The organism is Phytohabitans kaempferiae (genome assembly GCF_042433955.1).
GTDB classification, from domain to species: domain Bacteria; phylum Actinomycetota; class Actinomycetes; order Mycobacteriales; family Micromonosporaceae; genus Phytohabitans; species Phytohabitans kaempferiae.
Window position 1 is genome coordinate 1 of the sequence record NZ_JBHLUH010000039.1, and the last position, 429026, is coordinate 429026.

Consider the following 429026-nt stretch of genomic DNA (forward strand, 5'->3'; position numbering starts at 1 on the left):
CTCGTCGGTGACCTCACCGGAGACGGCCAAGCCGACATCGCCGGCCAGTTCGCCGATGGTGAGCTGCGGGCCTGGCGTTCCACCGGCACCCTCGCCGAAGACCAGCTCTTGGCCCCCGGCAACGGCGTGCGCATCGGCACCGGTTGGACCACCAGCAACGTCCAGCGCATCCTCTGACCCGGGAGTATCCACATGAGAATCGAACCGCTGCGCGGCCTGGTCGCCGTGGCGCTGGCGGCGGCCGCCAGCCTCGCTGTGGCCGCACCGGCACGCGCCGCCAAACCGATCGATCCGGCCGACGCGCTCACCGGTCCTCCCGTGCCCGCCGAGATGGCCGCGGCCATCGCCTACGCGCGATGCGTGTCGGGCGGGCCGACCAGTGCCGACGACGCCATAGCGGACGAGGTCCGGCCGCACATGAACGGTAACCGGCTCGGCCGCGCTGTCGACGCGTACAACATCTCGTGCGCCCGCGTCATCACCGCGACCGTGCGCGACCGAGGGCTGGCCAAGCGAGCCGCGGTGATCGCCGTGACCACGGCCATCACCGAAAGCACACTGCACAACTACACCGAAGCCGTCGACCACGACAGCCTCGGCCTGTTTCAGCAGCGGCCGTCCCAAGGCTGGGGATCACCCGACGAACTCACCGACCCCGTCTACGCGACCAACGCGTTTCTGAACGCGATGCTGCGCAAGTTTCCCGACGACCGGTGGATGAGCGGCGACATCGGCAGGATCTGCCAGACCGTGCAGGTCTCGGCCGTACCGGACGCGTACGGCCACGAGGTGCACGACGCCGGCCTCATCGTCGACGCCCTGTGGGAGCCGGCACGGCCGGAGGACCCGCAGGCGTCGGTGGTCCGCTTGGGCGACCTCACCGGTGACGCGCGCAGCGATGTCGTGGCTCAGTACGGCAGTGGTGAGCTGCGGGCGTGGCGGTCGACGGGGGATCTGACCCAGGACCAGTTGCTGGCGCCCGGAAGCGGGGTCCGTATCGGCACGGGCTGGAGTGCCGGCAATGTGCAGCGGGTCCTGGTCGGTGACTTCACTGGTGACGGTCGGGCCGATGTCGTCGGCCAGTTCGCCAGTGGTGAGCTGCGGGCGTGGCGTTCGACGGGCACGCTGGCCGAGGATCAGCTTCTGGCGCCGGGCAGTGGGGTGCGGATCGGTACTGGTTGGACGGTCGGCAATGTGCGGCGGATCCTGGTCGGTGACTTCACCGGTGACGGCAAGGATGACATCGTCGGTCAGTTCACCAATGGTGAGTTGCGGGCGTGGCGTTCGACCGGCACCTTGGCCGAGGATCAGCTTCTCGCGCCGGGCAACGGCGTGCGGATCGGCACGGGGTGGACCACCAGCAACGCGCAGCGCATCGTGGTTGGTGACTTCAATGGGGACGGTCGGGATGACATCGCCGGCCAGTTCGCCAGTGGTGAGCTGCGGGCGTGGCGGTCCACGGGCACTCTGAGCGAAGACCAGCTCCTGGCCCCGGGCAGTGGGGTGCGGATCGGTACTGGTTGGACGGTCGGCAACGTGCAGCGGATCCTGGTCGGCGACTTCACCGGTGACGGCAAGGACGACATCGCCGGCCAGTTCGCCAGTGGTGAGCTGCGGGCGTGGCGGTCCACGGGCACTCTGAGCGAAGACCAGCTCCTGGCCCCGGGCAGTGGGGTGCGGATCGGTACTGGTTGGACGGTCGGCAACGTGCGGCGCATCCTGGTCGGCGACCTCACCGGCGACGGCCGGGCCGACATCGCCGGCCAGTTCGCCGATGGTGAGCTGCGGGCGTGGCGGTCCACGGGCACCCTGACCCAGGATCAGCTTCTCGCGCCCGGCAACGGTGTACGCATCGGTACGGGATGGACCACCGGCAACGTCCAACGCATCCTCTGATGCTCTGACAGCTGCGGTCTGGGCCGCGCCGGCAAGGCGGTGCCGGGTTGGCCGGCGCGGGCCGGCGGCGCGGCCTCGGGTCAGCTGGCGCGCTGGCCGTGGGCGTCGAGGTGGTCGAGTACCTCCGCGATGCCCACGGCCACCGTGGCGAGAAACGGCCGTCGCGGCGGCTCCGAACCGATCAGGGCACCTCGATCTGCCCAACTGGCCGTCGATCCGTCAACGCGTGGCGCGCGGTCCGCGCCGTGAGGATCGGCGCTGCCACCAGACCGCGGCGGCCGCGGCGGCCCAGCCGGCCGACACGAGTACGGCCGATGTCGCCAGCGGATACCCCTTCGAGGAGGTCTCGGTCGGCAACATGCCCGGCACGGGCGGGTCAGTCGCGCGCGGCCGCTCGTCGGCCTCTACCGGTGTGGCGGCTCGCGGTTGATCGGCTGCCTGGCCGGAGTCGGCATCCGGCGGCGAGTGGGAAGCCGATGCCGGATCGGCGGTGGGAATCAGGGCCCACGCGACCAATGCCAGGCCCATGCACATCGCCTCGAGGCTGAGCAGGAAGGCGGGATATTCAAGCCACGCCGGTAACCCGCCGGCTGGCCGGTAGGAGGCTACGGGCTCCTCCACACTGCCGCCTGGAGTGAGCACGGTCAGCACCAGGATCTCCGTGACGCACAGCAGGACGATGATGACCAGGGCCGTGGATCGGCCTGCCGGATGATGCCGGTAGCGCTGGAACTGCCGCGCCTCGAAGCCGATCGCGATCAGCAGTAGCGGGATGACAGCGCTCATCTGGGCGAAGTACTCGTCGTTGATCACGCGGGCGCCCGTGGTCGGTTCCGCGCCGAGGCTGTACCAGTACAGCGCCTCGCCGAGATAGGCGAAGAGTGTCCCGGCGACAAGGGGGAGTATGTACCGGAAGGCGCCGGAGTCCTTGACCCTGGGCAGGCGCGGCGGGAGCCAGTGTGCGCCGACCATCGCGGCTCCGATCACCGCCAGCGTCGCGGCGTACGGGACGGCCAGCGCGAACGCGGCACCTACCGAAGGCGGCACAGCCGCGTTGACCACGTCGACCCCGAGGTGGGCGAGCGCCCCGGCGGCGAACCAGATCGGCCGGAACCGCCCACCCCTGCCGTGCCCGAACCAGGCCAGCACGAACGCGGCCAGGAGCAACCCGGCGTCAACCGGAAGCAGTACGGACGCGGGCACCAGCCACTCGTGCCGGGCGAGATAGAAGAACGGCTCCATCAGCTCCTCGCTGAACGCGAGCGGCACGAAGACCAAGGCGATGGAGGCGGTTAGCGGGAGGCTTCTCATCGACTGCGGACGCTACCGCCCGGGCACCGGCACGGTAAGACAGGCGGTCTGCCACTGTCCCGTGCGCCATGCTGAACGGCTGGCTTGACCTTCCCGGCACGAGTGCGATGCTTCGCCCGTGCATCCGCTGAAGCTGGTAGAGACGGCGCCGGGCAAGTACTCGCTGCTGCTCAACGCGGGATCGACTGAAGCCGACGAGGTCATCGAGGAACTCGGTCACGAGCCCAACGGGTACTTCTGGGAGGGGATCGCCCGGCTGGTCGTCCAGGACGAGGCTCCCGCCCTGGCCGGCCGGTTCGGGTACGACCCTGAGGGCGGCATGTTCTGCGCCTACGGCACCGACCGGGCCGCGCTGGAGGAGCTTGGCGCCAGGATGGGCGCGCTGGCCTCCGACCCGGAGCGCACACGCGAGCTGGTCACCGCGGCGGAGGAAGCCGGCTTCGAGTTCGACGACTGAGGCTGGACCGCCGTCGGCACGTCACTCACCGTCGACTATGGATACTGTCACGCCCCGGGCGGTCCGGTAGGCGGCCGGCCCCGACCGGGCTCCTGCCAATCCAGCCGGCGGTCGCCAAGGCGGGGCGGCCGGCCGGTCTCGCGCCGTCGCGGCGGGCCTGGTGCGTCCGGCCGGTTGGCTCTGGCGCCACCGGGTAGGCGGGCGGCAGGACGCGACGGTTTGTCGGATCCGGAGAGCGAAGCGGACGGCAACGCGGCGGAGGGCGTCGGCCGGGGACCGGTTGGCCGGAGACGTCGCGGCTTTGGTCCGGGAGGAGGCCGGCGCCCTGCGCGTCAACCTCCTCGATGTGGCGCGCCTGCCGACGGTCGGACTGCTCCTGCTCGGCGAGGCGAGCGGTCTGGCAGTGGCGAGCGGTCTGGCAGTGGCGAGCGGTCTGGCAGTGGCGAGCGGTCTGGCAGTGGCGAGCGGTCTGGCAGTGGCGGGCGGTCTGGCGGTGGTAGGCGTGGGAGCGGCGCCCGAAGCGGTGCCGCGTGTGGCGGTCGACGCTGCGGGGCTTCGGCGATCGCGGGCCGCGACCGGAGAGCCGCAGCGCCTGGTCGACCGCGTCGGTGGAACCCGGCCGGACACGGTGGCCGGTGCCGGCCGCGCCGCGGACTCCGCGGCCGGCGGCGTCGGGCCATGACCGCCTGCCGTTCGGCCCTCGACCGGAGCGGTGCGGGAAGCCGGAGCGGCGCTGGAGGCCGGAGCGGCGCTGGAGGCCGGAGCGGCGCTGGAGGCCGGAGCGGTGCGGGGAGCCGGAGCGGTGCGGGAAGCCGAAGCGCAAGCGGTGCGGGACGCGGTCGCCGGCGGGGCCGCTTGCGGGCGTGACGGCGTCGGCGACGCCACGTCGGTCATGCCGCCCGCCGCCGGGCCGCCGTCACCGACCGGCGTGGTGGAGGCGGCGCACGGTGCGGCCACCGCCGAGCCCAGCCTGGTCACGGCGGCCCCTTGGCGGATGAGCAGTTCCGTGACGCCGAGGCGGGTCAGCACCTGGTACGCGCTGTCCGGCAGGTTGACGATGGCGAGGCGGGCACGCACGTGTCCGCACGCCCGCAATCCGTCCAGGAGGGCCCGGGCCAGTGCTGGGTCGGGGTCCTCGGCCTGCCGGAGATTGACAACGATCATTCGAGGGTGGCGGTGTACCGCGGTATCGACGAGGTGGTCGCGCAGGGCATCGGCATTGGCGCCGTGGAGCGTGCCTCCGACGGTGATCACGGTCGTGTCGCCCCGGACGTCGCTGGTGACCATCCGAATCCCCGGGTCGGGTCGCCCTCGCTCAGGCATCTGGTCGGGAGGTCCAACCATGATCGACCGGAGTGTGTTGAGCGCCTGTGCGAGCAGCCGGGAGACCTGCATCTGGGAAACGCCGAGCTGCTCGGCGATCACCGCCTGGCGCTGGTTGCCGTAGAAGTACCGGGTGACGATCTCCCGGTCCCGCTGGCACAGCTGTCTGAGCGCGTCCGCGAGTGCGAGGCGGTCGCACACCGCCTCGATTTCCGGGTCGTTGTGGCCGACCAGGTCCTGGCGCTCGCGGTCCTTGTCCGTGGTGAGCGGCCGGTTGAGGGAGTCGACGCTGTAGCCCTGGGAGGCGGCCATGATGCTGCCCACCTCGGCCTCGTCCAGGTGCAGGTGGCGAGCTACCTCCGCGGTGGTCGGAGACCGTCCGACCTGTTGCGCCAGCTCCGTTTGGGCCTTCCTGAACGCGAGGTGACCCTCCTGGAGGCGGCGGGATACGCGGATGTCCCAGCCATGGTCCCGGAAATGGCGTTTGAGCTCCCCGAGGATGGTCGGGCTGGCGTAGCCGGCGAACGGGACCGCCCTGACCGGGTCGAAGCCGTCGATCGCCTTGATGAGGCCGTAGCAGGCGACCTGTACGAGGTCGTCCAGCGGCTCGCCCCGTCCGACGAAGCGGCGGGCCAGCGCGATGGCCAACCAGTGGTGCGTCCGTACGAGCCGTTCCCGTGCCTCCCGCCGCTGGGCCGCCGGGCGCGTGGCGTCCCGAAGCGTGGTGAACATCCACGCGATCTCGGCGTCGGATGGCGCGTCCTGAACAGGTGCCGCGTGGGGTGTCCGGTCAGACGCCACTTGTCGCACGGTCATGGAGATCCCCCGTCTGGTCAAGCGCGGCGTGACGGGCGCCCGTCGCCAGGACGAGCGCCCACCGGTGTCGTGTCGAGCAACGGTTATGACGGCTCGGAGAGGCGAGCTTCCCGGGATCTGCGTTGACTAAACCGATCCGACCTGATTTGGACTGTATTGCGGCTACCGACTAGAAGGCCCCAGTTTCGTTTGTCGGGAGGCCCACGGGGTAGTCCGCGCCGAACGACAGCCAGGCGTCGTCGGCCAGGAAGGCGGATGCGATGAAGAAGAGGCCGCCGGGCACTGCCCGGCAGCGGGAAGGCGCGGACGCGACGCCCCTGCTGGAAGGCATCTCCCAGCCCGGCGATCTGCTCCGACTCTCCCGGGACGACCTTCGGCGCTTGGCCGCCGAGATTCGCGGCTTCCTGGTGCGGGCGGTCTGCCGAGGAGGCGGCCACCTCGGTCCCAACCTCGGCGTGGTCGAGCTGACCATGGCAGTGCATCGCGTCTTCCGCTCGCCACACGACCGCATCATCTTCGACACCGGTCATCAGTCGTACGTCCACAAGATCCTCACCGGCCGCCGCGACTGGTTCGGGTCCCTGCGTCAGTACGGCGGAATGTCCGGGTATCCGAGCCGGGCCGAGTCCGACCACGATCTGGTGGAGAACTCGCACGCCTCCAGTGCGCTGGCCTGGTCCGAGGGCCTCGCACGCGGGTTCGCGCTCGACGGCGACGACCGCGCGGTGGTCGCCGTCGTCGGGGACGGTGCGCTGACCGGCGGCATGGCCTGGGAGGCACTCAACAACCTGGCCAGATCCCCCGCGGACCTGGTCGTGGTGCTCAACGACAACGGCCGGTCCTACGCCCCGACGGTCGGTGGCCTCGCCGCGCACCTGGCGGCGCTGCGCACGACCGACGGCGGTCGCCCCAATGTCTTCACCAACCTGGGCCTGGCGTATCTCGGGCCGGTGGACGGTCACGACCTGGAGGCGGTCGAGCGGGCACTGCACCACGCCCGTGCCCTGCGCCGGACCGTCGTCGTGCACTGCGTGACCGGCAAAGGCCAGGGGTTCGGACCGGCCGAGACCGACGAGGCAGACCACCTCCACACCGTCGGCGTGGTCGACCCGGAGACCGGGCGACCCGCACAGCCACCGGATCCCACATGGACCGACGTCTTCGCCGACGAGATGCTGGCCGCCGGCGAGCTGGACCCCGACCTCGTCGCGGTGTCCGCGGCGATGGTCGGACCCACTGGACTCGGCGCGTTCGCCCGCCGCTTCCCGCACCGGGTGGTCGACGTCGGTATCGCCGAGCAACAGGCGACGACCTCGGCCGCCGGCTTGGCGGCCGCCGGGAAGCATCCGGTGGTGGCGATCTACGCGACGTTCCTCAACCGCGCCTTCGACCAGGTGCTGATGGACGTCGCACTGCACGAATCGCCGGTCACCTTCGTCCTGGACCGGGCCGGCATCACCGGTCCGGACGGGCCGAGTCACCACGGCGTGTGGGATCTGGCCGTCCTGGGCACCGTGCCGGGGCTGCGCATCGCCGCGCCACGGGATCAGGCGACCCTTCGCGAGGAACTGCGGGACGCGATCGCGGATCGGCGGGGTCCGAACGCGTTGCGATTTCCGAAGGCCCGGGTCGGATCCCCGGTGCCCGCCCTGCACCGCCTCTCCGGCGTGGACATCCTGCGGGCACCAGCGGGCGCCAAGGTCCTCATCGTGTCCGTCGGAGTGCTCGCGACGGCCGCACTCGAAGCCGCCACTCTGCTGTCGGCGGCGGGGATCGAATGCACCGTCCTGGACCCCCGGTGGGTACGGCCGGTGAACCCCGTGCTCGGGCAACTCGCGGCCGGGCACTCACTCGTGGTCACTATCGAGGACGGCGTCCGGGATGGCGGCGTGGGCAGCGCCGTCGCCCGGCTGCTGACGGACCTGGCCGTGCCGACGCCGGTACGGGTGCTGGGCCTGCCGACCGCGTTCCTGCCGCACGGGGGTCGGCAGGAACTGCTCGCCGAGTACGGCCTGGACGCCGCGGGCGTCGCCGAGGCGGTGCAGGCGGCCCTGGCCGGCGCGAGGCAGAGCCGGCGACTGAGCCACCTGCCCCACACGCCCCAGGTGCCCCAGGCGGTGAACCATGCCTGACACGTCCCCACCGGCTTTCGCGGCCGCCCGGCCGGTGCTGCCGTGGCGGGACCCCGAGGAGGTCCGGGAGCGGGAGAACTTCCCGGTCGCGCTGCGGCTGCTTCCCGGCTCGGTCCGGCGCCATCTGCTCGCGCTGTACGCGTACGCGCGATACGTCGACGACCTCGGCGACGAGCCGGTCGCCGCTGCCGGGCCCACCGCAGTACGGCAGCGGCTGGCCGCCCTCGACGAGGTCGAGGCGGCCCTGGTCGAGCTGTACGCCGGACGGCCGGTACACCATCCCGTCGTCCGTGCCCTCGCTCCCACCGTCACCGCCTGTGGGCTGCCACAGGACGCGCTGCGGCGGCTGATCGAGGCGAACCGGATCGACCAGACGACCACTCACTACGCGACCTACGACGACCTCACGCGGTACTGCGTCATGTCCGCCAACCCGGTGGGCGAGTTGGTCCTGAACGTGTTCGGCCTGGCGACCCCGGAGCGGGTGGCCCTGTCGGACCGGATCTGCACCGCGTTGCAGGTGATCGAGCACCTGCAGGACGTGGTGGAGGACCACCGGCGCGGCCGCGTCTACCTCTCCCGGGAGGACATGGCACGCTTCGCTGTCACGGCCGAGGATCTGGGCCGGCCGGCCGCCACTCCCGCCGTCCGCGCTCTGGTCCGTTTCACCGCCGGCCGGGCGCGCGACGAGTTGGAGGCCGGGGCACCGCTGGTGTCCACGCTGTCCGGTTGGGCCCGCCTCGCCGTCGGTGGTTACCTCGCCGGTGGCCGAGCCGCCCTGGTCGCTTTCGCCCGGGCCGGCTACGACCCGCTGACCGGACCGGTCAAGGCCGGCCGGTGGCTGGTCGCGACGAGGTGGCCGGCGGCGCTCGCGGGGCGGCGCCGATGAGCACGGCGGAAGCGCTGGACGCCGCCTACCGGGCATGCGAGGAGATCACCCGTCGCGAGGCCCGCAACTTCTCGTACGGGATCCGCCTGCTGCCACCGGAGAAGCGGCGTGCGCTCGCCGCGGTGTACGCGATGGCCCGCCGCATCGACGACGTGGGCGACGGCTCCCTGCCGACCGAGCGGCGGCAGGCCGAGCTGGAGCACATCCGCACCGCCCTGCACCGGTTGCCCGCCGACGACGGCGGTGACCCGGTCCTGGCCGCGCTCGGTGACGCGGCCACCAGGTTGCCGATCCCGATGGCCGCCTTCGACGAGCTGATCGACGGCTGCCTGGCCGATGTGGCTGGCCTGCGGTACCGCTCGCCCGAAGCGTTGGTCTGGTACTGCCGTTGCGTAGCCGGGTCGATCGGCCGGCTCTCGCTGGGCGTGTTCGGCGTCAGCGACCCGGGGGCCAGCGGCCTGGCCGACGCGCTCGGCGTCGGCCTACAGCTCACCAACATCCTGCGGGACCTCGTGGAGGACCGGGTCACGGGCCGTGTCTACCTCCCGGCGGAGGACCTCGAACGGTTCGGCTGCGGTTTTCACCTGGCCGGTCACCGCCTCACCGACCCGCCCGAGCGGCTGGCCGCGCTGGTCCGGTTCGAAGCGGCCTGGGCCGAACGCTGGTACGCCGAGGGCCTGCGCCTGCTGCCCCTGCTCGACCGGCGCAGCGCCGCCTGCACGGCCGCCATGGCCGGCATCTATCACCGGCTCCTGGCCCGCATCGCGGCTGACCCCCTGGCGGTCACGCGCGGCCGGATGTCGCTTCCCGCGCCGCAGAAGGCATGGGTGGCGGTCCGGGCCCTGTCCGGGTGGGACCGCGCCGGCGAGGGAACGGCCCGGCGCGACGAGCGGGGAGAAGCCCTTCGAAAGCCCGTGGCGAAACGAGGAATGCCGTGAGCGACCCACGGGTCTGCGTGGTGGGCGGCGGCCTCGCTGGGATATCCGCCGCTCTGTCGCTGGCCGACCTACGCATACCCGTGACCCTGCTGGAGGCGCGACCGGAGCTGGGCGGAGCCACCTACTCCTTCCGGCGGCGGGGGCGGTGGGTCGATACCGGCCAGCACGTGTTTCTGCGGTGCTACCACGAGTACCGCAGATTGCTGGATCGGTTGGGCACCACGGGCGGCACGGTGCTCCAGGAGAGGTTCAGCGTGCCGGTGCTGTCGGCTGGCCGGGCACCGCACCTGCTCACTCGCGGCCGGCTGCCGGCGCCGGCGCACCTGCTGACCACGCTGGCCCGCTACCGGCTGATGTCCCGGGGGCAGCGACTGGCCGCCATCCGGGCCGCGGCGGACCTCCTGCGGGTCGACCCGGACGATCCGGCGAGCGACGGCAGCAGCTTCGGCGACTGGCTCACTCTGCACGGTCAGCGTGAGCGGGCCGTTCGCCGGCTGTGGGATCTGTTCACGGTCGCCGCGTTGAACACCCCGGCGGAGCGCGCCTCGCTCGCACTGGCCGCCCGCGTCTTCCGGACCGGGCTGCTGGAGCAGGCCGACGCGGGTGACATCGGCCGGCCGGTCGTGCCGCTCACCGAGTTGCACGCCGTGCCGGCTCGGCGCGTGCTGGCCCGTTGCGGCGTCAGGGTTCAGTGCCGTTCCCGCGTTTCGTCGGTCCGGAGGGACGGGGTCGGGTTCCGGCTGAGGGTCGACGGCGACGAGCTGGCGGCCGACGCGGTGATCCTCGCTGTCCCGCACCGGGCGGCGGCCGGGCTGGTGCCGCCGGCGGCCGCGCCAGCCGCGTCCCGATGGCGCCAGCTGGGCAGCGCACCGATCGTCAATGTGCATCTGCGGTACGCCGCCGCGGTGACCGGGCTGCCGTTCGCCGCGGCCGTCGAGTCGCCCGCGCAGTGGATCTTCGACCGTTCGGTGCCGGGTGACGACGGGCAGTACCTTGTCGTCTCGCTGTCGGCGGCCGAGGACATCCTGCGCCGGCCGGCCGCCGACCTGATCGCCGCGCAGCGGGCCGCGCTGGCCGACCTGTTCGCGGCGGCTCGGCACACCCCGGTGCGAGACGCCTTCGTGACCCGTGAGCCGCATGCGACGTTCCGGCAAGGACCCGGCAGCCGCGCGTACCGGCCACCGGCGGCCACCAACCTGCCCGGCCTCGCACTGGCTGGCGCATGGACCGACACCGGCTGGCCGGACACGATGGAAGGCGCGGTGCGCAGTGGCCGGGAGGCCGCCGGAGTCATCGCCCGCCAGCTCGTGTTCCGGCCCAGACACGAGGAGGCGGCACAGCGATGACCCTCGCACCCACCGAACGCACCGACTCGGTCCGATACCTTGTGGAACCGGCCATACGCCGGGCGCTGGACCGGCTCCATCCGAACAGCCGGCTCGTAGCCGGATACCAGTTGGGCCTGTGGGACACCGACGGGTCCCCGGCCGACGCCTGCGGCAAGTGGTTGCGGCCGGCGTTGGCCCTTCTCTCGGCGCGCGCCGCTGGCGGCGACCCCGAACGCGGGGTGCCGGCCGCCGCGGCGGTCGAGCTGGCGCATACTTTCTCCCTCCTTCACGACGACGTCATGGACGGCGACACCGAACGCCGGCATCGGCCCACGGCTTGGACGGCGTTCGGGGTGGGCCCCGCGATACTGGCCGGGGACGCGCTGCTCGGCCTGGCTGTGGAGCTTCTTGCCGAGGCCCCCGCCGACGGTGCGGCGGCCGCGCACCGACTCAGCGTCGACGTCGGCCGGCTGGTCGCGGGCCAGGCGGCCGACCTGGAGTTCGAACGGCGCGACGACGTCACCCTGGACGAGTGCCTGGCGATGGCCTCGGACAAGACCGGCGCGCTGTTCGCCTGCGCGGCGACACTCGGCGCCATGCTCTGCGACGGCCCGCCGGCTCTGCTCGCCGCCCTCTCCCGCTTCGGCGGCCAGCTCGGGCTCGCCTTCCAACTGGTCGACGACCTGCTCGGCATCTGGGGCGACTCCCGGCGTACCGGCAAGGCGACCGGCGCCGACCTGCGAATACGCAAGCGCAGCACGCCTGTGGTCTGGGCCATCACGGCCGGCGGGCCGGCCGGCCGCGCGCTCGCCGACCTGTACCGCCTCCCGCGCACGCTGAACGAGGAGGAGGTCGACCGGGCCGCCCAGCTGGTCGAGGCGGCGGGGGCCCGGGAGTGGGCCGTCCAACGCGCGGAGCAGGAGATCGACCAGGCGCTCGCCCAGCTCGAAGAGGTGCCGATGCCCGCCGACGCGCGGCAGGAACTGAGCGACCTGGCCGTGTTCGCGGTACGGCGGGACCGCTGATGACCGGGATGCTGTCCCAGCCGCCGAAGAGCGCGCCCCACGCGGAGGAGACCAGCGTGCGGGCGACCAGGACGACGCTGGGGGCGGCGGCGGACGCGGCCCGCGTGGCGCTGCGCCGCGGGCGCGAGCACCTTCTCTCGCTTCAGCACGCCGACGGCTGGTGGAAGGGGGAACTGGCAACCAACGTCACGATGGACGCCGAGGACGTCATGCTGCGCCACTTCCTCGGCATCCGTACCCGGGAACAGACCGAGGAGACGGCTCGATGGATCCGCTCGCAGCAGCGCGACGACGGCGCCTGGCCGACCTTTCACGGCGGAGCCGGGGACGTCTCGACCACCATCGAGGCGTACGTGGCGCTGCGGCTGGCCGGGGACGAGCCGGCCGCGCCGCACATGCGGGCCGCCGCCCGCTTCGTCACCGCGGCCGGGGGAGTGGAGGCCAGCCGGGTCTTCACCCGCATCTGGCTCGCGCTGTTCGGGCAATGGCCGTGGGAACGGCTGCCCGCGATCCCACCGGAACTGGTGCTTCTGCCCCCCTGGATGCCGTTCAACGTGTACGACTTCGCCTGCTGGGCCCGGCAGACGATCGTGCCACTGTCGGTGGTGTACGCCCTGCGGCCGGTGCGTGACCTCGGTTTCACGATCGACGAGCTGCGCACCGGGACGCCCCCGCCCGCGCGGCCCCGCCTGGCCAGCCGCGCCGGGCTCCTGCACCGCCTGGACCGGCTGGCCGCCGGCTACGAACGGGTTCGGCTCAGGTCGGTGCGAAGCCACGCGCTGCGCCGGGCGGCTGAGTGGATCATCGCGCGGCAGGAGGCCGACGGCTCCTGGGGCGGCATCCAGCCACCATGGGTGTACTCGCTGATGGCGTTGCATCTGCTCGGATACCCCCTGGACCATCCGGTGCTGCGCGCCGGTCTGGGAGGACTGGACCGGTTCACGGTCCGGGAGAGCACGCCCAGCGGGCCGGTACGCCGGATCGAGGCATGTCAGTCCCCGGTCTGGGACACGGCGCTCGCGGTCACGGCGCTGGCCGACGCGGGGCTGCCCGCCGACCATCCGGCACTGGTGCGGGCCGGCGGCTGGCTGTTGGGGCAGGAGATCCGGGTCTGCGGCGACTGGGCGGTGCGACGCCGTGACGCGCCGGCCGGCGGGTGGGCGTTCGAGTTCGACAACGACCAGTACCCGGACACCGACGACACCGCGGAGGTGATGCTCGCCCTGCGCCGCGCGGCGGTGCCGGCCGGCCCCGCGACGCGCCGGGCGGTCGACTGGCTGTCGGCGATGCAGAGCCGGGATGGCGGCTGGGCCGCCTTCGACATCGACAACACCCGGGCGGTCGTCGCCGATCTGCCGTTCTGCGACTTCGGTGAGGTCACCGACCCGCCGAGCGCCGACGTCACGGCCCACGTCGTCGAGGCCCTGTGCGCGGAAGGGCTGGCCGGCTCGCGGGCCGTCCAGCGCGGCGTGGCCTGGCTCCTGCGTGCCCAGGAACCGGACGGGTCATGGTTCGGCAGGTGGGGGACCAACCACGTGTACGGCACCGCCGCGGTGCTGCCGGCTCTGGTCGCGGCCGGCATGGATCCCCAGCATCCGGCCCTGGTACGCGGGGTTCACTGGTTGCTGGCGCACCAGAACGCCGACGGCGGCTGGGGCGAGGACCCGCGCTCGTACCGGGATCCGGCCTGGATCGGTCGCGGCGCCTCCACCGCCTCCCAAACCGCGTGGGCGCTGCTGGCCCTGCACGCCTGCGGGCGCCATCAAGGGCCGGCGGCGCTCCGGGCGGCGAGATGGCTGGCGGATACCCAGCTCCCGGACGGCGGCTGGGACGAGCCGCAGCACACCGGCACTGGGTTTCCCGGCGACTTCTCCATCAACTACGGCCTGTACCGGCTGGTGTTTCCGGTCAGCGCGCTCGGCCGGATCCTGGCCGGCGACGCCGGCGAACCTGGCGGGGGGACATCATGAACTCAGCCGACACGGACCGGGCGGTCAGCCTGCTGGACGCGGCGCCGTGGACGGTGTGCGCCCCGATGCGGATGGAGGCGGCCGCCCTCGCCCGCGGCCTGCCCCGTCCGCTCACGGCCGGCACGGTCCACCGCACCGGCGTGGGGCCGGAGCGGGCACGCCGGGCCGCCCGCGACGGCGCGCTCGCCCCTGACCGGCCGCTGGCCGTCGCCGGCGTGGCCGGTGGTCTCGCCGCCCATCTGCGCCCCGGTGACGTGGTGGTCGCCGACCGGGTCATGACCGATCCGCGGATCGGGGGTGCCGGCCCACCGGTACGGCACCTGCCGGCCGCACCGTTGATCGCCAACGCCCTGCGGCGGCAGGGCCTGACCGTCCACGTCGGCCCGGTTGTCAGCACCAACCGGCTCGCCGACGGGCTCGGGCGCCACCGCCTGGCCGCCGCCGGTGCCCTGGCGGTGGACCTCGAGTCCGCCTGGCTGCTGGCCGGTGCGGCCGAAGCTCCCCGGGCCTGCGTCCGCGTGATCGCCGATCCCGCCGACGGCAGGCTGCTGCGGCCGAGAACCGTCACACAGCTACGGTCCGCGCTGCGCGTCCTGGCAGCGGTCGGCGCCGGACTGGCCGAATGGGCCGCCGCGACCACCGTACGGCAGGTGACGCTGGCCGCGCCCCGCTCCTTCTGCGCCGGCGTGGAACGGGCCATCGCCACGGTGGAGCGGGCGCTGGACCGGCATGGGCCGCCGGTGTACGTACGCAAGCAGATCGTGCACAACGCGCACGTCGTAGCGGACCTGCGTGAGCGGGGCGCGGTCTTCGTCGACCAGATCGAGGAGGTACCCACCGGCGCCGTCACGGTGTTCTCGGCACACGGTGTCGCCCCCGCGATCCGGGACCAGGCCGCCGGCAGAGGGCTGCGGGTCGTCGACGCCACCTGCCCGTTGGTGACGAAGGTGCACGCCGAGGCCAGGCGGTTCGTCGCCCGCGGTGACACCGTCCTGCTCATCGGGCACCACGGGCACGAGGAGACCGAGGGGACGCTGGGGGAGGCGCCGGAGCGCATGGTGCTGGTGCCCGATCGGGCGGCCGCGGAGACGGTGCCGGTGACCGACCCGGCCCGCGTGTCGTACCTGGTGCAGACCACTCTGGCCGCCGACGAGGTGGCCGGTGTCGTGGAGGTGTTGCGCCGGCGGTTCCCCGCCCTGGCCGGACCCGCGTCGGACGACATCTGCTACGCCACCACCAACCGCCAGCAGGCGGTCGCCGCCGTCGCCGTCGCGGTACCGGTGGTCCTGGTGCTCGGCTCCGCCAACTCGTCGAACTCGCACCGGCTGGTGGAGGTGGCCCGGGCGGCCGGCGCGCGAGCCTACCTCGTCGACGACGTCTCCAGCGTCGACCCGGCCTGGTTGGCCGGCGCGGAGGCCGTCGGCGTCACCGCTGGCGCGTCGGCGCCCCCGCGGTTGGTCGACGAGGTGGTGGCCGCGCTGCGGGCCCTCGGCGCCCGAGAGGTGGTCGAGCACCGCACCACCGTGGAAGACGTCCACTTCACGCTCCCCAAGGAGGCGCGGTCGTCATGAGTATGCCGGTCCGGCAGAGCCTGCGCATCGGCCGCTATCTGCTCAGCCAGAAGCTGCGCCGCCGGCGCAAGTACCCGCTGTTGCTCGAACTCGAGCCGCTGTTCGCCTGCAACCTCAAATGCGCGGGCTGCGGGAAGATCCAGCAGCCGGCGGAGCTGCTCAAGCAGCGGATGCCCGTCGAGCAGGCACTGGCCGCGGTCGAGGAGTGCGGCACGCCGATGGTGTCGATCGCCGGTGGCGAGCCACTCATGCACCCGGAGATCGACAAGCTGGTCGCGGAACTCGTCCGGCGTCGGATATACGTCTTCCTGTGCACCAACGCGGTGTTGCTGCCGCGGAAGATCGACAGGTTCCGGCCATCGCCGTACCTCGCCTTCACCGTCCACATCGATGGGTTGCGGGAACGGCACGACGCCTCGGTCTGCAAGGACGGAGTGTTCGAGCAGGCGGTCGCGGCGGTGCGGGACGCGCAGCGGCGGGGCTTCCGGGTCACCACGAACACCACGTTCTTCAACACGGACACCCCGAAAACCGTCATCGAGGTACTCGACTACCTCAACGACGACCTTCGCGTCGACGAGATGATGATCTCTCCGGCGTACGCCTACGGGAAGGCGCCGGACCAGGAGCACTTTCTCGGTGTCGGCCAGACCCGGGACCTGTTCCGTACCGCGTTCTCCGACGGTCGGCGAGGCCGGTGGCGGCTCAACCACTCGCCGCTGTTCCTGGACTTCCTGGAGGGCAGGGTGGACTTTCCGTGTACCGCCTGGGCCATCCCGTCCTACTCCCTGCTCGGCTGGCAGCGGCCGTGCTACCTCATGGGCGACGGCTATGCCAGCAGCTACCGGGAGCTGGTGGAGGAGACCGACTGGGAGCGGTACGGCCGCGGCCGCGACCCGCGGTGCGAGAACTGCATGGCGCACTGCGGATACGAGCCAACCGCCGTGCTGGCCACGATGTCCTCGCTGCGCCAGTCGCTGCGCGCACTGCGCGCCAGCTGAACGGGTTGTACTACGGTCCGCCGAACCGGCCGGCGAGCCGGCGGTACAGGGCCGGCACCAGAGCGCGCACCGCGACGGGCAGGCGCAGCCACCCCGGCACGTAGACCTCCGGGCGTTCACCCGCCAGTGCCGAGGTCAGCGCCCGGGCGACACGGTCGGCCGGCACGGGCCGCGGACGCCGCCGCTGGTAAGGCCGGCCGCGCCGGGCGAAGAACGGGGTGTCGACCACACCGGGCACCACCACGCTGACCCTGACCCCGGCGCCCGTCAACTCCAGTCGCAGGCTTTCGGCGAAGGTGTCGAGGCCCGCCTTCGTGGCCGCGTACACCGCCTCCTCGGCCACGCCGAGCCGGCCGGCGATCGAGGTGACGTACACCAGGTGCCCGCCGTGCGCGAGCATGCCGGGCAGCAGCACGCGGGTCGCCTCGATCGGCGCCCGCAGGTTCACCTGGACCAGTGCGTCGACGCGCGCGTCGGGCATGGCGGAGAACTCGCCCGCCCAGCCCACGCCGGCGGCGCAGACCAGCGCGTCCACGCGCCCCCACCGGTCGAGGACGCGCTCGGCCAGTTGCCGGCCGGCGCCCGGCGCGGCGAGGTCGGCGGCGAACACACCGGCGCAGGTATCGGCCAGTTCCGCCAACCGGTCGGTGTCGCGGCCGGAAGCCACGACGCGAGCATCGGCCGCGACCAGCCGGGGCACCAACGCGCGCCCGATGCCCGAGGTGGCACCGGTGACCAGCACGACCGCGCCGGCGAGCCGAGTGCCCTCGGTCGGCCCGGTCACGGCGGCTTCCTGCGGTCGCGTCTGCGGTACCAGCGCCGCCCGTAGCCGCCCGGCTCCCGCCCCACCGCGGGACCCTCCCGCGACGGGGTCTCGGGCTCCTGGTCCGGCCACCGGCCGCCGTCGGCGACGTCCACGCCGAAGCGGTATCCGAGAGTCGCGTGGTAGGCCACCGCGCAGACCGGTACGGCCAGCAGCGCCCCGGCGATCCCGCCGATGAGGGTGCCGGCGCCGACGGCGACCAGTGTCACCACGGGGTGCAGCCGGACCGCGTGGCGCATGACGATCGGTTGCAGCAGGTGCGCTTCGGCCTGCTGTACGGCGATCACGGCGGCCAGCACCAGCAGCGCGTCGCGCGGACCGTTGGTGACAAGGGTGACGACGGTGGCTACGACGCCGGCGACGGTCGCCCCGACGATCGGGACGAAGGCGGCCACGAAGGTCAACAGTGCCAGGGACAGGGCCAGTGGGACCCGCAACGCGAACAGCGCCGTACCGATGCCGATCGCGTCCACCGCGGCGACCGCCGCGACGCCGTGTGTGTAGGCGGAGAGGCTGTGCCAGCCGGCCCGGCCCGCGCGGTCGACCCGGCTCGTCCACGACGGTGGTAGGCGGCGCACGAGCCACCGCCACAGATCCGGTCCGTCCCGGAGGAAGAAGAACAGCAGGATGACGGAGAGCAGGGTGGCGCCGAACACCTCCGCCACCGTTGCCGCGCCCCTGATCGGGGTCGGCACGGCGGAGCGCAGCGACCGCAAGGCTTCGCTGCCGAGCCGGTCGAGCTGCTGTTCGTTCAGGCCCGGCAGATGGGCCAGCAACTGGCGGAGCCGGCTCGTCCCCTGGACCACCTCCGCCCGTAGGTCGCCGAGCTGGGCGAACGCCCGCCACCCGATGAGGTAGAGCGCCCCGCCGAGGAGGGCGAGAAGCCCGAGCACCCCGGCCAGCGCGGCCAGGGCCTTGGGCACGCCAAACCGCTTGAGGCGTTCGGTCACCGGGCTGATCAGCGCCGTGAGGAGCAGGGCGACCAGCACCGCCAGCGTGACCGGGGCGACCAGCGCCAGCAGGCGCACGAGGAGGTATCCACCGGCCGCGAGCACCAGCAGGCAGGCCGTCGTCGCCGCGGCCCGCACCAGGCCCGGCCCCAGACCAAAGAGCCTGCCCGGTGTGAGATCCATCGCGACCGCTCGTACCCACCGGCGCCTGGTTCATGCGTGCTCGCCCCGAGCGCGGCCGCCGGCGATGGACAGGCGGGGCCGGCCATCACGGGTGAGGCCAGGCATCGCGCACCGAGACCGGGGAATCGCTCGCTGGTGCTCATCGCCATCGTCGCCGCCATGGCCGCTGGCGCCTGCTTCGCCGTCGGCGGAGTACTCCAGCAACGCGCGGCCAGCGTGCGACCGGAACGCGAGTCGCTCACGCCGCGCCTGCTGCGGGATCTGATGGCGGACCGCGTCTGGAGGTGGGGCATCAGCTTGGCGGTGGCCGCGTACGGCTTCCAGTCGCTGGCGTTGTCGTTCGGACCGCTCGCTGTCGTCCAGCCGCTGATCGTCACCGAGCTTTTGTTCGCGATCCCGCTGTCCGCCCGGCTGTACCGCCTTCGTCTCGGCGTGCGGGAGTGGTGCGGCGCCGTCGCCGTCGCCGCCGGCCTGGCGACCGCTCTGGCCGCCACGAACCCGCACGGCGGAAACCGCGTCGCCCCCCACGAGCGCTGGCTGGCGGCGATCACGGTGGTCGGGGCCGCGACCGGCGTGGCCCTGCTGGTCGGCCGGCGGCTTGGTGAGATCCCGCGGACCTCGCTGATCGCACTGGCGGCGGGGCTGGTCATGGGAACGCAGTCGGCCCTGCTCGCCACGACCGTGACCCACCTGCGGGCCGGCTTCCTCCCGCTGGTCACCGCCTGGCAGACGTATCTGCTCGTGGTGGCCAGCATCGGCGGGCTCCTGCTGATCCAGAGCGCTTTCCAGGCTGGCCCGCTGGCCGCCAGCCTCCCCGTGATCGATGCTGTGGAGCCGGCCGTCGCGGTAACGATCGGCATCATGGTGTTTCACGAGCAGGTGCGGTTCGGTTGGCTGTCCGGCGCGACGGCCGTGCTCGGGATGATCACGCTCGCCACCGGGATCGTCCTGTTGGACACCTCCAAGCTGTTGCAGGCGTTGCACCGCCGGCAGCGGAAACGGCGCGCGGAGGAGCAGGACCAGCCGCCGTGAGAAGCCGGGCCCTCAGCCGCCAGTCCGGGCACCCGCGGGGAGCCAGAACGGCAGTAGGTCTTCAGTGAGTACCTGGTCCCAGGTGCGGTGGCGGTAACGCGCCGAGGCGTAGGCGCCGCGCCCGAGCGATGCCCGCCATTCCGGATGATCCGCCAGCACCCCGAGCTGTTCCGCCCAACCAGCGGGGTCGTCGCGCTCCACCACCAGGCCGTCCACCCCGGGCCTCGACAGCCAGGCGGTCGTCCGGGCGCCGGCTGGCAGCACGACGGGCAGTCCGCAGGCCATCGCCTCGGCCACCACGTTTCCGATCGTCTCGCTCCGCGACGGAAACGCCAGCACGTCACAGGCCGGATAGACCCGGGCGAGCTCGGGTTGCGGCAGCCGCCCGAGCATGGTGACGCCGTTGCCGAGCAGCGCCGGCACCCGCCCGCAGTCCGCGCCCGTCCCGGCGACCACCAGCCGTGCCGGGCGCCCGGACTCGCGCAGCCGAAGTACCGCCTCGGCCACGACCATCACCCGCTTCGACGCGTCCACGCGTCCGGCGAACAGCACCAGCATCTCGCCGGGCGGCAGCCCGTGCCGGGCGACCAGGTCGGCGCGTGCCGCCGGATCCGGCCGGAACCGGACGCGATCAATCCCTCGACCCAGCAGCGAAACCCGTCCGGCCCCGACAATCCGCTCCACGGCCGCGAGCTCGGTCGGGGTGGCGACCATGATCCGGTCGCAGGCGCGCAGTACCCGGTCCCGTCGCCGGCGGGCCGCGTCGACCGCCATCGGCGGTCCATTAGGGTGCCGCCTCGCCAACCACCGCAGCGCGGGCGTCCGCTCGACCACCTGGCGGACGTAGGCGGCGGTCAGCGTCGGTACGTCCGTGTGCAGCGAACACATCAGCGCGGTGCCCGCTGGGCGGGGCAGGCGCGTCGCGGTACCGCCGAACGCGAACGCGTGCGTCACGTGCCACACGTCGTGATGGGGCAGCCGCCGAGCCAGAGCCGGATGGTAGGGCGCGAGGTCGGTCGGATCCACACCACCGATCCAGCGGGTGAGCAGCGCCGAGCTGATCACGGGGCGCATCGTGACGTACCGCACCGCCCTCGACAACGCCTCGACCCCGGACCGGCGGCCGAGGAAGTAGACGGTCAGGTCGAAGCCGAGATCGGTGGGGTCGCGGGCGGCCGCCGCCTCGGCAAGACGTTCCCAACACTTGACGTGGCCGCCGGCTTCCGCGCCGCGGGCCAGTTCCACGAGGACCCCGACGGATGGTACGCCGCCGTGCGCGTGCTGCCGGTGATCGACCATTCCGGACGAGTACCCGGCCCGGCGGCTTGGGAACGGTGCGAGCCCGACCATCGGCCAGCCGGTCACTCCGACGCCCGGCGCAGGGCTTGGGAGGTCGAGGATCGGGCGGACGAGACAGCGAGCGTCCACACGCCCACCGTCATGACCGCCACGCCGGCGAAGCCGGCGGCGAGCACCGGAGGCGTCCCTTGGACGCTGTCCCCGAGCAGGCCGATACCGATCGCGATACCGGCCAGTGGCTCGATCGCGGCCAGCGGAGGATAGGACGACTCCAGTGGCGCCAGCCGGAACGCACTTTGGGTGAGCAGGGTGCCGGTGAGCGCGACCGCCGCGACCGTGTAGGGCGACCAGTGCAGGAGCATCCCGAGAAGGCCGAGGTCGAACAGGCGCCGTACCGCCACCCGGGTGAGTGCCGACTGGAGGCCGAACAGGATCCCGGCCGCGCCGCCCAACATCGGCGCCTCCCACTGCGGCAGCAGCCTTCGCGCCAGCGCCACGAGTGTGGCGGTAAGGATCCCGATGCCGCCGAGGACGGCCAGCCACAACCAGATCGATTGATCAATTTTCGTGCTCGGGCTGGGACGGGCCGCGGCCAGGAAAGAGGCCAGACCGAGCACGACCGCCGCCGCGCCGAGCCACTCCCGCCGGTCGAGGCGGCGCCGCTCCCACCACGCCGCGAACGGCAGGGCGAACATCAACCGGGTCACCAGCAACGGCTGCACCAAGGCCACGCCGCCCGACGCCAGCGCTATGCCAGCGAAGACGTTACCCACCAGCGCCGTGCCGACACCGATCAGCCACAGCGGCTGGCGGACCAGGTACCACAGCAGTCGCCAGTGCAGGACGAGCCGGACCGGCGCTTTGGACGCGGCCCGCTGTTGTACGGCCGAGCCGATGCCGAACAGCGCGCCGGCTGCCAGGGCGAGCAGGTACACCACCCGCGACCCGCTACCCACGTCAGGGCCGGGCACGCGTTTTGCTCCCGGCCAGTCGCCGGAGCGGCGGCCGGAATGGGGTGCGGTCCGGACGTTTGCCGTCAGCCACCTCGGGCACCGACGCCGGCGGTGCAACCACTCGGGGCCGCACCACCAACCGGGAAAGGGAGGTCCTCATGGGCAAGCAACCCCGTGTCGCCCTGCTGCTGCTCGCTTCGGCGAGCCTGCTGGCGATCATGGTCGACTACGTGGTCGGGGAACTGCACGATCGCCCGGGCATGTAGCGGATGGAACCCGCGTCGACGCCCGTGGCCGGCCCTTCCGTTCGCGGTCACGCACGTGCCATGGGCGTCGCCGTCCGGCGGGTGCTGGCGGTCTCACCGCGCTACGCCCGCTCGTTCGGCACATTCGACCACGCCTTCCCTCTGGTCGGGGCGGCCGCGTTCATGCCGCCCCAGGGTCTGCTGACCATCGCCGGATACCTGCCGGTCGATTGGCAGGTACGGTTCGTCGACGAGAACGTCCGCCTGGTCACCGACGCCGACCTGGAGTGGGCGGAGATCGTGATGCTCAGCGGGATGCACGTGCAGCGGGATCGGATCCGGCACCTGGCCGACCGGGCCGCCCGCCTGGGACGGGTGACGGTGCTGGGCGGCCCTTCCGTCTCGGCCAGCCCCGAGTTGTATCCGGACGTCGACCTGCTGCACGTCGGTGAGCTGGGGGACGCGACGGACCGGCTGATCGCCCGGCTGGATGCCGACCCGCGCCGCCCGGAGCGCCAGGAGGTGTACGCCACCGTCGTCCGGCACTCGCTCGACCAGTTTCCCGTGCCCCGCTACGACCTCGTCGAGCTACCCAGGTATCTCGTCGGGAGCGTCCAGTTCTCCAGCGGGTGCCCGTTTCGTTGTGAGTTCTGTGACATCCCCGCGCTGTACGGGCAGAAGCCACGGCGCAAGTCGGTCGCGGCGCTCCTGGCCGAACTCGACGCGATGCTCGACCGTGGTGGCCCCGGCACCATCTACTTCGTCGACGACAACTTCATCGCCGATCCCCGAGCCGCGGTCGAACTGCTCACCGGCCTGGTCGAGTGGCAGCGGTCCCGTGGCTACCCCGTGTCGTTCGCGTGTGAGGCCACCGCGAACCTCGCCAAGCGGACCGACCTTCTGGCCCTGATGCGCCAGGCATCCTTCACGACCGTCTTCGTGGGCGTGGAGTCGCCGGATCTGGATGCGTTGCGACGGATGCGCAAGACCCAGAACCTGGCCACCCCGCTGCTGGAGGGCGTGCGCCGGTTCAACGCGCACGGGCTGGAGGTCGTGGCCGGCATCATCATGGGTCTGGACACCGACGACGAGCGCACCGGAGAGCGGGTGCTGGAGTTCATCGAGGCGTCGCAGATACCGATGCTGACCATAAACCTCCTGCACGCACTGCCTCGTACGCCGTTGTGGGACCGCCTCGCCCGCGAGCAGCGGATACTGGACGATCCGGGAGATCGGGAGTCCAACGTGCGGTTCCTGCTTCCCTACGACGTCGTCGTCGACAACTGGCGGTCCACGCTGGCCGCCGCGTTCCGGCCGGAGGCCGTCTACCGCAGGTTCGAGTACCAGATGCGTCACACCTACCCCAACCGGCTCTCGCCGCGGCGCCAGCCGCCCGGAACGGCGGAGCTGGCCCGGGGGCTGTCGGCGATCGCGCGCACCATGTGGCGTGTCGGCGTGCGAGCCCGCTACCGCCGGGTCTTCTGGCGCACCGCGCTGCCCCTGCTGCGGACCGGTCGCGTCGAGCAGTTGATGCACATCAGCACGGTCACCCACCACCTGGTCACTTTCGCCGACGAAGCCGTGGTCGGGCGCGCCGAGAAGTGTTTCTACAACCCGGCGCCGGCGAAGCGGTCAGGGTGAGCCACCGTTGCGCCGAAGCTGTCAGGACAGGACTCGGCGGCGGAAGCTGTGCAGGCCGAGGGCGCCGAACAGGGCGGCGAAGCCCAGCAGGACCGGGACGATCACGTACAGGTGCATGTGCGGTGCGTTGGTGAACGCCGCACGCATGCCCTCGTTGACATAGATGAGGGGGTTGGCGAGCACGATGGTCTGCAGCCAGTGCCAGCCGCCGATCGTGACGGGGGCGAGGCGGGTCCATTCGTAGTAGGTGCCACCGAGGAACGTGATGGGCAGGACGATGAATCCGAACATCAGCCCGATGTTGCGTGGCTCGAAGGTGGTGCCCAGAAGCAGGCCGAGGCTGGCCATCGCGATGGAGGAAAGGGGTACCAGGGTCAGGATCAGCGGCCAGCGCGGCGACAGGTGGGCCTGTACCCCGGACGCGTGCACGACCGCGGCGATCGGCAGCACGATCGCGGCCGATACCAGGCCCTGCGCGGCGCCCGAGAGCACCTTGGCGACGGCGACCAGCCAGATGGGGCAGGGCGCCTGCACCCGGTCCTCGATCTCCCTGGTGTAGCCGAACTCCTGCGACATCGTCAGTGCCACCGCCTGCACGCCCTGAAACATGATCGAGAGTCCGACGACGCCGGGTACGAGCACCGTGGCGAAGGCGGATTCCGCCCGACTGCCGCCTCCCACACCTTGCCCGATCTTGGGAAAGACGTAGAGGAACACGAAGCAGAGCAGGAACGGCTGGATCACCGTACGGAGGGCGAACTCGCCGAGGTGCTTTCGCAGCACGATCACGTCGCGTAACAGCAGCGCTCGCAACGCCCGCAGGCTCGACGTCGTGACCGTCATTCGCGGCACCGCGCTGATCGGTTCCTCGAGGGCTGGCGTGTGGCCCGCGGTCACTTCTCCCGCAGTTCCTTTCCCGTCAGCTCGATGAACACCGTCTCCAGGGTGGGCTCGGACACGGACAGGTCGGCGAGGGCCATCCCCGCCTCCTCCACGACACGCACCACGCGTGCGGCCACGCGAGGAGCGGCGGAGAGGTGAACCTCGGCTCCGCGGTCGGTGGGGCGGGCCCGTTTCACCCCGTCCAACCGCTGCCGCAGCAGCTCGGTCAGCTTCGCGGGATCGCCATCCACGCGCACGGTCACGACCGCGTCCGCGCCGACGCTCCGCTTCAGCTCCGCGGGGGTACCGAGGGCAACGGTACGACCGTTGTCGATGATCGCGATGCGATGGCAGAGCCGGTCGGCCTCGTCCATGTTGTGCGTGGTCAAGACGATCGTCTGGCCGTCACGGTTGAGCTCGCCGAGCAGGTCCCACAGCGCGAGCCGGCTCTGCGGGTCCAGGCCGGCGGTGGGCTCGTCGAGGAACAGCACGGCCGGCCGGTGGAGGAGGGCGCGGGCCACCATCAGCCGCTGGGCCATCCCGCCGGAGAGGGCGTAGACGGACGCCCGGGCGTAGTGGGTCAGCTGGAACCTGTCCAGCAAGGTGTCGGCCAGCTCGCGGGAGGCCGCCCGTCCGATGCCGAACAGCCGCCCGTGCAGGTAGAGGTTCTCCCATACGGTCAGTTGCCGGTCCAAGGTGTTCTGCTGAGACACGATGCCGGTCAGCTGCTTGGCCAACGCGGGGTGGGCGACGACGTCGACGTCGGCGACGTACGCGGACCCGGAGGTGGGCACGACGCGGGTGGTGAGCATCCCGGCGGTCGTCGTCTTGCCGGCACCGTTCGGCCCGAGCAATCCAAAGATCTCGCCACCGCTGATGTCGAGGTTGAGCCGGTCGACCGCGGCCACCGCGGTCCCCTTGTAGACCTTCGTGAGGTCTACGGTACGGATCATGGGCGTACCCGCTCTCGTCCGGTCGCCGCCCCACACGTTGTCGGCATCACGATATGAGCCAGCACGCCGGCCATACGGCAGGTCCGGCATTTCCACGCACTGTTCGGGTGAGGCGCACGGCACGGCGATGTCGCGCTCGACGGATCCAGCCAGCCCTGTCATGCGGTGGAGGGTCCGGCCGACATCTGGCGTCGCCGAGCGGCCAGGAAGATCGGTAGGGAGGCCAGTTGTGCGCCCGCCGCGAACGCCACGAGCGCGCCCCGGGACTGTTCGTAGAGAAGACCCGCCGCCACCGCGCCGACCAGCCAGCCCACGCCGTACCCGGCGTAGTAGAGGCCGAACGCCAGATCGCGCCGCCCTCGCGGCAGGACGCCGGCGACGAGGGCGGTGAGCAGGCTGTCCTGGGTCGCCTGCCCGACGCCCCAGAGCGCCATCCCGACGAGCGCGAGGTGAACCGGGAGAAGGAACACGAACGGCGAGAACGTGGCGGTGGCGACCACGGCGGCGAGGACCACGGGTAGACCGACGCGGTCATAGACCTTGCCCAGGCCAAGACTGGCCAGCGCCCCGACGCCGGCGGCCAGCGCGAGAAAGAGCGGCACGCGGTCGGATGCCGCGCCGTTTCTCGACAGATGAAACGAGATCAGCTCGAAGTTCATCAGGCCCGCCGCGAAGCAAGCGCCTGCCACCAGGTACATCCAGTACGACCGGCTGAATCGCTCCGCGTCCGCCGGCTGGCGCCGCTGCCCCGGGTCGGCGAGGGCGGTTTCCCGCTGTGCGAACGAGGCGGGCTCGGGAAACCGCATCCGCGCGAGCGTCAATGTCATCAACGCCAGCACGACCGAGATGCCCAGGAGCGCGTACGCCGTCTTGAACACTCCCGTGAGGAGGAGCACTCCGGTGACGACCAGTGGGCCGAGCGCGCGTCCGGTGTGGTCCAGCGCCGTGTTCACCCCATAGACCCGCCCCTTGCCGTATCGGCTGGTGGTGTAGGACAGCATGGCCTGGACGAGCGGCTTTCGGACGCCGCGCCCGATGCCCTGCACGAGGATCAGGCCGGCGGCGACCTGCCAGTGACCGGCGAGTGCCAGCGCGGGCACCGCCAGCAGGTTCAGGCCATAGCCTACGAAGACCAGTGGCCAACGCCTGCCCGTCCGGTCCGCGAAATAGCCGGACAGCCCGCGGGTGACGTAGTTGAGGAACTCGCTGAGCCCACCGACGATGCTGACAACGGCGGCGCCGGCACCGATCGACGCGAGGAACAATCCGTTCATGCTCGCGCCGCCGGAGTAGGCGGTGTCACCGAAGAGGTCGACGACTCCCATGAGGAGCACGAACCGGAACGCCACCGACCGCGGCGAGCTGCCAGGGGTGTCCCGCACCGCCGCCTCTCAATCTACGGCAGGTGGGTCCCAACCCCGCCCGGCCGTGGTGGACGTTCGAAGGGGCGGCAAAACATGGCCAGCGGGCAGAGCGGACCGTCCCGCCGGGATCCGCACCAGCTTTCGCGTCAGCGCGAGGGACGAGATCCGCCGCGACCGAAACGCGGCAACCAGTCGGAGTGTAAGCGGACACCGGATCAGCACCGGAGAAACCGGGAAAAGTGGCCAGGAATCGCGTTCGGCACGGCTCGGGTGGCCCCCGCGCCGGACATCGACTATCCAGTGTGGACGGAGCTGGCGCGCGTGACGCGACTCTGACGTAAGGGTGCGGTCAGCTGGTGGCGGCTGCCCGGGGACGCGTCGGCTCGGTCAACACATCGATGTGGCCGGCCAGGGTGGTGTCGAACTCCTCCGCCACCGCCAGTTGCGCGCGCAGGGCCTGCTGCCGGACCCGTACCGCCTCCCGGTAGCCCTCCAACACCTCCAGCAGGCGGCGGCGTTCCACCTTCGGGATCCGGCCCTTCGCGCCGAGCCGGCCCCACCCGATTGGGTTGAACCCGGTCGGCGCTGTTCCCGGTGTTCGGCCCGTGGCGCCGGCCGCTGGCCTAGCGTGGTGCCGAGCTAGGGACGCCATGGTGGGGAAGGACGGCATGGATGACCATGTACGGCCGGTCGTCGTCGGTGTAGACGGCTCTGCCGCCAGCGGTGCCGCCGCTGACTACGCGGCCGGGGTGGCGCACGGGCGGTCGTTGCCGCTGCACCTGGTCTACGGCTACCTGCGGAAGCTGACGTACGGCGCACCGATCGACCCGCTGGAGATGGCGGAGCCGGTCGCGGATCGCACCGCCGCGCGCCAACTGGAGGAGATCAGCTCCCGCCTGTCAGCCAAATGGCCGGATCTGCAGGTACAGATCCAAGAGATACTCGGTGAGGCGGCGCCGGAACTGATCGAGAAGTCCCGACAGGCCGAACTCGTCGTGATCGGTAGCCGCGGCCGCGGAGGGTTCACGGGGCTGCTGCTGGGCTCGGTGAGCGCCAAGGTCGCGGCGCACGCCTACTGCCCGGTCGTGGTCGTCCGACCGCCGAACTGGTCGCTGGACGCCTCCTCGACGGAACAGGTGGTGGTCGGCGTGGACGGCTCCTCGGAGTCGATGCTGGCGCTCGATCTGGGATCCGACGAGGCAGCTCGGCTCGGCCAGTCACTGGCTGTCATACATACGCACTCCGAGATCCCCGCCGCCCCGCAAGACCACGAGCCGACGACAACGGCCCAGGAGAACGCGAAGGCACTGCTCGCCGACGCCGTCAACCGGGCCCGAGGCCGGCATCCCGATCTGACGGTCCGCGACGAAATGGTCTACGGCGCCGGGCCCAAGCTGACGTTGATCGAGGCCAGCAGGTCGGCAACCCTCGTCGCGCTCGGATCACGCGGCCGTGGCGGCTTCGCCGGGATGATGCTGGGTTCGGTCAGCCAAGCGCTGGTCCACCACAGCGAGTGCCCGGTGCTCATCGCGCACCACTACCTCGACTCAGACCCGGAGACACACGGCGCACCTCGCCCCTGACCAGGCGATCCTTCTCGCTGTCAACGTCGTCCTGGCACCGCGGCCCGCATCCGGGCGGCCTTGCGGACCAGGTGGTCGCGCTCGGCGACGTTCGTGGCTCGGCGGGCGGCGTCCGCGTACGCAGAGGCGGCGGCCGGGAGGTCGCCGCCGAGCTCGTGCAGGTGGCCACGGACGGCGTGCCACCGGTGCCGCTCGCCGAGCACCTCGCGCAGCCGGTCGGTCTCGCGCAGCCCGGCGGCGGGGCCGAGGGCGTGGCCGACCGCGACCGCGCGTCCGAGTACCGCGGTGGGGTCCTGCCGCACCGGGTCGGCGGTGAGGGCGACGAGGTCGTCGTACCAGGCGAGGATCTGCGGCCAGTCGGTCTCCTCGGCGCTCGCCGCGTCGTCGTGCAGGGCGGCGATGGCGGCCTCGATCTGGTAGCGGCCACGGCGCTGCACGGACAGCGCCGACTGGAGGACGCGCACGCCCTCGGCGATCTCGCGGGTGTCCCACAGGCCGCGGTCCTGCCGGTCGAGCGTGACGATGCGACCCTCCGCGTCGAGTCGCGCCGGGCGGCGGGCGTGGTTGAGCAGCATCAGCGCGAGCAGCCCGCGCGCCTCCGGCTCCTCGGTGGCGAGGGTGAGTTGGCGGGCCAGCCGGATCGCCTCCCGGGCCAGGTCGACCCGGCCCCCATGGCCGGCCGTGTAGACGAGGTAGAGCACGCGCAGCACGACGGCGAGGTCGCCGGGCTGGTCCAGGCGGCGCCCCCGCAGGGCGCGCTTGGCCCGGCTGATCCGCTGCGCCATCGTCGCCTCGGGCACGTAGAAGGCGTCGGCGATCTCCCGGGTGGTGAGGCCGCCGACGGCGCGCAGGGTCAGCGCCACCTGGGAGGCGGGCGCGAGGTCGGGGTGGCAGCAGCAGAAGAGCAGGAAGAGGGTGTCGTCGCCTTCCTCGGTGGCGACCGGCCGCGGCTCGGCGTACGTCGCCTCCTCGCGGCGGTGGCGGGCGGCCTCGCTGCGGCGGACGTCGACAAGCCGCCGGGTCGCGACCGTCGCCAGCCACGCGTGCGGGTCGCGCGGCGGATGCTCGGGCCACACCCGCAGCGCCTCCAGCAGCGCCTCCTGAAGGGCGTCCTCGGCGGCGTCGAAGTCTTCGCCCCGCCGGACCATGCCTGCCAGCACCCGAGGGACGAGGGCGCGCAGCGCGCCCTCGTCCAGCCGTCGCGTCGGCTCGTCGATCACTCGGGTCAGTCGTCCGCGGGCGCCCCGGACATGACCTCTCGGACGTCGATCCACTCGTACAGCGGCTCCCCGCCCGGGCCGGGCTCAGAGGAGACGTAGGCCGCGATCTCGACCGCTCGCTCGTACGACTCGACGTCGATCATGTACCAGCCGGCAACGAGATCGCTGGTCTCGGGCAGCGGGCCGTCGGTGGTGACCGGCGCGGCGTCCGGGCCGCCGTAGCGCACCCAGGTGCGCGCGGGCATGAGCGCCTGCGCGTCGACGTACTCGCCGTTCTTCTCAAGCAGCTCGCCGACGTGCTTGAGGAAGGCCATGTGCGCCTCCACGTCCTCGGGAGCCCACTGGTCCATCGGCGGCACGGAGCGGTGCGGCTCCGGGCCACCGCGGTAGTGCTTGAGGAGCAGGTACTTCGGCATGCTGGTCTCCTGGCGTCGTGGGCCGCGCCTGTCGTGGCCCCGTCACCTGTCGAGCGGAGCCGGTCACGGCTTCTCGACATGAAATCACTTGTCCAGCTCGAAGATCTTAGAGTATGGGAACCTCTTGCGGATGCGGCGCCTGGTCACCGGGCCTCGTAACCCGGTGGTGTGGGGTCCTCGCCAAGATCGACTTTGCGCGCCCGCGATCGCGCCTGGCCGACGAACCGATCGACGAGGGCGGCCGGCCCTCCGAGGCATCGCCAGTCGTCGTCCCAGAGCCACGACAGCAGCCACGAGCGATCGGCCGGGAAGATCAGGTCTGGCCCGGGAGCCCGCCACGACCGCGGGTCGTGGCGCCACCGTGCCGCCTGCGCCGGGCCCGCTTGAACGAGCACGTACTGCCAGCCCGCGTACAGGGTCACGCGTGGCGCGTCCGGGAAGACCAGGTCGTCGGCCCCGGTGTCCAGGTAGCCCAGCCACCACGCCTGGTCGCGGGACTGCTCGGTGAGCAACCGCAGCACGAGAGCGAGCTGCTCTGACCTGCCCTCGTCCGTGTCCGGGACCACCATGGTCGCGTACGCCGCGAAGACCGGCGGGATCGCCGACGTGATGGTCAAGCCTGGCTCGGTCGCCCCCTTGATCCACGCGATGTCCGCGTCGGTGCCGATGCGCCACTGCTCGCCGTCCTTCCAGTAGCTGGCTGGACGGGCGCCACCGCCGGGGATCATTTGGACAGTGTAGGAGCCCGTCCGGCGGCGGCTGCCGATCTCGTCCGCCTGCCGGGCGGTCCGCACCACCGTGTTGGCGTCCGTGTCGGTGACCCGGGCCCGGAGGCTGAGGGCCCGCCCTTCGTCCGCCGCCGACGATGCGAACGTCCGGTGTGCTGACACGTGCGTCCACAACGGCCACACGTGGCTTCGCGGTTGGTCTCGGCGACGAGACCGCTCGGCTCAGTCGTACGCGGACGGCTCGGAGGTCAGGTACAGCAGCACCGCCGCGGTCAGGGCCAACAGGACGAGCGCCAGCGCGAGGAGCAGCACATCGGCACCACCGGGCGCCATCGAGCCCGGGGAGCGCACCGTGGGCCATGCGCGCTGGCGTCATGGCGCCCGGCGGCACGGTCACGTGCAAGCCCTGATCCAGGGGGTCATCGTGCGGCCTGTCCCGGCGCGCAGCAGCCGTCGGCGCATCCGCTGGCGCCTGGGTCGGCCGGGCCGGTGCTGGTGGGGGAGCAGCAGGTGTCACCGCGCCAGGCGTCCCGGCCTTCCTTGACGGCGACGGCGGCGATGACGAGTGCGGCGGCGGGGTCGGCCCACCACCAGCCGAAAAGGGAGTTGACCGCGAGGCCGACGAGTAGGACCGCGGACAGGTAGGTGCACAGCAGCGTCTGCTTGGAGTCGGCGACGGCGGAGGCGGAGCCGAGCTCCCGGCCGGCACGCCGTTGCGCGGTGGAGAGCAGCGGCATGATCGCCAGCGACACCGCGGCCAGGACGAGCCCGACCGTGGAGTGCTCCGGGCGGTCGCCGGCGGCGAGCGCGCGTACCGATTCGACGCTGACGTAGGCGGACAGGGCGAAGAACGACACGGCGATGACCCGGAGTGCGGTGCGCTCGCGGCGCTCGTGGTCGGGGCCGGTGAACTGCCAGGCGACGGCGGCGGCGGAGGAGACCTCGACGACCGAGTCGAGGCCGAAGCCGATCAATGCCGTGGAGGAGGCGATGGTGCCGGCGGTGATGGCGACGATCGCCTCGATGACGTTGTAGGTGATGGTGGCGGCGACGAACCAGCGGATCCGGCGGGTCAGCACCGCCCGTCGCGCGGTGGACGGGCCGGCCGGGACGCTCGGGGCGAGCGGCAGTGGGGCGGCCATCAGCAGCAGTCGTCGGTAGCGGCGGCCGGGCAGGCGGCGGGGTCGACGGCCAGGACGAGCCCGAGCAGGTCGCCCAGCGCGTGCGCGAGGCGGGGGTCGGCCAGCTCGTAGCGGGAGCGGCGGCCCTCCGGGGCGGCGACGACCAGGCCGCAGCCGCGCAGGCAGGCGAGGTGGTTGGAGAGGTTTTGCCGGCTGGTGCCGAGCAGGTCGGCCAGCTCGGCCGGGTAACCAGGGCCCTCGCAAAGGGCGAGCAACAGGCGGGCCCGGACCGGGTCGGACAGGGCATGTCCGAAGCGGGCCAGGACATCTCCGTACGTCAGCGCTTCCACGTCCATACGGTACATCCGTCGCTGAATAAACGAAATGCTGAACTATTGGCGGTGTCGTGGGTTGGTCCCCGAGCGGCGCCATCGCCGGCAGGGCTGCCATCCGGCAGGTACCCTCGGCCGGTGTTCTCGGCTCAAGGCCCGTCTCTGCGTGAGCTGTGCGTCCAGGCGCTTTCCTCGGTCCAGCGCGGCTACGACCTCCTGGCCCCGAAGTTCGACCACACGCCCTTTCGCACCCCGCAGAGCATCCTCGACGCGACCGCCCAGGCGCTGTCCGAGTTCGGACCGGTCAGCCAGGGACTGGACGTGTGCTGCGGCACCGGCGCGGGCATGCAGGTGCTCAGGCCCCTGTGCCAGGGACGGATCACGGGAGTCGACTTCAGCGCCGGCATGCTCGCCCAGGCGCGTAACGCGCACCCGGACGCCACCTGGGTGCGGGCGGACGCCCGAGCCCTTCCGTTCGCTGACGGCTTCGACCTCGCGGTCACCTTCGGAGCGCTCGGACACTTCCTGCCCGCCGAACGGCCCGCGGTCTTCGAGGGGGTGTACCGCGCGCTGCGCCCCGGCGGCCTCTTCGCCTTCCCGATCGGCGCGCCGCCGCCTCCCACCTCGGTCGCGCTCTGGGTCACGCTCGGATTCGACCTGGCGATGCGGGTCCGCAATGCCCTGTGGCGTCCGCCGTTCGTCATGTACTACCGCACCAGCCCGCTGCCCGCGGTGCTCGACGACCTGACGGCGGCCGGCTTCACCGCGACGACCGTCGACCTGACCGCTCTGGGCCGGCGCCGGGACGGCAGCCCGCGGTGCCGGCTGATCCTCGCGCGCAAGCCGGCGGACCCTCACTGAGGCCGCCGCCCGCCTCGCCCGAGCGGCGTGTGCGACACGTGCCGCCGACGCCGGAGGAGCGCCGGCTGTGGGCGCAGTTCGGTGACCGATCGTGACGGGGCGAGGAGTACCGGCTGTCCATGATGGACGCGGAAGTGGCGTTCGTCGGTCGCCTGCTCGACCGACCCTCGTGAGACATGCCTAAGCGGCGACGGACCTCGCGATCTCCACGGGCGTCGCATCGGCGAGCAGGCGCAGGACCGCGTCGGTGACCGGCAGGCGTTCCTCTCCCGGGCAGTCGCCGACGGTGATGGCGCCCTGAATCATGAACAGGCTTGAGTAGAGGGCGCCCTCACAGGTGTATCGGCGTCCTCTGCGATCGAGGACCTCCTGCCGAAACTCCGGGCTGCCCACGAGGCGATGCAGCTCGTCGTTCTGCGCGGGGGACAACCTGCCCTGGCTGTTCTTCTGGTCGCCGGCGCAGTTGTCGCACGACCATCCGCCGTCGGGCTCGACTGTGAGGCGGCGAAGCTCCCGCGTGTTGTCCCCGATGTGCTGCATGAGGCTGATGCGGGCGGGCGGCTGTGTCGCGGTGACGTCGATCGACGGGGCAGCGTCATCCGTCCGCGCTGCCGTATGCACGGCGTCGGTGCCGGCGCACGCGGACAGCGAGGCCGCCAGGGCGGCGGCCACGGCGAGGATCTGGAGTCGGGGTCGTGGGCGCCGGATCACCCGAGGAAAATACCCGTCTGCGCCAGCGGTGGCGCGACGGGCCTCGCCGACCCGGTCACCCGGTGAGTAGCACACCGCGGGTGGTGGGTCTGCCACCTTCATCCGTTCCGGGCACGCGCCGGATGCTCGCCACCTACCGTCGTCGGCATGAGCATCGCGCTGGGCGCCGGGTGCGGCGAGGCCGGGTCATGAAGGCGGTCGTCTACCACGGGCCGCACAACGTCAGCGTCGACACCGTCGAGGATCCCCGCATCGAGGACCCGACCGACGTGGTCGTGAAGATCACCTCCACCGCCATCTGCGGTTCGGACCTGCACATGTACGAGGGGCGTACCAAGGCGGAGCCCGGGCTGGTCTTCGGCCACGAGAACATGGGCACGGTCGTGGAGGTCGGGTCCGGCGTCGCGTCGGTGAAGAAGGGCGACCGCGTGTCGATGCCCTTCAACGTCGCCTGCGGGTTCTGCAAGAACTGCCTCGCCGGCCACACGGGCTTCTGCCTCACGGTCAATCCCGGCTACGGCGGCGGGGCGTACGGCTACGTCTCGATGGGGCCGTACCGCGGCGGGCAGGCCGAGTACCTGCGCGTGCCGTTCGCCGACTTCAACTGCCTCCAGCTCCCGAAGGACGGTGAGCACGAGGACGACTTCGCGATGCTCGCCGACATCTTCCCGACCGGCTACCACGGCGTGGCGATGACGAACCTGCGTCCCGGCGAGACGATCGCGGTCATGGGCGCCGGACCCGTGGGGCTGATGGCCGCGTACTCCGCGACGATCATGGGAGCGGCCAAGGTGTTCGTGGTCGACCGGGTGCCGTCGCGTCTCAAGTTGGCCGAGTCGATCGGCGCGATCCCGATCGACTACTCCAAGGCCGACCCGATCGAGCAGATCCGCGACCAGACCGGCGGCGACGGCACCGACAAGGGTGTCGACGCGGTCGGCTACCAGGCCAGCGCGCCGAGCGGCGAGGAGCAGCCGGCGCGCGTGCTCAACAGTCTGATCGAGATCGTTCGGGCCACCGGCGTGATCGGCGTGATCGGGCTGTACGTCTCGCAGGACCCGGGCGCGCCCGACCCGCACTCGGCCAGCGGTGAACTGCTGTTTCGGGTGGGCAAGCTCTTCGAGAAGGGCCAGCGGATCGGGACCGGGCAGGCCAACGTCAAGGCCTACAACCGGTACCTGCGTGACCTGATCATCGCCGGCCACGCGCGGCCCAGCTTCGTGGTCAGCAAGCAGATCCCTCTCGACGACGCGCCCGACGCGTACGAGCGGTTCGACCGGCGCGAGGAGGGCTACTCGAAGGTCGTCCTCAAGCCCGCCGCGTGAGCCGGCAAGCCACACACACTCACCGCAAGGAGTACGCATGGCGACCGTCAACCTCGCCGACGCCCGCCGGATCATCGAGGCCGCCGAGGCGCGGGCCGCCGAGATCGGTCAGCCGATGAACATCGCCGTGGTCGACGCGGGCGGCAACCTCGTCGCCCACGTACGCATGGACGGTGCGTGGACGGGCAGCGTCGACATCAGCGTCAACAAGGCGTGGACATCGCGGGCGTTCGACATCCCGACCAAGGACCTTGGCGCGAACTCCCAGCCGGGACAGCAGTTCTACGGTATCCACGCCAGCAACCACGGCCGCGTGATGATCTTCGCGGGAGGCATCCCGCTGCGTCGGGGCGACGAGGTGGTCGGTGCGGTCGGCGTCAGCGGCGGTACGGGCGAGCAGGACCAGACCGTCGCCGAGGCGGGCGCGGGCGCCCTCTGAGGCCCCGCAGGCGTAGCCCTGCTTGGTATCGTCTTGCGCCGATCAGGCGACCGGACCAACCGCCACTGGGCCGCTGGCGCGACACATCATCGCTTGACGGGAGTTCGGGGGACGACGGTAGCCGAGGTGCTGGCCGAGCTGGCCGCACTAGATGACCCGAAGGCACGCGAGGTCAACGAGAAACACGGCGACGATCACGGGTGTCAACCTCGGCAAACTGCGCGCGGTCGCGAAGCGGCTGAAGACGCAGCAGGATCTCGCGCGCCAGCTCTGGAAGACGGATGACACCGCGGCGAGGCTGCTGGCGATCCTGATCAGCCGCCCGAAGGCGTTCGAGCGTGACGAGTTGGACGCCATGCTGCGCGAGGCGCGTACCCCCAAGGTGCACGACTGGCTGGTGAACTACGTGGTGAAGAAGAACCCGCACTCCGAGGAGCTGCGCCTGGCCTGGTCCGCCGATCCGGATCCGGTGGTCGCGAGTGCCGGCTGGGCGCTGACCACCGAACGCGTGGCCAAGAAGCCCGACGGCCTTGACCTCGCCGGCCTGCTCGACGCCATCGAGGCGGAGATGAGAGACGCCCCGGATCGCCTGCAGTGGGCGATGAACCACTGCCTGGCCCAGATCGGGATCGACCACGCCGAGCACCGCGCCCGTGCGATCGGCATCGGCGAGCGCCTGGAGGTGCTCAAGGACTACCCGACCCCGCCAAACTGCACGTCTCCCTTCGCGCCCATCTGGATCAGCGAGATGGTGCGCCGACGGCACGACAAGTAGGAGCTTCCTCGTCCACGGTCATCGCTGGTCGCTGTTGTCGGTGCGGAGAAAGACGATGTCGGCGTCGCGGAGCTGGTCGGGTTCGGTGTCGATGGTGATGCTGGTGATTCTCTCGTCGCTGATGGTGAATCTGAAGACGGCTTTCGGAACGCCTCGGTGCGTCCAGACCGCCGCTGGGATGCCGTCGACGAGAGCGAGCCGGGCGGCCTGAGCCCGTCCGGTGAAGAGTCCCGCCACCGCGTGGGCGCCTCGGGCATCGCCGGTCACGGCGTCCGGGTCGAGCAGCGTGAGCAGGGCGTCGAAGTCACCGTTCCGCGATGCGGCGAGGAAGGCGGTGATGATTTCCCGCTTGCCGGACTGTGCGGCGTCGGATGTTGCGTCCGCTCCCCGTACTCGGCGCCGGGCCCGGCTCGCCATCTGCCGGGCCGCCGCGGGGGAGCGGTCGATGATGGTGCCGATCTCGGCGAACGGTACGTCGAAGATGTCGTGCAGGACGAACGCGAGCCGTTCGGCGGGAGTCAGCGTGTCCAGCACCACCATCAGTGCGACACCGACCGAGTCGGCCAGCAGCGCTTCGTCCTCGGGGTCGACCTGGCCGGTCGGGCGGGCACTCGCGGGTGGCGTGGCTGGCTCGGGCGGCGTCGCCCCGGCCGGCTCCTCACGGCGGGCCCGGCGCGACTCAAGCATGTTCAGGCAGACCCGACTCACGATCGTGACCAGCCAGCCGGCCGCATTCTCCACCTGGCCGGTGTCGGCGCGGCTGACCCGCAGCCATGCCTCCTGCACCGCGTCCTCGGCGTCGCTGGATGAGCCGAGCATCCGGTAGGCCACCGCGTGCAAGCGGTGCTGGTGCTCGGCGAACCGTTCGCTCAGCCAGTCCTGTTCGACCATCTGTCACGTTCCTCCGTCCCGGCCTGTCATAACAGTTGACCGGTGGAGGCGAGCCGATGTGACATCGCGGGGGGCTCACGCGTGTCCCAGGGCTCGCACGCGAGACAGATTTCGAAAGGACGGATGCATGACCGCCCGAGTGTGGCCAAGGCGCTTGACGACCGGCCTGTACTGGCTTCTGGCGTTCGAATTCGCGGTCGGAGCCATTACCAAGTTTGCGCCGGGTGAGACGTTCTTCGGCCCGCCGTACTCGGTGAAGTTTGTGGATTGGGGTTACCCGTCCTGGATGCGCTTCGTGGTCGGCGCGCTGGAGGGCCTCAGCGCCATCCTGTTGGTGATACCCAGCAGGCGGACCCGTTTCCTGGCCGCGACCACGCTGGTGTTCGTACTCACCGGCGCGGTCACCACACACATCGTCAACCACGATGGGCTCTCCGATAGCCTTGCCGCGCCGGTCCACCTCGTCGTCATGGGCATCCTCGCGCTCGCCAACTGGCCGGCCGACTGGCGGAACCTCCTGCGGGCTCCTACCTCGGCCCGAGCACCGCAACCGACCCCGAGCAACTGATCGACGGGTCTATAGAGCTTTCGGGATCGACGTGGTTTCGCGCCACGCTGACCGCCGCTGATCTTCGACCGCCCCTTTCTCGTAATCGACGGTCCGAGGTCAACTCAAGGCGCAGATCGTGGTAGGTAGCTGCCCCCACACAGAGGCAGCTGCATACCACGATCTGCTCGGAGCCAGCCGATGTCGACGCCGATCAAGGGCCGGGTCGAGATCTTGGGGGCGCGGAGGGCGAGGCTGCGGGAGCAGCGGCCAGGAGCGCGACGGGCATCGCGGCAGCTCTCCTGTGTCACGTCAGAATCGAACCGCGAACCTCGACCGGAAAGATCTCTAGCCGCCGCCCGGCAGCCAGTCGCACGATCGCTCGCCCCTACTCCTGGGCCTCGGCAACCTGCTGGGATGTCACCTTCCGCAGCGTCGCGCCCGCGAGCACGGCCGCGGCTGCCAGCACGAGGGCGCCGACGATCGCGGAGACGGTGAAGCCGTCTGTGAACGCGTCGAAGGCGTGCTGGAGCAGTGGCCTGGCGAGTTCGTCCGGCAGTTCCTGGGCGGCGGCGACCGCGCCCCCGACAGTGTCGGCTGCGGCCTCGCCCACGAAGTCCGTACCGGGGACGGGGTTCTCGCGCATGGTGTCGCGGTAGACCGTCCCGGCGAGGGTGCCCAGGACGGCGATGCCGAGGGCGCCGCCGAACTCGGCGCTGGTCTCGGCGAGCGCGGATGCGGCGCCTGCCTTCTCCGGCGGGGCTGTGGTCAGTACCAGCGAGGTCACCATGGTGGCGGTCATGCCGACGCCGACCGTCAGCGCGCTGTAGGCGGCGATCAGCATGCCCACGTGCGAGTCCGGGGTCACCAGGCTGATCGCGGCGAACCCGCCGGCGGCGATCAGGAGGCCGATGGTGACGAGCACCGCGGGGCGGACCGTTCGCGCGAGGATCGAGGCGATCGCGACACCGATGAAGCTGCCGGCGACGGTGGGCAGCATCCACAGCGCTGCCGTGAACGGCGCGTGCCCGAGGACGGTCTGCATGAAGGTGACCGCGAGCAGGCCCATCCCGGCGGTGGCGAAGGTGACGATCGAGTTCGACAGGATCGAGCCGCTGAACGCGGGACGGGCGAACAGGTGCACGTCGATCATGGGGCTGGCGGCCCGCAGTTGGCGTACGACGAAGAGTCCGGCGAAGACGACGCCGACCGCGATCGAGGTGACGGAGGTCCAGCCCGCGCCGTCCTCGGCGATCTTCTTGATGCCGTAGACGACCGGCAGGATCGCCGCCAGCGACAGCACCGCGCCCGGCAGGTCGAAGCGGCCCGGGTTCGGGTCGCGGGACTCCCGGATGATCAGCGGGGCGACGATCAGCAGCAGCACCATGACGGGCACGTTGATGAGGAACACCGAGCCCCACCAGAAATGCTCGAGCAGAAGTCCGCCGATGATCGGGCCGATGGCGATACCTCCGGTGAACGCGCCGGTCCAGATGCCGACCGCGGTGCGGCGCTGGTTCTCGTCGAGGAACATGCCGCGGATGAGCGACAGCGTGGACGGTGCGAGCGTCGCGCCGCCGAGGCCGAGGAGGGCGCGGGCGGCGATGAGCATCTCCGCGCTCTGGGCGAAGGCCGCCAGCAGCGAGGCGACGCCGAAGGCCACCGCGCCGATCAGCAGCAGCCTTCGCCGTCCGATCCGGTCGCCGACGCTGCCCATGGTGATGAGCAGCCCGGCCATCATGAAGCCGTAGATATCCATGATCCACAGGTGCTGGCTCGCGCTGGGGGCGAGGTCGGCGCTGATCCACGGCGAGGCCATGAACAGCACGGACAGATCCATCGAGGCCAGCAGTGCGGGAAGCACCAGCACCGCCATGCCGAGCCAGTCGCGTGCGGTCGCGCGAGGGGAAGCAGGTGTCGTCTTCATGATCCGATCATACGAGCGTCTAATACGAGCGTACAAGACGGGTGTATGAGATCGAGGTAGGATGACGTGCATGGGCCAGCGTCAGGATCTCCTCGCCGGAGCGAAGAAGTGTGTCGCCGAGAAGGGCTACTCGCGCACGACCGCCCGTGACATCGTCGCGGTCTCCGGGGCAAACCTCGCCGCCATCGGCTATCACTTCGGCTCCAAGGAAGCTCTCCTGAACGCGGCGATCCTCGATTCGTTCGGCGAATGGGGAGACGCCATCGAGCGGGCCATGGCCGAACCCCACGCCGGAGAGCCGGTCGACCGCCTGGAGCGGTTCCTCGCCGGCTTCCTCGCGGGCTCCGTCGAGCGACGGGCCACGCTCGTGGCGAGCGTTCAGGCGTTCGCCGAGGCAGAGTTTGTCCCTGAGGTGCGGCAGCAGCTCGCCGAGAGCTACGAGCAGGGACGACGCGACTTCGCGGCGATGCTCCTCGGCGTCGAGCCGGACGAAGTCGACGACGCCGGACGCAAACTCGGTTCTCTCGTCCTCGCGATCATCAACGGCATGGTGCTCCAGTGGCTCCTCGCGCCGGAGGCGACGCCGACCGCCGCGGAGTTCGCCGCCGCCATCAGGTCTCTCGCCTCGTCCGCCGCACGAAGCCCGGCGACTATGTGATCGTTGCTCCGAGACCCACCGGAGGCTACCGCCGGCGCGGTGGTCGCCTACGATTGGTTGGACTTGGGGAGGTTTGATGCGCCTGTTGCTGGCCTGCCTCGTCGCCATCGTTTCTGTCGGCCTCGTCGCGTTCGGTGGCGTGAGCGCACTCGTTGGTTTGCTGGACCAGCGCGCGGCGGACCGCGTGTACGTGGTCCAGTTCAAACGCCCCGGCGACGACTGCGGCGGCGCGCGGCAGATGCACCTCGACGTCACCACCGGAAAGCCGCTGAGCTGCCGACCAGGGTATGCGGGAGCCATCGGGGGATACGCCAGAAACGACCTGCCCGGCTTCGCCGACGCGGACAACGAGGACGTGCTGGCCCTGGCTGAAACGCTCGGCGCCGACGGGCTGTCGACCGCCGAGCAACGCGAGATCCAGGACCGCGTCGACCAGATCGTGACCACCGTGCCGGACGCCGAGCGGCCGGACCGCGAGCCGGGCTTGTGGGGCGCGCGCCAGGCCTGGCTAGGGGGCGGGCTGGTTGCGGCCGGCGTCGTCGGGTTGGTTGCTCTTCTGCTACTCGCCATCCGCACCGTCAAACGGGAATCCTGAGGTGGCGCCCTGACGGCTGCCGTCGACACGCGCCGCATCCTAATCCGGAGATGTCCACGTCCCGAATCCGGTGATCGCCCCCTCGGCGACCGCCCGGGCACTGCGCTTCGCGTATTTCCTGGTCACGGGTGCGGTGACGGCATTGAGGACGTAGCCGGATGGGCCGGGGTAGGCATTCCGCGCGACCGGCCCTACCCTCGATGCAGTCGGATCGATCGAGTTGGGAAGCGGATGCCAGAGCTGAGCGTGGTTGAGGTACGGGCGGGATCCTGGCGCGAGCCGGCGAAGGTGCTGTTGAAGGATCCGGTGGGTGACCGCTATCTGACGCTCACCGCCGCCGCGTCCGCGACGGGGCACCAGGCGGGCGCCGGGATCAGCGGCGGCCTGGTGCGCGACCTCCTGGACGCGGTGGGCGCGCCGGCCCGTCACGTCGAGATCGGCGAGGCTTCGGCCGGCTCCGACCGGGTCGTGCTGGTCGTGGGCGAAGGTGTGCGAGTGCCCGCGGCTTTGCTGGACGCCGTGTCTTTCGCCCGTGAGGCCGGGCTGCCGATCCGCTGCGCCGAGGGTGTGCTCGCCGCGGAAGGAGCGGCGACGAGCCCTGGCAGCCGGTGGAGTCTGGCTGACCCGGCGCCGACCTCCGCGTACCGGATGATCGACCTGGACGAGACGACGCAGATGGAGGTGATCCAGCCGGCGAGTGTGACGGGCGGCTCCGAAGCGCCCGTCATGGATGCGCCGGTCGGTGCGGCCGTCCTGCAGATCCGTCAGGGTCCCGGGGCTGGCGCGGCGTTCGTGCTCGATGGCGACGTGGTCAGCTGCGGGCGCGACGGTGGCAGCGACGTCGTTCTCGACGGTGCCACGGTGTCTCGCAAGCACGCCGAGTTCCACCGCCAGGGGGTCGGATACACCGTCTCCGACCTGGACAGTCTCAACGGGACATACGTCAACGGGGAGCGGGTCAAGACCGCCGCGTTGGTGCCGGGCGACGAGATCCGCATCGGGCGATACCGGCTGACGTTCGTGGCCGGGTGACCACCGGCGTCCGCGCCCACTGGTAGGCAACACCAGCCCTCGACAGACAACAAGCCGCGTCGACGAAACCTAACCCTGCGAACGGCGATGGCCGGCCGGCGGAAACGCCGGCCGGCCACTGTGGTCGACCAGGTCTAACCCTGACCGCCCAGGTAAATCGCGTTGAACAGGAAGCGGTACGTGCCGTGCGACTGGGCCCGGTGCTGCGGCTTGAAGCCGATCAGCACCTCGGGCACCAGGTTGGGCAGGTCGGACCGGATCAGCTCGGCGATGGCCTGCCCGTACGCGTAGTACACCGCGCCTGGGCTGCCGGTCGCGATGCGCAGCTGCCGCGTCGCCGGACTCCCGTCTCCGCAGCCCGCCACGACCAGGCTCGCCAGTAGCAGCCCGCCGGCCTCGCGCCGGGAGAACCTCACCGTGCCGCCCATGCAGCACTCCCTCTGACCAGCTCAGGCTACGCGTCGGTCCGCGTGGACCGGGCAGGTCGTCCAGACGTGACTTGAGCAAGATTTGAGGTAGCGGGTTTCTCGCGTCAGCCGTGACGACCGGGGCCGGCCCGCGGACGCAGCGCGTCCACAGTGGACGCATCGGCGAGCACTTGACGCGGCCCGGCACGAGACGGAAAACCGCCGCCCGCGTCAAGGGCGCGTCAAGAAAGCACGTCGCGCCGTATGCATCCCGTCAAGAGCCCTTACGACGCGTCCGACCAGGCGCTTGTATTGCCCAGCACGGTCGATCGCCGGCCGCTTCGAGGCTTTCTGAAGGAGGCATCCCAGTGGCTGACGTAGCCCTGGTGCTGTTGACGGTGGGGCTGTTCGCACTCCTCGCCCTGGTGGTGCGGGCGGTGGAGCGGCTGTGAGCGCCGTCAACCTCATCGGTCTGGTCATTTCCGCCGGCCTGGCGATCTTCCTGGTCGCGGCCCTGCTCTTCCCGGAACGGTTCTGATGGGCCTCGTCTTCGTCCTCTCCCTGATCGCCGCCCTCGCGGTGGCATACCGCTTCCTGGGCGACTACATGCACCGGGTCGTCGCCGGTACGAAGCACTCGGCCGTCGAGCGGGTCGTCTACCGTGTGGTCGGGGTCAACCCGCACGGCGAGCAGACCTGGGGCGTGTACGCCCGTAGCGTGCTGGCGTTCTCCGCGGTCTCGCTCCTGTTCCTGTACGCGTTCCTGCGCTCGCAGAGTCACCTGCCGCTGTCGCTGGGCTTCGACGGCGTGATGACCCACGGCGCGTGGAACACCGCGGTGTCGTTCGTGACCAACACCAACTGGCAGTGGTACTCCGGTGAGTCCACGATGGGCCACCTGGTGCAGATGGCCGGCCTGGCCGTGCAGAACTTCGTCTCCGCCTCGGTCGGCATCGCGGTCGCGGTCGTCCTGGTGCGCGGGCTCGCCCGGAAGCGGACCGACCGGTTGGGCAACTTCTGGGTGGACCTGACCCGGATCACGATCCGCATCCTGCTGCCGATCAGCGTGCTCGCCACGATCGCGCTGATCATCGGCGGGGCGGTGCAGAACCTCTCCGGCGGCACCGATGTGACCACGCTCGGCGGGGCGACGCAGCACATCACCGGTGGCCCGGTCGCCTCCCAGGAGGCGATCAAGGAGCTGGGCACGAACGGTGGCGGCTTCTACAACACCAACTCCGCGCACCCCTTCGAGAACCCGACCGCCTGGACCAACTGGATCCAGATCTTCCTGATCTTCGTGATCCCGTTCAGCATGCCCCGGGTCTTCGGCCGGATGGTCGGGCAGAACCGGCAGGGCTACGCGATCGTCGCGGTCATGGCGGGCCTGGCGCTGACCAGCGTCGTGCTGACCAACGCGTTCGAGCTGACCGGCGACGGCACCGTGCCGCAGGCGGTCTCCGCCGCGATGGAGGGCAAGGACGTGCGGTTCGGCGTCTCCAACTCCGCGACCTTCGCCGCGGCGACCACGCTCACCTCGACCGGGGCGGTCAACTCGTTCCACGACTCGTACACCGCGCTGGGCGGCATGATGCCGATGGTCAACATGATGCTCGGCGAGGTCGCGCCCGGCGGTGTGGGCGCCGGCCTGTACGGCATCCTCATCCTGGCGGTGATCACCGTGTTCGTGGCCGGGCTGATGGTCGGCCGCACGCCCGAGTACCTGGGCAAGAAGATCGGCGCCCGGGAGATCAAGTTCGCCTCGCTCTACTTCCTCGTCACCCCGGCGCTCATCCTGATCGGGACGGCGGCGGCGATGGCGACCAGCAACCATGGGACGGCGCTCAACGTGGGCCCGCACGGGTTCTCCGAGGTGCTCTACGCGTTCACCTCGGCGTCCAACAACAACGGCTCGGCGTTCGCCGGTATCACCGTCAACACCGCCTGGTGGAACACCGCACTCGGCCTGGCGATGCTGCTGGGCCGGTTCCTCCCGATCGTGCTCGTGCTCGGCCTGGCCGGCTCGCTGGCCGGCCAGCAACCGGTACCGGAGTCGACCGGGACGCTGCCGACCCACCGGCCGCTGTTCGTCGGCATGGTGGCCGGGGTGACGGTCGTCCTCGTCGCGCTCACGTTCCTGCCCGCCCTCGCCCTCGGCCCGCTGGCCGAGGGCCTGTAGCCGCCAGCGAAGGAAAAAAGATGACTGTCACGTCAGTGACGACCGAGACGCGGGCACCGGCGCCGGCCCCGCGGGCCAAGCCGGTCGGTGGTGGCCTGCTCGACCCCGGACAACTGTGGCGCTCCACCCCCGACGCGCTGCGCAAGCTCGACCCGCGCACGCTGTGGCGCAACCCGGTCATGCTCATCGTCGAGGTCGGCGCGGTGTTCACCACCGTGCTGGCGATCGCCGACCCGTCGGTGTTCGGCTGGCTGATCACGGTGTGGCTGTGGCTGACCGTGGTCTTCGCCAACCTGGCCGAGGCGGTCGCCGAAGGGCGGGGCAAAGCCCAGGCGGCCAGCCTGCGCCGGGCCAAGCAGGACGCCACGGCCCGCCGGCTGGTCGGCTGGAGCGAGGGCGCCGGCCCGGACGGCTACCGGGAGGAGCGGGTCACCGCCCCCCAGCTCCGGCAGGGCGATGTCGTCGTGGTGGAAGCCGGGCAGATCATCCCGGGCGACGGCGACGTGGTCGAGGGGATCGCGTCGGTGGACGAGTCGGCGATCACCGGCGAGTCGGCGCCGGTGATCCGCGAGTCCGGGGGCGACCGCAGCGCCGTGACCGGCGGCACCAAGGTGCTTTCGGACCGGATCGTCGTGCGGATCACGCAGAAGCCGGGGGAGAGCTTCCTCGACCGGATGATCGCGTTGGTCGAGGGCGCCAACCGGCAGAAGACGCCGAACGAGATCGCCCTCAACATCCTGCTCGCCGCGTTGACGATCGTCTTCCTGCTCTCCGTGGTGACACTGCAACCGATGGCGATCGTCGCCAAGGGGTTCCAGGCCGCGGCCCCGGACACGCAGGCGATCGACGCCGGCGGTGTCACCGGCATCGTGCTCGCCTCGCTGCTGGTGTGCCTGATCCCGACCACGATCGGGGCGCTGCTGTCGGCGATCGGCATCGCCGGCATGGACCGCCTCGTACAGCGCAACGTGCTCGCGATGTCGGGCCGCGCGGTCGAGGCCGCCGGCGACGTCAACACGCTGCTGCTGGACAAGACCGGCACGATCACGCTGGGCAACCGGCAGGCGGCGGAGTTCCTGCCCGTGGCAGGTGTCACCGCCGAGCGGGTCGCGGACGCGGCGCAGCTGTCCAGCCTGGCCGACGAGACCCCGGAGGGCCGGTCGATCGTGGTGCTGGCCAAGACCGGCTACGGGCTGCGCGCTCGGGACGAAGGGTTCATGCCGGGCGCGCACTTCGTGCCGTTCACCGCGCAGACCCGGATGTCCGGTGTGGACCTGACCGAGGACGGCCGGGTCCGCCGGATCCGCAAGGGCGCCGCGGCGGCGGTGATGAAGTGGGTACGGGACAACGGCGGCCACCCCACCGACGACGTCGGTCCGGCGGTCGACGGGATCGCCGCGACCGGCGGCACGCCGCTGGTGGTGGCCGAGTGCGTCACCGATCCCAGCGGGACGACCGCACGCGCCCTCGGCGTGATCCACCTCAAGGACGTGGTCAAGCTCGGCATGCGTGAGCGGTTCGACGAGATGCGCCGGATGGGCATCCGCACCGTGATGATCACCGGTGACAACCCGATTACCGCCAAGGCGATCGCGGACGAGGCCGGCGTGGACGACTTTCTCGCCGAGGCCAAGCCCGAGGACAAGATGGCTCTGATCAAGCGGGAGCAGGAGGGCGGCCGGCTGGTCGCGATGACCGGTGACGGCACGAACGACGCGCCCGCGCTGGCCCAGGCTGACGTCGGCGTGGCCATGAACACCGGTACGTCGGCCGCCAAGGAGGCCGGCAACATGGTCGACCTCGACTCCGACCCGACCAAGCTGATCGAGATCGTGGAGATCGGCAAGCAGTTGCTGATCACCCGCGGCGCGCTGACGACGTTTTCCATCGCCAACGACATCGCCAAGTACTTCGCCGTCATCCCGGCGATGTTCGCGGCCGTGTACCCCTCGCTCGACGCGCTGAACGTGATGCGGCTGGCGTCGCCGACCTCGGCGATCCTGTCCGCGGTCGTCTTCAACGCCCTCGTGATCATCGCGTTGATCCCGCTCGCCCTGCGCGGCGTGCGGTACCGGCCATCCAGCGCCTCGAAGCTGCTGACCCGCAACCTGTGGATCTACGGCCTCGGCGGCGTGCTCGTGCCGTTCGCCGGCATCAAGCTCATCGACCTTCTCGTCCAGTTCATCCCAGGGATCTCGTGATGCGCCTACCCGCCTGGCTCTCCCAGCACCTGGCCGCGCTGCGCGCGCTGCTGGTCTTCACCGTCCTGCTGGGACTCGCCTATCCGTTCGCCATGGTCGCCGTGGCCCAGGTGCCCGGGCTGCGCGACAACGCCAAGGGCTCGCTGGTCGAAGACGCCGCCGGCCGGACCGTCGGCAGCGAGATCATCGGGCAGGCGTTCACCGACGCCGCCGGCGACCCCATCCCGGCGTACTTCCAGTCCCGTCCCTCGGCTGCCGGCGACGGCTACGACCCCACCTCTACCGCGGCCAGCAATCTCGGCCCGGAGGATGTGGTCGACACGGCCGACCGCACCAGCTTGCTGACCGACGTCTGCGCGCGGAGCCTGGCCGTCGGCGAGCTGGAGGGGGTCGACGGCGGCCGGCCGTACTGCACGCCCGACGGCGTCGGCGCGGTCCTGGCCGTCTTCCACCGCGACGGCCTCACCGGCCCGATCACCCGCGTGGTCAGCGTCAACCAGACCGGCACCCCGTTCGTCGCCTCCTATCAGGGGGTACCGGTGCGAAGCGCCCAGGTCGGCGTGGACTACCGGGCCGAAGGCGGCGTCATCGTGCCGATCCGGGGGGACGCCCCGGAGAAACCCGCCGTGCCGGCCGACGCGGTCACCGCCAGCGGCAGCGGCCTCGACCCGCACATCAGTCCGGAGTACGCCGAGCTCCAGGCACCTCGCGTGGCCCGGGAACGCGGCACCGACATCGGCGCCGTGCGGAAGCTGATCGGCGAGCACACGGCCGGGCGCACACTGGGCTTCATGGGCCAACCCGGCGTCAACGTCCTGGCGCTCAACCTCGCCCTCGACCGTGAGTTTCCCCGGCAGTAGCGGAAGATCGGACCATGGCACGTGGCCAGTTGCGGATCTACCTCGGCGCCGCCCCAGGGGTGGGCAAGACCTTCACGATGCTGGAGGAGGCCCACCGCCGCAGGGAACGCGGCACCGACGTGGTGGTCGGGTTCGTGGAGACCCACGGCCGCAGGCACACCGCGCAGATGATCGGCGACCTCGAGGTGGTGCCGCGCAGGCAGGTCGCCTACCGCGGCGCCACCTTCGAGGAGATGGACGTGGACGCGATCCTGGCCCGCCGTCCCGAGGTGGCGATCGTCGACGAGCTGGCGCACACCAACGTCCCCGGCTCGCGCAACGCCAAGCGGTGGCAGGACATCCAGGAGCTGCTCGACGCGGGCGTCACCGTGCTGTCCACGGTCAACATCCAGCATCTGGAGTCGCTCAACGACGTGGTGCGGCAGATCACCGGCGTGGTGCAGCACGAGACCGTGCCCGACGAGGTCGCCCGCCGCGCCGAACAGGTCGAGCTGGTCGACATGACGCCGGAGGCGCTGCGCCGGCGGATGGCGCACGGCAACATCTACGAGCCCGACAAGGTCGACGCGGCGTTGGGCAACTACTTCCGGGTCGGCAACCTCACCGCGCTGCGCGAGCTGGCCCTGCTGTGGCTGGCCGACAAGGTCGACGAGCAGCTGGACCGGTACCGGGCCGAGCACCGGATCGGTGGCACCTGGGAGACCCGCGAGCGCGTGGTCGTGGCGCTCACCGGCGGCCCCGAGGGGGACACGCTCATCCGCCGTGCCGCCCGGGTCGCCTCCCGCGGCAAGGGTTCCGAGCTGCTCGCGGTACACGTGTCCCGCTCCGACGGGCTGGCCGGCGCCGACCCCGCTCTGCTGGCGCGTCAACGGCTGCTGGTGGAGAGCCTCGGCGGCACCTACCACCAGGTCATCGGCAGTGACGTGCCGAAGGCCCTCCTGGACTTCGCCCGCGGGGTCAACGCGACCCAGCTGGTGCTCGGCGCCAGCCGCCGGGGCCGGCTGGCGCAGATCTTCTCGGCCGGCATCGGCGTGACCACCACCGCCCGGTCCGGCACGATCGACGTGCACCTGGTCACCCACGAAGAGATCGGCCAGGGCCGCCGCCGGCCCCTGCTCACCGGCCAGGCTGTGCTGCCCCGGTCACGCCGGATCGCCGGCTTCGCCCTCGCGGTGATCGGCCTGCCACTGCTCACGGTCGTGCTGGGCACGGTGCGCGGCGACCTCGCCCTGGCCAGCGACATCCTCTTCTACCTCGTCTGGGTCATCCTCGTGGCCCTGGTCGGCGGCCTCTGGCCGGCCGTGCTCACCGCCGTCGCCGGGTCGCTGCTGCTCGACTACTACTTCACGCCACCGACCCAGCGGTTCACCATCGCCGAGGGCGAACACCTGCTCTCCCTGCTCATCTTCCTGATCATCGCCGTGGCGGTCAGCGCGGTGGTGGACGTCGCCGCCCGCCGTACCCGGGAAGCCGCCCAGGCCAGCGCCGACGCCTCCACCCTCGCCACCGTCGCCGGCAGCGTGCTGCGCGGCGACCGGCCCCTGCCCGCCCTCCTCGAACGGCTCCGCGAGACCTTCGGCCTGGAGTCGGTGACCCTGCTCGAACGCCGCCCCGACGCACCGCCCAGCCCCGACCGGCCGCACGACCCGTCCTGGCGCATCGCGGCCACCGTCGGCGGCAGACCCTGCGCCGCGCCCGGTGAGGGGGCCACCGACGTCCCGATCGACGACGAACTGGCCCTCGTGCTGAGGGGGCATCCGCTGCCGGCGGCCGACCGGCGGATCGTCGAGGCGTTCGCCGCCCAGGCCGCCCTCGCCCTGCGGCAGGGACGCCTCGCCCAGGAGGCCGCCGCCGCCCGCCCTCTCGCCGAGGCGGACAGGATGCGCACCGCGCTGCTCGCCGCGGTCAGCCACGACCTGCGTACCCCGCTCGCCTCCGCCAAGGCCGCGGTGACGAGCCTGCGCGGTCACGACGTGGCCTTCTCCGACGACGACCGCGACGAGCTGCTCGCCACCGCCGACGAGTCCCTGGACAAGCTCGCGCGGCTCGTGGCGAACCTGCTCGACATGAGCAGGCTCCAGGCGGGCGTCATCGGCGTGGCCCTGGCCGAGATCGGGCTCGAGGACGCGGTGCCGCGGGCGTTGGACGAGCTCGGCCCGCACGCCCGCGCCGTACGGGTGCACATCCCGCCCGAGCTGCCGGCGGTGCAAGCCGACCCCGCGCTGCTCGAACGCGTGCTGGTCAACCTCATCGGCAACGCCCTGCGCTTCAGCCCGCCCGACCGACCCCCGGAGGTGGCCGCCCGCGAACAGGACGGCGCGGTGCGGCTACGCGTGACGGACCACGGCCCGGGCATCCCCGAAGACGCACGCGAGCACATGTTCCAGCCGTTCCAACGGCTCGGTGACCGGGACAACCACAACGGCGTCGGCCTGGGCCTGGCCCTGTCGCGAGGGCTGGCCGAGGCGATGAGCGGCACGCTGACGCCGGACACCACGCCCGGCGGCGGCCTCACCATGGTCCTCACGCTGCCGTCGGCCGAGGTCCGCGAGGTCACCGCACCCGACGAGACCACCGCGACCGAGGCCGCCGATCGCGCCATCGTGCAGCGGCTGCGCCGGCGTACCACCGAGCGGTAGCGCACGACCGTGCCCGCCGCGCCGGCGTCGATTGTCCATTGTGGTCAGGAGGCGCCGGTCAGCGTCCAGCCGGCGGCCTGCTCGCGCTGTCGCCAGTACGCGGCGAACCCGCCGCCCGCGGCCAGCAGCTCGTCCAGCGTGCCCGCCTCGGTGACCTTCCCGCCGTCGAGGAAGAGGATCTGGTCGGCGCGGGCGATGGTGGAGAGCCGGTGCGCGACGATCAGTGTCGCCCGCTCGTGGCCGCCCGCCTCCAGAGCCCGCACGACGGCACGCTCGTTGGCGTTGTCCAGCGCGGCGGTGGCCTCGTCCAGCAGCAGGATCGGGGCCTGCTTGAGCAGCGCGCGGGCGATGCTGACCCGCTGCCGTTCCCCGCCGGACAGGGTCGCGCCGCGCTCGCCGACCCGGGTGTCCCAGCCGTCGGGCAGCCGGCCGACGACCTCGTCGAGCTGCGCCGCCGCCGCGGCCGCTTCGACCTGCTCGTCTGCGGCGTGCGGGGCACCGAGGCGGACGTTGTCGCGCAGGCTCGCCTCGAAGAGGTACACGTTCTGGAAGACGATGCCCAGCTGCCGCATCAGGTCGGCCGGGTCGTAGTCGCGCACGTCGTGGCCGAGGACCCGGACACTGCCGGAGTCGGTCTCGTGAAAGCGGGCGATGAGCGCCAGCAGCGTGCTCTTGCCCGCCCCGGACGGGCCCACGATCGCCGTGGTGGTGCCGCGGCGCACCGTGAACGACACCCCGTCGACGGTGGTGCGGCCGGACTCGTAGCCGAACCGCACGTCGCGCAGCTCGATGGCGGGCTCGGCGAGGTCCGGGGCGGCGCCGTTGCCGGCGAGCACCGGCGCGGCCAGCAGCTCGCGGACGCGACCGACGGTGCCGCGCAGGTTTTGCAGTGCCGGGGACAGCTCGGCGAGCGTGGTGAACGGCTCGACGAACCGCACCGCCACGACGACCAGCGCCACCGCCTGGGCGCCGGTCACGTCCGCCAGCACCGCGGCCACGGCGAGCGCCAGCAGCGCGACCTGTGCGGTGAGGCCGAACAGGATCTGCCCCGGCACGCCCCAGCCGACCAGGCGCAGCACCGCCGCCCGCTGCCCGGCCAGGGCCCGGCCCACGGCGGTACCGTCGGTGCCGGCCCGCCCGGCCGCGCGCAGCGCCGCCTGTGCCTGGGCCAGCTCGATGACGCGTTCGGCGGCCTCCTGGGACGCCGCGGCATACGAGGCGTCCGAAGCGCGGACGCAGCGCATGCCGGCCCACAGCGTGCCCAGCAGCAGCGGTACCGCGGCGAGTGCGACCAGGCCCAGTCGCGGGGCGATCAGCAGCAGCCCCAGCCCGATCAGTGCCGGCGTGAGCAGCGCGTTGATCGCCGGGGTGACCAGCCACGCGATCGAGGAGCACAGCTCCCGCCCGGCGGAGGTCAGTGCCCGGCGCGCCTCGGCCCGCCGGTCGGTGGTCAGCCAGCCCAGCGGGATCCGCTGCAACCGGTCGAGCAGGCGTCCTTCCAGGACGTTGAGCAGCTCGAAACCGATCGAGAAGCCGGCACCGGCGACCCGGTGGTCGACCAGCCAGCCGACCGCGACGAGCACCGCGAAGACCGCGGTCCAGGTGAGCGTCCCACCATCGCCGAAGATCGCCGACAGCAGCGGAAACAGGCTGAGCAACGCCGCGGCGCGAATCACGGCGCTGGCCGTCAGCAGGCCGAGGTAGCGGGCGAGCGCGCGGCGGTCGATCAAGCTGATCATGCGGTCACCCTCTCGTGGCTGGCGGCCTGCCACAGCTCGCGGTAGAGACCTGGCGTGGCGAGCAGGTCGTGGTGTGTGCCCTGCTGCACGACGCGACCGCCGTCGAGGACGACGATGTTGTCGGCGCCGGTGACGGTGTGCAGGCGGTGGGCGATGACGAGGACGGTGCGGCCGGCGGCCAGGCGGCTGAGCGCCTGCTGCACGTGGTGTTCGGACTCGGGGTCGGCGTAGGCGGTCGCCTCGTCGAGCACGAGGATGCCCGGGTCGGCCAGCAGGGTACGCGCGATGGTCAGCCGCTGGGCCTCGCCCCCGGACAGGCGGGCGCCGTGCGTGTCGTACCCGGACGGCAGCCGCGTGATCCGGTCGTGGATGCCCGCGGCACGGGCGGCCCGCTCGACCTGCTCGCGCGTGGCGTCCGGGCGGGCCAGGGCGATGTTGTCGTGTACGGTGCCGCGCACGAGCATGACGTCCTGGAACACGAACCCGACCCGGCGGTAGAGGTCGGTGGGGGACACGTCGCGCAAATCGACGCCGTCGATCGTGATGCGGCCCCGCGACGGATCGTGAAACCGGGCCAGCAGCGCGGCGAGGGTCGACTTGCCCGCGCCGCTCGGACCGACCAGCGCGGTGACCGTGCCGGGCGCCAGCCGCAGGTCGACGTCCTCCAGGACGCTGTGCCGCCCGTCGTAGCTGAACCCGACGCCGTCGAAGCGGACCACGTGCCGGTCCCCGGCCAGCTCCGCGGGCCGCTCGGGCCGCGACAGTTCCGGTTCGTCGAGCAGCAGGCCGATCCGCTGGGCGGCGGCGCGCGCCTCGCGGACCGAGCCCATCCCGTACGCGGCGGCCAGCAGTTGGCTGCCGAATGTCGCCCCGAGCAGCAGGAACGGCACCAGGTCGACCGGCTCGAGCGCACCAGCGCCGACCAGCAGCCCGCCCGCGGTGAGGATCAGCAGCAGCGACGACAGCGGTCGGGTCATCAGGTCGAGGACGGTCTTGCGGCTGGACAGCGGCCGCTGCCAGGCGTCCAGGAAGCGGGCGCGTTCGGCCAGGTTGGCGCGGAACCCGCCAGCCGGGCCCGCGTCGTAGGCCCGGGCGACGGTGAGCCCGTCCAGGTACGCCACGGCCTCGGCGCCGACCCGGGTCTCCCAGGTCGTGAACCGGGCCAGCTCGGACGCCGACCCCTGCACCATGCGGGCGGTCAGCAGGAGGAACACGATCAGCGGAACGATCAGGATGGCGGTGAGCCAGCCGGAGACCGTGGCCAGGTAGACCAGTACCGCCAGCGGGGCCGCCAGCGCGGCGACCACGTCGAGGACGGCATGGGTGACCAGGTAGTGCAGGTCGGTGGCGTCATCCTGGACGGCCTTCTTGACCCGTCCCGAGCTGTGCTCGCCGAACCAGCCCAGGGGCAGGCGGGACAGCTTGTCGACGACCGCGGTGCGGATCTGGTGTCCGAACCGGGCGTCGACCACGTGCATGGCCACGACCAGCAGCCCGGCCAGCGTCGTGCCGGCGCCCATCAAGACCAGTGCGAGCACGCCCAGCCCGGCCAGGCCGTCGTCGTCGGCCAGCAGCCGGCGGCACAGCTCGACCAGCACCAGGTAGGGAGCCAGCCGCAGCAGTGTCACCACCGCCTGGAACACGCCGGCCAGGATCAGCCGTGACTTCAGCGGGGCGAGCAGTCGCGCTCCGGCACGCGAGCGCCACCGGCCAGCCGTGGCCGGAGGCGAGGTCGCCACCTCAGCCACCTCGGCCGCCTCGGCCGGTGCGGCTGGCCGCTCCCGGTCCTTGCCCATGGCCTTGCCCTTGCTCCAGTACGCCCGGCCGTGCACGTCGGGCTTGGGGAAGCCGAGTTCCCTCAGCCTCGCCCGGACGTGCTTGACGCTCGCGGTCTCGCCGGTGACCCAGGCGAACCAGTTCGACCAGTCCCGCTCGCCGATCGCGCGGGCCAGCGTGGCCGGGTCGCCGCCGGCGGGCTGCCAGATCACGGTGCGACCCGGGTGCGCGGCGAGCGGGATGTCCCGGTCGTCGTCGTGGAACTGCTCCAGCAGTACCTGGACCGGGGTGGTGTCCGGAATGGTGGCGAGGATCGCGTTGATGCCCGGGATGGACGCGGCGTCGCCGACGAGCAGGTAGCCGTCGGGCGCCGGATCAGGGGTGACGAAGTGCGGCGAAGCCCACCAGGACATCGCGATGGTGTCGCCCGGCTCCGCCTCGCGCGCCCAGGCGCTGGCCGGGCCGGCTGGCTCGTGCAGCAGGAACTCCAGCGTGAAACTGCCGGTGTCGGGGTCCGGCTCGACCAGGGTGTAGCCGCGCTGGTGCTCGCGTCCGGATCCGTCGGGGTCGGGCGCCCACAGGCGTACGAAGTTGGCCGGGTCGATGGTCTTGCCGTCGAAGAAGGTCGGTGCGGCGAACGTGATGCGCCGGTAGTGCGGTGTGACGTCGTGGACGGCAGTGACGGTGATGGTGTGCTCCTGGGCGCCGAACACCTTCATCACGGCGCCGCCGTAGCCCCTGGCCATCAGGCGTCCCTGCGGGTAGCGGCCAGCGCCCGGCCGGGCGGAAACTGGGCGACCAGACCGGCGGCGGTCGCGGTGACGATCAGCACGAAGAAGTCCGCCCGATGTGCTTGCCGGTCCGGACCACATCCTCGACGGTGAAGGTGGCCGCCCGGCCGCCCTTGCGCATAGGTTAGCCTTCCCTTAGTTAGGGTGCATAACTTAGCCGTACGCCAGCGCCTCGTGCAAGCCCCCGACAGGGCTTGAGCGGTGCGGCAGGCGGTCCGGGCGGTGCGCTCCGCTATCGGGCGCGGTCGGGTCCGGTGCCGTCCTCGGTGAAGGCGGCGAGGATCCGGTCCGCGGCCACCGCCGGTGTGATGGCACCGTCGAGCACCTCGCGCTCGATCCGGGGCGTCAACGCGATGACGGTGGGGTCGGTGCGCAGGCGGTCGAGGAGGTTTCGGCGTACGGTGGCCCAGATCCAGTCGAGCTGCTGGCGGCGGCGGCGACGGTCCAGATCGCCCGAGGCGGCGAGGGTGTCGTGGTGGCGCACCAGTTGCCGCCACACGTCGTCCAGCCCGGTCCCGTCCAGCGCGCTGCAGGTGACGACCGGTGGCTGCCAGGCGCCATCGGGGCCGCGCAGCAGCCGCAGGGCACCGCTCAGCTCGCGGGCGGCCCGGCGGGCGTCGGTGGCGTGGGGACCGTCGGCCTTGTTCACCGCGATCACGTCGGCGATCTCGAGCACGCCCTTCTTGATGCCCTGCAGTTGGTCGCCGGTGCGGGCCAACGCGAGCAGCAGGAAGGTGTCGACCATGTCCGCGACCGTCGTCTCGGACTGGCCGACGCCGACCGTCTCCACGATCACGGTGTCGTAGCCGGCCGCTTCGACGACCACGACGGCCTCGCGGGTCGCGGCGGCGACGCCACCGAGCGTGCCGGCGGTCGGCGACGGGCGTACGAACGCCCGCGGGTCAGCGGCGAGGCGTGACATCCGGGTCTTGTCGCCCAGGATGCTGCCGCCGGTGCGCGTGGAGGAGGGGTCGACGGCCAGGACCGCGACCCGGTGGCCGGCGGCGGTGAGGCGGCTGCCGAGCGCGTCGATGAAGGTGGACTTGCCCACGCCGGGTACGCCGGTCACCCCGATCCGCCGGGTGCGCGTCGCCGCGGGGCCGAGCCTGACCAGCAGTTGCTGGGCCAGCGCCCGGTGGTCGGGGCGGGTCGACTCCACCAGCGTGATCGCCCGCCCGATCCAGGCGCGCGAACCCGACCGCACCCCGGCGGCGTACTCCTCGATGTCGACGGGGCGACCGCCGCTCATGCCCGTCCTCGCCTCGCCGCCGGCGGGCATGCGGCTCCAAGCGCGCCGCGCCCGCTCATGCGGCCGGGTGACCGAGCCGGGCGGACAGCTGGGCCAGCAGGTCGAGCGCCGCGTCCGCGATCACGGTGCCGGGCGGGAAGATGGCCGCCGCACCGGCGGCGCGGAGGGCGTCGTGGTCCTGCGGCGGGATGACGCCGCCGACAATGATCATGATGTCGTCGCGGCCGAGCGCGGCCAGCTCGTCCCGCAGCGCGGGAACGAGGGTCAGATGCCCGGCGGCGAGGCTGGAGACACCGACGATGTGCACATCCGCCTCGACCGCCTGCTGGGCCACCTCGCCAGGGGTCTGGAAAAGCGGCCCCACGTCGACGTCGAAGCCGAGGTCGGCGAAGGCGGTGGCGATCACCTTCTGGCCGCGGTCGTGGCCGTCCTGCCCCATCTTGGCGACCAGGATGCGTGGCTGGCGCCCTTCGGCGGCGGCGAAAGCGGCGGCCGCCTCGCGCACCTTGTCGATGTTGGTGCCCGGGCCGGCCTCGTCGCGGTACACGCCGGTGATCGTACGGATCCGGGCCGCGTGCCGCCCGTACACCTTCTCCAGCGCGTCGGAGATCTCGCCGACGGTCGCCTTCGCCCGCGCCGCGTCGATCGCCATCGCGAGCAGGTTCTGCTCCAGGCCCGGCCCGCGCGAGCCGTCCAGGGCGGCGCCGGCGGCGCGGGTGAGCGCGTCGAGGGCGGCCGCGCACGCCGGCTCGTCGCGGTCGGCGCGCAGGCGGCGCAGCTTCTCCACCTGCTGCTGCCGGACCGCCTCGTTGTCGACCTTGAGTACGTCGATCGGCTGGTCGGCCTCGGGCCGGTACTTGTTCACGCCGACCACCGGTTGCCGGCCGGAGTCGATCCGCGCCTGCGTACGGGCGGCGGCCTCCTCCACGCGCAGCTTGGGGATGCCCTCGTCGATCGCCCGCGCCATCCCGCCGGCGGCCTCCACCTCGCTGATGTGCTCCCACGCGCGCGCAGCCAGGTCATGGGTGAGCCGCTCGACGTAGGCGCTGCCGCCCCACGGGTCGATCACGCGGGTGGTGCCGGACTCCTGCTGGAGTACGAGCTGCGTGTTGCGGGCGATCCGCGCGGAGAAGTCGGTGGGCAGCGCGAGCGCCTCGTCCAGCGCGTTGGTGTGCAGCGACTGCGTGTGGCCCTGAGTCGCGGCCATCGCCTCGACGCAGGTGCGTACCACGTTGTTGAACACGTCCTGCGCGGTCAGGGACCAGCCGGAGGTCTGGCTGTGCGCCCGCAGGCTCAACGACTTCGGGTTCGTCGCCCCGAAGCCGCTGACCAGCCGGGCCCACAGCAGCCGCGCCGCGCGGAGCTTGGCGACCTCCATGAAGAAGTTCATCCCGATGGCCCAGAAGAACGACAGCCGCGGCGCGAAGGAGTCGATGTCGAGCCCGGCGTCCCGCCCGGCGCGCAGGTACTCCACACCGTCGGCGAGCGTGTAGGCCAGCTCGAGGTCGGCGGTCGCCCCCGCCTCCTGGATGTGGTAGCCGGAGATGGAGATCGAGTTGAAGCGCGGCATCCGCTGCGAGGTGAACGCGAAGATGTCGGAGATGATCCGCATCGAGGGCTGCGGCGGGTAGATGTACGTGTTGCGGACCATGAACTCCTTGAGGATGTCGTTCTGGATGGTCCCGGAGAGTTGCTCCGGCGCCACCCCCTGCTCCTCGGCGGCGACGATGTAGAGCGCCAGCACCGGCAGCACCGCACCGTTCATGGTCATCGACACGCTCATCCGGTCCAGCGGGATGCCGTCGAAAAGCTGTCGCATGTCGTAGATGGAGTCGATGGCCACGCCCGCCATGCCCACGTCGCCGGCCACGCGCGGATGGTCCGAGTCGTACCCCCGGTGTGTGGGCAGGTCGAACGCGATCGACAGGCCCTTCTGTCCGGCGGCGAGGTTGCGCCGGTAGAACGCGTTCGACTCCTCGGCGGTGGAAAAGCCGGCGTACTGCCGGATGGTCCACGGCTGGGTCGTGTACATCGTCGGGTAGGGGCCGCGCAGGAACGGCGCGATGCCCGGATAGGTGTCCAGGACGTCGAGCTGGGCCAGGTCGCTCGCGGTGTACAGGGGCGGGACGGCGATCCCCTCCGGCGTCTGCCAGGTGAGCTCCTCGGGGTCCATGCCGGTCTCGGCCCGCACCGCGGCGCGCCAGCCGGCCACGTCGGTGCCGGCGGTCGCCCCGCCGAGCACGGCCGACGAGAAGTCCGGGATCATCACGGCACCTCCAGGTCGCGCAGCGTGGTCTCCAGCACCTCGACGGCGTCGCATCCGCTGTACAGGTAGCTGTCCACCGCCTCGTACCCGCCCGGACGGCCGGCGAGCCAGATCCGGCGGGCACCGGCGGCGGCCAGCGAGGACGCGGCCGCCTCGGCGGCGTCCCCGTACACGCGGTCGGACGAGCAGAGGCAGGCGACCGCCGTACCGCTGGCCCTGAACGCCTCGGCGGTCTGGCCGTCGCCGGTCACGGCGGCGATGCCGCCGGCGGCGAAGAGATTGGCGGCGAAGCTGGCCCGGGCCGTGTGCGCCGAGGGCGGTCCCAGGGTCGCCAGGAACACGGTCGGCCGGGCGCCGGTCGCGGCGGCGTGGGCGTCGCTGCGCTCCCGCAGCCGCTCGAACGCCTCCGCGTAGTGGTGCCGCGGCAGCCCACCTGCCGAAGGGGCCGTGGCCGCCGTGGCGGGCTCCCGAGGGAGGCGCTCGTCCAGCTGGGGGAACTCGCTGACGCCGGTGATCGGATCGCGCCGGTGGGCGATGCCCTCGGCGCGCCGCTGCCAGGTCTCGGCGAGCCGGTCGGCGACCAGGCCGCTGCCGAGCGCCGCGGCCATCCCGCCGGCCCGCTCGATCTCGGTGAACCAGTCCCAGGCCGCCCGGGCGGTGTCCTCGGTCAGCCGCTCCAGGTACCAGGAGCCGCCGGCCGGGTCGACGACCCGGCCCACGTGCGCCTCCTCCAGCAGCAGCGAGTGCGTGTTGCGGGCGATCCGACGGGAGAAGCCGTCCGGCAGCCCCAGCCGCTCGTCGAACGGCCGCACCGTCACCGCGTCGGCGCCACCGACCCCCGCCGCGAAACACGCCAGGGTCGTGCGGAGCATGTTGACCCACGGGTCCCGGATGGTCATCATCGCCGCCGAGGTGACCGCGTGCTGCCGCTGCGCGCCCGCCTCGGGCACACCGCAGAGCTGCGCGACCCGGGACCAGATCCGGCGGGCCGCGCGCAGCTTCGCGATCGTGGCGAACTGGTCGGCCGTCGCCGCGTACCGGAACTCCAGCTGCCCGAAGGCGGTCGCGACGTCCAGCCCGGCGTCCGTCAGCGCCCGCAGGTAGGCCACGCCGGCGGCCGCCGCGCAGCCCAGCTCCTGAGCGTCGCCGCCGCCCGCGTCGTGGTAGACGGTGGCGTCCACCGTGAGCGCCCGCAAGCGGGGGTATCCCGCCGCGCACCGCTGGGCCAGCGCCGCGACCGCCGGCAGCGGCACCAGCCCTTCCCGGCCGGTCCGGGCGCGCAGGCCCAGGGGGTCCAGGCCCAGGTTGCCGCGGATCTCGGCCCGGTCGGCGCCGCTGGCGTCCGCGACGGCGAACCACGCGTCCGCGGCCTCCAGTGCGCTGCCGCCGGCATCCAGCACCACCCCGGCCAGGTCGAGGTAGACACCGTCGAGAACGTCCGGCAACGCCTCGACGGCGAGCGCGTCCTCGCCGAACGCCAGCCAGACCGACGTGATGCCGTTCTCCAGGTCGGCGTGGATCGCCTCGTTCGTGATCTTCGGGCCGGGATCGGCGTGCCGCTGCCGTACATCCCAGCCGGTGGCCACCGCACCGGCCGCACGCCCACCCCGGGTGAACGGGAACAGGCCAGGCAGGCCCGCCACCGGTTGGCCGTTCCTGCGGGTGTACAGGGGCGCGGACCGGACGCCGTCGTGGCTCGTCGTGGTCAGCAGCTCCTCGACGGCCTCGGCGGTGGCGTCTTCGCCCGCCGCGCCGGTCTTGCGCAGCACACCGAGCGCCAGCCGTCGCCACTGCTCGACCGTGGCGGCCGGGAAGTCGGCGGCGAGCGGAAACTCGCTAGATGGCATGAACGGATATTAAGCACGTAACACTGATGTCTCCCTTAGTTGTGATCATGTCCACGCATGGTTGCCGTCGCCCGAGGGTCGGGCAACCCCGCTCGGGCGTCGCCCGGGGCTGACCGCGACTCGTCGTCACCTGACCGCCCAGGGCGCTCGACGACATACGATCCGGCTCAAGAGACAGACCTGGGCTACCGCGCTGTCCGCCGCGGTTCAGTCCGCTGCTCCCGCGGCCTCACCCGCCGCGGTCCACGACCCTCCGACCTCGCCCGCGGCACCGAGAGTTCGAGCGCTCTATCGCGCTGACCGTGTCCATCGGCGCGGAGGTCGGCGTTACGCGGTCAGTGCGCTTTCGTGCCGGCGAACGACTGGACCGATCGTCAGATCGACCGAGGGATCCGGCGCCTTCTGGCGGCATCATGACCGTGCCCCCTCTCTGGTAGCGGAGCACGGGGAGCGGGAGGGCCGGGCAACGGCACGTGAACGACGGTCCATATATTCCGGATACATCGACATCTACCGTCCATGGACGCTCGTGGCCCGCGTCGATAGTCTCCCTGCCGTGGTCAGACGTGGGATTCCTTTAGCGATTGTCGCAGTCGTCCTGGCAACGGTCGGTGCCGCTGGCGGGCAAGCCAGTGCGGACGACGTGCCTTACCTGAGCCCGGTCTCGGCCGAGGCTTCCAGCGTGCCGGTGGACCCAGCCGCCGCCGACACGACGGTGGTGCGCACACGGGCTGAACTGGTCGCCGCGCTCGCCGCCGCGACCGCGGGCGACACCGTGTTCGTCGACGGTGCGGCGTCCATCAATCTCACCGGTCTCAAGCGGATCCCGATCCCGGCCGGCGTGACACTGGCCAGCAACCGAGGGCAAAGTGGCGCGGCAGGTGGCCTGCTGTACAACACCGAGCTGCAACTCGGCGACGGTGGCGAGACGTGGGCGCAGTTTCTGGTGACCGGCGCCGGCGTGCGCGTCACCGGGTTGCGGCTGCGCGGCCCCGACACCGAGATCCGTGACACCGCCTACCAATACGACAACTCGCGCGGCATCGAGGCTGTGGGCGCGTCGGACCTGCTCGTGGACCGCAACGAGATGTGGGGCTGGTCGCACGCCGCCGTGTACCTGGGCAACACCATCGAAGGCCGGGTCTACAACAACTACATGCACCACAACCGGCGCACCGGCCTCGGTTACGGTGTCGTGCTCTACGCCGACGCGAGCGCGCTCATCGAAAACAACACCTTCACCCAGAACCGGCACGACATCGCGGGCAGTGGCATCCGCACACAGCGGTACGAGGCGCGGTTCAACGTGACGTCGGCATACGCGGGCTCGCACGCCTTCGACATGCACGGCGAAAACGAGACGCAGCACAACGGGCAGCCCTGGGCCGGCGCGGTGATGCACATCAAGCACAACAGCTTCCGCAGCGCCTCCTACGCGGGTGTGGCGGTCCGCGGGCGGCCGTCGATCGGGGCCTGGATCTCGGGCAACTGCTTCGCCCACGGCGGCGCCAGCACGGCCACGCGGCAGGTGCACTTCTCGGGCAACTTCCACGTGGGCGCCAACACCTACGGCACGACAACCGGAAACTGCCATCAGACCGGCCGGCGCGTGGCCTGGCAGCTCTCCTCGGGCGGCACCGGAAGCTGGACAGCGGTCGCGCCGTACACCTATGACGTTTCCGAGCTGGGCTTCGGTGACTTCAACGGCGATGGGCGCACCGACGCCTTCCGAGCCACCGGATATCGGTGGTACTACTCGCCGGGCGCCACCGGCAAGTGGGTCGGTGCCGCCACGTCGAACCAGACGATCAGCGGGCTGCGGTTTGGTGACTTCAACGGTGACGGCAAGACCGACGTGTTCACCTCCGCCGCCGGTCAGTGGCAGTACTCCTCGGGCGCGGTCGGGGGGTGGCAGGACCTGGCGACGTCCAATGTTCCCCTCGCTGACCTGCGGTTTGGTGACTTCGACGGTGACGGCAAGACCGACGTGTTCCGCACCGACGGCCTCCAGTGGTACTACTCCTCGGGAGGCACGTCGAGCTGGCGTGCGCTCGAGCGCGCCGAGATGCCCATCGGGTCGTTGCGGTTCGGAGACTTCAACGGCGACGGCAAGACCGACGTGTTCACCGTCGTCGACGGGCGCTGGCTGATCTCGTGGGGCGGCGCGTCGAAGTGGCAAGAGGTGAACAACTCCAGCACCGGCCTGGTCTCGCTGCGGTTCGGAGACTTCAACGGCGACGGCAGGACGGACGTCTTCCAGAGCAGCGGCGGCCGGTGGTACTACTCGTCGGCGGCGCAGTCGAGCTGGATCGCGATGGCGCAGAGCGGGTGCCCGGTCACCAGCCTGCACGTGTCCGACGACTTCAACGGTGACGGAAAGGCCGACGTCTTCGACGGTCGCTGCGGCGGCTAGCTCGCCGTGCGGGCGTTGTACGGCGCCTGTATGTCCGGCTCCTAGCCTCCATGTCATGTCCGGCAAGACGTTATGGCACTCGCTCGCGAGCGTGTTGCTATTGACCGCGGTGCTCGCGGTGCCAGCCCATGATGCGGTACCCGTCGCGACGGCGACGGGTACCGCGCTGTCACCGGAGCTGGCGGCGCTCACTCTGGCGCGGCAGTCCGGCCGCGCGGTCGAGGTCGCTGAGCTGACAACCGAGCAGCGGCGAGTGGTGGCGCAGCCGGATGGCATGCTGCGCGCGGAGCTGTCGGTCGGCCCGCAGCGCGTGAAACGCGGCGGTGCGTGGCGGCCGGTCGACGCCACACTCGTCCGGCATCTCGACGGCACGGTCGGCCCGGCCGCGGCCGTCGTCGACATGCGCTTCTCTGGTGGCGGGAGCGAGCCGCTGGTGCGCATGACGCACGGAGCCGACTGGTTCGGGCTGCACTGGCCGGGACCGCTGCCGGCTCCCGTGTTGCGTGGCGAGAGCGCCGTCTACGTCGACGTCCTGCCCGGCGTGGACCTGGTGATGCGGGCGGAGGCCGAGGGCTATGGACAGTTCCTGGTCGTACGCACTCGTGCGGCGTCCCGGCATCCCGCGCTCGGCGCGCTGCGGTTCGCGTTGTCGGGGCGAGGGCTGGTGCCCTCGGTGGAGGATGGCGCGCTCGCGGTGCGCGACGGCGCCGGCGAGGTCGCGTTCTCCGGAGCCCGTCCCCTGATGTGGGACTCGACCGGCGCCACGCTGGACGGCAGCCGGACCGAGCAGGCCGCGGTGCTCACCGAGCGGCCCGCGACCGCCCGGTCCGCGGAGGTGTCACTGTCGATGTCGGACGGTGTGTTGACGGTGGCACCGGACCGGGCGATGCTGGACGACCCCGCGACCGTGTATCCGGTCGTCATCGATCCACCGCTGTCGCGAAACCGTGCATATTGGACCATGGTCTGGTCGAACGGGCAGGAGTTCCCCAACCACGCCACCGAGCACGCGCGCGTGGGATACGACGGCTGGAGCGGGCAGGCCAAGGTGTCGCGGGCGTTCTACCGGTTCGACACGAGCCCGTTGGTGGGCAAGGTGATTCGCAGCGCGATCTTCGCGCACAAGCAGATCCACTCGCCCAACCACAACTGCAACGCCACCTCGTACGGGCCGGGAGTCCAGTTGGGACGCACCGGCGCCATCTCGGCGTCGACCGTGTGGCCCGGCCCGAGCTGGCTGTCGACACTGTCCACCAACACGATGGTGCACGGCCACTCCAGCAGCTGCCCCGGATGGGACCGCAACGAGTGGACCGCGACCGCGGCGGTGACCGCGGCGGCCGCCGAGGGCGCGACCACGCTGACGCTCGGGCTGCGCTCGGCCAACGAGAGCGACCGTGACGGATGGCGCCAGTACGACAACGACGCCTCCTATCCGGTGTTGACCGTCGACTACAACACCGTGCCTGCGGTGCCGGCCAACTTGCGCACCACCTCGCCGGCGACGGCGTGCGTACGTGGCTCGGCCCGGCCGTTCATACCCAACGACGCTCCGATCTTCTGGGCTCGCCTGGCCGACGCCGACTCCGCCGTGCAGAACGTGCGGGCGCAGTTCGAGTACGGGCTCGTCGGTGCCGCGACGCCGCTCGGCACCATCACCACCGCCTACGCCGGCGCGGGCGATTTCTCGGCGCAGGCGCCCGCGTTGGCCGAGGGCACCTACACCTGGCGCGCGCGTGCCTCGGACTCGATCAGCTGGAGCGGGTACAGCGCCGCGTGCGAGTTCACCGTGGACGCCACGGCTCCCCGGGCGACGCCGGTCGTATCGTCGGCCCAATTCCCGGAAAACGCCTGGGCGGAGACCGGTGTCGGAGTCGCGGGGACGGTGACGATCGACGCCAATGTGGACACCGACGTCGCCAGCTATGAGTACGCGTTCAACACGACCGTGTTCACGTCCGCCGGTGCCCCGGCGTCGCTGAGCGGCCCGGTGACGCTCACCCTGACGCCCAGGACGTTCGGGCCGCAGGTGTTGCACGCGCGCAGCGTGGACCGGGCGGGCAACCGGGGGCCGGTCCGCTCGTACTTCTTCAAGATCCCGGCGGCGGCGCCGGTCGGCGGGTACCGGATGGACGAGGGAAGCGGGACCACGTCCGCGGACTGGTCGGGCCGGGACCGCTACCTGACGCTGCCCGCTTCCGGTGTCACCTGGACGCAGGGCAAGACGGGCACGGCCGGCGACCACGGACTGCGCTTCGACGGCACCTCGTCGGTGACGGCGACGGTGGGCATGTTCCGCACCGACAGCAGCTACACGGTGATGGGGTGGGTCAAGCTCGACAACGCTTCGGGCAACCGGGCTCTGCTGAGCCAGGATGGCGCGCACAGCGCGGGCTTCACACTCGGCACTCGCAGTGGCCAGTGGGCGGCGACATTCCTCCCCACGGACGCGACCGAGGCGCCGACCCACACGATCGTCGCCGCACCGGGCACCGCCGCCACGGGAGTCTGGACCCACCTGGCACTGGTGCACGACCGCAGCCTCAACCAGATGCGCTTGTACGTCAACGGGGCCGTCGCCGCGACGGCGAGCGTCACCATCGGCTGGCACGCGCCGGGGCAGTTCCGGATCGGACAGATGAAGTATCTGGACACGTTCTACAGCCCGCTGATCGGTCAGGTGGACGAGGTGCGCGCCTACGCGGGCGCGATGGATGACGGACAGATCTACACGGCCTATCTCGAACCGCGGCCCTAGGAGCATTCGATGAAAGCTCGGTCACGCTCGATCGCGATCCCGACCGCGGTCGCGGTCCTGCTGGCCACAGTGGCCGTGGCGCCGGCGTACGCCTCGCCCACCACGGCGCTCGACACGGAGAAGCGGCGCCCGCCGACCCAGGTGACGCAGTCGGTATCCGGCCGCGACGCCACGGCCGACCCGCGATTTCAGCCCGCCGCGGCGCGCCTGTTCGACCCGCCCGAGGTAACCGACTGGCCGGTCCGCGCGGAGGCGACCGTCGATGTCGCTGGTACGGGCATGGCCAAGGCCGCCGCGCTGCCGGTGCGCGTCGGCCGGGTGGCCGGCACCGCCGCCGCCCCCACTCAGCCGGTGAAGGTGCAGTTGCGGGACCGCACCGACGCTCCGGGAGCCCTGCTGTCCGTCAGCGCCCCTGATGGCGGGAAGCTCGATGCCGCGGTGTCACTCGACATCGACTACACCGGGCTCGCCGCCCGGTTCGGCGGCGATTTCGGCTCCCGACTGAGCATCGTCAGCCTGCCGGAGTGTGCCGCCGGCAGCCTCGACCGCCTGGTATCCCCCTGCCAGGCCCGGCCGGTGCGGGCGCGCAACGACGCCCGCGCCGGCCGGTTGACCGTCGACTCGCTGCCGACCAACGAGGCGACGACGTTCGCGCTGGCGGCTGGCGCGGGCGGCCCGGCGGGCGACTACTCGGCCAGTCAACTCTCCGCCAGCGCCGGGTGGAACGTGTCCATCCAGACCGGAGCGTTCACGTGGTCGTATCCGTTCCACACTCCGCCGGTACCCGGTGGCGTGGCGCCCGAACTGGAACTGAGCTACTCGTCGAGCTCGGTCGACGGGCGTACGTCGTCGACGAACAACCAGCCGTCGTGGCTCGGTGAAGGTCACCACCTCGACATGGGCTACATCGAGCGGCGCTACGCGGGGTGCGCCGACGACATGGCCGGCGGCAACAACAGCACCAAGACCGGGGACCTCTGCTGGCAGTCCGACAACGCGACGCTCGTGTTCGACGGCGACGCGACGGAGCTGGTCCGGGACGCGACCACGGGTCAATGGCGGGCCAAGGACGACGAGGGCGTCCGGATCGAACGCCTCACCGGTGCGGCCAACGGCGACAACGACGGTGAGTACTGGCGGCTGACCGAGACGGACGGGACGCAGTACTACTTCGGGCGGGGCAAGCGTTACGCGGCCGACACCGACACCAACCAGTCCGCGTGGCGGGTGCCTGTCTACGGCAACCACGCGGGGGAGCCCTGCAACGCGAGCACCTTCGCGGCGTCCGTGTGCTTCCAGGCGTACCGGTGGAACCTGGACTATGTGGTGGACCCGCATGGCGACTCGATGACGCTCTTCTACGCCGCCGAGGGCAACTACTACGGCCGCAACCTGAACACGGCCGTGTCTCACTACCACCGCGGCGGCTACCTGACCCGCATCGACTACGGCGAGCGCGCCGGCAGCGAACACACGACCACGGCACCGGCGCGCGTGGTGTTCACGACGGCTGAGCGCTGCCTGCCGTCCGGTCAGATCACGTGCGACCCGGCCCAGTTGACGGCGGCGAACGCGGCGCACTGGCCCGACGTGCCGTTCGACCAGATATGCGGGTCGACCACGAGCTGTGCCAACCGGTTCTCGCCGACGTTCTTCAGCCGCAAGCGGCTCACCGGGCTGACCACACAGGTCCTCTCCGGTAGCTCCTATGTGGATGCGACCAGTTGGACGTTCACCCACCAGTTCCCCAATCCGGGCGATGGCACCAGCAAGGCGCTGTGGCTCGCGTCGATCGAACAGGTCGGCAAGGTCGGCGGGACCGCGGCGATGCCGAAGGTGCTTTTCCACGGCGTGCAGCTGCCCAACCGGGTCGACGGCCTCGACATGGCGCCGCCGCTGGTGAAGTGGCGCGTGCGGCAGATCACGACCGAGGCGGGCGGGCGCTACGCGGTCAACTATTCCGCCGCCGACTGCGTACCGGGAAGCTCGATGCCCACGGCGGCGCACACGAACTCCCGTCGCTGCTTCCCCGCGTACTGGACCCCGGACGGTCAGGTCGAGCCGTCATTGCACTACTTCCACACGTACGTCGTGACGTCCGTCGTCGCCGACGACACGACCGGCGAGGGGGTCGACGAGGTCACCACCTACGAGTACGTGGACACGCCCGCGTGGCATTACGACGACAACGAGCTGACACCGGCCAAGTACCGGACCTGGGGCCAGTATCGCGGCTACGGCGTGGTGCGGGTACGCGAAGGGGCGGCCGGGCAACAACAATCCCTGACGGAGCACCGCTTCCTGCGCGGCATGGACGACGACCAGTTGCCGGGCGGCGCGCGTCGGCAGGTGGTCGTCACCGACTCCGAAGGCGGTACGGTCGAGGACCATCCGCGGCTGGCCGGGTTCGAGCTGGAGCAGATCACGTACAACGGTCCGGGAGGTGCCGAGGTCGAGGCGACCGTGTCGCGGCCGTGGATCAGTGCGCCGACCGCCACCAACGGCGGCAAGAACGCGTGGCTCAGCGACGTGGCGACCGAGATCACGCGCAGGCCGCTGGCCTCGGGCGGGGCGCACCGCACGCGCACGGTCACCACGTACGACTCGTACGGCGAGCCGTCCACCGTGGACGACCAGGGCGACGTCTCCACGGCGGCGGATGACCGCTGCACCCGGTTCACCTACGCCCGCAATGTGACCGCGTGGATAGTCGAGACCGAGGCACGCGCCGAGACGGTGTCGGTCGGCTGCGGTGCCACCCCGTCGCGTCCGGCAAACGTCCTGTCCGACGAGCGCACGTACTACGACGGCTCGACAACGCTCGGTGCCGCCCCCACCAAGGGCGACCTGACGCGTGTGGAGGAGCTTGACTCGTGGCCGGCGTCCGGCCCGGTCTACGTGGCGACCGAGCGCGCCACGTACGACGTCCACGGTCGCCAGACCGAGTCGGTCGACGCGCTCGGCCGGCGCGCCACCACCGCGTACACACCGGCATCAGGTGGCCTGACAACCTCGACGGTGGCGACGAACGCGGCCGGGCACGCCACGACGACCACGCTCGTTACCGCCACGGGAGAGGCCGCGTCCGTCGTCGACGCCAACGGCAAGCGTACTGACATCGAGTACGACCCGCTGGGCCGGCCGCTGAAAGTCTGGCTACCAGACCGGTCGAAGGCGAGTGGTGCCACGCCGAGCGAGGAGTACAGCTATCTGCTGCGCCAGGACGGGCCGGTCGCCGTGACCACCAAGACGCTCCTGCCCAGCGGCGCCTACCGCAGCTCGATCCACCTGTACGACAGCTTGATGCGGCCCCGGCAGGTGCAGGAACCCGGTGCGGCCGGCGGCCGCGTGCTCACCGACACGGTGTACGACTCGCAAGGCCGGATCGTGGACCAGAACGGGCCCTACTACAACAGCTCCGCACCGACCACGTCCCTGTACCTCGTGGACGACGCCGCGCTGCCTACCCAGGCGCGCACGCTGTACGACGGCGCCGGCCGCACCGTCGCCGACGTGTTCCGGGTCAACGGCGTGGAGAAGTGGCGCACCACGTACGCCTACGGTGGCGACCGCGTACACGTCGACCCGCCCGCGGGCGCCACGGCGACGACGACGGTGTCCGACGCCCACGGACGGACCATCCAACTGCTGCAACATCACGGCGCCGCACCTACCGGCACCGCCGACACGACCCGCTACACGTACACGCCACGAGGTGACCTGGAAACAGTCACCGACCCGGCCGGCAACACCTGGCGCTACCAGTACGACCTGCGCGGCCGCACGATCCGCGCCGACGACCCCGACCGTGGCGTGAGTACCACCACCTACGACGCGGCGGGGCAGCCGGTCACGGCCACCGACGCACGCGGCACGCTCGTGTCCACATACGACTCGCTGGGCCGGCACACCACCATCCGCGACGGTTCCGCCACCGGACCGCTTCTCGCGCAGTGGGTCTACGACACGCGCGCCAAGGGACAGCTCTCGACCAGCACGAGCTACTCCGCGTCGAGCGCCTACGTCACCGAGGTCACCGGATACGACAACGGCTACCGGCCGACGGGTACGAGGGTGACCGTCCCCGTGTCCGAGGGCGCGCTCGCCGGCACGTACACGACCACCTACACCTACAACCCCGACGGGAGCCTCAAGACCGTCGCGCATCCCGCGGTGGGCGGCCTCCCGGCCGAGACCCTGTCCTACACCTACAACGCCGCGGGGTTGCCACAGCGGTTGGGCGGTGTCGGCGCGTATGTCAGCAACACCGTGTACTCGCCCTTCGGCGAGGTGCTGCAACTGGCGCTGGGCAACACAGTGGGCAAGACCAACTGGCAGACCCTGACGTACGAGGTCGGCACGCGCCGGCTCGCCACCGCCCAGGTGGACCGGGAGACGGTCAACGACGCCGACTCCCGGATCGCGTACGCGTATGACGCGGCGGGCAACCCGACCTCCATCACGGACGCGGCGCCGGGTAAGCCCGTCGACCGGCAATGCTTCCGGTACGACCACGCGCGTCGCCTCGTCGAGGCGTGGACCCCGACCGCGGCCTGCACCGGTGCGCCAACGGTGGCCGGGCTCGGCGGGCCGGCACCGTACTGGCTCGCGTACACGTACGACGCCGCCGGCAACCGCTTGACCCAGACCAGCCACGCCGCGGCCGGGCAGACCCGCCACCAGTACGCGTATCCGGCCACGGGGCAGCCCAGGCCACACGCGGCCACCTCGGTCACGGTGTCCAAACCGGACGGTACGAGCACGACGACAAACTACGGCTACGACGCGGTGGGCAACCTGAGCGGGCGTACCGGCGCGGCGGGGGCGCAGACCCTCACCTGGACCCCGCGCGGCGAGCTGGACTCCGTCACCACCCCGGCCGGGACCAGTAGCCACGTGTACACGGCCGACGGCGACCGGCTCCTGCGCCGCGACCCCACCACCGTCACGCTGTACCTTGGCGACACCGAGCTGGAGTTCACCAGGTCCACCGGCGTGGTAAAGGGCACCCGGCACTACTCCCACGGTGGCGTGGTGATCGCGGTACGCGAGGGTACGTCCGTCGACACCCTCGCCGCCGACCCGCACGGCACCGCGCACATCGCCATCGACAACGCCACGATGGCCGTCCAGCAACGGCGCTCCCTGCCCTTCGGTGAGGACCGCGGTCCCGCCGTGAACTGGCCCTCGGAGCGCGGCTTCGTCGGCGGGGCCGAGGACGCCACCGGGTACACCCATCTGGGTGCGCGCGAGTACGACCCGGTCCACGGGCGGTTCGTCAGTGCCGACCCGGTGGTCGACCACGGCGATCCGCAACAGCTCAACGCGTACGCCTACGCGGCCAACAACCCGATGACCTTCACCGACCCGGATGGGCTGCGGTACAAGATGGACGGCGGCGGCCTCAGCAAGGCCAAGAAGACGGCCAAGAAGCTCGGCAAGAAGCCCGCCAAGAAGCCGGTCGCCAAGAAGCGAGGCTACGTCAAGAAGAAGCGGCACGCCTACAAAGTGCCCAAGAAGGTGAAGAAGACTCCCAGAGCGTTCGTCAAGAAGCGCGCTCGCGCGGGCTACTCGCCACCCCGGCACGCCGAGACGGTCCGCGACGCCTTGCTGATCGTGATACACCGGATCGCCAACAACTCACGCATGTTTGGCGTGTGCCTGGGCACGGTCACCGACTCTGGCACCTGTCGTAGGGCCGAACGCGATCTGAGCGGGCGATGGACACGGGCGACTGTCGATGCCATCTGCAATCGGCAGAACTTCTGTGACGCGCCGGCTCCCGACTACCTGACGCTCGGCTTCAGCTATTCGGCGAATGGGGCCACCGCGGGAACGAAGTTCACGGTGGCCCGCACTGGCTCGGCGTTCGCGGCCACCACCGCCGGGTTGGGCGGCGGCCGAAGTGTGGCGCCTCTCAACGGCGCGGGCGCGAGCGCCGTCGCGGGTTGGGTCTATGAAGGTCCTCCTTGGGACACGAGGCGCGCATCCAGTAGCGCGATAGACGACACCCTCGATGGCCGCGGAGTATCGGTGGGGCTCACCCTCGGTCCATTCACGATCAGGAGGGGCCTGTCGACCTGGGTGGAGGAGGCAGGTGCGAACACGAGCTGGCTGAGTGCCGACGTCACCGCCAGGTACGGCTATCGGATCGGCGATCTGGGAGATCTGTGGTGAGACAACTGGTGAAGGCCGCTTTGGCCGCGAGCCTCGGCGCGACACTCGTGGCGGCCGTTCCCGCACCCGCGCGGGCCACGCCGTACCCGGCGGAGTTCCAAGCCGCGGTCGACGCGTTCCGCCAGGCGTACCCCGGCGTCGGGGCGGCCGAGGCGGCCCGGCGGATCGACGGCCAGGCCGACCGGGTCCGGCTGCTGGAAGGGCTCAGCCGCGACTTCCCCGGCACCTTCGGCGGGTCGTGGTACGACGGCGCCACCGGGATCCAGCACGTGCAAGCCACCACCACCGCCGCGGCGAGCACCTTCACCACCATCGCCACGGCCGCGGGCGTGCCCGTGCGGGCGCACCTGGTGAGCTTCAGCTACCGGCAACTGCGTCAGGAGTTCACGCTCGCCAACGACGGCGCTCACCCTGTGCTCGGCGCCACCGCCGCCGACCACAGCGGCATCGACGTCCAGGCGAATCGGGTGGTGGTGGCGTTGCCGGCTGCCCAGGTCGGCCAGGCACGAGCGGCCCTCGCCTCCCGCGCGGCCGGCGCGGGCGCCATCGAGGTGCTGGAACGCGGTGGGGTCGAGGCGGTCGAAGACGCCTGCCACGACCGTCGCAACTGCGGCCGGCCGATACGCGGCGGCATCATCCTCTGGCGGGGCAGCTATGCCAGCGCGAGCTGCTCGCTGGGGTTCACCGCGAGCGCGGCCGACGGCAGCCACTGGGCGGTGACGGCAGGGCACTGCGGCGCCGTCAATACCCAGTGGGGCCACGGTGAGCGGCCGATCGGCCCGATGCGGCAGGTCCGCGACACCGGCAGCGTGGACGTCGGCCGCATCCGGATCGACAGCAGCTACTGGAAGGGATCGACCTGGGGTTGGCTCTACAACACGCAGGACCGCGAGGCGCCCCTGAGCGTCGACTACGCGCTCTCGTCCGAGGCGACGATCCAGGTGGGGGAGACCGTCTGCCTGTCGGCCTGGCACAGCACGGCGAGCCAGTCCTGCGGGATCATCGCCGAGGTCAACGACGCGAGCGTGCGTGGGATGGTCCGGGTCACCGGCTTCGACGCGTGTCCCGGTGACAGCGGCGGCGGCTGGTTCATGCGCAGCAGCACCGGCCAGCGCTGGGCATACGGCATCCATTCCCGTTCCAACAATGGCTGCCACGTCAGCGGCGGCACCTCCTGGTTCAGCTCACTACCCGACATCAACGCGTACTGGGACAGTGTCAGCTCCGCCAACATCCGCGTCGATACCCGCTGAGGTCTGTAGACATGCGTGCTCACATCGGCCGGCGCCTCGGCACGGCGCTGCTGGCAACAGCCCTGATCGCCGTGACCGCGGCCGTCGGGGGCACCACCCCGGCCGGACCTGCGCGGGCCGCCGGCCCGTACCCGAAGTCGATCGACCTCGGGCGTCCGCCGGTGAAGGGCGTGACCACCGCCGGCGGGGAGACGGCGCGGATGACTGACGGGTCCTACCGGACCTGGGTGGTGGTCAGCGGCACGACGACCGAGAACGACCCCGCCTACCTCGCCGAGGTGGACCCGTTCACCGGGCGCATGCTCAGCTCGTACCGGATGGCCACGGCGGGCGGCGCCTGGGGTGTCGCGGTGAGCCCGGACGGTGCCTACGTCTACGCCATGACCTACGGCCAGGGGCACGCGTACCGGTTGAAGTACACCAGCCCGCGAGCGTTCACCGACCTCGGCGCGCCGCACGCGGACACCAGCTTCCTGTGGGAGGGCGACACCGACGACCAGGGCAACCTCTGGATCGGCACCTCGCAGGGCTTCGCCGCGACCAAGACGCCGGGCCTGCTGGCCAGCTGGCGACCGGGTACCGGCTGGACCAACCACGGCGGATACGGCATGCCGTACGAGTACGTGCGGTCGGTGGAGTACGCGCGCGGCCAGGTCTACGTGGGACTCGGGCCGCGGACCGGGTTCTACCGCCACGATCCGGCGACCGGCGACGACTACCCGATACCGCTTCCGCCGGGCGTGCCGAGCGACATGTACACGTACCAGCTCGACGATGCCGGAGACTACCTCTACGTGTACTTCGCCGGCGGCACGTCCACGGAGAAGGCGTGGCTCTACAACCTCGTGACCCGGCAATGGGTGCGGGAGCTGCCGGGCTACGCCGGTGCCACCGTGTCCCAGGAGGGCCCCGACGGGCTGGTCTACATGGTCATGTCCGGCGAGCTCGTCGGCTACGACCCGGACACCGGGGCGGTGACGCGCACCGGGTTCGACCTCGGCGCCGCCAAGGGCATGCTGCGCGCGGTCGATCCAGCCACCGGGCGCGAGATGGTCGTCACCGGGCAGGCCAACGGCGCGATCGCCCGCTACGACCTGGTGACACGCGTAGGTACCACGGTCACCTGGGACGCGGTCGGTTTCACCCCGACGCTGACCCCGTTGCGGTCTGTCGCGATCGGACCGAACGGCTGGGCATACCTGGGCGGGTACTTCGCGGGCGGGTTCGCCGGCTACGACCCGGACGCCGAGCGCTGGCACGAGTACGCGTTCCCGCATCAGGTCGAGGGCATGGTTACCCACGGCAGGAAGTTGTATCTCGGCGTGTACCCCAACGGCGCGCTGTACGAGTTCGACCCGGCACTGCCGTTCGGGCCGGGCAACCCGCGCAAGCTGTTCGACCTGCGCACGTACGGGCAGGAGCGGCCGTGGACGGTCATCTCCGCGGGCCGGTACGTGGCGATAGGCACCAGCCCGAAGAACTCCAAGACCGACGGTGCCGGCGCGGTCACCCTGTACGACCCGGCAGACGGTTCGCACCGCGTGTTCAACGGCGTGGCGGGTGCGGGGGAGATAGGCGCCCTGGCATACCAAAACGGCATCCTGTACGGCGGCTCGATGAACTGCTGCACCGAAGCGACACCAAGCGACGGCACACTCTTCGCCCTCGACGTGACCACCGGCGCGAAGCTGTGGCAGACCGTCCCGCTCGCCGGTGAGCGGGGCGTGAACGGGCTCGCGTTCGGCACCGACCCGAACGTCATCGTCGGGGTCACCGCCGGCCGGGCGTTCCGTTACAACGTCAGCACGCGGCAACTGCTCAGCAGCACCACCCTGGTGTCGTACAGCTGGTCCGGTGTCCGCAACTTCAATCCGCGCGCGGTCAACCTCGTCTTCGACCCGCTGGACGGCCACTTGTACGGCACCGCCGTGGGCCGGTTCCTCAAGCTGAACCCGAGCACGCTGGCCAACGCCGCTCCGGCTGGCTGGACAGGCGGCTTCTTCGCCGCCGCGAACACCGGCCGCAAGTTCGCCACCCGGACGGTTGACGGTAAGTCGCATCTGATCATGTCGCAGTGGTACGGCCGGCCCACGGGCCCGGCCATGCTCTACGGCGGCGGCGGCAACGCCCGTATGTTCCGCTGGAAGTCGACCGAGGCCGCGTTCCAGCTCGGCACCGGATGGGAGCAGGCCACCGGATACGACCTGTCCAATGTGGGCGACCGGATGGTGTCCGGCGACTTCACCTGCGACGGCGTCGACGACATCGCCGCTGGATACGACACCGGCGGCGCACTGCGCCTCGACGTCTGGGACGGCAAAGCCACACTCTCCGGGCCGCGATCCTGGAGCACGGTGGCGGTGGCGCCGGCAGCGGTCGGTGCCCGGATGGTCGCCGGGGACTTCGACGGCAACGGGTGCACGGACATCGCGTTGTTCGAGGCATTGGGAGGTACGGCCGGGGCGCGCATACATCGCTTCCTCTCGGACGGGCGGGCGTTCACCAAGACCGCCTCCGGTGACTGGAGCACCCCGACCGGCTACAACACCACGCGGGTAGCCGGTCGGGTGGCCGCCGGCGACGTCGACCGGGACGGCCGCGACGACATCATCACCGCCTACGACTACGACGGCTACTTCCGGTACCACGTATGGATGGGCGCGACCGCCTACAGTGGACCGAGCGGCTGGTACCAGTCCGGCACCTTCCACCTGGGCAACGTCGGTGACCGGATGGTCGTCGGCGACTTCGACAGCGACGGCGACGACGAGCCCGCGATGTTCTACCACTACGGCGACAGCCACGCGCGCCTGTTCCGGTGGGCCACCAGCGGCAGCCAGTTCGTGCTCGCCACGCCGGACTGGGAGGTCACCAGCGGCTACAACCTGGCCATGGTCGGCAACCGGATGGCCGTGGGCGACGCCAACGACGACGGCCGCGACGACGTCATCGTCGCGTACGACTACGGGCCGGACTTCCGATACCACGTCTGGCTCAGCGGCTGGTCCTACACCGGCAACGCGGGCTGGTACGACTCAGGCACCTTCGATCTCGACCAGGTCAACGGGCGCCTGGTGATGGGGGTGTGGTGACAGGCACGCGGCGACGGCGGCCGGCATCGCCGCTATGGAGCGGCGACGCGCTCGGCCAGGGCGTCGGCCTCGGCCAGCACGGCGACGGCCCGAGCGTCGCCCGACAGCCACAGCACGACCCCGAGATTGCGCAGCGCGTCCAGGCGCATCTGCTCGCTGCCGTCGAGGCACAGCGCCACGGCGGCCTCCGCGTCGGCGATCGCCTCGCTCGTGCGGCCAAGTGCCCGCAGCGCGAGGCTTCGCCGCTGGAGGGAAACCGAGTGCTGGAAGATGTAGCGGGCTGCCTCGCAGCGCCGCACCGACGCGGTGGCGTAACGCAGCGCGGCCTCCGGACGGTCGAGCCTGAGATACACCATCGCCAGGCTGTCCAGGATGCAGCTCAGGTTCTGCGAATCGCCGCCGTGACGGCGCGACAGGGCGAGGCTGTGGCGCAGGATGGCGAGGGTCTCGGCGTACCGGCCCAGAATCAAGGTGGCCAGGGAGGCATTGCCCAGGCAGATGCTCACCGGCCGGAGCCGGCCCAGACCAAGGTAGAGCAACGTGGCCTCGAAGAACCGGTCCAGGGCGGGCTCGGCCGCACCGACCTGGACGAGTGCGGTGGCCTGTACGCACAGGATGCGCGCGCGCAGTGCGGGATCGTCGATCCGGGGGAGAAGCGCCGCCGCCCGCCGGGACCACTCCACAGCGTCGCTGTCGCGGCGCAGGAAGAGATTGGCACTGGACAGGGTGCACATGGTCGCGGCCAACTGGTGCTCGCCAGGGTCGGCGTGGGCGACGAGCTCCCCGTAAAGCTGCACGCACGCCGCGGGATAGCCCGTGCACAGCCGGCGGTTCAAGGCTCGCAGCAGATCCCAGGCCACGGGAGAGGTCGCGGGACTGGCCACCAGCCGGCGCACCAGCGCACTGATCACCGGCAGGTGCGTGGCCATCCACTCGCACGCCTCGGCCTCGGTGCGCGGGCCCGGCGTCTCGTCGCCGGTCGCCGGCTCGCTCGCGGGGTCGCCATCCATCGGCAGGTGGAGCACGCTGCCCCGGACGACCCGCACGTACCGCTGCGTGACCCGCACGACGGCCGCGTCGAGTTCGGCGGCGGTGTCGCGGGACTGCGCGAGCCGGGCCGCGTAGAGCCGCAGCAGGTCGTGGACGCGAAACCTCGGCCCGACGGGCTCGACCAGGCCATGGTCGGCCAGCAGGTCCAGCGCCCGCTGCGCGGCGAGCTCGTCGACGTCCAGCAGAGCCGCCGCGTCACCGGAGGTGATCTCCGCGAAGTCGAGCCGGCCCAGCCGCCAGAACAGCCGGCGCGCCTGCGTGCCAGCCGCGCCCTTGGGCAGCGCGCCATAGCCGACGTCGAAGGTCGACACGACGCTCAGGTCCTCGAATCCGAACTCGTCCAGACGCGACTGTGCGCGGGCCAGCGCATCCGCCACCTGGCGCAGGCCGGTGGCGGGATGCCGCGCGAGGCGGGTCCCCATGATGCGAACGGCCAGCGGCAGCCGTCCACACAGCCGAGCGATGTCCCGCGCCGCCTCGGGATCGCGGTCCACGCGCGTCCTCGAACTCAGCACGGCCAGCAGATCGACAGCCGCGTCCAGGTCGATCGTGTCGAGGTGCAGGTGTTCGACGCCGTCGAGGGTGTCCAGCCGCTTCCTGCTCGTGATCAGTACGCCGCAGCCCGGCCCGGCCGGCAGCAGCGGCAGCACCTGCGCCGCGGAACGGGCGTCGTCGAGCACGATCAGGATCCGGCGTGCGGCTGTCTGGGACCGGAACGACGCGGCCGCCTCGCCCGCGTCCGGGCTGATCTGCTGCTCGGAGGCCCCCAACGCGCGCATGAAGCGGCCGAGCACCTCGACCGGTTCCAGCGGCGTGGAGCCGACCGACGCGCCCTGCAGGTTGACGTAGAGCTGGCCGTCAGGGAAGTCGCGGGTCAGGGCGTGCGCGGCGGCGATCGCCACGCTTGACTTGCCCACGCCGCCGATGCCGTGCACCACGACGATTCTCGATGCGGAGGAGGGCTTTGTCAGTGTCCGCCGGATCGCCTCCAGCACACCGTTTCGGCCGACGAGAACGGACAGCGGCCGGGGAAGCTGGCGCGGTGGGGTCCGGCGTGGTGTGCCAGTTGGCGAGCCCTTGAGAATCTCGTTGTGCAGGGTCGTCAGCTCCGGGCCCGGGTCCAGGCCAAGCCCTTCCGCCAGGCACTTGCGCGCCTGCTGAAACGCCTCCAGCGCGGCGGCGCGGTCACCGCTTCGGTGCAGCGCGGTGATCAGGCCGTGCCAGGCCGACTCCCGCAGCGGGTAGTCGCCCACCAGCCGGCGCAGCCCGCCAACCGCCCTGCTGAACTCGCCCGCCAACAGCTGCGCGCGCAGAAACTCCTCACGCGTCTTGACGCCGAGTTCGGTCAGCGTCGTGCCGTACGCCGACAGGGCGCGGCCGGTCGCCACGTCCTGGAGCGCGTCGCCGCGCCAGAGGCTGAGCGCGGCCTCGTACCGGTCCACGGCCAGTGACAGCTCACCGGCACGCAGCGCCGAGCGGGCCGCGGCGGTCTGGGACTCGAACAACGCCGTGTCGACCTCGTCGTCGCCCACCGTGAGCCGGTACGAGCCCTGCCGTGTGGTGAGCCGGTCGCGTTCCGTCCCCAGGCAGATGCGAAGGGCCGAGATGTAGGTGCGCGCGTTCTGCACCGCAGACTCCGGCGACTGCTCGGGCCACACCTCGTCGACGATGCGTTCCAGCGGGATCGGTATGTTTCGCCGTGCGATCAGCAACGCCAGCACCGTCCGCTGCTTCGCCGCCGTCACCTCGACCTGCTCACCGACACGCAACAGCAGCGGCCCCAGCAGGCCGAACTTGACCACCATCCGGGGCCTCCCAATCCATCGATCGCCGCTACGGAATCAGCCCGGAACGCAACTGCCACACCGCCACCGCCACCGCGAGGGCCGGGCCGAGAGCGCCGTCAAAGGCTGGCCGGGGCGGCGCCCACCGAGCGTGGCCGCCGCGAGAGACCGCAGGTTGGATCGCTGTTGTCGGGATGCCTGTCTCAAGGCCGGACCTCCGGTGAGCGCGGGGCGAGTGTGCCCGCGCTCACGGTAGGGGCAGTTGAATCCATGCCGTGTCCGGCGAACAACCGATAGTCATACCTCCGGAGTCGGCGACTGGTCGACCTCGACGGGGCCGTCGCGGGCCGGTCTCCTCCAGTGGGGGAGCGCCCGGAGCGTCACACGGCGCGGGCTACGCGGATCCGGGCGTCCAGTCGCGGGCCCGCCTCGTAGAGCATGTACTGCACGCCGCCGTCCGTGCCGAACGCGGGCGAGGCGGTCCGCCCGTTGTCGGAGGCGATCGGGCGGTGGAAGACGCCCAGGTGCACCTCGCGGTCGAAGTTGTTGCCCACCTCGGTCAGGTACATGTTGCCGGTGTTCCCGTGGTACGCGAGGTAGGTCGTCCCGTTCCGCTTGAGCAGGTGGGCGGCGGAGATGTCGGTGCAGCCGTCGGGCGTGGGCGAGACCAGCGGCGTTGGTGAAAACTGCCAGCCGCTCCAGCCGTTCGGAGACCAGCCCCAGAAGATCTTGCGGGTCCCCGGGCCGATCGTGTGTACGGCCATGAAGACCATCACGTAGCGGTTGCCCTTGCCTGCGACCGAGTGCTCGAAGACCCGCGCGTACGAGGTCTCCGTCGTGTTGGGCACCAGGCGGGTGGAGAGGATCGGGGTCTCGTCGGTGAAGCGGATCCCGTCGGTCGACCTGGCCACGCGGGTCGTGAAGTTCTCGCCGTGGAAGTAGAGGTAGAACTGGCGGGTCGGGGCGTCCCACACCACGTGCGGTGAGGCGACGTGGCTGACCGTGGCGCCGGGCAGGTGACGGTCGACGACGGGGTTGTCGGCGTACTCGGTGTACGGCCCCTCCAGCCGGTCGGCGTAGGCGAGGCAGATGCCGCCGGGCGCGTCGTGCGGGCCGTAGTAGAGGTAGTAGCGGCCGAGACGGTTGCTGATCTTGTCGTAGACGCCGCGGACGCAGGGGAAGATGAATTCGCCGGTCGGGTTGTACCGCAGCGGACCGGCGAAGGCGTCGCGCACGTACCGGTAGGTGGGGAAGCCGGCTGGTCCGGCCAGTGCGGGGGAGGCGGTGCTCAGACCGGCGACGGTGCCGCCGGCGACCGCGGCGGCGCCGCGCAACAGAGTGCGGCGGTTGATCTCAGGGGTACGGGCCATGGCGGTCCTCCGGTAACCCTCGGTGATCTGGCGCCCGGACATGGACGCCTCTGGTTGGTCGAGAAGTCAAACCCCGACCGGCACGCCTCGTCAAGACCCTAATGCGAATTAACAGAAGCATCTCGGCAGGATCTTCCTCGGTCGAAGGTCTTGACGAGCGGGCGGTGTCCGTGGCTAAAGTTCACGCCAACGAAAACTGATGCGCATTAGCCGGAAATGGATTGGTACGCAGCGTGACCGGATCGCATAGCGGGCGCGCGACCCAGCAGGACAGCACGCGGATCCTCCTCGACCGCGAGCGGACCGAGGGCACGACGCTGGCGCCACCGCGATGAAGGGAAGAGTCTTGGCAGAGCTGGATTGCGACCTGCTGGTCGTCGGCGGGGGACTCGGTGGCGTCGCCGCCGCGCTGGGCGCACTGCGCGCCGGCCGGCGGGTCGTGCTCACCGAGGAGTACGACTGGCTCGGCGGCCAGCTCACCAGCCAGGCCGTGCCGCCCGACGAGCACAGCTGGGTCGAGCAGTTCGGCGTGACCGCCTCCTACCGGGCGCTGCGCGACGGCATCCGCGAGCACTACCGCCGCTTCTACCCGCTGACCGACCGGGCCCGCGCCGACCGCCACCTCAACCCGGGCGCCGGCCACGTGAGCCGCCTCTGCCACGAGCCACGGGTCGCGGTCGCGGTGATCGAGAGCATGCTCGCGCCGTACCGCGGAAATGGTCGTCTTGTCGTCCTGCAACCGGCCCGCGCGGTGTCGGCCGGCGTCGACGGCGACCGGGTGACCTCGGTGACGGTCGCGTACGAGGGGCGCGAGGTGACCGTCACCGCGCCGTACATCGTGGACGCCACCGAGACCGGCGAGCTGCTCCCGCTGACCGGCACCGAGTACGTGACCGGCTTCGAGTCGCGCGCGGACACCGGCGAGCCGAGCGCCCCCGACGAGGCCCAGCCGGCCAACATGCAGGCGGTCTCGGTCTGCTTCGCGGTCGACCACGTCGACGGCGACCACACGATCGACAAGCCGGCGCGGTACGACTTCTGGCGGGCGTACCAGCCGCCGTTCTGGGGCGACCGGCTGCTGTCGTTCCGCGCTCCGCACCCGCGCACGCTCGAGATCACCGAGCGGTCCTTCACCCCCAACCCCGACGACGACCCGGGCCTCGTCGTGGCTGACCAGCGGCTCAGCCCGGGCGACGGCAACCTGTGGACGTTCCGGCGGATCGCCGCCCGGCGCAACTTCCGGGACGGCTTCTACGACAGCGACATCTGCCTGGTCAACTGGCCGCAGATCGACTACCTCGAGGCGCCGGTCATCGACGTGCCGGACCCCTCGGCCGGCATCGCCGCGGCCCGCGAGCTGTCCCGCTCGATGCTCTACTGGCTACAGACCGAGGCGCCCCGCCCGGACGGCGGCACCGGCTTCCCCGGACTGCGGCTGCGCGGCGACGTCACCGGCAGCTCCGACGGGCTCGCGCAGGCGCCGTACATCCGCGAGTCCCGCCGCATCCGTGCCCAGTACACGGTCGTCGAGCAGGATCTGTCGCTGGCCGTACGCGGAGACAAGGGCGCGGCGTCCTATCCGGACAGTGTGGGTGTCGGCATGTACCGCATCGACCTGCACCCCTCGACCGGCGGCGACAACTACATCGACGTCGCGTCGTGCCCGTTCGAGATCCCGTTGGGCGCCCTGCTCCCACGGCGGGTCACCAACCTGATCGCGGGCGGGAAGAACATCGGCACCACCCACATCACCAACGGTTCCTATCGACTGCACCCCGTCGAGTGGAACGTCGGCGAGGTCGCCGGCGTTCTCGCCGACTTCTGCCTGGCCCGCCGGAGCACTCCGTCCGCCGTGCGCGATACCCCCGGCCTGCTGGCCGACTTCCAGAACCGCCTCACCGCCGAGGGCGTCGAGCTGCGCTGGCCCGACGTCTCGGGCTACTGAGAGGGATCCCAAATGAGAGCACGGATAACGCGAGCGCGGACAACGGTCGCGGTCGCGGTGGCGGCGCTGCTCGGCCTCACCGCCTGCGGCTCCGGCGAGGGCGGCGGGTCCGGCGACGGCCCGATCACGCTGCGGATGACCACCTGGTCGGCGAACGAGGCACACGTCAAGCTCTTCAACGAGATCGCCGACGAGTACAAGAAGGCGCACCCGAACGTCACCGCGATCACCTTCGACGCGATCCCGTTCGAGAGCTACACGACCACGCTCACCACGCAGATCGCCGGCGGCAACCCGCCGGACCTGGCCTGGGTACTGGAGAACGCGGCACCTGACTTCGTCTCCTCGGGCGCGCTGCTGCCGCTCGACGACACGCTCAAGGGCGTCGACGGGTACGACTTCGACGAGCTGGCCCCGGCCGCCACCAAGCTCTGGCAGGCCGACGGCAAGCTGTACGGCTACCCGTTCTCCACCTCGCCCTTCGGCATCTTCGTCAACACCGACCTGGTCAAGGCCGCCGGGCAGAAGACGCCCGCCGAACTCGTCGCGGCAAACCAGTGGACCTGGGAGAACGCGGCGAAGCTGGCCGCCTCGGTCAACGCGAAGACCGGCAAGGCGGGCCTGGTGGTACGCGACTTCGACTACAAGGGCTGGGACAACCTGTCCACGGTCTGGACGGGCTGGGGCGCCGAGGCGTGGAGCGCCGACGGGAGGACCTGCGGCTTCGACAAGCCGGAGATGATCGAGGCCATGACGTTCCTGCACAGGGCGACCTTCACCGACAAGGCGTTTCCCGGCCCGGGTACGACCGCCGACTTCTTCGCCGGCGAGGCGGGTATGACGATCACGCAGATCTCCCGCGCGTCGCTGCTCCAGGACGGCAAGTTCGGCTGGGACCTGGTGACGCTGCCGACCGGCCCCAAGGGCAGCTACGCGGTGATCGGCCAGGGCGGGCTGGGCGTGCTCAAGAAGGGCAAGAACGCCGAGGCGGCCGCCGACTTCCTCGCGTTCTTCACCAACCCCACCAACTCGGCCAAGCTCGCGCAGTTCTTCCCGCCGCCGCGTACGTCGCTGCTCACCACCGACACGCTCGCCAAGACCAACCCGCTGCTCAAGCCGGAGCAGCTGGAGGCGGTCGTGATCGACGGCATCTCCAGCGGGGTCGTGAAGCCCAACCACACCGGGCAGGCGGAGCTGTCGCAGGCGGTCCGCTCGGCGCTCGACCCGCTGTGGAAGCCGGGCGCGGACGTGGCGGCCGTACTCGGCGGCGTGTGCACCGCGATCAACCCGCTGCTGGCCAAGTAGATGGCGCTGCTGACCGACGACCGCCAGGCGGGCCGGACCTCGAGCCGGCCCGCCCCGGGCGGCACGCGTCGCTGGTGGACCACACGCCGGCGCGACAACCTGGCCGGCTACCTGTTCATCGCGCCGCAGCTCGTCGGCAGCGTGCTCTTCGTACTGATCCCACTCGGCCTGGTGATCTGGTACTCGCTGCACGAGTGGAACGTGCTCGCCGACACGTTCGACTTCGTCGGCGCGGACAACTACCGCGCCATGGCCGAGGACCCCAACCTGCCCGGCGTGCTGCGGGCGACCGCGCTCTTCTCGGTCGGGCTGGTCGCGTTCAACCTGAGCCTGGCGCTCTTCCTCGCGGTGCTGCTCAACCAGCGGCTGCGCGGCACCGCGTTCTTCCGGGTCCTGTTCTTCTCGCCGGTCGTCGTCTCGTTGGTCGCCTGGACCATCGTGTGGGGCTTTCTCCTGCAGGACAACGGCGGCATCAACGGCCTGCTGGACACGATCGGCGTCGACGGCCCGAACTGGCTGCGCGGCGACCTCACCGCGATGCTCTCGGTGATCGTCGTGCAGGTCGTCAAGAACGTCGGCCTCAACATGGTGCTCTTCCTGGCCGCGCTCCAGGGCGTGCCGGGCGAGCTCTACGAGGCGGCGCGGGTCGAGGGCGCCAGCCGGTGGACCCAGTTTCGGCGGATCACGGTACCCCTGATCAGCCCGACGATCCTGCTCACCTCGATCATCACGGTGGTCGGCTCGCTCCAGGTCTTCGCCCAGATCGCCGTGCTCACCCAGGGCGGCCCCGGCTCCTCCACCACCGTGCTCGTCTACTACCTCTACCAGCAGGCGTTCCAGTTCCACCACTTCGGGTACGGCGCCACCATCTCCGTACTCCTTTTCCTCATCGTCCTGGTGCTGACCGTCGTGCAGTGGCAGATGCGCAAGAGGTGGGTCTTCCATGAGCAGTAAGCTCTCGCCGCGCGCCAAGGTGCTCCTCTACGGCACACTCTGCGTGCTGGCCATCCCGTTCGTCTTCCCGACCTGGTGGATGGTCACGTCGTCGGTCAAGCCGGTCTCGGACATCTTCGCGTTTCCGCCCAGCCTCGTCCCGGCGTCGGTGAGCTTCGCCGGCTACCGCGACGCCTTCACCACTCAGCCCTTCGCCCAGCAGTACCTCAACTCGGCGTACATCGCGCTCGTCGTCACCGTCGGTACGCTCGCGGTGTCGTCACTGGCCGGCTACGCCTTCGCCCGCATCCGCTTTCGCGGGCAGAACGTCCTCTTCCTCGTCGTGCTGCTCGGCCTGCTGATCCCGAGCGAGGTCACGATCGTCCCGCTCTTCCGCATGTTCAACTCCGCCGGGCTCGTGGACACGCACTGGCCGCTGATCCTGGTGCCGATCCTGGGCGCGCCGAGCGTGCTGGCCACCTTCATCATGCGGCAGTTCTTCCTGGCGCTCCCGGTCGAGCTGGAGGAGGCGGCGCGCCTGGACGGGCTGGGCCGCTTCGCGACCTTCTGGCGGGTCGGGCTGCCGCTGTCTCGGCCCGCGCTGGGCGCGGTCTCCATCTTCACGTTCCTGCACAGCTGGAACCTCTACCTGGAGCCGATCGTCTTCCTCTCCACTCCGGAGAAGTTCACCCTGCCGCAGGCGCTGACCCAGTTTGTCGACGTCTACGGCGGTCCGATGTGGAACGTCCAGCTGTCGGCGGCGTCACTGACCGCCATCCCGGTGCTGATCGTCTTCGTGATCGCCCAGCGCCAGTTCATCGAGGGCCTGGCCCACACGGGCCTGAAGGGCTGACCCGGAGTGGCCCTGTCGCCAACCGCCCGAGCCACCGTGGGCGGCTCGGGCGGTTGACGTGTGACGGAGCCGGACGGCGGGCCTGGCGTGACCTGCTTTGCGGAAGGTGCCAGGAATGTGACCTGTGCCAGACCCGCCGTCCGGTGCGCACCCCGATGTGGGGTCAGAATCCGATGGGCTCGCGGATGAGGATGATCGCGGTGCGGTTGGGGATGGCCTCGCGCTCGAAGATCAGAATCTTGCCGATGAACGAGCCCTGCCCGGCCGCTTCCTGGACGCGCTGGGACTCCAGGGGGAGGCAGTGCTCCCGGACCCGCCGCAGGGCGGCGTCGAGGTCGGGGACGATCTTCTGCGAGCCGACCACGAGGATGGTCCGCATCGCTCCGGCCGCGTACGAGGCGAGCTGGCTGCCGGTGGCCGAGGCGGCGACAAGCTGGCCGTCCTCGGTGACCGCGTGGACGCTGCCGATGGTGACGTCGGGCGCGGCGCCGAGCTTGAGCTGCTTGACGAAGTCGCCCTCGAACTCGGCGGCCTGCTTGCGGACCGACTGGTACTTGTCGCCCTCCTCGATGTCGGCGGCGATGCCGGTCAACCGGAGCGTCTCACTCGATGCGGTGAAGATGCCCTGGTCCGTTGGCAACAGCTCACCGGCGACGGCACGGGCGCCGGCCGGATCGTCGACGACGTGCACCTCATAGCCTCGTTCACGCAACGCCGCGACCGCCCGGTCGAGACGCTCGGTATGTGCCGGCGCACCGAAGTCGATACCAACGGTGGAGGATCCGGTTGTCATTTCACCACCCTTAGAATGATGTTCCACAACGAGCTGGATACATCATGCGTAGAGATGTGTGAGGCTTGCTAGAAGGCACTTTTAACTGCCCCGGTACCTTGGAGGGAACCATGCCGGAAGCGCTGGTCGTCGACCGCCTGCCCGTCGCGCTGGCCGATCCCGCCGCCCACAGTGACGTGACCTGCCGGGCCCGGGACATGCTCGACCGCATCGCCGAGAAGTGGTCGCTGTCGGTGGTTCACGAGCTGGCCTGGGGGCCGCTGCGATTCACCGAGCTGAAGCGGCGCCTCGACGGGGTCAGCCAGCGTATGCTGACCGCGACCCTGCGCGGCCTGGAGCGCGACGGCCTGGTGCGCCGCACGGTCCATCCGGTGATGCCGCCGCGCGTCGACTACCAGCTCACCCCGCTGGGCGTGAGCCTGCTGGACACCGTGTGCCGGTTGATGGCCTGGACCGTCGAGCACATGCCCGACATCGAGCGGGCACGCCACGAGTTCGACAGGGCCGCCGAGTCGGCCGGCTGACCGGTCACCAGGTCACCGGGAGTTCGTGCACGCACGGACCGCTGGACGGTAGCCTCGGCGGACCTCGGTGACGAGCGGGTCACGGACCACGGCTCCGGCGCGGACGAGCCGGTCGACCAGGGCCTCGGCGTCGTCGGGGCCGGGCGTCTCCCAGCGGGCGCCGTCGAGCTGAAACGTCCCGCGCGTGGCGTCGGGAAGCTCGGCGCCCCCGTCGACCAGCGCTGGCGTGGGCACGGCCCGCAGCGACGTGCCCACCGCGAACTCGATGCCGACGAATGCCGCGCCCTCCGGCACCGGCGCGGTGCCGGTCCTGGTCTCGGGGCCGGAAATGCCCGCGTACGCCCTGCCGTCCCGCTCCCAGAACAGGAGCCCCCAGCACACCGCCGCGACGGAGGTCATCTCCGCGACCCGCTCACTGGTGCAGGTCCACACGGTGTCGACCCAGGGGGAGTCGGACGCGCGCGTCTCGAACCGCAGTCCCACGGCTGAAGGATATGCGCCGCACGAGCCCGGTGCTCGTGGCGGATCGCTGGGCTGTCGCACGGCCGGCCGGCGGATCCGCGCCGGTGGTGGATCACGTTCCGGACACGGCCTCTTGCTCGCGCTGTGCCTCCTCCGCTAACTTGCGTTCCATAAGTTCCAGCACCTACGCCAGCAAGGCCAGCAGAGGGCTCTGTTTCGGGTATGTTGCGGGACGTAAGTTGGAGGAGGTGCGGTGACGTTCTCGATCGTGGCCGTCGACCCGGCGACCGGTGAGATCGGCGCGGCCGTGCAGTCGCACTTCTTCGCCGTCGGTCGCCGCTGCCTCACCGTCCTGCCCGGGATCGGCGCGGTCGCGTCGCAGGCGTTCGGGGATGCCGGCCACGGACCGCTCGCCCTCGGCGCGCTCTCGACGTCCGGTGCCGGCCCCGCCCACGTCCTGCGGCGGCTGATGGCCGACGACGAAAACCGCGAACTGCGGCAGGTCATGGTCGTCGACCCGCGCGGCGAGGCGGCCGCGCACACCGGCTCCGGATGCATCCCGCACGCCGGTCACCGGATCGGTGACGGCGTGGCCGCGGCGGGCAACACGCTCTCCGGCCCGCACTGGCAGGACATGGTCGACGCGTACCGGGACACCCCCGGCCCGATCGAACAGCGCCTGCTCGCCGCCCTCTCCGCCGCGCAGACGGCCGGCGGCGACCTGCGCGGCATGATGTCCGCCGCGCTCAAGGTCGTGGGTCCGGAGCCGACCCGCTGGCCCCAGCCGGGCACTCGGCTGGACCTGCGCGTCGACCACCATCCGTCCCCGATCGAGGAGCTGACCCGCCTGGCGGCGCTCTCGGCGGCGCACGCCAGGCTCACCGCCGGTGTCCTCACCGCCGGCCGGATCGTCGGCACCGGGGCGGCTCCGATCGACGGCACCAACGCACCGGGGATCCTCGACGACCTGGCCGAGGCACAGCACGCCTTCGGCGACGACCCCGAACCCACCTTCTGGCGGGGTGTCGTGGCGGCGCGAGTCGGCCGCGACGCGCTCGCGGCCGCCTGTTTCGCGCGGGCCATCGCGCTGCACCCGCCGTACGAACAACTCGCCGGCGCGCTCGAACGCGCCGGCCGGCTCCGGCTTCCCCCGGGCGGACTCCGCGCGCTCCTGGCGGCCCACCCGGACGCCTCACCCTTAACGACCGCCCAGTTTGGTCGGAACGGACAGATGGAGACCCCCAGCACATGAGACGAAAGCACATCGCGCCGCTCGTGGCGGCCGCGCTCACCGGCGTCGTCGCGCTCAGCGGCTGCCAGGGCGGGTCGCAAGGCGACTCCGGTGGCCGGTCGCACAGTTTCATCGTCGGCGCCGGCGAGGTGGACGGGCTCGACCCCGTCCAGACCAAGACGATGACCGCCCAGATGGTCGTGGCGAACCTGTACGCCAACCTGATCGAACAGAAGATGGTCCCGGTGGCGGACGGCTATCTCGACGGCGCGGACGAGTACGTCAACGGCATCGTCGAGAGCTACGAGACCGCCGAGGACGGCAAGGTGCTCACCTTCAAGCTCGCCGGCGGGCTGACCTTCGCCGACGGCTCGCCGCTCACCGCCGACGACGTCGTCTACACGATGAAGCGGACGCTCTCGGATGCCTCCTACGTCAGCGGCTCCAGCACCGTGTTCATGCACATCAGCGACGCCGAGAAGCAGATCGTCGCGGTCGACCCGTCGACCGTGCGGGTCACGCTCGACTCACCGGCGCCGGCCGTCAACGCGTTCCTCGCCCTGAGCACCTTCGGCATCCTGAGCGCGGAGAAGGGCAAGGCGAACGCGGGCGCGAACGGCGCCGCCACCGAGTTCTTCGTCAAGAACGCGACCCCGTCCGGCCCGTTCACGCTGGACTCGTGGACCGCCGGCGAGAGCGTCAAGCTCGTCAAGAACCCCAAGTACGTGCACGCGGGCGACGTCTACCCGGAACAGCTCACCATCCTCAACATGGCCGACGAGGACCAGCGCTACCTCGCGCTGAAGAACGGCGACATCGACGTGGCGCTCGACCTGTCGCCCCGGCTGGTGAAGGAGGCTTCCTCGGAGGCCGCGCTGACCGTGCACAGCATGCCCAGCAGCACGCTCTACTACCTGGGCATGAACCCCAAGGTGGCGCCCTTCGACAACAAGCTGGTCCGCCAGGCGGTGGCCGCCGCCGTGCCGTACGAGCTGCTGATGCAGGAGGTCCTGCTCGGCCAGGCGAACCCGGCGTACGGCGTGGTCCCGCACAACATGACGACCAGCACCGCGCCGTCGGAGAAGGCCACGCAGTACGAGACGAACGCCGAGCGGGCCAAGCAGCTTCTCGCTCAGGCGGGGGTGCGTGACCTGACCGTCGACCTCTCGATCTCCTCCGCCGACCCGATCTCGGTCGACTCGGCCGTGCACATCCAGTCGGCGCTCGCCCAGGCCGGCATCAAGGCCCAGATCAAGCAGCTGGCCGACGCCGACTTCGAGACCCGGAGCAAGGCTCAGGAGCTCGGCTTCTTCGTCGCGAACTGGGCCTCGTGGGTGCAGGATCCGTTCTTCCAGATGCGTGCCCTGCTGCTGACGGACCGGGCGACCAACCGGACCGGCTTCGCCAACGCGGCGTTCGACAAGCTCGTCCTCGACGGCATCGCCGAGGGCGACCGCGCCAAGCGCGACGAGCTGTCGGCCCAGGCGCAGCAGATCGTGATCGACGAGGCGTCGTTCGTCGGCCTGTTCACCAGGAACCTGTCCGTCGTGACACGGTCCGATGTGGACGGCATCACGCTCGCCGACGACCAGTTGCTCCGTCTGAAGTACCTGTCCCGTAAATGATGTCCCGGTTTCGCCGGGCCGGCCGACAGTGGCCGGCCCGGCGACCGGGCCTGCCGTGGAGCGCAACCTCTTGACCAGGTATCTCCTGCGACGCCTGCTGTCGAGCGCGATCACCATCACGCTCATGGCGGTGCTCGTGTTCTTCGCATCCCGGGTGCTGCCCGGCGATCCCGCGGTCATCCGTGCCGGCAACGACGCCACGCCGGAGCTGATCGCGAGGATCCGCGCCGAGCACGGTCTGGACCTTCCGCTGTACGAGCAGTTCCTCAACTACATCGGCGGCCTGCTGCACGGGGATCTGGGCACGTCGGTGCGGACGGGCAACCCCGTCTCCTCGGACCTGCTGACGTTCCTTCCCGCCACGTTGGAGCTGAGCCTGCTGGCGTTCGTCGTCGCCGTGCTGGTCGGCGTCACCGTCGGCACGGTCGCCGCCGCCAAGGCGGGGCGGTGGCCGGACGCGGCGGCGCGCGGCTTCACCGCGGTGGGGGGCTCGATGCCCAGCTTCTGGCTCGCCCTCATGGCCATCTTCGTCCTCGTCTACTCCCTGGGCCTCTTCCCGAGTCCGGTGGGACGGCTGCCGCTCGGCACGAGCGCGCCGCCCCGCCACACCGGCTTCCTGACGATCGACGCGCTCATCGCCGGCGACGGCGCACTGGCCGCGTCGGCGCTGGCCCAGCTCGCGCTGCCGGCCCTCCTGCTGGGGACGCTCAGCTCCATCGCGCTCGCCCGGATCACCCGTACCGCGATGATCGACGCCCTCAGCTCCAGCCACGCTCGGGCCGCGCGCGGCCTGAACCTCAAGCGCCGGCACATCCTGTTTCAGGAGGGCTTCCGCAACGCGCTGCCGACGATCGTCACCTCGATGGGCTTCGTCGCCGGACACCTCATCGCCGGCAACATCATCGTCGAGCAGATCTTCTCGTGGCCCGGGATCGGGCGGTACCTGAGCACCGCGATCTCGCAGAGCGACCTGGACGTCGTGCAGGGCTTCGTGATCGTCGTCGGCGTCAGCTACGTGCTCATCAACCTCGTCGTCGACCTCCTCTACGTCGTCTCGGACCCGCGCATCGACCTCCGGAGGGCAGGATGACGACCGCCACGGTGCCCGTCTCCGCGCGACCGCGCCGCCGGCTGGCCTGGCTGCGCGGCCACGGCGACCTCGGACTGCGGCTCGGGCTGCTCCTGCTGGCCGTACTCGTGCTGATCGGCCTGGTCGGCCCGCTGCTGCTGCCCGACCCGAACGCGACGGCGGCCGGTCAGTCGCTGCTGCCACCGGGTCCGGACCACCTGTTCGGCACCGACCGGTACGGCCGCGACCTGCTCGCCCGTACGGTCGCCGCGATCCGCCTCGACCTCGTGCTCGGCATCGGAGTCGCCGTCGCCGCGATGCTGCTCGGCTCGCTGCTGGGCGCCGTCGCCGGCTACCTCGGCGGCATCGTCGACGAGGTGGTCATGCGCCTCACCGACGCGCTGCTGGCCTTCCCGGGCTTCGTACTCGCTCTCATGGTCGTCGCCTTCACCGGCAACAGCCTGGTGTTCATGGCGATCGGCGTCACGATCGGATCGATGCCCCACTTCGTCCGGCTCGCCCGCGCCCGGGCACTGTCCGAACGGGAACTCGACTACATCCCCGCCAGCAAGTTGGCCGGCAGCGGGAACGGCGGCATCATCTTCGGGCACATCATGCCCAACACGATCGGGGCGCCGCTCATCCAGACCACCGTCACCGCCGGATGGGCGATCCTGGACATCGCGGCCCTGTCGTTCCTCGGCGTCGGTGTCCAGCCGCCCACCGCCGAGTGGGGCACGATGATCTCGGAGGGCTACAGCGAGATCCTCACCGGCAAGTGGTGGCCCGCGTTCTTCCCCGGCCTGTTCATGCTCATCGCCGTGCTGGCCTTCCAGCTGATCGGCGACGGGCTCTCGAAATGGAAGAACTCATGAGCCTTCTCGCGGTCAACGACCTCGACCTCCGCATCGCCCGGACCGGGCAGACGCTGCTGCGCGACGTCACCGTCTCCATCGAGCGCGGTTCCATCGTCGGCCTGGTAGGCGAGTCCGGCTCCGGAAAGTCGATGTTCTCGCTGGCCCTCATGGGACTGCTGCCCAACGGCATCGAGGTCTGCGCCGGGGAGGCGGAGGTGGCCGGCCGGTCGGTCTTCCGCGGCGCGTCACACTCCTACGACGCCGCCGCGCGGGACCGGATCGCGCTCGTGTCACAGAACCCTCGGGCCGCGCTGAACCCGACCATGCGGGTCGGCAAGCAGATGGTACGCGTGCTGCGGGAACGCCGCCGGATGGGAAAGGTCCAGGCGCGGGACGAGTCCCGGGAGCTGTTGCGCAAGGTGGGCATATCCGATCCGCTGCGGGTCGAGCGCGCCTACCCGCACCAGCTCTCCGGAGGGATGTGCCAGCGGGTCGTCATCGCGATGGCGCTCTCCGTGCGGGCACCTGTGCTGATCGCCGACGAACCCACGACCGGCCTCGACGTCACCATCCAGGCGCAGATCCTGTTGCTGCTCAAGGAACTGATGGCCGACGGCGACCGGGCGGTCCTCATGGTGACCCACGACCTCGCCGTCGTGAGCAGCATGTGCGACCAGGTGATCATCCTCTACGGCGGCCAGGTGATGGAGGTGGGGCCGACGCGGGACATCTTCCGCGATCCCGTGCACCCCTACACGCGCTTCCTCCTGGAAAGCCTCGAAGACCACGTCCCGAGCGCCGACGACATCGGCGACCAGGTGACGGAGGCGTCGGTGGACTTCTCGCTCGCCGGCTGCCGCTTCGCGAAGCGGTGCCCGTTCAGCACGGACGTGTGCCACCGCGAGGTCCCGCTCGCACGCCGGAGCGAGACGCGGACCGTCAACTGCCACCACCGAGGTGTCTCGTGAGCCCGTTGCTTCAGGTCGACGACCTCGTCATCACCTACGCGAACGGCCGGCGACGCGTCCCCGCCGTACGCGGCGTCAGCTTCGCCGCCGAGCCGGGGGAGACGATCGCCCTGGTCGGCGAGTCCGGCTGCGGGAAGTCGTCGACCGCCCGAGCCATCGCCGGGCTCGAGGCGTCCACCTCCGGCCGCGTGCGCGTGGCCGGGCATGACGTCGGCGCCATCGCCCGCGACCCGAAGCTGCGCCACCTCGTGCAGATGGTGTTCCAGCACTCCGACCAGTCGCTGGACCAGATGTGGTCGGTCGAGCGCATCGTCGCCGAGCCGCTGGTTCGGATGCACGGCATGCGGCGCGGTGCCGCCCGCGACCGTGTGGTCCCCGCGCTCGCCGAGGTCGGGCTCGGTGAGGAGTACATGAGCCGGCGACCGCGCGACCTCTCCGGTGGGCAGGCGCAACGGGTGGCCATCGCCCGTGCCCTGATCACCCGTCCCCAGCTCGTCGTGCTCGACGAGCCCACCGCGAGCCTGGACCAGTCGGTGCGGTCGCGAGTGCTGTCGCTGCTGCGGCGCCTGCAGGACGAACGGAAGATGACCTACGTCTTCATCTCCCACGACCTGGCCAGCGTGCGCCGGATCGCGCACCGCGTCGCCGTGATGTACCTGGGGCGCATCGTCGAGGTGGGCACCACCGCCGAGATCTTCCGCAACCCGATGCATCCGTACACCGAAGGCCTGCTCGAATCCGAACCGCGCGTGACGCCGAACCAACCGTGGGAGATCACCCCGATGCGGGGCGAGACGCCCAGCCCTTCGGCCATCCCCACGGGATGCGCCTTCCAAGGGCGGTGCCCGCTCGCCGGCCCGGAGTGCGCGGCCGTCGATCCCCGTCTCGTCGAGGTCACCGGTGGTCGGCTGCTGGCCTGTGTGAAGAAGGACTGACACGTGCCCACACTGTCCCGGCCCCGGCCGGCACGTCTTCTGTCGGCCGCGGCGCGCCGCCTGCCGCAGCTACTCGACGACCTGAAGGTGCTGGTCGAGTGCGAGTCCCCGTCGGCGGTCCCGGCCGCGCTCCACGAGTGCGCCGACCACCTGGACGGCCTCGTCCGCACGCGCGTGGGTCGCGAGGCCGAGTGGCGTGGCGAGGCGCTGCCGCACCTGCGGTGGCGGTGGGGTGACTCGGCCAACCGCGTCCTCATGCTGACCCACTTCGACACGGTCTGGCCCGTGGGCACCCTCGTGGACTTCCCCTTCTCCCACGAGGACGGCCTGGTCCGCGGCCCCGGCAGCTTCGACATGAAGGCGGGGATCGTCATCGCGGTGCACGCGCTGGCGGTACTCCGGGAGGTGGCCGGCGAACAGGCACTCGACGGGATCTGCCTGCTCGCCACCGCCGACGAGGAGCTCGGGTCCGGCGGTTCGCGGGCGCTGATCGAGTCGGAGGCGAAAGGCTGCCGGGCCGCCCTCGTCTTCGAGGGCGCCGGAGCGGACGGCGCGCTGAAGACCGCCCGCAAGGGCACCGCGCACTACGTGCTCCGCGTGCACGGCAAGGCATCCCATGCCGGCCTGGAGCCGGAACGAGGCGTGAACTCGGCGCTGGACGCCTCCCGCCTGACCCTCGCCGCGGCTCGGCTGTCCGACCCGGCCCGAGGCACCACCGTGACACCGACCCTCGTGACGGCGGGCACATCCAGGAACACCGTCCCCGACCTCGCCGAGATCTCCCTCGACGTGCGGGCCGCCCACCCCGACGAACAGCGGCGCGTCGACGACGCCCTGCGGCGGCTGGTGGCGGAGCCGTCACCGATCGGATGCGGCCTCGAACTCGTCGGCGGGCCGAACCGCCCTCCGATGACGGAGCAGACGTCCGCGGCACTCTACGAGACCGCGCGGCAGGTGAACCGCACGCTCGACCTGCCCGAGCTCGACCAGGTCTCGGTCGGTGGCGGGTCAGACGGCAACCTCACCGCCGCGCTGGGCATCCCCACGCTGGACGGGCTCGGCGCGGTCGGTGGTGGCGCGCACACCCGCGAGGAGCGGGTCAGCTCCGACCGCCTCGTCGACCGCGTCGCCCTCGTCGCCGGGCTCCTCGCCGAACTGCTCGACAACCCCGCGACAGGAGACGACCGTGGCTGAGCCGCTGGACCCGTTCGCCCCGGCGACCGAGGTCGCCCGCCGCATCCGGGAGCGGGAGGTGACGCCGCTGGAGGTGGCGCGGTTCTACCGCGACCGTGTGGACCGGCTCAACGACCGGCTCAACGCGATCGTCTGGCTGGACGAGGCGTTCCTCGACCGCGCCGAGCGCGCGACCAGGGAGCTGGCGGACCGAAGCGACCTGCCGCCGTTCTTCGGCGTGCCGATCGCGGTCAAGGACGTCCAGAACGTCGCGGGACAGCCGAACACGAAGTCGTCGCTGGCCGTCTCGGACGCGCCGCAGGCGCGCGGCGACATCTTCGTCGAGCGGCTGCTCGCCGCCGGCTTCACGCCGATCGGCCGGTCCGCCTCCTCCGAGCTGGCCGCGACGCCGACGACCGAGAGCATCAAGCACGGCGTCACGCGCAACCCGTGGCATCCGGAGGTGAGCCCGGCCGGGTCGAGCGGCGGGTCGGCGGCGGCGATCGCCGCGGGCATGGTGCCGGCCGCGACCGCCACGGACGGCGCCGGCTCGATCCGCCTCCCCGCGTCCGCGTGCGGCCTGGTCGGCCTCAAACCCAGCCGTGGGCTGCTCCCGCAGCGGATACCAAACTGGGAGGGCTCGTCCGTCGACGGCGTGCTGACCCGGACCGTCGCCGACACCGCCGCGATCCTGGACGTCGTCGCCGCTCCCGACCCGTACGCCTGGACGGTGACCGCGACCCCGCCGCCGGAGTACCTGCGGGCACTCCGCGACGACCCGCCGCCGCTGCGGATCGCCCTGCTCCTGCGGGCGCCCGGCGACATCGAGGTGGACGAGGAGTGCGTGGCGGCGACCCGCGAGGTCGCGGACCGGCTCGCCCGGGACGGGCACGAGATCGTCGAGGTGGCGCCGACGATCGCGCGGAGCCCGGCGATCGACCTCTACCGCCGCTTCGTCGGCCCCGCCGGCAGCCACCTGCTCGACTACGACCTCAGCCAGCCGATGCAGCCGGGCGTACGCGGGCGCCTGCGCCACATCGAGGAGATGTCGGTACGTGAGTACGTGCGCGCCGTGGCCGAGCTGAAGCGGCTGACCCGCGACCTGGTGCGCCCCTGGATCGAGGACTTCGCCGTACTGCTGACGCCGACGAGCGCGGTCCGCACCCCACCACACGGCGTGGTCACCCACGACCACAACAACCCTGACCAGGGGCAACCAACCCTCAAGGCGGTCGGGGCGTTCACCGGATGGGTCAACGTAGCCGGGCTGCCGGCGATCTCGCTGCCGACCCACACCGACTCGCGCGGCGCCCCGCTCGGCGTCCAACTCGTCGGCGGCCCGTTCTCCGAGGCATCGCTCCTGAGGATCGGCCGGCGGCTGGAGCGGCAGTACCACTGGCCCGACCGCCGCCCGGCCGGGATCTGAGGAGAGACAGCAGTGACAGACACAGGAAACGAACCGAAAGGTCAAGGCAACCCCATGGGAATGGACACCACCGAGTACGACAAGCGGCAGGTTCTGGCTCTGCACAAGCAGTGGTGGAAGGCGAACGTCGGGCTCGACATCCCGGCCATGCGCGAGTGCTTCCCCTCGGGCAACGCCTTCTCGATGTTCAACCGCAACAGCTTCACGTACTTCGGCATCGACGAGGTGACCAAGCTCTGGCAGCACTTCATCGACACCGACATCCCGCCCCGCCTGACGCAGACCGTGGCCGTCCTGCGCATCGAGGCGCGTGCCGACACCGCCTGGGTCATCAGCGAGCTGACCTACCGGCGCGTCGCCCCCGTCCAGACCGAACGGCACTGGGAGAATCCCGACGTCGACCAGACGTTCGGCAGCAAGGCGACCGAGATCTACCACCGTGACAACGGCGCGGGCGTGCCGGAGTGGAAGATGTGGCATTTCCAGTCCGGACCGCTCCAGCCCTTCGAGGAGCCGCGCCCGGCCTTCGACGACACGTTGACCGACCGGGGCCTCGGCGGCAACCCGTACGGCGAGCCGATCACGTACACCTTCACCCTCGACCGGCCGGCCTGAGGAGCGCGCGGACGATGACGGAGAAGCGCGCCCCCCGGATGTCGCTGATGCTGAGCAGCGCGGTCCCGCCCGACCAGACCCTCGCGGTCGCCCGGTTCGCCGAAGAGTCCCGCTACTCCAAGCTCTGGATCACCGAGGACTACTTCCGCAAGGGCGCCTTCTCCACCGCCGGAGCCGTGCTCGCGGCGACCGGCGGCATCAAGGTCGGCCTCGGTATCGCGTCACCGTACGTGCGGAGCCCCGCCACCTTCGCCATGGAGGTCGCCACCCTCGAAGCGATGTTCCCGGGCAGGTTCGAGGCCGGCGTCGGGCTGGGCAGCCTGCGGGCCCTCGACGCCCTGGGCCGCCGGCCGGAGAAGGCCATCAGGTCGCTGACCGACCGCCTCCGGCTCCTGCGCTCGCTGCTCTCCGGCGCGGACACGCGCTGGCGGGACGAGCTCGACAACCTCGACGGCGTACGGCTGCACTATCCGGCGGCGGAGCCCTCGCGCATCTGGGTAGCCGCCGAGTCCCCCCAGATGCTGCGGATGGCCGCGCGGGAGTCCGACGGGCTCATCCTCTCGGCGCTCTCCTCGCCCGGGTACGTCTCCTGGGTACGCGAGGAGATCGCGCCCGCGCTCGCCAAGCGCGGCGTCGACCTGCCGATCGCGGCGTTCGTCTACACCAGCCTCCACGACGACGAGGAGGTCGCCTTCGGCAACGCGCGGGAACTCGTCGCCGCCCGGCTCGCGTCCGGCCGGGTGACGCCCACCCTCGCCCGAAGCGGGATCTGGGAGGAGATCGAGCCGCTGATGGGGCGCCCGGTCGACGAGCTGCGGCCTCGGCTGGGGCCGGAGGTGGTCGGGAGCTTCGTCGCCTACGGCACCGTCGCGTCGTGCCGGGAGCGCCTCCTCGCGTACGCGGCCGCCGGCCTGGACGAGATCGCGCTGGCCCCGATCCCGGTCGCGGGGAAACTCAACCTCGCCGAGGTGATGCCGCTCCTGGCACAGTTCGTCCCCGCGACGTAGTCAAGACCCCGCCACGGAGGCGCTGACGCTATCGTCTCCCTGCCGCGGCCGCCATGACCGAAGGATCGACAGTGACCCTCGACGAGACGCAGATCCAGAGCACCGAGTCGGACAACCGCAGCCTGGTCAGCCCAAGAGACCGCTACGCGGCACGGCTGCAGATGAACATGTCCGCCGCGAACCTGCGGGCCCGCGTGCTCGACGCCGAGCTGAGGAACCTCCAGCGGACCTTCGACCACCTGGGCGAGGACGACTCGCTCGTGCGGGCCGCGAGCGGCATCGTCAGCGCCCGGCGCCGCTTCATCGTCGGCGCGGGCAAGAGCCTCGCCCACGCCACGCTGCTCGCCTGGGACCTCTCCGCCGGCCTCGGCCAGGTGCTGCTGGTCGACGAGGTCACCGTCCGCTCCCTCGACGTGCTCCTCGACGTGCGCCCCAGCGACGTGCTCGTCGCCTTCTCCTTCCGCCGGTACCAGCGCCGCACGGTGACCGTCGCGGAGGAGTTCGCGGCACAGGGCGGGGTCGTCATCGGGATCACCGACGCCCCGGACGCGCCGATCGCCCGGATCGCGCACGAGGTCGTCGTCGTACCCACCGTGAGCGCCTCCTACGCCGACTCGCCGACCGCCGTCGCCGCGGTCATCCACCTGCTCACGACGCTTACCACGGCGAGCGCGAAGGGCGCGCGGCGTAGGCTCGCCGAACGGGAGCGCCTGCACCAGGCGCTCGACACGTACCTGGAATGACGCCGGAGGCGCACGGGTGAAGGTCATCGGCATAGATCTCTATCGGGTCAGGCTGCCGCTGAGGTCGACCTTCGAGACGAGCTCCCACCGCAAGGACGCGATCGAGCACATCCTCGTCCGCCTCCACGACGAGTCGGGCCTCGACGGCTGGGGCGAGATCGCGTGCGGCAACGGACCGTGGTTCTCCGCGGAGTACGTCTCGACCGCGTGGGCCGTCGCCACGGAGTTCCTCGTCCCCGCGGTGCTCGGCCAGGAGTGGCGGCATCCCGGCGAGCTGAACGCGCGGTGGTCAGGGATCGCCGGGCACCTGGCGGCGAAGGCGGGGTTCGACTGCGCGGCGTGGGACCTGTCGGCCAGGCGCGACGGCGTACCGCTCACGGTGGCCCTCGGGACGTCGCCGAGGGCGATCCCGGTCGGCGTCTCGGTCGGCATCGAGGAGTCCAACCAGCGGCTGGTCGAGCGCGTGGGCGGCTATCTCGACGAGGGATACCACCGGGTGAAGCTCAAGATCAGGCCCGGTTGGGACGTCGAGCCGGTCCGGGCGGTACGCGGCGCGTACCCCGACCTCCTGCTGCACGTCGACGCGAACGGCGCCTACCGGCCGGGAGCCGAGTCCGACGAGGTGATGCGCCAGCTCGACGACTTGGGGCTGGCCATGGTCGAGCAGCCGTACCCGGGCCGGGACTTCGTGTCCCACGCCCGCCTGGGGCAGCGGATCGGCACACCGCTGTGCCTTGACGAGTCCATAGAGGACATCGCCGACCTGGAGACCATGCTGGCGCTGGACGCGGCACAGGTGGTCAACATCAAGGTCTCCCGCGTCGGTGGCCTGACGCCCGCCCTGGCCCTCGCCCGGCGGTGTGCCGGCAACGACGTCGGCGTCTGGTGCGGCGGCATGCACGAGTTCGGCGTGGGCCGCGCGGCCAACATCGCCTTCGCGTGCGATCCCGCCTTCGACTACCCGCCCGACCTCTCCGGCTCCGACAAGTACTTCGCCCGCGACGTCGTCGATCCGCCGATCGTCGCGCGGGAGGGGTACGTCTCCCCGGCGCCCGGACCTGGCCTCGGCCTGGCGGTCGACCTGGCCCGGATCGAGTCGATCGCCCTCGACGTCGAGCGGCGCCGAGCCCCGGACTGACGCCCCGGCACCATCCCGGCCCAGAAGTCCGCCCCGCGGGCTTGACCCTGACGCTGCGTCAACCCTCCATGCTGGCCGCCATGACCATCCCTCCAACCACCAGTCCGGTCCAGGGGCCGGCGATCCACCTGCGGGGCCTGGAGAAGTCGTACAAGGAGCTGCGTGTGCTGCGCGGCGTGGACTTCGAGGTGGCGCGGGGCAGCATCTTCGCGCTGCTCGGCTCGAACGGCGCGGGCAAGACCACCGTGGTGAAGATCCTCTCCACGCTGCTCAAGGCCGACCGGGGGACTGCCCGGGTCAACGGCTTCGACGTCGCGACGCAGGCCGCCGGCGTACGCGAGTCCATCAGTCTCACCGGGCAGTTCGCGGCGGTGGACGAGATCCTCAGCGGGCGGGAGAACCTCGTCCTGGTCGCCAGGCTGAGGCACCTCAAGGACCCGGGCGCGATCGCGGATGACCTGCTGAGGCGCTTCTCGCTGACCGAGGCGGGCGGCCGGAGGGTGGCGACGTACTCCGGTGGCATGCGCCGCCGTCTGGACATCGCGATGAGCCTCGTCGGGAATCCGGCGGTCATCTTCCTGGACGAGCCGACGGCCGGACTGGACCCGCAGGCGCGCATCGAGGTGTGGCAGGCCGTCAGGCAGCTCGCCGAGGGCGGCACGACCGTGCTGCTCACCACGCAGTACCTGGAGGAGGCCGAACAGCTCGCCGACCGGATCGCGATCCTCCACCAGGGTCGGATCATCGTCGACGGCACTCTGGCCGAGCTCAAGCAGCTGCTGCCGCCCGCCAAGGTGGAATACGTCGAGAAGCAGCCCTCCCTCGAAGACGTCTTCTTCGCGGTCGTCGGCGAGGGCGGCGACACCGACGCGGGCAGCCAAGCCCGCGAGACCACGTCGAACCAACAGTAGGGAACACCGATGGGCACGCATTTCCTGGGCGACACCGCCGTCCTGCTGGGACGTTCCCTGCGGCACGTCACGCGCAGCCTGGACACCATCATCACGACCGCGATCACGCCGATCGCCATGATGCTGCTGTTCGTCTACGTGTTCGGCGGCGCGATCAACGCAGGGCCGCATTCGTATGTGAACTACCTGCTGCCCGGCATCCTGCTCGTCACGATCGCTTCGGGCATCGCCTACACCACACTGCGGCTCTTCCTGGACATGAGGAGCGGCATCTTCGAGCGATTCCAGTCCATGCCGATCGCCCGGTCGTCCGTGCTCTGGGCGCACGTGCTGACCTCGCTGGTCGCCAATCTGATCTCGCTCGTACTCGTCGTGCTCGTCGCCCTGCTCATGGGCTTCCGCTCGGGGGCGGGAGTGCTGTCCTGGCTCGCGGTCGCCGGCATCCTGGTCCTGTTCACCCTCGCGCTGACCTGGATCGCCGTCATCCCCGGCCTTTCCGCGAAGTCCGTGGACGGCGCCACCGGGTACTCCTACCCGCTCATCTTCCTGCCGTTCGTCAGCTCGGCCTTCGTGCCCACGGACACCATGCCCGGCCCGGTGCGGGCCTTCGCCGAGCACCAACCGGTCACCTCGATCGTCAACACGATCCGCGACCTGTTCACGCGTCAGCCGGTCGGCACCGACATCTGGATCGCCCTCGCCTGGTGCGTCGGCATCCTCATCGTCGCCTACCTCTTCGCCAGCATCTCGTACCGTCGCAGGATCTCCTGAGCCGGCGCCGGCCGGTCCGGGGAGTTTCGAGGGCAGGATCAGAGCATGCTGACGATCGGTCAACTGGCGGCGTACGCCGGCGTCACGGTGCGGGCGGTGCGGCACTATCACCAGATCGGACTGCTGCCCGAGGCGGAGCGGGACGCTTCGGGCTACCGGCGGTACGGCGCGGCGGCGGTCGTGTCCCTCATCAGGATTCGTACCCTCGCCAACGCCGGCGTGCCGCTGTCTCAGATCGGTCACATGCTCGAAGCCGACGCGTCGGCCTTCGCCGAAGCGATCGAAAGGATCGACAGCCAACTGCGCGACGAGGTCGAACGGCTGGAGACCAGCCGAAAGCAGATCGCGCGGCTCGTCGCCGGGGACAGCCTGGCGCTCCCGCCGGAGGTGGTCTCCTATCTCGACCGGCTTCGGGAGATCGGGGTATCGAAGCGGATCGTGGAAGGTGAGCGGGACGGCTGGATCCTGTTCGCGGCACGCTGGCCCGATCGCACCCGCGAGGTCATGCCCTGGAAGCTCGCGCAGCTCGGCGACCCGCAGTACGTTCGGCTCTACCGGCTCCTGTCCGAAGTCATCGAAAGCGACGCGGACGACGACCCGCGTCTGGAGGAAATCGCCGACATCATGGCCGCCGGCCTGGCCGAGCAGGCACGCACCTCCGGCGACATCAACTTCGGCGGCGTGGCGCACGACGACCTACCGTTTCACCTCATGGACGCCCTCGCCATCGAGGCCGATCCGCGGGCGCGGCGGCTTCTGGACCTGATGCGCGAGCGCGGCTGGGCGAGTTGGACCCGGATGGAGCGGGTGGCCAGGCCCTGACCTCCGGGCGTCTGGACATCGACCACTCATGCCGGCGGGAGGAGCGACCTCCCACCTTCCAGGACCAGCGGCAGACGCCGCGGCGGACCAGGACAGGTCGGATCACATCGGATGACGCCGGCGTCCGATACTGAACGCATGAGCAGCCCACCGCTGGCCCTCGGCCCCCGCTTGTCGGCGCGAGCGATGGTGGGGCTCCTCGGCGACTGGGAGAACGAGGCACCGACCTACGTGGCATTGGCCGAGCGGATACGCCTCCTGGTCATCGACGGGCGTGTTCCCACGGGGACGCGGCTGCCATCCGAGAGAAATCTCGCCCAGCAGCTCGGCCGGAGCCGGGCCACGATCGTGGCGGCCTACCAGGCGCTGCGGGATTCCGGGCATGTGGAGAGCGTCCGGGGGTCGGGCAGCAGCGCAATCCTTCCGCACCTGTCCGGTCGGGCCGCACTGCCGCGCACGGTCGATTTCGCCCGTGCGGTGCCGCCGCCCATCGACGGGCTCGCCGAGGTGCTCGGTCGGGTGGGAGCGCGGGCGACGTCAGCCCTGGACGGGCCGGGCTTCGACCTGCTGGGCAACGTGGCGTTGCGCGAGGCGATCGCGGATCGGTACCGCGATCGCGGTCTGCCCACGTCTCCGGATCAGATCCTGGTGACGATGGGGGGCCAACACGCCATCGCGTTGACGGCCCGCACCCTGCTCCGGCGTGCCGACCGGGTCCTGATCGAGTCGCCCACCTATCCGCACGCCTACGAGGCCCTGCGCCAGGCCGGAGCGCGACTGAGCGTCACTCCGGTGGACACCGGCGGATGGGACATCGATCATCTGGTCGAGGCCCTGGGCCGCCTCCGTCCCGCGATGGCCTACCTCATCCCGGACTTCCACAACCCGACGGGCGCCTCAATGCGGCCCGCGGACCGAGAGCGGGTCGTCGTCGCCGCTCAGCGGGCGGGGACCGTCCTGATGATCGACGAGACCACCGCTGACCTCGACATCGACCGTCCATGGCACGATGGCCCATTCGCGCGGCACGCTGGGGGTACGACGGGCGGCGTGGTCACCGTCGGTTCGCTCAGCAAGTCGGTGTGGGGCGGGCTGCGCCTCGGCTGGATACGCGCCGATCGCGCGATCGTCGATCGCCTCGCCCAGGCACGCCCGGCCGGCGACCTCGGGACGCCGCAACTCGAGCAGTTGGTCGGCCAGCAGGTCGTGGCGGCCCTTCCGGCACTTCTTCCCCGCCGGACCGCGCAGCTGCGTGAGCACCGTGACGTCCTGCGCAAGCTCCTGCACCATCACCTTCCGGAGTGGGAGGTGCCGTACCCCGATGGTGGGCTGTCGCTGTGGATCGGGCTGGGCCAGCCGGTCAGCTCCGCCTTCGCGCTCGTCTGCCAGTCGCGGGGCATCGCGCTCTCCGCTGGCCCCAGGTTCACGATCGACGGTTCGCACGAGCGTTTCGTCCGCCTCCCTTTCAGCGCGGTTCCCGCCGACCTCGCCGTGGGCGTGACCGCGCTCGCCGAGTGCTGGCGGCTCCTGGGAAACCGAAACCAGCGAGTCTCATAGCCCTCCCGTGACGTCGAGGACGGCGCCGTTGACGTAGGAGGCATCGGGCGAGAGCAGCCACGACACCGCCGATGCGATCTCCGCGGGCTCGCCGGGGCGTCCCATGGGGATCACCGCGGCCACTCGGCGGGCGCGGTCGGGCTCTCCGGCGCGAGCGTGGATGGTGGTGTTGGCGGTGCCGGGGGCGACCGCGTTGACATGCGTGCCCGTCGCGGCCAGCTCCTTGGCGAGCCCCACCGTGAGCGTGTTGAGAGCCGCTTTGGTCGCGGCATAGGCGACGTACTCTCCCGGCGACCCGGTGCGGCCGGCCACCGAGGAGATGTTGACGATGTCGCGACGCCGCGGTTCGGGACCGTCCTGCCAACGCCGCGCCGCCTCGCGGCACAGTCGTGTCGGGGCGATCAGGTTCACCTGTACCACGCGAACCAGGTCCTCGTCGGAGAGCGCCGTGATGGGAGCCAACCGCCCGGTGACGCCCGCGTTGTTGACGAGCGCCACGACGGTGCCCCGGGCTTCGGCGCGGTCGAACAACTCCCGAGGAGCGTGGTCGGCGGTGATGTCGAGGCGGAGTGCGTGGGCCTGCCCACCGGCGGCCCGGCACTCGGCTTCGACCCTCTCCGCCTCCGCAGTGGAATCCGAATGCGTGAAGACCACCGCGTAGCCGTCCCGGGTGAGGCGTTCGACGATGGCGCGCCCGATACCGCGGCTTCCACCGGTCACGATGACGACCGGCAGCTCCGGTCGCGGCGGGTCCTGGCTCATCGACTTCCTTTCGCCGACGCGTGGCGTTGACCGGTCGCGACCGCGGCGCGTGCCCCGAAGGCGTGCACGACCGCGGCCATGTCCAAGGCGCCGTGGCCGAGGGAGAGCGTCTCGCCGTACAGGGCGTGGCAGACGTCCAGAAGCGGCGCAGGGACGCCGCGAGTGTGGGCGGCCTCTGCGATCAGCCGGTTGTTCTCCAGCACGTTCGCGATCGACGCCTGCACGTCGAAGTCCTTCTCGACAAGTTTGCGGGCCTTGGCGCGGGACACGGTCGAGGCCATCGGGCCGGCGTCGAGGATCCGCATGAGCAGCGCGGGGTCGACGCCGTGCTCCTCGGCGAAGTGGAACGACTCCGCCAGGCCGGTGACCATCGTGATGAGGAACAGGTTGACCGCCAGCTTCGTGACCAATGCGGACGGGACCGGTCCGCAATCGAAGGTCGCCGAACAGCAGTGGCGCAGCAACGGTCGCACGCGGTCGAGGCTCGTGGCCGGGCCGGCGAGCATGGCGACCAGCTCACCGGCCTCGGCCGGGCCGCGTGACCCGGAGACCGGAGCCTCCACATAGGAGCCGCCAGCCGCCTGGATCGCGGCTGACAGCGCGAGCGAGTAGTCCGGGGCGACGGTTCCCATCTGCACGACGGTCCGACCGCTGAGCCGTGCCAGGTCGTTCCGGCCCAACACCGCGTCGATCGCCTGCTCGTCGGCGAGCATCGTCAGGATGATCTCGCACCGCTCGAATACCGCGCCGGGATCCGGAGCGATTCGTGCTCCCGCGGCCCGGGCCGGCTCGCACCGCGACGGCGTGCGGTTCCAGGCGACGAGCGGAATCCCGGCTCGTGCGAGGTTGACGGCCATCGGCTGCCCCATCACGCCCAGGCCGAGGAATCCGACCTCACCGAGGCCGGCCGGAGAAGGCGCTGGCCGGCTCATGACGCGCATGGAGCACCGGGGAGCGAGTGGACAGGAGTGGCAAAACAGTACTTATCGGACGTTCTGCGTAAGAGCTGACCCATCGGCGTCCTCCACTGGTGTCTGGCGAGCGCCGCCAACGAGGCGTACGGCGTGTGGCAATCCCATCGCCTGTGCCGGAGCCACACAACAGTCCACTTCACATAAGTGGACAGGTCAGCCGCTGTCGGACCAGCGAATCCAGGTGGTCGCCGGTGCTGCGGTGGTCAGTGCGACAGGTACCCGCCGTCGATCGGCAGGCTCGCGCCGGTCACGAAGGACGAGGCGTCGGAGCACAGCCAGGCGACTCCCTCGGCGATGTCCCGCGGCCGACCGAGCCGGCCGACCAGGCTCATCTCCTCGGTGAAGTCCTCGACTGTGCGACCGCGGGACGCCAGGAACCCGGCGAGCATCGGTGTCTCCACCGCGCCCGGACACACGGCGTTGACCCGTACCCCGGTCCCCGCCGACTCGAGCGCGGCCACCGTCGTCAGCCCGATCACGCCGTGCTTGGTGGCGACGTAGGCCGCGTTGTGCGCGCGCGGCCGGAACGACCGCACGGATCCCACGTTGACGATCGACCCGTGGCCCTGCGCGTACATCTGGCGCAGCTCGTACTTCAGGCAGGTCGCGACGCCACGCAGGTTGACAGCGGAGATCCGCTCGAACTGGTCGAGGTCGAGTTCGGTCAGCGGTCGGTCGTCCGGGGGCATGGCGGCGTTGTTCACCGCGGCGTCCAGCCGGCCGTACGCCTCCACCGCCGTTCGGACCGCGGCGTCGACCGCGGACGCGTCGGTCACGTCCATCGCCACGGTGGTGGCGGTGCCGCCGGCATCGGCGATGGACGCCGTCGTCGTGGAGGCGAGCCGTTCATCGCGGTCGGTCACGACGACCGTGGCGCCCCGCGACGCCAGCAGGCGCGCGGTCTCGGCGCCGATGCCCGATCCCGCCCCCGTCACCAGGACGACCTTGCCCTCGACGCTCATCGGCGCCTCCTCACCTGTCATCGCGCCCGCGTCCTTGTGCTCGCGACATTGCGCACTGTACCGTCCAATTCAACCAAACGATCGTTTGAAGGGGGATGGATGCCAGCGCGCGGAGGACCGGACCTCGCCGGGACGACGGTGATGCTCGTCGGCGTCGGCGCCTCGGGAGACGTCGTGGGCAACGGCCGGGCGACAGCGCACGCCTTCGCCCGGGCCGGTGCGCGTCTCGCGCTGGTCGACATCGACAGCGCCGTACTCGACGAGTGCGCCCGCGAGGTGGCCGGGATCGGGGTCGACCACGTGAAGGTCGCCGCCGACGTGTCGCGGCCGTCTGACGTGGACCATGCGGTCGGCGTCGCGCTCGACGCGTTCGGCCGGATCGACGTGCTTCACAACAACGTCGGTGTTACGCAGTACGGCGGCCTGGCCCGGACGCCGGTCGACGAGTACGACCGCGTGATGAGCGTCAACGCGCGCTCGTGCTACCTGCTGGCCCAGGCCGTCCTGCCGGGCATGCGCGAGCGCGGCGGGGGAGTCGTCACGAACGTGTCGTCGATCTCCAGCCTCCGGCAGCTCGGCATCGCGTCGCCGGTGTACGACATGAGCAAGGCCGCGGTGAACGCCCTGACCCGCCACATCGCCGCCGCGTACGGACGGTTTGGCGTGCGGGCCAACTCTTTGCTCCTCGGCATGATGGACACCCCGCTCGCGCGAGCCGGCATCGCGAAGGGGACGCGGCCGCTCGACGAGGTGTACGCCGAGTACGAGCGGCGCATCCCGGCCGGGCGGCTGGGCACCGGTGACGACTGCGCCTCGGTCGCGGTGTTCCTCGCATCGCCCGGAGGCTCCTACCTGAACGGGCTCGAACTGCTACTCGACGGCGGCCTGGCCGTGACGACGGCTTGAGGTGTTGACATGACCCACAGTGCGATCAGCGACATCGGTACGTTCTCGATGCACCACGATCCGGTCGATCGTGACCTGTACCCGTTTTTCGCCGAGCTGCGGAGCCAGGCCGGCCCGGTGTGGAGCCCTCGGCACAAGTCGTGGCTCGTCGCCCACCATCCGACGGTGCGCGACGCGCTCGGCCACGCCGACCTGTCGGTCGAGAAGATGGATCCGTTCATCGCGACCCTGGCCGGCGACACCCGGGCCAAGCTCGACCGCATCAACGATGTCCTCCAGCACTGGGTCGTCTTCAACGACCCGCCGAACCACACGCGGATCCGCCGGGCGCTCCAGCAGGTGTTCATGCCCAAGCAGCTGCGGCAGTTCGAGAGCGACGTGCGGCGGATCGTCGAGGAGATGTTCGCCGACCTGGACGGGCGGACCGAGTTCGACTTCATCGAGGCGTTCGCCCTCGGCCTGCCGGCACGGCTGGTCTGCCAGCTCTTCGGCGTGCCCATCGAGGACGCGGACGCCATGTCCCGCTGGGGTCACGGGATCTCGCGGTTCGTGATGGGCGGCAGTGACGACCAGCGGTACGACGACACGCTGGCCGACCTCAAGCAGATGCGCTCGTACTTCAGCGACCTCATGGCCGAGTACCGGACGAGCGACGACGACAGCACGCTTCTGCGTCGCCTCGTCGGGGCCGCGGGCACCGAGGACGGGCTCACCTACGACGAGATCATCGCGACGCTCGTCCTCATCCTGTTCGCCGGCCTCGACACGACGGCGAACGCGCTCGGCAACATGGTGCTCACCCTGTCCAGCCGACCCGACGTGGTCGATGCCGTCCGGGCCGACCCGGGCATCGCACCGGCCGTGATCGAGGATGTCCTGCGGTTCGACACTCCGGCGCCCATGGTGACCCGGGTCGCGAAGGCCGACCTGGAGCTGGGCGGGGTCCGGATCGCCGCCGGTGACCGACTGATCCTCCTGCTCGCGTCGGCAAACCGGGACGAGGCGGTGTTCGACTCGGCCGGCGAGGTGCGGGCCGACCGGCCGGCGAGCCCGCACCTGGCGTTCGGCCGCGGGATCCACTTCTGCCTGGGCGCACCGCTGGCCCGGATGGAGCTGCGGGTCGTGCTGCTGGCGCTGGTCGACCGGTTGCCGCGCTGGACGGTCCGGACCGAAGGGCTCGTCTGGCGCGACGAGCTCCTCGTCCGGGGCCTGACCGCGCTGCCCGTCGTCGTCGACGCCACCGAGGGGTCCGCATGAGCGAGCGCGGCGAGCGAATCATCAAACTCAGCGTGTGTGGAGCCTCATGCCCGCCCGCGGCGAAGCGAGGACGGGCATGAGCATCAAGAACCGCACGGCCGTGGTCGGCGTCGGCCACACCAGGATCTACAAGCGCGGGACCTCGGCGCCGCGGACGATGGAGGATCTGCTCGGCGAGGCCATCATCGCGGCGGTCGCCGACGCGGGCCTCGACATCGCCGACGTCAACGGGTTCGCCTACTACGCCGGCGGGTTCGACACACCGATGCTGACCGAGATCCTCGGCATCCCCGAGGTCCGCTTCTCCGCGTCACTGACCGGGTCAGGTGGCGGATCGGCCGGCGCGCTGGGCCTCGCGGCCACGGCGATCGTCGCGGGACAGGCCGACGTCGTGGTGTGCGTCGGCGGGCTCCAGCAGGCGAAGCAGCGCTACGGCACGTACGCGTTGGCCCGCGAGGCGAACCCCGAGACGGCCTTCTACCACTCGGCCGGTCTCGTCGGCCCGGGCCACATGTTCGCGCTCCTGGCCCGCCGGCACATGCACCGTTTCGGGACCACGCGTGAGCATTTCGCCGAGGTCGCGATCTCCCACCGCGCGAACGCGGTCAACCATCCGCTCGCGTCCCAACGCAAGCCGCTGACGACGGAGGACTACTTCGCGGCGCCGATGCTCGCCGACCCGCACTGCCTGTACGACTTCTGCCTGGAGAACGACGGGGCCATCGCCGTCGTGGTCACGTCGGCGGAACGGGCGAGGGACCTGCGCCACGTCCCGGCGCGGATCGTGTCGAGCGTGCACGGCGGGTCCCGCACCTGGGGGCGTTCCCTGTACTGGATGAACATGCCCGACGACGAGTTCGTGTCGTCCGGCAATGTGCCCATCGCGCGCCGGCTGTACGAGGCGGCCGACCTCACGCCCGGTGACATCGACGTCGCGCAGATCTACGACCACTTCACGTCGCAAGTGATCATGCAGCTGGAGGACTTCGGCTTCTGCGAGCGCGGCGAAGGGGGGCCTTTCGTCGAGAGCGGCGCGATCCGGTTCGACGGCGGGAGCATCCCGACCAACACCGACGGCGGCCAACTGTCCGGCGGCTACATCTGGGGGATGACCCACGTGCTGGAGGCGGTCCACCAGGTGCGGGGGACCGCGGTCAACCAGGTGCCCGACGTGCGGAACGTGCTCGTCACCGGTGGACCGTCGTCCCTGCCAAACAGCGCGCTGATCCTCGGAAGGTGACCGGATGAACGACGACATCGCGAAGGCGCCTCCGGCCGACCTGTTCACCCTCGAGACCGACATGTGGACCGAGCCCTTCTGGGCGGCGGCGCGCGACCACCGACTGGTGGTCTGCCGGTGCGCCGCGTGCGGCCAGACGCGGTTTCCGCCCGGGCCGTACTGCCCCGCGTGCCGGTCCCAGCAGGCCGAGTGGCCCGAGCTGCCCGGCACCGGGGAGGTGTTCGCCTACACGGTCGTGTCCCGCTCGATCGTGCCGGAGATGGACGCCAGCATCCCGTACGTCCCAGCCGTCATCGCGCTCGACGGCGCCGACGGTTGCCGCATCATCTCCAACGTCGTCGGCTGCCCGGTGTCGGAGGTGGCGGTCGGCTCGGCGGTGCAGGTCGAGTGGGAGGACCGGGCCGACGGGGCGACGATCCCCCGATTCCGGATGAGGCGAACGTGACTTCTGACCACCTTTTCTCCCTCGAAGGCCGCACCATCCTGGTGAGCGGCGCCTCCTCGGGCATCGGTCTGGGGCTGTGCCGGGCGTTCGCGGAGCGCGCGGCAACCGTCGTCGCGGTGTCGCGGTCCGCGCCGGACTCGGTCGACCTCGCGCGGCTCGCCGACGACCACGGGGGCCGGGTGCACCGGTTCGCGGTCGACGTGTCGTCGGCCGAGTCGGTCGCCGCGGGACTGGAGCGGATCGCCGGCGTGGTGGACCGCGTCGACGTCCTGGTCAACAACGCGGGCGTGAGCAGCGAGTCGCTGATCCTCGCCCGTGACGTCGACGAGTGGCACCGCACGATCGGCGCGAACCTCACCGGCCCCTACCTGCTGACCTCCGGCGTGGCGTCGCGCATGGTGGAGGCCGGGCGCGGTGGGAGCATCGTGAACGTCTCGTCGATCGCGGCGCACCGAGCCGTCAAGGGGCTCGCCGCCTACGCCGCCTCGAAGGCCGGGCTCGAGCAGCTGACGCGCGTCGCGGCCGTCGAGCTCGCTCCGCACGGCATCCGAGTCAACGGCATCGTCCCGGGCTACGTCCGCTCGGGGATGAACGCCGGGTACCTCGACGCCGGAGCGGGGGAGCGTCTCGCGCGCCGGATTCCGCTGGGGCGCGTGGGGCAGCCCGCCGACATCGAGGGCGCCGCGGTGTTCCTGGCGTCGGCCGCTTCGGCCTACGTCACCGGTACGGTCATCGCCGTGGATGGTGGATTCCTGCTATGAGTCGTGACAACGAGGGTCGTACGCCGCCGCGGAAGCGCGACCGCGAGGTGCTTGACGCAGCCGCGAAGGTCTTCTACGCGGAGGGGTTCGCCGGTGCCTCCGTGCAGCAGGTGGCTGACGAGCTGGGCATGCTCAAGGGAAGCCTGTACTACTACATCAAGTCCAAAGACGAGTTGCTCCGCCGGCTGATCGACGAGACGCACGCCGAGCTCGCCGCGATCGTCGACGAGGTCGTGGCGATGGACGCCGACCCCAAGGCGCGCCTGCACCGGTTCGTCGAGCGGTCCGTGCAGTACAACGTCGACAACCTCGCGCGGATCTCGGTCTACTACGACGACCTCGCGCGGGTCGACGAGGAGCGCCGTCGCGAGATCTACGCCGACCAGCGCGCCCAGGAGGACATCGTCGTCGACCTGGTGAAGTCTCTGCGGACCGACGCCGCGGACGCGCGGAAGTACGCCATGTGCGTCTTCTCAACCATCATCTGGACGTACCGCTGGTACCGGCCATCCCGGTTTCCAGAGGGCGACATCGCTCGGGTCTGCGCCGACTTCGCCGTGCGCGGGGTCGTCGAGGGCTGACGCGGATCCAGCGCTCGTGGCGACAGCATCCGAAATCCAACAAGCACTCGGTAGGTGTCATGAGAATTACCGTTGACGAGAATCTGTGCGACTTCCACGGCCAGTGTGAGATCGCGGCCGGCTCGATCTTCCAGCTCGTCGGTCCCGCCGACCTCCGATATCAGCGGGAGGTCTCCGGAGACCTGCGTACGGAGGCGGAGGCGGCTGCCGACCTGTGCCCCGCGCAGGCGATCCAGCTCGACGACTGAGCGGATCCGCACGATCGGGCGGTGACCGTCGGAGACTCCGTTCTCCGCTGTCGAGGCGCGGGGTGCCGCCGCGTGGCGCGGGGGTGGGCGCCGGCTCCACGCCGTGACGGCCGTAGCCGACCTGCCAGGGACCAGGTGACGCGCGAGGCCGGCTGAGACCTGGGCGGGCGGCGCTGCCGTGCGCCGTGGCAACGGCCGGCAGCCGGTGCTCCTGGACGAACCCCACGTTCTCATCCGCCGTATCGGAAGGTCCGGACGAGGCCGAGCGAGGCCGAGCGATGGCGCGCCGTCGGCAGCGGTCCCGCGCGGCCCGACGCCCGTCATGCCGGTGACAGCGCCGGCGCACCGGTCGCCGTCGTCGTCGGTGACCTGCCAGGACGGCGGGTCCGGCGGTCTTCGGGGCGGCGGTTCGGTGGTCCCCGGGGCGGCCCAGAGGACCACATTCCATGAATATGAATATAAAGGTAGACATGGTCGGGGGGTGCGCCCTATGGTTACCCCGAAGCGGGCGTGACGCGAGACACAGTGAAGGAGCGACCACGATGTTTCCGGCCGTGGTGGAGCGACTCGAGCTCAACGCTCGGCTGTTTCCCGAGCGACTTGCCTACGACGACGCGGCGCGGGCCGTCTCGTGGTCGGCGGCCGTCGAGGAGATCGCCGCGATCGACACGGGACTTCGCCGCGCGGGAGTTCGTCCCGGGGCCCGGGTCGGCCTGCTCCTCGACAACTCGGTCGACAGCATCCTCGCCCTGCTCGCGGTCTGGCGCGGCGGCGCCGTCGCGGTCGTCGTCAACCCGCGGATCGACGTCAGCGCCGTCGTCGAGCAACTGGCGACGGCGGAGGCGACCGTCATCGCGGCGCCCCCGTCGCTGCGCGACCTCGCCACCTCCCTCGGCACCGTGACCGGGATCGACGTGGCGCCGGACCTCGCCGCCCTTCGCACGACCCGCCCGTCCGCCGAGCCCGTCGTGGCCGCCCCGGACGACCACGCGCTGATCTCGTTCACCTCCGGGACCACGGGCAAGCCGAAGGGCACGTTGATGTCCTACCGCAACCTCGCGGTCCGAGGCGGCACCTACGCCGTCGCCGGGGCGCTGTGCAGCCGCGACCACGGCCTCATCAGCACGCCGCTGTGCATGGCGGGCTCGCTCAACCTGTCGCTGCTGCCGTACCTCTACGGAGCGGCGGCCTGCTTCATCACGCCGGAGACCGCGGGCCCGGCGCTCGTCGACATCGTCGCGTCGCGCGGCATCACGACGATGTTCATGGTGCCGGTCGTCAGTCGCCGGCTGGCGGAGGCGGCGACCCGCGCGCAGCTCGCGTCCGTCCGCTTCCTCATGAGCTCGGGAGCCGAGCTGCCGGCGGACCTGCTGGACGACCTGACCGACCGGCTCGGCATCGACGTCCACGAGGCGGCCGGCACATCGGAGACCGCCGGCGGGCTGTACATCACGCAGCCCGAACGGGCGATGCACCGGCGCAGCGCCGGGCGTGCGATCGGGTCCTACTGGGTCGAGATCCGCGATCCGGCGACCGGCGAGCCCGTGCCACCGGAGACCCAGGGAGAGATCGTCATCGGCGGCGTGGCCGTCGGCGTCGGCTACCTCGACGGCGGCGACGTCCTGCCGTTCCCGCCGACCGGCAGCGCGACCGGCGACATCGGATACCAGGACCACGACGGCTACGTGTACGTCACGGGCCGCATCAAGGACACGATCGTCACCGGTGGGCAGAACGTCTATCCGATCGATGTCGAGGAGGTCCTGCGCGGGATCCCGCGCGTGCGGGAGGTGGTGGTGCTCGGCTGCCCCGACCCGACGTGGGGCGAGGCGGTCTGTGCCGTCATCGTGCCCGACGGTGCGGCGCCGGAGTTCGCCGACATCGTCACGCGCGCACGCGAGAAGCTCGCCGGATACCAGGTGCCGAAGCGGATCGCGATCGTCGACGAGCTGCCCTACACCACGATGGGAAAGCTTGATCGCAAGGCGCTCAAAGCCAACTGGCAACGCCTCGACTGGCAGTCGGGCAGCGGTCGTTAACCCCCCGACGTCCTCCGCCGCGGCCCCCGCTCCGGAGACGTGTCAAACGAATGAAAGGCACAGATCACTATGGGCACCAATCGTTCCAGCCTGCCTCGCGGAGGTTTGGCGGTCGCGTTCGCGGCCGCCGCGGCGCTGCTCCTGAACGCCTGTGGGTCGGGAAGCACGGAGTCCGGTGACGGCCTGCCCTCGAAGGTCACCATCGGCGCGGGCTACGACGTGACCGGAGCGGCCTCGGCCTACGGCAAGGCGAACGCCGAGGGCGCGCAGATCGCCATCGACCTGGCCGTCGAGGACAAGATGCTCGGCGACAGCACCCCCACGCTGAAGCTCGAGGACACCGGCTCCGAGCCGAACCAGGTGCCCGAGGTGTTCCAGAAGCTGGCGCGGGACAAGGAGGTCGTCGCGTTCGCCGGCGGCACGCAGTCGTCGGGCGTCTCGCTCGCGCTCCCGCTGACGGAGCGGTTCAAGCTGCCGTTCGTCGTGGCCACCGCGGCGACTCCCGGCCTCCTCGCCGACAACGAGTGGGCGTTCCGCACCACCATGAGCAACGCGATCATCTTCGGCCAGAGCCTCGACCTCGCGATCGAGCGCTTCAAGCCGCAGCACGTCGGCGTGGTGTTCGACCAGGCGAACCCGACCCTGGCCGACACCGGCAAGATCGCGCAGAAGGCGTTCAACGAAGCGGGTATCAGCGACGTCCGGCTCGAGGGCTTCGACGGCGCGAGCACCACCGACTTCGCGCCGTTCCTCACCAAGGTCAGCCGCGGCGACGACCTCGACCTGCTCGTGAGCCTGGCCACCGGGCAGGCTCCCGCACAGATCACCTCCCAGGCCCGCAAGCTCGGCATCGACGTGCCGATCCTCGCGCAGCAGACCATCGTCTCCCCGGACTACCTGAAGGGCGCCGGCGCCGCGGCCGCGAACTCCTTCACGGTCGGCACGTACCGCCCCGAGCTGTCGGACACCGAGCTCAGCAAGCGCTTCGTCGCGGCGTACGAGGCGAAGTACGGCAAGCAGCCGGACCAGTTCGCCGGCGACGGCTTCCACGCGACGTGGTTCACGCTGCTCGCGATCAAGGAGGCGGACTCCACCGATCGGGAGGCGGTCCGGGAAGCGATGGCGACGGTCACGACCTGGGACGGACTCCCCGAGACGATCACGATGAAGGACCGGGACGCCGAGTGGACCGGCATCCCGCTGGAGATCACGACCGACGGCCCGAAGCCCTGGCAGTGAGTGCGTCCATGCGCGACCTGAGCGCGGCCGGTGGGGCCGATGACCCCCCACCGGCCGTCTGAGGAGGAGGACCGATGGACTGGAACATCGCAAGCGGACTGATCGCGGCGCAGATGCTGTGGGCCGTCGGTCTGTCCATCTGCCTGCGGGCCGGTGTGTTCGCGCTCGGCAACCTGGCCTTCGGCCTGTTCGGCGCCTACGCGGGTCCGATCCTGATGATCAGGGCCGGGGTGCACTGGTTGCCCGCCACGCTCGCCGCCGCGGCGCTCGGTGCGCTGCTCGCCTTCGTCATGGGCTACGTCCTGCGGCGTCTCAACGAGCACTTCCTCGCCATCGGCACGATCGTGCTGCTGATGGTCCTCGCCAGCCTGGCGACGGGCATGACCGACTTCACCGGGGGAGCCGTCGGCCTGGCCGGCATCCCGGTTGTGGTCGACGCCTGGATCCCCACGACGATGATCGTCGTCATCACCGCCGCCATGGTGCTGGTCGAGCGCCGGCGGTGGGGGCACGTGCTCGACATCGTCGGACGCGAGCCGTTCGCGGCCGAGTCGCTCGGGATCCGGCCGGCGCGGGTCCGGCTTCTCGTGCTGACCATCTCGGGGGCGCTGACGGCCGCGGGAGGGTCGTGGTTCGCCGTCTGGTACGGCTTCATCGACCCGAACGTCATCGGCCTCCACAACCAGTTGGACGTGATCGCGTCCGCCGTGGTCGGCGGATTCGGCAACCCGGTGGGACCGTTGGTCGGCACCGTGGTGATGTACCTGGTCGGGGAGCTGACCCGCGAGGTCGCCGCGTACCGCGACATCGTGGCCGGCCTGATCGTGATCGCGTTCGCCCTCCTCGCACCGCGCGGAATCACCTCGCTCGTCGGCACCGCGTGGCGACGCGTCGCCGGCCCGCGGGTGAAGGTGCCCCCAGTGCCGGAGACCACCGCACCGGCGCCGTCCGCCGTCGACAAACGGAGCGAGCATGTTGCGGATTCATGAGGTGTCCAAGTCCTACGGCGGGGTCCGTGCGCTGTCCGGCGTCTCGCTCGCGGTGGACCCCGGCGAGGTCGTCGGCCTGCTGGGCCCCAACGGGGCCGGGAAGTCGACCCTGATCGACGCGGTCGCCGGCGCGATCGACATCGACCACGGCTCGGTCACGTTCGACGGCGGCGACGTGACCGGGGTACCCGCCTGGGAGCGGGCGCGTCGCGGCGTCGGCCGCACCTTCCAGCGGATCCGGCTGGTGCCGACGCTGTCGGTCTTCGACAACGTCGCGATGCCGCGACCCGGCCGGGCGCGGGACCTCGGCCGGGTACGGGCGGTCCTCGACGAGTACGGGCTGACGCGGTGGGCGCAGGTCATGGCACGCGATCTGCCCGCCGGGGTGCAGCGCCTGGTGGAGGTCGCACGGGTCCTCGTGTCCGACCCGAAGCTGGTCCTGCTCGACGAGCCGCTCGCCGGCCTCGGCGAGCACGAGATCGAGCTGTTCGAAACGGCGCTGCACCGGATGCGCTCGCCGCTGCGCTCGATCGTCCTCGTCGACCACAACGCCCCGTTCGTGCTGTCGGTCGTGACGCGGGCCTGCCTGATGGTCCAGGGCGAGCTGCTGCTGGACGGGACGCGGGACGAGGTACGGAACTCCGAGGTCGCACGCCGGTCCTACCTCGGCAACCCAGCGGAGGAGACGGCCTCATGACGCTCGAACTGCGTGGCCTTTCGGTCAGCTACGGAGGAGGCAGCGACGTCGTGCGCGACGTCGACCTGGTCCTCGAGACGGGCACGTTCATGGCGCTGATCGGCCGGAACGGAAGCGGCCGCACGTCACTGCTGCGCGCCATCGCCGGCTCGATCGGGCACCGCGGGACGATCATGGTGAACGGCCACCGCGTCGGTGGGCGGGACGCGTCCCCGTACCGCGCGAGGAGGCACGGGATCTCGCTGGTCCCGGAGCGCCACGCGTCGATCGCCGAGCTGACGGTCGCCGAGAACGTACGGATGGCGAAGGGATGGGCGCCGCGCAGGTCCGGCGACGAGGCCGACGTCCTGGACATCTTCCCGGAGCTGCGTGGCCGGTGGAACGTCCGCGCCGGGCTGCTGTCCGGCGGCGAGCAGCGCAAGCTCGGCATCGCACTGGCGCTCGTGTCCGACCCGCGCGTGCTGCTGGTGGACGAGCCCTCGCTCGGGCTCGATCCGCTGACCGTCGCGGCGGTCCACGAGGCGCTGGGGCTGCTGGCGGCCGATGACCGTATCGCGCTCATCAGCGACGAGAAGCTCAGCCCGGGACTCGCCCGGCTCTGCACGCGGGTCGCCGGGTTGCGGGACGGACGCATCGTCGGTCCCTGGGCCCCGGACGAGCCGCGGCTGGCCGAGCACCTCCAGGAAGTCGTCTACGCATGAACGCCGTACGGGCTTTCGGCCCCAAGGAGTGATTCGGCATGGTCTTCGTCCAACAGATCGTCAACGCGATGGCTCAGGCGGGCGTCTACACTCTGTTCGGGGTCGGCTTCGCCCTGCTCATGGGTAACCTGCGCGTGCTCAACGTCGCTCACGCGGGCGTGTTCACGATGGCCGCGATCCTCGGGTCGTTCGCCGCCGACGCCACCAACCTCGCGGTCGGCTTCGCCGTGGCGATCAGCACCGGTGTCGTGCTCGCGATGGCCGTGGAGCTGGTGGCGTACGCCCCACTGCGCCGGCGCAGCAGCCACGGCATGGAAGGGCAGTTGGCCGGCGTGCTCAGCGGTCTCGGCGCGCTCTTCGTGCTCGAGGGGATCGCCCGCATCCTGACCGGGGGAGCGAACGTCGCGCCGTCCAGCGACGCGTTGAACGGCGGGCACGCGCTGTTCGGCCTGCGCTTCACGGTCACCGGAGGGCTCATCGCGATCAGCGCGGCCGTCGCCGTGGTGCTGGTCGCCATCTTCCTGAGCCGTACCCGGATGGGCATCTCGATCAGGGCCGTCGGATTCGCCCCACAGGTGACGCGCGACCTCGGCGTGCCGGTCGGGCTCGTCTCACTGAGCGCGTTCGCGCTGGCGGGCGGGCTCGCGGGTCTGGGCGGCATGCTCATCGGCATCCACACCTCGACGGTGACCTTCACGATGGGCCTGCCGTTCCTCCTGATCGGATTCATCGTGTCGATCCTCGGCGGCTACGGCAACGTCGTCGGTACCGCCGTCGCCGCGATCCTCATCTCGATCCTCGAAGTGTTCATCACACAGCTCGGCTTCGGCCCGTTCCGCGGCGCCATCGTCGGCGGGCTCCTGCTGCTGGTGCTGGTCGTCAAGCCGGACGGCCTCATGGGTCGGCGCGAGAGCGTCCGCGCATGACCCGGCTCGAAGGCAAGGTCGCGGTCGTCACCGGGGCCGGGCGCGGACTGGGACGTGCCCACGCGCTCGACCTGGCGGCGCACGGCGCCGACGTCGTCGTCAACGATGTCAACCTCTCGCCGTCCGGCGACCCTGCCGGCGAGACCTCACCGCTCGACGAGGTGGTCCGCGCGGTGCGGGCGCTCGGGCGCCGTGCCGTGGCCAACCGCGACTCGGTGGCGACGCCCGGCGGAGCGGCCGGGATCCTCCGCACGGCACTCGACGCCTTCGGACGGGTCGACATCGTGGTCAACAACGCCGGCTTCCTGCGCGACCGGACGATCGGCAAGATGTCGGACGAGGAGTGGACCACCGTGCTCGACGTCCATCTGGCCGGAGGCTTCTACGTCGCGCGGGCGTTCTGGCGCGAGTTGCGGACAAACGCGGGGGCTCTGGTGTTCACCACGTCGCACGCGGGCCTGCTGGGACAGTTCGGCCAGTCGAACTACGCGGCCGCCAAGGCCGGCATCGTCGGCCTGGCCCGCACTCTGGCGCACGAGGGGCGCCGCGACGGAGTACGGGTGAACGTGATCGCGCCGATCGCGACGACCCGGCTGTCGGCGCTCGCCAACGACCAGCTCCGCGACGCCGTGGCCGACTTCGACCCGGCCTACGTGGCGCGGATGGTGACCTGCCTCGCGGGGGCCGCCGAGACGGGCGCGGTCTTCGGCATCGCCAACGGCGCGTACAGCCGTTTCGTGCTGCATGAGACGGAGCCCGTGCGGTTCGACGGCGTACCCACCGCCGACGACCTCGACGCGGCCCTCCCGACCTTGGCGGGGGAGCGGGCCAGTGCCCCGGCGGTGATGCCGTCATGAGCGCGCCCGCCGGGCGATGGGCGGTCGTCGCCGGCGCCTCCGGTGGCGTCGGGGCGGCCACGAGCCGGCGACTCGCCGCGGCCGGATGGCACGTCGCGGTGCTGTACCGGTCGAACCACGCGAAGGCCGCGGAGGTCGCCGACGCCGTGCGTGCCGCCGGTGTCGAAGCCGAGGTGTTCCAGGTCGACCTCGCGGACGCGGAGCGGGTCGGCGCGGTGGTGGCCGACGTCGCCGGGCGCGGCCTCGCGGGCGTGGTGTACGCCGCCGGCCCGGCCATCCCGATGGAGTACGTCAGCACGATCACCCCGGCGATGGTCGCCGAGCAGATGACCACCGACGCGGTGGCCGGCTTCCACCTGGTCGCGGCGGCTCTCCACCCCCTGCGGGCCGCCGGCGGTGGGCCGATCGTGGTGGTCGGAACGCCCGCGGTCACGCGCGGCACCGTCCGCGACGTGCTGTCGACGATGCCGAAGGCGGCGCTGGAGCAGTTGGTGCGCTCGGTGGCCCTGGAGGAGGGGCGCTACGGAATCCGCTGCAACATGGTCGGCGTCGGGCACCTCAGCGACGGGATGTTCGACTACCTGCGAAGGAGCGGCTACTACACCGACGAGTACCTCGCCCGAGCCCATGAGCGGATCCCCCTCCGGCGGGCGGGCACGAGCGACGAGATCGCGGAGACGATCGAGTTCCTCATGTCGGACCGCGCCGCGTACATCACCGGCCAGACCGTCAACGTCGACGGCGGCTACTCCATCTGACGCCGGCCGGCCCGACCACGGAGTCAGTGGCGCCGCGGGCCGGCCATGCCCTCATGGAGAGACCCCAACCGGAGAGATCCCAACCGGAGAGACCCCAACCGCGAACGTAGGTCGTCGGCGTCCCGGTGGCCGACCTCGTCGAGGATCGCCAGCGCCTGCCGCCAGCTTGTTCGCGTGGCCTCGTCGTCACCGGCGGCCTGGTGCGCCTCGCCGAGGTGGATCAGCTTCAGGGCTTCCATGTGGCGGTTGCCGAACTCGCGGCACCGCTCGACGGCCCGCTGATAGTAGTCGATGGCCTCCCGGTACCGTCCGAGTTTGAGGTGTGCGTGGCCGAGGCTGTCCCACACGTCGGCCATGTTGGACAGTTCGTTGACCTCGGCCAGCTCGACCAGTGCCTGTTCACAGTCGACGATGGCCTGCTCATGGTCGCCCAGCACGGTGTGGTACCAACCGACGGCGGTGCGGGCCACCGCCTGCAGGACCCGGTGGCCGGCCTCGGTGGCCGCTTCGAGCGACAGCTGGGCGATCCGCAGGGCGTCGGCGTAAAGGCCCTCCTGTCCCGCCAGCCAGGCCCGGTAGAGCTGCGCGCGGATGTGGCTGGTGTTCTCACCGGCCTCCCGGTAGAGGCGGAGGGCCTGTTCGAGGTGCGCGTCGGCCTCGTCACGAAGGCCCATCTGAAACGAGGCGTGCGCGAGGTTGCGGTGGATGTCCGCCTGCCCGAGGACATCGCCGCGGCGGCGAGTGGCCTCCAGCGCCGCTCGCTGCACGGTGACCAGGTCCGGCCAGCGCCCGAGCCAGCCCAGGAAGGTGACCAGCAGCCAGCACAACTGCTGGATGTGGTGGTCGAAGTCGCCGTCGCGGTGCTGGTCGACGACCGCCAGCAGCACGGGCAGCTCGGTGGTCAGCCATGCCCGCGCCTCGGTGTTGCCGGCGAAGGTCGCCGTGGCCACACCATCCTGCGCCGGCGGCGGCGTGACCTTGTCCCGGATGTCGGGCAGCCACCGGTCCGCGGCGTGCACGGAGTGCAGGTAGTGGTCGAGCATCCGATGCCGCGCGGCACGCCGCTCGGGCTCGGTGTCGGTGGCGCGCCCCAACTCGGCGGCGTAGGCGCGCAACAGGTCGTGGAAGGCGTACCGGCCGGGCGCGTGCTCGGTGAGCAGGTGCGCCGCGGTGAGCTCGGCCAGCGTACGGCGCACGGCCGGCACCGGCAGGCCGGCGAGGCTGGCGGCGGCGGCCGTGCCGAGGTCGGGGCCGGGGTGCAGGCCGAGCTGCCGGAACAGCCTCGCCGCCGGCGGGGTCAACGCCTCGTACGACCAGGAGAACACCGCCCGTACGTCGGTGGCCACGTCGTGGCTGGCCAACGCGTCCAGCCGGCCCTGCATGTCGGCCAGCTCGCCGGCGAACGCCGCCAACCGGAAGCCGGGATTCGTAGCGGCGCGGGCCGCGACCATCGCCAACGCCAACGGCAGCCCGGCACAAGCCTGGACGATCCGGTCCACGGCCTCCGGTTCGGCCGTCACCCTCTCGGCGCCAAGCCGACCGACCAGCAACTGTCGCGACTCGGCCTCGTCGAGCACGTCCAGCCGCACCGGGCGAGCGCCGTCGGCGGCGACCAGGCCAGCGAGCTGATCGCGGCTGGTCACCACCACCATGCTGCCGGCCGAGCCGGGCAGGAGCGGCCGTACCTGGGCGGCGTCGCGGGCATTGTCGAGGACCACCAGCATCCGCCGGCCGGCCACCCGGTCGCGGTACAGCCCGGCCTGGGCCTGCGTACTGGTCGGGATCCGGTCCGGCGGCACCCGCAACAGCTCCAGCAGCGTCCGCAGCGCCTCCGCCGGGCTCACCACCTGGCCGCCTGGGTCGAAGCCACGCAGGTTCAGATACACCTGTCCGTCGGGAAACCGATCCCTCACCCGGTGCGCCCAATGCACCGCCAGCGCGGTCTTTCCGACCCCGGCGTAGCCGCCGATCGCGGTTATCAGCACCGTGGACGGAGGGTCGTCGGCCGGGCCGAGCAACGCGTCGAGCTGGTGCAACGACGCGGTCCGCCCGGTGAACCCCACGACGTCGGCCGGTAGTTGCGCGGCCGGGTTCGCCGCGGCGCCAGTCCCGGTGCGGTCCGCCGCGGCGGGCGGGTCGCCGTGCTGGTCGGCCCTCACGGCGACCGTCGGGGCGAGTTCGGGATCCTGCCGCAGGATCCGTTGGTGCAGCAGGCGCAGCACGGGCCCCGGATCGCAGCCGACCTCGTCGACCAGGCGATCGTGCAGCGCCCGGTAGTGGGCCAACGCCTCCGCCTGCCGGCCACAGCCGTACATCGCGAGCATCAGTTGCCCGGCGACCCGCTCGTCCAACGGATGCTCCGCGGCGGCGGCCGACAACTCCGGCAGCAGGGGTGCGTACTCGCCGCGGCGCAGCAGCGCGTCGTTGCGGTCCAACACGGTCTCGAACCGCTCCGCCTCCAGCGCCGCCGCCACCTGGCGCAGCCAGTCGCTGTCGAGGTCCGCGAACGGGGTGCCCCGCCACAACGCCAACGCGTCGCGCCACAGGGCGGTCGCGCGGTCATCGTCGCCGAGCGACCTCGCCTCGCCCGCGATCACACGGAACCGGTGCAGGTCGACCGCGGCCGGGTCGGCATCCAACGTGTAGCCGCGAGATCGCCGTACCAGCGCCGGGCCGTCCGCGTCGGCGAGCACACCACGCAGCCGGGACAGGTAGGTGTGCAACGTCAACCGGGCGCGCTGCGGCGGGGCCTCGCCCCACACGCGGTCCACGAGCTCGTCGATCGAGACCCCGACGCCCAGGTCGACCAACAACGCCGCCAGCACCGTCCGTTGCCGAGCGTGACCAAACCTGACCGGCCCTCGCTCGCTGTGCGCCCCCACGGGCCCCAGTACCTGGAACCACATCACTCCTGCCCGGCCCCCACCCCCGCGGTCGGCGATTTATGCGGAGAGTACAGGCACGCCAGGCGTACCGGATGGCAGCACGGCCGCGGCCCGTCCGCGTAGCCGCGTCCGGCGGTGCGGCACCTCGGCGCCGTACCCGGAAATCCGGTCAGGACCTGCGCATTCAATTCGCGTGCAAGGAAGAGCCAAACGGCCTGCCGCAAGGTGAACGGGATCACCGTGCGATTTAGGGAAGTCACATATGCGTTTTGTGGTCAAGCGACGTCACCGTGTGGCGGTGGGCGCCGGTCTGGTGGTGGCCGTACTGCTGGCCGGGACCCCCGCGTACGGCATCGCCAACGGGGAGCCGGTCGCGGCGGGCGCCTACGGTTTCGCCGCTCATCTGCGGATCGGTGACGTTCGAGCGTGCTCGGGCACTCTCGTCGGCACCGCGTCGATGCCGGAGCGGCGATGGGTCCTGACCGCGGCCTCGTGCTTCGCCCAGGACGGCCGGCCGACCCGGTGGGGGCCACCGCCATGGCCGACCACGGTCACCGTCGGCCGTTCCGACCTCCTGGGACAGCAGCCACGCTCCTCGGCCTCGGTCCCGTCCGTCGACGCCGTCCGGGCCACCGACGTCATCTCGCATCCCGATCGCGACGTGGCGCTCGTCCGCCTGGCGAGCCCGGTCACGGCGGTCACCCCGGCTTCGCTCGCGGCCAGCCCGGCGGCGGTGGGGGCGCAGGTCCGGGTCGCCGGGTACGGCCGGACCGCCACCGAGTGGGTCCCGGATCGCCTGCACAGCGGCGCCTTCACCGTCCAGGCCGCCCGCCAGCACAGCTATGACATCGCCGGAAGTGGCTCGCCGTTCGCCAGCCTCTGCGAGGGCGACGCGGGCGCGCCCGTGTTCGGCGGCGGCACTCCCGTCCTCTATGGACTCGTCAGTACCTCGTCGCAGGCTGGATGCCTCACCGAGACCGGGACGGGCAACGGCGCGACCGCGGTGCGGGTCCACGACCTCGGCGCGTGGATAGACGAGAAGGTGGCTGCCCAGCCGACCGGACTGGTGCGGTCGGAGCGGGGTGACCTCACCGGCGACGGGCACACGGATCTGGTCGGCATGGACTCCGAAGGGCGCCTGTGGCTCTATCCGGGGCTCGAGATGCCCGCGTGGTTCGGCCCCCGCGTGCAGATCGGCACCGGCTGGGCCTCCATGGTCCGCATCGCCGTGGGGGAGTTCACCGGCGACAGCCATGACGACGTGGTGGCGGCCGACCGCGATGGCAGGCTGTGGGTCTATCCGGGACAGGGCGCCGCCTGGCTCGGCAGCCGCATCCAGATAGGTTCCAGCGGTTGGGCCACGATGGTCCACCTGGAGATCGGCAACTTCAACGGGGACGCCTACGACGACGTACTGGTGGTCAACGCCGCCGGGGAGCTGTGGGTCTATCCGGGCCGGAGCGACGGGAAGCTCAACCCGGCGTTCCGGATCGGTCGCTCGGGCTGGGCGGCGATGGTGCACCTCGCGGCCGGTGAGTTCGACGAGGACGCTCGGGACGACGTGCTGGCCGTCGACGCCGCGGGCAAGCTGTGGCTGTATCCCGGCCTCGGCACCACCGGGCTCGGCAGCCGCGTCCAGATCGGCAGCAGCGGTTGGGCCACGATGCGGACGTTCACCGTCGGCGAGTTCAACCGCGACGCGTACAACGACGTGCTGGTCTTCGACCAGGCGGGCAAGTTGTGGCTGTACCCCGGCACCGAAACCCCCGGCACCGAAACCCCCGCCCTCGGAGCGCGGGTCACCGTGGGGGAGGGCGGCACCGGCGCCGCGGTCCCCGGTGAACCGCGCGCTCTGGACGGGCTCGGCACATCGGTGGTGGAGGGGTACCGGTACCCGAACGCCGAGCAGATCCTGGCGGAGCAGAACGTCAAGCTGATCTCCGGCGACGGGCACATCCTGCTGGCCGACTGCGCCACGCCGCCGCAGGGAGACATCGGCCTGCTGAAGGTCTACACCACCGAGGAGGAGATCGGGGTCGACGGGATCGGGCGGGTCTGCTTCAAGGTGCGGGCACCGTACGGGTTCCTCGACCTCGAGGTGCCGGGCGTGTTCGAGATCCGTGGTGACGGCCTGCGTACCGGCACCGGGCATGAGGTGACGGCGGACCTGCGGGACGACGACGGCGAGCAGATCACGGTCGACCTGGTCCCCGACGGCAGCACGCAGGTGGGTCTGGGGGGCGACGCGCACGCCTCGCCCACGATGCTGCTGCGCCTGACCGTGACCGGCTGAACCGGCACCGACGTCTCTCTTTCGAACCTCCGCAAGCCTCCGAGGAGGAGTGACCTTCGATGGGCGGATCGCTTCGATTCCGGGCTGGCCGGCGCACCACCGTGGTCGCCGCGCTGACCGTCCTGACGCTGTTGGCCGAGTTTCTGCACGCGGGTGCCGCGAGGGCCGCGGAGGGCGAGCCGACCGCCGCCGACCGGGGGTTGGTGGTCTCCGCCTGGCGGGCGGGTGGCGCGCAGGTGCGGGCCGCGGCGGCGGCGGCGCTGGTCGGCTCCGACGACCAGGTACGCGCCTTCCTGGAAAGTGGTTTGCGGGAGGCCCAGCGGCTGGACGAGCGCGACGTGCTCGTGGGAGTGATCACCGAGGGCGGGCCGGCGGTCCGGGCGGCGGCGAAGCAGGCGCTGGACGCGGCCGAAGCCGGCGACGGTGACGCCATCTCCACCTTCCTCGGCAGCGGATGGCAGGAGGCGTCGGACATCGACGCCCGTGTGTCGGTGAACCAGTTGATGGCGTCCGGCGGCCCGCAGGTGCGGGAGGTGGCACAGCGGGCGCTGGACTCCGAGGACCCGGCCCTGTTGCGGACGTTCCTGGACTCCGGTTGGCAGACGCAGTGGGTGACCGACCAGCGGTTGCGGGTCAACCAGGCGATGGCCACCGGTGGACCGCAGGTGCGGGCCGCGGGGCAGAAGGCGCTGGACGCCGGCACGCCGGAAGCCCTGGAGCAGTTCCTGGAGTACGAGTGGGCGGTCGCCTCGGCGCGGGACGACGAGGTCGCGACCCTGACCGACCTGTTGGCGCAGGCCGAGGCGGCCGGGAAGATCGCGGCCGAGGAGACCCGGCAGGCCAAGGAGGAGGCGGCCCGGGCCAAGGAGGCGGCCGAGGCGGCGCGCCGGGCCGCCGCCGCGGCGGCGGCTGCCACCGAGGCGGCGCGCCAGAACACCGAGCAGGCGGCGGCGCACGCGAAACGGGCCGCGGTCGCCGCCGAGAAGGCGGCGCAGTCGGCCAAGGTGGCGGTGCAGGCGGCGTCCGCGGCCTCGCGGGCGGCCCGGGCAGCCGCGACGGCGGCGGCGCGGGCAGCGGCGGCCGCGTCCCTGGCGGGTCAGGCGGCGGCGAAGGCACGCAAGGCGGCCGCCGCGGCGGCGACAGACCAGGCCAAGGCCGCCGCCGCCCGGGCCGCGGCGGAGGAAGCGAACGCGATCGCGCGCGGGGCGCGAGACTTCGCGTCCAAAGCGGATCAGGCGGGCCAGGCGATCGAGGCGGGTATGGCCGCCGTCGACGCGGCCATGTCGGCGGCGAACAACGCGAACCTCGCGGCGGCGGCCAACGACGAAGCGGTCCGACACGCGAACGCGGCCGGTGCGAACGCCGCGGAGGCGGTGGCGGCCGCACAGCGGGCGCGCGCCAACGCCGAACGGGCGGTGCGGGCGGCACAGGCGGCGCAACGGTACATGCAGGTGGCGCGGAACGCCGCGTTCGCCGCACGGGACGCCGCCGTCCGCGCGGCGGACAACGCCGAGGCCGCGGCGCGGGCGGCGATCGAGGCGGCCGAACACGCGGGGGAGGCGGCCGAGGCCGCCCGCCGGGCCGCCGAGAACGCCGCGGCGGCCACCGTCGCCGCGCAGGCCGCTGTCGACGCGGCGAACCAGGCGATCGGCGTGTTCGAGGCGGCCCGCCAGGCCGACGCCGAGCGACTGGCGGTCGCTCGCGACCAGGGCCTGGAGGCGGCCCAGGACGCGAACACCGCGTACGAGGCGCAGCAACGGGTCGCCGACTGGGATGTCGAGCAGGCCGCCAGGCGGGACGCGGAGACCAACGGGTTGATCGCCGAGGCGCGGAACCCGGCCACGCCCCGTGCGGCGGCGGTGGCGGCCGGACGTCGCGTGGCCCTCGCGCTGGCCGACGCCCACGGCACCTGGACCCGGCAGGCCGCCCTCTCCGCGCTCGGTGGCAGTGACGAGCAGGTGCTGTCGTTCGTACGCACCGGGCTGGACTCGGCCGCGGCCCAGGACGACCGCCACGCGGTGATGAACCTGGCCACCGCCGACAACACCGCGCTGCGGGACGCGGCGCGGGCGGCGCTCGCCGGCGGCGACGCGGACGTGCGGCAGTTCCTGCGCACGCAGAACTACCCCGGCCGGTACACGGCCGACCGCGTGAAGGTGAACCAGATCCAGGCCGCCGCGCGTACGGCCGGCAACATGTATCTGGTCCAGAAGGCGCAGGAGGCGCTGGACGCCGAAAACCTGCGAGCCCTGCGCGACTTCCTCGACACCGGCCAGTACACCGCCGCCGCGGTAGGCCAGCGCTTGCAGGTCAACCAGGTCCTGGCCGACCCGGACAGCGGTCCGGAGGTCGAGGCCGCCGCCCAGGTCGCGCTGGACGGCCCACCGACGGCGCTGCACGAGTTCCTCGAGACCGGCCGGTACGCGGCCGCGGAGCGCGACTACGAGAGCGCCGTTCACCTGGCCGTGGTCGGTGGACTGCTGGAGAAGATCAATCAGGTCGCCGAGACCGCGGTGCAGAACGCGCTGGAGGCGAACGCCGTCGCGGCGCAGGCGCGCGGTGACGCGGAACAGGCCGCGGCGTACGCGAACCAGGCGGCCGCGTCGGCCCAGAAAGCGGCCGGGTACGCGAGCCGGGCGCAGGGGTACGCGAACCAGGCCGCCCAGTCGGCGCAGAAGGCCGCCGCCGCGGTCGACACGGCCAGGAAAGCCGCGACCCGGGCCACCGCCTCCGCCCGTAGCGCCGTCCGTTCGGCGGCCTGGGCCGTCTCGTCGCAGCAGGTCGCCGCCCAGGCCGCCGCCGAAGCCAACGCCGCCGCCCAGCGCGCCTACGACTCGGCGGTCGCCGCCGGCCAGGACGCCGAGGCCGCGGCCGCCGCCGCCGAGCAGGCATACGAGGAGTACGAGTTCGCCCGAAACGCCGAGCTGCTCGCCTGCAACGACATGTACACCTCGAAGCCGGCCACCGACCTGGAGGAGCTGCTGGGCGCCTCCGACGGTGAGTGGTTCGACAACTGCGTCGCGAACGTGATCGCCGACCCCGCCGAGCTGGCGACCCGGGCGTACGTCAACTCCTCCTACTGTGAGGTGTTCCAGGAGGGCAGCCAGGGATACCAGAACTGCCTCCACAGCGTCCTGGACCCGGCGTTCGCCGGGACGCTGAGGATGACCCTCCTGGTCCAGACGCTCAACGCGATGGCCGCCACCTTCGTCCCGCTCGCGGTCGTCGTCGCGGCCGGCTGCGTCGCCACCGTGGTGTGCGCGATGGCGGTCGGCAGTCTGATCACCATCGGCGATGTCGGGCTGAACCTCTACAGGTTCGTCAACGGCGACCAGTCCCTGGCGGAGACGCTGCTCAACCTCGGCCGGGCAGCGCTCGAGTCGCTGCTCCTCGCCGGCCTGGGGAGGGTGCTCTCGGTCGGCTTCCGGAGCCTCCGGGCGCTCTACGTGACCGCCCGGAACGCCAACCGCGCGGAGGGCGTACTCCAGGTGGCCAACTTCGGCCGGATACGCATGCTGGGGCTCACCGCCTGCCTGCGGCACAGCTTCGACCCGGCCACGCCGGTCCTGCTGGCCGACGGCACCTACCGCCCGATCAGCCGCATCGAGGTGGGCGACCGCGTGCTCGCGAACGATCCCCGTACCGGGCGTACCACCGGCGAGTCGGTGACGCGTGTGCTGCGGCACCGGGACGTCGAGCTCACCGACGTGCGGGTCGTACACGGCGACGGCACGACAGGAACGGTGCGCACCACCGACGGCCATCCGTTCTGGTCGGAGACGGGCGGCGCGTGGGTCGACGCGTCCGACCTCGCGCCAGGTACGCGGCTGCGTACGCCGGCGCGTGTACCGGCCACCGTCGGAGCGGTCCGCTCCTTCGCCGGCTCGAAGGTGATGTACGACCTCAGCCTCGCCGACGTCCACACGTTCTACGTGCGGGCCGGTGGCGCGCCGGTCCTGGTACACAACAACTACGAATGCCGGCCGTTCCCGAACCAGTTTCCGGAGCGGCTGGACGCGGAGCTCGACCTCGCCGACAGCCTCGGAGTCCGCCCGGTGAGCCCGGGACAGCCCGGCTTCGACCAGGCGATCAACGAGGGTAGGGTGAAGTGGGCCATCACCATGGACGGGTTGATCGTCGTCATGCCGAAGGTCGTTCAGGCGGAGGAGATCTCGCATCCCGCACTGACGAGGGGTGCCAATGTGCTGGCCGCGGGCGAGGCGGAGATAGCAGGTGGTGGCGGCCTGTACATCGGCGTGGAGATAACCAACCACAGTGGACACTTCATGCCGTCCGACGCCAGCCTCGACTTCGCGGTCCAGGTCTTCCACGACGCCGGAATCGACTTCCCGCCCGGGAGCATCCACTATGCGGAGCGCTGACGCCGAAGGCCTGAGGGGCCTCGGTGAGAAGAGCCAGAGCGAGATCCGGCGATGGTTGCGGGAAAACCAACCGGGCCCGGGAAACGGTCGCGCCTTCTGGTGGGAGGGCCTGGCCACGCGCGCGCTGCACGAGGTGTACCGCGCCGAGGACGACCAGGCCAGACGCGCCTACGCGTCGGTCGTGAAGGCGGTGACGGACGAGGCGGTCGACCTGGCGGTGACGAGCCCGCTCGACGGGGCCATCCGAGTCGCCAACCTCGCGGCCTTCCTGGGCGAACGAGGGCGGGGCCTCTTCGACGCCGACGAGATCGTCAAGGCGTGTCTCGCACACATCGAGCTTCCGTTCGACGTGGCGCTGAAGCAGGCGCATGACTGGAGGACACTGCCCAGGCCCCAGATCCTCGCCCTGCGGCGAGCCAAGAACCTGGTCTCCGCCTGCGCCCCGCTCGGCGACCGGTTGACCGACCCGGTCCTCGCCGCCGAGCTGGCGCGGTGGACCGCCCAACGCGACCGGCTTCCCTGACCACGACCACGCCGCACCGGGGCTGGGTCGCGTTTTCCGCCGAGCACCGGCTGGCGGATCACGCCGGCCCGGCGGAGGCGGTCTCCAGCAGCGCGACCTCGCGCTGGATCGATATCTCGATGATCGACTCGTGTGGTTGCCGAGCCATTTCCAGTGCCCGGTGCAGGAGGTGCCGGGCCTCGTCGTAGCGTCCCTCGCGCTGACGCAGCAGGCCCAGGCCGCGGACCGCCTGCGCCTGGCCGGGGAGGTCGCCGAGTTCGATGGTCATCGCGTACACCTCGGCGAAGGCCGCCTCGGCCTCCTGGTACCGGCGCTGGTCGAGGCGGAGCATTCCCTGCCAGAAGAGCACCTGGGCGATGCTCCTCCTGGCCTCCGGGATCTGACGGCAGTAGGTCAGGGCCCGCTCGAACAGGGCGTCGGCCTCGTCGAGCTCGCCATTTTGCATGGCGATCTGGGCCATGTTTCGCAGCGTGTACGCGGCGCCGCCGAAGTCGCCCCCTTCGACCAGGTCGGGAAGTGCGCTCGCGCACCGCCGGACGGCGTCGCCGAGTCGCCCCAACATCCTGGCGGCGCTCCCGGCCAGCGTCGTCGCGGTGGCACGCCCGTACCGGTCGCCGGCACGTTCGAACAGCGCTGCCGCTCGTAGCAGGTACTTCAGGCTGCGGTCGTACTCGTTCCGGTATCCGTACAGCTCGGCGGTCCGGCACAGGACGGCGGCCTGGCCGCGGATGTCGCCGGCCTGGAGCGTGCGCTCCAGCGCCTTGGCGAGCATGCGTTCCCAGCCATCGGCGTAGTGGCGCATCGGGTAGAGCGGCGACAGCGTACAGGCGAGGTCCCAGCACTCGGCGGAGCCGCCCTCGGTTGCGGCGAGCTGGACCATCTGTTCGAGGTTGATCCGCTCGCGTTCGAACCAGCCCAGGGGATCGCGGCGGACCGCCCGCTCGATCTCGTCGGCGACCGGCCACCGTGCCGCCTTGCTCCGCACTCTCAGCAGGTCGGGGCCGTGAACGGCCCGGAGCGCCATCTCGGCGAGGCGGAGGTACGCTGCCCGGGCCCGCGCTCGGGCCTCCCGCCGCGCGTGCGGGGCTTCGATCGCGTGGCAGTGCTCGCGGGCGACGAGCCGGACCAGGTTGTGCATCGCGAAGCGAGGGCCGGTGATCCCATCGGTGGCGTGGTCGAGGAGCTGGGCGTCGACAAGCTCCTCGAACGCCTCTTCCGCCGTGTCGAGGTCGGTGTCCAGCAGGGCGGCGCCGAGCCAGACCGGGATGTCGGGCACGTCCAGGTCGCCGAAGTGGTTGATCAGGCGTTGTGCGTTACGGCTGAGCCCGCGGTAGCTCAGACCGATGCTCGCGCGGACGTCGAGGTTGCCGTATGCGAAGCGGTCGAGCCGGGTCTGCTCGTCGTCGAGGCGGTCGACGAGCTTGGCGACGGTCCAATGTGGCTTGGCCGCGAGCAGCGCGGCCGCGATCCGGATGGCCAGCGGCAGCCCGCCGCAGCGGCGGACGAGCTCGGCCGCCGAGCCCGCCTCGCCGCTGAGCCTTGCCGCGCCCGCCGTGGCACGCAGCAACTGTGCGGCCTCGGCGGCCTCCATCACGTTGAGGCGGATGATGCCGGCGCCGATGACCGCGCCGATGGGGTGGCGCCCGGTGACGATCACGGCGCAGCCGGGACCGGCGGGTATCAGCGGCATGACCTGCTCGCCGCCGGCCGCGTTGTCGAGCACGATGACCACACGCCGGCGCCAGAGCAGCGACCGGTAGAGGTCGACGCGTTCCTCCAGCGTCGTCGGTACGGCCGAACCGGTGATGCCGAGCAGGCGCAGGAAGCGCCCGAGCACGTCCATCGGCTCCACGGGCTGCTCGGTGTCGAAGCCGTGCAGGTTGACGAAGAGCTGCCCGTCGGGGAACTCGTGGCTGAAGGCGTGCGCCGCGTGGACGGACAGGGCCGTCTTGCCGACGCCGGCGGGGCCGGTGACCACGACGACGGGAGCCGCGTTGCCGCGCCCGCCGAGCAGCCAGTCGGCCAGGGCGGCCATCGCCGTCTCGCGCCCCGTGAAGTCGGCGATGTCCGGTGGAAGGTTCTGCGGGACGTACTGCGGTGCGGGCGCGACCGGAAGCGCGTTGGGCTCGATGGCCGTCAGCGGGCCGGAGACCTCTCGCTCGTCCCGCAGAATCAGCAGGTGAAGCTCGCGCAAGGCAGAGGCCGGCCTGGTGCCGAGGGCGTCGGCGAGGGTACGCCGGCACCGCTCGTACAGCTCCAGCGCGTCGGAGGAGCGCCCGACCGAGCGCAGTGCGGTCATCGCCTGCTCGACCAGGCGCTCCCGGGTGGGATGGCGGGCGGCGAGGTGGAGGACGTCGTCCGCGATCCGTCGGTGCAGCCCGAGCCGGAGCTCGACGTCGAAGAGCGCTTCGTACGCGGCGAGCCGTTCGGCCTCCAGCCGGTGGATGAGCGACAGCGCCGTCGGGGTCTCCAACTCGTTGCCCAGGACCGCGCCGCGCCAGAGGGACAGCGCGCGCCGCAGTGACTGGCGCACGGCCTGGTCGGGCCTACGCGCCCCGTCGGCCACGATCTGCCGGAACAGCTCGGCGTCGACCCGGGCGGCCGGCGCGGTCAGGAGGTAGCCGTCGCCCCGGCCGCGGAGGGCGACCTCGCCCGAGGACTCCTCCCGCGCGCCGAGCTTGCTCCTCAACTCGGAGATCCTGCTCTGCAGCACGGCGCGGGCCCGCTCCGGAGGGCGCGCTCCCCACAGGTGCTCGACGAGCGCCTCGGTGGAGACCACGCGATTGAGCTGCAACGCGAGGATGCCCACGATGAGTCGCTGCTGCTTGCGGGCGAGGGGGACCTGACGGTCGTCCCTCCACACTTCCACCGGCCCGAGCACACGAATCTCCACCATTGTCCCCCCCGTAGGACAGCGGCCGATTCCGCACGGAACTGGCACTGGCAGGCGTCGATAGTATCCAACCGCCGGCGCGACCGCCGCCCCTCGATCAAAAACCGGCGGGCCACCATCGTCACCGAGTGGGTCCGGTTTCGATCAGGCGCCGACCCGGTTCGGCTCCGCCTCCGTTCGCACCTCGGCTGGGGCGTCGCTGCCGCGAAGAGCCAGCCACGCGTACGTCCCGCAGATCGCGATCAGGATGCCGGCGCCGAGGAAGATCGTGTCGTACGTCCCGAAACGCACACCGGCCACGTCGGCGTCGAGGTCGCGCAGCAGCGAGCTGGAGAGCCAGCCGGCGGCTCCGATGGAGACGACCGACATGAGCTGGATAGCCGGCTGCACCAGGCCGAAGACCCGTCCGAGCAGGTCACGCGGCACGGAGCGCATGACGATCGGGGCGACGACGGTGTTCATGGCGGCCAGCGGCAGGGCAAGCAGGAGGAGCAGCAGCAGGCCGGCCGCGAAGGTGGTGCTCCGCGCGTACAGGGCCATGAGCACGCCGGTCGCGATGAGACCGACCCAGTACGTCCGGGCGAGGCCCAGGCGCTGCCCGACCGCCCCGGAGAGCGCCGCGCCGGCGACCGCGCCCACGCCGAAGGCGGTGCCGAGGAAGCCGTACAACTCGGCCGAGGCGCCGAGGTTGTCGGTGACGAAGAAGACGTTGAGCGTGTTCATCAGGTAGGCGCCGAAGTTGGCGACCATGGCGCTGACGAGGAGCGCGACCAGGACGCGGCTGCTGCCGACCACGGCGAGGCCGGCCCGCAGCTCCGACCACACGCCCGGCCGCTGCGGGACCGCCCGGCCAGCTTCGGGCGCGGGGGTCCGCACGCCGTAGAGGAAGAGGAAGGAGACGAAGAAGGACGCCGCGTTGATGACGAGTGCCCAGCCGACCCCCACACCGAAGAGCAGGGGAGCGGCCAGGGGCGGCCCGACGATGCCGGCGATGGCCATCGACGCCTGGCCGATCCCGGACGCCTTCGCCCGATGCTCGGGTTCGACCACGTCGGCCACGACCGCGAAGCGCGCGGGGGTGAAAAAGCGGGAGATGGCGGTGCTGACGAACACGGTGGCGTAGATGACGGCCAGCGTGACCCCGAGCGGCACGGTCCCGTCGGGCAGGAAGGGCAGCAGGGCCAGGGCGCCGACGAGCCCCATCCGCAGCAGGTCGCTGACGAGCATCGTCCGGCGATTGTCCCAGCGGTCCACGTACACGCCCGCGATCGGGCTGATCAGGATGGTCGGGACGACGACGGCCGCCAGGACACCGCTGACGGCCGCCGGGGCCCACGGTTGGTCCGCGGCGAGGACCGTCGAGATCCAGAGGATGACCGTCACGTCGAAGACGTGGTCGCCGACCCAGGAAACGACGCCCGCCGCCCAGAGCTTCGCGTACGAGCGGTTGATCAGAAATCTCGTCAGCATCGTCTTGTCGGCCTCCGGTTGCCACGGCTGGTGTCTTCGCCCGATGGGGCTGGCGTGGTTGCTATGACGGCGCTCGCGCCGGGCGCCGGCACCCCCTCGGGGGGCATGGGGAGGCCGACGCCCGGCAGCTCAACTCGCCCAACCGCACGGCTTGGCGGCGGGTCCGGTCAGCTGCAACAGCCGACGTTGACGTGCACCGCCCGCTCGAGCGGGTCCTCCTCCTCGAACTCGTGGCCCTCGACGTCGCCGTCTTCCGGCACCGCCGAGCTGTAGCCCTTGGGCAGGCGCACCTTCGCCTTGATCTCGACGCTGTCCGAGGTCACGTCGATGTTCGCGTCTTCGGCCATGCTCGCTCGCCCTCCTTCCCTTCTCCGTCGCGGATGCTTTCCACTGCCGGAGCGGTGGTGCCGCCGGCGCGACCAGTAGATCCGGCCGCCAGCCTCGAACCCATCCGTCCGGCGGTGGATCGCCTCTGGTCCACCCTCAGACGGCGGAGGCGGGCACCGATCACCTCGCCAACCATCCGGGTGGTTGGCCACCGCCTTCCCCCGAGTGGTGGACGCCGGGTCCGGGGCCGCGGGCGATAGTCCAAACCGGCGGCGTCGTACGCCGCGGATCGGAGTCGGTGACGGTGACCCTTCGAATCGACGTGAGGCGCGTCGGGGCTGACCACGTCCCGGCCGAGCGACCGCCCGGCCGGCTCAGGGTCCTGCTCGTCTGCATGCCGTGGCTCGGCCTGCACCTGCCGTCGCTGGCGTTGAGCACACTGGCTCCGTTGGTTCGCGGGCTCGATTTCGTCGACGGCCTGGACGTGCGGTACGTCAACATCGAGTGGGCGCAGTACCTGCGCGACCGGACGGGCGGCCGGATCGGCAGCGGTGAGTACTCGGCCATCTCCGAAAACGACTTCTCCGCCATCGGCGAGTGGGTCTTCTCCGGTTCCCTGTACGACCGGCCGGATCCCGCGCAGACCGCCTACCACCGCCAGTTGACCGCGAACGGCCGCGACACGGCTGTGGCGGACGAGATGTATCGACTCGCCGGCCCGTTCGTCGAGGCGGTCGCCGACGACATATGCGCCGGCGGATACGACGTGGTCGGCTTCACCACGACCTTCGTCCAGAACATCCCCTCGTTCGCGATGGCCCGCGCGATCAAGCGGAGGCGGCCGGAGGCGGCCGTCGTCTTCGGCGGCGCCAACTGCGACGACGTACAGGGCGCGGCGATGCATCGCAACTTCACCTTCATCGACTACGTGGTCCGGGGCGAGGCCGAGCGGACCTTCCCGCTGCTGCTTCGCCGCCTCGCCGGCGCCACTGACGTAGCCGACCGCGACATCGCCGGGCTCTGCTGGCGGGACGAGCGCGGCGGGAACGAGGCCCGGGCCAATCCGATGGAGGCCGGTGGGGTGGGCGCCGACGCCATCCCGGAGGCCGTGCACGACGACTACTTCGCCGCCCTGGACCGGAGCCCGGTCGGCGCCGAGGTACGCCCGAAGATCATCCTCGAAGGGGCGCGCGGCTGCTGGTGGGGGCAGAAACACCACTGCACCTTCTGCGGGCTCAACAACACGCTGATGGCGTTTCGCGCGAAGGACGCGACGAGGATCCTGGACGAGCTGAAGCGAGCGGTCCGCAAGCACCGCGTCCTCGACGTGATGTTCGCCGACAACATCCTCGACCAGCGCTACCTGAACGAGCTGGTGCCGTCGTTGACCGCGCTGGAGTGGGACCTCGACATCTTCTTCGAGGTCAAGTCGAATCTCTCGTACCAGCAACTCGCCGCCCTCGCCCGGGCCGGCATCCTGCGCGTCCAACCCGGGATCGAGAGCCTCAGCACACACGTGCTGCAACTGATGCGCAAGGGCGTCCGGGGCTGGCAGAACGTCCGCTTCCTGCGCGACTGCGTGACCGTGGGCATTCATCCACAGTGGAATGTCCTGTACGGTTTCCCGGGCGAGACACCGGACGACTACGCGCCCGTCTTCGACCAGATGCCGCACCTGGTGCACCTGCCGCCGCCGCAGGGCGCCTCGCGCGTGGCGTTGACGAGGTTCAGCCCCTTCTTCAACGATCCGGGGCTCGGCATGGTCAACGAGGGGCCCGCGCCGGCGTACCGACTCGTCTACGATCTGCCGCTCGGGGAGCTGGCCGACCTCGTGTACCTGTTCCAGAGCCGCGACAGCGGGCTGGTCGGCGAGCCGGTGGAGCGGCTGGCGAAGACGGTCGCCGAGTGGTCGGGAGCGTCCGGGCGTGCCCTGGCCGCGTTCGACCTGGCCGGCGACGGCCTGATCCTGGTCGACCAGCGGCGGTCCGGGCACACGGCGGAGCACCTGCTCGACGCGGAGGAGGCGGCCGTGTACCGGCATCTGCTCAAGGGGCACAGCCTCGCCGCCCTGACCAGGATCGCGCGGGAGGCCGGTACCTCCCTGAGCCCCGACCGGTTGGCGGAGTTGGCGGCGCGATGGCGCGAGCAGGGTCTGGTCTTCCAGGACGGCGACGTCCATGTCGCGCTGGCCACGGGATTGGCGTACTGATGAGCGGAATCCTCGGCACGGGCGCCGCGCCGGCCCTGACCAGTCCGATGTGGATCGAATGGCCGTCGCATCTGGGCCGCCGCGTGGCCGACCTCGAAGCCGCCGCCCGGGAGGGAAGGCGTGGCGTGCTCGTCGGCGAGCCGGTGGAGGTGACGCCGGACGGTGACGCGGGCGCGGCGGCATTCGTGGCGTTGCTGCGGGAGTCGGCCCGTCTCGGGCTGGCGATCCGGTGGCGGGGATCGGTCCGTGGCATCCCGCACGAACTGGTCCGCCACCTCAGCGCACCGTACGTCGGCCAGACCGGTCGCTTCACGTGGCGGCGCCCCGGCAGGGTCGGCCTGCGGCTGCGCCGGGGGCCCGGCTTCCTGACGGTCGAGGACCGGCGGTACGGCCCGGTCCGGCGTACCGTCGTCCCGGACTGCGACGAACGGTTCGCCGCGCTGTCCCCGCGCGCCGACGCCGAGCTGCTGCCGGTGCTCGACCCCGCGGTCAGTGCGCGCCTGCGCTCGGACGGGCTGGCGGTGGCCATCGGTGACCGCCTTGTGACGCTGCCGGTGCACCTGCGCTGACCCGGGACAGCCCCCGAGGACATCTGCCGTGCGCGGCTAGGCGAGCGGGACCGGCTGGAGAAACGCGGGTCCGGCGCCGTCGGGCAGCCGCCACCGGAACATCTCGGCGGCCGGCTCGGTGACCGGTCCCAGCTCCAGCGGGTAGAGGTGGGGGGAGCGGGTGACGGCGACGCGCAGCCCGGTGCCCCGCGTCCAGGCCGGGGTCAGGTCGGCCGCGTACACCTTGATTCCCTGATCGAGGAGCCGGGCGGCGACCGACTCGGCCACCTGCCGGCTTCCGCCGTCGAGGCACGGGCCGGCGCCATCGGCCGGTCGGCCCGCCCGCCCATCCGGCGCCAGGCGGTCGACCAGATGACACCGATCCGGGTGCAGGTAGTAGCGGGCGTTGTCGGTGAACTGGGTGAAGGTCATGGCCTCGTCGGGGACATCGTCGTGGCGCAGCCATCCGTGTACGGCCACAGCCTCACCGAGCGCCCGCCGCGCCGCCCGTGCCGGCGTCCGGTCGGTGGCGCAGCCCACCGCGCTGGCCACGCGCCCCTCACCTCGTCCGGTGACCACGCAGACGATGGTCGGCACGCCGTGCAGGTAGCTCAGGTCGGTGTACCGGGCGCGCAGGCCGGCGGCCGGTGCCGGGTCGCCGTACGGCCACTGTGGACGCGGCAGGTCCCAGCGCCAGGCGAGCATGAGAGCGTCCCGTTCGAGCAGCTCGAAGAGCCCGCGCTCGATGGCGGTCCACAGCCCGTCTCCGGCCGCGGCGCCGCTGGAGGAGGGGCGGCGTGGCCCCGTCCCCAGCGCGCATCCGACCGGGTGCAGGTGGAAGCCGCTGGCACGGGCGAGACCGCGCTCGCCGGTGGCCAGGTCGCGTACCTCGACCGCGGCCCCTTCCAGCGGGCAGTCGTGCGTCTCGCCGGCCGGCCTGGTGTCCGTGGTCCACAGCGTCCGGTCGCCGCCGGCGGGAGGTAGCGGCGCGGGCTCGCTCAGGGTCATCCGTTCGACGAACTCGGCCAGGGCGCGGCGCCGGGCCGCATGACGGGTCGGGGCGCGGCCGTCCCCGCCCACCGTGAGCGTCGACCCGTGGGTGGTGTCCATCGTCATGCCCCGGGCCGCGGCCTGCCAGCCGACCTCGTCGGAGCCGGTCTCGGTCAGCTTGACCACCGGACCGGCCAGTGCCGACACGACTGTCCGGCGCAGCCCGCCTGGACGCCGGCCACGGCGTTGCCGGCCGCCGCAAGCCGGGCAGCCGGCGACCGGGAGGTACGGATGGCGGAGCACGCGGTAGCCGTCGCGTGTGGCCGCGATCTCGTGCGCGACGCCGGTCCGGCAACCAGACCGCGCCCAGGTCGCGACCATGGCGACCGCGACCACCGCCACGGCGTGCCGTGCCCATCCGTGGAGTTGCCCCGCCCGCCGCCCGGCGAGCAGAGCGCGGAACGCGTCCGGCCGTCGGGTGAATCCGGCCCGTCGCAGCCACCAGCACTCCAGACAGCCGGTGCGGCCTGGAACGACGAGCGGTCCCACCGTCAGGGGAGTGGCCGCCCGCCCGTCGAGTAGCAGCCAGGGCGTGCCCGCGCGCAGCGCCCGCTGGTTGAAGTCGGCCAGTGTCTGGCCGATCTCCGCCGACCGGGCGTCCACCGGTGCCTGGTCGACGACGAGGACGCTGAGGGCGTCGGCGGAGTCCGGGGCCCGTTCCGTGCGGCGAACCGGCCGAAACCCGGGCGCCGCGGTGCCGTGGAGTTCCTCGCTGAGCAGCCGCGCGGTCAGGTCGGCAAGTGGACCAGCGCCGTGTACGCCGATACCGCGGATCTCGCTGTCGTGGTCACCTGATGGTGGCTCGGCTTCCGGGCGAGCGAGGGCCAGCTCTCGCAGCGACGACGGCGTGCCGGCCGCGCTGGTGAAGATGCCTCGCTCGGCCAGGCGCCGGGCCAGCGGGCTGCCGGCGGCGGCGGGGCTGAGGACGGCCTCCTCACCTTCCGCCGGGCTGGTCAGCAGGTCGTCGCGGAGCATGCCGGCCTCCGGTCCGGTCGCGGTCGCGTACCAGGAGCCCAGCGAAACGACGAGGCCGGACGGGAGCGGCGCCCAACTGGCGAAGGGCGCCAGCCTCAGCTCATCCATCCGCGACCAGGCCACGTGCGATCGCGGCGTTGTCGAGCCGCTCCCGCCAGGTGAACTTGTAGCTGGGGCAGGGCAGCTCCCCCTCTTTCCAGAGCTTCGGGCAGCCGCCACCGCACACCGGCATGAACGGGCAGGTCGCGCAGGGCCACTGGCCTGCCTCGACCTCGTCGTACCAGGAGTCGAACAGGCCCTCCGGACGGTGCTGGTCCGCCGGCAGGACGTCGAGGCTGGAGACCTGGCCGCGGACACTGTCGACCGGGACGAGCGGATGCTCGGTGCAGGTGTAGACGCGCCCGGCGGAGTCGACCACCTCGCTGCTTCGCGAGGTCGCGATGCAGGTGGCCGCGCGGGGCCGCAGCGGCAGGGTCGCCGGGAAGGTCATGCCCAGGCCCTGGGCGAGCGCGGCCCATTCGAGTTCCCGCTTGGCGTACTCCCAGCGTTTGAGCTCGCGGTCAGCGACGTCGTTGCCCCATGAGTGCACCGGCGCCGGCTTCAGGATCACGCGAGGGCTCGCCAGACCGCGCCGGGCCAGCTCGACGATGAGTTCGGCGATGCGGTCCTCGTTCTGGTTGTCCACGTTGGTGCGGATGCCGAAGGTGAGTTCGGGATGGCTGCCGGCGGCGACGACCTCGGCGATCAGGTCGACGATCCGGTCGAAGGTGGCGCTGCCGTTGCGCATCGCCCGGCGCTGGTCGTGCACCTCGCGTGGCCCGTCGATCGTCACCTCGATCCAGCGGATCGCGCACTCGTCGTACAGCTCCCGCAGGACCCGGTGCGTCAGCAGGCTCCCGTTCGTCACCACGTCGGCCGAGTACGGCTTGCCGAGGCGCTGCGCCTCCGGAACGACGACGGCGCTGATCTCGCGCATGACCCGGAGCCCCAGCAGTGGCTCGCCACCGAACCACGCCACGTGCAACGCGGTGGTATCGGGATCCGCCAGGGCCGCCTTCGCCCGGTCGATCTTCTGCTGTACGCGGCGCTGGACGACCGGGGTCTTGGTGTGCTCCTGACCGCAGTACGCGCAGCCCATGTTGCAGTACGAGGTCGGCAGGAAGACGAGGCGGCGGAGCCGGGCGCCGGTGGAGCTTTCCCGGCGGCGCCGGGTCACCTCGCCGAGTTCGTCCTCGCCCGTCGAGACCAGCGCCTCGATCTCGGTGAGTTCGCGGACGAGGTCGGGATGGATCTCGTCGAAACGCCCCGCGGTGAAGCTCTCCGCGTCCACCTCCCGCAGGCGGAACATCTTCGCCGTGCGGCTCGCGAACCCGAAGCGGTACCTGGCGCCGTCCGGTGCGCGGAACGACCGGTCGCTCAGCAGCGCGTACCTGCTGCGCTTGAGAACGTCTGTCATACCGTTCCTCCTCGACCGGCTCCCGCGCGGCTACAGGTGTCCATCAAAGCCCTCGTACACCTCGGGGACATCGCCCACCGGGCGGAGGAGCCCGTCCTGGTCACCCGCGCGGGCGAAGCCGGCGGATGTCCCTTCGGTGGTGGCGGTGCTGAACAACGCCAGCTCCACGCGGCTGCGGAGGCCGAGCTTCTGGTAGATCTCCTTCACGTGCGACTTGACCGTCGAGTTGGCGACCGCCAGCGCGCGGGCGATCTCACTGTTCGAACGCCCCTGGGCCAGCAGCGCGAAGACCTCCCGCTCCCGGGGCGTCAGGGCCGCCACGCGGTGGCCCTCGACGTCGTCCTGCCCGCTGAACCGGGGCAGGCCGGTGGCCAGGCGCCCGGCGTATCGGCGCTCGACGACGACGTACCCGGCCGCCACCAGGCGGATGCACGCGGTCAGTTCGGCCGGCCCGATTCGGCGCGACATCAGGGTGCACGAGCCGATGCTGAGCAGGTCGAAGACGTGCTCGTCGGCGTGTGAGGTGAGGATCAGGAAGGGAGGTACGCCCCCTACGGTGTTCGAGCCGACGGTCTGGACGACCGAGACGGTGTCCGGACCCAGCGACGCGACGTCCATGACGAACAGGCTCGGCCGGAGCCGATCGCGCAGGACCGCCGCCTCGGTCCCGCCCCGCGCCTCGCCGACCACTCGCAGGTCGGCCTGGCGGCCGAGGATGGCGGCGAGGCCGCTGCGGGCCAGGTTGTTGTCGCCTACCAGCACGATCCGGATCTCTGTCACGGTCCGCCTCCTGGCCGATCGCATGTTTCGCTTTCGGGATGTCCGAGCGCGAGGGTGAACGCGTGGCGGAGGCTGGGTGTGCCTCCGGCCGCGCAGGCGGTGACCTCGGCCGAGCTTCCGCCGAAGCCGCAGGCGCCCAGGCCGAGCGCCGTGGCGGAGAGCCACACCGCGTGGCCCAGCGCCGCCGCGTGAAACAGCGCCGCCGCGTGGCCGGGGCGGCGCGAGGCCAGGTCGGCGCAGACGAGCACCAGGGCCGGGGCCTTGGCGTAGGAGGAGCGCAGCCGGCGCAGCCACCGGGGACAGCCCAGGTGCCCGTCGTCGTCGTGGAGCCCGGGCAGCAGGCCGGTGACCTCGTAGGCGGCCACCAGGACCCGGAGCACCGGTCGCTGGGCCGGGGGCCAGTGGTGGCCGTACGCCGCCCGGGCGCCGGAGAGCACCTCGGCCAGCAACTCCCGGCGTACCGGCTGGTCGGTGAAGCGCCGGTGCGCGCGCCGTACCGGTATCGCGCCGTGCAGCTGTGGCGACGAGACCGCGAGCGGCGGCCGGGCCGGGGCGTCGAGCGCCGCGGACGTCCCGCCCGGACGGCTCGCCGCCATGCGCCAGACGTGTCGCGCCGGATCCTCGGCGGGTATCAGGGGCATCAGGCCGCTCCGGTGACGGCGACCACGGCGGCGACGGTCTCGTCCTCGCCCAGGTCGAGCATCGGTCCCAGGCGGGCGCTCCACCGGCCGGCGAACCGGGTCGTGACGCCGTGCGCCTGCCCGACCACAGCCAACTGCATCGCCGCGCAGCCCGCGTCGAGGTGGCACAGCCGGTAGGCGAAGCGCCCGTACTTCTCCACCAGCCGGCCGGCGTCGGCGACCAGGCAGACCACGGCGTCGGCGCGGCAGTCCGCCAGGTCCGTCTCGGCCGTCACCTGCTCCAGGGTCGCCGCTGACGCGGTCGAGAACACACCGCCGCCGGTGTCGTCGAAACGCAGCGGCCGGGCCGGAACGCCGGACCCGGGCCCGGTCACGAACACGGCGGCCGTGGACCCCAGGTTGCCCCCGGTCGGCGCCCAGCGCCGGGCGTCCGGCCGGCGGCCGACGCAGTGGTGCAGCAGGGAGGCGAGGATCGCGGCGCTGAGCGGCGCGGGCTCACCGGACCCGGTCGAGGGGCCGGGCAGCGGCGCCGGGGCGGCCATCGGATGGCGGCGCCCGGACCGGTCCGCGGGACGGGGCGGACGCGTCCGGTCGATCCGCCGCATGGCGGGCACGGTGGCGACGAGCCCGGACGACGGCCGTTCCACCTGCCACTCGTACGTGGCCGCCAGCGGGTCGTCGCCCGCCGGCCAGCGGCACGCCGGGCAGTCCTCGAACGGCGTGACGAGGATGGTGTCGTCGCCCGCCTCCCGGCCGATGCGGCGCATGATCCGGGGCGGCGTCGCGTCCGGTGCGGCGAGCAGGACCCGTACCACCTCGTCGGCGGCGTGGGCGCACCCCATCTGGTGCAGCGTGCCGTCGATCGCCGTGCCGGTGCGGAGCCCGGCCGAGGTGACCGACCGCCGTACGCACGCGACGCACGCGGTGTGTCCACTTCGCAGTTGGGGGCCCACCTGGACGTGGTCCGCCTCCCAGCAGACGCGCAGGACCGGCGCCCGGCTCGCCGTGAGCAGGTCGCCCGGTACGTCGTCGCCCACCGCCACGACGAGGTCGGCGCTGGGCAGCGGGCCGTCCACGCCGGAGACCCGTACCGGCGACGCGCCGCCGACGCCCCGGGCGGCGAGGGCCGCGGCCAGGTCGGTCGCCGCCGGCCAGGTGGTGGCGGTGGCCAGGACCGCTACCCGGGCCAGGGCGAGCGGCCCGGCGTCCAACGTCCGGTCAGGCAAATCGGAGACCTCCCGTCGAACCGCTTGGGGCTGTCGACGGAAGTCTGCATAGATGCGTTTACCGTCAGCTCACCGCCGGCTCACCACCGGCCCGGACAACCGGTATGCCGAGCGCGGCGGCCAGCGGCTCCAGCGCCGCCACGCCGCCGGCCGGGTCGCCGATCAGGGCGAGGTTCAGCCGCCGCGGTGCCAGCGCGTGCGCCGCCTCGCGGACGGCGGCCGGCGGGAGGCCGGCCATCACCGGCGCCCGCTCGGCGATCTCGTCCAGCGCGAAGCCGCGGCGCAGTCCAATCGCGGTCTGCTCCACCACCTCCCGCACGCTCTGGGCGAGCATCGGCACGAGGGCGGCGAGGTTGGCGATGCAGGCGCGGGATTCCTCGACCGCCGGACCTCGCTCGGCCAGGTCCGTGCATTCGGCGAGGAGTCGGGCGGTGGCCGCCGGCAGCCGGTCGGTGTCCACGGCGCCGTACACGCGGAACTCGGCCAGGTAGCCGGAGGCGGTCCGGCGCGCCACGAACTCGCTGTGGAAACCGTACGAGCAGGCCATCTCCTCGCGCAGCGCGGTATTCAGGCGGGACGGGGACCAGCCGGCCAGGGCGTGCACGGCGGCCTCCAGGCCAGCCAGCCGCCAGAGGTCGGGGCAGTGTACGGCGGCGCCGAGCACGAGCACCGCCTGCCGCGCGCCTTCGGCGGCGTGGACCTCCCACTTGGGCTGGGACGCGGGCGTGGCCGGTGGCGGCGCGGCCGGCGGCACCGGACGGTCCCAGGCGCCGAACGTGTCGACGACGCGGTCGGCGACCCTCCAGCGGTCCAGGTCTCCGGCGATGATCACCGAGGTGGTCGCCGGCCCGTACCACCGTCCGTGCAGGTCGCGCAGCAGCTCATGGTCCACATCGGACAGGGACGCCGCGTCACCCCGGGCGGTCCGCGCGTAGGGGGAGCCGGCCGCGTAGCTGAGCCGGCGGATCGTGTCAGCCGGCCGGTGCACGGGGTGCAACGACTCGGTCCGGCTCGCGGCGGCCCGCCGCGCGACCGCCGACCGGATCCACCGCTCGTCCAGCGCGGGCCTGGCCAGTGCCGGCGCGAGCAGGTCGAGGAGCGCCGGCAGGCGATGGCCGGGGACGACCGCGGTCAGGTAGGACCCGTCGTGGTCGGCGCCGCCGGTCAGCGTGGCCCCATGCCGCTCCAGCTCGTCGACGAACGTGGCCTCCAGCCGCCTGGCCGGCCCCATCGCGCAGCCCGCCGCCAGCAGGGCGGCGATCCCGTCCCGGTCGGCTGGCTCGCACGCGCCACCGGGCGCGACGGCGATGTGCACGGTGGCGAGTTCGCGGCCGGGCATTGGGATCTGGTAGACCGGGATCCCGTTTCTCGCCGTGCGGACCCGCACCGGTGGCGGCTGCCAGGCCTCGGCGGACACCAGGGCCGGGCGCTGTTCGGTCGTCGTCATGGTGCCTCGCTTCACGTCGAGTGGTAGGTCAGCGTGACCCGGCGCCGATGCAGCAGCGCCGCGGCGCAGGCACGTACGTCGGCGGCGGTCACGGCGAGGACACGCCGTACGCCCTCGCCGGGCGGACGCGGCTCGCCCCAGGCCATCCAGTCCCGGGTCAGTTCCTCGGCGAGCGCGCGTGGGCGCTCCACGGCGGCGAGCCAGCCGGCGAGGCACTGCGCCTGGGCGCGTCGCAACTCCTCGTCGGTCGGTCCGTCCGCGGCGAGCACCGCGAGCTGATCGAGGTACGCGGCCTCCAGGTGGGCGGTGTCGATGCCGGCCACCGGGCGGAGCCGGACGATCGCCATCGAGTCGCCGGCGATCATCGGCATTACCTTGATCTGGATGTTCGCCGCCAGCGCGGTATCCCGGCGGAGGCGGCGTTGCAGCCGGCTGGCCTGCCCGGTCGCCAGTACGGCCACCGTCAGCTCGGCGGCGGCGAAGGCGACGCGGCCCACCGGGGGGAGTCGGTGGGCGACGACGAGGTTCGGCGGTGCCGCCGAACGCCGCTCCACGCGGACCAGCTCGTCGGGGACGGCCACGCAGTCCGCCGGGGGCCTCGCCACGGCGGTCCGGCCGACTCGCAGCGCGCCGAAGCCCCGCTCGACCTCGTCCTCGACCAGGGCGCGGTCGAACCGCCCCACCACGGCGACCACGAGGCGGCCCGGGACGTAGTGGTCGGCGAAGAAGTCGAGCGCGTCGTCCACCGTGGCCCCGTCGAGGTCACCGATCTCGCCGGTCGGCGTCTGGTTGAACGGGTGCGGCGCGGGGTACATCGCGGCCGTCACGGCGTTGCGCGCGTCGCCGTACGGCGTGCTCAGCACCGCGTCGCGCCACTCGTTGCGCACCACCTCGCGCTGCTGGTCGAGGATCTGGGCGTCGACACCGTCCGGGAGCCGCGCGAACCGTCCCGCCTCCAGCCAGACCGCCATGGGCGCGGCCGGGCTGGGAATGGTCTGGAAATAGCTGGTCGACTCGACCAGGGTCTGCGCGTTCGCGAAGCCACCGGCCGTCTCGATCGCGCGGATGTGGTCGCCGCCCGCCAGGCGTGTCGTCGCGGCGAACATGAGGTGCTCGAAGAGGTGCGCGAAGCCCGAACGGCCCGCTCGCTCGTCGCGTGAGCCGACCTCCGCGCGCACGTGCACGGCGGCGACCGGCGCCACCGGGTCGCTCGCGTAGACGACGCGTACGCCGTTGCCCAGGGTCACCGCAGTGCGGTCGAGGCCCGTCATACGGCCACGGTCTGGCACCCCCGCCCGGTGGGGGCACCGTCATCGGGGCGGCCCGTGCGGTGCGTCCCCCGCCCAGGGGACGCGCGCCCCGCGAGATGGATCCAGCCCCGTGCTCCCCCCACGGGAGGGTTACCGCCGCAGTACCGCTCCGGCAGCCTGAGCGGACCGCAGGCCGAAAGCGAGGTTCGCGCGTGTCGCACACGACGCCATGCCGTCACGGTTCGTCATGACGAGCCCTCTGGCAATCACCCGGACCGCCGACCGGATGTTCGACGGTCCGGTACACCGTCCGGGCGACGACGGCTACGACACCGCCCGGCGTTCCTGGCGCCCGGTCGAGAGCCGACCCGCGCTGATCGTGGACGTGACGGGACCGGCCGATGTCGTCGCGGCGTTCGCGCTCGCCGGCGACCACGACCTGCCGGTGGCCGTCCAGGCGACCGGGCACGGCGCGACCGCCACCACCGACGGTGCGATCCTGCTGCGTACGGTCCGGCTCGCCGGAGCCCGTGTCGATCCCGCTCGACGGCGCGTGTCGGTGGGCGGCGGTGGGCTTCTTCGTGACGCGATGGCAGCCGCCGAACCGCACGGCTTGATGCCGCTGCTCGGCTCCACACCGTGGCTGGGCGCGGCCGGGTTCACCCTGGGCGGCGGCGTCGGTTGGCTGACCCGCGCGTTCGGCTACGCCGCCGACAGCCTGCTGGGCGCCGAGGTCGTCATGCCCGGCGGTGAGGTGGTGACGGTCGACGACGACCAGGGGCCGGAGCTCATGTGGGGGCTGCGCGGTGCCGGCGGCAGCCTGGCGGTCGCCACCTCGATCGAGCTCGCTCTCCATCCGGTCCCCGCGCTATACGGCGGTGCCGTCGCGTTCGCCGTGACCGATCCGCTGGACCTGCTGCTCGCGTACCGGGACTGGACGGCGGGCCTGCCGGATCGAATGAGCACCGCGCTGGTGCTGCGGCGGTACGGCGACCCGGCGCAGACCCCGCCCGGCGTGCCGGGGTCACTCCTCGTCGCGTTGCGCGTCCTCCACGCCGGCCCGGTGCACGACGCCCAGCCGCTGCTCGCGTCCTTCTTCGCGCGGGCCGGCCGCCACCACTGGAGCACACTGCGCCCGATGTCCCCGCGCTCGTACCTGAACGTCGCCCCACCGCGACCGCCGGAATTGCACACCGGCATCGTGGAATGCTTCCGGGAACTGCCCGACGCCGTGCTGACCGGGATCGCGTCCTTCGTGACGGCCGCCGACGCACCGCCCTCGCTGTTCGAGGTGCGCCACTGGGACGGCGCGATCACGCGGCCGGAGCGACCGAGCCCCGCAGGTCCCCGAGACGTGCGCTACGGGATCGTCGCCGAGTTCGCCGGTGCCCCGACGGAAGCGGGGATCGATGTCGTGGCGGACCCGTTCCTCACCCTCCTGCGCCGGCACAGCTCCGGCTCGGCGATGCGCAACCTGCTCCCCGACGCCGAGGCGACGCACCAGGCGTACGGCGTGGCGGACCGTGCGCGCCTGGTCACGCTCAAACGCGCCTGGGACCCCCAGGACCTCCTACGGACCGGCCACCGCATTCCCGTCGGTGGCTGGCCGGCGCAGGCCGAGCGAGGCGCTCGGTGAACGTACCCGCCCGCCAGGTGATCAAGTTCGCGCACGTGTCGAGCGGCGCCTCCTTCAACGCCGCGCGTATCGCCGCCCCGCGGCTTCCGTCGCGCGAGTGGGCCTGGGGCGGCTCGGCCGGCGCGGGCGTGCGGGTCTGCGTCATCGACAGCGGCGTGGACCCGACTCACCCGATGGTCGGCGGCGAGGTCGGACTCTGGGCTGTCGAAGCGAGTGAAGGGAACGCCCGGTACCAGGTCGAGCCGGACGACGCCGGCGACCTGGCGGGGCACGGCACGGCCTGCGCCGGCATCATCCGCACCCTGGCCCCCGCGTGCGAGCTGACCAGCGTCCGCGTGCTCGGCCGATCGCTGCGGGGCAACGGCGAGGCACTGCTGGTCGCCCTGGAGTGGGCGATAGACCAGGGTTTCGACCTGGTGAACCTCAGCCTGTCGACGCGCCAGGCGGCGTACAAGGAGTGGCTTCACGACCTGGCCGACGCCGCGTACCACCGCGGGGTGACCCTCGTCTCGTCGGCGCACAACAGCCCGGTCACGAGCTACCCCTGGCGATTCCCGTCAGTGATCTCGGTCGGCTCGCACAGCACGGCGGATCCCTGGTTCCTGGAGGCGAACCCGACGCCGCCGGTCGACTTCTTCGCGTACGGCGTGGGAGTCCGGGTCGCCTGGTCCGGCGGCGGTACCCGGATGGTTTCCGGCAACAGCTTCGCGACCCCGCACGTCACCGGATTGTGCGCGCTGGTCCGCCAACGGCATCCGCACGTGCGTACCGGCGAGCTGCGTCACCTGCTGCGTTCCATCGCCGACAACCTCGTCGAGGAGAAGACGTGAACGAAAGCACGAGCACGCACGACACCATCCTGCGCTCGACCGTCCGCCTGGCGAGGCTGAGCTTCCGGGCGGCCGCCGCCTCGGTCTTCCTGCTCAACCGCGAACGCGACGAGCTGGTCTTCGAGGCGGCGTCCGGTGCCGGCGAGGATCGGCTGGTCGGTGTCTCCATCCCGCCGGGCAAGGGGATCGCCGGTTGGGTCGCGAGCACCGGCGAGACGATCATCGTCCGGGAGGCGGACACGGACAGCCGGTTCGACCGGCACTTCGCCGAACAGACCGGCTACGTGCCGACCACGATCCTGGCGGCGCCGCTGGAGGAGCGTGGCGTCGTCATCGGCGTCCTCGAAGTGCTCGATCCGCTCCTGGACGAGTTCGGCGACATCGCGGCGATGGACCTGCTCTCCGAGCTGTCGATCCAGTCGTGCGCGGCGCTTTCGCTGCTGCTCGACGACCGGGGGCGGCAGCGTCCGGCCCGCGCCACCGAGGCCGATCTGGACGACCTCGCCGTGCTGCTGCGCCGGATGGACGACCAGCGGGCGGCCGCGGCCGGCGACGTCGTGGCGGGAGTTCTGCGGCTGCTGGCGCCGCGCCGCTGAACGGAACGGGCCGGGCGGTCAGGCGCCCAGGATCGCCAGCAGCGAGGGGCCGGCGGCGCGGAGCGGCCCGAGCGACCGGTGATGGAGACCGGCGACCATGCGGGCCGCGGCGGCGGTCACCGCGTCGTCGCCGGCCAGCCGCTCGTACCACCGCCAGTCGCCGTCCGCGTTGGCCTCCAGGAAGACCGGCTCGTCGCCGACCATGAGCAGGTCGAACGCGGCATAGGACAGCCCCATCCGCCGGGCGAGGAGGGCCACCGTCCGGCCGACCCGAGGGGGCACCGGGCAGGCCGTCACCTGGACGCGGCATCGGTCGAGCCACGGGCTCGCCGGCGCGTCCTTCACGACCCGGTACGCGGTCTGCGCGCCCTTCGTGTAGTAGACGCGCAGTTCGGCGTCGGAGGCGACGTACTCCTGGAGGATCAGGGGCACCGGCACCGAGTCCGCCCAGTGCAGGGCCGCGTCCCTCGGGACGACCTGCGCGAAGATCCCGCTGAGCCGGCCCGGCGCGGACTCCACGAAGTGGCGGTCCACCGCTTTGACCACCAGCGAATCGCCGGGCAACGCGTGCAGGTCCGCCGCGGGCCGGGAGGTCACGACGGTCCGTGGCACGCGTACGTTCGCCCGCCGGGCGGCGTCGAGCTGCTGGATCAGCCCCGGTCCGGCGCCGATCACCGGGGCGTCGGTGAGCCGGTCCAGCCCGGCCAGAAGCGCACGCCACGAGTCGTCGCTGAACCGATCGAGGGCGATGCTCGGATGCCGGCGGGCCCGCGCCGAGTAGTGCCGGACCCAGACCACCGTGGGCCGCACCGCGCTCGACCCGGCGTGGAAGCGCAGCCCTTTCGCCGTCGCCGACAAGCCGGGCCGGGCGGATTCGGGGGAGACCCGCACCGTCGGCACGGCGTACCCGCGCAGCGCTCGCCGGACCGCGTTGACCTCGACGTCGTCCGCCCGCGCCAGGAAGACCACACCGGTGACCGTGCCGGTCGGGCCGCCGGCGGCCGAGGCCGGAGGCGGAGCGTGAGCCGTCGCGTGCGGCTCGCCCGCCCCGAGCCGGAACGTCCGCCGTTCGTCGTCGAGCTGCCACAACAGCGGTACATCCGGCTCGTGGCCCCCCGCGTCGCGGCTCAAGCGCCGGTCCCGAAGGCGGCGAGCCACCGGGTGACCGTGGCCACGCCCTGCTGGACCCCGCGTGCCAGGTAGTGCTCCCGCGCCCGCTCGGCCAGCTCGGCGGCCTGTGCCGCGTGGCCGCACTGCCCGGCCGCCACGGCGAGGTCGAAGAGCACCTCCGCGTGGAGGACCGGGTCGTCGATGCGCGCGAGCCGCTCGACCGCGGTGACCCGGAGGCGTTCGACCGTGTCCGCGTCGCCGGCGTGCCCGGCCGCCCTGGCCCGCACCGCCAAGGTGATCACCTCGGCCCGCGGTTCGAGCGCGGCGGTGCCGTCGGGGAGCACGTCGTCCAGGTGTGTCGCCGGGGCACCGGCCCGGATCCGTTCGCGAGCGGCGCTGACCAGCAGCGTCTGCGTGGCCATGGCATGGCCGGCGGCGGTCAGCACGCGGGCCGCGCGTTCGAAGCATCGCGCCGCCTCGACGTGGTCGCCGGCCAGCGACTCCACGGCACCGCGGGCCTGGGCGACGCTGGCCTGGGCGAGCGTCAGGCGCAGTTCCTCGGCGTCGGCGGTGGCGGCGGCGAGCAGCCGGCGAGCCTCGGCGATGTCGCCGCGCAGGGCGGTGAGGCGGGCCCGCGTGATCAGAACCGGCACGAGGAACGCCCGGTCACCTTCGTAGCGATGCGTGACCTGGGCGCAGAGTTCGATCCCGACGTCCACATGCTCCGGTGACCACTGCGTCAGCTCGCAGTGTGCGATCAGCAGGCGCTTCTCCTCGTGCTCGTCGCCCATCGCCCGGGCCCGCGCGGTCGCCAGGCGCAGCTCCGACTCGGCCTGGCCGATCCGGCCGGACGACAGTGCGGACATGGCCTGGATCTGGTGGAGACGGGACCATCCGAAGTGGTCCTCCGGGTCGTTCAGGAGCGCGCTCGCGATCTGGGCGCACCTGGTCGCGACGGCCTCGGACGGTTCGACGCCGAAGCGCAGCCCCAGCAGCAGCCGGCTGAGGTCGAGGATCCGGCGGGCACGGCCCTCGCCGACGAGTGATCCCTCGGCGTCGGCGAGCACGGCGAAGGCCCGGTCCCGGTCGCCGAGCGACAGCCACGCGTCGCTCAGCCGGACCGACAGGGCGGTGTACGGCCCGTCCGCGGCGGACAGGACGGCGCGGGCGCGTTCGAGCAGCGTGATCCCGGCGGGCAGGTCCTTGCGCCCCACCGCCTGCATGCCGGCGCCTTCGAGCGCCTGGGCGGCGCGCAGGGCCATCCGGTCGTGCTCCGGGGCGCCCGGGTTCACCGCACGGCCGAGGACGCAGGCCGCCTCGAGGTGGTACGCGATCTCGGTCCGGTCGGCGTGCCCGGTCGATCGCGCGGGCCGGTCGGCTCGCGCGGAGAGGACGTCGGCGACGCGCGTGTGCCAGGCCAGCCGGAGCGTCTTCGGCGTCATGGCGTAGGTCACGTCGCGGGCGAGTGCCTGCGCGAACCGATACGTGTTGCCGTCGTCGGTCTCCACCAGGCGGCGGCGCAGCAGCGACGACAGGGCCGCCCGCTCGACCTCGTCCGGGTCGTCCGGTTCGGAGAGGATGGCCAGCAGATCCCGGGAGAACTCCGGCCCGATGGTGGCGGCTCGGGCCAGGACCGTGCGCTCGCCGCCGGGCAGCCGGTCGATCCGCGCGCTGAGCAGCGCGTTGACCGTGGGCGGAATCGTCGCCGGCGCACCGTCCCGGACCATGTCGAGCATGTGCGCCGCGTACAGGGGGTTGCCTCCGCTGGCCTCGACGACCCAGTCCAGTTGGTCCGAAGCGAGGTGCGCCTCGACCTCGTCCGGCGTCGAGAGTTCCAGGAGGAACGCCTCCATGTCGTGCGCGGCGAGGCCGTCCACCTCGATCGTCGTGGCGTGCACGCCGCCGAAGCCGGGGGAGGCCTCCACCAGGTCGGGACGGGCGACGCACACCAGCAGCACGGGAACCGACCGCAGCTCCTCCGCGGCGGCTTCGACCAGGCCCAGGAGCGTCGGCTCGGCCCAGTGCAGGTCGTCGAAGACCACCACCAGGGCCGGCGCCGTCTCGGCGAGGCCGGTGAACCAGTGCCGAACGGCCCAGGCGATCTCGTCGACGCCGACCATCGCCCGCCCGGTGGCCGCTTCGAGCCCGCGCAACGCCGCGTCACGCACCCTTGGCACGCCGTCCACGCCGCCCGCCACCGCATCCCATCCACCAGGGAACCCGTCGATCATCTCCGCGATCGGGCGGTAGGTGACCGCCTTGCCGTAGGAGTGGCAGCGCCCGGCCAGGACCCTCGCGCCGGCCTTCTCGCAGTGCGCGAGGAACTCGCGGACGAGCCGTGTCTTGCCGATCCCCGGGCTGCCCAGGACGCGTACGACCCGGGAGCACCGCCGCTCCCGGGCGTGCCGGAACGCGTCACCGAGCTGCCGCAGCTCGTCGGCCCGGCCGATCAGGCCGGTCGGATGGTGGTCGTCGCGTTCCGGGCGCGGCTCGCCGACGATCCAGGCCCGGACCGGTTCCGCCTTCCCCTTCAGGACCAGGGGCTCGATCTCCGCCATCTCGTAGTGGGCACGAACCGAGAAGGCGACCTCCTTGCCGACCAGGACCTGGCCGGCCCGGGCCGCGGACTGCAGGCGCGCCGCGGTGTTCACGGCGTCGCCGACCACGCGCAGGTCGCCGCCGACGGACGTGGCCACCACCTCGCCCGAGAACACGCCACAGTGGACGTCGAGCTCGGCGCCCTGGCCCAGGCTGAGCACGGAGGACAGCGCCCGCACCGCGCGCACCGTCTCCACCGCCGACCGGACCGCGCGCAGCCCGTCGTCCTCGTGCGCCAGTGGAAACCCGAACACCGCCATCACGGCGTCACCGATGAACTTCTCGACGACACCGCCGTGCCCGCCGATGATCCCGGTACACGCCCGGTAGTAGCGTTCCATCACATCGCGCAAGGGCTCGGGGTCCAGCCGCTCGGCGATGCTCGTCGAGCCGATGAGGTCGATGAAGAGCACGACGACGTGCTTGCGACTTCCCCAGGACGACGGGCCCGCCGTCAGCGGCGTACCGCACTGGCGGCAGAACCGGTCGTCGGGGTACGCCGAGGCGTCGCAGGCCTGGCAGGACAACGGATGGTCGGGCACCGAGCCTCCTCTCCGCCGCGAGAGCGCCTAGAAGACCTTCACCTCGTGTCCCTCGACGTCCTCGTCGCTGACCGCGTCGAGGCGTCGCTTGAGGGAGTTGAGGACGGCCACCTCGTGCTCGGACAGGGAGGCGAAGACGGCGCGCTGGCGGTCGGTCAGGAAGTCGATCGGATGACCCGTGTCACGGAGGGCCGAGAGGGCGTCGAAGGACATGTGAACCTCCTTGGCAGGCGTGGCATCCTCATGCTCCGCGCCAAGCCGTCATCGGGGTTCCCCCTACGGCGGGGCCTCGCCGAAGAACCGCCCGCCGGGCCGAGTGGCAGGGCTGCCGCCGGCAGGTGGCAGCGCGCACAGGGCGGAGAGGTCGTCGAGGTCGGCCAGTGCGTTGACGCGCGCTCTCGTGTCGGCCCGACCGGCCGCGTCGAGGACGAGTGACGCGGCGTCCTCGTACTTGCGGACCCAGACGTCCGGCTGCGCGCGCCGCCGCGGGGAACCGGTGGGGTGCGTCACGCGCAGCGACCATGGCTCCCTCGTCGCGTCGGCAATCACCAGTTCCGCTCCGTACGAGCGGGCGAGTTCGGGGTCGTCGTCCAGCTCGTAGCTGATCCGGGTCATGAGCGCGCGGATGTCCGGGCGGGCGAGCGCCGCCTCGGAGAAGTGGCCCAGGCCGAGCGGTCCGTCGAGCAGCGCGGCGGCGACGCAGTACGGCGCGCTGAACTTCGCCGCGTACGGCGTGCGCGGTTGGAGCTTGTCGGCCCACGGTTCGCAGACCACGTGCCGGGCCGGCGTGGGGAGCCGGAGGACGATCCGGTCCGGCGACGCGCCGGGGCGTTCCCGGCGGTAGGCGCAGGCCGCGTCGATCAGCGCGTGCACGAACTGGCAACACGGGTACGGCTTGAGGATGACGTTGGCGGTTTCCCACTCGCGTCCGAGCCCGCGCGTCAGCCGGTGCCGGCTCCAGCCCTCGCCGATCAGCGCCGCGAAGAGGCCGTGCGTGCCGTCGAGCGCCCGGGTCGGCCCCGCGACGCCCTGCTCGGCGAGGCGGGCGGCCCAGATCCCGGCGTGTGCCGCCCAGCCGAGGTGCAGCGACTTGAGGTCGCCGCCCTCTACGACGGTCTGGATCACGCCACTGGACTGGCTGCAGGCGATCCCGATCGCGTCGGCGACGCGCGGGGCGGGCAGGTCCGCGACGACGGCCGCCGCGACGGCCGCGCCGACGGTGCCGCAGCACGAGCTGGCGTGCAGGCCGTGCTCGGTGAAGCGGTGCGAGGCGGCGGCGCCCAGCCGGGTCGTCACCTCGACGCCGGCCACGACCGCGGCGAGGAACCGCGCGCCCCCGACCCGCCGCTGCTGCGCGGCCGCCAGCGCGGCGGGGACGACCACGGCGCCGACGTGCACACCGCCTTCGGCGTGCGTGTCGTCGTAGTCGTTGACGTGCGCGGCCGTCGCGTTGACCAGCGCCGCGTCCGGGGCGTCGGCGACATCCGGCGTCCCCCAGACCACCGCACCGTCGGCCGCCGGCCGGGCGAGCACGGTGCGCCGGACCGCGGCCACCAGCGGATGCCCGGTGCCGGCCAGGCCCACGCCGAGGGTGGTGAGCACGAGGTCGCGGGCGTGCCCGAGGACCGGTGCCGGGATGTCCGCCGTACGCAGGCCGGCGGCGAACTCGGCGAGGCGCCGCGCGGCGGGTTCGTCAGTGGTCACCGGCGCCGCCCCTGATCTGTCCCTTGTGGAGCATGGCGCGGCGTACCCGTTCCCGGGCCATGCCGAGCGCCGCGGTGTGCGGCGTGACCCCGTCGCGGGTCGCGGTGGACAGGGTCAGGTCGGTGTTCGACCGGATCTTGCGGGCCACCGCGGCGAACGCGACCGCCGGATCCGGCGGGAACGCGGATGTCCGCGCGTCCATGGCGTAGCCGGCGGCGATCGCGCCGCCGGCGTTGGCGATGGTGTCGGGGACGACGGTGACGCCGCGCCCGGCGAGGGCGGCCTGGGCGGCCGCGGTGGTGGGGAGGTTCGCCCCCTCCACGACGAGGCGGGCCAGCACGCGGTCGGCGTCGGCGGCGTCGAGCACGTCCTGCACGGCGGCGGGGACCAGCACGTCCGCGTCGACGAAGAGCACCTCGCGGGCGGTGACGGGGCTGGCGCCGAAGGCCGAGGGGTCGTCGACGCAGTGGTCGCCGAGGGATTCGGCGGCCGAGGTGAGCGTCGCGACGTCGAGCCCGCCGGCCCGGTGCAGTCCACCTCGGACGGTCGAGATCGCGACGACGGTGCCGCCAAGTTCGCTGACCCGGCGGGCGGCGGCCCGGCCGACCGCGCCGAAACCCTGGATGGCGACGCGCGACCCGGCCAGTGGCCGGCCGAGCCAGGCGGCCGCGGAGTCGGCGGCTTCGGCGACGCCGTAGCCGGTGATGCCGAGCTGGTCGTAGGGGAGACCGCCGAGGTCGGCGGGGGTCCCGACCGCGGTGCCCGGTCCCAGCTCGTCCGCGATGATCGCGGCGTCGCGCTCGGTCAGGCCCATGTCGAGACCGAAGACGTACTCGCGGGGGACCTCGTTGCTCAGCCGCCGGGCGAACGAGCGCAGGATCTCCTCCTTGGCCGGCGAGGCGGGGTCGGCGCGGATGCCCGCCTTCGCCCCGCCGAAGAGCAGGTCGGCCGCGGCCCACTTCCACGTCATCGCCCGGGCCAGGCGGGCCACCTCGGCGACGGTGAGGGTCGGGCTCATCCGCGTGCCGCCCTTGCCCATGCCCCGCGCGGTGTTGTCGACGACCAGCACACCGCGCATGCCGAGGCGCCGGTCGTGCACACAGACGACCTTCTCCGGACCCCACTCGTCCATCGCGGCCAGGATGTCGCCGCTCCGCTCGCCGTCCGCCGGCATCGCCCACCTCCGTCGTACCGCTGACATGATCACGCTGTCAGGCCGGTGTGCTGTGGAGGAACCCGCGATGGACGCGATCCTGACCCGGTGAGCATAAGATGTGCTAATGCTCAACGTGCACCACCTGCGGACGCTCGCCGAGGTGGTCTCGTCGGGCTCGTTCGCGGCCGCGGCGGCCTCGCTGGGCTACACGGCCTCGGCGGTCTCGCAGCAGATGACCGCGCTCGAGCGCGCCACCGGCCTGGTCCTGTTCGAGCGCGGGGCGCGCAGTGCCCGCCCGACGACCGCCGCACGCCACCTGGCCAGCCGCAGCCTCGGCCTGATCGACCAGCTCACGGCGGTCGAGCGGGACGCGCGGTCGCTGGCGGCCGGGGCCCGTGGCGTGGTCCGGGTCGGCAGCTTCCCGACCGCGAGCGCGGCCCTCGTCCCCGGCGCCATCGCGCGGCTGCTGCGGCGGGCGCCGGACGTGGCGGTGCTGCTCGACGAGGGGGAGCCGGACGATCTGGTGGCGGCGCTGGAGAGCGGGGCGGTCGACGTGGCCGTGGTCTACCGCTACCCGTTGAGCCCGCGCCGGTGGCCGCCGGACGTGGTCGCCACGCCGCTGCTGGACGACCCGCTACGGCTGACGGTGGGCGCGGACCACCGCATCGTGACGCGGCCGTCGTGGGGGCTGGCGGACCTCGCCGGCGACACCTGGATCGCCAGCCGCGAGACCAGCGCCGGCGCGCAGAACCTCGCCCGGCTCTGCGCCGACGCCGGGTTCACGCCGCGGGTCGCGTTCCGCAGCGACGACTACACCGTCGTGCGTGAGCTGGTGCGGGCCGGCCTCGGCGTCGCGCTCGTGCCGGCGCTGGCGGACGCCCTCGGCGCCGGTGGCGGCGTGCACCAGCGCGCGGTGAGCGACGCGCGCGGCGCGGCGGTCCGGCGGGAGGTCTTCGTGCTGCACCGCCCGGACAACTCGGCGCCGCTGGTGCCGGTCACGGTCGAGGCCCTGCGGCGGGCGGCCGGGGGCCTCGACCGCCGGATCAGCCGTCAGCGGCCGACCTGCGCTCCCGAAACGGCATCATGAACTCGGGGATCTCGCGGACCTGGGCCCGGCTGGTCTCCTCGGCCCAGAGCTGCTCCAGATAAGACAGATGCTCGTCCATCTCCTGCTCGATGAGGCGCGGGTCGCGCCGCATGATGGCCCGCAGGAGCCGATTGAGCGAGTCCAGCGCCCACTGCGAGTCGGAGATGCCGTCCCGCAGGGCGTAGTCCTTCGCGCTGCGCAGCTGGTAGAGCAGGTTGCGCATCTGGTCCAGCAGCACGCGGTTGTGCGCCGCGCGGGCGATGGCGAGTTGGAAGCGCTCGTCGAGCTGGAGGAAGCGGCTGCGCTCCTTGATGCTGCGCGCCAGCAGGTCGAGGGTCGTCGACATCGTCTCGAAGTCGTTTTCGGTGCCGCGCAGCCCGGCGAGCTGCGCGACCCGCGGCTGGATGAGCCGGCGGGCCTCGAGCAGGTCGGTCACCTCGCCGATGCGGACCTGCCAGTCTTCGGCGTTGACCTCGCGCGGGATCACGTCGGAGCGCACGAAGATGCCTCCGGCCGGCCCCGGCTTGACGTCGAGCACGCCGGCGTTGACCAGCACCTTGACCGCCTCCCGCAGGGTGGGGCGGCTGATGTCGAGCTGGCTGGCGAGGGTCCGCTCCGGCGGGAGCCGGTCGCCGAGGCCCAGGTCGCCGGCGCGGATGGCGTCGGCGATCTGGGCAACGGCTTCCTCGAACGGGCGTCGAGTGCGTACCGGGCGAAACACGGTGTGCAGCATAACGTCGAAGACCGATCCTTACCTTTCCCGAAACCTTTCCCGAACGTCCCGTGTCAGCGCAGGCGCAGCACCTGACCGGGGCGGTTGGCGGTCACCTCGCCGCCGTCGACCACGAGCTGACCGTTGACGGCCACGTGGGTCACGCCCTCGGAGTACTCGTGGTAGTCCTTCGGCCGGGCCGTCAGGTGCTGGTGGCCGCGTACCCGCGCGGCGTCCATCACGACGATGTCAGCCTTGTAGCCCGGGCGCAGCTCGCCCCGGTCGCGCAGACCGAGGAACTGGGCGGGGATCGAGGTCGACTTCATGACGGCGTCCTCGAAGCGCACCGCGTCCAGCTCCCGCACGTAGTGCCCGAAGAGCATCGGGTAGGAGGCGTAGAGGCGGGGGTTCGGCGGGCGCGGGCTGCGGATCGGCAGGACCGGGCTGCCGTCGGTGCCGACCATGCTCATCGGATGCTGGAGCACGTCGACGATGTCGCCCTCGTCCGAACGCTCCAGGATGGTGTCCGCGTCGCCGTCGTTGATCCGCAGCAGGTGGCACATGGCCTCGTACGAGTCGCAGCCGAGCAGGCGGCCCACGTCGTACAGCATCAGCCCCTCGAACTCGGGCTGCCGAGGGCTGCGGATCACGCGCAGCATCTCGTCCCAGAGCGGCCAGTACGAGGACGGGTTGAAGCGCGCCTTGTACCAGCGGTTGGCACCGCCCTTGCGGATCGCCTCGGCGGTCTCGGCGACGTGCCGGCTGTCGGCGAAGTAGCCGGCCCAGTCGTCGCCGGCGGCCGCGACGGCGGCGTCGGGCATCATCGTCAGCAGCCCGCCGGACATGTAGTTGCGCGCCTGGAGCGTGAGCATGACGTCGGTCCAGATCGGCACGCCCTCGGCCCGCGCCTTGGCGATCTTGTCCAGCGCGTAGGAGAGCTTGCCCCAGTACTCCTTCCCGTCGGCCATCAGGTGCGAGACGGTGGTCCGCACGCCGACGGTGTCCGCCAGCTCGATCGCCTCGCGCACGCTGCTGAGCAGCAGGTCGGTGTACGAGCGCAGGTGGAAGGCGAACACCCCGTCGTACTCGGCGACGACCCGGCCGAGTTCGCGGAACTCCTCCTCCGGCACGTCCAGCTCCGGGTCGGTGTGGTGGAACGCGCAGGAGACGCCGCGGGCGCCCTGCTCCATCGCCTGGCGCACGAGGTCCTTCATCTTGCCGATCTCGTCCCGGGTCGCCGGGCGGGCGGGCTGCGTGCCCGGCTCGCCGTACGCGGTGGAGCGCAGCACGTAGTGCCCGACCAGGCCGGCGTAGTTGGGCCCGAGCCCGGCGCCGTCGAGCCGGTCGAAGAAGCCGCCGAGGTCCTGCCAGTCCAGCTCCAGCCCGTGCTCGCGCAGGATGTCGCGCCCCTCGGAGATCGGCACGGAGTGGAAGTTGCGGGGGTTGTCGACCCACCAGTCGACGTACCAGACATCGGAGAACGGGCCCGGCGACAGGCCGCAGTTGCCGCCGACGTCGGTGGTGATCCCCTGGGTGATCTTGGAGTCGCAGGAGGGGTCCATGAGCAGCAGGTAGTCGGAGTGCCCGTGGATGTCGACGAAGCCGGGGCAGACCACCTTGCCGGTCGCGTCGACGGTACGCGCGGCGGGCACGTCACCGGCCCGACCCACCAGGGCGATCTCGTCGCCGATGACGCCCACGTCGGCCCGGTACCCCGGTCGTCCGGTGCCGTCGAACACGAGCCCGTTGGTGATCAGCAGGTCTAACTGCCTGGACATGGTCTTTCCTCCTGGTTGGACGGACGGGTCCTGCTTGGACGGTCGAAGGTCAGTCGCCGATGAGGCGCACCGCGGCGGCGGGCCACGACGCGGTCACCGGTGCGCCTGGCGCGAGGTGCGGGTCGGCCGGGCCGGAGCGCAGGTCCGCCAGCAGCGTGCCGCCGCCGGGTTCGCTGATGACCGCCAGGCGCGACGACCCGTGGTACTCCACACTGGACAGCACGCCGCCGAGCTGGTTGGGCGCCGGGGAGTCGGGCGCGCCGGGGCGCACCGCGACGTACTCGGGGCGCAGCAGCACGCAGGCGTCGGTGCCAGCCACGGCGAGGTCGTCCTCGGTGCGCAGCGTGTGGCCGTGCCAGCGCAGCAGCGCCCCGCCGTCCGCGTCGGTCGACCTCTGGCAGTCCAGGAGGTTGGCCCGGCCCAGCAACTCGGCGATGGCGCGCTCGGCCGGGCGCTCGTAGACGTCCGTGGGGGCGCCCATCTGCACCAGCCGGCCGCCACGCATCACGGCGACCCGGTCGGCGAGCGCCATCGCCTCGCGCTGGTCGTGGGTCACGAACATCGCCGTGAACCGCAGGCGCTTCTGCAGGTCGCGAAGCTCGCGCCGCAGGCCTTCCCGGAGCATCGCGTCGAGGTTGCTGAACGGCTCGTCGAACAGGACGATCCGCGGTCGCAGCACCAGTGCGCGGGCCACCGCGACCCGTTGCTGCTGGCCGCCGGAGAGCTGGCCGGGCTTGCGGTCCGCGTACGGGGTGAGCATCACGCGTTCCAGCTCCCGGTCGACCCGCTCGCGTATCTCCTGCCGGGGCAGCCGCCGGACCCGCAGCCCGTATCCGACGTTCTGCCGTACCGTCAGGTGCGGGAAGAGGGCGTAGTTCTGGAAGACGATGCCGATGCCGCGCTGGTTGATCGGCGCGTTCAGCACGCTGCGGCCGTGCACGAGGATGTCGCCGCCGGACGGCGTGACGAAGCCGGCGATGCTGCGCAGCATCGTGGTCTTGCCCGAGCCGCTCTGGCCGAGCACCGTGACCAGTTCGCCCTCCTCGACCGAGAGCGACACGTCGTCGAGGACGAGGTCGCGCCCGTAGCGCTTGGAGAGGCCCACCAGTTCAAGCTCCGCCATTGGGCGCACCGTCCTTTCGGGTCGCGGGCTTGCGCAGGTTGTCGCGGGCGGAGAGGACCGCGACCAGCGCGCTGACGAGCACGAGTAGCGAGGAGACCGCGGCCACCGAAGGGTCGACGTTGTAGGCGACCGAGCTGTAGATGCGGACGGGGAGGGTGGGCACGTCGGGTCCGGCCAGGAACAGCGGCACGACCAGCTCGTCGAAGGCGAGGATGAACGCGAGTGAGATGCCCGAGAAGAAGGACTTCGCGACGTTGGGCAGCAGGATCTCGACCCAGATCCGCAGGCGGCTCGCGCCCAGGCTCAGCGCGGCCTCCTCCAGGGCCGGGTCGAGCTGCTCCAGCGCGGCCATCAGCGTGCGTACCAGGTACGGCGTGATCAGCACGGCGAGCGCGAGCACGATGCCCCAGGTGGGCACGCTGATGTTCAGCTCGTTGTAGCCGAGCATGAGGCCGAGGACGTACATGATCGACGGCACCATGATCGGGATCATGATCAGGAGGGTGAGCGACGACGCGAACCGGACCCCGCGGCGGGCCAGGATGATCGCCGCGGGCGCGCCCACGACCGCCGCGACCCCGACGCTCATCGCGGCGATGATGAGGCTGTTCCACCCCGCGGCCCGCCAGCTCGGGTCGGTCAGCACGCCTTCGAACCACCTGAACGTGAGCCCGTCCGGCGGGAAGGTCAGATAGGGCGTCGTGGTGAAGGCGGTCGCGACGAGGACGACCAGCGGCGCGGCCAGGAACACCACGAGCACCGTCACCACGACGGGCAGGACGGCCGACTCCGCCCAGGAGAGCAGGCGGCGGCTCATCCGATGACCCCGGTCGCGCCGGACCCGCCCGTGTCCCGGGACAGTCGCGTGTAGACGGCCATGGTGATCAGCGCGATCGTGACCAGCAGCACCGCCATGGCGCTGGCCAGTGGCCAGTTCAGCAGGTTGATCGACTGCTCGTATATCTCGGTCGCGGCGACCCGGTAGCGGGTCCCGCCGATCAGCTGCGGGGTCACGAAGGCGCTCGTCGCCGTCGCGAAGACCAGCAACATGCCGGCGACCACGCCGTTCATCGAGAGCGGCAGCGTGATCCGGAAGAACGTCCCGGTCCGCGAGGCGCCGAGGTTCATCGACGCGTGTGCGAGCGTCGGGTTGAGCCGGTCGAGCACGCCGTAGAGCGTCAGGACCATGAACGGCAGCAGCACGTGGGCGGTCGCGATGAGTACGCCGGTGCTGGTGTACATCAGGCCGGCCGGACCATCGCCGAGCGGGCCGGCGAGGGTGGAGAAGATCCCGTCGCGGGCGAACAGGACCATCCAGCCGAACGACCGGACGACCGAGCTGGTCATGAGCGGCACCAGGACGACCACGAGCAGCACCACCTTGAGCCAGCGCGGCCCGCGGGCGAGCGCGTAGGCGATGGGGTAGCCCAGGATCGCGGTGAGCACGGCCGTCTCGCCGGCCAGGAGCATCGAGCGGCCGAGCATCCCGAGGTAGTACGGATCCTGGAGGATCTTGGCGAAGTTGTCGGTGGTGAAGCCGCCCATCTCGCCGGCGCCCTGGTGCCGCCGGAAGCTGGTGATCGCGACCAGCGCCATCGGCACCACGAACTGGATCGTGTAGAGCGTCAGGACAGGTGCCAGGGGGAGCCAGGCGGCCCGCCTGGCTCCACCCCGGGGCCGGCTGGTGGTCACGCCGGCACGGTCACTTGGCGACAATCTTGTTCCACTCTTCGGTCCAGGCGGCCCGGTTGGCGCTGACCGCGGCGCCGTCGGCGACCCAGAGCCGCTCGATCTCGGCGCGCACCGGGAGCGTCTCGGCCAGGTCGTCCGGGAGCGTCGCGCCGGTGTTGGTCGGTACGTAGCCGGCCGCCTTGGCGAACGCGATCTGGATGTCCGGTTCGAGCGCGAGGTCGATCAGCTTCTGCGCGAGGTCGGCGTTCTTGCTGCCGGCCACGACGTTCATCGTCAGGCCGTAGACGAGCGAGCCGTCCTTGGGCAGGACGAAGGCGACCTTCTGCCCCTGCTGGCGCAGCAGGTACGCGTACCCGCTGTCGAAGACGGCCATGTCGATGGTGCCGTCGCCGAGCAGCTGGGTCATCGTGGCGCCGTCGCGGTAGACCGAGTGGAGGTTGGGCATCAGCCGGCGCACGGCGTCGTAGCCGGGCCGCATGTTGGTGGCGGAGCCGCCGTTGACCTGGTTGAGGATGTACAGCGTGTTCAGGCCGCTGGTGTTGGAGATGTCCGGCAGCCCGACCCGGCCCTTGTACTTGGCGTCGTAGAGGTCGTTCCACGAGGTCGGAGCGGGCGTGACCTTCTCGGTGTTGTAGATGATGCCGGTCGAGTTGAGCGCGAACGCCGGCGCGAACTCGCCCCGCTTGGCCTGCTCGACCACGGTGGCGGAGTTCGGGACGGTGGTGGCGTCGACCGGGGCGATGAGCTTGAGCGTGCCGGCCTCGACCTCCTGGCCGCCGGAAAACTGGACCACGTCGAATCCGCTGTTCGCGCCCTGGGCCTTGAGCTTGGCCAGTGCCGGCGCGGACAGCAGCGTCGTGAGCTCGACCTTCGCGTTGTAGCGCCGCTCGAACTCGGGGATCAGGACCTCCTTCTGCGCGGTCTCGAACGAGCCGCCGAACGAGGTGACGATCAGCGTGCGGGTACCTTCGCCCCCGCCGCTGGCCGTCCCGCTGCTCGTGCAGCCGGTTGCGGCCAGCCCGACGGCGAGTAGCGCGGCGAGGCCGATGACGGCCCGGCGCCGCCGATGTGCCACCTGCCCGGCGCCGGAGGGCGGTACCGCCGTTCCGGATGTCAACGCCATGACGGTCTCCTGTCCAAACCACTGCGGCGCGTATCCCCGCGCCGTGGAAATCGGGGTCACCTTCTGCGCGGCCACCCCGCGCGGGGCGGGCCGGCCAAGCCGCGAACGTCGCGACGATGTCGATGGGTACGGCGGCCGTGAACGGTCACCGCGATGGGCGGCGCATCGAAGCGTTCTTCCTGGTCAGGCCGCGTGGACGGAGGCGCAGCCCTCGTATGAGCGGCCATTCAACCAGCGGCACCAAGCCTTGGTCAATACCCGTTACCGAGATTGGTCCACCAGTCGCATGACCCGAGCGCGAAGATCGCTCGATCGGGCTGTGTATCGCCATCAAAACCGACCAAAGTGGACACCGAGCTTCGCGATATGGCAATGAAACGGGCACGAAACATGGGGATCGCTACGGACAAGAGCCTTGACCAAGCCGGCTGGCGATCGGTATAGATGCAGGAACACTGACGAGGGGGGAACGGGTGGAGTCCGAACTGCGCGGCGCCGACGCCGTGGTCATCGGCGGCGGTGTGATCGGGGTGAGCACGCTCTATCACCTGGCCGCCGCGGGCGTCACCGACGCCGTCCTGCTGGAACGGGAGACGCTCGGGGCCGGGTCGACCTCCGCCGCGGCCGGCGGGATCCGCGTGCAGTACTCCGACGCGCTCAACGTCCAGATCTCCCTGCTGGCGATCGAGCGCTTCGCCCGCTTCCGCGACGACTTCGACTTCGACATCGGCTTCCGGCAGAACGGATACCTGTTCCTGCTGGAGGAGCGGATGATGCCGGCGTTCGAGGCGGCGGTGGCCCTGCAACGTTCGCTCGGCGCGCCGACCCGCATGATCGGTCTCTCCGAGGCCGCCGAACGGGTACCCGGCCTCTGCCTCGACGGCCTCGCGGGCGCGTCGTTCTGCCCCATCGACGGGGTCGCCACGCCCGAGGCGGTCGTGCAGGGCTACGCCGCCGCGGCCCGCCGCCTCGGCGCCCGCACACTGGTCGGCCGCACCGTCCGGGCGGTGCGCACCGAAGACGGCCGGGTCACCGGCGTGGAGACCGACCAGGGCTTCCTGCCCACGCCACGGGTCATCTGCGCGGCCGGCGTCGACTCGCCCGCGATCGCCGCCACCGCCGGCGTCGACCTGCCCGTGCGCGCCGAACGCCGCTACATCTACTTCGTCGACCAGCGCGGCGCGCTGCCCGCGTCGCTGCCGCTGACCGTCGACTTCGCCACCGGGCTCTACGTACACCCCGAGGGGCCGGGCCTCATCGTCGGCGGCCCGTGGCCGACCGCGGCCGACCTGGCGCCGTACGCGGTCGCCCGCCTGCCCGCCCTCGGCGACCTGCCGATCCGAAGTGGATGGTCGGGCAACTACGAGATGAGCCCCGACCACAACGCGATGGTCGGCGCGGCGACCGACCTGGCCGGCTTCTACTACGCCACCGGCTTCTCCGGGCACGGGTTCCAGCAGGCCCCGGTCGTGGGCGAGTACCTGGCCGACCTCGTCGCCGGGCGTACTCCCGCGCTCGACCTCGGCGTGCTGTCGGCGGACCGCTTCGCCGACGCGCGGACCCGGCCCGAGACCAACGTCATCTGAGTGGGACACATGAGGAGCGACATGACGCCAGCGGCGGGACCGGCACGCTACGACGACGAGGCGGTGCGGCGCCTGCTCGACCTGGACACCGCCTTCGCCTCGCAGCGGGAGGCGTTCCGGTGCCTCGGCGAAGGGCTGGCCGACCTCGGCCCCCGGGTCGTCCTGGCCGGGGGCGGCGGCGACGCGGTCACCTTCAGCTACACCGCGCGGCTGCGCCCCGGCACCGGTACCGTCTGCAAGCTCGGCGGGGTCAACGAGGAGAACGTGGCCCGGGGACTGGCGACGGTGCAGGCGACGGTCGTGGTGCTCGACGCCCACACCGGTGCCGTGGCGGCGACCCTGGACGGCAACGCCATCACCGAGCTGCGCACCGCGGCGGCCACCGCCGTCGCCGTACGGCACCTCGCGCCGGCCGCCGAGCCGCTCCAGGTGGCCATCGTCGGTTGCGGCCTCCAGGGCGCCGCGCACCTGCGCGCGCTGACCCACCAGGGCGGCGTCGCCTCGGTCGCGCTCTGGGACCGCGACCCGGCACGGGCCGAGGAGCTGGCCGCCGGCGCGCGGGTCGGCGTGCCGGTGGCCCCGGTCGCCGACGTCACGGCCGGTGTACGCGAAGCCGACGTCGTGGTCTGCTGCACCACGAGCACGACCCCGCTGCTGGAGATCGACTCGATCAAGCCGGGCGCCACCGTGGTGAGCATCGGCTCGTTCGCCCCCGACCGGCTGGAGGTGAGTGGGGAGTTCGCCGCCCGTGCCGGACGCGTGGTGGTCGACCACCTCCCGACCGCCTTGGAGCAGGCGGGTCCGGTCATGGCCGCGGTGACAGACCACGGGCTCGACCCATCGGCGATCCTTGAACTCGGAGCCGTCGTGGCGCATGGCGCCGAGGTCCGGACGACCAGCGGCGACATCGTCTTCTACAACAGCGTCGGGATCGGCGTGCAGGACGCCGCCGCCGCGCTGGCCATCCTGGACCGGGCCGCCACGGCGGCGCCGGCCGACTGATCCGGCCACCACAGCGAACGGAGCAGCATGACCGCCCTCGTGACATCCCAGATCGACGGTGCCCCGGCGGGCACCGGCAACGGTCCCCGGCTCAGCTCGGTCAACCCGGCCCGTACCAGTGAGGTGGTCGCGGAGGTCGCCCTCGGCGACGCCGGCCTCTTCTTCGCGGCCTGCGCCGCGGGTCGGCGCGCCCAGCCGGGCTGGGCCGACGTGCCGGCGCCGGTGCGCGGCCGGGCCATCGGCCACATTGGACGGTTGGTCGAGGCCAACGCCGACGCGCTGGCCCGGATCATGACCCGGGAGATCGGCAAGCCCTACCGCGAGGCGCTCGGCGAGGTCCGCGAGATCGTCGACACCTGCGACTTCTTCCTTGGCGAGGGGCGCCGCCTCTACGGTCAGACCGTTCCCTCTGAGATGCCGGACAAGCAACTGTTCACCTTCCGCAACCCGGTCGGCGTGGTCGCGGTCGTCACCGCCGGCAACTTCCCGGCCGCCGTGCCGTCGTGGTACCTCGTACCGGCGCTCCTTTCCGGCAACGCGGTCGTCTGGAAGCCCGCCGAGTACTCCGCCGCCACCGCGTCCGCCCTCTACGCCCTCTTCCAGAAAAGCGGACTCCCCGACGGCGTGCTCAACCTCGTCCTCGCCGACGGCGACGCGACCTACCGAGGGCTCGCCGACGCCCTCGCCGAGGGACTCGTCGACAAGGTCGGCTTCACCGGCTCCAGCGCGGTCGGCGCGCGGATCGGGGAGCTGTGCGGCCGCCACCTCCAGTCGCCCTGCCTCGAACTCGGCGGCAAGAACCCGATGGTGGTCACGCCCAGCGCCGACCTCGCGCTGGCCGTCGAGGGCGCGCTCTTCTCCGGCTTCGGCACGGCCGGGCAGCGCTGCACCTCGCTCGGGACCGTACTCGTGCACGAGTCCCGCCACGACGAGTTCCTGGACCGCCTGGCCAGCGCCGTGTCGTCCGCCCCGATCGGCGACCCGTTCCAGGGCGTGCTGTACGGCCCGATGCTCGACCAGCGGTTCGCCGACCGGTTCGAGGAGTACCTCGACTGGATCCAGCCGCACCACACGGTCGCCGGCTCACCCCATCGCGGGCGCATCGACGCGACCCGGCCGCGCCCCGGATTCGTCGGCGACCCCGCCGAAGGGCTCTACTACCACCCCACGATCGTGGCGGGGCTCCGCGACGACGACGCCATCTTCCAGAACGAGACGTTCGGCCCCATCGTCGGGGTACGGGCCTACCGCGACCTCGACGAGGCGATCCGGCTCGCCAACGCGCCGGGCTACGGGCTCTCGTCCGCCATCTACACCACCGACCCGCACGAGGCGTTCACGTTCCGGCGCGGGATCGGCGCGGGCATGGTCAGCGTCAACAACTCGACCTCGGGCGCCGAGGCGCACCTGCCCTTCGGCGGCAACGGGAAGTCCGGCAACGGCAGCCGCCAGTCCGGCACCTGGGTCCTCGACCAGTTCACGCGGTGGCAGTCGATGAACTGGGACTACTCCGGGCGCCTGCAGAAGGCTCAGATGGACGTCGCCGACCTCACGGCCGACCCCAACTTCCGGCTCACCGAACCGGGCGCTTGATGATCGAGTCGATCGACGACCACTTCCTGCGGCAGGTCGGCTCCTGGACCGACGCGCTCGCGGGGGAGGCCGCGCCGGGCGGCGTCGACGCCGAGCTGCTGGAGGCGTACTTCGCCGCCCAGGTCCAGAGCCGCCACCTCGACTTCGCGGCCCGGTGGCTACAGGGCAAAGGGGAGGGCTTCTACACCATCGGCTCCGCGGGCCACGAGAGCAACGCCGCCGTCGCGCTCGCCCTCCGCCCGACCGACCCGGCCCTGCTGCACTACCGTTCCGGCGGGTTCTTCGCGGCGCGCGCCGGCCAGGTGCCCGGCGCGACACCAGTCGCCGACGTGCTGCGCGGCATGATGGCCGCCACGGACGACCCGATCTCCGGCGGCCGGCACAAGGTGTACGGGCATCCCGCCTACCACGTCGTCCCGCAGACCTCGACGATCGCGTCGCACCTGCCTCGCGCGGTCGGGCTCGCCTTCGCGCTGCACCGCGCGCCCGCCGCCGGAGTGGCTTCGCGGTGGCCGGCCGACTCGGTGGTGGTCACCAGCCTCGGGGACGCGTCGGTCAACCACTCGACCGCCACCGGCGCGCTCAACGCGGCCGCGTGGTGCGCCCACCAGGGGGTACCGCTGCCGTTGCTGGTCGTCTGCGAGGACAACGGCATCGGCATCAGCACGCGGTCACCGGCCGGATGGATCCGGCTCGCGCTCTCCCGGTTTCCCGCGATCGAGTACGCCGAGGCCGACGGCGCCGACCCCGAGGGCGCCCTCGCCACGGCCCGTGCCGCCGCCGCGGCCGTACGCGCCGACCGCCGGCCGGTGATCCTGCACCTGCGCACGGTCCGGTTCATGGGGCACGCCGGTTCCGACGCCGAACTCGCCTACCGTTCGCGGGCCGAGATCGTCGCGGACTACCCGCGCGACCCGCTCCTCGCCACGGCCCGCCGGATGGTCGCGCGCGGCCTGGCGTCCCCGGCCGAGATCCTGCACCGCTACGAGGCGGCGCGCGAGGAGGTGATGTCGTGCGCCCGCACGCTCCTCGGCACCGCGCGGCTGGAGTCCGCGGCGGACGTGCGGCGGCCGATCGCCTACCCGCCCGTCGGCGCCGCCGCCACGCCCGCCGCCGCCGACGCGGCCGATCCGCGGGCCGCCGGGCGCACGCTCGCCCAGGCCCTCAACGACGCGCTCGCCGGCGTGCTCGCCGAGCACCGCGAGGCTGTCCTCTTCGGCGAGGACGTGGCGGCCAAGGGCGGCGTCTACGGCGTCACCCGGGGCCTGCGCAAGCGCTTCGGCGCCGCCCGCGTCTTCGACACGCTCCTGGACGAGCAGACCATCCTCGGCACCGCGCTCGGCGCCGCGCTCGCCGGACTGCTGCCGATCCCGGAGATCCAGTACCTGGCGTACCTGCACAACGCCGAGGACCAACTGCGCGGCGAGGCCGCCTCGCTCGCGTTCTTCTCCAACGGCCAGTACCGCAACGGGATGGTCGTTCGGATCGCCGGGCTCGCCTACCAGCGCGGCTTCGGCGGTCACTTCCACAACGACAACTCCCTTGCCGTGCTCCGCGACATCCCGGGGCTGGTGCTCTGCCTGCCCAGCCATCCTTCGGACGCCGCCGCGCTGCTCGGCTCCTGCCTCCGGCTGGCCCGTGAGCACGGCCGGGTCTGCGTGGTGGTGGAGCCGATCGCGCTCTACCACACGCGGGACCTGTACGAGCCCGGCGACAACCGCTGGACCGGCGGGCAGGCCGCGCCTGTCGTACCCGCCGCGGATCACTTCGGCCGGGCCAGACTCCACCGCGACGGCACCGACCTGCTGATCGTCACCTTCGGCAACGGCCTCCCGATGTCACTGCGTGCCGCGCGCCGTCTGGCCGGGGAGGGGATCGACTGTGCCGTGCTCGACCTGCGCTGGCTGGCTCCGCTCCCGGAAGCCGACCTACTGCGGCACGCGGCGGCGTTCGAACAGGTCCTGGTCGTCGACGAGACCCGTCGCAGCGGCGGGGTCTCCGAGGCCGTGGTCACGCTCCTGATCGACCACGGCTACCGCGACCGCGTCGCCCGCGTCACCAGCGAAGACTCCTACGTACCGCTCGGCCCGGCCGCGAACGCCGTGCTCATGGCGGAGGACCAGATCGTCGAACGGGTCCGCGCGATGAACGCGCGGTGAGCCCGCCCCTTCATCGGAGGACGTCCATGATGCCGCAACCGCCGCTCGCGCTCTTTGACATCGACTCGTTGCTGAGCGAGGAGGAGAGCGCCATCGCGGCCGTGGTCCGCAAATTCGTCGCCGACCGCGTACGCCCGAACATCGCCGGCTGGTACGAGCACGGCACCGTACCCACACGCGAGCTGGCGCGGGAGCTGGGCAGCCTGGGACTGCTCGGTATGCACCTGCACGGATACGGCTGTGCCGGCACCAGCGCGACGGCGTACGGCCTGGCCTGCCTCGAGCTGGAAGCCGGCGACTCCGGCCTGCGCTCACTCGTCTCGGTGCAGGGCTCGCTGGCCATGTTCGCCATCCATCAGCACGGCTCCGACGAGCAGAAGCGGCAGTGGCTGCCGCGGATGGCCGCGGGCGAGGCGATCGGCTGCTTCGGCCTCACCGAGCCGGACTACGGTTCCAACCCGGCCGGCATGCGCACCTACGCGCGGCGGGACGGATCCGACTGGATCCTCTCGGGCACGAAGATGTGGATCACCAACGGATCCGTCGCCGACGTGGCGGTCGTCTGGGCGCGGACCGACGACGCGATACGCGGGTTCGTGGTGCCCGCGGGAACGCCCGGCTTCTCCGCGCCGGAGATCACCCGAAAGATGTCGCTGCGCGCGTCCATCACCAGTGAGCTGGTCCTCGACGAGGTCCGGCTGCCCGCCGACGCCCTGCTGCCGGGCGCCCGCGGTCTGGCCGGGCCGCTGTCATGCCTCAACGAGGCGCGCTTCGGCATCGCCTTCGGCGCCCTCGGCGCGGCCCGGGACTGCCTGGAGACCACCCTCGCCTACGCCGGCCAGCGCGAGGTCTTCGGTCGCCCGCTGGCCGGGTTTCAGACCACTCAGCTCAAACTCGCCGACATGACCCTCGAACTGGGCAAGGGCATGCTGCTCGCGCTCCACCTCGGACGCCTCAAGGACAGCGGGCGACTTCGGCCGGAGCAGGTCAGCCTCGGCAAGCTCAACGCGGTACGGGAAGCGATCGGGATCGCCCGCGAGTGCCGTACGATCCTCGGCGCCGCCGGGATCACCCTGGAATACCCGATCATGCGCCATGCCGCCAACCTGGAGTCCGTGCTCACCTACGAAGGCACCTCGGAGATCCACCAACTCACGATCGGGCACGCCCTCACCGGCGCCAAGGCCTTCCGCTAGCGGCGCCACCGCCGCCCCGGCGCTGATCGCCGAACTCCGCGGTGCCGGACAGGCCCTGGGTGCACCTCCGGTGGGCTGAGGCCGCGAGCCGGTCCCCCCGCGGCGGGATCCGCTGCCATCGATCAAATGGCTACGGTCTGTCGCACTGGCTCGTCGTAGCCGTTACGAGAAAGAGGTGGCCATGTCTCCCGTCTCCGTCGCGTCACCCAGCATCCTCAGTGTCCTTCCGAGTGAGCCGTCCGAAGCGCAACAGCGCGTGATCGACGAACTGACGCCACTGGAGCGGGGCGTTCTCGCGTCGGTGCAGGCGCGCCTGGACGCCGCGCACGGTGACGGCGCCGCGTCGGGCTACGAGTTCGACGAGGAAGGGCTCGACTGGGGCGACGATCCGCACTACATCCACGTCATGATCGCCTGCTGCGCCTGAGGGGCGGACGTGACCACGTACACCAAGAGCCGGTACATCGTCCTGAGCGACCACGAGTATGTCGGCGCCGACGGTGGGCTGAGGCGCCTCGCCTACTCGACCCGCACCGGGAAGGTCTTTCCGGTCGGCCGGTCGGTGGTCACGTCGCTGGAGAACGGGACCATCGACGACATCCCGGCGAACGTGGTGGAGGCGCTGGTCCGCACGAGCCTGCTGGTGCGGGCCGGCGCCGACGAGCCGGCCGACATCCTGGCCGAGAACATCGTCGCCGCACAGGACCGGTCGCGGCTCTACATATCCCTGCTGCCGACCGCCTACTGCAACATGAGCTGCGCGTACTGCGGTCAGGAGCATCGGCGCGGTCAGCTCGGCCGCGAGCACCGTGACCTGGTGCGGGAGCGGGTGGTCCGCCGGCTGCGGCAACCGGAGACCAAGCGGGCCAAGATCTGCTGGTTCGGCGCGGAACCGATGATGGGATACTCCGCCATCCGCGACCTGGCCAAGGACTTCATCGCGACCGCGGACGAGTGTGGTGTGCCGTACGAGTCTCTGATCGTCACCAACGGCACGCTCCTGACCGCGGACAACATCGGCGTCCTGGCGCGCGAGTGCCGGATCGGGCACTTCGAGATCACGCTGGACGGGCCGCCCGAGGTCCACGACCGGCACCGCCCCCTCAAGAGCGGGGGCAAATCGTTCTGGCGGATCATCGACACGGTCCGGCCGGCGGTCGAGCGGCACCCCGACGTCAACTGGCAGTTCCGCACGAACGTGGACAAGAACAACGAGGAGAGCGTCGGCGCCTACCTGGAGCTGATGGCGAAGCTGGGTTTCGGCCTGCCGAACGTCTCGTTCTCGATCGCCCGGGTGCATCCCTGGGGCAACGACGTGTCCGCCTTCGAGTCGTCCCTCGGCGGCTTCGCCGCGCGCGAGGCCGGTTGGCTGGAACAGGCCATGGCACTCGGGCTGCGGACACCGCTGTTGCCCGGCGGTCGCCGCACGTCCGTGTGCAGTGTGGTGACCCGCGCCGAGGAGCACATCAGCGCGACCGGAGCGGTCTTCTCGTGCAACGAGGAGGCGCTGGTGCCACGCCACGAGCAGGAGCTGGCCCTGGGCAACGTACGGCAGCGAAACCTCCCGCTGCTGCGCCCGGTCGGCCCGTACGACGACTGGAACGAGAGCGTCGCCAACGGCGAAGCCTGGTGCCGGGACTGCGTCTTCCTGCCCATCTGCGGGGGCGCGTGCCCGAAGTCGTGGCGCGAGGGACGGCCGCCGTGCCCGAGCTACAAGCTCAACATCCAGCAGCGGATCGACATGGTGGCGCGGCAGTCCGGATACCGGAGGGTGGACGGCTGACGCGGGCGCCGAGGTGGGCGTGGTCGGGGCGCGTCAGGGGGTTGCGGATTCCATCACATTGATAGATGGTAGTCGATACATCGGGAACCGGGTCGAGGTCCCTGGGCAGCCTCCCCGGAAGGCGTCCCGCCCGTCCGTCCCTTGGAGGACCTGCCCATGCGTTCTCATCGATATCGGTCAAAGGTGGTGACGGCCTTGGCCGCCACCACCGTGGCTGCCGGGGCCGGGATCGTCGCCGCGATCACGGCGCAGCCGGCGGCGGCCGCCGCCGGCTGCGGAGTCACCTACACCGTCGCGTCGCAGTGGAACAACGGCTTCACCGCGAACGTGAGCGTGCGAAACCTCGGTGATCCACTCACTTCCTGGACGCTGACCTGGGCCTACGCCAACGGGCAGCAGGTTACCCAGGCCTGGAACGCCACGGTGTCGCAGAGCGGTGGCCAGGTCACCGCCCGAAGCGTCAGCTACAACGGGTCCCTCGGGACCGGCGCGACGACGTCGTTCGGGTTCAACGGGTCGTGGAGCGGCACGAACTCGTCGCCGACCAGCTTCTCGCTCAACGGCACCACCTGCACGGGCGCGCCGGTGACCGGCAACCCCACGAGCTCGCCCACCACCCCGAACACGTCACCGTCCGTGCCGCCGTCGTCGCCACCGCCCACGGGCAGCCCCGCCTGGGGCCGCGGTCTGCCGCCCGCCGGCGCGGCGCACAGCATGGCATACCACATCGTCGCCGCGTCCGACGGCACCGGCTACACGCCGCGGGCGAACGAGTGCTCGCGCGAGATCCACGCGCGGTACTGGACGTACGGGCCGGACGGCAAGGTCTACCCGACCTGGCATCCGCCGCGTGACCCGAGCGGCTGCTCCTTCGGGCACGAGCACGGCGACGACCCGCGTACCTCGGACCTGTACAGCACCGCCAGCTGGCCACCCTTCGGCTACACCAGCGAGGTGATGCTGGACAGCATGCCGCAGTCCAGCCACCGGCACGAGGACCACGTCGGGCACAAGGTGCTCGCCGTGAACAACTCCAACGTGATCCAGGGGGACAACGGCACCAGCTTCTTCCCGCCGCAGGGCACCGTCATCGCCACCTGCGACATCCTGCTCAAGTTCCACCAGGGCACGCACTCGCCGGACGCGTTCAGCAACAACGTCCACGAGCTGCTGCTCAACCAGCGCTGCACCGCGAGCAACGGCGGGCAGGTCACCGAGGCGCGGTACAACGCGATGATCCCGCTCGGGCGGGCCGGGGGATTCAGCCCCAGCGAATGCCCGGGATTCGGCGGCCAGTTCATCAACGTCCAGAGCGCGGTGCCGGCGGATTCGCCGTCGGATACCCGGTCGCTGGGCCGGCTGATCACCGAGCCCGGCTGTGTGCAGGCGATCCGGGAAGGCCGTACGCACAACGACCCGCTCTACCCCAACCCGGTGCCGTTCACCGTCTCCGACATGGACGACTTCTGGTTCTCCGACGTCTCGGTGACGGGTTCCGGGCTGAACTTCCGTATCGCACCGCTGTTCTACGTGGTCAATCCGTCGCGCTACTACGACCCGAGCAAGCCCAACCGGCTGGGCCGGATCGTGGACCTGTGCTACACGGATCTCGCCGGTGGGGACTACTGCAACCAGGTCCGCCAGATCACCCAGCAGACCGGGCAGCAGATCGCGTGGGACGACCCGCGCTCGCCGTTCAAGGGCACCTTGCGGGAGTTCCGGCCGGGCAGCTTCTCGGTGCAGAACAGTGGCCCGACCACCGTCTACACCGACGTGTACGGCCGCAACGCCTCCAGCACGCCGTTCACCGGCTCCATCCGGCAGTACTTCTCCGGTAACGGCGGCACCACGATGTACGTCCGCGGCTCGACCAAGGACTACGGCTCGAACTCGGCGGACGGGATCCGCGCGCCCAACTGACCGGCCGAATGTCACGGGGCCCGTGGCGGGTGATCCGCCGCGGGCCCCGCTCCGTGAACCGGCTGGTCAGCCCGACGTCAGTACGACCTTGCCGCGCAGGCCACCGGCCAGCACGCGCCGGTGCGCGTCGGCCGCCTCGGTCAACGGCATGGTGGTGGCCACGCGCGTGCGCAGCCTGCCCGCCGCCACCAGCCCCACCAGCTCGGCCAGCAGCTTCCGGTCGAGCCGGATGAGCTGCAGATCCTGACGCACACCGCGGGCCGGATCGATGGCCGGCGTGGGCCGCGTGGCGACCACGACGCCCCTGTTCTTGACGGCGGCGGCCGCCGCCTCGCCGAGCGGGACCGCGTCGAACACCGCGGCCACCGGCCCCACCTTGCCCAGGTCGGCGGAGCGAGTGATCACCTCCTGGACGCCGAGACCGCGCACCCACTCCTCGTCGCCGGCGCTGGCCTGTGCCAGGACACGGTAGCCGGCCTGGACGGCGAGCTGCGTGGCGAAGCCGCCGACACCACCGCTGGCGCCGGTGACCAGAACGCTGCTTCCGTCGGGCAGCACGCCCGACGACAGCAGCTCCAGCCCCTGATGTGCGGTCTGGGCGTTGAGCGGCACCGTGGCGGCGGTCGCGAAGTCGACCTCGTCCGGCAACGGCACCAGCCAGCCCGCGTCGGCGGCCACGAACTCGGCGTAGCCACCTGGTGTACCCCGCGTCAGGTACCACGGGATCATCCCGACGACACGGTCGCCCACGCGGAGGTCGGCGGTGTCGGGCCCGACCGAGGTCACCTCGCCGGCGATGTCCCACCCCGGCAGGAACGGGGGCGGCACCGGTCCGCGGGGGATCTGTCCGGTGGTGGCGGCGACGTCGGCCGGATGCACGCAAACCGCCCGGATCCGGACGACCGCCTGCCCGGGCCGCGCCTCAGGATCAGGCAGTTCAGTCACTTGCAGTACCTCCGGCCCGCCGAGCGCAGCCGCGATGACCCCGAGCATCCGTCCACTATAGACCGGGCTGGATAGGGCGCTGATCCGCCCTGGTCGCCAGGTCGACGAGACGCTGTGCATCGGCTCCGGCAACTGCGAGTTCGTCGCGCCGCGCACGTTCCGCATCGAGGACGACGGCATCTCGCGCGTCGTGTCGGACGGAAAGGCCGACGGCGACGACACGGTCACCCGGGCGATCGACGAGTGCCCGGCGATGGCGATCCGGCGGGCCGAGCCGTGAGGCGCCGCCTCGACTGCCCGTGCGGCGAGCACATCGTCGGGGATAACGAGGAAGACCTGGTCGAGCGGGCCTTCGCACACCTGCGGGACAGCCATCCAAACCTCGCCGACGCCTACACGCGCGAGCACATCCTCGTACTGGCCTACTGAGATCGGCCCCCCTCGGCGGTTTCAGGGGAGATCCGCGGGGAAGCCCTTCCTCGCTGTGTGGTCGCCTCTCCCCGGGAGCCGGCGGCCGAAGGCCGGGCCATGGACGAACGCCGCGGTCTCCGACGCCGCCGCGCCCCTGACCCCGCGTACCGTGAGGGAGCCCAATGGAACTGAAACCGGTCAGCCCGACCGTCAAACCGCCGCCGACGAACTTCGCCGGTGACGTCTACCTGACCCCTGTCCACAGCGCGGCGGAACCGTCGCGGATGAACGTCGTACTCGTCCACTTCACCCCGGGAGCACACACCCACTGGCATACCCACGCGGTCGGCCAGACCCTGCACATCACGGAGGGGGTGGGACTGGTCGGCATCCGTGACGGGTCGGTGCTGCGCGTACGCGCCGGCGACACCGTCATCTGCCCACCGGGTGAGGAACACTGGCACGGGGCCGCCACCGACACCTTCATGAGCCACATGGCCATATTCGAGGCTCCACCGGATGGCAGCGACCCCACCACCTGGTTCGAACCGGTGCCCGACGAGGAGTACCAGACGGCGAACCAGCGCTGATCCACGGAGCCTTCCGCCGCGGCCGGTCGCGGCATCCTGATCGGGCCGGCCGCGTGGCGGAGGGCTCAGGAGGGGACGCGCATCGTGCGCAGGAACGCCGGGAGCAGCCAGGGGCGCCGGCCACCGACCGCGAGCTTGCCGGTGACCACGGCCTTCGCCTTGCCGACCCGCCCGAACATCATGAGGTTGAAGGTCGCCGGGTCGTAGGAGAGCCGCACGTCGGGGCGAGGGTCGGGCGGCTCGAGGGTGACCCGGCCGTCGGTCAGGGCCAGCGTCACCGGCGCGCCCTCGCGGGGCGCGAACGTGACCGCGATGCGCCCGGGACGGACGCGGCCCTCCCGGTCCAGCAGCCGGCCGTAGCCGCAGCGGGCGACCCCGGTCAGGAACACCTCCACGAACTGCGTGGCGTCGCGCGGGTCGGTGTGCCAGGGTGCGCCGACGGCGCGGGCGATGTCCCAGGCGTGGATGTTGAACTCGTTGAGCAGGTGCGCGAGCAGGCCCGCCAGGTGCACGCGCGAGCCGCCGAGCCAGTCGACCTCGCGCGCCGGGTCGGCGTCGCCCGTCGCCTCCAGCAGCGACTCGACGTCGGCGCGCAGGCGCGCGGTCAGCTCCGGCACGCGGCGCTCGGTGAACCTGGCCATGATCTTGTCGTTCATGCCCGCCACCGTGTCCACAGTGGTCACCGCCAGCAGCTCGTCCAGACCGGGCACCGGCAGGTCGGGCGGCGTGTTTCGGGCCAGCGCCACGTCGAGCGCGGTGATGGTGGCCAGGTGCGCCAACGTGTCGGCGACCGTCCAATGTGCCGTCACCAACCGGTCGGCCGGGACGCTCTCGGCCAGGTCGAGCAGCCTGGGGAGCACGTCGGGCAGGGAACCGCGGGCCTGGCGCCATTGCTGTGGGCGTATGGACATGCCCTCAACGATCGCCGAGCGGGCCGGCACGGGCTTGTTCCAGATTGCCGACCTGCGGGGCTCACGCCGTGCTGACATAGCCGCTCTGCTTGACGCGCTGGGCGGCTTCCTCGTATGCGACCGGGTCGAGCGGCAGGCGCGTGCCGAGCCCGTCGACGTACCGGTTGAACATGCAGAACGCGGCGGCGATGAGCACCGTGTCGTGGATCTCCAGGTCGGTGGCGCCGGCCGCGCGGGCCGCGCCGACCAGCTCGGCGGTGACCTCGCGGCCGCCCCGCTGCACCGCGGCCGCGATGCCCAGCAGTGCGCGCATCTTCGCGCTGACCTGCGCCGTCTCCGGTCCGATGTGGACCTGCCGGACGAGCGGCATGCCGCCGTCGAGCTGCGCGGCGGCGAACGCCGAGTGGGACGAGCTGCAGAACGTGCACTCGTTCAGGCCGGAGACGTATGCCGCGATGAGCTCCCGCTCGCCCGGGCTGAGCGTCGGATGCGGCGCGTGCAGCAGCACGTCGGCCAGCGAGTTGAGCGGGGCGGCGGTCTCCTGCCGGTAGCGCAGGAGTCCGGTGATGCCGGGGAAGTGGGTCTCGTCCAGGCCCAGGCTGATGTGTGCCACGGTCACGCTCCTCGGGCAGCCAAGGCCGCGGCCGGTGGCGGCGCGGTCCTGTGTGGATGCTCCCGCCCGGCGGGCGGTGGCGCTTCTTCGAACGTGCCGTCTTCCGGGCCGCCGCTTCCTCAGCGCCCGTAGCAGCGCGTACGCCGCCGCCGGCGCAGAGGGCAATCTTGAGTATTGCCGCAGGTGACAGCCCTCGGGCACGATCCCGGCATGGGGGATGTGGAGACGATGGGCCGGCTCGCGGCAGCCCAGTCCGAGACGATGACCGACCGCCTGCGGGAGCTGGTGACGCACGAGTCGCCTCCGGGCGCGGCACGCGAGCTGCACGCCTGCGCCGACCTGCTGGACAGCTGGGGCACCGCCGTGCTGGGCCGTCCGGCCCGCCGTGTCGTGCGCGACGGGCTGCCGCACCTGCTATGGCCGGCCGAAGACCAGCGCGTGCTGCTGCTCGGCCACTACGACACGGTGTGGCCCGCGGGCACGCTCGACGAGTGGCCGTTCGCGCTCGCCGGTGACATTGCCACCGGGCCGGGCGTGTGCGACATGAAGTCCGGCATCGTGCAGATGTTCGCCGCGCTGTCGCTGGTGCCCGACGTCTCCCGCGTCGGCCTGCTGCTCACCTGCGACGAGGAGAGCGGGTCGGTCACCTCCCGGCCGCTGATCGAGCAGCAGGCGTGCCGGTCGCGGGCCGTGCTCGTGGCTGAGCCGAGCACGGAGAGCGGCGCGCTCAAGGTGGCGCGCAAGGGCGGCTCGATGTACCGCATCGCGGTGCGGGGTCGGGCCGCGCACGCCGGCGTGGAGCCGCACCGGGGCGTCAACGCCGCCGTGGAGCTGGCCCACCAGGTGCTGGCGGTGCGCGCGTTCGCCCGGGGTGACACCAGCGTCACGCCGACCGTGGTGAGCGCGGGCAGCATGACCAACCAGGTGCCCGAGTCGGCGACCTTGTGCGTGGACGTACGGGCCTGGACGCGGGCCGAGCTGGAGCGGGTCGACCGGATGATCCACGCGATGACGCCGCTGCTGCCGGACGCCTCCCTGGTCGTCGGCGGGGGAATCAACCGGTACCCGTTGCCCGAGGAGGTGGCGCTCCCGCTGCTCGACATCGCCCGGCGGGCCGGGCAGCGGCTCGGGCTGCCGCCGCTGGAGGGAGCGCACGCGCCGGGGGCGTCGGACGGAAACTTCACCGGCTCGCTCGGTGTGGCCACATTGGACGGCCTGGGCGGCGTCGGCGGCGGCTCGCACGCCCGGCACGAGTGGGTGGACGTCGCGCAGATGCCCGCCCGGGCGGCGCTGCTGGCCGGTTTGATCACCGGCGTGCTGGAGGAGCCGCGGCGCGGCGCCGGCGTGACCGCGGCCAACCGGGCGGCCTGAGCACGCCCCCGGCTCCACTTTGGTGTGTCGTTGACGTGGACGACTGTCGGTTCGACCCGGCGACGGTTACGCTCCCGGCGGCCGTACCTCGCGGCCGTGACGAGCGAGCCGGAGGGTGAAGCGCCGCGATGACCACCGAGACTGACCCGTCGATCGGGGCACCGCCCCGGTTCGGCGTGGAGGAGGAGTTCCTGGTCGTCGACGCGACCACGCGACTTCCGGTGCCGCGGGCCGCGCAGGTGGTCGGCGACGCCGCCACGGCGCTGGGCGACCGCGTGTCCGGCGAGATCACGACTCTCCAGCTGGAGACCCGCACCGACGCGTGCGACACGCTCGAAAAGCTGGCCGCGCAGCTCGGCGAGGCGCGCCGGGCGGTCGCGACCTGCGCCCGGGCCGCCGGACTGCGAGTGGTCTCGACCGGGTCCGCGGTCGTCGCCGCGCCGGTGCCGCCGCCGATGACGACCGGGCCGCGGCAGAGCCTCGGCACGGCCACGTTCCGGGGGCTGCACGACGAGCTGGCGATCTGCGCGCTGCACGTGCACGTGGAGATGCCCAGCCGGGACCACGCGGTGGCGGTGGGCAACCATCTGCGGCCGTACCTGCCGGTGCTGCTCACCCTGACGGCCAACTCGCCGTTCTGGGACAACCGTGACTCCGGGTACGCGAGCTGGCGCACGATGACGTGGTCGCGCTGGCCGGTCGCCGGGCCGCCGCCGCGCTTCGACTCCGCCGCGCACTACGACGAGGTGGTGGAGGGTCTGCTGGCGGCCGGTGCGATGGTGGACCGGGGCACGATCTTCTGGGACCTGCGGCCGTCGGAGAAGCATCCGACCCTGGAGATCCGCGTCGCCGATGCCGCGTTGACCGCCGAGGAGGCGGCGCTGTACGCGGCGCTGGTACGGGCGCTGGTGGTGCACCTGTCCGAGGCGGTGCTCCGCGGTGAGCCCGCCCCCGAGGTGCCCGGCGAGCTGCTGCGGGTGGCATACTGGCGGGCCGCTCGCGACGGGCTCGACGGCCACGGCCTGGACCTCGGCACCGGCCGCCTGCTCCCGGCGCCCGAGCTGGTGGAGCGGCTGGCGACGGCGGTCGAGCCGGTGCTGCGTGCGCAGGGCGAGCACGAGCTGGTGACTGCGTGGCTCGACCGGCTGCTGGCCGGTGGCACCGGGGCGCGGCGGCAGCGGGAGGCGGCGGGGCGTGCCGGTGGGCTGGCCGAGGTGGTCGACTACGTCGCCGAGCAGACGGTGAGCTGAGGCAGGGCAACTGGGCAACGGCGCGCAAGCACCAACCTCCATTGTGGGCGATGCTGGATCAGGAGCCGAGTCACGATGGAGGCCCTCGTGAAAGACAACGCCACCACGCCGTTCCAGCACACCCGCCTCGACCCGGCGGTCATGCGCCGGACGGCCCGCTCGTTCGCCGACCGCATGGCGGCGCGCCGGTCGGTGCGGCACTTCTCCGCGGAGCCGGTCCCGCTGGAGGTGGTCGAGGAGGCGGTCCGCGCCGCGGCCACTGCGCCCAGCGGCGCCAACCTCCAGCCCTGGCGCTTCGTCATCGTCACCGACCCGGAGCGCAAGCGGCGGCTGCGGCGCGCGGCGGAGGCCGAGGAGCTGGAGTTCTACAGCCGCCGCGCGCCGCAGGAGTGGTTGCGTGCCGTCGCCCCGATGGGGACCGACTGGCAGAAGCCCTTCCTGGAGACGGCCCCGGTGGTCATCGTCGTCTTCGAGGTGCACCAGGGCCCGCGCACGCCGAAGCCGTACTACGTCAAGGAGTCGGTGGGCATCGCGGTCGGCGTGCTGATCACGGCGCTGCACCTTTCCGGTCTGGTGACCCTGCCCCACACGCCGAGCCCGATGAAGTTTCTCAACGAGGTCTGCGAGCGGCCCGACGAGGAGCGGGCCTGCGTGGTCATGCCCGTCGGCTATCCCGCCGACGAGGTGAACGTGCCCCGGCTGACCCGCAAGCCGCTGGCCGAGGTGCTGGTGCGCCGGTAGGCCTCAGTGCCCCAGATCCTGCGTGAAGAAGGCGTGCAGAGGCCGCACGTGCCGCTCGGGCCGGCGCCACTCGGCGAGCAGGTCCTCCAGCAGGTGCAGCTCCTCGACCAGCTCCCCGCCCCGGTAGCGGCGGATCACGGGGTGGATGAAGGCACTCTCGGCCGCCCGGTCGGGCTGCGGATGGCGCTCGATCGCGAACACGTCGGGGTACTCCTCGCGCCCCCAGCGCAGCGCGAACGTGTAGTAGTGCGGCTCGGCGCCGAACCGCGTCACCGCGTAGTCTTCGGGCAGGTCGTGGTAGTGGCGCACCTGCCCGGTGGCGGCGTCGACGAGCAGCACGTCGCAGAGAAACTCAAACTGGGTCCACAGCGCCGAGCTCCAGTTGACCCGGTCCAGCACGGCGGCGGTGAGCGCCTCGGCGTCGAGGTCGACCTTGTCGTAGCCGAGCGGCGCGCCTTCGTACGTCTCCCGCAGCAGCGCGGTCAGGGTGCGCAGGTTGTACCGGAAACCGTCGATGAACGCCGACGAGGCCTTCTTGAAGTCGCGGTCCTGGGCGAGCGTGCCGGCGAAGTAGAGCCCGTCGACGTTGGCGGACTGCCAGTCGGGGCGGGTCACCGGCATGCGCCCGTTGGGCGTCATCTTCGGCCGGCAGCCCTCGCCGAAGACCGACGTGTCCATGGCGAAACCGGTGCAGCGCAGCACCGACTCGTACTCCATCACCGCGGTCTCGCCCTCGGCGTGCGTGTAGGTCAGGTGCACCTCGAAGCGGTCGCCCACGGGCCGGATGTCGTCGATGACGCAGTCGAGCACCGAGTGCAGCGTCTTGAACTGGTAGCTGTCCAGGACCGCGCCGTGGTGGCCGCGCACGTCGCCGGGGTGCTTCGTGTTCCACGCCAGCCGCAGCGGCCGAGGGCTGGCCAGGTGGATCATCGAGGCGTGGCCGAGCAGCGCCGACGCGGTCTCGAAGGCGGAGTTGCCTTTGCCGAGGATGAGCACGCGCTGCCCGGCGTAGTCGGCCGGGTCGGTGCTCATCGACTCGTACCCGACGGCGTGCTCGATGCCGCGGACGTCCGGGATGTTGGGCCGGCCCCAGCCGGTCGCCATGATCAGGCATTCGGCGTGCAGGACCTGGCCGTCGCCGGTCTCCACCGCGAAACCGGTGCCGGACTTCTCGACGCGGCGCACCTCGGTGCCGTAGCGCACGTTGAGCTCGTGGTGCCGGGCGAAGTCGCCGAGGTAGCGGACCATGTCGTCGGCACCGGGGAAGTACTCACGGCTGTAAGCCGCGAAGGGCAGCTCGGCGGGCTCGTGCAGCAACGAGTTCCAGTCCCAGCGCAGGCGGATCTCCGGGTCGGTGCTGACGGCGTGGACCTTGTTGATCGAGATGAGCTTGCGGTGGCGGGGGTAGTGGCGGAAGAACTCGCCGGGCCGCTCCGCCCGCTCGACGACGAGGTAGTCGCTGCCCGCCTGCCCCAGGTAGTAGCCCAGCTGAAGCCCGGCCGGACCGGCGCCGACGATGAGGTATCGGTGGCGGTTGGCCGCCCCATTGACGTCAGTCATGGAATCTCCCGGTGGTCGATACCAGGACAATTCACCATAAATGACCGCACGTCAATACGTCGATCGGCCCTTATCGGGGCGGCCGAGACGGCGCCGGACCGGCATGGTTAGGGCGCTAGGCCGGCTGTGCGGCCGGCTCACGACGGCCGCTGACCTTGGCCGACCGCATGATGCCGCCCTTGGCGGTGCCGGACATGTCGTCGCCGCTGATCACGACGTCGAACGAGAGGTCCATCCGCATGGGCTTGGTGATCGACTGGTACCAGGAGAGCCGGTCCCCTTCGAGTCGCAGCTCCTTGAGCACCAGCTGCTCCGACTCGCCCCGGGAGATGCCCTGCAGGGCACCGTCCTCTGTATACAGCTCCAGCACCGTGTGGCGGGTGCCGAGCGGCGTGGCGACGGCGACCTTCCAGAATCCCTCGACCGACACGACGGCCTCCTCTCTTCCCGATGATCCGGTCCGAAGCGCCGCCGGCGGTGGCGGCCCGTGGCCGGGCGGCGCGCTCGGGCGGCGCCGTCACCGACGTTAGCCAGCGCGACCGTCCGATGTAGTCGCCATATTGCCGTCTTGGCGAGCCCGCGCCGGGGACACATCGGCGGTTCCCGACGATGGATCACCAAACCGGAAGTCACGCGGCAAACCGTCCGGTACCTCCGGCATGAGCGGAAGCCGACAACCCCCGCCGGCGTCGAAAGCAATGTGAAAGAAGCGAGGCATCGGGCGCTCGCGCACCATGAACTGGGGCCTGGCAATGCCGCGCCAGTCGAGATCCCGGGCCCTCATCGGGAGGCAACCAGCCATCATCCAGCAAACCGCGAGCTGATCCTCGACAGCACCCGGACAGCCTGACATCCGGCCGTCTCCGCGTGCATCACATCGAGTTCGGCAAGCGGTCGTACAAGCATGCCCATCGCACGAAACAAAGGCGCCATCGGCCAATTCGCGGTCGCGATGCTGCCATCCGCCCTGTTGCGCCATCGGCTGCGAGCAAGTCGATGGCACTAACGTAAGGAGACCGTACCTTGCTGGGTCAACGGATACGCTCACTCAGTCCTGGAATCATCGCGATTCTCCTCGCAGCGACGCTCTTCGTCATCATCGACAGCCAGGTGTCGGTCGCCGGGGCCTCGCAGGCCGCTTCGAAATACCGTTTCAAGGAGCTGCCGATCGCCTATCCGGAAGGCTACGACCGGCTGCCCAAGCGGACGGTTCGGAACGTCAATCCCGCGTACTTCAAAATCCGCTCCTGGATCTCCTCGGTGGGCGCCAGCGTCGCGCTCAACGACCTGACCGGTAACGGCCGCGCCAACAGCATGTGCTTCGTCGACGTGCGCACCGACGAGGTGGTGGTGACCTACGCGCCCACCGCGCCGGCGGGGGACCAGTTCGCGCCGTTCCTGCTCGACCCGGCGCCACTGCCGATCGACGACACGATGGCACCGATGGGCTGCGTGCCCGGTGACTTCAATATGGACGGTCGGATGGACCTGATGGTCTACTACTGGGGCCGCGTGCCGATCCTGTTCCTGCGCAAGGCCGGCGTCACCGAGCTTTCCAACGACGCCTACCTCCCGCAGGAGCTGCTGCCGCAGAGTTCGCCGGACGGCCGCTACCACGGTCCTAAGTGGCACACCAACGCCGCGCTGGTCAGCGACCTCGACGGCGACGGCAAGCCGGACATCGTGATCGGCAACTACTTCCCCGAGTCGGACGTGCTCAACGTGCGCGGCCAGGACAACGTCGAGATGAACGACACGCTGTCGGCGGCCACCAACGGCGGCGGCGACCACGTGCTGCGCTGGCTCGGCGGGACCGGCGGGGACGAACCTTCGGCCACCTACGTGCCCGAGCGCGGGGCGATCCCGTTCGACAAGAGCACGGGCTGGACGCTCGGCATCGCCTCCGCCGACCTGACCGGCCGGGGGCTGCCCGACCTGTACGTGGCCAACGACTTCGGCCACGACCACATGCTGCACAACCAGTCCCGGCCCGGGCAGATCAAGTTCAGCTCGGCCATCGGTGAGCGCACTCCGATCACCCCGAAGTCGCTGGTGCTGGGGAACGGCTCGTTCAAGGGCATGGGCATCGACTTCGGTGACCTGGACCGCAACGGCAGCTTCGACATGATGGTCTCCAACATCACCACGGCCTGGGGCCTGGAGGAGAGCAACTTCGTCTGGATCAACGAGGCCGAGAGCGAGTCGGAGATGCTCGAGAGTCTCGGCAAGGGCATCGCCCCGTTCAGCGCACAGGCCCGGCCGCTGGGCATGGCCTGGAGCGGCTGGGGCTGGGACCTGAAGTTCGGCGACTTCCTCAACAGCGGCAACCTCGAGGTCGTGCAGACGCACGGCTTCGTCAAGGGCAAGATCAACCGGTGGCCGTGGCTGCAGGAGATGGCCATGATGAACGACAACCTGCTCTCCAACCCCTCGATGTGGCCGAACATCCAGCCGGGCGACGACATCGCCGGTGACCAGCCGATCGCGTTCTGGGCCCGCACCGAGAGCGGCGAGTTCGCCAACATCGTCGAGCACCTCGGCCTGGACGTGCCGATCCCAACCCGGGGCATCGCCACCGCCGACACGCGCGGCACCGGCGCGCTCGACTTCGCCGTCGCCCGGCAGTGGGCGCCACCAGCCTTCTACACCAACGAGTCGCCGTCGCGGGGCAACCACCTGACCCTGCGGCTCTACCGGCCCGCCCTGGTCAGCACGGGGGACGAGGGCCTGCTCACCCCGGCGTACGACGCGACCGCGAAGGTCACCACCGCGGACGGGCGCAGCCAGGTCGTGCAGCTCGACGGCGGCAGCGGCCACGGCGGCAAGCGCAGCTTCGAGGTGCGCGCCGGCCTGGGCGCCGACAGCGGCCCGGTCACCGTCGACCTGCGGTGGCGCGACATCAACGGCCAGTTCCACACCGCCAGCCAGTCGTTCACCGCCGGGACGCACACCCTCGTGCTGACCGACCGCGTCGAGGAGGTTCCGAACCGATGACCACCACCGTCGAGCGTCCCCAGCCCCTCGGCGCGCCGCCGCCGGCGCCTCCGGTACCCGCCACCGGCAAGCCCGCGCCGGACACTCGCTACCTGGCCCTGCGCAACTTCGCGATCTCGATCAGCATCTTCAACATCTTCGGCTACACGCTCCTGGGCTTCGAGCAGCCGTGGCTGTGGCCCATCCTCGCCGTGCTCGTCGGTTACACCACCGAGATCGTCTTCGAGCTGATCAGCTCCTGGGCCCGCAAGCGTGCACCGCGGTTCACCGGTCGGGGCGCCCGCGGCATGTACGAGTTCCTGCTGCCCTCGCACATCACGGCGCTGGCCTGCAACATGCTGCTCTACGCCAACGACATGTTCCTGCCGATCGCCTTCGCCGTGATCGTCGGCGTCACCGGCAAGCACGTGCTCCAGGCGCCGATCTACGGCCGCATGCGCCACTACATGAACCCCTCGAACTTCGGCATCACCGTGTCGCTGGTCGTCTTCGGCTCCTGGATCTCGATCGCGCCCCCGTACGAGTTCACGGAGAACGTCAACACGTTCTGGCGGATGATGATCCCGATCATCATCGTCACCGCCGGTACCGTGATCAACGCGATGCTGACCAAGCGCGTGGCGCTCATCGTGGGCTGGCTGGGCGGCTTCGCCATCCAGGCGTTCCTGCGCTTCGCGATCTGGGACGTCGCCATCTTCAACGCGCTCGGCGTGATGACCGGTGTGGCGTTCGTGCTGTTCACCAACTACATGATCACCGACCCGGGCACCACGCCCAGCAAGCCGCGCAACCAGTTCATGTTCGGCGCGTCGGTGGCCATGGTGTACGGCGTGCTGATGCTCTTCAACGTCGTCTACACGCTGTTCTTCGCCGTCGTCGTGGTCTGCGGCCTGCGCGGCCTCGGCTGGTGGGTCGCGCACCTGCGCAAGCGGGCCCGCGAGGCCCCCGCGCCGGCCGCCGCGCCCAGCTCCCTGCGTACCGCGGAGACCGTGGCATGAGCGGGCGCAGCGCGCGGATCGCGGTCGTCGGCATGTCCTGCCGCTACCCCGACACCGACACGCCCAACCAGCTCTGGGAGAACGTGCTCACCGGCCGCCGGGCCTTCCGCCGGCTGCCGGACGAGCGGATGAACCACGAGGACTACTACTCCCCGGACCCCGCCGCACCGGACCGGTTCTACTCGGCCAAGGCAGCGGTGATCGAGGGCTTCGAGTTCGACCGGGTCAAGTACCGCATCGCGGGCAGCACGTTCCGCTCCACCGACATGACCCACTGGCTGGCCCTCGACACGGTCGCCCGGGCCCTGGCCGACGCCGGCTTCGCCGACGCGCGAGGGCTGCCGCAGGCAACCACCGGCGTGGTCATCGGCAACACGCTCACCGGCGAGTTCAGCCGCGCGAACATCCTGCGGCTGCGCTGGCCGTACGTGCGGCGCACGGTCGGCGCGGCACTGCGCCAGCAGGGGTGGGACGACACGCGGGTCGGCGACTTCCTCGACGAGCTGGAACCGCGCTACAAGGCGCCGTTCCCGCCGATCGACGAGGACACGCTCGCCGGCGGCCTGGCCAACACGATCGCCGGCCGGGTCTGCAACCACTTCGACCTCAAGGGCGGTGGCTACACCGTCGACGGCGCGTGCTCCTCGTCGCTGCTGTCGGTCGCCACCGCGTGCAACGCGCTGGCCGCGGGAGACCTCGACGCCGCGATCGCCGGCGGCGTCGACCTGAGCATCGACCCGTTCGAGGTGATCGGCTTCGCCAAGACCGGCGCGCTGGCCACGGCGGAGATGCGCGTGTACGACCGCAACTCCAACGGTTTCTGGCCCGGCGAGGGCTGCGGGATGCTCGTGCTGATGCGCGACGAGGACGCGGTGGCGCGCGGCCTGCGCCGCCACGCCGTCATCGCCGGTTGGGGCTACTCCTCCGACGGCAAGGGCGGCATCACCCGTCCCGAGGCGAGCGGGCATCGCCTGGCCATCCGCCGCGCGTACGAGCGTGCCGGGTTCGGCATCGACACGGTCGCGTACCTGGAGGGCCACGGCACGGGGACCGCCGTCGGCGACGCCACCGAGCTGCGGGCCTTCACCGAGGCCCGCCGCGAGGCCGACCCGGACGGCCCGCCGGCCGCGATCAGCACGGTCAAGGGCAACTTCGGGCACACCAAGGCCGCCGCGGGCGTCGCCGGGCTACTCAAGGCGATCCTCGCGGTACGCCAGCAGGTCATCCCGCCGGCGACCGGACACGTCGACACGCATCCGGTGATCGACGTGGACCGGCCGGCGGTACGGGTACCCTCGACGGCCGAGCTGTGGCCCGCCGACAAGCCCGTCCGGGCCGCGGTGTCGTCGATGGGCTTCGGTGGCATCAACGCGCACGTGATCGTGGAGAGCGCCGAGACCAGCCGCCGTACCCGGGTCGGCCCGTCGACCGCCGCGCTCGTGCGCTCCCGCCAGGACGCCGAGCTGCTGATGTTCGACGCGCGTACCACCGCCGACCTGCGGTCCCGGCTGGCCGAGCTGGGTCCGTGGGCGGCCCGACTGTCCTATGCGGAGCTTGCCGACCTGGCCGTCGCCCTCTCCGGGCAGCTGGCCGGGCGGGCGGTCCGCGCGGCCGTGGTGGCCGCGTCGCCGGAGCAGGCGCGGCAGCGCATCGGACACCTCGTCGAGCTGCTCGACTCCGGCGCGGAGTCGGCCGTCGACGCCGCCGGCGGAGTGTTCCTCGGCTCGGTGGGCGACGCGCCCCGGATCGCGTTCCTCTTCCCTGGCCAGGGGGCCGGCCGCCGCGCCGACGGGGGCGCGCTGCGCCGGAGGTTCGAGGAGGTCGACCTGCTGTACCAGGCGTACCGGCCGCCGCCCGGCGCCGACCTGGTCGCCACCGCGGTCGCCCAGCCGCGCATCGTCACCTCCTCGGTCGCCGGGCTGCGCGTGCTGTCGATGCTGGGTATCGAGGCGGCCGGCGCGGCCGGGCACAGCCTCGGCGAGCTGACCGCGCTGCACTGGGCCGGTGCCATGGACGAGCGGACGCTGCTCGCCACGGCGGAGGTACGCGGCCGCATCATGGCCGACGCCAGCGCCGGCGACGGCACGATGGCCAGCATCTCGGCCACCACCGAGGTCGTACAGCCGCTGCTGGAGGGCACCCCGGTGGTCGTCGCCGGCTACAACAGCCCGGTGCAGACCGTGGTCTCCGGCCCGGTACCGGCGGTCGAGGAGGTCTGCGCCCGCGCCGAGCGGCAGGGCCTGTTCGCGACCCGGATCTCGGTGTCGCACGCGTTCCACTCCGAGGCCGTCGCCCCGGCCGCGACGGCGTTCGGCGAGCACCTGCGGGGCCAGAGCTTCACCCCGCTCACGCGGAAGGTGGCCTCGACGGTCACCGGCGACATCCTGACCGCCGACACCGACGTGGCCGAGCTGCTGCGGCGGCAGGTACTCGACCCGGTGCGGTTCAGCCAGGCGGTCGCCCGGCTGGCCGAGGACGCCGACCTGCTGCTGGAGGTCGGGCCCGGCCGGATCCTGCGCGGCCTGGCGGCGGACATCGCGCCGGACCTGCCGGCCATCTCCCTGGAGACCGACAGCATGTCGCTGGTCGGCCTGCTCAGCGCGGTCGGCGCGGCGTACGCCATGGGCGCGCCGGTCAACCACCAGGCGCTGTTCGGCGACCGGTTCACCCGCCCGCTGGAGCCCGGACAGGCGCTGAGGTTCTTCGCCAGCCCGGCCGAGCAGGCCCCGGCCGGCGACTTCGCGACCGCCCGGACCCCGGCCGCGACCGCCGTCGTACCCGAGACGGTCGCGGTGTCCGGCCCCGGTACCACCGAGGGCAGCCTGGAACTGCTGCGGCGCCTGGCCGCCGAGCGGGCCGAGTTGCCGCTGGAAGCGGTACGCCCGGACAGCCGGCCGCTGGACGAGCTGCACCTGAGCTCGATCACGGTCGGCCAGATCGTCAACCAGGCGGCACGGGACCTCAACGTGCCCGCGCCGACGCTGACCTCCAGCTACGCCACCGCCACGGTCGCCGAGATCGCCCAGATCCTCGACGACGCGGGCCGGGCCGGCAGCGCCGTACCGGAGCAGGAGGTGGTGCTGGGCGTGGCGCCGTGGGTGCGCGCGTTCGCCGTGGACCTCGTACCGACCGAGGTGGGAGCGCGGGCCGGCGCGACCGTCGACGGCGGCTGGCACGCGTTCACCACCGGCCACAGCCCGCTCGTCGAGTCACTGCGCGAGGCGCTGGGGCAGGCCCGGCTGGGCGACGGCGTCCTGCTGTGCCTGCCGCACGACGGCCAGAGCGAGCACATCCCGCAGTTGCTGCGTGCGGCCCGCGCGGCCCTGGCGCGGGGCACGGGCGGGCGGTTCGTGACGGTCGGCGACCGCCGCGGCGCCGCCGGCCTGGCCAAGACGCTGCACCAGGAGCATCCGGGGATCGCCACGACGGTGGTCACCATGCCCATGTTCGACCAGATGCCCGAGGCGACCCTGGCGGAGCAGGTGCGGCGCGTGGTCGCCGATGTCGCGGCCACGACCGGCTTCAGCGAGGTGCACTACGACGAGAACGGCGTCCGGCACGTGCCGGTGCTGCGGCCGGCGACGCTGATCCCCAACGGCGACGCGGGGATCGGCGCGAGCGACGTCCTCCTGGTCACCGGCGGCGGCAAGGGCATCACCGCCGAGTGCGCGCTCGCGCTCGGCCGCGACACCGCCACCGCGGTCGGCCTGATCGGGCGTTCCGACCCGGCCACCGACGGCGAACTCGCGGCCAACCTGGACCGGCTGGCCGCCGCCGGGGTCAGGTTCCACTACGCCCGCGCCGACATCACCGCGCTGGACGAGGTCAAGGCGGCGGTGAACGAGATCGAGCGGGAGCTGGGCCAGGTGACCGGTGTGCTGCACGGCGCCGGGCGCAACGAGCCGACCGCGCTCACCGACCTCGACGAGGCGCGGTTCCGCCGCACGCTGGCGCCGAAGCTCGACGGGCTGGAGGCGGTCCTGGCCGCCACCGACCCGCACGCGCTGCGGCTGCTGGTCACGTTCGGCAGCATCATCGGCCGGGCCGGCCTGCGCGGCGAGGCGCACTACGCCACCGCCAACGACTGGATGACCGACCTCACCCGCCGCGTCGGCGAGGACTACCCGCACATCCGGTGCCTGGCGCTGGAGTGGTCGGTCTGGTCCGGCGCGGGCATGGGGGAGCGGCTCGGCGTCCTGGAGTCGCTGACCCGCGACGGCATCGCCGCGATCCCGGTCGAGGCCGGCATCGAGATGCTCAAGCGGGTACTGGCCAGCCCGTCGGCGCCGCGGGCGCTGGTGGTGATGGGCCGCTCCGACGGCCTGCCGACGATCACGCTCGAACGGCGCGAGCTGCCGCTGCTGCGGTTCGTCGACCGGCCGCAGGTGCACTACCCGGGCGTCGAACTCGTGGTCGACGCCGACCTGACCGCCGACGACGATCTCTACCTGCCCGACCACCTGCTCGACGGCGACCTGCTGTTCCCGGCGGTACTGGGCATGGAGGCCATGGCACAGGCGGCCATGGCGCTGACCGGGCACACCAGCGCCCCGGTGCTGGAGGACGTCGAGCTGCTGCGCCCGATCGTGGTGCCGCCGGGCGGTGCCAACACGATCCGGATCGCGGTGCTGGCCGAGCCGGACGGTTCGGTCTCCGCGGTGATCCGCAGCAACGACACCGCGTTCCAGGCCGACCACTTCCGCGCCCGGCTCCGCTACGAGCAGCCGCGGCGCACGCCGGCGCGGCGGGGGAGCGGCGGGACCCGGCTGCTGCCGATCGACCCCGCCCGCGAGTTGTACGGCCCGGTGCTCTTCCAGGGGCGCCGCTTCCAGCGCCTGGTGGGCTACCTGGACCTGGCCGCGACAAGGTGCACCGCCCGAGTCGGCAACCGGCCCGCCGACCCCTGGTTCGCCCGGGTACGCCCCGGCGACCTGGTGCTCGGCGACCCCGGTACCCGGGACACCGTGATGCACGCGTTGCAGTGCTGCGTCCCGGACGCGACGCTGCTGCCCGGCGCGATCGAGCGGCTGGAACTGGCCGACGCGAAGGTCGCCGGCGCCCTGGACACCGTCACGATCCACGCGGTCGAGCGGCTGCGGCAGGGCGACACCTACTACTACGACGTGGACGTCAGCGACGCCGACGGCAACCTGGTCGAGCGGTGGGTGGGGCTGCGACTGCACGCGGTACGCAAGCAGGACGGCACCGGGCCGTGGCTGCCGGCGTTGCTCGGGCCGTACCTGGAGCGGCGCGCCGGTGCGTTCCTGCCGGTGGAGCCGCGCTGCGTGGTACGTCCCGACGACCCGGGCGCGGCCGGCCGCGACGGGCTGCGGGAGCAGACCCGCAACGCGCTCAGCTGGGCGCTGGGCACCGAGACGGAGGTGCGCTACCGGCCGGACGGCAAGCCGGAGGTGCCCGGCGGGATGTCGGCGTCGGCCTCGCACGCGGCCGGGCTCACCTTCGCGGTCACCGCGCGGGCGGCGGCCGTGGCCTGCGACGTCGAGCTGGCCACGGCGCGTACCGCCGAGGAGTGGGAGGGCCTGATCGGCGGGGACGGCCTCGCGCTGGCCACGCTGCTGGCCCGCGAGAACGGCGAGGACCTCTCGGTGTCGGCGACCCGCGTCTGGGGCGCCACGGAGTGCCTGCGCAAGATCGGCCACACCCGGGTCGAACTCGTCGCCGAGCCGAACGCCCCACTGGGGTGGGCGGTGCTGCGGTCGGGCCGGGCGCGGATCGCCACGTTCAGCACCGCGTTGCGGGGCTCCGCCGAGCCCGCGGTGTTCGCGATGCTGGCGGAAGGAGACAGGTGAACCATGGAGTCGTACTACGAGTACCGGCACCTGGTTGGTTTCGAGGAGACCAACCTCGTCGGGAACGTGTACTACGTCAACTACATGCGCTGGCAAGGCCGGTGCCGGGAAATGTTCCTGCGCGAGCACGCCCCCGACGTCCTGGCCGACATCCGCGACGACCTGAAGCTGTTCACGCTCAGGTGCGAGTGCGAGTTCCTCACGGAGATCACCGCGTTCGACGAGCTGTCGATCAGGATGCGGCTGGAGGACCTGACGCAGACCCAGATCGGGTTCGCGTTCGACTACGTCCGGCTGCGTGACGGCTTCGAGGAGCTCGTCGCGCGGGGCCGCCAGCGCATCGCCTGCATGCGCGGTCCCAACACCGACACCAGACCCACCCGGGTACCCGACTCGCTGCGGGCGGCGCTGGCGCGCTACAGCGCTCCGGCACCGGTGGCCGCGCTGGCGGGCACGGGCGGCCGGGTTCTCGAGACCGCCCGGGAGGGCTGAGCCATGACCACGGCGGAACAACGGCTGGCGCGCACCGAGCGGCGGCGCGCGGGCGAGGTGCACCACGCCGAGATGCGGGCGGTGATGGGCACGTTCGCCACCGGCGTCACGGTGGTGACGTCCGGGCGGGACCTCCCGCATGGCATGACCGCGAACGCGTTCACGTCGGTCTCGCTCGATCCCGCCCTGGTGCTGGTGTGCGTGAAGCGAACCGCGGTCATGCACGCCACGATCCTGACCAACGGTACGTTCGCGGTGTCGATCCTCGCCGCGGACCAGGAAGGGCTGGCGCGCTACTTCGCCAGCTCCGGCCGGCCACGCGACGAGCGGGAGTTTCGGACGGTGGAGTGCAGCCCGGGCACGCACACCGGCGCGCCCATCATCGACGGCAACGTCGGCTGGGTGGAGTGCAAGCTCGCCGCGGTCTACGACGGCGGCGACCACTCCATCTTCCTCGGCTCGGTGCTGGGGATCGGACGCGGCGAGCGCGGCGACGCGCTGGTGTTCCACACTGGACGGTTCGTGGAGCTGGCTGCCTGAGCGGGGGTCAAAGGGCCGGGCAGGTCACGGGCATCGTGACCGGCCCGGCCCTTCGGCGTTCCGCCTTGGACTCCACATCGGACAGACAGCGGCGCGACCGGCGGAAGCCGCCGGTCGCGCCGCGGAGAAACGGGATCAGGCCTGGTGTACGCGCATCGGCAGGCCGCCGCGCACCCGCAGGGTCAGCATCGGCTCGGGTACGACCCGGTAGTCGGGCACCACCGACAGTCGCAGCCGGCGGGCCACGCAGGCGAGCACGAACACCGCCTCCATGAGCCCGAGGTTGTTGCCCACACAGAAGCGCGGACCCGCACCGAACGGGATGAACGCGTAACGCGGGCGGTCCACCGGCCGGTCCGGGTCGAACCGGTCCGGGTCGAAGCGGTCGGGGTGCGGCCAGAACTCCGGATGCCGGTGCAGCGTGTACGGGCACAGCACCAGGTCGGCGCCGGCGGGTACGCGGTAGCCGCCCACCACGTCGTCGGCTCGGGCGATCCGCGGCAGCAGCCACACCGGCGGGTACATGCGCATCACCTCGTCGACGACCATCGCCGTGTACTTCAGCCCGTGCAGGTCCTCGTACCGGGGGAGGCGGTCGCCGAGGACCTCCACCGACTCGGTGTGCACCTTCTCCCACACCTCCGGATGGCCGTCGAGCAGGTAGAAAGCCCAGGTCAGCGTGCTCGCGGTGGTCTCGTGCCCGGCGAGCAGCAGGGTCACCAGCTCGTCGCGCATGCGCTGGCGGGCCACCGCGGGATCGGTCTCCAGGCTCGTCGACTCGATGAGCCGGGACACGACGTCGTCGCGACCCGCGGTGCCGCCGGGCTCGGCCCGCCGGGCCGCCACCAGCCGATCGACGATCTCCTGGAGCTGCGCGCGGGCCTGCCGGAAGCGCAGCTGCCGCGGCAGCGGGACGGCGGTCGGCACGGCGCCCAGCGACATCATCTCGAAGATGGCCTGATCCTGCACCGCCTCGAAGGCTTCGCCGATGCCGGCGTGCTCGCTCAGGTCGGTGTCGAGCAGCGTACGCCCGAGCACGCCGAGGGTCAGCTCGGTCATCTCGTGGCGGATGTCGACCGGACCGGCGCCGACCTGGCGCTCCAGCCGCACCGCCATGCGCTCGGCCTCCTCGGCCACCGCGCCGGCCTGCCGGGCGATCCGGCGGGCCTGGAAGACCGGCTGGATCACCCTGCGCTGCTTGTGCCACAGCTCGCCCTCGCTGGTGAGCAGGCCGTCGCCGAGCGTGCGGCGGGCGTGCACGAGGCCGATGCCCTTGCGGTAGTTGTGCGGGTTCTCGGCCAGCACGTGCTTGGCGTGGTCCGGATGGTTGAAGAAGTACAGGGTCTTGGGGCCCAGCGGCAGCCGCACCGCGTCGCCGTAGCGGGCCGCCATCGCGCGCATGACCTCGAGCCGGTTGCGGGCCATCTGGAAGAGCAGGCTCGGCGCGGCCAGGTGCAGCGGGCCCGGCGGCCGGGTCCGGCGCGGATCGGCCACGGCGGTCATCGCCCGACCCCTACGTGCGCCCGGAACCGCTCGGCGATCGACTGCCGCCACACCTCGTAGGCGGGCAGCCCGGATGGCGCCGGCCGGGCCGGCAGCAGCTCGTCGGTGACCCGTGCCGCCTCGGCGACGCTCGTGCCGCAGAAGACCCGGGTGGCGAGTTCGTTGTGCGCCACGACGAGGCCGGCGCGCTGCCGCGCCTGCGCGGCGAAGGCCGCGGCCTGTGCCACGAACGGGGCGTGCTCGCCGGAGCGGTGCAGGAACAGGCGCAGCTCCCGCTCGGTGCAACCGCCGGCGTACGTGGCGGCCAGCCCGGCCCCGCTGTAGAGGTCCTGGTGGCGGGCCGCCGGGAAGGCGTCGATGAGGTCGGCGGCCACCGCGGGGTCCGAACCGGCGACGAACCAGGTGGCCCGGCCGATGCCCTGGTCGACGACGCGGGCGGCGTACGCGGCGGGCCCCTCGGGCGGCCACGGGAAGGGCCGGGACGGGCGGCGCTCGATGACGTACTCGCGCGTGCGGAAGTACGCCTGGTGGAAGCCGTACCCGTCGAGCACCAGCCAGCGCAGCAGCGGGTCGGTCGCGGCGGCGGCCGCACGGCGCCACAGTGGACGCGGCAGCCGCGCCATGGCCCAGCCGATGCCGACGTAGGCCATGTAGATGTGTGGATCCCCTGGCCCGGCCAGGAACGCGGCGCTGCGCCACGGCCGGGTCGGCGTCAACGTGTCGACCAACGCGAACCCCATGGCCGCGCCCTCGTAGGCGAAGCCCCTGAACCGGGTGGGCAGATCGGCGAGGTCGGCGTCGACGTCGGTGACCCGGCGCGCGCCGGCGGCCGAGGAGAGCCCGGCCAGGAACGACGAGCCGACGGTCTCGAGCACGGTGCGGGCCTCGGGTCCCTTGTCGTGGAAGCCACGGGTCGAGACGAACGTCTCGGAGATGTCGGGGGTGAAGACGCGGCGCCGCAGCGCCCTGATTGGGCCAGCCACCTGACTGCTCCGTTCATCCAAGTTGGACGGTCCTCTAACCTGATTCTTCCGGCCCTCCCGTGTGCCCGACCACTCCCGCGTTGCCCTGCTGACCAGGGCGGAGGCGTCATACGGCACGCACGAAGAAGCCGCCTACGAAGGGCTGGGCAACGATCGAATCGACTGCCACCGCCGCACGGTTCATCGCCGCGGGCGGCCGCCGCTCGGCGCTGAGGAGTTGACGATGTTGGTTCTGGTCACCGGTGGTACGGGCTTCGTCGGCGCGCACACCGTGGCGGCGCTGACCCGGGTCGGGCACAGCGTACGCCTGCTCGCCCGTGACGTGTCCACTGTGGAGCACGCGTTGGCGCCACTGGGCGTGTCGGGCGACGTGGTGGAGGTGATGCTCGGCGACGTGACCGATCAGGCCGCGGTCTCCCGGGCGGTGCGCGGCGCCGACGCGGTGCTGCACGCCGCGGGGGTGTACACCTTCGACAGCCGGCGGCACCGGCAGATCTCGCGTACGAACGTGCGCGGCACCGAGCTTGTGCTGTCGGCCGCGCGCCGCTTCGCCGTCGGGCGGAGCGTGTACGTCTCCACGGTCGGCGCGATGCTGCCGGTGGCCGGCGGCGTGCTCCGGCTGGACTCCCCGCCGGGCCGGCCGCGCGAGAGGTACCTGGCCAGCAAGGCGGCCGCGGAGGCGCTGGCGCGTCAGCACCAGGCGCAGGGCGATCCGGTCACCATCGTGTACCCACCGGCGCTGCTCGGCCCGCACGACCCGAGGATCGGCGACCAGACCGCCCGGCTGCGCTACCTGCTGCGCGGGATGATGCCGGTCTGGCCGGACGGCGGGTTCCCGCTCGGCGACGTACGCGACACGGCGCGGCTGCTCGCCGCACTGCTCGACGCGCCTCGGCGCGGCCCGGACCGGCACTTCGGCCCGGGACGGCATGTCAGCACGGCCGAGTACGTGCGGACGGTGCGGGAGGCGACCGGGCGTTCGCTGCGCACGATGTTCCTGCCCGCCCGGGGGATGCTGCCGTTCGCCTACGCCGCCAGCCTGTTTCAGCGGGTCTGGCCGTGGTACATCCCGGCCGAGTACGGCGCCTGCTACGTCTGCGCCTGCGACGCCCGGTCGGCCGACGCGCCGCCGGCGCTCGGCCTGCGCCCGCGGCCCCTGGTCGAGACCATCGCCGACACGGTGCGCTGGCTCCACGGCGCCCGCCTGCTGTCGGACGGACAAGCCGGCACGGCCGTAAGCGCGGTCTGCCGATGCGGTGACGCCGCCCCGGTGCGGCAGGAGGAGACCCGACGATGACAGACACCGAAGCGCGTCCCGAGGCAGCTCCGGCCACGCCGGCGCTGGAGATCGCGTACCGGCGCGTGCGGCAGAACGTGGCAGCCGTCCTCGACGCCCATCCGCCGGCGCCACGGCTGGTCGTGCCACACTGTCCGGAGTGGACTGTGGAGGAACTCGTCGGCCACCTGGTCGAGGTCTGCGCGAGGGTGCGCGCTCGGGTGACCGGCACCGAGACCACGTCCGTGACGGGGCAGGGCCGCACCGAGCTGCTGCGCACCTGGGAGCGGCTGAGCGGGCCGGTCGACGAGTACCTGTCCGGGCCGTGGAGCATCGAGCGGGGCATCATGGTGATGGACGCCTTCACGCACGAGCTGGACCTGCGCGATGCCCTCCGTGTGCCACCGCCGGCCGATCATCCGGCGTTGCCGGTCGCGACCATGGTCGTCGTGGCGGGGCTGGCGCAGTCGCTGAACGGCCGGGGCCTTCCGGCGCTGCGGATCGAGACCGAGCGCGGGCGGTGGACCGCCGGTGAGGGAGAGCCCGCCACCACCGTGGCCGGACCCTGGTACGACGTCTATCTCAGCCTCGCCGGCCGGCGTACCAGCGCCCAGATCGGCGCGCTGCGCTGGAGCTCGGATCCGGCGCCGTGGCTGCCGGCCCTCACGTGGGGGCCGTTTACCGTGCCCGCGGAGCGGAACGCCGCACACTGAGCGGCGCGACTGGCGGGGCGGGCCGGCGACGGTCGGCGGCGAGGTGTGGCGGCAGCACTCCGTTGTACCGCCGGCGCACTCCTTGACGGCCGCCCGCTGTCATCGGGCCGTCTTCCGCAGGACCCGCGCCGTCGTGGCGGCCCGGCGCTCGAAGCGGCTGCGGCTGTAGCGTGCCCGGCCGTTGGCGGCGTGACTGTCCAATTCGGGCAGTGCGATGAGGATGGGCAGGTCGAATATCCCGGTGGGGTGCAGTTGGAGGTCGATGCTGAGCCTGGTCTCGGCCACCACCTTGACCGGCTCGTGCGCGGCCACCGCCAGCGGCCGGCGCATCGACGGCGGAGAAGCGATGTCGTCCAGGGCGATCGCGGCCGCGCGCAGGTGCCACTCGCCCTCGGGGATGTCGTGCAGGACGTAGGAGCCGGAGCCCTCCAGGATGTCGCACGCGGCTGGAAGACCCTGCACGATGGGGCTGTCGAACACGCCCACGTACACCTTGACGGGCACGTCGACCGGTGGCAGCGCCAACCGACCGCTGATCTCGCCGCGGCACCACTGGCCGTCGGGCGCCGACCGGGACAGCTGGGGGATGCCGTGCTGGGCCAGCCAACGGTATCGGGCCGGCGAGATGCCGACGCTGCGGGTGAAGCGGCTGATGAAGGTCCCGAGGCTGTTGTAACCGACGTCGTAGGCGATGTCGGTCACGCTCATGTCGGTCTCGAGGAGCAGGTTTTTGGCCTTGTAGAGCCGGATGGCGGTGAGGAAGCGCCCTGGCGACGTGCCGGTGGTCGAACGGAACAAACGGGAGAAGTAGAACCTGCTGAGGTAGGCGGAGTCGGCCATCGTATCCAACGAGAGGGGTTCGTTGTATCGGTCCCACATGATCGAGATGGCGCGCTCGACAGCATTCTGCACCGCGAATCACCTCCAATTATCCTGAGGAGTCAGAGATGTTTCCGTTTTGTATCTGGAATGGTCAGCCCACGTTCAGGCCGTCGTGTCAATGTCCGAGGCCCGGGCTACGGAAAGGCGTGCGATTTGATAAAGCGCCTTTCCCGTGCCGCCGCGAGCCACGGACACGGCAGCTTTGTTAACATTTACGTGCGGTTGTGTGCGGCCAGTCTTCGCACTCGATCTCCCCCAAAGAGTGCGGTCTGGCTTTGTGAGCGGACGCGCTCACCTCGGCGTCGAACAGAATCCCCGTCTAATAGATCACCGCTGAGTAAGCACTCTACCACTGATCGAACACGATCAAAACAAGATCACCAATGTCGTGGTGTTTACATAAGTTAATCCGATTCGGTGCTGTGGTGAACTGTTCGATTCAGCTCGGATCAGACTTTCGGTCCGCCTCGGGAGGCAGCGGAAGCAAAGCGCTTACCCGACGCGCCGCCACCATTGCCGCCCATGAGCAGAGTTCGACCAGCGTCCGGTCGTCCAGCCCGCCGGCCCGCCGGGCCTGCTCGACGATCCCGTCGTCCACCTGATACGACGCGAAGGCGACCAGCAGGGCCAGCCGTCCGCCCGCACGATCCCGCTCCGGCAGCCCGGAAATCAGCTCCTCCACCCAGCTCCGGCTGATGCCGCGAAGCCCTCCGCGCCAGCCGGCGAGATTCTCCACCACGAGGGCGCGGACCTCGGGCGGCACCGAACGGCGTCCCGCCTCGTCCATCGCCGCGCAGGCCCGCGCGAACGCCCCGGCCACCGACTCGTTGTCCCGTGCCCACATCAGGTCGTCCGGCAGCGCGGCGGCCGGTAGCAGGTCGAGCGACTCTCCCGGGCGGTGCGGCGCCCGCGACGCGCGCACCAGGACCCGGCTCAGCACCCACAGCACCGGCGACAGCGCGAGGTCCGGCACGCCCGGAGGCAGCGGCACGTCCCGCAGGAACACGTTCGTCATGCGGTTGAGGTAGTGCAGCAGCACCGCGACGCCGACGAGCTCCGCGGTCTGCTCGGGCGGGAACGGCGGCGCCGGCGGACCGTCCGGCCGCTGGGGCAGCAGGACCCAGTCGGCCAGCGCCTCGACATCCCACTCGGCGCCGGCCTCGCGGTCGGCGATGCCCAGCAGGGAGAGCGCGCTGTTGTGGATGGTCGCGCAGTACGGGCAGGCGTTGCCGAGCGACACCGCCGTGGCGACAGCCTCCTTGGTGGCGCGCGGCGCCGTGCCGGGCACGATGAGCGTCTCGCGCAGCAGCGTCCACGTCGCGGCCAGCACCTCCGGCGCCGGGGCGTGGAGGCCCACGGGCGGTGCGAGCACGCCGAAGTCCTCTTCCATCTGCTGGTACACCCGGACGACGGTCGCCGTCGCCCGCCGCCGCCTCACCGCCGCGACATGGCGGATCTGCGTAAGGCCCAATGCACTGAGTACCGGTCGCAGAAGAGTCGCTGGCATCAGATACCTCATCCATTGAAATGTTTACTACACACTATCCGGTGGATATGGCACGAACTAGTGTCTTAGTTGGTGCCACGCCCAGCGCCGATTGACGTGAGCTGTGGAAAGTACCTGCCGCACTAGGCAACCTGGGAGAGCATCGGGACGCGGTGGGCATGCCACCATTAACAGACCTGAAAACTCGTCGGCCAGACTGCCCCAGACCCTGCGGAAAGCGCCGTCGCCAGCGTCATGGAATTGGCCGCGTGCGGATTGGTCTGTGTTTTCGATCCGATCCGGGTCGCCGTGGCCGAGCGGGTCTTCCGCTTCCTTCACCTCATGAGGAGAGGCCCAATGGAAACGACGACCAAACAGCCCGGAATCAGGGTGCCGCTGATCGAGGAAGAGCACGCCGAGGGGCGCACGGCGGAGCTTTACGAGCAGATCAAGGCGGTGACCGGGCTGCCGTTCGTGCCCGACATGTTCCGGCTCACGTCGACCAATCCGCGACTGCTCGAGGTGGTCGTCGCGGGATACGGCGGCATCTTCGGCGGCGACACGCTGCCGCGGCACATCAAGGAGCTGATCTCGGCCTGGACCTCCAAGCTCAACGGCTGTCCGTACTGCGTCGGCACGCACAGTTGGTTCCTGAGCCAGTTCGGGGGCAGTGACGAGCTGCTGGAGGCGGTCGCGACGGCCTCGACCGCCGAGGAGTTGCCGGTCGACGAGCGGACCATGCCGCTGATGCAACTGGTGACGAAGGTCAGCACCGGTGCCTACAAGATCACCGACGAGGACTGGGAGAAGGCCGCGGCGGCGGGGTGGAGTGACGCCGAGATGCTCGAGGCGGTCTTCTGCGCCTGCCTGTTCGCCTTCATCAACCGGCTTGTCGACGCGACGGGCCTGGGCAGCTCGACCGACCGCAGCCGCGTCGCCCGGCAGTCCGACAAGTGACCTGGCGAAGGGACGTGGGCTGATCATGACGCAATCACGCGCGATCCTGCTGACCGGCGCGTCCTCCGGCACCGGCATGTCCTCCGGCACCGGCCGGGCGGCGGCGCTGCGGCTGCACCGGGCGGGTTGGCCGGTCTACGCCACCGGGCGCAACCTCGACGCGCTGGCCGACCTCGCCGCCGAGGGCATCACCGTGCTGCACCTCGACGTCAACGACGAGGAGTCGATGGCCGCGGCGGTCAAGCGCGTCACCGACGAGCACGGCGCGGTCGGCACGCTCATCAACAACGCCGCGTACAGCCTCAACGGGACCATCGGGGAGACCCCGATGGACGAGGTGCGGGCGCAGTTCGAGACGAACGTCTTCGGCCTGTGCCGGCTGACCCAGATGGTCCTGCCGGGGATGCGGGAGCAGGGCGGCGGGCGGGTCATCCTGATGTCGTCGATCTTCGGCCTCTTCGCCACGCCGGGCCGCGGGTACTACCAGGCCACCAAGCACGCGCTGGAGGCCATCGGCGACTCGCTGCGGCACGAGGTGGCCCGCTTCAACATCAAGGTGGTGCTGATCGAGCCGTCGCCGATCCTCGGCGGGTTCGTCCCGGACAGCGTCGCCGACCTGGGCATGCAGTCGCACGACAATCCGGCTCTGTACAAGGAGTTCTGGGACCACTTCGTCGACTGGCACCAGGCGTACCGGCTCAGCGACAACCCGCCGCTGCGGGGCAAGCTGGCGGTGCGGGCGGAGAACGTGGCCAAGCTGATCGAGACCGCGGTCACCGATCCGAACCCGCGCATCCGATACAAGATCGGGATTCCGGTCCGGCTGCTGACCCGCATGCGGGCGACGATCGGGGACCGAAACTGGGACCGGTTCGTCCGGGCGTTCTTCCCGATCCCCTGACGTGGTCCGACATCCCGAAGACAGTGGCGCCGGCGGCCTACCGCTGGCGCCACTTCCATCTTCCCGCCGGAACCCGGTGCCGCCCCGGCGCGCCATCCGGTACTCGGGTTTCAAGGGTCAGCTGATCTCGGTCGAGCGCAGTGACATCGGCCGCCGCCGGCCGCGCGGACGCAGCCACAGCAACGCCACCGCCACGAGCAGCACCGCACCGTCGATGACCAGGAGTACCGCGCTCAACGTGTCGATCTGGTGCGCGTGCTCCGACACCGCCTCGGTCCGGGCCTCCCGTTCGGCGGCGTCCAGCGGCGCGGGCGCCCGGCCGGTGCCCACGCTGAAGCGGTACACGTCGGTCACGCTCGTGCCGTCGGGAAAGGTGACGTGGTAAGCCACCGTGTAGGCCCCGTCGGCGCCGATGTCCACCGGCAGGCGGATCAGCCGCGGCGCCGGCTGGTCGTAGCCGCCGTCGCCGACCTCGGCCCCGGAGTCGTCGAACACGGCGATGTGCGACAGCTCCGGCTGGACGTCGTCGCTGAAGGTCAGCGTCACGACGGCCGGCGGGGCGTCCAGAACCCCGCCGACCGGCGGGCTGGCCCGCACCAGTCCACCATCGGCCCGCGCGGCACCGCCCGGGGCGAGGACCAGAAGGCCGGCCAGCCCGACGGTCAGGACCGCGCGCGCGGTCCTGCCAGGCAGGAGCCTCGGCTCAGGCCGCATGAGGCGCGAGGATCCGCGTCGACTGGTGTGCTCCGCCGCAGGTACACGTCATCTGGTCGAGCTCACGCTGGTTCGGGCGCAGGTGCAGGTACATCGCGACCACCATCGGGATGAAGACGATCGAGTTGTAGAACAGGTGCAGCTCGACCCGGGAGATCGCCAGTTGCAGGATGCTCGTCGGCACGGCCTGTCCGAAGAAGTTGGTGCCGGCCTGGACCTGGATGAGCAGCAGCAGGTGCTCGATGTGGTGCCAGAACTGGATGCCCAGCGCGACCGTCCACCAGAGGCGTGCCCGCCCGGCGAATCCGGGGCGCAGCAGGAACAGGAACACCAGCATCACGATGGCGTATCCGTAGTGCAGCCACTCGGACTGCACCAGGACGGGGAACCACTGGCCGAGCACGCCCCTGGACTGCGGGCGCGGATTTCCGAGTACCCAGATCTGGTATGCCTGGACCAGGTGCTCGGCCCAGTGGGCGAGCACGATGACGAGGAAGCTGTTCAGCACGATCTTGTGGTATCTACCGTTGATTCGCGCGAGCAGCCCTCCCGGTGCGGTGCCTGCGGTTCCTGACATATTGTTCACCTTCCATGGGGGACCCAGCCTCCCGCGAAGCTAACTGGGCACACCGAGTGACGGTTCCTTTGGATTGCCCTGTTGCTGTCCAATTCCCGACTCGGCCGGGGGCGCGTTCGTACCGGCGGCGGTCAGTCCACGATCCAGTTGACGTGAAAGCCGCTCGGCACGCGCACCGGCAGATGCACCACCGCGACCGGCGGGCCGGTGAAGTCGCCCGCGTCGAGCACGACCACGCGGCTGCGGTCGGTGCGGGCGTCGTACACATAGGTCAGTAGCCAGCCGTCGTCCTCGGCCGAGAGCGGCCCCCTCGGCACGAAGACCGCCTCGCCCGTCTCGCAGCTCGGCCCGAAGTCGTGCACCGCGACCTCGCGCCGCACCAGGTCGTGCCGCAGCAGCGCGGACCCGCCGAGCACGCCGGCGCCGACCTGCATGGCGACCGTGTACGCGTACCGGTGCGGCATGGTCTTGCGGCGCTCGTCGATGCGCGGGAACTCCTGCGGGATGTCGTCGAGCTGCTCGGCCGCCACCGTGCCGCGGGCGAGGTCAAGCGTCCACCGCCAGAGGGTCGGTGCGGACTCGCCGGGCGCGTGCAGGTCCCGGTCGAACACGCGGGAGTGGCGCACGACGTCGATGACGCACCGGTCGCCGGTCTCGTAGGCGTTCACCGGATGGAAGACGTAGCAGGGGTCGACGTCGAACCACCTGACGTCGGCGTTGCCGCCCTCGCGGGGCAGCAGCCCGAGCCGGGCCGGCCGCTGCCGGGACCAGGCGTACGGGAACCGCGATCCCGCCCGCACCAGCCGCGGGTCGAAGGCGACCGGCAGGTCGAAGAGGACGGTGTGCCGGTCGGTCAGCGCCACCGAGTGCATCAGCGGCGTGCCCGACACCTCGATCCGCTCGCAGCGGCGCACCCGCCCGTCGGTGCCCACGACGACGTGTTCCACGTAGGGCAGCTCGTGGTAGTAGGCCACCGCGAAAAGCTCGCCGGTGACCGGGTCGCACTCGGCGTGGGCGGCGAACCCGTGCGGCAGCGTGGCGTCGAAGTCGAGCCGGGCGACCGAGTCGAGCCCGCCGTCCAGCTCGATCGGCAAGACACCGGCCTCGCCCAACGCGAGCGTGCGGCCGGCGTGGCGGATCACGTTGGCGTTGGCGTTGTCGGAGAGCCCGTGCCGGGGGCCGGGCAACGCCAGCTCGCCGAGGGCGCGGGCGGCGTCGTCGGTGCGGATCCAGCGGTTGCGGTACCACAACGCGCGGCCGTGGCGCAGCCGCACGCCATGCACCATGCCGTCTCCGACGAGGGCGTGTGCGGGCTGCCCGGCCCGCATCGGGTTGGGACCGATCCGGGCCAGGCAGCCGTCGAGCTCGGCCGGCAGGCGGCCGGTGACGACGAGGTCGACCTCGGTTGCCTCGTGCGTGACCGGGCGCCGGTTGTCCCGCTGGAGGACGGTCTGTGGGAAGTGGGAGCCGACCGTCATGGGGATCCTCCACCGGCTCGCTCGACGTTGGATATCGCCGTTACGTATCGCAGTCACGTAACAGCGTTATGCTTCTGAAGCTACGCCGGGCATGAGATCATGTCAACGTGAGTCCCCGTCGTATCGATCCACAGCTGGCCGCCGCGCTGCTCGACGCCGCGGCGCATCTGCTGGCCGAGGAGGGCGCCGCCGGGCTCACGACCCGCCGGCTGGCCGCCGCGGTGGGGACGTCGACGACCGTGGTGTACACGTACTACGGCGGGATGGACAATCTGGTGCGGGCGATGGTGCACGAGGGCTTCTCCCGCCTGCACCGGCGCATGGCCACGGTGCGGGCCACCTCGGACGCGGTCGCCGACATCATGGCGCTCGGATACGCGTACCGCGCCAACGCGCTCGACCACGCACACCTCTACCTCGTCATGTTCGGCAGCTCCTCGCTGGGCGGATTCGCCCTGGGCGAGGGCGACCGCCAGCACGGGCGGTACACGCTGGAGTCGCTGGTGGACGCGGTGTCCCGGGCGATGGAGCAGGAGCGGTTCCGCCCCGGTGATCCGCTGCTCGTCGCCCAGGGCATGTGGATCGCGCTGCACGGCCTGGTCACGCTCGAGCTCGGCGGATACCTCATCGACCCGTACGACGCGGATCTCTGCTTCGAGGCCCAGCTGCGTTCGCTCATGGTCGGCGCGGGCGACGACCACGACACCACCTTGATCTCCCTCGCCCGGGCCCGGCGGCGGCGCCCGTCGCGCTCGGCGCCCTCGTCCACATCGGACGGCGTGCCGACCCACCAGTGACACTTCGGCGGTCGCTGAGCAACGGCGGAGAAGTAACGGGAATTGCCGAAATGTAATGCTCATCGCGGGACCCGGACACCCCCGCGACGGAAGCGCATCCACTCCCGCGAAAAGTCACGCCGACAGGATCGCCATCCTCCACTTCGCCAAAGGACGCCGCTGATGAACGAGTTTGATTATCTGGTGGTCGGATCCGGCTCCGCTGGTGCGGCATTGGCCGCCCGTCTGAGCGAGGATCCCGAGCGGAAAGTGCTACTCCTGGAGGCCGGCCCGGATTACGCCACCGTCGCCGAAACACCGCGCGATCTCCTCGACGGCAGCGCGATGTCGATGGACGCCCACGACTGGCATTTCAAGGCCGAGATCACCGACCGCCGACGGATCATTTTCCCTCGTGGAAAGGTCACCGGCGGCTCCTCGGCCGTCGGTGCCACGATCGCCCTGCGGGGCACGCCCGACAATTTCGACGAGTGGGCGGCCATGGGCAATCCGGCGTGGGCCTGGGACGAGGTCCTGCCGTTCTACAAGCGACTCGAAGACGACCTCGACTTCGACAACGAGTTTCACGGGCGGGGCGGCCCCATCCCGATCCGGCGCTGGAAGACCGACGAGCTGGCGCCGGTGCAGCAGGTCTTCCACGACGCCTGCCTCAAGGCCGGGTTCGCCGACGTCCAGGACCACAACCACCCCGAGGCCAGCGGCGTGGGGCCGATCCCGTCGAACCGCCGCGACACCACGACCCGGTTCTCCGCGGCGATGGGCTACCTGGGCCCGGCCCGCGGGCGGGCAAACCTCACCATCTACTCCGGCGCGCAGGTCAACCGGGTGCTGTTCACCGGTACGCGGGCGCACGGCGTCGAGGTGACCAACCCGGCCGGCGGCAGCGAGCAGATCAACGCCCGGCACGTCATCCTGGCCGCCGGCGCGGTCAACTCGCCCGGCATCCTCATGCGTTCCGGCATCGGGCCGGCGGCCGACCTGCGCCGGCTCGGCATCGACGTGCTGCTGGACCGGCCCGGCGTGGGCGGGACGCTGATCGACCATCCGCGCACCGGCGCGTTCATGGTGCCCAAGCCCGGGAGCTTCGACACCGGGGACGCCTTCCTGCAGACCATCGTGCGCACCACCGCGCCGGGCTCCACGGAGTTCAACGACCTCCAGTACTACATGATCAACCACTTCGACCTGACGCTCTTCCCCGAGCTCCAGATGCTCGCGGCGGCGAAGACGATCTTCGGCTGCATGGTCGTGCACCAGCGGCCGCAATCGCGGGGGCGGCTCGTGCTCACGTCGCCCGACCCCGCGGCCCCGCCGGACATCGACCTGAACTTCCTCGCGACCGAGCAGGACATCAAGACCCTGGTCGACGCGGTGCGCACCTGCTGGCAGCTCATGCAGACCCCGGGCATCGTCGACCGCGGCGAGCGGTTCATCGTGCTCGGCGAGGACATGGTCGAGGACGAGGAGATGCTGGGCCACTACGTCCGGCTCAGCCTCGACAGCGGCTACCACCCCGTCGGCACCGCGCGCATGGGCACCGCCGACGACGCCGAGGCTGTCGTGGACGAGCGGCTGAGCGTGCACGGTGCGGAAAACCTCTTCGTCTGCGACGCCTCGGTCATGCCGTCGATCGTCAACTGCAACACCAACCTCACCTCGACCATGATCGGTGAGCGGCTGGCCGACTGGCTGAGGGCCTCCTGACCTCATCCCGCCTGGGCGCCCCGCGGCGACGTACCGCCGCGGGGCGCCCGCTCGTCACACCTGACAGTCGCTCATGCCCATGGCGCCTCCGGGTACCACGGGATGATCTCGCGGCGGGCCAGCAGGCGGACGTCCCAGTACAGGAACGTGAAGGCGCCGGCGACGATGAAGGCGACCGCGATGATGACGGTCATCCGGGTCGGCCGGGCGGTCAGCCACCGTTGCAGGCGGCTGCCGGTGGCGTACGCCAGGATCAGGAAGAGCACCGCCATGATCACGATGTTGCCGATCGACTGGAGTGTGAAGGCCGCGGCGCCGTAGAGCGGGTTGCCGGACTCCGCCGCGTCCCGGAACATCTGCCGGAACAGGGCGAACGGGCGCCCGATCAGGAAGCCGCCGATCAGCACGCCCATGAAGACCATCGGCGCGTTCGGGAAGCGCCTGGAGATCCGGGCGAACGGGTCCGGGACGACGCCGAGCGCGGCGAGCCCCAGGTAGCACAGGATCAGCCCGATGAGCCCGAAGACCACCATCGACTGGATGCTGCGCGGCGAGAGGGAACCGGGCGTGTTCGCCGCGGTCGAGAACTGCGGCATGCTCGTGCCCACGAGCCCGACGATCGCGCCGTACGTGGCGGAGATCGCGATCATGCCGACGGAGAGCCACGCCAGCGGCTTCAGCGTCTGCACCAGGCGGGCCCAGCGACCGCCGCCGGCGCCCAGCATCGGCGCGACCGCACCGAAAGCGGCGATGTTGCAGGCGGTGAACGTGCCGGCCAGTCCGGAGACGAACGCGAACGCGATGCCCGCGGCGATCCCCGCGATGGGCGTTTCCTTCGCGTCGTGTCCGAGCAGCGTGTTGGCGACGTTGTCACCGATGGTCTGGTCGACGAACTCGGCGGACCACACGACCGTCAGCAGGAAGCCGCCGATCACGCTGAGCAGGATGATCAGGCCGCGTCTACGGGGAAAGTGGCCGTTGACGAACGCAGATCTTGCTTGCGGGTCGAAGTCGAGCTGGATGCCGGCGGGAACCACTTTCTGGCGTCGGGTACTGGTGTCGGCCACGGCGGTCTCCTCAATGGAGGCAACAAGTCTCCACAGGATGGGAGTACGCCGGACGGCTGACTTCTTCTGGATTGCGTACCAGGCATGGCGATTGCGCACCAGCAGGCAGACGGGACAACTCGCCGCGGTGTTACGACGTTCCACTGTGTCCGCCGGCCGTACGTGGCAGGATCACAGCATGCCGTCGCGCCGAATCGCCGTCTGCCTCGAGGTGGCACCGAAGGACACCGTCGCCTCCGCGATCGAGTGGCCCGGGTGGTCCCGTGCCGGCCGGGGCGAAGACGCCGCACTGGAGGCTCTGGCCAGCTACGCCGAGCGCTACCGGCCGGTGGCCGAGCAGGCGGGGATGGCATTTCCGTCCACAGTCGCCTTCGACGTCGTCGACCGGATGCCTGGCGCGTCCGCGACCGCGTTCGCCGCGCCGGAGTGCCGCCGCCCCTTTCCCCAGCTGACCGCCGAGGCCGAGCGGGAGAAGGTCACCCCGGCCGTCGCGGCGCGGCTGGCCGGGCTGGTCACCGCGACCTGGGCGACCTTCGACGAGATCGCGGCCATGTCACCAGCCGAGCTGCGCAAGGGCCCGCGCGGCGGCGGACGCGACCGCGACCAGTTGATCGATCATGTGCTCGCCGCCGAGACGACCTTCGCCCGCAAGCTCGGCGTGCGACTCAAGCGGCCGGCCGTCGGAGACCTCGCGGCGATCGAGGAACTGCGCGAGGCGATCGCCGCGATCGTGGGTACTCCCTCGGACGGCTCGCCCGTGGTGCCCGACGGCTGGACTCCGCGCTACGCGGCCCGCCGCATCGCCTGGCACGCACTCGAACACGCCTGGGAGATGCAGGATCGGACGGAGATTTGACAGTCACCGTCGCGGGCAGGCCCGCGGCCCGCCCGCGACGGCGCGCGGCCTCGCCGAGACCGGCGGCGATCAGAAGGAAGCGTCGGTGTTGTAACCGTTGGCGATGACCTGCTTGGCCTGCTCCGCGTACGGAGCCGGGTCGTCCGGATAGGACGTCGCCAGACCGTCGACGTACCGGTTGAACATGGACGTCGCCGCCGCGATGAGCACCGTGTCGTGGATTTCGAGGTCGGTAGCGCCGGCCGCCCGCGCGGCCTTGACCGCCTCCTCGGAGACCTGCCGGCCGCTCTCGCGGGTCGCCGCGGCGATACGCAGCAGGGCGCGCAGCTTGTCCGACACCGGTGCCGTCTCCGGGTCACTGTTGACCTGAGTGACAAGGGGCATCCCGCCGTCGAGCTGAGCCGCGGCGAACGCGCCGTGCGTCAGGATCATGAAGCCGCATCCGTTCAATGTGGACACGTAGCTGGCGATCAGCTCGCGTTCCCCCGGAGGCAGTGTGCTGGGTCCGCGGAGCAGGATCTGCGCCAGTTGCAGCATGGGCCCGGCGGTGTCGGGACGGTACTGCGCGAGGCCGGCCATGCCCGGGAACGTCTGATCGTCTACGCCAAGGTCGATGTGAGGCATGCGGCTGATTCTGCGGCACGCACACTCGGCCCCACCAGACTTTGCCGCACTTCCGTTCCACACTGAGCAACCTGGAAGAGAAACAGCACAAGGCGATTTGGCGAAGTGCCGCACTGGGCAACATGGGAGAGCCGCGGGAATGCGTCGTCTATAGGGTTTCTGGTGAAAGAGCTGTCCAGCTGCACTGCCATCGTATCGAGGAGCCCTGATGACGATTACCGAGGTGCCGGCGCGGGCTGAGCTGGTCGGCCGGGCGAGAGACGTGGTCGACCTGATCCGCAAGCACGCCCTGTGGCAGGAGGAGCACCGGGTTCTGCACGACGAGGTGCTCCGCGCCATCCACGACGCGGGCCTGCTGAAGCTGAGGGTTCCCGCGCGTTACGGCGGCTACGAGGTGGACGCGCGCACCGTGTGCGAGGTCATGGCCGAGTTGGCGCGCGGCGACGGTTCCGTCGGATGGACCATCGCCACGCTGACGCTGTGCGCGTGGCAGATCGGCATGCTGCCGGACGAGGTGCAGGACGAGGTCTTCGCCGACCCGGACGTGCGGGTGTGCGGCACGGTCAGCCCGACCGGGATCGCCGTACCGACCGACGGCGGTGTGATCCTCAACGGCGAGTGGCGGTTCAACACCGGCGTGCGGCAGTGCCAGTGGGACGTCCACTCCGCACTGCTCGCCACCGACGACGGCGGCTACGTCCCGGCCTCGGTCGCGGTTCCGGTGCGGGACATGACGATCGTCGACGACTGGTACACCGCGGGCCTTCGGGCCACCGGCAGTGTGAGCGTCGTGGCGAAGGACCTCTTCGTCCCCGAGGCACAGGTCATGCCGCTGCTTCCCCTGCTGATCCAGGGCCAGCACCGCTCCGAGCGCAACGCCGACTCGATCGTGTGGAAGTACCCGTTCGTCTCCTTCTCGGCGGCGGTCGCCAGCGCGCCCGCGTTGGGCATGGCGCGGGCCGCGCGAGAGGCGTTTCTCGAGCGGCTGCCCAACCGGAAAATCACCTACACGCACTACGAGCGCCAGATCGAGGCGCCGCTGACCCACCTACAGGTGGCGGAGGCCGCGGTGAAGGCCGACGAGGCCGAGTTCCACCTGTTCCGCGCGGCCGACCGGCTGGACACCAAGGTCGCCGCCGGCGAGACCTGGACGATGGAGGAGCGGGCCGTGGCCCGGATGGACTCGGGCGCGGCGTGCCAGCGGGCGAAGGAAGCGGTCGACGTCCTCAACACCGCCAGCGGCGGCTCGTCGCTCTACTCCGACGTGCCGATCCAGCGCATCGCCCGAGACATCCAGGCGCTCAACCTCAACGGCATCATGCACCCCAGCACCAACGCGGAGACCTACGGGCGAGTGCTCTGCGGCCTCGCGCCGAACACCGATCTGCTGTAGTCGAAAGCCACATCCGCCGACTGACGGTCGAAGCCCTCCCAGGGCCTCGACCGTCAGTCGTTTCCGGCGGCCAGATCCGCGGCGGTCCGACGAGGAGCGTCCATAGCGGACAGAGAATCAGAGCTACCGCGATGTCCGTCGCGGTGCGGACCGTCGCTCCCGCGGCCTCGCCCTCCGCGGTTACCCGCCCACCGTGCCCGTACGGACAGCGGTGAGCCGGGTAACCTCGCCACGCCGAAGGCGTTCAGTCGTCCATGCTGCCCATGGTCAGGTTGACCGTGGTGCCGGTCATCCCGCTCGCCCGGTCGGACGCCGCGAAGGCGGCCACGTTGGCCATCTCCTCGAGCGTCATGAGCCGCCGCGTGTGCGTCCTGGCGGCGAGGAACTCCAGCCACTGCTCCCAGGTCATGCCCGTCGCCTTCGCCCGCGGCTCGAAGGCGTCCTTGATGGTGCGGCTCTCCGGCATGCCCTGCGGGCGCAGGCCCACCACGCGGATGCCCTGGGACGCGAGCTCCGCGGAGAGGTTTCGGGTGAGCGCCTCCTTGGCGGCCTGCGCCGGGCCGTACCCGCCGACGAGCGGGACGCCGATCCGGGAGTGGAGCGCCGTGACAGTCATGATCACACCGGACCTGTTCGGCAGCATGTGCCGTGCGGCCAGGCGCGCGGTCAGGAAGTACGACGACACGTACGAGAGCAGCGGCTGGGAGAAGTGCTCGGCCTCCAGCTGGGCCAGGGGCACGCCCAGGATGTCGGCGTTGGAGAGGCCGATCGCGTTGAACGAGATGTCGAGGCGTCCCGCCTTCTCCACCACGGCCTCCAGGTGCGCGCTCACCGCCTGCTCGTCGACCGCGTCGACCTCGGCCGCCTCGGCGGATCCGCCGGCGGCGTCGATGTCCTTGGCGACCGCCTCGACGGCGGCCACGGTGCGCCCGGTGAGGAAGACCTTGGCCCCTTCGCGTGCGAAGGCGCGTCCGACGGCGCCGCCGATCGCGCCGCCGGCTCCGTAGATCACCGCAACCTTGTCCTTCAGCAACATCTCTGGTTCCCTTCTGTGCCCGGTTGTCACACCAGCCCGATCGGCGCACACTTTTCCGCTGCTCACAGGTACATACCGACCATGTCACGCAAACTCATCGGTCGAGCCGAAGAGGCGGCGCGGTCTCACCACGGACGGGTGAGTGCGCCAGCATACGGAGAAGGTGGCCCTCCTCGCGGACGAGTGGGACCACCTTCTCCTGCGTTCGTCGCCGTCCGGCGGATCAGCCGACGACCTCCGTCTTGGGCTCGGTGATGAAGACGTTCTGGAACGCCTCGACGTACCACCTACCGTCCTGCTTGGACAGCACGTACGTGGCCCGGCGGGTCTCCTCCGGAGGAAGCTCCGACAGTCCGCCCATCAGGATGCCGTTCCAGCAGACCGCGATCGCCACGTCCGGGGTGACGAACCGCAGGTCCTCCACCGTCTGGAAGACCTTCGAGCCCTTGAACGGTCCGCTGTAGAGCATGGTAAGGAGCTGGCGGATCGGCTCCCGGTCCTTGCAGTAAAGGCCCTCGACGGTGACGATGGTCGCGTGCTCGGCGAAGTGCTCCGCGAAGGCGTCACCGCTGTTGGCCGCCCACGCGGCAAGCACACCGTCCAAAGTGCCGCGCACCGCCACCTCGTCTTCGGCCAGGACATCACTACTCACGGACATGACGCTCTCCCTACCAGCTTGATGAAGACTTTCCCTCGGCGAAACAGCGCTCGGCACACCCTCGACATTGCGCACCATCAGCGGGGAGAGTGAGCCGCCAACGAGGTAATTCGACGGTAGCCCAGTGGCGATAGTGGTTGTTATCCAGGATTGCCGTGCTGACCGGGCCAACCGTCAGGAGCGCGAAGCCGCGGCATCCAGCAGGACGGGCAGCCCGAAGGCCGGAAACAGGCTCGGGTCGGCGAACACCACGTCGTGGCTGATACCGGCTTTGCCGATCGTGAAGACCTGTAGTGTGCGAGCTTCGTACGCCCCGTCGGGGTTGCGTGCGTACGCGGCCAGTGCCGGCTGACCGTTGGCCGTCAGCGGGCGCACTCGCCAGTCGGCGCCGCGCATCGTGAACACGCGGGCCATGAACTCGCCGTAGTGCCGGCGACCGACGTACCAGTTGAGCACCGGCGGCATTTCGAGGATGACGTCTTCGGTGAGCAGCCGGGTGAGCGCTTCGATGTCGGCGGACTCGAACGCCGCCGCGTACCGGTCGAGGATCGCGCGGCGGCCCGGGTCGTCGGGCTCGGCGAGCTGCTCCTCGCTGACACCGGCCTCGGCGAGGGAGGCCCGGGCGCGCTGGAGACCGCTGTTGACCGCGGCGACGGTCGTGGAGAGCGTGTCCGCCACCTCGGCCGCCGACCACTCCAGGACGTCGCGGAGGATCAGGATGGCCCGTTGCCGGGCGGGCAGCAACTGCATGGCGGCGATGAGCGCGAGTCGCAGGCTGCCGCGCGACGCGGCCACCGCGGCGGGGTCGGTGCCGAGCGACGCGTCCGGAAACGGCTGTAGCCAGGGGACCTCGAGGGCTGAGGTCAGGGGCGCCTGTGGATCGTCGGTGGGGCCGACCAGGCCGGTCGGCAGGGGCCGCCGGCTGCGGCTCTCCAGGGCGGTCAGGCACGCGTTGGTGGCGATCCGGTAGAGCCAGGTGCGCAGGGAGGCACGGCCCTCGTCGTAGCGGTCCTTGGCGCGCCAGGCCCGCACGAGGGTCTCCTGAAGCACGTCCTCGGCGTCGTGGACCGAACCCAACATCCGGTAGCAGTGTGCCAACAGCTCGCCCCGGAAAGGGGCGGTGCTGTGCTCGAAGTCCACACTGATCGACATGTCGGCTGTGCCCCTCCCGTGTTCCCTTACAGTACAGACTCGTGGACGTCCGGCGGTCGTTCTCCAGCGCACCGAAACGCCGCCGGACGGGGGACCGGCGGCGTTCCGTTTCGGTGTGTGGCTAAGGGCCGGCACTCGCGCCGGCTCAGTCGGAGGAGACAGCGAGCTTCTCTTCGGCGGGCTGGGCCGCCGGTGCGGGCGGTGCCTGCTGGGCGCCGCGCGGGCGCAGCCCGATCCAGACGAGGAGCACGCTGGCGAGCGTCGCGGCGACGTTCACGCCGATCGCGAGGTGGATGCCGGTGAGCTCGACGGCCTGCGTGGCGGCGATCGAGCCCATGATCGGGATGCCCACGGTGACAGCGACCTGCTGGGTCATCGAGGTCAGGCCCGTGGCCAGGCCCTGCTCCTCGTTCGGCAGGCCCGAGGTGCCGGTCACCGTGTACGCCACGATGGCCGTGATGTGCGCGAAGAACGTGATGAACAGCGCGGGCATCAGGATCCAGAGCGCTGACCGGCTCGTGCCGAGGTACACCAGCGGCAGCGGCGCCAGCGCCTGTACGAACAGGCCCGCGGCGAGCACCTTCCGGGGGCCGAACCGCCCGATGAACTTTCCGGCGAGCACGCCACCGGGCACGATCGCCAGGCCCGGCAGGCCGAAGATCAGGCCGGCGGCCAGCGGCGAGTAGCCCAGGACCTGCTGCAGGTAGAGCGTCACCATGAAGATCAGGCCGGTGCCGGCCATGAAGGAGATGAGCCCGGCGTAGTTGCCCCACTTGACGGTGGGCCGCTTGAGGATGCGCACCGGTGCGAGTGGGGCGGGCGAGCGCAGCTCGACGAACCAGAACGCGATCAGCAGCACCGCGCCGACGACGCCGAAGACGACGCTCTTCTCCAGGACCGCGTAGACCACGGCCAGCAGGCCGCCGGTCACCGTGATCGCTCCTGGCAGGTCCAGCCGCACCCGGTCGGGCGTGGTGCTCTCGCCGATCAGCAACGGGGTGACCAGCAGGATGATCAAGCCTACCGGGACGTTGATGAAGAACGCGGCCCGCCAGCTCAACCAGTCGACGAGCGTGCCGCCGGCCACCGCGCCGACGGTGAATCCCACGGCCAGCAGCGCGCCGTTGAGGCCCAGCACCTTCTCCCGCATGGCGCCCTCGGCGAAGGTGGTCGTGAGCAGCGAGAGCGCCGCGGGGATGGCTAGCGCGGCGGCGAAGCCCTGGAGCGTCCGGGCGGTCAGCAGCATCTCGGCGTTGGACGCGAAGCCGCCGAGCAACGAGGACGCCGTCAGCAGCGCGATGCCGCCCAGGAAGAGCTTGCGGCGGCCGAAGAGGTCCGCCAGCCGGCCGAACACGAGGGAGAAGCCGGCCGCCGGCAGCGCGTACGCGGAGATGATCCAGGGGAGCCCGGTCAGGCCCAACCCGACGCCCTCGCCGACCACCGGCAGCGCGACGTTGAGGATCGTGAGATCGATGGCGAACATGAAGCTCGCGCCGAGGAGGATCAACAGGATCAGCTTCTGCCTACTGCTGAAAGGTGGAGGCGCGACTGTGTTCGTAGTCAAGGGACCGTTCCCTTCGAAGAGGCCTCGACCAGGAGGCTGCCAACCAAACGGGATATGTGTCCGTCGGTGCACACTCCACACCGCTCACAGGTACGTACCGACCGGGTCACGCGAACTCATCGGTCGAGGGGGCACGCGATGTCCGGCCTGGTCACACCGCCGAAGTCGGGTGAGGTCGGGGCATCCTTCCGGGGTGGCGCCGGGCGGGGGACCGCACGCGGCGGACCGGGTGGAGGCGACGCCACTCCACCCGGTCGGTCGTGGTCGAAGTGTTACAAGCCGCGTAGCCGTGCGGCCAGGCGCTCACCCATCATGATCGCCGTGAGTCCGGTGTTTCCGCGCACCATCGCCGGCATTATCGACGAATCGGCGACGTAGAGCCCTTCGACGCCGTGCAACCTACCGTCCTGGTCGACCACGCTGCCGTCGTCGGTGCTGGGGCCCATTCGAGCCGTACCGATCCCGTTGTATGCGCTTTCGACGCTGATTCTCACATAGTCGCGCATGATTTCCTCGGAATCGATGTTGGACTCGTCCAGGCGGACGAGCTGCTCGCCCCGATCGCGGATCTTCGGCGCGTGCGCGAGCTGCCAGCACTTCCGTACGCCCTCGGCCAGGATGCGGTAGTCGTGCTCGTCGTCGAGGAAGTTCAGGTCGATCCGTGGCGCCTGGCGGGGGTCGGGCGACGTGATCATGACGCGCCCCCGCGAGCGCGGCCGCCGGACGACGGCCATCACGCTGATCACCCTCGGCCCCTCGGCGTACTGCCGCAGTCCGGTGAACTGGCGGGTCAGGTCGAAGTGGCTGACCATCGCGTAGTACATGTCGTTGCGCTCGCCGCCCATGGCGGAGGTCGTGCGCATCACCATCTGCGAGGTGGGCAGGTCGAAGTTTTCCTCGCCCGGCTTGGGCGTCAGGAACACGCCCACGCGCGGCTGGTCGACCAGCCCTTCGCCGACGCCGGCGAGGTCGGCTCGCACGTCGATGCCGAGCCGGCGCAGCTCGTCGGCGGGTCCGATGCCGGAGCGCAGGAGGATGGCCGGCGAGTTCACCACTCCCGCGGCCAGGATCACCCGCCGCCCGCGCAGCTCGTGCGGCGTCGACCCGGACAGCAGCTCGACGCCGCAGGCCCGCCCGCCTTCGAACAACACGCGGTTGACCACGGCGTCCGGCACGACGGTGAAGTTTTCCCGGGCACGGGCCGCGGGCAGGTACGCGGTCGCGGTCGAGACCCGCATCGTGACATCCGCACGGCTGCGGTTGGACGGCATCGGCCCCACGCCGGTCGAGTCGGGGTCGTTGTGGTCCTCGCACAGCGGGAAGCCCGCCTCGAGGCACGCCTCCAGAAACGACTGCTGTACCGGTACGAGCTCGTCGGGGCGGTAGCGGCGAATCGGCGTCGGCCCGCCCTTGCCGTGGAACTCGCCCCCGAAGTCCAGGTCGTCTTCGAGCATCCGGAAGTAGGGAAGGGTTTGCTCCCACGACCACGCCGGATTGCCCGCGGCGGCCCATTCGTCGTAGTCGCCGGGCATGCCGCGGATGCAGACGGTGTTGCCGACCGCGGACGAACCGCCGATCACGCGGCCCTGGGGATAACCGACCCTGCGGCCGGTGGTGATCTCCGCCTCGAACCTCCAGTTGTGGTGGACGAGCGACATCAAGCCGCCGTTCAGGAGATCGTGGGGAGTCTGCTCGGCCGTGGGATAGTCGGGACCCGCCTCGACCAGCGCCACCTGCCGAGTGGGGTCCTCGCTGAGCCGGGCGGCCAGCGGTACACCGGAGCTACCGGCACCGATGACGATGTCGTCGTACCTTCGGACAGCTGACATCAGCGCTCCTTACCTGGAGGCACCAAGAATCGACAACAGAGAACGGCCGATATCGACGCACGCGTGGTCCCGAGCATGGCACGCGCGCACCGCGCGGTGTTCTCTGAACGTGCCGTCGCCAGGGGACGTAGCGTGGCCCAGGACCCATGGCAGGTGCCGCGACCCGGGTGGCCGCGGCACCTGTCGTCGTCGTCAGGTGGTGCCGGTCACCGTGGTGCCGGATTTGGTGATGCGGTAGGTGAGCTGAGCGCCGCTCCAGAAGTGGAACGTGAGCGTGACGGCGCCGTCGTCGACCTCGGCGAAGAACTCGGGTTTCAGGATGATGGTGTTGGCGTTGTAGTCGGGCTGGAAGTGCTGCCAGAACTCCTTGAACGGGGTCCAGTTCGCCGGTCCGGCGGGCGTGCCGTCGGCGTATTTGGCCTCCATCGTGGCGAGCTGGTCGCCGCGAAACTGGGTCGGGATGGCGAACGAGCTGGTCGTGCCGGTGGCGGCCGCCTGGGTCGGCGGGTCGTGGCTGATGATGTGGATCTGCCAGGGCACGCCCTGGGAGAAGCGGGCCTCGATGGTCGAGTTGACGCCGTAGGCGCGGTTGCCGGCCAGTCGCGTGACCGCGGCGGCGGTGAGCGTCAAGGTGCTGCCCAAGACGGTGTAGTCGGTGCCGTTGACCAGGTTGGTGCTTCCCTGCCGCAGCCCCTGGAAGGTCAGGCCGTTGAGGTTGAGCGTCAACGACTTGCTGGTGATGGCCCCGGTGCGGGGCACGTAGACCTGGTCGGAGGAGGCGGTGCCGGAGCGCGTGGTCCAGCTCGCCTTGAACATCTCGTAGACGCCCTGGTCGCGCCAGCGCAGCTCGTTGCGGTTCAGGAACTGGCCGGCGTCCCAGACCATCGTGGTGAGTTTTCTGGTACGGGCGTGGTAGCCGACGGCTTCGAGAAACTTCAGGAACTCGCCGCGTTCGATGACACCGGGGCGGTTGTGGTCCCAGTTGAGCAGCGCCCATTCGCCGATGACGACCGGGATCCCGCGGGCGACGAAGGTGTCGTGGACGCGGTCGAACGTACCGATCAGATCCTGCTCCACAGTGGAGTCGTACCGGGTACCGCCGGCGATGTTCACGCTGAACGGCCAGTACCCGTAGAAGTGGACGGTGGCGGCGAGGTTGGGGTCGCGCAGTTGGTTGAACTCGGCGGTCAGCGCGTCCAGCCGGCCCTGGTCGGCGTTCGTGTGGAGGGTGGGGAGTACGAGCAGCCGCGTGGCGTTGTTGCCGCCGGAGGCGCGCACGATGCGGACGAACTCGGCGTTCAGCTCGCGCAGCACCTGGTAGTTCTGCTCGTCACCGGAGGTGCCGGCAAACTGCGGCTCGTTGATGCTCTCGAAGACCAGCTTGGGGGAGTGGTCGCGGAAGGCGGCGGTGATCTGCGTCCACAGTGCCCGGTAGCGGTTCATCACGTTCGCCTGGTCGGTGGGGTAGGTGTTGATCCACTGCCAGGAGTCGTGATGCAGGTTGATCATCACGTAGAAGCCCTCGGCCAGGGACCAGTCGACGATCTGGCGGACGCGGCCGAGCCAGACGGCGTCGATGGTGTACGCCGGTGCCGGCCCGTGGTGGTTGCTCCACGTGATCGGGAGGCGGATGCTGTTGTAGCCCTGCGACCGTACGTGACGCAGCAGGGCCTGCGTGGTGAGCGGGTTGCCCCAGGCGGTCTCGTCGGGGATGGCGTCGAGCGTGTTGCCCAGGTTCCAGCCGGGCTCCATGGCGGCCACGGTCGCCATCGGGTTGCCCGGCGGCGGTGGTGACACCGAGGGCGACACGGTCGGGGAGGCGGATGGCGACACCGACGGTGAGACGGTGGGCGACGTGGTGCCGCCGACGCTACCGGTGCAGGCGACGCCGTTGAGCGCGAACGACGTCGGGTTGGTGTTTCCGCCCGTCCATGATCCGTTGAAGCCGAAGGAGACGGTGGCGTTGGTGCCGACGGCCGGGTTGTAGCTCGCGTTCACCGCGGTGACCTGGCTGCCGGAGGAGGTGACGGTGGCGTTCCACGCCTGCGTGACCCGTTGCCCGGACGGGAACGTCCACACCAGACTCCAGCCGTTGAGCGGGTCGCCGAGGTTGGTCACGTTGACGTTGGCGGTGAAGCCGCCGGGCCACTGGGCCGAGACCGTGTACGCCACGCGGCAGCCGGCCGCGGCCTGGGCGCTGACGGCCACCATCATCCAGGAGACCAGCAGCGCCACGACGCCACCGGCGACCATGCCCACCCGTAGGCGGCTTCTTCGTATGGTTTGCGGACTCATCGAACTCTTTCCTTTGCGGTGGTTGGGTTTGCCGACCTGGTACGGCGCGCCACCACGCCGGTCGCGAGGTGGCGCGCCGGCGTCGGGGTCAGGTGGTCGCGACGCAGCTGAGCGCGGGCGGCCGGTTGGTGCCGAGCCAGTTGCCGATGAGGCCGAAGCTGGTGCTGGCGCCGGCGGCGAGGCTGCCGTTGTGTGGTCCGTTGCGGGCGGTCGCGGTGGAGCCGTTCGAGGTGATCGAGGCGTTCCACGACTGGCCGACGGTCTGCCCGTCCGGGAACCGCATGGTGAGCGTCCAGCCGGTGATCGGGGCCGAGCCGGCGGTCACCCGTACGTCAGCCTGGAATCCGCCCGGCCACTGACTGGCGATGGCGTACGCGGCCGAGCAGCCGTTGTTCGGGGCGGGCGGGGACGGCGGCGGCGTGGTCGGGTCCGGGGTGCCGCCGGGGAAGCGAACGTCGGAGCACATGTAGTAGTTCTGGTCGGCGTGGCCGGCCCGCCAGACCGCGTACACGACGTGCCGGCCGGTCCGCCCGGGCGCGCTGACCTGGAAGGAGTAGTCGACACCGTTGAGGAGCGGGTCGTTCGGCCTCGTGGGCCATCCCGTGTCCGGGAACGGGCCGGTGTCCTTGACCAGTTCCAGGTCGCTCCAGCGCAGTCGTTGGGTCACCGGGTCGAAGCCCTGCTTCGTGACGTAGATGCGGATGTACGCGGCGCCGTGGCGGGCCTGGTCGTGCATGGTCCAGGTGAAGGTGTTGTCGATGTTCTGGGTACGCCACAGGCCGGGAGTGTCCAGCGCGGCGTAGGTGGGGTCGCCGCCGCCGCACAGGCTCCCGTCGGGGACGCGCGCCTGGTGGTTGTCGTTGACGTTGTCCTGGATGAGGCCGTTCCAGGTCCACATGGCGGCCGGGTTCGCCTGCCAGGCCTGCCAGCACATCGGGTCCTGGGCCGCCATGATCGGGTTCTGCCAGTTGGTGTCCCAGCGGACGGCGCAGCTGTAGTGGCGTGACGGCGGGTCGATGGCTGACCCGTGCGCCGAGGCGGGTTGCGGGTTGACGAGCAGAGCGGTGAGGGTGAGCACGGCGATCGCGGTGATGGTCAGCGGGCGCCGTACCGATGTCCGGCGCGCCTTGAGGAAGGACGACATGGGACCTCCAGCTCGTGACGAGTGGATGGGCGCGCGTGGGCCTGGCGGGGTGGCCTGTCTGGTCACCTCGCGGGACCGTGCGCGGGTACGAACGGATGTGTGGCGGACGTTGCCCTTCGTCCGCGCGCTGCTCGGCTCCCGCAGCGGTGGCGCACCTTCGAGCCGGTACGGCCGAAAGTTTCGCGCTGGACGCTACGCGTTTCTTAGATGCACGTCAATGGCGAGATGGCCGAGGTGCGGGCTGGTGCTCGCCCCAGCCGGGCGCGCCCCCGAGCCCTTCCGCGCATGGACAGCAGCTCGCGACCGTTGACGGCATCGCCGATCGTCTCTACGCTTCGGTCGGAAAGTGTCGATTTCGATCTAGAAAGTTTCTGAGCCTTGGTGGCGGTCGCCGGCGTGTGGTCACGCGCGCGGGCCACCTGAGCGCCACGACGGCGGGACGGAGAGAGGCGGCTACATGAGCGTGGTCCAGGAGGACGCGGCGCCAGCCGACACGGGAGGCTGGGGGGACGGGACGTTCGCCAACCCGGTGGTCGCCGGCTTCCATCCCGATCCGAGCGTGTGCCGCGTGGGCGAGGACTACTTTCTGGCCTGCTCCAGCTTCGAGTACTTCCCGGGTGTCCCGATCTTCCACAGCCGCGACCTCGTGCACTGGGAGCAGATCGGCAACGCCCTGGACCGGCCGAGCCAACTCTCCCTGCCGCCCGAGACGCCCTCGTCCGGCGGCGTCTACGCGCCGACGCTGCGCCACCACGACGGCCGGTTCTGGCTGATCGTCACCAACGTCGCGCCCGGCGGCGGCAACATGCTGTTCACCGCCACCGACCCCGCCGGGCCGTGGTCGGAGCCGCTCCGGATGCCCGGTGTCGGCGGCATCGACCCCGATCTGGTCTGGGACGACGAGGGCCGGTGCTGGTGCACGACCGCCGGGGTCCACCAGGTGCGCATCGACCCGGTGGCCGGGACCGCGCTGGGCGAGCCGACGCGACTGTGGTCCGGCACGCCCGGCGCCCAGGCGCCGGAGGCCCCGCACCTGTACCGGATCGGCGCCTACTGGTATCTGCTGATCGCCGAGGGCGGGACCGAGCGGGGACACGCCGTCTGCGTCGCGCGCGGGCCGGCGCCGGACGGGCCGTTCGAGCCGTGCCCGGCCAACCCGATCCTCACCCATCGCGGCACCAACCGGCCGATCCAGAACACCGGCCACGCCGACCTCGTCGAGGCGCCCGACGGTTCCTGGTGGATGGTGTTTCTCGGGGTACGCCCGCGCGGCGGCACTCCCGGCTGGCACGTCCTGGGCCGGGAGACCTTCCTGGCGCCGGTCACCTGGGTCGACGGCTGGCCGGTGGTCGGCGAGGTCGTGCCCGCGATGGCGGCGCCGCCCTGGCCGCCGCGTCCGGTGGCGGTACCCCCGGTGCGGGACGACTTCGACGCCGACCGCCTGCATCCGCGCTGGGTCTCGGTGCGTGCCCGGCCCGCCGAGTGCTGGTCGAGCAGCGACCGCCCGGGCTGGCTCACCCTGCGTGCGCGCGGCGGTTCGCTCGACGATCCCGACGTCACCTTCGTCGGCCGCCGCCAGCAGGACCCGTCCTGCCGGGTACGGGCGCTGGTCGACGCCGCCGAAGGGCACGGTGGGCTCGCCGTACGCCTCGACGAGCGGCACCACTACGAGATCGAAGCCGGCGACGGGCAGGTGCGGGTGACGGCACGGGCCGGCTCGTTCCGGCCGACGGTCGCCACGCGGCCCGCGCCGGCCGGGCCGCTCCGGCTCCGGATCGACGTGGTCGCCTCGTCTCCGGAGCAGTGGCATCCGCGCGAGGAGCCGGACGTGCTGTACCTCGGCGTCGAGGACCAGGACGGCACGTTCGACGTGCTGGCCGAACTCGACGGCCGCTACCTGTCGACCGAGGTGGCCGGCGGCTTCACCGGCCGCGTGATCGGCATGTACGCCGCCTCCGGCACGGTTCGCTTCGACTGGTTCGACTACGAGTGATTCGACTACGAGTGGTTCGACTACGAGTGGTTCGACTACGAGTGGTTCGACTACGAGCCGCGGCGACGGCACACGGTGTGAGCGCCGGCGATGCGCGAACCGATATCCTTGCGCCCTGAACGGCGTCTGACCGGGCGGGGAGGGGAGCCAGGGTTGTCACAGGCCGAGTCGGGCGAGGTCGTGGCCGACCGGGAGGACCCGCGCGGTGACGCAGCCCGGCCCGTGACGATCGCCTACATCGCCGAGAGCGCCGGGGTGTCGATCCCCACGGTGTCGAAGGTCATCAACGGCCGCACCGGTGTGTCCCCCGATACCCGCGCCAGGGTCGAGGCGCTGATCAGCCAGTACGGCTACCGGCGGCCGGCGCCGTCGACCCGCAGCAACATGATGGAGCTCGTCTTCGACCAGCTCGAGCACCAGTGGGGCGTCGAGGTCATCCGTGGCGTGGAGCGGGTCGCCCGCGAGCAGCGGGTGGGCGTGGTGCTGACCGAGTTCGGGCCGCAGCGCAGCGCGATCCACTACTGGATCGACGACACGCTCGCCCGCCGGCCGGACTGCGTCGTCTCGGTGGCCCAGCTCTCCGACGAGCAACGCGACCAGTTGCGCGCCCGGGGCATCCCGTTCGTGGTCTTCGACCCCACCGTCGAGCTGCCCGACGACGTTCCCTTCGTCGGGGCGACAAACTGGGCCGGTGGCCGGTCGGCGACCCGCCACCTCGTCCAGCTCGGGCACCGCCGCATCGCGATGATCGGCGGCCCCGACCGGGTCCTGTGCTGCCGGGCCAGGCTCGACGGCTACCGCTCCGCCATGGAAGCCGCCGGGCTGGCGGTCGATCCGGCCCTCGTCGTCCGCACCGACCTGACCACCGAAGACGGTCACGCCGCCGCGCTGGACCTGCTCGACCATCCGCGGGCCCCGACGGCGATCTTCGCCGGCAACGACCTTCAGGCGCTCGGCGTCTACCGGGCGGCGCGTGAGCGCGGCCTGCGGATACCCGCGGATCTGAGCGTGGTCGGCTTCGACGACCTGCCCGTGGCCGCCCTGGTCGATCCGCCGCTGACCACGGTCCACCAACCGCTCGTCGAGATGGCGGCGGCCGCGACCGAGCTCGCCCTCGCCCTCGGGCGCGGGGAGAAGACGCCACAGGTCGGCCTCGAACTCGCGACCACCCTCACCGTCCGGGAGAGCACCGCACCGCCGGCGCGCTGACCCCCGGGGCGGTGACTGGCCGAGCCACCGGTGACGGCCGCTCACGGCGAGTGCTCGGGGAGCTGCCCGGAGTCGATGTGGTCGAGGACCCGGGCGGCCGCGCCGAGGGCGGTGGAGTCGGTGCCGAGCGTGGCCGCCGCGACGCGGCAGCCTCCGGCCCGCGGCGCGGCCGTCCGGTGGGCCAGCTCCACCTCCAGGCTCGGGATCAGCCACGGGGCGAGCGGGGCGAAGTAGCCGCCGAGGATGACGACCTCGGAGTTGACGAGGTTGGTCAGCGTCGAGGCCCCGTGGCCGAGCCATCGGCCGGTTTCGGCCAGCGCGTCGAGGGCGGGGCGGTCGCCGGCGGTGGCGCGGCGGATCAGCTCCTGGACGTCGGGGGCCAGATCGGCCGCCGTGAGGTCGGTGTCCGCGTCGGGGAGCACACGCCTGATCAGCGCAGGTATCCCGGCCAGCGCCTCCAGGCAGCCGTCGCGGCCGCACACGCACGGCGGGCCGCCCGGCCGCACCTGGAGGTGGCCGATCGCGCCGCTGAATCCACGGTTGCCGCGCAGCAGCCGCCCGTCGGCGACCACGCCGGCACTGATCGCGGCGCCGCCGGTCAGGTAGGCCAGGTTCGTCGCCTCGGGGTACGGCCCGTAGCGTTTCTCGGCGAGCACGGCCAGGTTGGCGTCGTTGTCCACCACCACGGAGTAGGCCGGGCCGCGCAGTGCGCTCACCAGCCGCCCGCGCAGGTCCACATCGGACCATCCGAGGTGCGGTGAGCGGTGTACCACCCCGTCGTTGTCGACCAGGCCGGGCACGCCGACGGTGAGGCCCAGCACCTGCCGGCCCTGGCGGGCGGCGCGGATCGCGGCCCGGCGAGCCAGCGCGGCGATGGCGGCCACCGCCCGGCCGGGGGAGGACACGTGTTCGGCGAAGGACCGGCGCCAGGACAGCAGCCGGTGGCCGAGCAGGTCGACCGCCAGCGCGGTGAGGTGGTCCGAGCCGACCTCGACGCCGATCGTCGCGTACGGTGCGCCGTCGAGCGCGAGCATGGTGGCGGGACGGCCGATGCGAAAGCCACTCGGCCCATCCTCGCGTAGCAGCCGCCGGTCGATCAGGTCGGCCACGAGGTTGGAGACGGTCGCCTTGTTCAGGCCGGTGGCGGCGGCGATGTCGGCCCGGGAGCAGGGGGCGTTGCCGCGTACGTGCCGCAGCACGACCGCGAGGTTGGCCGCCTTGACGTCGGCGAAGTCGGCGGTCTGGACGCCGGTGCGCGCGGTCATCACGGGTCAGCCCTTGACCGCGCCGATCAGCACGCCCTTGATGAAGTGGCGCTGGATGAACGGGTACACCGCGACGATGGGCGCGACGGTGAGGATGACGACGGCCATCTTGACCGCCTCGGTGGGAGGCATGGTCGCGCCGACGGCGGCGCCGGAGGTGTGCGGGGCCTGGCCGGCGAGCAGGTAGCTCTGCAGGACCCGCTGGATCGGATACATGTCGTTGCGGTCGATGAACAGCAGCGCGTCGAACCAGACGTTCCAGTAGCCGACCGCGTAGAACAGGCCGACCACGGCGATGACCGCTCTGGACAGTGGCAGCACGATGCGGGCCAGGACGCGGAAGTCGCCGGCGCCGTCGATGCGGGCGCTGTCGAGCAGCTCCTGCGGGATGCCCTGGAAGAAGCCGCGGACCACGACGAGGTTGAACACGCTGATGGCCGGCGGCAGGATCAGCGCCCAGATCGTGTCCTTGAGGCCCAGGCCGGTGACGACCAGGTACTTGGGCACCAGGGGCGGGTAGACCAGGAACGGCAGCAGGAAGTAGGCCAGCAGCCACCGGGAGCCCAGAGAGCCCGGCCGGGACAGGCTGTAGGCGGCCAGCACCGTGACCGTGAGCGCGACCGCGGTGCCGACGACGGTCACCTGGGCGCTGATCCACAGCGCGCGGGTGACGGCGCCACCGGCGAAGATGGTCTGGTACGCGGAGGTGTCGATGCCCCGGGGGACGACGACGAAGCCGCCGGCCCGCGCGATGGTCTCGCGGGAGGAGAGGCTGGTCACCAGGATCACCCACAGGGGAAACAGCACGGCCAGCACCAGGCCGCCGAGCACCGTGGCCCTGACGACCTGGCCGATGCGGGTCGGTGGTTCCTCCCAGACGGGGCGGCCGCCGCGCCTCGCGCGCGGCCCTCGGATGGCGGTCTCGGTCATGACTTCGAGTAGAGCCCTCGTTCGCCGAGCCGGTGCGCGACCTTGTTGGCGGCCAGGATCAGGCACAGGCCGATGGCGGCTTTGAACAGGCCGGCCGCCGCGCCGTAGCCGTAGTTTCCGGTGGCGATGGAGAAGTGGTAGACGAAGGTGTCGAGCACCTCGGCGGCCTCCCGGCCCACCGCGTCGCGTTGCAGGATGAACTGTTCGAAGCCGACCGAGAGCGCGTCGCCGAGCCGCAGGATCAGCAGCAGCACGATCACCGGGCGCAGGCCGGGCAGCGTGATGTGCCACAGCCGCCGCCACCGGCCGGCGCCGTCCGCCGCGGCCGCCTCGTACTGGCTCGTGTCGATCGTGGACAGGGCGGCGAGGAAGACGATGGTGCCCCAGCCGACGTCCTTCCACACCGCCTCCGCGGTGACCAGGAGGATGAACGTGTCCGGGTTGGACATGATGTTCCACGGCTCCAGACCGGCCTCGCGCATCGTCTGGGCCAGCATCCCGGCGCCGCCGAGCATCTGCGTGAAGAACGTGATGACCAGGACCCAGCTGAAGAAGTGGGGCAGGTAGACGACGGTCTGGACGAAGCCGCGCAGCCGGGTGGAGAGCAGGTTGTGCAGCATGATCGCCAGCGCGATCGGCAGCGGGAAGAAGAAGACGAGCTGGAACGCCGTGATGGTGAGCGTGTTGGCGAGCGCGTGCCAGAACGCCGGATCCTCGAAGAGCAACTGAAACTGGCCGAAGCCGATCCACTGGCTGCCCAGAAACGCGTCGAGCGGGTTGTCGCCGACGTAGGGGTTGTAGTCCTGGAACGCGATGACGTTCCCGGCGATCGGCACGTAGCTGAACACCAGCAGGATCACGAAGCCCGGCACGGCCATGACCAGCAGTTGCCAGTCGCGGCGCAGGCGTACCCGGAAGGGCGGCCGCCGTCGTGTGCCGGTGCCGTCCGGCCTGCCCGAGCGGCGAGGACCGCGCGGCCGGGTCCGGTCGGACCCGGCCGTGGCGGCGATCCCGCTCGTTCTCATCGGCCGGCCTCGGACAGCGCCTTGGCCAGCAGCGTGCGCGCCTCCTCGCCGCCGTTGGACTTCCACTCCCGCACAATGGCGTCCACATCGGAGAGCGGACGGCGGCCGCGCAGCAGGTCGGTGAACCTCTCCTCGGCCGGTACCGCGAATGCCTTGAACCGGTCCGGCATCTCCAGCTTCAGCCCGTCCCACGGGTCCTTCTCCAGGTACTTGACCGTCTCGTTGGAGAAGGTCAGCAGATCCTGGACGTAGCTCGGGGTGTCCGGGAACGGGCCGATGGTGGGGTTGCGGCCGCTGACGAAGAAGTACTGGTTGGCGATCTCCTTGAAGGCCAGGTCGGTCTTCACCGGCCCGTTCGGGGTCCTCGTGTGGTGCCTGCCCTCGACGCCGTAGTCGCGCAGTTGGGCCTCCCGCGTGCCCAGCGGCGCGGAGCACCAGTTGACGATGCGCAGCAGCTCCTCGACGCGGTCCTTGCCGACGCCCTTCCGGATGAAGGTGTACGAGATCGGCTCGGTGGCGGACCACATCAGCGGGTCGCCGCCGGTGGCCGAGAAGACCGGCACCGGCTGGATGTTCAGCCTGGGGTTGACCTTCTGGTGCTCGGCCTGGGCGCCCTGCCAGAAGCCAATACCGGCCTGCTTGAAGACGATGCTGCCGGCCTGGGCGAACAGCAGGTTCGCGTCGGCGCCCTTGCTGGCGACGATGTCGGGGTGGACCAGACCGTCCTTGTAGATCTTGGCCATGACCTCGAGCGCCTGCCGGTACTCCGGGGTCTCGTACTTGAACTCCGGCGTGCCGTCCGGCCGCAGCCGCCAGCCGCCCTTCGAGCCGGGCACCTTGTGGTAGATCTGGATCATCGCGAAGATGTCGTCGAACGCCCACACCTTCCGGGCCGGGTCGGTGACCTGCCTGGCCGCCGCGAGCAGGTCGTCGAGCGACGCCGGTATCGCCAGGCCGCGCTCGTCCAGCAGGTCCCGGCGGGTGAACAGGGCCCACGGGAGCGGTCCCTCGCTGGGGTTGGGCACGGCGGCGAGGCGCTGGTTCCAGATGGAGTGGCGCCAGGCGCCGGTGGGGAAGCTGGCCAGCATCGGGTACGCGTCGACCGCGTCGCCCTTGAGGTGGTCGGTGAGGTCCTCGAAGAGCGCCTTGACCGCCTCGGCGAAGCGCGGGATCTTGCTCACCTCCCAGCCCGGCACGCACAGCAGCTCGGGTACGTCGCGGGCGCCGAGCAACGCGTTGAGCTTGTCGGCGTAGGTGTTGCCGTCCTGGATGGTGAAGTCCAGCGGGGTGCCCAGTTCGGCGTTGACGGCCTGGAGGTAGGCGCTCTGCTGGTAGCCGGGCGGAGCGGGTCCCCACACCGGCGTCATCGCGGTCACGACCTGGCCGCTCGTGCCGGGCCGCTCGGTGATCGCGTCGACAAGCGTGGCGGGATACCTCGTGTAGCCGTCGGGCACCGGCGTCGTGCCCTTGATGTCCGGCGTGATGCCCAGCGTCAGGTCCTTGCGCGTGGGCAGGACGCCGGCGAACCGGTCGAGGTTCTCGGCGGTGCCGGAGCCGGTCGGCTTCTCGCCGCATCCGGCCAGCAGCGGCCCGCCGGCGGCCGCCGCGGCGCTCAGGCTCACGAGCCCGAGAAAGCGCCGTCGTGAGGTGGTCATGGTCGTCCCTTCGAAGGGGTCGTGGTGAGGGGCAGCCACGTTCGTCGAGCCGCTTGCAACCGTGGGCAGCGGTCTCGTTCGGGTTCCGGGGTGAAGCTGAGCACTAGAAACTTTCGCTAGTGAGGCGGAAATTTAGCATGGACCATCTTCGAAAGCTATGGGTAGACCGATGTGGATGTCATCGGGGCGACCGCACCGCCGCAACCCCGCCGACGCGGGGGTATGCCTCGCGAAGCCGCGGCGCGGCCGGCGCTTTGGTGCGCCCGTTCGAAGGGGGCCGCGCGCGATTGGCCCTGGAGGATATGCCCCGAATGCTCTCGAATGAGCGGAAAGTTTTGGTGCTACGGTTCGACAGTTTCTGTCATCGGTCGATCGCGACGACGCGGGCCCACTCCGGCGGGCGGTCCTCCCAGTCCTCGACCGGCCAGGGCTGGGTACGCGGCCCAAGCCCGAACTGGCGCAGATAGTCCTCCCCGCGTCGACCGTGGCGAGACGGGACCGTACCCGTCAGGGGCGCCGCAGGTGTTCGGCGGTGATGCGTTGGGTGAGCCACGCCGGTACGGCGATGAGGAGCAGCCCGACGGCGGTCGCTCCAACGCCGAGCAACAGGATCGGGGCGATCCGGTCGAAGACCGCGCCGGTCGGGATGTCGAGGACGGTGGCGAGGCTGGCCCCGACGACGATCGTGGCGGCGCAGGCGGTGCCGACCCCAGCGACCAGTGGCAGTACCCCGAATCCGGTCTCTCCGCTGGTGATGACGGCTGGCCGGACGCCGACGACGGCGAGTGTGGCGTTGTCCCGGCGGCGTTCCACGGCTCGGTCGACGGCGGCTGCCGCGAACGAGCCCATGCCCAACACGAGGCTGATGCTCAGCCCGGTGACCAGGAGTGTGAGGAGCAGGTCGCTGTCGAGGCCACTGTGGACGCCGAGGTCGCCGCTGAGGAACGCGGCGGGCGCCCGCGCCGCGACGACCCGTGCCGCCCGGTCGACGGAGTCCCGGTCGGCCGCGATGAGCCACGCGAGCTGTGGCCTGATCGGGAGGTCCGCCGCGATCGGCGATTGTCTGGTGATCAGCAGCGGGTTGTCGTGTCCGATCTCGTAGCGGCTCATCAGGTTCAGGGTGTGCCGTGGCGCCGGGATGTGAACGCCGTTCTCGGCCGTCACATCGGTGCCTGGACGTGGGCCGGGAGCGGCGCTGCCGGCAGGGGAGGTCAGCCAGTACGTCTCACCGTCCACACACGACTGGCCGGCGTCGAAGGTGTGCAGTGCGGTGATGTCGGCGCAGTCGGCGACGAGCGCTGCGTCGCCTCGGCCGTCCACTGAGACCTGGACCGTCCCGTACTGGCTGATCGCGGTGCCGGGAATCCCACGCAGCGCGGCGACGAGGGCCGGGTCCCTGCCGATCACCTGATAGAGCGGGCTGTGCCGGTCGTTGCTCAGGCCGCGGTCATTGGTGAACAGCGCCGCGCCGAGAGACCCCATGCCGATGACGAAGAGCGTCACCGCGAGCGAGGCGACCAGCCGGGGCGCCACGCCGGGAGTGTGCCGTATCCGGGCTGTGGCGAGTTCGAGCCAGACCGGCACGTTCGGGATGCGGCCGACCGCGACGGCCGCCCAGTACGCCAGCAGCGGCAGTACGAGCGGCAGGGACAGGCCGGTGACCAGCAGCCCGCTGATGAAGACGACGCCTCGGCCGCTCGGGTTGAGCGGTGCGGCGTCGGTCGCGGCGAACACCACCGTGCCGAGCCCGCAGACCAGTGGCAGCAGCCGCCAGCCGGCTGGTCGCCGGGCGGGTCCGCCACGGCGTACCGCCAGCGGCCCCGACCTGGCCGGCCGGGTCGCGATCACCCCGACCAGGACCGCGAAGAGCACGGTCCCGGCGAGCACCGGGGCGATCCAACCGAGCGGCAGCGCGATGTCGGCGGCGTACCAGTGCAGCCGGCCGATCCGCCAGCCCTGGGACAGCGGGGCCAGCACCGTGAACACCGCCGTGCCGAGCACGCCGCCGGCGGTGGCGACCACACCTGTCTCCACGACGTTGACCAGGGTCGCCTGCCGCGCCGAGACCCCGAGCAGGCGTAGTGCGGCGATCCGGCGGTCGCGGGTCGTGGCCGAGAGCCGGGCACAGGTGGCCAGGAAGGTGCCGAAGGGCACCAGCACGAACAGCGCGAAGGCGGCCGCGGCCCACCGCCCTGGCGTGAACACGTCGGGCGAGGTGTCGTACGCCGAACCGTGGGCCGAGGCGAGAGGGCGACCGAAACCGACCACCGCGTTGTCCCGGAAGAACGTCTCGTCACCGCCCAGCATCGGGTCGCCCGCCGGCACGCCCACGTAGGCACGGAGTTCGTCCGGGGCGACAAGACCGGATGGCCCGATGAGGCCCACGATCCGTTGCGGGAAACGGTCGGCGGCCCGCGGGTCGACCCGGATCAGGTCCGCCAGTGCCGGGGAGACCACCAACTCGCCGGGATCGGGATAGGCGTCGAGACCCGGTGGACGGGGACTGCCGGCGGTCGCGCCGGCAACCGCCGTGCGGCGCAGGACGCGAGGGCCGATGCCGTCCTCGACCTCCAGCATCCGCAGCTCCGCCGCGCTGTTCTCCACCTGCGCCGGTGTGCGGGCCAGGGCCCGTTCCCGCTGGCTGGCGGCGACCGTGGCGCCGGCAAGACCGGCCAGGACCATGAAGACGCCGATCGCCGCGCCGCTGGCCATAAGCACCGTACGGAGCAGCCCCGTGCGGCCGGAGCCGACCGACAGGACCACGCCCAACCACAGCCAGCGGGTCACGACGCGACCCGCCCGTCCCGCAGGAAGACCGTCCGGTCCGCGTACGCGGCGACGCGGGCCTCGTGGGTCACCATCACGACGGCGCTGCCCTGCTGGCGGGCCAGCCCGGTGAGCGCGTCGAGCACGAGTTCGCCGGCGGCGCTGTCCAGTGCGCCGGTCGGCTCGTCGGCGAACACCACAGCCGGGCGGTGCACCAGGGCGCGGGCGACGGCGGCCCGCTGGGCCTGGCCGCCGGACACCTCGCCGGGGCGCCGGTCGGCGAGATCCTCGATCTCCAGCTCGCGCAGCAACGCGGCGGCGCGGGCGCGGCTTTCCGTCCGGCGGACCTTGAGCAGCCGCAGCGGCAGCTCCACGTTTTGCCGCAGCGACAGCTCCGGCACCAGGTCACCGAACTGCAGGACGAACCCGAACGAGGTCAGGCGCAGGAAGCTGCGGGCGCCGTCGGCGAGGTTGTCGATGCGCCGGCCACCGAGGCGGATCTCACCCCGGTCAGGGCGCAGGATGCCGGCCAGCACGTGCAGCAATGTGGACTTTCCGGAGCCGGACGGGCCCATCACCGCGACCAGTTCTCCCCGGTCGATCTCGATGTCCGCGCCCCGCAGGGCGGCGGTCGAGCCGAACCGGATGCCGACCTCGCGGGCCGAGAGCGTCATGACGGCTGCCCGTTTCGCTCGCGGTGCTCGCTCATGGCCGCCATCCGTCCGAGGACGGGGCGCCGGACTCGCCGAGCAGGGCGGCGAGCCGGTCCAGGCGGGCCTGAGCGCCGTCGATCCACTTGAGGTCGGCGTCGAGGTGGTACATCTCGAAGTCGGCGTCGAGCTGGGCCAGCAGGTCGCCCCGCTGGCGCAGCGCCCGCATGTCGCGCATCCGGGCGAGGTGGGCCTGCCGCTGGCGGTCCAGCAGTTGCACGGCGGACCGCCCGCTGGACATCGCGATGACCATCTTGGCGAACAGCACGCGGCGGGTCGCCGACACGTCGGGCACCTCTGGCTCGTCGAGCCACCGCTCCAGCTCGGTCACGCCGGCGTCGGTGATCGCGTACATCCGGCGGTCGGGGCCCTCGCCGGAGGTTACCCCGGCCAGCTCGATCAGGCCGTCGCGGCCGAGTCGTTGCAGAGTCGCGTAGACCTGCGCCGACTTGAGTGGTCGGGAGGTGCCGAACCAGCCGTCGTAGCGGCGGCGCAGCGTGTAGCCGTGCTGCGCTTTCGTTTCGAGCAGGCCGAGCAGGGTGCGGGAGACCGACATGACGGCAAGGTAGCAACCGGGTTGCTAATTAGCAACCCGGTTGCTAGTCGTCGGCTCGTTCGCGGCCGGTCAAACCGCCGCGCGATGTCAGCAGGTCCGGTACGTCCAGAAGTCGTGGTCGCCGGGGATCGATGGCCCAGATCGGTGGTGACGGCTGCGGCGTCTCGAATATGAGCCCTGACCGTAATAGGGTCGAGTGCAGTGGCAAGCGGCTGTCTTGACGTAGTTGATCGATCCTCCTAGCTTTAGGGGCCAGCCCGAAACCTTCCAGGGAGGAGTATCGATGCGAGTCAGATGGCTGGCGGCTCCCGTGACCGCGGCGCTCGCGGCGACCGTTCTGGTGGCGGCCGGCGTCGGCACCGCGTCGGCGAGCGAGGGCGAGCGGATCTCGTCCCTCGGCGTGCCCTTGCAGGACGTCCTGCTCATCGGCGGCACCGTCGCGCCCGGTCCGGCCGGCGAGCCGGTGCTGTGGAGTGCGTCCTCGGGCGCCCCCGCGCACCTCAACGCGGTCGATCCCGCGACTGGCGAGGCGATCGCGCGGCTTGACCTGCCCGGCGCCAGCGGCTCGTGGGCCGTCGACTCGGCTCCGGACGGCAGCGTCTACGTCGGGAGCTACGGCGACGCCAAGCTCTTCCGCTGGACCGCCGCCGAGGGCGTCGTGGACCTCGGCAAGCCGATCGCCTCCGAGAGCTTCGTCTGGGACGTCACCGCGGACGAGCGCTCCATTTTGTACGGTGGCACGTCGCCCAACGGCAAGCTGTTCTCCTACGACCGCGGCACCGGCCAGTTCCGCGACTACGGGCGACTGTCCCCGGACCACACGTACGTGCGCAGCCTCGCGGTCGACCAGGGCAAGATCTACGCGGGTACCAACCCGCCGGCCAAGATGTTCGAGGTCGACACCGCCACCGGCGCCAAGCGGCAACTGCCCGACCCGCCCGGCCGCGATGTCACCGCGGACTGGGTGTACGACGTGGACATCGTGGGCGACCACCTCTACGCGCGCTTCGGCACCGCCTTCCCCGGCCCGCTGTACGTCTACGACCTCAGGTCCGGGCAGTGGGTCGACCGCATCGACAACGCTCACGGGCTGGAGATGCCGCCGGCGGACGACGATGGCCGCGTGTACCTGATCCGCTCCGGCGAGCTGATCCGGTACGACCCGGCGGACGGCAGCGAGACCGGCACCGGCGTGCCGTTCACCGGTCGCGTCGCCAACACTCGCGGCATCGGCTGGGCCGAACTCGACCTGCCCGACTACCCGGGCCGCAGCCTCGTCGGGCTGCTGTGGCGGGGCATGATGTTCCGCTACAACCCCACGACGGGCGCGCACTCGTTCGTGCAGACCACCGTCCAAGGTGAACCGATCGACATCACGGCACTGGCCGAGGGGCCGGACGGGCGAGTGTACGCGGGAGGGTTCCTCAACGGTGGGTTCGCCGCGGTGGACCCCGACACGGGCCGCACCGAGGAGTTTCACACCTTCTCGCAGAGCGAGGGGATGCTCGGCCACGGCGGCCGGCTCTACGTCGGGGCGTACCCCGACGCCCGCATCTACTCCTACGATCCGGCGAAGCCGTGGAACAGCGAAGAATACTCCCCGAGTCCCGAGCCGGTGCCGGACCAGAATCCGCTGCGCCTCTTCGACCTCAAGGCCGAACAGCAGATCCGGCCACGCGCACTGACGGGCGCCGGCGACCTGCTGGCCGTCGGCACGATGCCTGACCTCGGCCAGCTCGGTGGCGTGCTGGCGATATGGGACACGACAACCGGCACACTGGTCTCCAAGACCCGGCACGTGGTCGTCGACCAGAGCATCGTCGCGCTGACCTACAAGGACGGTGTCGTCTACGGTGGCACGTCCATCTACAGCGGACAGTCGGCGACGCCGCCCACACAGCCGGAGGCGAAGGTGTTCGCCTGGTCTGTGGCCGAGGGGCGCAAACTGTGGGAGATGGTGCCCGCTCCCGGAAAGCCGGCCATTCCCGCGCTGACCTTCGACGGCGAGGGCCGGCTGTGGGGGACGGCGGGCGGTGAGGTGTTCGCCATCGACACCGCCACGCGGCAGGTGACCGCCCGGCACACGTACGGCGGCAGCACCAGCGGCGTGGGGCAGTTGGCGTACAACACCGTCGACAAGATGCTCTACGGCGTCCTCGCGGGCAGCGAGGTGTACCGCCTCGACCCGGCCACCGGGCAGAAGCACGTCCTGCGCGCCGGATCAGCCAGCCACCTGGCCGTGCACGGCAACGGTGACGTGTACTTCAGCAGCGGCAGCGAGCTGTTCCGCTATGACCTGCCAGCGGGTCCGTGCCCGCACCCCGACCCGTCCGCGACCGTGACGATCCGGGACGTGGACAGCAAGGTGCCCAACCGGGCCACCGCCAACGGATGCACCATCGACGACCTCGTCAAGGACGAGGCGGCCTGGCCGCACCGGGGCATGCTGACCGCCCACGTGGCGGTCGTGGCCGCCCGCCTCGTTCGCGACGGCGTCATCACGTGGGCGGAGGCTGGACGGCTGGTCCACGCCGCCATCCGCGCCGAGTTCTGACCGGTCCCGCCGACGCGGGCGGCATCGTGAGCACTGTGGACAGTGCCGCGCCGATGCCGCCCGCGCCGGCGAGCGGTCAGGCTTGGTCGTGCGGGTCGGGGCGCAGGTCGGTCCGGGCGTCGCCGGTGGCCGGGTCGTAGGGGTAGGAGAGGTGCTGGTGGGTCATCAGCCAGGCGCCGTCTCCGCGTTGGAAGACGCGGGTCCCGCGTGACCAGCTCTCGGCGGCCGGAGCGCCGGCCGGCTCCATCCGCATGTGATTGAGGCCCCACGCGACGGCGAGGTCGCCGTCGACCACGATCGTCAGGTCGGGAACCGTCCACGTCACGGTGCCGTCGCCGGAGGCGTCCAGGCCGGCCTGGCAGACCTCGCGGACGGCCCGGACGCCGACGTACCGCAGCGGCTCGTCGTGTTCGTACGAGACGACGTCGTCGGCGATGGCGGCCATGAGGCCGTCGATGTCCTTCGCGGCGGTGCTGTCGAACCAGCGTTGATGGAGCAGGCGCAGCTCCTGCTCGGCGGCGGCCTGGTCGGGTTCGGGGTCGGGCGTGGGCGCCGGGTCGGTGAGCGGGAACGAGTGGTGCTCATGCGCGACGACCCACCGGCCGTCCCGCTTGCGCAGGCCGATCGTCAACCGCAGACGGTTGTCGGGGTTGTCGGCGAAGTCCTGGTCGGTACCGCAGCGCAGCAGGGCGTACGCGAACGCGACGTCCTCGCCGGCGGTGACCTCCAGCGACTCGATCTCGAACGAGGCGCCCTGTGCCTGCCACTGGAAGAAGGGCGGCCAGGTCTCGCGGTACGCGTCCAGGCCACGCACGCCCTCGTGTGGCGGCGGCACGTCAAACATCACGATGTCCTCGGCATGGTCGGCGACGACCGTGGTGAGGTCGCCGTGGTGGACCGCCTCGGTCCAGCGCTCGATCAGCGTGCGGATCTGTTCCTCGTTGGTGGGCATGGCCAGCTCGGTCCTTCCGGTTGATGCGTCCGTCAGAACTACAACCTCGGCCAGCCCGTGAACTCATCGCACGGCCACGCGCCTACTTTTCACGCCAGCTCGAAACGGTCAGCCACACGAAGAGGGGGAGAAACGCGAGGGCGGTGATGAGGGGCACCAGTTCATCGACGATGAGGTCGAGCACGGCGAGCAGGAAGGCGGCCGCTGTCGCCGTCATTCCCCCGGCCCACAGGAGCATCTTGCGGCGGATGGTTGGCATGGTGTGGGTTCAGCTTTCGATCGATCTCGTCGCCGCGGCGCCCAGCCCGTCCGGGTCGGTGACGTCGGCGACCGCCGAGCGTGCCCGGCTGTCCGGGCTGGGCCGCAGGTCCAGGCTGGTCACCGCCCAGCCGGCGTCGAGCAGCGCGGCGCAGGTGGCCGCCCCGATCCCCGAAGCGCCGCCGGTGACGAGAGCATGTGGTGTCACGACCCCTCCTGAGTGGTGTGAGTCAACCAGGCCGAATCCGGGAGCGCCGTACCTCGATCCGGCCCGGCCCTCGGTCGCGGGCGGGCGGGGCGGGGCATGGGCTGGTCAGCTCCAGTCGAAGGTCAGGAGGGCGAGTCGTTCGACCGGTTCGAAGAAGAGCAGGATCGAGTCCGCGCCGTGCGTGCGATAGTGCCAACCCGGGACCGTAGCCACGAAGTGGAAACGGTTGCCGGCCGGGCTGAGCGGCCAGACACGGCCGTCGCGGTGCCGGTCGCCCATTTCGATGTCGAGCGGGAAGAGGTCGGGGTCTTCCCAGTTGCCGCCCGGGGCATCGCCGCCGAGCTGGCCGAGCAGCGGCACGCCGGCGCGCGTGCCGTAGAGCGGGGAGCCGTCGGCGTCGAGCCTGATCAGGCTGCCCTCCCTCTGGTACGACTCGCGGTGTGCCCGGTAGCTGCGTTCCTGATCCTGGCAGTGCTCGTCGAGGTCGGCGCGAAACCCTTCCCACGGGTCGGGCACCTCGTCCGGCGTGGTGGCGCGCTGGAAGTAGCGGATGTCGCCGACCAGGCGGTACCGGTCGTCCTCGACGGCGAATCCCAACCAGTTGGCGGTCTGCAACGGCGAGTGGAAGGCGCTCGTGTGGTCGCCGAGGTATCCCTCGTTCGGTTCGAGCGGGCTGAGCAGATGGACCCAGCCCGACCAGCCGGCGTCCACCTGGCCGAGATCGATCGAGACCAGCGGATGCAGGTGCCGGCCGAGCAGGTCGACCTGGTCGGCGACGAACACGTCGGCGGGTTCGGGAAAGACCCGCAGGCCGGGCTCCGGTTCCATGATCTTTTCCCGCATTTCCGAACCTCCAGCCAACCGTGACAGGGCGCCGACAAGCATGTCATCCGCCCGCAAGCCGGGCGGCGTGGCTCGCCACGACGGCGGGCCACGCACCGGCGGGCGAGGGTCAGCCCTTCATCGACCCGGAGAGCAGCCCCTGGGTGAGCTGCCGTTGCAGGATGAACGCGAGGATCATCGGCGGGACGCAGGCGAGCACGGTGCTGGCGAACAGCACGTCGTAGTCGGCGCGCATGTCGCTGTACGTGGCCGCGATCTGCGGCTGGACCGTCATCACCGTCGGGCTGGACGACAGCACCAGCGGGAAGATGAACGAGTTCCAGCTGGTCAGGAACGTGAAGATGGCCGCGGTGGCGACGCCGGGACGGGCCGCCGGCAGCATGACCTTGCGCAGCACCTGGGGCTTCGAGGCGCCGTCCACGCGGGCCTGTTCGTCCAGCTCGACGTCGATCGTGTCCAGGTAGCTCTTCATGAGCCAGACGCTGAACGGCAGCGTCACCGCCAGCTCGGCGAGCACCAGCCCGGCGAACGAGTCGTAGATCTCCAGGTGGCTGAAGACCAGGAACAGCGGGATGATGATGGCGAACGTGGGCACCATCCGGGAGACGATGAGCCCGTTGAGAGCAGCCGACCAGAGCCGGCTCTTGGAGCGCGAGAAGCCGTAGGCCGCGCTGAAGCCGAGCACGACGTTGAGCACGGTGACCGCGACACAGACGATCATGCTGTTCTGCAGGCCGAGCGCGATCAGCTGGACCGTCGTCGTGCCGTCTCCCGGCGCGAAGAGCGCGACCAGCAGGTCGACGTAGTTGTCGAACGTCACGGTCTCCGGCCACCAGGCCGGCGGTATCCGCGTCATCTCGCCGACCGGCGACAGGCTGCTGCGGATGAGCCACAGGAACGGCGCGACGGACCAGATGATGACCAGGACGGTGGCGGCGGTCACCCCCGCGGTGCGCCAGCGCCGGCGCCGGCGTGGCTTCTGCCGGGGCTCCGCCTTGGTCGCGGTCTCCGTGGGTCGGGTCAGGGTCGCCTGCATCGCCGCTCCCCGTTCAGACGGCGGGACGCCGAAGCGCCCGCATGTAGACAAGGGACACGGCCATGACGATCGCCGTCAGGAAGTAGAGGATCGCCGCGCCCTTCTCGGTCGCCCCGTAGGTGAACATCGTCGCGTAGCCCCACCAGGCGAGCACGGTCGTCTCGTATCCGGGGCCGCCGTTGGTGAGCATGTAGACGAGGCTGAACGCGAGGAAGCCCTCGAGCGAGGCGACGACGAACACGACCGCGAAGCTGCTGCGCAACCACGGCAGCGTGATGTAGCGGAAGCGCTGGAACACGTTGGCCTGGTCGATCTGTGCGGCCTCGTACTGCTCCCGTGGGATCGCCTGCAGCCCGGACAGGAAGATCAGGGTCGCGTACGGCGCGATGCTCCAGATGAACGCCGTGCCCAGCAGGACGAACGCGGTGGTGCCGTCGTTGAGCCACGCGCGGTACTCGCCGATGATCCCGAGCTCGAACAGCAGGCCGTTGAGCGCGCCGTACGAGCCGTTGTAGATCCAGCCCCAGATGACGGCCACCGCCACCTGGGACATCGACCAGGGAATGAGCATGGCCGCCCGGGCGACGCCGCGCAGGGGCGAGGGGAGGTTCAACAGCAACGCCATGCCCAGCCCCAGCACGATCGAGCCGACGATCGCGATGGCGGAGAACAGAAACGTGTTGCGCAGGGCGATGGGCAGGATCGGATCGCTGAAGACGGCGGCGTAGCTGCCCAGGCCGAAGGTGCCGCCGTCGTCCGTCGGCTCGGTGAGGCTCAACCACAGCGAGTGGACCAGCGGGTACACGAGCACGCCCAGCACCACCGCGACGGCCGGACCGATGAGCGCCAGCTCGCCGAGGCGCTCGCGCCGGCGCGCGGCCCGCCGTGCCGCCGCGTGGGACGGCGGCACGACATCGGCCGGCTGAGCGGTCATCGCCGTCCCTGGGCGAACGACGCGGAGGCGGTCAGCGCCTGCTGGACGCTCACCTTGCCGAGAACGGCGTTCTGCAGCTCGGACGCCGTGCGGTCGAGCCACTCGGTGAACCAGGCCTGCTGGACGACCGGCCCGATCAGCCGCGACTTCGCCTTCTGCTCGGCCACCAGCGTCGGGTCGCTGAAGCTGCCCCACTTGGCGACGACGTCGGCGTCGTCGAACACCGGCGCGAAGCCGGGCTCGATGCCGAGGTCGATGGCGCGGTACCGGGTCGGGACGAGGTACTGCTCCTCCTTGTCCAGGCTGCCGAGGAACCGGGCGAGCTCGGGCCCGTTTTCGGCCTCCGCGCCCGACTTCGTGAGGCAGACCCAGTTCGATCCGGTCAGGCACTCGTGGGTCGTACCCGGGTACATCATGAGCTTGATCTTCCCGGCCACCTTGGCGTACTTCGTCGTGTCCAGGTTGAGCACCGGGAGGACCTGCGAGACGTTGTGCTGGAAGTAGGCCGCGTTGCCGGCGGCGAAGATCTCCAGGGTGGCGTTGTGGTCGGCGGTCAGGACGTCCGGCGGTACCAGCTCGGCCTCCCACAGGCGGCGCCAGAACTCGACCGTCTCGATGACGGCCGGGTCCTCGTGGTAGACCGGAGCCAGCGTGTCGGGGTCGAACCAGTCCTTCGCGCCGCGTGAGTAGCTGTCGCCGATCGCGAAGTACGTGATGAGGCTGTACGCCTTCGTCCACATCGGAACGAACGGGTACTGCGAACCGCCCTTGCTCTTGAGCGAGGAGAGCTGGGTGAAGAACGCCTCCCAGTCGTCCGCCGGGTCGAGGTCGCCGAGGACGGCCTCGTTGTAGACCATGACCTTCGTCAGGCCGTTGCCCGGGAGCGCGATCACCTTGTTGTCGACGGTGACCGACTGGAGCAGCGACGGGTACATGTCGTTCTTGACCTTCGACAGGTCCATCTGGTCCTCGACGTTGACCAGCCACCCCTCCTTGAGCCACTTCTGGGGGTAGCCGTCGTCGCAGGTGACGACCGTGTAGTTGGTCCCGCCACGCAGCCGTGTCTCGGTGGTGGGGTGGTAGTCCTTCGGCACGGCGGAGACGGTCACCGCGCTGCCGTACTGCTGCTTGAAGGTTTCGAGGTAGGGCGTGACCTGCTCGACCCCGAACGACGGCGTGTTATAGGTCAGCGTCGCGGCGGAGCCGCCACCGCCGGACCCACGGCCGCAGGCCGACAAGGCCCCGGCCAGGAACGCGGCTCCGCCGGCGCCGAGGAGGGCTCGGCGCGACAGGCCACGGGACAGCCCAATGTGAACTCCTGCGTCCATCTGCGTTGGTCCTTTCACGTCGCCAGCACGCTGGTGCTCGGCGTCGGCCAATGTGTCGTCTGGCACTGCCAAGGTCGCGGAGCGTGGACGGGGTTGCCAGAATGATCGGTGCCGCTCTGGTAACGGGTGCCAAAGTAGACCGCTCATCGAACTCGCGTCAAGCATCGTTTTGCTTGATCAACCCGTTGACGACCTGCGCAATCATCTCTACTCTCCTCTTTGGCACCGAGTTCCAAAAACAGATGAGCCCCAGACTCAGGAGGCAGGGTGGCCACCCAACAGGGAGCCGCGGCGGCAGCGCAGACGCCGGCCATGTCGCAGTCCATCCAGCGCGCGTTGGATGTGCTCGAAACACTCAGCACCGAGGCGCCGGAGGTCGGGCAGACGCTGACCGAGCTGGCCGACCGGCTCGGTCTGCCGAAGTCGACGGTCGCCCGGGTCCTGTTCAACCTCGAGGCGCGTGGCTTCGTCGAGCAGGACGGTCTGCGTCGCTACCGGGTGGGCATGCGGCTGTTCTCGATCGGCGGCCAGGCACTGGCCAACAGCCACCTGCGGGTGACCAGCCGCCCCTACCTGGAGGACCTCACACTCCGCGTCGGCGAGTCGTCATACCTGGGCGTCCTCGACATGCACCAGGTGCTCTACGTCGACCGGATCGAGTCGCCGCAGCCGGTCAAGTCGCTCTCGCCGATCGGGTCGCACCGGCCCGTCAACGCCACGGCGATGGGCAAGGCGCTGGTCGCCTGGATGGACGAGACCGATGTCCGGAGGCTGCTGAAGCGCACCGGCATGGCGTCCCGCACCCGGCACACCGTGACCGAGCTGGACACGTTCGTCGAAGGGCTCGAGCGGATCCGCGCCGACGGCTTCGCGGTGGACGTGGGGGAGTGGGACGAGGGGCTGACCTGCGTGGCCGCGCCGGTGCGCGCCAGCAACGGCGCCGTGGTGGGCGCGCTCGGGATCAGCGGACCGAGCTGGCGGCTCTCCGGCGAGCAGCTCAACGACGCGACCCGCCTGCTGGCAAAGGCGGTCGCCGACCTCGGCACCGAGCTGGCGCCCGCGGTCCGCTGACCGCCGCCGGCCACGACGACGAGCAGGAAACGATGACAGGAGGCTTGGGTGGTTGAGGCAGTGCGGGAGCGCGACGAGCTTGTCGAGGGTACCGCCGAGAACGGGGTCCGGGGGCAGGTCCGGTCGGGCGCGGAGGCCATCGTGGCGACCCTCGAGGCGTACGGCGTGCGGTACGTCTTCGGAATGTGCGGCCACACCAACCTCGCGATGCTGGGCGCGATCGAGCGGTCGTCGCTGACCTTCGTCGGAGTCCGCCACGAGCAGGTCGCCTCGCACGCCGCGGACGGATACTTCCGGGCCACCGGCCAGCTTGCCGCCGTGCTCACGACGATCGGTCCCGGCCTGACCAACGCCCTGACCGGCATCGGCGACGCCGCGCTCGACGGCGCCGGCATGATCGTCATCGCCGGCGACGTGCCGTCGTACCTGGCCGGCCGGGGCGGCTTCCAGGAGCTCGACCTGCACGGCGAGGCACAACAGGTCGAGATGGTGCGGCCACTGGTGAAGCGGGCCTGGAAGATCGCCAGCCGCGAGGGCCTGGCCGACGTCACGGGACGGGCCTGCCAGGTCGCCATGGCCGACCAGCCCGGGCCGGTGCTGCTCGACGTACCGATGGACCTCTTCTCCGCCACGTTCCAGGACGACATCCACGTCGCCGCGCGGCGCGTGCCGGCCGACCGGCGGACGTACGCCCCCGGCGCCCAGGTCGCCCGCGCGGCCCGGATGCTGGTCGAGGCGGAGCGGCCGGTCATCTACGCCGGCGGTGGTGCCGCGCGGTCGCGTACCCGGGACTCGCTCGTCGCCCTGGCCGAGCACCTCGGCATCCCGGTCGTGACCACGATGGCCGGGCAGGGCATAATCCCGCAGGACCATCCGCTCTGCGCCGGCTACACCGCGACGGTGGGCACGCCACTTGGCCACGACCTGGTCAACAGCGCCGATGTCGTCCTCGCGCTCGGCACGCGGTTCGGCGAGATGGAGACCAGCTCGTACGACCCGGAGGTGTCGTTCCGCGTACCGCCCACCGAGATCGTGCAGGTCGACGTGGACGCCAGCCAGATCGGGCGCACGTACCCGGTGGCGCTCGGCGTCGTCGCCGACGTCGGAGCCTTCGTCGACCAGTTGCTCGACGAGGTGCGCGGGGCCACGCCGCGCCGCGACTGGGAAACCTCCGCGCGGTTCACGGCGATCCAGGACGGCATCCGCGCCTGGCGCGCCGACATCGAGGAGGGCCGGCGCAGCGACGCCACACCGATCGCGGTGGAGCGGCTGCTCGGCGACATCCGCGAGGTGCTGCCGCGCGACGGGATCTTCCTCACCGACGTCGGCATCCGCCACCAGGTGGCGCAGCAGTTCGACGTCTACGACTCGCGTGACCACTACGTCGCCTCGGGCTGGGGCACGATGGGCGGCGCCGTCGCGGCCGCGCTCGGCGCCAAGCTCGCCGCGCCGGAGCGGGCGGTCGTGGCCGAGGTCGGGGACGGCGCGTTCACGTCGATCCTCAGCGCCGTCGTCACCGCGGTGGAGCACGACATCCCGGTCGTCTGGGTCGTGATGAACAACTTCGGGTACAGCTCGATCTCGGTCTACCAGCACAAGCACGCCCTGGGCGCGCTGGGCACGACGTTCCGCACCCCGGACGGCAAGCCGTACAACCCCGACTTCGCCGCCCTGGCCAGCGCCTGCGGTGCGCTGGGCGCCGTCGTCACCGACCCGGCCGACCTCAAGGCGGCCCTGCGCACGGCGTTGGACTCGGGACGGCCGTACGTGCTCGACGTGCACACCGAGAAGGCGCCACGGACCCGGGCCACCGGCAAGTGGGACGTCAACGACATCCTCTCCGGCAACCGGACCGCCTGACCGATCGGCAGGTTTCGGACGCGCCCGAACTCGACGATCGTTTGGAGGACCGATGACCGCTGTGCAACCGACGCAGCTACAGAACATGGACGTGAGCGAGCTTCCGCGGCTCGTGACCGAGGTGCCCGGCCCACGCTCCCGGGCACTGGTCGACCGGGAGCGGGAGCACAGCTCGCCGGGGCTGTCGGCGCTGTCGACCCTGTCCGGCGTTGCCGTCAACCAGGGGTTCGGCGCGCTCGTCGAAGACGTCGACGGCAACATCTTCATCGACTTCAGCTCTGGCACGGTCGTCACCGTGACCGGCCACGCGCACCCCAGCGTCGTGCGGGCCATCAAGGCGGAGATCGACAAGTTCATCCACATCTACGACTACACGTCGGCGTCCCGGGCGGACTTCCTGGAGTACCTCGTCTCGGTGCTGCCGGCCGGGCTGGACAAGGTGCAGATGTACACCTCCGGCGCGGAGACCGTGGAGGCCGGCCTGCGGCTGGCCCGGTCGCACACCGGCCGCTCGGAGTTCATCTCGCTCTACCGCGCCTTCCACGGCAAGACCCTGGGCGCGCTGTCGCTGATGGGCGGCGGATACAAGAAGGGCTTCGGGCCGCTCGCCCCCGGCTTCTACCAGACGCCGAACGCGTACTGCTACCGGTGCCCGCTGATGCTAGAGCCGACGAGCTGCGGCGCCAAGTGCGCCGACTTCATCGAGAACGTCTTCGAGCAGGAGACCACCGGCAACGTCGCCGCCGTCGTGGCCGAGGCGATCCAGGGCGCCGGCGGTGCCATCGTGCCGCCGCCGGAGTACTTCACGAAGATCCAGGAGTTCTGCCGCCGCAACGACATCCTGCTGTTCATCGACGAGGTGCTCACCTCGGCCGGGCGCACGGGCAAGATGTGGGCCTCGGAGCACTACGACATCGAGCCCGACATCATGACGATGGGCAAGGGCATCGGCTCCGGGTTCCCGCTGGGCGTCGTCGCCTCGTCGGAGCGGGTCATGTCGTCGCTGCCGTGGGCCCAGCACAACGGCGGCACGAGCACGTACGGCGGCAGCCCGGTCTCCGCCGCCGCCGGCCTCGCCACGCTGATCACCATCGTCAACGAGAACCTCATCGAGAACGCGGCCGTCGTCGGGGCGCACATCAAGGGCCGGCTGGAGGAGATGCAGACCCGGCACCTGTCCATGGGCGACGTCCGGGGCAGGGGCATGCTGATGGCGGTCGAGTTCGTCACCGACCGCCAGACGAAGGAGCGGATCAGCCAGGAGGCCGCCGAGTACCTGTACCGGGAGCTGGTCACCAACGGCATCCTCGTCGCCAGCGCCGCGCCGATCATGCGCATCACCCCGCCGCTGGTGATGTCCCAGGAGCTGGCCGACCGGGCACTGGACATCTTCGACGCGGCCGTCGGTCGCATGGAAAACCAGTACCGCATCGGGTGAGGGGCGCCGAGGCCGTGAGCAACCTTCAGGTGGGGGTCGGCCGGGCGGACATCACGCCCCGGTCGGCCGTCCCGATGGCCGGATACCCGGTCATCCATCCGATCGACGGCGGTCCACGCGACCACGACGGGTACGTCGGCCGGGCCGGCGACTCCGTCGGCGTGGCCGACCCGACGTACGCCCGCGCGGTGGCGCTGACCGACGGCGACGGCACGGCGGTGCTGGTGTCGTTGGACGTCTGCGTCGTCACCGCCGCGGTCACCGCCACCGTGCGGCACCGGGTCCGGGACGCCTACGGGATCCCGGAAAGCTCCGTGATGCTCGTGGCGACGCACAACCACTCGGGCCCGGACTTCACCGGCCACTGGACGCCGGTCCACCCGTCGGTGACGGCGGCGGTCGTCGACTCGGTCGTCCGGGCGGTCGCCGAGGCGGTCGAGAGCCGGCAGCCGGCCACGGCCGGAGTCGGCGTCGGGCACCTCGAAGACCTGACGGTCAACCGGCGGGAGGCCACGGGACCGGTCGACCCGGACGTGCCGGTGCTGCGCCTCGACGCCGCGGACGGCTCCTGCCTGGCGCTCGTCTACGGGTACGCCTGCCATCCCGTCATCGTCGGCACGCAGAACCGGTCGATCTCCGGCGAGTTCCCCGGCCTGTGCTCGGCGGCGCTGGAGGCCGTGCCGGGCGGCCCCCGGGTCGCGCTGTTCGTCAACGGCGGGGCCGGCAACATCAACCCGCGCACCTTCCCCTACGCCGGCGGCGAGAACGTCGTACTGGCCGGGCGGCGGGGCCAGGACCCGCGCATCCGTTCGATCCCCGCGGCGGCCCGCTTCGCCACGGCACTCGGGGGCGAGGTGCTCCGGACTGCCGCGATGACGGCCACCGGCCCGCTGCTGCCGGGACAGGGAGCCGGCGGCGCGGTCCGGGCCGTCGAGGCGCCGCTCAAGCCGGCCGACCAGCTCGACCGCCTGCTGCGGCACATCCCGCACAACCCCGCCGTCGCCGAGCGGTGGCGCACCGCCCGGTCCCTGACGACCGAGGTGTCGCTGCTGCGTCTCGGCCCCCTTGTCCTGCTGGGCATCCCGGGCGAGCCGTTCGTCGAGACGGCGCTGCGCCTCCAGAGCCGTACCCCGGACCGGCTGCTCCGGGTCGCCGGCTACGCCAACGACTACCCCGGCTACCTGTCGCCACCGGACGAGATGGCCAAGAACCGGTACGAGAGCGTCGCGACACCGCTCAGCCTCGACGGCGTGGCCCAGGTGCTCGACGCCGTCGACGCGATGGCGGAGGCGGTATGAGCGCGGGAACGGTCTACGTCCCCTCGGCCTGGGCCGGCGAGGCGGGCGAGCCGGCGGTCGCCTACGACTCACTCCGGGCGCTCCTGGAGTCGGGTACGGTCGCGGCGCCGTCCGCCCTCTGCGTCGACGAGCCCATCGACGACCGGCTGCTCGCGCTCGTGCCGAGCGGATGCCTGCTGTCGTTCCCCGGCACCGGCGTGTGGGACCTGGTCGACGTGGACCGCGCCGCCGCCCGCGACGTACGCGTGAGCAACGTCGCCGACTACGGCACCGACGCGATCGCCGAGCACACGTTCGCGCTGATGCTCGCGGTCACCCGGTCCCTCCCGCGGGCCGACCGCCGGGTCCGCGCCGGGCTGCCGCCGCCCGAGGTCTGGGGCACCACGCTCGCGTCCCGGGTACTCGGCGTCGTCGGCCTCGGGGCCGTCGGCCGGCGCGTGGCCCGGATCGGCGCCGCGTTCGGCATGCGCGTGCTCGCCACCGCGCGCCGGGAGGACTCCGCGCGGTGGGCGGCCGAGGCCGGGGGAGTGCACCTCACCCCCCTGCCGGACCTGCTCGAACGCTCCGACGTGGTCAGCCTCCACCTCCGGTACGCCCGGGGCGACCGCCCCACGCTCGGAGCGGCCGAACTCGCGTCGATGAAGCCGACCGCGATTCTGGTGAACACCGCCCGCGGTGGGCTCGTCGACCTCACCGCCCTCACCGAGGCGCTCGCCCGCGGCACGATCGCCGGGGCCGGACTTGACGTCTTCGAGCCCGAGCCGCTCCCCGCCGGCCATCCGCTGCTCGCCCTGGACAACACCGTCCTCAGCCCGCACGTCGCGGCCGGCGCGCCGGAGGTGCGGCGACGGGCGGTCGCGGCGGCACTGGGCAACGCGCGGGACTTCGTCCGCTCCCGCTCCACAGTGGACGTACCGCGATGAGGCCCGCCGTGCTGCTCTCCGAGCCCATCCATCCCGACGGGCGCCGGCTGCTGGAGGAGCGGGCCGCCGTCACCGTCGCGGCGTCGGTCGACTCCGCGGCCCTCCTGGAGCACGCCGACCGGGTCGACGCGGTGATCCTCCGCGCCCGGGGCCGGCTCGACCGGGACTTCTTCCGCCAGGCGCCGCGCCTGAAGGTGGTGGGCCGGTACGGCGTCGGCGTGGACAACATCGACCTCGACGCCGCGGCCGAGCATGCGGTCACCGTCGTCAACACCGCCGGCCTCAACGCGCAGTCCGTCGCCGAGCACGCGGTCGCCATGATGTTCGCGCTGGCCCGGCGACTGCACCGGCAGGACCGCGCCGTACGCGACCGGGACTGGTCGGCCCGCGACGCGCTGGGCGGATCGGAACTCGCCGGCGCGACCGTCGGCGTCATCGGGTTCGGCGCCATCGGTCGCGCGGTGGCCGCCATCTGCCACCTCGGCCTGGGCATGCGCGTGCTCTACCACGACCCGTTCCGCGTCACCGGCGCGGACGACGGGCTCGCCGCGTCGCCGGTGAGCCTCGACGACCTGCTGCGCGACAGCGATGTCGTCACCGTCCACGTGCCGCTGACGCCGCGGACCCGGCACCTGATCGGCGCCGCGCGACTTCGGGCGATGCGCCCGCACGCCCTGCTGGTCAACGTCTCCCGGGGAGACGTGGTGGACGAGGACGCCCTCGCGGCGGCGCTGGCCGACGGGACGATCGCCGGGGCCGGGCTCGACGTCTTCGCGCAGGAGCCGCCCGCGGCGTCCGCCCCGATCCTCTCCGCGCCCAACACCGTCCTCACCCCGCACAGCGCCGCCCTCACCGAGGAGGCCGCGCGCCGCATGTCGGTCGGCGTCGCCACCGACGTGCTGGCCGTCCTCGGCGGCGGCCCGGCCGCCCGGCCGGTGCCCCACCCCACGACCACCGGGAGCGCCACGTGACCGACATCCGCCTGCGCGGCGTCATCGCGCCGATGGTCACCCCGATGCATCCGGACGAGACCGTGGACGAGGGCTCGGCCCGCCGGCTCGTCCGGGCGCTGCTGGCGGCGGGCGTGGACGGGGTGTGGCTGCTCGGCACCACCGGCGAGTTCGCCGCGCTGGACACCGCGGAACGCACGCGCCTTGTCGAGGTGGTCTGCGACGAGGTCGCCGGACGCGTTCCGGTCGTGGTCAACGTCAGCCAGCCCGGTACGGCGCTCGCGATCCGTACCGGTCGGGACGCGGTCCGGGCCGGCGCCGACGGCCTGGCGGCGACGCCGCCCTTCTACTACCCGCACAGCGCGGCGGAGATCGACGGGCACTACCGGGCGCTGAAGGAGGCCCACGCCGACGTTCCGCTGTTCGCCTACAACATCCCGCAGAACGTCCGGCCGGCCCTGGAGGCCGGGAGTGTCGTGGTGCTGGCGGCCGACGGGATCCTCCAGGGGATCAAGGACTCGCAGAACAACCTGCAGTGGTTTCGCCTCGTCGCGGACCGCACCCGCGAGGCGGTCGGACCCGACGCGTTCGCGATGCTCCTGGGCACGCGGACCCTCGTCGACGTCGCCACCGCCGTCGGTGCCCACGGGGTCGTGCCGGCGATGGCCAACGTCGCCCCGGCCGCCTGCCGCCGGGCGTTCCTCCAGCCGGGCGCCGGGGCGCGAGCCGACATCGACACGATCTCCGCGTACGAGCAGATGACCGGGCACGTCGTCGCGACCTCCGCGAACGCCACCGCGATCTGTGCCGTCAAGACCGCGTTGTGGCACTGGGGCGTCATCGCCTCCCCGCAGGTGAGCGCGCCGCTGCGGCCGCCCCGAGGCGACGCCCTCGAAGCCCTGCTCACCGCGCTCTCCGCCCTCGCCCCTCTGACGAACCCGGACGGATCCCCATGACCTTCGACAAGGACCCCGCCGACGCTCGCCTTCGTGTCGGGGCCGCCCGCGCCGACATCACCCCGCCGGTGGGCCTGCGCCTCACCGGGACCCTGCGCGAGAAGGGCTCGGAGGCGGTCGACCGCCCCCTGGCCCTCACCGCACTCGCCCTGCTCGGCGGCCGGACGCCCGTCATCGTGCTCGCCTGCGACCTCGTCCACCTCTCGCCGGAGGAGGTCGCCCAGCTCCGGGCCGCGGTGGCCGCGCGGATCGGCCCGGCCGACATCTTCGTCAACGTCAGCCACTCCCACGCGACGCCGGCGCCGCCGAGCGCGCGGGAGTTCGACCCGCAGACCGAGGCCGAGCAGGTCGAGCTGGCCGAGCTGTACTTCCGGGAGGTCGTCGCGAAGGCGGCCGGCATCAGCGCCGTCGCGGTCGCGGGCGCGCGTCCCGCGGTCGTCGGGCACGGCACCGGCACGGTCACCGTCGGCGTGAACCGCCGCGAGGTCGGCCCCGACGGCAACCTGCTCCTGGGCGAGAACCCGGACGGCATCGTCGACCCGACGGTGGGCGTCGTGCGCTTCGACGAGGTCGGCGGCCGGCCGATCGCGGCGGTGGTGCACTACTCCTGCCATCCGGATGTGCTCGGCCCCAAATCCGGACTGATCTCGCCCGACTTCGTCGGCGCGGCCCGCGATGTCACCGAGCGGCTCACCGGCGCGATGGCACTCTTCCTACAGGGCTGCGCCGGCGACATCGACCCGCTGTGCGGCATCGTGACCGGCGACGACGGGGTACGCGAGGCCGACCGGCTGGGCACGGAGCTGGCCTGCGAAGCGGTCCGCGTGTACCAGCGGCTCGTGGAGCACCGGGTACGCGACCATCGCGTGCACTGGCGCTCGTCGACGTCGAACTCGTCGGTCACCGGCTGGGTCTACCAGGACGCCCGGCACTCCGACCCGGTCGTGGCCAGTACGTCGACCACGGTCACGCTGCCGTTGCGCGAGCTGCCGGCTCCCGAGGAGGCCGCCGCCGCGTACGCCTCGGCCGTCGAGCACTTCGACGCCGTCCGGGATCAGCAGGCCGACCTGCCGACCCGGCTGCGGGCGCGGCGGCGGGTCATCTGGACCGAGATGCAGTTGGCGGCCGTGCGACGCGGCGAGGCGCTGACCGAGGACGTCGAGGTCCAGGGCATCCGGATCGGAGACCTGGCCCTGATCGGCATCCCGGCGGAGCTGTTCGTGGAGATCGGGCTCCAGATCCGGGCCGGGTCTCCGTTTCGCACCACGCTGGTCAGCGGCTACACCAACGGCGTCCTGTTCTACGTGCCCACCGCGGCCGCCTTCGAGCAGGGCGGGTACGAGATCGAGTCGCACCAGAACTACCTGCGGCCGGCCGGGCCGACCCCGGAGTGGGAGAAGCGGCTCGTCTCCACCGGCCTGGACGTCCTCGCCGACCTCAACCGCGCGGAGGTGAACCGATGAGCCCACGGATCGCGCTGTCCGGGTTCTTCTTCGACCAGTACTCGGCCGAGGACCTGCTGTCGTTCGCCGGCCGCCTCGGCGTGACCGGCATCGACTACTGGCCCTGGAACCGTGGGCAACATCCGGTCGGTGCGTACCGGCGCATGCTCGACGACGCGGGCCTGAGCGTCTGCTGCCTGAACGTGCCGAGCCGCGACATCCGGCTCGGCGGCATCGAGCCGCCCGCCGACGCCGCGCGCATCCTCGTCGAGGCGATGGACGACGCCGTCGCGCTCGGTGCGCCGGCGATCCAGGTGTACTGCGCCGCGCCAGACGTGCGTACCCGGGGCGAGGCCGTCGACATCCTGGCCGACCAACTCGCACCGCTGTTCGCCGAAGCCGCCAGCCGGTCCCTCACGATCCTGGTGGAGAACAACCTGGACCAGCGGGGCGAGGACACGCACGGGGTCAACGCGTCGCGATCCGTGGAGAGCCTCGAAGCGCTCGCCCGGCGTACCGGACCCGACGGCGTGCGCGTCTGCTACGACCCGGCCAACTTCGTGGCCGTCGGCGAGCCGGCGTTCCCCGAGGCGTACGAGCGGTTGCGGCCGTACATCGGGGCCGTGCACGCCAAGGACTGCGTCCGCTTCGAGGAGCGGCACCGCGACGAGCCCGCCGCGCGGCGGCTCTTCGTCGACGGGCTCGAAGGGCCGTTCCTGCCGGTCGTCGTGGGGCAGGGCGCCGTCGGCTGGCCCGCCCTGATCGACCGGCTGATCGCGGACGGATACGACGGCTGGTGGACGATCGACCCGTTCACCAGCCCCGACCTCCTGGAGGAATGGTGCGTGGCGAGCCTGAACGCCGTCACCGGAATGATCGCTTCGGCCGAGGGCGCCCGATGACGGCAGACTGGTGGGGCCTGGCCGGACGGCGGGTACTCGTCGCCGGCGCGGGCGGGCTCGGCCGCGCGGTGATCGACGCTCTCGCCGACCTCGGCTGCTCCTGCGCGGCCCTCGACCGCTCGCCGGACGTGCTTGGCGAGGTGGCGACCGCCCATCCGGACATCCCGACCCGGCGCGTCGACCTGACTGACCGGGAGGCGACCCGCGCCGCCGTCGACGAGATGGCCGACCGGATGGGCGGACTGGACGTCGCCGTCCACGCGGTCGGCGTCAACGACCGGCGGCCCATCCTGTCCGTCACCGCGGACGGCTGGCGTCACCTGCTCTCGGTCAACCTCGATTCGGCGTTCCACTTCGCGCAGGCCACCGGCGCGATCATGACGGCTCGGGGGGAGGGTCGGCTGATCCTGTTCTCGTCCGTGGCCGGCACGCTGGCCCACCGGGACCACGGCGCGTACGCGGCCTCCAAGGGAGCACTCAACCAGTTCGCCCGGGTCATGGCCCACGAGTGGGCGTCGGCCGGCGTCACCGTGAACACGATCGCGCCGGGCTACACACCGACCGGACTGACCCTCCGGCATCTCGCCAAGCCGGGCGTCGAGGACAAGCTCACCGGGCTCGTCCCGACCGGGCGCCTCGGCCAGGTGGAGGACGTACAGGGAATCGTCGCCCTGCTCGCCTCGCCCCGGTCCGCCTACATCACCGGACAGGTCATCCACGTCGACGGAGGACGAACTCTTGTCTGACCACAGTGCCCTCGCCGCCCGGCTGCCGGTCGCCGGCACCGACCTGCGGGTCGCGCCGCTCTGCTTCGGCGGCAACGTCCTCGGCTGGACCTGCGACGAACGCCAGTCCCGGGCCGTGCTGGACGCGTACGCCGCGGCCGGCGGCAACTTCGTCGACACCGCCGACCAGTACTCCTCGTGGGTCCCCGGCAACATCGGCGGCGAGTCAGAGACGATCATCGGGGGATGGCTCGCCACCGGCGTCGACCGCGGCGACCTGGTGATCGCGACCAAGTGCGGCCGGATGCCGGGCCTGGAGGGGCTGGCGCCCGCGACCGTCCGCGCCGCGGTCGACGCCTCACTGCGCCGGCTCGGCACCGACTACGTCGACGTGCTCTACGCCCACCTCGACGACACCGAGACCCCGCTCGAGGCGACGCTGGAGACCTTCGACAGCCTGGTCCGGGCGGGCAAGGTGCGGTACGTCGGCGCCTCCAACTTCGGCGCCGAACGGCTGGACCAGGCGCTGAAGACCGCGACCGCCAACGACTGGGCGCCGTTCACCGCTCTCCAGACCCACTACAACCTGGTCGAGCGGGAGGCGTACGAGACCGACCTGCGCGCCGTGGTGGCCCGGCACGGCCTGGCCTGCTTCCCGTACTACGGCCTCGCGAGCGGATACCTGACCGGCAAGTACAGCGGTGGGTCGGCGCCGGCCAGCCCTCGCTCGGCGGCTGCCGCCCGGTACCGGGAACGCGGCGGGGAGCGCGTGGTCGACGCCCTGAAGGTGATCGCCGACCGGCGTGCCGTGTCGGTCGGCGCGGTGGCACTCGCCTGGCTCGCCCGACAGCCCACGGTGGTCGCGCCCATCGCGAGCGCCCGCACGCCGGACCAGCTGACCGAGATCATGGCCTTCGCCGGGCTGACCCTGGACACCGACGAACTCGCCGCGCTCGACGCCGCCAGCCGCTGACGTGGTACCCGGCTCCCGTGACGGCGGCCGGGCACCACGATCCCGCGTGCGGACCTGGGTCAGGGGCTCGTGAGGATGACGAGTCGCTGGGTCGCCCGGGTCATCGCGACGTAGCGGTCGACCGCTCCCTCGATGTCCTTGCCGAACGCCTCCGGGTCGACGAGGACGACGAGGTCGAACTCGAGCCCTTTCGACAGCTCCGGGGTCAGCGACTGGACGCGGGACCTCGCCCGGAACGCGGGGTCGCCGATGACGCAGGCGATCCCCTCGGCGTGCTCGGCGAGCCAGGTGTCGAGGATCGAGCCCAGATCCGAAGCCGATCCGTGTACGACGGGGAGGCCGTTGCCGCGGATGGAGGTCGGCACGTTGGCGTCCGGGAGCGCGGCACGGATGACCGGCTCGGCTTCCGCCATGACCTCTTTCGGCGTCCGGTAGTTGATGCTCAGCGAGGCCAGCTCGATCCGGTCGAGTCCGACCCGTTCGAGCCGCTCCCGCCACGACTCCGTGAAGCCGTGCCGGGCCTGGGCGCGGTCCCCGACGATCGTGAAGCTCCGTGACGGGCAGCGCAGCAGCAACATCTGCCACTCCGCGTCGGTCAGCTCCTGAGCCTCGTCCACGACGATGTGCGCGAACGGGCCGGCGAGCCGGTCCGGCTCGACGGCCGGCAGTACCGTCTCGTCCACTAAGGACTCGCGCATGTCCTGCCCGCGCAGCATGATCAGCACGCCTTCGCCGTCGTCGTAGGTGTGGGCCGCGAGCAGGTCGTCGACGACCGTGGCCATGCGCTCGCGTTCGACGGCGAGAGTGGCGTCGTCCCGGCGCTGGCGCCGAAACGCCTCCGGATCGCCGAGCCGCTGCCGTGCCGCGTCCAGCAGCGGCAGGTCGGACACCGTCCACGCGTGGGCGTCCGTGCGTCGCAGCTTCCGGACCTCGTCGGGGCTGAGCCAGGGAGCGCACCGGCGCAGGTAGGCGGGTACGGTCCACAGGTCGCCGACGATGTCGGTCGCTTCGAGCAGCGGCCAGGCGCGGTTGACGGTGGCGCGCAGCTCCCCGTTCCGCCGCAGCGACTCGCGGACCAGCCCTTCCGGCTCGTCGCCGTCGTACTTGTCCACCAGGATCGCCAGCAGCTCCTCCCAGATCTGGTCGAGCGCCTCGTTGTGCGGGGCACCGGATCCCGCCGCCCCGAACGCCTCGGCCCAGTCGTCGGCGCTCAGCCAGATGTCCGAGTCGAGGGCCGCGATCCGCATCCCCTTGTCCGGCGGTTCCTCGTAGAACCGGACGGCCGCCTCGACCGCCTTCACCAGGTCCGCGGAGGACTTCAACCGGGCCACGTCCGGGTCGGCCTCGATCGCCGCCGCGGCTCCCTCGGGGACGAGGTCCCGCAGGGTACAGGTCTGCACGTCCTCCTCGCCGAGGCTGGGCAGGACGTCGGCGACGTAGTTCAGGTAGGGCTGGTGCGGACCGACGAACAGCACGCCGCCCCGGCGGTGCCCGAGGCGCGGGTCGGCGTAGAGCAGGTACGCGGTGCGGTGCAGCGCGACGACCGTCTTGCCCGTGCCGGGACCGCCGTCGACGACGAGAGCGCCACTCGAACCGGCCCGGATGATGGCGTCCTGGTCGGCCTGGATGGTGCCGAGCACGTCCCGCATCCGGTCCGAGCGGTTGCCGCCCAGGCTGGCGATGAAGGCGGACTGGTCGTCGAGCGCGGCGTGCCCGTCGAGCCCTTCCGGCGTGAACACCTCGTCCCAGTAGTCCGTGATCCGGCCGCGGGTCCAGCGGTACCTGCGGCGGCTCGCCAGGCCCATCGGGTTGGCGTGGGTCGCGCCGAAGAACGGCTCAGCCGCGGGGGAGCGCCAGTCGAGCAGCAGCCGCCGGCCCGCGCCGTCGGTGAGGCCGATCCGCCCGACGTACACGGTCTCGGAGGTGTCCGCGTCGACCATGCGTCCGAGGCACAGGTCCAGGCCGTAACGACGCAGCGTACGCAGGCGAGAGGCCAGCCGGCGGACCTCCTGGTCCCGGTCCAACGCCTGCCGGCCTTTGCCGCCGGGCGCCTTGCGCGCGGCGTCGAGGCGGTCGGACAGGTCGTCGATCGACCGTTCGAGGCTCCCCGCGATGACCGCGAAGTGCCGCTCGTCGCCGGCGATCAGCCTCGGGTCGGCCTTGGCGGAGAGGCGGTCGGGAAGATCAAACACGCTGGTACTCAGCGGGTTCACGTCATCAGCTCCGATCTGAGGCCACTTGCGACCACCTGCGCACGGATGTACGCCGCCAACGGCACGCAGTCCGCCCGCTCCCATTTCGGCAGGTCCTGGCCTCGGCCGACGATTCTGCGGCACGACCGGGGTCTTGCCGCAAGACCCCCTCTGTGGTATATGTTCAGAGTGGCAGGGAGTAGGTCTTTTCCCTCCCTTTATCCGCACTCACCGCTTTATCCGCACTCACCGCCTTATCCACACTCACCGCCCACCCCTCCGACGCCCCTGGCTCAGTCGGCCACGTACGCGTCGTCCCGCAGGTGAAACGACGATCCGGCCGGTGCGTCGACTACGGCCTTGAGCGGCGGAAAGCGGTCGACCAGCTGTCGCACGTGGACGATCCGGAAGTTCGTGGGGTCCTCCATGAACTGCTCCGACTCGCTCCCGGACACCATCAGCCAGCCGCTGTCGTCGGGGCGGCTCGTCGGTGCCCGCTCGATGAACCGGGGCGGTTCACCGTCATCCCACACCAGGCGGGACACCACCGCGCCGCAGGTCATCAGCCAGACCCGGCGCCATCGGCGCTGTGTCCTCGTCGCCGACGTCAAGTCGGATCCGGACGAGTTCGCCGGCGGCGTCGAGGTGACGGACGACCGTGAAGATCCCGTCCCCCCAACGGTTGTCGATTAGCCGCTGGGTGTGGTCGGCTCGGGCGCCGGCCTCGGCCATCGGCAGGTCGGTCCAGCCGAACTCGCCGTCGTCGAGCCGCCGCACACCAACGCGGTCGGCGAGGTCGCTGGCGTCGGCGCTCCGGAACACGACGTCGCCGAGCCCGTCAAGCGACTCCCACACGCGGAGCTCGCCGAGAGCCTCTAGGTCGACACAGAGCAACTGGCCGTGCTCGACCATCACCCTCTGAACCGGCTCGGTGATGTCGTACAGGTACCGCGGATCGAACTGCCGGTCATAGGCGCGCCCTGCCGCCACGGCGTCGGGACCGGTGATCGCCAGGTCGATCTCCTCGCCGTCATTGGGCCGAGGCGACCGGGGATCCCTGGTGTGCCGCCAGAACCGGCCCAGCCCGGGATCCAGTACGACGAGCACACCGGACGGTGTGTCGATCTTCATCGTGCAGCTCGTTCCATCACGAGCTCGGACCCGGACAGGTCCGTCTCATCGAGGAGCGGATGGTCTCGCGGTGCGGACTCCAGGTCGACCACACGGACTCGGCCCAACGCATGACGCGCCGTTCGTAGCCCTCGTCGGGCCAAGGACGTCCGCCGACGGTGGCCGCGCCGTCCGGTGGGGGTGGCTCCTGCCAGCGGAAGGCGACGATCCCGCCGGCTGGCATGATCTACGCCGTCCGAGCCACCGGCCGCCGACGGAGCTCGTCGCTGGGACTGGGCGATTCCATGAAGGCGGAACTCGGGAAGCGCGGCCTGTGAAGTTACGTCGAGGTCGTGGCTGGTCTGGAGGACACAGCGACGTCAGACGCGATGAGGCCGCGGAGCGCGAGTTCCACGTGCCGGGTGACGGTGCTTGGGCTCGGGTCGGGAAGGAGCTGAGCGACGCGGGCCAGGCCCATCAGCTGGTAGGCGATATCGCTGGCGGTGACATCGGCGGCGAGGCTGTGATCGTGGCGTGCGCGATCGACGGCATCCTGGCCGACTCGGGTGAGGTGGGCGATGCATCGTTGCACGTCCTCGTCGGCCGGTGAGCCGCCGGTCAAAACATCGACCATCGCTCTGTTGTCGACCAGCTGGGCGATGGCGCCGGTGAAGAACTCACGCAAAGCGTCAGCTGCGGTCTTGTCCGCGGAGAGGCCGGCGTTGGCAAGGGCGGCGAGGTCAGTGCCGGTCACCGCGTGCACCAGGTCGTCTCGGGTGGGGAAGTGTCGGTAGAGGGTGCCGATGCCGACGCCGGATGCTGCGGCGATCTGGCGCATGTCCGCGCCCATCCCTTCCTCGCGCAAGACCTGTGCGGCGGCCTCAATGATTCGGGCGCGGTTGGCGACCGCATCGCGTCGTTGTCTGCGCTCCCCGGTCACATGCCGATGATATCAAGACGGAACCGGCGTTCCTCTTAGATGTTAAAGTGAAACGGAACATCGGTTCCGAAAAAGGAGTGGCCATGAGGACGGTCGTCATCACTGGAGGCACGGACGGGATGGGAGCGGCGCTGGCACGCCACTTCCTGACAGCAGGAGACCCTGTGGTCGTCATCGGCCGCAGTCGCGCGAAGTTCGACGCGCTGGTCTCGGCGCTCAGCGACCCCTCCACGGCCGAGCGGGCGGAGTTCGTCGCCGCGGACCTGTCGCTCGTCACCGACAGTCGCCGAGTCGTCGCGCACCTGACCGCCCGCTATGAGCAGATCGACGCCCTGGTGCTGGCCGCCTCATTCATCCGCAGTCGCCGCCACATCACCACCGAAGGACATGAGGCGTCCTGGGCGCTGTTCTTCCTCTCCAAGTACGTCCTGGTCACAGGGCTCGCCAAACAGCTTCGAGCGTCCGATCGCCCGGTCGTCGTCAACACGTCTGTGCCCGGAGCCAAGGCTGACGCGATCGACTTCGATGATCCCGAGCTGACGCGGGGATTCACGTTCGGCAAGTCCAACGCGCAGCAGCGGCGAGCGAACGAACTGCTCGGCATCCTCGCCACGCGAGACAATCCCGACCTCAGCTATGTGACCTGGGGGCCAGCCCGCCTGGTCCGTTCCAGCTTCGCCGGCGATGTCGGCATCGGCATGAAGCTCGCCGCCACGATCCTGGCGCCGTTGATGGGCCAGCAGCCCGCCGACGCCGTGCGCCCCCTCATTGACCTCATCGACAACCCTGCCCCCGGCCGAGCCGCCTACCGCGGCCCCAAACTCGTCCCGCTCGTCGTCGGCCCCACCGACGAACAAGACGCCACCCGCCTCGACAACCTCGCTGGGACGGACGAGAAAGGAACATAGACGAGCGAATGGCGGGTAGGACACGATCCGTGCGAGTACGGGAGCGCCCATGACTTCACCGCCATGGCGGTCCATCGTCATTCCCGTTCCGCGCCCGAACGCAGACCTTCCTAAGCCCCATCGCCAAGGCCGCAGCGAACAGACTGAACGCCCGCAGAGGTGACCTAGTGGCCGTCTCCGACGCTGGTTGGCCAGGCATAGTTCGGGTCCGCAATACGGTTGATGAACTGTTCTAGCCAGTCGATGTCGTTGTCAGCGTCGCTGGTCAGGCGGGCATGCCCTGCGTGTGACGGCACCGGCCTCGGCACAGTCGCGCGAACCGTGATCGTGGACGGCCTGATCGTGGTCGCGACCGTCGCGGCGTTCGCCCTCGACGGGCACCGCTCCGCGTGGTACCCGTGGCTGCTGCTCATCGCCGCCACGGGAGTCTCCGTGGCCGGGAACGTCATGCACGCCACCGTCACCGCTGAGCCCGGTGTGTCCGCGCTCCTGGCCGGGTGCGTGGCCGCCCCGAGGAGTACCCGCTCAGTCACCTCGGCATGATCCCATCCGCCGGCAGGCGGCTCTCGAAGCCGATCCGCCGATCTACCCCGATGCGGCGTCGCCGGTCTCGCCGATCCCGGTCGCCGGTGCGAGGGCGTCGGTCAGGGCCTTGGTGAGCCAGGTCTGGTAGGTGTCGGGGGACCATCGTCGGTTGGTGACCAGCAGGTCGTACATCTCGGGGGAGATGAGTGCCCAGACGAGGTCGCGGGCGTGTGCTGTCTCCACGCCGGCGCGGAGGCAGCCGGTGTCGGCGAGGTGCTGGACGAGCTGGCCGACACCGGTGAGGCGTTCGGCGTCGAGCTTGTCGACAAGTTCGCGCAGATCGGGATCGCCGCTGTTGGCGCCGGCCCGGAGCTTGGACAGTAGCGGCGCGAGGCGTTCGCCGAGGTGCCTGGCGAGCGCGGCGTAGAGCGAGAGTTTCTCCCGGGGGTCCGGTGTGCCGATGATCTGGGTGATCTGCGGCCGGTCAGCCAGGGCGGTGGGTTCGTCGTCGCCGGCCACGGTCGCGTCGTAGACCGTCTTGATCAGCGCGGACTTGCTTCCGAACGCCTTCTGGACCGTCTCCCGGGAGACGGCGGCGCGGTCGGCGATGTCGCGGATGCTCACGGCGACCGGCCCGCGTTGGACGATCAGCTCGCGTGCCGCGTCGATCACGCGGTGGCGCAGCGCCCGTGCCTGCTCGGTGCGGGTCGTGTTGTCGTACGGCCGAGGAGACATTTGCTTCCTGCTCATGTGTATTGGATACTCTGCCTGTGGAACTAATTGTGGCAGACCACCGGTCCGTCTGCGAGCAGGCTGTTCGCCTCATGGCGGACGGGGATCTCGCCGCGTTCGAACGAATCATCCATCCCGAGGCGGTCAACCGGGAGGCGTCGGCCGAGCCACCGGCGTGCCGCGGGCGCGGTCCCGCCGCGTTCCACGCCTCGGCGCTGTGGCTGCGCGCCGCCTTCGCCGACCTGCGCTGGCAGGTGCGGGCCGCGGCGGTCGACGGCGACCTGGTGGCGCTGCACACCACCATGTCCGGCCGGCACGCCGGCACCTTCGTCGCCTATGACGAGCACGCTCGGGTCGCTGACGCGTTCCCCGCCACCGGCGCCGCCTTCGCCGTCACCCAGAGCCACTGGTTCCGGGTCGCCGACGGCAAGGTCATCGAGCACTGGGCCAACCGCGACGACCTGGCGATGGCCCGCCAGCTCCGGTGGGTCCCGCCGACCCCGTTGTTCCTGGTCCGGATGGCGATGGCCAAGCGCCGGGCCCGGCGGGCGTCCGCGGCCGCGTGAGCGGCCGGTCTCAGCCCTGCCGGCGTCCCCGGCTCCTCCTCACGCTCACCCTTCCTCGTTCGGCTCGTGCTTCTCGGCCATCTCTCCCGCACCTCCTCACCGAGGCGTGCCCACACAGCCGCGACCTGCGCATGCCTGGCGGCGGTTCGGGTTCGGCCGGCGAACGTTCCGAACGAATCCGAACATGTGAATCCGTGGACTCCCGCCGCCGTGCCCGATAGGTTCAGATTTTCGCGGGGGACCGGCCGGACCTCGATGCCTTTCAGCCGCAAGCCAACGCGTCGAGGAGTACACACCATGCCACGTCGAAGAGCACTGATGGCCGCCCTGCTGACCCTGGCCGCGACCGTGGTCGCGGCGGTGGGGGCGCCGCCCGCCGCCCAGGCCGCGATCACCTGCGACACCGCGTCGAGCAACGCCACCACGTGGTACGACGGGCCGTCGGCGGGATACACGTACGACCCACCGTTCTACCCGAGCCACTACCTGACCTGGACCCACACGCACACGCCGCAGGGGGCGGCGACCTGGTCCAACTGGGACGGGTCGGGCACGGCCCTGATCCTCGTCACCTCGTACCGCGACGGCGCCGAAGCCTACATCCAGGCCATCAACGCCTCGACCGGCGCGAACCTGCCCGGGCTGCGCATCGCCGAGTTCCACGCCGGCGGCATCGCGGTGGTGGGCAGTTGGGTCTACATCAGCGCGGGTACCACGATTCGCCGGTACCGCACGGCCGACCTGCGCACCGCACTGCAGAACGGCGGCGGCTACGTCGCGTCGGCGGGCTCGCAGACGGTGACCGCCGCGTCGTTCCTCGGCACCTACGGAGGTGCGGTCTTCGCCGGCGAGTTCGACCCGGACGTCCGCGGCTGGATGTACCAGTACACGGTCAACAGCGACGGCTCGCTCACCCGCGTCGGCAGCGGCTGGGAGGTGCCGACGAAGACCCAGGGCGTGATCGTGACGGGTAGCCACTTCCTGTTCAGCACCTCGTACGGCCGGCAGAACCGCAGCAACATCTACTCCGTGCGGCGCGGCTACACCGGCAGCCTCGACAACGCCTCGCTGTACTGCTTCCGTGCGCCGAGCATGTCCGAGGGCATGACACAGTGGAACGGCTCCGCCTACGTGGTGTACGAGTCCGGTTCGCACCTGTACTCGCCGGATCCCACCACTCGCAACGTCATCCGTAACATGCACCGCGTCTCGATGTCCTTCCTGACCTCGCTGGTGTAGGAGATCAGGCGGAGCGGGCCGATCGGTGCCGTGGTGGCGGGCCACCTGCCCGCCACCACGCACTCGCGGAGATCAGTCGCGGGTCTCGGCCCGCCGCACGGCTTCGGCCCCTAGCGCGCTCTCGATCCGCAGTCCGATCCCGATCAGGACGAACAGCGTGGCCAGGACGAACGGGCGGTCGGAACCGGCGCTGGCCAGCGTGAACAGCGTGACGAGGAGCCCGACCACGATGGCTGCGGTCCCCAGGGCGCGCAACGTGACAACCATCGGCATCCGCTGAGTGTGGCACCTTGGCTGTGCGCTGTGGGGGGCGAGGTTTTGACAGAGCGCGGTATGGGACTGCCTCTATGAGGGCGGTGCCATACCACGATCTGCCGCTGACCCGGCGCGCGTGCGGGCGCTGAGCGATCCACTCAGACCTCGACCGCGAAAGATCCCTGGTGTCGCTCGCGTAGGAAGGCCGCCACCTGGGCCTGCCACTCGCGGGCGGACTCCAGCGTCGCGGTCATCTCGTGGGAGCCGTGCACGTGCCCGGGCCACTCCACGACCCGCGCCGAGCCGCCCGCCTCGACCAGGCGGCGTGCGTAGGCGGCGCCGTCGTCGCGGAGGATGTCGAACTCGGCGGTCATGACCAGTGCCGGCGGCAGGCCGGAGAGGTCGGGGGTGAGCAGGGGAGAGGCGTACGGGTCGCCGAGGTCGGCCGGGTCGGCGTAGCGGGCGATGTCGGCGGCCAGGTCGTCACGGGTCAGCACCAGCGGGCCGGTCAGCCCCGCCACCGACGGCTGGCTCATCGTGAGGTCGAGCGCGGGGATCTCCAGCACCTGCGCGACCAGCGCCGGGCCGCCCTCGGCGCGGGCGACGAGCGTGGTGGCGGCGGCCAGGTTGGCGCCGGAGGAGTCGCCGCCGACCGACAGGCGGGACGCGTCGACGCCCAGCGTGGCCGCTCGCGAGGCCAACCAGGCCAGCGCGGCCGCGCAATCGCGCACCGGGACCGGGAAGCGGTGCTCCGGCGCCAGCCGGTGCGCCACCGAGGCGACCACGCAGCCGGCGTCCACCGCCCGCCGCGCGCAGACAGTGTCGCGGTGGGCCAGCGTGCCGAGCCACCAGCCGCCACCGTGCACGTACAGATGGCCGGGAAGCGGGCCCTCGGCGTCGGGCCGGTAGACGCGGACGGTGATCTCGCCGTCCTCCACCGGCACCGTGTGGTCGGTGACCGCGACCGGTGGCGGTGGCAGCGCGACGGCCGCCGCGCGCTGGTCCATGCCTCGGTGGATGGCGGCGCGGCGATCGGCCACCGGCAGCGCCGCGTCGGGCAGGTGGGCGCGGGCGGCCTCGATGCGGGCGAGCATGGGCACGAGCTCGGGCAGCAGCGGCATTTGGATCCCCCGTTGGGTACAGTCGCTGTAACGACTGATTTCAGTGACTATAACGAAAGGGCCGTCTGGTGGTCGAGCGCGCGGCGCGCAAGCGAGAGACCCGCCGGCGGATCGCCGTGACCGCGTTCGGGCTCTTCGCGCGGCGCGGCTTCGACCAGGTGACAGTGGCGGAGGTGGCCGAGGCCGCCGGTGTCACCGAGAAGACGGTCTTCAACCACTTCCGGTCCAAAGAGGATCTTGTCTACGGCGAGGACGACGCATTCCAGGACGCCCTCCTCGCCGCGGTCGGTGGCCGGCCGCCGCGGGAGCCGGTGCTCTCCGCCGCGCGGGCGTTCTTCCTCCAGCGGTACCGGAGCGTCGAGCTGGACCCCGACGCACGCCGCCGGGCCACGGCGCTTGCCGAACTGGTCGCGGCGAGCCCGGCGCTCCGCGCCCGCAGCGCGAGATCCACAGCCGGTACGCCGGCGCGCTCGCCGAGCTGATCGCCACCGAGCGGGGCGCCCCGCCGCACGACATCCGCCCGCGCCTCACCGCCGAGGCGATCGTCACCGTGCACCGGGAGACGGTGGCGGTGGTGCGGCGCGCGCTGCTCGCGGGGGTGGCCGCCGAGGAGATCGCCGACCTGGCCGTGCACACCGCTGGCGACGCCTTCACGCTGCTGGCCGGTGGCATGGGGCGCGACCCGGCCAAGCCGAGGCGGCCTGGCCGGTGAGGCTCCCGTGCGTGAGCCACGCACGGGAGCCCTCGCGAGGGCGCCCGGCCGGCCGAGCTACGCGGGAACGGCCAGGCGCACCGGCGTGGCGGACCAGACCGGCCGCCAGTCCGCCGCCTCCTCCTCGCCCCGGCACGCGACGCAGAAGGTCCAGAGCCGGGCGCCGTTTCCGAACGTCTGGCAGTGCGCGCGGAAGCTCCCGGTCGCCTCCCAGAACTGGCCGGCCACCTTGCACTCCGAGCAGTACGAGTACACCGCCCGGAGCTGCCAGCCGCTGGGCATGGTCCCGTTGCAACCGGTCACGAGCGGCTCGACCGGCGCGCTGGACACCGGCGCCTCCTGGGCCAGTGCCGGACCGGCGTTCGTCAACCCTCCGGCGGTGAGCGCGGCGGCCAGGCCCACCGCGACGAGCGCTTTCCTGATGAGATGTCTGGTTTGGTAGGTCACCCCGGCCACGCTAGCGATGATCGGCTTCAAAGCGGCTTCACCGGCCGGCCGTGGGCGGTACGGGCCGCGCCGCCCGGCTCGCCACCTCGCGCCGCCCGTTTGTCCGGTGTGGACCGTTCCGCGCGACCGGTTTGCGACCAGCGGGCGGACGGCTAAGGTCGATCGGGCTGAATGTGTTCTGCAGCAACGTTTTCAGCCGCTACTAATGTCCACTTAACACGTCCGTGCGGATCGCGCGCGTGATGCCGACGAGCCGCTGACCGTACTCGTCGAGGCGGTGTGGGCGGCCGGCGTCAGGCTGCGTCCTCCGCGCAGGGGTCGGAGCCGGGGGAGCCAGGGCGGGCGATGCCGCGTTCGTCGAGGATCCGCTCCAGCAGCGTGGGCCAGGAGGACATCAGGCCGTCCGCGCAGGCGTCGATGAGCGCATTGTAGGTGGCCTCGTCCTCCGGGGCGGTGCCGCTGAACCACACGTGCACCGCGTACCCGTCGGCGTGGGCGCGGGCGATGAACGCCGGCGTCGCGATCGGGATGCCCTGGTAGGTGACCGGCACCTGGAGCGCGACCGTGCCCTCGATCGGCCGTACGCCGCCGAAGAAGTAGTTGGTCAGCCCTTGGAGTCCGGGCGCCAGCGCGACCTTGGGGGCCAGCCGGTGGAACTCCGCGACCGCCTGGTCGTTGAAGGAGGTCACGATGATGTTGCCGGTCCGGCCGGTCCGGTTGAGCAGGCGGGCGAGCAGCCGCGCGTTGTGCAGGAACGACTCGGTGTCGGCGTCGCTGGTGCCCTTGATCTCGATGCTGATCGGCCTGTGCGGGAACGTGCGGAGCACCTCACGCAGCGTCGGGATCGTGAAGTCGACCGCCTGGTAGCCCCGCGGCGGCCGCTTGTCGTGCGTGCGGACGCCGCGCAGCGGGTACGACTCCGGCGGCAGCCCGGGCACGGCGTTGCGGCCCGGTACGAAGTTGTACGCCGCGTCCAGCGCGCGCAGCTCGCGGTAGGTCTTCTCGCGGATCAGCCCGGTGCCGTCGGTGGTGCGGTCGACCGACGCGTCGTGGTGGGCGACCAGCACGTCGTCGGCGGTCGAGTGGACGTCCAGCTCCAGCACGTCGGCGCCGAGGCGAGCCGCGCGCTGGAACGCGTACATCGTGTTGGACGGTGCCTCGCTCTCGCCGCCCTGGTGCGCGATGTGCAGGAACCGCTTGTCGAGCCACCGGTTGCCCGATCCGGTCGCAACGGCCGGGACGGCGCCCAGGGGGATCAGTGTCAGGGATGCGATGGTGATGGCGGCGACGCGCCGAAGGGGTCGGGTCATGCGCATCGGGACAGTATGCGTCGATCCCTCGGGTCCGCCGCAATCCCTCCGGACAACGCCGAACGAACTCGAACAGCGGTGGCACGCGTCGCGGCGAGACGCCTGGAACGGTCCGCCGCGGGGTCACGAAACATCCTAGGACGCTCTACGGGGTGTGCCGCGCTCACCGCCCGGGGCGGCGCCGCCGGAAAGCGCCCGTGCTGGCGCGCAGGATGAGCTCGGGCATCGCGGCGACGGCCGGCATCGGCGGGGCGTCCGGCTCGCACGCGTTGTACAGCAGGGCGAAGCACTCCCGGCCGAGTCCCAGGTGGTCGAGCCGGACCGTAGGGGCGGAGTGTAGAAGGCGGACTGTGGAGCGTCGTCGAAACCCACCACGCTCACGTCGTCAGGCACGGCCAGGCCGGCTTCGTGGAGCGCGTGGATCACACCGAGCGCGAGGCCGTCACTGGCGCACAGCACGGCGCTGACCCCCGGGTCGGCGGCGAGGCGGAGGCCCGCCTGGTAGCCGGATCTGGGCGTCCAGCCGGCGGCCACCACCTCCGGAACGCCGGCGCCCGTGGCGCGCAGGGCGGCTCGCCAGCCTTGCCGGCGCGCGTCCGTCGCCGGCGGGTACGGCTCCGCTACATAGTGGACGGTCGGATGCCCCAGCGCCAGCAGGTGCCGGGTCGCGGCTCCGGCCGCCGTCGTGTCGTCCAGGGCCACGGAGGGGAAGCGCGCGCGGTCGCCGGTGTTGGCGACGTTCAACGCCGCCGCGACGGCAATGCCCCGTGGCGTAGCCCGAAGTGCCCGGATCCCCGGGCTGTCGTACGCGATGACGAGCAGACCGGCCCCGGCGTGGGCGGACGCGCGCTGGACCGCCGCGCGTACGGCGGCCGGCCGCAGCGAGTCGAGCACGGTGACGGCGACGGTGAAGCCGGCCTCCCGGGCCGCCTCCTCGATGCCGCTCAGGATCGCCACGCGGCTGTACAGCGTCGTGTCGGTCGTGATCACCGTGACCGACCGGCTGCGGCCGCGCGACAGTGCCCGAGCCGCCGCGCTGGGCCGGTAGTTCAGCTCCTGGATCGCCAGCAGCACGCGGCGCCTCGTCGAGGCCCGTACGTTCGGGCGGCCGTTTATCACCCGCGACACGGTCTGGTGGGAGACGCCGGCCGAGCGGGCGACGTCGTGGATGTTCGCCATCAGCTCGCTGCCCCCTGGAGTCAGACGGCCTCCGGGTAGTGCCGTTTGAGGAGGGCGACGCCGATCGCGGCACGCCGTACCCGTTCCCGGGCGGTGTCGATCGCGACCCCGCGCAGGTGCCGGCCCGACGGGTAGATGTTGGGGGCGTTGCGGACGGTGAACTTGGCGTACACGGGCGCCGCCACGCGCACGATGCTGGGCAGCTCGTAGTAGCGCACCGGTGCCCCGAAGTCGTCGGCGCCCTCGATGTAGACGTCGACCGGGATCGAGACGGCCTGGCGGATCGCGGCGATGTGGGCCACCGGCAGGTCGACCGGAAGGTTGAGGGTGGTCGCACCGAGGTCCGCGAGGACCCGGGCGGTTGCCGGGTTGGCGACCGCCAGGGAGACCGAGACCTTGAGCACCAGGTCGGCCGGCAGCTCGCCGGCCTGCTTCATCCGCGCCAGGACCCAGAGCTGGCCGATGTCGGCCACCAGGACACTGCGCAGGCCGAGGTCGCAGCCCTGGCGCACGTCCTCGATGCCGTACACGAGCTGCTCGGTGCCGCGGAGGCTGGCGCCGAGCACGCGCCCGGACGCCGTGGTCACCTGGGCGCCGATGTCCCAGGCCGCGCGCGGACCGGTGAAGAGGCAGACCTCCACCTGATGCTGCCGGCCCAGCTCGACCATCCGTTCGATCTCCGCGTCGGTCAGCAGCATGATGCCGCTGCCCTGGCTGATGCGGTGTACGCGCACGCCGTGGCGGTCGGCCTCTTCCAGGACCGCTTCGAACGCCTCCGGCCCTTCCACCGACGGGATCTCGATGCGGTACTGCGCGCCGTCGTCGAAACGCAACGGTGAGGGCGTGAGCGCGTCGCCGTCACCGGCCGGCAGGCCGAGGGTCGTCAGGAATGACCGAGTGGCGTCCATCGAGGTGCTACCTCCGCTGGTCGGACGGGTCCGCGGGGCCGGCCCGCGCGGTGGCGGGCCGGCCCTGGACGGGGAATCGTTACAGGTTGGCGCACTGGCCGGAGCGCGGTCCGCGGACGGTGTTGTCGCGGCCTTCGTCGGTCGGTGCTGGGGTGTTGCCGGAGCAGGTCATCGGTCCGCTGATGGTGTTGGCCGAGATGACCGCCGGCACGACGCCGGTGTTGTTCGTCAGCGACACCGGCCCGGAGACCTGGGCGCCGACGATGGCCACGCCGCCGGTGGTGCCGGTGGCCGTGACCGGGCCGTTGACCCGGCCGCCGACGAGGCTCAGCCACGCCGCGCCGGTGGCCGAGACCGGCCCGCTGACGGTCGTGTCGACCGCGTCGAGGGCGCCGCCGGGACGGACCGTGATCGGTCCGTTGACCGTCGCGCCGCGCAGGCAGAGCGTTCCGGTGACGGTCAGCGGTCCGTTGTGACGGCCGGTGATGGTGTTCGTGCAGGCGTTCGCCGGCGGCTGGTCCACCTTGGCGAGCTGCCACTGCTGCGGCGGCCACTTGGCGGCCTGGGTCAGGTTGCCCGTGGTGTGGTCACCGTTGCGCGGGAAGCCACCGACCACGTTCGTGCCGATGACGCCGTCGCAGTTGTAGGAGAGCGCGGGCTGGCAGCCGTTTTCGATCTCGAGGGCGAGGTTGGCTTCCTTGACGGTGGCCCGGTGGAAGCCGTGGCCGGTGTCATCCAGCGCCCACTCCTGCAAGGTCCGGCCGGTGGCGCAGGCGGAGACCACGACGTCGGTGCCGACCGTGCCCGAGCCGTCGGCCATCGTGAGGCAGTGGCCCGCGGCCCGGCCGGCGCCGCGGAAGCGCCAGAAGCCGTCGCCGGCGTCCTCGAGCCGCCACACCTGTCCGGCGCTGCCGTCGCAGGTGCTCCGCACGACGTCGCCGTTGGCGGTCGCGGTGAGGCAGCGGTCGCTCGCGGTCGGGTTCTGCAGGCTGTCCGGGTCGGAGATGATGCCGCCCTGGTTGACCAGGCGGTAGTAGGTACCGTCGCGCAGGTCGTACGGGCCGCCGCTCTCGTTGAAGAACGGCCAGTCGCCGTGCCAGTTCATCGGCCGGATGCCGAGGGTCGAGCCGGGCCGGTAGGCGTGGTAGCTGAGCCAGTAGACGCCGTTCTCGACGAACGTCTCCGGGGCGCCCGGCGCCCGGTACAGCCCGGTCGGCGTCACGCCCGACTCGGCCGCGCGGCTGTTGAGGATGATGCTGCCGCCGCCCTGGGCGAGGTCGACGCCGTTCTTGTCCAGGTACGGCCCGTTGATGGTCTTGGACCGCCCGATCATGATCTTGTAGGTGTTGTCGTTGCCGTTGCCCCGGCAGCACCAGTCCCAGGCCGCCATGAGGTAGTACCAGTCGCCGCGCTTGAACAGCGAGGCTCCCTCGATCCGGTTGAAGTTGGGGCAGGTCGCCTGGGGGTACGGGCAGCCCGGGGTGCTGATCGGGAACGTCTCGCTGCCGCGGTGGGCGACCAGGCGGGGCGCACCGACGGTCGTGCCCATGTCCGGGCCGAGCTGGACGACGAAGATGCCGTCGAAGTGGGAGCCGAAGACCATCCACCACTTGCCGCTCGCGTCCTGCTGGATGGCCGGGTCGATGGCGTTGTAGGTGGCGTTGTTCTCCGGGTCGGCGCCACCGGAGGTGATGACCGGGGCGCCGAAGTCGACGTAGCTGGACGGGACGCCCGGCGTCTTGGTGGTCTTCAGGCCGATCGCGGACGTGTTCGTGCCGAAGTTCGAGACGGCGTAGTAGTAGTAGAAGGTGTCACCGATCCGGTGCACGCTGGGCGCCCACAGGCCACCTCGCAGGCCGGGCCAGGTGGAGGTCCAGCCCGCGCGGGGCACGTTGCCGAGGACCGTCCACGGCCCGCTGAGCGTGGGGGCGCTGCGGATGCTGCCGTCGGTGGCGGAGACGTAGTAGGTGGTGTCGTCCTTGTAGAGGGTCGGGTCGTGCGTGCCGACACTGCCGGTCAGCGGGACCTGTCCCTGGGGCTCAGCCGCTGTTTCGTTGGCCTGGCCGGGTGCCGCCAGGCACAGCAGTGACGCGGTGACCGCCGCCACTACCGCGGCCAGGCCGGCCTTGGTTGATCTCAATTCGGTTCCTTTCCGGGATGCTGTGGGGTTCTCATCCCTTCACTGCTCCGGCCGACAGCCCGTCGACCAGGAAGCGCTGTGCCCAGCCGTACGCGAGCACCACGGGAACGCTGACGAGGATCGACGCCGCCGAGAGCTGGCCCCACGGGACGATGTCGCCGATGATCATTCCCTGGAGCCCCAGCGGCAGGGTCTTCTGGCTTTCGTCGGTGATGAAGACATAGGCGAAGAGGAACTCGTTCCACGCGTTGGTCAGCGTGAACAGCCCCACGGTCAGCAACGCCGGTCGCGCGATCGGCAGGATGACCCTGCGGAACGCGCCGAAGCGGGTCGCGCCGTCGGTCATCGCGGCTTCTTCGAGGTCGAACGGGACGCCCCGGAAGTAGCCCAGCAGGAACCAGCACGCGAAGGGCAGGGTGAACGTGGGGTAGGCGATGAGCAGCGCGCCGAGCGAGTCGGTGAGCTTGAACGCGCTCAGGATCCGGTAGAGCGGGATGAACAGCAGGGCGGCCGGCATGACGTACGTCAGCAGCACGATGCCGGTCAGCGCGCCGGCGCCGCGGAACTTCAGCCGCGCCAGGGCGTAGGCGGAGAGCGCGGCCAGCATGACGGCGACAAGTGTGGCGATGGTCGCGACGATGACGGTGTTGCGGAACCAGGTGCTGAACGGATGGTCCAGGAACAGCGCGTAGAACTGGTCGCTGGTCCACGGTTGCGGCCACAGCAGGCTCTCCCGCGTGGTGATCTGCAGGTCGGACTTGAACGCGGTGACGACCACCCAGTACAGCGGGGCGAGGATGAACGTCAGCAGGATCGCGTTGGCCAGCCACAGCGGTATCCGCCCGAGCCAGCTTCCGCTGATGCTTCGGGAACGGACCCTGGCCAGCGCCTCGGATCCGAAGGCGCAGGCGGCACCGAGCCCGAGGATCAGGGCGACCCCGAGTGTGCTGCGGACGAAGAGGTTGGCGTCGAGGTAGAACAGCAGCGCCAGCAGCGCGACGCCGGTGGCGTACAGCGCCGGCCGGCCCGCGCGGGCGATCCGCCGTCCGCGCCGCCGTTCGTCCGGCCGGTCGCCGTCCGCGCGCAAATAGCGGGTGAGGATCCAGATGAGCAGGGCCGAGATCGGCAGGAGGAAGAGCGCCGCCGCCGAGCCGAGACCGAGCTGCAACTGCATGATCGCGGTCTGGTAGGCGAAGATTGTGTACAGCGCGGTCGAGCTGCCCGGTCCGCCCTGGGTCAGCAGCCACACGAGGTCGAAGTTGTTGAACGTCCAGATCGTGGAGAGCAGGACGGTGACCAGGATGACGTACCGCAGCCCGGGCAGCGTCACGTGGATGAACCGGCGCCACGCGGAGGCGCCGTCGACGGAGGCCGCCTCGTAGAGCTGGTTGTCGATCGCCTTGAGCCCGACGAGGAAGTTGATGGCGAAGAAGGGGATGCCCTTCCACACGTTGACCGTGATCACCGAGGCCATCGCCAGGTCGGGGTCGGAGAGCCACGCGGCCGGCCACTCCGGCACGATGTTGAGGGCGGCCAGCAGCGGACCGATGCCGGTCAGGCTCAGCACGTGGTTGAGGCTGCCGAAGATCGGGTCGAAGAGCGAGCGCCAGCTCACCGCGGTCACCACGGTCGGGATGACCCAGGGCAGCAGCACGAGCCCGGTCACGATGGCGCGGCCCCGGCGCAGGTGGTGCAGGAGCAGGGCGGCGACGAGGCCGGCCGCGACCTTGAACACCTCGGCCCACGCGGTGTAGACGAACGTGTTGGCGACCGCGGTCCGGAAGAACGGGTCGGAGAAGAGGTTGACGTAGTTGTCGAAGCCGACGACGACGTTCTCGCTGCCTTGACGGGCGGTGAAGCTCAGCCGGACGGCGTCGAGAAACGGTATGGCGATGAGGCCGCCGATCAGCAGCACCATCGGCCCGACGAAGGGGTACCCGATGCGCCAGTCGGCGCCCAGCATCCGCCTTGCGAGAAGCCCGGACCTCACGGGCCTCCCAGGTGTCGCGGTCTGCTTCTCGCCAGGCCGGGCCTCCCGCAAGGCGCTCTTCACTGCTTGATGCCCAGCTGCTCGAACGCCTGCACGATCCGCTGGTGGGCGGTCGCGACCGCGGCCGGTACAGCCGTGCCCTTCTGGACGATCTCGCCCATCATGTCGGTGAGGATGTACGCGGACAGCGCCGCGTTCCGCCCGGAGCTGGCCGGCTGGGGGAAGTTGTAGCCGGTCGTCGTCGTGAAGGGCAGGTCGGCGGTGACGAGCGAGTGCGCGACCGGGAAGTACGGGTCACCGGTGCGGTAGAACGTGTCGGTGTCCCAGATCCCCTCGTAGGCGGGGTAGACGAGCGCGCCGGACTCCTTGGCGAGCCCGAGGAACGCGTCGCCGGCCACCAGGTACTTGGCCAGCACCTTGGCGAGGCCCGGGTTCTTGCTCCCCTTGAAGACCACGAACGCCATCGTGTCGATGTTGATCGCGTTCATCGGCTTGTCGGTGCCGGGTCCGGTGAAGCCCTCGAAGGCCCACGTCTGGCCGTAGACCGGGTTGCCGGTCGACTTCGACTGGGCGTAGATGCTCGCGCTGTTGAGCGTGGCGCCGACGATGCCGGCGAGCCAGGCCTCGTTGTTGCCCGTGTCGGTCCAGCTCATGACCCCGGGCGGGAGCATGTTCTTGTACTTGGGGTCGCGGTAGATGTCGGCCAGGAACTGGACCGCGGCCACCGTCTCGGGTGAGTTGAACAAGACCTTGCGGCCGTCGTCGGCGGTGAACGAGCCGCCCCAGTGGTTGATGACCGACTCGATGAGGACGTTGCCGTCGTTGCTGCGGTTGACCGAGACGCCCCAGCCGTAGCGCTTCTGCGCCGGGTCGGAGATCTCCAGCATCGCGTCGCGCAGGTCCTCGAAGGACTTGAGCTGCTCGCGGGGGATGCCCTTGGCCTCGAGCCAGTCCTTGCGCAGCCACCAGCCGCCGCCACCGATCGTGTAGTAGGGGATGCCCCACCACTTCCCGTCGATCTTCAGGCTTGCCTCGGCCGCCGCGCCGACCGCGCCGTACTTCTGCTGGAGCTGCTCGACCTCGGCGGTGACGTCCTCGATGTCGCCGAGCTCGTGCAGCTGGGCGACGAAGCGGGAGGCGGCCACGAAGGCCATGTCCTGGACGTCGCCGGCCTTCACCGCGGCGTCCTGCTTGGCGATGAAGTTGCCCTCGTCGGTGTTGACGGTGACGTTGTTGACGGTCGTGCCGGTCTGGCTGGCGAACTGCCGCACGGCCCGGTCGATCGCGCCGTTCGCGGTCTCCAGGTACTGCTTCTGCGACAGCGTGTTCGACGTGGAGCCCTTGAACTGCGCCGCCTCGTCGATCAGCTCCTGCGGCACGCCGGCCGCCGTGCCGGGCGTCGGGTTGGTCCGCGCCCGACCCTCCTCGGTCTGGCACGCCGCCATACCGGGCACCGTTGCCGCCGCGCCCACGACGAGCGCTCCACGAAGGAACTGGCGGCGATCCAAAGCTGGACGCTTCATCCTTCACCTTCCATATGAGTTCGGTCCTGGGTAGTTCTGCTGTGGAGCGCCCGGCTGATACCAGCCGGCCGCGTCCCGTGACGAACGGGATCCGCGGAGCCGCCGGCCCGGAGGGCTGGAGGTGCTGACACCGGCGGCGCGCAGGCGTCACCGCGGGCGGTGGCCCGTTGGACTCGCCGTGGGTCTTCGTCTACCTGTCAGGCGCCCGGCGCACTCATGGACGCCGGTTGGAGGGGGTGGGGTCGGGGTTGGTCCGGCGGTTCCGCGTGCTGGGAGTACCGGATGGGTAGCGATCTTCGGCGCGGGCAACTTCGACTGTCAACACATCAGATGAGCCCGTTACGCGCTCGTTACAAACGATCGCCTTCCTGCAGGAAATTGGCTGTGCAAAAGGGGACTCCCCAAGATCGTCGGCCGTAATGTACAGTCCGACTCACTCATCTCGTCTGATAAGTTGTCGCTATCGATGCCCCCTGGTCCCGGTCGAAGAGGAGCCTGCCCTGAACGCCCACGAACGAGTTGTCTCCGAGCTCGAGCGGCTGGTCTTCGGAGGAGCCGTGCCCGGGTCGCCGCTGCCGTCGGAGTCCGAGCTCGCCGACGAGCTCAGCGTCAGCCGGCTCACCGTGCGCGAGGCATTCAAGTCACTGCAGGCGCGGGGGCTGATCCATGTGCGCCAAGGCCGGCGGCCCGTCATCGCGCCGCTGAGCGCCATCGCGATCGAAGACTTCTTCACCGCCAGCGTGCGTCTCGACCCGCGCAACTACCTGGATCTCCTCGATGTCCGGCGGGCGCTCGAGGTGCACATCGCCGGGCTCGCGGCGATGCGGGCCAGCCGAGCGGCCACCGCCGGCATGGAGGACGCCCTGGCGGCCATGCGCGCGTCGATCGACGATTCCGAGGCGTTCAACGCCGCTGACGTCCGCTTCCACGAGGCGCTCGCCTCGGCCAGCGGAAACCGGATCCTGACGTTCCTGATCGAGGCGATGCAGCAGCCGTTGCGCAACAGCCGCCTGCAGAGCCGGCGCGGGCACGTCGAGCGGGGCCGGCCACTGACCGAGGTCATCGACGAGCACGCGGCGATCCTCCAGTGCGTCACCGACGCCGACCCGGCCGGCGCGGCCGCGGCCATGCGCGACCACCTGGCGCAGACCGAGCGCTCGCTCTACGCCGCGCTGGACCTGCCGTTCCTCCCGCCCACCGGCGAGCCGGGCGGCCCGGCGTGAAGCGGGCGACCCTCCAGCTCGACCCTCGGCGCCAGGTGGCGCCGGTGCGGCCGCGCCTGTTCGGCTCGTTCGTCGAGCACCTCGGCCGGTGTGTCTACACCGGAATCTACGAGCCCGGCCATCCCACCGCCGACGGCGACGGCTTCCGCACCGACGTGCTCGCGCTCGTCCGCGAGCTGGGCGCCACCACGGTCCGCTACCCGGGCGGCAACTTCGTCTCCTCGTACCGCTGGGAGGACGGCATCGGCCCGGTCGAGCAGCGGCCGGCCCGGCTCGACCTGGCCTGGCACAGCCTGGAGACCAACGCGGTCGGCGTCGACGAGTTCATGCGCTGGGCCGGCAAGGCCGGCATCGAGCCGATCATGGCGGTCAACCTGGGCACGCGTGGCGTCGAGGCGGCGCTCGACCTGCTGGAGTACACCAACCACCGGGGCGGCAGCCACTACGCCGAGCTGCGCCGCGCCAACGGCGTCGACAAGCCGTACGGCATCCGCATGTGGTGCCTCGGCAACGAGATGGACGGCCCGTGGCAGGTCGGCCGCCGCTCCGCGAGCGAGTACGGGCGCCTGGCCGGACAGACCGCGAGCGCGATGCGGCGCTTCGACCCGGGCCTGGAGCTGGTCGCCTGCGGCTCGTCCCACTCCGGCATGCCGACCTTCGGCGACTGGGAGCGCGACGTGCTCATGGAGGCGTACGACCAGGTCGACTACATCTCGCTGCACGCCTACTACCACCAGGCCGGCGACGATCTGGCCAGCTTCCTGGCGAGCGCCGAGGACATGGACCGGTACATCGACTCGGTGGTCGCCATCGCCGACGCGGTCGGGGCGGTCAAGCGTTCCCGCAAGAAGATCATGATCTCGTTCGACGAGTGGAACGTGTGGTACCAGCGCGCGGCGGCGTCCGTGCCGCCGTCCGGTGAGGACTGGCCGGTTGCCCCCCGCCTGCTCGAAGACCGCTACAACCTCGCCGACGCGGTCGTGGTCGGCGGCCTGTTGATCAGCCTCCTGCGGCACAGCGACCGGGTCACCGCGGCCTGCCAGGCCCAGCTCGTCAACGTGATCGCGCCGATCATGACCGAACCGGGCGGACCGGCGTGGCGCCAGACGATCTTCCATCCGTTCGCCCAGACCGCCCGGCACGCCAAGGGGGTCGTGCTCGACGCCCGCCCGGCCGGCTCGACCGTCGACACCGCGAGGTTCGGCGAGGTCGGCGCGGTCGACGCGGTCGCCACCTGGGACGAGCAGGCGCGCGGCGGCACCGTCTTCCTGGTCAACCGCGACACCTCCGAGGAGGCCGAGGTGACGGTGGAGGTGACGGGCGAGACGGTCGAGGTCGTCGAGTGCGCCACCGTGAGCGGCCCCGACCCGTACGTGGACAACACGCTCGACGCGCCCGACCGGGTCCGGCCACTGCCGAACGACCGGGTGACCCGCTCCGACACCGGCCTCACGGTGACGCTGCCGCCGGTCTCGTGGACGATCCTGCGGTGGGCGGCGGCATGAGCCTCGACCAGTCCGCCGGCACCGCACCGGCCGCCATGGACGCGACCGAGGTCGACCGGGTCTGCCGGGCCGCGGCCGACGCGGCGCCAGACCTGGACGCGATGGGGCGCACCGCCCGCGCCGCCCTGCTCACCGCACTCGGCCAGGCCCTCGAAGCCGACCGCACGGCCATCGTCGCCCTGGCCGACCGCGAGACCAGCCTCGGCGCCACGCGTCTCGGCAACGAGCTGACCCGGACCCGCCTCCAGCTGGAACTCTTCGCCGAGGTGCTGACCGAGGGCTCGTACCTCGAGGCCACCATCGACCACCGCGCGGACACGCCGATCGGCCCCCGCCCGGACCTGCGGCGCATGCTCGTGCCGATCGGACCGGTGGCGGTCTTCGGGGCCAGCAACTTCCCGCTGGCGTTCAGCGTGCCCGGCGGCGACACGGCCAGCGCGCTGGCGGCCGGCTGCCCGGTGGTCGTCAAGGCCCATCCGGCGCATCCCGCCACGTCGGCCCGCTGCTTCCAGGCCATGCACGAAGCCGTGCGGGAGCGTGGCGCGCCACCGGCCGCCCTCGCCCTCGTGCACGGGCGCGAGGCGGGCCAGGCCGTCGTCCAGCATCCCGCGATCACGGCGGTCGGCTTCACCGGGTCCACCGCGGGCGGCCGCGCACTCTTCGACCTGGCGTGCGCCCGTCCCGTGCCGATCCCGTTCTACGGCGAGCTGGGCAGCGTCAACCCCCTGATCGTGACGGCCTCGGCCGCGACCGAGCGCGGGGCGGAGATCGCCGCGGGGCTGACCGCCTCCATGACCCTCGGCACGGGCCAGTTCTGCACCAAGCCGGGCCTGCTCTTCGTCCCCGACACCGGCGACGGCGATCTGCTCGTCGACGAGCTGCGCCGGGCGATCACCGCCGCGGCGGCCGGCCCGATGCTGACCGCGGACATCCACGCCGCGTACCAGCGTGGGCTGGACGCCTGGCGGCACTCCGACGGCGTCAGCGCCGTCGCGGAGGGCGGCGTCGACGGGCCGGGCGGTGCGCTCCTCGCCAGGCCGGCGCTCTTCTCCGTGGACGCCGGCGCGCTCACGCCCGACGTGTTGGAGGAGCGGTTCGGGCCGGCCGCGCTCGTGGTCCGCTACCGGGACAGCGACGAGCTGGCCGCCGGCCTCGCCCGCCTCGGTGGGCAGCTGACCGTGTCCGTCCACTGTGCGGAGACCGACCAGGCTCTGCTCACCCACCTGCACACGATGCTCCGGACCATCGCCGGACGCATCGTCTTCAACGGCTACCCGACCGGCGTCGCCGTCACCTGGGCCCAGCACCACGGCGGCCCCTATCCGGCGACCACCTCGGCGCCGCACACCTCGGTAGGTGCCACGAGCATCCGCCGCTGGCTACGGCCAGTGGTCTACCAGGATGCCCCGGCGGCGCTGCTGCCGGTGGAGCTGGCCGAGGGTAAGGCGTCGATCCCCCGACGAGTCGACGGCGACCTCGTCGTGCCCATCCGATAAGACCTCTCCTGCAGCCTTAGGAGGAGCAGTGAAAATTGTCGATGTCAAGGCGACCGTTGTCGGTACGCCCTGGCGTGAGCTCACCTTCATCGAACTCGTCGCGGACAACGGGCTGCGCGGCCTCGGCGAGGCCCGGATGCTGAACAAGACCGACACGCTGCTCGCCTGCGTCAACGAGCTGTCCCGCCGGTACGTCATCGGCAGCGACCCGTTCGACGTCGAACGGCTCGCGTGGCGGTTCGCCTGGGAGGAGTATGGCCGCGCCGGCGAGGTGACGCAGACCGCGCTCGCCACGATCGACCTCGCCTGCCACGACCTGGTGGCCCAACAGCTCGGCGTACCGATCTACCAGCTGCTCGGCGGGGAGTTCCGGAGCCGGGTCCCCGCCTACGCCAACGGCTGGTACCAGGGGGAGCGGGAGCCCGACTCGATCGCCGCCAAGGCCGCTCAGGTCATCGCGCGCGGCTACCGGGCGCTGAAGATCGACCCGTTCGGCGCGGCGACCGCCGAGCTGCCCGCCGTCCAGCTCCGCCTCGCCTGCGACATCCTCGCCGCGGTCCGGGACACGGTCGGACCCGACGTCGACCTGATGGTGGAGATGCACGGGCGCTTCACCGCCGCCAGCGCGGCCCGCGTCGCCAAGGCGATCGAGCCGTACGCCCCGGCGTGGATCGAGGAGCCCGTGCCACCTTCCGACATGGTGGGGCTGCGCCAGTTGCGGGCGGCGACGAGCGTCCCGATCGCCACCGGCGAGCGGGTCCACACCGTCGCGGAGTTCCGTGAGCTGCTGGAGCACGGCCTGGTCGACATCGTCCAGGCCGACCTGACCCACATCGGTGGATTCACCGGCCTGCGCAAGCTCGCCGGCTGGGCCGCCGCCTACAACGTGCTCATCGCGCCGCACAACGTCTGCGGGCCGGTCGGCACCATGGCCAACCTCCACCTCGCCGCCGCGACACCGAACTACAAGGTGCTCGAGCACTTCAACGACTTCGCCGACCCGTGGGTCGCCGGCCTGGTGTCGGCCGCGCCGACCGTCGACGCGGCCGACGGGCACTTCGCCATCCCCACCGCGCCCGGGCTGGGCATCCGGCTCGACCACGAGGCGTGCGCCCGGTACCCGCGGACGAACGCCCACTTCAACCTCGTGCGTGACGGCTGGGAGCGCCGCAACCCCGCCGTGTCGGCGCAGGTCTGAGGTGGGGGCGCCGGCCCGGTCCCGGTAAATCGGTGGCGGTTTGACGTCGTTCGTCGTTCGATACCAATGGTGGACACCGCAAGGCGCCGCGAGCGTTGGATGGCTCAGCTCGACGGCTATGTGAGTGGCCCGACAGCCGGGCCCACGGCGACGGAGCGGGCGCTGACGAAGGTCGGCGACGCCTCGGCCATCGTGCTCGTGGAGGGTCTCAGCGACCAGATCGCGCTGGAGACCCTGGCCCGCCGCCGCGGGCGCGACCTCGCGGCGGAGCACGTCGTGGTCCTACCGGTCGGCGGCGCGCACGCGGTCCGGCGCTACCTGGCACGGTTCGGCCCGGAGGGCGCGGGCCTGCGGCTGGCCGGCCTGTGTGACGTCGGCGAAGAGGACATCTTCCGGCGTGGCCTCGCCGACGCCGGTCTCGGCTCGCCGCTGACGCGTGCCGAGATGGAGCGCCTGGGCTTCCACGTCTGCGTCGCCGACCTGGAGGAGGAGCTGATCCGGGCCGTCGGCGCGGCGCGCATCGAGGCGCTCTTCGAGGAGCACGGCGACATCGGCTCGTTCCGTTCACTGCAGAGCCAGGTCGCGTGGCGCGACCGGGCGGTCGACGCGCAGATGCGGCGCTTCTTCGGCAGCGCCGCCCGGCGCAAGTTTCGCTACGCGCGCCTTCTGGTCGAGGCGGTCGACCTCGACCAGGTGCCGCGCCCGCTCGACGCCGTCCTCGCCGGCGTGTGACGCCCGCGGCGAGCGCACGGGCTGGCGCGCGCCGTCGTGGTCGAGTGCCGTCCATGTACCGTAGCCGCGGGCTCTGACCGGGAGCGACGACGACCGGAAGGATTCGGGCGGTGACGGCTGGTGGAAAGGCGGGGTTCTCCGCTGCCCTCCGCGCGTTGCGTGAGCGCGCCGGTCTGACCCAGCAGGATCTGGCGGACCGGGCCGGGTTGAGCGTCGGCGGGCTGCGCGACCTGGAGCAGGGACGGGTCGCCGCGCCACGTCCGGCCACGCTGCGCCGGCTCGCCGCCAGCCTCGGCGTCTCCGACGAGGAGGCCGCCGGGCTCGTCCGCCTCGGCCAGCGCGCCAATCCGCCCGTGCACGACCTGCGGATCCAGGTGCTCGGACCGCTCGCCGTCGTCGCTGGCGCGGAGAGCGTCGACCTGGGCTCCACCAAGCAGCGCACGTTGCTGGCGGTGCTGGCGCTGACGCCGAACGTACCGGTGCACCTGGACACGCTCGTCGAGGTGGTGTGGGGCGGGCGGCCCCCGGAGAACGCCGCCGCCCTCATGCACAACCGCGTGTCCCGGCTGCGCCAGCGGCTGCGGCCGCGACGGCGCGCCGGCCGGCGGGAGCAGTTGCTGGTCGCCACGATGGGCGGCTACCAGTTGGCCGTCGGCGACGAGCAGCTCGACCTGCTGGAGTTTCGCCGCTGCGCCGAGCGGGCCCGCCGCGCCCACCGGGAGGGGGACGTGGCCTCCGCCTACGAGTGGTACCAGCGGGCGGCCGGCCTGTGGCGGGGCGCGCCGCTGGCCGACCTGGCCAGCCTGCGGATCCTGCCCGAGGTGGCCGCACTGGAGCGGGAACGGCAGTCGGCCGTGGTGGAGTACGCCGACGCTGCCGCCACGCTCGGCCACCACGATCGGGCGCTGCCCTCGTTGCGGCAGGTCACGGAGGCCGATCCGCTGGACGAGGCGGCCCACGCGCGGTTGATCCTCGCGCTGGCCGGCAGCGGGCAGCAGGCCGCGGCGCTGCGCGTGTACGAGGCGCTGCGCCGGCGGCTGGTCGACGAACTCGGCGCGGATCCGGGACCGGAGCTGGCCGGCGCGTACCAGCGCGTGCTGCGCCAGGAGGTGCCCCGGTCCGCCGGGACCGGCCCGGCCGTGAGCGCCCACCGCCAGTTGCCGCCCGACATCGCCGACTTCACCGGCCGCGAGGCCGAGCTGGGCACGCTGCGGTCGGCTCTGCCACCGAGCGGCGGCGCGGGCACGACGCTGGTGATCTCGGCGATCGAGGGGATGGCCGGGGTCGGCAAGACGCGGCTCGCCGTCCACCTGGCCCACCAGCTGGTGAGATCCGGCCGGTACGCCGACCTCCAGCTCTACGTCGACCTGCGCGGGCACGCCGACGAACCGCCCGCCGAGCCGGCCACCGTGCTCGCCTCCTTCCTCTACCTGCTCGGTGTGCCCGGCGCCCAGATCCCCGACGGGCTGGACGCGCGGGCCGCGCTGTACCGGGACCGGCTGCACGGCCGGCACGCCCTGGTCGTCCTGGACAACGCCGCCGGCGGCGACCAGGTGCTGCCGCTGCTGCCGGCCAGCCCGACCAGCCTCGTCCTGGTCACCAGCCGCCGCGTGCTCGCCCTCGACGGGGCCCGGACGCTCGACCTCGGCGTCTTCACACCACAGGAGGCGCACACGCTGCTCGGCCGGGTCGCGGGGGAGCAGCGGGTCGCCGCCGATCCGGTCGCCGCCCGCCGCGTCGCCGAACTCTGCGGGCGGCTGCCGCTGGCGGTGGTGCTGGCCGCCCACCGGCTGCGGTCCCGGCCCGCGTGGACGTTCGCCGACCTCGCCGCGCGGCTGGAGGCGGCGGGCGATCGGCTGGGGGAGCTGGCGGTCGGCAGCCGGCACATCCGCGCCGTCTTCGACCTCTCCTACCGGGCGCTCGACCCGCCCGGGCAGCGGCTGTTCCGGCTGCTCGGCCTGCACCCCGGCGAAGACTTCACGGCCGGCTCCGCCGCGGCACTGGCGGGCGTGTCGCCGGCGGCGGCCCGGCACGCCCTCGAACAACTGGTGGACGAGCACCTGGTCACACCGGTCACCGCCGACCGCTACCGGCTGCACGACCTGCTCCGCGAGTACGCCTGCGCGCGGGCCGCCGAGGACGAGGACGCCGGCGACGCCGTGCATCGGGTCCTCACCTGGTACCTGCACGCCGCCGACGCGGCCGTGCGCCGGCTGTCCCCGCACAACGTGGAGGTCGTCCTGGACGAGCCGCCCCGGCTGTCCGACCTGCCGGTGTTCGAGACGGAGGAGCACGCGTTCCAGTGGCTCACCGCGGAGCGGAGCACCTTGATCGCCGCGGTCACGGGCGCCGCCACGCACGGCCGGCACGACATCGCCTGGCGGTTGCCGGCGGTGCTGCGGCTGTACTTCGAGCGCCACAGCAACTGGCACGACTGGCTCGGCACCAGCCAGATCGCCCTCCGGGCGGCCCGGCGGGCGGCGGACCGGTCAGGTGAGGCGCTGATCCTCAACGGTCTCGGCCTCGTCTACGCGGAGATCGAGCAGACCGACAAGGCCATCGAGTGCCTCACCGGGGCACGCGAGATCCGCCGTGCCATCGGCGACCGGCACGGCGAGGGGCGCACGCTCAACAACATCGGCATCACGTACGGCCGGCTGGGCCGGTTTCCCGACGCCGTCGCCTACCTGACCGCGGCCCTGGAGATCCGCCGGTCAACCGCCTCGGAGTACGACCAGAGCATGACGCTGGGCAACCTCGGCCGGGCGTACGCCGGCGCCGGGCAGCACGAGGAGGCGATCGAGTGCCTGCGCGAGGCGCTCGACGTGCGGCGGCGGCTGGCCGATCCGGTCGGTGTCGCCTGGGCGCTGTACAACCTCGGCGAGGGGCTGCTCCGCGCGGGGCGGCACCAGCAGGCGCTCGCCCCGCTGGCCGAGGCGCGCGACATCTTCCGTGCCAAGCACTGTCCCCGGCTCGAGGCCGGCACGCTGGTGGTCCTCGGTGACAGCCTCCTCCTCGCCGGTGAGCCGGAGCGGGCCCGCGAGTGCTGGCAGCAGGCGCTGGACGGGTTCGACGCGCTCGACCATCCGGAGGCCGAGGCGCTGCGCGGCCGGCTGGCGCGGGATGCCGGCGTACCCGTAGCCAACCCGTAGCCGGCCCGCAGGTGGGCCAGCACCACCGGCGCTGAGCAGTGCCGCCGTCGCCGGGGTACGGGCTGGCTCGATGCCAGGTTCCGGTGAGCGCGGTCCGCCACCGTAGCGGGCGTGACTTTGAGAGAGCGATCCACACGCGGTTTCGGCGCGGTGTCCGCCGGCGCGGTGCTCGCCGTTCTGGCTGTGCCCGTGCTGCCGGCGCCCGCGTACGCCGCGCCCGTCCCCAAGCCGAACCCGCGCCAGTGGTACCTCACGGATTGGCAGATGGAGCGCGCGGTCTGGCCGGTGTCGCAGGGCGAGGGCGTGAAGGTGGCCATTGTGGACACCGGTGTGGACGACGGCCACAACCTGCCCGAGATGCGCGACGGCGTGGTCCTGCCCGGCGTGGACATCTCCGAGCATCAGGAGGGCAGCGACGGGCGGTACGACTTCAACGGCCACGGCACGCAGATGGGCCTGCTCGTGGCCGCCCGGGGGACCGGGGGTGGCGCGGTCGGCGTCGCGCCGAGGTCGACGATCCTGCCGGTCAAGATCTCCACCGGTGTGGATACCCGCAACGGCATCCGGTGGGCCGCCGACAACGGCGCCAAGGTGATCAACCTTTCCATCGCCCACATCCGGATCGGCGAAAGGTGCTCGCCCGAGATGCAGGACGCGCTCAACTACGCGATCGAGCGCGATGTCGTGATCGTGGCGGGCTCGGGCAACGACGGCAACGGCGACAACAACACCGAGGAGCCCTCCTCCTGTCCGGGCGTGGTGGCCGTCGGCGCGGTCGACCGGTCCGGCCGGCCGTGGGAGAAGACCCAGCGCAAGCCGTACGTCGCCGTCGCCGCGCCGGGCGCGAGCCTGCCGATGCGGAACTACTACGGCGAGTGGGTGGAGAGCAACGGCACCAGTAACTCCGCGGCGCTCGTCGCCGGCCTGGTGGCGCTGGTCCGGGCCAGGTTTCCGGACGCATCGGCGCGCGAGGTGGTCCAGCGCGTGATCGCGACGGCGCGCGACACGGGCCCCTCGGGCCCGGACGAGACCACCGGCTACGGCGTCATCGACCCCGCGCGGGCGCTCACCGAGGAGGTACCGGCGGACGCGCCGAACCCGGTCTTCGCCGCGTACGACGCATTGCGGGAGGAGCGGGAGAGCGCGGAACGGCGCGACGCGCTCCTGGGGCGCCTGCCCTGGATCGGCGGCGGGCTCTGCCTGGCGCTCTGCGTCGGGGCGGTCGCGCTGCTGATCGTCTGGAGCGTGCGCCGGGACCGGCGTGCGCGCCTCGCCGCGGGCGGGTGGGGCCGGCCGTGAACCAGTACCCGCCCACCGCCCAGTACCCGCCGCCTCCCGCCCCGGCGCGGTCCCGGCCGCACCGGTCGTACACGAAGACGATCGTGATCGTGACGGTCGCCGTGCTCGCCGGTTGCCTGGGCCTCGGCGGCGTCTCCGCCGCGCTCTACAAGTACTTCGACTCCCTGACCGAGCCGAAGCCCCTGGCGTCCGCCGTCTCGGACGGCCCGATCTACCGCAGGCTCCCCAGCGCCTGCGCGCTGCCGGCGCCGGTGGTCCAGGACCTGGTTCCGGACCCGGAGGAGGCCAACGGGTTCGACCGGGCGGAGAGGGCGGAGCGGAACGAGGGCGCGCGCAGCCACTGCCACTGGGAGGTCTCCGTCGCCGAGGGGAAGCGCCGCGCGCAGACCAGGGCGCTGAAGGTCACCGCCACCGCCTACCTGGACGGCCAGGTGACCGCGGCGGAGCAGGCCAAGAGCCTCCTCGACGTCCACCTGGAACCGGCGCGGAAGAACACCGGCGAGACCGGCGGCGGCTCGACCTTCGGGCCGGTGGAGCCGCTGGAGGGGGTCGGGCAGGAGGCGTACGCGCAGGACTCGGTCACCCGCTCCGGCCACACCTACGGCGGCACCACCATCTGGGCGCGGCTGGACAACCTCGTCCTCGAAATCTCGTACTCCGGCTCGGACGACACGCGCGTGCGGGAGCGTGCGATGCCCGCCGAGCAGGCCCGCCGGGGCGCGGAGACGGCCGCCCGCGCGTTCGCCGAGCTGCTCGGGTCGTGCGCGGAATGCCGGAGCTGAAGGGAGGCACCTGTGGGTGAGGAGAACCCGTACCAGTCCGCGACGAACTTCAACACAAGGACCGACTGGCTGAGTGACCAGAAGCCGGTCGACCTCAACCTGGACGGCATGGGGGACTTCGCGCAGAACATGCAGACCATCCACGACAACCTGCGCGACGAGCTGGGCTACGTGCACGATCTGCACTCCGTCCCGATGAAGGCATGGGAAGGGATCGTGCTCGGCGAGGCGAGCTTCGTGCGCACCAGGATGGGCGACAACGCGAAGGAACTCTCCCACTACCTCCAGCGCTTGAGCAGCGCGCTGCTCAACATCGGCATGGCGGCCCAGACCATCGCCGACACGTACGGGGCGGCGGACGGATTCTCCGCCATCGAGCTCAACACCGTGCGGTACGCGTTCGCCGAGCCCGGCGCGGCCCGGCCGTCCGGGCTGTCACCGTTGGTCACCGGCGAGACCTACGAGGAGAAGATGGCCGCCATCCGCCCCACCGCCGGCGCACCCCCGGTGACCAGGCGCGAACCGCGGGGCGGCGAGACTCCGCGCCGCACGGTGACCACGGAGACGCACGCGGACGGCTCGCAGACGGTCACCACGAGGAACGCGGAAGGGGAGGTCACCGAGCAGGTCCGGACCGCTCCGCAGACCGCCGGTGGACCGGGCGTAAACGACTCGCCCCGCCAGCGCGCGCTCGACAGCGTCGAGGGCATGTACTGAGGCTTCGAGCCAGGCGGGAGAGGTAAATGGGGGAGTACTGGGGCGCGAAGGTGACGGCCCTTCCGGCCGGTGCCGTGCCGCACGCGCGCACCCGATACGCCGACGTCCAGCAGAACTTCGACTACACGAAGCCGGCGGGCTCGACCGGGGCCGACGACATCGAAATGATCAACCGCAAGATCATGAACCAGCATCCGGAGGACATCTCGCTGTTGGCGGACCGCTGGCAGAACGCACACGACCTGCTGGTGAGCATCCGCGCGCAGCTGTTGCTCCAGGGCGGACTGCTCGAGCGGGAGTGGCGCGAGTCGCGGGCCCGCGACATCTTCCTGGAGCGGGGGCCGGGCGAGACGCTGGCGTACCTGGACGACTGGATCGAGGCCACGCTCAGCAACAAGGAGGCGCTGCGCGCGCTGGTCACCATCGCCGAAGACTCGCGGACCCGGATGCAGGAGATCTGGGCCGACTACCAGCGCGACATCGCGGCGGCCCGCGACCTCAGCACCTGGGACGAGATCAAGGAGGACCTGCAGATCTGGCAGGGCTGGAAGGCCAGCCTCAGCCGCTCCACCGGCATGGTCGGCGTCTCCCGCGACACCGGCGAGGCGAAGGAGCAGGCGGCCCGGGAGGCGGTCAACGCCGTCCACGAGCGGTACAACCGCATAGCCCAGGCGCATGCCAGCGGCGTGGCCAGCAGGTACGCCGAGACCTTCACCAAGATCGGCGAGGGTCACGGGGCGTTGTTCGAGCCGATGAACGTGGTCTTCAACCCGCCGCATCCACCGTTTCCGGCGCTTCCGGGAGCGCCGCCGGGAGCGCCTTCGGTGGCACCGCCCGGGGCTCCGGCCGGGGTGCCGACGGCGCCGCCGGTACCTCCCGCCGCCCGGCTCTTCCACCCCGTCGTGCCGCCGGTCGAGATGATCGCGCGGCCGGACGTGTCCGTCGCCGTCCCGTCCCCGGCCGCCGTGCCGACCCCACCGGCGGTGCCGGCCGCCCCGGTCCCGCCTGGCATGGCGGTGCCGCCCGTGCCTGCCCCGCCGGGCGTGCCCGTGCCGACGGTGGCTGGCCCGGTCACCGGCGTGCCCGTCACACGGCCTTCGGTGGGTCCTGGCGCGCTCCCGCCCGGGGCCCCGCCGCAGCCGTCCGCGCTCCCTCCGGGCGCGCCCCGCCCCGGCGTCCACAATGGAGTCCTCAAGGCCGGGAACGCGCCGGCCGCGCCGCCGTCACTCCCGCCGAACATGCCGCAACCTGGGCGTACGATCGGCCGCGCCCCCACCGCGCCGGACACCGAGGAGCCGGCGCGGCCGGTGACCGGGCGGCCGACCGACTCGGAGAGCGCCTTCTCCGGGCCGCCCCCGCCGGCCTCTCCCGTCCTGGGCAACCCCCGGCAGCCGCCGGCCCGCCCTGGGCACCGGGAGCGACCGCCGCTCACCGGCCCTCGCCGGACCGATCCACCGGCACCGGGCGCACCGGCGGGCGCCGTACCGCCGGTGCTCAACGCCCCGTCCCCGCCCCAGGCCACGCCGCCACGGCAGTCTCCCGCCCGGCGCGGGACCCCCGGCGCACCGGTCCCGCCCGGCTCGGAGTGGGTCGGTGCCGGCACCGCCCGCGACCGGGCCAGCGGTCCGGTGCTGGGCCGCCCCCACACGCCGACCGGCCAGCCGGCGTCCCGCCTGGAGGAGGTCCCCGAGCGGCTCCGCGGCCACGCGGCCCGGCAGCCCACGAGCGGGCCCGCCGTACCGCCGGAACTGACCCCGCGGCGAACGGTGCCCGAGGAGCCAGCGCCCGCCGAGATCCGCCCCGACGAGGAGGCGTTCCACCTGGAGACGCCGGGCGGCGGCGTCATCGGCAAGCAACCGGAACGCGCCGTGCACCGCCCCGAGCCACCGGCCTCGCTCGGCCGCGCGTAGCGGCCCGGCGCCAGGCGATCTATTCCGAGGGACGGATTTGGGCTGCCGCGATGCTCGTCGTGGTCCAGGCGGCTTCGCCCTGCTTCGGGCGTCCGCTGCCCAGACGCGGGGCCGTTTCCATCCGGAAGCAGGTCAATCCCGACCCCGACGTGTTCCCGGCTCGGGGCCGCTGTGCGTCCGTGGCGATTTTTCCCGAGCGCCTCTCGCCGGCACCGAGAGCCGGATCGAGGGGTCAGGCGGCCGGCGGGCGGCCCGAGCCTTCGGCGAGCACCGGGAGGCGCTGCCAACTCGCCAGGTCGGTCGGGTCTTCCGGGGCGCCGTCGCAGATGACGTACCGCTGGGGGGTCATCGCGGTGAGCCGGCCAGGCAGGGCGGCCAGGCAACGCGCGTGCGCCTCCTCGGGGCTGGCCGGTGCGGCGTCCCGCCCAGCACTGGCGGCCAGGTACGCCACCAGCCCGGTGCCCACGGACGGCTCGGCGTCCGCTCCGGCCGCTGGCACCGCGAACGCGTGGGCCGCACCGGCGCCGAACGCGTCGTCGAGCAGGCGCCGCACCTCGGCCAGCTCGATCCAGCAGGAGTCGACGAGCAACCAGCCCGGCCCGCGGGCGATCGGCTCCAGGCCGGTGGCGGGGCCGACGGCCGCCTCGTCCAGGTCGGCGCCGGCCGCGGCCAGCAGCAGCCGCTCGATCGCGCGCAGCAGCGACTCCACCTCGTCCCGGTCGACAAGGCCGGTGTCGGAGCTCCAGCCACTCAGCCGGAGGAGGCCGTCGACCTGCCACAGGTCGAACCGGATCGGCATCGACGTGGGCGGCGCCGGCCGCCACACCACCTCAGTGCGGGACGCCGCGTCGGCCAGCGAGTCGACCGGATCGGGCGGTGGGCCGGCCGCGGCCGTGTCGACGACCAGGTTGTTGAACAGCGGCTCGAACCGCAGGTACAGGCCCCGTTCGGTGGCCACGCGCCGGTGCAACCGCGTCGCCACGCTGGCGTCCCAGGCCCCGTTGCGGCTGGCGCTGAGCATCGCCGCGAACGCCCGCCGCACCAGCTCGTCGAAGCTCGCGCCATCGGTGTCGAGGCGGACGAGCACCGACTGCGCCAGCGTGCCGACGTACTGCTCCAGCCTCGGCTCGAACCGGTTTCCAGAAAGGATCGGAAACCGGCACTCGCGGTATCCGGTGCGCCGGGCGAGCACCGCGCACATCGCGGCGAACACGATCGTCGGGCGGCTCGTGCGGGTGCGGCTGGCGATGTGCCGCAGCGCGGTGGCGGCGGCCGGCGACGAGAGCTGCCCGATCCCGCCGCCGGCCGGTGGTCCGGTGCGCGGCCGCACGTACAGGCTCTGGGGGACCAGGCGCAGGTGCCGCTCCCAGTGGCGGATGGCCGCCTCGTGGCGCCGCCGGGCGCGCGGGTCCGACTCGGCCTCGGCCTGGGCGAGCGGCTGGTGGACGTCGGCCGCCAGGCCCCGCGGATCGCGCAGCAGCGCGGTGAACTCGCGGCCCAGCACGGTCATGGCCTGGAAGTCGACGGCGTGGTGGGAGAAGACCATGACGGCGGACTCCGCCCGCTCGCCCCGGACGGCCATCGCGACCCGCAGGGGCAGCGGCGCGTCCGGCGCGATGCCGCTGGCGAGCCGGGCGAGCAGCTCGTGCGCGAGGCGGGTCGGGTCGGGCGGGCCGGTATGGTGCTCGTCCACCGACCAGACCTCGATGGACAGCTCGCCGGAGCCGGCCACGCGCTGGACCGGCGGGTCGCCGCCGAGGTAGCGCGTGCGTAGCCCCTCGTGCCGCGTGAGCAGCGCGCCCATGGCGGTGGCCACCTGCTGGACGGTGGTGCCCTCCGGCAGGTCGAGCGTCCACTTGAGAGTGGAGTAGCAGTGGTCGGGGGACTGGTCCAGCCACACCTTGATGTTGACCTGGCCGAGTGTGTACGGCCCCTCCGCGTCGCGCCCGCCGCCGAACCGGACCGGCACCGCCGGGCGTGGCGTCAGGCTCACCTCGCCGGCTTCATCGACGTGGATCACCGCAGTCGCACCGCCTTCGACCGATCCCGCCGGCAACGCGCACAGTGTACGTGCTCTGGATCACCGCGAAAATGGGCGTGCGCCGCGACCGGGGGAGCGGTCACGGCGCACGCCGCGGTGTTCGTTCGGTCGTTACTGGACGATGCCGCCGGCGCGCAGCCTGATCTGCAGCTCCGACTTGACCACCGTGACGCCCGGCACCGTGGTCGCGGCCATCTCGGTGGTGACCACGCCCTTACCGATGCCGACCCCGCTGACCTGGACCACGTACGACACCGAGGCGCCCGGAGCGGGCGGGCTGCTGGTGATACGCAGGTCTTCGGTCGGGAGCGTGCCAGCCGGAAGCTGCTGACCGCCGCTGCCGTTGGCGTTCTCGGCGCCGACGATCAGGTCCTGTCCGGCGGGCGCGGCGGGCAGGGCGGCCGGGTCGTAGGCGAAGACGATGTCCTCCTCGCCGTTGACCCCGATCCAGATCTGGAAGTGCCGGTTGGAGTTGGTGCCCCACACGTCCACCTGCCACTCCACGACCAGCCAGTCGCTCACCCCGTCGGTGAGGATGGTGGCCCGGATACCCTCGTCGTTGGAGCCGTCCAGGTCGGTCCAGAACGGTGCCAGGACGTTGTTTGGCCGGGCCGGGTCGGGGATCTGGGTCAGCTCGCAGCAGTTGTTGTCCTCGGACGTGCCGCCGCCGACGATCGCGTACCCGTTGGAGTCGATGCCGATCCTCGTGTACACCACGCCGCCATAGTTGAACGGCGGCACGTTGTAGTTGAGGATCTCCTCGTCACCGATGGGGGTCGGCGCGACGCCGAAGGCGGCCAGCGGTATGTACCCGGCGGTGGTGCCCGGGGACAGCGACGGCACGCTCGGCTCGGCGCCGGCGAGCGCCACGTCGTTCTTCACCACACGCCGCGGGCCGGCCACGGTCGCGCCCTCGACCCCGGAGACCTTGAGGTGCTCGTTGACGGTGGTCTCGAAGTCGACCACGGCGTCGCCGAACGAGTCGTTGGTCGCCGTGATGGTGCACTCCGCCGTGCCCTTGAAGACGAGCCGGTCCGCCGGCGTGCACTCGCTGGTCAGCGTGACGTCGCCCTGCTGCGGCACGAAGGCCACGGGCAGGCGCAGCGTCGGCAGGTTGTTCTGGACCGGGTCGAGGATCACCTGACCGAACTGCTGGCCACCGGTGGTGGTCGAGGTAATGGTGATCTTCAGGTCCCTCGACTTGCCGGCGCCCAGCGTGAAGACGCTCGGCGTGACAGTGATCTTGCTGCCGGCCGGCGACTTGACGTGTACGCGGTAGGTCTGGCTGCCGCTGGTCACGTTCTTCGCGGTGCGGACCGTGGTGAGCCGGCCGGGCATGGTCGGCGCGTTCACCGAAGGCAGGTTGAGGTGCACCGCGCTGACCGGGTCGTTGCCGATGGCCAGCATCCGCTCGGCCGTCTCGTCGAAGGTCAGGCCCGGCTTCTGGGCCTTCTTCAGGTCGACCCGGCCGCTGCCGTAGTCGAACGGGTCGGCCGGCGTGGTCAGGTCTTCCTTGACCACGTCCTGGCTCGCCGTGGTCATCAGCGCCGACTTGATCTGCCCCGGGCTCCAGCCGGGGTGCAGCGACTTGAGCAGCACCGCCGCTCCGGCGATGTGCGGCGCGGACATCGACGTGCCCGCGATCGCCTGGAAGTACTCACCGGGCGGGCCGTTTTCGACCGCGTCGGGCGTCGGCGAGTTGCCGGCCAGGATCTGCACACCGGGCGCCGTGATGTCCGGCTTGATGCCGAAGCCGCCGGGCCCGCGCGACGAGAACGCGGCCATGACGTCGGCCTGCCCGTTTTCCTTCTGGCCGGCGGTGAACGTGCCCGTCACGGCCGTGTGCGAGGCCATGAACGCCTCGAACTCGGTGCCGTCGGCCAGGTGCACCGTCGGCAGCCAGTGGTTGTCGGTCTCGATGTCGGCCAGCGTGGGGTTGTAGAGCACCATGCCGATCGCGCCGCCCTGGAGGACGTTGTAGCCCTTCTCGACGCGGGCGTTCACGCCTCGCTCGCAGGCGACGATCTTGCCGGTGAAGGCGCCGGCCGGAGCCGGCTCCGTGCACAGCGCGGGATAGTCCGACACCGACTCGGCCAGCACGACCGGGGTCTCCGCGGTGACACCGGCGGTGATCGAGGCGCCCTTCAGGGTCAGCGTGTCGCCGCCGCTCTTGAGGGTCAGCGTGGAGTTGAACTCGCGGGTCTGGGTCGACGCCGCGACGGTCGTGACCCACGGTGACACGTGGTCGGTGGTCGCCGTGCCGGGGCCCGAGTTGCCGGCGGAGGCCGCGACGAAGACGCCCGCCGCGTACGCGTCGAGGAACGCCAGCTCGGCCGGGTCGGTAAAGGGGCTGCCACCACCGGAGATCGAGTAGTTGATCACGTCGACCCCGTCGAGCACGGCCTGCCCGATCGCGGCGGCCAGGTCGGAGTCGTATCCGCCCTGCTCGCCGAGGCCCTTGTAGACCGAGAGCCAGGCGCCCGGCGCGACGCCCTGGACCGGGCCGCGCTCCACGCCGAAGACCGGCGCCGAGTCGAGCACGTTGCCGGCCGCCGTGGACGCGGTGTGCGTGCCGTGGCCGCCGCTGTCACGCGCGGACTCGTAGTCTTCGCCCCCGTTGAGGGCCAGGTACGTGTCGAGGAACGGCGCGCCGCCGATGAGCTTGTTGTTGCACACGAACACGTCGTTCTGCGGTGTCAGGGGGTTGTCGCCGAAGTCGCACGTGCGCGGCGTGCCGTCGGCCTTGGCCGGCGGGGGGTTGAGGTTGCCGTTGTCGGCGAACGACGGATGCTCCGGCCAGGCGCCGGTGTCGATGACCCCGATGATGATGCCGGCGCCGGCGTTCTTCTTGCCGCCCAGCGCGCCGTACGTGCTGGTGGCCCCGATGAACGCGGCGCTCGAGTCGGTCAGCGGCTGGCGCAGTTGGTCCTTCTGCACGGCCACCACGCCGTCGACCTTCAGCAGGTCGCCGACCTTGTTGGCCGGTACGGTGGCCGACACGCCGCCGTAGACGGTGCGCAGCCGCTGCCGCACGTCGGCGCCGGGCACCGCCTTGGTGAGGTCGGCGACGATCTTCTCCTCGCGCTGCACGACGTGCCGCTGGTACGCCTGCACCTCCGCGCCGCGCCCGAGCTTGCGGCCGGTCTCCGCGGGGCTCGTGGCGGACAGCCCCGCGACGCCACCGCTGTATGTGGCCACCGGGTCGTAGTCCAGCTTGACGAGGACCGGGATCCGGGTGGACTCGGTACGGTTCAGCAGTGTCGGGTCGGTCTCCGCCAACCGGCTGGTCGGCGCCTTCGCGGCGGCGACCCGGTCGCTCGGCGTGAGCCTCTGCCCGAGGCTAAAACCACCACTGGGCGCGGCGACGCTGGGATTGGCCCAGGTCACCACCGCCAGCGGGAGTGTGAGAGCGGCCGCGAATCCGGCCCGCAGCCACTTCTTTTGGCGCATCCGATCCCCTCCCAAGGAAAGGTGTTGCGCGCCTTCCTCACGCCCGCGGCGTTGACCGCGGCTGGCGCGAAGTCGGCGCATGGGGGTGCGGGCATCGTTTCACGCAACTGCGGGAATGGACAGACCACGCGCCGCGTCTGCCGATACTTGACTCACTTGGGCCACGCGGAGGCCCACAGGAGTCACTACGGTTCCGGCAAAACGGGCGTGGTTTCACTTGGTGTCCCAACTGCTGTCTCGCGATTCGAAGGCGACTCGGTTTGGGGGGTTCGCGCCGGTTCACGTTTGGCGCCGCCGACGCCGCGCCGGGCGCCACGAGGTATCCCGCCGAGCCGGGAATGACTGTCTGGAGTGGAGCCCATGACGGCGCGGCCGGGATGGCCCGGCGGTCGTCATCGGTGCCGAGCCGGGGGACCGCCAGTTGGCGTTCCAGCGTGTCCCGCACTGGAGCGCGCCGGCCTGGGGCGATCCGTGGCGTCCACAGCAGTTGCATGTGGACATTCGCGTCGACGACGTGGACGCCGCGGAGCGGGCGGTGCTGGCCCTCGGGGCGAAACGGCTGCCGGGGGAGTTGGAGGGTCGCTACCGTGTCTTCGCGGACCCGGTGGGTCATCCGTTCTGCCTGGTGTTCGGGGGGCACGGCCCGTAGCCAGACGGTGCGGCCGGTCCCTCCGGCGCCCACCGGGACGCTGGTTGGGACCGGCCGCTGTCGTCAGCCGGTCAGAGCTTCCCCGCCCCCGCACCGGACGTGACGGATGCCTTCACCGTGCCGACGTTCTCGGCGGTGTACCCGTACGGCAGCGCGGCCACCGTGCCGTTGGTCTCGCACGGGCCGGAGTTGGTGAGCGAGTTGTCGCGGGCCACCAAGCGACCCGGATCCGACTCCGCGTACCCGCTTGCCGACCAGCACGCCTGCTGCACGTTCTCGAAGACGTTCGCCTCGACGAGCACACCGGCGTCCATTGTGGAGGCGATGGCGTACGAGGCGGTGTTGTTGTTTATGTTCGAGTAGTAGTTGTTGAGCACGTGCACCGTCTCGCCGAAGCGCACGCGCGGGTTGCGCTCGAAGGTCCGGTCGAACCAGTTGTGGTGGTACGTGACCCGCAGGTGGCCGGAGTCCTCGCTCTCGTTGCCGTCCGAGTGGCCGACGAGCGAGTTCTTCCAGTGGTTGCGGAAGACGTTCCACGAAACGGTGATGTAGTCGCCGGCGTGGGTGATGTCCAGCATGCCGTCGTAGTGGTCGGGGTCGTTCTCGATCGTGCTGGAGAGCGTGTTGTGGTCGATCCAGATGTGCGTGGCGTTCTCGATCTGGATGGCGTCGCCGCCGACCACGCCGCGGATGTTGAGGTTCTGGATGATCACGTTCGCCGGCCGCATGTCCTCGATGTTGAGAGTGGTGCCGGAGAGGCCGGAGCTCGCGCCGACGCCGCGGATCGTCTTGTTGGCCGTGATCTCGACGGTGCCCGAGCCGCTGAGCATGCCGTTGACCAGGATGGTACGCGCGCCCGCGCTCTGCGCCTGGGTCCGGAAGTCGGCCCAGCTGCTCACCGTCACGGTCGGACCGTCCGCGCCGCCGGTGGTGCCGCCGGCCTGCGTGGCCCAGCCGATGATCCCGGTCGGTGGCGGCGGGTTGGAGGTCGGCGGGTTGGACGTGGGCGGCGTCGAGGGCAATGCCGACGCGGTCGGTGACACCGGGGGAGAGGTGGGCGGCGCCGTGGTCGGGCTCGGGCCGGCCGCGTCGGTCACCACGACGTCGTCGAAGGTGCCGGCGGTGTAGTTGGCGACGAGCCCGGCGCGGCCGGAGGCGTACGAGCTGTCCGAGGCCGACACCACCGGCGTGCCGTTGACCGAGCCGACCAGGGAGCTGCCGGTCGCGCTGAGCGTGAGCGTGTACCAGGTGCCGGTCGCCGTGGTGAACGGCGCCGAAGCGAGCGTGTTGGTCGCGCCCTTGCGGATCTGCGCGGAGGTCGGCGTGAGTACGAGCGCGTAGAAGCTCGACGTGCTCTGTACGCGGGCCGCGATGCCGATGCCACGCGAGGACGAGCCGCTGAACGTGGTGGCCCGCGCCCGGCCGGAGACCGTGACCGTGGTCCACGAGGTGGCGCCGGCGAGCGCCTTGGCGCTGGCGCCGGTGCTCGACTGCGCGTAGGCGCCGGACGAGACCGACCAGCTGCCGCCCGAGGTGCTCCATCCGCTGGCGTTGCCGTCGTCGAAGTCGTCCGAGAAGAGCGTGGCCGCGCTCGCCGCGCTGCCGATGGTGAAGACGAGTGCCGTGGCCGCGGCGGTCACGCCGGCGACCAGGGCGATCCGGGCGCCGGTTCCTCGCCGGCGGGTGGGGACGGGGTGCGCTTCCTGCACGGTGGGCCTCCCTACGTAGGAACGCGCTTTCCTGTCAACGTAGGAAGGAAGACTTATAGCAGTCAATGGCTGCTATATGCAGCTTTGTTGCATCAAACGGGCGCAACACCAGAAGCCGACCCGTCGGTCGGTGCGGTTACCAACGCGATTGTGGGGATTTGGGGTGCCGCCGGTCTCCCGTCATTCGCAGGATTGGCACCGATCGTAAGGCAGGCGATCGGCGAGCGCGCGCTGCCTCCCGGCGGCGTCGCGGCGCGCAGCGGCCGCACCGAGCGGCGCACACGGCGCGGCGCCCGCACCGCGGAGCTGACCTCCGTGGTGCGGGCGCCTTTGGTCGGTCAGAGGCGCGGTGCCCGTCCGGTGAAGGTGCCGGCGTCCGCCAGGTACTGCTCGGAGATCTTGCCGGCTGCGAGGTCCCGCTTGACCGCGTCGATCGCCGCCTGGCGCTCGCGGGCGACCCGCTCCGGGTCCCGGCGGATCGAGCCGCCGGTGGCCACGATCGCCTCCTGGAGGCGCGGCACGTCGACCTTCCGCGGCTCCACGCCGTCGAGGGCGGCCACCGCCGCCGCGACGCCGGCCGCCTGGCCGATGCCCATGACCCCGCCCTGGGTACGGAACGAGCCGTGCGCCTCGTGCGTCGCCGAGATGGTGCGGCCGGCGATGACCAGGCCGTCCAGGCGCTTGGGGACCAGCGACCGGTACGGGATGTCGTACGAGTCTTCCAGGTCGGTCCACTTGCCGGCGTCGGGGTCTTCGCCGTACCCCTCCCTGCCCTTGAGGTTGTGGATGTCGATGGGGAAGTAGCCCCGCGACACCGCGTCGTCCTGCTTGACACCGTGCAGGACGTCTTCGCCGGTGAGGACGTACTCGCCGAGGATGTGCCGCGACTCGCGGATGCCGATCTGCGTGCCGGTGGCGATCAGCCGCGCGTCACGCATGCCCGGCATGTGCTTGGTCAGGAACTTGCTCAGCGACATGACCTGCCTGCGGCCGTCGATCTCGCCCCGGGTCAGGCTGGCGGCGTCGGTACCGTCGATGTCCTTGATCCTGGTGGAGTTGAAGTGCAGCACGCCGGGGTGGGTCGTGGTCAGGAAGAGCACCGAGTCGCGCCCCAGGTAGAGATCGCCGGAGTCCAGTCCTTCCCGCACCAGCTTCTTGAAGCCCTGCCCGACGAAGTGCCGCTGCGGCAGGCTCTCCGCGTACGGGCGGACGGCGACCAGCTCGGAGGCCCACTCGAAGTCCTCGGGGTGCTCGTCCATGTACTTCTTGACCGCCGCGGTGTCCACGCCGGCCATGTCGAACATCATCGTGCTGGGCTGGGCGGCCCGGTCGTCGCCGCCGCGCCCCATGACGAACTCGGCGCCGGCCAGCGCCGCCACGTCGCCGTCGCCGGTGGCGTCCACCACGACCTTCGCGTGGTACGTCCGCGTGCCGCTCTTGTTGGTCACCTGGACCCCGGTGACCTTGTCGCCGTCCCGCTCGACGCCGCTGGCGAAGGAGTGGAACAGCGGGGTGACGCCGGCCTCCAGCGCCAGGGTCAGCGCGGCCCACTTGTAGGCCTCGCGGTCGTAGAAGCACAGGTACGCGCCGCTGCCGTGCGGGTTGGTGGTGCGCAGGTGCCCGGTGCTGCCGCCGAGCTCCATCATGCGGTCCACGAACTCCTGCGGGATGCCGGTGATGACCTGCTCGTCGCCGAAGTGGAAGGGGGAGATCGGACCGAGTGCCGCGCTGGTGGCCATGCCGCCCAGGAAGCCGTACTTCTCGATGACGAGCGTCCGGGCTCCCTGCCGGGCGGCGGCGATCGCGGCGATGAAGCCGGAGGGGCCGCCGCCCACCACGATGACGTCGTATCGGCTGTCGGTCGGTGCGGGGTAGGTCACGAGCTCACTTCCTGTTCTGGTTGTACTGGGTCTGCGCGTCGTTGAGAGTGGCCGGGATGGCGGCGCCGTTGAAGATGATGTTCTGGGCGGCCTTGACGAGGTTGGTGCTCAGCTCGCTGTAGTCGGCGGGGAAGCGGGACACCTTGCCGTCCGTGGCGAGGTAGTCGCGCCACTGGAGCAGCTCGGCCGCGTTCTCCGCCTTGCTGACCGCGTCGCTGTCGTAGACGCTCTTGAGGACCGGCAGCACGCCGGCGGCCGCGAACTTCGCCTGCGACTCGGCGCTCAGGTAGTACCGCATGAACGCCCACACCTGCTCGGGGTGCCCGGTGTTGGCGCCCATGGCGAGGGTCTGGCCGGCGACGGCGGTCGGCATGTTCTTGCCGGCGGCGATGCCCGGCACCGGCAGCGTGACGAGGTTGTCGCCGACGCCCTCGGCGGCGCGGGTCGTGGCGACCCGGTAGCTGCCCTCGATCGCCATCGCGACCGTGCCGGCCTTGACGCCGTTGACGACCTCGTCGGCGCCCATGGTGAGCACCTCGCGGCCCATCGCCCCGGCGTCGGCGGCCTTCTTGATCAGGGCCATCGCCTGCTCACCGGCCTGGCTGGCGAACGTCGCCTTGCCGTCGGCACCGATGATCTCGCCGCCGTACGCGGCCGTGAACGGGTCGAACTTCTCCATGAAGTCGGCGCCGAGCGACTGCTCCGACAGGCCGACCGCGAAGCCGGTGACCTTGCCGCCGGACGCCTTGCGGATCGCGGCGCCGGTGGCGATCGCCTCCTCCACCGTGGTCGGCGGCTTGACCTTGTACGCGTCGAGGATGTCCTTGCGGTACCAGAGCAGCCAGACCCGCGACTCCCACGGCAGGGCCATCAGCTTGCCGTCGACCTTGGCGCTGTCGATCGGGAAGAGGTAGTCGGAGCCGGCCTGGCTCAGCCACTCGGCGGCGTACTCGTCGATCTCCTGGACGCTGCCGCCCTCGACGTGCTGGGCGAGCTGCGGTGTGTAGATGTTGACGATGTCGGGGCCGCCGCCGGTGTTCGCGGCCCGGATGACCTCGCCGTCGATCTTGGCGTAGTTCATGCTGGTGACGGTGACCTTGGCGGCGCTCTGGCTGGCGTTGAAGCCGTCGACGATCTCCTTGAGCGCCTTGCCGCGCGGGTCGGTGCCGGCCGGGTCGAGGAAGGTCCACATGCTCAGCTCCGCGACGCCGTCGCCGGCGCCGGCTCCAGAGCCGCACGCGGTGAGCGAGCCGCCGGTGGCGGCGCCGACCGCGGCGAGGGCGCCCAGTTTCAGCAGGCGGCGCCGGTCCAGGTTCGTGGCCATGGGCTTATCTCCAAAGTAGACGGAACGTCAGCCCTTGCTGGCACCGGCGGAGAGGCCGGCGACCAGGCGACGTTCGAAGAGGACGAAGGCGATGATCATCGGCAGCAGGGTGACCATGACCGCGGCGGTCAGCTGGCCCCACACCGTTCCGTACTGGGTGAGGTACGTGTAGAGACCGACCGAGATGAGGCGCAGGTCCGCGTCGCTGACGAAGGTGCTGGCGATGAGGTAGTCGTTCCAGACGTAGACGAACGTGATGATCGAGGCCGCTCCGATGCCCGGTTTGGCCAGCGGCAGGATGAGGCGTACGAACGCGCCGAACGAGCTGGTGCCGTCGACCCGCCCGGCCTCCTCGATGTCCGCCGGGATGGACTCGAAGAAGCCGCGCAGGATCCAGATGATCGTCGGTACCTGCCAGGCGGCGTAGATGACGATCATGACGAAGAACGTGTCGTAGACGCCCAGCTTGACCGCGAGGTAGTAGAGCGGGACGAGGACCGCGATGCCCGGCACCATCGAGGTCATCAGGATGAAGAAGAGCAGGCCGGCCTTGCCGCGGAAGCGGTAGCGGGCCGCCGAGTACGCCGCCGGCACCGCGATGAGCAGGGTGACGACGACCGTGATCACACTGACGATGACGCTGTTGAGCAGGTTGCGCGGGATCTGCGAGTCGAAGAGCACCGCGCTGTAGTTCTCGAAGGTGATCTGCTCCGGGATCCACCGCACCGGCGTGACCAGCACGGTCGACTCCGGCTTGAGCGACGTGGACAGCCCCCACAGCAGTGGGAAGACCGCGAAGGCGGCGGCTGCCACCAGCCCGGCGTAGATGCCGACCTGGCGTAGCTTGGGCGGGCGCTTGACCTGGGCAGCCTCAGTTGTCATTGCTCCCCCTCAGGACCCGGATGTAGGCGACGCCGAAGATGATGTTGAAGACGAAGAGCACCACCGAGTACGCGGCGCCGACGCCGATCTTGAAGAACTGGAACGACTGCAGGAACGCGTTGAGGCTGAGCACCTGCGTGCCGGAGAAGGGGCCGCCGCCGGTGAGCGTGTAGACCAGCGTGACCATGTTGAAGTAGAGCAGCGTCAGCATGATCACCAAGATCAGCAGCGTCGACCTGATCGTCGGCACCACGATCCGGAAGAACGACTGCGTGGGGGAGCAGCCGTCGACCCGGGACGCCTCGATCGTCTCCTGCGGCACGGTCTGCAACGCGGCCAGGCAGAGGATCGTCGCCAGCGGGTAGCTGATCCAGACGTTGACGAGGATCAGCGCCGCCATCGAGCCGATCGGGTCGGCCAGCGGCTCGTGCCCGCCGAAGAGGCTGTTGAGCGGGCCGTACTGGCCGTTGAGCAGCCACTTCCACAGCAGCGCCGCGACGGTCTGCGAGACGACCCAGGGCAGCAGGATCACCACGCGGAACGCCCGGACGTAGCGAACCTGCTTGTTCAGCAGCACGGCGAGCGACAGCCCGAGCGGGACGGCGACGACCAGGGAGATGACCACGTACGCGAAGGTGCGGGCGATGTCCGCCCAGCCGTCCGGCCCCAGCACCGCGGCGAAGTTCTCCCAGCCGATGAACTCCACCGTGCGCATGCCGCGCGTGCGGTAGAGGCTCAGCTGCACCGCCCACGCGATCGGGACCACCGAGACGAGCGCGACGAGCACCAGGGCGGGCACGTACAGCCCGAGCGGGCCGAGCCGGCGCCGCCGTCTCTGAGGCCGCTCGGGAGTCTGCGGCGCCTCCCGCTTCACCGGCGGCGGCGCCACGGCGGTCGGGGTCATCGGGCGCCTTCCAGGTCGTCCACGTCGATGTCGAGCAGGCGGCACACCGCGCGCAGCTCCTCTGTCCAGTCGCCGGGGATGGCGTGTACGTGGTTGGCGCCGAAGCGGTCGAGGAAGACCTCAGCGGGCGCGTCGAAGCGGGTGAAGGCGTGCGGCCACTCGTACGTCGAGGCGCGGGCCAGCCGCTGGTGGGTCTCGTCGCCCAGGTCGACGAAGCGGCCGCGGGTCAGCTGGAGGCGGTACCGGTGGTTGAGCCGGCTGAGCCGCGCGAAGGTGGCCTCACCGGGCGCCGCGATGTGGTGCACGGACGCGCCGCCGGCCGGGAAGAAGAACACCTCGGGGAAGAGGTGGGTCCGGGCCAGGTTCTCGGCCGGGTCGTCGCTGCGGGCCGCGTACCAGGTGGCGTGCTGCCCGGAGTTGGCCAGGTCCCACACGTCCAGGTCGCCGTGGTAGTGCCGGACGTCGGCGAAGAGCACCGGCAGCCCGGAGAGCAGCTTCATGATCTGCATGGTCAGCGCGCCGTCCATGTCGGACTCGGTGCTGCACACGAAGGTGTCCTTGGGGCCGTCCCAGTCGTACGGGTCGTTGAGGAACGCCTCGGTGACGTCCATGGTCGCGAAGTGGTTGGTGAGCTCCGGCTGCCCCTTGATGCCGGCGAAGTCGAGGCGCCACTCGTCGACGAGCTCGCGGACCGCGTAGTACGAGCGGATCTGCCGGCCCAGCGTCTCGGGGGTGAGCTTGTCGCCGTCGTAGTGGACGCCCGCCGCGTGCTTCTCCAGCCACGAGCGGGCGGCGGCGACCTTGGCCTCGTCGACGAGTTCGGCGCGCCGGACGATCTCCCACTGGTCGATCTCCTCGACGTCCACGCCGAACTGGTCGATCCACACCTCGGGGGAGCTGGCCGCGGTGTACATGCCCATGGGCCGCCCGCCGATCCGGCCGAAGGTGCTGCCGCGCAGCCCGCTGACGGCGGCCGAGGCGGTCACGACCGAGTTGAGCCGCCGGCGTACGGCCGGGTCGGCGGCGTCCCCGGTGATCCTGGTGTGCTGGCGGCCGATCTGGTCGAGGGCGCCGCCGGCGGCGAGCAGGCCGACCATGCCGGGCTGGACCGGGTCGATGGTGGACGCGAGCAGCAGCGGGCCCGTGGTGGCGGTCGCGGCGAGCATCGTGAAGTGGGGGAACGCCCACACCGGGTAGTGGAAGACGGTCAGGTCGGCGCCGGTCGCCGCGGCCCGTCGCGCCTCCGTGACAGCGATCTCGTTGCTGGTGATCGGCTGCGTGCCGGAGACGACGGTGTGGCCGGCCTCCTCGAACGCCCGCCGCAGCAGGTCCTCCTTCTGCCGACAGAAGGCGTCGATGTCCGCGGCGACGAAATCGCGCCCGTCGGAGAACGTCAACAGGGAGATCGTGGCCATATGGTGTACCTCCTGGCGCCGCTGCGGGGGTATGATTCGCTGAAATCGATTTCAAAGTCGGTTTCGCCGATGTTAACTCCTGGTGCGGCGGATCTGTCAACCCCTCGAGTTCGGGAGCGCCTCGTTGGCCAACATCTACGACGTCGCGAAGGCAGCCGGTGTGTCCCCGGCGACCGTGTCGCGGGTGCTCAATGGTGCCCGGGTCAGCCCCGACCGTGCCGCTCGCGTCCGCGCCGCCTGTGCTGAGCTGGGGTTTCGGCCCAACCGGGTAGCCCGTGGCCTGCGCCGGCAGAGCAGCGACGTGCTTGGGTTGATCATCGCCGACATCGAAAACCCGTTCTTCACCGCGCTCGCCCGTGGCGTCGAGGACGTGGCGCGCACCGCCGCGCTGTCGGTGGTGCTGTGCAATGCCGACGACGACCCGGAGAAGGAGGCGGCCTACCTCGACGTGGCTCTGGCCGAGCACATGGCGGGCGTCATCATCTCTCCTGCCTCCGTGACCGAAACCGATATCACCCAGGTACTCGCCAAGGGTATCCCGGTGGTGGCCATCGACCACTCGCCCGAGTCGGCGCAGGTAGACACCGTCGCCTCGGACGAGGAGCGCGGGGCGTACGCGGCGACCTGCCACCTGATCGAGGAGGGCTACCGCCGCATCGCCTGCATCACCGGCCCGCGCGAGTCGTGGGCGGCGGTGCAGCGGCTGCGCGGCTTCCTGCGGGCCCACCGGGAGTGCGACCCGCCGCGCGCTCGCCCCGCGGTGAAGTACTCCGACTTCCGCGTCCGAGGCGGCTACCGGGCGATGGCGGAGCTGCTCGACTCGGCGCAGCCGCCAGACGCGGTGATGGTGACAAACAACCTGATGGCGGCGGGCGCGCTCGAGGCCATGTACGACCGCGACCTGCGCCCGCCGGCGATCGGCGTGGCGGCCTTCGGCGACGCCTTCTGGTCGCACCTCGTGCGGCCGGCGCTGACCAGCGTGCACCAGCCGGCGTACGAGATCGGCCGCGCCGCCGCCGAGCTCGTGCTCAGGCGCCGCACCAGCCCCGACCTCGACCCGCAGACCGTGGTGCTGCCGACCAGCCTGGAGATCCGAGACAGCTCGCGCCGCCCGTCCTGAGCCGCCTCGTCAGCGCCGGTCGAGCCGAGATCCAGGCGGCGGGCGCGCAGGTCACTTACCGGTGTGAGCGGGCCACGGGGTCCCTATGGAGCCTGTTGCAAAATTGCCCGATCACAGTGAGTGTCGAGAAGAACACGGCTGTATCGGTCGCTGGCCGTCGAACGGCGGCCAGCGAGGGTCTCAGTTCGCGCGAATCTGACGATTCTGCAACAGGCTCTATGGGGTCAAGAAATCGCCACGGACGCACAGCGGGCTGGGCCATCAGGCGGTGCGTACGCGGGCGGACCCGATGTCCACGCCGCTGGCACGCAGGACCGCCTTCAGCCGGTCCGGCGCCGCCGCCGTCCGCTCGCGAAGCCGGTCCAGCTCCGCCACCAGGCGCTCCACGGCCGCCGCGTCCCGACCCCGCGCGGCGGCGAAGAGGTCGGCCATCAGCCTCGGGCGCACCGAGGCGTTGCCGGAGACGATCGCCGTGCCGCCCGCCTCCGCGAACGGGACCGCCAGCGCGTCGTTGCCGCTCATCACGGTGATCTTGCCCAGTAGCTCCAGGTAGGGCTCCACCTCGGCGAACGTGCCGACACTGAGCTTGACGCCGGCGAGGTTGGGCATGTCCAGCAACGCCCGGAACGTCGCCGGCGCGATCCGGTTGCCGGACGCGTCCGGGTAGTTGTAGACGTGGAACGGCAGCGCCGGCACCGCGCCGGCCACGTGGCGGAAGTAGGCGTCGACGGCCGCCTGGCCCACCGGATGGAAGTACGGCGTGATGGCGGTGAGCGCGTCGGCGCCCGCCTCGGCGGCCCGCGTCGCGAGGCGGCACGCCTCCGCGGGGGCGGCGTGGCCGACGTGGGCGATCACCGGTGCCCGGCCACCGGCCGCGGCGGCGAAGGCGCCGATCGCCTCGATCCGCTCGTCGCTGGTCATGGTCACGAACTCGCCCGTGGTGCCGCCCACCATGATCCCGCCCACCGGAGCCTCCAGCAGGAAGTCGACGTAGCCAGGGATCCGGCGGACGTCGAGCGCGCCGGCGTCGTCGAAGGGGGTCAGGGCGGCGACCACGACGCCGTCGATCATCTTTCGTCTCCTTGCTGATGAAATCGGTTTCATGCGATGGTAGACCGAAGGCGCCCGAGGGCGTCAACTGCGGCCGAGACCGAGCGAGCGGAGCGGCGATGAGCGCACTCTTCCTGGGCATCGACGTCGGTACGTCGAGTACGAAGGGCGTCCTCGTGCGTGCGGACGGCGAGATCGTGGCCACCGCGACCAGGGCACACGAGCTGGACCTGCCACGACCGGGCTGGGCCGAGCACGACGCCGACCAGATCTGGTGGAACGACTTCAGCGCGATCGCCCGCACGCTCACCGCCCGCACCGCCGAGCCGGTCACCGCCGTGGGGGTCAGCGGCATCGGGCCGGTCCTGCTGCCCACCGACGGGCGCGACCGGCCGCTGCGCCCGGCGATCCTCTACGGCATCGACACGCGAGCCGGCCAGGAGATCGCCGAGCTCGACGCCGAGCTCGGCGCGGACGCCATCGCCGAGCGCGCCGGCGCCCCGCTGACCTCGCAGGCCGTCGGCCCCAAGCTGCGCTGGCTGCGCCGCCACGAGCCGGAGACCTGGCGCCGCACGCGGCGCGTCCACATGGCCAACTCCTACCTCGTGTCCCGACTGACCGGCGCGTACGTGCTCGACCACCACTCGGCCAGCCAGGCCGTGCCGCTCTACGACAGCCGAAAGCAGGACTGGGCGGATGGCTGGGCCACCGCCATCGCCGAGCACATCGAGCTGCCCCGCCTCGCCTGGCCGGCCGAGACCGCCGGCCTGGTGACGGCCGCGGCGGCCGCGGAGACCGGCATCCCGGCGGGTACCCCGGTCACCGCCGGCACGATCGACGCGTGGACGGAGGCCCTCAGTGTCGGCGTGCGGCGCCCCGGCGACGTCATGCTGATGTACGGCACGACGATGTTCATCATCGCGACCCTCGACACGCGCCGGGTCAGCCCCCCGCTGTGGGGTACGGTCGGCACCTTCCCCGGCACCTTCAGCCTGGCGGCCGGCATGGCCACGTCCGGCGCGGTCGCCGACTGGGTACGCCGGCTGACCGGAGAGCCCGACTTCGACGGGCTCGCCGCCGCCGCCCGGCTCTCCCCGCCCGGCGCCAACGGGCTGCTCATGCTGCCGTACTTCGCCGGCGAGCGGAGCCCGCTCTACGACCCGGACGCCCGCGGCCTCCTGGCCGGGCTGACCCTGCGGCACAGCCGCGGCGACATCTACCGGGCCGCGCTGGAGGCGACGGCCTACGGCGTGCGCCACAACCTCGAGTCCTTCACCGAGGCGGGCGCCCCACCGCGACGCCTGGTCGCGGTCGGCGGCGGCACGACGGGAGGACTCTGGACGCAGATCGTCTCGGACGTGCTCCAGCAGCCCCAGTCGCTCTGCGCCTCCTCGGTCGGCGCGTCCCTGGGCGCCGCGTACCTGGCCGCCCTGACCGCCGGCGCGGACGTGGACATCGACGACTGGAACCCGGTCGTCGATGCGTGCGAGCCGGACCCGGCGCTCGCCGCCACCTACGACGAGGGCTACGCCCTGTACCGCCGCCTCTACCACGACACCGCCGACGTCGCCCACGCCCTCGCCGCCCGGCAGGTCTGAGCCTCTCCGACCCCGGGACGCGCGGGCCTCCCGGTGCCGGGTAGCGCGGGGCGCGCTAGCGGTGGGATGGGAGGAGCAGCGCGCCCAGGCCGGCGACGAGCGCGGCGCAGGCCATGAAGGCGAAGCCGAGCATGTACCCCTGCTCGGTCGGGTAGCCCGACGGCAGCAGGTCGGCGGTCACGATGGTCACCGAGACGGCCGCGCCGATGGCACCGCCGAGGATGCGGATGTTGGCGTTCATGCCGATGGCGGTGCCGGTCTGTTCGGCCGGCACCGCGTCCACGATCGCGTTGGCGAGGTTGGCGAAGACGAGGCCGGTACCGACGCCGGACCCGCAGCTGGCGAGGATGACCTCCCACATCGCCTCGTGTACGAAGGTCGTCATCGCCAGCGCGCCGGCGGTGGCCACCGAGCCGAGCAGGATGGTCAGCCGTACGCCCATCCACTCGGCCAGCCGGGCGGCGCAGAGTCCACACAGGAACGAGGCGACCGACGAGGGCAGCATCATGTGGCCGGCGGTGGTGATGGAGGCGCCGAAGCCGTAGCCGTTGTCGCTCGGCGTCTGGTTGAACTGGGGCAGGAAGGCGAAGGAGCCGTACATCGCGACGCCGGTCATCAGCGCCACCAGGTTCGCCGACCACACGCCCCGCCGCGCGATCAGCCGCAGGTCGACGAGGGGCGTCCTGACCTTCGACTCCGCGTACAGCCAGGCGGCGGCCAGGAGCGCGGAGGCCCCGAAGACGCGGGTCTTCCCGAACGCGTCCCCGACGCGCCCGCCGATCGGTGTGGCGACGGAGGCGGCCAGCAGGAACGCCGTGAGTACCCAGGACGCCGTCGCCTGGTCGGTGCCGAACCGCCGCTGGATCTCCGGGAGGGCGGGGACCGTCATGGCCTGGAGCAGCGGCTGCGAGACGACACCGAAGGCGAGGACGACGTAGATCAGCCGGTAGCGGCGCCCGGCCGGAGCCGCGTCCGTGCCGGGGGGCAAGTCAGTCGTGCGTGGGGAAGGCCAGCGCCACACCGCTCGACGGCGACCGTGCCGGGTCGACCCACCGGCTGGTGACGACCTTGCCTCTGGTGAAGAAGTGGACCCCCTCGACACCGTGCGCGTGGCTGTCGCCGAAGAGCGACGCCTTCCAACCGCCGAACGAGTAGTACGCCATCGGCACCGGAATCGGCACGTTGACACCGATCATTCCAACGTGGACGTCGTGCTCGAACTCGCGGGCGACGCCGCCGTCGCGGGTGAACACGGCGACGCCGTTGCCGTACGGGTTGGCGTTCACGAGGTCCAGCGCCTGCTGGTACGTGTCCACGCGGACCACGCTCAGGACCGGGCCGAAGATCTCCTCGGTGTAGACGCTCATGTCCGGCGTGACGTTGTCGAACAGGGTGGGGCCGAGCCAGAAACCATCCGGTCGGTCGGCGACGTCGACAGCCCGGCCGTCGACGACGAGGGAGGCTCCGGCGGCCACGCCAGCGTCCACAAAGGACGCTACCCGGTCGCGGTGTGCCTTGGTGACCAGCGGACCCATGTCGCAGCCCAGAGTGCCGTCGCCGACGCGCAGCTTCGCCATGCGCGCGCTGATCCGGTCGATCACGTCGTCGGCGATCGGGCCGACGGTGACCAGCACGCTGACCGCCATGCACCGCTCGCCGGCCGACCCGAACCCCGCGTTGACGGCGGCGTCGGCCACCACGTCGAGGTCGGCGTCGGGCAGGACCACCATGTGGTTCTTCGCGCCGCCCAGCGCCTGTACGCGCTTGCCGTTCGCGGTCGCGCGCTCGTAGACGTACCGCGCGATCGGGGTCGAGCCGACGAAGCTGACCGCCGCGACGTCGGGGGAGTCGAGCAGCGCGTCGACGGCGACCTTGTCGCCCTGGAGGACGTTGAAGACACCGTCCGGCAGGCCCGCCTCCTTCCAGAGCTCGGCGACCCAGATGAGGGCGGAGGGGTCCTTCTCACTGGGCTTGACGACGACGGTGTTTCCCGCCGCGATCGCGATGGGGTAAAACCACATCGGCACCATGGCCGGGAAGTTGAAAGGGCTGATGATGCCCACGACCCCGAGCGGCTGGCGCTTGGAGTGCACGTTGACCCCGGTCGAGACGCCCTCGGAGAAGGAACCCTTGAGCAAATGGGGCATGCCACACGCGAACTCGACGACCTCCAGCCCTCGGGTCACCTCGCCGGCGGCGTCGTCGAGCACCTTGCCGTGCTCGGCCGTGATGATTGCGGCCAGTTCCTGCTTGCGCGCGTTGAGCAGCTCCCGAAACCGGAAGAGGATTCGCGTCCTCGTGCTGAGCGAGCTGCGTCCCCAGGACCGGGCGGCCCGAGCCGCCGCGGCGATGACGTGCCGGGCGTCGGCCTCGTCCGCGAAGCAAACCGACGATGTCACCTTTCCGGTGGCGGGATTGGTCACTTCTCCACGCCGGGCGGACGTGCCGGTGTATTTCGCGTTGTCCACCCAGTGTTCGACGAGCGCCTCAGTCATGCGCACATCGTTCGGCACGCGGGACCGGCGGGACAATGGACACAGTGTCAGAGCGGGCGCGGAGATCGCGGACAGCCTGTCAACGGTTGGCGAACGTCAGGTACAGCAGCACCAGGTTGAGCGATATCACACAGGCCGCGACGGCCGCCGCCGCGGTGGTGGTGAGCGGATGGTTGGCGTGACTGCCCATCACGGCGCGCCGGCTCGTGAGAATCACCAGTGGGATCAGCGCGAACGGGATGCCCATGGAGAGCACGACCTGTGATACGACGAGGACGGCGCTGGGCTCGGCGCCGAGCGCCAGCACCACGATGGCGGGTAGCACCGTGAGCGTGCGCCGCAGCGGCAGGGGAATCCGCCGGCGCAGCAGACCCCGCATCACCTCCGCGCCGGCCGCGCTGCCCACCGCGGTGGAGGCGAGGCCCGAGCCGAGCAGTGAGACCGCGAAGAGCAGCGCGACACCGGCGCCGACCTCGGAGGAGAGCAGGGCGTGCACGCCGTGCAGCGTGTCCGTGCCGGGCAGGCCGTGCAGGCTCGACGCCGCCACGACCAGCAGGGAGAGGTTGAGCAGCCCGGCGACCAGCAGCGCGGAGACGACGTCCGTCCTGGTCGCGGCGAGCACGCGCCGGACGTCGAGTCCGGCACGCGTGCCGTACCGCCCGGCGGTCAGGCCGGAGTGCAGGTAGATGACGTGCGGCATCACCGTGGCGCCGATGATGCCCGAGGCGAGCAGCACGCTGTCGGCGCCGGCGAAGGAGGGCACCAGCCCGCCGGCGATGGCCGCGCCGGGCGGGTCGACCACGAGCCCGGCGGTGAAGCCGACCGCGATCAGCGCGAGAAAGCCCATGATGACGCGTTCGAGGGCGTGCTGGCCGCGCGTGTCACCGATCCGGAGGATGAGCAGCGAGACCGCCGCCGTGCACAGCGCCCCCACGACGAGGGGGAGGTCGAAGAGGAGTGCCAGCGCGATGGCACCGCCGATCACCTCGGCCATGTCGGTCGCGATCGCGATCGCCTCGGCCTGTAGCCAGTACGCGATGCGGGCCTTGTCCGACAGCCGCGTGCCGAGCTGGCTGGCGAGTGAGCGGTCGGTGACGATGCCGAGCTTCGCGGCGAGGTACTGGACGAGCACGGCCATGACGTTGGCCAGCACGACGACCCAGACGAGCGTGTACCCGTACCTGGCTCCCGCGGTGACGTTCGTGGCGACGTTTCCCGGATCGACGTACGCGACGGCGGCGATGAACGCCGGACCGAGCAACGTCGTTCCGCGCGTGGGCTTGGCTCTCAGCACGCGGCACTCACGCTCCGCTCCCGTGCCAGGCGGAGCAGGAATTTGCTCCGAATGCGTCGGAAGTCTAGGGCCCGCCGTGCGCCGATGCTAGCGTGATCGCATGCGTACAGCCGTCGTCCGCGTTGTCGTCGATCGAGACGGGCGCCTTTCCCCGGGGGAGTACGAAGCGGGCGTGCGCCGGCTGCGCGAGCGCGGCGCGGAGGTCGTGGCGTCGCCGGCCGAGCGCCTGCCCGACCGGGGCCGGGAGATCGAGCTGATCGTGCCGGGCCTCGATCCGGCCGACGTAGACAAGCACGTGACCGCCTGCGCCGAGGCGTTCGGCACCTCGGCCACGCCCGGGGTCGTCACGTACATCAGCCGGGGGACCGACGACGACGCCCACGGTGTGCTCGCCGCGTTCAGGGTCGCCGGGGAGGTGGAGCGCACGGTCGAGGGCGACGACGAGGTCGTCACCGTCACCTTGGACGCGGCCGCCATGCGGAGAGTGCCGGAGAGCCGGCTGCACACGGCCCTCGAAGCGGCCCTCAACTGCGAGGTGCGGATAGTCCGCGAAGCGCCGTCAGCGGGGTGACAGGACGCCGCGCAGCAGTGCCTCCCGCAGAAACCCGTGGGCGCGCGCCTCGCTCGTCCGCGCGTGCTCGTGGTACGGCGCCCAGAGCAGCGACCGGAAGTGCAGCGCGGTCTCGACGGGGTCGGCGACCCGCCGCAACTGCCCCGAGCCGAAGCCCCGCCGCATGATCTTGCGCAGCTCCGCGAAGCGCTGCTCGGTCGCGATGTAGTAGTCGTGCAGCGGGCCGGTCGTGGTCTCGCGCCGGCTCCAGCCGTAGCGCACGATCCGGCCCTCCTCGGGGTAGCGGCGGTTCATGTACACGAAGACCCGCGCGACGGCGTCCAGCGACTCGGGCGCCGACGAGCCCTCGGCCACGATCGCCCGGAACGCCTGCTCGAACAGGGCCCCGTAGCTGCCGAGGATCTCCGTGAGCAGCGCCTCCTTCGACTCGATCCGGCGGTAGAGCGTGCCCATCCGCACGCCGGCCGCGTTGGCCACGTCGCGGATCGTCGTGGCCTCGTAGCCGCGCCGCGCGAACTCCGCCCGGGCGGCCGCGATGATCGCCTCCCGGTCGCCGGAGGGGACGGCACGGCCGCTCCGGCGCGACCCGGCGACGGCGTCGGTGGCCGCCTTGAGCGCCGCCGAACGGTCCAGCCGCTGGTCGTCGGGACAGTCGAGGGCCAGCCCATTGAGCAGGACGTCGCAGATGTGGTTTGCCAGCGTCCGCGGGTTGGTCACGCTGGGGTAGTACGAGGAGGCGTAGAAGGACAGGTGCTGGAAGGCGAAGCGGAGCAGCCCCAGGTCGACCGAGGGGGCGGCGCCGGCCGTGGCGAGGGAGCCAACCGCCTGGCGCCATGCCCGCTCCAGGGCCGGCGACTGGAGGCGCATGGCCTCCCGGAACCGGTCGGTCGAGACGGTCGGCGGGGCCTCGTGCGCGCGGAGGTGGACGGCCGCGGCGTGCCGGAAGCTGAGCGTGACGACATCGGCCGTCAGGCGCCGGACCGAGGTCTCGGCGTCGGTCTCGGGCCGGTGGGCCGCGGCGGCGCTGAGCTCGTCGAGCGCGTGGCCCAACGACGTCAGGAGATCTACCGCTATGTCTTCTTTTGACCGGAAGTGGTGGTACAAGCTGCCCGGAAGCACTCCCACCGCGTCGGCGATGTCGTTCATCGTCGTCGCGGTATAGCCCGCCGCCTCGAACAGGCGCGCCGCCGTCTGCCGCACGGCATCGGCCCGGCTGCCGCCGAGTGCGACCTCCGAGGCCCGGGAGAGGGAAGCTGTCATGCGGTCCAGTATGCCGGGGCCGGGGCCGTATCGCGTGCCACCACCCGGAGCGTCGTTCAGGATCAAATATTCGCTCCGGACTCTCCCCGCCGGAGCCGCTGCGTGTAATACTCCCGTCTTACGTGGGTCACTTGATCGAAATACCTGCGACCGGCACGAACTCGCCGCGACGGAGGAAACCAGAGTGGGCGAACAAGCGAACCTCACCGCTGAGATGTCCCGGCCGCGTCTTCGAGCAGTCCGAGACACGCCCGCGACCGCCGCGGAGTTGGGCAGCCTCAGCACCTTCACGATCGAAGACTTCCTGGCCATGCCCGTCACCCAGCAGGGAGCGCCGGTCGTCGTCGCGGGCAAGCAGCACCTGGACCGGCGGATCCGCTGGCTGCACGTCATCGAGCTCGTGGACACGCAGGGACTGCTCCAGGGCGGAGAGCTGATACTCGCCACGGGCATCGCCTTCCCGCAGGCGCCGGAGGAGATCGCGCAGTACGTCGACGCGCTGGCCGACCAGGGCGTCGCCGGCTTCGCGATCGAGCTCGGCCGCCGGTTCGCCACGGTGCCGTCGGCCATGGTCCGGGCCTGCAACCGCCGGCACGTCCCGCTCATCGCCTTCCACCGGGAGGTCCCGTTCGTCAAGGTGACCGAGGCGGCCCACTCGATCATCCTCATGGGCCAGCGCCGGCTGCTCCAGGTCACGGCGGCCGCGCACGAGCGCTTCACCGAGCTGACCTCCGCCGAGGCCCCGATGGAGGACCTGGTCACGGCGGCCGCCGAGCTCGCCGGCGGACAGGTCGTCTTCGCCAACCTCATGCACCAGGTACTTGCGCTGCACGCGCCGGACGGCGCGACCGAGGAGCTGCTCAACAGGTGGAACCGCAAGGCGTTCACCTTGACGAAGCCGTTCGGCACGCAGGTCGACGACGCCGACCACACGGTGGTGACCCCCGTCGAGGTCCGCGGGCGGCAACGCGGCCGGCTCGTGCTCTTCGCCACCGGACCGCCCGACCGGGCGCAGGTGACCGTCATCGAGCGGGCGGCCGCCGCGCTCGGGATGCGGCTGCTGCTGGAGGATGACGACGTCGTCGTCGCGAACGCCCACCGTACCGTGCTGGAGAACATCATCTCCGGCCGCTGCGGCAGCCTGGAGGCGATGCACGCGCGGGCCGCCGCACTGGGCCGGCCGACCCGCCGGCGCCACTACCTGCCGGTGGTCGTGCTCTCCGGCGGGCGCGACCTGCGTTGGGTAGTCAACCGGGCGTTGGACGACGCGCGCCTGGAGGGCCTGGCGGCACAGATCGGGCCGGGCCGCTGGGGAGCGCTGCTGCTGCTCCCGACCGTCCAGTTCGAACAGGCGGTGGAGACGTTCGCGGCGTGCGTCCTGCAACTGTGCCGGGGCGTGGGGATCGAACGCCCCGTGGTGGCACGCGGTGGCCTGGTCTCGGCGCTGGCCGACGTGCGCCACTCGTTCGCCGAGGCGGTCGACGTCGCGCTCGCGTCGCGCGCGGCCGGAAGCCCTCGCAACCGCAAGGACATCTACTCCATCGAGGACGTCAAGCTGCGCGGGCTGCTCTACACGCTGCGCGACGACTCCCGGCTCCAGGCGTTCGTGGAACGGATGCTCGGCCCCCTGCTGCTGCGGGACACTTTGGACGGTGGAGACTGGGTACGCACGCTCGGCGTCTACCTCCGCTTCCAGGGCAACAAGTCACTCACCGCGCAGGAGCTGGGCGTCTCACGGCCGACGCTCTACGAGCGCCTCGCGCGGATCCAGCGGCTCCTCCGGGTCGATCTCGACGATCCAGAGTGGAGCACCTCCCTCTACGCCGCGATCATGGTCGTCGAGGCGACCGCGGCGGATTCGCCCTCCTTCCCCCAGACGCAGGCTGAGCAGCCGAAACTCGTGAGCCAGCGCGGCGCCGGGGATCTTTGACAAGTCGTCAGGAAGCCGTCGAGCCGCTTTGACAGTGTGCGACTGGCTACCCTGACCGCTCTTACCGATGCTGTTCGACAGGCGCCTTTGTGGCAGCCGTCAACGAGCATCGACGCGGGGTTGGCACGAGACCCCGGAGGATACCGACCAAATGGTCGGTTTCACACGAGATCAACCCCAAAGGCAGGCGGCGAGCGGATACCGCGGCCGCCGCTGCGGCGACCACGCGTCGCGACAACGACGGGAGCAGGCAAGCATGAAGGGTTGGCGGAAAGCGACACGGTCGATGGCCGTGCTGCTCGCGGTGACCGTGGCCGCGACAGGCTGCGGCTCCGGGGACGACGACGGTACGGAGTCAGGCGAGCCGAAGCGCGGTGGCCGCCTGTCGTACGCGATCAACGTCGAGACCTCCTCGCTGGACCCCGCGTTCTGCGGTGTGCAGTCGTTCGACCGCTGCGCGCCGATCTTCGGCACGCTGCTGCGGTACGACCTGGAGAAGAAGGAGTTCGTCGGCCAGATGGCCGAGTCCTTCGAGAGCACGGACGGCAAGACCTGGACGCTGAAGCTGCGTCCCAACGTCACCTTCAGCGACGGTACCCCGTTCGACGCCGAGGCCGTGGTGTTCAACTGGGACCGCATCAAGGACCCCAAGACGCTGTCGCCGTCGTTGCGGATCGCCCAGGACATGACCTGGGCGGTCACCGACCCGCAGACGGTGACCGTGACCCTGGAGAAGGCCAACTACCAGTTGCCCTGGGCGCTCGTGCGGGGCCTCAGCGCGATCGGCTCGCCGGCGGGCATCCAGAAGGCCGGTGCCAACGTGAGCAACTCGCCGGTGGGCGCCGGACCGTTCGTGTTGAAGAAGTGGACCCGCAACTCCCAACTGGAGCTGGAGCGCAACCCGAACTACTTCGAGACCGGCCTGCCGTACCTCGACGAGCTGGTCATCAAAGTGATCGGCCCGGACGACCAGCGCCTCAACGCGCTGCGCAGCGGTGAGATCGACGTCAACTGGTCGCTGCTGACCAAGGACGCCCGGACGATCGAGGCCGAGGGCGGCTACGAGATCTACCGCGTGCCGCTGGTGGGCGGCACCGGCCTCCAGTTCAACCTGAACGACCCGGTCGTGCGGGACGAGGGACTGCGCAAGGCGATGCTCATGGCGTTCGACAGCGCGCAGATCAACAACGCGGTCTACCCCGGCGACGAGCCGGTCGACGCGTTCCTGCGGCCGGACGCGCCGGAGCGGGACGACGCGCTCGGCAAGTTTCCGGACAAGAACCTCGCCGAGGCGCAGCGGCTCTTCGACGACTACCTCGCCCGGACCGGCAAGTCGAGTGAGACGGTCACGTTCACCTGCTACGCCGGCTTGCCGGCACTGGAGCAGGTGGCCCAGCTCATCCAGTCCCAGATGCAGCAGATCAAGGGCCTGACCTTCAAGATCGACGCGGTCGACGGGGCGTCGCTCTCGGTGGCCTCCAACAAGCGGGAGTTCCAGACCATCATGGGCGCCACGCTCTCCCAGGAGATGGACCGGCTCTACGAGGTGTTCCACTCCGAGGGCTCGCTCAACGTGATGAGCTACTCCAACCCCACGGTGGACGAGGCACTGGAGCTGACCCGCTCCTCCGACGACAAGGACGCGGTCACGAAGGCATACCAGACCGTCGTCGGCGAGCTGTCCAAGGACGGGCCGCTGCGCACCTGGCGGTACCAGACCGGCCACCTGTACGTGAACGAGGACGTCAAGGGAATCGTCGTCGCCGGCACGAACTCCGGTGCCAGCGCCTACTTCCAGTACGCCTGGATGGACTGACGCGACGTGACGGGCGGGCACGGTTGCCGATCGCATCCGTGCCCGCCGACCAAGCACGACGGACACGACGCCGAGTGAACGGATGGTCCCACGTGAACGTACGCGCCCTGAGCCGGCACGCAAGCTCGGTGGCCAGGTTCTTCATCCTGCTGTTCCTGGTCACGGTGGCGGTCTTTCTCCTGCTCGAACTGATCCCGGGCAGCCCGGTCGACGCGATCCTCCCGCCGGACGCGACCCCGGAGCAGGTCGCCGCCGCCCGCGCCCAGTACGGGCTCGACCAACCGATCTGGGAACGCTACCTGTCCTGGATCGGCGGCGTCCTCCAGGGCGACTTCGGCCGCTCCTACCAGACCGGGCTCAGCGTCGCGGAGACGATCGCCGAACGCGCGCCGGTCTCCCTCGAACTGGCCTTCCTCTCCATCCTGGTGGCGCTCGCCATCTCCATCCCGGTGGGCGTCTGGTCGGCGTACCGGCCGGGCGGGCTGCTGGACCGGGTCTCCACCTTCACCATCTCCGCGACGCTGGCCACGCCCGCGTTCGTCCTGGGCATCCTGCTGGTCTACCTCTTCGGGGTACAGCTCGGCATACTCCCGATCCTCGGCTGGACGCCGTTTTCCGAGGATCCCGTCGAGCACATCCAGCGGCTCATCCTCCCCGTCCTCACCCTCGCGGCCGGCGAATGCGTCCTGTTCACCCGGCTCCTCAAGGGCGACATGATGGCGACCCTCCAGCAGGACCACGTGCTGTCGGCCCGCGCCCGCGGGCTGCCGACCTGGCGGATCCTGCTGCGGCACGCGCTGCGCCAGTCGTCCTTCTCGCTGGTGACCGTCTCCGGCGTGGTGATCGGGCGGCTGATCGGCGGCACGGTGCTGGTGGAGGCGATCTTCTCGCTGCCCGGCATGGGGACGATGGTCATCACCGCCATCCACTCCCGTGACTACATCGTCGTGCAGGCGATGGTGCTCCTCACCGCGGTGGTCTACCTGCTCATCAACACCGCCGTGGACGTGACGTATCCGTTGCTCGACCCCCGGGTGAGGAAGGTGAGGACCTCGTGACCGAGATCGTCCAGCAGCGTACGAGCCCCGACACGCCCCTGGCACCGGCGCTGGCCGGCGCGACGGAGGTCGGGCCGGTACGGCGACGCCGCCGGCGGCGGGACATCGGAGCCGCGTTCGGCGTGATCTGGATCGGGCTGGTGGTGCTGGCCGCCATCACCGCGGACTGGCTGCCGCTGCGCGACCCCAACGAGGTGACCGACGCGTTCAGCGCGCCACCGAGCGGGGAGTACCTGCTCGGTACCGACGCGATCGGCCGCGACGTGCTGTCCCGCATCGTGCACGGCGCCCGCATCTCGATGGCGGTCGCGATCGGCGCGACGAGCATCGCGCTGGTCATCGGCGTCTCGCTCGGCATGGTGGCCGGCTACTTCCGGGGCGCCGTCGACTCGATCATCAGCATGTTCGTGAACTTCATGCTCGCGTTCCCGCCCCTGATCTTCCTGATCGCGCTGGTCACCGCGCTCCAGCCCGGCCTGGTGACGCTCGTGGTGGCGCTCGCGCTGCTCGGCGTACCCAACTTCGCCAGGGTCGCCCGCGCCAACACCATCGCCTTCGCCGACCGGGAGTTCGTCACGGCGGCCAAGGCGCTGGGCGCGGGACCGCTGCGCATCCTGACCCGCGAGCTGCTGGTCAACGTGATCCTGCCGGTGATGTCGCTGGCCCTCGTCGTGATGGCCACGCTGGTGGTGGCCGAGGGCAGCCTCAGCTTCCTCGGTGTCGGCATCCCGCCGCCGGCCCCGAGCTGGGGCGGCATGCTCGCCGCCGGTCGCGAGTCGCTGAGCGAGCATCCGCTCCTCGTGCTGATCCCGGCGCTCTTCTTCTTCCTCACGGTTTTCGCATTCAACCGGCTCGGCGACTGGGCGCGGGGCCGCGTCGGGAGGGAGTCCTCGATATGAGCACCGATGCGCGACCGAAGGTGGGCGACGCGGCCACCACCACGGAGCCGAGGCCGGCCGGAAACCTCCTGGAGGTGGAGAGCCTGCGGGTCTGGTTCGACACCCCGAGGGGGTTGGTACGCGCGGTCGACGGTGTCGACCTGACCCTGCGCCGGGGCGAGACGCTCGGCATCGTCGGCGAGTCCGGGTCGGGCAAGTCGGTGCTGTCCCGGGCGATCATGAAGATCCTGGCGCCGAACGCCCACGTCCTGCCGGGCAGCCACATCCGGCTCAACGACGTCGACCTGGCCACGGTCAACCCCAAGCAGAACCGGCACCTGTGGGGGGTCGACCTGTCGATGGTCTTCCAGGACCCGATGACCTCGCTCACGCCGGTGCTGCCGGTGGGCAAGCAGCTGACCGAGACGCTGCGCTACCACCTGAAGCTCGACAAGGGCGCGGCGTACACCGAGGCGGTACGCCTGCTCCGGCTCGTCGGCATCGCCGAACCGGAGAAGCGGTTCCACCAGTACCCGCACAACCTGTCGGGCGGGATGCGGCAGCGCGTCACGATCGCCCTGGCCATCTCCTGCTCGCCCAAGCTGCTGATCGCCGACGAGCCGACGACCGCGCTCGACGTGACCGTCCAGCACCAGATCCTCAACCTGCTGGCGGACCTACAGGAGAAGTCGCACATGTCGATGATCCTGATCACGCACGACCTCGGTGTCGTGGCCGGCCGCACCGACGCCATCGCGGTGATGTACGCCGGCCGCGTGGTGGAGACCGCGCCCACGCCCCGGCTCTTCGCCAACATGCGGCATCCGTACACGCGGGCGCTGATCGACGCGATCCCCAAGGTGAGCCTGCCCAGCCACACCAGGCTCGCCTCCATCCCGGGCCGGCCGCCGGTGGTGATCGACCCGCCGCCCGGCTGCGGCTTCGCCCCGCGCTGCCCCTCGGCGCAGCAGCGGTGCCTGGAGCAGACACCGGTGCTCGAACCGGACCCCGACGCGCCGGTCCACTCGACGGCCTGCTTCTTCCCGCTGGGCACGCCGGAGGGGCGGGCGGCGCGGGAACGCAACATCGCCGCGGGCGTCACCGCGGCGGGTACACCGGTCGCTTCGGAGGTGGTGGTCTGATGGCGGGCAGCGGAACGGCGCACCTGCGCGACCAGGAGGACGTGGTCCTCTCCGTCCGCAACCTGATCGTCGAGTACGCGGGCCGGCGCGGCGAGCGGGTCTTCGCGGTGTCGGATGTCAGCTTCGACGCCCGGCGCGGCGAGACGATCGGCCTCGTGGGCGAGTCCGGCTGCGGCAAGTCCAGCGTGGCCCGGGCCATCATGCAGCTTCCCGCGCCCACCTCCGGCTCGATCCGGCTCGACGGCGTCGAGGTCGCCGGGCTCACCGGCTCGGCCCTGCGGCGGCAGCGGCGCAAGCTACAGATGATCTTCCAGGACCCGATCTCGTCGCTGAACCCGCTGCGCAAGGTAAAGGACATCATCGGCGAGGGCCTGCGGATCCACGGTGGACTGAGCCGGGTCGACATCGAGTCGCGTACGCAGGCGATGATCGAGCGGGTCGGGCTCGACCCGGCCACGGCCGCCGAACGCCGGCCGCACGAGTTCTCCGGCGGCCAGTGCCAGCGCATCTCGATCGCCCGGGCCATGGTGCTCGACCCGGAGGTGCTCATCTGCGACGAGCCGGTCTCCGCGCTGGACGTCTCGGTGCAGGCGCAGATCATGAACCTGCTGGAGGAGATGAAGGAGCGGTACCAGCTGACGATGCTCTTCATCGCCCACGACCTCGCCGTGGTGAAGAACCTGAGCGACCGCATCGTGGTGATGTACCTCGGCAAGGTGTGCGAGGTCGGTACGTCGGACGACCTGTTCGCGTCGCCGGCACATCCGTACACGCGCGCGCTCGCGCAGTCGATCCCGGAACCGGATCCGGAGGCGCCGATCCAGGAGGCGGCCCTCTCCGGAGACCTTCCGTCGCCGCTGAACCCGCCGACCGGCTGCCGCTTCCGTACCCGGTGCCCGTTGGCGCAGGAGGTCTGCGAGGCCGAGGAACCTCAGGTACGGGAGGTGCGGCCGGGCCGGTTCGCGGCCTGCCACTTCCCGCTCGACGCGTCGGCGGGCGTGCCGCACCTGGCCGAGCACGCGGTGGCCTGAGCGGCTGGCGGAACAAAGATTTGCCCGATCAGCAGCCCATCTACAGAGTGGAGACGAGCACATGGCGGAGGAACAGGTCGAAGTCAACGGCGGGATCGTCGTCTACGAGCTGGTCGGCCCGGAGGACGGCGAGGTCGTCGTCCTGACCCCGGGCGGCCGCTTCAGCAAGGACTACGGCGGTGTCCACGAGCTGGCGAACGCGCTGGCCGAGGGGGGCAAGCGCGTACTGCTGTGGGACCGGCCCAACTGCGGCAAGTCCGACGTCCAGGTGTTCGGCCGGTCGGAGTCGCACATGCGGGCCGAGACGCTGGGGCTGATGCTGGAGCGGCTGGGCATCGAGCGGGTCGTCGCGGCCGGCGGCTCCGGCGGCGCCCGCGACATGATCGTCTTCACGCAGATGTATCCGGAGAAGGTGCGCAAGCTGCTCACCTGGTGCATCGTCGGCGGCACGTACAGCACGATGAGCCTGGCCGGCGTCTACATCATGAACGAGCTGCGGACCGTCCGTGCCGCGGGCATCGAGGGCGTCATCAAGCTGGGCGGCGTCGCGGGCGGCGGATGGTCGGCGCTCTGCGAGGCCAACCCCCGCAACGCCGACCGGCTGCGGGCGATCGGCGCGGAGGAGTTCGAGCGGGTGATGACCCGCTGGCTCGACGCGTTCATCCCGAAGCCGAACGAGTCGATCCCCGGCGTACCGGACTGGGAGTTCGACCTGATCAAGGTGCCGGCGCTGGTCGTGCGGGGCGGCGAGAAGGACTACGACCACCCCAAGCGCACCTCGTACGAGGTGCACGCACTGATCAAGGGCTCGCGGCTGATCGAGCCGCCGTGGCCGGAGGACGCCTGGGAGCGGGCGGCCGAGGCGACCGGCCAGGGACGTGGCGCGCTCTTCGACTTCTGGCAGCTCGGCGCGGCCGAGTTCCTGAAGTTCATCGACGAGTGACGGGCTGTGCGTGAGCGACCCGCGCGACCACGAGCGGCAGACGGCGACCGGCCAGGCGGAGAGCCGGCGTGATCGCTCGACCAGCGGCGCGCGCGCCGGGATGGGCGGTCATCGGGGTACTCGCCGTGACCGGAGTGCTCGCCGCGCTCCAGTCGACCATCCTGCTGCCGCTCATCACGCAGTTGCCGGCGATCTACGACGTGGGCACCGCCCAGGCATCCTGGATCGTCACGTCGACGATGCTCGCCGGTGCGCTCGCCACGCCGATCGTCTCGCGCCTGGCCGACATGTACGGCCGGCGCCGGCTGCTCCTGATCGCCCTCCTGGCACTGATCGCCGGATCCCTGCTGCTGGCCACGACGCACCACTACGTGGTGGCCCTCGCCGGCCGGACGCTCCAGGGGGTCACCGCGTCGGTGCTGCCGGTCGCGATGAGCCTGCTGAAGGACATCCTCCCGGAGGAGCGCGTGGCCTCCGGCGTCGCGCTGGTGAGCGCGACGCTCGGCATCGGCTCGGCGGTCGGGCTGCCGCTGGCCGGCTTCATGTTCGGCCGGTTCGGCTTCAGCTCGCTGTTCTGGTTCATCGCGGGCTTCGCCGGCCTGCTGGTGCTCGCGGCGTGGCGGCTGCTGCCGGCCGCCACGCCCGGCCGCACGCGGGAGCGCTTCGACTGGGCCGGCGCCGTCCTGCTCTGCCTGGGGCTGACGTCGCTGCTCCTGGTCGTCTCGCAGGGCAACGAGTGGGGCTGGGGGAGTGCCGCGATCCTGCTCCTCGCGGCCGGGGCCGTCGTGTCGTTCGCGCTGTGGACGCCGTGGGAGCTGCGCCGGCGGCATCCGCTGGTCGACCTCGCGCTGACGGCGCGCCGCCCGGTGCTGCTCACCAACATCGCCTCGATCATCATCGCGCTGGGGATGCTGGCCAACCTCATCCTGGCCTCGCTCCAGTTCGGCAGCCCGACGGTCTCCGACGCGGGCTTCGGGCTCTCGGTCGGCGCGACCGGGCTGGCCATGGCGGCGCCGGCATTCGTCTTCGCCTTCTCGGCGCCGGTGCTCGGTGCCCTGCTGCGCCGGTTCGGCGGCCGTACCGTGCTGCTGTTCGGGGCGATCACGATGGTCATCGCCTACGTGGCCCGCGTCCTCCTCGACGGTTCGGTCGTCCAGGTGGTCGCCGGTTCGCTGCTGATCGGCGTGGGCAGCACGCTCTGTCTCGGCGCCATGCCGATGATCATCATGCCGGCCGTACCGCCGCGGCACACCGCCTCGGCGAACGGCGTCAACGCGGTGTGCCGGATGGTCGGCACCGCGGCCTCGACCGCCGCCCTGGCCGCACTGACCTCGGCGACGTCGATCGTCAGCGACGGCGACGAGTACCCCACCCTGGCGACCATCCACATCGCATGCTGGGCGCTCGCGGGCACCGCGGTCGTGGCGAGCGTGCTGGTCTGGTTGGTTCCGCGCGACTACGCGTATCCGTCGCCCGACCCGCTTCCGGCGGCCGGGCCAGCGGAAACAGCCTCCGTGCTAGCGGCCGGACGGCGAGAGAGTTACCCTGATGCGGAGCAATAATTTGCTTCGGCGAGAGACAGCGAAGGAAGAGAGGGAACGATGACTGTTCCAGCTGGACCTCTGATCGACGCCAGCGTCCACGTCTTCTTCAAGTCCGATGCCGACCTTCGGACCTACCTGCGGGAGCCGTTCAAGAGCCGTGGCTACCCGCACGTCGACGTGCCGTGGTTCGCCCCGCCCGGTCCGCGTTACATCGAGGGATCGCAGAACCCCGATGGATCGCACCCGGGCTCGGACCCCGAGGCCGCCGGCCGCGCGATCCTGGAGGAGCGGGGCTTCGACTTCGCGGTCCTGCATCCGATGACCGCCGCCTCGATCCTTCCCGACTGGCACCTCGGGTCGGCGATCCTCGCCGCGACCAACCAGATGCTGGTCGAGCGGTGGCTCGACTCCGGCACGTACCGCGAGCGCTTCCGGGGCACCATCCGGGTCAACCCGCGCGACATCGACAGCGCCGTCAAGGAGATCGAGCGCTGGAAGGACCATCCGCGCGTGGTGCAGATCGGCGTGCCGATGCAGACCGAGGTGCCGTACGGGCGCCCACAGTTCAAGCCGCTGTGGCGGGCCGCCTGCGACGCGGGCCTGCCGGTGGCGGTACACCTCGAGATGGGCGTGGGCATCACCCATCCGCCCACGCCGTCCGGCATCACCCGGACCTTCTCGCACCTGGCCGCGTACCAGCCGATGACCTTCGTCTGGCACCTGCTGAACATGATCGCCGAGGGCGTGTTCCACGAGTTCCCCGACCTCAAGGTGGTGTGGACGGACGGCGCGGCCGACATGCTCACGCCGTTCATCTGGCGGATGGACACGTTCGGCCGCCCGCACCTGGAGCAGACCCCGTGGGCGCCGGACATCCCGAGCTCGTACCTGCCCGGCCACACGTACTTCGTGCACGGTCTGCTCGACGGGCCCGGCGACGCCGAGTTCGCCGGCGAGTGGCTCGGGTTCACCGGCAAGGAGGACATGCTCCTGTTCGGCTCGAGCTATCCGCAGTGGCTGACGGTCGGCCCCGGCGACCTTCCGAAGGCGTGGTCGCCACGGCAGCGGAGCAAGGTGCTCGGCGGGAACGCCGCCGAACTGTACGGGATCCGGACCGCCGAGCCGGCCCCCGCCTGAGCGTCGAAGACCGCGACACGCGGCGACGAGAGGAGACACTCGTGACCACCGAGATGCAGGAGAAGCAGACAGTCGGCGCCGAGCAGGTACAGGTCCGCGTGGTCGACACCGACGTGCACCCCACGCCCCGCTACGGCGAACTCGACCCGTTCATCCCCGACCCCTACCGCACGCTCTTCAACCAGCGCAAGGCGATGTCCGGCAATCCCGTGTACTACGACGCGCCGGACTACAACCACGCCTTCGCGATGCGCACCGACACGTTTCCGGACGACGGCAACTTCGCGGGGTCCGACCCGGCCCTGACGTTCCGCCAGCTCATCCTGGAGGCGGGCTCCGACATCGCCATCCTCGGCCCGCTCGTCGGCGGTGGCGGCCAGACCGACGAGGAGGACCACGTCCTCGCCGTCGCCACCAACCTCTGGCAGGACAAGTGCTGGCTCGACAGTGAGAACAACTGGCACAAGCGGTACTACGGCTCGATCTGCGCCGCGATCCAGATGCCGGACGAGGCCGCCCACGAGATCGAGAGGTGGGCCGGTCACCCGTACATGGCGCAGGTGCTGATCAACGCGGAGCCCCGACCGTCCTGGGGCCACCCCAAGTACGACCCGGTATGGGCCGCCGCGACCCGCCACGACATCCCGGTCGCCTGCCACCTCGGGCGGGGCCAGCACAACGAGCTGCCGATGTCACCGGTCGGCTTCATGACGTACAACCACGACCTGATGGTCACGTACTCGATGCTGGCGGCCAACCAGGTCGCGAGCCTCGTCTTCGACGGCGTGTTCGACCGCTTCCCGACGCTGAGGATCGTGCTGATCGAGCACGCGTTCAACTGGATCCTGCCGCTGATGTGGCGGATGGACGCGGTGTACAAGGCACGCGGCCCGGAGAACGGGCTGAAGCGCAAGCCGTCGGAGTACGTCAAGGACCACATCTGGTTCACCACGCAGCCGCTGGACTACCCGGAGGACAAGACCGAGCTGTCCAACGCGCTGGAGTGGATGGAGGCCGACAAGCTCCTGCTCTTCTCGTCCGACTATCCGCATTGGACGTTCGACGACCCGCAGTGGGTCGCCAAGCACCTGCCGGAGAAGTGGCGGGAGAAGATCATGTTCCAGAACGGGATCGACCTCTTCCACCTGCCCAGCACCGTCCCGGCCCTGGCCGGGCAGAAGAGGCCGTTCTAGATGCGCGAGCGGGAGACGGTGCGGGCTCAGCTAGCCCGCGGGCGTGAGCACGTCGTGGCGACGGTCGGCGAGATCGCGCCCGGCGAGTCGAAGGTCGTGCCGATCGGGCGGTACGGCGTGGGCGTCTACAACGTCAACGGGCGCTACTACGCCATCGCCAACTACTGCCCGCACGAGGGCGGACCGCTGTGCCGGGGCCGTACGCACGGGCAGACGGTCGTCGACGAGGAGCGGCCGGGCGGCGCGGCGGAGGTGCGGGACGGCGAGTTCATCTACTGCCCCTGGCACCAGTGGGGCTTCGAGCTGGCCACCGGCACCACGGCCGTGAAGCCGGAGTGGAGCATCCGCACCTACCCCGTACGGGTCGAGGGCGACAACATCATCGTCACCGCGTGACGGTAAGCGACCCGCGCTCGGCGTGCCCCGCGACGGGACGCGCCGGGCGCGGCCCCACCTCCGTTCAAGAGGAGTTCCATGAGCCTGACCGCTGACATACACGTCACGACGGCCGTCGCCACGTACCCCGACATCGGCGCCCGCCTGGTCGCCGGCGTGGCCGAGCGTGAGGACCTGGAGCAGTACCGGGCCGCCGGTGGGTACGCCGCCCTCGACGACGCCGAGCACCTGCTCGAAGCGGTGGACCACGCCGGGCTGCGCGGGCGCGGCGGGGCCGCCTTCCCGACCAGCCGCAAGCTCCAGGCCGTCCGGTCCGGCCGGGGAGTCCCCGTCGTGGTGGCCAACGGGGAGGAGGGCGAACCGGCGTCCGTCAAGGACCGCTGGCTGCTGCGCCACCGGCCGCACCTCGTGCTCGACGGCCTGCGGCTCGCCGCGCTGATGGCCGGATCGAACGACGTGCACGTGTACCTCTCCGACCCGGCGAGCGAGAGCAGCGTCGGGCAGGCCCTGCGGGAGCTGGCGGACGCGGCCGTCTGGGACGCCGACGTCAAGGTCACCCTGGTCGACCCGACCTACGTGGCGGGCGAGGAGACCGCGGTGGTGCGGGCGCTCAACGGCGGACCCGCCCTGCCCATGGACAAGCCACCGCGCCCCTTCGAGGCCGGTGTCGGCGGCCGGCCGACGCTCGTCAGCAACGTCGAGACGCTGGCCAACCTGCCGCTGATCCAGCGCCTCGGCGGGTCGGGCTACCGCGCGGTCGGCACGGACCCGTCGCCCGGCACGTTCCTGCTGACCCTGAGCGGATGCGCCGCCACCGGCCTGTACGAGGTCCCCTTCGGCGTGACGCCGCGCGAGGTGCTGACCTGGCTCGGCGAGGACCCGGGCGGGGTCCGGGCCCTGCTGATGGGAGGCTACTTCTCCGGGGTACTGGGCCCGCACGCGCTCGACGTCCCGCTCGACTACGACTCGCTCAAGGCGGCCGGGAGCGGCCTCGGCTGCGGTGCCGTGGCGGTGGTCTCGCGGCGGACCTGCCCGGTCGCCGTCTCCGCGGCGGTCATGTCGTACTTCGCGCGGGAGAACGCCGCGCAGTGCGGCTCCTGCTTCAACGGCACGGCGGCGATGAGCGCGGTGCTGGAGGCGCTCGTCGAGTACAAGGCGGCGGAGGAGGACGTGGCGCGGCTGGCCCGGTGGTCGACCTTCCTGCGCGGGCGAGGTGCCTGCGGGACGCTCGACGGGGCGACCAACGTCGCGGCGAGCGTGCTCCGGGAGTTCCCCGACCTGGTCTCGACCCACCTCGACGGCGGCTGCGCGACCTGCGACTCGGGGGTCCGGGTCACCGACCCGCCGTTCGCCGTCGCGCTGCCCGCGCAGAGCTGACCCCGAATCCGCCGACGAGCCGAGGAGAGACGTACGGTGAAGATCAAGCTCGACCGAACCATCTGCGACGGCTTCGGCCTCTGCGCGGTGCACGCCCCGGAGACGTTCTCGGTCGACGAGTGGGGCTACGTCTCCCTCGCCGGCGCGGGCAACGTCGCCCCCGAGCACGAGCGGGGCGTGCGGCGGGCATTGCTGGACTGCCCGGTGCACGCCATCACCGAGCTCCAGCCGGTCGAAGACGCTCCGCGCGAGCTGACCCGCTAGACCGGCCGATCCGATGCGAGCGCGGCTCCGGCGGTTTCGGGAGTGGGTTCCCCTCGGTTGGCGGGCGGTCGTGCTGCTCGCCATCGCCGGGGTCGCCTACGCCGCCGGGCTCGTGCTGGCACCGTCCATATTGGTCGCCGCGGTCGCGGCACAGGCGATCGTCGCGCGGCTGACCGCGGAACGTCGCCAGGAACAGGAGGTCCACGTGGAAAAGGCCATCTTGGTGGTACACAGCAATCCCGTGCCGGGCCGCGAAGACGAGTACAACAAGTGGTACGACAGCGAGCACGTGCCGGAGATGCTCGCCGTCCCCGGGTTCGTGAGCGCCCAACGCTACGTCGCGCACGGCACGCCGGAGTTCCGCTATCTCACGATCTACGAGATCGAGGGTCCGGTCACCGAGGCGCTGACCGCTCTGTCGGCCGCGAAGCTGTCGGTCAGCGCGAGTCTCGACCAGCGGGTCTCCGTCGTGCCGTACGTGCCGCACGGGCGCAGCACGTAACGCGGAAACCAGATCCGCCGTCCCGGGCAACCACCGCCCGGTGTCGCGCCGTAGCGGCGTTGACACCTAAAGTGGTTGCTGCTCGCCGCCCGGGTCGTGGTCGCGCTGACGCAGGCGCTGTTCTGGGCGGTGGTCGCGCCCGCCGCCGCCGCGATGTTTCCGGTGCACGTCCGGAGTGGGGGGTGGTCGCGCGGCTGGGCCGCGATCGGACGTACCGACAACATCCCTGATTTTGCTGCCTCCTGCTGCGGACGGGACAGCAAACTCCCTGATTTTGTTGTCACGCGCCGCGCGCGCCGCCGGTCCAAACGAACCATCCCGACCGATCGCGAAGCCGAGGCAGTGTGCCGGCGGCGGACGTGTGTCGGGCGCGCGCCCGGCGACGCGGCGCGAGCTGGGCGCGTCGGTGCGCCCAGCTCGACAGCTTTCTTGAACGCGGACCCGACCTGCCGCCCGGGCGGCCCGGGCTGGTCGCGAGCAAGCCCGGGACCAAGGGCCCGCGCTGGGCCAGGGCGGGATCGTGGCCGTGAACCCGAATGAACGACGCGGCCCGTTGCGTGAGCCCGATCGGTACCTCGACGATGGCAGGAGCCACCGGACGCAAGCTACAACCCCGTTGGCCGGGCGATCCCACCAGGCGTGGCCGATCAGCCGCGGCGGACGACCTCCGCCACCGCCTCAGGTGACGCGGGCGGGGCCGGCGGCGCGGCGCATCGCCCAGCGGCGGGCGAGGACCGTGCCGGTGACGAGCTGCAACTGGTGGAAGATGATCAGCGGCAGGATGAGCAGGCCGGCGGCGGGACCGGAGAAGAGCACCGTCGCCATCGGGAGGCCGGCGGCGGCGCTCTTGGTCGAGCCGCAGAAGGCGATGGCGACCTTGTCGTCACGGCCGAACGGCAACGCGGCGAGCGTCCCCAGCACGGCGGCCAGGAGCACCACCTCGACCGCGAGCAGGATCAGCAGGTCGGGCACGGCGACGCGGCCCCAGATCCCGCCGACCACGCTGGCGCTGAACGCGGTGTAGACGACCAGCAGGATCGAGCCCCGGTCGACGAGCGTGAGCAGCTTCTTGCGGCGTTTCATCGCGGCGCCGATCCAGGGCCGGAGCAGCTGGCCGACCACGAACGGCAGCAGCAGGCGCAACGCGATGTCGGCGAACGCGGCGGGGGAGAGGCTGGCGTCGCCGACGTCGCTCATCATGGCGCCGACGAGCAGCGGGGTGAGGGCGATGCCGACGATGCTGGAGAAGGAGGCGCTGAAGATCGCGGCGGGCACGTTGCCGCCGGCGATCGAGGTGAGCGCGATCGCGCTCTGCACGGTGGACGGCACCGCGCAGAGGAAGAGCAGTCCCTGGTAGAGGTCGGGGTCGAGCACGCTGGGGGAGAGCAGGCCGAGCAGCAGGCCGTACGCCGGGAAGAGCGCGAACGTCGTGAGCAGCACGACGAGGTGCAGCCGCCAGTGCGAGGCGCCGTCCAGCGCCTCGCGCGGTGAGATGCGGGCGCCGTACAGGAAGAACAGCAGCGCGACGGCGGCGGTGGTCGCCCAGCCGGCGGCGGTGGCGGCGGTGCCGCGGGCCGGAAGGATGCTCGCGACCGCGATGGTCGCCACCATCGCGGCGACGTACGGATCTACGGGCAACCACCGTGGCCAGCTCACCGGCCCATCCTCGCCCATCGGCTCATCATTGTGAAGCACGATATCCGTGGAGACAGTTATCGTGTATCGCGATAAGCTGGGCGGATGTTCGACGCTGCCCACCTGCGGTCCTTCCTCGCGGTCGCCCAGTCGCTCAGCTTCACGCAGGCCGCCCGCCGGCTCGACCTGCGCCAGTCGACCGTCAGCCAGCACGTGCAGCGGCTGGAGGCGGCGGTCGGGCGGCGCCTGCTCGACCGCGACACGCACGGGGTCGCGCTCACCGCCGACGGCGAGGCGATGGTCGGCTTCGCCACCGCGATCCTCGAGGTCGGTGAGCGGGCCATGCGGCACTTCGCCGGCCCTCCGCTGCACGGCGTGGTGCGCTTCGGCGTCTCCGAGGACCTCGTGCAGACCGACCTGCCGGAGATCCTGCGCGCGTTCAGTCGGTCGCATCCCGGCGTCGAGCTGGACCTGACCGTCGCGCTCAGCGGCTCGCTGCACCAGCGGCTGGCCGGCGGAGACCTCGATCTGGTCCTGGCCAAGCGGGTCGCCGGCGACCAGCCGGGGCAGGTGGTCTGGCGCGACCGGTTCGTCTGGGTCGGCGCGCCCGACGTGCAGGTCGACCCGGCCCGGCCGGTGCCCCTGGTGGCCTACCCGCCGCCGAGCATCTCGCGGGCCCGCGCCATCGCCGCGCTGACCGCCGCCGGCCGGGAGTGGCGGCTGGCCTGCGTGAGCGGCAGTCTCGGCGGGCTGCGCGCGGCGGCGCTCGCCGGCCAGGGCGTGCTGGCCCACACCGCCGGGCTGGTCCCCTCGGGGCTGGTCCGGCTCGGGGCGCGGGCCGGGCTGCCCGACCTCGGCGAGGTGGAGTTCGTCCTGATGGGTCGCGAGGACGGGGCGGCCGGCGCGCTCGGCACGGCGATCCGGGGGCACGGCCGCTGGCGGTTGACGAGGGACAACCGCTGACCGTAGCCTCGGTCCACCCACTTTTGAGAGTGGCTTTCATCTAGTGAAAGTGCAGGTGGGAAGCCTTATGGCGCGTACGCATCCCGAGTGGAAACAGGCCCTCCGCCGCCGTCCCGCCCCGCCGCTGACCGAGCCGGTCGCGGTCAACACCGAGTTCGTCGGCCACTGCCGCGTCGACGGCCGGGTCGACGGCATGCAGATGCAGTGCCAGAAGGTGGGCGAGCGCTACTACGTCTACCTTGGACACTTCTGGTCGGGCGGGGTGAGCGTCGTCGACGCCACCGACCCGGCGAACATGGGCGTGGTCGCCTTCATCCCGGTGCCCAACGAGCACACCTGGCACTGCAAGGTGCAGGTCGCCGACGACATCCTGATGATCTCGTGCGAGGGCGCCCTCTTCACGCCGACGACCGACCAGGCCAAGGCGGCCAAGGGCGTGCGCTTCTTCGACGTGCGCGACCCGCACCGACCGGTCGAGCTGTCGACGTGGCAGGGCGCGGACCCGGGCTTCGGCGTGCACCGCTCGTGGTGGAACGGCGGCCGCTACGCCTACCTGTCCCACGGTGTGGCCGCCGGCGACTACGTCTACCAGGGTCGGCGCGGCACGCGAGTGCTGACCACAGTGGACGTTTCCGACCCGGAGAATCCGCGCCACGTCTCGGACTTCTGGCTGCCAGTGCAGCGCGGCGAGGGCGAGCAGCCGGCGCCGTGGGAGAGCTTCGGCGTGCACGAGCCGGTGATCGAGGGCGACCGGGCCTACGTCGCGTACGCCGACGGCGGCTTCGCGATCGTCGACATCTCGGTGCCGGAGGAGCCGAAGCTACTGAGCCACGTGCGCACGTACCCCGAGCTGACCGACGGGCAGACCCACACCTGCGTACCGATCCCGGAGCGCGACCTGCTCGTCGTCTGCGAGGAGTCGATGGTCGCGTTCGGCCTGGAAGGTCCCAAGGACGTGCGGATCTGGGACATCAGCGACGAGACCAACCCGGTCCGGATCACCGAGATGCCGATCCCCGAGCCGCGGCCGGAGGAGCCCTACGACTCGTACTTCCACAAGGGAGAGCGGTTCGGGCCGCACTCGCTGCACGACAACCACCAGGGCAAGGCGCGGATCACCGACCGGATCTTCAACGCGTACATGAACGCCGGCCTGCGGGTCTGGGACATCACCGACGCGGCCGAGCCGGTCGAGGTCGCCTCGTTCGTGCCGGCCCATCCGACCGAGTGGGCCGACCCTCGGCCGTACAACCGGATCGCCGACTCGTTCCGTGGCGGCACGCGCGGCACGTGCAGCCAGGACGTGCTGGTCGACCCGCGCGGCTACATCTTCCTCAGCGGCTACAACGACGGCATCTGGGCGGTCCGCGAGGTCTGAAGCGCCGCCCAGACCCGGGCCGGGGTGAGCGGCATCCGCAGGTCGTCGACGCCGTACGGGCGCAGCGCGTCGAGTACGGCGTTGACGATCGCGGGCGGGGCGCCGATGCAGCCCGCCTCGCCGGCGCCCTTGACCCCGAGCGGGTTCGAGGGGGCCGGCGTGACCAACCGTCCGGTCACGTAGCCGGGCGGCGCGTCCGGTGCGGTCGGCAGCGTGTACGAGCCGAGATCCGTCGTGAGTGGACGGCCGTCCCCGTCGTACACGACCTCCTCGAAGAGCGCCTGCGCCACGCCCTGGAGCAGCGAGCCCTCCAGCTGCCCCTCGACGATCAGCGGGTCGAGCACGACGCCGCAGTCGTCGACCGCCACGAGCCGGCGCAGGGTCACCAGCCCGGTGTCCTGGTCGACGGTGACGACGGCCACGCAGGCGCCGTACGGGAAGTTCTGCGCGCCGGAGGCGAACTCCTGCTCGGCGAAGAGCCGACCGCCCTCCGCGTGCACCGCCCCGGCCACCTCCGCCACCGAGAGCCCGCCGAGGTGGCCGGCGAGTTCGCCCGGCGGCACGCCGAGCAGCTTGGCCGCCGCGTCCCGGAGCTGCTCGCGCACGGCGAGGGCGGCGTTGTGCAGGGCCGAGCCGCCGACGGTGGCCGAGCGGCTGGCGAAGCTGCCGGTGCCGGCGGGCACCGCGTCGGTGTCGCCCTGCACGACCCGTACGTCCGAGGCCGGCACGCCGAGCGCGTCGCCGACGATCCGGCTCCACACGCTCTCGTGCCCCTGGCCGAGGGCGCTGCTGCCGCTGCGGGCGACCACGGTGCCGTCCGGATGGACCGAGACCGAGCCGTACTCGGTGCCGGCCGGGTCGCCGTTGCTGCGCTCGACGTAGACACACATGCCGAGCCCCACCGTCGCGCCGGCCGCCCGCGCCGCCGCCACCTCGCCGGTGCCGGCCAGGTCGAGCGCCATGCGCAGCGCCGCCGCGTAGTCACCGCCGTCGTAGAGCGCGCCGGTGTGCGTGCGGTACGGCATCTGCTCCGGCCGGATCAGGTTGCGCAGCCGCACCTCGGCCGGGTCGAGCCCGGCCGCCTGGGCGTACGCGTCCACCGCGCGCTCCATGCCGTAGGCCGCCTCGGGCCGGCCGGCGCCGCGGTAGGGGCCGGTCGGCGCGCGGTTGGTCACCACGATCCGCGTGGTCACCGCGACCTCGTCGATGTCGTACGCGCCCTGGGCCATCAGCCGCGTGAAGAGCGGTACGGCCGACCCGTTGTGCGGGTACGCCCCGACGTCCCCGAGGATCTCGACGCGGGCGGCCCGGATCCGGCCGTCCTCGGTGCCGGCCAGCTCGACCCGCTGGTACATCCCGCGCCCGTGCGCGCCCGACTCGAACTGCTCGGTGCGGGTCTGGTGCCAGGCGACCGGCCGGCCCAGCCGCGCGGCGCAGGCGGTCACCACGGGGTACTCCGGATAGAGCTGGGCCTTCATCCCGAAGGCGCCGCCCACGTCCGGGACGACGACCCGCACGGCGGCCGGGTCGAGCCCGACGAGGTCGCACATCTGCCGCTTGAGCCGGTGCGGCGCCTGATGTCCACAATAGATCGTCAGGCGGCCGTCCGGCCCGGGCGCGGCGACGAAGGCTATCGGCTCCATCGGCACGGGGGCCAACCGAGGGTTCTCCACCTCGACCGTGACCCGGACCGGCCAGCGGTCGAGGTCGGGCGTGGCGCCCTCGGGGATGGTGACGGCGGGCAGCACGAGGTTGGTGCCGGCGTCGGGGAACAGCAGTGCCGCGCCGTCCAGCGCGGCGGCCGGCGTCGCGACCACCGGTGCCGGGTCGTAGGTCGCCGTGACCAGCGTGGCCGCGTCGGCGGCCACGTAGGGGTCGTCGGCGACGACCACGGCCAGCGGCTCGCCCACGTACCGGATCCGGTCGCGGACCAGTGGCGGTCGGGTCATCGCGGGCGGTGCCGGCCGGCCGTGGCCGAGAGTGGCCGGGATGTCCTTGAGGTCGAGGTCGGCCGCGACGAACGCGGCGACCACGCCGGGCAGACTCCGGGCCGCCTCCACGTCGACGGTGACGCCGGTGGCGGAGGCGACCGTGGCCCGCGCGAACGCGGCGTACAGGCAGCCGTCGGGGCGGATGTCGGCGGTGTACCGGGCGCCGCCGTTGAGCAGCCGGGCGTCCTCCCGGCGCGGCTGCCAGCCGGCCTCCGGCAAACGCTCGCTCATGCCCGTCCTCGCTTCGCTGCGGGCGGGCACGAGGCTCCTAGCGCCCTGCGCCTGACGAATCGCTCGCTCATGCCGCACCTCCGGTGGCCCGCTCCAGCGCGCGGCGGGTGACCACCTGGGCGAGATGCCGCCGGTAGTCCGCCGGGCCGTGGACGTCGTCGGGCGGGTCGGTGCCGTCGCCGGCCAGCCCGGCCGCGTCGGTGACGGAGGCGCCAGCGCGCAGCGCCTCCTCGACACCGGTCGCCCGCCACGGCGTGGCCGCGACGTTGGCCAGCGACACGCGTACGCCGGCCGGCCCGTGCACGACGCAGGCGCCGACGATCGCCCACATGTGGGAGACCCGCGTGAACTTCTCGTACCAGGCCGGCCCGTGCGGCGGAACGCGGACGGCGGTGACCAGGTCGCCCGGGCGCAGCGAGGTCGCCCGGCGGCCGGTGAAGAGCGCGTCCACCGGTACGACCCGCGAGCCGGCCGAGGAGCGGACGACCAGCTCCGCGCCGAGGGCCAGCGCGATCGCCGGCGCGTCACCGGCCGGGTCGGCGTGGGCCAGCGCGCCGGCGAGCGTGCCGCGGTGGCGCACCTGCGGGTCGGCCACGCGGCCGCCGAGGCGGGCCAGCACCGGGCAGTGGCGCCGCACGAGCGGGTCGGCGGCCAGCTCCGCGTACGTGACGCCGGAGCCGACGACCAGCACGTCGCCGTCGAGGCCGACGCTCCGCAGGGCGGCCAGCCGCCCGACGTCGACCAGCGTGGTCGCGGTGGTCTGGCGCAGCTTGAGGGCGGGGATCAGGCTGTGCCCGCCGGCGAGGACCCGCGCGCCGGGGCCGAGCAGGCCGACCGCCTCGTCGACGCTCTCCGGGCGTGCGTAGTCGAACCGGGCCGGGATCACGGGTTCGACCGCATCTCGGCGGCCGCGGCCGTGACCGCGTCGACGATCCGCGCGTAGCCGGTGCAGCGGCAGAGGTTGCCCTCCAGGCCGTGCCGGACCGCGTCCTCGTCGGGGTCGGGATCCTCGGCCAGCAGCCCGGCCGCGGCCATCAGCATGCCGGACGTGCAGAATCCACATTGGAGGGCGTGGTGGGCGCGGAACGCGCGGGCCAGCGGATGCCAGGTCGCCGGGTCGCCGGCATCGCCGGCCAGCCCTTCCGCGGTGGTGATGGACGCGCCGTCGGCCTGTACGGCCAGGACCGTGCAGCTCTTGACCGTCCGGCCGTCCAGCAGGACGGTGCACGTGCCGCAGAAGGACGTGTCACAGCCGATCCGCGTCGCGGTGAGGTCGAGCCGTTCGCGCAGCAGGTGGACCAGCAACCGTCGGGGCTCGACGTCGCCCTGCCAGGGGGTCCCGTTGACGGTGAGCGAGATCTTCATCGATCCTCCGCTCGAACTCTTGTCAGACGAAAGTGGCTTTCGCGTGTGGGTCAGGCTATGGATCGCCTGGCCGAGTGTCAATGGCGAGCGGCGTACGTGGTGGTGAGCGGCGATGACGAGGCAGTTAACAAGGTCGACATCTTCTGTTGACATTGGTCGCGCGACTGATTAACTTGCTCTGCGAAAGTCACTTTCTCTGAATGAGACCTCAGGCATCGGCTCGAACCAGGGCCTGCCGAGGCGCTCGGGCACTCGCCGATTCCGGCCGAGCGCGCTCCACCTCTCCTCGCTTCGAACATCCCCACTTCGATCGAGAACCCATTGGTTGAACGACCAAGGGAGCGCCAGTGACACCCCACCCGTCCCGCAGACTCCGCGTCCTCACCGCCGGCGTCGTGGCCCTGCTCGCCGCCTCGGCCGCCGCGTGCTCGTCCGAGCCCGAGACCCGCGAGCCCAAGAAGGTCACCCGGCTCATCTACGCCGTCCCCGCGCCCTCGCAGGAGGCGATGAACCCCAACCGCGACCTCGCGCCGGGCGACGAGTACCAGTTGAAGCCGCTCTACGAGAACCTGATCGGCTCGGACCCGAAGACCGGCAACTGGATCCCGATGCTCGCCGAGAGTTGGGAGCTCGAAGGTTCCCAGCTCACGTTCACGCTCCGCAAGGGCGTCAAGTTCCACAACGACAAGGGCGAGTTCACCGCCGCTGACGTCGAGTACTCGTACAACGACCTGGTCAACCCGCCCGGCGCGATTTCCGGCGTCGCCGAGGCGATGCGGTCCGCGGTCGAGCGCATCGAGATCGTCAGCGACTACGAGATCGCCTTCCACCTGCGCCAGACCAGCTACAAGTTCATGGAAGGGCTCGGCTACGGCTCGATCGGCATGGCCATCAAGAGCAAGGCCGACGCCGAGTCGCGCGCCTCGAAGCAGCTCTCCCTGGACGACCAGCCGATCGCCGGCACCGGCCCGTACCAGTTCCTGGAGCGCACGCCCGGCCAGCGGGTCGTGTTCAAGAAGGTGCCGTACCAGCACTGGCGGCAGAACGCCGGCTTCGAGGAGCTGGAGTTCCGCTACATCAACGAGAACGCCACCCGCATGTCCGCGCTGCTCGCCGGCGAGGCGCACGTGACGGTGCTGCCGGACGAGCTGACCGCCGAGGCGGCGAACAGCGGTGCGAAGGTCATCCGGGGCGCCATCCCCGGCCGGCGCATCGGGATGCTGCTGCTCGGCTGCTACTACAAGGAACCGCCGCGCAAGGACGAGAAGTCGGCGGCCGTGTACGTCAGCGGGGAGCGCAAGTTCCCGGACAGCCCGATGTGCGACGTCCGGGTCCGCCGGGCGATCAACAAGGCGATCGACCGGGACGCGCTCAACAAGGCGTTCTACGGCGGCAAGGCCGAGCCGATGGTGATGTGGTACTGGCAGCCCGAGCTGCCCGGCTTCAACCCGGCGTGGCAGGAGCGCTGGCAGGACCTCTACGGGTACGACCCGGAGGCGGCCAAGCGACTGATCCAGGAGGCCGGCTACGCGCCCGGACAGCTGCGCATCGAGGTCGTGGCCTCGCCGGACGCCGGCGGTCCGGAGTCGGCGGACGTCTCCGAGGCGGTGGCCGGCATGCTCAGCGACGCCGGGATCGACGCGCCGATCGTCTCGCTGGACTACCAGAAGCAGAAGGCCGGACGCGAGGCGCGGGAGTACAAGGCCCGCATCGAATTCGACTCGACCAGCAGCGAGCCGATCACCGGGTTCGAGCCGCAGGGCTACGCCAACCAGGACAGTGGCCGGGCGGTCGAGGACGTCGCGCTGGACTCGATGTACGAGCCGGTGCTGGTCGAGCTGGACCCGGCGAAGCAGGCGGTGCTCTGGCAGGCGTTCGGCGACAAGGTCTTCGAGGCCGTCCAGCACGTGCCGCTGCTGCGCATACGCGACGAGGCGATCGTCGACCCGTCGGTCGTCGGCGACTACACCTTCCCCGGCGCCATGAACAGCGAGCGCTACGCCTTCGTCGAGTACATCACCCCGGCCGGTTGAGTCCGTCGGTGGCCGCGGTCAACGCCGCCCGCGGCCACCGACCGTCCTGGAGGGACACATGACGACGTACGACGTCCACGCGCACATCTGCCCGACCGAGCTGATCGACCTGCTCCGGGTCGACGGCCACCGCTTCGACACCGAGGTGCTCACTGGCCCGGACGGCGAGGTCTCCCTGGTCTTCGCCGGCCGGCAGAAGGTGGGGCCGCTGCCGCCCGAGCTGGGCGACCGTCCGGCCCGCCTCGCGGCGATGGACGCGGCCGGCGTCGACGTCCAGCTCGTCTCGCACCGTACCGAGCTGAGCGCCTACGCCCTGGCCGGTGACGCCGGCGCCCGCTACGCCCGCGCCTTCAACGAGATCCTCGCGGCCGAGGTGTCCCGCGCGCCGGACCGGTTCGTGGCGCTCGGCACGGTCCCGCTGCAGAATCCGACCGCGGCGGCCGAGGAGCTGCGCTACGCCGTGCGGGATCTCGGCATGGCCGGCGTGGAGATCGCCTCCACAGTGGACGGCACGGCGCTCGACGCGGTGGAGCTGGAGCCGGTCTGGGAGGTGGCCAACGAGCTGCGCTGCCTCGTGCTGCTGCATCCACTGCCGCTGCGTGGCGTCGACCTGAGCCGCTACTTCCTGGCCAACATGGTGGGGCGGCCGGCCGAGTCGACGGTCGCCGCCGCGCACCTGGTCTTCAGCGGCGTGCTGGACCGCAACCCCGACCTCGTGCTCTGCATGGTGCACGGCGGCGGCTTCCTGCCGTACCAGATCGGACGGATGCAGAAGGGCTACGAGGTGGTGCCACACCTGGCCGCCCGGCACCTGCGCACGCCACCACTGGAGATCCTCAGACGGATCCACTTCGACAGCCTCGTACACATCCCGCAGGTCATCACGTACCTGGTCGACCTGGTCGGCGCCGACCGGGTCGTGATGGGCAGCGACTACCCGTACGAGATGCACGAACGGCAGCCGGTCAAGGCGATCGAGGCGGTGCCCTCGCTCACCGCCGACCAGCGGTCGCAGATCCTCGGCGGCAACGTCGAGCGCATCCTCGCCGGGATCAAGCGATGAGCGCGCCGGTGCTCTCGGCCGAGCGGATGACCCTCGTCGGCCACGCCGACCTGGACGGCCGGGGCGACTGCATGCACGTCAACGTCGTCGACGGCTACGCCTACGTCGGCCACATGGGCCACACCGACCTGGGTACGTCCATCCTCGACGTCTCCGATCCGGAGAATCCGCGTGTGGTGGCCCAGCTGCCCCGGCCGCCCGGCACGCACACGCACAAGGTGCAGGTGGCCGGCGACGTCATGCTGGTCAACCACGAGCGGAACCGGTTCGAGGCGAGCCCGCCCGACCGGTGGAGCGCGGGCGTCGCCGCGTACGACGTCTCCGACCCGTGGCGCCCGCGCCAGATCGGCTTCTTCCCGACCCCCGGCACCGGGACCCACCGGATGACGTACTGGCAGCCGCCGTACGCGTACGTCTCCGCCACGGACGAGGGCTACAAGGGCCGGTTTCTGCGCATCGTCGACTTCAGCGACCCGGCCAAGCCGCGCGAGGTCGGGCGGTGGTGGCGGCCGGGCCAGCACGTGGCCGGCGGCGAGACCCCGCCACCGGAGCTGACCGACGACCCGACCAAGGGCTTCCACCTGCACCACGCGCTCGTCGAGGGCGACCGGCTCTACGCCGGATGGTGGGACGCCGGCCTGGTCGTGCTCGACATCGCCGACCCCGAGCGGCCGGTGCCGCTCAGCACCCTCCACTTCGGAGCGGAGAGCGGCAACACGCACACCGCGCTGCCGCTGCCCGGCCGGGACGTCGTGGTCGTCACCGACGAGCAGGTCACCCAGTTCATCGGCACGCAGCGTCACGTCTGGGTAGTCGACGTCGCCGACCCGGCCAGCCCGAAGCAGGTGTCCCGGCTGCCGGTGCCGGAGGGGGACTACCACGAGCGGCGGATCCGCTTCGGCCCGCACAACCTGCACGAGCACCGGCCGGGCAGCCTTGTCGACCCCGAGACCGTCTACCTGACGTACTTCGCCGGCGGCGTGCGGGCGTACGACGTCAGCGACGTCACCGCCCCGCGGGAGATCGCCCACCTCGTGCCCGAGGCCCCGCCCGGCCGCGACTCGATCCTGTTCAACGACCTCACCGTCGCCCCGGACCGGACGGTGTACGCCACCGACCGGCGCGGCGGCGGGCTCTACATCATCCGGCACGAGCGCTGAGGAGGTGAGGGCGTGGGCCGGTACGTACTGCTGACCGTCATCCGCGGTGTGCTGACGCTGCTGGCGATCTCGGTCATCGTGTTCTTCCTCGCCCGGCTGACCGGCGACCCGATCGACGTGCTCGGCCCGGAGAACATGGCGCCCGCCGACGAGCAGGCGCTGCGCGACAAGTGGGGGCTCAACGGCTCGGTCGTCGAGCAGTACTTCGCGTTTCTCGGCAACGCGGTCCGCGGCGACTTCGGCCCTTCGTTCAAGTACCCGGACGAGACGGCCACCTCGGTCATCGCCGAGCGGATCCCCAAGAGCCTCCAGCTCGGGCTGGTCGGCGTGCTGCTGACCATCCTGATCGGTGTACCCCTCGGTGTGCTGGCGGCCGCGCGGCGCGGCTCCTGGTACGACCGCCTCGCCAAGGGCGTCGCCCTGTTCGGCCAGTCGGTGCCGGAGTTCTGGCTCGCCATCATGCTGGTCTGGCTCTTCGCGGTGCAGCTCGGCCTGGTCCGGACCTCGGGGCAGGCCGGCTGGTCGAGCATCATCCTGCCGAGCGTCGTCATGGCGGTCTTCGGCATCGCCGCCCTGCTGCGGCTCTTCCGGTCGTCCATGTTGGACACGCTCGGCACCGAGTACGTCAAACTGGCCCGCCTCAAAGGGCTGCCGCGCAGCCGCGTGGTGTGGAAGCACGCCCTCAAGCCGGCGGCGAGCGGCCCGCTCACGTTCTTCGCCACGCTCGCCGTACGGCTGCTCACCGGCGCGACCGTGGTCGAGATCGTCTTCGCCTGGCCCGGCGCCGGGCTGCTGGCCTACGAAGCGGCCAACGCCCGCGACTTCCCGGTCGTCCAGGCCCTGGCGATGATCACGTCCACCGCGATCGTGGTGATGAACCTGCTGGTCGACGTGCTCTACGCCTACCTCGATCCGCGCGTACGCCTCGGACAGAAGGTGATGGCATGACGACCCTGGCCGCCACCCCCCGCCCGCCGCGCACCGGCCGCCGGGGTCCACGGATGCTGTGGCAGCGCCGCCGCCTCCCGTGGCTGCCGCTGGCGATCATCGTCTTCGTCCTCGTCCTGCCGGCGCTGCTGGCTCCGTTCATCACCGTCCACGACCCGCTGCGCGGCGTCCTCGCCGACCGGCTCACCCCGCCGGTGTGGCAGGACGGGGGCACCTGGACGTACCCGCTGGGCACCGACAAGCAGGGGCGGGACGTGCTCACCCGGCTCATCTACGGCGCCCGCATCTCGCTCGTGGTGAGCATGGCGGCGATCGTCGTCGGCGCGCTCGTCGGCACCACGCTCGGTCTGATCGCCGGCTACTTCGGCGGCTTCGTGGACAAGGCGATCGGCTGGCTCGTCGACACGTTCCAGTCGCTGCCGATGGTGCTCTTCGCGCTGGTGGTCGTGGCGGCGATCGGACCGAGCTTCGTCACCATCATCGCGATCATCTCGGCGACCATCTGGGCGGTGTTCGCCCGGCTCGTCCGGGGCGAGACACTCAGCGTGCGCGAGTCGGGCTACGTGGCCCGGGCCCGGGTCGCCGGGGCGTCGGCGCCGCGCATCCTGGTCCGGCATGTGCTGCCGAACGTCGCCAACTCCCTGGTCGTGATGGCCACGCTCCAGGTCGGCGTGGTGATCCTGGAGGAGGCGTCGCTCAGTTTCATCGGCGCGGGCATCCCGCGCCCCCAGCCGAGCTGGGGGATCATGGTCGCCGACGGGCGGGAGCAACTGCTCTCGTCGTGGTGGCTGAGCTTCTTCCCCGGCCTGGCGATCCTCACCGTCGTGCTGTCGCTGAACCTGGTCGGTGACTGGCTGCGCGACTTCCTGGACCCCAAGCTCCGGCAGCAGGTGTAGGGGGAATGTCCACCATGGAACCGGTACTGACCGTAGACGGGCTCCGGACCCACCTGTTCACCCGATGGGGCACCACGCGCGCCGTCGACGGGGTGAGCTTCACCCTGCACCGGGGGGAGACGCTCGGCATCGTCGGCGAGTCCGGCAGCGGCAAGAGCATGCTGGCCCTGTCGCTGGTGCGGCTGACCCCGGAACCGGCCGCCCGCATCCTCGGCGGCTCTGTCGTGCTCGACGGCACCGACCTGCTCACGCTCCCCGAGAAGCGGATGCGCAAGCTGCGCGGCAGCGCGATCTCGATGATTCTCCAGGACCCGCACCAGTCGCTCAACCCGGTGTTCACGGTCGGCAACCAACTCGCCGAGGCGGTCCGCGTCCACCGTCCCGGGCTGGACGGGTCGGCGGTACGCGAGCGCGTGCTCGACGGGCTGCGCAAGGTGCGGATGCCCGCGCCGGAGCGGCGGCTGCACGACTACCCGCACGAGATGAGCGGCGGCATGAAGCAACGGATCGTGGGGGCGATGGCGATCAGCGCCGACCCGAGCGTGCTGATCGCCGACGAGCCGACCACCGCGCTCGACGTGACCACGCAGGCCCGGTACCTGCGGCTGCTGCGGGAGATCCAGCGCGGTACCGGCGTCGCCATCATCCTGATCACGCACGACTTCGGCGTGGTCGCCGAGGCGTGCGACCGGGTCGCCGTCATGTACGCCGGACGGATCGTGGAGCAGGGGCCGGTCAAGGAGATCTTCGACCGGCCGAGGCATCCGTACACGCGGGCGCTGCTGGACTCCCGGCCGCGCCGCGACGTCCGCCTCGAACGCCTGCCGTCCATCGAGGGGAGCCCGCCGTCGCTGGTCGACCCGCCGCCGGGATGCCGGTTCGCGCCGCGCTGCCGGCTCGCCGCCGAGCGGTGCGCGACCGAGTACCCGACGTCCGCCACGGTCGGCGCGGGACACGTGTCCGCGTGCTGGCGCTGGGAGGAGGTCCAATGAGCGAGCGCAGCGAGCGAATCATCAAATTCAGTGCGTGTGGAGCCTCATGTCCGCCCGCAGCGAAGCGAGGACGGGCATGAGCGAACGGAGCCTCATGTCCGCCCGCGGCGAAGCGAGGACGGGCATTGGCGATCTGGTCGAGGTCCGAGGGCTCAGCAAGCACTTCCGGGTCGCCGGCGGGCCGCTCGGAGTCCGCACCGCCGGCCACGTACGCGCGGTCGACGACGTCTCGTTCCGGATCGGGGCCGGCCAGACCCTGGCGCTGGTCGGCGAGTCGGGATGCGGCAAGACCACCATCTCCCGCCTGATGCTGCGGCTGGAGTCGCCGACCACCGGCACCGTCACGCTCGCCGGCCGGGACGTGCACCGGCTGGACCGGACCGGCGTGCGCTGGTTCCGCCGCAAGGTGCAGGCCGTCTTCCAGGACCCGTGGGCCTCGCTCAGCCCGCGGATGCGAGTCGGCGACATCGTCGCCGAGCCGCTCGTGGTCAACGAGCGGCTGCCCCGGGCTCGGGTCCGGGAGCGGGTCGCCGCCATCATGGACCGGGTCGGGCTGCAGCCGTGGCAGGCCAAGCTCTATCCGCACGAGTTCAGCGGCGGGCAGCGGCAGCGGATCGCCCTGGCCAGCGCGCTCATCACCGAGCCCGACCTGGTCGTGCTCGACGAGCCGGTGTCGGCACTGGACGTGTCGGTGCAGGCACAGGTGATGAACCTGCTCAAGGACATCCAGACCGAGCGGGGCACCTCGTTCCTGCTGATCTCCCACGACCTCGCCAGCGTCCGCTACATCGCACACCGCGTGGCTGTCATGTATCTCGGGCAGATCGTCGAGGAGGGCCCGGCCGACGAGCTGTACGACAATCCGCGCCATCCGTACACGCGGGCCTTGTTCGACGCGATCCTGCCCGCGCACCCCGACGACCGCCGCCCCGGTACGGACGCGGCCGACGAGGTGCCGAGCCCGCTGAACCCGCCCGACGGCTGCCGCTTCCGGACCCGGTGTCCACATGCGATGGACGTGTGCGGGCAACCACCGCCACGCACGGCGCTGGACCGCGGCGGATCCGTCGCCTGCCACCTCTACCCCGCCGAGGCGGGCCTGACGAAGGGACCGGTGCGCGAGTGAGTGACTGGCTCGGGCTGCGAGACGCCCGCGTTCTGCTGGTGGGCGCGGGAGGGCTCGGCAGCGCCTGCGCGGAGGAGTTCGTGGCCGCCGGCGCCCGCCTTGTCGTGGCCGACATCGACAGGGAAAACCTCGATCGGCTCGACGGCGCGCTCGGCCTGACCAGCCAGGGCTGCCACCTGCTACAGGCCGACCTGCGCAAGCCGGACGCGAGCGAACAGTTGGTCCGCGACGCGGTCCAGTTGCTCGGCGGCCTCGACGCGGCGGTACACGGGATCGGCATCAACCGGCGCCTGCCCGTCGGCGAGCTGTCCAACGAGGACTGGCTGGAGATCATCGACGTCAACCTGAACAGCGCCTTCTGGCTCGGTCGGGCCGCCGGCCGGGTTCTGAGCGCGGCCGGCGGCGGCCGGATCGTCTACCTGTCGTCGGTCTCCGGACTGCTGGCCCATCAGCACCACGCGCCGTACGCGGCCTCCAAGGGCGGGGTCAACCAGATGATGCGCGTGATGGCGGCGGAGTGGGCGCGGCACGGCGTGATGGTCAACGCGGTCGCGCCCGGCTACATCGCGACCGACCTGACCAACGGCTACCTCGACACGGACGGCAACCGCCAGAAGCTGGAGTCGCTGATCCCGGCCGGACGGTTGGGGGTGCCGGCCGACGTCGCGACGGCGGTGGCGTTCCTCGCCTCGCCGAAGGTCACCTTCGTCACCGGCCACGTCCTGTACGTCGACGGTGGACGGACATTGGTGTGAACGAGAGGGAAGGGGAGCACGTGTTCCGACGGTTCGAGGGTCGGTCGGTGATGGTCACCGGCGCCGGCACCGGGTTCGGCGCGGAGATAGCCACGCGCGCCGCCCAGGAAGGCGCCACGACTGTCGTGGTGCACTACAACACGTCCAGGGCCGGCGCGGAGCACACCGCCGAGCGGGTCGCCGAGGCGGGCGCCAAGCCGGTCGTGATGCAGGGCGACATCACCAGCTACGCGGACATCCGGCGGATGGCCGACGCCGCCTTCGCCGAGACCGGCGGGCTGGACGTGCTGGTCAACAACGTCGGCGACATCGACACCGGCACGATGTCGTGGCGGGAGCTGACCGAGGAGACCATCGACCGCGTGCTCGCGGTGGACATCAAGGGCACCATGCTGATGGTCCACGAGTTCGGCCAGCGGATGCTCGAACGCGGAGGGGGAGCGATCGTCAACATCGGCTCCACAGTGGTCGTCCGGGGCAGCGCCCGGGCCCCGCACTACGCCGCCGGCAAGTACGGGCTGCTCGGCATCACCAAGTCGTACGCGGCCGCCTTCGCTCCGACCGTGCGGGTCAACGTCTTCGCGCCCGGCTTCATGGAGACCGAGTCGACGCTGGGCCGCAAGGACTGGCAGGAGGGCCGGCGCGAGAAGCTGCTGGCGATGACGCCGATGAAACACATTCCCAAGCCGGCGGAGCTGGCGGGCACGGCGCTGTTCCTCGCGACCGAGGACGCGGCGCACATGACCGGGGCATACATGATCAGCGATGGTGGCTTCAACATGGTCGGGGCCTGAGGGGAGCGGGACATGAAACTGGTGACCTTCGACGACGGCCGGGTCGGCCGGATCGCGGACGGGGAGACGGTCGAGGAGCTCGACGTCCCCGACATGCTGACCTACTTCCAGCGCGGTGGCAGTGCCGAGCCGACCGGCCGTACCGTGCCGCTGGCCGACGTGAAGCTGCGGGCGCCGATCGTGCCCCGCAAGTTCTTCCACACCGCCGGCAACTACCGCGAGCACGACGAGGAGTCGAAGCAGGTCAACTGGTCCCATCCGGTCGACCCGTGGATCGTGTTCTTCCAGAACGTCGACGCGATCGTCGGGCCGGACGAACCGGTGGTGTATCCGGAGCACCTCACCGAGGAGCTTGACTACGAGCTGGAGCTGGCGGTCGTCATCGGCAAGCCGGGGTCGTTCTTCTCGCCGGAGGAGGCGGTCGAGTACATCGCCGGATACGTCATCTTCAACGACATCACCGCGCGCGACATCCAGCGCCGGGAGATGAAGTCGGGCGTCTTCTCGTTCTGCAAGGCCATCGAGACGTTCTGCCCGCTCGGCCCGTGGATCGTCACCGCGGACGAGATCCCCGACCCGCACAACCTGGAGATGACGCTACGGGTCAACGGGAAGGACCGGCAGCGCTCCAACACCAGCCACATGAGCGTGACGATCCCGGAGATCGTCTCGCACTACTCGCCGATGGGGTACAGCGCCGGCGACATCGTCTCCACCGGCACCGTCTCCGGCGTGGCCGGCTTCAGCCTCGACGCCGCCTCGCTCTACCTGCGTCCGGGCGACCTGGTGGAGGCCGAGATCGAGGGGATCGGCGTGCTGCGTACGCCGATCATCTCCTGGAAGGAAGGGCACGGCGTCGAGGCTCCGGCGCGGGTGCGCTGGTGAGGACGGCCAACCTCGGCGGCCGGCTGGTACTGGTCCAGGGCGGGCGGGCGCTCGACGTCGCCTCGGCCAGCGGCGGCGCGTACGGCCCGGACCCGCAGGCGGTCTTCGACGACTGGGACGGCTTCCGGAAGTGGGCGGACTCGGCGGACTTCCGCGCGGCGGAGCCGTTCCGGAGCGAGGATCTCGGCCCGCCGGTCCCTCGGCCCGGCCAGGTCTTCGCGATCGGCGTCAACTACCGCGAGCACGCCGACGAGTCCGGCTACTCGGCCGACAGCCGGCCGGTCGTGTTCACCAAGTACCGGTCCTGCCTGACCGGCCCGGTCGCCGAGGTGACGCTGCGCGGAGACCGCTGCGACTGGGAGGTCGAGCTGGTCGTGGTCATCGGCCGGCCCGCGGTGGAGGTGCCGGCCGCCGACGCGTGGTCGTACGTGGCCGGGGTGACGGTCGGCCAGGACATCTCCGACCGCGCGCTCCAGCTCGACGGCGAGCGGCCCCAGTTCAGCCTCGGCAAGTCGTGGCCCGGCTTCGGACCCACCGGGCCGGTGCTGGTCACGCCGGACGAACTGGCCGACCCGGACGACCTCGCGCTGGGCTGCACGCTCCGCGGCGAGGTGCTCCAGTCGTCCCGGACGAGCCGGATGATCTACGGCGTCCCGCGCCTCGTCGAGTACCTGTCCGCCCACTGCGCGCTCGCTCCGGGTGACCTCGTCTTCACCGGTACCCCCTCCGGCGTGGGCAACGCCCGCGTGCCGCGCCGCTATCTCGCGGCTGGGGACGTGTTGGTGAGTACCGTCGAGGGCATTGGTGAGCTGCGGACGACGTTCGTCGCGCCGTCCGTCTGAGAAGGAGAAGCAATGTCCCGGATACCGTTACTCGCGCCGGAGGATCTCGACGACGACCAGCGCCGGGTCTTCGAAGCGATCGTCGGCGGCCCGCGCGGCGGCACCGGCCGGGCAACGCTCCTGGACGACCGCGGCGCGCTGCGCGGCCCGTTCAACGCGATGGTCACCGCCCCCGCCATCGGCGCGCCGCTCCAGGCGCTGGGCGCGGCCATCCGCTACGGCGCGGGCTTCTCGGCGCGGGCGCGAGAGCTGGCGATCCTCGCGGTCGCCGCCCATCACCGCAGCGACTTCGAGTGGGAGGTGCACGCCCGCGACGGCCGGGCGGCCGGCCTCACCGAAGCCGAACTCGCCGCGGTGGTGGACGGCGACCCGGACGTGCTCACCGACCCCACCGAGCGGGCCGTGCTCCGGGTCACGCGGGCCATCCTCCAGACCGGTGACCTGACCGACGAGGGCTACGCCGCCGCGGTCGAGGTCATCGGCGAGGCGAGACTGGTCGAGCTGACCACGCTTGTCGGATACTACGCGTTGCTGGCGCTGCAGTTGAGGGTGTTCCGGGTGCCCGCCCGCGCGGCCGGTCCCTGGGCCACGGGATCCACAGGAGGCTGACCGGTGCAACCACGCGACGCGCCATCCGACACCCGGTCCAAGTACCGGGTCGAGGCGCTGGCGAAAGGGCTGGCGGTCCTGTCGCTCTTCTCCGAGCGGCAGACCAGCCTGATGCTCAAGCAGATCTGCGAGGCGACCGCCATGCCGATGGCGACGGCGTTCCGGGTCATCGCCACCCTCGAAGAGGACGGCTACCTCGAGCGCCTCCCCGACGGCTCGTACCGCCCCTCGGTCGCGGTGCTCACGCTCGGCTACTCCGCGCTCAGCGGGCTCGACCTGGTCGACCACAGCCAGCTCCTGCTGCGCGACCTGGCCCAGTCGACCAACGAGACGGTCAACGTCGGCTCGCTCGTCGGCGACCGGGTCCTCTACCTCGTCCGGATCCGCAACGCCGACCTGGTCACCGCCAACATCCAGGTCGGCTCGACGCTTCCGGCCGTACACACCTCGATGGGCAAGATACTTCTGTCCGAACTGGACCCCATCGACCTCAAGCAGCGCCTCGATCCCGCCTCGTTCGGCGACGGCACCGGGCCCAACGCGGTGCGCACGATCGAGCAGCTGGAGAAGACCTTCGCCACCATCCGGCGGCAGGGGTACGCCATCCAGGACCAGGAGGTGGCACACGGGCTGCGGTCGATCGCCTGCCCGATCCGGGGAAAGGACGGCACGATCGTCGCCGCCGCCAACGTCGCGGTGCAGGCGTCGCAGTACACGACGACCGAGATGGTACGGCGCTTCCGCAGCCCGCTGCGGGAGACGTGCGACGAGGTGACCCGCCGCCTGTCGCTGGTCTGAGACAGCGCGAGCGGCACCGGTCGTGCCGGGCGGACGACGCCACGACGCATGTGGGTCAGCCCGCCGTCCAGGGCTGGAGCTTCTCCGGGTTCAGCACCGCCCAGATGTGCTTGATCCGGTCGCCGGCGATGTCGAAGGCGAACACCGTCACGGTCACGCCGTCCCGCTGGGCGACCAGGCCGGGTTGGCCGTTGACCGTGCGCTCCAGGATCGTCAGGCGGGACGTCCGGCCAGCCAGCTCCGCGAAGAAGCGCGCGATCGGCTCGCCGCCCACGATCGGGCGAAGCTCGGCCGTGACGAGGCCGCCGCCGTCGCCGGTCGCCGTGGCGTCGGGGTCGAGGAGGCCGATGAGGGCGTCGATGTCCCTGGCTTCCCAGGCCCGCTTGAAGTCCCGCACGATGCCGGCGCGGTCGGCGGCCGGTGGTGCGGGGGCCCGTGCCACGCGGATGCGACGGCGGGCCGACGAGGCGAGCCGGCGGCACGCGGCCGGCGTACGACCGACGATCTCGGCCACCTCGGCGAAGGGGTAGCGGAAGACGTCGTGCAGGACGAACGCGACGCGCTCGGCCGGGGTCATCGATTCGAGCACGACGAGGAAGGCCATGTTGACCGACTCGTCGAGGGTGACCCGGTCGGCCGGGTCGACGGCGTCCCCGCCTGACCGCCCGCTGACCCACTCCGCGCGGTCGGGCAGCGGCTCCGGGATCCACTCGCCCACGTAGCGCTCCCGCCGGACCCGTGCCGAGCGGAGCAGGTCGAGGCAGATGCGACTGGCGACCGTCGTCAGCCAGGCGCCCGGGGACTCGATGGCCTCCTGCTGCTGGCGGGACATGGTGTACCAGCGGGCGTACGTCTCCTGGACGACATCCTCGGCGTCGGCCAGGGAGCCGAGGAGCCGGTAGGCGACATTGACCAGCTGGCGTCGCTCGCTCATGATCGCGCTCAGGCCCGGATCTGGCCGACCGTCTCCCGGCCCGGATCGGTCGCTCATGGTGTCGCCAACTCCTTCGCTCGCGGCTGCCCTCACCGGTACGACGAAACACCGCGCCGAAACGTGATGCCGGCTCGTCACCTCACATTCCCAGAGGCCGCGTCGTCGTACCCGCTGAGCCGCCCGACCCGGGCCGCTCACCGATGAGGAAGGAAACCGACCATGGAACCGGTGAAGGTCGCCATCATCTACTACAGCGCCACCGGCACGGTGCACGCCCTGGCGCGAGCCGCCGCCGACGGTGCGGAGAAGTCCGGCGCGCGGGTGCGACTGCGCAGGGTCGCCGAGCTGGCCCCGCCGGAGGCGATCGAGGCCAGGCCGGAGTGGGCGCGGCACCTCCGGGACACGGCCGACGTCACCGAGGCCAGCACCGGCGACCTGGCCTGGGCCGACGCGGTGCTCTTCGGCACACCGACCCGCTTCGGCAACCTGGCCAGCCAGCTCAAGGCGTTCATCGACAGCACCGGCCCCCTCTGGTATCAGGGCCAGCTCGCCGACAAGGTGTACTCGGCCTTCACCGCGTCGAACACCGCCCACGGCGGGCAGGAGTCCACCATCCTGGCGCTGGGGAACGTCTTCTACCACTGGGGCGGCGTCATCGTGCCTCCCGGCTACACCGACCCGGTCCAGTTCCAGACCGGCAACCCCTACGGCACCTCGCACGTGGCCGGCGACGGCCCACCTGGAGACGTGGTCCTGGAGGCGGCCCGCTACCAGGCCCGGCGCGTCGTCGACACCGCGGCGGCGCTCAAGGCCGGCCGCGCCGCCTGACCCGCCAGGGCGGTCGCACCCTTCGCGCTCCACGACCCGCCCCGGCCCGTGTCCGTTACGCCGCGTCCGCCGTGAACGCTCTTCCGACGCGGGCGCTCGGGCCCCGGGATTTGGGGGCGTGGTCCCGCTGTCCGCCGCCGCCTTCGAATTCCAGGAGCTTCGGGTCCGAGGTGGTCGCGTGAGTGATGTGTTGGGGAAGCTGTCGAGCTGGGCGCACCAACGCGCCCACCGCCAGGCCGGCGCCCGCCGCTCACCGCCACGCCGCCCCGCGCGTGTCCGCACCGGCCCGAGTCACCGCGCCGCCCCGGCCTGGTCGCCCCGAAGAGGGCTGTGTCGGGGACGCGGCCCTTGCGGTTGGCCTGAAGGGCTGTGTCGGGGACATAGCCTCTTGCGGCCGGCCTGAATGGGTTGTGTCGGGGACATAGCCTCTTGCGGCCGGCCTGAATGGGTTGTGTCGGGGACACAGCCTTTTGCGGCCGGCTTGAATGGGCTCTGTCCCCGGCATCGCCGCAACTGTCGGGTCCGGCTGGGGAAATCCCGCCGGTACGACCAATGACGGCCCGGACGCGATGTGTCGCCGGCAGGGCGACGTCGGACCGGGGTGGGGTCGTGGACCGCGGAAGGTGAGGCCGCGGGAGCGGCGGTCCGGCCCACGACGGACGTCGCGGTAGCCCGGATCTGGATCCTCGACGGGCGCGGAGGGGTGCTGTCCGGGGCATCGGTGAGGTGGCCGGCGTTCATGTCGCCGCGCCGCGTGTGGCGGGGTCCATGAGGTCGGGGCCGAGGATCGTGCCGAAGGTTCGCCATGTGCGGGTCGCCGGCGCCGGCGCGGGCGAGGCCGGGGGACCGACCCGCTGGAGCCGGTCCTGGGTCAGGCGGAACGCGGTGGGCCTCGTGGCGGTCTCTACTGTGGAGCGTCCGGGGCTAGGCGCATCAGGTCGAGCGCGAAGCGTACGTACCGCCGGGCGATCTCCTCCGGCGTGTCGGGGCCGCCGGCCCGGTACCAGTGCGGGATCGACGTGCACATGGTGACCACGGCCCGGGAGGCGTCGCGCGGGTGCGGCGTCGTGAAACGGCCGAGCCGGTGGGCCGCGGTCGCCTCGACGTCCACCATGCGCTGCTGGCGGTTGCGCAGGCGCCGGATCCGGTCGCGGTTGGCCGGCTCGAGGCTGCGCATCTCGCTGAGCCCGACGAAGGCGAGCGCCCGCCGGTAGGTGTGGTGCAGCGCGAGGCACTCCACGATGCGGGCGAACCGCTCGACCGGGTCGGCGCCCTCGTCACGGGCGGCGGTCGTGCGCCACCACAGCGAGTCGAGGTAGGTGTCGAGCAGCTCCACCAGCATGTCCTGCTTGCTGGCGTAGTGGTGGTAGAGCCCGGGCACCGACAGGTCGCACCGCCGCGCGATGTCGCGGACCGACGCGCCGGCGTAGCCGACGTCGAGGAATGCCTCCAGCGCCGCGGTGAGGACCGGGTCGAGGTCGATCGGAGGGAACGAGCGCCAGTCGGCACCGCCGGCCGCGTCCACCGGGCGGGCGCGGCCGGCGGGCGCGGGCTCCGGGGCGGCGACCCGGTCGGGAGCGGGGCTGACCAGCTCGGCGACCGCGGCGTCGAGCACCTCCGCGACGTGGGCCAGCCGCGCTACCGTCACGCCGGTGCGGCCGTGCTCGATCTGGGAGACCGTTGCGGCGCTGACCCCGAGGCGGCGGGCCAGCTCGCGCAGGGAGAGGCGCCGCCGCAGACGCAGCTCGCGGATGCGCGCGCCGAGCGCGGCGTCGAGAGGTTGGGGCCGCGCGGCCGGTTGCTGGACCATGGCCTGTGTTTAGAACACCTAAACGCGACTGTCAAGTGTTTAGGGAAGGTGAGTCATTGACCGTACATGCTGGTCGACATAGGGTTGTTGCCAACCGAACGTATGATCTGTGTGGCGAGATGCGAGGGACCGGGATGGACGGCGCGGCGTGCCTGTTGTTCGACATCGACGGTGGCCTCGCACGGATCACGCTCAACCGGCCGGAGGCGTACAACGCGATCGACCCCGCGACGGCGAGTGCCTTCACCGCCGCCGTGCGCGCGGTCGGCGAGGCGCAGGCGGTCCGGGCGGTGCTGCTGACCGGCAACGGGCCGGCGTTCTGCGCGGGCGGCGACGTCAAGGCGATGGCCGGCGCCACCGACCGCGCCGAGCTGCTGGGCGGGCTGGTCGACGACTTCCACGAAGGGCTCGCCCTGCTGGCCGAGCTGCCCTGGCCGGTCGTCGCGGCGGTGCGCGGGGTCGCCGCCGGCGCGGGGCTCGGCCTGCTGCTCTGCGCCGACCTGGTCATCGCCGAGCAGTCGGCGCGGTTCTCCACGGCGTACGGCGCGGTCGGCCTCTCCCCGGACAGCGGCGTCTCGTACCACCTGCCGCGGATCGTCGGGCCCGCGCGGGCGCTGCGGCTCAGCCTGACCGGCGAGGTGCTGTCCGCGTCCGACGCGCTGGACTGGGGCATCGCCGCCGAGGTGGTGCCGGACGGTGAGGGCCTGGCGCGGGCCGAGGCCCTGGCCCGGGCCCTCGCGGCGGGGCCCCAGCCGGCGGTCGCCGAGACCAAGCGGCTGCTGCGTGCCGCCACCGGCCGCCACCTGCGCGCGCACCTCGACGACGAGGCCCGGACGATCGTGCGTACCGGCGCGTCGGCCGACGCCTGCCGCCTGATCGAGGCGTTCGCCACGCGCCGGCGCGAGCGGACCGCGACCCCAGCCGGACCCGACCGCCACCAGTAGGAGCCGCTGTGCCCGTCGAGCGCATGATGCCCACGTCCGAGGCCGCCGACCTCGTCGACCTCGTCCGCGAGATCGCGGCGCGCGACCTCGCCCCGGTCGCCGCCGAGCACGAGGCGACCAGCCAGTTCCCCCGGGACGCGTTCCGCCTGCTCGGCAAGGCCGGGCTGCTCGGCCTGGCCGGTCCCGAGCGGTACGGCGGGGGCGGCCAGCCCTACGAGGTCTACCTCCAGGTGCTGGAGGAGATCGCGACCGCGTGGATGAGCGTCGCCGTCGGGATCAGCGTGCACACGCTCTCGTGCTACCCGCTCACCGCGTACGGCACAGAGGAGCAGAAGGAGCGCTGGCTGCCCGGAATGCTCGGCGGCGACCTGCTCGGCGCGTACTCGCTCTCCGAGGCGCAGGCGGGCTCGGACGCCGCGGCGCTGCGGACGCGCGCCGAGCCCGACGGCGGCGGTGGTTACCGGCTCACCGGCACCAAGGCGTGGGTCACGCACGGCGGGCGCGCCGACTTCTACACGGTCTTCGCGCGGACCTCGCCAGGGCGGCGGGGGATCTCCTGCTTCCTCCTGCCCTCCGACGCGCCAGGGCTGGCGGCGGCGGCACCGGAGAACAAGATGGGCCTGACCGCCTCCACGACCGCGCAGCTACACCTCGACGGCGTACCGGTGCCGGGGGAGCGGCTGATCGGCGCGGAGGGCGAGGGCTTCCCGATCGCGATGTCCGCGCTCGACGCCGGGCGGCTCGGCATCGCCGCGTGCGCGACCGGCCTGGCGCAGGCCGCGCTCGACGCCGCGGTGGCGTACACGCACGAGCGGGAGCAGTTCGGCCAGCCGATCGCCGGTTTCCAGGGGCTGTCGTTCCTGATCGCCGACATGGCGGCCACCGTCGCGTCGGCGCGGGCGACGTACCTGGACGCGGCCCGCCGCATGGACCGCGGGCTGCCGGTGACCCGGGAGGCGGCGATCGCCAAGCTGGTGTGCACCGACGGCGCGATGCGCGTCACCACCGACGCGGTGCAGGCGCTCGGCGGATACGGCTACACCAAGGACTTCCCGGTCGAGCGGTACATGCGGGAAGCAAAGGTGACACAGATTTTCGAAGGTACGAACCAGATCCAGCGGGTCGTGATCAGCCGCGGGCTCGCGGTCGACGCGGCCCGCTGATCGGACACAGAGGACGGTCATCGCCGTGGACATCAAGGACACCGTCGCCGTGGTCACCGGGGGAGGCTCCGGGCTGGGGCTCGCCACCGCACGCCACCTGACCGGCCTGGGCGCCCGGGTCGGCGTCGTCGACCTGCCGAGGCCGGAGGCGCGGGAGGCCGTCGAGGCGCTCGGCCCGCGCGCCACCTTCCTCCCCGCCGACGTGACCGACGCGGGCGAGCTAGAGGCGGCGCTCGACGGCGCGGCCGCGCTGGGCCGGCTGGGCGTCGCGGTCGCCTGCGCCGGCATCGCCACCGCGCGGCGGATCCTGGGGCGCGACGGCGGCCCGTTGCCGCTCGACGAGTTCCGGCGGGTCGTCGACGTCAACCTGGTGGGCACCTTCAACCTGATCCGGCTCGCCGCCGCGCGGATGGCCGGCAACGAGGCCGTCGACGGGGAGCGCGGGGTCATCGTCTGCACCGCGTCGATCGCCGCGTACGAGGGACAGGTGGGCCAGGCCGCCTACGCCGCCTCGAAGGCCGGTGTGGCCGGGCTGACGCTGTGCGCCGCGCGCGACCTGGCCGATCGCCAGATCCGCGTGCTCTCCATCGCGCCGGGCCTCTTCGAGACGCCGATGCTGGCCGGCCTGCCGCAGGCCGCCCGCGACGCGCTGGGCGGCCAGATGCCGCACCCCAGCCGGCTCGGCCGGCCGGAGGAGTTCGCCCGCCTCGTCGCCCACGCGATCGACGTACCGATGCTCAACGGCGAGGTGATCCGCCTGGACGCCGCGCTGCGCCTCGGCCCGCGGTGAGCCGCGGCGTCCGCGTCCGGTCAGTCTCCGCGCAGCCGGATCCGGCTGTTGTCCCAGCTCAGGATCTTCTCATCGGGTACGAGCCGGAGCGTGACCCGCTCGCGGTACACCGCCCGTGCGGCGGCCGGCATGCGCTCCGCGGGCACGCGGAAGGGCGCGTACTTGGCCTCGAAGAGCTCGTCCACGAGCGCGGTCGTCGGCTCGTCGGTGACCTCGGCGAGCTGCCCGCTGAGGTGGACGGCGGCGAGTTCGGCCCACGCGTCTCCGGACTCCACGAGGAAGGAGGCGCGCGGGTCGCGCCGGACGCGGGCCACCTTCCTGCTGCCCGGCGGGGTCGTGAAGCAGACCGTGCGGTCGACCACCACGAACCAGACCGGAAGCGCCACCGGGTATCCGTCGCGACGCAACGTGGTCAGGACGCCGGTGTGCGCCCGCTCCACGAACGCCCATGCCTCGTCCGGCGTGAAACGGATGCTCACCGGCCGCCCTCCCGTCGCCCAGCAGCGGCGACCTCGGCGTGGACCGCGGTCGCGCGCGGAACCTGGCCGGCCGGTTGGTTGGCGAAGGGCAGCGGGCGCTCGTGCGGCACGACGCGCGGTGCGCTCGTGGTGGGGGAGTCCGAGTCGTCGCTGGGCATGCGCCGAAGCTACCTGACAGTGGCAATTTCTGCTATATCATTAAGATGATGTCTGAGGTGACGGAAGCCGGCCCGGCCCGCGATGTTTCGCTCGGCGAGCTGAGCCACGAGGTCCGGCGGTGGTGCGCCGAGCACGTCCCCCCGGACTGGCGGCGGGAGCAGGCCGGCGTCGGGCACGACGAGTTCGTCCGGTTCCAGCGATGGTGGTTCGACGAGCTCAAGTCCGGCGGATACGCGTTCCCGCACTGGCCGGCGAGCTGGGGCGGTGGTTACGACCTGGCCCAGCAGGCGGTCGTCTTCGAAGAGTTGGCGCGGGCCGACGCGCCGCGCCTGGTGCTGCACTTCGTCGCGCTGCACCACGCGGCGGCCACGCTCCTCGCCGCCGGCACCGAGCGGCAGCGGGCCGACTACCTGCCGGCAATCCGCGACGGCGAGGTGTGGTGCCAGGGCTTCTCCGAGCCCAACGCCGGTTCCGACCTCGCCTCGCTGGGCACGCGGGCCGAGCGCCGGGGCGACGTGTACGTCGTCAACGGCCAGAAGATCTGGGCCAGCGGCGCCCTCGACTCCACCTGGTGCCTGCTGCTCGCCCGGACCGACGCGTCCGCCCCCAAGCGCCGCGGCATCACGTACCTGATCATGGACATGCGCACGCCCGGCGTGACCGTACGGCCGATCCGCCAGATTACCGGCGAGCAGCACTTCTGCGAGATCTTCCTGACCGATGTGGAGATCCCCGTCGACAACCGCATCGGCGCGGAGAACGAGGGCTGGCGGATCGCGCAGAGCACGCTCAACTCCGAGCGCGGCGCCACGATGATCGAGCTGGCCGAGCGCCTCGCGTACGGGTTCCGCTGGCTCGTCGACCTGGCCGCCAGAAACGGGGAGCTGGGCGGCGCCGACACGCTCTGGGACGACCGCCTCGCCCGGCTGGCCAGCGAGGTCCAGGCGCTGCGGCTGCTCGCCCGGCGGCCCCTCGCCGGCACGCACGACGGCGCGGCGTACGGCGCCTTCGCCTCCACCGTCAAGCTCTTCTACAGCGAGCTGTTGCAGCGGATGACCCGGCTGGGCGTGGAGCTGAGCGGCCTGCCGGGGCAGGAGTGGCAGGTGCGGCCGCTCAGCTCCGGATGGGAGTCCGGCCTGTGGCTGCTCGACCACATCGGCTCGTGGGAGTGGACCATCCCGGGTGGCACGAGCGAGATCCAGCGCACCATCATCGGCGAACGCGGGCTTGGCCTGCCGAGGGAGGCGCTGTCGTGAACGTACCCCAGGAGGCACCTCGCGCCGGGCTCGACGAGGCGGACCGGTCCGCGCTGCGCGAGCTGGCCCGGACGATGGTCACCGAGCTGGTCACGTCCGCCCGCGTACGCGCCGCGATGGAGTCCGGCGGCCTGCCCGACCGGGAGTTCGACGCCGAGCTGGCCACGGCCGGGCTGTGGGGGATCGAGACGCCGGAGGAGTACGGCGGCGGCGGGGCGAGCTTCCGCGAGCTGGCCGTGGTCCTGCGGGAGCTGGGGTCGCGCGCGGCGGTGTCGCACCTCACCACGAGCGCCGTGCTCTGCGCGGGCGCCGTGCTGCTCGGCGGCTCCCGCGAGCAACGCGAACGGTGGCTCCCGTCCCTGGCGGCCGGACAGGTGTTCGGCACGGCCGCGCTGAGCGAGTGGTACACCAACCCACCGACCGGTGGGGTACGGGCGGAACGCCGCGACGCCGGCTGGATCCTCGGCGGCCTCGCCTCCCACGTGCTCAACGCCCGCGTGAGCGACCTGCTCGTGGTGGGCGCGACGGCCGGGCCGGATCGCGTGGTGGCCGTCGTACCGGCCCAGGCCACCGGGCTGACGGTCGAGCCGGTCGCGATGACCGACGCGACGCGCTGTGTCGACCGCCTCACGCTCGACGGCGTGTTCGTGCCCGACACCGACGTGCTGGCGGTCGGGAGCGACGCGGACCGGCTGCTCGGGGCGCTGGCCAACCGGGCCGCCGCCGCCACGGCCGCCGACTCGGCCGGCAACGCCGAGCGGTTGCTGGCCATGACGGTCGCGTACGCCGGCGAGCGGGAGCAGTTCGGCCGGCCGATCGGGTCCTTCCAGGCGGTCAAGCACCAGGCGGCCGACATGCTGGTCAACGCCGAGACCAGCGCGGCCCTGCTGGACGACGCCGTACGCGCGGCGGCCACCGAGCCGGCGACCTGCGACGTGGCGGTGTCGATGGCCAAGGAGTACGGCTGCGAGCGGGCGGCCACCAACGCGGGCGTGGCGCTGCAACTGCACGGCGGGATCGGCTACACCTGGGAGCACGACCTGCACGTCTACTTCAAGCGGGCCAAGCTCAACGAGTTCCTTTTCGGCGACGGTCGCTGGCATCGGGGCCGGATCGCGCGGGCCCTGGCGGGGACCGCCGGGCAACGGGCGGGGTGATTCGGGGACGGGGCTGCACCACATCGGTGGCCGGTCGCCCTATCATCATCAGGACCCGGCGAAAGGAACAATGGTGCCTCGGCCATCACGACGCGCGGAAGTTCGGACCACGGCGGCCCGCCTCATCCGCGAACGCGGCTACGACGCGGCGACCATGGATCTTCTGGCCGACGAGGTGGGTCTCAACAAGGGGACGCTCTACCACTACTACCCCTCGAAGAGCGCGATCCTCTACGACCTCCTCTCCGAGCAGGTCGACGCCACGCTCGCGCTGGTCAAACAGGTGCCCCGCACCGGGAGCGCCACCGACCGCATGCGTGCCCTGATCCGGCTCCAGGTCGAGCTGGTCGCGACGAAGCAGGACGAGCTGGTGGTCTTCTTCCAGGAGCTGCCCTGGATCGACCAGCACCTGGAGGAGGAGCAGGCCAGCGACCTGCGGCGGCGCATCGACCGATACGAGCGCTTCACGCGGCAGTTGCTTTCCACGGGTGTGCGCGCGGGCGAGTTCCGCGAGATGAACCTCAACATGATCATGTACTCGATCATCGGCATCCTGGCGTACGTGCCGAACTGGTTCCGGGGGACCGCCCGCAAGGCGCAGGAGTCGCTCGTCGACGAGCTGTCCGACTTCGTCATCAGTGGGATCCTGCGGCGCTGACCGTTCCCCGTGTAGATTACCAACCATATGGTTGGTAATGGGGAGGGGATCGTGGCGGAGCGGACGCTGATCGTCGAGCAGCCGGCGCCCGGTGTGGTGCTCGTCCGGCTCAACCGCCCGGATCGGCTCAACGCGCTGGACGCCGAGCTGATGTCCGGCCTGGAGGAGCTGTGGCCGCGGCTGCGGCAGCGGGCCGACGTGCGCTGCGTCGTCCTCACCGGCAATGGTCGCGGCTTCTGCTCCGGCGCCGACGCGGGGTTCCTCGCGGACGACCGCGCCCCGCGCGGGGCCGGCCTCGACGGCGAGCTGTCCTTCGTGCCGGGACGGATTCTCGACGTGCCGGTCGTGGTCGCCGTCAACGGTGTCTGCGCCGGCGGCGGCCTGCACTTCGTCGCCGACGCCGACATCGTGATCGCCGCCGAGGGCGCGACGTTCCTGGACCCGCACGTCTCGGTCGGGCAGGTGAGCGGGATCGAGCCGCCGTCGCTGGTCCTGCGCCTGCCCCTCCCGGTGATCTCCCGGATGGCGCTGATGGGGCGGCACGAGCGGCTGACCGCGCGCCGGCTCTACGACCTCGGGCTCGTCACCGAGCTGGTCGGGGAGGACAGCCTCGTCGACCGGGCGGTTGAGATCGCCGCTGTGGTCGCGTCGGCGTCGCCGGCGGCGGTCCGGGCCACGCGGCGTTCCTGGCGGCGGCTCAGTGACGCTCTGGTCGAGCCGCCGATGCGCGAGGGCTGGGACGAGGTCCAGCGGCACTGGGCGCATCCGGACGCGGACGAGGGGCCCGCCGCGCTGCGCGACAAGCGTCCGCCCCGCTGGTCGGACTGAGCGGCGGCTCAGAGGAAGAAGTCCGGCTCCAGGTCGCGGGAGCCGGGCACGGTGGCGTAGTCGTCGAGGTCGGTGACCCCGGCGCCGCGCAGCACGTCCTCGTCGATGAGCGTCTGGCCGCTCAGCTCGCTCGCCGGCGTCGTCAGGATCACGTGGGCGGCGTCCGCCATGATCTGCGGGGTACGGGTCCGGGCCAGCGCCTCGTCGCCGCCGAGCAGGTTGGCGACCGCGTCGGTGGCGATGGTGGTACGCGGCCACAGGCAGTTGGCGCCGACCGGCACGTCCGCGTACTCGGCGGCGAAACCGAGCGTGGCCAGCGTCATCCCGTACTTGGCCAGCATGTAGCCGGGATAGGCGCCGAGCCAACGCGGGTCCAGGTTGAGCGGTGGGCTGAGCGTGAGCACGTGCGGGTCGGGGGAGCGGACCAGCTCCGGCAGGCACGCCTGGGTCAGCATGAACGTGCCGCGCGCGTTCACGTCCTGCATGAGGTCGTACCGCCGGGGCGCCAGCCGCGCCGTCGGCGACAGGTCGAGCACGCTGGCGTTGTTGACGCAGACGTCCACGCCGCCGAACTCGTCGACGGCCGCGCGTACGGCGCGCTGGATCGCCTCGTCCGAGCGCACGTCGCCGACGACCGGCAGTGCCCGCCCGCCCGCGGCGCGGATCTGCTCGGCCGCCGTGTGGATGGTGCCGCGCAGCTTGGGATGCGGCGTGTCGGTCTTCGCGATCAGGACGACGTTGGCGCCGTCCCGCGCGGCGCGCAGGGCGATGGCCAGGCCGATGCCCCGGCTCCCGCCGGACATCACGATCGTGCGCCCGGCGAGCGTGGCGGGCCGTGTGGGGTTCACAGGATGACCTCCGGGATGACGGCCGGGCGCCGGCCCAGCACGTCCGGGATGGTGCGCAGGTCGGCCGCGGGGTAGGCGAAGCCCGGGGCGAGCAGGATGCCCGGCGGCGCGGCGACGGTGGCGGGGATGGTCTGGACCAGTTGTACGGCGGTCGCGAGGTTGGCCGCCGACTGCCGTTCGTCCACGCCGAACACGTCCCGCGCGTCGGTGGTCAGCAGGTCGGCGCGGGTCCGTACGTCCACCGGCAGGCCGCGCACCTCCACCTCGTACATGTCCCCGGAGACGATCTTGACCGCGGGGTCGACGAGGTCACGGTCGAGGTACCACAGCTCGCGGATGCTCACCAGCGGCGTGTCGCCGGCGAAGCCGGTCCAGCGGCCGTCGAGCGCGCCGACGGTGCCCGCGCGCACGGTCACTCCCGCGCACTCCAGCTCCCGCTCGCTGGTCAGGTAGCGGACGTCGGCCTCCATCCGCTCGACCGGCAGGCCGAGGTGGTGGGCCAGCCCGGCGACGCACTCGAAGTAGTACCGGCTCAGCAGTGTCTTGCGGGTTTTCGTTCCCAACCGTTCGGGCGGTTGGCCGAAGCCGATGGCGGCGATCGTCTCGCCGGCGTGGTGGCTGAGGTCGCAGATCTCGCTCAGGTGCACCGCGTGCACGGTGGTGCAGAGGCTTGTCGCGGTGAGCGCGAACCGTTCGACGAACCAGCCGGGGTGGATGCCGGTGCCGTGCAGGGTCGTGCCGCCCTCCGCGCAGGCGGCTTCGAGGGGCGCGACGTACTCCTCGCCCCGCTGCCAGGGGAAGAAGTAGGCGGTGGAGGTGACGACGTTCTTGCCGCCGCGGAGCAGGGTCGTGATCTCCTCGTGCCGGGAGGACTCGTCCGGCAGCGCCCGTCCCGCGTACAGCACGACGTCCGCGTCGAGGTCGTAGATCGCCTGCCGGTCGCCGGTGACCGTGACCCCGGCCGGCGGCTCGCCGATCAGCTCCATTGCGTCGCGGCCCACCTTCGCGGGGCTGTAGGCGAGGCAGCCCACCAGCCGCAGCTCCGGGCGGCGGGCGATCTCGCGCAGCGCCTGGGCGCCGGTGTAGCCCGGCCCCCAGACGACGACCCGGTACGGCTCGTCTCGGCTCGCCATCAGGACGTGCTCCTTCCGTTCGCCACCAGCGCGCCGCCGTCCACGACGAGCACGTGCCCGGTCAGCCAGCCGGCCCGGTCGGAGAGGAGGAAGCTCGTCGCGGCGGCGATGTCCTCCGGCGACCCGAACCGGTTCAGCGGGATGCCGTCGAGCAGCCGGGCCCGCTCCGCCTCGGGGATCGCGGCCGCCATCTCGGTGTCGACCATCCCGGGCGCGACCGCGTTCACCCGTACGGCCGGTGCCAGCTCCGCGGCGAGCTGCCGGGTGAGGTGGTCGAGGGCCGCCTTGGTGGCGTTGTAGTAGCCGGTGTTCGGTGAGGGCGCGAAGGCCCCGATCGAGGTGACGTTGACGACCGCGCCGCCGTGCTCACGCATGCCGGCCCGCCAGAGCAACTGGGTCCAGAGCAGCGGTGCCCACTGGTTCACCTCCGTCAGCTTCGCCGCCAGCGGCGCCGGCACGTCGATCGTCGGCCCCCACTGCGGGTTGGTGGCGGCGTTGTTGACCAGGTAGTCGACCCGGCCGAACTCCTCCACCGCGAAGGCGACGCACTCGGCGGCGTCCTCGGCCGCGGCGGCGTGGCAGGCGCGCCAGAGGCAGGCCGGCCCCAGCTCGGCCGCGGTGGCTTCGAGCGCGGGTCGCTTGCGGCCGGTCACCAGGACGCGGGCGCCGGACCGCACAAGCTCACGCGCCACCGCACGGCCGATCCCCCGGGAACCGCCGGTGACGATCGCGGTCTTGCCGTCGTGGTCGATCTGCACGGGCCGCCTCGTCACTCTCGCCGTCCTGGCTGCCGACCGTACCAAACCAACCGGCGGGTTGGCTACCTCCTCGGATTGCCATATGCTGCCCCAAGTGGAAGCTATCCCTGCGCCTGAGATCTCCGTCGGCGTGCGCAACTTCGCGGCCCGCGCGCCGGCCGACTGGCGCCACGTGCTCGACCAGGCGCGCGCCGCCGACGAGGCCGGCATCGACCGCCTCTTCGTCGCCGACCACCTGGTGTTCGGACGGGACCTTTCCGCGTACGCGGATCCGGCCTCCGGCGGCGTGACCGGCGGGGTCCAGCCGACCGGCCCGGACGGGGAGTGGCTGGAGCCCTTGACGACGCTCGCAGCCATGGCCGCCGTGACCCGCCGGGTCAAGCTGGCGACCAACGTGCTCGTCGCGCCGCTGCGCCAGGCCGTCCTGCTGGCGAAGACGGCGACCACTGTGGACGCCCTCTCGCATGGGCGGCTGGAGCTGGGCGTCGGCGTCGGCTGGCAGGAGACCGAGTACCGCGCGGTCGGCGTGCCCTTCGCCGAGCGGGGACGGGTCCTCGACGAGACCCTCGACGTGTGCCGTGCACTGTGGACACAGCCGGAGGTGGCGTGGACGGGGCGCGGCTTCGAGCTGGACGGCGTGCACATGATGCCGAAGCCGGCGCGACCCGGGGGCGTGCCCGTCTGGCTGGGCGGCCGGGCCATCCCCGCCGTCGCCCGCCGGCTGGCCCGGCACGGCGTCGGCTGGATCCCGTGGGGCGTCACGCCCGGCACCGTCGCCGGCGCGCTGGCCCGGATGCGGTCGCTGGTCGAGGAGCAGGGGCGCGACTTCGCCACGATCCGGGTCTCGTACGCGCTGCCGACGGTCGTCGACCGGGGCGCACTCGACCTCGCGCGGATGTTCGCCGACGTACCGGAGCTGATCGCGCGGGGGATCTCCGACTTCCGCACGCTGGCGCGGATACCACCGGAGCACGCCGCGGCCCGCGACCTGCTCGCCGAGCTGAACGCGCGCTTTCGGGAGGCCGCCGATGACCGCCGCTGACGACCGCCCGCCACCTCTGCGGCCAGGGCCTGTATCGAAGTGGATGACCAGGCTGCGGCGGGCCCAGACGCCGGCCGGGACCACGCCGGACACGACCGGTTACAACACCGGTAGCCTGCCGCGCCCTGCGCGGCCCCAGCCGACGTCTGGACCTCGCCTCGCTCCGGCCCCCACTTCGATACAGGCCCTAGGGCTGGCGGTCGCCGCCGCCCGTACGGCCGTGGCCGACGCCCGGCGGGCCGAGGAGCTGGGCTTCGACTACCTGGCCTGCGGCGAGCACCTGTTCTTCCAGGTCGCGCCGAACCCCTTCGTCCAGCTCGCCGCCGCGGCCGGCGTGACCACGCGGATCCGGCTCGTCAGCACGGTCAACCTGCTGCCGCTCTATCCGGCCCCCCTGGTCGCCAAGCTGGCGGCGACGCTCGACCAGGTCTCGGACGGGCGGTTCGAGCTGGGGGTCGGCGCGGGCGGCGAGGCGCCGGACGAGTTCGCCGCCGCGGGGGTCGACCCGGCCGAGCGCTTCCGGCGCCTGGAGGAAGGGCTGCGCGTACTGCGCCTGCTCTTCAGCGGCGAGCGCGTGCGGTACGAGGGGCGGTTCACCTCGTTGCGCGACGTCGTGCTCGACCCGCCGCCGGTGCGGCCGGGCGGCCCGCCGATCTGGCTCGGTGGGCGCGGCGACGGCGCGATCCGGCGGGCCGGCCGGTACGCCGACACGTGGCTGCCGTACATGGTGACGCCGGAGATGTTCCAGGCGGGCCTGCACCGGGTCCGCGCGGCGGCCGGGGAGTACGGGCGGGACGCGGCGCGGGTCGGTGGCGCCCTGTTCGCCCTCGTCTGCGCCGACCGGGACGCGGCCTGGGCGCGGCGTACGGGCATCGCGATGGTCAGCGCCACCTACCGGCAGGACTTCGCGCCGCTGGCCGACCGCTACCTGTTCCTCGGTTCGCCGGGCCAGGTCGTGCGGCGGATCCGGGAGTTCGCCGACGGGGGAGCCGGGACGGTCATCCTGCAGATCGCCGCCGACCCGGATCTGCGCGAGCGGGTCCTGCGGACGCTGGCCGAGGACGTGCTGCCGGAACTGCGTGGAGGGAGTGGACGATGACCGAGCGGGTACGCCTGGACCGGCGCGGCCGGATCGCGGAGCTGGTCCTGGACCGGCCGGAGAAGCTCAACGCGATCGACCACGAGACGCTGCGGCACCTCGACGAGGCGCTCACGGCCGCGGAGGCGGACCGGGAGGTCCGCGTGCTGATCGTCCGGGGCGAGGGGCGGGCGTTCTGTGCCGGCGCGGACCTCGGCGCGGTCGACGACAAGGTCGGCAACGCCGGCCGCCTCGCCGACCACCTGGAGTACTGGAACCAAGTCTTCGGGCACCTCGCGGACTCCCCGCTGCCGTCGGTCGCGGCGGTGCACGGTGTCGCCTTCGCCGGTGGGTTCGAGCTGATGCAGGCATGCGACTTCGTGGTCGTGGCCGACGACGCGCGCCTCGGCGACCAGCACGCCAACTACGGGCTGTTTCCCAGCGGCGGCGGCTCCCAGCGGCTGCCCCGGATCATCGGCGAGCGCCGGGCCAAGTGGCTCATGTGCAGCGGCGCCACCATCGACCCGGCGGAGGCCCTGGCCGCCGGGCTGGTCAACGCGGTCCGGCCGGCGGCCGAGGTGCTCGACCACGCCCGCGCGATGGCCGGTGTGCTCGCCCAGCGCAGCCCGGTGGTCACCGCGCGGGTCAAGCGCGCGGTGCGGCTCGGCATGGCCGGGAGCCTGACCGGCGGCCTGGAGATCGAGCGGCTGCTCGCGCTGGAGCACATGACCTCGAAGGACGCCCACATTGGACTCGCCGCGTTCGCCAGCCGCACGACCCCCGAGTTCGTCGGGGAGTGAACGGCTGGTGGGGGCGGAGATGACGGGCCGGGGGCCGCTCACCGGGCTGCGCGTGGTCGAGCTGGCGAGCATCGGGCCGGGGCCGCACGCGGCGATGATCCTCGCCGACCTCGGCGCCGACGTCGTACGGATACCGCGCCCGGGCGGGTCGCTGGCACTCGGTGGGCCGCGGGCTCCGGACCCGCTGCTGCGCGGGCGGCGCAACGTGGCGGCCGACCTCAAGGACCCGGCCGGCCGCGCGGCGGTGCTGCGCCTGGTGGCTGAGGCGGACGTGCTGGTCGAGGGCTTCCGGCCCGGTGTCACCGAACGGCTCGGCGTCGGCCCGGCGCGGTGCCAGGCCGTCAACCCCCGGCTGGTGTATGCCCGGATGACCGGCTGGGGGCAGGACGGGCCGCTCGCGCGAAGCGCGGGGCACGACATCAACTACATCGGGCTGACCGGGGCGCTGCACGCGATCGGCCGCGCGGGGGAGCGGCCGGTGCCCCCGCTGAACCTGCTCGGCGACTTCGGCGGCGGGTCGATGTTGCTCGTCGTCGGGATACTCGCCGCGGTGTGGGACGCCGGGCGTACCGGTGCGGGCCGGGTCGTCGACGCCGCCATGGTCGACGGTGTCTCGACGCTGGCCCAGATGGTGTGGGGGCTGCTGCACGCCGGCGCGTGGTCCGACGAGCGCGAGCGGAACATCCTCGACGGCGCGGCGCCCTTCTACGACACGTACGCCTGTGCCGACGGCCGGTACGTCGCCGTCGGCGCGATCGAGCCGAAGTTCTACGCCGCGCTCCTCGCCGGCCTCGACCTGCGCGCCGACGAGCTGCCCGACCAGCTGGACCGGGCCTCGTGGCCGGCGGTTAAGGCCCGCTTCGCCGAGGTCTTCGCGGCCCGTACCCGGGACGAGTGGACCGAGGTGTTCGCCGGCACCGACGCCTGCGTCACGCCGGTGCTCTCGTTCGCCGAGGCGGCGCGCCATCCCCACCTCGCGGCCCGGGGCACGGTCGTACCGCACGGCGGCATGCCGCAGGCGGCACCGGCGCCCCGGTTCTCCGGCTACGAGGCCCCCGTGCGGGACATCGACGACACCGTGTACGAGGCGGCGGCGATCGCCGAGGAGTGGTCCGCCGGCCGGCGCTGATCCGGCCGGCGGCGCATCACCGTGGCGCGCGTGCCCGCTCGATCCAGGCGTCGCAGGCCCGGACGAAGCGCGAGGTGTCGAAGTCGGCGTTCATCACGCCCGAGCGGTACCGGCTGAGCCCGCGCAGCGCCGTGCCGGCCACGCGCCAGCACGCCATGCGGTAGTGGAAGTCGAAGTCGTCCAGGTCGGCGCCGGTCAGCTCGGCGTACCGGTCGAGCGCCTCGTCCAGGCTCGCGGCGCCCGGGGCGGCGGTCGCCGGCCGTACGCCGAGCATCGCCTCGGCCGGCGGGTCCCAGAACGCGGCCAGCAGGCCCAGGTCGGCCAGCGGCTCGCCGAGCGTGACGAGTTCCCAGTCCAGCACCGCGCGGATACCGCCGTCCGGGCCGACGATCGCGTTGCCGAGCCGGTAGTCGCCGTGGACGACGCGGCTGCGGTCGTCGCGCGGCATCCGCCGTTCCAGCTCGTCGGCGATCCGCGCGAGCCGCTCGGCCTGGGGCGCGGCCTCGCCGGTGGCGGCCCGTGCGATCACCGAGCGCCAGCGGTGGAGCTGGCGCTGGAGGTACGCGCCGCGCGGCCCCAGATCGCCGAGGCCGACCTCGTCCGGGTCCACGGTGTGCAGGGCGGCCAGCGTGCGCGCGCTCTCCAGCGAGGCGTGGCGCAGCGCCGGCGGGTCGAGCAGCCGGGTCGCCACGCCGTCGTCCGCCAGCACGTGGCCGTCGACGAAGTCCGTGACGTGGCAGGCCAGCCCGAGCGGGTCCGCGGCGGTGCCGACCATGCGGACCCGGGGCACCGGTACGGGCGTGCCGTGCAGCGCGGACATCGCCCGCGCCTCGCGGCCGGTGTCGTGGGCGCCGCCCTCGTGGCGTCCCGCCGGCTGGTGGCGCAGGACCCACGCGTTGCCGGACCGGTCGGTGACGCGGTAGGTGAGCATGCTGTAGCCGCCGGCGATCCGCTCGGCGGTGAACGGCGGCTCGGACTCGGGCAGCCCGCGGGCGAGCCAGTCGGCGACCGCCGGGGGTACCGCCGCGTCGAGCGGCGTCGCGGTGGTGGCGGTCACGCCGGGGCGCCCGGACGGCTGCCGGCGGCCGGCATCCCGACCGGCCGGCCGTCGACCAACTGGTCGAGCATCTCCACCACGCCCAGGCCACGCCGCCCGTCACTGGTGACGAACTCGTACGCCGAGTAGCCGATCCGGGTCACCAGCTCGGTGCCGTCCTCGGCGCGACGGCGGTGTCGCAGCGGCGCGAACCGCTCCGGCCGCCGGGCGGTGCCGGTCAGGGTCACCGGGCCGCGGGCGGTGTCGACCTCGCACACGGCCCGGCGGCAGAAGCCGTCTTCGGTCCACTCCACCGACAGGTCGGTCAGCTCGGCCTGCGCGCAGGCGCCGCCCTCCACGGCGGCGGCGCGGCGGGTCCGTACGCCGTCCCGGCGGGAGACGTCCAGCGTCATGATGGCCGAGCCGTCGTCGAACGCGGCGGTGATCCACCGGTACGAGAGCGGGCCCGCCCAGTCGCGGGGGCCCCACGAGTGGTCCCGCAGGCCGCCGCCGCGGACCCGCAGGTGCCGGCCGTCGACCGTCAGGTCGCCCTCGACGAGGATGAACTGCTCGTAGTGGCCGATCGCCAGCGAGTCCTCCAGGATGTTGTCCGGCGACTCGCCGTTGGTGCCGAACGACGCGCCGTTTCCGGTGACGTCGAGCCGGATCCGCGTCTCCCGCTTCGCCGCCTCCCGGAAAGCCTGGCCGGGCGCGGCCAGCACGCGCGGGTCGGCGAAGGACGCGAGCGGCCCGTCGTAGGAGAGCCGCTGCCGCCGGTGCGGTTCGAGAATCTCGAAGGAGAGGCCGCCGACCGCCAGCTTGTCGGCGGAGACCTCGGTGGTCCGCTCGTAGCTGAACAGCGTCTCCCCGTCCGGCAGGAACACCAGGACGCCGGCTTGGCCAGCCGGTTGGTTGGGTTGGACAGCCACGCGCAGCCAGCCGACGACGCCGGCCTCCGGGCACAGGAAGCTGTAGTACGTGCTTTCGTTGTATGCCGGCTGATCGTCGGGGACGTGCCGATACTCGTGCTCGGGGGCGATCGTTTCGGCGAACATCGACATGGTATCTCCTCTGGCGGGCCGGAGCCGCACCGCGCGACGTTACCAACCAACTGTATGGTTAAACGTAGTTGCGCCCGTCCGTTCGGGTCAAGGTGTGGCGCCGGCCTCCGGCGCGCGGGCCGGGCGCGGGATGGCGACGGCCAGCGCCGTGGCGGCCGCCATCGAGAGCGCGAGCAGGACGAACCCCGCCGTGTAACCGGACCCGAGGGGGAGGCCGCCGACGCCCAGTTCGGCGGTGACGACCGTCGCCATGACGGCGGTCCCCACCGCACCGCCGAGGTTGCGGGCGTTGAAGTTGACCGCCCCGGCCACCGCGGACTGGGATGCCGGCACCGAGACGACGACAAGCGTGGCCAGCGCGGCGAGCGAGACGCCGAGCGCGACGCCGTAGACCGCGAGGACGGCCACGAGCTGCCAGGCGGTGGCGTACCGCCAGGCGACGGCGGCGAGGCAGGCGGCGATGACCACGCTCGCCGCCGCCACCACCGGCCGCGGGCCGGCCCGCCGTACCAGCCGCGCCGTGGCCACGCCGCCGAGGAAGACCGCGCTCGCCAGCGGCAGCATCAGCAGCCCCGACTCGGTGACGCTCGCCCCCACGCCGTACCCGGTGGAGGCGGGCGCCTGGAGGATCTGGGGTACGAACGCGTAGACGGCGAACATCGCGAAGCCGAGCAGGAACGACACCGCGTTGCCGGAGCGGACCGCCGGGATCGCCATCATCCGCAGGTCGATGAGGGGATGGTGGGCCCGCGATTCGAGCCGGTACCAGCACGCGCCCAGCGCCACGGCGAGGGCGTAGAGGCCGAGCGTCCGGCCGCTCGTCCAGCCCCAGGCGGAAGCGTTGGTGGTGGCGAGCACGAACGTCGCCAGCGCCCCGGCGAGGAACGGCGCGGGCGCCCAGGAGATCGGGGCGGCGCGGGTCGTGGAGGGCCGTACGACGAGCACGGCGGCGACGGCGGTGGCCGCGGTCACCAGCGCCGGCAGCAGGAACAGCCAGCGGTAGCCCCACAGGTCGACGATGGGACCGGCGAGCACCAGGCCGACGCTCGCCCCGATCCCGCCGATGGCCGCGAGTACGCCGATCGCGAAGGGCACGCGCTCGCCCGGGAACTCCTCGCGCACGATGCCGAAGGCGAGCGGCATCACCGCGCCGCCGACCCCCTGGAGTACGCGTGCCGCGGTCATCAGGCGGATGTCCGGGGCGAACGCCGCGCCGAGCGAACCGGCCGACAGCAGCGCGAGGGCGGTCACCAGCATGGGCTTCTTGCCGATCGCGTCGCCCAGCCGCCCGACGATGGGGGTCGCGATGGCCGCGGAGAGCAGGTAGGCGCTCACGACCCAGGTGACGCTGCGCGGGTCGGTGTCGAGCGCGCGTTCGATCCTCGGGAGTACGGGAATCACCATCGCCTGGAGCAGCGCGAAGACGGTGGCGGCGACGACCAGCACGCAGAACGTCGCGGTGGTGCGGGATGGGACCCGAGTCATCGGACGTTTCCGCCATTCCCTCGTGCTTGCCGGTTCCTCGTCGCTCGCCGGCCCACCCGGCCGGCGAAAAGCGCTGGGCACCCGTCGCGGGGTGCCCAGCGCGTGTTCCCTCGTGGCCCTGGCCGTCAGGCGGGCGGCGGGACGCTCAGCCCCTTCTCGACCGGTCCGTAGGCGGTGAAGACGAAGTCCTCGGGACCGAAGGTGGAGAAGTGGCTGTCGGCGGAGAAGGTCACCGGGTTGACGTAGAGCGGCATGTCCGCCGGCTTGGCGCCCTCCAGCGCCTTCGCCATCTGCTCCGGGTCGAGGCTGCCGGCGAGGTTGGCCGCGCTGGCCGCCAGGATCACGTCGTGGTACGCGACCAGGTAGGTGTTGATCGGGAAGGGCAGGTCGCCGCCGGCCTTCGCCAGTACCGCGTCGTAGAACTTCTTGAACGCCTCGCTCTCCGTCTGCGGCGTTCCCTTGACGCTCGTCGCGAGCTGCTGGAAGACGATGCCGTCGTAGTCGCTCTCGGCGGCCAGGTCGGCGAGGTTGTTGGCGGAGAAGGTCTGCGCGCCCAGGGTCGGCACCTTGACGCCGAGCTTCGTACGGGCCTTGGCCATCGCGCCGGCGGCGGGGCTGTAGCCGGCGAAGACCAGCGCGTCCGGGTTGCCGGCGAGGACCTGCTGGAGCTGGGGCGTGGCGTCGATCGACTCCGGCGGCACCTGGGCGAAGGTCACCGAGATGCCGGCCTCGCCGAACGCCGGCTTGGCCACCGCCTCGAACGCCTCGCCCGACGCGTCGTCGATGTCGAGGATGCCGATGCTCCTGTAGCCGCGCTTCTTCGCCTCGTCGACCAGGCTGCCGACGTAGTCGGGGATGGTGTGCGCGTTGCCGAACGCCAGCGGGTACTTCTTCGGGTCGTTGAACGTCGCCGAGGTGAAGTGCTGCGAGGTGAAGACGCCGGCCTGGGCGAGGATCGGGATGCCGGCCGGGATCTCCGAGGCGCTGCCGGGGATCACCGCGTGCGGCTTGCCCGCGCTCAGCAGCTCCTGGAGCTTGGCGGCCGACTGGTCCGCGCTGCCCGCGTTGTCGATGTAGTTGATTTCAAGGGGTTTGCCCAGCACGCCGCCGCTCTCGTTGACGAGCTGGACCGCGACATCCATGCCCTGCTGCATGGCCGCGCCCACGACGGCGATGGGGCCGCTGAGTGCCACCAACGCGTGGATCTTCATCGGCCCGTCGGACGATCCCGACGAGCCGTTGGAGCCCGAACCGGAGTCTCCTCCACACGAGCTGACCGCCAGTACAGACACCGCGAGCGCCGCCACGAACGCGGCCCGCTTGGATCCCATGACCCCAGCCCCAATCCAAATCATTCATTTCGTTTAGATGATTAGAACCGGACCCTAGCCGCCGGTGTCGCGTGTCGTCAAGGTCACAAGCATGTTACGAGGGCCAGGTGGGGGGCCGATTACTCGTACTCGAAAGACGGCTGTCGACGCGTCCGGAATGCCTCCCGGGCCTCGCGGCTGTCCGCCGTGCGCGCGCTCAACACCTGCTGCCGGTTCTCCAGCTCGATGGCCGCGTCGAGGGACGGCAGCTCCAGCCCGAGCCACATGCCCTGCTTGGTCAGCTCCAGCGACATCGGCGCGGCGGCGAGCAGGCCGGTCACCACGTCGTCCACTCTGGACCCCAGGTGTTCCGGCTCGACGGCGTCGGCGAGCAGCCCGATCCGCAGCGCCTCGGCGGCGTCGAACCGGCGCCCGGTGAGCATCAGCTCGTGCGCCCGCCCGGCGCCCACCAGGCGCGGCAGGAGCCAGCTCACGCCGAGGTCGCAGCCGCTGGCGCCGACCCGGATGAACGAGGTCGCGAACACGGCCGTCGACGCGGCCACGCGGATGTCCGCGGCACACACCAGCGCCAGGCCGAAGCCCGCGGCCGGGCCGTTGACCTGTGCGACCACCGGCTTCGGGAGCCGGTGCACGCGCTGGACGAGCGTCGCCACGAGGCGCTGGAAGGCGAGGTCCCGGTAGACCTGGCCCATCTCGGCGGTGCCGGGCGCGTCGCCGTAGCCGTTGAGGTCCAGGCCCGCGCTGAAGCCCCGGCCGGCACCGGTGATCACCACGACCCGGCAGCGCGGGTCGCTTTCCACCTCGGTGAGGGCGTCGTGCAGCCCCAGGGCCAGCTCGTCGTTGACCGCGTTGAGGTGCCGCGGCCGGTGCAGCTCGATCCGCCGTACCGAGGGCCGAGGCTCGGAGACCCGTACCGCGCTCATGTCGGCGCGCCGCCGGCCGCGAACGGGAAGTTGCCGGCCTGCGTGCCCCACTCGTGCACGACCTCGCCGGTAAGCCGCGTGGCGCGCCCCCAGTGGTACAGCTCGGCGTGGATGGTGCCGACCTGGCGGCAGTAGTACGCGCCGGCCTCGCCGTTGAGCTCGAACTGGTCGCTGACCCGGCCGTCGGTGAGCCGCGCGAAGAACTCCCGGTCGCCCTCCGCCGCCTTGAGCGTGACGACCTCCGGCCGGGGCAGGCCGGTCGCCGGCTCGACGCGGAAGCGCTCCACGTACGAGGCGAAGGCGAACGTGCTGAGGACCGGCTCGCCGCCGTGGTAAAGCATGAACGGCGTGAAGTGCCGGAAGCCGAGCTGCTCCGAGGCGGCCGAGTCGGTCCAGACGCCGGTGTACTCGCCGCACGTGAAGTGCCCCCAGGTCCAGACCGACTGTGCGGACCGGCGCCGGCTCGCGCCGGCCAGCGGCAGCGAGGAGAGCTGCTTCTCGGCGTGTACCCGCCCGCTCACGTCGACCGTCTCGCCGTCCACCGTGACCGAGCCGGAGACGTCCGCGCGCGGCGCCACCGGCCACCAGCCCACGGCGGTGCCGGTCTCCGCGCGGTAGTGGGTGAAGCCGGGGGAGGCGGTGGTGAACTTGACCCCCGAGCAGACCACGGCGCCGTCCAGCCGCAACCGCAGCCCGCCGACCGCCAGGCGGAGCCGGAACGAGACCGGGTCTCCCGCCGGCGAGACCTCGCCGACCAGCTCGTTGTCGGCGCCCCAACGGCCGCCGAAGGGGAGCGCCTCGAACTCCTCGGGGGCGAAGGCGGCGTGCGCCTCCAGGTACTCGTGGCCGGGGCGGAGCAGGTTGACCGTGATGGCCGGGCGCCCGCCGTCGTACGGGCGCGACCGGTACAGGCCGATGCCCACCTGCCAGCCGTTGTCGAGGGCCGCGTCGAACCACCACAGCTCGACGTAGTCGGGGTCGCCGACGCCCAGGTCGGTCTGCCAGGCCATCTCCGCCGGCGTCACCGGCCGGAACGCTCGGACACCATGCATAGCTTCGCCTCGATCCGGCTGGGAGGGTCGCTCAGGGGAGCGAGGCTACCAAGTCGACCAGATGGTTGGCTACCTGTCTCGATGTCGCCGACCCTATGGCCGTGAACGCCTTGTCGTGCGGGCGTGGCTCTGTTGTACTCGTCCTCACCATGTAGTCAACCCACTGGTCGGTTAAGGAGTGCGAGATGGACTTCAGTGAGTCGAGCGAGCATCTCGCACTGCGTGCCGCGGTGAGCGCGATCGGCGCGGCCCACGGCCACGACTACTTCGCCCGGTGCGCGGCCGAGGGGCGGTTCACCGACGAGCTGTGGTCGGCGATCTTCGACAACGGATTCGGCGGCGTGAACCTGCCCGAGGAGTACGGCGGCGGGGGCGGCGGCATCCTGGAGATGGCCATCGTCATCGAGGAACTGGCCGCCCACGGCTGCCCCCTGCTCTTCCTGATCGTGGCCGGGATGTGCGGCCCGATCATCGACGAGTTCGGCACGCCGGAGCAGCGGGAGCGGTGGCTGCCGTCGCTGGCCGCCGGGCGGGCGAAGATGGCCTTCGCGGTCACCGAGTCCGGCGCCGGCTCGAACGCGCCCAACATCTCCACCTCGGCCGCGCGCGACGGCGACCAGTGGGTCATCAAGGGCGCGAAGCAGTACATCACCGGGATGGACGTGGCGGACGCCGTCCTCGTCGTCACGCGCACCGGCACCGATCGGCGCGGCCGGGGAGTGCTGACCCTCTTCGTCGTGGACACCGACACGCCCGGCCTCCACTGCCAGCCGATCCCGATGGAGATCAAGGCGCCGGACCGCCAGTTCACCGTCTTCTTCGACGACGTGGTGGTGCCGGCCGACCGGTTGATCGGCGGCGTGGCGGACCAAGGGCTGCGGCAGATCTTCTCCGGCCTCAACCCCGAGCGGGTCAACGTCGCCGCCCAGGCGGTCGGGCTCGGCAGGTACTTCCTCGGCAAGGCCGTCGCCTACGCCGGGGAGCGCGCGGTCTGGGGCGTGCCCATCGGTACGCACCAGGGCGTGGCCCATCCACTCGCCGAGGCGAAGATCCAGCTGGAGCTGGCCCGCCTGATGACGTACAAGGCGGCCTGGCTCTTCGACCGCGGCATCGACGGCGTGGGCGAGGCCGCCGCGGTCGCGAAGTTCGCCGCCGCCGACGCCGCGCTGTTCGCCTTCGACCAGACGGTGCAGGTGCACGGCGGCAACGCGTTCGCGTCGGAGTACGGCATCGGCGACCTGTGGGGGCTCACGCGACTGATGCGGTCGGCGCCGGTGAGCCGGGAGATGGTGCTGAACTACGTCGCGCAGCACACGCTGGGCCTGCCCCGCTCGTACTGACCCCGCCAACGGTGGTCGTCGTTCAAATCATTTAGTTGATTTCTGATCTGTTACGTCATAGGGTCGGCGGACAGCACGGCTTCCGAGCCGTGCCAGGACTTGCGTAGGGGCTGTCGTGACGATTGTCTGGGCTGGGCTATCGGTCGGCGCGGTCTACGCGCTGACCGCGATCGGTTACAACATCACGATGACGTTCGGCGGAGTCTTCAACTTCGCGCATGGGGCGTTCGTCGTTCTCAGTGCTTTCTTCTCCTGGTTCGTCATGGTCGACCTGGGCTGGCCGTGGTGGTCCGCGGCCCTCCTCGGCGCGGCCCTCGGCGCGTCGATCGCGGCGTTCGAGGAACTCGTCGCGGTGCGTCCGGTCGTCCGGCGCACGGATACCCGGGCGTTGCTGGTGACGACCGTCGGCGCTTTCGTCGTCATCGAAGGCGTGCTCGCCGCGACCTGGGGCGCCACGCCCAAGTCGGTCGAGTTCTTCGCCGGCACGGATCCCTTCACCCTCTTCGGCGGCCGGATGTCGCCGGTCGACATCTGGCTGATCGTGGCCGCCGTGGCCATCGGAATCGGCATGCACGTGTTCTCCCGGCGCAGCCTCTGGGGCCTGGCCGCCCGCGGCGCGACGAGCGACCCGGACGCGGCCAAGACCAGAGGCATCAACGTCGGCGCGCTCCGCACCGGCGGCTTCGCCCTGGCCGGCGCGCTCGCCGGGCTGCTCGGCCCGCTCGTCGCCCCGAAGACCGGGGCGAGCGTGGGAATCGCGGTCAGCGTCACCATCTTCGGCTTCGTGGCCCTCGCGGTGGGCGGCTTCGGCAACTTCCTCGGCTGCGTCGTCGGCGGCATGGTGATCGGCCTGATCCAGGCCTACGGCAGCCGCTACCTCGGTGTCGAGTACCCGCCGGTGCTGCTCTTCGCCGTGCTGCTTGCCGTGTTGTTGTTGAAACCCAGCGGCTTGCTCGGCAAGCGTGGCGTACGGGCGGTGTGACGATGACACTCAGATTGCGTTCGGTACTGCTGGACACCCCGCTGTTCGTCTTCGTCGGCTTCGTGATCGTGGCCGCGCTGCCGTACCTCGGGCTCGACTTCTACTGGCAGCGGCAAGTCATGCTGATCGCCGTCTACACGTTGCTGTGCAGCGGCCTCAACCTCAGCTTCGGATACGCGGGGGAGCTGGCCCTCGGCCAGGTAGCGGTCTTCGCCTCCGGTGCCTACGTCGCGGCGATCCTGTTCAACCACGGGCACACCGACATCCTCCTCGCCTTCGCGGTCGCGACCGTGCTCGCCGGCATCGCGGGACTCGTCTCCGGCGTACCGGGGCTGCGGCTGAGCCACTGGTCCCTGGCGCTCGTCTCGTTCTTCTTCGTACTGCTCATCCCGAGCCTGGTCGCCATCCTGGACGACTACACCGGCGGCAGCGCCGGGCTGCCGGGCGTGCTCGGCCCGACGCTCTTCGGGCGCCCGCTCTTCGGCAAGGACTTCTACCTCGTCGCGGTCGGCGTCACGCTGCTGTGGATGATGGTGCTGCGCAACATGGTGGTCTCCCGCTTCGGCTCGTACCTGCGGGTCATGGCGGAGAGCCCCACGCTGGCCGAGTCGCTGGGCGGGTCGGTCTACCTGCTGCGGGTCCAGGCGTACGTGATCGGCGCACTCCCCGCGGGCATCGCCGGCGTCCTCTTCACGTACATGACCGGCTTCATCAGCCCCACGGCGTTCACGCTGAGCCTGCTCATCGCGCTGCTCGCGGCGACCGTGCTCGGAGGCGCGGACAGCGTGTGGGGCGCGCCGGTGGGCGCCGCGCTCCTGGTGCTCGGCCCGCTCCAGGCGGCTTCGTTCCAGAAGTACTCGACGGCGGTGTACGGCGCGTTCCTGATCTTCGTCGGTGTGGTGTTCTCGATGGGGCTGGCGGGGCTGGCCCGGATCGCACGGCGCCGCCTGCTCGCCCGGCGGCTGGAGCGGGCCGCCACCGAGGGCGCCGGGAGCGAGGCCGCGCCGGCCGACCTGTCGATACCGGGGGAGCGGCTGGAGGTCGCCGGGCTGGTCAAGGCGTTCGCCGGGCTCAAGGCGCTCAACGGGGTCGACCTCACGGTGCAGCCGGGCACCATCACGGCGATCATCGGGGCCAACGGCGCCGGCAAGACGACCCTGCTCAACCTGGTCTCCGGAGTGCTCCGCGCCGACGAGGGCAGCGTCTCCCTCGCCGGGAAGCAGATCAGCGGGCTGCCCGCGCACGAGGTGAGCCGGCTCGGGGTGGGGCGGACCTTCCAGACGCCGCTGATCCCGCCCCGGATGACCGTGCTCGAGGTGGTCGAGTCGGGCCGGCTCCGGTACGGCAAGGTGGGGCTGCTCACCGCCATCCTCCGGCTGCCCACGTACTACCGGGTCCGGCGGGCGGACCGGGAGGCGGCGCTGGCCGCGCTCTCGTTCGCCGGCCTCGGGCACCTGGCCCACCAGCCGGCCGGGTCGCTCCCGCTGGGGACGCGCCGGCTGTTGGAGGTCGTGCGCGCGGTCGCCGGCATGCCGCACGTACTGCTGCTGGACGAGCCCGCCGCCGGCCTGGACGACGACGGCCTGCGGGAGCTGGAGATGCTGATGCGGCGGACCCGGGAAGCCGGTGGCACGGTCGTCCTCGTCGAGCACAACGTCCCGTTCGTCATGGACGTGGCCGACCAGATCTTCGCGATGGAGCTGGGCCGGGTCATCGCCTCCGGGCCGCCGGAGGTGGTCCGCCGCGACCAGCGGGTCATCGACAGTTATCTTGGTCGGCGCGGCCAGGCGGCCGAGGAGCTGGCCGACCTCTCGTCCGAGTCGGGGGTGTCCTGATGACCGGCAAGCACGAGGCGGCCACCGCGTCGCTGCTGGACGTGACCGACGTCCGGGTCGGCTACGGCGACCTCGTCGCCGTGTGGGAGGTGTCGCTGCAACTGCGCGCCGGCTCCATCACCGCGCTCGTCGGCCGCAACGGCGCCGGGAAGACCACGTTGATCAACGGGCTCTGCGGGCTGCTCCCGATGCGGGCCGGCACGGTCGTCCTGGATGGCGAGGACATCACCGGGATGCCGGCGTGGACCCGCGTGTCCCGCGGGCTCACCGTCGTGCAGGAGGGCAAGCGCGTCTTCCGCGAGCTGACCGTCCGGGACAACCTCGTGCTCGGGCTGCGCGGCGGCGGCGTGAAGCGGGCCGAGCGCGAGCGCGAGCTGGAGCGGCTCTACGAGCGCTTCCCCATCCTCGGCGAGCGGCGGCGGCAGCGCGCGGCCGACCTCTCCGGCGGGCAGCAGCAGATGCTGGCCATCGCCACCGCGCTGGCCACCAGGCCGCGGGTCCTGCTGGTGGACGAGCCGTCGTCCGGGCTGGCCCCGGTCTTCGTCGACCTGGTGTTCGAGGCGCTGTCCGGGCTGCGCGACGAAGGGCTCGCCATCCTGCTCGTGGAGCAGCTGGTCGACGACGTGCTCGGCGGCATCGCGGAGGACGTGGTCGTGCTGGACCGGGGACGCGTCGTACTACACGACCGGGCGGCCAACCTCTCGGTCGAGAACGTGGCGACTAGCATCTACTCGTCCTTGTGAACAGAGGGAGACGGGGGACGGTCGATGGTGAGTGCGGGCAGGGAGCGGCGTCCGGCGCCGAGTGCTCCACGGCTCAACACGCGGAGCGTGGCGGAGGCGGTGGCGTCGCAGCTGCGGACCCGGATCCTCGACGGCGACCTCGTCGACGGCTCGGAGCTGCCGCCCGAGGCAGTGCTGCTCGAGCAGTTCCCGGTCAGCCGGCCCAGCCTGCGGGAGGCGTTCCGCATCCTGGAGACCGAGGGCCTGCTCACCGTGCGGCGCGGCAAGCGGGGCGGGACGATCATCAAGCACCCCACGCCGGACAGCGCCGCGTACCACGTCGGGCTGCTGCTGCACGCGCGGCACACCTCGCTCGAAGACCTCGCCAGCGCCCGTAACCTCGTCGAGCCGCTCTCGGCCGAGCAGGCGGCCCGGCGCCGTGACCACCGCCGGATCGGTCGCAAGCTCGCCGCGCTCACCGCGGAGGCGGAAGGCTACCTCGAAGACGGGGTCGCCTTCACCGAGCTGGCGGCCGACTTCCACCAGGAGCTGGTGAACGCGGCCGGCAACCAGACGCTTCAGCTCCTCGTCGGCGTCATCGAGAGCATCTGGGACACGCAGGAGCTCACCTGGGCGAAGTCGGCCGTCGACGAGGGGCAGTACCCGGCGGTCAACCTGCGCCGCGAGGTGCTGCGCGCGCACGCCCGGATCAGCGAGGCGATCGAAAACGGTGACGCGGCGGAGGCGGTCCGGCTCACGCGGGGGCACCTCAAGGCGACCTCGCAGGTCGTCCTCGGGGCCGGCGGGCAGGTGCGAGTGCTCGACGACTACGGGAGCCGTCGCCAGTCGCGGCTGAGCTGACCTTCGTCGCTCCGCCGCGCTCCCGTGCTGGGCGCTCCCGTGCTGGGCGCTCCCGTGCTGGGCGCTCCCGTGCTGGGCGCTCCCGCGCTGGGCGCTCCCGCGCTGGGCGCTCCCGCGCTGGGCGCTCCCGCGCTGGGCGCTCCCGCGCTGGGCGCTCCCGCGCTGGGCGCTCCCGCGCTGGGCGCTCCCGTGCTGTGTGCCCGCGCGCCGCGCGTGCCCGCGCTTGGGCTGGGCGCTTCCGCGCCGTGTGCTCGCGCGCCGTGTGCTCGCGCCGCTTGTTCGCGCGCCGCGCGTGCCTGCGCGTGGGCGCTGCTTTCTCCGTGGGCGCTGCGTGCTCCGCGGGGGCTCCGCGCGCGCGGCGGAGAATCACCAAACATTTAAATGGTGTGTGCCTCCCGGGGCGTGTGCTTTCGTGGCCGGTGGAGGCGAATCCTCTTCCCGTCGGCATCTGGTGTTAAATCATCTAGATGATAGACTCATGTCCTCGAACGGAGTGTGTCTCCAGGCAGGGGGAGTCTGACGTGGATCTGGATCTCGGCGAGCGGGCGGACGCGTTACGGGCCCGGCTCCGAGAGATGCTTGCGGAGCTCCTCCCAGCCGACTGGTCGGGATCATTCTCCGACGATCCGCGAGTGAGGGGTATCAGCCGGCAGGTGCTCGACCGGCTGGCCGAGGAGGGCCTGCTGACGATCGACTGGCCGCCCGAGTACGGCGGTGCCGGCGCGACGCTGTGGGAGCAGGCGGTCGTCCGCGAGGAGATGTGGGCGCACCTGGAGCCGCGCGGTCCGCAGTACATGGGGCTGAGCTGGGTCGGCCCGACCATCATGGCCTTCGGCACCGAGGAGCAGCGCGCGACGCACCTGCCCCGCATCGGCAAGGGAGAGGCCGTCTGGTGCCAGGGCTTCAGCGAGCCCGAAGCGGGCAGTGACCTCGGCGCGCTCTCGCTGCCGGCGACCCCCGACGGTGACGGTTGGACACTGCGCGGGCAGAAGATCTGGACCTCGTACGCTACGATCGCCGACTGGTGTTTCCTGGCCGCGCGCACCACGCGCGACGCGGACTCCAAAAACCATGGCATCACCATCTTCCTGCTGCCGATGGAGCGCGCCGGCGTGAGCGTGCGCCCCATCGCGTCGATGATGGGTCCGCACCACCTCAACGAGGTCTTCTTCGACGACGTGCGGGTCACCGCCGCCGACGTGCTGGGCGAGGTCGACGAGGGCTGGCAGGTGATCAAGTACGTGCTGGGGCACGAGCGGATCGGCATCCCCCGCTACGCGCGGGACGAGCGCGTGCTGGCCGAGCTGGGCGAGGTCGCGGCGACCTCGGCGGGCGGAGCCGGCGTCAACTTCGTCCGGGCGCTGGTGCACGCGCGCACCGCCCGCCTGCTGAACTACCGCGCGATCGCCCTGCGCGAGGCGGGCCGGCTGACCGACCGGGTCGCCTCAGGGGCGCGGATCGCTTCCATCCAGCTCGACCAGGAGGTCGCCGACCTCGCGTTGGACGTCCTCGGCCCGGCGGGCATCGCGCCCACGCCGGGCGACGGGATCCTGGGGCACGCGGAGGACGTGTACCGGTACGCCAGGTCCGCGACGATCGCGTCCGGGACCATCGAGATCCAGCGCCTCCTGGTCGCCCGGTCACTGATGAGCGAGGAGGCCCAGTGAGGGAAGACGTCGCTCGGCGCCGCACGAGCGAACCAGGAGACACAGTGAGCGAGCCAGTGCGCGAGCGAGCGAAGCGGGAGACAGCGTGAAGCGGGCGTGGCCGGACGAGGCGGTCGACCTCCAGCGGACCGTACGCGGCGTCCTGGCGGACCTCGGCGGGGTCGAGCTGGCCCGGTCGGCGGAGGAGAAGCTCCAGGTGCGGAGCGAGGTCGTGGCACCGGCACTCGCCGGGGTGGGCGTGCTGGACCTCGACCCGTTCGGCGCGGAGGAGGAGTCGGCCGCCGCGGCGCTGGCCGTACGCGCCTGTGGCGAGGTCGTCGCGCCGTGGCCGCTGGCCCGCGCCCTCTCCGTCCCCGGCGAGCTGCGTGGCGAGGTGGACGCCTGCTACGTGGTCGACGGCACGGTGACGCATCTCGAACACGCCGACCTCTTCCGGCGCGCGGTGGCGGTGCGGCTCGGCGGTGAGCCCGAATCCCACGCGCTCACCGTCTCCGGGCCCCGGCGCGCGCCGCTCGACCCGTTCGGCATGGCGGTCACGCTCGGCCCGCCGGCGAGCGGACGGCTGCCGGAGCGGGCGGCGCTCATGTCGTTCGTCCTGGATGGATTCTGGGTCGCCGGCGCGCTCGCCGCGGCGACCGGGCACGCGGCGCGGTACGCGACCACGCGCCGCCAGTTCGGCAAGGCGATCGGCCGGTTCGGGGAGATCCGGTGGCGGCTGGCCGACATGGCGGTGGCCGCCGACGGCGCGGAGGAGCTGGCGACGTACACGTGGTTCCTGGTGCGCCGCGGCCGGGCGACCGGGTCCGACGCGCTCGCGTTGCGGGTGGGCATGCAGGAGGCCGCCGTGACCGTGCTGCGCAACGCACACCAGGTGCTCGGCGCCGTCGGTCTCTGCGAGGAGCACGACCTGGCCGTGATCGACCGCCACCTGACCCCGACCCTGCTGCGCCCGACCCCGCTGACCCGGTCGGCGAGCCTGCTGCTCGACGCGGTCAACCAGCACGGTTTCACCGGTACCTTCGACGTCCCGCCTCGCGCCGGGGTGTCGTAACCGACCAACCAGTTGGTAAGTTAAATTCGTCGTCGAGTAGCGGGCGGGTGAGGCTGTGGACTCCGAGATCGAAGCCCTGCGCCAGGAGGTCCGCGCGCTGCGCGACCACGAGGAGATCCGCCAGCTGCTCTACCGGTACGCGCGTGGTGTGGACCGCGCCGACCTGGAACTGATCCAGTCGGTGTACGCGGAGGGCGGCACGGACCACCACGGGCCGTTCGACGGTCCGGGCGTCGAGTTCGCCCAGGTCGTCGTCGACGGCGCCAAGAAGGTGTGGGACCACGTCGGAAACCACCACATCACCAACATGGTCGTCCAGCTCGACGGCGACCGCGCCCGCGCGGAGGTGTACTTCCTCGCCTTCCATCCGCACGCCGACGACGGGCATCCGGCGCTCGGCATCATCTCCGGCCGCTACCTCGACGTGCTGGAGCGGCGCGACGGGCGGTGGGGGATCCTGCGGCGGGTCGTGGTCTCCGACTGGACCCGCGAAGACCTCTCCGGCCCCGACTGGGAGCGGACGACCGAGCGGGCCGGCTACGTCGGCGGCCGGCGCGGCACCACGGATACGTCATACGAGTTCTTCGGATAGCGATGTCGGCGGGGGCACCGCCGTCGACGAGCACGAAAGGCACGCCCATGAGTGCATCGGAGTTTGACTGGAACCTGGCCACCGTGTGGGAGACCATCGCGGAGGAGCTGCCGGACGCCCCCGCGCAGATCCACGGTGAGCGGACCTTCACCTGGGCCGACTTCGACAGGCGCGCGGACGGCATCGCGCGGACCCTGCTCGACGGCTCCGCCGGCCGGGACGACCGCGTGGCGCAGTACCTGCGAAACAGCCCCGAGTACCTGGAGGTGTCGCACGCCGCCTTCAAGATCGGGATTCCCGCGATCAACTCGAACTACCGGTACCGGGACGAGGAGCTGCGGTACCTGTGGGAGGACGCCGACGTCACCGCGGTGGTCTTCCACGGGTCGTTCACGCAGACGGTCGGCGCGCTGCGTGGCCGGCTCCCGCGCATCCGCCAGTGGATACACGTCGACGACGGCACGGAGAGCTGCCCGGAGTGGGCGATCCCGTACGAGACGGCGGCCGCCGCGTCGAGTGAACGGGTCCGGTCGCCGTGGGGCCGGGGCGGCGACGACCTCTTCCTGCTCTACACGGGCGGCACCACCGGCATGCCCAAGGGCGTGATGTGGCGCGCGGTCGACATGCTCCAGCAGGTCAACGACGTCTCGACGGTCAAGTACAACCTCGAGGACGGGGTCGCCGGCATCCGTCGCGACCTCGGCGGGCCGGGCCAGGCGCACATCTCCGGCAGCCCGTACATGCACGGCACCGGATACTTCGGCGCGACGATGGCCATGCACGGCGGCGGCTGCGTCATCTCGATGACCGCGCCCGGGTTCGACGCGCGCGAGCTGCTCGACGACATCGACCGCCACCAGGTCGCCAGCCTCGCGATCAGCGGCGAGGTCTTCGCCAAGCGGATCGTGGACGCGCTGGCGGCCGAGCCGGAGCGCTGGCGCAGCACCACCGTCCGCAACGTCCTCACCTCTGGCGGGATGCTGGGCGAGCAGAGCAAGCGGGCACTGCTGGAGCACTGGCCGGAGGCGGCGATCCTCGACGGCTTCTCGTCGTCGGAGGGCTTCGGCATGGGCTGGTCGCTCGCCACCAAGGACAACATCCCGGAGACGGGCCGCTTCTCGCCCGGCCCCAACGTGTGGGTCCTGGACGAGAACGACGAGCCGGTCACCGCCGGCTCCGAGGTGATCGGCAAGCTGGTGGTCCGCAACCGGCTGCCGCTGGGCTACTACAAGGACCCGGAGAAGTCGGCGCGGACCTTCCGTGAGATCAACGGCGTGCGGACGTCGGTGCCCGGTGACCACGGCATCGTGCACGCCGACGGGACGATCCAGCTGATGGGCCGGGACTCGCTCTGCATCACCTCCGGCGGCGAGAAGATCTTCACCGAGGAGGTCGAGGGCGTCATCCTCGACCACGAGGCGGTGACCGACGTCCTGGTCGTCGGCGTACCCGATCCGGAGTGGGGCCAGGCCGTGGTCGCGGTCGTCAGCGTCGAACCGGGCGAGGAGCCGCCGGCGGCGGAGCTGATCCGCCATGTGAAGCAGCGGCTGGCCGGATACAAGGCGCCGAAGGATGTCGTCTTCGTCGACGTCGTGCCCCGCGCCCCCAACGGAAAGGCCGACTACCCGAGCGCTCGGGCACTGGCCGAGTCGCGGCGGCAGCAGCCGGTGGCATGAGGAGGCGGCGCCGGCACGGTCGCGTGCCGGCGCCGCCCTCACCGAATCAGCGTGCGGCGACCGCAGGCCGGTGTCACGGTGTCAGGACGAGGCGACCGCGGGCCGACCGGCTCTCCAGGAGGGCGAGCGCCTCGGCGGCCTCCTCCAGCGGCATCAGCCGGTCGATCGGCGGGCGGGCGACTCCACACTCGACAAGTGGCAGCAGCCGCTCCCACTCGGCCCGCATCTGGTCCGGCTCGGACGCGAGGAACGCGCCCCAGCCGACGCCCACGATGTCGACGTCGAGTGGGAAGAGCCGGTCGGTGCTCAGCGTGGGGATCTCGCCCCCGGCGAAGCCCAGTACGAGCGCGCGGCCGAACGGTGCGAGGCAGCGCAGCGAACGCTCCAGCCGGTCGTTGCCCACCGGGTCCACCACGATGTCCACGCCGCGCCCGCCGGTCAGCTCCGCGACCGCCTCGGGAAAGCCGTCCTCGGGTACGACGTGATCCGGCGCGTACCCGACCGATGCCAGGATCCGCTCCAGCGGGGCCGAGGTCACCGCGATGACCCGGCCGCCGAACGCCGTGGCCAGTTGCATCGCGGCGATCCCGAGCCCGCCGGAGGCGCCGTGCACCAGTACGGTCTCGCCCCGCCGCATCCGTCCCCGGCGCAGCAGCCCGAACGTCATCGTCAGGTAGTTGGAGGGCAGGCACGCGGCGTGCGGGAACGCGACGTCGACCGGGAGGGGCAGCACCTGGCCGACCGGCACAGCGGCGAACTCGGCGAAGCCGCGGAACGCGCTGGAGCACACCACCGGGTCGCCCACCGCGAACGGCGCGCCGCGCGGCGCCTCGCACACCACGCCCGCGAACTCCCCGCCCAGCCCGAAGGGGAGGTCGGGAGTCTCCTGGTACCGGCCGTGCGACAGCAGGAGGTCGGGGAACGTGACGCCGGCGGCGCGCACCTCCACGAGCACCTCGCCGTCGGCGGGGCGGGGCACCGGGACCTGGCGTACCTCGACGCCGGACGGCCCGGTGCGGCGGACGACCCGCGCTGCTCGCATCACCTGCTGCCCCCGGCGCGTCCGTCAGACCCGCTCGACGATGGTTGCGGTGGCCATCCCGCCACCGGTGCACATCGTGACGAGTCCGGTGGTGAGGTCGCGGCGCTCCAGCTCGTCCAGCAGCGTGGCGAGCAGGATGGGCCCGCTGGCGCCGATCGGATGGCCGAGGGCGATGGCGCCGCCGTTGACGTTGACGCGGTCCAGCCCGACCCCGGTGTCCGCGGCGAAGCGGAGTACGACGGCGGCGAACGCCTCGTTGACCTCGAACAGGTCGATGTCCTTCATGGACATTCCGGCCCGCCGTACGCACAGCTCGGCGGCCGGCCCCGGAGCGGTGAGCATGATGACCGGCTCGGCGCCGGCGGTCGCCGTGGCCACGACGCGTGCCCGGGCGCGCCAGCCGCGCTCGCGGGCGACCTCCGCGTGCGCGACGAGTACGGCCGCGGCGCCGTCGGCGAGCCCGGAGGAGTTGCCCGCGTGGTGTACGTGTGCGATCCCGTCGAGCTGCGGGTAGGTCTCCCGCGCCATCGTGTCGAAGTCGCGGTCGTAGCCGTCGAAAACCACGGTCCCGAGCTGCTCGAAGGAGGGTTTCAGTGCGGCCAGCGCGTCGAGCGTGGTGGCCCGGGGCAGCTCCTCGCGGTCGAGCAGGACGGTGCCGCCGGGGCCGGTGACCGGGACCATCGAGCCGGCGAAGCGCTCCTCCCGGATCGCCTCGGCGGCGCGCCGCTGCGACTCGACGGCGTACGCGTCCACGTCGGCGCGGCTGAAGCCGCCGAGGCTGGCGATCAGGTCGGCGGAGATCCCCTGGGGGATCAGGGGGTACAGCTCGCGCAGGTGCTCGTTTCCGCCGTCGAGTGTGGGGCGTGTGGCGGCCGGATAGCGGGACATCATCTCGACGCCGGAGGCGACCACGAGGTCGGCCTGGCGCGAGACGACCATCGTGGCGGCCGTGTTGAGGGCCTGCTGTCCCGAGCCGCAGGCCCGGTTCATCGTCAGGCCGGGCACCGTGGCCGGCCAGCCCGCCGCCAGGGCGGAGAGCCGGGCCACGTTGTCGCCGTGGTCGCCGACCGCGTTGGCGCAGCCGGTCAGTACGTCGGCGACGTCGGCGGGGTTGAAGCCGACCCGTTTCTGGAGCTCGACCAGCACGCCGGCGAGCAGTTCCTGGGGATGGACACCGGAGAGGGCGCCGCCGGGCTTGCCCTTGCCGCGCGGGGTCCGGACGACGTCGACGATCGTTGCGTCTCGCACGAGGCCGACAGTAGCAGCCCAACCAATTGGTTGGCTATCTTTCTCGCGCTCCGTCGAGCTGGCCGTTGCGTCACCGCCATACTTGCGTGACGATGCTCTTTACCCAACCAACCGGTCGGTGAAGGAAGGGAAGTGGGATGACGGGTTCGTCGGAGCGGCGCCGGGTCGGTCCGCTCTCGGAATGGGCGGCCGCGCCGGCGGGCGAGGTCATCGACGAGTCGGTACCGCAGGTGCTGGCTCGCCAGGTCGCGGCGCACGGTGACCGGCCGGCGGTGTACTGGCCGGAGGGGGACGGGCTGGCCAGCATCACGTACGCCGAACTCGGCGACGCGGCACGGCGGCTGGCCCGCGCCATGGCCGGGCAGGCGAAGCCCGGCGACCGGGTCGCGGTCTGGTCGCGAAACTCGGTGCCGTACGTGGTGCTGGAGTACGCCTCCGCGCTCGCCGGCCTCGTCTTCGTACCCTTCAACACCGCCTGGACCGACGCCGAGGCGGAGCACGCCGTCCGGCTGACCGGGCCGGTGCTCCTCTTCGCCGGCCCGTCGTACGGCGGCGACAGCCTCGCCCCGCGCGCCCGGGCGCTCGACGGCGGTACCACCGTGGTGGACGTCGACGAGCTCGAACAGTGGGCCGCCACCGCCACGCCGGGCGAGCTGCCGGACGTACCGCCGGAGCATCCGTTCCTGATCCAGTTCACCTCGGGCACGACGGGGCGCTCGAAAGGCTCGGTGCTCACGCACCGCGCCGCCCTGAACGGCGCGCTCCAGCGCAACCGGCACGACCTGATCGCCGAGGACGACGTCTGGCTGAACCCGGTGCCGTACCACCACATCGGCGGCTCCTGCTTCGTGATCCTCGGCGGCCTGGTGGACGCCGGCGCGTTCGTCGTCATGGAGCGCTGGGACCCGGCGGTGGTGCTGCGCCTGCTCGGGCTCGGTGTCGTCAAGCGGGTCGGCGGCGTCCCCACGATGCTCGTCGACATCCTGGACAAGCTCGGCGGCGCCGCCCGGGACGCCGGCATCCGGTCGGTCGCCCTCGGCGGCGCCACGGTGACCCAGCAGCTCGTCGACCTCGTGGGCCGGACCCTCGGCGTGCCGGTGCTCATCGGGTACGGGCAGTCCGAGTGCCCGCTGATCACCTCCACACACGTCACCGACGACCCGGCGACGATCGGCGGAACGCTCGGGCGGCCGCTGCCGGCGGCCGACATCCGCATCGCCGACCCCGACTCCGGCGCGGTGGTGCCGGTCGGGACGCCCGGCGAGATCCTCGTCCGCGCGCCGTACATGATGCTCGGCTACTGGGACATGCCGGACCAGACGGCCGCGGCGATCACCCCGGACGGATACCTGCGCACGGGAGACCTGGGCGAGATGGACGAGTCCGGCTTCCTCACGTTCCGCGGCCGCTGTCGCGACGTCATCATCCGCGGCGGCGAGAACGTCTACCCCGCCGAGGTCGAGGAGTTCCTGCTCGACCATCCGGGCGTGGCGAACGCGGTGCTGGTCGGCATCGAGGACGCGCGGCTGGGGGAGCGCGTGGCGGGAGTCGTGGTACGCGCGCCGGGCAGCGAGGTCACCGGCGAGGAACTGGCCGCGTTCCTCGCCGACCGTCTGGCCCGCTACAAGATTCCGGTGGAGTGGCGGTTCGTGGAGTCGTTCCCGATGACCGCCTCGGGCAAGGTGCGCCGGTTCGTCGTACGCGACGAGACGAGCGCGGAGCTGACCCCGGCGGTGGCCCGGTGAGCGGGCCGGGGGACCTGCTGGTCGAACGGCACGGTGGCGTGCTGCTGCTGCGGTTCAACCGGCCGGCGCGCCACAACGCGATCGGCGGCACGCTGCTGCGCGACCTGGCCGAGGCATTCGAGGAGGCGGCGCGGGACGACAGCGTACGGGTCGTGGTGACCACGGGGGTCGGCGACAGCTACTGCGTCGGCGCCGACGCGGGCGACCTCGGGTCGGGGGATCGGCCGCCGGCGCGGGACTTGCTGGCCGGCGAGGGCATCGGCGGCGAGAAGGGCCTGCCGCCCCTCTCGCCGGGCCAGATCAGCCTGGACGAGCTGGGCAACGCGGGCCGCTGGACGCTGCGCGTGTGGGCGCTGGAGAAGCCGACCATCGCCGCGGTCAACGGCGTCGCGGTGGGCGGCGGCTTCGGGATCGCGCTGCTGCACGACATCCTGGTCGCCGGTGCCTCCGCCCGGCTCGGCACCGGCTTCGCGCCGATCGGGCTCGCCCCGGAGATGGGCATCAGCCTCCTGCTGCCCCGGGTCGTGGGCGTCCAGCGGGCGGCCGAGCTGCTCTACAGCGGGCGCCTCCTGAGCGCCACGGAGGCGCGGGAGGCCGGCCTGGTGACGGAGACCGTCGACGACGAGCGGCTCGTGGAGCACGCGCTGGAGCGGGCGGCCCAGATCGCCACGATGCCGCCGGTGGGCATACAGGCGACCAAGCGGTTGCTGCGCAAGGCGACGTACGGCGCGATGGCCGAACAACTGCGCGCCGAGTACGCCGCGAACGTGGTGCTCTTCGACCATCCGGAGACGCACGCGGCGATGGACCGGCTCGTCAGCCGGCTCCGGGAGCGGGCGGGCCGTGAGGGCGGCGGCGGGAACGGGGCGGGCTGATGCGGGCCGCCGTGGTCGAGGAGCTGCGCGGGCCCGGGGCGGTGCGCGTGCGGGACCTCCCCGAGCCGTCCGCCGGACCGGGCGAGGTCACCATCCGGGTACACGCGGCCGGCGTCTCACACCTTGCGCTGGGCCAGACCCGGGGCGAAGGGCCGGCCCGGCGGGAGCCGCCGTTCGTGCCCGGCGCGGAGGTCGCCGGCACCGTGCTGGCCGCGCCGCCGGGGAGCGAGCTGGCGCCCGGCGACCGGGTCGTGGCGCTCGGCCTCGGCGGTGGCTTCGCGGGCGTCGCGGTCGCCCGCGCGGCGCACACGTTCGCGCTGCCGGACGGCCTCACCTTCGAGCAGGGCGCCGCGGTCCTCGTGGACTACCTCACCGCGTACCACGCCGTCGTGCGGCGCGGTGGCCTGGCGCCCGGCGAGGCGGTACTCGTCCGCGGCGCCGAAAGCGGGGTCGGCCTCGCCACGGCACAGGTCGCCAAGGCGTTCGGCGCCGGTCGTGTGGTCGCCGCCGTGCCCGGCGAGCCGGAGGGGAAGGTCGCGCTCGGTGCCGGAGCCGACGCCGTCGTACCGGCCGAGGGGTTCCGGGACGCCGTACGCGCGGTCGGGCCGGTCGACCTCGTGGTCGACCCGGTCGGCGGCGACGCCTTCGTCGACGCGCTTCGCTGCCTGGCGGTCGAGGGGCGGGCGGTGGCCGTCGCGGCGGCCGGCGGTACGCGTGCCGAGTTCCGGGTCAACCGCCTGCTGCTGAACAACATCGACGTCGTCGCCGCCGACTGGACGAGCTGGGCGCTCGCCGCGCCCGACCGGATCGCCGGCGTGTGGTCGGAGGTCGCGCCGCACCTCGCCAGCGGGGCACTGGCCCCGGTCGTCGACGCCGTGCGTGATCTCGACGGCACGGCGTCCGCCCTCGCCGCCCTCGACGAGGGACGCGCGCGGGGCAAGCTCGTACTCCGGTTGTAGCAAGCATCGATACCGACCATCCAGTTGGTTGATATCACGGACGCGTGCCGCTACCGTGGATCTCCCTACGGCGGCGGGGTTTCCCGGTTGGCGGCGCGAGATGGGGCGACACATGACCTTCGTTGAAGGTGTCGAATCTGCCTGTATCGGAGTGGACGTCGGCGGCACGTTCACCGACGTGGTCCTCAGCGACGGGGCGCGGGTCTGGAGCGCCAAGGCGCCCACCACGCCGGGGGCGCTCGGCCGGGGGGTGCTGGACGCCTGCCGGCTGGTCGCCGGGCGGGCGGGGCTCACGCTGGAGCGGCTGCTCCCGGCGGTGAGCCGCTTCGGGCTCGGTACCACCGCGGTGACGAACACGATCGCGGCGCGGACCGGCCGCACCGTCGGGCTGATCACGACCGAGGGCTTCGAGGACCTGGTCCCGATCGCGCGGGCCAAGCGCGTGCCGAGCGACGGCTGGCTGCTGCCGCCCGCGCAGCTCGTCGACCGGGAGCGGATCGTCGGGGTCGCTGAGCGAGTGGACCGGCACGGCGCCGTGCTGCGGGAGGTCGACCGCGAGCGGGTACGCGAGGCCGGCCGGCTGCTCGTGGAGGAGCGCGGCGCGCAGTCGCTCGCGGTGTCGTTCCTCTGGTCGTTCCAGAACGACGCGAACGAGCGCGCGGCGGTCGAGGAGCTGACCGCCCTCTTCCCCGGCCTGCCGGTCGTCTCCGGGGCCGCGCTGCTGCCGGTCATCCGCGAGTACGAGCGCACGCAGTTCGCGTTGCTCAACGCCTACACCTCGGGAGCGCTCGACGGTGTGGTGGAGCTGGCCGACGAGCTGCGCGCGCTCGGCCTGCGCCGGCCGCCGCTGCTGGTGCACTCGGGCGCCGGCTCGATCTCGGTCGACGAGGGCCGTCGCACGCCCGCCCCGCTCGCCGAGTCCGGCCCGGCCGCCGGGATCGTGGCGGCGCTGGAGGTGTGCCGTTCGGCCGGCGTCACCGAGGCGGTGACCGGCGACGTCGGTGGCACCTCCTTCGACCTGTCGTTCATCTCCGGCGGCGAGGCGGGCCGGCGTTCCAACGGCGAGCTGATGGGCATCTGGACCGCCATGCCGATGGTCGACATCGACTCCGTCGGCGCGGGCGGCGGGTCGGTCGCCTGGGTCGACAGTCTCGGCATCCTCCGGGTCGGTCCGCGCTCGGCCGGCGCGGAGCCGGGACCGGCGTGCTACGGCCGAGGTGGCACCGAGGCGACCGTGACCGACGCCCTCGTGGTGCTCGGGTACATCGACCCGGACAACTTCCTCGGTGGCGACATGGTGCTCGACGCCGAGGCGGCGCGCGCGGCCTGTGGCCGGATCGGCGAGCGGCTCGGCCTGGACCGCACCGACGCCGCCTGGGGGATCTGGGAGGTGGCGCAGGCGAGCATGGCGCGGGCCCTGCGTGGCCGGTTCGCCGAGCGGGGCGTCGATCCGAGGACCTTCGCGATGCTCAGCATGGGGGGCTGCGGGGCGCTGTTCGGCGCGGCCCTGGCCCGAGACCTCGGCATCGGGCGAGTGCTGGTGCCCGACCTCGCCTCGGTGCTGTCCGCCTTCGGCGCGGCCGCCTCGGACGTACGGCGCGAGCGCAGCCGTTCGCTCGGCGTCACGCTGCCGGCCGATCCCGCCACGCTCCGCGGGATCGTCGACGACCTCACCAGGGCGGTACGGGACGATCTGGCGGCGGATGGCGTGGCCGACGGCGACATCACCATCGAGCTGGCGGCCGACCTGAGGTTCCACCGCCAGACCTTCGAACTCCCGATCGCCTGGGACGGCGAGCTGGACGAAGCCGGCCAGCTGCGGCAGCGGGAGAAGTTCCTGGCCGAGTACACCGCGCGGTACGGAAAGGGCGCGATCGTCGCCGGAGCGCCGGTCGAGCTGGTGACCATCCGTTCGGTCGGCCTGGGGCGTACGGCGCGGGCGCGGCTGGCCCGTGCCGAGTCGGCGCCGGCGACCGCGCCCCCGCGGCCTTACGGCAGCCGACCGGTCTACACGAGCCGGGCCGGAGAGCTGGCGAAGGTGCCGGTGTACCGCCGCGCGGACCTGCGCCCGGGGCACGAGATCGCCGGGCCGGCGCTCGTCGACGCCGTGGACACCACGAGCTGGATCCCGCCGGGCGCCAGCGCACGCATCGACCAGTTTCTCACTCTCGACATGGATCTGGGGTCATGACCATTCAACATGATGTGGCGACCGGCCCGTTCGACCCGATCGGACTTCAGGTCCTGCGGTCCCGCCTGCAGGCCGTCGCCGAAGAGGGCGCCATCACCATCGAACGCACCGCCATCAGCCCGGTCATCTCGGAGTCGCGCGACTACTCGTGCACGCTGCTGGAGGCGAACGGGGACCTGATCGTGGCCGGTGGCGCCATCAGCCACCACTTCGGCATCTGCGGCCACGCGGTGCGGGCGGTCCTCGCCACGCACGGCGACTCGGTGGCCCCCGGTGACGTGTTCTTCTGCAACGACCCGCACAACGGCGGCGGACTGCACGCCCAGGACGTCGTCATCCAACTGCCGGTGTTCGTCGACGGCGAGCTTGTCGCCTGGGTCGCCAACTCCGGCCACATGCTGGACATGGGCGGCATGGTGTTCGGCTCCTGGTCCCCGGATGCCACCGACTGCTACCAGGAGGCGCTGCGGATGCCGCCGGTCCGGCTGTTCCGGCAGGGCGTCGAGCAGACCGACGTCTGGCAGATCATCCGTACCAACGTCCGCGTGCCCGACGTCGTCGAGATGGACCTGCGCGGGCTCGTCGCCGGCTGCGAGGTCGCGCGGGACAAGCTGGTCGACATCGCCCGCGGCATGGGCCGGCGGCAGTTGCTGGACGGGATCGGAGAGCTGCGCCGCCGCGCCGAGCAGGAGATGCGCCGCCGGATATCGCAGCTCGCCGACGGCGTCTACCGGTACACGGCCTGGACGGAGTGGCACGACGAGCTGTACGAGATCCCGTGCGCGATGACGGTCTCGGCGGACACGCTGCACTTCGACTTCACCGGCGCGCCGGCCCAGACGGCACACTTCTTCAACACGAAGCCGCACATCATCACCGCGCAGATCGTCGGCGACGGGTCGGACGTACTGACTCCCGACATCCCGCTCAGCCAGGGGATGTTCAACCCGGTGACGGTGTACTGCCCGCCCAACTCGATCGTCAACAGCAACCCGCCGGCACCGATCGCCTCGGCTCACATCGACGTCTCGCTCACCGCCAGCATGGCCGCGCACCAGTGCCTGATGCTGGCGATCGCGGCCGGCTCCAGCGAGGTGGCGCGGCTGCTGACCGGCCCGGTGGCGCCGAGCGCGATGGCGATCCAGACCTGGGCGTACACGACGCCGCAGGGGTTTCCGGACGGTTGGATGATGCTCGACGGGGCGATGGCGGGCACCGCCGCCGCCTACGACCGGGACGGCACCGACCTGTGCAACTTCATGGTGGCCCGCAAGCCGATCCTCGAAGCGATCGACGTGGAGATGCTCGAAGCCTGGTACCCGGTGCTGGTGGACTTCAAGCGGATCCGCCCCGGCGCCTTCGGTGCCGGCCGCTTCCGCGGCGGCGCGGGCTGCAACATGAGCTTCCGGCCGTACGGCGTCGGCTCCGTCGTCGGCCAGCTCCTCGCGGTGCGCGAGCACCTGCCGCTGAACGGTTCCGGCGGCGGGCGGCCCGGTTCGGTCAGCGAGTTCGTGGTCCGGTCGGCGGCGGGCGAGGAGCGGCCGCTTCCCGGCAAGAGCGGCGCGGTCGTGGTCGCGGAGGGGGAGTCGATCGAGTTCCGGATCGGCTCGGCCGGCGGCCACGGCGACCCGCTCGAACGGGAGCCCGCCGCGGTGGCCCGGGACGTGCGGCTGTCCCGGCTGACCGAGGCCGACGCGCTGGCGGTGTACGGCGTCGTGGTCGTCGAGGGCGGGGTCGACGCGGCCGCGACCGAGCGGACCCGGGCCGGATGCCTCAGAGAGCGGCTGGCCGCGGCGCGGCCGGCGACCGCGCCCCGGGCGGTGCCGGCGCACGAGGGCGACCGGGAGCGCGCCGCACAGCCCCTCTATCCGGGAGTCGAGCGCCGGGGGAGCACCGCCTTCGCCCGCGCCAGCGGTGCGGTCCTCGCCCACGCCCCCGACCCGTGGACGGCCGGCTGCCCGGTGCTGGAGACGCCCCTGTACGGCTCGCTCGTCGAGCGCGGCTACCTGGATCCCGTCACCGGCCACCTGCTGCTGGTGGAGGCGGTGCCGGCCGGCTCGGCGTGCTCGGTGGTGACCAGCCCGGCGCACTGGACCGGCGCGCGTACGGACAGCTGACGGTGGCGCACGGCCCAGGACGGGCCGTGCGCCACGCGTCCGTTCAGCTCTTGGGGACGATCAGCCCGGCCTCGAGCGGACCGTACCGGTGGAAGATGAACCAGTCCGAGGAGAAGTTCGCGTAGTGGTCGTCGGCCGAGAAGTCCACCGGCGCGACGTAGAACGGCAGGTCCGCCGGCTCGGCGTCCTGGATCGCCTTCGCCATCCTGGCCGGGTTGACGCAGCCGGCGAGGTTGGCGGCCGAGGCGGCCAGGATCACGTCGTTGTACGCGACCACGTAGGCGTTGATACCAAAGGGAATCTTGCCGCCGGTCTCCTTCTGGAGCGCGGTGTAGAACGTCTGGAACGCCTCGGACCGCTGCGCCTCGGTGCCCTTCACCGACGTGACGAGCGACTGGAGGATGATCTCGTCGTACAGGCTTTCCGGGCCGAGCGCGTTGAGCGGGCTGGCCGAGTAGCTCTGCGTACCGTAGGTCGGCAGGTGGACGTCGAGCTTGTCGCGGGCCTGGGCCATCACGCCGGCGAGCGATCCGAAGGCGGTGAAGACCAGGGCGTCGGGCTTGCCGGCCAGCACCTTCTGGAGCTGGGGCGTCGCGTCGATGGCTTCGTTCGCCACCGCCACGAACTCGGGCTCGAGGCCCAGCTCGCCGTAGTACTTCTCGGCGGTCTTCTGGTGCGCTTCGCCGCCGGCGTCGTCCTGGCGCAGGTACCCGATCTTCTTGTAGCCCTTCGCGGCCAGCTCGGCGGCGAGGTGCCCGATGTAGTGGTCGGTGCTGTGCGCGCTGCCGAACGCGTACGGGTACTTGGCCGGGTCGTTGAAGTCGGTGCCGGGGAAGTGGTGCGCGGTGAAGACGCCCGCGTTGGCCAGGATCGGGATGCCGGCCGCCATCTCCGAGGCGGATCCCGGGATGACGGCGTCCGGCCTGCCCTTGGAGACCAGCTCCTGGAGGACGGCCGCGGTCTGGTCCGCGGTGCCGGCGTTGTCGTGGATGTCCAGGGTCAGCGGCGACCCCAGGACACCGCCGTTGTCGTTGATCGTCGTGACCGCGGCCTTCATGCCCGCGGACATCGCCTCGCCCACGGAGGCGAACTGGCCGCTGACCGCCACCAGCGCGTCGATGGTCATCGGATTGCCGGGAGAACAGTCGTCCGCGGCGGCGCCCGGCGACTCGGATCCGCTTTCGCAGGCGGTCAAGACGAGTACGCCGGCCGAGAGGATCGCCGTGAGCGCGGCTCGGTACCGCTTCATAGCACCGTCCTAATTATTTAATTCCTATAGACGATTTGGTGCAACATATTGCCGGCGTGTGTCGCCGTCAAGGTCGCGGATGGAGGAAACGCCGAAAGTGGCTCGGCGGCTGGTAGTTCTCAACCGTTCGTTTGGGTACGGTGGGCTTGCCGCGACGCGTCCCGTCGGCGGCCGTGTGGACGGAAGGAAGGCGATCTCGTACATGGCAAGCGAAGTGCTGGTCGAGCGCCGCGACGGCGTACAGGTGATCACCATCAACCGGCCGGAGGCGAAGAACGCGCTCAACCGCGCCGTCGCCGAGGGCATCGCCGCCGCGATCGACGAGCTCGACGGGGACGACGAGCTTCGCGTCGGCATCCTGACCGGCGCCGGCGGTGTCTTCTCCGCGGGGATGGACCTGAAGGCGTACCTGCGCGGGGAGAGCCCCATGATCGAGGGGCGCGGGCTCGCCGGCCTCACCGAGGCGCCGCCGCGCAAGCCGCTGATCGGGGCGGTCGAGGGCTGGGCGCTGGCGGGCGGCTTCGAGGTCCTGCTCGCCTGCGACCTGGTGGTCGCCGCGGAGACGGCGAGGTTCGGCCTCCCCGAGGTCAAGCGCTCGCTCGTGGCGCTCGGCGGGGGAGCGCTGCAACTGGCCCGCCGGATCTCGCTCGCGTCCGCCATGGAGCTGCTCCTCACCGGTGACCCGGTCGACGCGCGCCGGGCGGCGGAGCTGGGACTCGTCAACCGGCTGGCGCCCGAGGGCCAGGCCCTGGCGCGGGCCCTGGAGCTGGCGGCCCGGATCGGCGAGAACGGCCCGCTCGCGGTGGTGGCCACCAAGGCGATCGCCCGTGGCGCGCAGGACTGGACGGTCGAGGACGGCTGGCGCCGGCAGCTCGAGATCGGCCAGCCGGTGTTCGACACCGCGGACGCGCGGGAGGGCGCCGCGGCCTTCGCCGAGAAGCGCAAGCCGGTGTGGCGGGGACGCTGACGGTGTGCGGGCCGGCTTCCGCCTGTCGTTGACGGCGCTGTCGGCCCGTTGTTAGGCTCCCTTAGCCAACCAAATAGTTGGTTATACACGCGGCTGTGTGGCGGGAGGAGCGACGTGAAGCTCGACCGGGTCAGCGCGATCGTCACCGGAGGTGCCTCCGGCCTCGGCGAGGCGACCGTCCGCAGGCTCAGCGAGGCCGGCGCGGTGGTCTTCGTCGCCGACCCCCAGGAGGACCGGGGCAGCGCGCTCGCCGAGGAGGTCGGTGGCGTCTTCGTGCGCACCGACGTGACCGTGACCGACGACGTCGTCGCCGTGGTCGAGCGGGCGGCCGAGACCGCGCCGCTGCGGGCCGTGGTCAACTGCGCCGGCGTCGGCGTGGCGATCCGCACGATCGGCCGCGACGGGCGTTACGAGTCGGCGCACGACCTCGACGTCTACAAGCGGATCCTGGCCATCGACCTCGTGGGCACGTTCGACGTCATCCGGATCGCGGCGACGGCGATGAGCCGGCTCGACCCCGACGAGGGCGGCAGCCGCGGCGCGATCGTCAACACCGGATCGGTCGCCGCGTACGACGGCCAGATCGGGCAGGTCGCCTACGCGAGCGCCAAGGCCGGCGTCGTCGGCCTGACCCTGCCGGTCGCCCGTGACCTCGGCGCGGTGGGGATCCGGGTCAACACGATCCTGCCCGGCTTCTTCGACACGCCCGTCTACGGCACCGGCCCGCAGGCTGACTCGCTGCGCGACCGGCTGGCGAAGGACGTGGTCTTCCCGCGCCGGTTCGGGCGGCCGGACGAGTTCGCCTCGCTGGCGCTGGAGCTGCTGACCAACGACTACATCAACGGCGAGACCATCCGCATCGACGCCGGCGTGCGAATGCCGCCGAAGTCCGGCTGACCCCGCCGGCGTCCGCCGCGCCGGCGCACGAGAGACCGGGACACGAGAGACCGGGACACGAGAGACCGGGACACGAGAGACCGGGAGCAGCCGGTGTATCCAGGTGCTTTCGCCGCCACGACGCCGGACAAGCCCGCGATCGTCATGGGCTCGTCCGGCCAGGTCGTGACCTACCGCGAGCTGGACGACCGCTCGATGCGGCTCGCGCGGCTGCTGCACGCCCGCGGGCTGCGTCGCGGCGACCGTGTGGCGATCCTCGCGGAGAACCATCCGCGCTACCACGAGGTGTACTGGGCGGCGATGCGCTCGGGGCTCTACCTGACCGCGGTCAACCGGCACCTGTCGCCGGCGGAGGCGGTCTACGTCGTGCGCAACTCCGGGTCGTCGGTCCTGGTGTCCACCGCCGCGCTGGCCGAGCGGGCGACCGCCATCCTCCGCGAGCTGGGCGGGAGCACGATCGGGCTCATGCTCGACGGGAGCGCCGCCGGCTTCGAGGCGTACGAGGAGGCGATCGCGGCCCATCCGCCCCGGCCGCTGGAGAGGCAGTGGCGCGGCGACGTCCTGCTGTACTCCTCCGGTACGACCGGCCGGCCGAAGGGCGTCATCCACGCGCTGCCGGACGTCGAGGTGGACGATCCGGCCGGCGGCCTGGTCGCCCAGCTCGAGCGCGGACTGCTCGGGATGGACGACACCAGCGTCTACCTCAGCCCGGCGCCCCTCTACCACGCGGCACCGCTCTCCTGGTCGGGCGCGGTGCACGAGCTGGGCGGCACCGCGGTCGTGATGGAGAGGTTCGACGCGGAGCAGTACCTCGCGCTGGTCGAGCGGCACCGCGTCACGCACTCGCAGGTCGTACCGACGATGCTCGTCCGGCTGCTGCGCCTGCCGCGGGAGGTGCGCGAGCGGTACGACATCTCGTCGCTGCGGCAGGTCGTGCACGCCGCCGCGCCCTGCCCGCCGGCGGTGAAGCGCGCGGTGATCGAGTGGTTCGGCCCGATCGTCTCGGAGTACTACTCCTCGACCGAGGGCAACTGCTTCGCGTTCATCACGGCGGAGGAGTGGCTGCGCCGCCCCGGCTCGGTGGGCAAGCCGCTGATCGGCGAGCCGCACGTCTGCGACGAGCTGGGCCACGAGCTGCCGCCGGGCGAGGTCGGCATCCTGTACTGCCACCGGCGGGACGCCTCCTTCGAGTACTTCGGGGACGCGGAGAAGACCCGGGAGACGCGGCATCCGCGGGTCGCCGACTGGACCACGATCGGTGACATCGGGTACGTCGACGAGGACGGCTACCTCTACCTCACCGACCGCCAGGCGTTCATGATCATTTCCGGTGGCGTCAACATCTACCCGGCGGAGATCGAGGCGTGCCTGATCGCCCATCCCACGGTCGCCGACGTCGCGGTGTTCGGCCTGCCCGATCCCGAGATGGGGGAGTCCGTGCACGCGGTCGTACGCCTGGAGAGCGGCACCGAGCCCTCGCCCGCGCACGCCGAGGAGCTGCGCGCCTTCGCCCGCGAGCACCTCGCCGGGTTCAAGGTGCCGCGGACCGTCGACTTCCGCGACGAGCTGCCGCGGCTGCCCACCGGCAAGCTGGCCAAGGGGCGGCTGCGCGAGGAGTACCTGGGGGCGGCCGGCTGATCCCCGAGGCTCACACCGGCGAGATCGCGCGGTACTTCGGCGGCATCCGGTTGGGCCGGCGACCGCCCGCCCGGCTGAGGATGTCGTTGAGGTACCGGCGCGTGTCGGCGGGCTCGATGATGTCGTCGACCCCGAGACCGCCGGCCGCGCGCAACGGCGTGATCGCCCGGCGCATCTCCGCGACCAGTTCGGCGCGGCGGGCGGCCGGGTCGGGGGCGGCCTCGTAGTCCTTGCGGTACGCGACGTCCACCGAGCCCTCGATGGACATCGGACAGATCTCCGCGGTCGGCCAGGCGAGCGACGCGTCGGAGACGAACCCCTGCCCGCCGGCCATCGCGAAGTAGGCCATCCCGTAGCCCTTGCGCAGCACCAGCGAGATCCGGGGAACGGTCGCGTGTGCCAGCTCGAAGACCAGCTTCGCGCTGCGCCGCCCCAGCATGGACTTCTCCGCCGACGGTCCGATCGCGAAGCCGGGGACGTCGATGAGGTAGAGCAGCGGCAGGCCGTACGCGTCACAGATGGCGATGAAGCGGGCGATCTTCTCGCACGCCTGCGCCGTTATCATCCCGCCCAGCCGCATGGGCTGGTTGGCGATGAAGCCCACCGGCCGGCCGTCCATCCGCGCGAACGCGGTCACCGCGTTCGCGCCCCACTTCGGCTGGATCTCGAAGACGCTCTCCCGGTCGGCGATCTCGGTGATCACACGGCGCACGTCGTACGGCTTGCGCGTGTCCGCCGGCACGATCTCGGCCAGCACCTCGGACCGCCGGTCGCGGGGGTCGCCGGTCGCGGCGACGGGCGGCCGCTCGCGCGCGTTCGACGGCAGGTACGACAGGTAGCGCCGGACCGCGTCGAGGGCCTGCTCCTCGGTGTCGACGCCGAGGTGCGCGAGGCCGTTGACGTCGACCTGGGCGGCGGCCCCGCCCAGCTCCTCCTTCGAGATGTCGCCGCCGGTGGCCGCCTTCACCAGCAACGGGCCGGCGATGCCCATCGTCGCGATGCCGCGGACCATCACCACGAAGTCGGCGAGGCCGGCGAGGTTCGTCGCCGCCGCGAACCCCTCGCCCATGACGGCGGCGACGATCGGTACCCAGCCCGAGAGGGCGGCCAGATCCTGGAAGAACGTGCCGCCACGGGCGAAGTGCCAGCTGTCCTGGCCGCCCTGGATCCGGTGGCCGCCGCTGTCGAGGAGCAGCACCAGCGGGATGCCCTGGTTGAGGCAGTGCTCCAGCAGCCGGTGGACCTTGAGGGAGCCGTACGGGCCGAAGCTGCCGCCGTAGACGCTGAAGTCCTGCGCGGCCACCGCGACGAAGCGGCCGCCGACCCGCCCGATGCCGGTGATCATGCCGTCGGCCGGGAACTCGTCGCGGTCCTCCGCCGGGCTGGAGGCGAGCGCGCCCAGCTCGTCGAAGACCCCGTCGTCGAAGAGCGCCGCCAGCCGCTCGCGCACACTCTTCTTGCCGCGCCGGTGCTGGCGCGCGATCGCCTCGGGGCGGGCCTCGTCCAGCAGGGCGGCCTTGGCCTCGGCCACCTCGGCCAGCCTGGTCGCGAACGTCGGAGTGCTCATCGCGGTGTTCTTCTCTCTTTCGGGGTCGCGGCGCTATGGGGGGTCTAGGCGATAGCTCCGGCTGACCGCAACCGCGCTATCTCGTCGGCGTCCAGCCCCCACTTCCCGAGGATCTCGTCGGTGTGCTGCCCGGCCCGTGGGGGAGGACCGGCGATCCGGGCGGGGGTCCGGCCGAACCGTGGCGCCGGGCTCGGCTGCACCAGGCCGAACGCGTCGGTGAAGGCGCCCCGCGCCCGGTGGTGCGGATGCTCCGGCGCCTCCCACGGGGAGAGCACCGGGGCGAAGCAGGCGTCAACCCCCTCGAACAGAGCGGCCCACTCGTCCCGGGTACGGGTCCGGAACACTTCGGCGAAGCGCTTCTTGGTGGCGGGCCACGCGCCGCGGTCGTTCTGCGCCTCGGGGTCCAGGTCGAGCCCGAGCCGGTCGAGCAGGTTGCGGTAGAACTTCGGCTCGATCGCGCCAACGGATACCCATCTGCCGTCGGCGGTCTCGTACACCTCGTAGAACGGCGCGCCGGTGTCGATCACGTTCTGGCCGCGTTGCTCGCTCCACCAGCCGATCTCGCGCATGCCGTACAGGAAGGCGTTGATCATCCCGGCCCCGTCGACCATCGCGGCGTCGACCACCTGACCCCGGCCGGACCTCTCCCGCTCGAAGAGCGCGGCGATGACGCCGACCGCGACGAGCATCCCGCCACCGCCGAAGTCGCCGACGTAGTTGAGCGGTGGTACCGGCGCCTCACCGCCGCGCCCGATCGGCCACAGCGTCCCGGACAGGGCGATGTAGTTGATGTCGTGCCCGGCCGCGGCGGCCCACGGCCCGTCCTGCCCCCAGCCGGTGACGCGGGCGTAGACGAGCCGCGGGTTTCGGGCCAGACACTCGTCGGGACCGGCGCCCAGCCGCTCCATGACACCGGGACGGAAGCCCTCGACCAGCACGTCGGCCCGCTCGACCAGGCGGAGCAGGGTCGCCACGCCGTCCGGGCTCTTCAAGTCGACGCCCACCGAACGGCGTCCCCGGGCGAGCACGTTGACGTCGTCGGCCGGTGAGTGCCCCGCGCGCACCGTCTCCGGGCGGTCGACAAGCACCACCTCGGCCCCGAGGTCGCTCAGGATCGTGGCGCCGAACGGGCCCGGCCCGATGGCCCGCACCTCGACGACCCGGACACCGGCCAGCGGCCCCTCAGGATGGTCACTCATGCCCGTCCTCGCTTCGCTCCGGGCGGGCTGAGGCTCCACGCGCGCTGAGTTTGCTGATTCGCTCGCTGCGCTCGCTCATGCCCGCTCGCTCAGGAGGCACGGGCGGCGAGCCGGTCGCGTTTGATGACGATGCCGGCGGCCTCGCGGTCCCAGGTGTCGGAGGTGACGCCTTCCGCGCGGAGCCGATACTTCTCCACCTTGTTGGTCGGCGTGGTGGGCAGTTTGTCCACGATCCGGACGTACCGGGGGATCATGAAGTGGGCCAGCCGGGGCTGGAGGAAGTCGATCAGCTCGCCCGGGTCGAGTCGCGCACCGTCCACAAGGGTCACGACGGCGAGCACGTCGTCCTCTGTGTACTCGCTGGCGACCGGGACCACGGCGGCGTCGCGGACGGCGGCGTGGGCGAGCAGCTCTTTCTCGACCTCGAACGAGGAGATGTTCTCGCCGCGCCGGCGGATGGCGTCCTTGATGCGGTCGACGAAGAAGTAGTTGCCGTCCTCGTCGCGGCGCATCGCGTCGCCGGTGTGGAACCATCCGTTGCGCCACGCCCGCGCCGAGGCCTCGGGGTTGTTGTGGTACGCCGTGGTGAGCGTCCACGGATGCACCGACCGCAGGATCAGCTCGCCTGCCTCGCCGGCCGGCAGCTCGGTGTCGTTCTCGTCGACGATCCGCGCCTCGAACACTGGCCGCAGGCGACCGGCGGTGCTCTTCACGCCGGGGTTGAACTCGCTGACGATCGGAGTGGCGATCTCGGTCATGTTGTAGCAGGTGATCACGTTGACGCCGAAGCGCTCGGTGAACGCGGGCGCGTCGTCGCTCAGCGGCACCATGATGACCTCTTCGAGCGTGTGGTCGCGGTCGGCCGGAGACGGCGGCTCCTTGAGCAGGAACGTGGTCATCGCCCCGAGCAGGACCCCGGACGTGATGTCGTACCGGTGCACGTCCCGCCAGAACGTCTGCGTGCTGAACGCCTCCAGCATCACGACCGAACCCTGGTTGACCAGCGCGTTGTGCAGGATGCCCGCGCCGCTCAGGTGGAACATCGGCCCGACCAGCATGTACCGGTGCCCCTTGCGGGCCGGGATGCCGGTCAGGCTGGTGAAGCCCTGGAGGTAGTGCGTGACGGCGCCCTTGGACGGGCCGGTGGTGCCGGAGGTGTAGATGATCGCCTGCGGGTCCCACGGCTCGATCGGTCGCTCCAGCGGCAGCAGCTCCTCGGCCGGCGCGCTGAGCGCCGACTCCGGCAGCACCTCGACGCCGGTCAGGTCGGGCGACTCGTCGCCCACGACCACGAGCTTCTCCACACGGCCCAGGTCGACGGTGCCCAGCCGGTCGACCAGCCGCCCGTCGGCGATCAGCAGCCGCGCCCCGGAGTTGCCGATCACGTGCTCCAGCAGCGAGCCCTTGTACGCGGTGTTGAACGGCGTGTAGACCGCGCCGACGTAGGCGATCGCCATGTACGCCAGCAGCGACGCCGGGCCGTTGGGGAGCCATACCGCAACCACGTCGCCCTGCTTGACGCCGAGCCGGTGGAGGGCGGCCGCGTACGACCGGGTGCGGTCCAGCAGCTCCTGCCGGGTCCACCGCTCCTCGGTCTGCTGGAAGATGGCGAAGACCTCGTCGGGCGACTCGGCCGCGCGCCGTTCGAGCAGGTACCGCACGACGGTCTCGTCACGGCCGGGGGGTTGGACGCTCATGTGTCTGCTCCTCGATCTACCAGGTGTCGATGAACGTGCGCCGGCCGGGCCGCGTGGACGTGGCGGTGGCGTCGAGCCCGTTGACGATCCAGGAACGGGTCTCCGCCGGGTCGATGACCGCGTCGAACTCCAGGTAGGTGGCGGCGGTCACCGCCCGACCCTTCGCGTACAGCTCGGCGACCCGGGCCTCGAACCACGCCTGGCGCTCGGCCGGGTCCTCGATCGCGGCCAGCTCGTGCCGGTAGCCCAGCCGGATGGCGCCCTCCAGCCCCATGCCGCCGAACTCGCCGGTCGGCCAGGCGACGGTGAAGTACGGCTTGCGGAAGTGGCCACCGGCCGAGGCCATGGCCCCCAGTCCGTACGCCTTGCGCAGGACCACCGCGAAGATGGGCACCTCGATGTTGGCCGACGCCGCGAACAGCCGCGCGGCGTGCCGCACCAGGGCGCCGCGCTCGGCGTCGGGGCCGACCATGATGCCCGGCGTGTCGATCAGGGAGAGGACGGGCAGGCCGTGCGCGTCGCAGAGGCGCAGGAAGCGCGCCGCCTTGTCGGCCGCGTCCGGGTAGATCGCGCCGGCCTGGTGCGAGGGGTTGTTGGCGATCAGCCCGAGCGGGCGCCCTTCGACGCGGACCAGCGCCGTCACGAACTGCGCCCCGAACTCCGGCCGCAGTTCCAGGTAGCTACCGGTGTCGGCGACGAGCCTCGCCACCTGGCGTACGTCGTAGGCGCGCAGCCGGTTCTCCGGGATCGCCGACCGCAGCCGGCGCGGGTCGGCCGCCTCCCAGGTGGGCAGCCGGCCCTGGAAGTACGACAGGTACCGCTTGGCCGTCGCGACCGCGGCCGCCTCGTCGGCGACCCGGACGTCGACCACGCCGTTGCGGCTCTGCGCGTCGATCGGGCCGACCTGCTCCGGGCTGTAGGCGCCCAGCCCGGCGGCCTCGATCAGCGCCGGCCCGCCCATCCCGATGGTGCTGTTCTCCGTGGCGATGATGACGTCGGTGAGCCCGAGCAGCGCGGCGTTGCCGGCGAAGCAGCGGCCGGACGCGATGCCGACCAGTGGTACCCGGCCACCGAGGCGGGCGAACGACGTGAAGGTCTCGGAGTAGAGGCCGGCGGCGGTGACCGGGTCGTCGATGGAGCGGCCGCCACCGCCCTCGGCGAAGAGCACGACCGGCAGGTTCCGGTCGAGCGCCAGGTGGAACAGCCGATCTGACTTCTGGTGGTTGATGTACCCCTGCGTCCCGGCGAACACCGTCGCGTCGTAGGCCGCGACCGCCACCTTGGCCCGCTCCGGCCCGAACGCCTCCCCGTTGACCGAGCCCACGCCGGTGACGTGCCCGTCCGCCGGGCTCAGCTCGCGCAGCTTCTCCTCGTCGTGGCGGGATCGCTGGAACGCGACCGCCAACTGCCCGTACTCGGTGAAGGTGCCCGGGTCGAAGAGGTCGGCGAGGTTTTCCCGGACCGTGCGCTGGCCCCGCGCGCGGCGGCGCTCCACCGCGTCCGGGCGACCCTCGTCCAGCGTCTGGTGGATGCGCTCGCGCAGCGTGGCGAGGTCGGCGCGGACGTTGTCGAGGTCCGCCCCGGTGCTCCCGCCGCTCTCGGCGCCGGCCATGGCGTCGCCGCCGGCCAGCGGCTCCAGGAGCGCGAGGACGGCTCCCTCCTCCAGCAGGTCGCCGATCCCGACCGCGACGGCGCGGACGAGACCGTCGGTCGCTGCGGTGACGACGTGCTCCATCTTCATCGCCTCGACGACGGCCACCTCGGCGCCGCGCTGGACGCGGTCGCCGGCCGCCACCGCCAGGCTCACGACGACACCGGAGAGCGGCGCCGAGACGGCCACGGCACCGTCGAGGACCGGAACGGCGGCCGGCGCGGGCGCGGCGGGGCCGAGCAGCGCGGCCGCGTGTTCCTCGACGAAGCGCGTGGTGACCGTGTTGGCCGCCACGTCGGGATGGTCGAGCAGCGACCGGAGGAAGGCCAGGTTCGTCGGTACGCCCTCGATGTCGAACTCGGCGAGGGCCCGCCGCGCGCGGGCGACCGCCGCCGCGTACGCGGGCTCGGGGGAGGAGACGACGAGCTTGGCCAGGAGCGAGTCGAACAGGGCCACGTTTCGGTAGCCGACGTAGGCGTAGGTGTCGACGCGCACGCCCGGCCCGCCGGGCGGCGCGAACGCGGTGATGGTGCCGCTGCCGGGGCGGGCCTCGCCGGTGCCGTCCAGCGACTCCGTGTTGACCCGGAGCTGGATCGCGTGGCCGCGCGGCGGCGGGATGTCGGCCTGGCGCAACGAGAGCTGGGCCAGCGACCGTCCGGCGGCCAGCTCCACCTGCGCCCGGACGAGGTCGACGCCGAGGATCTCCTCGGTGACCGTGTGCTCCACCTGGATGCGCGGGTTGGCCTCGATGAAGCAGAGCTCGTCGTCCGCGCCGGGCCGGTCGACGTCGACCAGGAACTCGAACGTGCCGACGTTGTCGTAGCGGCAGGCGGCGGCGATCCTCCGGGTCGCGTCGAAAAGGCGCTCGCGCAGGGCGCCGGTGAGGCTCGGGCTCGGCGCGACCTCCACCAGCTTCTGGTGACGGCGCTGGAGGCTGCACTCGCGCTCCCAGAAGTGGCTGACCTCGCTCCCGTCGCCGGCCACCTGCACCTCGACGTGCCGCGCCCGCGCGATGTACCGCTCGACGTAGACCGCGTCCGTGCCGAAGCCGCGCTCCGCCTCCGAGCGGCAGCGTGCGTACGCCTCGGGCAGGTCGGCCACGTCGGTGACGACGCGCATGCCCCGGCCGCCACCACCGGCCACGGCCTTGATGATCATCGCGCCGCCGGGGCCGAGGGAGGCGAGGAAGTCGGCGGCCTCGTCGAGGGTCGCCGGCGCGTCCGTGCCGGCCACGACCGGGACGCCACACGACGTGGCGAGGGCGCGGGCCCGCGCCTTGTCGCCGAAGAGCTCGATGAGCTCGGGCCGCGGGCCGACGAACCGGATCCCGGCCGCCACGCAGCGGCGGGCGAACGCGGCGTTCTCGCTGAGGAACCCGTAGCCGGGATGGACGGCGTCGCAGCCGTTTTCGAGTGCCACCTCGACAAGCTGCTCGGCGTCGAGGTAGGCGCCGGTGCCCGCCAGCCGGTGCGCGACGTCGCCGAAGCGCACGTGGGCGGAGGCCCGGTCGAGGTCGGGGTAGACGACCACGGTGGTGATGCCGATGTCGCGGGCGGTCCGCGCCACCCGGATGGCGATCTCGCCCCGGTTGGCGACCAGCAGCCGCCGGGGGAGACCCTGGCTCGCGACGGCGCTCATCGCCCTGCCGGACGCCGTGCCACGGCCAGCGCCTGCCGCCATCGCGCAAGACTCATTTCAAACCAACCGACGGGTCGATTAAAGAGGATGCCTGGAATCTAGGGACCTGCCATAAGTCCTGTCAACACCACGGCTTCCTGACCCCCGCGATAACCAACCATCCGGATGGTTGACGCGCTCAGTGGCCGAACCAGAGGCTGTCGTACCCCATCTCCTCGGCCGCGACGCAGATCCGGGCCGCGGTGGCGGCGTCGAACCAGCGCGCGTAGTTGGGAAGAGCGAGTCCGAACCTCATCCGCGTGCCTCCGGTCTCGTGCGCGTGGGAGTGGGAAGCCGCGCCACGCGGTGGATCCAGCCCTCGCCGAGATGGTTCACCGCAACCGGATCTCGCGCAAGGTTGGCCGGCGGGGATGTTTGGTCTATCGTTACCCACCACCCGGTTGGGATGGAGGCTGACGTGTCGTACGACAACCTGACAACGGTCGCCGGACACCTGCGGGCCCGGCTGGAGAAGGACGCCGACCGCGACCTGGCAGCGTGCGGTGGGGAGTGGCGCAGCGTCGGCGCGGTGCACGACCGGGCGGTGCGACTCGCCGCGGGTCTGTACGAGCTGGGCGTGCGCCCCGGCGACCGCGTCGCGTCGATGATGCCCAACCGGGACGAGGCGGTGGACCTCTTCTTCGCCTGCGCGGTGCTGGGCGCGATCCAGGTGCCGCTCAACGTCTTCCTCAGGGGCGAGTTCCTGCGCTACCAGTTGGCCGACGCCGAGCCGGCGCTCGTGGTCGCCGACGACGCCGCCCTGCCGCTCATGTCCGAGGTGCTGGCGGGTCCGGGGCTCTCCGGCGCGCGGCTCGTCGCGCTCGACGACGCCGGTGCGGACAGCGGCGCGGTGCCGTTCGGCGACCTCTTCGCCGACCCGGTGCGGAGCTGGCCCGACCCCGGCCCCGACGACCTGGTCGCCGTGCTCTACACCTCCGGCACCACGGGGATGCCGAAGGGCTGCATGATCAACAACGGCTACCTGACGCACATGCCGAAGGCGCACATGATGCACGGCTGGTTCAGGCCGGACGACACGTCGATGTGCCCGCTGCCGCTGTACCACGGCTTCGCGCTCAGTGCCCTCATGGACGGGGTCGTCGCCGGCTGCCGGGTCAGCTTCGACCCGGTCTACAGCGCGTCGATGTTTCTCAGCCGGGCGCGGGAGATCGGGGCGACCCAGTTCTTCGGCGTCGGCGCGATGGCGGCCGCGCTGCTCGCGACCCCGCCGCGCCCGGACGACACCGAGCACCAGATCGACCGGGCCATCTTCATCCCGCTCGCCCCACGGGTCCAGCGGCAGATCGAGGAGCGCTTCGGGATGCGGGCCATCTGCGAGGGGTACGGCCAGACCGAGGTGCTGCCCGCCACGATGGGTGACGGCACCTCCGGCGGCCTTCCCGACCGGGCCAGCGCCGGCCGCGCCCTGCCGTGGCTGGACGTGCGGGTGGTGGACGACGCCGACCGCGTACTGCCGCAGGGGGAGACGGGCGAGGTCGTGGTCCGGCCGATGGAGCCGTACTCGATGTTCGCCGGCTACTGGCGCAAGGAGCGGGAGACGCTCGAAGCCTGGAAGAACCTCTGGCACCACACCGGCGACCTCGGCTTCTTCGACGGCGACGGCGCGCTCTACTTCGTCGACCGGAAGAAGGACGCGCTGCGCCGGCGCGGCGAGAACGTCTCCTCGGTCGAGCTGGAGCTGGCCATCCTGAAGCATCCGGCGGTCGCCGAGGTGGCCGTGCACGCGGTCCCCGCCGGCGTACGCGAGGACGAGATCAAGGCGTGCGTCGTGCTCCGGGACGGCGAGCGGGTCGAGCCGGCCGAGCTGTTCGAGTACTTCCGCCGCAACCTGCCGTACTACGCGGTCCCGAGGTACGTCGAGCTGCTGGACGAGCTGCCGAAGAACGCGGTGGCGCGCGTGCTCAAACACCGGCTCCGGGACGGCTGGGACACGCCCGGGACCGTGGACTTCCAGGCGCTCGGCCTGGTCATCGAGCGGAGTGAGCGGCGATGAGCGAACCTACCGCCGGCACCGGGCCGCTCGCCGGCCTGAAGGTGATCGAGCTTCAGGGCCTCGGGCCGGGCCCGTTCTGCGCGATGCTGCTGAGCGACTTCGGCGCCGACGTCGTACGGGTCGAGCGCGCCCAGAGCGTCGCCGCCGCGCAGGGGCCACCGCCGCCCGACGTGCTCGCCCGGGGCCGGCGCTCGATCGGCATCGACCTCAAGTCCCCGGACGGGGTCGAGACGCTGCTGCGCCTCGTTGACCGGGCGGACGTGCTCGTCGAAGGGTTCCGGCCGGGGGTGACCGAGCGGCTCGGCGCCGGCCCGGATGCCTGCCTGGCGCGCAACCCCCGCCTGATCTACGGCCGCGTGACCGGCTGGGGGCGGAGCGGGCCGTACGCGCCGCACGCCGGCCACGACATCAACTACCTGGCCCTCGCCGGCGCCCTCTGGTCGATCGGCCGCGACGGCGAGGCGCCGGTGGCACCGCTGACGTACGTCGGCGACTTCGGCGGCGGCGGGATGCTGCTCACGATCGGGATCTGCGCCGCGCTGGCGGAGCGGGCCTCGTCCGGCCGGGGGCAGGTGGTCGACGCCGCGATGGTCGACGGCGCCGCGCTGCTCAACAGCTTCATCTACGGGATGCGCGCGATGGGCATGTGGGGCGAGGAGCGGGGCCGCAACCTGCTCGACACGGGCGCGCCGTTCTACGACACGTACGAGACCGCCGACGGCAAATGGGTCGCGGTCGGCGCGCTCGAACCGCACTTCTACCGCAACCTTGTCGACACGCTCGGGCTGGACGGCGTGCCGCGTACGCCGCCCGGTCCGGAGGGCTGGCCGGCGCTGCGCGCCCGGTTCACCGAGGTGTTTCGCACCAGGACCCGGGACGAGTGGTGCGACCTGCTGGAGGGGGCCGAGGCGTGCTTCGCGCCGGTGCTCTCGCCGTGGGAGGCGCCGGCGCATCCGCACAACGCCGCCCGCGAGACGTTCGTGGAGAGCGACGGGATGGTCCAGCCCGCGCCGGCGCCGCGCTTCAGCCGTACGCCCGCGCGGATCGCCGGCCCGGTGCCGTCGCCCGGCCAGCACACCGGCGAGATCCTCGCCGAGTGGGGCTTCGCGCCGGAGGAGATCGAGAAGCTGCGCGCCGGCGGCGGTGTCGCGTGAGGCGCCGGCGGCGCGGTGGAGAGGACGCCCTGTGACTACTGTGGACGGTGTTTTCCGCGAGCGGCTGGCGGCGGAGCCGGATACACCATTCGTGACCTGTGGCGGCGACTGGCTCACCTTCGCCGAGCTGGACGAGCGCACCGACCGGTTGGCCACCGGACTGGCCCGCCTCGGCGTGCGCCGGGGCGACCACATCGCCTCGATCCTGCCCAACCGCATCGAGACCGTGGAGCTGCTGCTCGCCGTCGCGAAGCTGGGCGCCGTCCAGGTGCCGCTCAACTACTTCCTCAAGGGCGACTTCCTGGAGTACCAGCTCAGCGACTGCGGCGCGAAGTTCCTCATCGCGGACGGGCCGGGGTACGACGCGGCGGCCGGGCTGCTGGGCGGCACGTCGATCGCCGAGACCGTGCAGGTCGACGCCGGCGCGGGCGGCACGGTCGCCTATCCGGAGCTGTTCGGCGAGCGCTCGACGTTCGAACCGGCGTCCCGCCCCGGCGACCTGCTGACCATCATGTACACCTCGGGCACGACGGCGGTGGCGAAGGGCTGCATGCTCAGCACCGGTTACTTCGTCGCGGTCGGCAAGGCGTACGGGATGCGCAACTGGGTCGTGCCCGGCGACCGGATGTACACCGGCTTCCCGATGTTCCACACCAGCGGGCAGATGGTCGCCTTCATGAGCGCGCTCGTCAACGGCGCGTCGATCGGCATCGCGCCGGAGTTCCACGCCTCGTCGTTCATCCGCGAGGCGGCCGAGCTAGAGGCGACGATGCTGGTCGGCGTCGGCGTGATGGCGAACATGATCCTGGAGCAGCCGCCGAGCCCCGACGACGGCGCGCATCCGTTCCGGCTCGCCTCCTGGGTCCCGCTGCCCGAGGAGCGGCAGCGCGCGTTCGAGGAGCGCTTCCGGACGCCGGTCATGTCCGAGGGGTACGGGCAGACCGAGTGCGTGCCGGTGACCAACAGCGACCCGTACGGCGTCCGCAAACGGTCGTCGTCGGGACAGGTGTCGCCGCTGCTGGACGCGCGGATCGTCGACGAGGACGACAACGAGGTGCCGGTGGGCGAGCCCGGGGAGATCGTCGTCCGGCCGAAGGTGCCCAACGCGATGTACAGCGGCTACTGGAACAAGGCGGAGAGCTCGGTCGAGGCGTGGCGGAACCTCTGGCACCACACCGGCGACTTCGGGCGGATGGACGAGGACGGCATCATCACGTTCGTCGACCGCAAGAAGGACGTGGTGCGGCGGCGCGGGGAGAACGTCTCCTCCCTGGCGCTGGAGGCCGTGATCCGGCAGCATCCGGCCATCGAGGACGTGGCCGTCTGCGCGCTGCCGGCGAAGATGGGCGACGACGACATCAAGGCGTGCGTGGTGCTCGCCGCCGGTGCCGCGCTGACCGCGCGGCAGTTCTTCGACTTCATCCGCGACAAGGTGCCGTACTTCGCGGTGCCGCGCTACGTGGACGTGCGCGACGCGCTCCCCACCAACGCCCTGGGCCGCGTGATGAAACACGTCCTGCGGGACGAGGGCGTTCGGGCCGGCACGTGGGACCTGGACGGCCTGGGCCTGGTGATACCGAAGTCGGAACGGCGCGTCACGGCGGCGACGTGACCCCCGCCGCCTTTACCGACCGGTTGGTTGACTACGGTCGGCGGCCGGCATACCGTCGGGGTCGGTGGCGTACTCGCGGCGCGCCCCGGCCGGCGTCGGGAGCCGCGCGGATGGAGGGACGGGCGCGTGAAGACCGTACTCGGTGACGAGCAGTTGGCTTTCCTGGCCGAGCTGCGGGCCTATCTCGACGGTCTGGATCCCGAACTGGTCGCGGCGACCCGGGCGGAGAACATCGAGGACCCGATGCAGCCGCGCGAGCACGGCCGGCGGTTCCTGAAGCGGCTGGGCGCCGACGGCTGGCTGGGCGTGGCGTGGCCGACGGAGTACGGCGGGCAGGGCCGCACCGCGATCGAGAGCTGGCTGCTGGCCGAGGAGCTGTACAGCCGCCGCCTGCCGAACGGGCTGCTGACGCTCAACGCGATCGGCCCGACGCTCATGCTGGTCGGCACCGCGGAACAGAAAGCCGAGTACCTGCCCCGCATCCGGGCCGGCGAGCTGGAGTTCGCCATCGGCTACAGCGAGCCGGACGCGGGCAGCGACCTGGCCGCGCTGCGTACCCGGGCGGTGCGCGACGGCGACGAGTACGTGGTCAACGGCCAGAAGATCTGGACCACCGGCGCCTCCGTGGCGACACACCTGTGGCTGGCGGTCCGCACCGGCGCGCAGGAGGACCGGCACCGCGGCGTGAGCCTGTTCGTCACGCCGATGGACACTCCCGGCATCACGATCACGCCGATCATCACGCAGGGCGGCGAGCGGACCAACGCGGTCTTCCTCGACAACGTGCGGATACCGGTGAGCCAGCGGATCGGCGCGGAGAACGAGGGCTGGTCCGGGATCGTGACGGCCCTCAACTACGAGCGGATGTTCTACCACAACGAGCCCCGCTGGGAGCTGCGGCAGCTGACCGACTGGGCGGCCGCCGAAGGGCTTCTGGAAGGCGACTCGGCCGAGGCGCACGCGTTGCAGACGGTGGTCGGCGAGCACGCCGTCGACGTGGAGATCTGCCGCCTCTTCGCGCTGCGCGGCGCGCGGATGCTCGCCGAGGGGCACGTGCCGCACGCCGAGGCGTCGGTCAACAAGATCTGGTGGGGCGAGCTGCGCCAGCGCATCTGCGACACCGGCCTCGACCTGATCGGCGAGGACGGGACACTCGCCACCGGCTCGGCGTACGCGCCCGCGCACGGTCACCTGGAGCATGGCCTCCGCTCGTCGCCGGTGTGGCGGTTCGGCGGTGGCACCAACGAGATCCAACTCGACATCATCGCGACGCGCGGTCTGGGGATGCCACGATGATCGACACCGACCTGACCGACGAGGAGGCGCTGCTCGCCAAGACGGCGCGGAGCTACTTCGCCGACTTCGTCGACAACACGTACCTCAACCAGCAGGAGGAGTCGGAGCTGGGCTACGAGCCCGAGCGCTGGCGGCAGATGTGCGAGCTGGGCTGGACCGCGGTCAACCTGCCCGAGCGGGTCGGCGGCGCGGGCGGCACGCTGGCCGAGGCGGGCGTCGTGGCGCGCGAGTACGGCCGGGCCGCCTTCGCCTCCCCGCTGCTCCAGACCCTGCGCGCCGGCACCGCCATGGACACGCTCGGCGGCGAGGTCTTCGACGGGCCGCTGGCCCGGATCGCCTCCGGGCGGCCGGTCGCGCTCGTGGCGCCGCCGGACCGGACGGTACGGGCCGACCCGCTCGGCGACGGCGGCTACCAGCTCACCGGCCCGGCCACGGTGGTCGAGTGGCTCGGGCAGTGCGACGAGGCGGTCCTGCTGCTGCCCGTACCGGCCACCGAGAGCTGGCTCTGCGCGCTGGTGCCCGCCGCCGAGCTGCGCGACCGGTCCACCGCCGAGCCGAGCGTCGACAACGAGCGGGTCGCCCGCCTGGAGCTGGAGGGGCTCCGGCTGCCCCGCGCGGCGGTGCTGGCCGACCAGATCACGCCCCGGCGGGCCGAGTACGCGCTCGCCCGGGCCAACCTGCTGCGGGCCAGCGCGATGGTCGGCGGCTGTGCGGCGGTGGTCGAGCAGAGCGCGCGGTACGCCAAGGAGCGCGTGCAGTTCGGGCAGCCGATCGGCGGCTTCCAGGCGGTGCGGCACCACCTGGCCCGCATGGTGATCGCGCTCGACGCGGCCCGGCTGGCGTGCAACGAGGCGCTGACCCGGGCGCGGCCGGACGCGGACGAGGCGGCGATCGCCGCGGTGGCGCTCTTCGCGGCGGGCCGCTCGTACGTGGAGATCGTCCTCACCGCCGCGCAGGTGCACGGCGGCGTCGGCACGACGGTCGAGCACATCCTGCACCACCACTACCTCCGGGCCAAGGCGATGCGGCTGCGTGGCGGCAAGCGGGCCAACCGGCTCCGCGAGATCCACGACGCGCTGGTCGTACGCGGCGAGGGGAGCCTGTGGTGACGGCGGGAGTGTCGCGGTGACCGTACGGGGACGGGTCGCCGTCGTCACGGGGGGCGGGCGCGGGCTGGGCCGCGCCACCGCGCTGCGCCTCGCGGCCGGGGGCGCCGACGTCGCGGTCCTGGCCCGCTCCGCCGACCAGGTGGAGGCGGTCGCCACCGAGCTCCACGCCGCCGGGGTACGCGCCCTGGGGCTGAGCGTCGACGTCACGGCCACCAGCGAGGTCATCCGTGCCCGCGACCGGATCCTGGCGCACTTCGGGCGCGTGGACATCGTGGTCAACAACGCCGGCACCGTGCTGTACAAGCCCTTCGTCCCGCTGCCCGGCGGGAAGGGCGCGCATCCGGACTTCGACACGCCGGTCAGCGACGTCGAGTGGAACGGCGTCATGGAGGTCCACGTCGGCGGCGCGGTGCGGATGCTGCGCGCGTTCGGCCCCGAGCTGCTCGACCGACGGTACGGCCGGGTCGTCAACGTGGTCTCCAACGTGGTCCGCCGCACCGTGCCGTACACGAGCGTGTACGACACGGCGAAGGGGGCGCTCGTGCAGCTGACCCGGTCGCTGGCGCGGGAGTGGGCGCCGTACGGCGTGACCGTCAACGCCGTGGCGGCCGGCCACTTCGAGACCGAGATGAGCCGGCCGCAGTTCGAAGACGAGGAGACCCTGCGGAGGCTGCTGCGGCGCGTACCGATGCGGCGCACCGGCGAGCTTGACGAGTTCGCCGCGCTGGTCGTACACCTCTGCGGTGAGGAGAGCGGGTTCGTGACGGGCGAGACGATCGGCATCGACGGTGGTGAGACGCTGTGACGGCGGCGCCGGAGCCGAGGCACGAGCTGCTGTTCATGTGCGCGGACACGGGCGCGGTCGTCCGCCTCACGGGGTCCGGCCGGGCGCCGCACGTCACCGTCTTCCTGGCCAGCGGTGAGACCCTCTGGGGCCTCGCCGGTGCCCGGGGCAGCGGGCTCGCGCGTGTCGGCGACGGCCGCTCCGAGCTGCGCGTGTCGGCGACCGCCGCGCTGTTCACCGCTCCCGCCCACATCGTGCGGGACGAGCCGCCCGCCGCCCGGCCGGTGCCGGTCAACCTCGCCGTGACGGTCGAGCCGTCCGGCGTGCCGGTGGCCCTGCCGGGCCGCTCGCCGCGGACGGCCGCCGTGGTCCAGGCCACCGGGTCGCTCGGCGTCGGCAGCGTCATCTACCGGGTACGCGGGGCCGGCTGGGCCTCGTCGCTGGCGGCCGAGGCCGGTGAGCCGTACGGAAGCCGCGCCCGTGCGGTCTTCCAGGACCGGTCGGCGGCGTACCTCACGGACGGGCCGGACGCCGCCGCGGCGCTCACGCGGTACACCGACCTCCACTCGGCGCCTGTGGACGACTTCGTGGTGCGGGGCCCGGAGCGCGGCCCGGCGCACCGCCTGCGCTGCGCCGTCGGCGGGCGCTCCCCGGCGGTGGTCGCCGGCGAGCTGCGCGACACCGAGCAGTACCTGACGGTCGCCGAGCCGGCCCCCGACGGTGCCGGCTGGGCGTGGTGGAGCGCGACGCCGTTCGTCTTCGTCCGGTCCGGCGTCACCGGCCTGGGGCTGGTCGAGCGGACCGTCCGGTCGGCCTCGGCGCAGGTGCCGCCGGCGGCCGAGGGGCTGCCGGATCCGTACTGACCGCGTCCTTTCCTCGGCGATGCGAAAGGCCAGGCCCGTGGGGCCTGGCCTTTTGGCGTGTGCGGCTCAGCCGGCAGCGGCGATCTCCGTGCTGGCGGTGTACGGCTTGTCCGAGTAGAACTGGCGGGACCAGCGGCGGAAGCGCGCGTAGTGCTCCTCCTCGCCGCCGGCGAAGGGCGGATGCTCGACGTAGCGCTGGTTTTCCCAGATCGCGAAATCGCGGCGGATCTGGCCCTTCTGGAACTCGATCATCCGGGCTGCCCGGCCGGTGGCCTCCGGCTCGCCGTCCTGGCGGTTGACCGTGATGGTCTCGAAGAGCTGCGAATGCTCGGTGTCGACCGGCGTCGCCGCGGTGAGCTGGTTGGTGATGAAGTTTTCCAGCACGAACCGCGCGTTGGACAGCCCCAGCCCCCACGCCTCGGTCTCGATCTCGCCGAAGACCGGGCCGTTCGGCGTCATCCAGGTCGCCTTCTTGCCGTGGCCGTAGACGAAGCCGACGCGCGTGTGCAGGTAGTGCTGGTCTTCCTTCCAGAGCAACGGCGTGCCCGGCTGGCCGGCGCCGTGCACCCACATGAAGTGGTAGTAGTCCGGCGTGTTCTCGACCGGCGACTGTGGAATGATCTTCCGGATGCCGACGTGGTCGAGCGTGATCGGGTAGTTGTTCACCTCGTCGATGAACTCGGGGATGCCGGGCCACTCCCAGAAGGGCTCGCGGCCGAACGCGTCGTACCACACCAGGATCAGCCCGGCCACCTCACGGGTCTGCCACCGCTTGAGGCCGACGCGCCGGCGCTCGTCGCGGGCGTAGGGGATCTCGGACAGCTCGCCGCCAGCCGTCCACAGCCAGCCGTGGAAGGGGCACTCGATGCACTCGCCCTTCACCTTGCCGCCGTAGCCGAGGTGCGCCCCGAGGTGCGGGCAGTGGGCGTCGAGCAACGACACGTCGCCGTCCTCGGTCCGGAAGAGCACCAGATCCTGGTCGAAGTACTTGGCGGGCCTGACGTCCCCGGGCTGCAACTCGGAGGAGTACCCGACCTGGTACCAGCCCGTCGGGAAGACCGTGTAGGGCCAGTCCTTCATGCCGTTCTCCCATTCGTGGAAGGATAACCAACTACTTGGTTGGTATAAAATCACTCGGTGCTCGGTTCGTCAACGTGTGGCGTGTTACTGGTGGCGCCGATCAGGGTCTATGGTCACTGCTGGCCCGCGCGCAGGGCGACGAAAAGCCCATTGGCTTCGGCGCAGAGCCGCTCGCCGTCCCGCAGCGCCGCGTGCAGGCGGCGTTTGCGGCCGGACTCCTCGACCAGCCGCACGTGCACCGAGAGCGGCCGGCCGACCGGAGTCACGCTGCGGAAGTCGACGTTGAGCGCGGCGGTACGGGAGCGCGGCCGGCCACCGAGGTCGGCCAGCCGCCCGAGCGCCTCGTCGAAGAAGAGCGTGACCGCGCCGCCGTGCACCGCGCCGTTGCTGCCGGAGTGGAACGCCCCGAAGACGACCTCGCCGCGCAGTTCGGTCGCCGTGTGCTCGACGCGGCGCAGCGGCGGGCAGAGCGTCTGCCCGCGCCCGGCGACGTGCAGGAGCCGGCCGTAGATTTGCTCGTCGTCGCCGACCGCGTGCCGGGCCAGCACCTGCCGGGCGCCGGCGAGCAACGCGGTCACCTCGGCCACCGCCTCGGCGGGCGGTACACCGGTGGCCACCGCGTCCTGGAGCCGGCGCATCTCCTCGATCATGCCGACCCAGCCGGGCGCGGCCCGCTGGTGCGCGCGTTCGCTCCACTCCCGCCAGAAGGGGGCCAGCGTCTCCTCGCCGCGCTCGACGCCGGTACGGCCGCCGTCGACCACCTCAGACCAGCTCGAGGATCGTCGCGTTGGCCTGTCCGCCGCCCTCGCACATCGTCTGGAGCCCGTACCGGATCCCGTTGTCGCGCATGTGGTGCACCAGCGTGGTCATCAGCCGCGCGCCGGAGCCGCCGAGCGGATGGCCCAGCGCGATCGCGCCACCGTTGGGGTTGAGCGCCTTCGGGTCCGCGCCGATGTCGGCCAGCCAGGCCAGCGGCACCGGGGCGAACGCCTCGTTCACCTCGAACGCGCCGATCTCGTCGAGCCGCAGCCCGGACCGTTCCAGCGCCTTTCGTGTGGCCGGAATCGGCGCGGTGAGCATGATGACCGGGTCGCTGGCGGCCAGCACCGCCGTGTGTACCCGAGCCACCGGGGTCAGCCCGAGCTGGCGAGCCTTCTCGCTCGTGGTCATCAGCAGCGCGGCGGCCCCGTCGGAGATCTGCGAGGAGTTGGCCGCGGTGATCACGCCGTCCGGCTTGAACGCGGTGCGGAGCTTGGCCAGGCCCTCCACCGTGCCGCCGCGGCGCACGCCCTCGTCCCGGCCGACCACCGTGCCGTCGGGGAGCGTGACCGGCGCGATCTGCGCGTCGAAGCGCCCTCCGTCCTGCGCCGCGGCCGCCTTCTCGTGGCTGCCCAGCGAGAACTCGTCGCACCGCGTACGGGAGAAGCCCCACCGCTCGGCGATCATCTCCGCGCCCAGCCCTTGGTTCGGGGCCACGCCGTAGCGCGCGGCGAACCGCGGGCCGTACGGGTCCGCGTCTCCCACCGTGCTGCCCATCGGGACCCGGGACATCGACTCCACGCCGCCGGCGACCACGACGTCGTACTGGCCGGCGACCAGCCCGGCGGCTGCGAAGTGCACGGACTGCTGGCTCGAACCGCACTGGCGGTCGAGGGTCACCCCGGGCACGGTCTCCGGCCAGCCGGCCGCGAGCGCCGCGGTGCGGGCGATGTCGAACGTCTGCTCGCCGACCTGGTCTACACAACCCCAGATCACGTCGTCGACGAGGCCGGGATCGATCCCGCTCCGCTCGGCCAGCGCGTCGAGCACGTGGGCCGACAGGTCGACCGGATGCACTCCGGAGAGTGCCCCGTCGCGCTTGCCCACCGGTGTCCGGACGGCCTCCACGATCACCGCATCTCGCACTTCCAACCCCTTCCGTCGCCGCCACGGCGAGCCACTCTCGCGTGTGCGGGCGCCTCTGCGTTAACCAACCAAAAGGTTGGTTAACGCTAAGGTTGGGATGCGAAGCGCGTCAAGGCGGCCCCGGCTCGTGGTGGGCGGGGGTCAGCGCGTGGTGGCGCGCGGTCCGCGGGCCGTCAGCGCGACACCGCCGCCCTTGCCCGCGGCGGGTGCCTCCGGCGCCGCCTCCGGGGCGCGGATGCCGTTCATCACGAAGGCGGTCACCTCCTCGATCAGCGGCCCGTCGCCGCGGGCGTTCGTCGGCCGGCGGTACCAGCTCGGCAGGTAGGCCAGGAGCCCGATGATCGAGTACAGGATCGTGGAGGGCGTGACCTCCCGGAACTCGCCGGTGCGCGAGCCCTCCGCCAGCAGCGCCTTGACGGACTCCTCGTACCGGTAGATCCGCTGGCGGATCGAGCGCGCCTGCTCGGCCGGGAGCCGCTGGTCGATCCAGGGCACCTCCTGGAAGAAGACGACAAGCTCGTCCTGCTTGGTCGCGACGAGGGCGACCTGCTCCCGCACGAACAGCCGCATCCGGTCGTATCCGCTGCCGGTCAGCGGGACCCGGGCCAGCAGCTCCAGCGTCGTGTCCACCTGCTCGGACAGCAGCTCGTAGAGGATCGCGCTCTTGGCGGGGTAGTAGTGGTACAGCGTCCCCTTGTTGAGCCCGACCTCCTCGGCGATCAGGTCCATCGTCGCGGCGAGATAGCCGTGCTCACGGAAGATCCGAGCGGCCGTCGTGCGGACGTCGTCCCGACGTGACGGCCTAGGCATGACGTGCCACGCTCCGCACCAACGCCTCCGTATGTCCTGCGCTGACCCGGCAACTTCGGGCCGAAGCGAGTGTAACCGACCAACAAGTCAGGTTCGTTTCGTCTCCGCGTGTGCGCCCGTCCCCCCTTGCAAACCGACCGGATGGTTGGTTATAAAGAGGCGTCGAAGGGGGTCGTCATGGACCTGGAGCTGACTCCGGACCAGCGGGACGTCGCCGAGGCGTTCGCGCGGGTCTTCGCCCACGACTCCCCGAGCGAGCGCGTGCGCGCCGCCGAGGAGGCCGGGTTCGATCCCGCCCTGTGGAAGGTGCTCGCCGGCATGGGCGCGGTCGGCATCGCCGTCGCCACGGACGACGGCGGCAGCGGCGGCGGTTTCGTGGAGCTGGCGCTCGTCGCCGAGGAAGCCGGGCGGCGGCTCGCCTGCGCGCCCGTCGTCGAGGCCGCCGTGGCCGCGCGCCTGCTCGCCGACGCCGGGCTTGGCGACGTCGTCGCGGACGCGGTCGCCGGTGAGCGGGTCGTGGTCTTCGCGCCCCGGCCGGCCGAGGCCGGTGTCGCGCGGCTCGTGCCGGCCGGCGCGGTGGCTCGCGCGGTGGTCGCGCTCGACGGCGACGAGCTGGTGCTCGCCAGCGGCTCGCCCGGCGAGGCCCTGCGCGACCTCGGCTTCCTGGCCGCCGCGGACCGCCCGCTCGGCGGCGCGGGCGTGGAGCGCCGGGTCCTGGCGACCGGGGCGCGGGCGCACGAGCTGTGGCGCCAGGCCCGGGACCGGTGGCGGCTCGGTGCGGCCGCGGCCTGCGCCGGCATGGCCGCGGAGGCGCTGGAGATCGCCGTGCGGTACGCGGCCGAGCGCCAGCAGTTCGGCGTCCCGATCGGGTCCTTCCAGGCGCTCCAGCAGCCGCTGGCCGACGCCGCCATGGCCGCCGACGGCGCGCGGCTCGTCACGCGGGAGGCCGCGTGGCGGCACGACCACGGGCTGGACTCCTGGCCGGCCGCGGCGGCGGTGGCGTTCGCGCACTCCGCCCAGGCGGCGGTGCGCTCGGCCGAGCTGTGCCTGCACGTGCACGGCGGCTACGGGTACACGCTGGAGTACGACGCCCAGCTCTACCTGCGCCGGGCCAAGGCGGTCCGGCTGAGCGCCGGCGACCCTGACCTGCTCTGGGAGGAGATCGGGGCGGCGGCCATGACCGGGGGTGAGCTCTGATGGACTTCTCGCTGGACGAGCGGGCCGAGGCATTCCGCGCCGAGGTGCGCGACTTCCTCCGCGAGCACCTGACCGACGAGGTCCGCGCCCGCGTGGCCGCCTCCGGCACCTACCACGACCGGGAGTTTCACCGGGCGGTGGCAGAGCGGGGCTGGATCGGCGCGGGCTGGCCGGTGGCGGACGGCGGCCAGGGGCGCGACCGCGCCGACCTGGACGTGCTCTACGAGGAGATGGCCGCGGCCGGGGCGCCGGTCGAAGGGCTGTCGGTGACGCTCATCATCGCCGAGACGATCCGGCGGGTCGGCACACCGGAGCAGAAGGAGCGGATCCTCGGCCCGGTACGGGAGGGCCGGCTCGTACTCAGCCTCGGCTACACCGAGCCCGACGCCGGCTCCGACCTCGCCGCGGCCCGCACGCGGGCGGTACGCGACGGCGACGGCTGGCGCATCGACGGGCAGAAGAACTTCACGACCCACGCCCACGAGGCGGACTACGTCTTCCTGCTGGCGCGGACCGACCCGGAGGCCGCCAAGCACGCCGGGCTCACGATGTTTCTGGTGCCGACCTCGGCCCCCGGCTTCTCGCTCTCCCCGGTGCACACGCTGAGCGGCGAACGGACGAACCTTACGTTCTACTCGGACGTCCGGGTCGGGGACGAGGCCCGCGTTGGCGCGGAGGGTCAGGGCTGGGAGATCGTCAGCCTGGCGCTCGCGTTCGAGCGGGGCGGTGAGTTCGCCGCGCAGCTGCGCCGGTTGGTGCACGCCTCGGTGCGCTGGGCGCACGCGGCGGGCCGCACCGACGACCCGCGCCTGCTGCGCCGCCTCGGCCAGGTGGTCGCCGCGACGAGCGTGGCCCGGCTGCTCGGCGCGCGGGCCACCTGGCTGCGTTCCAAAGCGGGCGCGGGCGCGGTGGAGGGCGCGATGGCGAAGGTGTACGCGACCGAGGAGCTGCTGCGCGGATCGGGCGACCTGCTCGACGCGACCGGCGCCGACGCGCTCCTCGGGCCGGAGACGCCCGACGCGCCGGCCGGCGGCGAGTTGCAGCACCTGTACCGGGAGGCGCAGATCTCCACCATCTACGGCGGCACCAGCGAGGTGCTCCGCGGCGTCATCGCGGAACGCCGGCTCGGCCTGCCGCGCGGCCGGCGCCGCTGACCCGCTGTCCACAAGGGAGCCGATCGCGCTCCCTATGACGAACATGGGAGAACCAACCTTGACGACTCAACTGCGCTTCGACGACCGGGTAGCGATCATCACCGGTGGGGGAGGTGGGCTGGGCCGCTCGTACGCCCGGCTGCTGGCGTCCCGCGGGGCGCACGTGGTCGTCAACGACATCGACCGCAAGGACGACAACGGTCTCACCCCGGCCGGCGCCGTGGCCGCCGAGATCACCGGCCAGGGCGGCTCGGCGATCGCCCACGACGGCTCCATCGCCGAGCCCTCGGCCGGTCCGGCGGTGGTGCGCACTGCGCTGGAGGCGTTCGGCCGCGTGGACATCGTCGTGAGCAACGCCGGCATCGTGCGCGACCGCTCGTTCGCCAAGATGTCGGACGAGGAGATCGGCGAGGTGCTCGACGTGCACCTGCACGGCGCCATCGGGCTGACCCGGGCCGCCTGGGGCGCGATGCGGGAGCGCCAGTACGGGCGGGTCGTCCTGACCACCTCGGTGGCCGGCCTCTGGGGCAACCGGGGACAGGCCAACTACGCCTCGGCCAAGGCGGGGCTGGTCGGGCTCGGCCGGACCCTGGCCATCGAGGGCGCGAAGTACGGCATCCTGGTCAACCTCATCTCGCCGGGCGCCGCGACCGGCATGACGGCCGCGCTCCTGCCCGAGCATCTGCACGAGCGGATGTCCCCCGAGCACGTGGCGCCGATGGTCGCGTACCTCTGCCACGAGTCGTGCTCGCTGACCGGCGAGATCCTCTTCGCCGCAGCCGGCCGCTACGCCCGCGACCTCATCATCGAGACGGCCGGCTACGAGAACAACGCCGCCACCGTGGAGGACATCGCCGACCACCTGGCCGACATCATGGACACCACCTCGTGGAGCGTCCCGTCCCAGGCGGTCCAGCTCCCCTCGGACTGAAGTACGCCGGTGTTGCGCCACCAGGCGGCGGTACGGGTAAAGTCAACCGGATAGTTGGTTAAGAAGGTGGCCGTGACCGACCAAGCGGTCATGTGCCCACCGACCAGTTGGGGTCAGTCGTTCACCGTGGAGCGAGCCATGCCGACAGAAGCGACAACGAGGTCACGGCGGCGGATAGGGCCGCTTTCGGACTGGACCGCCGAGGGCGGTGACGAACTGCTGACCGAGTCGGTGCCGCGGCTGCTGGCCCGCCAGGCGGCGGCACACGGCGACCGCCCGGCGCTGTGGCGGCCGGACGGCGACGGGCTGACCCCGGTGACCTACGCAGAGCTGGCGTCCGCCGCCGAGACCGTGGCACGGGCTCTCGCCGGCCGGGTCGCCCCGGGCGAGCGGGTCGCCGTCTGGTCGCGCAACAGCGTGGAGTGGGTCGTCCTGGAGTACGGCTGCGCGCTCGCCGGGCTGGTGCTCACGCCGTTCAACACCGCGTGGACCGACGCCGAGGTCGACCACGCGACCCGGCTCACCACGCCGGCCCTGGTCTTCGCCGGCACCGGACCGACCGGCGACAGCCTGGTCCCGAGGGCGGCGGGCGTCTGCGGCGCCGACGCGGTGCTCGACCTGACCGGCCTGCGGGAGTGGGCGGCCACCGCGACCGCCGGGCAACTGCCCGTGGTGGGCGCGGAGGACCCGTTCCTCATCCAGTTCACCTCCGGCACCACCGGCCGCTCCAAGGGCGCGGTGCTCACCCACATGGCCGTCCTCAACGCGGCCCGCGAGCGCAACCGGCGGGACGTCATCGGCCCGAACGACGTGTGGCTCAACCCCGTCCCGTACCACCACATCGGCGGCTCCTGCTTCGTCATCCTCGGTGGCCTGGTCGACGCCGGCGCGTTCGTGGTGGTCGAGAAGTACGCGCCGGCCGAGACGATGCGGCTGCTCGACCACGGCGTGGTGACCCGGATCGGTGGCGTACCGACGATGGTCATCGACGCGCTCCAGCACCTCGGCGAGCAGGCCGGTGCGGCCGGGATCAGGTCGGTGGCGGTCGGCGGCGCCACCGTCACGCAGCACCTGGTCGAACGGATCCGGCAAACGCTGGGCGCGCCGGTCATCAACACGTACGCCCAGTCCGAGTGCCCCGCCATCACCTCCACCGACATCCACGACGACTCGGCGACGATCGCCGGCACGGTCGGGCGGCCGGTCGCCGGCGTGCACATGAAGGTGATCGACCCGGCGACGGGGGAGACCGTCCCGATCGGGGTCGTCGGCGAGATCGTGACCCGCTCGCCGTACGTGATGCGCGGCTACTGGGGCATGGCCGAGCAGACCGCCGACGTACTGCCGGCGGACGGCTTCCTGCGCACCGGCGACCTCGCCTCGATGGACGAGTACGGCAACGTCACCTTCCAGGGCCGGGTCCGCGACGTGATCATCCGCGGCGGCGAGAACGTGTACCCGGCCGAGGTGGAGGAGCTGCTGGCCGCCCATCCGGGGGTCGCCTCGGCGGTCCTGGTCGGCATCGACGACGAGCGGCTCGGTGAGCGCGTGGCCGGCGTGGTGGTACGCGCGCCCGGCGGCGACGTGACCGGGGAGGCGCTCGCCGAGTACCTGCGGGACTCCGTGGCCCGCTTCAAGATCCCGGAGCTGTGGCGTTTCGTCGACGTGCTGCCGATGACGGCGTCCGGCAAGATACGCCGCTTCGTGGTCCGCGACGACACCAACGTGTACGCGACGGCCGCTCGTCCGGGCGACGAATAGGCCGCGAGAGGAGAACTGGATGCCGATCGATCCCGTCACCGCCCTGGCGGCGCCGCCCGCGGTCGAGGAGATCGCCTGGGACGTCGCCGACGTGCTGCTGTACCACCTCGCGCTGGGCGCCGGCGCCGACCCGGTCGACCCGGGGGAGCTGCGCTACGCGACGGAGTCGGGCTCGGTCGTGCTGCCGACGTTCGCGGTGGTCGCGCCGATGCTGCGGGCGACCCGACCGCCGAGCGTGTCGTACCCCGGCGTCGAGGTGGACCTGCGGACGATCCTCCACGGCAGCCAGCGGATCGAGCTGCACGCGCCGATACCCCGGGAGGGGAAGGCGACGACCCGGAGCCGCGTCGCCGACCTGTACGACAAGGGGTCGGCGGCGGTCATCGTGGTCGACACCGAGGCGACCGGGGCCGACGGTACTCCACTGTGGACGTCGAGCATGCGGATGTTCTCCCGGGGCGAGGGCGGCTTCGGCGGCCACCGCGGCCCGGCCGGCCCGCCCGACCCGCCGGCGCGCGAACCGGACCACACGGTCCTCACGCCGACGCTGCCGCAGCAGGCGCTGTGGTACCGCCTGCTCGGCGACCGCAACCCGCTGCACGCCGACCCCGAGGTGGCCAAGGCGGCCGGCTTCCCCCGCCCGATCCTGCACGGGCTCTGCTCGTACGGTCTGGTCTGCCGGGCGATCGTCGACGAGGTGCTGGGCGGCCGCGCGGAGAGCGTGCGCAGCTTCGAGGCCCGGTTCGCCGGCGTGGTCTTCCCCGGAGAGACCCTGCGCACATCGGTGTGGCGTGCCGGTGACCGCCTGCTGTTCGCGGCTACGGTCGAGGAGCGCGACGGCGCTCCCGCGCTGGCCGGAGGAGAGTTGGTCCTGGCCGGAGAGGGTCTGGCCGGAGCGGGCCGGGCGGATGGAGCGGGCCGAGCGGATGGAGCGAGCCGAGAGGGGACAGCGTGAGCATCGTCGTTGAGCGGGACGCCGGCCTGGTCCGCGTCACGCTCGACCGTCCCGAGCGGCGCAACGCCCTCACCTTCGACGGCTTCGTCGAGCTCGGGCGGGTCCTCACGGAGATCGCCGGCCGGTCGGCCGACCGGGCGGTGCTGGTCACGGGCGCGGGCGGGGCGTTCTGCGCCGGGGCGGACCTCTCCGGCGGCGTACCGGAGGAGTCCACGCTGCGCCTGATGGGGGTGATCAACGAGGCCGCCCGGGCGCTGCACCGGCTGCCCCAGCCCTGCGTGGCCGCGGTCGACGGGCCCGCGGTCGGCGCCGGGATGAGCCTGGCGCTGGGCTGCGACATCGTCGTCGCCTCCTCGGCGGCGACCTTCTGCCAGGTGTTCGTCAAGCGCGGGCTCTCGCCGGACTTCGGCAGCAGTTGGCTGCTGCCCCGGCTGGTCGGGCTGCACACCGCGAAGCGCCTGGCGATGCTCGGCGACACGGTGACCGCCGAGCAGGCGCGTCAGCTCGGGCTCGTCGCCGAGGTGACCGCGCCGGAAGACCTCCTCGACACCGCGACGGGGATCGCGCGGCGGCTCGCCGACGGCCCGCCGATCGCGCTGGCCATGACCAAGCGCCTGCTGAACGCCGCGTTCTCCACCGGCTTCGACGACTCCCTCGACGCCGAGGCCGCCGCCTCCGCGGTCAACACCGCCACCAAGGACGTGGCGGAGGCGTTCGCGGCGTTCGCCGCCAAGCGACCGGCCGTCTTCCATGGCCGCTGACCACGACGGGACGCCGTCGCGGGTCATCCCCGACGATCCCGAACGCGACTGGACCGAGCCCGGCGTCTACGAGGTGGCGCCCCGGCTGTACCGGATCCCGCTGCCGCTGCCCCAGGACGGCCTGCGCGCGGTCAACGTCTACGCGCTCCGCGACGGCGCGGCGATCGTCCTCGTGGACTCGGGGTGGGCGGTGCCGGCCGCGCGTGACCGGCTGCGGCGCGCGCTCCACGTCCTCGACGCCGACGAGCACCGGATCAGCCGGATCCTCGTCACGCACGCCCACCGCGACCACTACAACCTCGCGGTGCGGCTGCGCGAGAGCCATCCGCACGTGCGGGTCGGGATCGGCCAGGGGGAGCGGCCCGCGCTCGCGGTCGCCCAACAGCCGGTGACCGAGGGCTGGGGCCAGCTCGCCGACCAGCTACGCCGCGAAGGTGCCGCCGAGCTGGCCAAGGTCCTGGTGGCCGAGGTGCCGGTCGACCACGACCCGGCCGACTGGGCGAGTCCGGACGAGTGGATCGAGGCGCCGTCGGCCGTCACGCTCGACACCGGCACCTGGCGGGCGTACCCGACGCCGGGGCACACGCGCGGACACGTGGTCTTCGACGACGAGGCTCGGGGCGTGCTCTTCTGCGGCGACCACGTCCTGCCGCACATCACGCCGTCGATCGGCTTCGAGCCGAGCCCGACCACCTCCCCGCTGCGCGACTACCTCGACTCGCTGCGCCTGGTACGGGAGCTGCCCGACCGGGTCATGCTGCCCGCGCACGGGCCGACCGGACCGAGCGTGCACGCCCGCGTCGACGAGCTCGTCCAGCACCACGACGTACGGCTGCGGCAGACCGGCGAGGCGGTCGCGGCGGGGTCCACCACGGCGTTCGAGGTGGCCCGGTACCTGCGGTGGACGCGCCGGGCCCGCCACTTCGACGACCTTGACGTGATGAGCCGGTGCCTGGCGGTGACCGAGACGGCCGCGCATCTCGACGCGCTCGTCGGCATGGGCCTGCTCCGCGAGACCGAGTACGACGGCGTCCGGACGTACGGCACGTGACCGTGCACCGACCCGCGGCCGGGCGGGCATGAGGGACAAGGTCGTCTCGGCCGAGCAGGCCGTCGCGCTGATCGCCGACGGCGACGTGGTCGGCCTCCAGGCGGGGCCGACCCAGTGCGCCCCGATGGTGCTCGTACGCGAGATCATCCGCGCCCGTCGGCGTGACCTGTCGCTCGTGTGCCTGAGCGGCGGGCTGCCGGTCGACTGGCTGGCCGCGGCCGGATGCCTGGCCCGGTGCACGTTCGCCGCCATCACGATGGAGCACTTCGGGCTCTGCCAGCGGTTCCGGCGCGGGGTCGAGGCCGGCGCGATCGCCGTCGAGGAGCTTTCCGAGACCGCCCTCTACGCCCGGCTCGGCGCGGCGAGCCGGGGGCTGCCGTTCCTGCCCACACGCGGCCTGATCGGGACCGACCTGCTCAACGTCGGCAACGACGCGCTCGCGGTGATACCGGACCCCTTCGGCGGCCCGCCCGTCGTGGCGTGCCGCGCGCTGCCGCTCGACGTCGCCCTCCTGCACGCCCACCGCGCCGACCGGGCCGGAAACGTCGCGATCGAGCCGAGCCTGCGCCTGCCGACGCTCACCACCATGCCCCGCGCCGCCCGCCGCGTCGTCGTCTCGGTGGAACGCGTGGTCGGGACCGACGAGCTGCGGAAGGCGCCGGACCGGACGATCCTGCCAGGCTTCGCCGTCGACGCCGTGGTGGAGGCACCGCACGGCGCGCACCCCACCTCGCTGTTCCCGTCGTACGACTACGACGCGGGGTTCTTCGAGTCGTGGGTCTCCGCCGCCGGAGACGACGACGCGTGCCGCGCCTTCCTCGACCGGTACGTCCACGGGCCGGGCACGCACGAGGAGTACCTGGCCCTTGTCGGTGGGGTGGAACGGCTGGCCGCCCGATGACCGCCGCTGCCGACTACACCGTCGACGAGCTGATGGTCGCGGTGCTGGCCGCCTGCTTCGACAACGACGACCAGGTGTGCAACGGGCTCTCCTCGTTCATCCCGGTGTGCGCGATCCAGTTGGCCCGCATGACGCACGCGCCCGACCTGGTGTGGATCGCCGGGGCGGCCGGCGTCGACCCGGGCGAGGTCGAGCTGACCGCGTCCACGTTCGAGGCGCCGCTCTGGCGTGACTCGGTCATGTACCTCGAGCACTACGCCGAGTTCTGGGACTACGCGGCCAGCGACCGCTTCCTGCTGAAGTTCTGTGCCGGCGCGGCGCAGATCGACGCGTACGGCAACACCAACAACTCGGTCATCGGCCGGTGGGACCGGCCCAAGGTACGGCTGCCGGGCACGGCCGGGCTCGGGGACATGGGCTCGCTGGGCAAGCAGCTTATCTTCTGGGTCACCGACCACAGCACGCGGACGCTGGTGGAGCGGGTCGACTTCCGCTCCGGGATCGGCTACCTGAACGGCGGCGGCGAGCGTGCCCGCCTGGGCCTGCGCGGCGGGCCGTCGCTGGTCGTGACCAACCTCGCGGTCTTCGACTTCGAACCCGGTTCGGAGCGGATGCGCCTGGCGTCGGTGCACGAGGGGGTCGGCGTGGACGACGTGCTGGCGGCGACCGGCTTCACGCCCGTCGTGCCGGCCGACGTCCCGCGTACCCCGGCGCCGACGGCGGAGCAGGTGCGACTCATCCGGGACGAGATCGACCCGACGGGGTTTCGCAAGCGAGGCTTCCGCTCCGGCCAGGCCCGTGGGGGCGCGTGACGATGGGGCCGGCGGCGGTCACAGAAAGGTGTGGATGAGTCGATGCGGATAGTGGTGTTGGTGAAGCAGGTGCCCGATTCCAGTGCGGAGCGTTCGCTGCGTTCTGACGACAACACGGTCGACCGGGGGTCGGCGAGCAATGTCATCAATGAGATGGATGAGTACGCCATTGAGGAGGCGTTGCGGGTCCAGGAGGCGCACGGTGGTGAGGTCACCATCCTGACGATGGGTCCGGAGGGCGCGTCGGAGTCGATTCGTAAGGCGTTGTCGATGGGTCCGGATCGTGCGGTGCATGTTTTGGATGATGCGTTGCACGGTTCGTGCGCGTTGGCCACCTCCAAGGTGTTGGCTGCGGCGTTGGGCACGCTCAATCCGGACTTGGTGTTGTGTGGCGCGGAGTCGACGGATGGGCGTGTGCAGGTGATGGCGCACATGTTGGCCGAGCGGTTGGGTGTCGCCGCGTTGACTGGTGCCCGGAAGTTGACCGTTGAGGGTGGTTCGTTGACGATCGAGCGGCAGACCGAGGAGGGGTTCGAGGTGGTCGCCGCCTCGACGCCGGCGGTGGTGTCGGTGTGGGACACGATCAACGAGCCGCGGTATCCGTCGTTCAAGGGGATCATGGCGGCGAAGAAGAAGCCGGTGCGGACTCTCGGCCTGGCCGACCTCGGTGTCGCGGCTGGTGAGGTCGGCACTGCTGGTGCTTCGTCGGCGGTGGTGGAGCACAGTAAGCGGCCGCCGCGTTCTGGTGGGGTGAAGGTCACCGATGA

Annotated in this window: 353 protein-coding genes and 4 pseudogenes; 214 read left to right on the plus strand and 143 right to left on the minus strand. The window is 71.7% G+C overall.

Features of this window, described 5'->3' with window-relative positions:
- The first annotated feature begins 192 nt into the window (after window positions 1-192).
- Window positions 193-1896, plus strand: a complete 1704-nt coding sequence (locus ACFFIA_RS18660; RefSeq protein WP_377252695.1) for an FG-GAP repeat domain-containing protein — start codon at window positions 193-195, stop codon at window positions 1894-1896.
- A gap of 219 nt (window positions 1897-2115) precedes the next feature.
- On the opposite strand, the gene ACFFIA_RS18665 is transcribed toward ACFFIA_RS18660, so the two are convergent.
- Window positions 2116-3207 (minus strand): hypothetical protein, encoded by a 1092-nt coding sequence (locus ACFFIA_RS18665; RefSeq protein ID WP_377252697.1) that lies wholly within the window; start codon window positions 3205-3207, stop codon window positions 2116-2118.
- A gap of 118 nt (window positions 3208-3325) precedes the next feature.
- Between ACFFIA_RS18665 and ACFFIA_RS18670 the strand changes: the two genes are divergently transcribed.
- Together ACFFIA_RS18670 and ACFFIA_RS18675 are read left to right on the plus strand one after the other, a co-directional pair.
- Window positions 3326-3664: an Imm51 family immunity protein gene (locus ACFFIA_RS18670; protein ID WP_377252699.1), complete on the plus strand. Its 339-nt coding sequence runs from the start codon at window positions 3326-3328 to the stop codon at window positions 3662-3664.
- 280 nt (window positions 3665-3944) lie between these two features.
- Complete coding sequence (locus ACFFIA_RS18675; RefSeq protein WP_377253125.1) at window positions 3945-4346, plus strand: hypothetical protein; 402 nt, start codon at window positions 3945-3947, stop codon at window positions 4344-4346.
- A gap of 374 nt (window positions 4347-4720) precedes the next feature.
- Here the strand turns inward: ACFFIA_RS18675 and ACFFIA_RS18680 are convergent.
- Window positions 4721-5803 (minus strand): annotated as a pseudogene (locus tag ACFFIA_RS18680) (SigB/SigF/SigG family RNA polymerase sigma factor); the annotation flags it as partial.
- Window positions 5804-6063: 260 nt separating this feature from the next.
- Here ACFFIA_RS18680 and ACFFIA_RS18685 point away from each other — a divergent pair.
- The 9 genes and pseudogenes from ACFFIA_RS18685 to hpnH all read left to right on the plus strand — a co-directional run bounded on the left by ACFFIA_RS18685 (window position 6064) and on the right by hpnH (window position 16657).
- Window positions 6064-7935, plus strand: coding sequence for a 1-deoxy-D-xylulose-5-phosphate synthase (locus ACFFIA_RS18685; protein ID WP_377252701.1), 1872 nt, complete (start codon window positions 6064-6066; stop codon window positions 7933-7935).
- A complete protein-coding gene (gene hpnC, locus ACFFIA_RS18690; protein ID WP_377252703.1) occupies window positions 7928-8824 on the plus strand; it encodes a squalene synthase HpnC in 897 nt (298 codons plus the stop codon). The genes ACFFIA_RS18685 and hpnC overlap by 8 nt, the downstream gene beginning before the upstream one ends.
- Entirely contained in the window at window positions 8821-9762 is a 942-nt protein-coding gene (gene hpnD, locus ACFFIA_RS18695; RefSeq protein WP_377252705.1) for a presqualene diphosphate synthase HpnD, read from the plus strand. The genes hpnC and hpnD overlap by 4 nt, the downstream gene beginning before the upstream one ends.
- Window positions 9759-11108 (plus strand): hydroxysqualene dehydroxylase HpnE, encoded by a 1350-nt coding sequence (gene hpnE / locus ACFFIA_RS18700; protein WP_377252707.1) that lies wholly within the window; start codon window positions 9759-9761, stop codon window positions 11106-11108. Before hpnD ends, hpnE begins: the two co-directional genes overlap by 4 nt.
- Window positions 11105-12115: a polyprenyl synthetase family protein gene (locus ACFFIA_RS18705; protein ID WP_377252709.1), complete on the plus strand. Its 1011-nt coding sequence runs from the start codon at window positions 11105-11107 to the stop codon at window positions 12113-12115. The genes hpnE and ACFFIA_RS18705 overlap by 4 nt, the downstream gene beginning before the upstream one ends.
- Window positions 12115-14085 (plus strand): squalene--hopene cyclase, encoded by a 1971-nt coding sequence (gene shc / locus ACFFIA_RS18710; RefSeq protein WP_377252712.1) that lies wholly within the window; start codon window positions 12115-12117, stop codon window positions 14083-14085. The genes ACFFIA_RS18705 and shc overlap by 1 nt, the downstream gene beginning before the upstream one ends.
- 71 nt (window positions 14086-14156) lie before the next feature.
- A pseudogene (locus tag ACFFIA_RS42535) lies at window positions 14157-14591 on the plus strand (phosphorylase family protein); the annotation flags it as partial.
- A gap of 108 nt (window positions 14592-14699) precedes the next feature.
- Window positions 14700-15656, plus strand: a complete 957-nt coding sequence (gene ispH, locus ACFFIA_RS42540) for a 4-hydroxy-3-methylbut-2-enyl diphosphate reductase (protein ID WP_446686975.1) — start codon at window positions 14700-14702, stop codon at window positions 15654-15656.
- Complete coding sequence (gene hpnH / locus ACFFIA_RS18720; protein ID WP_377252716.1) at window positions 15653-16657, plus strand: adenosyl-hopene transferase HpnH; 1005 nt, start codon at window positions 15653-15655, stop codon at window positions 16655-16657. Before ispH ends, hpnH begins: the two co-directional genes overlap by 4 nt.
- A gap of 10 nt (window positions 16658-16667) precedes the next feature.
- Here hpnH and ACFFIA_RS18725 read toward each other — a convergent pair whose 3' ends face one another.
- Window positions 16668-17441, minus strand: coding sequence for an SDR family NAD(P)-dependent oxidoreductase (locus tag ACFFIA_RS18725; protein ID WP_377252718.1), 774 nt, complete (start codon window positions 17439-17441; stop codon window positions 16668-16670).
- On the minus strand, window positions 17438-18613 hold the full coding sequence (locus ACFFIA_RS18730; protein ID WP_377252720.1) for an AI-2E family transporter: 1176 nt from the start codon (window positions 18611-18613) through the stop codon (window positions 17438-17440). The genes ACFFIA_RS18725 and ACFFIA_RS18730 overlap by 4 nt, the downstream gene beginning before the upstream one ends.
- Window positions 18614-18748: 135 nt before the next feature.
- On the opposite strand from ACFFIA_RS18730, the gene ACFFIA_RS18735 reads away from it, so the two are divergent.
- Window positions 18749-19645 carry a DMT family transporter gene (locus tag ACFFIA_RS18735; protein ID WP_377252722.1) on the plus strand — a complete coding sequence of 299 codons (897 nt, stop codon included), beginning with the start codon at window positions 18749-18751 and terminating at the stop codon, window positions 19643-19645.
- A gap of 12 nt (window positions 19646-19657) precedes the next feature.
- On the opposite strand, the gene ACFFIA_RS18740 is transcribed toward ACFFIA_RS18735, so the two are convergent.
- On the minus strand, window positions 19658-20944 hold the full coding sequence (locus tag ACFFIA_RS18740) for a glycosyltransferase (RefSeq protein WP_377252724.1): 1287 nt from the start codon (window positions 20942-20944) through the stop codon (window positions 19658-19660).
- 62 nt (window positions 20945-21006) lie between these two features.
- Complete coding sequence (locus ACFFIA_RS18745) at window positions 21007-21915, minus strand: DMT family transporter (protein WP_377252726.1); 909 nt, start codon at window positions 21913-21915, stop codon at window positions 21007-21009.
- A 308-nt stretch (window positions 21916-22223) separates the two neighbouring features.
- Between ACFFIA_RS18745 and ACFFIA_RS18750 the strand changes: the two genes are divergently transcribed.
- On the plus strand, window positions 22224-23783 hold the full coding sequence (locus tag ACFFIA_RS18750) for a B12-binding domain-containing radical SAM protein (RefSeq protein WP_377252728.1): 1560 nt from the start codon (window positions 22224-22226) through the stop codon (window positions 23781-23783).
- A 21-nt stretch (window positions 23784-23804) separates the two neighbouring features.
- Here ACFFIA_RS18750 and ACFFIA_RS18755 read toward each other — a convergent pair whose 3' ends face one another.
- From ACFFIA_RS18755 to ACFFIA_RS18770, 4 genes are all read right to left on the minus strand, one after another.
- A complete protein-coding gene (locus tag ACFFIA_RS18755; protein ID WP_377252730.1) occupies window positions 23805-24626 on the minus strand; it encodes an ABC transporter permease in 822 nt (273 codons plus the stop codon).
- A gap of 50 nt (window positions 24627-24676) precedes the next feature.
- On the minus strand, window positions 24677-25618 hold the full coding sequence (locus ACFFIA_RS18760; RefSeq protein ID WP_377252732.1) for an ABC transporter ATP-binding protein: 942 nt from the start codon (window positions 25616-25618) through the stop codon (window positions 24677-24679).
- A 158-nt stretch (window positions 25619-25776) separates the two neighbouring features.
- Window positions 25777-27000 carry an MFS transporter gene (locus ACFFIA_RS18765; protein WP_377252734.1) on the minus strand — a complete coding sequence of 408 codons (1224 nt, stop codon included), beginning with the start codon at window positions 26998-27000 and terminating at the stop codon, window positions 25777-25779.
- Between the two features lie 331 nt (window positions 27001-27331).
- Window positions 27332-27505, minus strand: coding sequence for a hypothetical protein (locus ACFFIA_RS18770; RefSeq protein WP_377252736.1), 174 nt, complete (start codon window positions 27503-27505; stop codon window positions 27332-27334).
- A 145-nt stretch (window positions 27506-27650) separates the two neighbouring features.
- On the opposite strand from ACFFIA_RS18770, the gene ACFFIA_RS18775 reads away from it, so the two are divergent.
- The gene (locus ACFFIA_RS18775; RefSeq protein ID WP_446686976.1) at window positions 27651-28565 is read left to right on the plus strand and encodes a universal stress protein; all 915 of its coding nucleotides are present in this window, start codon (window positions 27651-27653) and stop codon (window positions 28563-28565) included.
- 20 nt (window positions 28566-28585) lie between these two features.
- Here the strand turns inward: ACFFIA_RS18775 and ACFFIA_RS18780 are convergent, their stop codons facing one another.
- From ACFFIA_RS18780 to ACFFIA_RS18800, 5 genes are all read right to left on the minus strand, one after another.
- Window positions 28586-29761: an RNA polymerase sigma factor gene (locus tag ACFFIA_RS18780; RefSeq protein ID WP_377253119.1), complete on the minus strand. Its 1176-nt coding sequence runs from the start codon at window positions 29759-29761 to the stop codon at window positions 28586-28588.
- A 29-nt stretch (window positions 29762-29790) separates the two neighbouring features.
- On the minus strand, window positions 29791-30201 hold the full coding sequence (locus ACFFIA_RS18785) for a YciI family protein (protein WP_377252740.1): 411 nt from the start codon (window positions 30199-30201) through the stop codon (window positions 29791-29793).
- Window positions 30202-30344: 143 nt separating this feature from the next.
- Complete coding sequence (locus tag ACFFIA_RS18790) at window positions 30345-31091, minus strand: hypothetical protein (RefSeq protein ID WP_377252742.1); 747 nt, start codon at window positions 31089-31091, stop codon at window positions 30345-30347.
- A 257-nt stretch (window positions 31092-31348) separates the two neighbouring features.
- Window positions 31349-32071 carry a cation efflux transmembrane domain-containing protein gene (locus ACFFIA_RS18795; protein WP_377252744.1) on the minus strand — a complete coding sequence of 241 codons (723 nt, stop codon included), beginning with the start codon at window positions 32069-32071 and terminating at the stop codon, window positions 31349-31351.
- Window positions 32071-32406: an ArsR/SmtB family transcription factor gene (locus ACFFIA_RS18800; protein WP_377252746.1), complete on the minus strand. Its 336-nt coding sequence runs from the start codon at window positions 32404-32406 to the stop codon at window positions 32071-32073. The genes ACFFIA_RS18795 and ACFFIA_RS18800 overlap by 1 nt, the downstream gene beginning before the upstream one ends.
- A gap of 114 nt (window positions 32407-32520) precedes the next feature.
- Between ACFFIA_RS18800 and ACFFIA_RS18805 the strand changes: the two genes are divergently transcribed.
- Entirely contained in the window at window positions 32521-33243 is a 723-nt protein-coding gene (locus ACFFIA_RS18805; RefSeq protein WP_377252748.1) for a class I SAM-dependent methyltransferase, read from the plus strand.
- 180 nt (window positions 33244-33423) lie between these two features.
- Here the strand turns inward: ACFFIA_RS18805 and ACFFIA_RS18810 are convergent, their stop codons facing one another.
- The gene (locus ACFFIA_RS18810; RefSeq protein ID WP_377252750.1) at window positions 33424-33915 is read right to left on the minus strand and encodes a hypothetical protein; all 492 of its coding nucleotides are present in this window, start codon (window positions 33913-33915) and stop codon (window positions 33424-33426) included.
- 227 nt (window positions 33916-34142) lie between these two features.
- On the opposite strand from ACFFIA_RS18810, the gene ACFFIA_RS18815 reads away from it, so the two are divergent.
- The 3 genes from ACFFIA_RS18815 to ACFFIA_RS18825 all read left to right on the plus strand — a co-directional run bounded on the left by ACFFIA_RS18815 (window position 34143) and on the right by ACFFIA_RS18825 (window position 36493).
- Window positions 34143-35279, plus strand: a complete 1137-nt coding sequence (locus tag ACFFIA_RS18815) for a glutathione-independent formaldehyde dehydrogenase (protein WP_377252752.1) — start codon at window positions 34143-34145, stop codon at window positions 35277-35279.
- A gap of 37 nt (window positions 35280-35316) precedes the next feature.
- Window positions 35317-35718 (plus strand): GlcG/HbpS family heme-binding protein, encoded by a 402-nt coding sequence (locus ACFFIA_RS18820; protein ID WP_377252754.1) that lies wholly within the window; start codon window positions 35317-35319, stop codon window positions 35716-35718.
- Between the two features lie 151 nt (window positions 35719-35869).
- Window positions 35870-36493, plus strand: coding sequence for a DNA alkylation repair protein (locus tag ACFFIA_RS18825; RefSeq protein ID WP_377252756.1), 624 nt, complete (start codon window positions 35870-35872; stop codon window positions 36491-36493).
- A gap of 18 nt (window positions 36494-36511) precedes the next feature.
- Here the strand turns inward: ACFFIA_RS18825 and ACFFIA_RS18830 are convergent, their stop codons facing one another.
- A complete protein-coding gene (locus tag ACFFIA_RS18830) occupies window positions 36512-37384 on the minus strand; it encodes a sigma-70 family RNA polymerase sigma factor (RefSeq protein ID WP_377252758.1) in 873 nt (290 codons plus the stop codon).
- A gap of 127 nt (window positions 37385-37511) precedes the next feature.
- Between ACFFIA_RS18830 and ACFFIA_RS18835 the strand changes: the two genes are divergently transcribed.
- On the plus strand, window positions 37512-37952 hold the full coding sequence (locus ACFFIA_RS18835) for a DoxX family protein (protein WP_377252759.1): 441 nt from the start codon (window positions 37512-37514) through the stop codon (window positions 37950-37952).
- Between the two features lie 367 nt (window positions 37953-38319).
- Here ACFFIA_RS18835 and ACFFIA_RS18840 read toward each other — a convergent pair whose 3' ends face one another.
- Window positions 38320-39858, minus strand: coding sequence for an MFS transporter (locus ACFFIA_RS18840; RefSeq protein WP_377252761.1), 1539 nt, complete (start codon window positions 39856-39858; stop codon window positions 38320-38322).
- A gap of 70 nt (window positions 39859-39928) precedes the next feature.
- Here ACFFIA_RS18840 and ACFFIA_RS18845 point away from each other — a divergent pair, with 70 nt between their 5' ends.
- The 3 genes from ACFFIA_RS18845 to ACFFIA_RS18855 all read left to right on the plus strand — a co-directional run bounded on the left by ACFFIA_RS18845 (window position 39929) and on the right by ACFFIA_RS18855 (window position 42143).
- Window positions 39929-40516 carry a TetR/AcrR family transcriptional regulator gene (locus ACFFIA_RS18845; RefSeq protein WP_377252764.1) on the plus strand — a complete coding sequence of 196 codons (588 nt, stop codon included), beginning with the start codon at window positions 39929-39931 and terminating at the stop codon, window positions 40514-40516.
- A 76-nt stretch (window positions 40517-40592) separates the two neighbouring features.
- Window positions 40593-41111: a hypothetical protein gene (locus ACFFIA_RS18850; protein WP_377252766.1), complete on the plus strand. Its 519-nt coding sequence runs from the start codon at window positions 40593-40595 to the stop codon at window positions 41109-41111.
- 231 nt (window positions 41112-41342) lie between these two features.
- Window positions 41343-42143, plus strand: a complete 801-nt coding sequence (locus tag ACFFIA_RS18855) for an FHA domain-containing protein (protein ID WP_377252768.1) — start codon at window positions 41343-41345, stop codon at window positions 42141-42143.
- A 134-nt stretch (window positions 42144-42277) separates the two neighbouring features.
- On the opposite strand, the gene ACFFIA_RS18860 is transcribed toward ACFFIA_RS18855, so the two are convergent.
- Window positions 42278-42571 (minus strand): hypothetical protein, encoded by a 294-nt coding sequence (locus ACFFIA_RS18860; protein ID WP_377252771.1) that lies wholly within the window; start codon window positions 42569-42571, stop codon window positions 42278-42280.
- A gap of 427 nt (window positions 42572-42998) precedes the next feature.
- Here ACFFIA_RS18860 and kdpF point away from each other — a divergent pair, with 427 nt between their 5' ends.
- From kdpF to ACFFIA_RS18885, 5 genes are read left to right on the plus strand one after another with little or no spacing between them, the layout of a single operon-like run.
- The gene (gene kdpF / locus ACFFIA_RS18865) at window positions 42999-43088 is read left to right on the plus strand and encodes a K(+)-transporting ATPase subunit F (RefSeq protein WP_377252773.1); all 90 of its coding nucleotides are present in this window, start codon (window positions 42999-43001) and stop codon (window positions 43086-43088) included.
- On the plus strand, window positions 43088-44728 hold the full coding sequence (gene kdpA / locus ACFFIA_RS18870; protein WP_377252775.1) for a potassium-transporting ATPase subunit KdpA: 1641 nt from the start codon (window positions 43088-43090) through the stop codon (window positions 44726-44728). The genes kdpF and kdpA overlap by 1 nt, the downstream gene beginning before the upstream one ends.
- Before the next feature lie 20 nt (window positions 44729-44748).
- Window positions 44749-46929 carry a potassium-transporting ATPase subunit KdpB gene (gene kdpB / locus ACFFIA_RS18875; protein WP_377252777.1) on the plus strand — a complete coding sequence of 727 codons (2181 nt, stop codon included), beginning with the start codon at window positions 44749-44751 and terminating at the stop codon, window positions 46927-46929.
- Window positions 46929-47789 (plus strand): potassium-transporting ATPase subunit C, encoded by an 861-nt coding sequence (locus ACFFIA_RS18880; RefSeq protein WP_377252780.1) that lies wholly within the window; start codon window positions 46929-46931, stop codon window positions 47787-47789. The genes kdpB and ACFFIA_RS18880 overlap by 1 nt, the downstream gene beginning before the upstream one ends.
- 14 nt (window positions 47790-47803) lie before the next feature.
- Window positions 47804-50428: a sensor histidine kinase gene (locus ACFFIA_RS18885; protein ID WP_377252782.1), complete on the plus strand. Its 2625-nt coding sequence runs from the start codon at window positions 47804-47806 to the stop codon at window positions 50426-50428.
- Between the two features lie 44 nt (window positions 50429-50472).
- On the opposite strand, the gene ACFFIA_RS18890 is transcribed toward ACFFIA_RS18885, so the two are convergent.
- The 5 genes from ACFFIA_RS18890 to ACFFIA_RS18910 all read right to left on the minus strand — a co-directional run bounded on the left by ACFFIA_RS18890 (window position 50473) and on the right by ACFFIA_RS18910 (window position 60096).
- Complete coding sequence (locus ACFFIA_RS18890; RefSeq protein ID WP_377252784.1) at window positions 50473-52167, minus strand: ABC transporter ATP-binding protein; 1695 nt, start codon at window positions 52165-52167, stop codon at window positions 50473-50475.
- A complete protein-coding gene (locus ACFFIA_RS18895) occupies window positions 52164-54689 on the minus strand; it encodes an ABC transporter ATP-binding protein/permease (RefSeq protein ID WP_377252786.1) in 2526 nt (841 codons plus the stop codon). The genes ACFFIA_RS18890 and ACFFIA_RS18895 overlap by 4 nt, the downstream gene beginning before the upstream one ends.
- 277 nt (window positions 54690-54966) lie before the next feature.
- Window positions 54967-55983 (minus strand): methylmalonyl Co-A mutase-associated GTPase MeaB, encoded by a 1017-nt coding sequence (meaB, locus tag ACFFIA_RS18900; RefSeq protein WP_377252788.1) that lies wholly within the window; start codon window positions 55981-55983, stop codon window positions 54967-54969.
- A gap of 55 nt (window positions 55984-56038) precedes the next feature.
- The gene (gene scpA / locus ACFFIA_RS18905) at window positions 56039-58303 is read right to left on the minus strand and encodes a methylmalonyl-CoA mutase (protein ID WP_446686974.1); all 2265 of its coding nucleotides are present in this window, start codon (window positions 58301-58303) and stop codon (window positions 56039-56041) included.
- Window positions 58249-60096, minus strand: a complete 1848-nt coding sequence (locus ACFFIA_RS18910; RefSeq protein WP_377252792.1) for a methylmalonyl-CoA mutase family protein — start codon at window positions 60094-60096, stop codon at window positions 58249-58251. The genes scpA and ACFFIA_RS18910 overlap by 55 nt, the downstream gene beginning before the upstream one ends.
- A gap of 682 nt (window positions 60097-60778) precedes the next feature.
- Here ACFFIA_RS18910 and ACFFIA_RS18915 point away from each other — a divergent pair.
- From ACFFIA_RS18915 to ACFFIA_RS18935, 5 genes are read left to right on the plus strand one after another with little or no spacing between them, the layout of a single operon-like run.
- A complete protein-coding gene (locus tag ACFFIA_RS18915) occupies window positions 60779-62509 on the plus strand; it encodes an FG-GAP-like repeat-containing protein (RefSeq protein ID WP_377252793.1) in 1731 nt (576 codons plus the stop codon).
- A 55-nt stretch (window positions 62510-62564) separates the two neighbouring features.
- Window positions 62565-65267 carry a LamG domain-containing protein gene (locus ACFFIA_RS18920; RefSeq protein WP_377252794.1) on the plus strand — a complete coding sequence of 901 codons (2703 nt, stop codon included), beginning with the start codon at window positions 62565-62567 and terminating at the stop codon, window positions 65265-65267.
- Between the two features lie 9 nt (window positions 65268-65276).
- Window positions 65277-71444 (plus strand): RHS repeat-associated core domain-containing protein, encoded by a 6168-nt coding sequence (locus ACFFIA_RS18925; RefSeq protein WP_377252795.1) that lies wholly within the window; start codon window positions 65277-65279, stop codon window positions 71442-71444.
- Window positions 71441-72697, plus strand: coding sequence for a S1 family peptidase (locus ACFFIA_RS18930; RefSeq protein WP_377252796.1), 1257 nt, complete (start codon window positions 71441-71443; stop codon window positions 72695-72697). Before ACFFIA_RS18925 ends, ACFFIA_RS18930 begins: the two co-directional genes overlap by 4 nt.
- Window positions 72698-72708: 11 nt before the next feature.
- On the plus strand, window positions 72709-75789 hold the full coding sequence (locus tag ACFFIA_RS18935; protein ID WP_377252797.1) for an NHL repeat-containing protein: 3081 nt from the start codon (window positions 72709-72711) through the stop codon (window positions 75787-75789).
- A gap of 32 nt (window positions 75790-75821) precedes the next feature.
- On the opposite strand, the gene ACFFIA_RS18940 is transcribed toward ACFFIA_RS18935, so the two are convergent.
- Window positions 75822-78644, minus strand: coding sequence for an AfsR/SARP family transcriptional regulator (locus ACFFIA_RS18940; protein WP_377252798.1), 2823 nt, complete (start codon window positions 78642-78644; stop codon window positions 75822-75824).
- A gap of 359 nt (window positions 78645-79003) precedes the next feature.
- A complete protein-coding gene (locus tag ACFFIA_RS18945) occupies window positions 79004-79993 on the minus strand; it encodes a glycoside hydrolase family protein (RefSeq protein ID WP_377252799.1) in 990 nt (329 codons plus the stop codon).
- Between the two features lie 346 nt (window positions 79994-80339).
- On the opposite strand from ACFFIA_RS18945, the gene ACFFIA_RS18950 reads away from it, so the two are divergent.
- From ACFFIA_RS18950 to ACFFIA_RS18965, 4 genes are read left to right on the plus strand one after another with little or no spacing between them, the layout of a single operon-like run.
- Window positions 80340-81938, plus strand: coding sequence for an FAD-dependent oxidoreductase (locus ACFFIA_RS18950; protein WP_377252800.1), 1599 nt, complete (start codon window positions 80340-80342; stop codon window positions 81936-81938).
- A gap of 12 nt (window positions 81939-81950) precedes the next feature.
- Entirely contained in the window at window positions 81951-83243 is a 1293-nt protein-coding gene (locus ACFFIA_RS18955) for an ABC transporter substrate-binding protein (RefSeq protein ID WP_377252801.1), read from the plus strand.
- Window positions 83244-84197, plus strand: a complete 954-nt coding sequence (locus tag ACFFIA_RS18960) for a carbohydrate ABC transporter permease (RefSeq protein ID WP_377252802.1) — start codon at window positions 83244-83246, stop codon at window positions 84195-84197.
- Window positions 84187-85029 carry a carbohydrate ABC transporter permease gene (locus ACFFIA_RS18965; RefSeq protein ID WP_377252803.1) on the plus strand — a complete coding sequence of 281 codons (843 nt, stop codon included), beginning with the start codon at window positions 84187-84189 and terminating at the stop codon, window positions 85027-85029. The genes ACFFIA_RS18960 and ACFFIA_RS18965 overlap by 11 nt, the downstream gene beginning before the upstream one ends.
- A gap of 163 nt (window positions 85030-85192) precedes the next feature.
- On the opposite strand, the gene ACFFIA_RS18970 is transcribed toward ACFFIA_RS18965, so the two are convergent.
- Window positions 85193-85822, minus strand: a complete 630-nt coding sequence (locus ACFFIA_RS18970) for an LUD domain-containing protein (protein WP_377252804.1) — start codon at window positions 85820-85822, stop codon at window positions 85193-85195.
- 197 nt (window positions 85823-86019) lie between these two features.
- On the opposite strand from ACFFIA_RS18970, the gene ACFFIA_RS18975 reads away from it, so the two are divergent.
- On the plus strand, window positions 86020-86346 hold the full coding sequence (locus ACFFIA_RS18975) for a winged helix-turn-helix transcriptional regulator (RefSeq protein ID WP_377253120.1): 327 nt from the start codon (window positions 86020-86022) through the stop codon (window positions 86344-86346).
- Between the two features lie 15 nt (window positions 86347-86361).
- Here ACFFIA_RS18975 and ACFFIA_RS18980 read toward each other — a convergent pair.
- A pseudogene (locus tag ACFFIA_RS18980) lies at window positions 86362-86829 on the minus strand (AraC family transcriptional regulator); the annotation flags it as partial.
- Window positions 86830-87061: 232 nt separating this feature from the next.
- On the opposite strand from ACFFIA_RS18980, the gene ACFFIA_RS18985 reads away from it, so the two are divergent.
- From ACFFIA_RS18985 to yczR, 16 genes are all read left to right on the plus strand, one after another.
- Complete coding sequence (locus ACFFIA_RS18985; protein ID WP_377252805.1) at window positions 87062-88060, plus strand: DUF1028 domain-containing protein; 999 nt, start codon at window positions 87062-87064, stop codon at window positions 88058-88060.
- Window positions 88057-89664, plus strand: a complete 1608-nt coding sequence (locus tag ACFFIA_RS18990; RefSeq protein ID WP_377252806.1) for an ABC transporter substrate-binding protein — start codon at window positions 88057-88059, stop codon at window positions 89662-89664. Before ACFFIA_RS18985 ends, ACFFIA_RS18990 begins: the two co-directional genes overlap by 4 nt.
- Before the next feature lie 70 nt (window positions 89665-89734).
- Window positions 89735-90754, plus strand: coding sequence for an ABC transporter permease (locus tag ACFFIA_RS18995; RefSeq protein WP_377252807.1), 1020 nt, complete (start codon window positions 89735-89737; stop codon window positions 90752-90754).
- Window positions 90751-91608, plus strand: coding sequence for an ABC transporter permease (locus ACFFIA_RS19000; RefSeq protein WP_377252809.1), 858 nt, complete (start codon window positions 90751-90753; stop codon window positions 91606-91608). The genes ACFFIA_RS18995 and ACFFIA_RS19000 overlap by 4 nt, the downstream gene beginning before the upstream one ends.
- Window positions 91605-92558: an ABC transporter ATP-binding protein gene (locus ACFFIA_RS19005; protein WP_377252810.1), complete on the plus strand. Its 954-nt coding sequence runs from the start codon at window positions 91605-91607 to the stop codon at window positions 92556-92558. Before ACFFIA_RS19000 ends, ACFFIA_RS19005 begins: the two co-directional genes overlap by 4 nt.
- Window positions 92555-93493, plus strand: coding sequence for an ABC transporter ATP-binding protein (locus ACFFIA_RS19010; RefSeq protein ID WP_377252811.1), 939 nt, complete (start codon window positions 92555-92557; stop codon window positions 93491-93493). The genes ACFFIA_RS19005 and ACFFIA_RS19010 overlap by 4 nt, the downstream gene beginning before the upstream one ends.
- A 3-nt stretch (window positions 93494-93496) precedes the next feature.
- A complete protein-coding gene (locus ACFFIA_RS19015) occupies window positions 93497-94687 on the plus strand; it encodes a M20 family metallopeptidase (RefSeq protein WP_377252812.1) in 1191 nt (396 codons plus the stop codon).
- Window positions 94680-96092, plus strand: a complete 1413-nt coding sequence (locus tag ACFFIA_RS19020) for an amidase (RefSeq protein ID WP_377252813.1) — start codon at window positions 94680-94682, stop codon at window positions 96090-96092. The genes ACFFIA_RS19015 and ACFFIA_RS19020 overlap by 8 nt, the downstream gene beginning before the upstream one ends.
- A gap of 54 nt (window positions 96093-96146) precedes the next feature.
- Window positions 96147-96707: a hypothetical protein gene (locus tag ACFFIA_RS19025; RefSeq protein ID WP_377252814.1), complete on the plus strand. Its 561-nt coding sequence runs from the start codon at window positions 96147-96149 to the stop codon at window positions 96705-96707.
- A gap of 14 nt (window positions 96708-96721) precedes the next feature.
- Window positions 96722-97714, plus strand: a complete 993-nt coding sequence (locus ACFFIA_RS19030; RefSeq protein WP_377252815.1) for an LLM class flavin-dependent oxidoreductase — start codon at window positions 96722-96724, stop codon at window positions 97712-97714.
- 71 nt (window positions 97715-97785) lie between these two features.
- Window positions 97786-98457, plus strand: a complete 672-nt coding sequence (locus ACFFIA_RS19035; RefSeq protein ID WP_377252816.1) for a MurR/RpiR family transcriptional regulator — start codon at window positions 97786-97788, stop codon at window positions 98455-98457.
- A gap of 16 nt (window positions 98458-98473) precedes the next feature.
- Entirely contained in the window at window positions 98474-99595 is a 1122-nt protein-coding gene (gene menC, locus ACFFIA_RS19040; RefSeq protein ID WP_377252817.1) for an o-succinylbenzoate synthase, read from the plus strand.
- Window positions 99596-99675: 80 nt separating this feature from the next.
- On the plus strand, window positions 99676-100506 hold the full coding sequence (locus ACFFIA_RS19045; protein ID WP_377252818.1) for an ABC transporter ATP-binding protein: 831 nt from the start codon (window positions 99676-99678) through the stop codon (window positions 100504-100506).
- Between the two features lie 9 nt (window positions 100507-100515).
- Window positions 100516-101277 carry an ABC transporter permease gene (locus ACFFIA_RS19050; protein WP_377252819.1) on the plus strand — a complete coding sequence of 254 codons (762 nt, stop codon included), beginning with the start codon at window positions 100516-100518 and terminating at the stop codon, window positions 101275-101277.
- Window positions 101278-101322: 45 nt separating this feature from the next.
- Window positions 101323-102099, plus strand: a complete 777-nt coding sequence (locus ACFFIA_RS19055; RefSeq protein ID WP_377252820.1) for a MerR family DNA-binding transcriptional regulator — start codon at window positions 101323-101325, stop codon at window positions 102097-102099.
- Window positions 102100-102237: 138 nt separating this feature from the next.
- A complete protein-coding gene (gene yczR / locus ACFFIA_RS19060) occupies window positions 102238-103656 on the plus strand; it encodes a MocR-like transcription factor YczR (protein ID WP_377252821.1) in 1419 nt (472 codons plus the stop codon).
- Here yczR and ACFFIA_RS19065 read toward each other — a convergent pair.
- The 3 genes from ACFFIA_RS19065 to ACFFIA_RS19075 form a co-directional block, all read right to left on the minus strand.
- Window positions 103651-104418: an SDR family NAD(P)-dependent oxidoreductase gene (locus tag ACFFIA_RS19065; protein WP_377252822.1), complete on the minus strand. Its 768-nt coding sequence runs from the start codon at window positions 104416-104418 to the stop codon at window positions 103651-103653. The two genes, yczR and ACFFIA_RS19065, sit on opposite strands and share 6 nt — an antisense overlap.
- Window positions 104415-105350: an NAD(P)-dependent oxidoreductase gene (locus ACFFIA_RS19070; protein ID WP_377252823.1), complete on the minus strand. Its 936-nt coding sequence runs from the start codon at window positions 105348-105350 to the stop codon at window positions 104415-104417. The genes ACFFIA_RS19065 and ACFFIA_RS19070 overlap by 4 nt, the downstream gene beginning before the upstream one ends.
- A gap of 245 nt (window positions 105351-105595) precedes the next feature.
- On the minus strand, window positions 105596-106375 hold the full coding sequence (locus ACFFIA_RS19075; RefSeq protein ID WP_377252824.1) for an SDR family NAD(P)-dependent oxidoreductase: 780 nt from the start codon (window positions 106373-106375) through the stop codon (window positions 105596-105598).
- Window positions 106376-106453: 78 nt separating this feature from the next.
- On the opposite strand from ACFFIA_RS19075, the gene ACFFIA_RS19080 reads away from it, so the two are divergent.
- The 15 genes from ACFFIA_RS19080 to ACFFIA_RS19150 all read left to right on the plus strand — a co-directional run bounded on the left by ACFFIA_RS19080 (window position 106454) and on the right by ACFFIA_RS19150 (window position 119998).
- Window positions 106454-107260, plus strand: coding sequence for an SDR family NAD(P)-dependent oxidoreductase (locus ACFFIA_RS19080; RefSeq protein ID WP_377252825.1), 807 nt, complete (start codon window positions 106454-106456; stop codon window positions 107258-107260).
- A 9-nt stretch (window positions 107261-107269) separates the two neighbouring features.
- Window positions 107270-108517 carry a cytochrome P450 gene (locus tag ACFFIA_RS19085; RefSeq protein WP_377252826.1) on the plus strand — a complete coding sequence of 416 codons (1248 nt, stop codon included), beginning with the start codon at window positions 107270-107272 and terminating at the stop codon, window positions 108515-108517.
- Window positions 108518-108593: 76 nt separating this feature from the next.
- Window positions 108594-109757 (plus strand): thiolase C-terminal domain-containing protein, encoded by a 1164-nt coding sequence (locus ACFFIA_RS19090; protein WP_377252827.1) that lies wholly within the window; start codon window positions 108594-108596, stop codon window positions 109755-109757.
- Window positions 109758-109761: 4 nt separating this feature from the next.
- Entirely contained in the window at window positions 109762-110202 is a 441-nt protein-coding gene (locus tag ACFFIA_RS19095; RefSeq protein WP_377252828.1) for a Zn-ribbon domain-containing OB-fold protein, read from the plus strand.
- Window positions 110199-110963, plus strand: a complete 765-nt coding sequence (locus tag ACFFIA_RS19100) for an SDR family NAD(P)-dependent oxidoreductase (protein WP_377252829.1) — start codon at window positions 110199-110201, stop codon at window positions 110961-110963. The genes ACFFIA_RS19095 and ACFFIA_RS19100 overlap by 4 nt, the downstream gene beginning before the upstream one ends.
- On the plus strand, window positions 110960-111544 hold the full coding sequence (locus ACFFIA_RS19105; RefSeq protein WP_377252830.1) for a TetR/AcrR family transcriptional regulator: 585 nt from the start codon (window positions 110960-110962) through the stop codon (window positions 111542-111544). Before ACFFIA_RS19100 ends, ACFFIA_RS19105 begins: the two co-directional genes overlap by 4 nt.
- Before the next feature lie 59 nt (window positions 111545-111603).
- Complete coding sequence (locus ACFFIA_RS19110) at window positions 111604-111792, plus strand: ferredoxin (RefSeq protein ID WP_377252831.1); 189 nt, start codon at window positions 111604-111606, stop codon at window positions 111790-111792.
- Between the two features lie 542 nt (window positions 111793-112334).
- Window positions 112335-113831 carry a class I adenylate-forming enzyme family protein gene (locus tag ACFFIA_RS19115; protein ID WP_377252832.1) on the plus strand — a complete coding sequence of 499 codons (1497 nt, stop codon included), beginning with the start codon at window positions 112335-112337 and terminating at the stop codon, window positions 113829-113831.
- A 105-nt stretch (window positions 113832-113936) separates the two neighbouring features.
- Window positions 113937-115070, plus strand: coding sequence for an ABC transporter substrate-binding protein (locus ACFFIA_RS19120; protein WP_377252833.1), 1134 nt, complete (start codon window positions 113937-113939; stop codon window positions 115068-115070).
- Window positions 115071-115144: 74 nt separating this feature from the next.
- Entirely contained in the window at window positions 115145-116059 is a 915-nt protein-coding gene (locus ACFFIA_RS19125; RefSeq protein ID WP_377252834.1) for a branched-chain amino acid ABC transporter permease, read from the plus strand.
- Window positions 116043-116756: an ABC transporter ATP-binding protein gene (locus ACFFIA_RS19130; protein WP_377252835.1), complete on the plus strand. Its 714-nt coding sequence runs from the start codon at window positions 116043-116045 to the stop codon at window positions 116754-116756. The genes ACFFIA_RS19125 and ACFFIA_RS19130 overlap by 17 nt, the downstream gene beginning before the upstream one ends.
- On the plus strand, window positions 116753-117457 hold the full coding sequence (locus ACFFIA_RS19135) for an ATP-binding cassette domain-containing protein (RefSeq protein WP_377252836.1): 705 nt from the start codon (window positions 116753-116755) through the stop codon (window positions 117455-117457). Before ACFFIA_RS19130 ends, ACFFIA_RS19135 begins: the two co-directional genes overlap by 4 nt.
- A gap of 38 nt (window positions 117458-117495) precedes the next feature.
- Window positions 117496-118383 carry a branched-chain amino acid ABC transporter permease gene (locus ACFFIA_RS19140; protein WP_377252837.1) on the plus strand — a complete coding sequence of 296 codons (888 nt, stop codon included), beginning with the start codon at window positions 117496-117498 and terminating at the stop codon, window positions 118381-118383.
- Window positions 118380-119240 (plus strand): SDR family NAD(P)-dependent oxidoreductase, encoded by an 861-nt coding sequence (locus tag ACFFIA_RS19145; protein WP_377252838.1) that lies wholly within the window; start codon window positions 118380-118382, stop codon window positions 119238-119240. The genes ACFFIA_RS19140 and ACFFIA_RS19145 overlap by 4 nt, the downstream gene beginning before the upstream one ends.
- On the plus strand, window positions 119237-119998 hold the full coding sequence (locus ACFFIA_RS19150; RefSeq protein ID WP_377252839.1) for an SDR family NAD(P)-dependent oxidoreductase: 762 nt from the start codon (window positions 119237-119239) through the stop codon (window positions 119996-119998). The genes ACFFIA_RS19145 and ACFFIA_RS19150 overlap by 4 nt, the downstream gene beginning before the upstream one ends.
- Window positions 119999-120021: 23 nt before the next feature.
- Here the strand turns inward: ACFFIA_RS19150 and ACFFIA_RS19155 are convergent, their stop codons facing one another.
- A complete protein-coding gene (locus ACFFIA_RS19155; protein WP_377252840.1) occupies window positions 120022-122811 on the minus strand; it encodes an AfsR/SARP family transcriptional regulator in 2790 nt (929 codons plus the stop codon).
- A 370-nt stretch (window positions 122812-123181) separates the two neighbouring features.
- On the opposite strand from ACFFIA_RS19155, the gene ACFFIA_RS19160 reads away from it, so the two are divergent.
- From ACFFIA_RS19160 to ACFFIA_RS19170, 3 genes are read left to right on the plus strand one after another with little or no spacing between them, the layout of a single operon-like run.
- On the plus strand, window positions 123182-125176 hold the full coding sequence (locus tag ACFFIA_RS19160; protein WP_377252841.1) for an FG-GAP-like repeat-containing protein: 1995 nt from the start codon (window positions 123182-123184) through the stop codon (window positions 125174-125176).
- A gap of 59 nt (window positions 125177-125235) precedes the next feature.
- A complete protein-coding gene (locus ACFFIA_RS19165) occupies window positions 125236-129558 on the plus strand; it encodes a polymorphic toxin-type HINT domain-containing protein (protein WP_377252842.1) in 4323 nt (1440 codons plus the stop codon).
- Window positions 129545-130081, plus strand: coding sequence for a hypothetical protein (locus ACFFIA_RS19170; protein ID WP_377252844.1), 537 nt, complete (start codon window positions 129545-129547; stop codon window positions 130079-130081). The genes ACFFIA_RS19165 and ACFFIA_RS19170 overlap by 14 nt, the downstream gene beginning before the upstream one ends.
- A 58-nt stretch (window positions 130082-130139) precedes the next feature.
- Here ACFFIA_RS19170 and ACFFIA_RS19175 read toward each other — a convergent pair whose 3' ends face one another.
- The 3 genes from ACFFIA_RS19175 to ACFFIA_RS19185 form a co-directional block, all read right to left on the minus strand.
- Complete coding sequence (locus ACFFIA_RS19175) at window positions 130140-132977, minus strand: AfsR/SARP family transcriptional regulator (RefSeq protein ID WP_377252845.1); 2838 nt, start codon at window positions 132975-132977, stop codon at window positions 130140-130142.
- 141 nt (window positions 132978-133118) lie between these two features.
- Window positions 133119-134444: an MFS transporter gene (locus ACFFIA_RS19180; RefSeq protein ID WP_377252846.1), complete on the minus strand. Its 1326-nt coding sequence runs from the start codon at window positions 134442-134444 to the stop codon at window positions 133119-133121.
- A 167-nt stretch (window positions 134445-134611) separates the two neighbouring features.
- On the minus strand, window positions 134612-134791 hold the full coding sequence (locus ACFFIA_RS19185; RefSeq protein ID WP_377252847.1) for a hypothetical protein: 180 nt from the start codon (window positions 134789-134791) through the stop codon (window positions 134612-134614).
- A gap of 302 nt (window positions 134792-135093) precedes the next feature.
- On the opposite strand from ACFFIA_RS19185, the gene ACFFIA_RS19190 reads away from it, so the two are divergent.
- Window positions 135094-136980: a RiPP maturation radical SAM C-methyltransferase gene (locus ACFFIA_RS19190; protein ID WP_377252848.1), complete on the plus strand. Its 1887-nt coding sequence runs from the start codon at window positions 135094-135096 to the stop codon at window positions 136978-136980.
- The gene (locus ACFFIA_RS19195; RefSeq protein WP_377252849.1) at window positions 136980-137549 is read left to right on the plus strand and encodes a DUF5825 family protein; all 570 of its coding nucleotides are present in this window, start codon (window positions 136980-136982) and stop codon (window positions 137547-137549) included. Before ACFFIA_RS19190 ends, ACFFIA_RS19195 begins: the two co-directional genes overlap by 1 nt.
- 36 nt (window positions 137550-137585) lie before the next feature.
- Here the strand turns inward: ACFFIA_RS19195 and ACFFIA_RS19200 are convergent, their stop codons facing one another.
- The 7 genes from ACFFIA_RS19200 to ACFFIA_RS19230 form a co-directional block, all read right to left on the minus strand.
- Window positions 137586-139661, minus strand: a complete 2076-nt coding sequence (locus ACFFIA_RS19200) for a TOMM precursor leader peptide-binding protein (protein WP_377252850.1) — start codon at window positions 139659-139661, stop codon at window positions 137586-137588.
- Window positions 139654-141009 (minus strand): radical SAM protein, encoded by a 1356-nt coding sequence (locus ACFFIA_RS19205; protein ID WP_377252851.1) that lies wholly within the window; start codon window positions 141007-141009, stop codon window positions 139654-139656. Before ACFFIA_RS19205 ends, ACFFIA_RS19200 begins: the two co-directional genes overlap by 8 nt.
- Window positions 141010-141039: 30 nt before the next feature.
- On the minus strand, window positions 141040-141789 hold the full coding sequence (locus ACFFIA_RS19210; protein WP_377252852.1) for a LuxR C-terminal-related transcriptional regulator: 750 nt from the start codon (window positions 141787-141789) through the stop codon (window positions 141040-141042).
- Window positions 141786-142430 carry a nitroreductase family protein gene (locus ACFFIA_RS19215; RefSeq protein WP_377252853.1) on the minus strand — a complete coding sequence of 215 codons (645 nt, stop codon included), beginning with the start codon at window positions 142428-142430 and terminating at the stop codon, window positions 141786-141788. Before ACFFIA_RS19215 ends, ACFFIA_RS19210 begins: the two co-directional genes overlap by 4 nt.
- A complete protein-coding gene (locus ACFFIA_RS19220; protein ID WP_377252854.1) occupies window positions 142430-143656 on the minus strand; it encodes a nitroreductase family protein in 1227 nt (408 codons plus the stop codon). The genes ACFFIA_RS19215 and ACFFIA_RS19220 overlap by 1 nt, the downstream gene beginning before the upstream one ends.
- A 64-nt stretch (window positions 143657-143720) precedes the next feature.
- On the minus strand, window positions 143721-145103 hold the full coding sequence (locus tag ACFFIA_RS19225) for a M16 family metallopeptidase (RefSeq protein WP_377252855.1): 1383 nt from the start codon (window positions 145101-145103) through the stop codon (window positions 143721-143723).
- 11 nt (window positions 145104-145114) lie between these two features.
- The gene (locus tag ACFFIA_RS19230; protein ID WP_377252856.1) at window positions 145115-146374 is read right to left on the minus strand and encodes a M16 family metallopeptidase; all 1260 of its coding nucleotides are present in this window, start codon (window positions 146372-146374) and stop codon (window positions 145115-145117) included.
- 226 nt (window positions 146375-146600) lie between these two features.
- Between ACFFIA_RS19230 and ACFFIA_RS19235 the strand changes: the two genes are divergently transcribed.
- From ACFFIA_RS19235 to ACFFIA_RS19245, 3 genes are read left to right on the plus strand one after another with little or no spacing between them, the layout of a single operon-like run.
- Window positions 146601-147989, plus strand: coding sequence for an FAD-binding oxidoreductase (locus ACFFIA_RS19235; RefSeq protein WP_377252857.1), 1389 nt, complete (start codon window positions 146601-146603; stop codon window positions 147987-147989).
- On the plus strand, window positions 147986-148819 hold the full coding sequence (locus ACFFIA_RS19240) for a S8 family serine peptidase (protein ID WP_377252858.1): 834 nt from the start codon (window positions 147986-147988) through the stop codon (window positions 148817-148819). The genes ACFFIA_RS19235 and ACFFIA_RS19240 overlap by 4 nt, the downstream gene beginning before the upstream one ends.
- Complete coding sequence (locus ACFFIA_RS19245; RefSeq protein ID WP_377252860.1) at window positions 148816-149415, plus strand: GAF domain-containing protein; 600 nt, start codon at window positions 148816-148818, stop codon at window positions 149413-149415. Before ACFFIA_RS19240 ends, ACFFIA_RS19245 begins: the two co-directional genes overlap by 4 nt.
- Window positions 149416-149433: 18 nt before the next feature.
- Here ACFFIA_RS19245 and ACFFIA_RS19250 read toward each other — a convergent pair whose 3' ends face one another.
- The 5 genes from ACFFIA_RS19250 to ACFFIA_RS19270 all read right to left on the minus strand — a co-directional run bounded on the left by ACFFIA_RS19250 (window position 149434) and on the right by ACFFIA_RS19270 (window position 156543).
- Window positions 149434-150546, minus strand: coding sequence for an ATP-grasp domain-containing protein (locus ACFFIA_RS19250; protein ID WP_377252861.1), 1113 nt, complete (start codon window positions 150544-150546; stop codon window positions 149434-149436).
- On the minus strand, window positions 150543-153665 hold the full coding sequence (locus tag ACFFIA_RS19255; protein WP_377252862.1) for an AAA family ATPase: 3123 nt from the start codon (window positions 153663-153665) through the stop codon (window positions 150543-150545). Before ACFFIA_RS19255 ends, ACFFIA_RS19250 begins: the two co-directional genes overlap by 4 nt.
- Window positions 153666-153692: 27 nt before the next feature.
- Window positions 153693-153878, minus strand: coding sequence for an aroma-sacti cluster domain-containing protein (locus tag ACFFIA_RS19260; protein ID WP_377252863.1), 186 nt, complete (start codon window positions 153876-153878; stop codon window positions 153693-153695).
- 63 nt (window positions 153879-153941) lie between these two features.
- A complete protein-coding gene (locus tag ACFFIA_RS19265; RefSeq protein ID WP_377252864.1) occupies window positions 153942-155369 on the minus strand; it encodes an MmgE/PrpD family protein in 1428 nt (475 codons plus the stop codon).
- Window positions 155359-156543 carry a Glu/Leu/Phe/Val family dehydrogenase gene (locus ACFFIA_RS19270; RefSeq protein ID WP_377252865.1) on the minus strand — a complete coding sequence of 395 codons (1185 nt, stop codon included), beginning with the start codon at window positions 156541-156543 and terminating at the stop codon, window positions 155359-155361. Before ACFFIA_RS19270 ends, ACFFIA_RS19265 begins: the two co-directional genes overlap by 11 nt.
- A 106-nt stretch (window positions 156544-156649) precedes the next feature.
- Between ACFFIA_RS19270 and ACFFIA_RS19275 the strand changes: the two genes are divergently transcribed.
- Complete coding sequence (locus ACFFIA_RS19275) at window positions 156650-157612, plus strand: LysR family transcriptional regulator (protein WP_377252866.1); 963 nt, start codon at window positions 156650-156652, stop codon at window positions 157610-157612.
- On the opposite strand, the gene ACFFIA_RS19280 is transcribed toward ACFFIA_RS19275, so the two are convergent.
- The 6 genes from ACFFIA_RS19280 to ACFFIA_RS19305 form a co-directional block, all read right to left on the minus strand.
- Window positions 157569-158333, minus strand: a complete 765-nt coding sequence (locus ACFFIA_RS19280; RefSeq protein WP_377252867.1) for a FadR/GntR family transcriptional regulator — start codon at window positions 158331-158333, stop codon at window positions 157569-157571. The two genes, ACFFIA_RS19275 and ACFFIA_RS19280, sit on opposite strands and share 44 nt — an antisense overlap.
- A gap of 65 nt (window positions 158334-158398) precedes the next feature.
- Window positions 158399-160102: an N-acyl-D-amino-acid deacylase family protein gene (locus ACFFIA_RS19285; RefSeq protein WP_377252868.1), complete on the minus strand. Its 1704-nt coding sequence runs from the start codon at window positions 160100-160102 to the stop codon at window positions 158399-158401.
- A 49-nt stretch (window positions 160103-160151) separates the two neighbouring features.
- A complete protein-coding gene (locus tag ACFFIA_RS19290; RefSeq protein ID WP_377252869.1) occupies window positions 160152-161225 on the minus strand; it encodes an ABC transporter ATP-binding protein in 1074 nt (357 codons plus the stop codon).
- Window positions 161212-162042 carry an ABC transporter permease gene (locus tag ACFFIA_RS19295; RefSeq protein WP_377252871.1) on the minus strand — a complete coding sequence of 277 codons (831 nt, stop codon included), beginning with the start codon at window positions 162040-162042 and terminating at the stop codon, window positions 161212-161214. Before ACFFIA_RS19295 ends, ACFFIA_RS19290 begins: the two co-directional genes overlap by 14 nt.
- Entirely contained in the window at window positions 162039-162917 is an 879-nt protein-coding gene (locus ACFFIA_RS19300; protein WP_377252872.1) for an ABC transporter permease, read from the minus strand. The genes ACFFIA_RS19295 and ACFFIA_RS19300 overlap by 4 nt, the downstream gene beginning before the upstream one ends.
- Before the next feature lie 10 nt (window positions 162918-162927).
- Complete coding sequence (locus ACFFIA_RS19305) at window positions 162928-164040, minus strand: ABC transporter substrate-binding protein (RefSeq protein ID WP_377252873.1); 1113 nt, start codon at window positions 164038-164040, stop codon at window positions 162928-162930.
- Window positions 164041-164513: 473 nt separating this feature from the next.
- Here ACFFIA_RS19305 and ACFFIA_RS19310 point away from each other — a divergent pair, with 473 nt between their 5' ends.
- The 8 genes from ACFFIA_RS19310 to ACFFIA_RS19345 all read left to right on the plus strand — a co-directional run bounded on the left by ACFFIA_RS19310 (window position 164514) and on the right by ACFFIA_RS19345 (window position 175279).
- The gene (locus ACFFIA_RS19310) at window positions 164514-165626 is read left to right on the plus strand and encodes an NAD(P)/FAD-dependent oxidoreductase (protein WP_377252874.1); all 1113 of its coding nucleotides are present in this window, start codon (window positions 164514-164516) and stop codon (window positions 165624-165626) included.
- Window positions 165627-165647: 21 nt separating this feature from the next.
- Entirely contained in the window at window positions 165648-166628 is a 981-nt protein-coding gene (locus ACFFIA_RS19315) for an ornithine cyclodeaminase family protein (protein WP_377252875.1), read from the plus strand.
- Window positions 166629-166655: 27 nt separating this feature from the next.
- Window positions 166656-168221 (plus strand): aldehyde dehydrogenase family protein, encoded by a 1566-nt coding sequence (locus ACFFIA_RS19320; protein WP_377252876.1) that lies wholly within the window; start codon window positions 166656-166658, stop codon window positions 168219-168221.
- Window positions 168221-170380, plus strand: a complete 2160-nt coding sequence (locus ACFFIA_RS19325) for a thiamine pyrophosphate-dependent enzyme (RefSeq protein WP_377252877.1) — start codon at window positions 168221-168223, stop codon at window positions 170378-170380. The genes ACFFIA_RS19320 and ACFFIA_RS19325 overlap by 1 nt, the downstream gene beginning before the upstream one ends.
- 29 nt (window positions 170381-170409) lie before the next feature.
- The gene (locus tag ACFFIA_RS19330) at window positions 170410-171576 is read left to right on the plus strand and encodes an acyl-CoA dehydrogenase family protein (RefSeq protein WP_377253121.1); all 1167 of its coding nucleotides are present in this window, start codon (window positions 170410-170412) and stop codon (window positions 171574-171576) included.
- Window positions 171577-171757: 181 nt separating this feature from the next.
- The gene (locus ACFFIA_RS19335; protein ID WP_377252878.1) at window positions 171758-172003 is read left to right on the plus strand and encodes an aroma-sacti cluster domain-containing protein; all 246 of its coding nucleotides are present in this window, start codon (window positions 171758-171760) and stop codon (window positions 172001-172003) included.
- 9 nt (window positions 172004-172012) lie between these two features.
- Window positions 172013-173359 (plus strand): radical SAM protein, encoded by a 1347-nt coding sequence (locus tag ACFFIA_RS19340; RefSeq protein WP_377252879.1) that lies wholly within the window; start codon window positions 172013-172015, stop codon window positions 173357-173359.
- Window positions 173360-173542: 183 nt separating this feature from the next.
- Window positions 173543-175279 carry a cellulose-binding domain-containing protein gene (locus tag ACFFIA_RS19345; RefSeq protein ID WP_377252880.1) on the plus strand — a complete coding sequence of 579 codons (1737 nt, stop codon included), beginning with the start codon at window positions 173543-173545 and terminating at the stop codon, window positions 175277-175279.
- A 66-nt stretch (window positions 175280-175345) separates the two neighbouring features.
- Here ACFFIA_RS19345 and ACFFIA_RS19350 read toward each other — a convergent pair whose 3' ends face one another.
- The gene (locus tag ACFFIA_RS19350; RefSeq protein WP_377252881.1) at window positions 175346-176272 is read right to left on the minus strand and encodes an NADP-dependent oxidoreductase; all 927 of its coding nucleotides are present in this window, start codon (window positions 176270-176272) and stop codon (window positions 175346-175348) included.
- 64 nt (window positions 176273-176336) lie between these two features.
- On the opposite strand from ACFFIA_RS19350, the gene ACFFIA_RS19355 reads away from it, so the two are divergent.
- From ACFFIA_RS19355 to ACFFIA_RS19365, 3 genes are all read left to right on the plus strand, one after another.
- The gene (locus tag ACFFIA_RS19355; protein ID WP_377253122.1) at window positions 176337-176504 is read left to right on the plus strand and encodes a ferredoxin; all 168 of its coding nucleotides are present in this window, start codon (window positions 176337-176339) and stop codon (window positions 176502-176504) included.
- A complete protein-coding gene (locus ACFFIA_RS19360) occupies window positions 176501-176653 on the plus strand; it encodes a hypothetical protein (RefSeq protein ID WP_377252882.1) in 153 nt (50 codons plus the stop codon). The genes ACFFIA_RS19355 and ACFFIA_RS19360 overlap by 4 nt, the downstream gene beginning before the upstream one ends.
- A 164-nt stretch (window positions 176654-176817) precedes the next feature.
- Window positions 176818-177225 (plus strand): (R)-mandelonitrile lyase, encoded by a 408-nt coding sequence (locus tag ACFFIA_RS19365; protein ID WP_377252884.1) that lies wholly within the window; start codon window positions 176818-176820, stop codon window positions 177223-177225.
- Window positions 177226-177290: 65 nt separating this feature from the next.
- Here the strand turns inward: ACFFIA_RS19365 and ACFFIA_RS19370 are convergent, their stop codons facing one another.
- Window positions 177291-178136 carry a maleylpyruvate isomerase N-terminal domain-containing protein gene (locus ACFFIA_RS19370; protein ID WP_377252886.1) on the minus strand — a complete coding sequence of 282 codons (846 nt, stop codon included), beginning with the start codon at window positions 178134-178136 and terminating at the stop codon, window positions 177291-177293.
- 61 nt (window positions 178137-178197) lie between these two features.
- Entirely contained in the window at window positions 178198-178749 is a 552-nt protein-coding gene (locus tag ACFFIA_RS19375) for a carboxymuconolactone decarboxylase family protein (protein ID WP_377252887.1), read from the minus strand.
- Window positions 178750-178959: 210 nt separating this feature from the next.
- On the opposite strand from ACFFIA_RS19375, the gene ACFFIA_RS19380 reads away from it, so the two are divergent.
- The 3 genes from ACFFIA_RS19380 (at window position 178960) to ACFFIA_RS19390 (ending at window position 182111) form a co-directional block, all read left to right on the plus strand.
- Window positions 178960-180120: a M20/M25/M40 family metallo-hydrolase gene (locus tag ACFFIA_RS19380; protein WP_377252888.1), complete on the plus strand. Its 1161-nt coding sequence runs from the start codon at window positions 178960-178962 to the stop codon at window positions 180118-180120.
- 128 nt (window positions 180121-180248) lie between these two features.
- On the plus strand, window positions 180249-181370 hold the full coding sequence (locus tag ACFFIA_RS19385) for a carboxylate-amine ligase (RefSeq protein WP_377252889.1): 1122 nt from the start codon (window positions 180249-180251) through the stop codon (window positions 181368-181370).
- A 141-nt stretch (window positions 181371-181511) separates the two neighbouring features.
- Entirely contained in the window at window positions 181512-182111 is a 600-nt protein-coding gene (locus ACFFIA_RS19390; RefSeq protein WP_377253123.1) for a nitroreductase family protein, read from the plus strand.
- 3 nt (window positions 182112-182114) lie between these two features.
- Here the strand turns inward: ACFFIA_RS19390 and ACFFIA_RS19395 are convergent, their stop codons facing one another.
- Window positions 182115-183671, minus strand: a complete 1557-nt coding sequence (locus tag ACFFIA_RS19395) for an NAD(P)-binding domain-containing protein (RefSeq protein ID WP_377252890.1) — start codon at window positions 183669-183671, stop codon at window positions 182115-182117.
- A gap of 115 nt (window positions 183672-183786) precedes the next feature.
- Window positions 183787-184101, minus strand: coding sequence for a hypothetical protein (locus tag ACFFIA_RS19400; RefSeq protein WP_377252891.1), 315 nt, complete (start codon window positions 184099-184101; stop codon window positions 183787-183789).
- Window positions 184102-184730: 629 nt separating this feature from the next.
- Here ACFFIA_RS19400 and ACFFIA_RS19405 point away from each other — a divergent pair.
- The 5 genes from ACFFIA_RS19405 to ACFFIA_RS19425 are packed head-to-tail and all read left to right on the plus strand — an operon-like array spanning window position 184731 to window position 194505.
- Window positions 184731-186665, plus strand: a complete 1935-nt coding sequence (locus ACFFIA_RS19405) for a CRTAC1 family protein (RefSeq protein ID WP_446686977.1) — start codon at window positions 184731-184733, stop codon at window positions 186663-186665.
- Complete coding sequence (locus tag ACFFIA_RS19410; protein ID WP_377252893.1) at window positions 186662-187663, plus strand: enediyne biosynthesis protein; 1002 nt, start codon at window positions 186662-186664, stop codon at window positions 187661-187663. Before ACFFIA_RS19405 ends, ACFFIA_RS19410 begins: the two co-directional genes overlap by 4 nt.
- The gene (locus ACFFIA_RS19415) at window positions 187660-193473 is read left to right on the plus strand and encodes a type I polyketide synthase (protein ID WP_377252894.1); all 5814 of its coding nucleotides are present in this window, start codon (window positions 187660-187662) and stop codon (window positions 193471-193473) included. The genes ACFFIA_RS19410 and ACFFIA_RS19415 overlap by 4 nt, the downstream gene beginning before the upstream one ends.
- A gap of 3 nt (window positions 193474-193476) precedes the next feature.
- Complete coding sequence (locus ACFFIA_RS19420) at window positions 193477-193965, plus strand: acyl-CoA thioesterase (RefSeq protein WP_377252896.1); 489 nt, start codon at window positions 193477-193479, stop codon at window positions 193963-193965.
- Window positions 193966-193968: 3 nt separating this feature from the next.
- Window positions 193969-194505, plus strand: coding sequence for a flavin reductase family protein (locus tag ACFFIA_RS19425; protein WP_377252897.1), 537 nt, complete (start codon window positions 193969-193971; stop codon window positions 194503-194505).
- A 135-nt stretch (window positions 194506-194640) separates the two neighbouring features.
- On the opposite strand, the gene ACFFIA_RS19430 is transcribed toward ACFFIA_RS19425, so the two are convergent.
- Window positions 194641-196008, minus strand: coding sequence for a cytochrome P450 (locus ACFFIA_RS19430; RefSeq protein WP_377252898.1), 1368 nt, complete (start codon window positions 196006-196008; stop codon window positions 194641-194643).
- Window positions 196005-196991, minus strand: coding sequence for a DUF1702 family protein (locus tag ACFFIA_RS19435; protein ID WP_377252899.1), 987 nt, complete (start codon window positions 196989-196991; stop codon window positions 196005-196007). Before ACFFIA_RS19435 ends, ACFFIA_RS19430 begins: the two co-directional genes overlap by 4 nt.
- A gap of 223 nt (window positions 196992-197214) precedes the next feature.
- Here ACFFIA_RS19435 and ACFFIA_RS19440 point away from each other — a divergent pair, with 223 nt between their 5' ends.
- Both ACFFIA_RS19440 and ACFFIA_RS19445 read left to right on the plus strand, forming a co-directional pair.
- Window positions 197215-198288 carry an SDR family NAD(P)-dependent oxidoreductase gene (locus tag ACFFIA_RS19440; RefSeq protein WP_377252900.1) on the plus strand — a complete coding sequence of 358 codons (1074 nt, stop codon included), beginning with the start codon at window positions 197215-197217 and terminating at the stop codon, window positions 198286-198288.
- The gene (locus ACFFIA_RS19445) at window positions 198285-198980 is read left to right on the plus strand and encodes a maleylpyruvate isomerase family mycothiol-dependent enzyme (protein WP_377252901.1); all 696 of its coding nucleotides are present in this window, start codon (window positions 198285-198287) and stop codon (window positions 198978-198980) included. Before ACFFIA_RS19440 ends, ACFFIA_RS19445 begins: the two co-directional genes overlap by 4 nt.
- 99 nt (window positions 198981-199079) lie before the next feature.
- Here the strand turns inward: ACFFIA_RS19445 and ACFFIA_RS19450 are convergent, their stop codons facing one another.
- Together ACFFIA_RS19450 and ACFFIA_RS19455 are read right to left on the minus strand one after the other, a co-directional pair.
- Window positions 199080-199892, minus strand: coding sequence for a helix-turn-helix transcriptional regulator (locus ACFFIA_RS19450; protein ID WP_377252902.1), 813 nt, complete (start codon window positions 199890-199892; stop codon window positions 199080-199082).
- Window positions 199893-200301: 409 nt separating this feature from the next.
- Window positions 200302-201369 (minus strand): carboxymuconolactone decarboxylase family protein, encoded by a 1068-nt coding sequence (locus tag ACFFIA_RS19455; RefSeq protein WP_377252903.1) that lies wholly within the window; start codon window positions 201367-201369, stop codon window positions 200302-200304.
- Between the two features lie 336 nt (window positions 201370-201705).
- Between ACFFIA_RS19455 and ACFFIA_RS19460 the strand changes: the two genes are divergently transcribed.
- Window positions 201706-202305: a carboxymuconolactone decarboxylase family protein gene (locus ACFFIA_RS19460; protein WP_377252905.1), complete on the plus strand. Its 600-nt coding sequence runs from the start codon at window positions 201706-201708 to the stop codon at window positions 202303-202305.
- 25 nt (window positions 202306-202330) lie between these two features.
- The gene (locus ACFFIA_RS19465; RefSeq protein ID WP_377252907.1) at window positions 202331-203206 is read left to right on the plus strand and encodes an SDR family NAD(P)-dependent oxidoreductase; all 876 of its coding nucleotides are present in this window, start codon (window positions 202331-202333) and stop codon (window positions 203204-203206) included.
- Between the two features lie 117 nt (window positions 203207-203323).
- Here the strand turns inward: ACFFIA_RS19465 and ACFFIA_RS19470 are convergent, their stop codons facing one another.
- The 3 genes from ACFFIA_RS19470 to ACFFIA_RS19480 form a co-directional block, all read right to left on the minus strand.
- Complete coding sequence (locus tag ACFFIA_RS19470; protein ID WP_377252908.1) at window positions 203324-203920, minus strand: copper resistance CopC family protein; 597 nt, start codon at window positions 203918-203920, stop codon at window positions 203324-203326.
- Window positions 203910-204497: a hypothetical protein gene (locus ACFFIA_RS19475; RefSeq protein WP_377252909.1), complete on the minus strand. Its 588-nt coding sequence runs from the start codon at window positions 204495-204497 to the stop codon at window positions 203910-203912. Before ACFFIA_RS19475 ends, ACFFIA_RS19470 begins: the two co-directional genes overlap by 11 nt.
- Window positions 204498-204628: 131 nt before the next feature.
- Window positions 204629-205975 (minus strand): carotenoid oxygenase family protein, encoded by a 1347-nt coding sequence (locus ACFFIA_RS19480; protein WP_377252910.1) that lies wholly within the window; start codon window positions 205973-205975, stop codon window positions 204629-204631.
- Between the two features lie 107 nt (window positions 205976-206082).
- On the opposite strand from ACFFIA_RS19480, the gene ACFFIA_RS19485 reads away from it, so the two are divergent.
- Window positions 206083-206772 carry a TetR-like C-terminal domain-containing protein gene (locus tag ACFFIA_RS19485; RefSeq protein WP_377252911.1) on the plus strand — a complete coding sequence of 230 codons (690 nt, stop codon included), beginning with the start codon at window positions 206083-206085 and terminating at the stop codon, window positions 206770-206772.
- A 162-nt stretch (window positions 206773-206934) separates the two neighbouring features.
- Entirely contained in the window at window positions 206935-208476 is a 1542-nt protein-coding gene (locus ACFFIA_RS19490; RefSeq protein WP_377252912.1) for a GMC family oxidoreductase, read from the plus strand.
- 71 nt (window positions 208477-208547) lie between these two features.
- Here the strand turns inward: ACFFIA_RS19490 and ACFFIA_RS19495 are convergent, their stop codons facing one another.
- A complete protein-coding gene (locus ACFFIA_RS19495; protein WP_377252913.1) occupies window positions 208548-209543 on the minus strand; it encodes a hypothetical protein in 996 nt (331 codons plus the stop codon).
- A 178-nt stretch (window positions 209544-209721) separates the two neighbouring features.
- Here ACFFIA_RS19495 and ACFFIA_RS19500 point away from each other — a divergent pair, with 178 nt between their 5' ends.
- Window positions 209722-210399 (plus strand): hypothetical protein, encoded by a 678-nt coding sequence (locus ACFFIA_RS19500; RefSeq protein WP_377252914.1) that lies wholly within the window; start codon window positions 209722-209724, stop codon window positions 210397-210399.
- A 69-nt stretch (window positions 210400-210468) separates the two neighbouring features.
- On the opposite strand, the gene ACFFIA_RS19505 is transcribed toward ACFFIA_RS19500, so the two are convergent.
- Window positions 210469-211023, minus strand: a complete 555-nt coding sequence (locus ACFFIA_RS19505) for a carboxymuconolactone decarboxylase family protein (RefSeq protein ID WP_377252915.1) — start codon at window positions 211021-211023, stop codon at window positions 210469-210471.
- 208 nt (window positions 211024-211231) lie between these two features.
- Here ACFFIA_RS19505 and ACFFIA_RS19510 point away from each other — a divergent pair, with 208 nt between their 5' ends.
- A complete protein-coding gene (locus tag ACFFIA_RS19510; RefSeq protein ID WP_377252916.1) occupies window positions 211232-212416 on the plus strand; it encodes an acyl-CoA dehydrogenase family protein in 1185 nt (394 codons plus the stop codon).
- Between the two features lie 244 nt (window positions 212417-212660).
- Here ACFFIA_RS19510 and ACFFIA_RS19515 read toward each other — a convergent pair whose 3' ends face one another.
- The 7 genes from ACFFIA_RS19515 to ACFFIA_RS19545 all read right to left on the minus strand — a co-directional run bounded on the left by ACFFIA_RS19515 (window position 212661) and on the right by ACFFIA_RS19545 (window position 222094).
- Window positions 212661-213452, minus strand: coding sequence for an SDR family NAD(P)-dependent oxidoreductase (locus tag ACFFIA_RS19515; RefSeq protein ID WP_377252917.1), 792 nt, complete (start codon window positions 213450-213452; stop codon window positions 212661-212663).
- Between the two features lie 223 nt (window positions 213453-213675).
- Window positions 213676-214110, minus strand: a complete 435-nt coding sequence (locus ACFFIA_RS19520) for an SgcJ/EcaC family oxidoreductase (RefSeq protein ID WP_377252918.1) — start codon at window positions 214108-214110, stop codon at window positions 213676-213678.
- 174 nt (window positions 214111-214284) lie between these two features.
- On the minus strand, window positions 214285-215334 hold the full coding sequence (locus ACFFIA_RS19525; protein WP_377252919.1) for a sigma-70 family RNA polymerase sigma factor: 1050 nt from the start codon (window positions 215332-215334) through the stop codon (window positions 214285-214287).
- A 73-nt stretch (window positions 215335-215407) separates the two neighbouring features.
- Window positions 215408-216826: an MFS transporter gene (locus ACFFIA_RS19530; protein WP_377252920.1), complete on the minus strand. Its 1419-nt coding sequence runs from the start codon at window positions 216824-216826 to the stop codon at window positions 215408-215410.
- A gap of 272 nt (window positions 216827-217098) precedes the next feature.
- Entirely contained in the window at window positions 217099-218655 is a 1557-nt protein-coding gene (locus tag ACFFIA_RS19535) for a GMC family oxidoreductase (RefSeq protein ID WP_377252921.1), read from the minus strand.
- A 192-nt stretch (window positions 218656-218847) separates the two neighbouring features.
- The gene (locus ACFFIA_RS19540) at window positions 218848-220950 is read right to left on the minus strand and encodes a cellulase family glycosylhydrolase (protein WP_377252922.1); all 2103 of its coding nucleotides are present in this window, start codon (window positions 220948-220950) and stop codon (window positions 218848-218850) included.
- Window positions 220951-221038: 88 nt separating this feature from the next.
- Window positions 221039-222094 (minus strand): lytic polysaccharide monooxygenase, encoded by a 1056-nt coding sequence (locus ACFFIA_RS19545; RefSeq protein ID WP_377252923.1) that lies wholly within the window; start codon window positions 222092-222094, stop codon window positions 221039-221041.
- Between the two features lie 457 nt (window positions 222095-222551).
- Here ACFFIA_RS19545 and ACFFIA_RS19550 point away from each other — a divergent pair, with 457 nt between their 5' ends.
- Together ACFFIA_RS19550 and ACFFIA_RS19555 are read left to right on the plus strand one after the other, a co-directional pair.
- A complete protein-coding gene (locus ACFFIA_RS19550; protein ID WP_377252924.1) occupies window positions 222552-224087 on the plus strand; it encodes a glycoside hydrolase family 43 protein in 1536 nt (511 codons plus the stop codon).
- 153 nt (window positions 224088-224240) lie between these two features.
- A complete protein-coding gene (locus ACFFIA_RS19555) occupies window positions 224241-225296 on the plus strand; it encodes a LacI family DNA-binding transcriptional regulator (protein WP_377252925.1) in 1056 nt (351 codons plus the stop codon).
- Window positions 225297-225337: 41 nt separating this feature from the next.
- Here the strand turns inward: ACFFIA_RS19555 and ACFFIA_RS19560 are convergent, their stop codons facing one another.
- From ACFFIA_RS19560 to ACFFIA_RS19590, 7 genes are all read right to left on the minus strand, one after another.
- Complete coding sequence (locus tag ACFFIA_RS19560; protein WP_377252926.1) at window positions 225338-226561, minus strand: ROK family protein; 1224 nt, start codon at window positions 226559-226561, stop codon at window positions 225338-225340.
- A 6-nt stretch (window positions 226562-226567) separates the two neighbouring features.
- On the minus strand, window positions 226568-227491 hold the full coding sequence (locus ACFFIA_RS19565; protein ID WP_377252928.1) for a carbohydrate ABC transporter permease: 924 nt from the start codon (window positions 227489-227491) through the stop codon (window positions 226568-226570).
- Complete coding sequence (locus ACFFIA_RS19570; protein WP_377252929.1) at window positions 227488-228516, minus strand: ABC transporter permease; 1029 nt, start codon at window positions 228514-228516, stop codon at window positions 227488-227490. Before ACFFIA_RS19570 ends, ACFFIA_RS19565 begins: the two co-directional genes overlap by 4 nt.
- Window positions 228513-230171, minus strand: a complete 1659-nt coding sequence (locus ACFFIA_RS19575; protein ID WP_377252930.1) for an extracellular solute-binding protein — start codon at window positions 230169-230171, stop codon at window positions 228513-228515. The genes ACFFIA_RS19570 and ACFFIA_RS19575 overlap by 4 nt, the downstream gene beginning before the upstream one ends.
- A 507-nt stretch (window positions 230172-230678) precedes the next feature.
- On the minus strand, window positions 230679-232958 hold the full coding sequence (locus tag ACFFIA_RS19580) for an FtsX-like permease family protein (protein ID WP_377252931.1): 2280 nt from the start codon (window positions 232956-232958) through the stop codon (window positions 230679-230681).
- The gene (locus tag ACFFIA_RS19585) at window positions 232955-233611 is read right to left on the minus strand and encodes an ABC transporter ATP-binding protein (RefSeq protein ID WP_377252932.1); all 657 of its coding nucleotides are present in this window, start codon (window positions 233609-233611) and stop codon (window positions 232955-232957) included. Before ACFFIA_RS19585 ends, ACFFIA_RS19580 begins: the two co-directional genes overlap by 4 nt.
- Window positions 233612-233642: 31 nt before the next feature.
- Window positions 233643-234203, minus strand: coding sequence for a PadR family transcriptional regulator (locus ACFFIA_RS19590; RefSeq protein WP_377252933.1), 561 nt, complete (start codon window positions 234201-234203; stop codon window positions 233643-233645).
- A 283-nt stretch (window positions 234204-234486) separates the two neighbouring features.
- Between ACFFIA_RS19590 and ACFFIA_RS19595 the strand changes: the two genes are divergently transcribed.
- A complete protein-coding gene (locus tag ACFFIA_RS19595; protein ID WP_377252934.1) occupies window positions 234487-236757 on the plus strand; it encodes an outer membrane protein assembly factor BamB family protein in 2271 nt (756 codons plus the stop codon).
- A gap of 76 nt (window positions 236758-236833) precedes the next feature.
- On the opposite strand, the gene ACFFIA_RS19600 is transcribed toward ACFFIA_RS19595, so the two are convergent.
- The 7 genes from ACFFIA_RS19600 to ACFFIA_RS19630 form a co-directional block, all read right to left on the minus strand.
- A complete protein-coding gene (locus ACFFIA_RS19600) occupies window positions 236834-237709 on the minus strand; it encodes an SgcJ/EcaC family oxidoreductase (RefSeq protein WP_377252935.1) in 876 nt (291 codons plus the stop codon).
- An 82-nt stretch (window positions 237710-237791) separates the two neighbouring features.
- Window positions 237792-237968 (minus strand): hypothetical protein, encoded by a 177-nt coding sequence (locus ACFFIA_RS19605; RefSeq protein ID WP_377252936.1) that lies wholly within the window; start codon window positions 237966-237968, stop codon window positions 237792-237794.
- Window positions 237969-237977: 9 nt separating this feature from the next.
- Window positions 237978-238175 (minus strand): SDR family NAD(P)-dependent oxidoreductase, encoded by a 198-nt coding sequence (locus ACFFIA_RS19610; protein ID WP_377252937.1) that lies wholly within the window; start codon window positions 238173-238175, stop codon window positions 237978-237980.
- A gap of 105 nt (window positions 238176-238280) precedes the next feature.
- Window positions 238281-239018 carry a hypothetical protein gene (locus ACFFIA_RS19615; protein WP_377252938.1) on the minus strand — a complete coding sequence of 246 codons (738 nt, stop codon included), beginning with the start codon at window positions 239016-239018 and terminating at the stop codon, window positions 238281-238283.
- Between the two features lie 109 nt (window positions 239019-239127).
- Complete coding sequence (locus ACFFIA_RS19620; protein ID WP_377252939.1) at window positions 239128-240054, minus strand: carbohydrate ABC transporter permease; 927 nt, start codon at window positions 240052-240054, stop codon at window positions 239128-239130.
- A 13-nt stretch (window positions 240055-240067) separates the two neighbouring features.
- Entirely contained in the window at window positions 240068-240988 is a 921-nt protein-coding gene (locus tag ACFFIA_RS19625; RefSeq protein WP_377252940.1) for a carbohydrate ABC transporter permease, read from the minus strand.
- On the minus strand, window positions 240985-242316 hold the full coding sequence (locus tag ACFFIA_RS19630; RefSeq protein WP_377252941.1) for an ABC transporter substrate-binding protein: 1332 nt from the start codon (window positions 242314-242316) through the stop codon (window positions 240985-240987). Before ACFFIA_RS19630 ends, ACFFIA_RS19625 begins: the two co-directional genes overlap by 4 nt.
- Before the next feature lie 267 nt (window positions 242317-242583).
- Between ACFFIA_RS19630 and ACFFIA_RS19635 the strand changes: the two genes are divergently transcribed.
- From ACFFIA_RS19635 to ACFFIA_RS19685, 11 genes are read left to right on the plus strand one after another with little or no spacing between them, the layout of a single operon-like run.
- Complete coding sequence (locus ACFFIA_RS19635) at window positions 242584-243387, plus strand: IclR family transcriptional regulator (RefSeq protein ID WP_377252942.1); 804 nt, start codon at window positions 242584-242586, stop codon at window positions 243385-243387.
- Between the two features lie 48 nt (window positions 243388-243435).
- The gene (locus ACFFIA_RS19640) at window positions 243436-245247 is read left to right on the plus strand and encodes a thiamine pyrophosphate-binding protein (RefSeq protein ID WP_377252943.1); all 1812 of its coding nucleotides are present in this window, start codon (window positions 243436-243438) and stop codon (window positions 245245-245247) included.
- A 52-nt stretch (window positions 245248-245299) separates the two neighbouring features.
- Window positions 245300-246685, plus strand: a complete 1386-nt coding sequence (locus ACFFIA_RS19645) for an aspartate aminotransferase family protein (protein WP_377252945.1) — start codon at window positions 245300-245302, stop codon at window positions 246683-246685.
- 14 nt (window positions 246686-246699) lie between these two features.
- Window positions 246700-247983: a neutral/alkaline non-lysosomal ceramidase N-terminal domain-containing protein gene (locus ACFFIA_RS19650; protein ID WP_377252946.1), complete on the plus strand. Its 1284-nt coding sequence runs from the start codon at window positions 246700-246702 to the stop codon at window positions 247981-247983.
- The gene (locus ACFFIA_RS19655; RefSeq protein ID WP_377252947.1) at window positions 247980-248906 is read left to right on the plus strand and encodes a 2-hydroxyacid dehydrogenase; all 927 of its coding nucleotides are present in this window, start codon (window positions 247980-247982) and stop codon (window positions 248904-248906) included. Before ACFFIA_RS19650 ends, ACFFIA_RS19655 begins: the two co-directional genes overlap by 4 nt.
- A complete protein-coding gene (locus ACFFIA_RS19660; protein ID WP_377252948.1) occupies window positions 248903-249877 on the plus strand; it encodes a hydroxyacid dehydrogenase in 975 nt (324 codons plus the stop codon). The genes ACFFIA_RS19655 and ACFFIA_RS19660 overlap by 4 nt, the downstream gene beginning before the upstream one ends.
- Entirely contained in the window at window positions 249874-250812 is a 939-nt protein-coding gene (locus ACFFIA_RS19665) for a dihydrodipicolinate synthase family protein (protein WP_377252949.1), read from the plus strand. The genes ACFFIA_RS19660 and ACFFIA_RS19665 overlap by 4 nt, the downstream gene beginning before the upstream one ends.
- On the plus strand, window positions 250809-252275 hold the full coding sequence (locus ACFFIA_RS19670) for a hypothetical protein (protein WP_377252950.1): 1467 nt from the start codon (window positions 250809-250811) through the stop codon (window positions 252273-252275). The genes ACFFIA_RS19665 and ACFFIA_RS19670 overlap by 4 nt, the downstream gene beginning before the upstream one ends.
- Entirely contained in the window at window positions 252272-253156 is an 885-nt protein-coding gene (locus tag ACFFIA_RS19675) for a sugar phosphate isomerase/epimerase family protein (RefSeq protein WP_377252951.1), read from the plus strand. Before ACFFIA_RS19670 ends, ACFFIA_RS19675 begins: the two co-directional genes overlap by 4 nt.
- Window positions 253153-253902, plus strand: a complete 750-nt coding sequence (locus ACFFIA_RS19680) for an SDR family NAD(P)-dependent oxidoreductase (protein ID WP_377252952.1) — start codon at window positions 253153-253155, stop codon at window positions 253900-253902. Before ACFFIA_RS19675 ends, ACFFIA_RS19680 begins: the two co-directional genes overlap by 4 nt.
- Window positions 253895-254854, plus strand: coding sequence for an aldo/keto reductase (locus ACFFIA_RS19685; RefSeq protein ID WP_377252953.1), 960 nt, complete (start codon window positions 253895-253897; stop codon window positions 254852-254854). Before ACFFIA_RS19680 ends, ACFFIA_RS19685 begins: the two co-directional genes overlap by 8 nt.
- Window positions 254855-254913: 59 nt before the next feature.
- On the opposite strand, the gene helR is transcribed toward ACFFIA_RS19685, so the two are convergent.
- The 4 genes from helR to ACFFIA_RS19705 all read right to left on the minus strand — a co-directional run bounded on the left by helR (window position 254914) and on the right by ACFFIA_RS19705 (window position 259096).
- Window positions 254914-257046 carry an RNA polymerase recycling motor ATPase HelR gene (gene helR, locus ACFFIA_RS19690; RefSeq protein WP_377252954.1) on the minus strand — a complete coding sequence of 711 codons (2133 nt, stop codon included), beginning with the start codon at window positions 257044-257046 and terminating at the stop codon, window positions 254914-254916.
- Window positions 257047-257339: 293 nt separating this feature from the next.
- On the minus strand, window positions 257340-257579 hold the full coding sequence (locus ACFFIA_RS19695; protein ID WP_377252955.1) for an immunity protein Imm33 domain-containing protein: 240 nt from the start codon (window positions 257577-257579) through the stop codon (window positions 257340-257342).
- Window positions 257569-258177, minus strand: coding sequence for a hypothetical protein (locus ACFFIA_RS19700; RefSeq protein WP_377252956.1), 609 nt, complete (start codon window positions 258175-258177; stop codon window positions 257569-257571). The genes ACFFIA_RS19695 and ACFFIA_RS19700 overlap by 11 nt, the downstream gene beginning before the upstream one ends.
- A 319-nt stretch (window positions 258178-258496) precedes the next feature.
- Window positions 258497-259096, minus strand: coding sequence for a TetR/AcrR family transcriptional regulator (locus ACFFIA_RS19705; RefSeq protein WP_377252957.1), 600 nt, complete (start codon window positions 259094-259096; stop codon window positions 258497-258499).
- A gap of 83 nt (window positions 259097-259179) precedes the next feature.
- Between ACFFIA_RS19705 and ACFFIA_RS19710 the strand changes: the two genes are divergently transcribed.
- Complete coding sequence (locus ACFFIA_RS19710) at window positions 259180-260004, plus strand: SDR family NAD(P)-dependent oxidoreductase (RefSeq protein ID WP_377252958.1); 825 nt, start codon at window positions 259180-259182, stop codon at window positions 260002-260004.
- Window positions 260005-260325: 321 nt separating this feature from the next.
- Window positions 260326-260547 carry a hypothetical protein gene (locus tag ACFFIA_RS19715; RefSeq protein ID WP_377252959.1) on the plus strand — a complete coding sequence of 74 codons (222 nt, stop codon included), beginning with the start codon at window positions 260326-260328 and terminating at the stop codon, window positions 260545-260547.
- A gap of 42 nt (window positions 260548-260589) precedes the next feature.
- On the opposite strand, the gene ACFFIA_RS19720 is transcribed toward ACFFIA_RS19715, so the two are convergent.
- Window positions 260590-261279 carry a TetR/AcrR family transcriptional regulator gene (locus tag ACFFIA_RS19720; RefSeq protein WP_377252960.1) on the minus strand — a complete coding sequence of 230 codons (690 nt, stop codon included), beginning with the start codon at window positions 261277-261279 and terminating at the stop codon, window positions 260590-260592.
- Window positions 261280-261311: 32 nt separating this feature from the next.
- On the opposite strand from ACFFIA_RS19720, the gene ACFFIA_RS19725 reads away from it, so the two are divergent.
- Window positions 261312-261827, plus strand: a complete 516-nt coding sequence (locus ACFFIA_RS19725; protein WP_377252961.1) for an ester cyclase — start codon at window positions 261312-261314, stop codon at window positions 261825-261827.
- A 297-nt stretch (window positions 261828-262124) separates the two neighbouring features.
- The gene (locus tag ACFFIA_RS19730) at window positions 262125-263066 is read left to right on the plus strand and encodes a hypothetical protein (protein WP_377252962.1); all 942 of its coding nucleotides are present in this window, start codon (window positions 262125-262127) and stop codon (window positions 263064-263066) included.
- A 72-nt stretch (window positions 263067-263138) separates the two neighbouring features.
- Here ACFFIA_RS19730 and ACFFIA_RS19735 read toward each other — a convergent pair whose 3' ends face one another.
- Both ACFFIA_RS19735 and ACFFIA_RS19740 read right to left on the minus strand, forming a co-directional pair.
- Complete coding sequence (locus ACFFIA_RS19735; protein WP_377252964.1) at window positions 263139-263339, minus strand: hypothetical protein; 201 nt, start codon at window positions 263337-263339, stop codon at window positions 263139-263141.
- Between the two features lie 140 nt (window positions 263340-263479).
- Window positions 263480-264442 carry an alpha/beta hydrolase gene (locus tag ACFFIA_RS19740; protein WP_377252966.1) on the minus strand — a complete coding sequence of 321 codons (963 nt, stop codon included), beginning with the start codon at window positions 264440-264442 and terminating at the stop codon, window positions 263480-263482.
- 68 nt (window positions 264443-264510) lie between these two features.
- Between ACFFIA_RS19740 and ACFFIA_RS19745 the strand changes: the two genes are divergently transcribed.
- The gene (locus tag ACFFIA_RS19745; RefSeq protein ID WP_377252967.1) at window positions 264511-264924 is read left to right on the plus strand and encodes a TetR/AcrR family transcriptional regulator; all 414 of its coding nucleotides are present in this window, start codon (window positions 264511-264513) and stop codon (window positions 264922-264924) included.
- 68 nt (window positions 264925-264992) lie between these two features.
- On the plus strand, window positions 264993-265154 hold the full coding sequence (locus ACFFIA_RS19750) for a hypothetical protein (RefSeq protein WP_377252968.1): 162 nt from the start codon (window positions 264993-264995) through the stop codon (window positions 265152-265154).
- Window positions 265155-265211: 57 nt separating this feature from the next.
- Here the strand turns inward: ACFFIA_RS19750 and ACFFIA_RS19755 are convergent, their stop codons facing one another.
- From ACFFIA_RS19755 to ACFFIA_RS19785, 7 genes are all read right to left on the minus strand, one after another.
- On the minus strand, window positions 265212-265601 hold the full coding sequence (locus ACFFIA_RS19755; RefSeq protein ID WP_377252969.1) for a hypothetical protein: 390 nt from the start codon (window positions 265599-265601) through the stop codon (window positions 265212-265214).
- Between the two features lie 293 nt (window positions 265602-265894).
- Window positions 265895-266911, minus strand: a complete 1017-nt coding sequence (locus ACFFIA_RS19760; RefSeq protein ID WP_377252970.1) for a glycerophosphodiester phosphodiesterase family protein — start codon at window positions 266909-266911, stop codon at window positions 265895-265897.
- A 135-nt stretch (window positions 266912-267046) separates the two neighbouring features.
- Window positions 267047-268090 (minus strand): LacI family DNA-binding transcriptional regulator, encoded by a 1044-nt coding sequence (locus ACFFIA_RS19765; RefSeq protein WP_377252971.1) that lies wholly within the window; start codon window positions 268088-268090, stop codon window positions 267047-267049.
- Window positions 268091-268110: 20 nt separating this feature from the next.
- Window positions 268111-268998: a U32 family peptidase gene (locus ACFFIA_RS19770; protein WP_377252972.1), complete on the minus strand. Its 888-nt coding sequence runs from the start codon at window positions 268996-268998 to the stop codon at window positions 268111-268113.
- Window positions 268999-269077: 79 nt separating this feature from the next.
- On the minus strand, window positions 269078-271138 hold the full coding sequence (locus ACFFIA_RS19775; RefSeq protein ID WP_377252973.1) for a family 43 glycosylhydrolase: 2061 nt from the start codon (window positions 271136-271138) through the stop codon (window positions 269078-269080).
- 31 nt (window positions 271139-271169) lie between these two features.
- The gene (locus tag ACFFIA_RS19780) at window positions 271170-273128 is read right to left on the minus strand and encodes an ABC transporter permease (protein ID WP_377252975.1); all 1959 of its coding nucleotides are present in this window, start codon (window positions 273126-273128) and stop codon (window positions 271170-271172) included.
- Between the two features lie 59 nt (window positions 273129-273187).
- On the minus strand, window positions 273188-274651 hold the full coding sequence (locus ACFFIA_RS19785; protein WP_377252976.1) for a substrate-binding domain-containing protein: 1464 nt from the start codon (window positions 274649-274651) through the stop codon (window positions 273188-273190).
- 419 nt (window positions 274652-275070) lie between these two features.
- Between ACFFIA_RS19785 and ACFFIA_RS19790 the strand changes: the two genes are divergently transcribed.
- The 10 genes from ACFFIA_RS19790 (at window position 275071) to ACFFIA_RS19835 (ending at window position 288665) form a co-directional block, all read left to right on the plus strand.
- Complete coding sequence (locus tag ACFFIA_RS19790) at window positions 275071-275874, plus strand: FadR/GntR family transcriptional regulator (protein ID WP_377252977.1); 804 nt, start codon at window positions 275071-275073, stop codon at window positions 275872-275874.
- Window positions 275871-277379 carry an arabinosylfuranosidase ArfA gene (gene arfA, locus ACFFIA_RS19795; RefSeq protein WP_377252978.1) on the plus strand — a complete coding sequence of 503 codons (1509 nt, stop codon included), beginning with the start codon at window positions 275871-275873 and terminating at the stop codon, window positions 277377-277379. Before ACFFIA_RS19790 ends, arfA begins: the two co-directional genes overlap by 4 nt.
- Entirely contained in the window at window positions 277349-278875 is a 1527-nt protein-coding gene (locus ACFFIA_RS19800; RefSeq protein ID WP_377252979.1) for an aldehyde dehydrogenase (NADP(+)), read from the plus strand. Before arfA ends, ACFFIA_RS19800 begins: the two co-directional genes overlap by 31 nt.
- Window positions 278876-278903: 28 nt before the next feature.
- Complete coding sequence (locus ACFFIA_RS19805; RefSeq protein ID WP_377252980.1) at window positions 278904-280073, plus strand: mandelate racemase/muconate lactonizing enzyme family protein; 1170 nt, start codon at window positions 278904-278906, stop codon at window positions 280071-280073.
- Between the two features lie 99 nt (window positions 280074-280172).
- On the plus strand, window positions 280173-280805 hold the full coding sequence (locus ACFFIA_RS19810; RefSeq protein WP_377252981.1) for a TOPRIM nucleotidyl transferase/hydrolase domain-containing protein: 633 nt from the start codon (window positions 280173-280175) through the stop codon (window positions 280803-280805).
- A gap of 110 nt (window positions 280806-280915) precedes the next feature.
- A complete protein-coding gene (locus ACFFIA_RS19815; protein WP_377252983.1) occupies window positions 280916-283957 on the plus strand; it encodes a BTAD domain-containing putative transcriptional regulator in 3042 nt (1013 codons plus the stop codon).
- A 111-nt stretch (window positions 283958-284068) separates the two neighbouring features.
- A complete protein-coding gene (locus tag ACFFIA_RS19820) occupies window positions 284069-285256 on the plus strand; it encodes a S8 family serine peptidase (RefSeq protein WP_377252985.1) in 1188 nt (395 codons plus the stop codon).
- Window positions 285253-286038: a hypothetical protein gene (locus tag ACFFIA_RS19825; RefSeq protein WP_377252987.1), complete on the plus strand. Its 786-nt coding sequence runs from the start codon at window positions 285253-285255 to the stop codon at window positions 286036-286038. Before ACFFIA_RS19820 ends, ACFFIA_RS19825 begins: the two co-directional genes overlap by 4 nt.
- A 12-nt stretch (window positions 286039-286050) precedes the next feature.
- On the plus strand, window positions 286051-286755 hold the full coding sequence (locus tag ACFFIA_RS19830; protein ID WP_377252989.1) for a hypothetical protein: 705 nt from the start codon (window positions 286051-286053) through the stop codon (window positions 286753-286755).
- Between the two features lie 26 nt (window positions 286756-286781).
- Window positions 286782-288665 carry a hypothetical protein gene (locus tag ACFFIA_RS19835; protein ID WP_377252990.1) on the plus strand — a complete coding sequence of 628 codons (1884 nt, stop codon included), beginning with the start codon at window positions 286782-286784 and terminating at the stop codon, window positions 288663-288665.
- Between the two features lie 232 nt (window positions 288666-288897).
- On the opposite strand, the gene ACFFIA_RS19840 is transcribed toward ACFFIA_RS19835, so the two are convergent.
- Entirely contained in the window at window positions 288898-290685 is a 1788-nt protein-coding gene (locus tag ACFFIA_RS19840; RefSeq protein ID WP_377252991.1) for a condensation domain-containing protein, read from the minus strand.
- Window positions 290686-290817: 132 nt separating this feature from the next.
- Entirely contained in the window at window positions 290818-294156 is a 3339-nt protein-coding gene (locus ACFFIA_RS19845) for a S8 family serine peptidase (RefSeq protein WP_377252992.1), read from the minus strand.
- A 391-nt stretch (window positions 294157-294547) separates the two neighbouring features.
- On the opposite strand from ACFFIA_RS19845, the pseudogene ACFFIA_RS19850 reads away from it, so the two are divergent.
- Window positions 294548-294805, plus strand: a pseudogene (locus tag ACFFIA_RS19850) (VOC family protein); the annotation flags it as partial.
- A 71-nt stretch (window positions 294806-294876) separates the two neighbouring features.
- On the opposite strand, the gene ACFFIA_RS19855 reads toward ACFFIA_RS19850, so the two are convergent.
- The 6 genes from ACFFIA_RS19855 to ACFFIA_RS19880 form a co-directional block, all read right to left on the minus strand.
- Complete coding sequence (locus tag ACFFIA_RS19855) at window positions 294877-296514, minus strand: pectate lyase family protein (RefSeq protein ID WP_377252993.1); 1638 nt, start codon at window positions 296512-296514, stop codon at window positions 294877-294879.
- Between the two features lie 338 nt (window positions 296515-296852).
- On the minus strand, window positions 296853-298394 hold the full coding sequence (locus tag ACFFIA_RS19860; protein WP_377252994.1) for an FAD-dependent oxidoreductase: 1542 nt from the start codon (window positions 298392-298394) through the stop codon (window positions 296853-296855).
- Between the two features lie 4 nt (window positions 298395-298398).
- Window positions 298399-299718: an ABC transporter substrate-binding protein gene (locus ACFFIA_RS19865; RefSeq protein WP_377252995.1), complete on the minus strand. Its 1320-nt coding sequence runs from the start codon at window positions 299716-299718 to the stop codon at window positions 298399-298401.
- A gap of 27 nt (window positions 299719-299745) precedes the next feature.
- Window positions 299746-300600, minus strand: a complete 855-nt coding sequence (locus tag ACFFIA_RS19870) for a carbohydrate ABC transporter permease (RefSeq protein ID WP_377252996.1) — start codon at window positions 300598-300600, stop codon at window positions 299746-299748.
- The gene (locus tag ACFFIA_RS19875) at window positions 300590-301504 is read right to left on the minus strand and encodes a carbohydrate ABC transporter permease (RefSeq protein ID WP_377252997.1); all 915 of its coding nucleotides are present in this window, start codon (window positions 301502-301504) and stop codon (window positions 300590-300592) included. Before ACFFIA_RS19875 ends, ACFFIA_RS19870 begins: the two co-directional genes overlap by 11 nt.
- Window positions 301501-302919, minus strand: coding sequence for an L-fucose/L-arabinose isomerase family protein (locus ACFFIA_RS19880; protein ID WP_377252998.1), 1419 nt, complete (start codon window positions 302917-302919; stop codon window positions 301501-301503). The genes ACFFIA_RS19875 and ACFFIA_RS19880 overlap by 4 nt, the downstream gene beginning before the upstream one ends.
- Before the next feature lie 124 nt (window positions 302920-303043).
- On the opposite strand from ACFFIA_RS19880, the gene ACFFIA_RS19885 reads away from it, so the two are divergent.
- Window positions 303044-304039, plus strand: a complete 996-nt coding sequence (locus ACFFIA_RS19885; protein ID WP_377252999.1) for a LacI family DNA-binding transcriptional regulator — start codon at window positions 303044-303046, stop codon at window positions 304037-304039.
- A gap of 261 nt (window positions 304040-304300) precedes the next feature.
- On the opposite strand, the gene ACFFIA_RS19890 is transcribed toward ACFFIA_RS19885, so the two are convergent.
- Entirely contained in the window at window positions 304301-305110 is an 810-nt protein-coding gene (locus ACFFIA_RS19890; protein WP_377253000.1) for a dihydrodipicolinate synthase family protein, read from the minus strand.
- Between the two features lie 98 nt (window positions 305111-305208).
- Here ACFFIA_RS19890 and ACFFIA_RS19895 point away from each other — a divergent pair, with 98 nt between their 5' ends.
- Window positions 305209-306687, plus strand: a complete 1479-nt coding sequence (locus tag ACFFIA_RS19895; RefSeq protein ID WP_377253001.1) for an FGGY-family carbohydrate kinase — start codon at window positions 305209-305211, stop codon at window positions 306685-306687.
- 55 nt (window positions 306688-306742) lie between these two features.
- Here ACFFIA_RS19895 and ACFFIA_RS19900 read toward each other — a convergent pair whose 3' ends face one another.
- The 3 genes from ACFFIA_RS19900 to ACFFIA_RS19910 all read right to left on the minus strand — a co-directional run bounded on the left by ACFFIA_RS19900 (window position 306743) and on the right by ACFFIA_RS19910 (window position 310476).
- Window positions 306743-307675 (minus strand): MFS transporter, encoded by a 933-nt coding sequence (locus ACFFIA_RS19900; protein ID WP_377253002.1) that lies wholly within the window; start codon window positions 307673-307675, stop codon window positions 306743-306745.
- A gap of 1 nt (window position 307676) precedes the next feature.
- The gene (locus ACFFIA_RS19905) at window positions 307677-309182 is read right to left on the minus strand and encodes a CoA-acylating methylmalonate-semialdehyde dehydrogenase (protein ID WP_377253003.1); all 1506 of its coding nucleotides are present in this window, start codon (window positions 309180-309182) and stop codon (window positions 307677-307679) included.
- A gap of 79 nt (window positions 309183-309261) precedes the next feature.
- Window positions 309262-310476 (minus strand): Nramp family divalent metal transporter, encoded by a 1215-nt coding sequence (locus tag ACFFIA_RS19910; RefSeq protein ID WP_377253004.1) that lies wholly within the window; start codon window positions 310474-310476, stop codon window positions 309262-309264.
- 100 nt (window positions 310477-310576) lie between these two features.
- Here ACFFIA_RS19910 and ACFFIA_RS19915 point away from each other — a divergent pair, with 100 nt between their 5' ends.
- Entirely contained in the window at window positions 310577-311047 is a 471-nt protein-coding gene (locus tag ACFFIA_RS19915) for a hypothetical protein (RefSeq protein WP_377253005.1), read from the plus strand.
- Here the strand turns inward: ACFFIA_RS19915 and ACFFIA_RS19920 are convergent.
- Window positions 311036-312307, minus strand: coding sequence for a TetR/AcrR family transcriptional regulator (locus tag ACFFIA_RS19920; RefSeq protein ID WP_377253006.1), 1272 nt, complete (start codon window positions 312305-312307; stop codon window positions 311036-311038). The genes ACFFIA_RS19915 and ACFFIA_RS19920 overlap by 12 nt on opposite strands.
- Window positions 312308-312491: 184 nt before the next feature.
- On the opposite strand from ACFFIA_RS19920, the gene ACFFIA_RS19925 reads away from it, so the two are divergent.
- From ACFFIA_RS19925 to ACFFIA_RS19990, 14 genes are all read left to right on the plus strand, one after another.
- A complete protein-coding gene (locus ACFFIA_RS19925; protein ID WP_377253007.1) occupies window positions 312492-314237 on the plus strand; it encodes a PucR family transcriptional regulator in 1746 nt (581 codons plus the stop codon).
- A gap of 256 nt (window positions 314238-314493) precedes the next feature.
- A complete protein-coding gene (locus ACFFIA_RS19930) occupies window positions 314494-316053 on the plus strand; it encodes an ABC transporter substrate-binding protein (RefSeq protein WP_377253008.1) in 1560 nt (519 codons plus the stop codon).
- A gap of 92 nt (window positions 316054-316145) precedes the next feature.
- Window positions 316146-317111 (plus strand): ABC transporter permease, encoded by a 966-nt coding sequence (locus ACFFIA_RS19935; protein ID WP_377253009.1) that lies wholly within the window; start codon window positions 316146-316148, stop codon window positions 317109-317111.
- Window positions 317108-318010 (plus strand): ABC transporter permease, encoded by a 903-nt coding sequence (locus ACFFIA_RS19940; protein WP_377253010.1) that lies wholly within the window; start codon window positions 317108-317110, stop codon window positions 318008-318010. Before ACFFIA_RS19935 ends, ACFFIA_RS19940 begins: the two co-directional genes overlap by 4 nt.
- Window positions 318007-319131: an ABC transporter ATP-binding protein gene (locus ACFFIA_RS19945; protein ID WP_377253011.1), complete on the plus strand. Its 1125-nt coding sequence runs from the start codon at window positions 318007-318009 to the stop codon at window positions 319129-319131. Before ACFFIA_RS19940 ends, ACFFIA_RS19945 begins: the two co-directional genes overlap by 4 nt.
- Window positions 319131-320162, plus strand: a complete 1032-nt coding sequence (locus ACFFIA_RS19950; RefSeq protein WP_377253012.1) for an ABC transporter ATP-binding protein — start codon at window positions 319131-319133, stop codon at window positions 320160-320162. The genes ACFFIA_RS19945 and ACFFIA_RS19950 overlap by 1 nt, the downstream gene beginning before the upstream one ends.
- A 61-nt stretch (window positions 320163-320223) precedes the next feature.
- Complete coding sequence (locus ACFFIA_RS19955; protein ID WP_377253013.1) at window positions 320224-321105, plus strand: alpha/beta fold hydrolase; 882 nt, start codon at window positions 320224-320226, stop codon at window positions 321103-321105.
- 68 nt (window positions 321106-321173) lie between these two features.
- Window positions 321174-322667: an MFS transporter gene (locus ACFFIA_RS19960; RefSeq protein ID WP_377253014.1), complete on the plus strand. Its 1494-nt coding sequence runs from the start codon at window positions 321174-321176 to the stop codon at window positions 322665-322667.
- 39 nt (window positions 322668-322706) lie between these two features.
- Window positions 322707-323786: an amidohydrolase family protein gene (locus tag ACFFIA_RS19965; protein WP_377253015.1), complete on the plus strand. Its 1080-nt coding sequence runs from the start codon at window positions 322707-322709 to the stop codon at window positions 323784-323786.
- 41 nt (window positions 323787-323827) lie between these two features.
- Entirely contained in the window at window positions 323828-324979 is a 1152-nt protein-coding gene (locus ACFFIA_RS19970) for an amidohydrolase family protein (RefSeq protein WP_377253016.1), read from the plus strand.
- A complete protein-coding gene (locus ACFFIA_RS19975; RefSeq protein WP_377253017.1) occupies window positions 324980-325375 on the plus strand; it encodes a Rieske (2Fe-2S) protein in 396 nt (131 codons plus the stop codon).
- Between the two features lie 78 nt (window positions 325376-325453).
- Entirely contained in the window at window positions 325454-326752 is a 1299-nt protein-coding gene (locus tag ACFFIA_RS19980) for an NADH-ubiquinone oxidoreductase-F iron-sulfur binding region domain-containing protein (protein WP_377253018.1), read from the plus strand.
- A gap of 36 nt (window positions 326753-326788) precedes the next feature.
- On the plus strand, window positions 326789-327016 hold the full coding sequence (locus tag ACFFIA_RS19985; RefSeq protein WP_377253019.1) for a ferredoxin: 228 nt from the start codon (window positions 326789-326791) through the stop codon (window positions 327014-327016).
- Between the two features lie 13 nt (window positions 327017-327029).
- Complete coding sequence (locus tag ACFFIA_RS19990; protein WP_377253020.1) at window positions 327030-327518, plus strand: hypothetical protein; 489 nt, start codon at window positions 327030-327032, stop codon at window positions 327516-327518.
- 678 nt (window positions 327519-328196) lie between these two features.
- Here the strand turns inward: ACFFIA_RS19990 and ACFFIA_RS19995 are convergent.
- On the minus strand, window positions 328197-329174 hold the full coding sequence (locus ACFFIA_RS19995) for a bile acid:sodium symporter family protein (protein ID WP_377253021.1): 978 nt from the start codon (window positions 329172-329174) through the stop codon (window positions 328197-328199).
- Between the two features lie 84 nt (window positions 329175-329258).
- Between ACFFIA_RS19995 and ACFFIA_RS20000 the strand changes: the two genes are divergently transcribed.
- Window positions 329259-330116 carry a LysR family transcriptional regulator gene (locus tag ACFFIA_RS20000; protein WP_377253022.1) on the plus strand — a complete coding sequence of 286 codons (858 nt, stop codon included), beginning with the start codon at window positions 329259-329261 and terminating at the stop codon, window positions 330114-330116.
- A gap of 67 nt (window positions 330117-330183) precedes the next feature.
- Window positions 330184-331494, plus strand: coding sequence for an LVIVD repeat-containing protein (locus tag ACFFIA_RS20005; protein ID WP_377253024.1), 1311 nt, complete (start codon window positions 330184-330186; stop codon window positions 331492-331494).
- On the opposite strand, the gene ACFFIA_RS20010 is transcribed toward ACFFIA_RS20005, so the two are convergent.
- The 3 genes from ACFFIA_RS20010 to ACFFIA_RS20020 form a co-directional block, all read right to left on the minus strand.
- On the minus strand, window positions 331458-333716 hold the full coding sequence (locus ACFFIA_RS20010; RefSeq protein WP_377253025.1) for a xanthine dehydrogenase family protein molybdopterin-binding subunit: 2259 nt from the start codon (window positions 333714-333716) through the stop codon (window positions 331458-331460). The two genes, ACFFIA_RS20005 and ACFFIA_RS20010, sit on opposite strands and share 37 nt — an antisense overlap.
- Window positions 333717-333783: 67 nt before the next feature.
- Complete coding sequence (locus ACFFIA_RS20015) at window positions 333784-334602, minus strand: FAD binding domain-containing protein (RefSeq protein ID WP_377253026.1); 819 nt, start codon at window positions 334600-334602, stop codon at window positions 333784-333786.
- Complete coding sequence (locus tag ACFFIA_RS20020; protein WP_377253027.1) at window positions 334599-335081, minus strand: (2Fe-2S)-binding protein; 483 nt, start codon at window positions 335079-335081, stop codon at window positions 334599-334601. Before ACFFIA_RS20020 ends, ACFFIA_RS20015 begins: the two co-directional genes overlap by 4 nt.
- 347 nt (window positions 335082-335428) lie before the next feature.
- Between ACFFIA_RS20020 and ACFFIA_RS20025 the strand changes: the two genes are divergently transcribed.
- The 13 genes from ACFFIA_RS20025 (at window position 335429) to ACFFIA_RS20085 (ending at window position 347982) form a co-directional block, all read left to right on the plus strand.
- Window positions 335429-337114 carry an ABC transporter substrate-binding protein gene (locus tag ACFFIA_RS20025; RefSeq protein ID WP_377253028.1) on the plus strand — a complete coding sequence of 562 codons (1686 nt, stop codon included), beginning with the start codon at window positions 335429-335431 and terminating at the stop codon, window positions 337112-337114.
- Window positions 337115-337172: 58 nt separating this feature from the next.
- Window positions 337173-338177: an amidohydrolase family protein gene (locus ACFFIA_RS20030; RefSeq protein WP_377253029.1), complete on the plus strand. Its 1005-nt coding sequence runs from the start codon at window positions 337173-337175 to the stop codon at window positions 338175-338177.
- Window positions 338174-339337 (plus strand): LVIVD repeat-containing protein, encoded by a 1164-nt coding sequence (locus ACFFIA_RS20035; RefSeq protein ID WP_377253030.1) that lies wholly within the window; start codon window positions 338174-338176, stop codon window positions 339335-339337. Before ACFFIA_RS20030 ends, ACFFIA_RS20035 begins: the two co-directional genes overlap by 4 nt.
- 12 nt (window positions 339338-339349) lie before the next feature.
- Window positions 339350-340285 (plus strand): ABC transporter permease, encoded by a 936-nt coding sequence (locus ACFFIA_RS20040; RefSeq protein ID WP_377253031.1) that lies wholly within the window; start codon window positions 339350-339352, stop codon window positions 340283-340285.
- Window positions 340282-341181 carry an ABC transporter permease gene (locus tag ACFFIA_RS20045; protein ID WP_377253033.1) on the plus strand — a complete coding sequence of 300 codons (900 nt, stop codon included), beginning with the start codon at window positions 340282-340284 and terminating at the stop codon, window positions 341179-341181. Before ACFFIA_RS20040 ends, ACFFIA_RS20045 begins: the two co-directional genes overlap by 4 nt.
- 5 nt (window positions 341182-341186) lie before the next feature.
- Window positions 341187-342173, plus strand: coding sequence for an ABC transporter ATP-binding protein (locus ACFFIA_RS20050; protein ID WP_377253034.1), 987 nt, complete (start codon window positions 341187-341189; stop codon window positions 342171-342173).
- Between the two features lie 76 nt (window positions 342174-342249).
- Window positions 342250-343299, plus strand: a complete 1050-nt coding sequence (locus ACFFIA_RS20055; RefSeq protein ID WP_377253035.1) for an ABC transporter ATP-binding protein — start codon at window positions 342250-342252, stop codon at window positions 343297-343299.
- Window positions 343296-344054, plus strand: a complete 759-nt coding sequence (locus ACFFIA_RS20060) for an SDR family NAD(P)-dependent oxidoreductase (RefSeq protein ID WP_377253036.1) — start codon at window positions 343296-343298, stop codon at window positions 344052-344054. The genes ACFFIA_RS20055 and ACFFIA_RS20060 overlap by 4 nt, the downstream gene beginning before the upstream one ends.
- The gene (locus tag ACFFIA_RS20065; protein ID WP_377253037.1) at window positions 344051-344848 is read left to right on the plus strand and encodes an SDR family NAD(P)-dependent oxidoreductase; all 798 of its coding nucleotides are present in this window, start codon (window positions 344051-344053) and stop codon (window positions 344846-344848) included. The genes ACFFIA_RS20060 and ACFFIA_RS20065 overlap by 4 nt, the downstream gene beginning before the upstream one ends.
- Window positions 344849-344860: 12 nt before the next feature.
- Window positions 344861-345733, plus strand: a complete 873-nt coding sequence (locus tag ACFFIA_RS20070; protein ID WP_377253038.1) for a fumarylacetoacetate hydrolase family protein — start codon at window positions 344861-344863, stop codon at window positions 345731-345733.
- Window positions 345730-346575: a fumarylacetoacetate hydrolase family protein gene (locus ACFFIA_RS20075; RefSeq protein ID WP_377253040.1), complete on the plus strand. Its 846-nt coding sequence runs from the start codon at window positions 345730-345732 to the stop codon at window positions 346573-346575. Before ACFFIA_RS20070 ends, ACFFIA_RS20075 begins: the two co-directional genes overlap by 4 nt.
- Window positions 346576-346587: 12 nt before the next feature.
- Window positions 346588-347184, plus strand: a complete 597-nt coding sequence (locus ACFFIA_RS20080) for a carboxymuconolactone decarboxylase family protein (protein ID WP_377253042.1) — start codon at window positions 346588-346590, stop codon at window positions 347182-347184.
- 3 nt (window positions 347185-347187) lie between these two features.
- The gene (locus ACFFIA_RS20085) at window positions 347188-347982 is read left to right on the plus strand and encodes an IclR family transcriptional regulator (RefSeq protein ID WP_377253043.1); all 795 of its coding nucleotides are present in this window, start codon (window positions 347188-347190) and stop codon (window positions 347980-347982) included.
- 55 nt (window positions 347983-348037) lie between these two features.
- On the opposite strand, the gene sigJ is transcribed toward ACFFIA_RS20085, so the two are convergent.
- Entirely contained in the window at window positions 348038-348973 is a 936-nt protein-coding gene (gene sigJ / locus ACFFIA_RS20090; RefSeq protein WP_377253044.1) for an RNA polymerase sigma factor SigJ, read from the minus strand.
- A 162-nt stretch (window positions 348974-349135) separates the two neighbouring features.
- On the opposite strand from sigJ, the gene wrbA reads away from it, so the two are divergent.
- The gene (gene wrbA, locus ACFFIA_RS20095) at window positions 349136-349744 is read left to right on the plus strand and encodes an NAD(P)H:quinone oxidoreductase (protein WP_377253045.1); all 609 of its coding nucleotides are present in this window, start codon (window positions 349136-349138) and stop codon (window positions 349742-349744) included.
- Between the two features lie 904 nt (window positions 349745-350648).
- Here wrbA and ACFFIA_RS20100 read toward each other — a convergent pair.
- The gene (locus ACFFIA_RS20100; RefSeq protein WP_377253046.1) at window positions 350649-351554 is read right to left on the minus strand and encodes a TetR-type transcription factor C-terminal domain-containing protein; all 906 of its coding nucleotides are present in this window, start codon (window positions 351552-351554) and stop codon (window positions 350649-350651) included.
- Window positions 351555-351673: 119 nt separating this feature from the next.
- On the opposite strand from ACFFIA_RS20100, the gene ACFFIA_RS20105 reads away from it, so the two are divergent.
- The 3 genes from ACFFIA_RS20105 to ACFFIA_RS20115 are packed head-to-tail and all read left to right on the plus strand — an operon-like array spanning window position 351674 to window position 354451.
- Window positions 351674-352498: an enoyl-CoA hydratase/isomerase family protein gene (locus tag ACFFIA_RS20105; protein ID WP_377253047.1), complete on the plus strand. Its 825-nt coding sequence runs from the start codon at window positions 351674-351676 to the stop codon at window positions 352496-352498.
- Between the two features lie 8 nt (window positions 352499-352506).
- Window positions 352507-353661, plus strand: coding sequence for an acyl-CoA dehydrogenase family protein (locus tag ACFFIA_RS20110; RefSeq protein ID WP_377253048.1), 1155 nt, complete (start codon window positions 352507-352509; stop codon window positions 353659-353661).
- A gap of 25 nt (window positions 353662-353686) precedes the next feature.
- A complete protein-coding gene (locus ACFFIA_RS20115) occupies window positions 353687-354451 on the plus strand; it encodes an SDR family NAD(P)-dependent oxidoreductase (protein WP_377253049.1) in 765 nt (254 codons plus the stop codon).
- A 20-nt stretch (window positions 354452-354471) separates the two neighbouring features.
- Here ACFFIA_RS20115 and ACFFIA_RS20120 read toward each other — a convergent pair whose 3' ends face one another.
- Both ACFFIA_RS20120 and ACFFIA_RS20125 read right to left on the minus strand, forming a co-directional pair.
- A complete protein-coding gene (locus tag ACFFIA_RS20120) occupies window positions 354472-354930 on the minus strand; it encodes a pyridoxamine 5'-phosphate oxidase family protein (RefSeq protein WP_377253050.1) in 459 nt (152 codons plus the stop codon).
- Window positions 354927-355088, minus strand: coding sequence for a hypothetical protein (locus tag ACFFIA_RS20125; RefSeq protein ID WP_377253051.1), 162 nt, complete (start codon window positions 355086-355088; stop codon window positions 354927-354929). The genes ACFFIA_RS20120 and ACFFIA_RS20125 overlap by 4 nt, the downstream gene beginning before the upstream one ends.
- Before the next feature lie 48 nt (window positions 355089-355136).
- Between ACFFIA_RS20125 and ACFFIA_RS20130 the strand changes: the two genes are divergently transcribed.
- The 4 genes from ACFFIA_RS20130 to ACFFIA_RS20145 all read left to right on the plus strand — a co-directional run bounded on the left by ACFFIA_RS20130 (window position 355137) and on the right by ACFFIA_RS20145 (window position 358988).
- A complete protein-coding gene (locus ACFFIA_RS20130) occupies window positions 355137-356345 on the plus strand; it encodes an acyl-CoA dehydrogenase family protein (RefSeq protein WP_377253052.1) in 1209 nt (402 codons plus the stop codon).
- Window positions 356342-357502, plus strand: a complete 1161-nt coding sequence (locus ACFFIA_RS20135) for an acyl-CoA dehydrogenase family protein (protein ID WP_377253053.1) — start codon at window positions 356342-356344, stop codon at window positions 357500-357502. The genes ACFFIA_RS20130 and ACFFIA_RS20135 overlap by 4 nt, the downstream gene beginning before the upstream one ends.
- 73 nt (window positions 357503-357575) lie before the next feature.
- Window positions 357576-358160: a TetR/AcrR family transcriptional regulator gene (locus ACFFIA_RS20140; RefSeq protein WP_377253054.1), complete on the plus strand. Its 585-nt coding sequence runs from the start codon at window positions 357576-357578 to the stop codon at window positions 358158-358160.
- 51 nt (window positions 358161-358211) lie between these two features.
- Window positions 358212-358988, plus strand: a complete 777-nt coding sequence (locus ACFFIA_RS20145; protein ID WP_377253055.1) for an enoyl-CoA hydratase/isomerase family protein — start codon at window positions 358212-358214, stop codon at window positions 358986-358988.
- 8 nt (window positions 358989-358996) lie between these two features.
- Here the strand turns inward: ACFFIA_RS20145 and ACFFIA_RS20150 are convergent, their stop codons facing one another.
- Genes ACFFIA_RS20150 through ACFFIA_RS20160 form a run of 3 tightly spaced genes read right to left on the minus strand, consistent with a single transcriptional unit; the run spans window position 358997 to window position 361742 of the window.
- A complete protein-coding gene (locus ACFFIA_RS20150; RefSeq protein WP_377253056.1) occupies window positions 358997-359836 on the minus strand; it encodes an SDR family oxidoreductase in 840 nt (279 codons plus the stop codon).
- Window positions 359833-360969 (minus strand): NAD(P)H-dependent amine dehydrogenase family protein, encoded by a 1137-nt coding sequence (locus ACFFIA_RS20155; RefSeq protein WP_377253057.1) that lies wholly within the window; start codon window positions 360967-360969, stop codon window positions 359833-359835. Before ACFFIA_RS20155 ends, ACFFIA_RS20150 begins: the two co-directional genes overlap by 4 nt.
- On the minus strand, window positions 360969-361742 hold the full coding sequence (locus ACFFIA_RS20160) for an SDR family oxidoreductase (RefSeq protein WP_377253058.1): 774 nt from the start codon (window positions 361740-361742) through the stop codon (window positions 360969-360971). Before ACFFIA_RS20160 ends, ACFFIA_RS20155 begins: the two co-directional genes overlap by 1 nt.
- A gap of 79 nt (window positions 361743-361821) precedes the next feature.
- Here ACFFIA_RS20160 and ACFFIA_RS20165 point away from each other — a divergent pair, with 79 nt between their 5' ends.
- From ACFFIA_RS20165 to ACFFIA_RS20180, 4 genes are read left to right on the plus strand one after another with little or no spacing between them, the layout of a single operon-like run.
- Complete coding sequence (locus tag ACFFIA_RS20165) at window positions 361822-362769, plus strand: TIGR03619 family F420-dependent LLM class oxidoreductase (RefSeq protein ID WP_377253059.1); 948 nt, start codon at window positions 361822-361824, stop codon at window positions 362767-362769.
- 43 nt (window positions 362770-362812) lie between these two features.
- Window positions 362813-363868, plus strand: coding sequence for an LLM class flavin-dependent oxidoreductase (locus tag ACFFIA_RS20170; protein WP_377253060.1), 1056 nt, complete (start codon window positions 362813-362815; stop codon window positions 363866-363868).
- Window positions 363865-364647, plus strand: a complete 783-nt coding sequence (locus ACFFIA_RS20175; RefSeq protein WP_377253061.1) for an enoyl-CoA hydratase/isomerase family protein — start codon at window positions 363865-363867, stop codon at window positions 364645-364647. Before ACFFIA_RS20170 ends, ACFFIA_RS20175 begins: the two co-directional genes overlap by 4 nt.
- Before the next feature lie 19 nt (window positions 364648-364666).
- Window positions 364667-365776 (plus strand): CaiB/BaiF CoA transferase family protein, encoded by a 1110-nt coding sequence (locus ACFFIA_RS20180; protein WP_377253124.1) that lies wholly within the window; start codon window positions 364667-364669, stop codon window positions 365774-365776.
- Between the two features lie 16 nt (window positions 365777-365792).
- On the opposite strand, the gene ACFFIA_RS20185 is transcribed toward ACFFIA_RS20180, so the two are convergent.
- The 6 genes from ACFFIA_RS20185 to ACFFIA_RS20210 form a co-directional block, all read right to left on the minus strand.
- Window positions 365793-366833 (minus strand): phosphotransferase family protein, encoded by a 1041-nt coding sequence (locus ACFFIA_RS20185; protein ID WP_377253062.1) that lies wholly within the window; start codon window positions 366831-366833, stop codon window positions 365793-365795.
- Window positions 366830-367873: a DUF7064 domain-containing protein gene (locus ACFFIA_RS20190; RefSeq protein WP_377253063.1), complete on the minus strand. Its 1044-nt coding sequence runs from the start codon at window positions 367871-367873 to the stop codon at window positions 366830-366832. The genes ACFFIA_RS20185 and ACFFIA_RS20190 overlap by 4 nt, the downstream gene beginning before the upstream one ends.
- An 87-nt stretch (window positions 367874-367960) precedes the next feature.
- Window positions 367961-369358, minus strand: a complete 1398-nt coding sequence (locus ACFFIA_RS20195) for an MFS transporter (RefSeq protein WP_377253064.1) — start codon at window positions 369356-369358, stop codon at window positions 367961-367963.
- A gap of 125 nt (window positions 369359-369483) precedes the next feature.
- Window positions 369484-370689, minus strand: coding sequence for an ABC transporter substrate-binding protein (locus ACFFIA_RS20200; protein ID WP_377253065.1), 1206 nt, complete (start codon window positions 370687-370689; stop codon window positions 369484-369486).
- Window positions 370690-370808: 119 nt separating this feature from the next.
- The gene (locus tag ACFFIA_RS20205) at window positions 370809-371612 is read right to left on the minus strand and encodes an enoyl-CoA hydratase/isomerase family protein (protein ID WP_377253066.1); all 804 of its coding nucleotides are present in this window, start codon (window positions 371610-371612) and stop codon (window positions 370809-370811) included.
- Entirely contained in the window at window positions 371609-372664 is a 1056-nt protein-coding gene (locus ACFFIA_RS20210) for a hypothetical protein (protein ID WP_377253067.1), read from the minus strand. The genes ACFFIA_RS20205 and ACFFIA_RS20210 overlap by 4 nt, the downstream gene beginning before the upstream one ends.
- Window positions 372665-372849: 185 nt before the next feature.
- Between ACFFIA_RS20210 and ACFFIA_RS20215 the strand changes: the two genes are divergently transcribed.
- The 9 genes from ACFFIA_RS20215 (at window position 372850) to ACFFIA_RS20255 (ending at window position 383390) form a co-directional block, all read left to right on the plus strand.
- On the plus strand, window positions 372850-374004 hold the full coding sequence (locus tag ACFFIA_RS20215) for an acyl-CoA dehydrogenase family protein (protein ID WP_377253068.1): 1155 nt from the start codon (window positions 372850-372852) through the stop codon (window positions 374002-374004).
- Between the two features lie 115 nt (window positions 374005-374119).
- On the plus strand, window positions 374120-374986 hold the full coding sequence (locus tag ACFFIA_RS20220) for a branched-chain amino acid ABC transporter permease (protein WP_377253069.1): 867 nt from the start codon (window positions 374120-374122) through the stop codon (window positions 374984-374986).
- Window positions 374987-374988: 2 nt separating this feature from the next.
- Window positions 374989-376821 (plus strand): branched-chain amino acid ABC transporter ATP-binding protein/permease, encoded by a 1833-nt coding sequence (locus tag ACFFIA_RS20225; protein WP_377253070.1) that lies wholly within the window; start codon window positions 374989-374991, stop codon window positions 376819-376821.
- A complete protein-coding gene (locus ACFFIA_RS20230) occupies window positions 376821-377564 on the plus strand; it encodes an ABC transporter ATP-binding protein (RefSeq protein ID WP_377253071.1) in 744 nt (247 codons plus the stop codon). Before ACFFIA_RS20225 ends, ACFFIA_RS20230 begins: the two co-directional genes overlap by 1 nt.
- Before the next feature lie 87 nt (window positions 377565-377651).
- Window positions 377652-378404, plus strand: a complete 753-nt coding sequence (locus tag ACFFIA_RS20235) for a FadR/GntR family transcriptional regulator (protein ID WP_377253072.1) — start codon at window positions 377652-377654, stop codon at window positions 378402-378404.
- A gap of 467 nt (window positions 378405-378871) precedes the next feature.
- Window positions 378872-380071 (plus strand): acyl-CoA dehydrogenase family protein, encoded by a 1200-nt coding sequence (locus ACFFIA_RS20240; RefSeq protein ID WP_377253073.1) that lies wholly within the window; start codon window positions 378872-378874, stop codon window positions 380069-380071.
- A gap of 85 nt (window positions 380072-380156) precedes the next feature.
- A complete protein-coding gene (locus ACFFIA_RS20245) occupies window positions 380157-381122 on the plus strand; it encodes an acyl-CoA dehydrogenase family protein (protein ID WP_377253074.1) in 966 nt (321 codons plus the stop codon).
- Window positions 381123-381177: 55 nt separating this feature from the next.
- Window positions 381178-381714 carry a nuclear transport factor 2 family protein gene (locus ACFFIA_RS20250; RefSeq protein WP_377253075.1) on the plus strand — a complete coding sequence of 179 codons (537 nt, stop codon included), beginning with the start codon at window positions 381178-381180 and terminating at the stop codon, window positions 381712-381714.
- 47 nt (window positions 381715-381761) lie between these two features.
- The gene (locus ACFFIA_RS20255; protein WP_377253076.1) at window positions 381762-383390 is read left to right on the plus strand and encodes an AMP-binding protein; all 1629 of its coding nucleotides are present in this window, start codon (window positions 381762-381764) and stop codon (window positions 383388-383390) included.
- A gap of 73 nt (window positions 383391-383463) precedes the next feature.
- Here ACFFIA_RS20255 and ACFFIA_RS20260 read toward each other — a convergent pair whose 3' ends face one another.
- Window positions 383464-384432, minus strand: coding sequence for an NADPH:quinone oxidoreductase family protein (locus tag ACFFIA_RS20260; protein ID WP_377253077.1), 969 nt, complete (start codon window positions 384430-384432; stop codon window positions 383464-383466).
- 24 nt (window positions 384433-384456) lie between these two features.
- A complete protein-coding gene (locus tag ACFFIA_RS20265) occupies window positions 384457-385680 on the minus strand; it encodes an acetyl-CoA C-acyltransferase (RefSeq protein WP_377253079.1) in 1224 nt (407 codons plus the stop codon).
- A 137-nt stretch (window positions 385681-385817) separates the two neighbouring features.
- Here ACFFIA_RS20265 and ACFFIA_RS20270 point away from each other — a divergent pair, with 137 nt between their 5' ends.
- The 5 genes from ACFFIA_RS20270 (at window position 385818) to ACFFIA_RS20290 (ending at window position 393567) form a co-directional block, all read left to right on the plus strand.
- The gene (locus tag ACFFIA_RS20270; protein WP_377253080.1) at window positions 385818-387425 is read left to right on the plus strand and encodes a class I adenylate-forming enzyme family protein; all 1608 of its coding nucleotides are present in this window, start codon (window positions 385818-385820) and stop codon (window positions 387423-387425) included.
- Entirely contained in the window at window positions 387422-388300 is an 879-nt protein-coding gene (locus ACFFIA_RS20275; RefSeq protein WP_377253081.1) for an enoyl-CoA hydratase/isomerase family protein, read from the plus strand. Before ACFFIA_RS20270 ends, ACFFIA_RS20275 begins: the two co-directional genes overlap by 4 nt.
- Window positions 388300-389259 (plus strand): zinc-binding dehydrogenase, encoded by a 960-nt coding sequence (locus ACFFIA_RS20280; protein ID WP_377253082.1) that lies wholly within the window; start codon window positions 388300-388302, stop codon window positions 389257-389259. Before ACFFIA_RS20275 ends, ACFFIA_RS20280 begins: the two co-directional genes overlap by 1 nt.
- A gap of 112 nt (window positions 389260-389371) precedes the next feature.
- Window positions 389372-391450, plus strand: coding sequence for a hydantoinase/oxoprolinase family protein (locus tag ACFFIA_RS20285; protein ID WP_377253083.1), 2079 nt, complete (start codon window positions 389372-389374; stop codon window positions 391448-391450).
- On the plus strand, window positions 391447-393567 hold the full coding sequence (locus tag ACFFIA_RS20290; protein WP_377253084.1) for a hydantoinase B/oxoprolinase family protein: 2121 nt from the start codon (window positions 391447-391449) through the stop codon (window positions 393565-393567). Before ACFFIA_RS20285 ends, ACFFIA_RS20290 begins: the two co-directional genes overlap by 4 nt.
- 43 nt (window positions 393568-393610) lie before the next feature.
- On the opposite strand, the gene ACFFIA_RS20295 is transcribed toward ACFFIA_RS20290, so the two are convergent.
- Entirely contained in the window at window positions 393611-394816 is a 1206-nt protein-coding gene (locus tag ACFFIA_RS20295; protein ID WP_377253085.1) for an ABC transporter substrate-binding protein, read from the minus strand.
- A gap of 202 nt (window positions 394817-395018) precedes the next feature.
- On the opposite strand from ACFFIA_RS20295, the gene ACFFIA_RS20300 reads away from it, so the two are divergent.
- The 3 genes from ACFFIA_RS20300 (at window position 395019) to ACFFIA_RS20310 (ending at window position 398318) form a co-directional block, all read left to right on the plus strand.
- Window positions 395019-395783, plus strand: coding sequence for a crotonase/enoyl-CoA hydratase family protein (locus ACFFIA_RS20300; RefSeq protein ID WP_377253086.1), 765 nt, complete (start codon window positions 395019-395021; stop codon window positions 395781-395783).
- A 114-nt stretch (window positions 395784-395897) separates the two neighbouring features.
- The gene (locus ACFFIA_RS20305; protein ID WP_377253087.1) at window positions 395898-396680 is read left to right on the plus strand and encodes an SDR family oxidoreductase; all 783 of its coding nucleotides are present in this window, start codon (window positions 395898-395900) and stop codon (window positions 396678-396680) included.
- Between the two features lie 93 nt (window positions 396681-396773).
- Window positions 396774-398318 (plus strand): acyl-CoA synthetase, encoded by a 1545-nt coding sequence (locus tag ACFFIA_RS20310; RefSeq protein ID WP_377253089.1) that lies wholly within the window; start codon window positions 396774-396776, stop codon window positions 398316-398318.
- A 10-nt stretch (window positions 398319-398328) separates the two neighbouring features.
- Here the strand turns inward: ACFFIA_RS20310 and ACFFIA_RS20315 are convergent, their stop codons facing one another.
- The 4 genes from ACFFIA_RS20315 to ACFFIA_RS20330 form a co-directional block, all read right to left on the minus strand.
- Window positions 398329-399885 (minus strand): acyl-CoA carboxylase subunit beta, encoded by a 1557-nt coding sequence (locus ACFFIA_RS20315; protein WP_377253090.1) that lies wholly within the window; start codon window positions 399883-399885, stop codon window positions 398329-398331.
- Between the two features lie 44 nt (window positions 399886-399929).
- The gene (locus tag ACFFIA_RS20320) at window positions 399930-401084 is read right to left on the minus strand and encodes a CaiB/BaiF CoA transferase family protein (protein ID WP_377253091.1); all 1155 of its coding nucleotides are present in this window, start codon (window positions 401082-401084) and stop codon (window positions 399930-399932) included.
- Between the two features lie 89 nt (window positions 401085-401173).
- The gene (locus ACFFIA_RS20325) at window positions 401174-402781 is read right to left on the minus strand and encodes an AMP-binding protein (RefSeq protein ID WP_377253092.1); all 1608 of its coding nucleotides are present in this window, start codon (window positions 402779-402781) and stop codon (window positions 401174-401176) included.
- A 16-nt stretch (window positions 402782-402797) separates the two neighbouring features.
- Window positions 402798-406070 carry an acetyl-CoA carboxylase family protein gene (locus ACFFIA_RS20330; protein ID WP_377253093.1) on the minus strand — a complete coding sequence of 1091 codons (3273 nt, stop codon included), beginning with the start codon at window positions 406068-406070 and terminating at the stop codon, window positions 402798-402800.
- Window positions 406071-406527: 457 nt separating this feature from the next.
- Between ACFFIA_RS20330 and ACFFIA_RS20335 the strand changes: the two genes are divergently transcribed.
- The 7 genes from ACFFIA_RS20335 to ACFFIA_RS20365 all read left to right on the plus strand — a co-directional run bounded on the left by ACFFIA_RS20335 (window position 406528) and on the right by ACFFIA_RS20365 (window position 414941).
- Window positions 406528-408123: an AMP-binding protein gene (locus ACFFIA_RS20335; RefSeq protein ID WP_377253094.1), complete on the plus strand. Its 1596-nt coding sequence runs from the start codon at window positions 406528-406530 to the stop codon at window positions 408121-408123.
- Complete coding sequence (locus tag ACFFIA_RS20340; RefSeq protein WP_377253095.1) at window positions 408120-409277, plus strand: CaiB/BaiF CoA transferase family protein; 1158 nt, start codon at window positions 408120-408122, stop codon at window positions 409275-409277. The genes ACFFIA_RS20335 and ACFFIA_RS20340 overlap by 4 nt, the downstream gene beginning before the upstream one ends.
- A 31-nt stretch (window positions 409278-409308) precedes the next feature.
- Window positions 409309-410889 carry an AMP-binding protein gene (locus tag ACFFIA_RS20345; RefSeq protein ID WP_377253096.1) on the plus strand — a complete coding sequence of 527 codons (1581 nt, stop codon included), beginning with the start codon at window positions 409309-409311 and terminating at the stop codon, window positions 410887-410889.
- A gap of 126 nt (window positions 410890-411015) precedes the next feature.
- Complete coding sequence (locus ACFFIA_RS20350; RefSeq protein WP_377253097.1) at window positions 411016-412185, plus strand: acyl-CoA dehydrogenase family protein; 1170 nt, start codon at window positions 411016-411018, stop codon at window positions 412183-412185.
- Entirely contained in the window at window positions 412182-413294 is a 1113-nt protein-coding gene (locus ACFFIA_RS20355; protein WP_377253098.1) for an acyl-CoA dehydrogenase family protein, read from the plus strand. Before ACFFIA_RS20350 ends, ACFFIA_RS20355 begins: the two co-directional genes overlap by 4 nt.
- 16 nt (window positions 413295-413310) lie before the next feature.
- The gene (locus tag ACFFIA_RS20360) at window positions 413311-414099 is read left to right on the plus strand and encodes an SDR family NAD(P)-dependent oxidoreductase (RefSeq protein ID WP_377253099.1); all 789 of its coding nucleotides are present in this window, start codon (window positions 413311-413313) and stop codon (window positions 414097-414099) included.
- Entirely contained in the window at window positions 414096-414941 is an 846-nt protein-coding gene (locus ACFFIA_RS20365; RefSeq protein WP_377253100.1) for a hypothetical protein, read from the plus strand. The genes ACFFIA_RS20360 and ACFFIA_RS20365 overlap by 4 nt, the downstream gene beginning before the upstream one ends.
- Window positions 414942-415007: 66 nt before the next feature.
- On the opposite strand, the gene ACFFIA_RS20370 is transcribed toward ACFFIA_RS20365, so the two are convergent.
- The 4 genes from ACFFIA_RS20370 to ACFFIA_RS20385 form a co-directional block, all read right to left on the minus strand.
- Complete coding sequence (locus tag ACFFIA_RS20370) at window positions 415008-416021, minus strand: aromatic ring-hydroxylating oxygenase subunit alpha (protein ID WP_377253101.1); 1014 nt, start codon at window positions 416019-416021, stop codon at window positions 415008-415010.
- A gap of 113 nt (window positions 416022-416134) precedes the next feature.
- On the minus strand, window positions 416135-416782 hold the full coding sequence (locus ACFFIA_RS20375; protein ID WP_377253103.1) for a PaaI family thioesterase: 648 nt from the start codon (window positions 416780-416782) through the stop codon (window positions 416135-416137).
- Between the two features lies 1 nt (window position 416783).
- Window positions 416784-417926 carry a thiolase family protein gene (locus ACFFIA_RS20380; protein WP_377253105.1) on the minus strand — a complete coding sequence of 381 codons (1143 nt, stop codon included), beginning with the start codon at window positions 417924-417926 and terminating at the stop codon, window positions 416784-416786.
- A 141-nt stretch (window positions 417927-418067) separates the two neighbouring features.
- Window positions 418068-418736 carry a TetR/AcrR family transcriptional regulator gene (locus tag ACFFIA_RS20385; protein ID WP_377253106.1) on the minus strand — a complete coding sequence of 223 codons (669 nt, stop codon included), beginning with the start codon at window positions 418734-418736 and terminating at the stop codon, window positions 418068-418070.
- Between the two features lie 177 nt (window positions 418737-418913).
- On the opposite strand from ACFFIA_RS20385, the gene ACFFIA_RS20390 reads away from it, so the two are divergent.
- The 10 genes from ACFFIA_RS20390 to ACFFIA_RS20435 all read left to right on the plus strand — a co-directional run.
- Window positions 418914-419933, plus strand: coding sequence for an acyl-CoA dehydrogenase family protein (locus tag ACFFIA_RS20390; protein ID WP_377253107.1), 1020 nt, complete (start codon window positions 418914-418916; stop codon window positions 419931-419933).
- On the plus strand, window positions 419933-421087 hold the full coding sequence (locus tag ACFFIA_RS20395; RefSeq protein ID WP_377253109.1) for an acyl-CoA dehydrogenase family protein: 1155 nt from the start codon (window positions 419933-419935) through the stop codon (window positions 421085-421087). The genes ACFFIA_RS20390 and ACFFIA_RS20395 overlap by 1 nt, the downstream gene beginning before the upstream one ends.
- Window positions 421088-421145: 58 nt before the next feature.
- Window positions 421146-422018: an SDR family NAD(P)-dependent oxidoreductase gene (locus ACFFIA_RS20400; protein ID WP_377253110.1), complete on the plus strand. Its 873-nt coding sequence runs from the start codon at window positions 421146-421148 to the stop codon at window positions 422016-422018.
- Between the two features lie 72 nt (window positions 422019-422090).
- Window positions 422091-423779 carry a class I adenylate-forming enzyme family protein gene (locus ACFFIA_RS20405; protein WP_377253111.1) on the plus strand — a complete coding sequence of 563 codons (1689 nt, stop codon included), beginning with the start codon at window positions 422091-422093 and terminating at the stop codon, window positions 423777-423779.
- A gap of 19 nt (window positions 423780-423798) precedes the next feature.
- Window positions 423799-424734 (plus strand): enoyl-CoA hydratase ChsH3, encoded by a 936-nt coding sequence (gene chsH3, locus ACFFIA_RS20410; RefSeq protein ID WP_377253112.1) that lies wholly within the window; start codon window positions 423799-423801, stop codon window positions 424732-424734.
- Window positions 424731-425495, plus strand: a complete 765-nt coding sequence (locus ACFFIA_RS20415) for an enoyl-CoA hydratase/isomerase family protein (protein ID WP_377253113.1) — start codon at window positions 424731-424733, stop codon at window positions 425493-425495. The genes chsH3 and ACFFIA_RS20415 overlap by 4 nt, the downstream gene beginning before the upstream one ends.
- On the plus strand, window positions 425485-426546 hold the full coding sequence (locus ACFFIA_RS20420; RefSeq protein WP_377253114.1) for an MBL fold metallo-hydrolase: 1062 nt from the start codon (window positions 425485-425487) through the stop codon (window positions 426544-426546). Before ACFFIA_RS20415 ends, ACFFIA_RS20420 begins: the two co-directional genes overlap by 11 nt.
- A 28-nt stretch (window positions 426547-426574) precedes the next feature.
- Window positions 426575-427447: a CoA transferase subunit A gene (locus ACFFIA_RS20425; RefSeq protein WP_377253116.1), complete on the plus strand. Its 873-nt coding sequence runs from the start codon at window positions 426575-426577 to the stop codon at window positions 427445-427447.
- On the plus strand, window positions 427444-428259 hold the full coding sequence (locus ACFFIA_RS20430) for a CoA-transferase subunit beta (RefSeq protein WP_377253117.1): 816 nt from the start codon (window positions 427444-427446) through the stop codon (window positions 428257-428259). The genes ACFFIA_RS20425 and ACFFIA_RS20430 overlap by 4 nt, the downstream gene beginning before the upstream one ends.
- A gap of 42 nt (window positions 428260-428301) precedes the next feature.
- Window positions 428302-429026: electron transfer flavoprotein subunit beta/FixA family protein (locus ACFFIA_RS20435; RefSeq protein ID WP_377253118.1), on the plus strand; the 725-nt coding region annotated here is incomplete at its 3' end.

Bases quoted from the DNA above. Each gene is read 5' to 3' on its own strand.
- ACFFIA_RS18660 (WP_377252695.1), top strand. From the start codon at position 193: ATGAGAATCGAACCGCTGCGCGGCCTGGTCGCCGTGGCGCTGGCGGCG.
- ACFFIA_RS18665 (WP_377252697.1), bottom strand. From the start codon at position 3,207: ATGAGAAGCCTCCCGCTAACCGCCTCCATCGCCTTGGTCTTCGTGCCG.
- ACFFIA_RS18685 (WP_377252701.1), top strand. From the start codon at position 6,064: ATGAAGAAGAGGCCGCCGGGCACTGCCCGGCAGCGGGAAGGCGCGGAC.
- hpnC (WP_377252703.1), top strand. From the start codon at position 7,928: ATGCCTGACACGTCCCCACCGGCTTTCGCGGCCGCCCGGCCGGTGCTG.
- hpnD (WP_377252705.1), top strand. From the start codon at position 8,821: ATGAGCACGGCGGAAGCGCTGGACGCCGCCTACCGGGCATGCGAGGAG.
- ACFFIA_RS18705 (WP_377252709.1), top strand. From the start codon at position 11,105: ATGACCCTCGCACCCACCGAACGCACCGACTCGGTCCGATACCTTGTG.
- shc (WP_377252712.1), top strand. From the start codon at position 12,115: ATGACCGGGATGCTGTCCCAGCCGCCGAAGAGCGCGCCCCACGCGGAG.
- hpnH (WP_377252716.1), top strand. From the start codon at position 15,653: ATGAGTATGCCGGTCCGGCAGAGCCTGCGCATCGGCCGCTATCTGCTC.
- ACFFIA_RS18730 (WP_377252720.1), bottom strand. From the start codon at position 18,613: ATGGATCTCACACCGGGCAGGCTCTTTGGTCTGGGGCCGGGCCTGGTG.
- ACFFIA_RS18740 (WP_377252724.1), bottom strand. From the start codon at position 20,944: ATGGTCGATCACCGGCAGCACGCGCACGGCGGCGTACCATCCGTCGGG.
- ACFFIA_RS18750 (WP_377252728.1), top strand. From the start codon at position 22,224: ATGGGCGTCGCCGTCCGGCGGGTGCTGGCGGTCTCACCGCGCTACGCC.
- ACFFIA_RS18755 (WP_377252730.1), bottom strand. From the start codon at position 24,626: ATGACGGTCACGACGTCGAGCCTGCGGGCGTTGCGAGCGCTGCTGTTA.
- ACFFIA_RS18760 (WP_377252732.1), bottom strand. From the start codon at position 25,618: ATGATCCGTACCGTAGACCTCACGAAGGTCTACAAGGGGACCGCGGTG.
- ACFFIA_RS18775 (WP_446686976.1), top strand. From the start codon at position 27,651: ATGGATGACCATGTACGGCCGGTCGTCGTCGGTGTAGACGGCTCTGCC.
- ACFFIA_RS18785 (WP_377252740.1), bottom strand. From the start codon at position 30,201: ATGCCGAAGTACCTGCTCCTCAAGCACTACCGCGGTGGCCCGGAGCCG.
- ACFFIA_RS18795 (WP_377252744.1), bottom strand. From the start codon at position 32,071: ATGGCCGCCCCACTGCCGCTCGCCCCGAGCGTCCCGGCCGGCCCGTCC.
- ACFFIA_RS18800 (WP_377252746.1), bottom strand. From the start codon at position 32,406: ATGGACGTGGAAGCGCTGACGTACGGAGATGTCCTGGCCCGCTTCGGA.
- ACFFIA_RS18815 (WP_377252752.1), top strand. From the start codon at position 34,143: ATGAAGGCGGTCGTCTACCACGGGCCGCACAACGTCAGCGTCGACACC.
- ACFFIA_RS18820 (WP_377252754.1), top strand. From the start codon at position 35,317: ATGGCGACCGTCAACCTCGCCGACGCCCGCCGGATCATCGAGGCCGCC.
- ACFFIA_RS18825 (WP_377252756.1), top strand. From the start codon at position 35,870: ATGACCCGAAGGCACGCGAGGTCAACGAGAAACACGGCGACGATCACG.
- ACFFIA_RS18830 (WP_377252758.1), bottom strand. From the start codon at position 37,384: ATGGTCGAACAGGACTGGCTGAGCGAACGGTTCGCCGAGCACCAGCAC.
- ACFFIA_RS18835 (WP_377252759.1), top strand. From the start codon at position 37,512: ATGACCGCCCGAGTGTGGCCAAGGCGCTTGACGACCGGCCTGTACTGG.
- ACFFIA_RS18840 (WP_377252761.1), bottom strand. From the start codon at position 39,858: ATGAAGACGACACCTGCTTCCCCTCGCGCGACCGCACGCGACTGGCTC.
- ACFFIA_RS18845 (WP_377252764.1), top strand. From the start codon at position 39,929: ATGGGCCAGCGTCAGGATCTCCTCGCCGGAGCGAAGAAGTGTGTCGCC.
- ACFFIA_RS18850 (WP_377252766.1), top strand. From the start codon at position 40,593: ATGCGCCTGTTGCTGGCCTGCCTCGTCGCCATCGTTTCTGTCGGCCTC.
- ACFFIA_RS18855 (WP_377252768.1), top strand. From the start codon at position 41,343: ATGCCAGAGCTGAGCGTGGTTGAGGTACGGGCGGGATCCTGGCGCGAG.
- ACFFIA_RS18860 (WP_377252771.1), bottom strand. From the start codon at position 42,571: ATGGGCGGCACGGTGAGGTTCTCCCGGCGCGAGGCCGGCGGGCTGCTA.
- kdpA (WP_377252775.1), top strand. From the start codon at position 43,088: ATGGGCCTCGTCTTCGTCCTCTCCCTGATCGCCGCCCTCGCGGTGGCA.
- kdpB (WP_377252777.1), top strand. From the start codon at position 44,749: ATGACTGTCACGTCAGTGACGACCGAGACGCGGGCACCGGCGCCGGCC.
- ACFFIA_RS18880 (WP_377252780.1), top strand. From the start codon at position 46,929: ATGCGCCTACCCGCCTGGCTCTCCCAGCACCTGGCCGCGCTGCGCGCG.
- ACFFIA_RS18885 (WP_377252782.1), top strand. From the start codon at position 47,804: ATGGCACGTGGCCAGTTGCGGATCTACCTCGGCGCCGCCCCAGGGGTG.
- ACFFIA_RS18890 (WP_377252784.1), bottom strand. From the start codon at position 52,167: ATGATCAGCTTGATCGACCGCCGCGCGCTCGCCCGCTACCTCGGCCTG.
- ACFFIA_RS18895 (WP_377252786.1), bottom strand. From the start codon at position 54,689: ATGGCCAGGGGCTACGGCGGCGCCGTGATGAAGGTGTTCGGCGCCCAG.
- meaB (WP_377252788.1), bottom strand. From the start codon at position 55,983: ATGAGCGGCGGTCGCCCCGTCGACATCGAGGAGTACGCCGCCGGGGTG.
- scpA (WP_446686974.1), bottom strand. From the start codon at position 58,303: ATGCGACGCCGTCGAGGTGCTGGAGACCACGCTGCGCGACCTGGAGGT.
- ACFFIA_RS18910 (WP_377252792.1), bottom strand. From the start codon at position 60,096: ATGCCATCTAGCGAGTTTCCGCTCGCCGCCGACTTCCCGGCCGCCACG.
- ACFFIA_RS18920 (WP_377252794.1), top strand. From the start codon at position 62,565: ATGTCCGGCAAGACGTTATGGCACTCGCTCGCGAGCGTGTTGCTATTG.
- ACFFIA_RS18925 (WP_377252795.1), top strand. From the start codon at position 65,277: ATGAAAGCTCGGTCACGCTCGATCGCGATCCCGACCGCGGTCGCGGTC.
- ACFFIA_RS18935 (WP_377252797.1), top strand. From the start codon at position 72,709: ATGCGTGCTCACATCGGCCGGCGCCTCGGCACGGCGCTGCTGGCAACA.
- ACFFIA_RS18940 (WP_377252798.1), bottom strand. From the start codon at position 78,644: ATGGTGGTCAAGTTCGGCCTGCTGGGGCCGCTGCTGTTGCGTGTCGGT.
- ACFFIA_RS18945 (WP_377252799.1), bottom strand. From the start codon at position 79,993: ATGGCCCGTACCCCTGAGATCAACCGCCGCACTCTGTTGCGCGGCGCC.
- ACFFIA_RS18955 (WP_377252801.1), top strand. From the start codon at position 81,951: ATGAGAGCACGGATAACGCGAGCGCGGACAACGGTCGCGGTCGCGGTG.
- ACFFIA_RS18960 (WP_377252802.1), top strand. From the start codon at position 83,244: ATGGCGCTGCTGACCGACGACCGCCAGGCGGGCCGGACCTCGAGCCGG.
- ACFFIA_RS18965 (WP_377252803.1), top strand. From the start codon at position 84,187: ATGAGCAGTAAGCTCTCGCCGCGCGCCAAGGTGCTCCTCTACGGCACA.
- ACFFIA_RS18970 (WP_377252804.1), bottom strand. From the start codon at position 85,822: ATGACAACCGGATCCTCCACCGTTGGTATCGACTTCGGTGCGCCGGCA.
- ACFFIA_RS18975 (WP_377253120.1), top strand. From the start codon at position 86,020: ATGCTCGACCGCATCGCCGAGAAGTGGTCGCTGTCGGTGGTTCACGAG.
- ACFFIA_RS18990 (WP_377252806.1), top strand. From the start codon at position 88,057: ATGAGACGAAAGCACATCGCGCCGCTCGTGGCGGCCGCGCTCACCGGC.
- ACFFIA_RS19000 (WP_377252809.1), top strand. From the start codon at position 90,751: ATGACGACCGCCACGGTGCCCGTCTCCGCGCGACCGCGCCGCCGGCTG.
- ACFFIA_RS19005 (WP_377252810.1), top strand. From the start codon at position 91,605: ATGAGCCTTCTCGCGGTCAACGACCTCGACCTCCGCATCGCCCGGACC.
- ACFFIA_RS19025 (WP_377252814.1), top strand. From the start codon at position 96,147: ATGGGAATGGACACCACCGAGTACGACAAGCGGCAGGTTCTGGCTCTG.
- ACFFIA_RS19030 (WP_377252815.1), top strand. From the start codon at position 96,722: ATGACGGAGAAGCGCGCCCCCCGGATGTCGCTGATGCTGAGCAGCGCG.
- ACFFIA_RS19045 (WP_377252818.1), top strand. From the start codon at position 99,676: ATGACCATCCCTCCAACCACCAGTCCGGTCCAGGGGCCGGCGATCCAC.
- ACFFIA_RS19050 (WP_377252819.1), top strand. From the start codon at position 100,516: ATGGGCACGCATTTCCTGGGCGACACCGCCGTCCTGCTGGGACGTTCC.
- ACFFIA_RS19055 (WP_377252820.1), top strand. From the start codon at position 101,323: ATGCTGACGATCGGTCAACTGGCGGCGTACGCCGGCGTCACGGTGCGG.
- yczR (WP_377252821.1), top strand. From the start codon at position 102,238: ATGAGCAGCCCACCGCTGGCCCTCGGCCCCCGCTTGTCGGCGCGAGCG.
- ACFFIA_RS19065 (WP_377252822.1), bottom strand. From the start codon at position 104,418: ATGAGCCAGGACCCGCCGCGACCGGAGCTGCCGGTCGTCATCGTGACC.
- ACFFIA_RS19070 (WP_377252823.1), bottom strand. From the start codon at position 105,350: ATGAGCCGGCCAGCGCCTTCTCCGGCCGGCCTCGGTGAGGTCGGATTC.
- ACFFIA_RS19075 (WP_377252824.1), bottom strand. From the start codon at position 106,375: ATGACAGGTGAGGAGGCGCCGATGAGCGTCGAGGGCAAGGTCGTCCTG.
- ACFFIA_RS19080 (WP_377252825.1), top strand. From the start codon at position 106,454: ATGCCAGCGCGCGGAGGACCGGACCTCGCCGGGACGACGGTGATGCTC.
- ACFFIA_RS19085 (WP_377252826.1), top strand. From the start codon at position 107,270: ATGACCCACAGTGCGATCAGCGACATCGGTACGTTCTCGATGCACCAC.
- ACFFIA_RS19090 (WP_377252827.1), top strand. From the start codon at position 108,594: ATGAGCATCAAGAACCGCACGGCCGTGGTCGGCGTCGGCCACACCAGG.
- ACFFIA_RS19095 (WP_377252828.1), top strand. From the start codon at position 109,762: ATGAACGACGACATCGCGAAGGCGCCTCCGGCCGACCTGTTCACCCTC.
- ACFFIA_RS19105 (WP_377252830.1), top strand. From the start codon at position 110,960: ATGAGTCGTGACAACGAGGGTCGTACGCCGCCGCGGAAGCGCGACCGC.
- ACFFIA_RS19110 (WP_377252831.1), top strand. From the start codon at position 111,604: ATGAGAATTACCGTTGACGAGAATCTGTGCGACTTCCACGGCCAGTGT.
- ACFFIA_RS19115 (WP_377252832.1), top strand. From the start codon at position 112,335: ATGTTTCCGGCCGTGGTGGAGCGACTCGAGCTCAACGCTCGGCTGTTT.
- ACFFIA_RS19125 (WP_377252834.1), top strand. From the start codon at position 115,145: ATGGACTGGAACATCGCAAGCGGACTGATCGCGGCGCAGATGCTGTGG.
- ACFFIA_RS19130 (WP_377252835.1), top strand. From the start codon at position 116,043: ATGTTGCGGATTCATGAGGTGTCCAAGTCCTACGGCGGGGTCCGTGCG.
- ACFFIA_RS19135 (WP_377252836.1), top strand. From the start codon at position 116,753: ATGACGCTCGAACTGCGTGGCCTTTCGGTCAGCTACGGAGGAGGCAGC.
- ACFFIA_RS19140 (WP_377252837.1), top strand. From the start codon at position 117,496: ATGGTCTTCGTCCAACAGATCGTCAACGCGATGGCTCAGGCGGGCGTC.
- ACFFIA_RS19145 (WP_377252838.1), top strand. From the start codon at position 118,380: ATGACCCGGCTCGAAGGCAAGGTCGCGGTCGTCACCGGGGCCGGGCGC.
- ACFFIA_RS19150 (WP_377252839.1), top strand. From the start codon at position 119,237: ATGAGCGCGCCCGCCGGGCGATGGGCGGTCGTCGCCGGCGCCTCCGGT.
- ACFFIA_RS19165 (WP_377252842.1), top strand. From the start codon at position 125,236: ATGGGCGGATCGCTTCGATTCCGGGCTGGCCGGCGCACCACCGTGGTC.
- ACFFIA_RS19170 (WP_377252844.1), top strand. From the start codon at position 129,545: ATGCGGAGCGCTGACGCCGAAGGCCTGAGGGGCCTCGGTGAGAAGAGC.
- ACFFIA_RS19175 (WP_377252845.1), bottom strand. From the start codon at position 132,977: ATGGTGGAGATTCGTGTGCTCGGGCCGGTGGAAGTGTGGAGGGACGAC.
- ACFFIA_RS19180 (WP_377252846.1), bottom strand. From the start codon at position 134,444: ATGCTGACGAGATTTCTGATCAACCGCTCGTACGCGAAGCTCTGGGCG.
- ACFFIA_RS19185 (WP_377252847.1), bottom strand. From the start codon at position 134,791: ATGGCCGAAGACGCGAACATCGACGTGACCTCGGACAGCGTCGAGATC.
- ACFFIA_RS19195 (WP_377252849.1), top strand. From the start codon at position 136,980: ATGAGCGGAATCCTCGGCACGGGCGCCGCGCCGGCCCTGACCAGTCCG.
- ACFFIA_RS19200 (WP_377252850.1), bottom strand. From the start codon at position 139,661: ATGGATGAGCTGAGGCTGGCGCCCTTCGCCAGTTGGGCGCCGCTCCCG.
- ACFFIA_RS19205 (WP_377252851.1), bottom strand. From the start codon at position 141,009: ATGACAGACGTTCTCAAGCGCAGCAGGTACGCGCTGCTGAGCGACCGG.
- ACFFIA_RS19215 (WP_377252853.1), bottom strand. From the start codon at position 142,430: ATGCCCCTGATACCCGCCGAGGATCCGGCGCGACACGTCTGGCGCATG.
- ACFFIA_RS19225 (WP_377252855.1), bottom strand. From the start codon at position 145,103: ATGACGACGACCGAACAGCGCCCGGCCCTGGTGTCCGCCGAGGCCTGG.
- ACFFIA_RS19230 (WP_377252856.1), bottom strand. From the start codon at position 146,374: ATGACGGGCCTCGACCGCACTGCGGTGACCCTGGGCAACGGCGTACGC.
- ACFFIA_RS19235 (WP_377252857.1), top strand. From the start codon at position 146,601: ATGACGAGCCCTCTGGCAATCACCCGGACCGCCGACCGGATGTTCGAC.
- ACFFIA_RS19260 (WP_377252863.1), bottom strand. From the start codon at position 153,878: ATGTCCTTCGACGCCCTCTCGGCCCTCCGTGACACGGGTCATCCGATC.
- ACFFIA_RS19270 (WP_377252865.1), bottom strand. From the start codon at position 156,543: ATGCCGGCGGACGGCGAGCGGAGCGGCGACATCCTGGCCGCGATGGAC.
- ACFFIA_RS19275 (WP_377252866.1), top strand. From the start codon at position 156,650: ATGCTCAACGTGCACCACCTGCGGACGCTCGCCGAGGTGGTCTCGTCG.
- ACFFIA_RS19285 (WP_377252868.1), bottom strand. From the start codon at position 160,102: ATGTCCAGGCAGTTAGACCTGCTGATCACCAACGGGCTCGTGTTCGAC.
- ACFFIA_RS19290 (WP_377252869.1), bottom strand. From the start codon at position 161,225: ATGGCGGAGCTTGAACTGGTGGGCCTCTCCAAGCGCTACGGGCGCGAC.
- ACFFIA_RS19295 (WP_377252871.1), bottom strand. From the start codon at position 162,042: ATGAGCCGCCGCCTGCTCTCCTGGGCGGAGTCGGCCGTCCTGCCCGTC.
- ACFFIA_RS19305 (WP_377252873.1), bottom strand. From the start codon at position 164,040: ATGGCGTTGACATCCGGAACGGCGGTACCGCCCTCCGGCGCCGGGCAG.
- ACFFIA_RS19315 (WP_377252875.1), top strand. From the start codon at position 165,648: ATGACGCCAGCGGCGGGACCGGCACGCTACGACGACGAGGCGGTGCGG.
- ACFFIA_RS19320 (WP_377252876.1), top strand. From the start codon at position 166,656: ATGACCGCCCTCGTGACATCCCAGATCGACGGTGCCCCGGCGGGCACC.
- ACFFIA_RS19325 (WP_377252877.1), top strand. From the start codon at position 168,221: ATGATCGAGTCGATCGACGACCACTTCCTGCGGCAGGTCGGCTCCTGG.
- ACFFIA_RS19330 (WP_377253121.1), top strand. From the start codon at position 170,410: ATGCCGCAACCGCCGCTCGCGCTCTTTGACATCGACTCGTTGCTGAGC.
- ACFFIA_RS19335 (WP_377252878.1), top strand. From the start codon at position 171,758: ATGTCTCCCGTCTCCGTCGCGTCACCCAGCATCCTCAGTGTCCTTCCG.
- ACFFIA_RS19350 (WP_377252881.1), bottom strand. From the start codon at position 176,272: ATGCTCGGGGTCATCGCGGCTGCGCTCGGCGGGCCGGAGGTACTGCAA.
- ACFFIA_RS19365 (WP_377252884.1), top strand. From the start codon at position 176,818: ATGGAACTGAAACCGGTCAGCCCGACCGTCAAACCGCCGCCGACGAAC.
- ACFFIA_RS19370 (WP_377252886.1), bottom strand. From the start codon at position 178,136: ATGTCCATACGCCCACAGCAATGGCGCCAGGCCCGCGGTTCCCTGCCC.
- ACFFIA_RS19380 (WP_377252888.1), top strand. From the start codon at position 178,960: ATGGGGGATGTGGAGACGATGGGCCGGCTCGCGGCAGCCCAGTCCGAG.
- ACFFIA_RS19385 (WP_377252889.1), top strand. From the start codon at position 180,249: ATGACCACCGAGACTGACCCGTCGATCGGGGCACCGCCCCGGTTCGGC.
- ACFFIA_RS19390 (WP_377253123.1), top strand. From the start codon at position 181,512: ATGCGCCGGACGGCCCGCTCGTTCGCCGACCGCATGGCGGCGCGCCGG.
- ACFFIA_RS19395 (WP_377252890.1), bottom strand. From the start codon at position 183,671: ATGACTGACGTCAATGGGGCGGCCAACCGCCACCGATACCTCATCGTC.
- ACFFIA_RS19410 (WP_377252893.1), top strand. From the start codon at position 186,662: ATGACCACCACCGTCGAGCGTCCCCAGCCCCTCGGCGCGCCGCCGCCG.
- ACFFIA_RS19415 (WP_377252894.1), top strand. From the start codon at position 187,660: ATGAGCGGGCGCAGCGCGCGGATCGCGGTCGTCGGCATGTCCTGCCGC.
- ACFFIA_RS19420 (WP_377252896.1), top strand. From the start codon at position 193,477: ATGGAGTCGTACTACGAGTACCGGCACCTGGTTGGTTTCGAGGAGACC.
- ACFFIA_RS19425 (WP_377252897.1), top strand. From the start codon at position 193,969: ATGACCACGGCGGAACAACGGCTGGCGCGCACCGAGCGGCGGCGCGCG.
- ACFFIA_RS19430 (WP_377252898.1), bottom strand. From the start codon at position 196,008: ATGACCGCCGTGGCCGATCCGCGCCGGACCCGGCCGCCGGGCCCGCTG.
- ACFFIA_RS19440 (WP_377252900.1), top strand. From the start codon at position 197,215: ATGTTGGTTCTGGTCACCGGTGGTACGGGCTTCGTCGGCGCGCACACC.
- ACFFIA_RS19445 (WP_377252901.1), top strand. From the start codon at position 198,285: ATGACAGACACCGAAGCGCGTCCCGAGGCAGCTCCGGCCACGCCGGCG.
- ACFFIA_RS19455 (WP_377252903.1), bottom strand. From the start codon at position 201,369: ATGCCAGCGACTCTTCTGCGACCGGTACTCAGTGCATTGGGCCTTACG.
- ACFFIA_RS19460 (WP_377252905.1), top strand. From the start codon at position 201,706: ATGGAAACGACGACCAAACAGCCCGGAATCAGGGTGCCGCTGATCGAG.
- ACFFIA_RS19465 (WP_377252907.1), top strand. From the start codon at position 202,331: ATGACGCAATCACGCGCGATCCTGCTGACCGGCGCGTCCTCCGGCACC.
- ACFFIA_RS19470 (WP_377252908.1), bottom strand. From the start codon at position 203,920: ATGCGGCCTGAGCCGAGGCTCCTGCCTGGCAGGACCGCGCGCGCGGTC.
- ACFFIA_RS19475 (WP_377252909.1), bottom strand. From the start codon at position 204,497: ATGTCAGGAACCGCAGGCACCGCACCGGGAGGGCTGCTCGCGCGAATC.
- ACFFIA_RS19480 (WP_377252910.1), bottom strand. From the start codon at position 205,975: ATGACGGTCGGCTCCCACTTCCCACAGACCGTCCTCCAGCGGGACAAC.
- ACFFIA_RS19490 (WP_377252912.1), top strand. From the start codon at position 206,935: ATGAACGAGTTTGATTATCTGGTGGTCGGATCCGGCTCCGCTGGTGCG.
- ACFFIA_RS19500 (WP_377252914.1), top strand. From the start codon at position 209,722: ATGCCGTCGCGCCGAATCGCCGTCTGCCTCGAGGTGGCACCGAAGGAC.
- ACFFIA_RS19505 (WP_377252915.1), bottom strand. From the start codon at position 211,023: ATGCCTCACATCGACCTTGGCGTAGACGATCAGACGTTCCCGGGCATG.
- ACFFIA_RS19510 (WP_377252916.1), top strand. From the start codon at position 211,232: ATGACGATTACCGAGGTGCCGGCGCGGGCTGAGCTGGTCGGCCGGGCG.
- ACFFIA_RS19515 (WP_377252917.1), bottom strand. From the start codon at position 213,452: ATGTTGCTGAAGGACAAGGTTGCGGTGATCTACGGAGCCGGCGGCGCG.
- ACFFIA_RS19520 (WP_377252918.1), bottom strand. From the start codon at position 214,110: ATGTCCGTGAGTAGTGATGTCCTGGCCGAAGACGAGGTGGCGGTGCGC.
- ACFFIA_RS19535 (WP_377252921.1), bottom strand. From the start codon at position 218,655: ATGTCAGCTGTCCGAAGGTACGACGACATCGTCATCGGTGCCGGTAGC.
- ACFFIA_RS19540 (WP_377252922.1), bottom strand. From the start codon at position 220,950: ATGAGTCCGCAAACCATACGAAGAAGCCGCCTACGGGTGGGCATGGTC.
- ACFFIA_RS19545 (WP_377252923.1), bottom strand. From the start codon at position 222,094: ATGTCGTCCTTCCTCAAGGCGCGCCGGACATCGGTACGGCGCCCGCTG.
- ACFFIA_RS19550 (WP_377252924.1), top strand. From the start codon at position 222,552: ATGAGCGTGGTCCAGGAGGACGCGGCGCCAGCCGACACGGGAGGCTGG.
- ACFFIA_RS19560 (WP_377252926.1), bottom strand. From the start codon at position 226,561: ATGACCGCGCGCACCGGCGTCCAGACCGCCGACTTCGCCGACGTCAAG.
- ACFFIA_RS19565 (WP_377252928.1), bottom strand. From the start codon at position 227,491: ATGACCGAGACCGCCATCCGAGGGCCGCGCGCGAGGCGCGGCGGCCGC.
- ACFFIA_RS19570 (WP_377252929.1), bottom strand. From the start codon at position 228,516: ATGAGAACGAGCGGGATCGCCGCCACGGCCGGGTCCGACCGGACCCGG.
- ACFFIA_RS19575 (WP_377252930.1), bottom strand. From the start codon at position 230,171: ATGACCACCTCACGACGGCGCTTTCTCGGGCTCGTGAGCCTGAGCGCC.
- ACFFIA_RS19585 (WP_377252932.1), bottom strand. From the start codon at position 233,611: ATGACGCTCTCGGCCCGCGAGGTCGGCATCCGGTTCGGCTCGACCGCC.
- ACFFIA_RS19590 (WP_377252933.1), bottom strand. From the start codon at position 234,203: ATGTCGGTCTCCCGCACCCTGCTCGGCCTGCTCGAAACGAAAGCGCAG.
- ACFFIA_RS19595 (WP_377252934.1), top strand. From the start codon at position 234,487: ATGCGAGTCAGATGGCTGGCGGCTCCCGTGACCGCGGCGCTCGCGGCG.
- ACFFIA_RS19600 (WP_377252935.1), bottom strand. From the start codon at position 237,709: ATGCCCACCAACGAGGAACAGATCCGCACGCTGATCGAGCGCTGGACC.
- ACFFIA_RS19605 (WP_377252936.1), bottom strand. From the start codon at position 237,968: ATGCCAACCATCCGCCGCAAGATGCTCCTGTGGGCCGGGGGAATGACG.
- ACFFIA_RS19615 (WP_377252938.1), bottom strand. From the start codon at position 239,018: ATGCGGGAAAAGATCATGGAACCGGAGCCCGGCCTGCGGGTCTTTCCC.
- ACFFIA_RS19620 (WP_377252939.1), bottom strand. From the start codon at position 240,054: ATGCAGGCGACCCTGACCCGACCCACGGAGACCGCGACCAAGGCGGAG.
- ACFFIA_RS19625 (WP_377252940.1), bottom strand. From the start codon at position 240,988: ATGACCGCTCAGCCGGCCGATGTCGTGCCGCCGTCCCACGCGGCGGCA.
- ACFFIA_RS19630 (WP_377252941.1), bottom strand. From the start codon at position 242,316: ATGGACGCAGGAGTTCACATTGGGCTGTCCCGTGGCCTGTCGCGCCGA.
- ACFFIA_RS19645 (WP_377252945.1), top strand. From the start codon at position 245,300: ATGACCGCTGTGCAACCGACGCAGCTACAGAACATGGACGTGAGCGAG.
- ACFFIA_RS19655 (WP_377252947.1), top strand. From the start codon at position 247,980: ATGAGCGCGGGAACGGTCTACGTCCCCTCGGCCTGGGCCGGCGAGGCG.
- ACFFIA_RS19660 (WP_377252948.1), top strand. From the start codon at position 248,903: ATGAGGCCCGCCGTGCTGCTCTCCGAGCCCATCCATCCCGACGGGCGC.
- ACFFIA_RS19670 (WP_377252950.1), top strand. From the start codon at position 250,809: ATGACCTTCGACAAGGACCCCGCCGACGCTCGCCTTCGTGTCGGGGCC.
- ACFFIA_RS19675 (WP_377252951.1), top strand. From the start codon at position 252,272: ATGAGCCCACGGATCGCGCTGTCCGGGTTCTTCTTCGACCAGTACTCG.
- ACFFIA_RS19680 (WP_377252952.1), top strand. From the start codon at position 253,153: ATGACGGCAGACTGGTGGGGCCTGGCCGGACGGCGGGTACTCGTCGCC.
- ACFFIA_RS19700 (WP_377252956.1), bottom strand. From the start codon at position 258,177: ATGAAGATCGACACACCGTCCGGTGTGCTCGTCGTACTGGATCCCGGG.
- ACFFIA_RS19710 (WP_377252958.1), top strand. From the start codon at position 259,180: ATGAGGACGGTCGTCATCACTGGAGGCACGGACGGGATGGGAGCGGCG.
- ACFFIA_RS19720 (WP_377252960.1), bottom strand. From the start codon at position 261,279: ATGAGCAGGAAGCAAATGTCTCCTCGGCCGTACGACAACACGACCCGC.
- ACFFIA_RS19730 (WP_377252962.1), top strand. From the start codon at position 262,125: ATGCCACGTCGAAGAGCACTGATGGCCGCCCTGCTGACCCTGGCCGCG.
- ACFFIA_RS19735 (WP_377252964.1), bottom strand. From the start codon at position 263,339: ATGCCGATGGTTGTCACGTTGCGCGCCCTGGGGACCGCAGCCATCGTG.
- ACFFIA_RS19740 (WP_377252966.1), bottom strand. From the start codon at position 264,442: ATGCCGCTGCTGCCCGAGCTCGTGCCCATGCTCGCCCGCATCGAGGCC.
- ACFFIA_RS19760 (WP_377252970.1), bottom strand. From the start codon at position 266,911: ATGACCCGACCCCTTCGGCGCGTCGCCGCCATCACCATCGCATCCCTG.
- ACFFIA_RS19765 (WP_377252971.1), bottom strand. From the start codon at position 268,090: ATGGCGAACATCCACGACGTCGCCCGCTCGGCCGGCGTCTCCCACCAG.
- ACFFIA_RS19770 (WP_377252972.1), bottom strand. From the start codon at position 268,998: ATGGACGCCACTCGGTCATTCCTGACGACCCTCGGCCTGCCGGCCGGT.
- ACFFIA_RS19785 (WP_377252976.1), bottom strand. From the start codon at position 274,651: ATGAAGCGTCCAGCTTTGGATCGCCGCCAGTTCCTTCGTGGAGCGCTC.
- ACFFIA_RS19790 (WP_377252977.1), top strand. From the start codon at position 275,071: ATGTACAGTCCGACTCACTCATCTCGTCTGATAAGTTGTCGCTATCGA.
- ACFFIA_RS19810 (WP_377252981.1), top strand. From the start codon at position 280,173: ATGGCTCAGCTCGACGGCTATGTGAGTGGCCCGACAGCCGGGCCCACG.
- ACFFIA_RS19835 (WP_377252990.1), top strand. From the start codon at position 286,782: ATGGGGGAGTACTGGGGCGCGAAGGTGACGGCCCTTCCGGCCGGTGCC.
- ACFFIA_RS19845 (WP_377252992.1), bottom strand. From the start codon at position 294,156: ATGCGCCAAAAGAAGTGGCTGCGGGCCGGATTCGCGGCCGCTCTCACA.
- ACFFIA_RS19865 (WP_377252995.1), bottom strand. From the start codon at position 299,718: ATGGCCACGAACCTGGACCGGCGCCGCCTGCTGAAACTGGGCGCCCTC.
- ACFFIA_RS19870 (WP_377252996.1), bottom strand. From the start codon at position 300,600: ATGACAACTGAGGCTGCCCAGGTCAAGCGCCCGCCCAAGCTACGCCAG.
- ACFFIA_RS19875 (WP_377252997.1), bottom strand. From the start codon at position 301,504: ATGACCCCGACCGCCGTGGCGCCGCCGCCGGTGAAGCGGGAGGCGCCG.
- ACFFIA_RS19880 (WP_377252998.1), bottom strand. From the start codon at position 302,919: ATGGCCACGATCTCCCTGTTGACGTTCTCCGACGGGCGCGATTTCGTC.
- ACFFIA_RS19890 (WP_377253000.1), bottom strand. From the start codon at position 305,110: ATGATCGACGGCGTCGTGGTCGCCGCCCTGACCCCCTTCGACGACGCC.
- ACFFIA_RS19895 (WP_377253001.1), top strand. From the start codon at position 305,209: ATGAGCGCACTCTTCCTGGGCATCGACGTCGGTACGTCGAGTACGAAG.
- ACFFIA_RS19905 (WP_377253003.1), bottom strand. From the start codon at position 309,182: ATGACTGAGGCGCTCGTCGAACACTGGGTGGACAACGCGAAATACACC.
- ACFFIA_RS19915 (WP_377253005.1), top strand. From the start codon at position 310,577: ATGCGTACAGCCGTCGTCCGCGTTGTCGTCGATCGAGACGGGCGCCTT.
- ACFFIA_RS19920 (WP_377253006.1), bottom strand. From the start codon at position 312,307: ATGACAGCTTCCCTCTCCCGGGCCTCGGAGGTCGCACTCGGCGGCAGC.
- ACFFIA_RS19930 (WP_377253008.1), top strand. From the start codon at position 314,494: ATGAAGGGTTGGCGGAAAGCGACACGGTCGATGGCCGTGCTGCTCGCG.
- ACFFIA_RS19945 (WP_377253011.1), top strand. From the start codon at position 318,007: ATGAGCACCGATGCGCGACCGAAGGTGGGCGACGCGGCCACCACCACG.
- ACFFIA_RS19950 (WP_377253012.1), top strand. From the start codon at position 319,131: ATGGCGGGCAGCGGAACGGCGCACCTGCGCGACCAGGAGGACGTGGTC.
- ACFFIA_RS19955 (WP_377253013.1), top strand. From the start codon at position 320,224: ATGGCGGAGGAACAGGTCGAAGTCAACGGCGGGATCGTCGTCTACGAG.
- ACFFIA_RS19965 (WP_377253015.1), top strand. From the start codon at position 322,707: ATGACTGTTCCAGCTGGACCTCTGATCGACGCCAGCGTCCACGTCTTC.
- ACFFIA_RS19975 (WP_377253017.1), top strand. From the start codon at position 324,980: ATGCGCGAGCGGGAGACGGTGCGGGCTCAGCTAGCCCGCGGGCGTGAG.
- ACFFIA_RS19980 (WP_377253018.1), top strand. From the start codon at position 325,454: ATGAGCCTGACCGCTGACATACACGTCACGACGGCCGTCGCCACGTAC.
- ACFFIA_RS19990 (WP_377253020.1), top strand. From the start codon at position 327,030: ATGCGAGCGCGGCTCCGGCGGTTTCGGGAGTGGGTTCCCCTCGGTTGG.
- ACFFIA_RS20000 (WP_377253022.1), top strand. From the start codon at position 329,259: ATGTTCGACGCTGCCCACCTGCGGTCCTTCCTCGCGGTCGCCCAGTCG.
- ACFFIA_RS20005 (WP_377253024.1), top strand. From the start codon at position 330,184: ATGGCGCGTACGCATCCCGAGTGGAAACAGGCCCTCCGCCGCCGTCCC.
- ACFFIA_RS20010 (WP_377253025.1), bottom strand. From the start codon at position 333,716: ATGAGCGAGCGTTTGCCGGAGGCCGGCTGGCAGCCGCGCCGGGAGGAC.
- ACFFIA_RS20020 (WP_377253027.1), bottom strand. From the start codon at position 335,081: ATGAAGATCTCGCTCACCGTCAACGGGACCCCCTGGCAGGGCGACGTC.
- ACFFIA_RS20030 (WP_377253029.1), top strand. From the start codon at position 337,173: ATGACGACGTACGACGTCCACGCGCACATCTGCCCGACCGAGCTGATC.
- ACFFIA_RS20035 (WP_377253030.1), top strand. From the start codon at position 338,174: ATGAGCGCGCCGGTGCTCTCGGCCGAGCGGATGACCCTCGTCGGCCAC.
- ACFFIA_RS20045 (WP_377253033.1), top strand. From the start codon at position 340,282: ATGACGACCCTGGCCGCCACCCCCCGCCCGCCGCGCACCGGCCGCCGG.
- ACFFIA_RS20050 (WP_377253034.1), top strand. From the start codon at position 341,187: ATGTCCACCATGGAACCGGTACTGACCGTAGACGGGCTCCGGACCCAC.
- ACFFIA_RS20055 (WP_377253035.1), top strand. From the start codon at position 342,250: ATGAGCGAACGGAGCCTCATGTCCGCCCGCGGCGAAGCGAGGACGGGC.
- ACFFIA_RS20070 (WP_377253038.1), top strand. From the start codon at position 344,861: ATGAAACTGGTGACCTTCGACGACGGCCGGGTCGGCCGGATCGCGGAC.
- ACFFIA_RS20080 (WP_377253042.1), top strand. From the start codon at position 346,588: ATGTCCCGGATACCGTTACTCGCGCCGGAGGATCTCGACGACGACCAG.
- sigJ (WP_377253044.1), bottom strand. From the start codon at position 348,973: ATGAGCGACCGATCCGGGCCGGGAGACGGTCGGCCAGATCCGGGCCTG.
- wrbA (WP_377253045.1), top strand. From the start codon at position 349,136: ATGGAACCGGTGAAGGTCGCCATCATCTACTACAGCGCCACCGGCACG.
- ACFFIA_RS20100 (WP_377253046.1), bottom strand. From the start codon at position 351,554: ATGGTCCAGCAACCGGCCGCGCGGCCCCAACCTCTCGACGCCGCGCTC.
- ACFFIA_RS20105 (WP_377253047.1), top strand. From the start codon at position 351,674: ATGCGAGGGACCGGGATGGACGGCGCGGCGTGCCTGTTGTTCGACATC.
- ACFFIA_RS20125 (WP_377253051.1), bottom strand. From the start codon at position 355,088: ATGCCCAGCGACGACTCGGACTCCCCCACCACGAGCGCACCGCGCGTC.
- ACFFIA_RS20130 (WP_377253052.1), top strand. From the start codon at position 355,137: ATGTCTGAGGTGACGGAAGCCGGCCCGGCCCGCGATGTTTCGCTCGGC.
- ACFFIA_RS20155 (WP_377253057.1), bottom strand. From the start codon at position 360,969: ATGGCGAGCCGAGACGAGCCGTACCGGGTCGTCGTCTGGGGGCCGGGC.
- ACFFIA_RS20170 (WP_377253060.1), top strand. From the start codon at position 362,813: ATGACCAGGCTGCGGCGGGCCCAGACGCCGGCCGGGACCACGCCGGAC.
- ACFFIA_RS20175 (WP_377253061.1), top strand. From the start codon at position 363,865: ATGACCGAGCGGGTACGCCTGGACCGGCGCGGCCGGATCGCGGAGCTG.
- ACFFIA_RS20180 (WP_377253124.1), top strand. From the start codon at position 364,667: ATGACGGGCCGGGGGCCGCTCACCGGGCTGCGCGTGGTCGAGCTGGCG.
- ACFFIA_RS20190 (WP_377253063.1), bottom strand. From the start codon at position 367,873: ATGTCGATGTTCGCCGAAACGATCGCCCCCGAGCACGAGTATCGGCAC.
- ACFFIA_RS20195 (WP_377253064.1), bottom strand. From the start codon at position 369,358: ATGACTCGGGTCCCATCCCGCACCACCGCGACGTTCTGCGTGCTGGTC.
- ACFFIA_RS20200 (WP_377253065.1), bottom strand. From the start codon at position 370,689: ATGGGATCCAAGCGGGCCGCGTTCGTGGCGGCGCTCGCGGTGTCTGTA.
- ACFFIA_RS20205 (WP_377253066.1), bottom strand. From the start codon at position 371,612: ATGAGCGCGGTACGGGTCTCCGAGCCTCGGCCCTCGGTACGGCGGATC.
- ACFFIA_RS20210 (WP_377253067.1), bottom strand. From the start codon at position 372,664: ATGCATGGTGTCCGAGCGTTCCGGCCGGTGACGCCGGCGGAGATGGCC.
- ACFFIA_RS20215 (WP_377253068.1), top strand. From the start codon at position 372,850: ATGGACTTCAGTGAGTCGAGCGAGCATCTCGCACTGCGTGCCGCGGTG.
- ACFFIA_RS20225 (WP_377253070.1), top strand. From the start codon at position 374,989: ATGACACTCAGATTGCGTTCGGTACTGCTGGACACCCCGCTGTTCGTC.
- ACFFIA_RS20230 (WP_377253071.1), top strand. From the start codon at position 376,821: ATGACCGGCAAGCACGAGGCGGCCACCGCGTCGCTGCTGGACGTGACC.
- ACFFIA_RS20240 (WP_377253073.1), top strand. From the start codon at position 378,872: ATGATAGACTCATGTCCTCGAACGGAGTGTGTCTCCAGGCAGGGGGAG.
- ACFFIA_RS20255 (WP_377253076.1), top strand. From the start codon at position 381,762: ATGAGTGCATCGGAGTTTGACTGGAACCTGGCCACCGTGTGGGAGACC.
- ACFFIA_RS20260 (WP_377253077.1), bottom strand. From the start codon at position 384,432: ATGCGAGCAGCGCGGGTCGTCCGCCGCACCGGGCCGTCCGGCGTCGAG.
- ACFFIA_RS20270 (WP_377253080.1), top strand. From the start codon at position 385,818: ATGACGGGTTCGTCGGAGCGGCGCCGGGTCGGTCCGCTCTCGGAATGG.
- ACFFIA_RS20280 (WP_377253082.1), top strand. From the start codon at position 388,300: ATGCGGGCCGCCGTGGTCGAGGAGCTGCGCGGGCCCGGGGCGGTGCGC.
- ACFFIA_RS20285 (WP_377253083.1), top strand. From the start codon at position 389,372: ATGACCTTCGTTGAAGGTGTCGAATCTGCCTGTATCGGAGTGGACGTC.
- ACFFIA_RS20290 (WP_377253084.1), top strand. From the start codon at position 391,447: ATGACCATTCAACATGATGTGGCGACCGGCCCGTTCGACCCGATCGGA.
- ACFFIA_RS20295 (WP_377253085.1), bottom strand. From the start codon at position 394,816: ATGAAGCGGTACCGAGCCGCGCTCACGGCGATCCTCTCGGCCGGCGTA.
- ACFFIA_RS20300 (WP_377253086.1), top strand. From the start codon at position 395,019: ATGGCAAGCGAAGTGCTGGTCGAGCGCCGCGACGGCGTACAGGTGATC.
- ACFFIA_RS20315 (WP_377253090.1), bottom strand. From the start codon at position 399,885: ATGAGCACTCCGACGTTCGCGACCAGGCTGGCCGAGGTGGCCGAGGCC.
- ACFFIA_RS20320 (WP_377253091.1), bottom strand. From the start codon at position 401,084: ATGAGTGACCATCCTGAGGGGCCGCTGGCCGGTGTCCGGGTCGTCGAG.
- ACFFIA_RS20325 (WP_377253092.1), bottom strand. From the start codon at position 402,781: ATGAGCGTCCAACCCCCCGGCCGTGACGAGACCGTCGTGCGGTACCTG.
- ACFFIA_RS20330 (WP_377253093.1), bottom strand. From the start codon at position 406,070: ATGAGCGCCGTCGCGAGCCAGGGTCTCCCCCGGCGGCTGCTGGTCGCC.
- ACFFIA_RS20340 (WP_377253095.1), top strand. From the start codon at position 408,120: ATGAGCGAACCTACCGCCGGCACCGGGCCGCTCGCCGGCCTGAAGGTG.
- ACFFIA_RS20355 (WP_377253098.1), top strand. From the start codon at position 412,182: ATGATCGACACCGACCTGACCGACGAGGAGGCGCTGCTCGCCAAGACG.
- ACFFIA_RS20370 (WP_377253101.1), bottom strand. From the start codon at position 416,021: ATGAAGGACTGGCCCTACACGGTCTTCCCGACGGGCTGGTACCAGGTC.
- ACFFIA_RS20385 (WP_377253106.1), bottom strand. From the start codon at position 418,736: ATGCCTAGGCCGTCACGTCGGGACGACGTCCGCACGACGGCCGCTCGG.
- ACFFIA_RS20390 (WP_377253107.1), top strand. From the start codon at position 418,914: ATGGACCTGGAGCTGACTCCGGACCAGCGGGACGTCGCCGAGGCGTTC.
- ACFFIA_RS20395 (WP_377253109.1), top strand. From the start codon at position 419,933: ATGGACTTCTCGCTGGACGAGCGGGCCGAGGCATTCCGCGCCGAGGTG.
- chsH3 (WP_377253112.1), top strand. From the start codon at position 423,799: ATGCCGATCGATCCCGTCACCGCCCTGGCGGCGCCGCCCGCGGTCGAG.
- ACFFIA_RS20420 (WP_377253114.1), top strand. From the start codon at position 425,485: ATGGCCGCTGACCACGACGGGACGCCGTCGCGGGTCATCCCCGACGAT.
- ACFFIA_RS20425 (WP_377253116.1), top strand. From the start codon at position 426,575: ATGAGGGACAAGGTCGTCTCGGCCGAGCAGGCCGTCGCGCTGATCGCC.
- ACFFIA_RS20430 (WP_377253117.1), top strand. From the start codon at position 427,444: ATGACCGCCGCTGCCGACTACACCGTCGACGAGCTGATGGTCGCGGTG.